The 461373-nt window shown below is 44.6% G+C and carries 416 protein-coding genes, 3 pseudogenes and 1 riboswitch (2 of these 420 only partly in view); of the genes and pseudogenes, 129 read left to right on the top strand and 290 right to left on the bottom strand.

Annotation, left to right across the window (positions count from 1 at the left end):
• Positions 1-204: the 5' portion of a response regulator gene (locus ACIFSR_RS04530; protein ID WP_430055280.1), read on the bottom strand. Its footprint begins 1449 nt before the window's first position; only the first 204 of its 1653 coding nucleotides appear in the window; its start codon is at positions 202-204; its stop codon lies off the left edge, out of view.
• Between the two features lie 268 nt (positions 205-472).
• Positions 473-1063: a hypothetical protein gene (locus ACIFSR_RS04535; protein ID WP_430055283.1), complete on the bottom strand. Its 591-nt coding sequence runs from the start codon at positions 1061-1063 to the stop codon at positions 473-475.
• Between the two features lie 185 nt (positions 1064-1248).
• On the opposite strand from ACIFSR_RS04535, the gene ACIFSR_RS04540 reads away from it, so the two are divergent.
• Positions 1249-1638 carry an SET domain-containing protein gene (locus tag ACIFSR_RS04540; RefSeq protein WP_054026376.1) on the top strand — a complete coding sequence of 130 codons (390 nt, stop codon included), beginning with the start codon at positions 1249-1251 and terminating at the stop codon, positions 1636-1638.
• Between the two features lie 103 nt (positions 1639-1741).
• Here ACIFSR_RS04540 and ACIFSR_RS04545 read toward each other — a convergent pair whose 3' ends face one another.
• The 4 genes from ACIFSR_RS04545 to ACIFSR_RS04560 form a co-directional block, all read right to left on the bottom strand.
• Positions 1742-2485, bottom strand: a complete 744-nt coding sequence (locus ACIFSR_RS04545; protein WP_430055287.1) for an SDR family oxidoreductase — start codon at positions 2483-2485, stop codon at positions 1742-1744.
• A gap of 159 nt (positions 2486-2644) precedes the next feature.
• Positions 2645-3253, bottom strand: a complete 609-nt coding sequence (locus tag ACIFSR_RS04550; protein WP_430055289.1) for a TetR family transcriptional regulator — start codon at positions 3251-3253, stop codon at positions 2645-2647.
• A gap of 241 nt (positions 3254-3494) precedes the next feature.
• Positions 3495-3938, bottom strand: coding sequence for an OsmC family protein (locus tag ACIFSR_RS04555; RefSeq protein WP_076268773.1), 444 nt, complete (start codon positions 3936-3938; stop codon positions 3495-3497).
• A 136-nt stretch (positions 3939-4074) separates the two neighbouring features.
• The gene (locus ACIFSR_RS04560) at positions 4075-4959 is read right to left on the bottom strand and encodes a helix-turn-helix transcriptional regulator (RefSeq protein WP_430055292.1); all 885 of its coding nucleotides are present in this window, start codon (positions 4957-4959) and stop codon (positions 4075-4077) included.
• A gap of 357 nt (positions 4960-5316) precedes the next feature.
• On the opposite strand from ACIFSR_RS04560, the gene ACIFSR_RS04565 reads away from it, so the two are divergent.
• From ACIFSR_RS04565 to ACIFSR_RS04580, 4 genes are all read left to right on the top strand, one after another.
• Positions 5317-6471 (top strand): GNAT family N-acetyltransferase, encoded by a 1155-nt coding sequence (locus ACIFSR_RS04565; protein ID WP_430055294.1) that lies wholly within the window; start codon positions 5317-5319, stop codon positions 6469-6471.
• A 76-nt stretch (positions 6472-6547) separates the two neighbouring features.
• Positions 6548-6772 (top strand): hypothetical protein, encoded by a 225-nt coding sequence (locus ACIFSR_RS04570; RefSeq protein ID WP_430056175.1) that lies wholly within the window; start codon positions 6548-6550, stop codon positions 6770-6772.
• A gap of 159 nt (positions 6773-6931) precedes the next feature.
• Entirely contained in the window at positions 6932-8545 is a 1614-nt protein-coding gene (locus ACIFSR_RS04575; RefSeq protein ID WP_430055296.1) for an ABC transporter substrate-binding protein, read from the top strand.
• 92 nt (positions 8546-8637) lie between these two features.
• A complete protein-coding gene (locus tag ACIFSR_RS04580) occupies positions 8638-9639 on the top strand; it encodes an ABC transporter substrate-binding protein (RefSeq protein WP_430055299.1) in 1002 nt (333 codons plus the stop codon).
• A gap of 89 nt (positions 9640-9728) precedes the next feature.
• Here ACIFSR_RS04580 and ACIFSR_RS04585 read toward each other — a convergent pair whose 3' ends face one another.
• The 5 genes from ACIFSR_RS04585 to ACIFSR_RS04605 are packed head-to-tail and all read right to left on the bottom strand — an operon-like array spanning position 9729 to position 15436.
• Complete coding sequence (locus ACIFSR_RS04585; protein WP_430055301.1) at positions 9729-11585, bottom strand: oligopeptide ABC transporter substrate-binding protein; 1857 nt, start codon at positions 11583-11585, stop codon at positions 9729-9731.
• 15 nt (positions 11586-11600) lie between these two features.
• A complete protein-coding gene (locus ACIFSR_RS04590; RefSeq protein WP_076268768.1) occupies positions 11601-12506 on the bottom strand; it encodes an ABC transporter permease in 906 nt (301 codons plus the stop codon).
• Between the two features lie 26 nt (positions 12507-12532).
• Positions 12533-13495 (bottom strand): oligopeptide ABC transporter permease, encoded by a 963-nt coding sequence (gene opp4B, locus ACIFSR_RS04595; protein ID WP_339206716.1) that lies wholly within the window; start codon positions 13493-13495, stop codon positions 12533-12535.
• 5 nt (positions 13496-13500) lie between these two features.
• A complete protein-coding gene (locus ACIFSR_RS04600) occupies positions 13501-14436 on the bottom strand; it encodes an ABC transporter ATP-binding protein (protein ID WP_339206714.1) in 936 nt (311 codons plus the stop codon).
• Positions 14423-15436 (bottom strand): ABC transporter ATP-binding protein, encoded by a 1014-nt coding sequence (locus ACIFSR_RS04605; protein ID WP_430055306.1) that lies wholly within the window; start codon positions 15434-15436, stop codon positions 14423-14425. The genes ACIFSR_RS04600 and ACIFSR_RS04605 overlap by 14 nt, the downstream gene beginning before the upstream one ends.
• Before the next feature lie 562 nt (positions 15437-15998).
• Here ACIFSR_RS04605 and ACIFSR_RS04610 point away from each other — a divergent pair.
• A complete protein-coding gene (locus tag ACIFSR_RS04610; protein WP_339209496.1) occupies positions 15999-17078 on the top strand; it encodes an AI-2E family transporter in 1080 nt (359 codons plus the stop codon).
• A 171-nt stretch (positions 17079-17249) separates the two neighbouring features.
• Here the strand turns inward: ACIFSR_RS04610 and ACIFSR_RS04615 are convergent, their stop codons facing one another.
• The 11 genes from ACIFSR_RS04615 to ACIFSR_RS04665 all read right to left on the bottom strand — a co-directional run bounded on the left by ACIFSR_RS04615 (position 17250) and on the right by ACIFSR_RS04665 (position 27085).
• On the bottom strand, positions 17250-17942 hold the full coding sequence (locus tag ACIFSR_RS04615) for an ABC transporter permease (RefSeq protein WP_430055308.1): 693 nt from the start codon (positions 17940-17942) through the stop codon (positions 17250-17252).
• A complete protein-coding gene (locus ACIFSR_RS04620; protein ID WP_339206709.1) occupies positions 17939-18865 on the bottom strand; it encodes an ATP-binding cassette domain-containing protein in 927 nt (308 codons plus the stop codon). Before ACIFSR_RS04620 ends, ACIFSR_RS04615 begins: the two co-directional genes overlap by 4 nt.
• Before the next feature lie 95 nt (positions 18866-18960).
• Entirely contained in the window at positions 18961-19896 is a 936-nt protein-coding gene (locus tag ACIFSR_RS04625) for a sensor histidine kinase (RefSeq protein WP_430055309.1), read from the bottom strand.
• Position 19897: 1 nt separating this feature from the next.
• Entirely contained in the window at positions 19898-20596 is a 699-nt protein-coding gene (locus ACIFSR_RS04630; RefSeq protein ID WP_339206706.1) for a response regulator transcription factor, read from the bottom strand.
• Positions 20597-20740: 144 nt separating this feature from the next.
• On the bottom strand, positions 20741-21619 hold the full coding sequence (locus ACIFSR_RS04635) for a hypothetical protein (RefSeq protein WP_430055311.1): 879 nt from the start codon (positions 21617-21619) through the stop codon (positions 20741-20743).
• A gap of 25 nt (positions 21620-21644) precedes the next feature.
• Complete coding sequence (locus ACIFSR_RS04640) at positions 21645-24074, bottom strand: heavy metal translocating P-type ATPase (protein ID WP_339206703.1); 2430 nt, start codon at positions 24072-24074, stop codon at positions 21645-21647.
• Between the two features lie 50 nt (positions 24075-24124).
• Positions 24125-24328: a cation transporter gene (locus ACIFSR_RS04645; RefSeq protein ID WP_054026361.1), complete on the bottom strand. Its 204-nt coding sequence runs from the start codon at positions 24326-24328 to the stop codon at positions 24125-24127.
• A 105-nt stretch (positions 24329-24433) separates the two neighbouring features.
• Positions 24434-24571, bottom strand: a complete 138-nt coding sequence (locus ACIFSR_RS04650; RefSeq protein WP_339206702.1) for a hypothetical protein — start codon at positions 24569-24571, stop codon at positions 24434-24436.
• A 189-nt stretch (positions 24572-24760) separates the two neighbouring features.
• Positions 24761-25090: a metal-sensitive transcriptional regulator gene (locus ACIFSR_RS04655; RefSeq protein WP_076268759.1), complete on the bottom strand. Its 330-nt coding sequence runs from the start codon at positions 25088-25090 to the stop codon at positions 24761-24763.
• 116 nt (positions 25091-25206) lie between these two features.
• Positions 25207-26637 (bottom strand): MFS transporter, encoded by a 1431-nt coding sequence (locus ACIFSR_RS04660; protein ID WP_430055315.1) that lies wholly within the window; start codon positions 26635-26637, stop codon positions 25207-25209.
• A gap of 127 nt (positions 26638-26764) precedes the next feature.
• Entirely contained in the window at positions 26765-27085 is a 321-nt protein-coding gene (locus tag ACIFSR_RS04665) for a thioredoxin family protein (protein ID WP_430055317.1), read from the bottom strand.
• A 349-nt stretch (positions 27086-27434) separates the two neighbouring features.
• On the opposite strand from ACIFSR_RS04665, the gene ACIFSR_RS04670 reads away from it, so the two are divergent.
• Positions 27435-28106 (top strand): DUF2306 domain-containing protein, encoded by a 672-nt coding sequence (locus tag ACIFSR_RS04670; RefSeq protein ID WP_430055318.1) that lies wholly within the window; start codon positions 27435-27437, stop codon positions 28104-28106.
• Between the two features lie 62 nt (positions 28107-28168).
• On the opposite strand, the gene ACIFSR_RS04675 is transcribed toward ACIFSR_RS04670, so the two are convergent.
• From ACIFSR_RS04675 to ACIFSR_RS04685, 3 genes are all read right to left on the bottom strand, one after another.
• Positions 28169-28600: a DUF6526 family protein gene (locus ACIFSR_RS04675; RefSeq protein ID WP_430055321.1), complete on the bottom strand. Its 432-nt coding sequence runs from the start codon at positions 28598-28600 to the stop codon at positions 28169-28171.
• Between the two features lie 28 nt (positions 28601-28628).
• A complete protein-coding gene (locus tag ACIFSR_RS04680; protein ID WP_339206696.1) occupies positions 28629-28991 on the bottom strand; it encodes a VOC family protein in 363 nt (120 codons plus the stop codon).
• Positions 28992-29084: 93 nt separating this feature from the next.
• Complete coding sequence (locus ACIFSR_RS04685) at positions 29085-29918, bottom strand: helix-turn-helix domain-containing protein (protein ID WP_339206694.1); 834 nt, start codon at positions 29916-29918, stop codon at positions 29085-29087.
• A gap of 211 nt (positions 29919-30129) precedes the next feature.
• On the opposite strand from ACIFSR_RS04685, the gene ACIFSR_RS04690 reads away from it, so the two are divergent.
• Positions 30130-31215, top strand: coding sequence for a DUF3626 domain-containing protein (locus tag ACIFSR_RS04690; RefSeq protein WP_430055325.1), 1086 nt, complete (start codon positions 30130-30132; stop codon positions 31213-31215).
• 64 nt (positions 31216-31279) lie between these two features.
• Here ACIFSR_RS04690 and ACIFSR_RS04695 read toward each other — a convergent pair whose 3' ends face one another.
• From ACIFSR_RS04695 to ACIFSR_RS04720, 6 genes are all read right to left on the bottom strand, one after another.
• Positions 31280-32878, bottom strand: coding sequence for a response regulator transcription factor (locus ACIFSR_RS04695; RefSeq protein ID WP_430055328.1), 1599 nt, complete (start codon positions 32876-32878; stop codon positions 31280-31282).
• A complete protein-coding gene (locus tag ACIFSR_RS04700) occupies positions 32853-34799 on the bottom strand; it encodes a histidine kinase (RefSeq protein ID WP_430055331.1) in 1947 nt (648 codons plus the stop codon). The genes ACIFSR_RS04695 and ACIFSR_RS04700 overlap by 26 nt, the downstream gene beginning before the upstream one ends.
• Positions 34800-34915: 116 nt before the next feature.
• Complete coding sequence (locus ACIFSR_RS04705) at positions 34916-36580, bottom strand: extracellular solute-binding protein (RefSeq protein WP_339206686.1); 1665 nt, start codon at positions 36578-36580, stop codon at positions 34916-34918.
• Between the two features lie 79 nt (positions 36581-36659).
• Positions 36660-37484, bottom strand: a complete 825-nt coding sequence (locus tag ACIFSR_RS04710) for a carbohydrate ABC transporter permease (protein WP_083682147.1) — start codon at positions 37482-37484, stop codon at positions 36660-36662.
• Positions 37485-37565: 81 nt separating this feature from the next.
• Entirely contained in the window at positions 37566-38501 is a 936-nt protein-coding gene (locus ACIFSR_RS04715; protein ID WP_339209495.1) for an ABC transporter permease, read from the bottom strand.
• Positions 38502-38742: 241 nt separating this feature from the next.
• On the bottom strand, positions 38743-40371 hold the full coding sequence (locus ACIFSR_RS04720; RefSeq protein ID WP_430055334.1) for a cellulase family glycosylhydrolase: 1629 nt from the start codon (positions 40369-40371) through the stop codon (positions 38743-38745).
• Between the two features lie 727 nt (positions 40372-41098).
• On the opposite strand from ACIFSR_RS04720, the gene ACIFSR_RS04725 reads away from it, so the two are divergent.
• Entirely contained in the window at positions 41099-41551 is a 453-nt protein-coding gene (locus ACIFSR_RS04725) for a hypothetical protein (RefSeq protein WP_339206683.1), read from the top strand.
• On the opposite strand, the gene ACIFSR_RS04730 is transcribed toward ACIFSR_RS04725, so the two are convergent.
• Positions 41538-41891: a DUF3221 domain-containing protein gene (locus tag ACIFSR_RS04730; RefSeq protein ID WP_339206682.1), complete on the bottom strand. Its 354-nt coding sequence runs from the start codon at positions 41889-41891 to the stop codon at positions 41538-41540. The two genes, ACIFSR_RS04725 and ACIFSR_RS04730, sit on opposite strands and share 14 nt — an antisense overlap.
• A 249-nt stretch (positions 41892-42140) precedes the next feature.
• Between ACIFSR_RS04730 and ACIFSR_RS04735 the strand changes: the two genes are divergently transcribed.
• On the top strand, positions 42141-43343 hold the full coding sequence (locus ACIFSR_RS04735; RefSeq protein ID WP_430056179.1) for a carboxylate--amine ligase: 1203 nt from the start codon (positions 42141-42143) through the stop codon (positions 43341-43343).
• A gap of 113 nt (positions 43344-43456) precedes the next feature.
• Here ACIFSR_RS04735 and ACIFSR_RS04740 read toward each other — a convergent pair whose 3' ends face one another.
• Positions 43457-44077, bottom strand: a complete 621-nt coding sequence (locus tag ACIFSR_RS04740) for a DUF1361 domain-containing protein (protein WP_339206679.1) — start codon at positions 44075-44077, stop codon at positions 43457-43459.
• 90 nt (positions 44078-44167) lie between these two features.
• Positions 44168-44674, bottom strand: coding sequence for a HEAT repeat domain-containing protein (locus ACIFSR_RS04745; RefSeq protein WP_430055337.1), 507 nt, complete (start codon positions 44672-44674; stop codon positions 44168-44170).
• A gap of 308 nt (positions 44675-44982) precedes the next feature.
• Between ACIFSR_RS04745 and deoC (ACIFSR_RS04750) the strand changes: the two genes are divergently transcribed.
• The 6 genes from deoC (ACIFSR_RS04750) to ACIFSR_RS04775 all read left to right on the top strand — a co-directional run bounded on the left by deoC (ACIFSR_RS04750) (position 44983) and on the right by ACIFSR_RS04775 (position 50628).
• A complete protein-coding gene (deoC, locus tag ACIFSR_RS04750) occupies positions 44983-45651 on the top strand; it encodes a deoxyribose-phosphate aldolase (protein ID WP_339206677.1) in 669 nt (222 codons plus the stop codon).
• 55 nt (positions 45652-45706) lie between these two features.
• Positions 45707-46099 (top strand): cytidine deaminase, encoded by a 393-nt coding sequence (locus tag ACIFSR_RS04755; RefSeq protein WP_076268745.1) that lies wholly within the window; start codon positions 45707-45709, stop codon positions 46097-46099.
• Positions 46100-46175: 76 nt separating this feature from the next.
• Positions 46176-47357, top strand: coding sequence for a NupC/NupG family nucleoside CNT transporter (locus tag ACIFSR_RS04760; RefSeq protein WP_339206676.1), 1182 nt, complete (start codon positions 46176-46178; stop codon positions 47355-47357).
• A gap of 17 nt (positions 47358-47374) precedes the next feature.
• Positions 47375-48556 carry a phosphopentomutase gene (deoB, locus tag ACIFSR_RS04765; RefSeq protein WP_430055341.1) on the top strand — a complete coding sequence of 394 codons (1182 nt, stop codon included), beginning with the start codon at positions 47375-47377 and terminating at the stop codon, positions 48554-48556.
• A 21-nt stretch (positions 48557-48577) separates the two neighbouring features.
• The gene (deoD, locus tag ACIFSR_RS04770) at positions 48578-49285 is read left to right on the top strand and encodes a purine-nucleoside phosphorylase (RefSeq protein WP_339206673.1); all 708 of its coding nucleotides are present in this window, start codon (positions 48578-48580) and stop codon (positions 49283-49285) included.
• A 41-nt stretch (positions 49286-49326) separates the two neighbouring features.
• Entirely contained in the window at positions 49327-50628 is a 1302-nt protein-coding gene (locus ACIFSR_RS04775) for a pyrimidine-nucleoside phosphorylase (RefSeq protein WP_339206672.1), read from the top strand.
• 88 nt (positions 50629-50716) lie between these two features.
• Here ACIFSR_RS04775 and ACIFSR_RS04780 read toward each other — a convergent pair whose 3' ends face one another.
• The 7 genes from ACIFSR_RS04780 to ACIFSR_RS04810 form a co-directional block, all read right to left on the bottom strand.
• Complete coding sequence (locus tag ACIFSR_RS04780; protein ID WP_339206670.1) at positions 50717-51775, bottom strand: serine hydrolase domain-containing protein; 1059 nt, start codon at positions 51773-51775, stop codon at positions 50717-50719.
• 125 nt (positions 51776-51900) lie between these two features.
• A complete protein-coding gene (locus tag ACIFSR_RS04785) occupies positions 51901-52338 on the bottom strand; it encodes a rhodanese-like domain-containing protein (RefSeq protein WP_430055345.1) in 438 nt (145 codons plus the stop codon).
• A 110-nt stretch (positions 52339-52448) separates the two neighbouring features.
• Positions 52449-53333: a LysR family transcriptional regulator gene (locus ACIFSR_RS04790; RefSeq protein WP_430055347.1), complete on the bottom strand. Its 885-nt coding sequence runs from the start codon at positions 53331-53333 to the stop codon at positions 52449-52451.
• A gap of 82 nt (positions 53334-53415) precedes the next feature.
• A complete protein-coding gene (locus tag ACIFSR_RS04795; RefSeq protein ID WP_430055350.1) occupies positions 53416-54003 on the bottom strand; it encodes a hypothetical protein in 588 nt (195 codons plus the stop codon).
• Between the two features lie 86 nt (positions 54004-54089).
• Positions 54090-54905: a prephenate dehydratase gene (gene pheA, locus ACIFSR_RS04800; RefSeq protein ID WP_430055353.1), complete on the bottom strand. Its 816-nt coding sequence runs from the start codon at positions 54903-54905 to the stop codon at positions 54090-54092.
• 39 nt (positions 54906-54944) lie between these two features.
• Positions 54945-55388, bottom strand: a complete 444-nt coding sequence (locus ACIFSR_RS04805; RefSeq protein ID WP_339206665.1) for a GNAT family N-acetyltransferase — start codon at positions 55386-55388, stop codon at positions 54945-54947.
• An 81-nt stretch (positions 55389-55469) separates the two neighbouring features.
• A complete protein-coding gene (locus tag ACIFSR_RS04810) occupies positions 55470-56357 on the bottom strand; it encodes an AraC family transcriptional regulator (protein ID WP_339206664.1) in 888 nt (295 codons plus the stop codon).
• Positions 56358-56509: 152 nt separating this feature from the next.
• Between ACIFSR_RS04810 and ACIFSR_RS04815 the strand changes: the two genes are divergently transcribed.
• Positions 56510-58117, top strand: a complete 1608-nt coding sequence (locus tag ACIFSR_RS04815) for a glycoside hydrolase family 43 protein (RefSeq protein WP_430055355.1) — start codon at positions 56510-56512, stop codon at positions 58115-58117.
• Positions 58118-58273: 156 nt separating this feature from the next.
• Here the strand turns inward: ACIFSR_RS04815 and ACIFSR_RS04820 are convergent, their stop codons facing one another.
• The 5 genes from ACIFSR_RS04820 to ACIFSR_RS04840 form a co-directional block, all read right to left on the bottom strand.
• Complete coding sequence (locus ACIFSR_RS04820) at positions 58274-59158, bottom strand: carbohydrate ABC transporter permease (protein WP_430055357.1); 885 nt, start codon at positions 59156-59158, stop codon at positions 58274-58276.
• A gap of 13 nt (positions 59159-59171) precedes the next feature.
• Positions 59172-60053 carry a carbohydrate ABC transporter permease gene (locus ACIFSR_RS04825; protein WP_054026328.1) on the bottom strand — a complete coding sequence of 294 codons (882 nt, stop codon included), beginning with the start codon at positions 60051-60053 and terminating at the stop codon, positions 59172-59174.
• Between the two features lie 94 nt (positions 60054-60147).
• A complete protein-coding gene (locus ACIFSR_RS04830; protein WP_430055360.1) occupies positions 60148-61479 on the bottom strand; it encodes an extracellular solute-binding protein in 1332 nt (443 codons plus the stop codon).
• A 106-nt stretch (positions 61480-61585) separates the two neighbouring features.
• Positions 61586-62377: a response regulator transcription factor gene (locus ACIFSR_RS04835; protein WP_430055362.1), complete on the bottom strand. Its 792-nt coding sequence runs from the start codon at positions 62375-62377 to the stop codon at positions 61586-61588.
• Entirely contained in the window at positions 62352-64136 is a 1785-nt protein-coding gene (locus tag ACIFSR_RS04840; RefSeq protein ID WP_339209494.1) for a sensor histidine kinase, read from the bottom strand. The genes ACIFSR_RS04835 and ACIFSR_RS04840 overlap by 26 nt, the downstream gene beginning before the upstream one ends.
• Before the next feature lie 200 nt (positions 64137-64336).
• On the opposite strand from ACIFSR_RS04840, the gene ACIFSR_RS04845 reads away from it, so the two are divergent.
• Positions 64337-65143, top strand: coding sequence for an alpha/beta fold hydrolase (locus ACIFSR_RS04845; protein WP_430055366.1), 807 nt, complete (start codon positions 64337-64339; stop codon positions 65141-65143).
• A gap of 24 nt (positions 65144-65167) precedes the next feature.
• Positions 65168-66151: a sensor domain-containing diguanylate cyclase gene (locus ACIFSR_RS04850; RefSeq protein WP_430055369.1), complete on the top strand. Its 984-nt coding sequence runs from the start codon at positions 65168-65170 to the stop codon at positions 66149-66151.
• A gap of 83 nt (positions 66152-66234) precedes the next feature.
• Here ACIFSR_RS04850 and ACIFSR_RS04855 read toward each other — a convergent pair whose 3' ends face one another.
• On the bottom strand, positions 66235-66747 hold the full coding sequence (locus ACIFSR_RS04855; protein WP_430055372.1) for a GNAT family N-acetyltransferase: 513 nt from the start codon (positions 66745-66747) through the stop codon (positions 66235-66237).
• A gap of 29 nt (positions 66748-66776) precedes the next feature.
• Positions 66777-67697: a phosphotransferase enzyme family protein gene (locus ACIFSR_RS04860; RefSeq protein ID WP_430055374.1), complete on the bottom strand. Its 921-nt coding sequence runs from the start codon at positions 67695-67697 to the stop codon at positions 66777-66779.
• Positions 67698-67907: 210 nt separating this feature from the next.
• Between ACIFSR_RS04860 and ACIFSR_RS04865 the strand changes: the two genes are divergently transcribed.
• Positions 67908-68747: an ROK family protein gene (locus ACIFSR_RS04865; RefSeq protein ID WP_430055376.1), complete on the top strand. Its 840-nt coding sequence runs from the start codon at positions 67908-67910 to the stop codon at positions 68745-68747.
• A 151-nt stretch (positions 68748-68898) separates the two neighbouring features.
• On the opposite strand, the gene ACIFSR_RS04870 is transcribed toward ACIFSR_RS04865, so the two are convergent.
• The 11 genes from ACIFSR_RS04870 to ACIFSR_RS04920 form a co-directional block, all read right to left on the bottom strand.
• Positions 68899-69240: a DUF1801 domain-containing protein gene (locus tag ACIFSR_RS04870; protein ID WP_339206649.1), complete on the bottom strand. Its 342-nt coding sequence runs from the start codon at positions 69238-69240 to the stop codon at positions 68899-68901.
• Positions 69241-69331: 91 nt separating this feature from the next.
• On the bottom strand, positions 69332-69766 hold the full coding sequence (locus tag ACIFSR_RS04875) for a YciI family protein (RefSeq protein ID WP_430055379.1): 435 nt from the start codon (positions 69764-69766) through the stop codon (positions 69332-69334).
• Positions 69767-69858: 92 nt separating this feature from the next.
• Entirely contained in the window at positions 69859-71148 is a 1290-nt protein-coding gene (locus tag ACIFSR_RS04880; protein ID WP_430055382.1) for an RNA polymerase sigma factor, read from the bottom strand.
• Positions 71145-71579 (bottom strand): YciI family protein, encoded by a 435-nt coding sequence (locus tag ACIFSR_RS04885; RefSeq protein ID WP_430055385.1) that lies wholly within the window; start codon positions 71577-71579, stop codon positions 71145-71147. The genes ACIFSR_RS04880 and ACIFSR_RS04885 overlap by 4 nt, the downstream gene beginning before the upstream one ends.
• A 373-nt stretch (positions 71580-71952) precedes the next feature.
• Complete coding sequence (locus ACIFSR_RS04890) at positions 71953-72705, bottom strand: aminoglycoside adenylyltransferase domain-containing protein (RefSeq protein ID WP_430055388.1); 753 nt, start codon at positions 72703-72705, stop codon at positions 71953-71955.
• 17 nt (positions 72706-72722) lie between these two features.
• Positions 72723-72971 carry a hypothetical protein gene (locus tag ACIFSR_RS04895; protein ID WP_430055390.1) on the bottom strand — a complete coding sequence of 83 codons (249 nt, stop codon included), beginning with the start codon at positions 72969-72971 and terminating at the stop codon, positions 72723-72725.
• A 229-nt stretch (positions 72972-73200) separates the two neighbouring features.
• Positions 73201-74250, bottom strand: a complete 1050-nt coding sequence (locus tag ACIFSR_RS04900) for a Gfo/Idh/MocA family protein (protein WP_339206640.1) — start codon at positions 74248-74250, stop codon at positions 73201-73203.
• Positions 74247-74999, bottom strand: a complete 753-nt coding sequence (locus ACIFSR_RS04905) for a ThuA domain-containing protein (RefSeq protein WP_339206639.1) — start codon at positions 74997-74999, stop codon at positions 74247-74249. The genes ACIFSR_RS04900 and ACIFSR_RS04905 overlap by 4 nt, the downstream gene beginning before the upstream one ends.
• Before the next feature lie 24 nt (positions 75000-75023).
• Entirely contained in the window at positions 75024-76616 is a 1593-nt protein-coding gene (locus ACIFSR_RS04910) for an extracellular solute-binding protein (protein WP_430055393.1), read from the bottom strand.
• A gap of 45 nt (positions 76617-76661) precedes the next feature.
• A complete protein-coding gene (locus tag ACIFSR_RS04915) occupies positions 76662-77567 on the bottom strand; it encodes a carbohydrate ABC transporter permease (RefSeq protein ID WP_430056181.1) in 906 nt (301 codons plus the stop codon).
• 27 nt (positions 77568-77594) lie between these two features.
• A complete protein-coding gene (locus ACIFSR_RS04920) occupies positions 77595-78503 on the bottom strand; it encodes an ABC transporter permease (protein WP_339209492.1) in 909 nt (302 codons plus the stop codon).
• Positions 78504-78845: 342 nt separating this feature from the next.
• Here ACIFSR_RS04920 and ACIFSR_RS04925 point away from each other — a divergent pair, with 342 nt between their 5' ends.
• A complete protein-coding gene (locus ACIFSR_RS04925) occupies positions 78846-80573 on the top strand; it encodes a sensor histidine kinase (protein ID WP_430055396.1) in 1728 nt (575 codons plus the stop codon).
• A gap of 15 nt (positions 80574-80588) precedes the next feature.
• Positions 80589-82196, top strand: a complete 1608-nt coding sequence (locus tag ACIFSR_RS04930; RefSeq protein ID WP_430055399.1) for a response regulator transcription factor — start codon at positions 80589-80591, stop codon at positions 82194-82196.
• Between the two features lie 130 nt (positions 82197-82326).
• On the opposite strand, the gene ACIFSR_RS04935 is transcribed toward ACIFSR_RS04930, so the two are convergent.
• Genes ACIFSR_RS04935 through ACIFSR_RS04950 form a run of 4 tightly spaced genes read right to left on the bottom strand, consistent with a single transcriptional unit; the run spans position 82327 to position 86003 of the window.
• On the bottom strand, positions 82327-82689 hold the full coding sequence (locus ACIFSR_RS04935; RefSeq protein WP_430055402.1) for a response regulator: 363 nt from the start codon (positions 82687-82689) through the stop codon (positions 82327-82329).
• Positions 82682-84391 (bottom strand): ATP-binding response regulator, encoded by a 1710-nt coding sequence (locus ACIFSR_RS04940; RefSeq protein WP_430055405.1) that lies wholly within the window; start codon positions 84389-84391, stop codon positions 82682-82684. Before ACIFSR_RS04940 ends, ACIFSR_RS04935 begins: the two co-directional genes overlap by 8 nt.
• A gap of 8 nt (positions 84392-84399) precedes the next feature.
• Positions 84400-84930 carry a heme NO-binding domain-containing protein gene (locus ACIFSR_RS04945; RefSeq protein ID WP_339209491.1) on the bottom strand — a complete coding sequence of 177 codons (531 nt, stop codon included), beginning with the start codon at positions 84928-84930 and terminating at the stop codon, positions 84400-84402.
• Positions 84931-84935: 5 nt separating this feature from the next.
• Positions 84936-86003, bottom strand: coding sequence for an HD-GYP domain-containing protein (locus tag ACIFSR_RS04950; RefSeq protein WP_430055408.1), 1068 nt, complete (start codon positions 86001-86003; stop codon positions 84936-84938).
• Between the two features lie 195 nt (positions 86004-86198).
• Between ACIFSR_RS04950 and ACIFSR_RS04955 the strand changes: the two genes are divergently transcribed.
• Positions 86199-87782, top strand: a complete 1584-nt coding sequence (locus ACIFSR_RS04955) for an MHYT domain-containing protein (protein WP_430055411.1) — start codon at positions 86199-86201, stop codon at positions 87780-87782.
• 144 nt (positions 87783-87926) lie between these two features.
• Here ACIFSR_RS04955 and ACIFSR_RS04960 read toward each other — a convergent pair whose 3' ends face one another.
• The 3 genes from ACIFSR_RS04960 to ACIFSR_RS04970 form a co-directional block, all read right to left on the bottom strand.
• The gene (locus ACIFSR_RS04960; protein WP_430055413.1) at positions 87927-88907 is read right to left on the bottom strand and encodes an ABC transporter substrate-binding protein; all 981 of its coding nucleotides are present in this window, start codon (positions 88905-88907) and stop codon (positions 87927-87929) included.
• Positions 88908-89031: 124 nt separating this feature from the next.
• Entirely contained in the window at positions 89032-90666 is a 1635-nt protein-coding gene (locus tag ACIFSR_RS04965; RefSeq protein ID WP_430055416.1) for a helix-turn-helix domain-containing protein, read from the bottom strand.
• Between the two features lie 160 nt (positions 90667-90826).
• Positions 90827-91819 (bottom strand): ABC transporter substrate-binding protein, encoded by a 993-nt coding sequence (locus tag ACIFSR_RS04970; RefSeq protein ID WP_430055418.1) that lies wholly within the window; start codon positions 91817-91819, stop codon positions 90827-90829.
• Positions 91820-92152: 333 nt separating this feature from the next.
• On the opposite strand from ACIFSR_RS04970, the gene ACIFSR_RS04975 reads away from it, so the two are divergent.
• The 3 genes from ACIFSR_RS04975 to ACIFSR_RS04985 all read left to right on the top strand — a co-directional run bounded on the left by ACIFSR_RS04975 (position 92153) and on the right by ACIFSR_RS04985 (position 95129).
• Positions 92153-92728 (top strand): RNA polymerase sigma factor, encoded by a 576-nt coding sequence (locus ACIFSR_RS04975; protein WP_430056184.1) that lies wholly within the window; start codon positions 92153-92155, stop codon positions 92726-92728.
• Complete coding sequence (locus ACIFSR_RS04980) at positions 92689-93663, top strand: hypothetical protein (RefSeq protein WP_430055421.1); 975 nt, start codon at positions 92689-92691, stop codon at positions 93661-93663. The genes ACIFSR_RS04975 and ACIFSR_RS04980 overlap by 40 nt, the downstream gene beginning before the upstream one ends.
• A gap of 353 nt (positions 93664-94016) precedes the next feature.
• Positions 94017-95129, top strand: a complete 1113-nt coding sequence (locus ACIFSR_RS04985; protein ID WP_430055423.1) for a LysM peptidoglycan-binding domain-containing protein — start codon at positions 94017-94019, stop codon at positions 95127-95129.
• 53 nt (positions 95130-95182) lie between these two features.
• On the opposite strand, the gene ACIFSR_RS04990 is transcribed toward ACIFSR_RS04985, so the two are convergent.
• On the bottom strand, positions 95183-95938 hold the full coding sequence (locus tag ACIFSR_RS04990; protein ID WP_430055426.1) for a YheC/YheD family protein: 756 nt from the start codon (positions 95936-95938) through the stop codon (positions 95183-95185).
• A gap of 353 nt (positions 95939-96291) precedes the next feature.
• Here ACIFSR_RS04990 and ACIFSR_RS04995 point away from each other — a divergent pair, with 353 nt between their 5' ends.
• Positions 96292-96495, top strand: a complete 204-nt coding sequence (locus ACIFSR_RS04995) for a DUF378 domain-containing protein (RefSeq protein ID WP_339206614.1) — start codon at positions 96292-96294, stop codon at positions 96493-96495.
• 142 nt (positions 96496-96637) lie between these two features.
• Here ACIFSR_RS04995 and ACIFSR_RS05000 read toward each other — a convergent pair whose 3' ends face one another.
• From ACIFSR_RS05000 to ACIFSR_RS05010, 3 genes are all read right to left on the bottom strand, one after another.
• Positions 96638-98245 (bottom strand): hypothetical protein, encoded by a 1608-nt coding sequence (locus ACIFSR_RS05000; RefSeq protein ID WP_430055429.1) that lies wholly within the window; start codon positions 98243-98245, stop codon positions 96638-96640.
• A complete protein-coding gene (locus ACIFSR_RS05005) occupies positions 98229-98945 on the bottom strand; it encodes an ATP-binding cassette domain-containing protein (RefSeq protein ID WP_430055432.1) in 717 nt (238 codons plus the stop codon). Before ACIFSR_RS05005 ends, ACIFSR_RS05000 begins: the two co-directional genes overlap by 17 nt.
• Positions 98946-99224: 279 nt before the next feature.
• Positions 99225-99413, bottom strand: a complete 189-nt coding sequence (locus tag ACIFSR_RS05010; protein ID WP_339209488.1) for a CsbD family protein — start codon at positions 99411-99413, stop codon at positions 99225-99227.
• Between the two features lie 752 nt (positions 99414-100165).
• Between ACIFSR_RS05010 and ACIFSR_RS05015 the strand changes: the two genes are divergently transcribed.
• Positions 100166-103639 carry a discoidin domain-containing protein gene (locus ACIFSR_RS05015; protein ID WP_430055435.1) on the top strand — a complete coding sequence of 1158 codons (3474 nt, stop codon included), beginning with the start codon at positions 100166-100168 and terminating at the stop codon, positions 103637-103639.
• A 178-nt stretch (positions 103640-103817) separates the two neighbouring features.
• Here the strand turns inward: ACIFSR_RS05015 and ACIFSR_RS05020 are convergent, their stop codons facing one another.
• Both ACIFSR_RS05020 and ACIFSR_RS05025 read right to left on the bottom strand, forming a co-directional pair.
• A complete protein-coding gene (locus ACIFSR_RS05020; RefSeq protein ID WP_339206609.1) occupies positions 103818-104351 on the bottom strand; it encodes an SRPBCC domain-containing protein in 534 nt (177 codons plus the stop codon).
• Between the two features lie 60 nt (positions 104352-104411).
• Complete coding sequence (locus tag ACIFSR_RS05025; protein WP_430055438.1) at positions 104412-104738, bottom strand: ArsR/SmtB family transcription factor; 327 nt, start codon at positions 104736-104738, stop codon at positions 104412-104414.
• Positions 104739-105166: 428 nt separating this feature from the next.
• Here ACIFSR_RS05025 and ACIFSR_RS05030 point away from each other — a divergent pair, with 428 nt between their 5' ends.
• Complete coding sequence (locus tag ACIFSR_RS05030) at positions 105167-106381, top strand: S-layer homology domain-containing protein (protein ID WP_430055442.1); 1215 nt, start codon at positions 105167-105169, stop codon at positions 106379-106381.
• A 176-nt stretch (positions 106382-106557) separates the two neighbouring features.
• Here the strand turns inward: ACIFSR_RS05030 and ACIFSR_RS05035 are convergent, their stop codons facing one another.
• The 4 genes from ACIFSR_RS05035 to ACIFSR_RS05050 form a co-directional block, all read right to left on the bottom strand.
• Positions 106558-107013: a hypothetical protein gene (locus tag ACIFSR_RS05035; RefSeq protein ID WP_430055444.1), complete on the bottom strand. Its 456-nt coding sequence runs from the start codon at positions 107011-107013 to the stop codon at positions 106558-106560.
• Positions 107014-107115: 102 nt separating this feature from the next.
• A complete protein-coding gene (locus tag ACIFSR_RS05040; protein ID WP_430055446.1) occupies positions 107116-108948 on the bottom strand; it encodes an ABC transporter substrate-binding protein in 1833 nt (610 codons plus the stop codon).
• 125 nt (positions 108949-109073) lie between these two features.
• On the bottom strand, positions 109074-110582 hold the full coding sequence (locus tag ACIFSR_RS05045; protein WP_430055449.1) for an ABC transporter permease: 1509 nt from the start codon (positions 110580-110582) through the stop codon (positions 109074-109076).
• Between the two features lie 14 nt (positions 110583-110596).
• Positions 110597-112039 carry an ABC transporter permease gene (locus ACIFSR_RS05050; RefSeq protein WP_430055452.1) on the bottom strand — a complete coding sequence of 481 codons (1443 nt, stop codon included), beginning with the start codon at positions 112037-112039 and terminating at the stop codon, positions 110597-110599.
• Positions 112040-112256: 217 nt separating this feature from the next.
• Between ACIFSR_RS05050 and ACIFSR_RS05055 the strand changes: the two genes are divergently transcribed.
• Together ACIFSR_RS05055 and ACIFSR_RS05060 are read left to right on the top strand one after the other, a co-directional pair.
• Positions 112257-113993: an ABC transporter ATP-binding protein gene (locus tag ACIFSR_RS05055; protein WP_339206600.1), complete on the top strand. Its 1737-nt coding sequence runs from the start codon at positions 112257-112259 to the stop codon at positions 113991-113993.
• A gap of 226 nt (positions 113994-114219) precedes the next feature.
• On the top strand, positions 114220-114543 hold the full coding sequence (locus ACIFSR_RS05060; RefSeq protein ID WP_430055454.1) for a 2Fe-2S iron-sulfur cluster-binding protein: 324 nt from the start codon (positions 114220-114222) through the stop codon (positions 114541-114543).
• A 221-nt stretch (positions 114544-114764) separates the two neighbouring features.
• On the opposite strand, the gene ACIFSR_RS05065 is transcribed toward ACIFSR_RS05060, so the two are convergent.
• A complete protein-coding gene (locus tag ACIFSR_RS05065) occupies positions 114765-115205 on the bottom strand; it encodes a hypothetical protein (protein ID WP_430055457.1) in 441 nt (146 codons plus the stop codon).
• A gap of 164 nt (positions 115206-115369) precedes the next feature.
• Between ACIFSR_RS05065 and ACIFSR_RS05070 the strand changes: the two are divergent.
• Positions 115370-115579 (top strand): annotated as a pseudogene (locus ACIFSR_RS05070) (carbonate dehydratase); the annotation flags it as partial.
• Between the two features lie 94 nt (positions 115580-115673).
• Here the strand turns inward: ACIFSR_RS05070 and ACIFSR_RS05075 are convergent.
• The 7 genes from ACIFSR_RS05075 to ACIFSR_RS05105 all read right to left on the bottom strand — a co-directional run bounded on the left by ACIFSR_RS05075 (position 115674) and on the right by ACIFSR_RS05105 (position 122157).
• Positions 115674-116384: a lysoplasmalogenase gene (locus tag ACIFSR_RS05075; protein WP_430055460.1), complete on the bottom strand. Its 711-nt coding sequence runs from the start codon at positions 116382-116384 to the stop codon at positions 115674-115676.
• Between the two features lie 578 nt (positions 116385-116962).
• A complete protein-coding gene (locus ACIFSR_RS05080; RefSeq protein ID WP_430055463.1) occupies positions 116963-118915 on the bottom strand; it encodes a M56 family metallopeptidase in 1953 nt (650 codons plus the stop codon).
• Positions 118916-118917: 2 nt separating this feature from the next.
• Positions 118918-119280: a BlaI/MecI/CopY family transcriptional regulator gene (locus tag ACIFSR_RS05085; RefSeq protein WP_430055466.1), complete on the bottom strand. Its 363-nt coding sequence runs from the start codon at positions 119278-119280 to the stop codon at positions 118918-118920.
• Between the two features lie 92 nt (positions 119281-119372).
• Complete coding sequence (locus tag ACIFSR_RS05090) at positions 119373-120299, bottom strand: hypothetical protein (RefSeq protein WP_430055469.1); 927 nt, start codon at positions 120297-120299, stop codon at positions 119373-119375.
• 270 nt (positions 120300-120569) lie between these two features.
• Positions 120570-121241, bottom strand: a complete 672-nt coding sequence (locus ACIFSR_RS05095) for a hypothetical protein (RefSeq protein ID WP_339206593.1) — start codon at positions 121239-121241, stop codon at positions 120570-120572.
• On the bottom strand, positions 121241-121609 hold the full coding sequence (locus ACIFSR_RS05100; RefSeq protein ID WP_339206592.1) for a VOC family protein: 369 nt from the start codon (positions 121607-121609) through the stop codon (positions 121241-121243). Before ACIFSR_RS05100 ends, ACIFSR_RS05095 begins: the two co-directional genes overlap by 1 nt.
• Positions 121610-121683: 74 nt before the next feature.
• The gene (locus ACIFSR_RS05105; RefSeq protein WP_339206591.1) at positions 121684-122157 is read right to left on the bottom strand and encodes a MarR family winged helix-turn-helix transcriptional regulator; all 474 of its coding nucleotides are present in this window, start codon (positions 122155-122157) and stop codon (positions 121684-121686) included.
• A 246-nt stretch (positions 122158-122403) separates the two neighbouring features.
• On the opposite strand from ACIFSR_RS05105, the gene ACIFSR_RS05110 reads away from it, so the two are divergent.
• The 4 genes from ACIFSR_RS05110 (at position 122404) to ACIFSR_RS05125 (ending at position 124826) form a co-directional block, all read left to right on the top strand.
• Entirely contained in the window at positions 122404-122850 is a 447-nt protein-coding gene (locus ACIFSR_RS05110; RefSeq protein ID WP_339206590.1) for a hypothetical protein, read from the top strand.
• A gap of 1 nt (position 122851) precedes the next feature.
• On the top strand, positions 122852-123070 hold the full coding sequence (locus tag ACIFSR_RS05115) for a helix-turn-helix transcriptional regulator (RefSeq protein ID WP_339206589.1): 219 nt from the start codon (positions 122852-122854) through the stop codon (positions 123068-123070).
• Between the two features lie 21 nt (positions 123071-123091).
• Entirely contained in the window at positions 123092-123802 is a 711-nt protein-coding gene (locus ACIFSR_RS05120) for a DUF4386 domain-containing protein (protein ID WP_339206587.1), read from the top strand.
• Positions 123803-124046: 244 nt separating this feature from the next.
• On the top strand, positions 124047-124826 hold the full coding sequence (locus tag ACIFSR_RS05125) for an aminoglycoside N(3)-acetyltransferase (protein ID WP_339206586.1): 780 nt from the start codon (positions 124047-124049) through the stop codon (positions 124824-124826).
• A 156-nt stretch (positions 124827-124982) separates the two neighbouring features.
• On the opposite strand, the gene ACIFSR_RS05130 is transcribed toward ACIFSR_RS05125, so the two are convergent.
• The gene (locus tag ACIFSR_RS05130; protein ID WP_430055475.1) at positions 124983-126413 is read right to left on the bottom strand and encodes a VanZ family protein; all 1431 of its coding nucleotides are present in this window, start codon (positions 126411-126413) and stop codon (positions 124983-124985) included.
• A gap of 269 nt (positions 126414-126682) precedes the next feature.
• Entirely contained in the window at positions 126683-127045 is a 363-nt protein-coding gene (locus tag ACIFSR_RS05135) for a MerR family transcriptional regulator (protein ID WP_430055478.1), read from the bottom strand.
• 117 nt (positions 127046-127162) lie between these two features.
• Between ACIFSR_RS05135 and ACIFSR_RS05140 the strand changes: the two genes are divergently transcribed.
• On the top strand, positions 127163-127801 hold the full coding sequence (locus tag ACIFSR_RS05140) for a nitroreductase family protein (RefSeq protein WP_430055481.1): 639 nt from the start codon (positions 127163-127165) through the stop codon (positions 127799-127801).
• 300 nt (positions 127802-128101) lie between these two features.
• On the opposite strand, the gene ACIFSR_RS05145 is transcribed toward ACIFSR_RS05140, so the two are convergent.
• The 7 genes from ACIFSR_RS05145 to ACIFSR_RS05175 all read right to left on the bottom strand — a co-directional run bounded on the left by ACIFSR_RS05145 (position 128102) and on the right by ACIFSR_RS05175 (position 134978).
• Positions 128102-128464 (bottom strand): cupin domain-containing protein, encoded by a 363-nt coding sequence (locus ACIFSR_RS05145; protein WP_430056186.1) that lies wholly within the window; start codon positions 128462-128464, stop codon positions 128102-128104.
• 133 nt (positions 128465-128597) lie between these two features.
• Positions 128598-129425 carry a helix-turn-helix transcriptional regulator gene (locus ACIFSR_RS05150; protein ID WP_430055484.1) on the bottom strand — a complete coding sequence of 276 codons (828 nt, stop codon included), beginning with the start codon at positions 129423-129425 and terminating at the stop codon, positions 128598-128600.
• A 497-nt stretch (positions 129426-129922) separates the two neighbouring features.
• Positions 129923-130516 carry a DJ-1/PfpI family protein gene (locus ACIFSR_RS05155; protein WP_430055487.1) on the bottom strand — a complete coding sequence of 198 codons (594 nt, stop codon included), beginning with the start codon at positions 130514-130516 and terminating at the stop codon, positions 129923-129925.
• Between the two features lie 181 nt (positions 130517-130697).
• Positions 130698-131243 (bottom strand): 50S ribosomal protein L25, encoded by a 546-nt coding sequence (locus ACIFSR_RS05160; RefSeq protein WP_430055489.1) that lies wholly within the window; start codon positions 131241-131243, stop codon positions 130698-130700.
• Between the two features lie 434 nt (positions 131244-131677).
• Positions 131678-132532 (bottom strand): sulfurtransferase, encoded by an 855-nt coding sequence (locus ACIFSR_RS05165; protein ID WP_339206575.1) that lies wholly within the window; start codon positions 132530-132532, stop codon positions 131678-131680.
• Between the two features lie 265 nt (positions 132533-132797).
• A complete protein-coding gene (gene trpB, locus ACIFSR_RS05170) occupies positions 132798-133958 on the bottom strand; it encodes a tryptophan synthase subunit beta (protein ID WP_430055492.1) in 1161 nt (386 codons plus the stop codon).
• 180 nt (positions 133959-134138) lie between these two features.
• Entirely contained in the window at positions 134139-134978 is an 840-nt protein-coding gene (locus ACIFSR_RS05175; protein ID WP_430055495.1) for an aminoglycoside phosphotransferase family protein, read from the bottom strand.
• 467 nt (positions 134979-135445) lie between these two features.
• Here ACIFSR_RS05175 and ACIFSR_RS05180 point away from each other — a divergent pair, with 467 nt between their 5' ends.
• A complete protein-coding gene (locus ACIFSR_RS05180) occupies positions 135446-137722 on the top strand; it encodes a DEAD/DEAH box helicase (RefSeq protein ID WP_430055497.1) in 2277 nt (758 codons plus the stop codon).
• Positions 137723-138155: 433 nt separating this feature from the next.
• On the opposite strand, the gene ACIFSR_RS05185 is transcribed toward ACIFSR_RS05180, so the two are convergent.
• On the bottom strand, positions 138156-139973 hold the full coding sequence (locus tag ACIFSR_RS05185) for a family 43 glycosylhydrolase (RefSeq protein ID WP_430055499.1): 1818 nt from the start codon (positions 139971-139973) through the stop codon (positions 138156-138158).
• A 354-nt stretch (positions 139974-140327) separates the two neighbouring features.
• Here ACIFSR_RS05185 and ACIFSR_RS05190 point away from each other — a divergent pair, with 354 nt between their 5' ends.
• The gene (locus tag ACIFSR_RS05190) at positions 140328-141407 is read left to right on the top strand and encodes an NAD(P)/FAD-dependent oxidoreductase (RefSeq protein WP_430055501.1); all 1080 of its coding nucleotides are present in this window, start codon (positions 140328-140330) and stop codon (positions 141405-141407) included.
• 428 nt (positions 141408-141835) lie between these two features.
• Here ACIFSR_RS05190 and ACIFSR_RS05195 read toward each other — a convergent pair whose 3' ends face one another.
• The gene (locus ACIFSR_RS05195; protein WP_339209485.1) at positions 141836-142573 is read right to left on the bottom strand and encodes an SDR family NAD(P)-dependent oxidoreductase; all 738 of its coding nucleotides are present in this window, start codon (positions 142571-142573) and stop codon (positions 141836-141838) included.
• 200 nt (positions 142574-142773) lie between these two features.
• Between ACIFSR_RS05195 and ACIFSR_RS05200 the strand changes: the two genes are divergently transcribed.
• Positions 142774-143376, top strand: coding sequence for a TetR/AcrR family transcriptional regulator (locus tag ACIFSR_RS05200; protein ID WP_430055504.1), 603 nt, complete (start codon positions 142774-142776; stop codon positions 143374-143376).
• Between the two features lie 136 nt (positions 143377-143512).
• On the opposite strand, the gene ACIFSR_RS05205 is transcribed toward ACIFSR_RS05200, so the two are convergent.
• Positions 143513-144319 carry an aminoglycoside phosphotransferase family protein gene (locus ACIFSR_RS05205; RefSeq protein ID WP_430055507.1) on the bottom strand — a complete coding sequence of 269 codons (807 nt, stop codon included), beginning with the start codon at positions 144317-144319 and terminating at the stop codon, positions 143513-143515.
• 193 nt (positions 144320-144512) lie between these two features.
• Between ACIFSR_RS05205 and ACIFSR_RS05210 the strand changes: the two genes are divergently transcribed.
• From ACIFSR_RS05210 to ACIFSR_RS05220, 3 genes and pseudogenes are all read left to right on the top strand, one after another.
• A complete protein-coding gene (locus tag ACIFSR_RS05210) occupies positions 144513-144809 on the top strand; it encodes a hypothetical protein (RefSeq protein WP_430055510.1) in 297 nt (98 codons plus the stop codon).
• Positions 144755-145105 (top strand): annotated as a pseudogene (locus tag ACIFSR_RS05215) (FGGY-family carbohydrate kinase); the annotation flags it as partial. The gene ACIFSR_RS05210 and the pseudogene ACIFSR_RS05215, both read left to right, overlap by 55 nt.
• A 323-nt stretch (positions 145106-145428) precedes the next feature.
• The gene (locus ACIFSR_RS05220; protein WP_430055513.1) at positions 145429-145803 is read left to right on the top strand and encodes a hypothetical protein; all 375 of its coding nucleotides are present in this window, start codon (positions 145429-145431) and stop codon (positions 145801-145803) included.
• Between the two features lie 127 nt (positions 145804-145930).
• Here ACIFSR_RS05220 and ACIFSR_RS05225 read toward each other — a convergent pair whose 3' ends face one another.
• From ACIFSR_RS05225 to deoB (ACIFSR_RS05270), 10 genes are all read right to left on the bottom strand, one after another.
• Positions 145931-147670 carry an ABC-F family ATP-binding cassette domain-containing protein gene (locus tag ACIFSR_RS05225; protein WP_430055515.1) on the bottom strand — a complete coding sequence of 580 codons (1740 nt, stop codon included), beginning with the start codon at positions 147668-147670 and terminating at the stop codon, positions 145931-145933.
• Positions 147671-148215: 545 nt separating this feature from the next.
• A complete protein-coding gene (locus tag ACIFSR_RS05230; RefSeq protein WP_430055518.1) occupies positions 148216-149064 on the bottom strand; it encodes a sulfurtransferase in 849 nt (282 codons plus the stop codon).
• 103 nt (positions 149065-149167) lie between these two features.
• Positions 149168-150025: an alpha/beta hydrolase family protein gene (locus ACIFSR_RS05235; RefSeq protein WP_430055521.1), complete on the bottom strand. Its 858-nt coding sequence runs from the start codon at positions 150023-150025 to the stop codon at positions 149168-149170.
• A gap of 131 nt (positions 150026-150156) precedes the next feature.
• Positions 150157-151398, bottom strand: a complete 1242-nt coding sequence (locus ACIFSR_RS05240) for a molybdopterin-dependent oxidoreductase (RefSeq protein WP_430055523.1) — start codon at positions 151396-151398, stop codon at positions 150157-150159.
• Between the two features lie 204 nt (positions 151399-151602).
• Positions 151603-152889, bottom strand: coding sequence for an NCS2 family permease (locus ACIFSR_RS05245; RefSeq protein WP_339206554.1), 1287 nt, complete (start codon positions 152887-152889; stop codon positions 151603-151605).
• 15 nt (positions 152890-152904) lie between these two features.
• A complete protein-coding gene (locus ACIFSR_RS05250) occupies positions 152905-153858 on the bottom strand; it encodes an ABC transporter permease (RefSeq protein WP_430055526.1) in 954 nt (317 codons plus the stop codon).
• 3 nt (positions 153859-153861) lie between these two features.
• Positions 153862-154932, bottom strand: coding sequence for an ABC transporter permease (locus ACIFSR_RS05255; RefSeq protein ID WP_430055529.1), 1071 nt, complete (start codon positions 154930-154932; stop codon positions 153862-153864).
• Entirely contained in the window at positions 154925-156460 is a 1536-nt protein-coding gene (locus tag ACIFSR_RS05260) for an ABC transporter ATP-binding protein (protein WP_430055532.1), read from the bottom strand. The genes ACIFSR_RS05255 and ACIFSR_RS05260 overlap by 8 nt, the downstream gene beginning before the upstream one ends.
• Positions 156461-156532: 72 nt before the next feature.
• Positions 156533-157570: a BMP family lipoprotein gene (locus tag ACIFSR_RS05265; RefSeq protein ID WP_339206548.1), complete on the bottom strand. Its 1038-nt coding sequence runs from the start codon at positions 157568-157570 to the stop codon at positions 156533-156535.
• A gap of 20 nt (positions 157571-157590) precedes the next feature.
• The gene (deoB, locus tag ACIFSR_RS05270; protein ID WP_339206547.1) at positions 157591-158790 is read right to left on the bottom strand and encodes a phosphopentomutase; all 1200 of its coding nucleotides are present in this window, start codon (positions 158788-158790) and stop codon (positions 157591-157593) included.
• Between the two features lie 142 nt (positions 158791-158932).
• Here deoB (ACIFSR_RS05270) and ACIFSR_RS05275 point away from each other — a divergent pair, with 142 nt between their 5' ends.
• The 3 genes from ACIFSR_RS05275 (at position 158933) to ACIFSR_RS05285 (ending at position 161802) form a co-directional block, all read left to right on the top strand.
• Positions 158933-159649 carry a Crp/Fnr family transcriptional regulator gene (locus ACIFSR_RS05275; RefSeq protein WP_339206546.1) on the top strand — a complete coding sequence of 239 codons (717 nt, stop codon included), beginning with the start codon at positions 158933-158935 and terminating at the stop codon, positions 159647-159649.
• A 186-nt stretch (positions 159650-159835) separates the two neighbouring features.
• Positions 159836-160540, top strand: a complete 705-nt coding sequence (deoD, locus tag ACIFSR_RS05280) for a purine-nucleoside phosphorylase (RefSeq protein ID WP_076271628.1) — start codon at positions 159836-159838, stop codon at positions 160538-160540.
• 281 nt (positions 160541-160821) lie between these two features.
• Positions 160822-161802: an alpha/beta hydrolase gene (locus ACIFSR_RS05285; RefSeq protein ID WP_430055537.1), complete on the top strand. Its 981-nt coding sequence runs from the start codon at positions 160822-160824 to the stop codon at positions 161800-161802.
• A gap of 60 nt (positions 161803-161862) precedes the next feature.
• On the opposite strand, the gene ACIFSR_RS05290 is transcribed toward ACIFSR_RS05285, so the two are convergent.
• The 4 genes from ACIFSR_RS05290 to ACIFSR_RS05305 form a co-directional block, all read right to left on the bottom strand.
• Positions 161863-163470 carry an extracellular solute-binding protein gene (locus ACIFSR_RS05290; RefSeq protein ID WP_179089946.1) on the bottom strand — a complete coding sequence of 536 codons (1608 nt, stop codon included), beginning with the start codon at positions 163468-163470 and terminating at the stop codon, positions 161863-161865.
• A 64-nt stretch (positions 163471-163534) separates the two neighbouring features.
• Positions 163535-164428, bottom strand: coding sequence for a carbohydrate ABC transporter permease (locus ACIFSR_RS05295; protein ID WP_339206543.1), 894 nt, complete (start codon positions 164426-164428; stop codon positions 163535-163537).
• Positions 164429-164471: 43 nt separating this feature from the next.
• Positions 164472-165395 carry an ABC transporter permease gene (locus ACIFSR_RS05300; RefSeq protein WP_083682713.1) on the bottom strand — a complete coding sequence of 308 codons (924 nt, stop codon included), beginning with the start codon at positions 165393-165395 and terminating at the stop codon, positions 164472-164474.
• Between the two features lie 256 nt (positions 165396-165651).
• Positions 165652-167667: a beta-galactosidase gene (locus tag ACIFSR_RS05305; protein ID WP_430055541.1), complete on the bottom strand. Its 2016-nt coding sequence runs from the start codon at positions 167665-167667 to the stop codon at positions 165652-165654.
• 345 nt (positions 167668-168012) lie between these two features.
• Between ACIFSR_RS05305 and ACIFSR_RS05310 the strand changes: the two genes are divergently transcribed.
• The gene (locus ACIFSR_RS05310; RefSeq protein WP_430055543.1) at positions 168013-170256 is read left to right on the top strand and encodes an AraC family transcriptional regulator; all 2244 of its coding nucleotides are present in this window, start codon (positions 168013-168015) and stop codon (positions 170254-170256) included.
• 222 nt (positions 170257-170478) lie between these two features.
• Positions 170479-171216 carry a class I SAM-dependent methyltransferase gene (locus tag ACIFSR_RS05315; RefSeq protein ID WP_339206539.1) on the top strand — a complete coding sequence of 246 codons (738 nt, stop codon included), beginning with the start codon at positions 170479-170481 and terminating at the stop codon, positions 171214-171216.
• Between the two features lie 1061 nt (positions 171217-172277).
• Here the strand turns inward: ACIFSR_RS05315 and ACIFSR_RS05320 are convergent.
• The 13 genes from ACIFSR_RS05320 to ACIFSR_RS05380 form a co-directional block, all read right to left on the bottom strand.
• Positions 172278-173144 carry a pentapeptide repeat-containing protein gene (locus ACIFSR_RS05320; protein WP_430056188.1) on the bottom strand — a complete coding sequence of 289 codons (867 nt, stop codon included), beginning with the start codon at positions 173142-173144 and terminating at the stop codon, positions 172278-172280.
• A 275-nt stretch (positions 173145-173419) separates the two neighbouring features.
• Positions 173420-174475 (bottom strand): ABC transporter substrate-binding protein, encoded by a 1056-nt coding sequence (locus ACIFSR_RS05325; protein WP_339206537.1) that lies wholly within the window; start codon positions 174473-174475, stop codon positions 173420-173422.
• 25 nt (positions 174476-174500) lie between these two features.
• Positions 174501-175364 carry an ABC transporter permease gene (locus ACIFSR_RS05330; protein ID WP_339206535.1) on the bottom strand — a complete coding sequence of 288 codons (864 nt, stop codon included), beginning with the start codon at positions 175362-175364 and terminating at the stop codon, positions 174501-174503.
• On the bottom strand, positions 175364-176158 hold the full coding sequence (locus ACIFSR_RS05335; protein WP_339206534.1) for an ABC transporter ATP-binding protein: 795 nt from the start codon (positions 176156-176158) through the stop codon (positions 175364-175366). The genes ACIFSR_RS05330 and ACIFSR_RS05335 overlap by 1 nt, the downstream gene beginning before the upstream one ends.
• A gap of 531 nt (positions 176159-176689) precedes the next feature.
• A complete protein-coding gene (gene map / locus ACIFSR_RS05340; protein ID WP_339206532.1) occupies positions 176690-177442 on the bottom strand; it encodes a type I methionyl aminopeptidase in 753 nt (250 codons plus the stop codon).
• A gap of 447 nt (positions 177443-177889) precedes the next feature.
• Complete coding sequence (locus ACIFSR_RS05345; RefSeq protein ID WP_076268380.1) at positions 177890-178078, bottom strand: hypothetical protein; 189 nt, start codon at positions 178076-178078, stop codon at positions 177890-177892.
• A gap of 181 nt (positions 178079-178259) precedes the next feature.
• The gene (locus ACIFSR_RS05350; protein WP_076268381.1) at positions 178260-178481 is read right to left on the bottom strand and encodes a hypothetical protein; all 222 of its coding nucleotides are present in this window, start codon (positions 178479-178481) and stop codon (positions 178260-178262) included.
• Positions 178482-178619: 138 nt separating this feature from the next.
• A complete protein-coding gene (locus ACIFSR_RS05355) occupies positions 178620-179048 on the bottom strand; it encodes a PaaI family thioesterase (protein ID WP_430055549.1) in 429 nt (142 codons plus the stop codon).
• A 5-nt stretch (positions 179049-179053) separates the two neighbouring features.
• A complete protein-coding gene (locus tag ACIFSR_RS05360) occupies positions 179054-180838 on the bottom strand; it encodes a long-chain-fatty-acid--CoA ligase (RefSeq protein WP_430055551.1) in 1785 nt (594 codons plus the stop codon).
• Positions 180839-180853: 15 nt separating this feature from the next.
• Positions 180854-182641, bottom strand: coding sequence for an acyl-CoA dehydrogenase family protein (locus tag ACIFSR_RS05365; RefSeq protein WP_339206530.1), 1788 nt, complete (start codon positions 182639-182641; stop codon positions 180854-180856).
• Between the two features lie 74 nt (positions 182642-182715).
• Entirely contained in the window at positions 182716-183936 is a 1221-nt protein-coding gene (locus tag ACIFSR_RS05370; RefSeq protein WP_430055553.1) for an acetyl-CoA C-acyltransferase, read from the bottom strand.
• Positions 183937-183960: 24 nt separating this feature from the next.
• Positions 183961-186402 carry a 3-hydroxyacyl-CoA dehydrogenase NAD-binding domain-containing protein gene (locus ACIFSR_RS05375; RefSeq protein ID WP_430055556.1) on the bottom strand — a complete coding sequence of 814 codons (2442 nt, stop codon included), beginning with the start codon at positions 186400-186402 and terminating at the stop codon, positions 183961-183963.
• A gap of 31 nt (positions 186403-186433) precedes the next feature.
• Positions 186434-188701 (bottom strand): heterodisulfide reductase-related iron-sulfur binding cluster, encoded by a 2268-nt coding sequence (locus ACIFSR_RS05380; RefSeq protein ID WP_430055559.1) that lies wholly within the window; start codon positions 188699-188701, stop codon positions 186434-186436.
• A 237-nt stretch (positions 188702-188938) separates the two neighbouring features.
• Between ACIFSR_RS05380 and ACIFSR_RS05385 the strand changes: the two genes are divergently transcribed.
• Positions 188939-189784 (top strand): electron transfer flavoprotein subunit beta/FixA family protein, encoded by an 846-nt coding sequence (locus tag ACIFSR_RS05385; protein ID WP_430056191.1) that lies wholly within the window; start codon positions 188939-188941, stop codon positions 189782-189784.
• Between the two features lie 1113 nt (positions 189785-190897).
• Entirely contained in the window at positions 190898-191890 is a 993-nt protein-coding gene (locus ACIFSR_RS05390) for an electron transfer flavoprotein subunit alpha/FixB family protein (RefSeq protein WP_430055562.1), read from the top strand.
• Positions 191891-192164: 274 nt separating this feature from the next.
• Here the strand turns inward: ACIFSR_RS05390 and ACIFSR_RS05395 are convergent, their stop codons facing one another.
• From ACIFSR_RS05395 to ACIFSR_RS05420, 6 genes are all read right to left on the bottom strand, one after another.
• Positions 192165-192836, bottom strand: a complete 672-nt coding sequence (locus tag ACIFSR_RS05395) for an SOS response-associated peptidase (RefSeq protein ID WP_339206525.1) — start codon at positions 192834-192836, stop codon at positions 192165-192167.
• 140 nt (positions 192837-192976) lie between these two features.
• A complete protein-coding gene (locus tag ACIFSR_RS05400; RefSeq protein ID WP_076268619.1) occupies positions 192977-193828 on the bottom strand; it encodes an AraC family transcriptional regulator in 852 nt (283 codons plus the stop codon).
• A gap of 57 nt (positions 193829-193885) precedes the next feature.
• A complete protein-coding gene (locus ACIFSR_RS05405; protein ID WP_339206524.1) occupies positions 193886-194095 on the bottom strand; it encodes a hypothetical protein in 210 nt (69 codons plus the stop codon).
• A gap of 207 nt (positions 194096-194302) precedes the next feature.
• A complete protein-coding gene (locus tag ACIFSR_RS05410; protein ID WP_430055565.1) occupies positions 194303-195016 on the bottom strand; it encodes a hypothetical protein in 714 nt (237 codons plus the stop codon).
• A 25-nt stretch (positions 195017-195041) separates the two neighbouring features.
• On the bottom strand, positions 195042-195494 hold the full coding sequence (locus ACIFSR_RS05415) for a flavodoxin (RefSeq protein WP_430055567.1): 453 nt from the start codon (positions 195492-195494) through the stop codon (positions 195042-195044).
• Positions 195495-195524: 30 nt separating this feature from the next.
• Entirely contained in the window at positions 195525-196325 is an 801-nt protein-coding gene (locus ACIFSR_RS05420) for a hypothetical protein (RefSeq protein WP_430055570.1), read from the bottom strand.
• A 373-nt stretch (positions 196326-196698) separates the two neighbouring features.
• On the opposite strand from ACIFSR_RS05420, the gene ACIFSR_RS05425 reads away from it, so the two are divergent.
• Complete coding sequence (locus ACIFSR_RS05425; RefSeq protein ID WP_430055572.1) at positions 196699-197364, top strand: exosporium glycoprotein BclB-related protein; 666 nt, start codon at positions 196699-196701, stop codon at positions 197362-197364.
• Positions 197365-197441: 77 nt separating this feature from the next.
• On the opposite strand, the gene ACIFSR_RS05430 is transcribed toward ACIFSR_RS05425, so the two are convergent.
• Entirely contained in the window at positions 197442-198032 is a 591-nt protein-coding gene (locus tag ACIFSR_RS05430) for a hypothetical protein (RefSeq protein WP_430055573.1), read from the bottom strand.
• Positions 198033-198154: 122 nt separating this feature from the next.
• Between ACIFSR_RS05430 and ilvA the strand changes: the two genes are divergently transcribed.
• Positions 198155-199423: a threonine ammonia-lyase IlvA gene (gene ilvA, locus ACIFSR_RS05435; RefSeq protein ID WP_076268397.1), complete on the top strand. Its 1269-nt coding sequence runs from the start codon at positions 198155-198157 to the stop codon at positions 199421-199423.
• 59 nt (positions 199424-199482) lie between these two features.
• Here ilvA and ACIFSR_RS05440 read toward each other — a convergent pair whose 3' ends face one another.
• Positions 199483-200460: an aldo/keto reductase gene (locus tag ACIFSR_RS05440; RefSeq protein WP_430055576.1), complete on the bottom strand. Its 978-nt coding sequence runs from the start codon at positions 200458-200460 to the stop codon at positions 199483-199485.
• A 133-nt stretch (positions 200461-200593) separates the two neighbouring features.
• On the opposite strand from ACIFSR_RS05440, the gene ACIFSR_RS05445 reads away from it, so the two are divergent.
• From ACIFSR_RS05445 to ACIFSR_RS05470, 6 genes are all read left to right on the top strand, one after another.
• Complete coding sequence (locus ACIFSR_RS05445; RefSeq protein ID WP_430055578.1) at positions 200594-201757, top strand: MGDG synthase family glycosyltransferase; 1164 nt, start codon at positions 200594-200596, stop codon at positions 201755-201757.
• Positions 201758-201775: 18 nt separating this feature from the next.
• Positions 201776-202969 carry an MFS transporter gene (locus tag ACIFSR_RS05450; RefSeq protein ID WP_430055581.1) on the top strand — a complete coding sequence of 398 codons (1194 nt, stop codon included), beginning with the start codon at positions 201776-201778 and terminating at the stop codon, positions 202967-202969.
• A 15-nt stretch (positions 202970-202984) separates the two neighbouring features.
• The gene (locus ACIFSR_RS05455) at positions 202985-203593 is read left to right on the top strand and encodes a TVP38/TMEM64 family protein (RefSeq protein ID WP_076268400.1); all 609 of its coding nucleotides are present in this window, start codon (positions 202985-202987) and stop codon (positions 203591-203593) included.
• A gap of 11 nt (positions 203594-203604) precedes the next feature.
• Positions 203605-203982 carry a zinc ribbon domain-containing protein gene (locus tag ACIFSR_RS05460; RefSeq protein ID WP_339206511.1) on the top strand — a complete coding sequence of 126 codons (378 nt, stop codon included), beginning with the start codon at positions 203605-203607 and terminating at the stop codon, positions 203980-203982.
• Between the two features lie 121 nt (positions 203983-204103).
• Positions 204104-204247: a hypothetical protein gene (locus ACIFSR_RS05465; protein WP_179089810.1), complete on the top strand. Its 144-nt coding sequence runs from the start codon at positions 204104-204106 to the stop codon at positions 204245-204247.
• A 25-nt stretch (positions 204248-204272) separates the two neighbouring features.
• Positions 204273-204572: a transposase gene (locus ACIFSR_RS05470; RefSeq protein WP_339206509.1), complete on the top strand. Its 300-nt coding sequence runs from the start codon at positions 204273-204275 to the stop codon at positions 204570-204572.
• A 111-nt stretch (positions 204573-204683) separates the two neighbouring features.
• Here ACIFSR_RS05470 and ACIFSR_RS05475 read toward each other — a convergent pair whose 3' ends face one another.
• From ACIFSR_RS05475 to ACIFSR_RS05490, 4 genes are all read right to left on the bottom strand, one after another.
• The gene (locus ACIFSR_RS05475) at positions 204684-205751 is read right to left on the bottom strand and encodes an FUSC family protein (RefSeq protein ID WP_430055585.1); all 1068 of its coding nucleotides are present in this window, start codon (positions 205749-205751) and stop codon (positions 204684-204686) included.
• On the bottom strand, positions 205748-206875 hold the full coding sequence (locus ACIFSR_RS05480) for a DNA alkylation repair protein (protein WP_430055587.1): 1128 nt from the start codon (positions 206873-206875) through the stop codon (positions 205748-205750). The genes ACIFSR_RS05475 and ACIFSR_RS05480 overlap by 4 nt, the downstream gene beginning before the upstream one ends.
• Before the next feature lie 148 nt (positions 206876-207023).
• Entirely contained in the window at positions 207024-207791 is a 768-nt protein-coding gene (locus ACIFSR_RS05485; protein ID WP_339206505.1) for a sporulation protein, read from the bottom strand.
• Positions 207792-207948: 157 nt separating this feature from the next.
• Positions 207949-209733, bottom strand: coding sequence for an ATP-binding protein (locus ACIFSR_RS05490; protein WP_430055589.1), 1785 nt, complete (start codon positions 209731-209733; stop codon positions 207949-207951).
• Between the two features lie 279 nt (positions 209734-210012).
• Here ACIFSR_RS05490 and mscL point away from each other — a divergent pair, with 279 nt between their 5' ends.
• Both mscL and ACIFSR_RS05500 read left to right on the top strand, forming a co-directional pair.
• Positions 210013-210495, top strand: a complete 483-nt coding sequence (mscL, locus tag ACIFSR_RS05495) for a large-conductance mechanosensitive channel protein MscL (RefSeq protein WP_430055592.1) — start codon at positions 210013-210015, stop codon at positions 210493-210495.
• Positions 210488-211123, top strand: a complete 636-nt coding sequence (locus ACIFSR_RS05500; protein WP_339206501.1) for an NUDIX hydrolase — start codon at positions 210488-210490, stop codon at positions 211121-211123. Before mscL ends, ACIFSR_RS05500 begins: the two co-directional genes overlap by 8 nt.
• Positions 211124-211249: 126 nt before the next feature.
• On the opposite strand, the gene ACIFSR_RS05505 is transcribed toward ACIFSR_RS05500, so the two are convergent.
• A complete protein-coding gene (locus ACIFSR_RS05505) occupies positions 211250-211588 on the bottom strand; it encodes a hypothetical protein (protein WP_339206500.1) in 339 nt (112 codons plus the stop codon).
• Positions 211589-211773: 185 nt separating this feature from the next.
• Positions 211774-212196: a hypothetical protein gene (locus ACIFSR_RS05510; protein WP_430055595.1), complete on the bottom strand. Its 423-nt coding sequence runs from the start codon at positions 212194-212196 to the stop codon at positions 211774-211776.
• A 164-nt stretch (positions 212197-212360) separates the two neighbouring features.
• On the opposite strand from ACIFSR_RS05510, the gene ACIFSR_RS05515 reads away from it, so the two are divergent.
• From ACIFSR_RS05515 to ACIFSR_RS05530, 4 genes are all read left to right on the top strand, one after another.
• On the top strand, positions 212361-212888 hold the full coding sequence (locus ACIFSR_RS05515) for a hypothetical protein (RefSeq protein WP_430055598.1): 528 nt from the start codon (positions 212361-212363) through the stop codon (positions 212886-212888).
• Between the two features lie 126 nt (positions 212889-213014).
• Entirely contained in the window at positions 213015-213911 is an 897-nt protein-coding gene (locus ACIFSR_RS05520) for a manganese catalase family protein (RefSeq protein WP_339206495.1), read from the top strand.
• Between the two features lie 114 nt (positions 213912-214025).
• Complete coding sequence (locus tag ACIFSR_RS05525) at positions 214026-214706, top strand: TraX family protein (RefSeq protein WP_339206494.1); 681 nt, start codon at positions 214026-214028, stop codon at positions 214704-214706.
• Positions 214707-214895: 189 nt separating this feature from the next.
• A complete protein-coding gene (locus tag ACIFSR_RS05530) occupies positions 214896-215114 on the top strand; it encodes a hypothetical protein (protein WP_076268411.1) in 219 nt (72 codons plus the stop codon).
• A gap of 250 nt (positions 215115-215364) precedes the next feature.
• Here the strand turns inward: ACIFSR_RS05530 and ACIFSR_RS05535 are convergent, their stop codons facing one another.
• The 10 genes from ACIFSR_RS05535 to ACIFSR_RS05580 form a co-directional block, all read right to left on the bottom strand.
• Entirely contained in the window at positions 215365-215745 is a 381-nt protein-coding gene (locus tag ACIFSR_RS05535; protein WP_108994996.1) for a hypothetical protein, read from the bottom strand.
• A gap of 143 nt (positions 215746-215888) precedes the next feature.
• Positions 215889-216794: an IS3 family transposase gene (locus ACIFSR_RS05540; RefSeq protein WP_339206492.1), complete on the bottom strand. Its 906-nt coding sequence runs from the start codon at positions 216792-216794 to the stop codon at positions 215889-215891.
• Positions 216795-216818: 24 nt separating this feature from the next.
• Positions 216819-217055, bottom strand: coding sequence for a helix-turn-helix domain-containing protein (locus tag ACIFSR_RS05545; protein WP_430055601.1), 237 nt, complete (start codon positions 217053-217055; stop codon positions 216819-216821).
• A 109-nt stretch (positions 217056-217164) separates the two neighbouring features.
• Positions 217165-218964, bottom strand: a complete 1800-nt coding sequence (locus ACIFSR_RS05550; RefSeq protein ID WP_339206490.1) for a methyl-accepting chemotaxis protein — start codon at positions 218962-218964, stop codon at positions 217165-217167.
• Position 218965: 1 nt separating this feature from the next.
• Positions 218966-220279, bottom strand: a complete 1314-nt coding sequence (locus ACIFSR_RS05555; RefSeq protein ID WP_339206488.1) for a putative bifunctional diguanylate cyclase/phosphodiesterase — start codon at positions 220277-220279, stop codon at positions 218966-218968.
• A 231-nt stretch (positions 220280-220510) separates the two neighbouring features.
• Positions 220511-221239, bottom strand: a complete 729-nt coding sequence (locus ACIFSR_RS05560; protein WP_076268413.1) for a response regulator transcription factor — start codon at positions 221237-221239, stop codon at positions 220511-220513.
• A 102-nt stretch (positions 221240-221341) separates the two neighbouring features.
• A complete protein-coding gene (locus ACIFSR_RS05565) occupies positions 221342-223870 on the bottom strand; it encodes a response regulator (RefSeq protein WP_430056192.1) in 2529 nt (842 codons plus the stop codon).
• On the bottom strand, positions 223786-225195 hold the full coding sequence (locus tag ACIFSR_RS05570) for a PAS domain S-box protein (protein ID WP_430056195.1): 1410 nt from the start codon (positions 225193-225195) through the stop codon (positions 223786-223788). The genes ACIFSR_RS05565 and ACIFSR_RS05570 overlap by 85 nt, the downstream gene beginning before the upstream one ends.
• Positions 225196-225362: 167 nt before the next feature.
• Complete coding sequence (gene mgrA, locus ACIFSR_RS05575; protein ID WP_339206486.1) at positions 225363-226358, bottom strand: L-glyceraldehyde 3-phosphate reductase; 996 nt, start codon at positions 226356-226358, stop codon at positions 225363-225365.
• A 109-nt stretch (positions 226359-226467) separates the two neighbouring features.
• Positions 226468-227913: an HD-GYP domain-containing protein gene (locus tag ACIFSR_RS05580; protein WP_339206485.1), complete on the bottom strand. Its 1446-nt coding sequence runs from the start codon at positions 227911-227913 to the stop codon at positions 226468-226470.
• A gap of 291 nt (positions 227914-228204) precedes the next feature.
• Here ACIFSR_RS05580 and ACIFSR_RS05585 point away from each other — a divergent pair, with 291 nt between their 5' ends.
• Both ACIFSR_RS05585 and ACIFSR_RS05590 read left to right on the top strand, forming a co-directional pair.
• The gene (locus ACIFSR_RS05585; protein ID WP_430055606.1) at positions 228205-229341 is read left to right on the top strand and encodes a peptidylprolyl isomerase; all 1137 of its coding nucleotides are present in this window, start codon (positions 228205-228207) and stop codon (positions 229339-229341) included.
• 399 nt (positions 229342-229740) lie between these two features.
• Positions 229741-230613: an aldose epimerase gene (locus ACIFSR_RS05590; RefSeq protein WP_430055609.1), complete on the top strand. Its 873-nt coding sequence runs from the start codon at positions 229741-229743 to the stop codon at positions 230611-230613.
• 144 nt (positions 230614-230757) lie between these two features.
• Here ACIFSR_RS05590 and deoC (ACIFSR_RS05595) read toward each other — a convergent pair whose 3' ends face one another.
• Entirely contained in the window at positions 230758-231447 is a 690-nt protein-coding gene (gene deoC, locus ACIFSR_RS05595) for a deoxyribose-phosphate aldolase (protein WP_339206480.1), read from the bottom strand.
• Between the two features lie 282 nt (positions 231448-231729).
• Here deoC (ACIFSR_RS05595) and ACIFSR_RS05600 point away from each other — a divergent pair, with 282 nt between their 5' ends.
• Entirely contained in the window at positions 231730-233391 is a 1662-nt protein-coding gene (locus ACIFSR_RS05600) for a PAS domain S-box protein (RefSeq protein ID WP_430055612.1), read from the top strand.
• Positions 233392-233423: 32 nt separating this feature from the next.
• Here ACIFSR_RS05600 and ACIFSR_RS05605 read toward each other — a convergent pair whose 3' ends face one another.
• From ACIFSR_RS05605 to ACIFSR_RS05640, 8 genes are all read right to left on the bottom strand, one after another.
• Complete coding sequence (locus tag ACIFSR_RS05605; protein WP_430055614.1) at positions 233424-234620, bottom strand: MFS transporter; 1197 nt, start codon at positions 234618-234620, stop codon at positions 233424-233426.
• 403 nt (positions 234621-235023) lie between these two features.
• Positions 235024-235857, bottom strand: coding sequence for a carbohydrate ABC transporter permease (locus ACIFSR_RS05610; protein WP_339206473.1), 834 nt, complete (start codon positions 235855-235857; stop codon positions 235024-235026).
• Positions 235847-236755: a carbohydrate ABC transporter permease gene (locus ACIFSR_RS05615; protein ID WP_339206472.1), complete on the bottom strand. Its 909-nt coding sequence runs from the start codon at positions 236753-236755 to the stop codon at positions 235847-235849. Before ACIFSR_RS05615 ends, ACIFSR_RS05610 begins: the two co-directional genes overlap by 11 nt.
• Before the next feature lie 105 nt (positions 236756-236860).
• Positions 236861-238195: an ABC transporter substrate-binding protein gene (locus tag ACIFSR_RS05620; protein WP_339206470.1), complete on the bottom strand. Its 1335-nt coding sequence runs from the start codon at positions 238193-238195 to the stop codon at positions 236861-236863.
• 180 nt (positions 238196-238375) lie between these two features.
• A complete protein-coding gene (locus ACIFSR_RS05625; RefSeq protein WP_430055617.1) occupies positions 238376-241618 on the bottom strand; it encodes a discoidin domain-containing protein in 3243 nt (1080 codons plus the stop codon).
• A gap of 277 nt (positions 241619-241895) precedes the next feature.
• Positions 241896-242633: a response regulator transcription factor gene (locus ACIFSR_RS05630; RefSeq protein ID WP_339206467.1), complete on the bottom strand. Its 738-nt coding sequence runs from the start codon at positions 242631-242633 to the stop codon at positions 241896-241898.
• Positions 242634-242644: 11 nt separating this feature from the next.
• Positions 242645-244399, bottom strand: coding sequence for a cache domain-containing sensor histidine kinase (locus ACIFSR_RS05635; RefSeq protein WP_339206466.1), 1755 nt, complete (start codon positions 244397-244399; stop codon positions 242645-242647).
• A 188-nt stretch (positions 244400-244587) separates the two neighbouring features.
• Positions 244588-245943 (bottom strand): FAD-dependent oxidoreductase, encoded by a 1356-nt coding sequence (locus ACIFSR_RS05640; RefSeq protein ID WP_339206465.1) that lies wholly within the window; start codon positions 245941-245943, stop codon positions 244588-244590.
• Between the two features lie 162 nt (positions 245944-246105).
• On the opposite strand from ACIFSR_RS05640, the gene ACIFSR_RS05645 reads away from it, so the two are divergent.
• On the top strand, positions 246106-247128 hold the full coding sequence (locus ACIFSR_RS05645) for a LacI family DNA-binding transcriptional regulator (protein ID WP_430055619.1): 1023 nt from the start codon (positions 246106-246108) through the stop codon (positions 247126-247128).
• Positions 247129-247221: 93 nt separating this feature from the next.
• Here the strand turns inward: ACIFSR_RS05645 and ACIFSR_RS05650 are convergent, their stop codons facing one another.
• Positions 247222-248001, bottom strand: a complete 780-nt coding sequence (locus tag ACIFSR_RS05650) for a sugar phosphate isomerase/epimerase family protein (RefSeq protein WP_430055622.1) — start codon at positions 247999-248001, stop codon at positions 247222-247224.
• A 146-nt stretch (positions 248002-248147) separates the two neighbouring features.
• Here ACIFSR_RS05650 and ACIFSR_RS05655 point away from each other — a divergent pair, with 146 nt between their 5' ends.
• Positions 248148-248990 carry a helix-turn-helix domain-containing protein gene (locus tag ACIFSR_RS05655; protein WP_430055624.1) on the top strand — a complete coding sequence of 281 codons (843 nt, stop codon included), beginning with the start codon at positions 248148-248150 and terminating at the stop codon, positions 248988-248990.
• A gap of 39 nt (positions 248991-249029) precedes the next feature.
• On the opposite strand, the gene ACIFSR_RS05660 is transcribed toward ACIFSR_RS05655, so the two are convergent.
• Entirely contained in the window at positions 249030-249893 is an 864-nt protein-coding gene (locus tag ACIFSR_RS05660; RefSeq protein WP_430055627.1) for an AraC family transcriptional regulator, read from the bottom strand.
• 141 nt (positions 249894-250034) lie between these two features.
• Between ACIFSR_RS05660 and ACIFSR_RS05665 the strand changes: the two genes are divergently transcribed.
• Positions 250035-251150: a glycoside hydrolase family 88 protein gene (locus ACIFSR_RS05665; protein WP_430055630.1), complete on the top strand. Its 1116-nt coding sequence runs from the start codon at positions 250035-250037 to the stop codon at positions 251148-251150.
• A 123-nt stretch (positions 251151-251273) separates the two neighbouring features.
• On the opposite strand, the gene ACIFSR_RS05670 is transcribed toward ACIFSR_RS05665, so the two are convergent.
• The gene (locus ACIFSR_RS05670; RefSeq protein WP_076268430.1) at positions 251274-251735 is read right to left on the bottom strand and encodes a cupin domain-containing protein; all 462 of its coding nucleotides are present in this window, start codon (positions 251733-251735) and stop codon (positions 251274-251276) included.
• Positions 251736-251947: 212 nt separating this feature from the next.
• Between ACIFSR_RS05670 and ACIFSR_RS05675 the strand changes: the two genes are divergently transcribed.
• The 8 genes from ACIFSR_RS05675 to ACIFSR_RS05710 all read left to right on the top strand — a co-directional run bounded on the left by ACIFSR_RS05675 (position 251948) and on the right by ACIFSR_RS05710 (position 258790).
• The gene (locus ACIFSR_RS05675) at positions 251948-252310 is read left to right on the top strand and encodes a hypothetical protein (protein WP_430055634.1); all 363 of its coding nucleotides are present in this window, start codon (positions 251948-251950) and stop codon (positions 252308-252310) included.
• Between the two features lie 48 nt (positions 252311-252358).
• Complete coding sequence (locus ACIFSR_RS05680) at positions 252359-252850, top strand: cation:proton antiporter regulatory subunit (protein WP_339206454.1); 492 nt, start codon at positions 252359-252361, stop codon at positions 252848-252850.
• 2 nt (positions 252851-252852) lie between these two features.
• Positions 252853-254076, top strand: coding sequence for a cation:proton antiporter (locus tag ACIFSR_RS05685; protein ID WP_076268433.1), 1224 nt, complete (start codon positions 252853-252855; stop codon positions 254074-254076).
• A 192-nt stretch (positions 254077-254268) separates the two neighbouring features.
• The gene (locus ACIFSR_RS05690) at positions 254269-254943 is read left to right on the top strand and encodes a response regulator transcription factor (RefSeq protein WP_339209475.1); all 675 of its coding nucleotides are present in this window, start codon (positions 254269-254271) and stop codon (positions 254941-254943) included.
• Between the two features lie 26 nt (positions 254944-254969).
• Complete coding sequence (locus ACIFSR_RS05695; RefSeq protein WP_430055637.1) at positions 254970-256328, top strand: HAMP domain-containing sensor histidine kinase; 1359 nt, start codon at positions 254970-254972, stop codon at positions 256326-256328.
• An 83-nt stretch (positions 256329-256411) separates the two neighbouring features.
• Entirely contained in the window at positions 256412-257323 is a 912-nt protein-coding gene (locus tag ACIFSR_RS05700) for an ABC transporter ATP-binding protein (protein WP_430055639.1), read from the top strand.
• Positions 257320-258048, top strand: coding sequence for an ABC transporter permease (locus ACIFSR_RS05705; RefSeq protein ID WP_430055641.1), 729 nt, complete (start codon positions 257320-257322; stop codon positions 258046-258048). Before ACIFSR_RS05700 ends, ACIFSR_RS05705 begins: the two co-directional genes overlap by 4 nt.
• A gap of 1 nt (position 258049) precedes the next feature.
• Positions 258050-258790, top strand: a complete 741-nt coding sequence (locus tag ACIFSR_RS05710; protein ID WP_339206449.1) for an ABC transporter permease — start codon at positions 258050-258052, stop codon at positions 258788-258790.
• A 364-nt stretch (positions 258791-259154) separates the two neighbouring features.
• On the opposite strand, the gene trpS is transcribed toward ACIFSR_RS05710, so the two are convergent.
• Positions 259155-260138, bottom strand: a complete 984-nt coding sequence (gene trpS / locus ACIFSR_RS05715; RefSeq protein ID WP_339206448.1) for a tryptophan--tRNA ligase — start codon at positions 260136-260138, stop codon at positions 259155-259157.
• A gap of 162 nt (positions 260139-260300) precedes the next feature.
• Between trpS and ACIFSR_RS05720 the strand changes: the two genes are divergently transcribed.
• The gene (locus tag ACIFSR_RS05720; protein WP_430055645.1) at positions 260301-261053 is read left to right on the top strand and encodes a DUF6843 domain-containing protein; all 753 of its coding nucleotides are present in this window, start codon (positions 260301-260303) and stop codon (positions 261051-261053) included.
• Here ACIFSR_RS05720 and ACIFSR_RS05725 read toward each other — a convergent pair.
• Positions 261031-261936, bottom strand: a complete 906-nt coding sequence (locus tag ACIFSR_RS05725; protein WP_430055647.1) for a DUF4275 family protein — start codon at positions 261934-261936, stop codon at positions 261031-261033. The two genes, ACIFSR_RS05720 and ACIFSR_RS05725, sit on opposite strands and share 23 nt — an antisense overlap.
• 152 nt (positions 261937-262088) lie before the next feature.
• Here ACIFSR_RS05725 and ACIFSR_RS05730 point away from each other — a divergent pair, with 152 nt between their 5' ends.
• Positions 262089-263198: an ATP-binding protein gene (locus ACIFSR_RS05730; RefSeq protein ID WP_430055650.1), complete on the top strand. Its 1110-nt coding sequence runs from the start codon at positions 262089-262091 to the stop codon at positions 263196-263198.
• 351 nt (positions 263199-263549) lie between these two features.
• Here ACIFSR_RS05730 and ACIFSR_RS05735 read toward each other — a convergent pair whose 3' ends face one another.
• The 5 genes from ACIFSR_RS05735 to ACIFSR_RS05755 all read right to left on the bottom strand — a co-directional run bounded on the left by ACIFSR_RS05735 (position 263550) and on the right by ACIFSR_RS05755 (position 266659).
• On the bottom strand, positions 263550-263960 hold the full coding sequence (locus tag ACIFSR_RS05735; protein WP_430055653.1) for a VOC family protein: 411 nt from the start codon (positions 263958-263960) through the stop codon (positions 263550-263552).
• 35 nt (positions 263961-263995) lie between these two features.
• On the bottom strand, positions 263996-264331 hold the full coding sequence (locus tag ACIFSR_RS05740; RefSeq protein ID WP_430055655.1) for a hypothetical protein: 336 nt from the start codon (positions 264329-264331) through the stop codon (positions 263996-263998).
• Between the two features lie 117 nt (positions 264332-264448).
• Positions 264449-264817 (bottom strand): hypothetical protein, encoded by a 369-nt coding sequence (locus ACIFSR_RS05745; RefSeq protein ID WP_430055657.1) that lies wholly within the window; start codon positions 264815-264817, stop codon positions 264449-264451.
• Between the two features lie 270 nt (positions 264818-265087).
• A complete protein-coding gene (locus tag ACIFSR_RS05750; RefSeq protein ID WP_430055660.1) occupies positions 265088-266191 on the bottom strand; it encodes a threonine aldolase family protein in 1104 nt (367 codons plus the stop codon).
• A 30-nt stretch (positions 266192-266221) separates the two neighbouring features.
• On the bottom strand, positions 266222-266659 hold the full coding sequence (locus tag ACIFSR_RS05755; protein ID WP_339206433.1) for an Lrp/AsnC family transcriptional regulator: 438 nt from the start codon (positions 266657-266659) through the stop codon (positions 266222-266224).
• Between the two features lie 151 nt (positions 266660-266810).
• Here ACIFSR_RS05755 and ACIFSR_RS05760 point away from each other — a divergent pair, with 151 nt between their 5' ends.
• Entirely contained in the window at positions 266811-267458 is a 648-nt protein-coding gene (locus tag ACIFSR_RS05760) for a YitT family protein (protein ID WP_430055663.1), read from the top strand.
• A gap of 226 nt (positions 267459-267684) precedes the next feature.
• Here the strand turns inward: ACIFSR_RS05760 and ACIFSR_RS05765 are convergent, their stop codons facing one another.
• The 5 genes from ACIFSR_RS05765 to ACIFSR_RS05785 form a co-directional block, all read right to left on the bottom strand.
• Positions 267685-269403 carry an ABC transporter ATP-binding protein gene (locus tag ACIFSR_RS05765; RefSeq protein ID WP_430056197.1) on the bottom strand — a complete coding sequence of 573 codons (1719 nt, stop codon included), beginning with the start codon at positions 269401-269403 and terminating at the stop codon, positions 267685-267687.
• Positions 269404-269462: 59 nt separating this feature from the next.
• The gene (gene fdhD / locus ACIFSR_RS05770; protein ID WP_339206430.1) at positions 269463-270272 is read right to left on the bottom strand and encodes a formate dehydrogenase accessory sulfurtransferase FdhD; all 810 of its coding nucleotides are present in this window, start codon (positions 270270-270272) and stop codon (positions 269463-269465) included.
• Between the two features lie 57 nt (positions 270273-270329).
• Entirely contained in the window at positions 270330-272684 is a 2355-nt protein-coding gene (locus tag ACIFSR_RS05775; RefSeq protein ID WP_430055666.1) for an FdhF/YdeP family oxidoreductase, read from the bottom strand.
• A gap of 250 nt (positions 272685-272934) precedes the next feature.
• Positions 272935-273423 carry a translation initiation factor IF-3 gene (infC, locus tag ACIFSR_RS05780; protein WP_430056199.1) on the bottom strand — a complete coding sequence of 163 codons (489 nt, stop codon included), beginning with the start codon at positions 273421-273423 and terminating at the stop codon, positions 272935-272937.
• Between the two features lie 101 nt (positions 273424-273524).
• A complete protein-coding gene (locus ACIFSR_RS05785) occupies positions 273525-274934 on the bottom strand; it encodes an MATE family efflux transporter (RefSeq protein ID WP_076268448.1) in 1410 nt (469 codons plus the stop codon).
• 162 nt (positions 274935-275096) lie between these two features.
• On the opposite strand from ACIFSR_RS05785, the gene ACIFSR_RS05790 reads away from it, so the two are divergent.
• Positions 275097-275981, top strand: a complete 885-nt coding sequence (locus tag ACIFSR_RS05790) for an AraC family transcriptional regulator (RefSeq protein ID WP_430055669.1) — start codon at positions 275097-275099, stop codon at positions 275979-275981.
• Positions 275982-276115: 134 nt separating this feature from the next.
• Here the strand turns inward: ACIFSR_RS05790 and ACIFSR_RS05795 are convergent, their stop codons facing one another.
• Both ACIFSR_RS05795 and ACIFSR_RS05800 read right to left on the bottom strand, forming a co-directional pair.
• Complete coding sequence (locus tag ACIFSR_RS05795; protein WP_430055672.1) at positions 276116-277297, bottom strand: acyltransferase family protein; 1182 nt, start codon at positions 277295-277297, stop codon at positions 276116-276118.
• Positions 277298-277432: 135 nt separating this feature from the next.
• Positions 277433-277966, bottom strand: a complete 534-nt coding sequence (locus ACIFSR_RS05800) for a VanZ family protein (RefSeq protein ID WP_430055674.1) — start codon at positions 277964-277966, stop codon at positions 277433-277435.
• Between the two features lie 293 nt (positions 277967-278259).
• On the opposite strand from ACIFSR_RS05800, the gene ACIFSR_RS05805 reads away from it, so the two are divergent.
• On the top strand, positions 278260-278391 hold the full coding sequence (locus tag ACIFSR_RS05805; RefSeq protein ID WP_256710911.1) for a hypothetical protein: 132 nt from the start codon (positions 278260-278262) through the stop codon (positions 278389-278391).
• Here ACIFSR_RS05805 and ACIFSR_RS05810 read toward each other — a convergent pair.
• A complete protein-coding gene (locus ACIFSR_RS05810; protein ID WP_430056201.1) occupies positions 278384-278623 on the bottom strand; it encodes an aspartyl-phosphate phosphatase Spo0E family protein in 240 nt (79 codons plus the stop codon). The two genes, ACIFSR_RS05805 and ACIFSR_RS05810, sit on opposite strands and share 8 nt — an antisense overlap.
• Complete coding sequence (locus ACIFSR_RS05815; RefSeq protein ID WP_430055676.1) at positions 278619-280124, bottom strand: alpha/beta fold hydrolase; 1506 nt, start codon at positions 280122-280124, stop codon at positions 278619-278621. The genes ACIFSR_RS05810 and ACIFSR_RS05815 overlap by 5 nt, the downstream gene beginning before the upstream one ends.
• 151 nt (positions 280125-280275) lie before the next feature.
• On the opposite strand from ACIFSR_RS05815, the gene ACIFSR_RS05820 reads away from it, so the two are divergent.
• Positions 280276-280455: a hypothetical protein gene (locus ACIFSR_RS05820; protein WP_430055679.1), complete on the top strand. Its 180-nt coding sequence runs from the start codon at positions 280276-280278 to the stop codon at positions 280453-280455.
• A gap of 215 nt (positions 280456-280670) precedes the next feature.
• Here ACIFSR_RS05820 and ACIFSR_RS05825 read toward each other — a convergent pair whose 3' ends face one another.
• The 27 genes from ACIFSR_RS05825 to ACIFSR_RS05955 form a co-directional block, all read right to left on the bottom strand.
• Positions 280671-281630, bottom strand: a complete 960-nt coding sequence (locus tag ACIFSR_RS05825; RefSeq protein WP_430055682.1) for a copper amine oxidase N-terminal domain-containing protein — start codon at positions 281628-281630, stop codon at positions 280671-280673.
• 24 nt (positions 281631-281654) lie between these two features.
• Positions 281655-282389 carry a hypothetical protein gene (locus ACIFSR_RS05830; RefSeq protein ID WP_430055685.1) on the bottom strand — a complete coding sequence of 245 codons (735 nt, stop codon included), beginning with the start codon at positions 282387-282389 and terminating at the stop codon, positions 281655-281657.
• A gap of 155 nt (positions 282390-282544) precedes the next feature.
• Complete coding sequence (locus tag ACIFSR_RS05835) at positions 282545-282697, bottom strand: hypothetical protein (RefSeq protein WP_430055687.1); 153 nt, start codon at positions 282695-282697, stop codon at positions 282545-282547.
• A 46-nt stretch (positions 282698-282743) separates the two neighbouring features.
• Positions 282744-282828: riboswitch (cyclic di-GMP riboswitch) on the bottom strand.
• Between the two features lie 668 nt (positions 282829-283496).
• The gene (gene galU, locus ACIFSR_RS05840) at positions 283497-284393 is read right to left on the bottom strand and encodes a UTP--glucose-1-phosphate uridylyltransferase GalU (protein ID WP_430055690.1); all 897 of its coding nucleotides are present in this window, start codon (positions 284391-284393) and stop codon (positions 283497-283499) included.
• A 403-nt stretch (positions 284394-284796) separates the two neighbouring features.
• Positions 284797-286200: an oligosaccharide flippase family protein gene (locus ACIFSR_RS05845; RefSeq protein ID WP_430055692.1), complete on the bottom strand. Its 1404-nt coding sequence runs from the start codon at positions 286198-286200 to the stop codon at positions 284797-284799.
• A gap of 9 nt (positions 286201-286209) precedes the next feature.
• A complete protein-coding gene (locus ACIFSR_RS05850; RefSeq protein WP_430055694.1) occupies positions 286210-287361 on the bottom strand; it encodes a glycosyltransferase in 1152 nt (383 codons plus the stop codon).
• A gap of 4 nt (positions 287362-287365) precedes the next feature.
• Positions 287366-288514, bottom strand: coding sequence for a glycosyltransferase (locus ACIFSR_RS05855; RefSeq protein WP_430055696.1), 1149 nt, complete (start codon positions 288512-288514; stop codon positions 287366-287368).
• Positions 288515-288519: 5 nt separating this feature from the next.
• A complete protein-coding gene (locus tag ACIFSR_RS05860) occupies positions 288520-289539 on the bottom strand; it encodes a glycosyltransferase family 2 protein (protein WP_430055698.1) in 1020 nt (339 codons plus the stop codon).
• A gap of 11 nt (positions 289540-289550) precedes the next feature.
• Positions 289551-290573: a glycosyltransferase family 4 protein gene (locus tag ACIFSR_RS05865; RefSeq protein WP_430055700.1), complete on the bottom strand. Its 1023-nt coding sequence runs from the start codon at positions 290571-290573 to the stop codon at positions 289551-289553.
• A gap of 591 nt (positions 290574-291164) precedes the next feature.
• Positions 291165-292154: a hypothetical protein gene (locus ACIFSR_RS05870; RefSeq protein ID WP_430055702.1), complete on the bottom strand. Its 990-nt coding sequence runs from the start codon at positions 292152-292154 to the stop codon at positions 291165-291167.
• 279 nt (positions 292155-292433) lie between these two features.
• Complete coding sequence (locus ACIFSR_RS05875) at positions 292434-293219, bottom strand: glycosyltransferase family 2 protein (protein ID WP_430055705.1); 786 nt, start codon at positions 293217-293219, stop codon at positions 292434-292436.
• A 264-nt stretch (positions 293220-293483) separates the two neighbouring features.
• Entirely contained in the window at positions 293484-294836 is a 1353-nt protein-coding gene (locus ACIFSR_RS05880; protein WP_430055707.1) for a nucleotide sugar dehydrogenase, read from the bottom strand.
• A 396-nt stretch (positions 294837-295232) separates the two neighbouring features.
• Positions 295233-296081, bottom strand: a complete 849-nt coding sequence (locus tag ACIFSR_RS05885; protein ID WP_430055709.1) for an NAD-dependent epimerase/dehydratase family protein — start codon at positions 296079-296081, stop codon at positions 295233-295235.
• 10 nt (positions 296082-296091) lie between these two features.
• Complete coding sequence (locus ACIFSR_RS05890; protein WP_430055712.1) at positions 296092-296703, bottom strand: sugar transferase; 612 nt, start codon at positions 296701-296703, stop codon at positions 296092-296094.
• A gap of 253 nt (positions 296704-296956) precedes the next feature.
• Entirely contained in the window at positions 296957-297589 is a 633-nt protein-coding gene (locus ACIFSR_RS05895) for a hypothetical protein (RefSeq protein ID WP_430055714.1), read from the bottom strand.
• 32 nt (positions 297590-297621) lie between these two features.
• The gene (locus ACIFSR_RS05900; protein WP_430055716.1) at positions 297622-299445 is read right to left on the bottom strand and encodes a polysaccharide biosynthesis protein; all 1824 of its coding nucleotides are present in this window, start codon (positions 299443-299445) and stop codon (positions 297622-297624) included.
• A 41-nt stretch (positions 299446-299486) separates the two neighbouring features.
• Positions 299487-300179, bottom strand: coding sequence for a CpsD/CapB family tyrosine-protein kinase (locus ACIFSR_RS05905; protein WP_076268469.1), 693 nt, complete (start codon positions 300177-300179; stop codon positions 299487-299489).
• Positions 300160-300927: a YveK family protein gene (locus ACIFSR_RS05910; RefSeq protein ID WP_430055719.1), complete on the bottom strand. Its 768-nt coding sequence runs from the start codon at positions 300925-300927 to the stop codon at positions 300160-300162. Before ACIFSR_RS05910 ends, ACIFSR_RS05905 begins: the two co-directional genes overlap by 20 nt.
• A gap of 160 nt (positions 300928-301087) precedes the next feature.
• Positions 301088-303190, bottom strand: coding sequence for an S-layer homology domain-containing protein (locus tag ACIFSR_RS05915; protein WP_430055721.1), 2103 nt, complete (start codon positions 303188-303190; stop codon positions 301088-301090).
• Positions 303191-303310: 120 nt separating this feature from the next.
• A complete protein-coding gene (locus tag ACIFSR_RS05920; RefSeq protein WP_430055724.1) occupies positions 303311-304096 on the bottom strand; it encodes a tyrosine-protein phosphatase in 786 nt (261 codons plus the stop codon).
• A 195-nt stretch (positions 304097-304291) separates the two neighbouring features.
• The gene (locus ACIFSR_RS05925; RefSeq protein ID WP_076268473.1) at positions 304292-305269 is read right to left on the bottom strand and encodes a diaminopimelate dehydrogenase; all 978 of its coding nucleotides are present in this window, start codon (positions 305267-305269) and stop codon (positions 304292-304294) included.
• 33 nt (positions 305270-305302) lie between these two features.
• On the bottom strand, positions 305303-306562 hold the full coding sequence (locus ACIFSR_RS05930) for a Glu/Leu/Phe/Val family dehydrogenase (protein ID WP_339206385.1): 1260 nt from the start codon (positions 306560-306562) through the stop codon (positions 305303-305305).
• A gap of 326 nt (positions 306563-306888) precedes the next feature.
• Complete coding sequence (locus ACIFSR_RS05935) at positions 306889-307818, bottom strand: DMT family transporter (RefSeq protein ID WP_430055728.1); 930 nt, start codon at positions 307816-307818, stop codon at positions 306889-306891.
• Positions 307819-307913: 95 nt separating this feature from the next.
• Positions 307914-308987, bottom strand: coding sequence for an ABC transporter substrate-binding protein (locus ACIFSR_RS05940; RefSeq protein ID WP_430055731.1), 1074 nt, complete (start codon positions 308985-308987; stop codon positions 307914-307916).
• A complete protein-coding gene (locus ACIFSR_RS05945; RefSeq protein ID WP_076268477.1) occupies positions 308987-309787 on the bottom strand; it encodes an ABC transporter permease in 801 nt (266 codons plus the stop codon). The genes ACIFSR_RS05940 and ACIFSR_RS05945 overlap by 1 nt, the downstream gene beginning before the upstream one ends.
• Positions 309771-310589, bottom strand: a complete 819-nt coding sequence (locus ACIFSR_RS05950; protein ID WP_430055735.1) for an ABC transporter permease — start codon at positions 310587-310589, stop codon at positions 309771-309773. Before ACIFSR_RS05950 ends, ACIFSR_RS05945 begins: the two co-directional genes overlap by 17 nt.
• Complete coding sequence (locus tag ACIFSR_RS05955) at positions 310579-311688, bottom strand: ABC transporter ATP-binding protein (protein ID WP_076268479.1); 1110 nt, start codon at positions 311686-311688, stop codon at positions 310579-310581. The genes ACIFSR_RS05950 and ACIFSR_RS05955 overlap by 11 nt, the downstream gene beginning before the upstream one ends.
• Positions 311689-311889: 201 nt before the next feature.
• Here ACIFSR_RS05955 and ACIFSR_RS05960 point away from each other — a divergent pair, with 201 nt between their 5' ends.
• The 7 genes and pseudogenes from ACIFSR_RS05960 to ACIFSR_RS05990 all read left to right on the top strand — a co-directional run bounded on the left by ACIFSR_RS05960 (position 311890) and on the right by ACIFSR_RS05990 (position 319052).
• Positions 311890-313326, top strand: a complete 1437-nt coding sequence (locus ACIFSR_RS05960) for a PTS mannitol transporter subunit IICB (RefSeq protein ID WP_430055738.1) — start codon at positions 311890-311892, stop codon at positions 313324-313326.
• Positions 313327-313420: 94 nt separating this feature from the next.
• A pseudogene (locus ACIFSR_RS05965) lies at positions 313421-313567 on the top strand (HTH domain-containing protein); the annotation flags it as partial.
• 150 nt (positions 313568-313717) lie between these two features.
• Complete coding sequence (locus ACIFSR_RS05970) at positions 313718-315451, top strand: BglG family transcription antiterminator (RefSeq protein WP_430055741.1); 1734 nt, start codon at positions 313718-313720, stop codon at positions 315449-315451.
• Positions 315452-315453: 2 nt separating this feature from the next.
• Positions 315454-315891, top strand: a complete 438-nt coding sequence (locus ACIFSR_RS05975) for a PTS sugar transporter subunit IIA (RefSeq protein WP_339206377.1) — start codon at positions 315454-315456, stop codon at positions 315889-315891.
• Positions 315888-317060, top strand: a complete 1173-nt coding sequence (locus ACIFSR_RS05980; RefSeq protein WP_430055744.1) for a mannitol-1-phosphate 5-dehydrogenase — start codon at positions 315888-315890, stop codon at positions 317058-317060. Before ACIFSR_RS05975 ends, ACIFSR_RS05980 begins: the two co-directional genes overlap by 4 nt.
• A 5-nt stretch (positions 317061-317065) precedes the next feature.
• Positions 317066-318799 carry a phosphoenolpyruvate--protein phosphotransferase gene (gene ptsP / locus ACIFSR_RS05985; RefSeq protein WP_430055747.1) on the top strand — a complete coding sequence of 578 codons (1734 nt, stop codon included), beginning with the start codon at positions 317066-317068 and terminating at the stop codon, positions 318797-318799.
• Entirely contained in the window at positions 318792-319052 is a 261-nt protein-coding gene (locus ACIFSR_RS05990; RefSeq protein ID WP_339206371.1) for an HPr family phosphocarrier protein, read from the top strand. Before ptsP ends, ACIFSR_RS05990 begins: the two co-directional genes overlap by 8 nt.
• 229 nt (positions 319053-319281) lie before the next feature.
• Here the strand turns inward: ACIFSR_RS05990 and ACIFSR_RS05995 are convergent, their stop codons facing one another.
• Both ACIFSR_RS05995 and ACIFSR_RS06000 read right to left on the bottom strand, forming a co-directional pair.
• The gene (locus tag ACIFSR_RS05995) at positions 319282-321519 is read right to left on the bottom strand and encodes a YhgE/Pip family protein (protein WP_430055749.1); all 2238 of its coding nucleotides are present in this window, start codon (positions 321517-321519) and stop codon (positions 319282-319284) included.
• A gap of 76 nt (positions 321520-321595) precedes the next feature.
• Positions 321596-322171, bottom strand: coding sequence for a TetR/AcrR family transcriptional regulator (locus ACIFSR_RS06000; protein WP_076268486.1), 576 nt, complete (start codon positions 322169-322171; stop codon positions 321596-321598).
• 243 nt (positions 322172-322414) lie between these two features.
• Between ACIFSR_RS06000 and ytxJ the strand changes: the two genes are divergently transcribed.
• Positions 322415-322753 carry a bacillithiol system redox-active protein YtxJ gene (gene ytxJ, locus ACIFSR_RS06005; protein WP_076268487.1) on the top strand — a complete coding sequence of 113 codons (339 nt, stop codon included), beginning with the start codon at positions 322415-322417 and terminating at the stop codon, positions 322751-322753.
• A 77-nt stretch (positions 322754-322830) separates the two neighbouring features.
• Here ytxJ and ACIFSR_RS06010 read toward each other — a convergent pair whose 3' ends face one another.
• A complete protein-coding gene (locus tag ACIFSR_RS06010; protein WP_430055750.1) occupies positions 322831-324270 on the bottom strand; it encodes an amino acid permease in 1440 nt (479 codons plus the stop codon).
• Between the two features lie 251 nt (positions 324271-324521).
• Here ACIFSR_RS06010 and ACIFSR_RS06015 point away from each other — a divergent pair, with 251 nt between their 5' ends.
• Together ACIFSR_RS06015 and ACIFSR_RS06020 are read left to right on the top strand one after the other, a co-directional pair.
• Positions 324522-325136 (top strand): PH domain-containing protein, encoded by a 615-nt coding sequence (locus tag ACIFSR_RS06015; protein WP_430055751.1) that lies wholly within the window; start codon positions 324522-324524, stop codon positions 325134-325136.
• Positions 325137-325240: 104 nt separating this feature from the next.
• Entirely contained in the window at positions 325241-325909 is a 669-nt protein-coding gene (locus ACIFSR_RS06020; RefSeq protein ID WP_430055753.1) for a hypothetical protein, read from the top strand.
• A gap of 761 nt (positions 325910-326670) precedes the next feature.
• Here ACIFSR_RS06020 and ACIFSR_RS06025 read toward each other — a convergent pair.
• From ACIFSR_RS06025 to ACIFSR_RS06050, 6 genes are all read right to left on the bottom strand, one after another.
• On the bottom strand, positions 326671-327897 hold the full coding sequence (locus ACIFSR_RS06025) for a pyridoxal-phosphate-dependent aminotransferase family protein (protein WP_430055756.1): 1227 nt from the start codon (positions 327895-327897) through the stop codon (positions 326671-326673).
• A complete protein-coding gene (allC, locus tag ACIFSR_RS06030; RefSeq protein ID WP_430055758.1) occupies positions 327894-329180 on the bottom strand; it encodes an allantoate deiminase in 1287 nt (428 codons plus the stop codon). The genes ACIFSR_RS06025 and allC overlap by 4 nt, the downstream gene beginning before the upstream one ends.
• Before the next feature lie 28 nt (positions 329181-329208).
• Positions 329209-330582 carry an allantoinase gene (locus ACIFSR_RS06035; RefSeq protein WP_430055761.1) on the bottom strand — a complete coding sequence of 458 codons (1374 nt, stop codon included), beginning with the start codon at positions 330580-330582 and terminating at the stop codon, positions 329209-329211.
• Between the two features lie 206 nt (positions 330583-330788).
• A complete protein-coding gene (locus ACIFSR_RS06040) occupies positions 330789-331868 on the bottom strand; it encodes an ABC transporter substrate-binding protein (protein ID WP_339206355.1) in 1080 nt (359 codons plus the stop codon).
• 57 nt (positions 331869-331925) lie between these two features.
• Entirely contained in the window at positions 331926-332780 is an 855-nt protein-coding gene (locus ACIFSR_RS06045) for an ABC transporter permease (RefSeq protein WP_430056204.1), read from the bottom strand.
• Positions 332781-332821: 41 nt separating this feature from the next.
• Positions 332822-333583, bottom strand: a complete 762-nt coding sequence (locus ACIFSR_RS06050; RefSeq protein WP_339206353.1) for an ABC transporter ATP-binding protein — start codon at positions 333581-333583, stop codon at positions 332822-332824.
• A gap of 218 nt (positions 333584-333801) precedes the next feature.
• On the opposite strand from ACIFSR_RS06050, the gene ACIFSR_RS06055 reads away from it, so the two are divergent.
• Entirely contained in the window at positions 333802-335472 is a 1671-nt protein-coding gene (locus ACIFSR_RS06055) for a PucR family transcriptional regulator (RefSeq protein ID WP_430055765.1), read from the top strand.
• 201 nt (positions 335473-335673) lie between these two features.
• Here ACIFSR_RS06055 and ACIFSR_RS06060 read toward each other — a convergent pair whose 3' ends face one another.
• Positions 335674-336471, bottom strand: coding sequence for a YheC/YheD family protein (locus ACIFSR_RS06060; RefSeq protein ID WP_430055768.1), 798 nt, complete (start codon positions 336469-336471; stop codon positions 335674-335676).
• Between the two features lie 192 nt (positions 336472-336663).
• On the opposite strand from ACIFSR_RS06060, the gene ACIFSR_RS06065 reads away from it, so the two are divergent.
• From ACIFSR_RS06065 to ACIFSR_RS06075, 3 genes are read left to right on the top strand one after another with little or no spacing between them, the layout of a single operon-like run.
• Positions 336664-337914 carry a hypothetical protein gene (locus ACIFSR_RS06065; RefSeq protein WP_430055771.1) on the top strand — a complete coding sequence of 417 codons (1251 nt, stop codon included), beginning with the start codon at positions 336664-336666 and terminating at the stop codon, positions 337912-337914.
• A gap of 13 nt (positions 337915-337927) precedes the next feature.
• On the top strand, positions 337928-338875 hold the full coding sequence (gene sbnA, locus ACIFSR_RS06070) for a 2,3-diaminopropionate biosynthesis protein SbnA (RefSeq protein WP_430055774.1): 948 nt from the start codon (positions 337928-337930) through the stop codon (positions 338873-338875).
• Positions 338876-338923: 48 nt separating this feature from the next.
• Entirely contained in the window at positions 338924-339913 is a 990-nt protein-coding gene (locus tag ACIFSR_RS06075; RefSeq protein WP_339206348.1) for a 2,3-diaminopropionate biosynthesis protein SbnB, read from the top strand.
• Between the two features lie 130 nt (positions 339914-340043).
• Here ACIFSR_RS06075 and ACIFSR_RS06080 read toward each other — a convergent pair whose 3' ends face one another.
• Both ACIFSR_RS06080 and ACIFSR_RS06085 read right to left on the bottom strand, forming a co-directional pair.
• Positions 340044-340409 (bottom strand): IDEAL domain-containing protein, encoded by a 366-nt coding sequence (locus ACIFSR_RS06080; RefSeq protein WP_076268500.1) that lies wholly within the window; start codon positions 340407-340409, stop codon positions 340044-340046.
• 224 nt (positions 340410-340633) lie between these two features.
• Positions 340634-340870, bottom strand: a complete 237-nt coding sequence (locus ACIFSR_RS06085; protein WP_339206346.1) for a DUF6953 family protein — start codon at positions 340868-340870, stop codon at positions 340634-340636.
• 204 nt (positions 340871-341074) lie between these two features.
• On the opposite strand from ACIFSR_RS06085, the gene ACIFSR_RS06090 reads away from it, so the two are divergent.
• The 5 genes from ACIFSR_RS06090 to ACIFSR_RS06110 all read left to right on the top strand — a co-directional run bounded on the left by ACIFSR_RS06090 (position 341075) and on the right by ACIFSR_RS06110 (position 344535).
• Positions 341075-341524 (top strand): MarR family winged helix-turn-helix transcriptional regulator, encoded by a 450-nt coding sequence (locus ACIFSR_RS06090; protein ID WP_339206344.1) that lies wholly within the window; start codon positions 341075-341077, stop codon positions 341522-341524.
• A 53-nt stretch (positions 341525-341577) separates the two neighbouring features.
• Positions 341578-342555, top strand: a complete 978-nt coding sequence (locus ACIFSR_RS06095; RefSeq protein WP_430055779.1) for an aldo/keto reductase — start codon at positions 341578-341580, stop codon at positions 342553-342555.
• 86 nt (positions 342556-342641) lie between these two features.
• Entirely contained in the window at positions 342642-343133 is a 492-nt protein-coding gene (locus tag ACIFSR_RS06100; RefSeq protein ID WP_430055782.1) for a hypothetical protein, read from the top strand.
• A gap of 179 nt (positions 343134-343312) precedes the next feature.
• Positions 343313-343789: a glutathione peroxidase gene (locus ACIFSR_RS06105; RefSeq protein WP_339206340.1), complete on the top strand. Its 477-nt coding sequence runs from the start codon at positions 343313-343315 to the stop codon at positions 343787-343789.
• A 248-nt stretch (positions 343790-344037) separates the two neighbouring features.
• Positions 344038-344535 (top strand): MerR family transcriptional regulator, encoded by a 498-nt coding sequence (locus ACIFSR_RS06110; RefSeq protein WP_430055785.1) that lies wholly within the window; start codon positions 344038-344040, stop codon positions 344533-344535.
• A 104-nt stretch (positions 344536-344639) separates the two neighbouring features.
• Here ACIFSR_RS06110 and hisS read toward each other — a convergent pair whose 3' ends face one another.
• Positions 344640-345929, bottom strand: coding sequence for a histidine--tRNA ligase (gene hisS, locus ACIFSR_RS06115; RefSeq protein WP_430056207.1), 1290 nt, complete (start codon positions 345927-345929; stop codon positions 344640-344642).
• A gap of 401 nt (positions 345930-346330) precedes the next feature.
• On the opposite strand from hisS, the gene ACIFSR_RS06120 reads away from it, so the two are divergent.
• From ACIFSR_RS06120 to ACIFSR_RS06135, 4 genes are all read left to right on the top strand, one after another.
• Entirely contained in the window at positions 346331-347032 is a 702-nt protein-coding gene (locus ACIFSR_RS06120) for a peptidylprolyl isomerase (protein ID WP_339206338.1), read from the top strand.
• Positions 347033-347137: 105 nt separating this feature from the next.
• Positions 347138-347779, top strand: coding sequence for a family 43 glycosylhydrolase (locus ACIFSR_RS06125; RefSeq protein ID WP_430055788.1), 642 nt, complete (start codon positions 347138-347140; stop codon positions 347777-347779).
• Between the two features lie 105 nt (positions 347780-347884).
• The gene (locus ACIFSR_RS06130; RefSeq protein ID WP_339206334.1) at positions 347885-348466 is read left to right on the top strand and encodes a TetR/AcrR family transcriptional regulator; all 582 of its coding nucleotides are present in this window, start codon (positions 347885-347887) and stop codon (positions 348464-348466) included.
• A gap of 60 nt (positions 348467-348526) precedes the next feature.
• The gene (locus ACIFSR_RS06135; protein ID WP_430055791.1) at positions 348527-350356 is read left to right on the top strand and encodes an alpha/beta fold hydrolase; all 1830 of its coding nucleotides are present in this window, start codon (positions 348527-348529) and stop codon (positions 350354-350356) included.
• An 85-nt stretch (positions 350357-350441) separates the two neighbouring features.
• On the opposite strand, the gene ACIFSR_RS06140 is transcribed toward ACIFSR_RS06135, so the two are convergent.
• Together ACIFSR_RS06140 and ACIFSR_RS06145 are read right to left on the bottom strand one after the other, a co-directional pair.
• Positions 350442-352679, bottom strand: a complete 2238-nt coding sequence (locus ACIFSR_RS06140) for an asparaginase domain-containing protein (RefSeq protein ID WP_430055794.1) — start codon at positions 352677-352679, stop codon at positions 350442-350444.
• A gap of 20 nt (positions 352680-352699) precedes the next feature.
• A complete protein-coding gene (locus tag ACIFSR_RS06145) occupies positions 352700-354076 on the bottom strand; it encodes an asparaginase (protein WP_430055796.1) in 1377 nt (458 codons plus the stop codon).
• Positions 354077-354619: 543 nt separating this feature from the next.
• Here ACIFSR_RS06145 and ACIFSR_RS06150 point away from each other — a divergent pair.
• Positions 354620-354817 (top strand): sporulation protein Cse60, encoded by a 198-nt coding sequence (locus ACIFSR_RS06150; RefSeq protein ID WP_076268509.1) that lies wholly within the window; start codon positions 354620-354622, stop codon positions 354815-354817.
• A gap of 420 nt (positions 354818-355237) precedes the next feature.
• On the opposite strand, the gene ACIFSR_RS06155 is transcribed toward ACIFSR_RS06150, so the two are convergent.
• From ACIFSR_RS06155 to ACIFSR_RS06205, 11 genes are all read right to left on the bottom strand, one after another.
• Positions 355238-356593 carry an LLM class flavin-dependent oxidoreductase gene (locus ACIFSR_RS06155; protein WP_430055799.1) on the bottom strand — a complete coding sequence of 452 codons (1356 nt, stop codon included), beginning with the start codon at positions 356591-356593 and terminating at the stop codon, positions 355238-355240.
• Between the two features lie 35 nt (positions 356594-356628).
• The gene (locus ACIFSR_RS06160; protein ID WP_430055801.1) at positions 356629-357450 is read right to left on the bottom strand and encodes an ABC transporter permease; all 822 of its coding nucleotides are present in this window, start codon (positions 357448-357450) and stop codon (positions 356629-356631) included.
• A complete protein-coding gene (locus ACIFSR_RS06165) occupies positions 357450-358250 on the bottom strand; it encodes an ABC transporter permease (RefSeq protein ID WP_430056209.1) in 801 nt (266 codons plus the stop codon). Before ACIFSR_RS06165 ends, ACIFSR_RS06160 begins: the two co-directional genes overlap by 1 nt.
• Positions 358251-358329: 79 nt before the next feature.
• Positions 358330-359355: an aliphatic sulfonate ABC transporter substrate-binding protein gene (locus ACIFSR_RS06170; protein WP_430055804.1), complete on the bottom strand. Its 1026-nt coding sequence runs from the start codon at positions 359353-359355 to the stop codon at positions 358330-358332.
• 47 nt (positions 359356-359402) lie between these two features.
• Positions 359403-360179: an ABC transporter ATP-binding protein gene (locus ACIFSR_RS06175; RefSeq protein ID WP_430055806.1), complete on the bottom strand. Its 777-nt coding sequence runs from the start codon at positions 360177-360179 to the stop codon at positions 359403-359405.
• Positions 360180-360410: 231 nt separating this feature from the next.
• Positions 360411-361010 carry a TetR/AcrR family transcriptional regulator gene (locus ACIFSR_RS06180; protein WP_430055809.1) on the bottom strand — a complete coding sequence of 200 codons (600 nt, stop codon included), beginning with the start codon at positions 361008-361010 and terminating at the stop codon, positions 360411-360413.
• A gap of 140 nt (positions 361011-361150) precedes the next feature.
• Positions 361151-361972 carry a class I SAM-dependent methyltransferase gene (locus tag ACIFSR_RS06185; RefSeq protein ID WP_430055812.1) on the bottom strand — a complete coding sequence of 274 codons (822 nt, stop codon included), beginning with the start codon at positions 361970-361972 and terminating at the stop codon, positions 361151-361153.
• A 41-nt stretch (positions 361973-362013) separates the two neighbouring features.
• Positions 362014-363477, bottom strand: a complete 1464-nt coding sequence (locus ACIFSR_RS06190; RefSeq protein ID WP_430055814.1) for a stalk domain-containing protein — start codon at positions 363475-363477, stop codon at positions 362014-362016.
• Between the two features lie 20 nt (positions 363478-363497).
• On the bottom strand, positions 363498-365885 hold the full coding sequence (locus tag ACIFSR_RS06195; protein ID WP_430055817.1) for a FecR family protein: 2388 nt from the start codon (positions 365883-365885) through the stop codon (positions 363498-363500).
• Entirely contained in the window at positions 365882-367645 is a 1764-nt protein-coding gene (locus ACIFSR_RS06200) for a CHASE2 domain-containing protein (protein ID WP_430055819.1), read from the bottom strand. Before ACIFSR_RS06200 ends, ACIFSR_RS06195 begins: the two co-directional genes overlap by 4 nt.
• Before the next feature lie 26 nt (positions 367646-367671).
• Positions 367672-370287 carry an SLC13 family permease gene (locus ACIFSR_RS06205; RefSeq protein ID WP_430055822.1) on the bottom strand — a complete coding sequence of 872 codons (2616 nt, stop codon included), beginning with the start codon at positions 370285-370287 and terminating at the stop codon, positions 367672-367674.
• A 202-nt stretch (positions 370288-370489) separates the two neighbouring features.
• On the opposite strand from ACIFSR_RS06205, the gene ACIFSR_RS06210 reads away from it, so the two are divergent.
• On the top strand, positions 370490-370912 hold the full coding sequence (locus ACIFSR_RS06210) for a DUF4395 domain-containing protein (protein ID WP_430055825.1): 423 nt from the start codon (positions 370490-370492) through the stop codon (positions 370910-370912).
• Between the two features lie 53 nt (positions 370913-370965).
• On the opposite strand, the gene ACIFSR_RS06215 is transcribed toward ACIFSR_RS06210, so the two are convergent.
• The 10 genes from ACIFSR_RS06215 to ACIFSR_RS06260 form a co-directional block, all read right to left on the bottom strand.
• Complete coding sequence (locus ACIFSR_RS06215; RefSeq protein WP_430055828.1) at positions 370966-371952, bottom strand: oxidoreductase; 987 nt, start codon at positions 371950-371952, stop codon at positions 370966-370968.
• Positions 371953-372135: 183 nt separating this feature from the next.
• Positions 372136-373440 carry a 6-phospho-beta-glucosidase gene (locus tag ACIFSR_RS06220; protein WP_430055831.1) on the bottom strand — a complete coding sequence of 435 codons (1305 nt, stop codon included), beginning with the start codon at positions 373438-373440 and terminating at the stop codon, positions 372136-372138.
• Positions 373425-374420 carry an N-acetylglucosamine kinase gene (locus ACIFSR_RS06225; protein WP_430055834.1) on the bottom strand — a complete coding sequence of 332 codons (996 nt, stop codon included), beginning with the start codon at positions 374418-374420 and terminating at the stop codon, positions 373425-373427. The genes ACIFSR_RS06220 and ACIFSR_RS06225 overlap by 16 nt, the downstream gene beginning before the upstream one ends.
• A gap of 149 nt (positions 374421-374569) precedes the next feature.
• Positions 374570-376219, bottom strand: a complete 1650-nt coding sequence (locus ACIFSR_RS06230; protein ID WP_339206308.1) for an extracellular solute-binding protein — start codon at positions 376217-376219, stop codon at positions 374570-374572.
• A gap of 59 nt (positions 376220-376278) precedes the next feature.
• Entirely contained in the window at positions 376279-377172 is an 894-nt protein-coding gene (locus ACIFSR_RS06235; protein ID WP_076268524.1) for a carbohydrate ABC transporter permease, read from the bottom strand.
• A 22-nt stretch (positions 377173-377194) separates the two neighbouring features.
• A complete protein-coding gene (locus ACIFSR_RS06240; RefSeq protein ID WP_339206306.1) occupies positions 377195-378148 on the bottom strand; it encodes an ABC transporter permease in 954 nt (317 codons plus the stop codon).
• 143 nt (positions 378149-378291) lie between these two features.
• Positions 378292-379158 (bottom strand): AraC family transcriptional regulator, encoded by an 867-nt coding sequence (locus ACIFSR_RS06245; protein ID WP_076268526.1) that lies wholly within the window; start codon positions 379156-379158, stop codon positions 378292-378294.
• Between the two features lie 225 nt (positions 379159-379383).
• Complete coding sequence (locus ACIFSR_RS06250; RefSeq protein WP_339206304.1) at positions 379384-380760, bottom strand: sensor histidine kinase; 1377 nt, start codon at positions 380758-380760, stop codon at positions 379384-379386.
• Positions 380757-381437, bottom strand: a complete 681-nt coding sequence (locus ACIFSR_RS06255; protein ID WP_339206303.1) for a response regulator transcription factor — start codon at positions 381435-381437, stop codon at positions 380757-380759. The genes ACIFSR_RS06250 and ACIFSR_RS06255 overlap by 4 nt, the downstream gene beginning before the upstream one ends.
• A gap of 147 nt (positions 381438-381584) precedes the next feature.
• The gene (locus tag ACIFSR_RS06260) at positions 381585-382403 is read right to left on the bottom strand and encodes a protein-glutamine gamma-glutamyltransferase (protein ID WP_339206301.1); all 819 of its coding nucleotides are present in this window, start codon (positions 382401-382403) and stop codon (positions 381585-381587) included.
• 181 nt (positions 382404-382584) lie between these two features.
• On the opposite strand from ACIFSR_RS06260, the gene ACIFSR_RS06265 reads away from it, so the two are divergent.
• The 3 genes from ACIFSR_RS06265 to ACIFSR_RS06275 are packed head-to-tail and all read left to right on the top strand — an operon-like array spanning position 382585 to position 385831.
• Positions 382585-383109: a hypothetical protein gene (locus tag ACIFSR_RS06265; RefSeq protein ID WP_430055839.1), complete on the top strand. Its 525-nt coding sequence runs from the start codon at positions 382585-382587 to the stop codon at positions 383107-383109.
• Positions 383110-383132: 23 nt separating this feature from the next.
• Positions 383133-385292: an ABC transporter transmembrane domain-containing protein gene (locus ACIFSR_RS06270; protein WP_430055841.1), complete on the top strand. Its 2160-nt coding sequence runs from the start codon at positions 383133-383135 to the stop codon at positions 385290-385292.
• 17 nt (positions 385293-385309) lie between these two features.
• Complete coding sequence (locus ACIFSR_RS06275; protein WP_430055844.1) at positions 385310-385831, top strand: GNAT family N-acetyltransferase; 522 nt, start codon at positions 385310-385312, stop codon at positions 385829-385831.
• Between the two features lie 229 nt (positions 385832-386060).
• Here the strand turns inward: ACIFSR_RS06275 and ACIFSR_RS06280 are convergent, their stop codons facing one another.
• The 6 genes from ACIFSR_RS06280 to ACIFSR_RS06305 all read right to left on the bottom strand — a co-directional run bounded on the left by ACIFSR_RS06280 (position 386061) and on the right by ACIFSR_RS06305 (position 392609).
• The gene (locus ACIFSR_RS06280; protein ID WP_430055847.1) at positions 386061-386444 is read right to left on the bottom strand and encodes a GNAT family N-acetyltransferase; all 384 of its coding nucleotides are present in this window, start codon (positions 386442-386444) and stop codon (positions 386061-386063) included.
• A 106-nt stretch (positions 386445-386550) separates the two neighbouring features.
• Positions 386551-387096, bottom strand: coding sequence for a GNAT family N-acetyltransferase (locus tag ACIFSR_RS06285; RefSeq protein ID WP_430055849.1), 546 nt, complete (start codon positions 387094-387096; stop codon positions 386551-386553).
• Between the two features lie 4 nt (positions 387097-387100).
• Entirely contained in the window at positions 387101-388891 is a 1791-nt protein-coding gene (locus tag ACIFSR_RS06290) for an ABC transporter ATP-binding protein (RefSeq protein ID WP_430055852.1), read from the bottom strand.
• Positions 388888-390651, bottom strand: a complete 1764-nt coding sequence (locus ACIFSR_RS06295) for an ABC transporter ATP-binding protein (RefSeq protein WP_430055855.1) — start codon at positions 390649-390651, stop codon at positions 388888-388890. Before ACIFSR_RS06295 ends, ACIFSR_RS06290 begins: the two co-directional genes overlap by 4 nt.
• 282 nt (positions 390652-390933) lie before the next feature.
• Positions 390934-391713, bottom strand: a complete 780-nt coding sequence (locus tag ACIFSR_RS06300) for a Cof-type HAD-IIB family hydrolase (RefSeq protein WP_430055858.1) — start codon at positions 391711-391713, stop codon at positions 390934-390936.
• A gap of 446 nt (positions 391714-392159) precedes the next feature.
• A complete protein-coding gene (locus ACIFSR_RS06305) occupies positions 392160-392609 on the bottom strand; it encodes an SRPBCC family protein (protein ID WP_430055861.1) in 450 nt (149 codons plus the stop codon).
• A 117-nt stretch (positions 392610-392726) separates the two neighbouring features.
• Here ACIFSR_RS06305 and ACIFSR_RS06310 point away from each other — a divergent pair, with 117 nt between their 5' ends.
• The gene (locus tag ACIFSR_RS06310) at positions 392727-393533 is read left to right on the top strand and encodes a helix-turn-helix domain-containing protein (RefSeq protein WP_339206283.1); all 807 of its coding nucleotides are present in this window, start codon (positions 392727-392729) and stop codon (positions 393531-393533) included.
• A gap of 176 nt (positions 393534-393709) precedes the next feature.
• The gene (locus ACIFSR_RS06315) at positions 393710-394531 is read left to right on the top strand and encodes a hypothetical protein (RefSeq protein WP_430055864.1); all 822 of its coding nucleotides are present in this window, start codon (positions 393710-393712) and stop codon (positions 394529-394531) included.
• 65 nt (positions 394532-394596) lie between these two features.
• Here the strand turns inward: ACIFSR_RS06315 and ACIFSR_RS06320 are convergent, their stop codons facing one another.
• The 10 genes from ACIFSR_RS06320 to thrS all read right to left on the bottom strand — a co-directional run bounded on the left by ACIFSR_RS06320 (position 394597) and on the right by thrS (position 406104).
• Positions 394597-396177: an ATP-binding protein gene (locus tag ACIFSR_RS06320; protein WP_430055866.1), complete on the bottom strand. Its 1581-nt coding sequence runs from the start codon at positions 396175-396177 to the stop codon at positions 394597-394599.
• 272 nt (positions 396178-396449) lie between these two features.
• Entirely contained in the window at positions 396450-397577 is a 1128-nt protein-coding gene (locus ACIFSR_RS06325; RefSeq protein ID WP_430055868.1) for a copper amine oxidase N-terminal domain-containing protein, read from the bottom strand.
• A gap of 86 nt (positions 397578-397663) precedes the next feature.
• Complete coding sequence (locus ACIFSR_RS06330) at positions 397664-398800, bottom strand: bifunctional cystathionine gamma-lyase/homocysteine desulfhydrase (protein ID WP_430056212.1); 1137 nt, start codon at positions 398798-398800, stop codon at positions 397664-397666.
• A gap of 1 nt (position 398801) precedes the next feature.
• Positions 398802-399725, bottom strand: coding sequence for a PLP-dependent cysteine synthase family protein (locus tag ACIFSR_RS06335; protein WP_430055870.1), 924 nt, complete (start codon positions 399723-399725; stop codon positions 398802-398804).
• Positions 399726-399913: 188 nt separating this feature from the next.
• Positions 399914-400330, bottom strand: a complete 417-nt coding sequence (locus tag ACIFSR_RS06340) for a hypothetical protein (RefSeq protein ID WP_430055872.1) — start codon at positions 400328-400330, stop codon at positions 399914-399916.
• A gap of 38 nt (positions 400331-400368) precedes the next feature.
• Positions 400369-401079 (bottom strand): glycoside hydrolase domain-containing protein, encoded by a 711-nt coding sequence (locus ACIFSR_RS06345; protein WP_430055874.1) that lies wholly within the window; start codon positions 401077-401079, stop codon positions 400369-400371.
• A 227-nt stretch (positions 401080-401306) separates the two neighbouring features.
• Positions 401307-401981, bottom strand: a complete 675-nt coding sequence (locus ACIFSR_RS06350) for a methionine ABC transporter permease (RefSeq protein WP_339206257.1) — start codon at positions 401979-401981, stop codon at positions 401307-401309.
• The gene (locus ACIFSR_RS06355; protein ID WP_339206255.1) at positions 401971-402999 is read right to left on the bottom strand and encodes a methionine ABC transporter ATP-binding protein; all 1029 of its coding nucleotides are present in this window, start codon (positions 402997-402999) and stop codon (positions 401971-401973) included. The genes ACIFSR_RS06350 and ACIFSR_RS06355 overlap by 11 nt, the downstream gene beginning before the upstream one ends.
• 73 nt (positions 403000-403072) lie before the next feature.
• The gene (locus tag ACIFSR_RS06360) at positions 403073-403897 is read right to left on the bottom strand and encodes a MetQ/NlpA family ABC transporter substrate-binding protein (RefSeq protein ID WP_339206254.1); all 825 of its coding nucleotides are present in this window, start codon (positions 403895-403897) and stop codon (positions 403073-403075) included.
• A 293-nt stretch (positions 403898-404190) separates the two neighbouring features.
• Positions 404191-406104 (bottom strand): threonine--tRNA ligase, encoded by a 1914-nt coding sequence (gene thrS, locus ACIFSR_RS06365; protein ID WP_430055877.1) that lies wholly within the window; start codon positions 406102-406104, stop codon positions 404191-404193.
• Positions 406105-406607: 503 nt separating this feature from the next.
• On the opposite strand from thrS, the gene ACIFSR_RS06370 reads away from it, so the two are divergent.
• A complete protein-coding gene (locus tag ACIFSR_RS06370) occupies positions 406608-407012 on the top strand; it encodes a CBS domain-containing protein (RefSeq protein WP_076268557.1) in 405 nt (134 codons plus the stop codon).
• Positions 407013-407091: 79 nt separating this feature from the next.
• Here the strand turns inward: ACIFSR_RS06370 and ACIFSR_RS06375 are convergent, their stop codons facing one another.
• Positions 407092-407979, bottom strand: coding sequence for a LysR family transcriptional regulator (locus tag ACIFSR_RS06375; RefSeq protein ID WP_430055880.1), 888 nt, complete (start codon positions 407977-407979; stop codon positions 407092-407094).
• A 113-nt stretch (positions 407980-408092) separates the two neighbouring features.
• Here ACIFSR_RS06375 and ACIFSR_RS06380 point away from each other — a divergent pair, with 113 nt between their 5' ends.
• Positions 408093-409478 carry an MFS transporter gene (locus tag ACIFSR_RS06380; protein WP_430055883.1) on the top strand — a complete coding sequence of 462 codons (1386 nt, stop codon included), beginning with the start codon at positions 408093-408095 and terminating at the stop codon, positions 409476-409478.
• On the opposite strand, the gene ACIFSR_RS06385 is transcribed toward ACIFSR_RS06380, so the two are convergent.
• Positions 409458-410087, bottom strand: a complete 630-nt coding sequence (locus tag ACIFSR_RS06385) for a type 1 glutamine amidotransferase family protein (RefSeq protein ID WP_430055886.1) — start codon at positions 410085-410087, stop codon at positions 409458-409460. The two genes, ACIFSR_RS06380 and ACIFSR_RS06385, sit on opposite strands and share 21 nt — an antisense overlap.
• 98 nt (positions 410088-410185) lie before the next feature.
• On the bottom strand, positions 410186-410968 hold the full coding sequence (locus ACIFSR_RS06390; RefSeq protein ID WP_339206248.1) for an AraC family transcriptional regulator: 783 nt from the start codon (positions 410966-410968) through the stop codon (positions 410186-410188).
• 105 nt (positions 410969-411073) lie between these two features.
• Between ACIFSR_RS06390 and pyk the strand changes: the two genes are divergently transcribed.
• From pyk to ACIFSR_RS06405, 3 genes are all read left to right on the top strand, one after another.
• Positions 411074-412489 (top strand): pyruvate kinase, encoded by a 1416-nt coding sequence (gene pyk / locus ACIFSR_RS06395; RefSeq protein ID WP_430055889.1) that lies wholly within the window; start codon positions 411074-411076, stop codon positions 412487-412489.
• A 206-nt stretch (positions 412490-412695) separates the two neighbouring features.
• Entirely contained in the window at positions 412696-412992 is a 297-nt protein-coding gene (locus ACIFSR_RS06400; RefSeq protein WP_339206244.1) for a hypothetical protein, read from the top strand.
• A 242-nt stretch (positions 412993-413234) separates the two neighbouring features.
• Positions 413235-413609 carry a hypothetical protein gene (locus ACIFSR_RS06405; protein WP_076268564.1) on the top strand — a complete coding sequence of 125 codons (375 nt, stop codon included), beginning with the start codon at positions 413235-413237 and terminating at the stop codon, positions 413607-413609.
• A gap of 42 nt (positions 413610-413651) precedes the next feature.
• Here ACIFSR_RS06405 and ACIFSR_RS06410 read toward each other — a convergent pair whose 3' ends face one another.
• From ACIFSR_RS06410 to ACIFSR_RS06420, 3 genes are all read right to left on the bottom strand, one after another.
• Positions 413652-415064, bottom strand: a complete 1413-nt coding sequence (locus tag ACIFSR_RS06410) for an MDR family MFS transporter (RefSeq protein WP_430055893.1) — start codon at positions 415062-415064, stop codon at positions 413652-413654.
• A 10-nt stretch (positions 415065-415074) separates the two neighbouring features.
• Positions 415075-415500, bottom strand: a complete 426-nt coding sequence (locus tag ACIFSR_RS06415) for a MerR family transcriptional regulator (RefSeq protein WP_339206240.1) — start codon at positions 415498-415500, stop codon at positions 415075-415077.
• A gap of 176 nt (positions 415501-415676) precedes the next feature.
• Positions 415677-416621, bottom strand: coding sequence for an acetamidase/formamidase family protein (locus ACIFSR_RS06420; RefSeq protein WP_430055895.1), 945 nt, complete (start codon positions 416619-416621; stop codon positions 415677-415679).
• A gap of 537 nt (positions 416622-417158) precedes the next feature.
• Here ACIFSR_RS06420 and ACIFSR_RS06425 point away from each other — a divergent pair.
• The 6 genes from ACIFSR_RS06425 to ACIFSR_RS06450 all read left to right on the top strand — a co-directional run bounded on the left by ACIFSR_RS06425 (position 417159) and on the right by ACIFSR_RS06450 (position 423493).
• On the top strand, positions 417159-418052 hold the full coding sequence (locus tag ACIFSR_RS06425) for a hypothetical protein (protein ID WP_430055897.1): 894 nt from the start codon (positions 417159-417161) through the stop codon (positions 418050-418052).
• Between the two features lie 85 nt (positions 418053-418137).
• On the top strand, positions 418138-419364 hold the full coding sequence (locus ACIFSR_RS06430) for an ROK family protein (protein WP_430055899.1): 1227 nt from the start codon (positions 418138-418140) through the stop codon (positions 419362-419364).
• Between the two features lie 129 nt (positions 419365-419493).
• Positions 419494-420768, top strand: coding sequence for an ABC transporter substrate-binding protein (locus ACIFSR_RS06435; protein WP_339206233.1), 1275 nt, complete (start codon positions 419494-419496; stop codon positions 420766-420768).
• Positions 420769-420865: 97 nt separating this feature from the next.
• Complete coding sequence (locus ACIFSR_RS06440; RefSeq protein WP_430055902.1) at positions 420866-421735, top strand: carbohydrate ABC transporter permease; 870 nt, start codon at positions 420866-420868, stop codon at positions 421733-421735.
• Between the two features lie 42 nt (positions 421736-421777).
• Positions 421778-422623 carry a carbohydrate ABC transporter permease gene (locus ACIFSR_RS06445; protein WP_339206230.1) on the top strand — a complete coding sequence of 282 codons (846 nt, stop codon included), beginning with the start codon at positions 421778-421780 and terminating at the stop codon, positions 422621-422623.
• 36 nt (positions 422624-422659) lie between these two features.
• Complete coding sequence (locus ACIFSR_RS06450; protein ID WP_076268572.1) at positions 422660-423493, top strand: PIG-L deacetylase family protein; 834 nt, start codon at positions 422660-422662, stop codon at positions 423491-423493.
• A gap of 136 nt (positions 423494-423629) precedes the next feature.
• Here ACIFSR_RS06450 and ACIFSR_RS06455 read toward each other — a convergent pair whose 3' ends face one another.
• The 10 genes from ACIFSR_RS06455 to ACIFSR_RS06500 all read right to left on the bottom strand — a co-directional run bounded on the left by ACIFSR_RS06455 (position 423630) and on the right by ACIFSR_RS06500 (position 430695).
• Positions 423630-424616, bottom strand: a complete 987-nt coding sequence (locus ACIFSR_RS06455; protein WP_430055904.1) for a cation diffusion facilitator family transporter — start codon at positions 424614-424616, stop codon at positions 423630-423632.
• A gap of 169 nt (positions 424617-424785) precedes the next feature.
• The gene (locus ACIFSR_RS06460; protein ID WP_430055906.1) at positions 424786-425550 is read right to left on the bottom strand and encodes a hypothetical protein; all 765 of its coding nucleotides are present in this window, start codon (positions 425548-425550) and stop codon (positions 424786-424788) included.
• Between the two features lie 79 nt (positions 425551-425629).
• Positions 425630-426190, bottom strand: a complete 561-nt coding sequence (locus ACIFSR_RS06465) for a nucleotidyltransferase family protein (RefSeq protein ID WP_430055908.1) — start codon at positions 426188-426190, stop codon at positions 425630-425632.
• Positions 426174-426902 (bottom strand): metal-dependent hydrolase, encoded by a 729-nt coding sequence (locus ACIFSR_RS06470; RefSeq protein WP_430055911.1) that lies wholly within the window; start codon positions 426900-426902, stop codon positions 426174-426176. Before ACIFSR_RS06470 ends, ACIFSR_RS06465 begins: the two co-directional genes overlap by 17 nt.
• A gap of 54 nt (positions 426903-426956) precedes the next feature.
• Positions 426957-427997, bottom strand: a complete 1041-nt coding sequence (locus tag ACIFSR_RS06475; protein ID WP_430055914.1) for a serine hydrolase domain-containing protein — start codon at positions 427995-427997, stop codon at positions 426957-426959.
• Between the two features lie 136 nt (positions 427998-428133).
• On the bottom strand, positions 428134-428523 hold the full coding sequence (locus ACIFSR_RS06480) for a hypothetical protein (RefSeq protein ID WP_430055917.1): 390 nt from the start codon (positions 428521-428523) through the stop codon (positions 428134-428136).
• A 194-nt stretch (positions 428524-428717) separates the two neighbouring features.
• Positions 428718-429371 carry a polysaccharide deacetylase family protein gene (locus ACIFSR_RS06485; RefSeq protein WP_430055919.1) on the bottom strand — a complete coding sequence of 218 codons (654 nt, stop codon included), beginning with the start codon at positions 429369-429371 and terminating at the stop codon, positions 428718-428720.
• A gap of 200 nt (positions 429372-429571) precedes the next feature.
• Complete coding sequence (locus ACIFSR_RS06490; protein WP_076268579.1) at positions 429572-429751, bottom strand: hypothetical protein; 180 nt, start codon at positions 429749-429751, stop codon at positions 429572-429574.
• A gap of 250 nt (positions 429752-430001) precedes the next feature.
• A complete protein-coding gene (locus tag ACIFSR_RS06495; RefSeq protein WP_053373130.1) occupies positions 430002-430232 on the bottom strand; it encodes a hypothetical protein in 231 nt (76 codons plus the stop codon).
• 145 nt (positions 430233-430377) lie between these two features.
• Positions 430378-430695: a thioredoxin family protein gene (locus ACIFSR_RS06500; RefSeq protein WP_083682069.1), complete on the bottom strand. Its 318-nt coding sequence runs from the start codon at positions 430693-430695 to the stop codon at positions 430378-430380.
• A 193-nt stretch (positions 430696-430888) separates the two neighbouring features.
• Here ACIFSR_RS06500 and ACIFSR_RS06505 point away from each other — a divergent pair, with 193 nt between their 5' ends.
• The 3 genes from ACIFSR_RS06505 (at position 430889) to hflX (ending at position 436751) form a co-directional block, all read left to right on the top strand.
• Entirely contained in the window at positions 430889-432100 is a 1212-nt protein-coding gene (locus ACIFSR_RS06505) for an SWIM zinc finger family protein (RefSeq protein ID WP_430055923.1), read from the top strand.
• Positions 432097-435054 carry a DEAD/DEAH box helicase gene (locus ACIFSR_RS06510; RefSeq protein WP_430055926.1) on the top strand — a complete coding sequence of 986 codons (2958 nt, stop codon included), beginning with the start codon at positions 432097-432099 and terminating at the stop codon, positions 435052-435054. The genes ACIFSR_RS06505 and ACIFSR_RS06510 overlap by 4 nt, the downstream gene beginning before the upstream one ends.
• A 431-nt stretch (positions 435055-435485) precedes the next feature.
• A complete protein-coding gene (hflX, locus tag ACIFSR_RS06515) occupies positions 435486-436751 on the top strand; it encodes a GTPase HflX (protein WP_430055929.1) in 1266 nt (421 codons plus the stop codon).
• A 139-nt stretch (positions 436752-436890) separates the two neighbouring features.
• On the opposite strand, the gene ACIFSR_RS06520 is transcribed toward hflX, so the two are convergent.
• The 3 genes from ACIFSR_RS06520 to ACIFSR_RS06530 form a co-directional block, all read right to left on the bottom strand.
• Positions 436891-437805: a TIGR03943 family putative permease subunit gene (locus ACIFSR_RS06520; protein WP_430055932.1), complete on the bottom strand. Its 915-nt coding sequence runs from the start codon at positions 437803-437805 to the stop codon at positions 436891-436893.
• Positions 437802-438752 (bottom strand): permease, encoded by a 951-nt coding sequence (locus tag ACIFSR_RS06525; RefSeq protein WP_430055935.1) that lies wholly within the window; start codon positions 438750-438752, stop codon positions 437802-437804. Before ACIFSR_RS06525 ends, ACIFSR_RS06520 begins: the two co-directional genes overlap by 4 nt.
• A gap of 190 nt (positions 438753-438942) precedes the next feature.
• Positions 438943-439863 (bottom strand): aldo/keto reductase, encoded by a 921-nt coding sequence (locus tag ACIFSR_RS06530; protein ID WP_430055938.1) that lies wholly within the window; start codon positions 439861-439863, stop codon positions 438943-438945.
• A gap of 145 nt (positions 439864-440008) precedes the next feature.
• Here ACIFSR_RS06530 and udk point away from each other — a divergent pair, with 145 nt between their 5' ends.
• Entirely contained in the window at positions 440009-440644 is a 636-nt protein-coding gene (gene udk, locus ACIFSR_RS06535) for a uridine kinase (RefSeq protein ID WP_430055941.1), read from the top strand.
• Between the two features lie 450 nt (positions 440645-441094).
• Here udk and ACIFSR_RS06540 read toward each other — a convergent pair whose 3' ends face one another.
• From ACIFSR_RS06540 to ACIFSR_RS06620, 17 genes are all read right to left on the bottom strand, one after another.
• Positions 441095-442246, bottom strand: a complete 1152-nt coding sequence (locus ACIFSR_RS06540) for an MFS transporter (RefSeq protein WP_430055944.1) — start codon at positions 442244-442246, stop codon at positions 441095-441097.
• Positions 442247-442264: 18 nt separating this feature from the next.
• A complete protein-coding gene (locus ACIFSR_RS06545) occupies positions 442265-443362 on the bottom strand; it encodes a polysaccharide deacetylase family protein (RefSeq protein ID WP_430055947.1) in 1098 nt (365 codons plus the stop codon).
• A gap of 155 nt (positions 443363-443517) precedes the next feature.
• A complete protein-coding gene (locus tag ACIFSR_RS06550) occupies positions 443518-444594 on the bottom strand; it encodes a copper resistance D family protein (RefSeq protein ID WP_430055950.1) in 1077 nt (358 codons plus the stop codon).
• A gap of 195 nt (positions 444595-444789) precedes the next feature.
• Positions 444790-445635: a carbohydrate ABC transporter permease gene (locus ACIFSR_RS06555; protein ID WP_076268588.1), complete on the bottom strand. Its 846-nt coding sequence runs from the start codon at positions 445633-445635 to the stop codon at positions 444790-444792.
• A gap of 13 nt (positions 445636-445648) precedes the next feature.
• Complete coding sequence (locus tag ACIFSR_RS06560) at positions 445649-446551, bottom strand: carbohydrate ABC transporter permease (RefSeq protein WP_054026051.1); 903 nt, start codon at positions 446549-446551, stop codon at positions 445649-445651.
• A gap of 87 nt (positions 446552-446638) precedes the next feature.
• Positions 446639-448006 (bottom strand): ABC transporter substrate-binding protein, encoded by a 1368-nt coding sequence (locus ACIFSR_RS06565; RefSeq protein WP_083682071.1) that lies wholly within the window; start codon positions 448004-448006, stop codon positions 446639-446641.
• A 189-nt stretch (positions 448007-448195) separates the two neighbouring features.
• Positions 448196-449479 (bottom strand): extracellular solute-binding protein, encoded by a 1284-nt coding sequence (locus ACIFSR_RS06570; protein ID WP_430055955.1) that lies wholly within the window; start codon positions 449477-449479, stop codon positions 448196-448198.
• 29 nt (positions 449480-449508) lie between these two features.
• Positions 449509-450495, bottom strand: a complete 987-nt coding sequence (locus tag ACIFSR_RS06575) for a substrate-binding domain-containing protein (protein WP_430055957.1) — start codon at positions 450493-450495, stop codon at positions 449509-449511.
• 15 nt (positions 450496-450510) lie between these two features.
• Positions 450511-452295, bottom strand: coding sequence for a cache domain-containing sensor histidine kinase (locus ACIFSR_RS06580; RefSeq protein WP_430055960.1), 1785 nt, complete (start codon positions 452293-452295; stop codon positions 450511-450513).
• Between the two features lies 1 nt (position 452296).
• Positions 452297-453922, bottom strand: a complete 1626-nt coding sequence (locus ACIFSR_RS06585; protein ID WP_339206196.1) for a response regulator transcription factor — start codon at positions 453920-453922, stop codon at positions 452297-452299.
• Between the two features lie 197 nt (positions 453923-454119).
• On the bottom strand, positions 454120-454830 hold the full coding sequence (locus tag ACIFSR_RS06590; protein ID WP_430055963.1) for an ABC transporter permease: 711 nt from the start codon (positions 454828-454830) through the stop codon (positions 454120-454122).
• A complete protein-coding gene (locus ACIFSR_RS06595; RefSeq protein ID WP_339206194.1) occupies positions 454827-455675 on the bottom strand; it encodes an ABC transporter ATP-binding protein in 849 nt (282 codons plus the stop codon). Before ACIFSR_RS06595 ends, ACIFSR_RS06590 begins: the two co-directional genes overlap by 4 nt.
• A gap of 173 nt (positions 455676-455848) precedes the next feature.
• Entirely contained in the window at positions 455849-456946 is a 1098-nt protein-coding gene (locus ACIFSR_RS06600; protein ID WP_430055966.1) for a LytTR family transcriptional regulator DNA-binding domain-containing protein, read from the bottom strand.
• 238 nt (positions 456947-457184) lie between these two features.
• Positions 457185-458297 carry a Ger(x)C family spore germination protein gene (locus ACIFSR_RS06605; protein ID WP_430055968.1) on the bottom strand — a complete coding sequence of 371 codons (1113 nt, stop codon included), beginning with the start codon at positions 458295-458297 and terminating at the stop codon, positions 457185-457187.
• Positions 458297-459394 carry a GerAB/ArcD/ProY family transporter gene (locus ACIFSR_RS06610; RefSeq protein WP_430055970.1) on the bottom strand — a complete coding sequence of 366 codons (1098 nt, stop codon included), beginning with the start codon at positions 459392-459394 and terminating at the stop codon, positions 458297-458299. Before ACIFSR_RS06610 ends, ACIFSR_RS06605 begins: the two co-directional genes overlap by 1 nt.
• Entirely contained in the window at positions 459391-460935 is a 1545-nt protein-coding gene (locus tag ACIFSR_RS06615) for a spore germination protein (protein ID WP_430055973.1), read from the bottom strand. Before ACIFSR_RS06615 ends, ACIFSR_RS06610 begins: the two co-directional genes overlap by 4 nt.
• 168 nt (positions 460936-461103) lie before the next feature.
• Positions 461104-461373, bottom strand: partial view of a sensor histidine kinase gene (locus ACIFSR_RS06620; RefSeq protein WP_430055976.1) — the final stretch only. The gene runs 1083 nt beyond the window's last position; 270 of the gene's 1353 nt are visible here — the last part of the coding sequence; the start codon falls outside the window, past its right edge; it ends in the stop codon at positions 461104-461106.

Genomic DNA, 461373 nt, shown 5'->3' on the forward strand with positions numbered 1-461373 from the left:
TTCCGACAGCTCCAGACCGTTCATATATGGCATGCTAATATCTGTAATGAGCACATCAGGCTCCATTTTCTCAAAAATCTCTATCGCTTCCTTGCCGTTCCCTGCTGTTCTAACTTCTGAGAAACCGCAGCTTTTCCAATCAATCTCACTCATTAATCCTTCCGTAACTTCCGGCTCGTCATCAACGAGCAGCAGCTTGTACACATGTACCCCTCCAAAATTAATGCTTTTTGACGAAGCACCTGTTCAATCACCTCGTTTCGCCACTCCCCATTTAACCATAGATTTTATGAATGTAAATAAGAAATCAATGGATTAGGTTAGGGTATGTCTTACTCCTATCTTCTTATTCATGCAGGAAAATAACTTTTGAAGCCTATAAGAGCATGCAAAAAAACCGTAATCCTCTTCAAGAGCTTACGGCTTCTTTTTTGCACATATACAACCTATAAACATAACATTCCTCATTGCTTTATTGACGACGTCGTGCCCGCACAACAACAATCCCAATGATCATAAAAAGGGCTAGCGCACCTATGATGATCTGCAGCTTTGTTGCTCCGCTTTCGTTAGCATGCAAAACCTCGCCAGCGCTTAAGGGCAGCGGATTATAACCATTGCCTAGTACCTTCAACTCTTCTCCTGCAGCAGAAACCAGCTTCGTTAAATCACATATCCCTGTTTCTAGCTTTCCTGATCTGTCATTAGCAGACACGATATAGGTATCTCCTGCATTAAATTTTTCATATCCGCAGCTTGCAGAACTCATCGCTGTATATACAGCTGTCTGCTGCTTGAGTTTTCCTTTCCATACCGTTGCTACTTCAAAGTCTACTTGAACGAGATCAGCAGATGACATCGTTTTTTTCTTAGGAGGCTGTGTTACCTTGATTACTTTTCCAGTGAAAATGGCAGTCTTGCGTCCAAGCTCATCTTTTACCTGCGTCTCTGCAGACGGCGACATTGCACACGAGCATGCGAAAGCTGCTTTAGGGTTAACAATAAGTGCTGTACTTAACAGAATGACTCCGCATAAAAGGTATATCAGAATTTTTTGGTTCATCATCATCACCTCATAACCTAGACGGGCTGAAAATGATAAATGTTCCCACAATAATGGATCGTTATGAAATAACGTTTACCGAAGCCGCTGGCTATTTACTCATTAAATTGATATATTACCTAAGGTGAGCGAGCTTAATGCAATGGCAACGAGCTCCTTAGACTAAAGAACCGTAGGTGACTAACATGATTGAGGTAAAGACTTCTAAGCTTAGCGATGGAGAATTTAATAGAGGAGTATTTGCGAAGGTTGATATTGCAAAAGGCGTACTGTTTCATGAAGCCCCGGTCATTCCTTTCCCGAATGAGGAGCATGAGCACATAGAGAAAACGATGCTTGCTGATTATGTGTTTGAGTATGGCGCTAATCACACTGCGATCCTGCTTGGATACGGCATGTTGTTCAACCATTCCTATACCCCAAATGCTTATCACGATCTTGATTTTGACAATCATGTCGTTAACTTCTTTACTTACTCAGACGTAAAAGCTGGCGAAGAGCTTCTTATCAACTACAACGTGGATAACGATGACCCGATGTGGTTTGATGAGAAAGTGAATGAGGACGAAAAATAGTAAGTGAGCTTTCCGCCCTTATTCTAAGCTTCACGGCGTAAATAAAGACGAGCCCGTTCCGCAGAAGCTGCGATCGGACTCGTCTTTTTTGTTCACAACAAAATTATACAAAACCGCCATTCACTCGAATCGTCTGACCTGTCATCCACTGTGACTCGTCACTGGACAAAAATAGCACCACACTCGAAATATCCTCAAGTTCACCCAATCTTCCGAATGCATTCATATTGGCAATACCCGCTATTTGCTCCTCTGATTTCCCTACTTTAAAGAGCTCCGTGTTAACAGGACCAGGCGCAATGGCATTAATGGTGATCCCCTTTGGACCAAGCTCCTTCGCTAGTTGGCGAGTGATCTGTTCAACTGCTCCTTTCGTCGCTGCATACACGCTATACGTCGGGAACATCGCGCCAACAACCGAAGTCGAGAAATTGATAATTCTTCCGTTAGCGTTCATATGCAATGCCGCTTGCTGGCAAGCAAAAAATGTGCCCTTCACATTAATAGCGAACTGCTTATCGAAGTCTTCCTCCGTCATATTAGCAATCGGCTTCGTAATCATAATACCCGCGTTATTCACAAGTATATCTATTTGTCCAAAAGCTTCTAACGTTTTGCTGAACATAGCCTCTACTTCCGCAACGATACTAATATCAGCTTGAATCGCTATAGCTTCACCACCTAAACGCTTAATGCCATTTACTACTTCTTCTGCTTTGCCTGGGCTACTCGTGAAGTTCACAACAACCTTTGCACCGTTACCCGCTAATTGCTCAGCAATCTCCCGACCAATTCCCCTTGACGCTCCCGTTACCAATGCTACTTTCCCAGCTAAACGCTTCTCCAAAACTATTCCCTCCTTGGCATCTACATCATTATGCTCTGATTATATTCTCGCCACAGACAAATATCAAGTGACATTTTTTATTATTTGTCATTTTGATTAAAGAAGATTTATCTATAAATAAAAAAGCCCCTCTGATAAAAATCATCATGGGGCTTCACATTATACGATTCCACTAAGCAGTAAATTCCATACGAATTTGAACTGTTCATCGATGTCTTCTGCCAACCATTCATTGGCATGTGCAGGATGATGAAATTTCGACGTTGCAAAAAATACGGCCTTCGCTAAGTTCTCGGCTTGTCCAGACTTGAATTCGTTTGAACGTATTCCTTCATCTATGATTTGCGTGATCTGCCCTATCAAGCGGTTCACATGATCGGTGATCATTTCAACCGCATTTACAGTGACAGCCGCGTACATCGCAAACATCTCTGAATCATTGGCTGCATAATTCCGCTTGCTGCGGATGAGTGTCTCCATCCATAAACGCAAGCGCTCTGAAGAGCTGCCGCCGGTTTGATTGGCTATCGCTTCTAAAGGCAATGCAATGCATCTCTCCAACCAGCGCCCCGTTACCGCTTCTCGCAATGCAGCTTTACTTGCAAAGTGGCGATACAACGTACCATGGCTTACTTGCAGCACCTTAGCTACATCCACAACCGAGCTTTTATCGGGCCCATAACGTCTAAGCACCTGTTCAGCTGCATCTAAAATCGTTTCCTTATTCAACGGAAGATCATTTGTCATATTGGGCAGCGAGCGATTCATCCGCTTCTGGCAGTTGGATGATCCATTAGCTCAGCACTGTCCCCCTCTCGGTGATTTTAGCCTACTATATCAAATCAAGAGTGTAATGACAATATCGTTATTTTGTTATTCGTTTTATTCTGAAATAAAAAGCAGTGAATAACGAGATGCTATAAAAAAAGACCAAGCCCCCTCATAAAGGGGAAACCTAGCCTGCTTTGTCATTATGTACGAACATTTAATGATAGCGAACAGCTTAAAATTAATGATCAATAACGATGCTTTCTAGTTTCACGTTAACCGGATGTGCGATTGTGTCGCCAACTGGACATTTGCTTTCTAGAAACTTCACGAATTCCTCAACCTTTTCTTTTGGTGAATCGGTTTTGATATGGAAGGTATAGCGAATATCCGAGTAACCAGGACGCACATCCGATTTATTGAAAAATCCATCAAGATCGATGTCGCCTTCTACCTCTACTCTGAAATCATCCAGTTTAACATCAAACTTTGGAGCGTAAACTCTAGCAACAATCGATTGGCAAGCTCCTAATGAAGCGAGCAGCGCTTCAACAGGATTCATCCCCGTATCTGTCCCGCCCAAGCTTTTGGGCTCATCGATCGTGAGCTCGAAATGTCTAGACTTCGTTAAAACCTTTACGCCCTCTTGCAATTGAGCAGTTGCTTTAAATGTTTGAACAGCCATTTTGTAGTCTCCTCTAGTTCATTGGTTTTTTTGTAGATCATTTGCAAAAAACCAAGTTATTTACTAGGTATTATATGTTCATTCTAAATTTATGTCAATCCTTGGAATCGAAGCCATACAGCTTATCTACTCTTTATTATTCCTCGAATGAAAGATTAGACGGCCCATCCAGCAGCTCGCTTTCCATCTCAAGATTAGTTGTTGGCACGCTGAGATCAACCTCTTCGAACTTGAAGCTATCCACCCATACATGTCCTTTACCCATAAGCAGTACACCAATGGATATGGTCGCGCTGTTAGCAGGAACATCCAGTACGATAGCGTAATGATTCCAGCCCGTATCGCCAATAATTTTTCTATCATTCATATTATCAAACTGCAAAATATCCTGTGCGTTGTTGTCCACCCTCATCCACAAGCCGCAATATTCCTGTACCCCGCTTGTCCTTACAAAACCTGTGAATCTCATTCTGCGACCGACAAACTTCTCAGCTTTAAATTGCTGCATCATCGTCCCAAATTGACCCGGGTCCTCTGCAATAAGCGCCTTCAAATACCCCGATGCATTTCCTTGATGAACAATGCTGCGGTCAACCCCCATTTCATAGTTTTGAGGCTGGCTTCCCGTCAGGAACCAGTCTTTCACAGGTGAAGCTTGATCCATATAATCTCCTCCTAAAGTAGAATACGTATGTGGTGCAAACATTTTACGGTAACGGCCCGGCGGCATGCTGTACATCTTCTTGAATGCTCTTGTAAATGCTTCCTGGCTTTCAAAATAGCAGTTCAACGAAATCGCAATGATCGTTTCATCCGTGTTTAGTAGCAGTCTAGATGCATAACAAAGTCGGCGGCTTCTCAAATAATCCGCTATGTTTATGCCTACTTCCTTTCGGAATAAACGGTGAAAATGGTATGGAGAAAAACCAGCGTGTGCAGCTATTTGTTCAAGTGTCAGCTCATCCTGAAGGTTATCCTCCATGTACTGGATACTTTTTTGAATGATGTTGTGAGTAATCAAAGGTGCGCCTCCTTTGACATTAGAATAGCAGATAGAAGAGAGCTGTTTTTGATATTTTTTGCTAAGTTGTGGTTGCTGGAAGCTTAATCCTCTATTTTAGTAAAAATCACTTTTGGTGATATTGCACTTGTGTGAAATCAGTAAAGTTTAAGTATAAATAAACAGCACCTTGCCGTGCCTATTTCCACTAAGCATAATGAATTTAGACATGGTATAACCAGCACCTAGAGTATGACCTCTACTACGTTCAAAGGAGTGATGATGTTTGAATAAGAACAATCAAATCAAAAAGCATGTGAGAGGTTTACATCTATAATTAAATAAACCTCTCACATACTTCTGGGAGGAAATAAGTTTATGTATATTTCGAAAGCGATAGGAACGGAACTTGCCAGCGAAAACTTCACTAAAGCAGCAGCACTTTTTGGAGCTTTGAAGCACCATTTATCGATTCAAGGTGTCATTGAAGGTGTTTTGCACGGAAGAGTTTTCTTGTCCATTGACAGCGCGACAGCTGTATTAACAAGCCCTCAAGGTATATTTTTAGGCGGCAGCCCTGAAAATCATTTATTTTTTGAAGAAGTTAACAAACTGTTTAAAGAAGAACTTTTGCCGAAGCTTGCAGCGATCGGACGACTGGATTATGTGCTCTTCTACCCCTCAGATGAGAAATGGGAAAATATGCTCAGCCTCGTGATGAAGGATCTGCTGCCTCTGCGAAGCGGCCGTATGACGTTTACTCACGATCTGGACGGAATAGAGAATACGCTTGCTGATCATATTTTCCCGGTAGATAGCAGCTTTCTTAAAAGAGAAGATTTAATAGGGCTCGATGGCGTCATCAGTGAAATTCAAGGTGGCTGGGCCTCCATTGAAGCTTATGAGGATAGCGGTTTTGGATGCGCTGCAATTCAAGACACGGATGAAGGGCCCGCCATCATCAGCTGGTGCCTGACCGATTGGGTAGTCGGGGATGAATGTGAGCTTGGCATTCAAACAGATGAACAATATCGAGGCAACGGTTGGGCGCGAAAAACAGCGTTAGGTGCACTGTCACTTGCAAAGCAACGAGGCATGACAAGAGTAGGCTGGCAATGCTGGTCAAGCAATATAGGCTCACAAAAAACCGCTATAGCTGCTGGGTTTAAGCTGCTTATTGATTTCCCCGTTTTGTTCGGATGGAATCTGCCTTTAAACAATCTCCTCGTTAACGGGAACCACTATCTGCGCGGAGACACGAAATATGGCGCGGAACGAGACTATGCACGTGCAGCATGGAGCTACGCACAAGCGCTTGATCAAGGCTGGGATTGGAACGGAGATGCCGCGCTTTATTGGAATGCCGCTTGCTTGTTTTATTTGACCGGAGAGCAGGATCGTGCCATACATTATTACAAAAGCGCGGTGGAAAAAGGTTGGCAGGGCATTCATAAGCCCCATTATCATGATTATGTCTATAGAGAAGCGGACAGTGAGCAGATGGCTCATATTTTCGCTGAAGCATGTAAGTAATAGAGGTTGATCTCTGTTACCCTCCGCCAATGTCTAACATACAATGCATGGTGGAGGTGATTCTTTTATGCTTCAAATGTCATGGTATTCGAAGGCTTTAGGATTAGTCGGCCAGCCAGTCGGCGTCTCTTTAACGAACGGACAAGGTGTAACGGGCGTTTTATGCAGCATAACCGGCGGTAATTTAGTGCTGCAAGAATACTTGTATCAGAGTCAATTTGCGACGAAGCAATATCCCCTTAATACGATTCAAGATGTTAATTCTTTTCCAGGTTGCAGCACGCCTGGTCCTTTATTCTAATACCAATTCACCGATCACCAAGAGCACGAGCTGCGAAGGATTAATCCTTTGCAGCTCTTTTCTGTATGATGAGCGCTATCCATTGTAATTGAGAATGGTTATCATTTATAATGATAGAAGTCGATGGATTTATCATCATCCAGAAAGAGTGAACTGCCTATGTCCCCTGCTTGTGAAGAAATGCCCCTTTCCTCCCATTTATTTTATATGCCTGTCCAAGTAACTAGAATAGATATTGAAACGGTGGCAGACCGCTTCTTTGAAGAATCAGCGCCATTTTCCCGTATTTTCATCGTATCGAGTGGTACAGCTGAGCTTTCTATTAACGATCAGCTGTATGAGATAGCGCGTGGAAGCGTCTTGTTATGTGATGCCCATCAGCGATTAAAATGGAAGGCATCTCCCTCGCTGCGCGGTATCCACATTGCTTACCGCTGCTTGACTGCAGAGGGCTCCGAGCATCGTGGGCTCAATCACGCTGAACCGCTGCATCGCTGTTCGGTCGGAATCCTTAGACTAGCCGGCGAGCTGGAAACGGTGTGGAGAGAGCCCCAATTAAGTGAACCGCTTCAGTCTCAACAGTTGTTTATTGAGCTGCTTGTAGAGCTGTTCAAAGAACGTAATGCTTTGCAGCAGCCGTCCAACTACTGGCTTGAGCATGCGATTCAATATATGGAGACGCATTATAATAAGGATCTGACGCGAGAGCAAATGGCTGAACAAGCTAATGTCAGCCAAGAGCATTTCTCACGTACATTCCGCAAAAATACAGGACGTACCTTCAATGCCTATCTGACCTTACTGAGAATTCGCAGCGCGCAGCGGCGTATCCTTGTCGGAGCTCCTGATCTGAATACTCTCGCACTAGAAGTCGGCTATAAGGAAGGCTTTTATTTAAGCCGTAAATTCAAAGAAGCTGTCGGGCTTTCCCCCACCGCTTATCAACGCAAGCACAAACGGATTGCCGCATTGAATCTAAATCATACTGCTAGCCTAATGGCGCTCGGCGTTATCCCAGAGCTTGGCGTCTATACAACCTGGTTGGAGCATTCCAATAACAAGTTGATTGTAAACACCAGTCAGAAGTTAAATACATACGGCCAAACTCCCTCCACCTACTATGAAGCGATCGCTGCTGCAAGGCCTGATGTCATTATCAGCTACAACATGGCTGAAGAGAATAAGGACCTGCTTCCGCTCGCGCCAGTGGTGGAACTTCCTTTTATGACGATGAACTGGCGCGAACAGTTCCTTATAATTGCTGACATTGTAGATAAACGTCAGACAGCTGAAGCGTGGCTCGCCTATTATGATCAGTTGATCATTAGAAGCAATCATAGGCTGGATCGCCAGCTTGGCTATCGCGGTACCGCCGTTGTATGGGAGATTGATTCGAACAAAGCTTATTGCTGCAGCAGCAGTCATGGCAGAGGCAGTCAAATTCTTTATGATGATCTCGGCTTTCAGCCTCCCTCCGAATTGCTGGAACAAGGCTTTTTCGCTCGCGGATATGTGGAAGCAGATATCGAAACCATTGCTTCTTATCCGGCCGACCATATTTTCATTACTTCATTGCCTTCTTGCCCATGTGGTCTGAGCCAAATAGATCGTTTATTTCACTCCCCTCGCTGGCTTGCGCTGAAAGCTGTCCAGAATAAGCAGGTATACCTGCTCAATGAGCCAGATATGTTTTGCGGATACGACCCGATCTCTACGCAAGCGCAGCTTCGAGAGCTGCTTCGTGCGATGACCTCACGTCACAAATCTGCATGACTACACATCATTTTAGTCCATAGTCATTTTCAAGATTACACGGTAAAGTGTTAATGAGAATGATTATCGTTTTAAATAAGGAGGATATGACATTGTTTTCTTTTCAACAGAAGTTTTACAGCAGCCGTCGTTTCATTTTTGCCGTTTCATTACTATTGTTAGCGGTTCTAGTATCCGCTTGCGGAACAGAAAAAGCTCCAACCAACGCTAGAGCACCATCAAGCGGCACCGAAGAGACCACACCGGAAACGGCCGTGCCGGAAGCTGCGAAATTCAAGACGGTCTCCACGGTTAAAGGCGACATCGAAATTCCGGTTCATCCTAAGCGGATTGTAGCCGAAGAATACTTGGGCAGCCTGATTGCTCTTGATGTTATTCCGGTAGGATCTCCGGGTGTTACGATAGAAAACTACTATTTCAAAGAAGCGCTGGCTGGCGTTGCAGATACAGGAGTTTATGGAGAGCCATCCGCTGAAAACATAATCAGCCTCTCCCCCGATCTCATCATTACAGCCAACGGAGACAGCTACGAGCAGCTACGTAAAATTGCGCCAACGATTGTTATCCCATACGGAGAATTAAAAAATGTCCACGCAGAGTTGACCTATTTCGGAGATTTATTCGGCAAAGAAGATGTAGCTAAGTCATGGCTGGCCGAATATGACCACCGCATTGCGGAAGCCAAAGCCAAGGTAGATAAAGCTATCCCTGCGGGTGCAACCTTCTCCATCATGGAGTACAGCGATAAGACGACTTGGGTTTACGGAGACAACTTCGGTCGCGGCGGCCAGCCCATCTATCAATCATTAGGCCGTAAACCTCCTGTCGATGTTGCCGATGAAATCATGAAGAAGCAGTGGGCTGAAATTTCATCAGAAATGCTGTCCAAGTATGCAGGCGATTATATTATTTTGACATCCAATGATCGTACGTTAGAATATTTTCAAAACGACCCGATCTGGGGCAATCTTCCAGCTGTAAAAAATGGTCACATCTACATATGGCCTGAAGAGAGATCCTGGTATTTTGACCCCATCGCTGTTCTAGCTCAATCTGAAGAGCTGACAGAGTGGCTAGTCAATCAAGGGAAATAATAAAAAGCCTTCAAAACCACTAGCAGCGTGGCTTTGAAGGCTTTTTCACTACAATAAGTTCTACTTAGTCGAACGCACTAACCACCGCTTTACTTCGCTACTACCGGTTTATCTTGAGATACTGCAAGTTGATGCAGATAAATGCCCGTTCCATCTCCAATGGCGAAATTGAGTATCCGTTTATTAACTGGAACGATAACGGCGCGATACAGCGTCGGGAATACAGGAATGTCTTTCACCATCAGCTCCTGCCATTCCTTGTAGATGCCTTGACGCACCTTCACATCAAAGGCCGCTTCTGAAACCCCTTCTTTCAGCAAGCGATCCTGTTCGTCACTAGCATAACGCGGGAAGTTGTAAATCGCATCTCGCCCGTATAAGCCAGCTGGATCGACGTCAATTCCTACGCCCCAAGCGCCTTGATACACATCTACTGTTGGATCATCTTTTCCTGTGCTGCCTACACGATCATAGAAAGTGTTGAACTCCACCATTTCCAGCTTTACGTTCAAGCCAATCGCTTGCCATGACTGTACATAATATTGAGCAAGCGGCTGTGCAATATCTCCGCCTGTCATGGAAATAAAGTTAATAACTAATTCGCTGCCATCTGGATTTGTACGGAATTTGCCATTCATTTTGTAGCCGGCATCATCCAAAATCTTGTTAGCCAAATCTTTGTCAAAGGCAAGGCCTTTATTAGTAGCATCATGATATTCAGGGTGAGAAGGCGGAATAAGTGTCGTCGCATTCCAGCGCAGGCCGTGATAGAATTGCTTGCCGACCTGATCGTTATCGACCGCATGCCACATCGCTTTCCGCAAGTTCACATCGCCCATTTTCGATTTAGGATCAGGAACAACTTTGCCAGCCTCGGCATCCCACTTGCCTAGTTTAAAGCCAATATACGTATATGCACGGTCAATTGCACCTAAGTATTCAAGATTTGATAGACTCGCATTATCTGGATATTGATCCGCTGGGAAGGCATCAACGAGATCAACACCGCCGGTTTTCAATTGTTGTACGACGGTTGTTTGATTAATTACTTTCAATACAACCTCATCTAGTGCAGGCTCACCGCGCCAGTAATCTGTATTTTTCTCAAAAACAACAGATTCCCCAGGAACGATGCTTTTTACTTTAAATGGCCCAAAGCCGATTGGTTTCTCACGAACCTCTGGAGAAGCCGAAATTTTAGCCACATCCATATTGCCGAATATGTGCTTCGCTAATGGATAATTCCATACACCACCGGTCAAAAGGGAAGGAGAAGATTGAATATACGTAATTTTAAGCTTTTTCTCGCCTAAAACTTCAATTCCTGAGATCGTTTTTGCTTTTCCTTCATGGAATTCCGTCATCCCTACGATATTAGTGAAATTTGAATCATACCGCGGTCCATCATATTTGGGATTCCCGATGACTTCATGAGCGAATAACCAATCCTCAGCAGTTACTGGCTTGCCGTCATGCCAGTTTACATTATCGCGAATCGTAAGCGTAAATGTTTTGCCATCCTCAGACACTTCATACGTTGCTGCCCCATCATTCGTATATACATAGCTTTTATCCCAAGTAAGCAGCCCTTCATCAAACCAGTTTAGTACTTGTGAATCCGGATCACCGGAATAAAAGTTCCAGTTCAGCGTCCCTTCAAATGGTGTATCTGATACAAGGCCAAATGTAATGGAACCACCCTTTATGGCTTCGCCCTCATTTTTCTTCACATTGCTGAAATCCTCAATGGAATAAAGACCATCGTCTGGAGCAGGCTTCTCGGTTTCCGCAGGAGCGGCACTCTCCGTTGGCTTCGCCGCACCATCAGTCGGGCTCGGCGTGTCTACACTCCCATTATTAGATGAACAAGCTGCAAGAAAGACTAGCAATGCCACCATAAGCGGTAAAAATAAAGACCTTGAAAACATCGTGTTCTTCTTCACCATCATTCTCCTCCTTTATTATCCTTTTCTTTGTCTTGCATCCGTCGCACGCTTTAGCGCTTGACCGACATTGTTTATACTCAACATCAGTACCAAAATCAGTATCGATGCAGGTAACCATATCCACCATCTAAGCTCGAGCGTTTGCGGGTCTCTAGCATAGCTGACTAACGTGCCTAAGCTGGGCATGCTCTCAGGAAACCCGAAGCCAAGAAACGATAGTCCAGACTCTAAACCGATATTTGCCGCCAAGTTCAAAGTCATCGTTACAATTATGATGGAGCTTAAATTCGGCAATACCTGGACCATCATGATTTTAAAATTGGAGGAGCCTAATGTTTTGGATGCCTGAACATAATCAAGCTCCTTCTCCTGCAGCGCCTTCGAACGAATTAGTCTTGCAATCCCCATCCACAAAAAAGCGGTCATAATAAGCGAGAACGACCAAATATTATATTTGGGCACGGCTGTAACAAACGCAATTACGATCATCAAGGTCGGCAAGATCATAAAAAAGTCAACAAATCTCATAAAGATATTGTCAACCGTGCCACCGAAATAACCGGAAATGAGTCCAACACATACGCCAATGACTCCTGTAAACGCAGTAACTATAATAGCAATCGTTAATGAATTTCGAGTCCCAATAATTAATTGCCCAAAAACATCGCGGCCTCCATAGTCCGTACCTAACAAATGCTCGGATGACGGCGGCTTTTTCAGTGCAAATAAATCAACCGATACAATTTGCTCCTGATTCAGAACAAGCGAGATCCCATACACAGAAAGAATAACTACGCTCAAAAAAATTAAGGATACGAATGCGACTTTGTCTCGTACGATTTCCCGCCAAATAATATTCAAGCTTGACGGGCTTTTATCCGGCACCTGGAGCGCGGTTATGGGAATGTTCGTCTTTCTCATTTCTTTCACCTCAACATCTCGAGTTCTTATTTAATTCGAATACGAGGATCAACGATACTCAAAACAATGTCAGAGATTAATGCCCCAACAATAGAAGCCACTCCATACAATAAAACAAGCGCAGTAACGACGCTGAAATCCCGCAGAGCGATAGAGCTTAAGAATAGTTGACCCATTCCTGGATAACTGAAGATCCCCTCTATGAACACCGTGCCTCCGATGAGTCCAGTAATTTCATAACCAAAAAAAGCTGCGATCGGCAATAACGAATTTCTTAAAATATGGCGATTATATACGCGGGATTCTGAGGCGCCTTTTGCTCTTGCTGTGATAATGAAATCCTTTTGCTTCGTATCAATGATTTCGCTTCGAAGATATTGAACCGTCGACACGGTTGCGATAAGAGCCATCGAGATGGCTGGGAGCAGCAAATGATAAAATTTGCTCATAGCATATTGAAGAGTACTTGGTTCCAGTCCCGGAGCAACGCTTCCCCCTGTTGGAAACCAACCAAAATGAAAGCCGAACACCCATAACATCAATAAAGCGAAAATAAATAGCGGGGCCGCAAATCCAATATAGGTATATCCTGTAATCAATCGATCTCCCCATGTGTCGTTATAGCGACCGCTTGTAATCCCAAGCGGTATTGCAATCAAGTAAGTAAGGATTAGAGTGACGATGGATAACCAAACGGTATTCATCATCCGCTGGCCAATCAGATCAGACACTGGCATTTTGAAACGAAACGACTGTCCGAAGTCACCTTGCACAGCTTTCGTAATCCAGTCCCAATACTGCACATACCACGGATTGTTAAGGCCTAGCCTCTCACGCTGTGCATCCATCGCAGCGGGGTCTATACTTGGATCGATCAGTCCAGTCAATGCGTCCCCCGGCATGGCCTTGGCTATTAGAAAGACGAGGATGCTTAACAATATAATTTGAGGGATCATTATGACTATTCTTCGTAAAACTGTGCGCCACATCGTCCTCACCCTCTCCCAGGCAAAGCCACGAAATGTGTTTCTGAAACGGGTTTTAACGGATAAGCCAAACCATCCTCGTCAAAATAATTCTCATAGGCTTGTTCATATTCCGCCTTTACCGCTTTGCGAAACGAGTGTTTTTCCTCTCGCTTCGTTGGATCAATGTCAGGAATAGCCGAGATAAGACGCTTCGTATAAATATGCTGAGGCTGATTGAATATATCAGCTGTCGTTCCTCGTTCAACGTAACGGCCTTTGTACATAATGCCAATATGATCGCACATATGCCTTATAATGCCGAGATCATGACTAATGAGCAAATAAGTAAGGTTTAGCTCTTTCTGAATATCCTGCATGAAGTTTAGTACCTGCGCTTGAACGGAGACGTCCAGCGCTGACACAGGTTCATCGGCTATAATCAGCTTTGGTTTTAAAGCGATGGCTCTCGCAATCCCAATTCGCTGCCGCTGGCCTCCCGAAAATTCATGAGGATATTTATAAATCGATTCTGGGCTCAAGCCCACTTGCTCCAATAATTGTTGTACACTACGCTTCTCTTCGCCAGCAGACTGCTTCTCAAAATTTCGCAGCGGCTCAGCGATAATATCAAGCACGCGTTTCTTAGGATTCAAGGAGGAATAGGGATCTTGGAAGATCATTTGAATATCTCTGCGGAAGCCTGCATGGCTTCGAAGTCCGCCTGCAGCAAGCTGCTGGCCTTGGAAGAGAACACTTCCTGATGTAATTGCATTTAAGCCGATGATGGCTCTGCCTGTCGTGGTCTTGCCAGAGCCAGACTCGCCTACTAGTCCATAGGTCTGTCCCTGCTCCAAGGAGAATTGTATACCGTCTACCGCTTTGATCGGTGGACCCTTTTTACTGAAAAGACTCCCGCGATTCGGAAAATGTACCTTTAGATCGCTGATCTCAAGAAATGACATGTTGATGATCCTCCTTCTCGTCAGGGAAGTGAAAATGCTTGTAGCAGCTGCATCTGACGAAATGGCCCGGAGAAATCTCATGCATTTCCGGGTTCGCTTCATGTGCAGCCTCAGCAATCCAAGGCGTCCTCGATCGAAAACGGCAGCCCTGCCTCGGGAGGTTCTGAAGAGATGGCACAATTCCCTGAATAACATGGAGCTTAGACTTTGCTTCATTTACAGTTGGTATCGATTGCAATAATGATCTGGTATAGGGATGCTGTGCTTTAGCAATGATTGTGTAGATATCGGCAATTTCAACAATTTGTCCGGCATACATAACAGCGACTCGGTCAGCCATCTCGGCCACAACGCCCAAGTCATGCGTGATTAAGACGATGCCAGCCTTGCTTTCATCCTTCAGACGCCGCAGCAATTCAAGAATTTGCAATTGTATCGTTACATCCAGTGCTGTAGTCGGTTCATCTGCAATTAATAGCTTAGGATCATTGGCAATCGCGATGGCAATAATGACACGCTGCCTCATCCCGCCGGACAATTCATGGGGGTAACGCCCGTATGTATGCTCTGGGCGAGGAATACCCACTTTAGTTAAAAGCTCGATCGCCCTGTCCGCTCTTTCCTTACTAGAGAGTTTGGGCTGGTGCAGGAGAATAACTTCTTCAATCTGAGAACCGATAATCATAAGGGGATTTAATGCGGATAATGGGTCTTGGAAGATCATGCCTATTTCTTTCCCTCTCAGCTTATTTAGCGTGGAGGGTGACATCTGGACAATGTCCTGTCCTTGGTAATAAATATTTCCTTCTATCTTTGCTCTCGTATGGAGGCCCATGATGGAATAGGCCAGCGCACTCTTGCCGGAGCCCGATTCCCCCACTATGGCAAGAACCTCATTTTCTTTTACCGTTAGCGTCACATCATCCACTGCTGCGTAATAACGATCCGCAATTCGAAAAGAAGTCGTCAAACTCTCAATTTTCAGCAGCTCTTTTTTCAATAGAATCCTCCTAACGTAGTGATTCTAAACTTGCAATATTCATAATTTTCCGAATTTTCAAACCATAGATTTATCATATCTAATATAAGCATAAAACAATTTAACTGCAACTATAATTTATAGCATATTCAATATATATATTCTTGTTTTTGGATTTCATTACTCTAATGGATCATATACTAATGTCTATAGTAAACGCCGTCAAGCTTTAATGTGATGTATTACATTCTGGTGATAGTTATTTGTTAGGTTTTTATTGTTATATAATTACATTTAATAAAATATGTATTTTCTTTTTGTAAATATAATCTCCGTTTTACTCATAACTTCAATCATTACTTTAAAAATATTTAAGAAATTTTCAGCAAACGAAACTCTTATAAACTATTTTTCAATATTAGTTTACGAGTTAGATTCCTCTCTGTTTTTATGCAATAATATGTACATAATCTTTTAAAATGAAACAAAAACAGAAAAGATTTCCCTTAGTCTAAACGAATTTATTAATGGCGATAATAATATTCGATACTAAAAACAATTCATAGCAGATGGAGTGAGCGCCCTGATTTCTTTAAACCGATTTATTAAAATTTGTTTCGCTGTTATTTTAGTTCTTGCCATTATTTATTTAGCATCACTTGTCGATTTTATTTTCAAGCCCTTCGTTTCTTTGTTCAGTATTGTTATGATTCCGTTGATGCTCGCCTCTTTTTTCTATTATCTACTACGCCCGCTTGTAAACTGGATGGAGCGACCTAAATTAAAGAGACCTTGGGTCATTCTCATTATTTATTTAGCAGCTGCTGTGCTCTTTAGTTTATTTATCGTTGGCGTATTTCCTTCGCTTCGCACTCAGTTTTTCAATTTAGTAAATAATGCGCCTAATCTTTTCAATACGTTAGGCAAACAGCTGCAAGATCTGGAACAGAACGGGTTTTTAGCAGACATTTTACCTGAAGATGTAAGTCCTTTTTCAAAAATAACCGAATACCTGAATAAAGGATTTTCATTGTTGACTAACTATTTAACGGGGATGTTTTCTTTTATCTCTAATTTCGCACTCATTTTGTTCACCTTCCCTATTCTTCTTTTTTACATGTTGAAGGAAGGGGATAAATTCGGCCAGAAAATCGTCAGCTTCATGCCTAAGAGATACCATGCTGAAGGTGAAAAAACGATGCAGGAAATTGATACGGCTCTAAGCGGATTCATTGTGGGGAGAGTTGTTGTAAATCTGGCGCTCGGTGTTCTGATGTATATCGGCTTCCTTATCATCGGTTTGCCCTATGCTCTTTTATTGACTGTCGTTGCTGTTATTATGAACTTTATTCCTTTTATAGGCGCCATACTGTCTGCTGTACCGATCGTCATTATTGGTTTAATTGAATCGCCAACTGTTGCGATTTGGTCATTAGTGGTCATTCTACTCTCACAACAAATACAGGATAATATTATTTCACCTTATATTTTCGGAAAACAGCTCGATATTCACCCTATTACAACTATTCTATTGGTGCTGGTTGGCAGTGACGCTTTTGGAATCATAGGCGTAATCATTATTATACCGGTATACATGATGCTGAAAATCGTTGTTACCAAGGTATATCAGCTGTTCTTCAAACAGAAATGGGAAGACGCGTAAGTATTAAGCTTTACAAGCAAAAGGGGATCACATCGATGTGGTCCCCTTTTGCTTACCCGTAGCCATTGTTGATTTCTGTTTTGCCAAAATCGTATTGCCGTCATCCACCACCAATCTCGATTCTAGTTTATTCACCCTCAAATATTCTATGATAATTAATAGATTTTGGTGTTACAAAACATCCCTATTCTCGATATGCCGAACCGTTGACCAGGCGATCGCTACGCCAAATACTGCTAAAGCAAGCGGAATGTAAATGATGGTTGCCAGTGAGAAGACAGGATTGCTCGAACTTGTCAGTATGACGATTAGGAGTGAAGAGAGAATAGTTGCAGGCACCGAATGCTTGCGCATGCCGAAATAAAGCGGCACTAAACTTGCTCCTGCTGCTGCAAAGGCAAAGCTTACGATGCTTGCTAGCTGCGCAGCATAATCCAGCGGCACAGGCGATTCCTCTATAATATGAAAAAAATGATTTATGCCAATAAGCATAGACAATGTGAAAATATGCGAGATGATTATTGCAACAAAAGTAAGGATAGCTACAATCGCCAGCTTGGAAGCAAACAGCTTCTTGCGACTAACCGGGTACATAAACATAACTAGAATTGTTTTTTTCTTATACTCATCAATGATTAACTTGCTAATTAGAACGGCAGCCATGACGATAAACGTCGATCTAACCATAGCGCCAGCTATAATATACAGCTCTCCAATATTTGCGATCTCGTTTTTAACTTCTACACCCTCAAAGTAACCGATCATAAACATTAGCGTAACAATCGCGGCATTCGCTATAATCGCTGCCTTCACATACCAGCCTAATCCCATTTTCGCTATTTCCAGCTTCATAAGTTTAATCACGGATGCTTCACCTCGTCTCCTTGAATCAAATCGAGGAAATACTGCTCCAAAGAAGTGTACTTCTTGTTCAGCGACTCGATATTTACATCATTTAGTGCAAGCGACTTTGAAATCGTCGTCTGCATCGCTCCCGATTCAAAGATACGAATCATATTGTCATCTATAATTTTAAAATTAGTGAGCTGGAGCTCGTTGGCTAGCACAGCGCATGCCTTAGTCCGATCCGGCGTTATGAGCTCGATATATTCTGAGTTCTGGCCCCGTACATCTGCCATCGACACCTGTTTAATGAGCCTGCCGCCGCTGATCACGCCAATCGTATTGGCCATTTGCTCTATTTCACTGAGCAAATGGCTCGATATGAGAATAGTAACTCCATAATCTGTACTTAGCATTTGAAGCAGATTACGAATTTCTTTAATGCCGGCAGGATCAAGCCCATTAATCGGCTCATCCAATATGAGCAATTCAGGTCTGTTCATAATCGCTCTAGCGATCGCCAGTCTTTGCTTCATCCCGAGCGAGAAGTTTTTGACCGCTTTATCATCCACGTTACGCAGGGCAACCATGCCGAGCACCTCTCCGATAACCTTGTCATCATGGCAGCCCATGTACTCGTTATGCAGCTGCAGGTTTTGTTTGGCAGTCAGCTTGTCATAAAAAACCGGCATTTCAATGATGCTTCCCATTCTTTTAAATACATCATACGTGTTAGGCCTAAGCGGCTCATTAAACAATTCGATCTGCCCCGCAGTCGGCTTAATCAAATTCGTGAGCATTTTCATAACGGTCGTTTTCCCTGCGCCATTTGGGCCAAGGAAGCCATATATTTCGCCCTTCCGCACGCTCATGCTTACATTGCTTACGACTTCTTTGCCCTCAAATGCTTTCGTCAGGCCGCTCGTTCTCAAAATATAATCCACTCGTTCTCTCCTTCTTTCCATGTTGTAACTAGTTCTCAGTTTATCGAACACCTTTATCTTATTTGTTGCTTATTTCTAACAAAAATCTTAAGTTGCTAATAGGTCATGCGCCTCAGCTTAACCGTGAACGTCGTTTTCTCAAACGGGATGCTATGCAAGGTGATCTCGCCATTCATTTCCTCCACGAGTCTTTTCGTAATCGTTAAGCCCAATCCACTTCCCTGGAAAGCCTTGTTTCTAGACTCCTCCAGCGTAAACATCCTTTCAAAAACAAGCTCCTGATTTCGAGCGCTAATCCCTTTGCCGCAATCTGATACTTCAATCCTAACATGCGAATCGTCAACACTCATAGCAAGCCCAATTCTCTTCCCATCGCTGCCGTAACGAATGGCATTGGACAATAAATTGCTGAGCACCCGCTCCAGCGCTTCCTCGTTCCCTAAAGCATAGATCGCTTCTTCTGGAATTTGAATATCTGCTTCATAGCCGCTTGCCTGCACCAAATCGTAAAAGGTCAAAATGTTTTTTTTGCATAGCTCGTTCATATGTATTCGCGATAGCGTAATGTCGTTGTCACCCGCTTCTAATCTAGCTAAATCGAAAAAACCGTTCATCAGCTTAATGATCTCCAGCGTTTTTTCATGAATAAGCCGCAGAAGACGTTCTCTTTCTTCAAATGCCATTTCGCGGCTGCCTTGTATCATCTCGGCATAGCCGAGCACGACGGTTAGCGGTGTTTTTAGATCATGCGAGAAGTTAGCAAGCATTTTCCTCATGGAATGATTCGTTTTGGTAAACTGCGCCAGCTTATTTTGATTATCTGTCAAGAGGCGGTTTAACTCTACCAGCAGCAGCTTCAATTCGCGATCATCTGTCATGAGGAGCAGCATTTCCGAAGAGTGCTGCTCTAGCTGTCTGCTGATCTGGTTTGTAATATACCGTAAGCCAGAGCTTCTAGCCCGCTTCATTTGATACTGAATGACATTTAAAATGGCGAGTATGACAATTATACCCACTAAACTATAAACCATATTAAAATTCTCCCAGCTTATATCCGATGCCCCATAACGTCTTTATATATTGCGGCGATGATGGATCGTCTTCGATCTTCTCTCTCAAACGGCTGATATGAACGTTTATAACATTCTCGTCTCCAAAGTAATCATCGTTCCATACCGATCTGTAAATTTGCTCCTTCGTAAACACTTTGGTTGGGTTCAACGTTAGAAGCTTTATGATCTGCCATTCCTTTGAAGTAAGCTTAATCGACTTGCCCCGTTTGCTTACATCAATATTGTCCGTATCGATCGTAAGCTCATGAACACGAAGTACACTAGGCGCTGCCTGATTCCGAACACCTGAGTATTGCGTTGCTCTGCGTATCGCAGCCTTTACTCTTGCGAGCAGTTCGATCATAGAGAACGGTTTGGCCAGATAGTCATCCGCTCCGAATCCTAATCCTAAAGCTTTGTCCACATCGCCATCCTTAGCAGATAAAATGAGGACTGGAAGCAGACTATGCTCCCTAATCTTCTTCAGAAAATCAATGCCATTCAGCTTAGGCAGCATGACATCCAGCAATATTAAATCATACGTTTCCTGCGAAAATAACCGTAATGCTTCTTCACCATCTGCCGCATGTACGATATGGAAGCCTTCCAACGTCAAATAAGCCTCTACCATTTCGCTAATCGATCGGTCGTCCTCTACGAGCAATATGCGTTGTTTCAAGCCGTCCCACCCATCCTATCTATGTAAAGTTATATATTTTCAATCCATTCCCTTACTATACCATAGCCTATTTGTGTCAGATGACAGGAACATTGTCCAATAACTAAAAAAAAGCCCGCGTTTTTACGCGGACTTAAGATTAGTTTATTTCACTTCAACTACAAAAGGACTGATAAACGTTTTACCGTTTCGTTGAAATTGCCCCCAAATCTTATATACACCGGCACTCGGGAAAGTCGTCATGAATTTCGCATCCGGGCCTTTCGCTTTTTCCTCCATCGGGTGTACATGCAAATACTGCTCTGTATCTTCGCTTAGAATTACAACGTGCCCAACTGCGCCTAGGTAAGGCTCTAGATCCGTTATCGGTTCTTTGGACTTCGCATCCGTAAGTTTGAAGTTTAACTCTATTTCTTTGCCGGCTTCCGAATGATTGTTTTCGAGTGTAATTTCTACCCTGTCCAGGATCACGGAATGGTCATCCGATGGTTTAATCGGTACTTGTTCAGCGGCTAGCCCTTCTACCTTAATCCATTCGGACTTCGTTGTGGCGGAGCCGCCGGTAGGAATATAGTCGGCGAATAACTTATAATCTCCACCGGAAGGGAACGATGCCGTGATTTCGAATTGCCCATTCCCTTTGTACTCCGGATGGATGTGTTCAAAAAAAGATAAATCTTTGCTGACTGCGATGAGATGAAGCTTCTTCTCGTGATTTATATCAAATGCCTCGATGGCCTTTCCGTCCGTATCTTGAATTTGTACGGTTATTACGGTGTTCTCTCCAGATTTCGGCGTTTCTTCAGACCATTTCCAAACAGCATTGGTCTCAAGCTTCTTCGTCTCGCCAGCATGTTCTTCTCCGTGAGCTCCGTGCTCTCCGGCGCTTGATGCAGCGGGTGATGCCGCTTGAGAATTGCCGCCATGAGCACCATGATTATCTGTTTCTTGTTTATTTTGTTTTCCGCAAGCAGCAACAAGAACGAGCACAGCTAGCAATCCGATCAAATAAATTCGTTTCATTTTAGCCTCCATGATCTGAATAACTTTATACTTTTGCCCTTTGTAGACGAAGCGCATTCAGCACGACAGAGACGGAGCTTAAAGCCATAGCTGCTCCGGCGAGCCAGGGTGCAAGGAATCCAAGCGCTGCAATCGGGATCCCGATGACATTATAAGCAAGCGCCCAGAACAAGTTTTGCTTAATGTTTACCATCGTTTTCTTACTCATCGAGATCGCGTCCGGAATACTGTTCAAGTCCCCGCGCATTAAAGTAACATCCGCGGCCTCCATGGCCACGTCGGTTCCCGTTCCGATCGCCATCCCGATATCCGCAATTGCCAATGCCGGCGCATCGTTAATTCCATCTCCAACCATCGCGACCTTCTTACCGCTTTCTTGCAATCTCTTGACCTCGTTGGCTTTACCATCCGGCAGCACTTCCGCCAGCACATGGTCAATTCCAACTTGACTCGCTATGGCTTTCGCCGTACGTTCATTGTCGCCTGTCATCATCACGACTTCCAAACCGAGCTGCTTTAATCTGGCAACTGCCTGCTTTGACGTATCTTTAATCGTGTCCGCTACGGCTACCATACCAGCGTACTTCCCGTTAACCGCAACCAGCATCGCTGTTTTTCCAACCGACTCCAGTCGGCTCATTTCCTCAAAAGCGGACTCCGCGTTCACGTTAGCTTTCGCCAATAACTTTCGGGTTCCTATTAGCAATTCGTTCCCTTGAACTGTAGCTTCAATGCCAAACCCAGGTATCGCTTGAAAGGAATCTGTCGATGGGAGAGAAATACCTTGCTCTTGAATGCCAGCCACAATCGCTTCCGCTAGCGGATGCTCCGAATTTTTCTCCGCTGCAGCAATCCAGGACAAGAGCTGCTCCCGATTATAGCCTTGCTCAATCCGTACATCCGTCAATTCCGGCTTGCCTTTCGTTACCGTTCCCGTTTTATCCAATATAATAGTGTTAATGCGATGCGTGGATTCTAAATGCTCGCCGCCTTTGAACAAAATACCGAGTTCAGCGGATCGACCCGAACCGGCCATAATCGATGTTGGCGTAGCAAGACCTAGCGCACACGGGCATGCTATAACCAGAACGGCAATTGCCTTCTCCAACGCCTCTGCGAAATTGCCTGCATCAACAGCGAAGTACCAGATCAAGAAAGTGACGATTGCGATCCCTACAACGATCGGGACGAAGATTCCCGAGATCACGTCGGCTACCCTTTGAATCGGCGCTTTCGAGCCTTGCGCTTCCTCTACGACTTTGATGATTTGGGAAAGCGCCGTTTCTTTGCCGACTTTAGTCGCTCTAACTTTAAGCACGCCGTTTTTGTTCAGCGTTGCTCCAATGACTTGATCTCCTGTCTGCTTATCTACCGGGATACTTTCACCGGTTAACATCGATTCATCAACTGCCGATAACCCTTCAAGCACTACACCATCGACTGGCACTTTCTCGCCGGGTTTAACTAGGAATACATCTCCAGTTACTACGTCTTCTATTGGAATACTAACTTCCTGACCATCCCGTATGACGATAGCCGACTTGGCTTGTAAGCCCATCAATGCTTTAATCGCTTCGGAAGATCGGCCTTTCGCCAGCGTTTCGAATAATTTACCCAGCAATATTAACGTAATCAGCACGGCACTCGTCTCATAATACATCTCAACCTGATGATGTGCGGATGCATTTATTGATTCGATGGTTAAGTAAACACTATAGAAGTAGGCGGCAGATGTGCCGAGCGCTACCAATACATCCATATTCGCACTGCCATTGCGCAGCGCCTTGTAGGCTCCGACATAGAATCGGCTGCCAATAATGAACTGTACTGGGGTAGCCAATATCAATTGGAACCATGGATTCATGAAAATCTCAGGCACCCATATCCATGACGTAAAGGAGAAATGCCCAACCATAGCCCAGAGAAGCGGCAAAGAGAGAATAGCTGATACAATCAACCGGATCTGCAGGCTGCGGACTTCTTTTTTCTTATGATCGCTTTCACTCGTCTGCTCGTTCTTTGGTTTAGCTTTATAGCCGATCTGTTCGACTTTCTTGATCATATCCGCAGCACTTGTCATGGATGGAATAAATTCCACATGCGCCGTCTCCAAAGCTAAGTTTACCGTCGCTTTTACGCCGCTCATTTTGTTAAGGCCCTTCTCGATGCGCGTGGCGCACGCTGCGCAGGTCATGCCTACAATATCGAAGTCAATGGACTCCTTTACCGTACCGTATCCCAAGGCTTGAATTTTCTGTTCCAATTGGGACATGTTCACTTGAGAAGGGTCAAAGTTGACGGATGCTTGCTCCATGGCGAAGTTCACGTTTGCTTGTGCAACGCCTTCCAGCTTATTCAGACCTTTCTCTATACGGCTCGCACATGCTGCGCAAGTCATGCCAGTGATTTGTAGTGTGGCTTGTTGGTTTGATACTGCTTGATTAGAACTGCTCATGATCATCACCTATTCTTCTGTTGTATTACCATCTTATCTATGTGACTTTTTTATTTCACGACATCGTAGCCCTGTTTCTCAATCGTTTCGACAATGGCATCCAATGAGATTTCACTGTCGTCATACACTAATTCAACCAGACCTGCGGCTCGATCAACAGTCGCTTTTGCACCGAGAGTTTCGACTGCACCTTCAATCCTACGAACACAACTGCCACAAGTCATTCCTTCTACATTTAACATTACGTTTTTCATTTTTAATTCCTCCGTCTCATTTGTTTCGTTAGCATACTATACTACCCTATAGTATATTAACGACAAAATAATAAATAATTTATTGATAACTTCCTTGAAGTTGATTCAACCGACAAGCTTAGTCACACTTCCCTTTCGCAAACGGTTCACTTGCTCCAAGGGTGCAGCCTGCATATCCGATTTTATTAGAATCGACACTTCCAAGCCGGTGAACGCTTCATCCAGCCAATGAACGAATGGCATGCCCACTTCTTCCGCACCTTTATGAGAGTGGGGTTGCTAAGGCTAATTTACGAAGAGTCAAGCTCCAACACAACCTTTGTAATTAATGGTAACGATAAGTATAGAATACCCCCGTACCCTATATTTGTCAAGCGTAGTTGATGAATAAAATTTAAAAGCAAATGTACACAAGCACATTTGCTCCGATTATCATTTCATTAGTTTATTTATTGTCGTCAGCAACTCATCAATGACTCCATGTTCACCCGATTGAATTTTTTCAACGACACAGCTTTTCATATGATTCTCGAGAAGTAATTTTCCGACGCCGTTTAGAGCCGATTGAACCGACGCGATCTGATTGAGCACGTCATCGCAGTACGTATCTTTTTCGATTAACCCTTTGATACCTCGAATTTGCCCTTCAATTCGGTTCAGGCGACTGGTCAGGTTTATCTTGGTCTTCTCGGAGTGATGGCTATGTTGATGGTGGTGATGATTTTCATGTCCAGCGGATGCAACCGTTAATTCATTTTCCATGGCTTATCCCCTCCCCTTATGCCCTATTATACCCCCTAACCCTATCCGATGCAAAGCTCTGATAAAGCAGCAAATCAGCCGTGAATAACACGACTGATTATTATGCTATCTCATTTTCAATTCTCTGACGTTTTCCCTTTACGGATAAAAATCAACGCAATAAGTGCACCCACGATAGCGATGATAGCTGCTCCAACGAATGCGGAGTGAAAACCCGTATTTAATGCTGCGATTTGATCGATCCCTTTATCCAGCTCCCCTTTGGTCCAGGAAGAAGATACGGCAACCATGACAGCTAATCCAATGGCTGAACCAATCTGATAGCTCATATTGGATAAGCCCGACGCCAAACCGGATTCTTCCGGTCTTGCCCCCGACAAGGAGGAAATCGTTGCCGGGATATAAGCCATTGACATGCCAAGTGCCCCGAGTAGAGAAGCCCATAGTACGTTGGTAACGAAGTTTCCATCTTCTGGCGTACTCCCAGCGAACAGCAACAATGATCCTGCTAATATAAGCATACCAATGACGAGATTTCCTTTGATGCCGAACTTGCCGACAAGCCTTCCCATGACTGCGACCATCAAGATCATGATGAGGATCGTCATCGGCACCAGAGCAACCCCGCCCATGAATGCCGAATAGTTCAAAACCTGTTGAAGATACAGATTTAAGAAAAACCAAAGCGGAATCCAAGCACCTGAAAGAGTTGCCAAAATGATATTGCTCGCAAGTAGATTTGGAGCTCTAAATATTCGTAGAGGTACGAGCGGGTCTTTTTTCTTCGCTTGCACGATCAGAAACAGAATGAACAGTACAGCAGCAATGGCCAATAGAGCAAATGTTTGCGCTCCCCATCCGTTATGCTCCGAAGTGACGATTGCATATACCGCCAGCACCAACGCAGCTGTGACCGTCAGTGATCCTAAGATATCGATGCTGCCTTTGCTTTTTGTTCCTTTTGGAAGGACATACAGACTGTACAAAATAGCGAACAAGCCAACGGGGATGTTGATCAGGAATGTCCAATTCCAACTGAGCCATTCCGTGATGACTCCTCCAAGGAAAACCCCGGCCGTTCCGCCTGCTGCTGCGGATGCTCCCCAGAAGCCGAAAGCTTTGTTTAACTCCTTAGGGTTAGCGACAAAGAGTTGCATGATGATGGTCAATGCAGCTGGAGCGATTAGCGCAGATCCAAATCCTTGAATGGCGCGGCCAATATTCATCGACTCCTGGGACCAAGCTAATCCGGCTAACAGCGAAGCAAGTGACAAGATTATAAACCCAAGCATAAACATCCTGCGTTGACCGAATAGATCGGAAAGTCGGCCTCCTAGCAGCAATAATCCCCCAAAGAAAATGACATACGCATTAAATACCCATTGCAGGTTGTTTTGCGAGTAACCAAGTGCTTCTTTAACAGCTGGAAGAGCAACCCCGATGATAGATGTATCCATGATAACGATGAACTGAGCCAAACATAGCAAGAACAATGCTTTCCATCTTAGCGGATTCACATTAGTCATAGCATTTGAATTTCCTGACATATCGTATTCCTCCTTGATTTGATTTACATTCGTATAGTATACCCCCCTACCCTATATTGTCAACAACTATTTCCATAAAAAAACTGCTGACTTTAGATCAGCAGTAACTTGATTTGATTTAAATCCACTATGGGATGAGTTGATTGATGGCGCCCGTTAACGTTTCTTTCGGTACAAAACCTGTCACTTTCCCGACTAGCTCACCCTTTTTGTAAATAAACAAAGCTGGTAAACTCATGACTCCCATTTGCTCTGTCACTTTCGTTTCCGTCGCTACATCTACCATGGCCACCGTTACTTTTCCTGCATAAGCTAAGTCGATTTCCTCTAGAATCGGCTTCATTTGTTTACATAGCGTACACCATTCCGCCCAAAATTCCACCAAGACGGCATCCTGTTCAGAAACCAACTTATCGTAAGTGTTGTCCGTTAAATTTAAGATAGTCATTGCTATATCCCTCCTCTTGTGTAATTCACCCTGATAGGTACATAACCACCACACGCAACACACAACTTTTATTGATGAAGAATCTTAATATACTTTAACTTCATAAAATCTGACAAACACTATAATAACTCAAATACCGCCAAATTAAAATTTAAGATAAAATTTAAAATTCTATTAATAAGTTAACATGATCTCCGTCGGAATTGAGGCGATTTGGTCTTTATCTGCGGATCGAACTTTTAGACTTAAGACGTAGTCGCAGCTCCGTCGCCAGCCGCTTGAGGCGGAATAAGCTTAAATGATACATTTTCATTAACAGTAAATAACGATGAAATTCGGAGGTAAACTGATGCGTGTACGAGGAAGTGCTGGTCGTTCGTGGTCACTTGGAATATTGGCTTTCTTGGCGTTAGCAGTTGGGGCATACGCCTTGCTTTTGTACGGATCACCTGACGGCATTAAGGAGCAGGGCTTTGTCACAGAAAAAGGAAGCATGCCTGACTTATGGTACAGCGTTCTATGGGGCCATGCCGTTTCTGCTGGAATAGCGATTGCAATCGGCTGGTTTCAATTCATCAAGCGGTTTCGGCATCGCTCGCCAAAAGTACACCGCACGATCGGCTATATTTATGCTGCAATGATTGGAATTGGCGGCATCACTGGCCTCTATCTCGCTTTTTACGCGAACGGCGGGCTGATCGCAAGGGTTGGCTTCGGCACCTTATCTATTTTATGGCTGTATTCCCTTTATCGCGCGTTAAAAAGCATTATCGTCCACCGGAATAAGGCTGAGCATGGACGCTGGATGGCGAGAAACTATGCTCTTACCTGCGCTGCAATTACACTCCGCTTGTATACTGCACTCGCAGCTGGCATTTGGAAAATAACGGATACGAATGAATCGTTCTTCGTTATTGCTTGGATTTGCTGGGTACCAAATCTACTGTTTATTGAAATGCTAATGAGTAGAAAAAAGCGTATTGGCATGACGCATGAGAACGGTATATATCCAAAGATATAAACAGAAAATGAGCAAGGACGGCTAGAGCCCATCCTTGCTCTTTCCTTGTTATCGTCCTGCTTTTAAACGCGGTTATGATCCGCTCTCCAATTCGTAATCGATTTCTTGATCGTCCCGGAATTCATTCCCTCTTCAACAGCCTTCACGCATAATGCAGGAAAAGCATCATCCTCCGCAAAACGCAGAGCAATGATTTGCTGCACGCTAAGTCTTGTATCCAATGGTTTGCCTGTAAGCCTGAAATGCCGAAAATTCTCCTCCTGAACAATGCTGCGATCCTGCAGCTTCGTTGCGAACTGACGGACAACCGCCCCTAATAGAACTACACATACAGAAAGACCAAAAATTAATAGCGAAGAAAAGCTGAATTGCTCTTTAAATATATGAACAATCGACGCAATAAATAGGACAAGCGCAATGGGCGCCAGTATAAAATGATACAAAGGTGCATATTGCCCATGGTTCTCATAGCTTTGCGTTTTCACATTGCTCATAACGATTTCCCCCAATGTACTGTCTAATTCATTCTTTTTTGAAAAACTGAATCACGCCAAAAGCAAGACCTTCAGAGTCCTCACAATAAGCAAAATCGCCAATCTCGGGAATTTCCATCTTGGCGGAGGTAACTTTTCCGCCTGCCCGCTCGACCTTGCCCAAATATTCATCCAGATCCGCCACGGTAATTGAATTAACGGTTCGCAGTGCCTCTTCTGTAGAGCTGCGCATTAGTCCACCGTCAATTCCTTCCTCACCATCTTCGCCCGTAATGATTATCCAGTACCCCTCCATCATCTCTTGGAACTTCCAACCAAAAACCTCTTCGTAAAATGACATTTTTTTCTCTGGATTTCTAGTCTCTATTTCAAAATGAATAACACGTGACATAACGTTCACTCCTCTTTTTGCAGTAGTCTGATAAGACTCTACAAAAAGAATAGCTATCAACCGTGAATTTTGCTTCTTCTAGTTTGCTCTCTTTTATCCCTCCAGCCTATTAAGATAAGCTTGAACGAGAACGGGAAAGGAAATCAATATAGGCGGATCATAAAACTTTGGAGGTCGAAGGATAACATTGGATTCGCCTTTAGCTACGCCATCTGTTACAGTGATTTTCCCACTCGCCTTGCCACGCCAAGAATGCTGCGGATGCAGGTACTCATCGAGAGAAGCATCCCATGAAAATGCGATTGACATGATATAGTACGTTCCATCGGGAACATCCGGTATCACGTATGCTCCTGACTCAAAAACTATTGTGCATCCCACAGGCTTGCCCATAGGAATTGGCCTAGGAAACAAGCCAATACAAATCACGCCATGAAGCGATTCTGACGCCTTAACATGCCCCTCTATGGATGAAAGCGCCTTAATGCCCTCTGGCAAACGAATGGATCGAAGTTCATTGAGCCCAAGCGACCTGCTCTCTATAAAATGTCTAAACTGCTGCGGCGAAAGCCCGATAAAACTTGAGAATTTGGAAGAAAAGGTGCTAAAACTGCTGTATCCCACCGTTTGACCTACTTCTGTAGCTGATAAAGTAGATTTCAATAGCAGCTTTTTACTCCATTGAAAGCGAAGAGCAGATAAATACAGCCGAGGCGGAATGCCTGTGGTGGAGCGAAAGATACGATCAAAATGAAAAGGACTGTACGAAATAAGCTTTGCCAGCATTCCCGTCGAAAGAGTCGAATCTTCCATACGTTCTACCATCTGAACAATTGCTGCTTTTACAGCGACTTCATGATCAGATTCCGTCGTTTGCTTCAAGCCTGCCGTCTTTTTTTCGTAAACTTCTTGAACGGAGTGACTCACACCATTACTACCCCACCTCTGCCATGTAGTCTTCCTATTAGAATCATTAAACATGGTGACGTTGAATACTTACAACATATGTAAATCATTATACATTATAACTTTCTATTGTCAGAAAAAAATAAAGTATTTTTAATAACGCTATCTGCATTTCCCTTACTGTCCATCCTGTATTATGATTCTATAAAAAAGGGAAAGGACTCTTCTGCCTATGGAATTATCGAGGTCTCAGCAATTAGCTCAAGAGTACATAACAGATTACGCAAGAAGCCGCAAACATGAGGCGGAGCAAACAATGAGAGAAATCCTTCAAATGTCCAACATCGAGCTGAAGACATTTGAAGATGCTATCACTAAACTAAAATCTCATGCAAGCATTGCGCTGCACTTTCATCCCGATCGATTAGATCCGAACATGAAAAGCGTTGCTGAAGCACTACTTGAGCAGGGGATCTATAAAAGCCAGTTCGAAACTTTCCTATCGAATGGAAGTGTATCAGCATTTCCAGGTGGTGAACGAGACGTTTGGGAAAATAAAATGTTTGGCGGAGCGTACCAAATAAATGGCTCAACCAATAGCGAACGGCCGAAGTATGGGGCACTCAATGTCATGTTACATCCCGATGGACCTGCTCCACGGTTTGGATCATGTTATTTTCTTTTATCCGCTGAGGTCTCTCATCGTTGCACTTATACTTATTTGGATTCTCACCAAGACCCCAAGGAAAAGGGGACATATGAGGAATTTGACCTTATTTTGGCTGCTCTCATGAGGGATGCGTTCTATAACAATTTTGCCATTGGTGAAAGCAATCTGACGGTTCGAAAGTTAATAGACCATATGCTCGTCAATCTTGAGAAACCATTCCAAAATCCATCAAATAAAGAGCCAAATCGAAATCTTGACCACTATATCGAAGCTCAGGTTCATGGCGACATTTCTCTTAAAGAAGACGTAAAGGCGCTTGTAGCCGATCCATCATTTAAGGGCACCCCTACAGGACAAATCTTAGAACAGCTATGTTTAAAGTATTCCATTGATCTTTACTGGCATAGGGGCTTTACCCTTTTAGTTGATGAGGTTCCTATCAATTTCAGAGGTCCTTCGATGCCTTCACTAGCCAAAAGAATTGCGCAAAGTAATTTTATTGATGTTTTTATGATTGGCGCAGCAGCCATGGACTTGAAACAAAATCCAAGTAATTGGAGCGATAGAGGAACCTACAAAGAAGTTTTGCAAGAATTAAAATTACTCTGGCATGTTTTAGTGAAATATGGAAAGCCCATGGAAAAGTGAAAGTTAGCGTACGCGGAGGTTAACAAAGGAAAATAAAAAAAGAGGAGCCCGCAGCTCCTCCCCTCTAAACCCTATGTTCTACCGATTCTTTGCTCTGATCAGCATCTGATCTCACCTTGATTCGATATTCCTGCGGCGATATTCCCTCAAGCTCCTTAAACACACGAGAAAACTGCTTGCTGTTCTCAAAGCCAACGGCGCTGCCGATTTCCTGCATCTTTTGATTGCCTTCGAGCAGCAGCTCTTTGCTTTTGCGAATACGAATTTTTTTTAGAAACAATACAAAATTTTCACCCGTATGAACCTTGAACGCCTCACTGAAATAGGAGTAATTAAGGCCAACATAATTGCTCACGACAGCCATATTAAGCGGACGATAATAGTTATCCTCCATATAATTAACCGCTGCTTTAATCTCTGAATGCTCGCTATATGCTGAGCGAATGCCTCTGACATAGTCGTTCACGCTTGAGAGCAGCAGCTCCAAGCTCCGATAATAGTCGTGAAAGCTGCGGAAATTATCCATGCTCCCCACTTTACGATACAGCTTCAATACCTCGATCGACTCTTCGCCGTAAATGCGGAATACTTCGTCCAAAACCTGCTCATTGATCATTTTGCCTACCAGCTTTAAGTAGCCAATATCTACATTTGGTATATCCTCGGTATGGAAAATCTGCTTCAGCAGCTCCTGAACCTCCCGTTCCCGATCGGTTCCGAGCATATTGCCAAGCTTGCGAATTTCTTCTTCTGGCACCGGATAATACTGCCGCTTCGCTCGAATGTCCTCATGATGCAGCAGACGGCAATTCGAATAAATGAATGAATATTGCAGCGCCTCAGAAGCTTGCTTATAACAATGAAACAGATCTTCGATTTCATTCCCCTCGGCGCTTATCCCCATGCGCAGTCCATCCAGTTCCTTCCCGCCAGCCTGCCTAAACAATTCTTCGAACTGCAATGCTGGGCTGCCGATCAGAACGAGCTTGCCTTCACTATCTAGAAATGAGACATCCAGTACGCCTTTAATCGGCTGCATCATTTTCTCCACTAGCAGCTTGAACTCTTCTTTGTTCATGGAGTCGCCGCTCTCTGATTTATAATTCAGGACGGCAACAGTAAACGGTCTAGTAAACTGCTCAAATCCGATTTTAGCTTCCAGATCATTTGCAAAATCGTAAGCTGGGTCATCCTGCCTGAACCATTCCTTCAGCCTGTTTATCCGCAGCTGTTCACGGTACGTATCGCTTACCGCTACCCGCTCAGCTAATTCAGCTTGTGCTTGCAGCGTGTGCTCGCTCTTTGTGAGTGATTCAAACAGCTCGTCCCGCCGAATAGGCTTAAGCAAATAATCTTTAACCTGGTATTCTATCGCAGCCTTTGCATAGGAGAAATCGTCATAGCCGCTTAATATAATGAAGATCGGTTTCTGCTCCGGCTCCGACTCCTGAGTTAGCTGCTTAATGAGTTCAATTCCATCCATCACGGGCATGCGAATATCTGTAATTACGATGTCTGCTCGTTCATTGCGATATTGTATTAAAGCATCTTCTCCATGAATCGCCATTCGAATGTGATACAATTCGGGAAATTCTCTCTCAATCATCGTCTTGAGCCCTAAACGGATATTTTTCTCGTCATCTACGATCAGCATTGTTCTCATATCCGGAACTTCCTCCCATCAACAGTACCTTAGGAAGGGTAATGACTACTTCTGTGAATTGCCCTTCTCTGCTATATACCTGTAATCCATATGGCTTGCCATAATAAAGCCGAATACGCTGATGAACATTGCGCAGGCCGATTCCAAACGCTTGTTTTCCTTTTCCCGCTTCTTTCTCTGAAGAAATCCCGTTACTATTATCGGTGTGAATCATGTCATTTAACCGCTCCAAGCGGGCCGCTTCAATACCCATGCCGTTATCTCTCAGCCTGATGATAATGCCTGCATCCTCATCCTCAATAACATCAATTAATATTTTGCTCTTACTCTCTTCCACACCCGTCCACGCATGTTTTACTGCATTTTCTACGATTGGCTGCAGGGACATCTTAAGCACTTCAATCTCCAGCAGCTTCGGTGGTATATTTAGTTCCAGCTGAATCGGTTCATCGAACCGAATATTCATGACGGCAATATAATTCTGAATATGGCGAAGCTCATCCTGTAAGCTTACATACTCGCCAGACCACTTGAAATTATAACGCATCATCCCGCCAAGCGAGGTAAGCGAATCGGATATCGTCCGCTGGTTTTCCATCTCTGCGAGCATCTTAATATTCTCGAGCGTATTGTACAAAAAATGCGAGTCGATCTGACTGTGCAGGGTGCGCAGCTCGGCCTCTTTCGTTAGCGCCTGTTTCTTAACTCCCTGGGCAATTAGCTCATTAATGGTATGAATTAATTTGTTAAAATGATGCGCTAGCTCGCCTATTTCTCCGCCTCCGCCCAAAGGAAGCCCCGTTGGCATTTCTCCTCTTCTTACTTTCTTCATTGCCTCTGTGAGGCGACTCAGATTTTTGAGAATAAAGGAGTTCATTAAATACGTTATGAAGGACAATAGACCGATCAAAATAATATTAGCAGCGATGATTTGTCTCTCGGCTCTGGATACGCGTTCATCAACATTTTTTAACGACACCACATTAAGAATATGCGCACTGACTTGTTCCACAGGCGTGGAGACCAGCAAATAAGGATGCTTATTTACAGAAAATCGCTTCTCTTTAACCCCGTGCTCATTCATTTCCCGGAACTCTTGCAAAATGGCTCGATGAAGCTCTGGATCACTGCCGACAAACGGTTGATTGTCATCCATAAAAATAGTTCCGTTGCCATCAGCAAGCATCATCTGTGACCCGTCATCCTTAATATTGGCAAACGCTTTAGGCGAGAACTGCTTCAGCAGCATTTCGACTTGGATAATCCCAATACGCTTGCTTCCGGAATTCACGACGCGCAGGAGTGAAACCTTCGGCATTTGCTCGTTAACATCCGTCACGTAACGATGCAAAATGTCGAGATCCTGCTCTTTGAATATCCACATCTCCTTGCCATCCAATTGATCCAGCTTGGCATACCACGGCTCTTTTTGAATCCGGCGTTCATGGAAAATAATCGGCCAAACTTCGGACATATGATCATTGTTTGCAAACAAACGAAGATGGGCAATATTCGGATTATTGATTTGAATGTTGATCATGTCGGTAAGGGTGCCACGATATAAGTCGAGGAGCTCTTCAACAGGAAGATCTTCATCCTTTGAGATATAGTCCAAAATTTCAGATTTCGATAACGTGAGCTGGGCAGCCCGTTCCATAGCTTCAATCTGATTTAGAACATTCACTTTCTCCATTTCAAGCAAGTATTGGCTTTGCTTAAAGGTATCGTTAATATAACTATCCCTAATCTGATTAAAGAGATAGTTCGATACGCCGATGCTAGGGATTAATAATATGACGATATAAGCCGCCACAAGGCGGCTTTGCATCGATCGATGTCCTAGCCAATTCGTAGCAGACTGAAGATGTAACCGAAATTTTCTGCCCATAATGCTCTCACTTCCGCTCTGTATTTCATTCACTCGATTAACTTCCCCATCAAGCTATTCTTATATTGCACAAAAAGCACCCCAGACCGTTTCCGGTTCTGGAGTACCTTTCGCTGGGGTCTTCCCCCTAAGTGGTAGAAATGATTATATTATTTTGCTGCGTCCAACTTCGCAACATTTTCTTCGTATTTCTTTTGTTTGTAGGCTTGTACTTTGCTGAATCCAAGAGTCTCACGTTTCTTTAGGAAATCGCCCCAAATTTTATCGAACTCTGCATCCGATTTAGCCAGCACTAGTTTTGGCAATACTTTGCCAAACTCTTGATCTATTTTTGTGTTCATAATACCTTCGGCTGAAGTGCCAGTTGGGTTCAGCTGGTCGAATTCCGACAAGCTCTTCGCCTTGCCGCGAGTCCAATCTTCCAATTGCTTGAATGGCTCAACAGCTGGCGGAGACCAGATTGGCGTTAGGTTCGTATCCATCATCATCCAGAACGTGTGGGATGCGCCAAGCTGCTTGTCGAAAGCGCCACGATCTGTATTCAATAGATTCAATGCGTCTGGCAAGAACTGATCTTTGCCATCAATGTTATCCCAAGTTACGCCTTGTTTACCGAAGAACGTATCATGCTGTCCTTCTTCCGAGATCAAATAGTCTAGGAAACGAATCGCGCGCGCTTTGTCTTTCACATCTTTGGAGATCAGAGTTACTGTCCAACCTGAGATCGATGGGCCAGCAAGCGTCGGCTGATCAAGGTTAGTATTAGCAGGACCGTCTACAGCAATGTAGATGGAGTTCGGATCATTTGCAAATAGTGCATTTTGTTGGTTTGCAAGGTCAGATCTAGCGTAAAGCATTGCGAAATAACGGCCTTGTGCAATTTTTTCTTCCATTTGCGGGCGCTTGTCAATGAAGATATCTTTCGACAGCAAGCCGTCTTCGTTCGCCTGACGCATTGTTTTCAGCCATTTTACGTATTCAGGATCTGTATTGCGATCATACAGCTGACCATCTTTATCGTAAGGAATAGCAAGGAAGTTCTGAATATAATGTTGAAGCGACGCGTTGCCTGTGTCGCTGAAATCATACATGCCTAGTGGAATAAGCGGTTGGCCATTCACATCAGGATACATTTTTTTCGCAGCCTCAAGTGCATTCAAAAAGCCTTCCGGCGTACGCATATCCGGTTTGCCTAGTGCTTCGTACATATCTTTTCGCACAAGGAAGGTTTGCGTGGATGTAATGTTGTCTCCGAATTTCTCATAGTCCTTAGGTGATGAGGAAGAGTTCGGATAACCGTATACATTGCCGTTTTCTTGTTTGTACCAAGAAAGCTTAGCAGGGTCTGTTACTTTGTAGAAGTAAGGGTCATATTGATCAGCAAGCTCGTTCAGCGGTAGGACTAGATCGCCTTCGATCATTTTCTTAACCGCATCTTCGTACCAGCCTAGTGTAATAAAGTCAGGCAAAGAGCCCGAAGCGATCATTGTATTCATCTTCTCAGCTTCGTTGCCGGCTGGAACGATGAAGTTAATGTTAACGCCAGTTTTTTCAGTAATATATTTCGAAGTCGCATCTACGCCCCATTTGTTAGGGAACCAAGAGAAGTTGATGTACCAGTCGAACGTAATCGGGCTTTTATCCACTTCCCAGCCCTTATCGTCCTGAGTAAGCTTCACTTGCTCAGCAGGAGCGCCATTGCCCTCTTCCTTGCCATTGTTTTTGTTGCCGCCTGAAGAGCAAGCGGTCGTAAAGACTAGAACCGTTGCGACCATCAGCATCAATACATTTTTGAGCTTAAGCTTCTTGTTCATGTTTGTCTTCCCCTTCTCTGTATGAATGATTATATATGCAATCCTCTGCTCAATAAAGGGCGGAAGGTACTGCCATAAGTTAACCTTTAATCGAACCGATCATCATTCCTTTTACGAAATACTTCTGCAGGAACGGATAAGCGATAACGATTGGAAGGGTCGTGACAACCATCGTAGCCAGCTTAATGGATTGTGTAGTAACGGATTTCCCTATACCTCCAGGGATAGCGGCCAACATTTGGCTAGAGCTGGACTGAGCAACAATACGGTACAAATAAGTTTGTATCGGCTGCATGTCCATGTTGTTCATGTAGATTACGCCGGCAAAATAATCATTCCATTGGTATACCCCGTGGAACAAAGCAATTGTAGCGATAACCGGCATCGATACTGGCAAAATCACTCGCACAAAGATCGACCAGTCATTTGCTCCGTCAATTTTAGCAGCTTCCTCAAGGCCATCCGGAATATCCCGGAAGAAGGTCATGAAGATAATAAGATCGAAGAAGCTGAACATGGCAGGAATGATATAGACCATGAAGTTATCCAGCAAATGCAGGTCTCTCATAAGCAGGTAGGTCGGGATTAGACCGCCGCCGAAGAACAAGGTAACCGTTCCGAAGAGAATATATATTTTGCCGCCGATGAGGCCTTTGCGTGAGAATGCATAAGCAACCATCGCCGTAAAAAACACGTGAAGCACCGTGCCAAGCAGTGTTTTGGCTACGGTAATTCCCATCGCAGTCATGATGCCGCTGCTTTGGAAAACCGCGTCGAAGCTCTCGATGCTGAAAACCCGCGGCCACCAGTAGATCCCGCCGCGCATGCCGTCCTGCCCTTCATTGAAGGCATTGACCAGCACATACCAAATCGGATATAGGGTCGCGAAGCAAATGAGCAGCATACCGAAATTGTTGAAGATATCGAAAAATGCTTCTCCTTTTGTTTTACGTTTAATATTAAACACGGTTAGTCGCCTCCGTTTCTAGAACAGTGAAGTATCGTTCATTTTTTTCGTTACTCGGTTTGCAATAAGCAATAGAATTAATGCGATTAAAGACTTAAACAATCCGACAGCAGTCGAGTAAGAATAACGTCCTTGCTGCATACCCGTCTGATAAACATAAATATCGATAACGTTGCTCGCGCTCTCATTCAATGAGTTGCGCAGCACTAGAATCTGGTCAAAGTTCGAGTTAAGCACGCCGCTCACTGCTAGAATGAACAGGATGGAGATCGTCGCCTTAATGCTAGGCAAAGTAACGTACCACATTTTTTGAAAACGCCCTGCTCCATCAATCGTTGCTGCTTCATACAACTCCGGCGATACACTGGCAATAGCCGCAAGATAGATAATGGCGGACCAGCCAAGCTCTTTCCAAATATCTGATGTAATGATGATGCTCCAGAAGTAGCTAGGCTCTGCCAAATAGGAAATCGGCTCATCGATGAAATTAAGAGCAAGAAGAACATTGTTAATAATCCCAACATCCGAAAGCCAAGTGGCAAGAATACCGCCGAGAATAACCCATGACAAAAAGTGAGGCAAATACGAAATGGTCTGAATCGCTTTCTTGAAGCCGACCGAACGAACCTCGTTTAGAAATAATGCAAAAATAATAGGTAGTGGAAATCCGATCGCAAGTTTGATAAGACTGATGCCGAGTGTATTTTTCATGACATCAACGAAGCTCTCATCCTGGAAAAACTCCTTAAAGTGCATAAAGCCCACCCAAGGCGCCTCGCTTATGGATTTAACAATGTTGAATTCTTTAAAGGCGATAATAACGCCATACATAGGAACGTAGTTGAATATAATCATCCATAGCACGCCTAGTAACGCCATAATTTGAATGTGCCGTTGGCTGTACAACTTTTTGAACCATTTGCTTCTTGCTGCCTTTGCGTCCGCAGCAGGCAAGGAAGCAGGCGCTGAACCTAGCTGTGTTTTCAAAATAATTACCCCCATGCTGTTGAAAATCTGATGTAAGCCCTTGCATATCTTATACTTTAATTGTAGATTGTTGGCTCCTGTCTCGTAAGGTTTTAGATTTCGTATTCAGGTGACCATTTTTCGGTTTTGGGTGCATCTACCGTTTTTTGCGCACAAAAAAATGTGATGCTGGCAGAACCTGCCTCGCATCACATTTTAGTTTTTCATTCTATTTAGCAAACGAAAATTCAATCCAATCCAAATCCACACTGCCGCTTAAAATACGGATGATGACACGAACTGCTCCAGCTGGCAGATGGATGTCCTTTAGAAGCAGGCTCTCCGTCCAATCCTCACCGTTCACCTCACAGCTCACCGGCTCTTGGCCTTCCAGTTCAATAGATAATGTCGCTTGCCCCGCAGCTGCTAGCAGTCGAGCATGCAGATCAAATGACTTGCCTTCGACGCACAAAGCATCGTACGCGAGCCAATCCCCTTTATGCAGCTCAACACAAAGCGTATTATCCTCTGCCCAAACCTTGCCGCCCTCTGAATGATAGCTTGGTATCTCGGTCTTGCCCGAAATCATCCTCATTGGCACGCCGTCACTTGCACGCAGCCCTGTCTTGTTCGTTTTCTTGTTTACGATGCCGAAGCCGGCACCCTCACCTTGTCCATAAAATTCAGCAGGAATCTGGAGCGGAAGGTGACGCAGCAGCGCACGGGATATGCCTGGGAACGCATCACAATTGTCCACTTTCAGATTATCGAGATATTCATTTAAGATCGCTTCCGCAGCTGCTTCATCCGGTTTAGCGCCGCCCTCCAAATAAGCCGTCAGCAGTTTCCAGCCTTCAGGCATACGAATAGAGTACGGAGAATTTGATGTGTTCATCTTTTTCCACGTCCAGAAATTCCACGAAATCTGATGGTCCTCGAACATTTGGAATGCTCCGCTGTACCACTGTGCGTTATTTTCACCGCCTTCGCCCATGAAGATCGGCACATTCCACTCCTCACGCTTATCTATATACTTCTGAATACTTTCCGTATCGGGGTTGTTCCAATACTTATGGAATTGCAGCATTAAATTATCATCAAATTTCTCTGTGAATACACTCCAGTCCGTTGACCAATGCACCCCTTCAATAATGATCATATGACGCTTGTCCACTTCACGGATCGCTGCTGTAATTTCCTTGTGCAGCGGCTCTACAAGATCATTATATTGGTTAAACCAATCCGGAAGAGGTTCATTAAAGAGGTCATATCCGGCAATAATCCAATCGTCTTTATAGCGCTCTGCGAACATTCGCCAAATCGCGATCGTCAGCTCTTGGTTGCGGCGATCCGTAAACAGCTCCGGCAAATCATTTTCCGAATCGTCAATGTTGGCTCCCGTCTGCCCGCCTGGCGCCCCGTGCAAATCCAAAATGACATACAGCTTATACTTTCTGCACCATTCAATCACTTCATGGATTCGTGCAAGCCTCTTTTCATTAAAAATGATCTCTTCCCCTTGTTCTAGAATTCCGCGGGCATTGATTGGAAACCTCACGGAATTAAAGCCCTGCTTCGCTACTTCGCGGACATCAATTTCATCCACATAACGCTCCACATAACTATCCCAGAACTGTGCTGCTTTCTCTTCGCCGATTAATTCCTTGACCATCGCCTCGATTTTGCGCGGACGGTCTCCGCCTTGCGGGAACTTCCACATATAGCCTTCCGGCAGCAGCCAGCTTCCGAACCCAACGCCTCTCAGCACAATTTCTTTGCCGTCTCCATTAACCAACTTTTTACCTTCCGCCCTAACGAAACCGCTTACATCTTTGTTGTTGCTATGCATGCTCATCATCGGATTGCCTCCTGATATGTATGGTTTGGAGCTATCATTGTTACTCTCTCAAAATATAGCACATGACCGCAGCTTACGGTGAGCATTCCGAAATACGGAGAGCATATCCGAAAGGCGCAGCCTTCTAGCAGCCGATTTGCGTTTTAGTTTGTGTATAGCAAGCAAACATCTAACTGCATTTGTATGCGAAAAGGTAAAGTAACACGTCGAACTATCCACCAGAAGTATCATGAGTACCACGGAGGTGACAGTAAGTACCAGCGGTTACAGAGATACCTGAGATACCTGAGATACCTGAGATACCTGAGATGCCAGGGATACCAGCAGTTCCAGAGGTACCTGAGGTGCCAGAGATACCAGCGGTACCAGCAGTACCAACACTTCCAACAGTTCCAGAGGTATCATCATTATCTGTAACGAATCTGATACACGTTATCCGCCTACATTTTCACCTTTAAAAAATGTAACGAACACAAGCAACCTTATTTCCTTCAAATCGTCTCTTTACGTGATCAAAACTACCTAATAGCGTTGCTGTGATTCGTTAGCATCTTTAAACATCACTTTTCCGCAAAATAAGCTCTTTACGATTCGTTAGACTTTAACTTTTATTAAATGGATAATCCATCCAAATAATGCAACCTTATCAATCATTAAGGTGTCTATATGATTACAAGTAAATGTCGCAAGGCAGCATTATTATTATGTTGGGGGTGTACTATCGGATATGTCGAAAATAAAACCAGTATTTTTCATTTTATTATGCATCATCATCTTAGGCGGATGCTCCAAAGATACAAATAGCAAGGAAAATAAGTTTATTTTAGAAGATGTAACTAAAGCGATTGAAGCTCAGAAGTTAGAGCTAATATCCTATGGGATAACAGGTTACCCACCGAAATTAAACGATGTTATTCCCGAGGTCTATTCCGTAGGAATGCCACTAGATAAGAAAGAAAATGAACCTGAGTTTATGCATTTTTATATCTTTCAATCTGAAAAAGATCGTATTAATGGGGCTGAAGAACTCCATAAACAAACAGAGAATGTCGATTCCAAATCGTTTCCGAGATTATATCAGGAAGGAAACGTTCTGATCGTTTACTGGAGTGACATCAAGGAGAACACACGACTAGACAAACCTATTGAAGCCGCGTTAGAGCAGCTCAAGAATGCCTAATAATCTCATCCGCTACTGCTTGAGGTGGGGATGACAACATCGTGTAACCCTTTGTTTTGATCGTTACTCTTTCGCCGATCCTTAGGTCATTGTAAAGCTCTCTATCATCAACGCGAATAATCATCACATCGTTATGATTTTCGTTATTCAAAAAATCAGAAAGCGTCTTTGTTTTGGCCTCTTTTTTGGAAATGTTATAGACAACAAATAGGGTTGGAGCGTCATTGCTGTTAAGTTGTTTCTCTAGAATGTAATCGCCTTTTTCGAATGGTTTATTAATGCCAATGATTAACCCGCAAACTGCAACAGCAACTAGCAAATACGCTATCCATTTTCTCATCTTTTTCCTCCCTATTTGAATTACTACATTAACACGTGTCATGGCCATTCTCCTCTTACAAGATACTTAAGCTTGCAATAATTACCTTAATAACTATTCTAATACAGTAGAGCAGACAATGGCTATATCCATCAAAATGTGTTTGATAATGAAATACCCTCATGATATATTTAGCAATATTTAGGAGAGATTGAAAACAACGCGAATGACATAACTATTTCATATGACTAAGGAAGCGAGTGTTGTTTGGTGGAAAATAAAGCTGTCGTACTTGGCTCAAACTTTTACACAGGTTTAAGCATCATAAGAGGCCTCGGTTCCAAAGGGATCTATACAGTAGCAATGGATTATTCCAAGCAAAATACATATGGCGCCAAATCCAAATACTTAAGCGAGCAAATTATTGTTCCTCATTATAAACAGCAGAAAGAGGAGCTTCTGCACTATTTAATCGACTACGCCAAAAAGCAGGACAAGAAGCCTGTCCTTTTTCCGAGTGTCGACCCTTATGTGGAGTTCGTTGATTCTTATTTGGACGAGCTCAAAAAGTACTACCATATCAATATGAACGTACAAGGCTTTTGGAGCAATATTATGGACAAGGAGTATCTCCATACCCTTACAACAAAACACGGTGTATTAGTGCCAGAATCGATCAGCCCAGCTGAGGAACGATTTGAAGAACGAGTCGTTGCTGAGATCGGCTTTCCATGTATCGTGAAACCCACGGACTCTCCAGCTTTCGTGGACTTCTTCCGAGCCAAAATATTCACATGCCATAACTTGGAGGAAATGAGAGTAGCAATCGAGAAATCGAGGCAAGCTAAACTTCAGGTTATCGTGCAAAGAATTATTCCCGGCTTCGATGATCATGTCTACACCTTTGATGCCTACTTGGATCAGAGTTCAAAGGTAACTCACTGGATGACCTGTCAAAAACTACGGCAATTCCCGATTAACTTTGGCGCATCTTCCTTCACAAAGCAAAAGTACATAGAGGAGCTTTACCACATCGGTGCCCCTTTTCTAGAAGCGATTGGCTATAAGGGCTTCGCCGAAATTGAATTCAAGAAGGATGCGGTAACCGGCAAGTATTATTTGCTGGAGATTAATGCGAGAACGACTACACTGGACCCTCTCCTTCAAAAATGTGGCGTTAACTTCCCACTGCTCGCTTACAACGAGCTAGTAGGCAAGCCGATTGGAAGCTATGCGATTACAAGCGATACAGGGATCGCCTTCTGCTTTTTGTTTGAAGATCTTATTTCATCGCGCGATTATGTCCGAACCAAACAGTTAAGCGTCCTGCCAATCGTTAAATCCCATTTTGTCAAAAGAGCGCCTGCCATCTGGAGCCTAAGCGACCCAGCGCCTGCCGTATCATTCTGCTATATGGTATTCAAAAAAATAGTGAGGAAAGTTTCACAACGAAGGGTAATACGGCAGCCGTAACTATTAGACGTAAAGATAGCACAATAGGAAAACCTCCTGTTAAAGCAGCTGAATCAGCTCAATCAACAGGAGGTTTTTATGAAATTTTGCTATAAGTTAGACTGTTTCCTCCATCAAGCTTCGTTCCCTTTTGAATCTACAAAAAACCAATAAACGATAAATTGTAAAACGCTCATCCATAGGATGAATAGCAATGAATTTCCGTTTAATGAATCTAGCACTTGTTTCAATAAAGACAAAGGCTCCGTAAACAAATGAATAGAATGAAAGCGTAAAAATCTTCCTATATAAATCCCTAGACCGCCGAGCAGCATAAATACAAATAAAATCAGTTTATTCCACTTTGTATTTATAAGAAGCAGTTGAATCTCTTTGATCATTAAAATGTAAAAAAATAGAGCTATGAAAACCCCGCTGATTAACACAAAGAAGTTCCACCACTCATTAACGTGAAGTCCCTCCATATAATCAAACGAAAAGAAATTGAGATGAATCAGATCGGTTACAACGTAGAACACATTTGGCGAGAGCAGGATGAAAACGATAAAGAAAACAAAACTAACCAGCATATTTCTTTTCTTATGCGACTTAAATAAAGGCAGCAAAAAAGACAGCTCCAGTGCTGCAAAAGCAAGAAATAAATTAAAGATCATAAATGAATAATAGTTATCTAAAGTAAACAGAAGCGCTATATACGTAAAAAAAGATATTCTCGCCTTAAAACGATTATTCATCCAAACACTCCTATTGTTATCCATTTTATGCATTTTCGGGTGAAAAGGTATCAAAAGCCTTGCGAGATTGCCTCGCAAGGCTTTTTCGTTCTACTTTTGAAGCCGATTGGCTAATATTTTCCCTAACGCCTCTTCCGCTGCAAAAACTTCAATCGGGCTATCAGGATTTTCTCGGGTATGCTTTAACCGTTCAATTGATTCATCATTAATGTGAGCGGGATCAATGAAAGACAATGCCCATGCTGCCCAAAAACAAGCTTTATCATTTGTGGAAGCGAGTATTTGCAGTAAATAAGGGACGCTATGGCTGCCTATTCTCGTTAAAGTTAATGCAGAGGCCATTCTGAGCTGTTCATTGTCCTCCTTCAACAAGGCAGCAACCTGAGCAGCAGATTCTGATGCTGCTTCACCAAACTCACCTAGTACAACAACGATCATAGTACGTACTGATACATCCGTTACATGCAGTTGTTCGATTAAAACTGGAATTACATTTGTCCCTTGTTTTTTCAAATTATGTATCGCATGAAACGCTTCTTGTGTATTTGTGCTGCCTAGTTTCATGATATTAGCATCAAATGGTTTTAAGTCAGACATTGTTTTATCTCCTTTTTATAAGATGAAAAAAACAAATCCTTTCATGTATACAAATCTCAAAAAGATGACACACTACATTTTTCCATTCCAAATGTAAAACGTTTTTTTCTGAAAGAATGTTGCGGAACATACACCTCTAAGCTCAGGTATCACCTCATTGTAAGTACAACTCATGAATTTTTCCTTATAATCTACATTATCCAACATTAAGATTGAACATTTGTTCATTTATGATTTTACATATGTTCAAAGTCGTGTTATTATAAGCGTGAAATTAAGCATTCGTATAAGGGGAAGGTGAACTGGCTATGTTAAATTTGTCTGGAATGATTGATCATACGCTTTTGCGTGCAGATGCAACAAAGTCTGAGATTACAAAATTAACGGCAGAAGCGAGAAAATATAGTTTTGCTTCCGTTTGCGTCAATCCAACTTGGGTAGCTTACGCTGCTGAGCAATTGGCAGGCAGCACCGTTAAGGTTTGTACAGTAATCGGATTTCCATTAGGGGCTTCTACTACGGAGACAAAGGCCTTTGAAGCTAAGAACGCTATTGCAAATGGAGCGACTGAGGTTGATATGGTCATTAACATTGGTGCACTCAAAGATGGCGACGACGACTTTGTACAAAAAGATATTCAAGCTGTTGTTGAAGCCGCTGCTGGTAAAGCCATTGTGAAAGTAATTATCGAAGCATCACTGCTTACAGACGATGAAAAAGTACGCGCTAGTCAGTTGTCTGATCGTGCGGGTGCGGATTTCGTGAAAACATCGACAGGTTTTTCAACTGGCGGAGCAACTGCTGAAGACGTAGCGCTTATGCGCAAAACCGTTGGGGACAAGCTCGGCGTTAAAGCTTCCGGCGGCATTCGCAGTCTTGAAGATATGGAAAAAATGATTGCAGCAGGCGCATCAAGAATCGGTGCCAGCTCAGGCGTGAAGATTATGGAAGGCGAGCAATCGACCTCTTCTTACTAAATAGATATGATGGTGCTGCTCCAATTTGGAGCAGCCTTTACAGGAGGATTGTAGGATGAAGGAACAGTTAATTAAAGAAGCGATTGAAGCCCGTCAGCATGCTCATATCCCCTACTCGCATTTTGCAGTTGGTGCCGCTCTACTAACAGGCAGCAAACGCATTTACCGAGGCTGTAATATTGAGAATGCATCGTTTGGATTAACGAATTGCGCGGAGCGAACGGCTATTTTCAAAGCGGTATCCGAAGGTGAACGCATCATTGAAGCTATTGCAGTAGTGGCAGATACCGAAGGTCCTGTATCTCCATGCGGCGCTTGTCGACAGGTATTGGCCGAATTTTGTGATGAGAATACAAAAATCTATTTAACAAATCTCCATGGACATACAGAAGAATGGACCATGGCACAGCTGCTGCCAGGTGCTTTTCAAGCCTCCGATATGAAATAGTAATCTGTGAATCTATTGTAAGCGCTTCATAGTAATTCTAAACTCGCACAATATTAACTAACTAGGAGAATGAACCATGAAATTTTTAATCGCTATATTAGGTTTGCTTGTTGTTCTTGGGCTTTCTTACATTGCGAGCAATAACAAAAAGAACATTCGCTATAAACCGCTCATTATCATGGTCATCCTGCAGGTAATCTTAGCCTTCGTTCTATTAAACACCTTAGCTGGTGCTGTTTTAATTAAAGGGTTCTCCAGTATGTTTGAGAAATTGCTTGGCTATGCCCATACCGGGATTGAATTCGTATTTGGCGGCTTGCTGAATGAAGGTCAGTTTTCTTTCTTCTTAAGTGTATTGCTGCCAATCGTGTTTATTTCCGCGCTCATTGGGATATTGCAATACATCAAGGTTCTGCCGTTTATCGTCAAATATATCGGTCTTGTCTTGAGCAAAATAAATGGCATGGGAAAATTGGAGTCCTATAATGCGGTAGCTTCTGCAATTTTGGGACAATCAGAGGTTTTCATTTCCGTTAAAAAACAAATCGGGTTGCTGCCTAAACATCGGTTGTATACATTGTGTGCCTCGGCGATGTCTACGGTGTCGATGTCGATTGTTGGCTCGTACATGCAAATACTCGATCCAAAATATGTAGTAACGGCGCTTGTGCTGAATCTATTTGGCGGATTCATCATCGCTTCCATTCTTAACCCTTATAAGGTTGAGCCGGAAGACGATATTTTACAGGTGCAAGAAGAAGAAAAACAATCCTTCTTTGAAGTGTTGGGCGAATATATATTAGATGGCTTCAAGGTTGCTATCATCGTCGCAGCTATGCTTATCGGTTTTATTGCCATGATCGCGCTCGTAAATGGACTTTTCAGCGGTATCATTGGCATCTCGTTCCAAGAACTGTTAGGCTATATTTTTGCTCCCTTCGCTTTTATCATGGGTGTTCCATGGAAAGATGCAGTCGACGCAGGAAGCATAATGGCTACAAAAATGGTATCCAATGAGTTTGTCGCTATGCTTGAGCTAGAGAAATATCCTAATTTGTCTGCGCGCGCTGTCGGCATTGTCTCTGTATTTTTAGTTTCCTTCGCCAACTTCTCATCGATCGGCATCATTGCCGGCGCTGTGAAAGGCCTGCATGAAAAACAAGGTAACGTCGTGGCTCGATTTGGGTTAAAATTGTTGTACGGGGCTACTTTAGTTAGCGTCTTGTCTGCCATTATTGCCGGACTGTTTATTAAATAACAAGGAGCCTAAAACCAATGAACAAGTTTCAAAGAATTCACCTTGTTGTCATGGACTCTGTAGGTATCGGCGAGTCGCCGGATGCAGCCAGCTTCGGGGACGTTGATGTCGATACACTCGGTCATATCGCACGGGAATGCGGAGGTCTTGAGATGCCTAATATGGCTAAGCTCGGACTATCCAACATTAGGGAAATTGCTGGAGTGAAGGTCGCAGACCAGCCGCTTGCTTATTATACAAAAATGCAAGAAGCATCCAATGGCAAAGACACAATGACGGGCCACTGGGAGATCATGGGACTCCATATTGCAGTACCATTTCGTGTCTTCGCAGATGGATTCCCTCAGGAATTGATCGCTCGCATTGAAGCTCATACTGGTCGCAAGGTCATTGGAAACAAACCTGCAAGCGGCACTGAGATTATCGACGAGCTTGGTGAAGAGCATATGCAGACGGGCGCACTGATTGTCTACACTTCTGCTGATTCCGTGCTGCAAATTGCTGCTCATGAAGAGGTTGTTCCACTGTCCGAGCTTTATGAAATTTGTGAATTTTGCCGGGAAATCACACTAGAAGATCCCTATATGCTGGGAAGAATTATTGCACGTCCTTTTGTTGGTGAGCCCGGCCATTTCAAAAGAACATCCAATCGCCATGACTATGCATTGAAACCATTTAATAGAACAGTAATGAATGAGCTAAAAGACGGTGGATTTGATGTCATCGCCCTTGGTAAAATATCCGATATATACGATGGTGAGGGTGTAACGAAAACTGTGCGTACAGTGTCCAATGCAGACGGCATGGATCAACTTATCGCAACCCTTGATGAATCGTTTACGGGAATCAGCTTCTTGAACCTCGTTGATTTTGATGCGCTATTCGGGCATCGCCGCGATCCAAAGGGCTATGGACAAGCATTGGAAGAATATGATGCTCGTTTGCCAGAGGTTTTCGCCAAATTAACAGATCAGGACTTGCTGATCATTACAGCCGATCACGGCAATGACCCGACTTATCATGGTACGGACCACACTCGCGAATATGTGCCTCTACTCGCATACTCGCCGCGTTTTCAACAAGCTGGTCAAGCTCTGCCGATAAGCGAAACCTTTGCAGATATTGGGGCAACCATTGCTGAAAACTTCGGAGTTAAGATGCCAGAGCATGGCAAAAGCTTTTTGGGACAATTAAAATAACGATTTTAGAGGAGAATGTTGATGAGCGTTCATATTGCAGCCGAACAAGGCCAAATTGCAGAAACTATTTTATTGCCGGGAGATCCGCTGAGAGCCAAATATATTGCGGATACGTATTTGGAGGATGTCATCTGCTATAACGAAGTTAGGGGCATGCTAGGTTTTACAGGTACTTATAAAGGAAATCGCATATCCGTGCAGGGAACTGGAATGGGCGTCCCTTCAATCAGTATTTATGTGAATGAATTGATTAAGGACTATGGCGTTAAAAATCTAGTTCGTGTAGGCACTTGCGGCGCTATGCAGGAAAGCGTACATGTTCGTGAAGTTATTTTGGCGCAAGCCGCTTGTACAGATTCCAGCGTTAATCGCCATGTTTTTGGCGGATATGATTTCTCGCCAATCGGCAGCTTCTCCTTGTTAAAGGCAGCCTATGAGCGCGGTATTGAAAAAGGGCTAAAATTGCATGTCGGCAATATTTTCTGCTCGGATACTTTCTACCGCGATGATAAAACAATTGTTCAAAGACTAATGGATCACGGCGTTCTAGGTGTAGAAATGGAAACAACAGCACTTTATACTCTTGCAGCTAAATACGGCGTCAACGCACTAACGATTCTAACGGTAAGCGACCATCTTCTAACTGGCGAAGAAACGACTTCGGCAGAGCGTCAAAGCACCTTTAACGATATGATGGAAGTTGCTCTTGAAACCGTAATTTCACTATAATTTGATATTAAATAATCAATGAACAGCGAGGAGACAACAACATGAGAATGGTTGACCTAATTGAGAAAAAACGTGACGGCGGAGAGCTTACAACAGAGGAAATCAACTTTATTATTGAAGGCTATACGAAGGATGAAATTCCTGACTATCAGGTTAGCGCCTTGGCTATGGCTATCTTCTTCAAGGATATGACAGAGCGCGAACGCGCTGACTTAACGATGGCGATCGTGAATTCCGGCGATACGATTGATCTGTCGGCAATTGAAGGCGTGAAGGTAGATAAGCACTCCACTGGCGGTGTTGGCGATACAACTACGCTTGTACTTGCTCCACTTGTTGCTGCACTGGATATCCCTGTTGCCAAAATGTCAGGCCGCGGTCTTGGACATACTGGCGGTACAATTGACAAGCTGGAAGCCATTGCAGGATTCCATGTGGAAATCGGCAAGGATGAATTCGTGAACCTCGTGAACAAGGATAAAATTGCGGTTATCGGACAATCCGGCAATTTGACGCCAGCTGATAAGAAGCTATATGCTTTGCGCGATGTTACAGCAACGGTAGATTCTATTCCGCTCATTGCCAGCTCGATTATGAGCAAGAAGATTGCTGCCGGTTCAGATGCTATCGTGCTGGATGTGAAAACAGGCGCTGGTGCATTTATGAAAACCGTTGAAGATGCCAAGGAGCTTGCACATGCTATGGTAAGCATCGGCAATAACGTTGGCCGTAAGACGATGGCCGTCATCTCGGATATGAGCCAGCCGCTTGGCCTCGCAATCGGCAACGCGCTTGAAGTGAAAGAAGCAATCGATACACTTCAAGGAAAAGGACCTAAAGATTTGGAAGAGCTTTGTCTTGCACTAGGCAGCCAAATGGTGTTTCTTGCGAATAAAGCTAGCTCTCTAGAAGAAGCCGAGGAAATGCTGAAAGAAGTTATTCGCAACGGCAAAGCACTCGAAAAATTCAAATCATTTATCGCTAATCAAGGCGGCGATCCTTCGGTTGTGGATCATCCTGAGAAATTGCCGCAAGCGCCTTATCTGATTGAGGTGCCTGCCAAAGCAGACGGCGTGGTCACTGAAATTATTGCCGATGAGATCGGAACTGCAGCGATGCTGCTTGGAGCTGGACGTGCGACGAAGGAATCGGAAATTGATTTGGCTGTAGGCCTCATGCTGAACAAAAAAATCGGCGATGCGGTTAAAACAGGTGAATCCCTCGTTACGATTCATTCCAACCGTGAGAATGTTGATGATGTGCTTAACATCATTTACGAAAACATCCGCATCGGCAGCAGCGTAACACCACCCGTACTCATCTACGGAATTGTGACAGAATAATATAATTACAAAGAGGACCGTTGGAGCTTGCCGTTTAGGCAGCTACAACAGTCCTCTTCTTTAATTACAGCAGACCATATGCACCGATTTAATTACCTTCAGCCAGCAACAGCTGCTCTGCTTTGAAATGTAGCTCCCATACGTTGCAGGTTTGATTTGCCAGTATAATACTGGTAGAATCCATCTCCGGGTAATAGGCAAACATAGCAGCTACACCTGCATTTGAACCCTCTTTATACATTCGAATTAGTTTGCCATCATTATTGTAGAGAAAATGAAAGCCATATCCGTTTACGATTTTGCCCCATTCATACTTTTGTTCGATGGCAGAATGAGGCTTCATGATCTCGGTCGTCATCTCCTCGGATAACAACCTTCCATTAATGAGTGCACGCATGAACAAGTCAAGGTCGCCGACAGTAGTAAATGCACCTCCATCAGAAGTACCCATTGGCGGATAGGAATATATGTTTTTACGCCACGCGACTATATTTTGTTCGTCGTAAATGGCAGCGTAGCCTTCAGCAATAGGAGCATCTCCCTCATCTTTTGAGCTAAATGCTGTATTCTGCATCCCGCAAGCACGAAATATATGTTCATCTACATAGCTTCGATAGTTTCCATTGGTTGCTTTCTCAATCGCGAGGCCTAGCAGCACAAATGCACAGTTATTATAGCTGACGTTTGTTCCCGCCTTGAATTTGGGTTCCTTATACGCAAACTGAGGAATAAAATCAGCACAATCTCTTATCGAGTAATTGGGCTTGTTTATGAACAAATCCTCGTAGCTCTCTCCCATTTCTTCATCTGCATCATCAGCAATACCTGACGTATGCGTAAGTAAATGAGCGATCGTAACGTCGCTTGGTATTTTGGTGCCAGTGAGGTCGATGATCGCTGTAATTCGGTCTTCCAGCTTTATTTTGCCTTGCTCAACAAGCTGAAGTATCGCAACTGCAGTAAACAATTTGGTAATCGAAGCTGTATCGAACATCGTATTCATCTGGTTTGCCACTTTAAATCCTCTATGTGCAAAGCCGTATGCTCGGGCGAATATGACCTTGCCGCCTTTGTTCACTAATCCTGTACCTGAAAAATGATGCTGCTCATGATACTCATCAAATAAGGAAGTTAGTTCTTTTTCCATCTCTAAAACCCTCTCATTATTAACATAGCCTCATTTTACCATTTGCATATTTCTATTTCCGATAAAGTTTAGCTATAATGATTTGTTATCAGGTTTTAGTACTCCTGAGAGCCGCGGCTTGTTCATTACCCGATTAAAGGGGCAGACCCACCTAACAAGCCCTCTACCTCATTGCCTTCCTTACGCCAATATTCCATGCCGCCAAGCATCTCCTTTACCTTAAAGCCAAGCCCAGATAAACGAGCGGCACCTTTGGCAGCTCCATTGCATGCCGGCCCCCAGCAGTATACAACAATGACTTGTTCCTTTGAGAAGGATGAAGTCCTCTCCTCATTAATCATATTGGACGGCAGGTTAATCGCACCAGGAACATGGCACTCTTCATAAGCTTTTGCACTGCGAACATCGATGAGCAGAAAGTCATTAACGCCCCGCTTCATATCATGACATACGTCAGAAACATCTGTTTCTACAGCCAGTTTGTTCATATAATGACGATGGGTATCCTCCGGTGAAGCTGCTGGTGTTTCAAGAACAAGCGATACATAAGATTCGTTTTCCATTTCCGCTGCCTCCATTTGAGCTGTTATATTTAAGCTGTTCGCTTTCTTAAATATAATGTAGCACAGCCTTAAACAATGGAGTTATCGATAGAAATCTATAGTATACTTCATTAATTTTGATGATTAACTCCGCCAACAAGCTCTAAGAACCCCGTAAACGCTTTGGATTTCCATTTCTTCTTGGCATAGATGAGCTGTGTATAGAACTTACAATCGGGGTGCGCAAAAGGAACAGCAATCAACTCGCCTTTCTGAACCGCATCAGCAACGACAATACGCGGCAATAAAGCAATTCCAAGACCGTACATCACACACTGCTTAATCGCTTCTAAATTGCCAAACTCATACGATAATGTATAATTCACATGGTTATGCTTGAGTACCTTGAGCAGCATAGCCCGGTAGGTGCAGCCATTCTCTGTTAAAATCATCGATTCGTTCGCCAAATCTTCAACCTGCACCTCATCAAAGCTTCCGAAGCGATGATCGGGACTTGCAATGATGACAAGCTCCTCTTCCCTCAAAATACAGCTGTGAAGCTCAGGATCAGCAAACGGCGGATCTAAGATGATCCCGACATCTAAAGCTCCCTCTTTTACACTCTCGATAATTACCGGTTCATTCCCCGGCTGAATGACAATGTTAACCTGCGGGTAGCTTATACGATAAGCCTGAAGATGCGGGGGGAGGAAAAAAGCAGCCAATGTCTCAATCGTACCAATGGTCAGCGTGCCCTTCGACTGTGTGGAGAGAACTTCTTTTGACTCCTCATGCAGCCTAACGATATCGTCGGCATATTGCAATAGCGTTTCCCCGGCCATCGTTAGCCTCATTTTCCTCCCAAATCGCTCCAAAAGAACTGCCCCATACGATTCTTCAAGCTTCTGAATTTGAGTCGTAATACTCGACTGCGCATAACCCAGAGTTTCAGCAGCTCGTGTGAAGCTCCCCCACTTTGCTACTTCGCGAAATGTTTTTAAGTACGTTAATTCCAAGGCGCTATTCCCCTTTCTATAGGGAGAATCGTTCCCCTATTGTAACTAGGATTTAGCTGTTGTTCATTCGTATTTCACAACATTAAATACGTCCTAACATGATGCGCAAGCCGACTACGATCATGGACGGCACTAATAACTTATCGCTTTTTCCCCAAATAGGAGATGTGCTATGTGGCGATTGTATCTCGTAATTCTTTGAATCTGCAAACCCCTTCAACCGATCTTCCAATTCGTCCTTTTCACCATTTGGATATCCAACGACGACCTGCCCATTTTCTACTTTAGACGCCGTTATCCAGCTTGGAGAAAGCAATTTAAGATTAGGAGGGATGTCAGATAGGAAAAAGACGTATTCTTCACCGGATTTGAACTTCATAGAAAAATCAGGACATGCATTTCCAGCTGGATATTTGCTTCTATTGTCTATCGTTTCTGGCAAATAAATCGTCTGCGGCGCTTTGCCCGGTCCAGCATATGAAGTAACAGCCAGTGTAACTTTTCTTCCGTCCTCACTTATATCAGCCACCTTGCCATAAACCATAGCTTTCGACTCATACGCCTCTTCAAAGCTCCATGGGATAGGTGAGCAAGCATGAACAAAATTAGCGTTCACTACGATAAACAAACAGATGCAGCTAAGGGTTAGTAATAGTACTTTATTTCTCATGTTCATCACTCCCATTCATTCTTATCTCCTATAACGATGGAATGGAAATAATTGTTGCTAATCTGCTGATTAGAAGAACTATCCCGTTAAAGAATAGTTGTCGAATAACTTCCTACAATATGCACTTGATGCCCAAACGTTTCAAAAATTTTCATCGCTTTATTCATACGCGGTTCATCCTGCGCCATTTCCGTTTCTATTAAAAAGCGATATGTCCCTAATTGCTTACCAGTGGGACGCGATTCAATCCAAGTAAGGTTAATGCCTAGTGCGGAGAAAACATTTAGAATGGATGACAATACACCCGGGAATTCATTGTTTGGTGTTAGCAATAGCATGGACTTCATTTGTGCTTTGCCCAAAAGTATTTTTTTGCTGACAACAATAAATCGGGTGTGATTAGCTGAATGGTCTTGAATTTCACTATCGAGTATTTTCAAGCTATATTGCTCTGCTACCGATTTCGAAGCAATCGCCGCGACCGTATCCGATTCTTTAATGGATTGAGCAGCCTTCGCTGTACTATCTGTATATTCCGTTTTTAGATGATTGCGTTTAATGAACTCCTTGCACTGGTTAATGACTGGATTTATAGATCTAACCGTTGTGATCTCATTGATATCAGCCTCAGGACTTCCAATCAAATGAAGGGATACCGTAAAAACCAGATCCGCTTCAATGTGGAGATTGTACATTAATAAACCGTCAATGGTCATATGTATGTTGCCTGCAATTGAATTTTCAATCGGAACAATACATTTATCCACTTCCTCCGAATAAACAGCTTCCAATACATCCAATATCGATTCGTGCATAACCCATTCGGTTGAATCAGCAAAATATTGATGGGCAGCCTCTTCCGAAAAGGTTCCCTTGGGCCCTAAATAAGCAACTTTGATCATATTCAAATCCCTTCTTCTTTAAAACTTGGCAGCCTTTTGTTATATTCTGATTGAAATGAGTGGACTAATATCTTTTCGAAAATAATAATGTTTGCTGCCTAAGGGCGCGTCTTCAAAGACCGCCACTTCTCTATAACCGTTTTTCTTATAAAATTCCGGCGCCTGAAAACTAAACGTGTTTAGCTTAATGAAGGTGCATTTCTTCTCTTTAGCTATTTTCTCTATTTGGGATAGCAGCTGGCTGCCGAGACCTGTGCCTCTAAGAGCTTGATCTACCCATAAAATATCGACCTCTATCCAATTCCAGCAAAAGACGCTTAATAGTCCGCCAAGGATTTTGCCCTCGTCATCCTTTATCGTCAGGTTTATTTCCTCATAATTGTTTTTCAACTCGTCGGGGACATGCCCATGATTATACTCGATCAGTTTTCTTTTCACGTATTCGCTTTCTTCTTTGCTTCCATAAGTAATTTCAGCTGACACTAGTCTCCACCGCCAAATAAGATAATATAATGATCACTTTCCAATTATAGTATATTGCACATTCAAGATGAAGCGTTTTGCTTATTCATGGAAACGGCTGCGGAAGCTGCTTGGCGACTCCCCCGTCCAGCGCTTGAACTGCCTGCTGAAGTGCGCAATATTATGGTAGCCAAGCCTCGCCGATATCGACTCTACCGTTGCTTCGGGATTCATCAGCAGCAGCTTCGCTTTTTTTAGCATCAAAGTGGACAAATATTGACGGGGAGACACGCCATACACCTGGGTAAACATGCGATTGACCGACGACATGCTGTAACCCACCGAATCCGCAATTAATTTTATCGTCTCCATCTCGTCCTCCTGCCCTCTTCTGCTTGCCGCACCCTCAACCGTACGCTCCAGCATAGTCGCAATCTGTGCTGCTGCAGCCGATTTCCGTGCACCAGCCTCATCACCGCGGTTAAGCTCAGACAGCGTACCGCTTAATCCGGCAAACAGTTCAAATAAAGCAGACAAAATATTCATGCGAGATTCTACTCGTACCACTGCTTCTTCAGAGGTTAATGCCATTAATTTATCCAAAGCTGGCTTGATTGCTACTGCCAGCTCACTGCCAGCTTCGTGAAAACAACGGCTATTGCGAATAAGAAGCTCACGGAAAGATCTCTCATCGACGTCAAAATGCAAGCAGTAATAGGTCATTTCATCATTACTAGCGACAGAGCTTTCATGATTGTCCCCCGGATTGAGCAATATAAGATCACCTGGACCTTGCTTATAGGCATGTCCGTTAACCTTCATCTCCTGCGTTCCCGATAATACGAGATTCACTTCAAATAGAGGATGCTTATGCAGCGGATATTTCCAATCCGGATCAACCGTACGCCAGTGTGCTGCAAAAACACGGAAGGTGGAATCCATATCAGGCAGCATAAATTCCTTTCTAGCGGACTCTATTTTTATTTGCATAAGCGCGTATTTCTCCTTCCTTATTTGCAGGCTCAAAAATATGATTGATTTGGGTAAATATCAACATGGTATGGATATGGGAACGGGTTAAAATCATTGCTATGATATAGATAGTATAGATTACAATTCATTTCCTAAAAAGGAGAAAAGATATGACTGCCATCCAAAATCCGATTTTACCTGGCTTTAATCCAGACCCCTGTATTTGCCGTGTAGGAGAAGACTACTATATTGCGGTTTCAACCTTCGAATGGTTTCCCGGCGTCGGCATTTACCACTCTAAGGATTTAAAAAACTGGAGGCTTGCCTCAAGACCTTTAAGCAGGCTCAGCCAGCTGAACATGATGGGCAATCCTGATTCTGGCGGTATTTGGGCTCCCGCACTATCCTATAGTGACAATAAATTTTGGCTCATCTATACCGATGTGAAAGTGACCGAAGGACAATGGAAAGACTGCCACAATTATTTGGTTACCTGCGACACGATTGATGGCGAATGGTCCGAGCCCATTCATGTGAATAGCTCCGGCTTCGATCCATCGTTGTTCCATGACGAGGACGGAAAAAAGTATTTTGTAAACATGATGTGGGATCAACGGGTCGGCCATCACAACTTCTATGGTATTTTGCTACAGGAATACAGCGCGAGTGAGCAGAAGCTAATCGGCAAACCTGAAATTATTTTCAAAGGAACCGATATTAAGCTGACCGAAGCTCCTCATCTCTATAAAATGAATGGCTACTATTACTTGCTTACGGCTGAGGGCGGCACCAAATATGAGCATCAGGCGACTATCGCTCGCTCCAAACAGCTTACCGGACCATATGAGGTGCATCCAGAAAATCCGTTAATCTCATCGTTCCATGCACCGCGTATTCCATTGCAAAAGGCTGGCCATGCTTCTATCGTTCAAACGCATACGGGCGAGTGGTTCTTAGTGCATCTAGTTGGACGACCTCTCTCCAGAGAAGGCCAGCCGCTGCTTGATCCGCGTGGATACTGCCCGCTTGGCAGAGAAACAGCTATTCAGCGGCTCGAATGGCGCAATGATTGGCCTTATGTCGTTGGCGGCAACCAGCCTTCCCTTGTCATTGAAGGACCGAACATTCCAGAAGTGAAATGGGAGCGCGATTATCCAGTTAAGGACGATTTCGATAGCAGCACGCTAAACCTGCATTTCCAAAGCCTGCGCATCCCTTTAGGAGATCAAATTGTTTCTTTGACCGATAACCCTGGACATCTTCGTCTATACGGCAAAGAATCATTGACTTCCAAATTTACGCAGTCATTTATCGCAAGGAGATGGCAGCATTTCAACTTTACAGCTGAAACAAAAATCGCATTTCAACCGACGTCCTTCCAACAATCAGCTGGGCTTGTGAACTACTACAACACGCAAAACTGGACATCCTGCCAAATCTCATGGAATGAGGAAAAGGGAAGAATTTTGCAGCTTGTTGCATGCGATAATTTTTCGTTCTCTGAGCCGCTTCAAGGAAACGAAATAGCGATTACAGAAGACGTTGCCTATGTGCATATTCGTGCTGACGTAGAGAATACACTGTACTACTACTCTTATTCGTTTGATGGCAAGAGCTGGACTCGACTGCCTGTAAACTTCGAATGCTACAAGCTATCGGATGACTACATTCAAGGCGGCGGCTTCTTCACAGGCGCATTCGTCGGCATGCAGTGTCAGGATACATCTGGACGCAGCCTTCATGCAGACTTTGATTATTTTATATACGACAATCATTAATGAAGTAAGAAAGCTTTTGGGAGCTGAGCATCGTTCCTAAGAGCTTTCTTTTTTTTTATACTTTACATAAACGAAAGAACCTCCATAATCACTGCTGTGATTGGAGGTTCTTGAACGATTCAAATACTGCCAAGCGAACGACGTCCATCATCAGCTTTAGCCTTTGACTGAACCTGCCGCTATGCCTTCAACGATACGATCGCTTAAGAATAGGAATGCAATCAATATTGGCAATATACTAATCATTAATGTAGCGCCGATTGCGCCCCAGTCCGTCGTATACTGCCCGATGAAGTTTTGCACGCCGACCGTCAGCGTTTTATAGGCATCTGAGCTTATAAATGTATTAACGAAAATAAATTCATTCCAATTATAAATCATGTTAATAATGCCTGTCGTTGCGATAACAGAGCCTGTCATCGGCAGTACGATTCGGAAAAATATTTTGTTCACGGAGCAGCCGTCAATAACCGCCGCTTCTTCTACCTCTCGCGGCAAAGCATAATAGAAGCCAAGCAGGATCATAATCGTGATCGGCATATTGAACGCTACATAAGACAAAATAAGCGACAACGGATGATCAATGAGATGTATTTTGTTGAATATGCTGAACAACGGAATGAGCGTCGAATGCACCGGAATCATCATCGCAACCATGAATAAACCGAGTACAAAAGAACTTCCCTTCCACTTCAACCTTGTTATCGCGTAGGTAACCAGGCTGCTTAACACAATCGTAAGCACCGTCGCTACAACCGTAATCCATACGCTGTTGAAAAAGTAAACATCAATATTTCCAGCACTCCATACCTTCTCGTAATTTTCCCACCTAGGATTCATAGGCAGTGACAACGGAGGAAGATTGAATACTTCCTGATTGTTTTTAAGCGAGAAAAACAGAAGCCATACGAGCGGGAAAATTTGCAATATGGCAACGACCGATAACACGATATATAGTACGGAATAACCCAGTTTGCTTGCTATCCAAGCGCCGGAGCTTTTGTTTCCGTTCCTCAGCTGTCCTGCAGTTCCGGGCATCATGAAGCTTCCCTCCTTACGAATATTGAATCGTATCTTTTGTAGCAGTCAATTTTCGGATTATCCAAGTTACGATGAGACAGATGATAAGCAGGAAGAAGCCAATTGCACTGCCATAACCAAAGTCATATGCCCGGAAAGCTTGGTGATACATGTACGATGCCATCACTTCACTGGAGCCATTCGGCCCTCCATCTGTCATGACGTAGATCAGATCAAAGTATTTTAGCGAGCCAACAACTGCCAGCACGATCGTTACTTTAATGACCTCCATCGCCAGCGGAAGCTTGATTTTGTAAGCGATTTGAAAGGCATTCGCACCGTCGATCTTCGCCGCTTCCTCAAGTGAAGCCGGGATGTTCTTAAGCGCAGCGTAATAAATTAAAATATAAAAGCCCGCATACTGCCAGAGGATTGGAATGAATAAAGCAAACAATACCAGTGAAGACTCAGCCAGCCATGCGGGAGGATTTGCAAACCCAATGGATTCGAGAAAGCTGTTCAGAATCCCATTTGTTGGATGATAAATTTTCAGCCAAAGCTGTGCAATCGCTACGGACGACAGCAGCATCGGAATCAAATATATTTTGCGAAAAAAATTGACGCCCTTTAGTTTGGCGGACAACACCATAGCAATAACTAAATAGAGAATGAGACTAAGTGTTGAAAAAACAGCTAACATAAGCGAATGACCGGCGCTGTTCCAAAACATTTTATCCTTAATTAGAGCTTGATAATTATCCAAACCAATAAACTTCATTGCTCCAATGCCATTCCACTGGTTTAATCCATAATAGCCAGTCAGAACGATTGGAATGTATACAATAGCTAATATCAAAAGCAGGGAAGGCAGCACATACAGCGCAATTATTCTTTTGTTCGACATGACCTTATCCAAATTAGCCGACTCCTTTCTCATTCTCAAGCAGTAAGCATTTACCCGGCATCATATGCCGGGTAAACGGCTTCCCTGCTCCCTATTCTAGAAGCTGTCAGTTTCCTTTGGAAATGGCCGCATCATGCTCTTCAGAGAATTTCTCTGGTGTCACTGCTTTGCCGAATAACGCTTGAATTTGGTTGAGATGCGTTTCTGCGGCATTTGCTTGCATTTGTACATCTGCAAACAAGGTAATGCTGCTAGCTTTGTTCATTTCATTGAACAGATCTACATATAGCTGAGGCAGCTCAAGCTTGGAAGTATCCACCTTCGTTGCTGGAATAACACCTGCTCCAGTAACGGATTGCTCGCCCCATTTTTCCACAAAATATTCTACGAAAGCTTTCGCTTCTGCTTTGACATTTGAGCTTTCTGAAACGAACAATCCAACGCCTGGTCCACCTACCCAGCTGTTGATATCGCCTTTGCCGCCTTCAATCGTTGGGAACTTGAAGAAACCAACGCTGTCGCGGAACTCTTTAGGTATATCTTCATTCGTTGTGAAGTTAGGAAGCTCCCACGTACCCATCATGTACATAGCCGCTTTGCTGTTTAGAAACTCTGATTTTGCTTCTTCGTTGGACAGGCCGTTAAAGCCTTTTACGAATGCATTGCTGTCTACTAGCGATTGTACCTCACTAGCCGCTTTTACTAGGTTTTCATCCTTGAAAGATCCTGAGCCGCTAATTGCCTTGGACAATGCTTCTTGTCCTGCAAAACGATCTGCAAGGTACATGTACCACAAAGATCCAGTCCAGCGATCCTTGTTGCCAAGAGCGATTGGCGCGACACCGTTGTCAGAGAGCGTTTTCACAACTTGCTTAAATTGCTCGTAGGTTTGCGGCACTTCCAGCTTGTATTTCTCAAAAAGCGCTTTATTGTAATATACCGGTGAAATATTGAATTCAAGCGGCAAACCATACGTTTTACCGTCTACAGCATAAGCCTCTGTTGTGCCGCTGACGAATTTGCCATTAAGATTTCCGCTAAGCAGATCATCCAGCGGTGTGAACAGCTTGCCCTCTACATACGGCTGAAGGAAGCCCGCTGCCCAAGTAACGCCTACATCCGGCAGTTGGTTTGATGCTGAAAGCACTTTCAATTTATTTTTATATTGTTCGTTATCCAGCACTTCTTGTTTGATCGTAACGTTAGGGTTCTCTTTTTGATATTCAGAAATGATTTGATTCACAATTTTGTTTTGTCCAGCCGATACACCCTCAGGCCATAAGTGCATAAAGTTAACCGTTACTTTCTCGGAACCGCTTCCATTTGCACCATTCTTTGAATCCTCTTTACCGCCATTGTTCGAATTTTGACCGCAGCCTGCTGCAACAACTGCAAGACATAGAGTCAATAGGAGAATCGTCCATTTCTTTTTGAACACGTTTACAACCCCTTTTCTGCTGGTGATAGATTTGAATCTTACAAATCCATTTTATCAACACGATGTCAGCATCGTAAGGGTACATGAATTGGGGAAAATACTACTTTTATTGGATTGTCTCCTCGGAATGAGCGATCGTTCTTCGGTATTGACCCGGGCTGGTTCCTTCAAGCGAACGAAATACTTTCACAAAATATTTCGCCGTTTGATAACCGACTTGTTCAGCAATATCAGCAATCGCAAGTCTTGTTGTAGACAGTAATTCCTTAGCTCTTTGTACCCTTTTTCTCGTCAAATAATCGCTAAACGTTAGCCCCGTCTGCTCCTTAAAGAGCACGCTGAGATAGCTCGCATTCATATGCAAATGCTCTGCTGTATCGCGCATAGTGAGCGGCTTCTGCAAATTGTCTTTTAAATACTGAATCGCTTCTTGCACCTGCGGGCTATAGCTGTCTTCTTCCTGCGCAATATCCAGCAGCTTCGGGTCCATTAGCTTCTCCATGCGCTCAATCCGGTGTTTGCTTTCTTCTCTTTTCATAGCAAGCTCTACCGCTTTAATAAGTTTAGTTTTATCCAAAGGCTTGAGCAGATATTCGACTACGCCAAACTGCAGCGCCTTCTGCGCGTAATCAAATTCTGGGTGACCCGAAATAATGATGACGACAGGAGGATGCGGCAGCTGCTCGTTTATTCGCTCCACTAAATCGAGCCCGCCGATTTCAGGCATGCGTATATCGGTGATTAGCAAATTCGCCTCGTTATGCTTCAGCCACTCCATCGCTTCTATCCCATTGGATGCGGTCTCTATCCGATATTGTCCAGCCGACCATGCTTCAAGCACTTTGCGTACGCCTTCCCTCGTTCTCGGTTCATCATCCACGATCAGTATGGTTTTCAATTGGAATTTCCCTCCCATGTTCATTCGGTATCTCAAAGGCGACGGTTGTGCCACTGCCGATCTCGCTCTTAATTTCCAAGCCTTTGGTTTCCAAATGATAATAAAGCAGCAATCTTCGTTCCACATTGCTTATGCCAACCCCAGTTCCTTTGGAGGAAGTTTGATGCTGGCCTTTGTCCATTGCTGCGTACAAAGCCCGAATTTTCCCCTCATCCATGCCTGGTCCATTATCCGTCACAGCAATGCGAGTATAACCCGTCCGCTCAGACGGCTCGACCCGAACAACAACGGTGCCTGCCCCAATTCGCTGTTCAACGCCGTGCAGAATAGCATTTTCCACGAGCGGTTGAATAAGAAGCTTAGGAATCGGCACACTGCGGCAATTTTCTTCCGATTCAACCTTCCATGCCAGTCTATCAATCATACGCATATCCATTATTTTTAAATACCGCTGCGCATGCTCAAGCTCATCACCGATCGTTACCCATTCATCCTCATCCGCGTGTGAAATGACATATCGGAACAAACCAGACATTGCAATAACAACATCCGCCAGCTCCTCTTCGTCTTTCTCATCCAGTGCCCAATAAAAGGCTTCCAGTGTATTAAACAAGAAGTGCGGATTAATTTGCGCTTGCAGCGCCTTCAGCTCCGTCCGGCTTTGAACAATTTCCTTCTGATAAACAACATCAATGAGCTCATTCAAAGAGCCAACCATCTGATTGTACGTATTATTAAGCTCATTAATTTCCATCGTTTTGGACGTAACCGGTATCGGCTTCAAGGTTCCGAACTTCGCATTGCGCATCACTTTAATCAAATTCAATATCGGGCGAGTAATCATCGTTGATAAAATAAAAGTTAAAATAAGAAATAACATGCCGCCTACTAAAATTGAAACAATAATAACGGTACGCAAAATCGAAATGCCTTCGGCAGCATACTTTATCGGCGTTAAAATAATAATTTTCCAGCCGGTCATTTCCGATTTTTTCTCAATGGCCATGAAACGTTCTCCGTCCAGCGCTACCGTCTCATCCCCTTGATTAAGCATCTTCTCAACGTCTACTTCCTTCGAAAAATCGGAGGTAATCGTCTGATTCTCGGCATCGAATAAACCCATCATTTCACTGGAATTATTGTCAGCGTTTCCATTCGATTCCGTGAGCTCAAAATATTTTTTATCAATTTGCACCATCAAATACCCTGCATGCGAGAAGGAATGGTCAATAAGCCGAACATGGCGAATCGCAATGATGGAATCGGGGTACCTCGGGTCCATCCCGAACCAGACCAACCTGCCTCTTCCCTTGTCCACAAGGCTGAGCCAGCCCGTAGATACCCGGTTGTCCAAGCTTATATCCGTAAGCGGGAACAGCATCCTATAGTCGGTTGTATACAGCTCCAATGAGCGAATCCCCGTTGCATAAGCTTCTTGCTTTCGTATCTCCTGCTGAAGGGATTGACGTTCTTCAAAGCTGATCTTGCGTCCTTGCACCTCTTGTGCCATCAACCGCTGGATCGTTGCGCTTGTTGCTACCTGCATCGTAAACGTATCGATCTGCCGCAGCAGCACATCCAGCTTGCCTGTCGCTTGAACAGCCGTTTGTTGAATATGTTTTTCCGCATTGTTGCGCAGCAGAACCGAAACTTGATCATACGTAAAAAAGCCGACCGCCCCCAGCACGATAACCATAACGAGCATGAAGCCAAGGAAAATTTGATTACGCAATGTATTCATTTGTCCGAAACGATTCATGCTTACACTCCTTGTCCCATTCATTTCGTTTTTACTATACACAATTAAGATAATAAAAAGAAAGCCCTATCATTTCCACTGCTAATATATTAATTAATTAGATTAATAATCCATTGTTCACTGTAATCAGATATAATGATCATAAGCTTATGGCATATCAGAGGATCTATTTACTAATCATCTTAGAGAGGGGAATTCCGATGACCGTCGATTTCCTAGTACGCAATAACGTAAATGTTTTAGGCAAAGGTGAACAAACGATAGTGTTTGCACATGGATTCGGCTGCGATCAAGATATGTGGCGCTACATCGTCCCGAGCTTTGAAGATGATTACCGCATCATCTTGTTTGATTATGTAGGTTCTGGAGAATCACAACTCGATTATTATGAACCCGAAAAATATAGTAGTTTACATGGTTATGCGCAAGATGTCATTGAAATTATGGATACGCTGCATGTAAAGGATGCTATATTTGTTGGCCACTCCGTTAGCAGTATGATTGGGATGCTTGCATCCATTCACAATACCGAATATTTTAAACACATTATTATGCTTGGTCCTTCTCCGCGTTATGTAAACGACCTTCCAGATTATTATGGAGGTTTCCATAGGCATGAAATCGATGAATTGCTTCATATGATGCAAATGAATTTTATTGGCTGGGCGAGCTACCTCGCGCCAATCGTCATGCAAAATTCAGAACGCAAGGAATTAACTAACGAATTGGAAAAAAGCTTTTGCTCTAGAGATCCCCATATTGCAAGGCAATTTGCTGAGGTAACTTTTTTATCCGATTGTCGCGCTGATCTCATTCATGCAACCGTCCCTACCCTCATTCTTCAATGTTCTGACGACAGCATTGCTCCTATTGAGGTTGGCGACTATTTGCATGCTCATCTTAAAAACAGTACTCTTCAGCATATGCTTGCAAAAGGCCATTACCCGCACTTAAGTCATCCAGAAGAGACGACGCAACTGATCAAACAATATCTATCCAACAACTAGAATTTGAAGAGAGGCAGTCTTTACATGGATACCCAGTTAAATTATGCTCCCTGTGGATTTTTCACTATTTCAAGTACAGGGGTAATTCAAGAGGTCAATCAAACGCTGTTAAACATGCTTGGTTTTGAGCGGCAGGAACTGCTGAACCGACATCTTGAAACCACTATGTCTCTTACGAACAAACTGTTTTTTCATACCTATTTTTATCCGTATATCCAGCTGTATGGGCATGTGAATGAAATGTACTTCTCGTTTAAAACGAGAGACCAGCTTGATGTGCCTGTACTGTTAAACGGGATTCGTCACGAACGAGATGGAGAAATTGTCATTGATTGTGTCGTTGTGGAAATGCGCAAACGCATTGAACATGAGAACGATATCCTGCAAACCAAAACAAAGCTGGAGGAACTTTATCGGGCAACCCATGAAGCGAACAAAAAGCTTGAACTCCTGCATGAAGAATATGAAAGCAAGCAATCGCAATTGCTAAATTTGAACCACCAGCTGGAAAAGCTAGCATCAACCGATCCTTTAACCGGGCTCAAAAACCGAAGGTTTTTTCAAGAGTGCTTACTCGCGAATATCGCATTATTTCAACAAACGGAACTGCCATTTTCCCTTTTAATTATCGATATTGATCGTTTTAAAAGCATTAACGATACCTATGGGCATCAGGTCGGTGATTTGGTTCTTACAGAGCTGGCACAACTACTCGTATCCACTTCGAGAGAAGACGACATTGTGGCTCGATTTGGAGGAGAGGAATTCGTCATTATTATTCCTAATACCAATCTGGAGAATGCCATATTAGCAGCCGAAAGGTATCGCAGCAAGACTGAAACAGCTCATTGGGGAGAATATCATGTGACCGTTAGTATTGGCGCAGCAACGATTACGCAGGAGGATACCGATCAATCCTTGCTTCAAAAAGCTGATCAAGCGCTTTACAACTCCAAAAAAAGTGGGAGAAACCGGGTCACACACTACTCCAATTTGGAGGAGGGCTAATCACTTGTTCCCCATTTTGAAAATAGGAAATAGACCGAGAACCATATTATCGAATGGTTTCGGTCTATTTTGATTTCTAATTTTCATATCGTTCGATTCAAGTAATAATAAAAAAGCCCATCTCTTAATTCTGCTTCCTTCTCAAAATGCAGCCTATTCAGCAGTTGAATGGATTTTTCATTTTGCTGTTCCACGGTGGCTTCGATTATCGATAAACCCATCTGCTCAAATCCAAACGCTATTACAGGGAGCAGCGCTTCTTGCATTAGCCCCATTCCCCAGTATTCCTTAGCTAAATCAAATCCTATCTCTGCTTTAGGCTGCTCTCCTTGAATCCAGCAATGGAAACCGCAAGTTCCAACGAGTCTATGATCCTTTTTACTGAAAATCCCCCATCGGCAGCCCTTATCATCGATGTGATATTGAATAATCTCTTTGGCCTCGTTTAAATCTTTACATGGGTTTATATCCATAAATCTGGTCACATTTTCATCCGAAAAATGCTTATAAATTGCTTCAGAATCATCTAAAGTCAAAATAGAAAGCCTCAAACGTTCTGTCTCTAGTTCAGGAAATACAAAGTCATAAGCAGTCAATTCACAACACCTCCGCTCAGCTAACCCTTTTACAAAAAGTGATCATACTCTATTCGCATTCTATATAAATTGATGATTCGAACTTGTTCCTCACTTAATTGTTCATGATTCCAATACATATGCATCAGGTTGTATTCAAACAGTTGTTTCAATTTCAAAAAAAGCGGCAATGTGTCAACCATCTCCGGAGATAGATCGTGCTCTTCTCTATACCCTTCAAGGAGAGCTGCCGTAATGGACTGTCGATAGTCCTTGATGTTCCCTCCGCCTGAGAATGAGTATTCCATAGCAGAATAGATGGGCACAGCTAAATCAAAAATATTAAAATGTTTTTCACAATCTTGGAAATCAATCATCGTAATTTCAGAGCCGTCCACTAAGATGTTTTCTAGCCATAAATCACCGTGGATCAGTCCGTAGTTTGAATTGTTTTTAGGTAAACCCTTGATCTTTGTTAAAAGATGATCCGCCATTTCTCGTATGTCTGTTTCTTCCTTCGGGATATGTGTGAGAAAATCATATTCCTTGTTTTCATACCAATCCTTAAGATGTGCCGTAGACTCACGATAGGATTGGGTTACGCGATGCATCTTACCTATTTGTTTTCCAACCTTTTTAAGTACGGATTTGTTCCACTCCGACCGTGGCAAATGAATGCCCGCCGCAGCTTTATATACAACGGCTAGCTTTTCTTCATCCAGCATGATCTTTTCAATATATTGATGATTAGAAGAGTGGACTGCTTCAGAAGCGCCAACGCCTTGATGGCATAAAAAATTCGTCCAGCTCACTTCTTCTGACTGCTCTTGATAGGTTTTATAGTTCGTTATTCGAACAAAAAGGGTGCCCTCCTTTGCAAGACAACGATAGATTTCATTGGTTACCGTTTCCACCTTATAACAACCAATAGAATAAGCTTCCTTAAGTAATTTCAATATTTGTTCTTCCATATTTGTATCCGCCTCGTTATAAATAATTATCTAAACCACTTCTTTAGATTACCACTTATAAACATCAGGCTCCGATAAAATACAATTATACTTGTTCTTGGCATGGCCGAAATACTCTTATTGCAGCTATTTTCTATAATTTATATAATATGGATATGTTTTAGAGATAGTAGACTTCTTACTCTACCCTATACTAGGAGTGACTATGATATGAATTCATATGTTGGCATCGAAATAGACGGCGGTCAGATGTATATGATGGCGAATACGCCGAATGGCTATCTAGAGCATATATTTCCTATCGCCAGAGATTGCTCGTTGCTCGAGCTGCAGCAGGAGGTCGAAGCTTTTGTAGCCAAGCTGACTTATACACCAAGCGGCATCGGCATGGGTATGCCGGGACTCGTTGTAGGTACGGATAAAGTAGAGCTAAGTCATGTTTTACCTGTGTTAAACGGAGCTACAGCAGATATGTTTACGACAGCAGCAGGCATTCCTGTAGCATTCATTAACGACGTTAAGGCTGCGACGATGGCCGAGGCTGCTCATTATCAGGACAACCATACCGTTGCGGTCATTATGTCTGATGCCTTCATCGCAGCAGGTGTAGTCGCCTCAGGCGAATTGCTGCTTGGTGCGAAGGGCTGGAGCGGTGAGCTCGGCTATATGATCCTTACCGTGAATGGCAAGCCAGCACTGCTCGATACTCTCGCCAGTGGTTACGCGATTACGAACCAAGCCGGCATAGATGATGCGGCAGTGCGTGAGCGGCTAGAAGCAGGCGATTCGCAGGTGACTGCGCTTGTACGCCAAGCAGGGCAATATTTTGGCTACGCTTTAACTAACCTGCTTCATCTGTATAATCCCGATGTCATCGTGATTGGCGGCAGCACTCCGACATATAAGGGCTATATGGAAGCTGCCAAGGCTGCTCTTGAAGAACATGCGCTGCCTGAATTGTTAAAGTGCTGTAATCTAACAGAACCTAAGATTCATAACCGGGTCATCGCATTTGGCGCTAGAGAGTGGATAAGGAAGCTTACACAATAACCATATTTACGTAGCTTTATTTACTCATAAAGAACAGAAAAGCCGGACACCATTCGAGTGAATGGTGTCCGGTCTTCTTATAGCTGCTCCTTATGTTGCTTCCCGCAAAAAAGAGCACCAGCAAGGTGCTCTTCTCATTCAAAATACATTCTTATAGTGTCGAGGCGGCCTGGCCAACTAACGACGTCAATTGATCATAATCAACTGCATTCCCCTGTTTAAGCTTAATGGTTTTCCGTTCAGGAGGACCGTCAAACAATGGCTCCGGAAACGATAGCTCACTTGCGTTAAAGATCGTAAAGCTCACCGCATCCTTCGAAGTGGAAATAACGGCAGCGTATTTTCCATTTTTCAAAAAATGAGGTTTCTTATACTGAATGCGCTCCTGAACGTCTGGGATAGCTCCATGAACAAGCTTGCGCAGCTCAGAACTCAGCTCCACTTGCCAAGGCTCTTTTATCGCTGCGATAAAATCTGTTACTTCTTGATTCATTTGATATTTCTCCTTTGTAATTGAAATTCTACCTGACTCTATCATTACGTCGAACGAGTATTAACAAAATCGACAGCTTCATAAAAAAAACTCAGCTTTTATTTAGAATGTCGATTTGGTCTCTCAAATCCGCTTCCAGTGCCATCATTCTTGAGCCTTGCAGCAATTTCGTATCTTCAAGAAGCAGGCGCAGCTCAATTTCACCCTCGCCGCCGTAGGCTGGATTTGGCATAAGCATCGCAAATGCAATGGCTTCTTCCTCCGATTTCACATCAATCAGCGTATATCCCGCTATTATTCCTTTTACCTCCGCAAAAGGACCGACTACAACATTCGGCTTCTCTCCGTATTCGGAATACGTGATCCGCAGTCCGCTCGAGCTGGGCTGCAGACCTTCAGCAGCTAAGAGCACACCTGCCTCAGCAAGAGAATCATTGAACGAAGCCATCTCATCCATAAGCTGTCGATCGGGCTTCACACCAGCTTCAGATTGCTTGGTTGCTTTAACAATCAACATATATCGCATGTATATTTCCTCCTTATCGCTTGAGAACGGGGCGATTTCAAACCATCCTCTACTTCAGCAACGAATGGGGAGCTTCATAATCGACATAATCGTTATTTTTCATGACCTTCATTTTCTTTATCCGCTTCTAAAGACAAGCACTCGGCAGCACGATTCAGCAGAAGCTCGCGCTCGCGAGCGTTACGTGTCAACGAAGCAGCACGCTCAAATTCTGTGCGCGCCTCATCCATACGGCCCAATTTAACCAGAAGATCACCGCGGACGCTCGGCAGCAAATGATAGTCTTTTAATGATGCTGCGGATGTGAGCTCATCAACAATTTGAAGGCCGAACGCTGGACCGAAAGCCATTGCAATCGCTACCGCCCGATTTAATTCTACGATAGGGGACGGCATGACGCGCGACAAAGCTTCATATAAAGCGGCAATACGCGCCCAATCGGTCTCCGATGCCATCCGAGCTTTAGCATGGCACGCAGTAATCGCAGCTTGAAGCGCGTAAGGACCAAGCGGACGGCCGAGCTTTTGCGCTCGCTCAAGAGCAGTTAAGCCTCGGCGGATGAGCAGCTGATCCCATAAACTGCGGTTTTGATCCATCAGAAGAATCGGTTCGCCCGCAGCATTTACCCGTGTTTTGAAGCGTGACGATTGGATTTCCATTAAAGCAACCAAACCATGCACTTCAGGCTCGGCGGGTGCAATTTCCGCCAGGATACGTCCTAGCCTTAGCGCTTCCTGGCAGAGCAGCGGTCGAAACCAGCTGCCGCCGGATGTCGCCGTATACCCCTCATTAAACATTAAATAGATCACTTCGAGTACAGTAGAGAGTCGTTCCTTGAGCTCATCGCCTACAGGAACCTCGAAACCAACCCGCAAGCTGCTTAACGTACGTTTCGCTCGAACAATCCGCTGTGCAATAGTCGACTCTGCAACAAGATAAGCATGTGCGATTTCATCCGTGGTAAGTCCTCCAAGCAAGCGCAGCGTCAAAGCTACTCTCGCCTCCTGAGATAGAGCAGGATGACATGTTGTGAAAATCAAGCGCAGGAGATCATCTCCGACCTCTCCATCCATCGCTATATGAATATCTTCCTCGGTATATAAGACCGTTCCTCGTCCAAACTCTTCATATTTCTGGTCGCGCAGCTTGCTCCTCCTAATCATATCAATCGCACGGCGTTTCGCTGCAGTCATAAGCCATGCTCCTGGATTATCCGGAATTCCGCTTTCCGACCACTTCTCTAGTGCAATAATAAGCGCATCCTGTGCAAGGTCTTCCGCAAGGCCGACGTCGCGAACCATCCGCGCCAGCCCGGCTATAAGCTTGGCTGATTCAATACGCCAGATGGCATCAATTGTACGATGGACTGCAGACTGGCTCACGATTTTTTAGGCCTCTCCATCTGTTCTCGAAGCGCGGCTTCCAAAGCCAGCGTTTCCGGATTTTGAGTCAAATCCATCGCATCAAGCACCTGCCTTAGCTCGATTTCACCCTCGCCATTACCATGGGGATCTGGCATCCTCATCGCCCATTCAATGGCTTCTTCCCTAGAATTAACTTCAATAAGCGTATACCCCGCTATAATTTCTTTGGCCTCAGTGAATGGACCGTCTATTACTTTCGGTTTTTCACCGGGATTTGGATAAGAAATGCGTATGCCGTTCGAGCTTGCTTGGAGCCCGTCCGCTGCGAGCAGTACGCCAGCCTTAGCCAATTCTTCATTGTAACGAAGCATCGCTTCGAGAAGCTCCTGACTTGGCATAACGCCTGCCTCGGAATCTTTAGTGCCTTTGACGATCATCATAAATCGCATATGTATTCCCTCCTGATTTTATAATCGAGTCTCTATTATTGTTTTTACTCAGCCGATAATTTCGTCCTTATTTAAACGACGAATAGCATTTTTCAAATTCGACTTAGCGAGTTAAAATGCTGTCTATTAATTGCTCATGTTGTCCCGCTCCAGCTCATATCCGTTATTTATTCTTCATCAATAAATAAAACTCCTTTATGAAGCAAGCGTAGTGTGTACGTCATGAAGCAAAATAAAAACCTCTATGTCCGCCGCCCTCTGCAAAAGAGAAGAAGCGAGGCAAATAGAGGCTTTCGTATTCGTTAAGTAATTTTATGCTTTTAACAATTAATCACATCAACAGTTTAAGTGGATGCTCTGCTTTCCATCTCACTTAAATTAATGCCTTTATTTCACGCAGCATACCACCTGCAAATGCCGTTAAGAGCTCACGATCAAACGTTTGTTTCCCTGTAACTCCGGCGTACTCGTCTAGGCACTTTCCAATCAAGTCCTGATACTCTGTTGGAAGAGCTTTGACGCCCCATTCTCCCCCTTCTTTTTTGGACGATATATTCCCTTCTCTCAGGTAGAACAGCACTCTACACAGGTTCAAGGTAATATACATCGGTTGATCCATAATGTCTTCCGAAGCCCCTTTAATATCATGATAAATGGACGCTAGAAAATACGTTTTATCGATAGGCTCATACAACTCATTAAGCGGCTTGCCATATAAGGTAATTCCGCGATAATAAGCGACAACCAGCTGCGATGCAAAATCATGATCCTCGTACCCGCCGCAAACATAGTTTTCGTCTGAGCGATATCTCTCCTTGTGGAAGTCAGAATAATGCATTTCACAGGGCGTAGGATAGACGAAGGAACTCAGGTGCGATTCCAGAACCACACTAAACTCCATACCTCTAGCATTTGGCATTTCATCATCCAGCGCCAACACTAACCTAGCCATCCTTTTTTTGTTTTCCTCGGTCAGACTCTCTTTGATCACAACGATAAAATCGATATCGCTTCTTTGGGGATGAAAGCATCCCATAGCCAATGATCCGTGTAAATAAATGCCCGACAACTTGTCGCCGAGCTCCCCTTTAAACAAAGAAACGATTTTATCCAAGTACAGCTGCATGCTTTTGCCTCCCCAACTCATCTGTCCGCATTATTAAATCTAAACACCATTTTATGACCGTCAAATGTCATGCCAACCGCTTCTTCAAAATGGTTCTTTGTGTAGCTTGATACTGTTTTTCTCCAAAATTTTTGCCCTGTTATATTTTGCTCCATCGGGTTTGTAAAGAGCTCCCACTGGCCTTTGAACCTCTCAAATACTTGCGTCGCTGCCTTTTGTGCAACACCTTTCCCTCTGAATGGCTGCAATAGAAAGAAATCATTCACAAAATAATCGACCCCTTTTGCACACTTCTATTCTCATCATCTATCCCACTCTCAATCTTTAATTTTAAAAGAAGCTATATTTCAAACTTATACCAGTATGTAGCTGCAAGCAAGGTACAGTTTGATTTTAACTAATCTACACGTTTTTTCGGTGCAGCCTCTTCTAGAAACAAAAAAAACGGTTCAGCAAAGACTAAAATCGTCTTCACTGAACCGGAACAAATTAAACTTAGAGCTGTACGGTTGCTTTCGTTTCACTTGCCTTAATAATAGCATCTAAAATCTCTTGATTGCGGTACCCATCCATAAAGCCGGCAATGCCATCCGGAACGCTTCCCTCAAGCAATGCCGTAAAATCAGCATACTGCGTCACTTTACAACTTGCAGGAACCTCGACAACCACTCGCGCAAGCTGACCAGGAGCCTCCTCACGAATCCAAACCAACTCATTCGGATTTAGCGTTGAAGCATGAAGCGTGCCTAAATCTCCATATATGGATACTTCGTGCTGATTGCCCGATCCAATCGCATTGCGAGTCGTTTGGAAGACGCCCATAATACCACCCTCCATACGAGCCTGGAAGCTTGCAAAGTCATCCACCTCGATGGTAACCATGTTGCCGCTCGCTGGATCTTGCCGCTGCGGAATAATGGTATGCAGCTGTGCCGACAGCTCTTCGAATTCCCCAAATAGAAACCGTGCCATATCGATCATATGCGAGCCCAAATCGCCAAGCGTCCCCGTGCCGGTAATATCTTTGTTAAAACGCCAAATATAAGGGACATTATTTGGCGCTGCGCCCCATCCCTGCAAATATTGGACACTAAAGCTGCGAACCGTTCCGATTTCACCCTCGCGCACAAGCTGCCGTACGTATCGGAATGCAGGTGTATAGCGGTAGGTGAACGCCATCATTGCTGGAATCGGCTGCTGTTCATACAACTCAAGTAGTGACTCAGCTTCCTCAAACATGCGGGTAAAAGGTTTCTCCGCCATGAATGGCTTTCGTGCTTGCAGGCAAGCCCGGATAATGTCCGCATGGACATTGTTCGGCGTAACGGACACTACGGCATCCACATCATTATCCTCAATCAGATGGTTATAGTCCAAGTAACGCTTGCCCTCAGCAACATCAAGCTGGTCACCCACCTTGGCTAACGCTTCTTCATACACATCGCTTACCGCAATAATGTCAAAGCGGCCTTCCGCTTTCATCCACCGAATATGCTCTTGAGCCATTCCGCCTAAACCAATCAAGCCGATACGGAATTTTCTCATATTTCGGTTACCTCTCTCGAGTAAGGCTTGGATTTAATAGGCTCCAGCGGAGCTGCATTGCCATAAACAGGCTCAGCCGTTTGACTTGGCACTGCCCATCGCACGCCGTTCTCGATTACCTTCTGGATTTCTTTATTGTAATAGGTCGGATAGGTCTCATGCCCCGGACGGAAGTAAAAGACTTTCCCTTGTCCGCGGTGGTAAGTAACGCCGCTGCGGAACACTTCGCCGCCTTCAAACCAAGAAACAAACACCAGCTGGTCTGGAGTCGGAATATTAAAATGCTCACCGTACATCTCTTCCTGCTGCAGCTCGATGTATTCGCCAAGGCCTGAAGCAATTGGATGAGCCGGGTCAATGACCCAAATCCGTTCCTTTTCATCCGCCTCGCGCCATTTCAGCTGTCCTGTCGGTGTGCCAAGCAGCTTGCTGAAAATTTTCGAAGCGTGCCCTGAATGCAGAACGATAAGCCCCATTCCTTTCAGCACCCGCTGGTACACCTTGTCGACGATCCTGTCCTCGACCTCATGATGCGCCAAATGCCCCCACCAAATTAATACATCCGTCTGATTCAATACCTGCTCCGTTAGTCCATGCTCCGGCTCATCGAGCGTAGCTGTTCCGACTTCAAAGCCTGCTTTCGTCAGGAAGTCTGCAATTGCGCCATGAATGCCGTTCGGATAAATGCCACCTACAACCGGATTGTTTTTCTCATGACGATTTTCATTCCATACCGTTACTCTCACCATTACGTACTAGCTCCTTTACAACAGTTACTTAACACTTGTATAACGTTTATAGGCATCACTGCGAATCTCAACCAAACGTTCTAGTCCCATGCCGTTCAGCTGTTTAATATACGCGTCCCATTCTTGATCGATGTTTCCTTTTATAATCCATTTTGCACGGTTCGTTTTGACGTAGCTGTCAATATCCGTAGTAAGCGTTGGAAGCTCCTTGAATTCTTCTACGTTGTACATAACATTCGGGAATGGCGTCGTTACATATTCACTTACGAGCTTGTCGATTGCCAGTTTCAGCCCGTCTCCTGTCGTTTCATCCAAAACGATATTTTTCTCAAAGCTTGGGCTTACATATTTTGGACCAAAATCACGGACCGATTGATCCCAGTACCAAGCATCCGCGCTTGTGCCTTCTGGAGGATTCATCAGCGCATAGCTGCCATCGCCTTTTTTATCAATAACGGTTCCGATTGCGCCCCAGAAATTTTGAATACTTGCTTCATTTGTGTAGAACTGATCCGCCCAGCGCGCAGCGACTTCCGGATTTTCACTGAATGTCGTAATCAGCATTTCATTGCGTCTTAAGCTTAATCCAACAGGATCTCCGGTTTGATAACGCTTGCCATCTGGTCCAGCAATGGACGGAATAGCTGCATATTCATCCTTCCACTTTCCGAAGACAGCATCCGGTATCCATTGATTCGAGAAGCCGATCATAGCTGCATCTGGATTTTGCTGTTTAGCAGAAGACATGGTATTGTCCTGGGTGAACAGCTCCTGATCGATCAACCCTTCTGAATACAATTTATGCGTCCATTTCAGCGCTTCTTTATATTCGTTCGAAGTCGGATAGAAAACGGGCTCGCCGTCCTTGAGCATCATGCTGTTACCGTTCAAATCTGTTATGCCAAATGGGTTTAGAAAATCCATGCTAATATCTACCGAGCCGCTAAAAGGAATTTCATCCGCTTTCCCGTTTTGGTTCGGATCCTTTTCTTTGAATGCTTTGAACACATTGTACAAATCTTCAATATTATTAGGAACTTCAAGGCCGAGACGATCGAGCCACGCTTTATTGATTACAGGCTGCATCGTCGATAGAGGACGTGATGGCAGCCTAGCAGGCAAAGAGTAAATTTTGCCGTCTGGGAATGTGCTGATTTGCTTCAGCTCTGGCGTTTCGTCCATTGCCGCTTTCAAGTTCGGCATATATTTGTCGATATAGTCATCGAGCGGGCGGAAATAGCTTAAGTTGTTGACGATATCGGAATCCGAGAAGGCATTGTCTCCAAAAATAATATCAGGAAGCTTGCCGCTCGCCAGCATGATCGATTTTTGCTCGCCCCAGTCATTGGAGGACATGACCTGCCAGTTTATTTTAACGTTCGTTGCTTTTTCAAGGTCCTGCAGCCATTTATTATTTTTGAATGTATCTCCCATATTGCCCCAGCGCACAGTCAACACATCCAGTGTGATTGGCGCCGTTACGATCGGCAGCCCTTCTGAGCTAAATTCGGAGCCTGCTTGGGCAGGTTCCTTCTCCGTTTTGCCAGAAGCGCAGCCTATAAGACTGATTAACATGCTTAAGCTTAGAACTAGTGCAATGAACAATTTTTTCTTCATTTGAAAGATCCCCCTAGTACTTATTGTGAATGGCAAATGGCTAAATTACTTCACAGCGCCAATCATCACCCCCTGATTGAAATACTTTTGAACGAATGGATACATACACATGATTGGAAGCGTCGAGACGATAATAACGGAATAGCGCATTAGGTTCGCTAGTCGCAGGGCAATAAGCGCCGCTTCGCCTGTTCCCATGCTTGACTGCATTTGATTCGTAATTAATATGTTCCTAAGCACAAGCTGCAAGGGATACAAATCCTGATCCTTTAAGTAAATGAGTGCATTAAAATAGGAATTCCAGTAGCCGACCGCCGTCCATAAGGCCAAAACAGACAAAATGGCTTTTGACAGCGGCAGCACGATTTGCACATAATACTTCAGGTTGCCGCAGCCATCAAGCTGCGCGGCTTCCCACAAATCGCCGGGAATGCTGGACTGGAAAAACGTACGTGCCACAATGATATTAAACACGGCAACAGAGAAAGGCAGTACCATAACTAGAAAAGTGTCATACAAATGAAAGTCGCGGATCGTCAAAAATGTAGGAATGAGACCACCATTAAAAAACATCGTGAATATAAAAAATATATTGATGCTCTTGCGGCCTACAAGATCTTTTCTGGAAAGCGCATAGGCTGCCGAAACATTGATCGCCAAGCTAATGATCGTCCCTATTACGGTATACAGGAGCGTATTTCGGTAGCCAATCCATATGTTAGAATGATTCAATAATTCCTTATAGCCATCGAGCGTAAAGCCTTTTGGCAAAACCCACATTTGACCGTTAGCGACGGCGGCAGGATCACTGAATGATGCGATGACGATAAAATAAATCGGATAAACGATTAGGATCAGCATCACAATCGCAAACAAATATAGCAACCATTCCATGGCGTCGAAGGAACGCCTTTTTTGTTTATGCAAAGCCGGTTGTGCTGCGGTTTCCATTGTGCTCATCCGTATCCTTCCTTTCTGTTACCACAGGCTGTTTTCGCTGTATTTTTTGGCTGCCTGATTAACTAGAATCAGTAATATAAAGCTAATGATCGTATTAAACAGATTGATCGCCGAGGAGAAGCTGTACTGGCTGCTTAGCATCCCGATTTTATATACATAGGTAGCAATAACCTCGCTGGAGGAAATGTTCAAATTATTTTGCATCAAATAAACCTTTTCAAATCCGACACCGAGCAGTCCGCCAATTCGAAGGATCAGCAATGTGATGGCCGTTGGGAGCAGCATCGGAATATCAATGAAACGTATTCTTTGCCAGCGGCTTGCCCCATCCACCTTCGCTGCTTCATAAAGGCTTGGATCAACAGCGGATAACGCCGCAATGAAGATAATGCTGTCCCAGCCAGCATGCTGCCAAACATCCGTCCATACGTAAACGCTGGTAAACCATTCCGCTGAGCCCATCAAGTTAGGAGCCTCAGCCCCAAACAAACGAAAGATATTGCCTATTAGCCCGGTGCTCGGTGAGGATAAAATGAGGATGAGACCCACCATTACAACGGTAGAAATAAAATGCGGCATATAGGTTACCGTCTGAAATACTTGCTTAAACCGGTTCACTCGCATTTGATTAATCATCAGCGCGAGCATAATCGGTATTGGAAAAGTAGCTATGCTATAGAAGCTAATAATCAACGTGTTTTTAATTGTGCTGGAAAATTGATAGGAGTTGAAAAACTTCTCAAAGTACTTGAACCCTGCCCAAGGACTGTCCATAATTCCGAGAGCGGGACTGTAATCTTTAAAAGCAATCAGCACCCCATACATCGGCTTATAAGAAAAAAGCAGAAGCAGCACGACTGCTGGCAGCAGCAAAACATACAAGCCCCAATTCTTTCTTATCCGGCCAATCGTTTGCTGCATATTCATGTTTAATTGGCTGGTCTTCAATGAAATTCCCCCATCCTTCATTCGTCTGCGTCCATGTTGTTTCGTCACACTCTCTCTTGCCTCTTTATTATAAAGGCTGCTTTGAGAACAATTCGGACTATTCTAAATCGCTATTCGGACTTTTCATCCCATTCATCTAACGGTTTGGCAGCAGGATGCTAGAAATTAAAAAAAGACTGACACTATCCAGACTTTCTTGCGTTTTTTTCGGACTTTCATGTGAAAACGGGCTAGACCCGCCTCTCATTCTACTGCGTTTGCATTATAATTGGTTTTACTAGCAGACAGAAAGCCCGAAAAGAGAGGAAGCTAATGAGACCTATGACAAAACGCAAACCCGGCAAATCCTATCCGATTAGGCACTACGTAAAAGTGATGCTATTGATTTTAGTCTCTGTATTAGTACTGGATTGCATTATTAGTATCGTCGCTATTTCCATGGTCAAGCAGCAAACGACACGGTATTTGCAAAACACCGCGAATATGTACATTAATCAAATCAATCTTGATTTCTCCAATATTAATCAATACATGGGCTGGACGCTCGCAAACGATGAAAACGTAAAAAAGATGAAGCAATTTCGCTCCACCGATAACGAATTTATTAAAGCAAATACAGAGCTGTACAGGCGTTTCTCCGAGCTCCAAAAAAATTACGAGAAAAAATATAATTTCTTCATCTATTTAGAAGATCAAAAATACTTTTTAAATTCCTCACCAACCAATGTGTTGTACCCTGATTATTTATCATTAAAAAAACAAATCGCATCCTATGTACAAGATAAAAATTCGCTTGAAACCTATTATTCCAACTGGTCGCTTATCCAGTTGAATGCGAAATATTTTATCATTAATATCGTGCCGTTTCATGAAAGCTACCTGATTTGTCTTATTTCTGCTGATGAACTGATTGGTCCGCTTCAGCAAATGGATCTTGGGGGCAACGGGTTTGTATCCTTAATCGATCATACCGGCAATGTCATCAATAATCTGTCGACGGATAAGGGCACTGAGGTCCGTAACAACGAGCAAAAGAAAACGCTGCTAGGCATGATCCAGACCACAACAACTGTCAGCAAACCATTTGCAAATGCAACCTTTGGCGTGAAAATGTTCATCAAATTTGGCGCGTTTGAGAAAATTATGATTGCCCAGCTGCTCATTATGCTCCTTGCTGCAATTGTTGCCTGCGCCCTATGCGGCATCATGGTTTATTTCAATATCCTGATTTTAAGACCGCTCAAAAACTTTTCATTCAGCCTGACGCAGTTTAATGAAGACAGCAAACCGCTCGATCTCAAGATGAACAAAATCGTTGAACTCGAATATGCCAATAAGCTGTTCAAAAACCTGCTGGAGCAAATTCGAATTTTCAAAATCGATATTTATGAGCATGAAATTGAAAAACAAAAAATTCAGCTCGATTATATGAAGTTACAGATCAAGCCTCACTTTTTTTTGAATTGCTTAACCAACATTCACAGCATGGCTCAAATGCAAATGTTCGAGGAAATTCAAAGCATGGCCATTTCAACGTCCAACTATTTTCGTTATATTTTTCAAAATGGGGAAGATTTCGTGAAGCTGGACGATGAGATTGATCATGTTCGCATTTATTTGGAAATTCAAAAACATCGTTACAGAGATGCCTTCTCCTATCATATTCATCAAGGCCAAGATACGGGCAAGATGAGAATTCCGCCGCTTGTGCTTCAGACCTTCATCGAAAATTCAGTGAAATATGCGGTCTCGCGTGTACATGAGGTTCAAATTAGGCTGGATGTTGATGTGGAGAGGGAATCCGAGGAAGAGGTTGCTGTTATTCGTATATCCGATACCGGCCCTGGGTTTGACCCGGATATATTGGAAAGGCTTGAAAGTGGACAGCCGCTTGATCAAGCAAACGGGAATCACATCGGCATAATGAACACGATACAACGTTTGGAATACTTATATCACCGCAAGGCTAAAATTCATTTTTCCAATATTGACGCTGGAGGGGCTTGCGTGACGATATACCTTCCTCATCCTACGCAGGATACACCGTGAAAGGAGTAACAACGAATGAATGTACTGCTTGTAGATGACGACTATTTTGTTGTGACCGCACTAGAGAAAAAGGTGAATTGGCAGGCATTATCGATTGATCATGTCTATACTGCTTTTAATATCGCCCACGCGCAGGAGTTGCTCAAGCAGCATCCGATTCACATTTTACTTTGCGACATCGAAATGCCGCAGGGCAGCGGGCTTGAGCTGCTCGCTTGGATCCGTGAAGAGAAATACAATATTCAGACCATATTTCTGACCAATTATGCTGATTTCAACTACGCGCAAAAAGCGATCGAGCTGCAAAGCTTTGATTATTTTCTAAAACCAATTGAATTCGACAAGCTGACGCTAATTATTCAGAAAGCCATCTTCAAAGCCAACGAACAGCAGGGCGTCGCCAAGGCGGTTCAAGAAGGCTACTACTGGCAAAAAAATCAGAAAAACGTGCAGGAGCATTTCTGGCGCAAGCTCGTGACGGGGAAAACAACCTATTCTACCCCCTCCAACATTTCCTATTTGATTGCTGAGCAGAATCTCCCTTACGCCTTAACAGACTTGGTACTGCCTGTCCTTATTCATGTATTTCCTCACGAGGAAAGCCTAGAAAAAAAAGACAAGGATTTATTTGATTTTGCGCTTATGAATGTGCTGCATGAGTTGTTCCAGAATAAACGTTTTACAGTCGAATCGATATTGGAGTTCAAGGAGTCCAATTGGATGGCGATACTGAAATGGAAGGACATTCCCGACAGTGGAATCATTGAAAGCATTTGCGCTACCTTCATTCAAAGAGCAAGTACATTTCTCAAATGTGATGCAAGCTGCAATATAGCAAGCACCGGAAAACTGGAGGCCATCCATCACGTCATGAAGGAACTGCTTAGCATGAATGAGAAGATCATTAAATATCGCAATCAAACCTTTTTGCTGGAGCATTTCAATCAGCAAGAAACTTCTTATATACCGCCTGACTTAATGCTTTTGGAGCAGCTGCTGGAGCAAAATAAACCAAGCTCCTTTCTTGCGGAAACGAGCTCATATTTGCACAATATAACCCAAAAGCAAATGCTGAATGCTTCTGTGCTGAGTTTGTTTCGGCTGGATATCGTTCAGCTTGTTTATGCGTATCTCAAGAGCAAAGAAATTCAAGCACATAAAATGTATACGGGAAGAACTAATGACCAAATGTTTATGCAATCATTGAACTCCATAGAGGATATGGAGAACTATCTTCAATATTTGGTGAATACGGCGACAGAGTACCGGAATTTCACGGAGCAGCCCAAGTCCGTCGTAGAAGAAATCAAGCAGCATATTCACAGCCATTGCGGAGATGAGCTGTCCAGAACGAGTCTGGCGGAAACCGTCTATCTTAATCCTGATTATTTGGCTCGATTGTTTAAGAAAGAAACGGGCATTTCATTAGGGAATTATATCATTCAAGTGCGCATCAAAGCCGCCAAGCATTTGCTCGAAACCACACAGTTGTCGGTCAATACTATTGCCAGCAAAACCGGATACACGAACTACTCTTATTTTACCAAGCTGTTCAAGCAGGAGATCGGCTGTACGCCTAATGAGTTTAGGAAAATGCAAAATGAAAAAAGATCTACTAAATAAAAAAAATAAATCTAAAATATAGATCTATTTTCGCTAAATAAGTCTTACTCGCAAAAATAGATCTAGATAATAGATTTATCACCTCAAACCATTCAATGGGAGCTTTATATCATTAAAGTGGCCGATACACTCATGTTAAGAAACTTTGAATCTTCTCAAGCAGCCTATTCCATTCGATAGGCTTTGTATCAAAATCATCGCATCCCGCTTCAAAGGCTTTATCCCGATCACTTGCCATCGCATGGGCAGTCAAGGCGATAATCGGAATATGATTGGTCCCCTCAGCTGCCTTCAGTTCCCTTGTAGCGTCCCAGCCGTCAATGACGGGCAAGCTCATATCCATCAAGATGAGATTAGGCGACTCTGACTTTGCCATCTCTATCCCTTGCAGGCCATCTGATGCCATGACCACTTGATAGCCTTTGCGGATCAAGCGGCGCGACAACATATCCCGGTTCATCTCGTTGTCTTCAACCAACAAAATTTTATACATGTTCTCCCCCCTCTGCGAGCGAGAGCGCAATCAAATGGCGTACCTCATGCAAGAGAGCCTTGCGATCCAGATGCCCCTTTTGCACGATGTTCTCTACACAGCCATTAAGCCTCCGTCGATCTTCTTCCGTTATACTCTTTGCTGTTATAACGACAACCGGTATCGACCGCCATTCCTCGTGCTCACGCATCGCCGCAACAAACTCAAAGCCATCCATTTCCGGCATCATGAGATCTAATAAAATTAAATGAGGCGCTTCTTCTTGCATGCGCTGCAGTGCATGATGTCCATTGCCAGCCCTTGATACGCGGTAGCCTTCCCGCTTCAGCAGCTTTGTCATCATATCACTTGTCACCACATCGTCTTCGATGACCAGTACAGAATGCGACTGGCGCTCAGGTATATACTTATCTAATGTGGAGATCAATCGCTCCCGATAAATTGGCTTGGTTAGAAATTCTGACGCGCCAAGCGCATAAGCCAAATGCTGCTCGTCCATCATGGAAATCATCACAACAGGAATGTGCGCAAGCTCAGAATCATTTTTGAATGCTGCCAGTACGTTCCAACCGTCCATTCCGGGCATGAGCACATCAAGCGCAATGACAGCTGGCTTCAACGTCTTCGCTAAGCGGACACCCTCTTGCCCGGATGGGGCCAGCTGTACGTTCCACTCCTCATTCCCTAAATAATACTGCATTAGCCGAAGCATAGCTGGATCATCGTCGATGACGAGAATCGTTCTAGCCCCTTCCATGGGAAAGCTTTCATCACTATGTATTAAGGCACTTAGTTGTTCAGAATCTGCATTCTCCAGCAAGGGAAGCCAGATAGTGAAAGTAGTACCTTCCCCTACTATGCTGCTCGCGCTGATGTTGCCTCCCATCATATAGCATAGGCTTTGGCTAATGGCGAGCCCCAAGCCGGTACCGCCATATTTTTTGGTTGTCGACGAATCCGCTTGTTTAAACGCTTGGAAAATTTGATCCATCTGCTCCGCAGTCATCCCGATGCCAGTATCTTGTACCCGGAATACAATGCCAGGCAGTCCCGCCTCACTCTCAAATTCCACTTGCAGCGTTACTGTTCCATCCTTCGTGAACTTGCTTGCGTTGCTGAGCAAATTAAATAGGATTTGACGGAGCTTTGTTATGTCGGTTTTGATCGAGCCTTCCGTGCATTCTACCTTGATCTGGTTCTTATTCACTTCCATTAGCGGATGTACGGTCGTTACAATGTCATGAATAATGCTCGGAATATCACATTGTTCCAAGTATAATTCCATTTTGCCTGCTTCGATTTTGGACAAGTCGAGTATATCGTTTATGAGTGTGAGCAAATGCCTGCCGGCATTATTAATCTTGTTAAGATCATCGGCCAGAGCAGGTTCGCCCATCTCTTCCATGTCTTCCTTCAGCATTTCGCTATAACCGATAATTGCGTTCAGAGGAGTCCGCAATTCATGGCTCATGCTCGCAAGAAATTGGCTTTTGATTTGACTGGCTTCCACTGCTTCATCGCGGGCTTTGGACAGCTCAAGCGTCCGTTCTTTCACAAGCACCTCCAGCTGATCATTTAATTGCCTCAGCTCTTGGTTAACATAATAGATCTCACGAGTTTTTTCCTCGGCAATCTTCTCGGCAGCTTGGCGAGCCTTCTTCTCCCGCTCAAGCTGCCTGCGGACGACATCAATATCATTCATGGCATGGTTCACCCCACTTGGGTTAATTCAAAACGGGCAGACGTTCCATCTGCCAAATCGATTCTTTTCACATCTATTGCTTCTCCATAGTGCGCCACGCAGCCTAGAATAAGTCCTTCAGCCAAATCAGCGAACGGCCGTGAAGAGTTGTACGTCATAATCAAAGTACCCGGTATAGAAGTGTCATATTGAAACGCTGGAAGCTCCGCTCCAGGATAAAGCTTGCGCACTTCTACATGGATATAGCTGTCGACCTTCTGCAAAAACTCAAATACGGTGCTATTCTCCACCATAAAGTCAGGATGCATATCTAGCAGCTGGCCAAATAAATATTCGCCAAATGTTCGAATGAGGTCAGGCACAGGGATCTGGGTTCGAGCGTTAAGCTCCACGATCAATTTAATCATCTCATGGTGGTCATATGTGCCAACCGTTGTATAGCTTCCTCCTGAAGGCAGCTCTGCAGCTTCAATAATTTCATCTACCAGCTTCAGGGAAAACTTGTTTTCTACCATTTCCAAAAAAGATGTGAACACCATTCCTTTCACAACTGAACATCCTCTCGTTCTCTCTTATCTTCACTGCTGCTCTCTATTACACGCAAAAAGGCCTCTACGACCTTAGGATCAAAATGAACTCCGCTCTGAAGCTTAATTTCAGCAATAGCTTCCTCTTGTGTCCATGCCCGTTTGTACGGTCGCTCATGCGTCAGGGCATCATAGAAGTCAGCGATCGCTACGATTCTACCGGCAAGTGGAATATCTTCTCCGCTAAGTCCATTCGGATAACCTGTCCCATTCCATTTCTCATGATGAGATAGCGCGATGCTTTTGGCTAATTGCAGAACCGGGAACTGGCTTCCCTCCAAAATGCTGGCGCCAATTTCCGTATGCAGCTTCATCTTTTCGAATTCCTCTGGCAAGAACCTTCCCGGCTTCAACAGGATGCTGTCTGAGATTCCGATTTTTCCGATATCATGCAAAGGTGCTGCCCGTCTAATAAGAGCTGCTTCCTCTGCCGACAACCCTAAATCAGTTGCAAGCCTTCCAGCCATATCACCCACTCGCTGCGTATGCTGCCCCGTCTCATCATCACGATATTCCGCTGTACGCCCCAGTACGTTCAAAATTTCATTTTTGGCCTGTTCAATCTCTTTGGTGCGTTCACGAACCCGCTGCTCCAAATTGTAGTTTTGCTCTTGAAGCTTCAGATGGTAATATCTTGTCTTCAAAAAGTTTTGAATGCGCAGGACAACTTCCATCCGATCAAAAGGTTTTGTAATAAAATCGTTGGCACCTTCATGCAGCACCCGCGTTCTGGCCTCGGGTGTCACATCCGCTGTTAGGACAAGAACCGGCAAATATTCCCCTTCTTGCTTCCATTTTCTTAAATGCTGCAGCGCCGATAATCCATCCATAACAGGCATATGTAAATCTAACAAAATAATATCGGGCTGATTGGCCCGGTATAGCGTCTCTAGCTGCGTTGCATCTGTGGTCGTGAACAAATTCGTATAACCCGCTCGTGTCAATATACGCTCTAGGAGACTGATATTATATTCCTGATCATCTACAATCAGAAACTTTGCGGATTTCATCCATAGCTCATCCATAATTTATCCTCATTTGTTCTTTGATTATTAGATAATCTTTCCATACTTGCTATCATTATAGATCATCATTCGACATTAATCGAGAGAGTTCTTCCTAAGCTTTTGATTTCGAAAATAGAATAAGGAAGGGAATTTCTCATATTTTGTCGAAATGTAATCATTGCCATAATGAACCGAGTAGGAGTTGGTTAGAAAATGAATCATGCTCATGGAACATACGATATCGTATTGGTCATCTTTTCATATCTTGTAGCGGTCGTTGCCTCTTATACGGTGCTTGATTTGGTCGGACGAATAAGTACTACGCATAATAGAAAACGTTGGTTATGGCTCCTATTTGGCGCTTGCGCTATGGGTATGGGCATTTGGTCGATGCATTTTGTTGGAATGCTCGCCTTTTCGCTGCCCGTTCCCATTGCATATCATATGCCAACCGTTGTTCTCTCGGTTATTGTAGCTATAGTAGCGTCTTTTTTGGCCCTTCATATCGTCGGTAGAAACCAGCTTTCACTGCCTCAATTGCTGAGCGGGGGAATATTGCTGGCAAGCGGTATAGTAACGATGCATTACATCGGCATGGAAGCAATGATGATTGAGATCACCTACGATCCTATTTATTTCTCGTTATCTATTATTATTGCTGTTGTGGCCTCAGTTGCGGCCTTGTGGCTTTCATTTTATTTTCGTAAAGGCAGTGAGAACAAGCGCGGACATATGTGGAAGAAGCTGGGTAGTGGATTGTTAATGGGAGCTGCAGTCGTTGGCATGCATTATATCGGCATGATGGCTGCGCATTTTGATATAGAGAATATTCATTTACACAGTTCGGAATCTGGGATGATTCTGAATCAACAATGGCTCGCTTATATCATTTCCGGAGGAACGCTATTTACATTAGGCATGTCGCTTATGGGTATCTATATTTCCAATAAGTTCTCTGTTAAAGACTCTGAAATACAGGATAAGTCGGATGAGATCCTAAAAATAAACCATGAATTGCGGCAGCTTAACGAACACTTGGAGCAGATGGTTAAGGAGCGGACAGCGCAGCTGGAGAAGGCCCATGACGAAGCGATTAAAGCCAATCGGATCAAGAGCCAATTTCTTGCCAATATGAGCCATGAGCTTCGGACACCGCTGAACGCCATCATTGGCTATAGTGAGATGCTGATCGAGGAGGCTGAGGAGCTTGGTGAGCAGACGTTTGTAGAGGATTTAGGCAAAATCGGAAAAAGCGGAAGGCATCTGCTCTCCCTCATTAATGATATTTTGGACATTTCAAAAATTGAAGAAGGAAAAATGGAAATCCATGAAGAGATATTTCAGGTTCATGATTTGATTCAAGATGTGATTACAACCATAAAACCGCTTATTGAAAGTAATGGCAACCAGCTGCAGACTCACTATGTACGAGGTGAAATGATGGCTGATGTTACAAAGCTGCGCCAAATCCTATTAAACTTGCTTAGCAATGCTAGTAAATTCACCCATAATGGAGCGATCCAATTTAACGTCTATGAAGAAGATAAGGAAGGAAAACCAGGCTTTAGCTTTCTTATCAAAGATTCTGGCATTGGCATGAGCCCTGAGCAGCTGGACAAATTATTTCAGCCGTTCACCCAAGCCGATGCTTCCACCACTCGCAAATACGGCGGTACTGGGCTTGGGCTTGCCATAAGCAGCCGATTCTGTTCCGTAATGGGCGGACATATTTCCGTTGAGAGCGAGCCCGGGGTGGGAAGCATCTTCATTTGCTGGATTCCGATCTCGCGAGCCTAGCATTCATGAAAGCTCAAATAATAGCTTGATGTAAAGTTCAAACAAAAAAAGCGCCGGTTCTCTTTACGAGACTTTTCCGGCGCTTAATTTTGAAAGCTTTCCTAGCCTTATCACATGTAACTATTAAGACAGATCGTCTATTCTTTATTTCTCATTACTTTCGAATGCTTTAAGAACAGCGTCTATTGCATAGCTGTTAGCAAGCGGTGACATGCCTAGGCTAAACCATTCTTTGCCGCCCATCACGTATACCTGATTGTTTTTAACTGCCTTCATGTTTTTCCATAATGCGCTGTTCAACATATCTTTGTACGATTGTTGGATGACTTCATTATTCTCGTCGTCCAGCTGTACGATAAGATGGTCAGGATTATATTCCGGCAATTTCTCAAGCGATATAGAGAGAGATTGCTCCGTCTGAGGAAAGTTCGCAATCGGCTTAAGCCCAAGCGTCTTGTGAATAAAGCTTCCGCGATCAATATTTTCGCCGTACAAGACAACTGCCTTTGGCATAATCATCATGTACATAACGGTTTCATCGCCAACGAGAGTATCAAGCTTTGCTTTGGCTGCCGCTTCCTGATCAACCAAGTCTTGAATGACTTTATCCGCGACATCCTCCTTGTTCAGTACTTTTCCAATATCCTTCAGTTCATCACGCCAGTCATCACGCTGCGGCAGCAACACCGTCGGCGCAATCTTGGTTAGCTGATCATAGTCTTTATCCGACCACCATGCAGGTGCAATAATAAGATCAGGCTCGGCTGCTAATATCATCTCAAAATCTGGGGTTTCAGCAATACCCATTTTTTGCACATCTTTGAAGGCTTCTTGCAGGTATGAAGGGAAATCGGCATGATAATTTTGCACCGCGATCGGAGTAACCCCTAATGCTTGTAGAAATTCCGGATAAACAACAGAAAGCCCAATGACCTTGCTCGGATTGGACGGAATCGTAATTTCACCCTTCTCACTTGCTACGACACGAACATTATCCGATGGTGCTTCTGTTACTGAATTTTTCACCGTTCCTTTTGTTGACTCATTATTCCCTGAACAAGCGACCATAAGTACCATCAATATCACAGCCAAAACGATGAACGAACCTATTTTTGAATATTTCATTTTTTCTATACTCCCCCTGAGCGCTCAATGTTCATTGATTATCATTTGAAAATGAGAATCACTATCACTCCTAGCAGTATAAAGGAAATACGTCTATACTCCTATCGACGATCTCGCCAACATTTTATGCACGATTACGCCAAAGCTTTAACACTTCGTCCAGGATTAGCTCTTGCGTGAACGCCGTGTACTCTGTCCAAGGGTAGGGTGGAAGATAATCGATGCGATTGTTTCTAATCGGCCGCATCTTCACCCAAAACGCTGATTGCTTGAGGTCCTGCCAGGCTGCCTGCGACTGAGCATCTTCATCCACGATAAGCAGCAATCTGTCCGCATCTGTCTGCGCAAGCTCCTCTTGTGTCAATTGTTGATTATTAAGATCCCTATTTACCTCCGTTGCAGGCATAATATGAAGATCATCATAAAACACCTCGCCAAGACTCCGATTTGCCAGTACGCTAATATTTTTTTTGGATATTCTCACAATAAGCAGACGCTCATTATACAATATGTTTTTGGTTTGCTCCCGAACTGCTGCCGCCTTTCTTTCATACCGATCCAGCCATACCTCTGCTTCTGCAGTTTTACCTAGCTTTTCTGCGATCAATCGTATATGCATGCGCCAATCGTGTTCCCACGGCAAGAAATAAGTTGATGTTATTCCATTAAGCGTCTTCTGCATATCCAAGCTCGTGAAACCTTCTAGCCCAACGATAAAGTCAGGGTTCATGCTTCTGATCTGTTCTATTTTCACATCATCGTCTTTAGCAAGGGACAACACCGAACTCGTATCATATTTCCTTCGGTAATATTCGACCCATGGATGATCCTCGGGAGCCGCATGAGGAGTAATATTAAGCGCGAGAAGATTACCGATCATATTGGCGTGGAACGCCACGATCTTTTGCCTCGCATTTCTCATAAACGCCGCCGGAGGAGTACCTGTTATTTGCTTGAATTTGCGGCGGAAATAAACCTCATCCTGATAGCCTACATAACTGGATATATCCTTGAGCTGATAATCATGGTGAGGTCTCATCAACTCTTGAGCTTGTCCAATTCGATATCTAGACAAATATTCGATAGCGCTGCAGCCATATCTTTGCTTAAACAGTCTAATAAAATGCCGAGAGCTGACTCCAGCTTCCTTCGCTAACTGCTCGATGGTAAGGTCCTCCCGATAATGCTGCTCGATGTACGTTTTAGCACGTTCCAAATCCGCTTCAGAATCGTTGTCCAGTAAGCGCTGACCATCTCGCAACAGACTATATACCAGTTCATAAAACTCGATTTGCCCGCGCAGCCGCTGCATATCATTTCCGCTTCGTATAGACTTAGACATCGCTTCACATAGTGCACTTATTACGATCATCGAGGATACAACGACTTCTCCAGTGATCGGAAACCTCATATTTCGGCCAAGTGGATCGTTATGTTCTTGTTTTGCGGGCAATTGAGGCTGCTCAAATACATCGAAGCGCACAATGTATAGCCCTCTCTCTCCTAAATCCTTCATAGATGCCTCAACCAGCTGGCCAGGCGTGCATACATAGGCACTCCCTGCCCGAAGCTCGTAATACCGGCCATCTACAGTAATCCATCCCTTGCCTGATGCTGTGATGACCAGCATATGCGACTCAATGAATTGCATTCGGAGAGACCAATTGCCAGTGAGACTATTGTTTTTTTCGACTGCTCTAAGCTTGAACCACATGCCCTCTAGCTGCTTATAATCACTCTTTTGCTGGTCATCGTACACCGCTCATCACCTGCATCTCGTATTTATCTGCTCTCTATAGTATTGCGAAATAAATAAAGAACGCAACCCTTCTGGAAACACCAGATGCTGCGTTCATTTAATCTTACAGATATTAAAAGCTGAACAATAGCTCAACCCTTCTAACTTTCCTTCGCTGCTTCTACTTATCCTGTGTCAAAAATTGAACAGCTTCCTTTATTTGAACTTCAATATCATGAGGCGTGTAGCCTAACCAAGTGTCCATGCTAATATCGTAAATATGATGATCTTTAACGGCCGTGAGGTTTTTCCACAACGAGCTTTGCTTTATCTCGTCCAAACGCTTAGTTGTATCCTCTCCCTCAAGCAAGGTCAGAAACACATAGTCAGCGTCGTAATCCGGAAGCACCTCCAAGGAGATCGGAACTGCCCACAAATTCGGATCCTTCGCTATTTCCTTCTGAACGAGAGCAGGCGGAGTGAGTCCAAGCGCTTTATAAAGCGTAAAGCCCATATTGCGAACGCCATAGACATAAAATTGTTTCGGGTCCACTCTATAAATAGCAAAAGTTTTGCCCTCGCCAATTTTACCGATAATTTGATCTTTTGCTGTTTTCATTTTCTCATCGAAATCCGTTTTCCATGCTGCTGCTTCCTGCTTGCGATTCAGAATATCTCCTATAACCTCAACGTGGCCGAACACATCATGATCCATCCAAGGAACGACAACCGTTGGAGCTATTTTTGTAAGCTTGTCATAAACTTCCTTCTCAATGTCACCAGCAATAATCAAGTCAGGCTGCAATGACACGATTTTCTCATAGTTTATTTGATCTGCACTTCCAACGTCTTCAATACCTTTAAAGTCCGCATCCGTTGTTTCAAGCAAATGGCTTGAAGCTCCGATTGGTTTAAGTCCTACCTTAAGCATATGGCTGGCATATTGGAGTGTAACGACTTTTTCCGGATTGACCGGGATCTTCGTTTCTCCAAAGAAATGTTTATAAACCCGCGTTTCGGTCGTACTTTCATTAGATGCTTTCTCATTCTGTGAAGCCGCGCCATTCTGCTCAAGGTTTGACGTTGCTTGTGGATTCGTTTCTGCCTTCCCGCATGCCGCTAATGCTAATACAAATAAAAGTATACTCATACATATGAATACGTTTTTCTTCAAGATGATATCCCCCAGTAATGTGTAGCTATATTTTTGGGCGCAGCTAAGCTTACTTTTCCCCAGTAATACTGGGCTAAAAGTTCTCACCCACCTCTTTTATTGATAAAGATTATCATTATTAATTAGAGGCGTCAATGAAATATATTGGGTATATTTTCTCGTTGTTTTATAACCCTATTAACATTTGGGACTCCCTTCCTTTTATGTATACACATAGTCGTCTGTACGATATATTGTGGAGAATATTAAATGTCCCGATTGACTACTATCAAGTGTTATATAGATTAGAAAGCACCATTCGCGAAGGGAGGAGATTTCATCGAAGACCAGACCATTGAGCAATTCATCGTACGGGTGCAAAAAGGCGATTCGAGTTACTATGTCGAGGTCGTTCAAAAGTATCAGCAGGCCATCTACCGCTACTGCTTGCGGTTACTTGGAAATCAGCAGGATGCCGAAGATGCCGCCCAAGATATTTTTATAAAAGCGTTCGAGTCTATTATGCAATACAAGAACACGGTCAGCTTCTCTTCATGGTTGTACAAAATTGCCTACCGTCATTGTTTAAACCTATTGCGTAAGCGTAAATACCAGCTTCGTCTGCTGCTTCGATTGTTTACTCCGGAAGTGAAAGCAGAGAGTCCAGAACAAACGATAGACAACCGATTATTCAGCTCGCAATTAATGTATGCACTGACTGCGTTATCTCCAGAGGATCGATCTATGCTCATTCTTCGCATTTTTGAAGAACGAACTTTCGAGGAGCTGGGTGAGATTATGGGATGCAAACCGGAGGCTGCCAAAAAAAGAGTAAGCAGAATGAAAGAAAAGGTTAGAAAAAAAATGGCGGAATGGCAGGAGGAGCTAAAATGGGACGAGAACAATCAAACGATCCATATAAAGACTTAAGGCAGCACGCCATACCTAATCATCAGATCAATACTATTAATTTATCAGATGCTGTAATGAACCATATTTCTGCTTCGCAATCAGGCATAAAGGTCCGAAGCTACAATCCAGCAAAGCGATTTCCGATCTACGCCACGATTCTATTCATTGTGCTTCTAACATCAGCATCCGTATATGCTGCAAGTGAGTTGATTCAAATTCGTGATCGTGCAGGAGATGTCAAAATTAAATCCATTGTGCTGGAGTCAGAATCGAAAATCGTACCATATACGCATCAAAATGATTCTCCGCTTCCAACTTATAGAGATCGCGTACTAGAATTAGTTAAGCCAGGACAAATGCTGGCCTACTTCGTTAGAAATGATCGTTCGTCTCTAGCTATACAATACCTCCACAACACAAATACGGATACTTCTTACAACGATTTTAAGGAGCTTCTCGATCGCGCTTCCGCACCAGTCATTAAGGAGCCAGTAAACTTGCCAGATGGGTTCACATTCAAATACGGCAGCGTTATGCCGCTCACTCCGAATGAACATGACGCTTCCCTGGCTGAAGAATACGCTAGATTGCTTGCGTTGTTCAAACAAAGGGCTGCGGCTGAGCCGGATCGGAATTTATTCATCGAAGAGGTAAACTGGAGAAAAGCAAATATATCGGAGCTCGAATACACAAAAAACGACATGAGCATTCGAATCCAAGCCATGAAAAACATGATTGGCATGGAGGTTGCTCTCTCCGCGGAATATACACAAGAAACAGTCGCTATAAACGGCATAGAAACTATTTTTGCAAGCGCCAATATACACGGCTTTCAAAGCTATCAAGCGATATGGTATGACGAAGCGAAAAAAACACATTATCAGGTGACAGCGTCAGGCAATGTAGATCTGACAGAAGAGCAATTTAAGCTCGTCGTAAAAGGCTTGATCTAGGGCTAGAGACAGGGTCAAATAAAACAAGTTTAATAGCCGTTCCCTTTCCAGTATTCACTGGATGGGGAGCGGCTTTTTTTTCTATTCATTCCACTGAATAATATGTTTAGATCTTGTATAGAAGCATAGTGTAAAATAACCATTGTTGTATGTATTTTGCCATTTAAACTGTTCTTTTTGAGCTAAGTTCTATTAAATACTTCATTTTTTGGCGCTATGCACAAATTGGTAGTATATGCGAGTTGCATCCGGAGCATTTTGCATACTGTTGAAATGGCTGTTTAGTCCCATTCCACATGTTGGAACATGTCGGATAAAATAGAATCAAGTTGAGAATAAAGGAGAAAACGTGCTTGAATCAGAAAATTACACGCAGCAATAACCGTCAAAAAGGCAGCTTTGTATCTTTGAAAAAAACGACTCTCATCATCTACTTGGCAATCGTCATTATTCTCATTGGAGTCTGCGGCGTTCTGTACGGCAAATATTTGAGTGTGCTTGATTTCAACCTGCAATCCGCTGTTGCTAATAAGCTAGAGCAATCAAATGAGCAAGCGCTCAATAATGAAACTGCTAACTCGAATTCAAGCAAAAATGAAAATGGCGGGCTTGAAACGATTACAGACGAGCTTATCCCCGCAGGATCTGTAGACGATGAAGAAAAACAAGAACCAACTGAAGAAAAACAGGATACCAATACGGGTTCCAAACCTGTTGAAACTAATAATCCAAATCCACCGGTCAAAGAGACCGTAAAAACACCTGACACTGCTAAGCCCGCTGTGACAGAAAAACCAGACAAGGTAGAAAAACCTGTACAAGAGCCGAAGGAGAGCGACAAGCCCACAGGCTCTTCCAATGAGACGATAAAGCTTCCAACTACCTATATCGTTCAAAAAGGCGACACCTTAAGCTCAATATCCGAGAAATTTTATCAATCGAAAGACCACTACGCACTGCTTGCAGAGCATAACCATATTTTGTTTATTAATGATATGAAAGCTGGAGATAAGCTAACTATTCCGGCATTATCCTCTGGCACTGGATCAACAGGCGGCAGCTCGCAAGGGTCAAAGGATTATTCCAAAATCACCCTGCCAGCAACCTATTTGGTACAGGCTGGCGATACCCTCTCCAGCATATCCAAAATGTTTTATAAATCCGCGGAATATGTAAGTTACATTGCGCAGGAAAACAAAATTGACAAAAACGCCGGATTGAAAGCTGGCAGCAATCTCATCATTCCTTCTCTTAAAAATTATAAGAAAGAGGAAGATGATAACTCATGGGGCGTAACTCCAGGTTTTGAGACAGTAGATCATACCGTTAAAAACGGTGAGACACTTTACAGCATTTCCAAAACCTATTATGGCTCTAACAAATACGCGATGTTCATTGCCGACTTCAATCAAATCGTAGATATTGATAATGTAAAAGCCGGCACGGTATTGAAAATCCCTAAATGATTAGCTAAAAGAAAAACGACGCCCTCTTTCGCGAGAGGCGTCGTTTTTTTTGTCTATTTCTTCCTTCCATATTGCTTGGCATAAGATGTAATGCGTCGATACATGCTTTTGTCCTTTAAATGCTTCAGCGGATAAAACTGCGGTCTCGTATTTACCTCAAGAATCCAAGCATTTCCGGTTTTGTCCAAGGCGACGTCGAGGCCCAGCTCGCGAAATCTACTTCCATGTCTATCAAATATACGTCCAACTGATCTGCCAAGCCTCTTCAGTTCTGCTTCCTTTCTTTCTACTCTAGCATAACTGAACCCTGCTTTAGAAAGTGTATTCTTGAAATATCCGATCTGACCGCCTTGGTGATAGTTTGTTGTAACTTTCCCCCGCTTGCCTATTTTCGTGAAGAGCGCACTGCTCTTCCATATGCCGTTGTTTGTCTTTTGTACCATGACCCGTATGTCGAAAGAGTTGCCATTCACAGTGGCAAGATGAATGCCTTTTTGCAGTAAATAAGAACGTTTCCTCGCATGCTTTTTCAATTTTCCATAAAGGTTGTCGAGCGTGGAGCAGTGATTTTTTTCGGAGTTGTGTTGCATCTGATAACCATTTCCCTGCTTCTTTATCCGTATAATATTAAAGCCGCCTGAACCAGCGGTCGGCTTGAAATAGACAGTTGGATATTGAGAAAGGATCATACTAAGATTCCTTCGGTTAAAGCGCAGCGTCTTAGGAACGTACGCTCTTACATCTGCATTCTTAAGCAGCCATTTCGTTTTTGTCCACTTACTCTTAATAGTGGTACTCTTGTAGTTCATAATGTACATTCCCTCCTTATCCTTAACATATGAGGAGGTATGATTGTCTGATCGTGCTCTTGTCTAGTCGGTGATAGATATCTCTGCAGCTCACTTTAATGGAAGCATGATTCCATAATTTAATATGATCGTTCTCCTTCATCGCAGTACGAAGAAAAGCGAAGAAAATCTATCCGTTCTAACTTGGTCAAACACTGTAAAAAATGCCATACAGGTGTTTAAAGGATGAGGCTTGTATGGCATATCATGCGGCAGATACTCATAATCCTATAGTAAACAACTAAGAATCAGCGCACATCCATCAGGCTTTTCAGCAAAAAAGTTAGGAAACCCCATTAAGGAGGTTAATTCTGATGAAGGCACTTAACGTAATTAGTCTTATTCTGATCATCCTAGGCGGCTTAAATTGGTTATCCGTGGGCTTATTCAATTATGACGTCGTCAGTGAGGTTTTTGGGGGAACAGAAGAGGTTGGATCACGAATTGTATATATCGTCGTCGGTGTCGCTGCGCTTTACGCTCTATCCCTTTTTGGAAAGGTAACAAGCGAGGACTAACGAATAACGGCAGTAACGACAGGTCACGCCTGGCTAAGCCAGACGTGGCCTGTCGTTGTTTACTATAATCTTGTGACGATGTATGAGAAACTTGCAATCCTTTTTTTAAAAATTCATTCTGCAAGCAAGAGCATCATCATTCTTATCTCACTCGAAACGTTCTCGGCCCGTACCTGCGGACAAGCACTGGCGCAGCAGCTAAGTAAATCAGCGTCAAAGCAGCTATACTCACCGTAAATGGCACTATCGGAATTCGCAAAAAGATACATGCCCCGCTAGCTGCTGATATCCCCATATTCACTATATAATATAGCGGGTTTTTCACATTCAGCTCTGTAGAATACGGTTGAAAAATATAATACATAAACAAATGATGTATGGTGAAAAACACGGCCAACGAAATAACACAGATCCAAAGCATAAGCAGTTCGCTATTTAGCCACTCCCCGCCCGCTGCTGCGATAATCGCTGTTAGTGACACCCCAAAAGCAGCGGCAATACTCAGGTTCAAACCCATCATTTTTTTTAGCCGAATGAGGAAATGACCAAATGCCGAGCCGCGATAGAAGCTATAACGCATTAGGCTAAGATCACAGTTGTAGAACATGGCCTTGCAAATGTTTTCTCCAACGGACATGTAATACATAATTAGAACTAAGAATGGAAATACCGTTCCCGCATTCCATTTTAGACTCTGCAGCTGCTCTTGGAATAGGAAGGTAAGCAGAACACCCACCACACCAAAAGTACCAACGATAACTAATCGTTTGTTAACCGGGCTGCTGATCAGGCTGCGATGCCGGAGAAAAAATATAGCGTTCAAATACGCATAACCTTTTTTGCCGTCTAACTGGCCTTGCTCGTTTACATCTATAATATAATCGCTATCCTTTGATTTGACGCTCTTCTTCTGTGACTCTGTAACCATACGACCTAGATCGAGCAGAGGGTCATCCCTTTTAGTTGCCGCATCAACTACTCCACTGTAACCGGTATAACGGGCCAGTTGAAAGACAGCAAACAAGCCTACAGCTATAATGACAATACAAACCGGCAGACTCAGAAGAAACGTACCCGTAAACGGAACCTTGCCGAGCAGCAATGGCAAATACGCGCCGGCATAACCAATTAATATGATCATCCATACGAGAGCTGTTTGTTTAATCAGTACAATGCCCGTTTTCTCAAAAAGCTTGAGATGTGCATACTCCGCAAGAACTCGCCACATTGTGACCATAATGGTTAGCAAAATCGCTTGCAAAATGGAGACTCCCGCGAGTGATCCGAACAAAAGCATGGCTGGCAGTAGATATAGCAAAAAGGTTGTATAACGATAGGCAAGTGACGCCTGCATGTATCTTTTTCCAGACAACCTCATCAGCTTCACCGCTACGTACTTCTCTCGCTTTGGTTCGAGCACAGTCGCGCTGCTGATCGCTGCCACAACAAAACTGATGATTGCAAAAATATGTACAAACTGCTGGTGCTTTTCTTCCTCTGACAATCCCACAACGAATTCCGCTATAGGCAAGTAAATAAGTATCCCCAAATACGCGAATCGAAGCATGAATCCCCACAGCTGGGTAATGATGAGCGCTATAATAGAAACGGCCTTCTTGAGCCCCAAATTGGCATAGAAGCTATTGTGGACCAGCTTGCCGAGCAGCGGCAGCTTCTGAATATAATAAATGAGCATGTTTGCCGTAATGGAGGTTCGAATGGCGAGCAGCGTGTTAAGCGTTCTCAGCATGGGCTTCATCCTTCAGCAGGTTAATGACGGATTGCTCAAATTCCGCGCTATGCAGCAGCTCTGACGGCACGGCAGACAACTTCCCTTTGTTCAATACAACCAGCTCATCGCATAGATCTGAAGCTAATTGCAAAATATGCGTAGAGAATATCAGAATGTGATCACTCTTCATCTCCCTCAGCATGTTCTTCATCTCCAGAGCAACAATAACATCGAAGGAGGTAAGCGGCTCATCGAGCAGTATAATTGGCGGTTTCGTTATGAGAAATAGCAGCATTTGCAGCTTGTTCTTCATGCCGTGTGAGTAGCCTTTGATCAGCAGATGGCGATCCTCCATTGTCATGCTCATCATGTCAAAATAATAATCAATGCTCTTATCCATTTGCAGCTTGCCTTTGTTAATATCCATAAAAAACTTCACGAACTCATAGCCCGTAAGAAACTCGGGAAGAATCGGCAGCGAGTACACATATCCGACATCCTGCTCGCTTAGCTTCCTCGTGTGGCCATCCACTTCCAACAGCACTTGCCCGCCATCCATGTCCTTCTCTCCGCTCAGACAGTCGAATAGCGTCGTCTTGCCTGCACCGTTTCGGCCAAGCAGGCCATATATTTTTCCTTTCTCAAAAGTAAATCCGGCTCCTTGGAGCACTTGTTTATCCTCAAATCGCTTGACGATATCTTCAATAATCAGATGCAATTACAGCTCCTCCATTCATCCCACATTTTTCATCTCCTATTTTGTACGGTAATGGGAACGAAAGGTCTCGAATTGTAAGGCTGCTGAAGGAAAATGATATGTAAATACATAGAATTACTTGCAGGGAGTAAGCACAAAAAGAGCAGCCAGCCTCCCTTCGACGGGAGAGCCGACTGCTCCTCATTATAAAATTCTGCTGATAATGATTGGTACCTGAACACCGCTAGGCAGCCCTTCCGCAAACCTATTGGCTCAGATGCATACATTATCGTCCATTCGCTACTTGCTGATTTTTTCCTTCAGTTCGCCAAGCTTCTCCTGTGCAGTACCTTTCAGCTTATCCAACTTGCCTTCAGCCTGCAGCTTCTTGTTATCTGTCGCTTTGCCGTAGCTATCCTTCATTTCGCCTTTGCTTTGGTTCGCAATACCCTTCACTTTATCTTTCAGTCCGTTTGTATTCATCTTCATCATCTCCTCGATAATTGTATGCTTCTTCTTACCTCCAAGGTGTGATTTTGAAACAGGGCTATATTGGAAGTCTGTAGTTTTACGGATGAATTACCCTTTATTTAGTCTATTAAATATTCAAAATAAAACTCGTTTACAATGTCATTTTTGATATCGATATAGAGATTAGTGGTGTGCGTGAACCGATAGTCGAGTGTAAATAAGCGCAGAAGTGCACCTGTTTTTAACAAACGAGATGAAAATGATTCGAATAGGTGTATAAATGCATCTAGTTGAACAAAATTGAAAAGTATTTAGTTAAATAAGTGCATTTATGCTCTTAGATTCAGCTACTGCTGACTGATGTGCACATTTTGCCAACCTGCTTTGCAGGGTTAAATTCATTAGACATTGACTTGGCAAGTTTTTTCATAAAGCGTAGTTGCTTATTCTCAATTGAAAACCTCTAAATATATAGCCCCCGTTTATCTAAACAATAATATTACACACGATAATCGTAGGAATGCATATTCAGCAAGCTGTATAACTGATTTATGCTAGTACTATAAGTTTGTTTGCAATATCGTTTGATCGTGCAACATTATCCGCCTATTTTGTAAACCAATATTAAATAAATATTGGTTTTATTGCATTGCCGTCTAGAATCACGATGACTTCACACATTTAAGGAGGTGATTAAGAGAGAATGTAATGATGTGCAAAATTGAAAGCGCATTAATTCGAAGTTAAAACATCTGACTAGGAGGTTTTTTATGTTATCAATGAACGAATTGGTAAAAAGAAATCCATTCGTCATCATGTCTTTGGCATTTGTTTTATTGCTGTCGCAGCTCACGCTGTACCCCTCCGTATCTTCAGCCGCTGGAGGCCCAAATCTTGCTCTGGGCAAAGTTGTATCAGCCAGCGGCTATGCCGATGTGTATGTAGCGAGCAACGTTAATGACAACAACCAGGGTACCTATTGGGAGAGTGTAAACAATGCATTCCCACAATGGCTCCAAATCGATCTTGGTGCGAATACGAGCATCGATCAAGTTAAACTAAAGCTGCCTGCGGGCTGGGAAACACGTTCACAAACCTTAGCTGTACAAGGCAGCACAAACGGCACAACGTTCTCTAATATTGTTGGTTCTGCATCCTACACATTCAATCCAGCAGTGAGCAGCAACACCGTGACAATCAACTTTACAGCAACCAGCACCCGTTATGTTCGCTTAAACTTTACGGCTAACACGGGTTGGCAAGCCGGACAAATTTCTGAATTCGAAATTTACGGTTCCACAGTAACGCCAACACCTACTCCTACTCCTACTCCTATACCAACAGCTACTCCAACCCCTACACCTGTGCCTACACAAACGCCAACGCCAACGCCAACTCCTACACCTACGATTACGCCTACAATTACACCGACGCCTACAATTACACCAACGCCACCTGCTGGCGGCAACTTAGCTCTAGGTAAATTAATCACTTCCAGTTCTACCGTCCACACATTCGTAGCAACGAACGGCAACGACGGCAATACGGCTACATACTGGGAAGGCGGCAGCAATCCTAGCCAATTAACCGTCGATCTCGGTTCCAATCACAACATCACATCGGTTGTTGTGAAGCTAAACCCGTCTAGCGAATGGGGTACGCGAACCCAAACGATTCAAGTGTTAGGCAACACTCAGAACTCTTCCACATTCAGCAGCTTGGTTTCCGCGGCATCTTACACGTTTAACCCTGCTAACGGCAACTCGGTAACGATTCCGGTAACCGCTACGGCGAAACAGGTCCAATTGAACATAACGAACAACTCCGGCGCTCCTGCTGGCCAAGTAGCCGAATTTGAAATCTATGGCGCTCCAGCTCCAAATCCGGATCTTACGATTACAGGAATAACTTGGACGCCTACAGCTCCGGTAGAGACGAATGCGATTACCCTTAACGCATCCGTTAAAAATATCGGCACTGCAAACGCCCCTGCGACTACAGTCAATTTTTATCTCGGCAACGAGCTAGCAGGATCTGCTCCAGTAGCCGCATTGACGGCTGGCGCTTCAGCTACCGTATCGCTGAATGCCGGAGCAAAAAATGCTGGAACCTACGCCGTTAGCGCCAAGGTCGACGAGAGCAATGCGATTATTGAGCAGAACGAGACTAACAACAGCTATAGCAACCCGACTGCATTAACCGTAGCTGCCGTGTCTAGCTCCGATCTAATCGCAACCGCCTCTTGGAATCCAAGCAATCCAAGTGCAGGCAATACAGTAACCTTTACCGTAAATCTTAAAAACCAAGGGAACATTGCTTCCGCCGGTGGTGCTCATGCCATAACATTAGTTCTTAAAAATGCTGCTGGCGCAACCATTCAAACCTTAAATGGTTCCAATAATGGCTCATTAGCTGTAGACCAATCCGTCAATGTCAGCCTGGGGACTTGGACTGCTGTCAATGGCAGCTACACAGTAACTTCCTCTGTTGCAGCTGACACAAACGAAGTACTCATTAAGCAAGCTAACAACTCAAATACAACAAGCCTTTATTCCGGCCGCGGCGCTAATATGCCGTTTACCATTATTGAAGCAGAGTCCTCTTCCAATACAACGAACGGAACAAAATTAGCTCCGAACTTCAAGCCTGGCGATTATGCGGGTGAAGCTTCTGGACGGTCCGCCGTGCATCTTGATGCAACAGGCGAATATGTAGAGTTTACGCTGACTTCTTCGGCTAACGCTTTTGTCCTTCGCAACGCAGTTGCAGAAAATACGACTGGAACGATTAGTATTTATGCTAACGGTGTGAGTAAAGGCAAATTCACGGTAACCTCCAAGTTCTCTTACGTCTATGCAACACCAAGTACGCTTGGCCGCCTGGGTTACGACAATGCGCCTGGGGTAGGATTAACTGCTTACTGGCTGTATGAAGATTCCCAGTTGCTGCTTGACCAAGTGTATCCAGCAGGAACAAAGATCAAAATTCAAAAGGATGCTGGTGACGTATCAGCAATCTATGTTGACATGATTGAAACCGAAAATGTCGCTCCTCCAGCCGCTAACCCTGACACGACTAAATATATTTCGGTTTCCTCTTCCAAATCCATAGAGCAGGCGCTTAATGAATTTAGACAGGATTCCACGAAAAAGGGTATTTACATCCCTGCAGGCGAATGGGTGATCAACAGTAAAATATTCCTTTATGGACGTGCAACCGAAATCATTGGTGCTGGACCATGGCATACCAAATTGGTTGCGCCACAGAACCAATCCAATACAGATGTAGGTTTTAATATTGGCTCTACCGCTAACGGTTCAACGATTAAAGACCTGTCTGCATGGGGCAACTATATATACAGAACTGATGGTCCTGGTAAATTCATCGATGGCAACGGCATGCAGAATGTAACGGTTCAGAACGTCTGGGTTGAGCACTTCATCTGCTTGTATTGGGGCGTGAATTCCTCCAACAACACGTTCAAAGACAATCGTATCAAAAACACATTCGCAGATGGAATTAATATGACCAACGGCTCATCCTATAACGTGATTGACAACAACTATTCAAGAGGCGCCGGTGACGATGCCTTCGCCTTATTCAGCGCAGTTGATGCAGGCGGTTCCTACAATGTAGGCAACAAATACACAAATCTTACGGCAACCTGTGTAAGACGTGCAGCAGCTTTTGCCGTATACGGCGGCTCGGATAACCTATATCAAAACCTCTATGGTGCAGATACGTTGACTTATCCAGGCATCACCATCAGCAGCTTAAGCTTTGGGTACAACACATTAGGATTTGGCGATAAGGATACTGTAATTGATGGCGTAACATTAGACCGGACGGGTGGAGATTTCTGGACCAGCGTCGGCGCTGATGACAAAATCAATGAATATCAAAACTTTGGCGCTATCTGGTTCTTCGGTGGAGACAGAACCTTCAAAAACATTCTCGTAAAAAATGTGGACATTAATAATCCCGTGTACTTTGGTCTAATGTTCCAGACAAAATCGCCAGAGAACCTTGCTATGCAAAACGTTCGCGTAGAGAACGTTAACATCAACAACCCTTCCCGCTACGGCATCAAGCTCGTGGTTAGAGGAGAACAAGGCCAAGGGCCAGCTGTCGGGGGAGCAAGCTTTACGAATGTGAAAGTGAATAACCCAGGTGTCGCAGCCATTTATGGTGAAAGCGGCAGCCCGAACTTTACAGTGACAAGAGTATCCGGAAACAACTGGTAATCTAGCGTAATGAAGAAGAAAACAGCGTACTCGGGTAACTGAGTACGCTGTTTTTTTCTAGCTCCAAACAATTTATAGGTAATAGTATCAGTTTAAAATCCCAAGTTAAGGCGACGTAACATACGGTCTCTTTTCTATTTTTATTAATTCTTCTTGTGAAAATACACGCCTTTATTCCTTAATTGCTTTGTTGCAGCTTTTCCAGATGAACATCCAAGTTTTCAAAGGTTTGCGTTATACCTGGAATCATTCCCATATCAATCACCGTTTGCAAAGCTTCTGGCGATGCATATTTCGCGGTGTTAACTAGCTTCGTCTTGCCATCTTGCTCGATAAAATCGAGCGTAACCATCATTTGCGGCATATTTTCCGCAACATTGCCTTCTGCATCCGAGAAACAATCTCTATAGACGATCTGCTCCGGTGCTGTAATCTCCTGATAGAATGCTTTACCCCACGATTCCATACCGTAGAAATCGCCTTGGTTCTTATCTTCACACTTCATGCAATAATGCCAAGTTCCACCTGGACGAAAGTCGACGTTGCATACAGGTATAGTCCAGCCTTTTGGTCCCCACCAATGTTTTAAATGCTCTGCCTCCGAGAAAGCTTTAAATACAAGCTCGCGCGGTGCTTGAAACACACGCTCCAATATAAGTGTGCTGCCTTCTACTTTAGATACCAATTGATTAGTTAGGTTAGGGTTAGTCATAATAAACATCCTCCTCAAATTTGTTTATATCATTAATCCGTTTATGTCTTATTGCTAATCTTACTTATCTGTTTCCTTGTTTTGCAGCTCCAGTAAATAATCATCCAGCCGATCGTAGCGTTCCTCCCACATACGTCGGTATGATTCAAGCCAAGCGTCTAATTCCTTAAACGGATCAGGACGCAGCTTGTAAATACGACGGTTAGCAATCGCCTGCACCTCAACAATACCGACCTCGCTAAGGACGCGCAAATGCTTGGAAGCTTGGGGCTGCCGTAAGCCAAGCCTTTCAGCAATCTCCCCAACCGTTAGAGGACTCGCTCGCAATAGGTCAACAATCTGCAGGCGGTTAGGCTCAGCCAAGGCACTCATAACGTTAGCATTCATAAGAAAAACATCCATTCACTTGATTTAATTAATTCATCCTTCTTCTAAAGCAAACATTGCTTTATCGAATCCTTTAAGCCCTCCCTCCTTGTATTTCCTTTTGTTGAATTAAATATACCACAACAGGAATATTCCCGTAAAGGAATATTCAAAATATTTTTAAAGCTTGCTTATGTTCCATGAAATCAACCGAGTAAGCTGTTTACATTATGCCACGCTTACGCAACCAATGAAAGACCCCCACCGCTTGCCTTGCCACAGCTATTTTAATCTACTCCATTACATCGCCTCATCTAATTCTGATTAAAGAAGAATAAATCAAATCGTTGTTTTCACTCGCAGCTATCAGTTAAAATACTATACTTTCCGATATAACATTAGGAAGTTTTTAACAATATAAAAAACGGTATTTAATTGGATTCGGAAGGATGAATTTTATGTTTAAGTTTAAGCGTATAGTTACATGTCTGATCATCGTATCTTCATTATTTTGGGTAACAGCAACAGCAAATTTGAATGCTCAGGATCAAAAAGATGACGAAAAATACGATTTTCTCATTATCAAGCCCTATGGAATGAAAGGACACTGGGCTGAGCGTCTGTTTCAATGGGCTATGGCACAAAATATTATAAATGGATACCCTGACAGCAGCTTAAAGCCTGACGAGCCAATAAGTGAAGCAGAGTTTTTAAAAGCTCTTTATAGAGCCTTGGGTATGGCTTTGCCATCCGCAAGTTCCCCTGAGGGTAATGATGATTGGACAGACGGTCCCTATCGCCTGGCAGAGAGCTTTAATCATCCTACATCCGGCGCTTCGAACCATAAGCTGCGAATGGAGCCACTCACGAAGTCGCGAGCTTCAGAAATCATTTGTGCCGTGCAAGGGGTTCATTATGAAGGTGAAGACGCCGTTGTTTACCTCATTGGAAACGGTATGGCTAACAGTGATGCTATAACGCCAGAGCAATTCAATGGACAGGACTCTTTTTCACGAGCAGAAGCCATTCAGTGGATTAGACAACTCTCCTTTAAAGGAGTACTGGATATATTAAAAAGGCCAACCGCTCCATCGGATCGCACACTTCTACCGTCTTTACCATCTGCAGCCGTCCAGCGTATTCCAGATTTCAGCGCCGAACCCGTCACGAAAAATGACTTCAATTTATTTGGAAGTAGTCCTTTTACTGAGGTGAAGATAGGAGATTCAAAAAAAACAATAGAGGAGCTATACGAGGTTTCGGATGATAAGGATGTCTTTAATAATAACATTTATCCTTTATTCTCAGCTCACTATAACAAAGATGGTTTGATTGATTCTTGGAAAATAGATGAAGACTCTATTGAACCTACCAATGCAAATCCGTCATTACGTACATATAAGGGGATTGTCCTCGGAGAAAGCACAATGTTCGATGTCCTTCGCCTATATGGAACTTTTGGTTTTTATGGAGACCAATCAGCTACCTATTTCTACGAGAAGACCAACGACGGAAATTACCGCGACATTTCCATTCATGATAAGCTTAACAACCCTGATAATATGTATTCAATATCGTTCATATTCGATAGGGAGAGCCATGCTGTTGTCTATGTCTCGACTTCTTGGTTCCCCTATTCTTATTTCGGATGGGAAGATGTTTAATGTTATACAAGAAACCCAGTACCGATGCGGTACTGGGTTTCTTGTATAGGTATAACATTCGTTCCAAAACCCTATAAGAAAAGCACTTTTTTAAAAAAGCATCCTTCTTATAGGTCACAATTCTGTTCACTGAAACCATAATTATTAATTATTCCATTTACAATACCAGCTAATCCTTAAGCTCTAACAGGTGCCACCTTATACGAGGCTCTACCGTCTGAATCTTGCTCCCCCTCATGAGGGGATACGCCCCAGCCGAATGAAAGAACGGAAGCGAGACGCTGTGCTTCCACTTCTGACAAGTAGGCGATGACCGCTTCGTTCTCCGGCTCCAGAATAAGCTCTGCTTCTTGCTTCAGTGCGACAAGTATCCAGCTGTGAATGCCGCGTATCGTGTTGTACTTGATTTGATAGCTGTTTGTTACAGCTTGTACGAAAGTATCTTGCTCCTCATTCGCCAAAGCGGTTAATGCGGTGTATTCGAAATGGAACTTACTTTCATCTGTCGGCAAATTGCCAGCCTGCACTTTGCTAATCAGTTCATCATTTGGCCAGCCGTAAGCCTTCAGTGATTCCAGCATCAAGGCATCCCATTGTGAAAGCTTCGTTTCGGGCTTGAGTGTGTCAGCCATTCGTAATCTCTCCTCTATGCTCGCGTGTGAGCAGTCCTATGTGAAAGAGACTGCCCCGGTCATCATGGATAACCGGAGGCAGTCTCTTGCCAATATTAAAAGTTACTTGCTTGCTTTGTAGGCGTTTAGGAATTCTTTCGCTTTCGCCGGATCAGCTTTCAGCTCCATGCCTGTATTCACAAGCGGGCTAAGCGTGGAAACGGCTTTGAACTTGTTGCCATTGTAGAATGCCAAGATTTCATCCTGGTTGATGGAGTATAGAACTGCTTTCCGCAGGTCTGCGCTTTCTGCAACTGGACGATTTTTTGTATTGAACAGCAAGTAAGAAACAGCATTGCTTTGTACGGTTTGAAGCGCCAGCTTGCTGTCGCCCTTCACAACGTCAAATTTCGTCTCGGATACGCCGTAGTAGATGTGAATCTCACCACTGCGGAGCGCGGACAAGCTGCTGTCTGCGTCTTTGATAAAGCGGATTTTAATATTAGCGATATTCGGCTCATTTTCTGTACCCTTCATATACGCAGGGTTTTTGTAGAAAATTGCCTCGTAATCATTTTTGGAGGACAGGATGTAAGGACCGCTTGTAAACAAAGTGTTGTTATACGCGCTGCCTTCTGTTACCGTATTTTGGTCGCCGTAAGGAATATCTTTGTTCACATCGAATTTAGCTACATCGTACGTGTTGATGCTCTCTACTTGTTTCTTGGACACGATACCTGCCGATTGGTGAGCCAAGTAGTTCAGTACTTGCGGGAAAGGCTCAGTCGTCGTAAGCTTAACGACTTGGTATTTACCCTCTTTGTTGTTCGCTTGCTTCTTATCCGATACGAGAGCGGAAATTTTTGAACCAAGACCTTTTTCAAGAGCTGCTTTTACTGTGTCGCTGCCACCGGAAACCTTAACAGCATCTAGTGCTGCAACATCCGTTACAAGCTCTACGTTATTGATATGCTCGTGAAGAGTAAACGTACGGTGGTCAGGTACAGAGTTTTTGTCCTTCGCGCGGTTCAGCGAGAAGATTACATCGTCAGCACCAACGCGTTCGCCAGTATCTACTGCGAGCTTGTTTTTGATTTGAGCAAAATTAATATCGTCTCTTAGGATAAAGTAATAATCGGAATTGCCATCAGCAATCGCATGATTCAACGATAGGGAACCTTCGGAAGTGATTTTATCATCATCTGTTAGATTCACTAGACGCACATACATATTCGTATTAATAATGTTGATGGAGCCGTCGTTGCCTTTGATTGGATCAAGCGACGTCAGTGTCGGCATAGTTGATTGAAGCACTAGCGCATCTTTTGCACGCTTTGAAGTGTCTTTAAAATCAACATCTTCCCAAGGAAGGGAACGTGACTTCGAGATGCGTACGGAATCCTTGTTCAGTACGTCTTGATTCAAGGCCTGTGCTTTCAAGGAGTTGTATAGCGGCGCGATATAAGCCTTGTCAAAGACAAGCTGCTGCTCGAATTGCTTGTACGTTTCTGTGTACTCTTCTGGCGTTTGAGCACCAGCCGCATCAATCAATTTATCGATTTCCGGATCAGCAAGGATGCTGTAGTCTCCGCCTGTTTTGAAGAGCGAGCGTACTGCATAGTCGGGGTTACCTGTAACGGTAGTCCAGCTGGACAATGCGATGTCATAGTTGCCAGCGTCCTGCTGTGATTTGAAGCTGCCGTAATCGGCTTGTAGATTCAATTTCACTTTAAAGCCGTTTTTTGTAAGCTGATCGCGAACAATGTTAAGGTCAGCCTCGTTTGAGCTCATGCCAAGCAATTCTATATCTACTGGGTTACTGTCAACGACTGCCTCTGTTCCTTGCGTTGGTGCTGGTGATTCCTTCACGTCGTTCTTTGTTGTTAATTTGCATCCGCTGAGCATAATCGAAAGACTGATTAGCAACAATGCGGCGAATTTGCCTTTGTTCTTCATGATAGTAGTCTCCTCCTGTTTTATCTTTATCTTGTATGTTAACTCACATTCAGTTATCGCCCATTCCTGTCTCGTAACGTAGAAGTCGATGGAATATGAATGAGGTTAAAAAAGGGATGAAATCTTTAATCCAGCTTCGGATCCAGCGCATCGCGCAAGCCGTCGCCAAGAAAGTTGAATGAGAGTACAAGCGCGATAATCGCAAGTCCCGGATAAACAGCCGTATAGGCATGCGTTTCCAGATATGCGCTTCCGAGCTTTAATATATTTCCCCACTCCGGAATATGCGGTTCGACGCCAAGCCCCAAATAACTCAAGCTGCTGGTCGAGATGACCGCAGTACCAATCGTCAGCGTAGATTTTACAATCATCGGCGCGATGGAGTTAGGTACGATATGCTTGAACAAAATAGTTCGGTCACTGGAGCCGAAAGCTCTAGCAGCCTGTACATATTCCAGCGTAGATACGAGCATGACATTAGCTCTCATTGTCCGGGCATAAGTTGGAATCGCACCTACACTTAATGCCAAAATTAGATTGACCGTGCTTGCGCCAAATGCCGCAATAATCGCAATGGCAAGCAGAATGCCAGGAATCGCATAGAGGATATCTAATATCCTCATAATAATATTGTCCGTATGCCGCCCATAATAGCCAGAGACTGCACCTAGAACGCCCCCAATCAAGACGGGGATGAGCGTTGACAACAAGCCAACTGCCAAAGAGATTCGTGCGCCGAAGACGATACGAGAGAACAGGTCTCTTCCGAAGTTATCCGTTCCTAGCGGGTAAGCCAGCTCAGGAGACTGAAGAATTAAGCTGTAGTTGTTCTCAACCGCAAGGCCGTAATCAAAGGTCAGGTAACTGGTTATGGACAGCGTGAGCAGGAACAGGATAAAGAGCAGTCCAAGCATGGAAGTCGAGCTTCTCGACAAACGCTCCACAACTTCTCCAAGCTTAGAGCCGGATGAATACCCCTTGTCCCGCAGCTTCGCAATCAATAATAACCCTAGAAATAATGCGAACAAGTTGCCGGATACCGAAGTTAAAATAAGAATGCCAGCAACGATTCCCATCCAGCGCGGCATCGCTGCTTGATCTGCATACTTAGCGACCAGCAGCAATGCTGCGAGCTGCAGGAGCGCAGCAACGATCAATAGAAACATACCGATCATAAACCCGTTAGCCACATAAGGCTTAAACAAGTTAAGGGCTGATACTGCGAATACGAGCAGAGTCGTAAGGAGCGAATAAACAGCTAACGTATACGCCGCGCTTTTTTTCTGCTTGATGAGCTGGAACGCCGTGGTTGCCACGAATACATTCGCGGTTAGAAGGCTTAACAGCAGTACATAACCAAGCATCCTTGTGGAACGTCTGATCGCGCCCAAACGGATAAGATCGCTTCGAATGAGCGCCCATACCGCCAGCTCGAGCAGAGCGAAGGCAAAATATGCAATGCTTGCAATGAGTACTGCAGGCTTAAATGACCCGTCACCGGGAACATAACTGTTTAGCAGAAGAACAAGACCAAGCGCCAGGGATACGATGCCAGCGAAGCTTGCCTGACTGTATTCTTGGCTCGATTTCAGCCTGAACTTGACTTCTTGCTTGCTGATAGTAGGATTCGTCAAGAGTAGCACCTGCTTTAGTATTGTTTCATTTTCGAGCGGATTCTAGGATCAAAAAACGCATACATCAAATCGACGATAACATTCACGATCGAGATGGTAATGGCTGTATAGACGACCCCGCCCATCACGCTAGGAATGTCGGGAATGAACTGCTTATCAACGATATAACTGCCGATACCGCTAATATTGAATACTTTCTCTGTAACCGCCGCTCCCCCGAGCATACCGCCGAACTGCAAGCCAATGACAGTAATAATTGGGATAAGCGCGTTGCCAACGGCATGCTTCCAAATGACACTTTTGCGGGCAAGCCCTTTGGCCCTTGCGGTCGTAATGTAATCCTCATGAATAACTTCCAGCGTCGATGAGCGGGTCATTCGAGCTACGGCAGCCGTTAGCCCTGTGCCTAGAACGACAATCGGCATAATCGCAGACAGCCAGTTCTCAGGGTTATACGTTGCAGGCAGCCATGGAAGCTTAATTGAGAAATTCAAAATAAAAATAAGCGCCTGCCAGAAGTTCGGAATCGACAATCCGAGCAAAGCAATGAACATAAAGGTATAATCAAAAAAGGAATTCGGTCTCGTAGCCGAAATAATGCCGATTGGCAAAGCGATCAATACTGCGATCAGCGTCGAGATAACCGTTAACGTGAGCGTCACCGGAAATTTATTCGCGATAGCTGCAGTAACATTCTCGTTGCCTGCAAATGACTTGCCGAGATCGAATGTAAATATACCTCTAATTGTGTCCCATAACTGGACAAGATAAGGTTGATCCAATCCGTACAGATGGTTGAAGGCTGCGATCTGCTCGGCAGTCGCTGTCTCTCCTAATAAGTTAGCCGCTGGATTCATCGGCGATATATACAGGATTGTAAAAACGAGAAAAGCGACGCCCAAAATAACGAATACTGACATCACGATTCGTTCCGCAACGTATTTCAAGTAAGGCATCGAGTAAATGGCCATCAACACATACATTGGAAAACCGATAATGAGTGATAAGATGAAGAAAGCCGGATTCAGGGCTAACGCATGATACGTATCGCCATATGAAAACTTCAGCCCGTTCTCGCTGGCAAGCCGTTTGTCCAGCTCATGGTTGAACGATTCATTAAATTTGATCTCAGCCAACCGGTTCGCTTCCAGCTCGGTTTGCTCTGCGCTGACGGTCTGCCCGAAGAAACGATGCTTGCGGACAAGCTGTTCCTTAGCCTCGATTAGCAGCTTATCCCGCTGCCCCGTTGCAAGCAGCTTGCTCCTTGTCTCCTCGGCGATTGCTTTGTAGCCGTACTTAGTTTTACGATATTGATGAACGCCATACACGATGGCAGATACAGGAGCTCCTAACAGCAATATAAGCAGACTGTAGGCTGGATGTAATAACATTTTGCGGTAGATGGCGGCGATATGATCAACAAGGCCATTACCCATAGCAGTTGCGTGCCCTTTCAAGCTAGTCCGCTTCCTTTCCATCTAGTAATTTTAAATTGCATTATTCCGATCAATATAGTAGATTTTATTTTATGGACTGGAATATGTCAATAACTTATAACTTTGTTACTTACTTTTTTTCATTATACATGATATAAGGAATATCAGGTATAAATAAGAATCTCTATTTAAATTACCCTAATCTCAATTGGAAAACCACAGAATTGCAGGTGCATATATGGATACATTATTACAAGTTAACGATTTATCGGTTTCTTTTTTCGCCCGTAACAAAGAAATAGAAGCGGTACGTCACGTCAGCTTTGAGGTCCGAAAAGGTGAAACGCTCGGCATTGTAGGCGAATCCGGCAGCGGAAAGAGCGTTACTGCGCGTACAATTATGAGGTTGCTGCCCTCTCCCCCTTCCATGGTGAAGAACGGTGAAGTGCTTTTTCAAGGACAAAATCTAGCCTTTAAAACCGATAAAGAAATGGAAGCCATACGAGGAAGAGATATCGGGATGATCTTTCAAGATCCCATGTCATCGCTCAATCCGACCATGCGGATCGGCAACCAAATTGAAGAAAGCTTGATCAAGCATCAAAAGCTGGACAAGAAGCAAGCCCGTACTGAAGCGATCGAGATGTTGAAGCTCGTAGGCATTCCGAACAGCGAAGCCCGCTATCATCAGTACCCTCATGAATTCTCTGGCGGGATGCGTCAGCGGGTCATGATTGCCATTGCGCTGGCATGCCGTCCTTCGCTGCTAATCGCAGATGAGCCGACAACGTCGCTTGACGTTACCATACAGGCACAGATCCTTAACCAGATGAAGGATATACAGAAGCAGCTGGGAACCTCCATTATTTTAATTACGCATGACCTAGGTGTCGTAGCCGGCATGTGTGATCGCGTCGTCGTCATGAAGGACGGAGAAATCGTCGAGACAGGAACAACGGAGCAAATCTTTGCTAGTCCCCAGCATCCTTACACTGTTAAGCTTCTCCATGCATTGCCTCGTTTAGACGAGAAGAAAAAACCGAAGCCCATCCCTGCAATTATTCAGCGGGAAGAAGGAGTGCCTTTGCTGCAGGTCCGTTCATTGAAGCAATATTTTGATATGGGAAAAGGGCAAATTGTTAAGGCCGTTAATGATATCAGCTTCGATATACAGGCAGGCGAAACGCTCGGAGTTGTCGGTGAATCGGGCAGCGGAAAGTCAACGACCGGCCGCACAATTCTTCGCTTAAATGAGGCGACGGGCGGCGAAGTGCTTTTCAAAGGAATACCGCTTCAGCAATTAAATCGCTCGGAGATGAAGACGATGAGACGTCATATGGGCATGATCTTCCAGGACCCGTACGCGTCACTAAATCCAAGGCTTCGCATCATTGATATTATTGGCGAAGCACTTGACGTACACGAAATAACGACCTCCAAACGGGATCGTCAGAAACGTGTCGAGGAGCTGCTTGAGATGGTTGGGCTAGATCCTTCTCATGCCATGCGCTACCCGCATGAATTTTCCGGCGGCCAACGGCAGCGGATCGGCATTGCGCGGACGCTCGCTGTAGAGCCTGAATTTATCGTCTGCGACGAGCCATTGTCCGCACTCGACGTTTCCATTCAAGCACAAATTGTGAAGCTGCTCGAGGAGCTTCAGCAAAGGCTTGGTCTGACATACCTGTTCATCGCCCATGATTTATCGATGGTGAAGCATATTAGCGACCGCGTCGCGGTCATGTATAAAGGGAAGATCGTTGAGCTTGCCGAAAGCGAGGAGCTTTACGCGAATCCGATCCATGCTTATACGAAGTCGCTTTTGGCGGCAATCCCAGTACCCGATCCCAAGGTTGAATCGCAGAAGAAGCTGGTAGTGCATGAGGAAGCTGCCAAAGCTGATCCCTACGAGCTCGAGCACTCCGAATTCGTGGAAGTGAAAAAAGGCCACTGGGTGGCCGTTGCAACCAGCTAAGCTGGCGACATTAAAGAATCGTGCCCCGTTAGATGAGTGATCTTTCGGGCACGATTCTTTTTATTTTAGCCATTTTCCCCATAAGAAGGATACTTTGAAAAAAGTACCCCTCTTGTGGCTCTTCGTTCTGTTAAGGGCTATAATATTGGACTTATTCAATAAGATAATGGTTTAATATAAGCTGGTTAGGTAATATGAGGATGAACAATTCGAGGAGGAATGGCAAATGCCAACGGTTCAAGTAGAAGGAAGAAACGCCATTCAGGCAGTTGAGGGCACAAAGCTTGTGCTAATGTTAGAGGATAATGGAGTCGACGTCCTGCACCGATGCGGCGGGAACGTTAAGTGTACGACATGCGCTGTAGAAGTGCTCTCTGGAGATGCAGGTGAGATGAGCGAGGCAGAAGCGACAGTTCTTCGCAACAAAGGAATCGAGGATACTGCTATTCGGCTATCCTGCCAAATTCGGCTGCATAGCGACCTATCGGTCCGGCTTATTAAGACAGCGACTTCTACTGGCCTGGAGCCCGGCACTCGTCCCCAAGATTAATCATTTCCCGCGTTATATGGTGATGGAAAAGCAAGCTTCGATCATAACAATAAGTGAACTAACTCCATCTGGGTCATATCTACAGCAATAAGGGCTTCTAGCCCTTTTTTTGTTTATATCGGTAGGAATAATGAATAGATCGTGCCACCCAAACAAGGAAATCAACACGGCCCTATTGCTAACAGTACGGTTGTTATATCCAGTGCGTACACACATATAGCTTATGTTTTTTTGCATTTCCACGACTGTTTTCTCTTACACTTTCTATTGACTTTAACACCTAACTCTACAGCCGTTATAGAAGTTATTTTAATATATGCTACGACACCTCTTACATTAAGAATGACGCTGCCGTCTGAAATGCCCAAATAAACGCCTACATGCGATGTTCCATCAAAATGAATCCGAACATTGGGTGTTCCTACACCAATTCGCAAAAGAATTTTTAAAATATTGCTGTTGCTTCCACTGCTTTTACCGCAGCAGCATTTATGGCCTTCGCTCTTGTGACCTTCATTTTTGTGGCCTTCGCTTTTATGTCCTTCGTTTTTGTGGCCTCCACTCTTGTGGCCTTCGCTTTTATCGCCATGGCTCCGGTTCTTTGAGCATGTGCAACCTGAGCTTCGGTCTCCTCCGCTCTTGCTTCCCCCTGTTCTCATCATTCCTATCATCTCCTTAATATTAGTAGAATTACTACTATCATATGGAGATTAATAGATTTTGGTGTGTATAAGGCAGCTCAATGGGTTGGGAAGGCATATAAACTGCTCATGAGGAGAATAAGACATGGGGAATAATGTTAAGCTTTGGAAACCATCAGCGTCTAATTGCCCCCAATCGGTTCGTTCCTCCCGGAGCACATATCGATACCCAAGCAAAGGCCAACAAGCTGCGTAGAGTTCCAAGGGATAGCAGAGAGTTCTCTCGCGAGGTTCGCCGTGTAAATCGCGAGTTCCCTCCATCCTATAACTCGCTTTTCGGTACTCATCGCTGTTCTTGTGGGATCTCCTACGATCGCAAGCGCTTGTTGAAATGATCTAGTTTGAACAATGCTCCAAGTTCGATCAGGTGTCAGGTGACACCTGTTCTCGATCCAATTTGATTCACAATCATCAAGTTCGTATTCTTAATCACAGAGGGATGTTCTTAGGCTTAGCGGCCGCCGCTCCAACATTCTTGACCTTCTGTACACTTGAAGCAATCAACAATTGAGCTGCGAAGTAAGTAGACATAATAAGGAGACCTGAATAAGGCACATCTGCGACAAACTTATTCCAAGCCAGTATCGAGTCCGATGCAACGAATAGGATCGCACCAACAATCGCAAACGCATTGCGGCTCATAATTGCCGTAAAGCACATCGCTCCAATAACGGTAATGTAGACAACGACGGGAATCCATAACCCGCTTAAGCTTTCATCCCCCGAAATACGCTCATAAAAGCGACTGCCCAGCAGCACCGAGTAAATGACGATAATCAAGCCTGCAAGCACACCATACCAGCTCATTCGCGATTGCTGCTTAAACCAACCAGCAACCATTGCAGCCACATAAAACAAATGCCCCGTTAGAAATGTACCCAATCCGAACACAAACCAAGGATCATCGGGAAGCAGTAGAAACGCATCTCCCAATAGGCTAAACAGCAGCCCTGTCAGAATCAGCTTCCTATAAACCGCTTGGCCGCGTCCATCTGGTACACTGCGAGCAACGAGCGTAATAATGAGTGCCATTGGCAGAAGCTTGAATATCCAATGCAGCACCGTACTGTCCACTGATAACGTCGCAAGATGAATTAAACCTGTACACATAATAAGTCCCAGCAGCCAACTTCTACGCATATGCGATCCCCCTTATTCCATCACTTTACCCGAACCTAGATACGATGTAAACGCTGACATAAACATGAATATTTTTGCTTATTCAAAGTAGAACAAAGGTATGAAATAAACGAAAATAGAGAACGATTAGTCTTTTTTCGTACCTTATCGCCATTCTTTAATTTAAAAAAGGGCTATCCCAAAAGTAGAATTACCTACACTTGGAACAGACCCAGCTTTGTTTTCGATGGAGCTTAGGCAGAAGGATGTCCTTCTCTTAGCATACCTATGTCTTACGAACCTTATAGCTCCTATTTAAGCCATTGGTAGTCGATTAAAATTGTAACGAACTCCATAATCGTTAATTCGAGAAAAGCAGCTCATAATATCTAATAAAACATGATATAACGTTATCCAGATTCGTTAAAATAAAATAGTTGTACTTTAATGCACAATAAGGGCAATACGGTTCGTTAGAAAAATGATTTTGGGATGGAAATTGGATCATAGCAGTGAAAGTTGCATCCTCAATTACGGTGATCTGAGCTTCTAGCTTCTACGCTTTTGAAGCTTTCATATCGTTGCGTTCGCCTCCGTCTTTACACATTAGCTGCTGCACCTAATAAGATCTGTCCTTTCTCATAAACAATATCCGATATAAAATCCGATTTCTTCTTATCGAAATGAGCAAAATCTATTAGATTTGATATGTCTGCCCCATATAGAGATAGACTGCCGTCACCATGATCCACGAGGGTCATGTCCTTATTCATGTTTGTGTAGGGTAAGATCACAATTTCTTTGGCAGACGGGTTAAAATAAGCCGCATGAGAGCGATGAAGGCCAGAACCCCATGAGTATGTAAAATACAATTCGGAATCCCCGTCGTTATCCAGATCGGCTAGAGCCATGCTGGTTACGCCTAGCCCGCCAAACCACTCGCCAAGCGGATACACAACTCCCTTATATAACAAAAATGATGCGGCAGATTTGTCATATTTGAAAATGCTATACTCAGAGTTTTCACTAATAGATTGTGGTGTGATGTTATAACACTTGTCTGTGTCGTAGCCTGAATTAAAATCCTTTTGCAAAGCTAAAAAAGCATCCACACCGTCCTGAGTTCCCACTATAGATTCCGATTCTACTATCTCCTCGTCTACCTTCGAAATTTTGTAGATGCTCCAAATATATTCGCTCTTTAGAGTATTGACGTTATCCTTATTTGTTTTTGCCAGCCACACCTCATCATCCAGTAGAAAAAGACGATATTCAGGATCAACGGCCGAATCTGTTAGTACGTATTCATATCTTTCTTTATAGCCTAAAATATTAGGAACATTAATGCTAGGCATAAAGCTTTCATTAAACTTTTGCACATCTAAAGCCTTCCGTTCATAAACAGCCTTCATTTTCTGTTGATTGCCGGCTCCGTCGGTTATAATAAGCGAGTTTTCGGTAAATGTATAGTACTCCTTAAACCCATCGACAGCTACAAACGAGCTCAGTAAATTCATATACACCTGTTCTTCAAAGCGATAGCTGCCATGCGGTTCTCCAGTCTCTTGCAACGCCCCATTCACGATTGGATTCGTTGCACAGACGGCAACAGCAATTATACAAGCAGCGGCTGAGAATACGATCACCCGTTTTTTTGGCGTCTTAAAGCGTAGTATATTTTTGACGCGCTCACGGATGCCTGTCTCTCCAAAGGCTAGCGGACTAGCAGACGGTAAGCGACGGTTTGCCGCAAAGGCTAGCAATGACGTGCAATAATCCTTCGCGATTCCCGAACCCGTCTCCGATAGCACCTTTTCATCGCAGCTCATCTCCATGTCTTTGGCCATTAATATAAAGGCAAGCCAAGCAAGCGGATTAAACCAGTGAAAAGCAAGAACCACAAAGGCAAGCGGCTTGATTAAGTGATCTTTCCTCTTTAAATGGTAGGCTTCATGCTTCAGAATATAGACTCGTTCTTGCTCCTGAAGCCCAAAGGGAATATAAATTCGCGGTTTGATAAAGCCGAGAATAAATGGCGACCGGATGTTGTCGGACTCGAATATATGTTTATCCAGTAGGACCGCTGTAGCCATGCGGCGTTTCAATCGGAAATAGGTCACCAAGCTGTAAACAAGCAGCGCAAGAACACCTAAACACCAAAGAACTGTACCGATCTGTATCCATATTTGCAATGGATTTACGCTAGCATTCGGTTCAGCCGGAGGCAGCGTGTCGCTTATCATGACATTTACGGTCGGTATGCCTACCGTCATCCCCGGCTTCTCCATATAGCCGATGTCCGCTGGGACATAGCTCAGTGCCGCTTCGCCGCTCTTTTGCGCTGTGGTCATATCAAAGGGGGGAGCATTAAAGAGGCTGAGCTCAGAGGAAATAGACACCGGACAAACTAAGCGGAACAGTACAATCGCCCATAGCAAATAGGAATATTTCTTTGGTGCCCGTTTCAACAGCAGACGGATGAGAAGCACTGCGATAATGACATAAGACGCCGTGAGAGACATATTGAGTATTTTTAGAAACAACGTTTCCATACTCACCCCTCCTTATGCTCATCAATTAGACGCTTTAGCTCATCAGCTTCCTTATTGGAGAGAGCTTTATTGCCGAAAAAAGAGACGAGAAACTGAGGCAGCGAGCCCTCAAAAGTCCGCTCAATAAAATGCTCGCTTTCATACGCCTGGATCTGCTCTTTTGGAATAATGGAGCTTACAATTGTATCCTCATTTTTAAGAAGTCCTTTTTCACACATTTTCCGAAGCACGGTATAGGTGGTTGGCTTCTTCCAGCCGAGTTTTTCTGAACAAAGAGTTACCAGCCTTCCGGATGCCACCGGCTCGCTCTCCCACACAACAAGCATAAAGCGATAATCACTTTCACACAGCTTCAAGTTACTCATAATAACCTCCCCTATCTGGTTTATAATCATAAACCTTTGTAACGAGTTTATAACTATAAACCAGATTAGTCAATGAAAATAGGAGAGCAAGGCTAAACCACTTCTTCCACCGACACCAGGTACAACAAGCTTCCTTCACTGAAAAGCACTCGATTCTCTCGAAAATCCTGTGTTAACGGGACAAGCGGTTCGGCTTTTTCATTCAGAAAATGGATCCGGCACCCTGCGGATAAGCTCCCCGGTTTTTCATTTTTCTTAAGAATATAAGTTCCGTGTTTTCCGTAGCCGCCATCGAACAGAAAGTGATAACCATCCGTACAAAACCCCGAAGAGCCAGAAATCTCAGGATTTATAAAAGTGACCTTGGGCTGCTCGATTCCGCCGGAAATACAGCCCAGCAAAAAGTCCGTATAATAATAAAACCAAACTTCCTCATCGTTAACTGCATTCAAAGCATAACAATCGGCGATATCCGACACTTGGTCCTCATACAATTTGTTGCCGTTCTCATCCCAAGCCACAAGGCCTTGCGCTCCTACAGGTTTATCCCAACCGTTGTTTCCAAACACGCCTTCGTCGAAATAACTGGTCCAAATGATCCCTTTCTCCGTCACTTGAACACTTTGAATGCCGTCTCCAAGCAAAAACTCTCGGATCGTATTCCCTTTAAAATCACACACTTTAGCGTTCAGGTCATATTTGCCTACCCCATAGTAAGAGCAGCGCGCTCCGACTAACAGTAGACGATTATGAAGCGGCTGGACATAATGATAATTGAAATGTTGATCCGCAATCACCACTTCATCAACATAATCTTTTTCTACGAGCAGTACCTTGTAGGTATATGTTTTCCTTAGAACCGTTTGGACGAACATGCCTCGTTCCCGAACGGGGATCTCGTTAATGAGCAAAACATACATGCAGCCATCGGAGCCAATTTGTGCCGAGACAATCTTGAAACCATCCGTATACGCAGAAATATCAGCAAAAGGTTGAAGCGCCACCGTTTTATTAAACATGCCCATTCCTCCTTAAAGACAGCTATAAAACAAACTAACTTCTGTACTTATAACTGAATTATGTCTGAGCAGAATGCTCCTGAACATGGCGAAAGTATGGCAATGGAAAAAGTGTTACATGAAGCCCTGCTGCATGATCCTTCATGATCATAACGATGAAAGTTAGACCTGACCTTAGCAAAATTTGTTTTTAGGCATCAAAAAATACAGCGCATATGAATCAAAGATCCATTATGCACTGTATTTTCAGTGTCTGACCTATGAGGTTTCTCAGCTCATACTCTCATCATGAAATTGAACAATCATTTTTCGGCATAGAAACGATGCTTCAAACCCAGACACGGCATCCAATTCGACGCGAATCTGATCGCCTTCATAGGCGAGACTCAGCTGCAAACAGATATTGCACTCCTCGGCGGGACTTATTTTCTCATGCTGGATGTCTTCGAAATACAAAGCAATAGGCTGCTCCAGCCCACCTGCGGATGTATGTCTGATCGTTACATACAAGTTTTTCTGATTGCCATGCAGTCCTGCAGCTTCAATGCGGACCTTTGTTATTTCATCGTAATGAAACGGAGGGAAAAAACCGAACTTATCAATAACACTATGGGCTCCCTCTATAGAAGTGAGCGGTGAGAATAGGCGTTCAAGCTGCCTTGTGTTCATTAGACTTGACTCATATTGGGGACTCGTATAAAGCAGGATGGAATCAGGACTGCAATCCACTACCGTTCCGATAAAAGCAGCCCAGTCGGGTTTACCTAATTCGCCAACAGTCATTCGAACCTGATCCTGCGCACGTAGCTCTGCTGACAGATCCGTATTAACATGTAGCCGATAGCCCTGTGCCTGCACCTGCCCATCAGTATTTGGGGCAAAGAAGATTTCTTCCCGTTCCACAGAGTGAACAATAACGTTCCATTCCCAATTATCTAACATTAGCTTCGATAAAAGGACAACACCCAGCATATGCCGTTCCGGTCGGTAACGATAGCCAGCAGGCCGTTAAATGGAGCTTCATATATTTCCGTATTAACTGTCCCGCTGGAGGCAAATTCATTGTAAATTCCTCGATAAGCCTCCTCCGTCTCGATTTTCAGAAAGACTCTTACATAATCACCCATCAGCTCAGGTTTCGCTGCTTGAGTATCTGCAAACTTAAGGATTGCATCCCCCACTTGCAGGTCCGCATTGAGTACCTCTTCCCCTTGCTTGCGTAGAATCGCAATCTCGCCGCCAAAAACGCTTTGATAATACTTCATTTCCTCCTTGCAGTTGTCCACTACGATAAACGGATATGCTATCATCCTTTGCACCCTCCCAAGGTTCGTTTGGTCATACGCTGCATTTGTAATTTCAATTGCTTATGTGACATTTTTCATTACATCATTTCATCCTGCCTGCTCAGATTGCTAAGCACAACCTTCAACAGGCTTATAAATAGATCATATTCCTCATCGGAAATTCCCTGCTTGGTTCTACTCTTTACCCTGTCTAACGCTTCCTGTACTTTCGGTACCACGTCCTGTGCCGATTCTGTCAAATAAAGCTGCTGATAGCGGTTATCCTCGGGATCAACTTCCCTGCGCACGTATCCTTCTGCTTCTAGCTTTGCAATCGCCTTAGCGGTAGTCGTCTTATCAATAAGCAGCTTCTCGCTTAAAGCTTTTTGAGTAATGGGCTGCTGAGATGCTATGGCCATTAGGAAAATATACTGCCCGCTGCCGATTCGATAAGGTGCCAGCTCCGCTGATATCAAGACTTGCATATGGCGGTAGATGGCAGAAATATATTGTCCGTGAGATTCCGATTCATGCTTCTCAGCCAGCTTCCTATATTCGCTCAGTTTTCTCACCCCTTAAATAGTATGTCATTGCAACTAATGTCAGTATATGAAATATAGAATGCTATTGCAACTATTTTTCTGTGAATATTTATAACTTTTCTCGCACCTCATCATCATTTGACCGAATGACCCCGCATAGCTAATCCCGTCAATTCCACTTTTAATGTAAAATAAACTTGACATTATGAATGGTTTTTAATACATTATGTATATAAAACTTAACTTGTAAAATTTATTCTATAGGAGGTGAACGGCTTGACCTATCAAGAGAAGAAAAGTATCGTATCTATCTTCAGCGCCATCCTCATATTCATTTCTTTTAGCGCGTACAAGTACGTGCAATATCCGGCAGATGGAATGGATATGTCAGAAACCTTTCGGTATTGGGGTTCTTTCGTCCTCGTCCTGACTTTAGTTTCCATCCTCGCACATATCGTGATCAGCATTGTTTTCAACATCATTTTTAGAATCACAACTGGGGAAAAGGAGCCAACGTTCGCGGACGAACTGGATAAACACATCGAATTGAAGGCGAATCGAAACGGTTTTTTCGTATTTATCCTCGGCTTTCTTCTAGCCATGGGATCGCTCGTCATTGAGCAGCCAGTACAGGTGATGTTCGTCATCTTGATTGTCTCGGGATTCATTTCCGATATCACCGGTTCTGTGACGAAACTGTATCATTATCGGAGAGGAGTTTAAGATGAGTAAAAATCTTGTCGGCAATCACATTCGCAAATTACGATTCAACCATGACGAAATGACGCAGCAGCAGTTGGCTGACAAGGTGGGCGTAACCAGACAAACCATCGTAGCACTGGAAAAGGGCAACTACTCTCCCTCTCTGGAGCTAGCTTTTCGTATCGCTCATGCCTTCAACCTGCATTTGGAAGAGGTTTTTTTCTACGGAGAACATCAGTAATGAAATAGATGGAGGTTAAATATGAGATCAGCCAAGTTAGCTGCGAAAGTCGTGGGCGTACTGTTTATCCTTGCGGCGGTTTCGTCAATCATTGGACTTATATTGTACGACCCGATCCTCAATGATCCCGATTACTTGGTAACCGGTGCTGAGCACGCCAACCAAGTAATTCTAGGCGCGTTGATGGAATTAATTCTTGTCGTTTCAGCGGTTGGCACATCCATCATTATGTTTCCATTCTTGCGTAGGTATAATGAAAGTATCGCGCTCGGCCATGTTTGCTTTCGGTTTATGGAAGCCGTTATTATTACTATCGGCATCGTCAGCGTGCTGTCCCTGTTAACCTTGAGCCAGGAGTATGTAGCATCAGGCGCCTCGAACGTGGCTTCCTTCCAAGCCTCGGGCACTTTATTGCATTCCGTTCACAACTGGACATTCCTACTCGGTCCTAACTTCATGCTGGGGATCAATACAATGATGTACAGCTATATCTTCTATCAATCCAGGCTTGTACCGCGTTTTATCTCCCTATTGGGGATGACAGGGGCAGCTCTTGTTTTCATTGCAGCATTGTTGGAAATGTTCGGCGTATTTTCTCAGCTTTCCGTTTGGGGCGCACTAATGTCCCTTCCTGTAGCGGCGAATGAAATGATTTTAGCAGTATGGCTTATTGCTAAAGGGTTTAATGGGGCTGCAATTGCACATTTATCCGCAGCAAAAAGACGGCCATAAACGAATACTGCAGCCTATTTGTCGATGTATTCTATGATAATTAAATTGAAGAGCATTTTTTTCTGCTGACCATTGTAGACTGTCATTTTTGTTGATATACTATTGAAAAATAATTCCATTTTGAGTAATTCAAGGGCTATGCTTTTCTGGCAATGCTAGAGACAACCCCGCTACCTGTAGCGGGGTTATTTTGTTTTCCAAATGAAATGGAGGATGCACAATGACTGGAAACGAAGAAACGAGAATGATTTTAACGAAAGAGGATTTAATTACACAGTTCAAAAACTGCGGATTAACGGAAGGGCAAACCATATTTGTACATACTTCATTAAAAAGCTTGGGATTTGTTGTAGGCGGGGCTGAAACATTGATTAGGTCACTTCTTGAAATCGTAGGAAAAGAAGGAACATTGATGATGCCTTCTCAGACATGGAAAAACCTTGATCCCTCTACTGGAGTTCATTGGAATGAACCGAAGGAATGGTGGCCTATTATTCGAGAAAACTGGCCCGCATATGATAAAGAAATAACACCTGCCATTGGTATGGGTGCCGTGGCTGAAATGTTTAGACAGTGGCCAGGGGCCAAAAGGTCTGATCACCCGGCAAGGTCGATAGCAGCAGTAGGGAAACACGCGGAATATGTAACTGAAAAACATGATTTAAGCAATATTTTTGGCAGCGGCTCCCCTGTAGATAAATTGTATAAATTAGATGGACATGTACTATTACTTGGTGTTGGCTATGAAAAAAATACATCCCTGCATTTAGCGGAAACGAGAGCAAATTTTTCTTCCAAAAGATTTGCAGATGAGAGCAGTGCAATCATGATTGATGGCAAGAGAACGTGGGTTACTTATTCTACTCAAGCAGTCGACGACGAAGATTTTAGTAGATTAGGAAAGGAATATGATCAACAAAAAAATATAAAAATTCATAAAGTAGGAAATGCTGATGTGCGATTTATGGAAGTAAGACCCCTGATCGACTGGACCGTGCCTTGGATGGAGAAAAATAGAGCGTGACGGCTCGCCCCCACTAATCACTCTAGCTACAAAAAGGTACCCCTACGCTAAACATTCTTTTAAAAATGTCCATTGTATGGGTACCCTTTTATAAAGCTTCCTGAGATATGCTTTCAGGGATATAGATTAAAATAAAATAAGCCCAAACCAGCTTTTTTAATTCTTTGCATCAATCAAGGTAAACCAATTGGGATCTCCATTATATGTTCCATTAACCTGGTATACAGGCCGATAAAAGTCTTTTGAATCATACATATAGATTAGTTCTATTCCTTTTATTTCTAGATGGTCACCCTTTTTTATTTCAAGCTGATCCTTTGTTAATAAGGCATTTCTTTGCAGCTGCTGAAATTCCCCATCCTCTATGCGTTTATATACTTCGGCTGGAGATAATAGATCCATCGTAAGCACAAACAGATTGTGCTTAATTCCGCTATTGATCGCGTAGATGCTGCCATCCTCTTTTAGGCCAATGGAGAAATCGCCTGTCCAATAATCCTCGTTCATTCCAGGAATCTGCGAGAGTGACCATGCATACTCACCGTCATCTACTCCTCGCAATTCAGCCTTCTCGGTAGGTAAGCCCAAATCATCCGCAATCGTTTTCGCCTTCTCTAACATAGAATTCGGATTAATTAGCGAGTCTTGCGCTGGGACGTAATCATTTTCAGTTAACGACCAGTTTCCCTCTTTGGATTGAAATAACGTGTAGTGTATTCCGCTATTGCTCGTTAACACACTTTCACGATCACTTCCCCACTTCTTGACGCTTAGCTCGGTCAATTCTAGTTTTTGCCGCAGCGGAGCTGCGATTTCATCATTATTTACGACTCTTTTGTATACCGCTGCAGCATTTGGTTCTGGGCTTAACGTGAGTGAAGCGCTAAGCTCAACGCCTTTCATATTCCATTTGTGATATGAATTAATGGCTAGTTGACCAAACTCCTGCTGATTGTAGACGATACTCATTGCACAAAACATCAAACCGATTGCTATGGGGATGGACAGATTGCCCAGCAGGCTCTTGATCTTAACTTTTTTGTGCTCAATGATAGAAGCAGCAAGTCTATACAACTGGTAGCCCATAATGCCGCCAAGTGTATTGTTAATAAGATCATCAACCTCAAATAGACCTGCGCCAGTAAGCGTCTGATACGTTTCGATAGCTAATGTTGCACATACAACAACAAGAAGAAGCGGTTTGAACGCTCTAAACTTGTAACTCAAACATGGCAGCAAAATCCCCAATGGCACAAACATTAAAATATTAAAAATGCCGTTCTGAAACTCTCTTAGCGAATATTTTTGCCATGCTTCAATGTAGCCACCGAAAGGATATAAGTTCATTTCCAAGAAATGTGACGTACCTCGGCCGATAACGGTCAACTGGAGAACAAAAACAATATAACCGATGAAAAGCGCACCGAGTATAAGCTTGCTCATAGGCAGCCAGGGCTCTTCCTCTCGCCTTCTTTTGCGATAATAAAATGTATAATAACCTGCAATAAGCAGCAGCTCGACTCCAACTACAATGACCACTGGCAATCCCAGAAAGCGTAAGTAATTGAACATATCTGTAATGCTCACAATATTCCTCCTCATATCGAACACAAAATCGTACTGTCTTATTCTCATGTGATTTTTCATTATAACACGGCACTTTAAATCGTCTTTTTCTAATTCCTTAAGAAACCTTTAATAATATTTAAGGTTTACACTAATATATCTAACCTCGATAGCGCTTTATCGAACGATGCAGCGAGGAGCTTTCGAACGCAAAAATACATCACCCAAGGCACGCGGCCTACATGGTGATGTATTCAAATCATTCATACTATTTTAGACTCTCAACAGCATTAACACTTCGTTTGAAAATTCGCTTTTCCTTCCAAGGTTGCTTGCAGAAAATTTTTCGACTTTTTTAATCGCTTCTGAATATCCTCAATTTCTTCAATTTTTTGTTCAACTATTTTTTTCTTTACCTCGTATGATAAATTAAGTTCTTGATTTACTAGTAAACTCAACTCTTCTACCGAAAAGCCTACAGATAAAAGTGCCTTCACATCTTCTAGAAATTCAACAATTTCCTCAGTATAAATACGATAATTATTTGCATCTCTTTTGACAAATGTGTCCGGAATTAGGTTTTTACGTTCATAGAATCTCAAGGTTGATATAGGCAGACCCGTTAATTTTGAAACATCGTTTATTTTCATCATATGGCCTCGCTTTATTTATTTGCTATAAACCTTGGTTTATAGTTCATAATGCAATTATGATAACGAACGACATACACAATGTCAAAAAAACCTTATGTTATCAAAAGGAGAGATTCTATGTTTAACCACATTCAAAATAACAATTTCACCAGTATAGTTACGGGAAGACGTTCAGTGCGTAATTATGATGAGAGCATTAAAATATCAAAAGAAGAGATAAGCGAAATGATTGCGGAAGCCAGTCTTGCTCCTTCCTCTGCGAATATGCAGCCTTGGCGTGTACTTGTAGTTGATACTCCGGAAGGAAAAGAGAAATTAAGACCCCTTGTACGTTTCAATACTGTACAAAACGATACTTCATCTGCCATGTTATTAATTTTTGGTGATACCCAAAGCTATTTATATGTTGAAGAAATTTACAATACTGCCGTGGAACAAGGAAAAATGCCAGCTGAAGTACGCGATAGTCAAGTCGCAACCATTCTATCGATGTATCCAACTCTACCAAAGGAAATGAAAGTTGAAGTTGCAAAGGTCGATAGCAGCCTCTTTGCCATGCAGTTAATGCTAGTAGCTCGTGCACATGGGTATGATACGAATCCAATGGCAGGATTTGAAGTTGACCAGGTAGCTAAAGCATTTGATTTAGATGAAGAGCGCTATGTTCCAGTCATGATTATTTCAATAGGAAAAGCAAAGGAAGAAGGACATGAATCCGTTCGATTAAGCTCTGACAAAATTACATTTTGGAAATAATCATTGTTCAAAATAAAACTTAAATAAGCAAAGTCGCTTATAAACAGGAAGAACTAGTTAAAAGTTCATCTTAACATCTATAAAGCGAAATGAAGGACACCCTAATTGGGTGTCCTTCATTGTAGCGACAAAAATTAAACACGACATTTCTATTAAGCAAATCTCCCAATCAGGCTGTCTTAGTACAGCAAAACCCACTGGAAATTAAGCCATCACGAATACGGTTTACCACTTCATCACTCCTATGAATTGGAACAAAAAACCATATTCCCATAGATTAGTTCGTACTAGTAACAAGCACTAGATCCATGTATCGGCTGCTGTTAATTCGGACTCCGTATCGCTAGTGTTTATAACGCTTTTAGGCTCCACCAGCATGATATGGCATTCCTCTTCGGCGGAAGGCTTCATCTCTATTCCCCTTGGGACAATAAACATTTCACCCTTGGAAATTATCACTTGGCCATCACGAAAGTCAAGGATCATCTCCCCTTCAAGTGCGATAAATACCTTATCGGTATCCTCATGAACGTGCCATTCATAATCCCCAGCAATCTTAATAAGCTTAAATTGATAGTCATTCATTTCACCAATGACTTTCAGAGACCAATAGTCATTGAATTTAGATAGCTTCTCATTCAGGTTAATAGCTTGATAATGGATATTAATCCCTCCTTTTTTCAAATTTCCAATATACCCTTATAGTTAACAGACACTCAGATGTAATAAAGCGCTTATTTCCGTTTCCATTATTATAGTAAAGTCATATTTTGATTTGAATGGATGCTTATTGAAACTAGCTTGGATTATTGATGAATTTCTCTCGATATTCAGTGGGAGCAATACCTATTTGCTTTTTGAACACTCTACTAAAATAAAAAGGGTCAGCAAATCCAACAGTTTCCGCAATTTGTTGTACAGGTGCATCACTTGTAAATAACATTTCTTGCGCCATGTTTATACGATATTTTAATAAATATTGTGCAGGCCCCATACCTGCATGCCTTCTAAACACATAAGAAAGTCGATTGCGATTAACGTTATTCTGTTCTGCAAGCGATGCTATTGTAAGGCTTTGATAATAGTATTCTTGAATATAATGAGATACCCGTTCGAATAAAGTATGTGATTCACAGCTATTTTGCCTATTATCAACACATAATAAGGCTTCATTCAGTACATCGCGGAACAGCATCTCGGTCTGAAACTTTGAAATGCCTCCACGCTGATTATAAACACGCCAAAGACGCATAATTAATTCATTTAGACGAGGGGACTGCCCTGTTAATAATTCGAAATGCTGATGAGAAAAGCTTGACTCTTCTAGTTCCGAGTTACATATCCGGTATAAAACTAAGATATATTCCCAGTCCGTTTCACCAAACACTTTTTGGCCTAGTTTCATTTTTGCAGCCCCATGTACAACTTTTCCTGGCGAAAAGATATAAGGCGTGTCATTAAATTGAAATTGTATTTTTCCTGTAAGAGGAAACACAAATCCAGGAAAAGAATCTGTATAGTCGGCGTGAGGCACGCCTGGATTTCTAGCGTATCGATATACTCCTTGTACTTGAAAAGGAGTGTGTGCCAGATGCTCTGCTAACTGATCAATGTCGATTTTCACTTTGCTTACCTCATTTCAATAGTAATTGACCGTTAATCTCGAATGATCGTTGTATATTCTGTGTCCGCTGGAATACAGAAAGGTGAGCATGAGGACTTTCATCTATTTTCACGTTATTGATAACAATTATCATTTACAATCTGCCGTTAGTCAAATTACTGCTGACAGCCTCCTTTTGTAAGTAACCAGACATCATATTCTCTACTAAGAGTTTATAGTTTATGAGCATGTACTCTGTTAAGAGCATTTCATGAGCATATTCCAATTTTTTCGTCGGCTTTGTATTGATTCCAAGCACAAAAAAATACATCGCCTAGAGCATTAAGCCCACATGGCGATGTATTCAAATCATTCATACTGTTATGCCTCTCAGCACTTACTCGTCGCTGGCTAGGCGCGCATATGTCAAAAAAGACACCCCCAAGGTGTCTTTTCATCCTTCTATTCGTATGCAAAGCCAACACTTGAAAGGCAATGCATATTCGCTGTATTAAGAATTAGTTCGTGGTTGAGGTTAGTTCCTTGTTCGACGTCCGGCCAAGCAGATTTAGAAATTCCCGCATAAATCCAGGGAGATCAGGCCATGCGTGACCCGATACTAAATTTCCGTCTACATGCAGTGTCTCGCTTGCATATTCTGCGCCGAGTGATTCGACTTCTAGCTTGCACGCATTGTATGCCGTTAACGTTCTGCCTTTAAAGTAGGAACGATCGGGCAGCGCCAGGAATACCTGAGCACCGTGACAAATCGCGCCTACAGGCTTGTCCGCATCCAGAAAGTGCTGGACAATTCGCGGAAGATCTTGATCGTTGCGGATGAACTCAGGAGCGCGTCCGCCTGGGATGATCACGGCATCGTAGTCAGCAGGCTCCACGTCCGCAAAGGCTATATCAGACGGCAGCAGATGAGCTGGCTTCTCCGAATAAGTATCCCATCCCTCGATGAAGTCGTGGCATACCGTATTCAATGTCTTCTTTCTCGGCGAAGCGATCACCGCCTCGTAGCCCTCTTCCTTCAACCGATAGAATGGATAATAAACCTCCAGAACCTCTGCACCGTCGCCGGTTAGAATAAGCACGCGTTTGGACATTTTACCCTCTCCCAACTGTAAATTTATGTAACACCTTTTTCTATTATGGGGATAATCTGCAAGCGCCGTCAATGGTCCTTAAGAACGGTAGGAAGATGTCAAATTACGCAAAAACACGTCGTACCAGCAGGTAAGCTGTAGATACGACGTGTTTTTAATCGTTGAAACCTAATAGGATGAGTTAAGGCTTTACTACAGATACGAGAAACTCGTTTTTACCGGAAATAAGTGTAACTTCTGATGACAAATCCAAATCCTTCACATAGACGGATTCACCGATATTCATGCCGCTGATATCATATTCTATCACCGATGGCAAATGCCTTGGCAAAGCTTCTACCTCAATAAACTCGGACTGAAGTTGTACAATCCCGCCCTGCTTCAATCCGATTGGCTTGCCTATGAATTTTACCGGAACCTTTGTGCATACGATTTCGTTATTCTGCACTTGCTGGAAATCAACATGAATCAAGTCACGCGTTACCGGATCTCGCTGGAGATCCTCAAGCAATACGGACACCGAATCTTTCCCGTCAAGCTGTATATCGATAAAACCAGATGTACCTTGCTTCAACCACTTATGAAATTCTATCGTTGAAATATGAACCATCTTATTTTCTACATTCCTACCAAACACAATACCAGGCAGACGACCTGATTTACGTAGATTACGAAGCCCTGATGTATTCAAATGTGTACGTTTCTCTGCTTGCATAAATGTTGTCATGCTTAACTCTCTCCTCTTTATTAAAAGATCTTTGCGCTCGTTCCTTAGTCGCTGAATCTTCCCCGATTGGGGATAAAGAGCGAAACATAGCATCACCACCTCCATGTTCTGCCGATTACGGCACAATACATTTAATGTAAAACCTCCGTAAATATACAGGAAGGCACCCCACTTCGGAAAGTGGAATGCCTATCTGTAAACCACACCATATCATACAAACGTCACGTTGTCTAATCAGGACGCTAGGCAATTACGGGCGAAGAGTCCGGCATCTTTGCGTAATTAGGATGAACATGAGTGTACGCTAGGTCTCAGAAAATAATTCATTTCATCGTTCGAAATCCATTTGTTGACCTCGTGTTGAGTTCACGATATAAAAATACATCGCCGCAGCTTACAAGCTGCATGGCGATGTATTCATCGAATAATTACTGCTATTCTTCTAACCGTTCTTCTTCGTCCCCGATGGCGATGGGGTTGTTAGAGAAACTAATCCAATCACTCCAGCTTCCCGCATACAAGCGCACTTTCGTGAAGCCTGCTTCCTGCAGCGCAATGACGTTTGGCGTGGCTGTGACGCCTGATCCGCAATACACGATCAGCTCGCCGTTCTTGTCCAGATCATGGAACCGATCAGTTTGAGCGGTGACGTCCTTCCAAGCGCCGGATTCCGTTAGACCCTCTTTCCAGAAACGATTAATCGCGCCTGGAATGTGGCCTGCGACGCGGTCGATCGGCTCGACCTCTCCGCGGTAGCGTGGAGCTTCGCGCGAGTCAATAAGCGTTACTCCCTCGCTGCCAAGCAGCTCCCTAACCTCATCCATTTCAACTAGCATATTGTGCTGAACCGTTGCAAGGTATGTCGCAGGCTGTACCACTTTGTTCTCGGTTGATACAGGCAACCCTTCTTTGACCCAAGCAGAGAAGCCTTTGTCCAGCACATAGACCTGCTCATGCCCCATATACTTCAGCAGCCACCACAGCCGGGAAGCCATCGCTCCGCCTTGATCGTCATAAGCGACCACAATCGAATCATTGCTTATGCCCGTCCTGCCGAACGTCACTGTCATTGCAAAAATATCGGGAAGCGGATGGCGTCCGCCATATTCCTCGACCTCACCGGATAGATCCTTCTCCAGATCCATATAAACAGCCCCCGGAATATGGGACTCCTCATACGCTCTGAGCCCCGCATCGGGATCGTCCAAACGAAAACGGCAATCCGCGATGACGAGTTTCGGCTCACCGAGTTTCTCCTTTAGCCATTCCAACGACACGATGTTATTCATTTTGACTCGCCTCTTTCGTTCATTTATGTAATCCATTATGGAACCTTTAGCCTTAGATTGCTCTATTAGCCTTCATATCTATAGTATATGGTGTGATTCCAATCTTCAATGGAGCGCTTCTGCCAATTATATAACAAAGACCGGGAGTCTCTCCACTTAGGAGGCTCCCGGTCTGCTATTCCAAATTCTAGATTACATCGATATAATCGTGATTGTTTTCATCGTACCGCAGCCGATCTTGCATAGATGCAGCCGACGTTTGTTATTATTTAATCATCTGAAATACTTGCTCGACATCTTTGTCTCCACGTCCGGAAAGGTTAATGATCAAGATCTGTTCTTGATCCATCATTGGCGCCAGCTTCTTGGCATAGGCAACCGCGTGCGCGCTCTCCAAGGCAGGGATAATTCCTTCCGTACGAGAAAGTTCTTGGAATGCTTCCAGCACTTCCTCATTGGTAACCGTCGCATATTCGGCGCGTCCAGTCACCTTCAAATGGCTATGCTCCGGCCCGATACCCGGATAATCGAGCCCCGCGGCGATTGAATACGTCTTCCGCGGCTCTCCTTCCTCGTCCAGCAGTACCAAGCATTTGAAGCCGTGAATCATGCCCGGAACGCCTTCCGTTAAGGTCGGTGCTTGATCGGGTTCAACGCCGATTAAGCGAACGCTCGGCTCGTCGATGTAATGAGCGAATGCGCCAATCGCATTGCTGCCGCCGCCCGCACAGGCTACTACCGCATCAGGCAAACGACCTTCCTTCTCCAAAATCTGCTGCTTTGACTCTTCACTGATGACCGCTTGAAAATGCTTGACCATCGTCGGAAACGGATGTGGACCAACCGCAGAACCGAGCAAGTAAAACGTATTTTTATAATTGCGAACCAGATCGCCCAATGCTTCGTCCACAGCGTCCTTCAGTCGACCCTGACCCTTATCAACCGGTACAACAGTAGCACCGAGCAGTTCCATCCGGAACACGTTAAGCGCCTGACGGCGCATATCTTCTGCTCCCATGTAGATGACACATTCCATATTAAACATTGCACAAGCCGTTGCTGTCGCAACTCCGTGCTGACCAGCACCAGTCTCGGCGATAATCCGCTTGGCGCCCATTCGCTTGGCTAGCAGGATCTGGCCAATGGCGTTGTTGATCTTATGCGCACCAGTATGGTTCAGATCTTCGCGCTTTAAGTAGATCTTGGGTCCTCCCCACGATTTGGACAGTCTCTCCGCATACGTGAGCGGGCTCTTGCGGCCAACATATTCACGCAGGTAATAGCTGAGCTCTTCCTGAAAGTCTGGATCTTCCCTGAACTTGTAAAATTGCTCGCTCAAATAGTTTAGCACTTCCTGCAATTCCGGTGGAACGAAGCTTCCTCCGAATTCCCCGAAGTACCCCTCTTGCTGCAACTGTTGGTCCATAAGTAAGCGCCTCCATAAACTAAAATGGTAATCTATCAAAACTATATTACCATAATTTTCTGTAATATTTTATACGCGTGTATTGTCACCCGATAGAATAATAACACTCTAGCTTGCAGTCATGCTCTGAAAAAGACTTCCAATCGTAAACTTGTCCTTAACCTGTTACAGCCCTCTTCGCTAAAGCACGATACTGAGCTTATCCCTAATCAAAGCAACGAGCTTTTCCGCTTGTACGTCTGATAAGGCACCCGATGCGAGCTGACGAGCGGCGACTGGAACGTACCAAGGGAATATTTCATCTTCTGTCACGCCAGACAGCTTGCAATATTCATCGACGAATATACGGTAAGCTGTCTGCCGCGAGAATTCAAAGAATGCGTTAACGTCAGGCGGCGTTTCTGGGGGCAACACAGCATACAGGATCGTCACGCAAACTTCCGCGATATCCGCCGCCGGGTTGCCGATTACGGTATGCATCCAATCAATCATAACTGGTATACCTTCTCGTAAAATGAGATTATTGACGTTCGTGTCGCCGTGGCATAGCATTCGTTTATTAGGCAACTGATCCACATAAGCATGGAGGGCAGTTATTTCGTCTTCCGTCAGCAAGGAGGGTCTACCGATGATTACCTTCAAATGCTCCTTTTGCTCAGTAACGATCCCGCTGATGTCTCCTTTATGAATGTTATACAGGACGCGAGCAAATTTCCTTAAATCGCTGTCTACATCGTCAAAATCAATTTCATGAAAAGCATGCAGTTGTTCAAAAAAACGATTCACGAATGTCGATCCGACTACTTTCTCGAAGACGATACCAAGGCGGTTATCCCACACGACTTGCTCGAACGGGCGCGCTGCCGGTAGTCCGCTGGCCCAAGCAGCAGAACTGTTCCGATATTCGAGCTGAACAGCTTCCAATGGCGTGCCAGCATGAAACAACTTTACTACTTTTCCCTCTTCGCCCCACTCATGCACCTCACAACTGGAGCCAATGCCTATGCATTTGCCTAGCATAATAAAGCGTTACCCCCTTTATCCAATCTGATTTTGTAAAATAATTGAAATTAAACCTATTATTCGTTATAATACCACGCTTCCATTAACCTGAAAATATAAAAATAGAGACGATAGTATTCCATTCATTGCTGAGCATATTGACTACTTAAAAAGGGAATCTGCCTACCAAAATGCCATCGAGTTTTGCAGCTAGTTGAAAGCGAACAAATTTAGGAGGATAAAATATGTACTATATTCGTACTCAACACGAAGCTTAATCAAAGTATTTTCAGACACTCTCGCCACTGGAATGCAATATATTATTTACATTTTGCAATGGACAAATTACAATATTTTCTAACCAATAACTAAGTGCAGTATATGGTTTTGCTTATATGAAGTAGATTTAAACCTATTAGGTGACAGATCAGCACAAATATTATCCAAAACTAAACGAATTTCTACCGAGGGGAGATTAAATTCCTATGAATATAGCCGCCAAGCTGATGCAAAAATTCAAAGACCGCGATACTCAGCATAAACTGCAAGTCTATCAGGACAAAGTGGAGCTCATTAGGAAACGGAATTTGGAAGCATGGGACGATGGGCAGCTTCAAGCGGAATCCCTCCGGCTAAGAGAGAAAGCAAAATCGGGTACGCCTTTGGATGAGCTGCTTATCGATGCTTATGCGTTAGTCTGTGAGACAGCGAAAAGAACACTCGGATTACAGCCTTACGATGTTCAGATCATCGCTGCCATCGCTCTTCACGAGAGATTTTTGATCGAGCAGCATACCGGTGAAGGAAAAACACTCTCTGCTGTTATGCCTGCTTATCTAAATGCGCTGACAGGCGAAGGCGTTCATGTGCTGACTTTTAACGACTATTTGGCAAATCGAGATGCAGAGTGGATGGGCCCAATCTATCGTTTCCTAGGGTTAACGATAAACTCGGTTCAAGCGGGCATGAACCTGTCGGAGAAACGCGAAGCGTACGCCGCGGATATAACCTATGTTACAGCCAAGGAGGCGGGATTCGATTATTTGCGAGACACGATCGCACTGGGCGAAGCCGATACCGTACATCGTCCTTTCCACTACGTCATCGTCGACGAAGCGGATTCACTGCTTCTCGACGAAGCGAGGGTGCCGCTAGTCATCGCTGGCGAGTCGGGCTCTTCCAGCAACGACGGCATTCGTTTCGCAGAAGTGGCTCGGCACCTCGAGCAAGTAGAGCATTACGACTTCGACGAGTTCGAGCGGAACGTATATTTAAATGAAGCAGGTTCTGCGAAAGCGGAGTCGCTGCTCGGATGCGGTAATTTGTACGATAGCCATAATAGTCATTTGTTAACGTCATTAAATTGCGCGCTGCATGTGGAATTGTTATTGAAAAAAGACGTCGATTATATCGTCCGGAACGGTAAAATCGAGCTGATCGACGAATATACAGGCCGCGTGGCGGAGAACAGGCATTTGCCGGATGGGCTGCAAGCTGCACTTGCGGCCAAAGAAGGGCTGCAGTCGATATCCGGCGGGGAAATTCTCGGGACAATCACTCTTCAACACTTCCTTAGCCTATATCCGAAGATTTGCGGAATGACGGCTACCGCTTACGCCTCCGCAATGGAATTCGAAGATATTTATGCGCTGCAGGTCGTACAAATCATGCCGAACCGGCCAAACATACGGATCGACCATCCTTACCGAATTTATACTCATAAAGAAGCCAAACTCAAGGCACTTGTAAAAGAAATCTTGTCCGTCCATGCGACGGGTCGTCCGATTCTCATTGGTACATCAAGCGTCGAGGAGTCTGACATGCTGGCGGAGGCGCTAGCGGTTGCCGATGTACCTTGCCATGTTCTGAATGCAAAAAACGACGCTAGAGAAGCCGAGATCATAGCCAAAGCAGGAGAAATCGGCGCCGTGACGGTGTCTACCAATATGGCAGGCCGTGGCGTCGACATTCGGCTCGGCGGAGGCAACCCCATGCAAGCAGAAGCTGTCGCCAAGCTGGGTGGGCTGTACGTGATTGGCACACATGTGAACGAAAGCGTGCGGATCGACGACCAACTGCGCGGGCGTTCTGGCCGCCAAGGCGACCCGGGAGCTTCCATACTTTTCGTAAGCTTGGAGGACGAGTTGTTGCTTCAGTTCGGCATCGATAAAGCGTTTCGCAATCTGAGGCAGGATGAGGCTCTCGAAAAGCCGGGACTCCGCAACAAAATCGCGCATATTCAGCGCGTTGCTATGGGGCAAAACTTTCATATCCGCCAGGAACTGAACTGTTATTCGGATATGGTGGAGGATCAAAGGCGAATTCTATACGAGGAGAGGCTCGGAATTTTAAAGGGCGAGAAGCCGATGAGCCCTTCGGAGCAGCGGGTACGACTTTTTTATATCGACGAGTTCTGGGCTGACCATCTGGCATACGTTTCTTACATTCGCGAAGGCATCCACTTGGAGAGCCTTGCTAGCCGCAATCCGATCGACGAATTTCATGTGCAAATCTCCCAAGCCTACGAGCAAATTCCGGCTAAAATAAATAGTGAGTCGGAGAATATGCTTGTAAGGCTCGAAGGTTCGAATGATCCGGCGAAGTGGGAAACGTTTGGTCTGAAGAGCCCTACTTCCACTCGGACTTATATTATCAACGATCAATACATCCAGAACAAGCGCAGCTCATGGACCCCAATGACGATAATGGCTTATTATATTCGCAAGATTTTGCAGCCGGTATTCGGGTGGTCAAAAATTTGATATAGCGTAGCTTTTTCAAGGATAATAGCGTTGCCGCCCACTCGTGATTACAACACTTGCTTAATTTTAATGAAGCTATTTATTTGCCACCTTGCCTGCTTGGATTTCTTAATAATAAATCAGAATAGTAGACCGATCATCGACGCCATCGCTTTGGCGTCAATGGCGGTCGAACTATTGCTCCGCATGAAAGCTTGCGCCTGTTCGTTAATGGACGGAAGCAAAAGCGACAAGCGTTCAACAACCTCCTGACCGACCGCTAAACTTTGACTGACTCCGAACCTTCTGCGACTACTCACTTCTCGCTTTGTTTGCAACCTGTTGAAAGGAAAGCCCAAAGAGGGCCGCAACCGGTCACCAACCAGTAACCTGTCACAGCCCCCATCCTGCTTATTGATTAAGCAATTATTTTGTTATTTTAACGGACTCATGTTTACGGAATCGACGAGACGATGACTCGGCTCACGTTAGCTCCGCCCATGCCGCCGCTCACCCGAATAACGTTGCTGTTGCCTGTATTCAAATCGATGATGCGGCTGGCCCGACCGGTGTAGGCACTCCAGCCTCCCGTGCCAGGCAAAGTAAGCGAATAGCCGTTCCCCGACGGGGCGCCGCTGGCGTTCACTTTAAAGGTTGTTTGGGCGTCCGCTGAAGCATAAACCACGGTTAAAAGCTTTTGGCCACCCAACCCACCGCCAACCCCAGTCAGCTCGAAGTAGGAGCCCGGGATATGCATATTTTCAATGTTTCCGCCCGACTTCGTCGCCCCTCCCCCTACGGACACGTTAGTTCCGCTCATCGGATATTCCGCTTCCTGCGTCGTTTGCGGGATCAAGGATACGATGACGCGCGATACGTTGACTCCTCCCATACCGCCGCTTAGCCGGATTTGATTGTTCGTGCCCGAATTCAAATCGATTAGACGATTGGTTCGACCGGTATAATTGCCCCACTCTCCCGTTCCAGGCAGGGAAAGAAAATAACCGTCTCCGGCCGTGTCGCCGCTCGCATCTACCTTAAAGGCTGACCCGCTGTCCCCGGAAGAATAGAGTACGGTTAGAAGCGCCTTCCCGCCTGCGCCGCCGTTGATTCCATTCAACTGAATGTAGGAGCCTTGAGTATGCATATTTTCAACATTTGCACCGGATCGGGTCGCCCCTCCTCCTATGGATACGTTGCTCATATTCATGGCATACTCCGTTTTCTGTGTATATGCGTCAAAGCTTTCGTTAATTAAATCGTAGTACTTGATCTCGGTAGCGGTGGAGCGCGGTCCAACAGCCGGTACACCTTCGGACGTCTGTATGACCTTTTGAATTGTCCCGTCAGAATTGAAATACAACCGATCTACGGCGACGGAACGCAGCGTACCGTTCGAGGAAATTTTCGCATTATGATAAAACATATACCAGTTCCCTTTGTATTCCACAACAGACCCATGCGAAGTTTCACTGCCGAATACCGGATCCAGTATGACGCCGCGGTTGGTCCATGGTCCAAGAGGATTGCTGCTGGTTGCATACCGCATCCGGTTCGCGCCAGGATTATTATCGGAGTACATTAAATAATAAACGCTTCCCCGCTTAAACACCCAAGTAGCCTCGTGGAAATCCTCCAGCTCGGTGAACTGCTTGACGGGACCATCTATCGACACCATGTCGGCACCAAGCTTCATCCCGTAGCTGGTACCTCCTCCCCCGGCATACAGGTAATAGGTTCCGTTGTCGTCGCGGAATACGTTAGGATCAATCAAATTGCTGCCAGGAAGCCCCTGTATATACCCTTGAACCTCGAAATCCTCGGCAGGCTTGTCGCTTGTTGCCACGCCGATCTTCCAAGAGCTATTCCAATTCGTGTCGCTAGGATGCGGAAAATAGAAGTAGTAGGTTCCGTTCTTGTATGCGGCATCCGGAGCCCACATAAAGCCCCCTTCCGGCCGTCCCCACGGCACCTCGTCCGCGCTCAGGATCTCTCCTTCGTCCACCCAGTCGACCATATTGTCCGACGAGAAGACGTGATATTTATCCATCAAATCGCTTCCTCTGGAAGGAAAGATATCGTGTGACGCGTACACGTAAATACGTCCGTCATTCCACACTCGAGCAGAAGGGTCGGCGGTGAAAATACTAGTGAAAATGGGATTTCCAGAACTGATGATTGGATCCGCGGCTGATGTAGAGGAATTGAATCCGATAAGGACGGACAGCAGCATCGTTACTGACAAGAACAAACTTATAAACCTTTTACGCATAATTGTTACCTCCCATTTCTTAGGTTCGGCTTATACCATTAGCTTGCTTGGCAACCAGACAGCGAAGAGGACTCCAACATCACCCCTAAGTATTCATAATGGAAGAACTGTAAATATAAGGACTACTACTAGCTTACCGTATGAGCAACCTAGTATGTAGTGAGACATTTTTAAACTTTTCCAGTCATTCTTAGCCTATTGGAACCGTTTTCATGAAAATCGATGAGTGCTGTATCCCCCAAACAAACAGATTCCCTCTACAGAACTCCAATCACTCCAGCTTCCTGAATATGTAATAACGTCTGATTATCATGACGCCTATGTTACACTAGGGTGATAGAGGGGGAGTCATAATTGAATAAACAAAAAATCGTGATTATTGGCGCAGGGATTGTCGGGGCGTCAATGGCCTATCATCTGGCTAAAAGAAATCAAGATGTAACCGTAATAGAACGACACCCCGCCGCGGCGCGTGAAGTCACTGAAAAATCTTTTGCCTGGATACATACGACTCATAGGGTGGCTCCAGAATACTGGCATTTGTACGATGCAGCTTTGGAAGAATATCATGCGCTTCAGCAAGAGCTGCCTGAACTGAACATTCATTGGCATGGGGCGCTGACTTGGGGCACTCCGCCCCTAAGGGAGCAACTCCACTTTCAAAAATTAAACCGAGAGCAGCTTGAGGCATTGGAGCCGAATCTGAAAGAATATCCGGATGATGCGATGTTTGTCAGCGAAGAAGGTGCGTTGGACCCTATAGGGGTAACGGAGCTGTTGCTCAGCAAAGCGCGGGAGTACGGAGCAAAGATTCAGTTCGGCACCAACGTTACACAGCTGCATCAAGAAGATTCCCGCTTAGTCGGCGTCCATACGTCCAAGGGTTTTCTGGAGTCGGATGTCGTGGTAATGGCCGCAGGTACAGGCATACCCGAACTTTGCGCCCCCTTAGGTTGTCACGTGCCGGTAACGTCGTCGCCTTCCATTCTAATTCAGATGAAAACTACGAATAAACTGATACGCACATTAATCTCAAATGCGCAATTTGAAGCGCGTCAACTGACAGATCATGTACTGCTGGCTGCGGAAGATTATATCGACGAGTCGGAGGAAAACGGACCCGAGGCGGTCGGTAAGCGAGCGTTCGACACGCTGCGTCGCAGTCTGAAGGACGGAAATCAACTGGAACTGGAAAGTATAAAGGTCGGGATGAGACCCATGCCTGAAGACGGCTATCCGATCGTGGGCTTCCACGATCACATAAAGGGACTTTATCTGACGGTGATGCATTCTGCGATTACGCTGGCGCCGCTGATTGCTCATCTGGCTGCAAGTGAAATACTCGATCGGGAATCTAGAAGTGAATTAGACCCCTGTCGACTCTCCCGATTTTCGGACCACTCGAAGGATGTTCCCGATGCTTCTCGCGCGTGAGCTGGGTGCTAGAATGTAGAATACAAAGCTTCCCAAAATCAACGTTGCCTTTTTTAAGTACATTCACCCCATTCGTTGACTTCACGTTGGCCTCGATACTCCTGAGCACAACGCAAAAGAGTACATCGCCACATGAGCGATGTACTCCAAATTACATACTATATATCTGCTTAAGCCTTCTACTCTTCTCCAGTCGCAATAGAATTCTCACTGTAAGAAATCTATCTGCCTAGCTCATCTGCCAGCTGTTGGCCGGCCTGATTTTGATGTCTATGACGACAACCTTTGCATCCTCTTCGACAAATTCACGTGCATGCATAGCGCCCATGCCTTGAGCCGCTCATGTAATAACGGCTACTCTTTATCCTAATTTTCCCATTTTTGAGCTTGAAACTTTGGTCATGCTAATCACTGCATGTTTAGAACTGTTATTGAGCTGTATATCCGCCATCAACGGTTAAGCTATTTCCAGTCATAAATGATGAGTCATCGCATGCCATGAAAAGTACGGCTTTTGCCATTTCTTCCGCTTTACCGAGGCGCTTCATCGGAGTGAGTCCGGCTAATACTTGTTTACTTTCTTCGGGAATAATGGGTGTGTCAATGAAACCTGGGCATAATGAGTTAATGCGGATATTTTGTTCTGCATATTCAAGAGCAAGAGAGCGAGTCAAATTAATCACGCCGCCTTTTGCCGCATTATAGGCTGCCGAGCCGGGCGAACCAACCCAGCCGTACATAGACGCCGTATTTACTATCGTACCTCCGCCCATTTTTAACATTTCGCGGATGGCTTCACGTGCTACCAGGAAGACGCCATCCAAGTCGACATTTACTGTGTTGCGCCACTCGGAGTACTCCAAATCATGCGAAGGATGAACGCGCCCAATCCCTGCATTGTTGAATACAACATCCACTTTGCCGAAGGCTTCAACGGTTTGTTTGAAGATATTGGCGACTTCTTCTTCACTTGTAATATTTGCTTTAATAAATAATGCTTCAGCATTAAGCGCCTTTAACTCGTTCTCGAACGCCTTTCCTTTTTCTTCATTTAAATCAACAAGAACCACTTTGGCTCCTTCTAAAACGAATAAACGTGCTGTAGCTGCACCGATTCCGGATGCTCCCCCAGTAATCACAGCTACCTTGTTTTGTAGTTTGCCCATCGATGAATCCTCCAGTACAATATTTTTAATAGTACTATTTGTGTTTTTATTAATTAACATTCATTAATAAATATTTGTACTATTTTGTTCTCATCTTAATTGTAGTTTTTTGTTCACATTTAACAATCATTAAAGTATTAATATATGTCTAACTAGTAGACACTTACATCAAAATCGTCTTTTTGCGAGGAGATATTTTTATGAGTGATGAACAAAACGTGACATCTGAGCGAAGAAATCGAACAGAAGAACATCTAAAATCAGCCTTTATAAAACTAATAAAAGAGAAGGGTTACCATCTGGTTTCTGTAAAGGACATTGTAGATACAGCCTCCTATAACCGTAGTACTTTCTATGTACATTACCAAGATAAAATTAAATTAGCTGAAGATTTACTTACTTCTATGTTTCAGGGGTTGGAAGATTCCGTAGGAAAACCATATGTTCATGGACACAAAGTATACACGGAAAGACTCAACGCACCGTCCTTTAATATCGTTTCCTACATTTATCAACACCGGGATTTTTTTGAGCTGATAAAATACGATGATACTTTACCAGGATTGCACACGGGATTCCCTAAAACCATTCTAAAGATCTATAAGGAACAATTTATTTTTGAAACGATCAATAACATCCCCGTCAACATGGATTATTTTAAGCGTTATACAGCCTATGGCTTTTACGGACTCATTCTGAATTGGATCAAGACTGATTTCAAGGAATCTCGGGAGGGATTTATTCAGGAAGTGATTGATTTAACGAAAACGCATATTTATTCGGTTAAGTATGTAGGAAAATAATCAAAAGGCACCCGACTAGGTGCCTTTGATACGGTTCACTTCAATATCTATAACGGCAAGTTTTAAGGCCATCCTTTTGCGGGATGGCCCTTTCTTTGATCTCGATATGTTTTATCGTGAACTGTTAACGTAATATTTAGTTCTTTATCCAATCATTGAAATGATCTGCTACAAATCGAATCTCGCTCTCATAGTGAGCCAAGTGTCCCTCATCAACCATTTTTTTAAAGGCAACATTCCCTTCGGCAGCACCATTTCTCAACGTATCGCACATTGTAGTCAATCGTTGAATAATCCACTGACACAGTTCATTGGGGACGGGAGTTCCATACGATTCAAAAAACAAATGAATTCGTTTACGGCGCTCCGTAGCGTGTATATCCGATTGGTACTTCACCGTTTTTCCCGAAGAATGGTCAGGCTCGAAGCTCGCAAGCGGAACCGATGTATAGAGAGAATAAGCAATGTCCCACATACGTGGACCTGGACCAGCCATATCAAAATCAATGAGTCCCACAGGAATCCCCTTTTGAAAGACCACATTGTACAATGCAGCGTCATTATGGCATATCACTTCGTGCTCACGTTCGTTGACATAACTAAGCTGCCATTTACTCTTCTTCATGAGAGTTGATCCTTCAGTCGCATCATGAAACTGGCGTAAAAGACGTGCTAAACCTACAAGCGTTTCATCCGACCACATGTAAGGCTCAAGCTCAGGGTACTCATTCCCTGGAACTTCCCCTGAAATGAATGTTAGTATTTCACGATCAGAATCGTCGATTCCGAGAAAACTTGGTGCTCCCTCAAAGCCTTGCTTCTCTAGATGTTTAAGAAGCTCATGAACACACGGGCTCCAATAACCTGTGGGACGGAGAACAGTATTTTCCCTACGGACAATGTGATTAACATTTCCGCCTTTTAACACTTCTTCCTGAGTCACTATGCCTCACCTACTTATTTCTATGATATTTCTCTTTAATCCTAGTTCACCAAACCAGCTATAGGAATTTTTGGCAGATATATTATATTCGTGACTTAAAACCCTGAACCCTTTTCGTGAACGTAAGTTGTGATTAGGATGGTTGCTCCATGGTAGTCACTACGAAATAAGATAGTTAGAGTTTAAAAGGAGTGTGAACGATCAAAAGTGGAACAAACCAGTCAGGGGAGAAACCTCGCTTGGCATCGAATTTGGATCCACACGAATTAAGGCTGTACGGATTGATTACAATTTTGAAACAATCGCTTCCAGCAGCTATGAGTGGGAAAATCAATTGATTGACGGTTATTGGACCTACCATCTCAATGAAATGATTAATGGTTTGCAAGAAACCTATCACCAATTACAGCAAGAGGTTGAGAATACTTATGACGTAACACTGCAAAAAATCGTATTTTGGCGCATGGCGGATTGTTCAAAACGCCGCTAGTCGGTCAAAAAATATGTGCCGCAGCACTGAATGTTCCTGTTTCGGTCATGTCTACGGCTGGTGAGGGCGGCCCATGGGGGATGGCAATTTTGACATCCTATATGGTTATTAAGGAACAGCACGAGGGCTTGGCTGATTTCCTTGCCAATAAAGTGTTCCATAATGCAGAAGGACAAGAGGTTTATCCTGACAGCGCAGATGTGAATGGCTTTGCCTTGTTTATGGAGCGTTACACGGAAGGGCTGGCAATTGAGCAGGCAGCGGTAGATCATTTGGTGGAAAATTGGAAAAAATGAGAAATGAGAAGCGTGTACCGATTTCACACGTTGTGCGTATTATGCACCGATCTGCAGGTTTAGCATGGAATCCTCAGCATATGTATTCATTGGGTACTTGAATAGCGAATCGCTGTAAAACCAAGCATATACAAGAGGTTGCCCACGATGGGCAACCTCCTTTTAATAGAAAAAAATCCGATAGAAATAGACATACAATTCAAAATTCTAAATATAGTTACTTCTGTTAATTGATGATATATTCATTGCGAGAGCTCTCTGCAAAGGTACATACCCATTTCGGCCGGAACGGGTAAGACGAACCTTACTAGGAGGAATGAATAATGAAGAAGATATTTTCGCTTGTCATGGTCATCGGTTTGCTGCTCGGGATCGCTTCCCAAGCGAGCGCGGCCAATGGGGTCTTTGTGTTTAACCCGTATCCGAATAGCTTCGGCGCGGTTCCGGATTATATCGGTATTACAAAGCCTACTGGAGGTTACAAGTACGAGTTCCGTATACAGGAGATAAACAACGGATCAAGGACCTACTATTCGGGTTTGCTCAACGTGCCGACCAGCGGATACGACATTCATCATACGTTAACAAATAGTACAAAGCTCGTGCTGGCAGGCGGAACTTACAATATTGATGCATCGGTTTATGACCGTTGGGGAACTCTCATCGGCAGGGATATAGTCAAGGTTAATTTTCTATAATTACGTAAGTACTTTCAAGGCAAATGTCAGAACGGCGTTGTTGACTTGAGGTTGAATTCGAATATACACAATAAGCCGCCATGACCCTAGGGCTGCATGGCGGCTTATTCAATCAAAGGGTTTTCATTTAAAGCAACTTAATCAGCTCTTCAAGTTCATCAACCAATACTTTTGCAAGTTCAAAATTAGTATCTTTTAAAGCCAATTCTATTTTCATTTCAACTGATTTTTTATTTTGTTCAGCTTCTAGATAGCCTTTATCAAAATGACTAGCATAAATCATCTGTCTAAATTCTGGCATACTCATTTTTCTAATCGACTTATCGTCAATGATTAAAACATAATCCATACCATTTACAACAGTATAGAAATCGTGAGAAATCATGAGAATCGCGCCTTTATAGTCTTCAATGGCTTTCTCCAGTGCGATTTGTGTATAGGTGTCTAAATGGCTTGTCGGTTCATCAAGAAGCAATACGTTTGCTTTACTGGCTGAAACTTTAGCTAATTGAAGCAAGTTTTTTTCTCCACCAGATAAAGCTTCTATCTTTTGATAAACGATTTCTCCTTCAAAACCATAGTTTGAAAGATACGATCTAACCTCATCATAAGTTTTAAACCCAGCATCGATGAATTCTTCTAGTATGGTATTAGAATCCTTTAGCATTTCGCCTTGAATCTGACTTAAATAAGCCACTTTAACATCAGCATTTATTTCAATTGATTCATGATTATTTTTAAAGATATCTCGGAGTAAAGTCGTTTTCCCGGTACCGTTCGCACCAATAATGGCTACTTTATCTGTCGATTTTATCTCAAAGTTAACATTGTCTAAAAGCAACTCATCAAAGGCAACACTATAATTATTAACATTTACAACAATGGTGTCTTCAATTTCATTATTAATACCAAAACTAATATTCGGTTGCTTAATATCAACAAATGGCATTTTAATTCTACGCGCTTCTAATCTTTCTTGAAACCTAACTCTAGCTTTTAACGCTTTCCCTCTAGATGCATGTGAATTATAAGTTGCGATAACTCTAAGATTAACGATTGTTTTATCGTTTCTCTTAATTTCTTCATTATCAGCGATTGCGAGTTCTTGCAACTCCACTTTAGTCTGAAGTAATGAGAAGTTATAATCAATATATCGCCCATCAAACTCTTGGATTTCCGTGTTTTCAAGGTGTATAATTTTGTTGAAACAATGATTCAATAGATATCGGTTGTGCGTAACAACTAGCAGTATTCCTTTGTGAGAATTAATAAGATTTTTAAGCGCATTTAGGTTTTCAAAGTCTAAAAATACATCTGGTTCGTCCATAATCATTAAGTCTGGACTATTAAGCATTTCCTTCATCACTTGAATAAGTTTGAATTCCCCGCCACTCAGGTCAGATACCCTAACATCTTTTAGCTTCATGAGGTTTGCTTGATTTAGTTTCTTGTTAATGTTGCTTTCAAAATCATCCCCACCGATTGCATCAAATGCGTCTAAAGCTAATTGATACTGTTCTAATAACGAATCAATATCCGCTGATGTTTCCATTTCAGTACAAATAGATGTTATTTCATTTTGTATCTTAATAAATTTTTCCCCTATATATTCAAAAACTGTTGTTTCTTTCGTTCTGTCTAGTTGTGAGAATTGACTTACATACCCTATTTTGCAAGTCGGATCTATTTCCAATATGCCCTCGAACATATATCTTTCTGGATCCATCAATATATCAATTAATGTACTTTTCCCACTGCCACTTGTTCCTATAAAAGCGCAATGCTGTGCCTCTTCTAACGTAAACGAAATGCTGTTATATAGTTCTTTTTGCGGAAATGAGAAGGATAAGTTTTCAACTTTTATCATAGTATTACCTTTCTTATAACTAAAATGGTGACTATTATTGGATGTATTGAAGAGCATAGGTTTTGAGTTTACCTTTGTTAGAGTAACACTGTTTACAATCAACTACAATTGATTTGTATTCCCATCCCTGGGCGGGGGGCAAAGTTCCAGGCTACCTCCTCAACTGTCCTCATAAAAGCGCCGGAATGAACTCGACTTTGATCTCTGCCGGTTGTAAATGTACCTTATTCATTATGTCTCGCTCCTTGATCAAGTAATGATAAGGCGAGAATACCTCCTGACGAATAGCCAACGGAATAGGCCGAGGAGCTTTTTGGTAGGCTGCAGGGGTGAGCTGAAAAGCCTCCCTCCATTCCTTTTGATCATATCACCGGCAATTTTTTCATACTTGATTCGAGATGTACAATAAAAACTTTGCAAAGTACTTTCAGCAGTTAATGGTTGACTCCGTGTTGACTTCGATACCCCCAAGCACAACGCAAAGAAGTACATCGCCACATAGGCGATGTACACTAAGTTGCATACTACTATGCTGATTAAGCGTTCTATTCGTCGCCAGTGGCAACTGGATTTTCAGGACTGGAACTCCAATCACTCCAACTCCCCGCATACAGCTTCACATTGCGGAAGCCTGCGTCTTGCAAAGCGAAAACGTTCGGCGTAGCCGTCACGCCTGAGCCGCAGTACACGATAATCTCATCGTCCTGTGACAATCCATTGAAGCGAAGCTTCTGCTCCTCCGGTGATTTCCAGCTGCCGTCGGCGCGTTTGCCTTCGTTCCAGAAGCGATTTATCGCTCCTGGAATATGTCCAGCCTTAGGATCAAGCGGCTCTACTTCACCGCGATAGCGAGGGGCTTCACGGGAATCGATGACCACCGTTCCAGCTTTGCCGACTCGTGCCTTTACATCCGCTTGGCTAACCAGCATCTCATCACGAACGTTTACATTAAAATTAATTCCTTCTATTAAAAAAGGGACATCCGTGCTAACCGGATACCCCGCCGCTTGCCAGCCTGCGAATCCGCCTTCTATTAGATAGACCTGTCCATCATGCCCAAGCCATTGCAGCAGCCAGCGCAGACGGGATGCCATCGCGCCACCTTGATCGTCATATGCGATAACTGTCGTATGATTGCCAATGCCAATCCGTTCAAGAATATCTGCTAGCACCCGCGGCTCGGGCAATGGATGACGACCGCCTTCTCCATTCGGACGCTTTGGACTGGAGAGATCCTCGCTTAGATTTAAGTAATAAGCACCTGGAATATGAGCTTCTGCATACGATCGCTTACCCGCTTCGGAATCGTTAAGCGCGTAGCGCGCATCCACAACTACCGTCCCATTCATACCAAGCTGCTCCAGCACCCAATCCGCTTTTTTAAAATAGGTCATCTCATCCATCTCCTCTACTTTTTCTAAAATAGCCCTGCCGCTCGCATATCAATCATTTCTAGATGATCATCTAACGCTCTCTTCATCAAAACACTCCGCTCTATCACTCCGACGGGCGCTGAAGCAGCAGCGCAAAAAACGCTCCCGTTATTTCAATCGCCTTCTCCAGATCATCCGTCGTCCCTGCAAAAGGATGCACCGCTCCAAAAGTATGGTTCGCTCCTTCCAGCGGTGAAAAACGATGCTGCGGAGCAGCAGCTTGGAGCAGATAGTATCCTGTAAGCAATCGCCCAGCATCCCCCGTTCCTTGAATGAATAACACAGGTGTTCGAAGTGACGCCGCTTTAGCTGTGATAGCGAAGCGCATTCGATTCCGATCCAAATCCTCAAAAAACGCAGCGTTAATCGGCATTTCCTGCTTTGTCCTTGCATTCGTCACATAGCCTACCCCATCCCGCAATACCTGCTCGCGGAAATCTTCTCCAAACAGATTTGCCTTCGCTATTCCGTTCCATGTTACTACGCCGCGAATTTCAGGATGCTCGGCTGCGAATATTACGCTATTCCCTCCGCCGCGGCTATGCCCTACTATGAAAATTTGCTGCTTATCCATCTGTTCATCAAGCGGAAGTTTGCCCTCGAGCAATGCTGCAAGCACAGCTGACAAATCCTTTTGCTCCTGCGTGTAGGTGTTCATCCCGAACTTATCCAGCTCGTCAAAATCATGTTCATTAACGCCGTTAAACGAAAAGTTGAACGTAATTACCGCAAAGTCCTGACCCGCGAATTGCTCGGCTGCATAAGGGAAGAACGCCCAATCCTTGAACCCTTTAAAACCATGCACAAAGAGGAGGACCGGTTTGCGTCCCCCATCTTCCTTCACTCTTATATCGCCTCTTACATACACTCCCGGGTCCAGCTCCAACGTAAATGTCTGATGCAAAATACTCCCATTACTCAATAACAGCACCTTCCCCGTCACCATATTTCATTCTATAGCAGCTATTCACTCAGTTTATACCATATCTACCCTGATCATATCACCAACGTGCATTATAGAGGTTGGATTACCTGTAAAATAGTACAAAAAAACTACACCCACGCATCGTTCGCATATCCACGAGCTTCCCAGTACCCCACATGCTCGCCTTTAATCAGCTCAATTCGGTTTAACCATTTTACGGACTTATAGGCATACATTTTCGGTACAATGAGACGAACCGGTCCGCCGAGATCACTCGGGATCGGCTTCCCATCATGCATGACCGCCACCATTACATCATCCATGTCGGCCTGCTCAAGTGTAAGGGTATCTGTATATACACCATCACCCGAGTACAGCTTCACCGTCTCCGCACCGGACTGTACACCCGCCATTTTCAACAATTCTTTAAGTGGAATACCCTCCCACGTGTTTTTGTAAACGGACCAACCGGTCACACAGTGAAAATCACTGACCTGCACCGTTCGCTTCAGCGCCACAAACTGTTTCCAATCCCACTTAAACGTCTTATCGACTAACCCGTCTATCGTAAAATTCCAATCCGCATTTGTAAAAGAGGGAATCGGCGTTACCGTGTATACACGGAACTGTCCAACAGCTCCGCCACCCGTTGGCGGGGCTGAAGCAGGCAGCGGCTCCGGCGCTGGCAGAAGCATATTGGCATCATTTTCGATCAGCTTATCGATGCTCTGGCTTCCGCCTACACTTCCAAGCGAGTTCCCGAGCCATTTTAGAAAAGAAGGCCCGATCGTAACAGCCAAGCCTATGCCAATTGCACCACGAATGAACGCTTTGCGCGTATACACCGGCTGAGGCGCTCCCGCTGGATGGATGACGCCCTCTTCCTTCTGCTCGTTTTTGACGGTACGTCGATTCGGCTCTTTCAGCCATTTGACCCGCGTGATGGAATGATAAATGATATAAGGAAGCCCAACCCATGTAAGGAGATCATGGATGACCAATGCCACATTAGACACGCTTGGCCCGACGGCTCTAAACTGCCACAGCAGCACGCCTGATCCGAACCAGCCCAGCAATAAGCCTAACACGACGAGTACGTTAAATCTTTGCCAAGGCTTTTGCTTCAGCTGCTTCCAATGCTTGCCCGCCAGCGCCAGATAATAGACAACAGGCAGGATGGATGCTATACCGACAACGACATGTGCCCACTTTATCCAAACGCGAACCTCCCCAAGAACGCCGCGCCAGAAGCCGCCCACCAGTATAAGCCCTGTTAGTGCCAAAATAACGACAATCCAGCCGTTCCAAGCATGCAGCGAAACGAGCTTTTTACCATAACCCTTGCGAAGACGCTCCAACAGTCCACTCATCGGCTAAGCCTCCTCGTAACGTTTTTTGTATTACATCTTATATCCATATTATAACGCTGTTGAGACGCCGATACGACTCTAGCTTAAGCAATAACTCCCTGTTGATTCAGAACATAAAAAAATACACCGCTCAAGGCCTATTGCCTACTTAGCGATGTATTTAAATCCTACATATCGTATCTCCACTTTTTCCACAATTCCATCTTAAATCGATCCCAAAATAAAATAAAGCAAGAAGAAAAATGCGATGACGTACATCGTTATCGATACTTCTTTTCTTCGGCCTGTGACCAGCTTCAGAATTGGGTAGGCAATGAAACCAAACGCAATCCCGTTCGCGATACTAAAGGATAGCGGCATAATTGCCATCATCAGATAAGCAGGAAAAGCTTCTGTAAAATCGTTGAACGGAATCTCCTTAATGCTCTGGAACATAAGACAGCCAACAATGATGAGTACAGGCGCAATTGCACTGTTTGGGATTATTTTGAAAAGCGGAATCATAAACAAAGCAGGAATAAACAAAATTCCCGTTGTAAATGAGGTTAGCCCCGTTCTCCCGCCTGATGCAATGCCTGTTGCAGACTCAGCTGCTGTCGTCATCGGACTACAACCCAGAAGACCTGCACTTATAACCGATACAGAGTTAGCCTGAAAAGACCTGCGGAACTTAGCCTTGTCTGGAAGCATCCCAAGCTGGGCGCCCATATTTTGAAAAATAATGACCATCGATAGCGAAAAAACGGCTGTCCAAAAATTAAGCGTGCCGATCCCGCTAAAGTCCAAGGCAAAAAACAACTCTCCGTACCCATTAAAGGAAATACTAAAATCACGTAATGTTGAAAAATCGACGATACCAAGCAGCGCACCAATGCCTGTACCTGCGATAATAGCAATTAAAAAGCTGCCTTTTACATTTCGCATGAAAAGCGGAATCGCAATCAATAAAGTCAATATCGTCGTTAGGGCATAAGGATCACTCAGCTTAGCCAAAGTAACGAAAGTTCCTTCGCTCGCAACGATGATCCCCCCATTTTTCAAGCCTAGAAAAGCAATAAAAAGACCAATACCGGCGGTCATGGCGTTAATCATCGACGTCGGGATCGAGCGCGATAAATAGTCGGCCCCTTTCGTTACCGCAGTTAACATAAATACAATACCCGCCAAAAATACTGCTGCAAGTGCTTGCTGCCACGTAAGTCCTAACGAGAATACCAATGTGAAAACAAAAAATGCATTGTCTCCCATCCCAGGCACGAGAATTAACGGTGACTTCGCCCAAAGCGCCATCAGCATACAACCGATAAAAGAGCAGATTACTGTAACAATCGTAGCTGCTTCATAAGGCATGCCGGCTAGCTGCAAGATGGCTCCATTGACCGCAATGATATAGGCAACCGTCATAAATGAAGTTGTTCCTGCAACTAACTCCGTACGTACCGTCGTGTTTTCTTTTTCAATATGGAACATTTTCTGCAATCGACTTCCCAAGTGTATAACCACCTTTTATCGTTTCCCAACATCATAGGGTTCCCCTAATGCTTTGGGTGAACGAGCTTTCCCTACTGCTCCAATTAATACGAGTAATGTTAAGACGTATGGAAACATATAGAAGAACTCATTTGGAATGCTAGCAGCAAAATCAAAGATTTGCAATTGGTCCTTTGCTGCTTGGGCTAAACCAAAAAATAGTGAAGCAAGCATCACGCCTATCGGATTCCATTTTCCAAAAATAACAGCCGCAAGCGCAATATAGCCTTGTCCAGAAATGGTATTAAAAGCAAAGTTGCCATTTGAGGTAAGAACAATCGTTGCTCCGCCAAGAGCTGCAAGTGATCCGCTCAAAATAACAGCGATGTAGCGCGTGCGATTTACTTTTATTCCAACCGTATCTGCCGCGCTTGGATGTTCACCAACAGAACGAAGCCTTAGTCCACCTGCGGTCTTAAACAAATAAGAAAATAGGGTGATGACTAATGCAATGGCAATATACGTAGTCGGGTAGGCATTGAAGAATACATTGCCAATGAACGGAATGTCGCTTAAATAAGGAATCGTCACCTTATGAAATACAGTCGTTAGAAGCGGTGTTTCTGCTGAGCCGTCAAAAAGTAATTTTACGAAAAAGAACGTTGAGCTTGCTGCGAGAATATTGATAACAACTCCGCTTACAACCTGATTCGCCTTAAATGTAATCGAGGCGACTGCATGAATGCTAGAAAAAATAATGGTAAATAGGAAGGCTCCAAGCAAGCCTAACCATGGGGAGAAACCGCCAAAACCCGCTATTTCCGCATAATGAGTCGTTATTGCAGAGAAGAAGGCTCCCGATACCATAAACCCTTCCAGTCCAATATTAATGACTCCCGAGCGTTCGGAAATGAGTCCACCGAGTGCAGCAAAGATAAGGGCAGTTGAGAATACGAGCGTCCCATTTAGTAAATTGCCAATTACCTCCATCTGTCACACCTTCTTCTTTGATTTTAGTTTAATCGTCCGGAAAAGCAACTTAACGATGCCTGGTGCAGCAACAAAAAAGATAATAAATGCAATAATCATCCGAATAATTTCGCCTGGCACCTCTGCACCAAAGCTCATGCCTTGTGAACCATAGGTAAGGCCCCCAATGAGAGACGCGGAGAGGAATACGCCAAGTGCGCTATTGCCGCCAAGCAAAGCTACAGCTATACCATCAAAACCTAGACCAGATGAAACCGAGTTGATAGCCACATAGTTGAACACGCCTAACACTTCAAAGGTACCAATCAAACCGCCAAATACGCCTGAAATAAACATGGTACGAACCATAACATTCGAAACCTTCATTCCTGCATATTTTGCAGCATCAGAATTAAGCCCAACTGCCCGCAGCTCATAACCCCATGTGGTCTTGGTTAAATAGATGTGGTAAAAAATAACCGCAATAATCGCAATCAAAAATCCCCAGTGGATACGTGCGCCATCCATCAGCTCAGAGAGCCAGCTAATTTGAATACTGGCAGAGTCATGGATCAAGGCGGATCGTTGGGTACCTGCTTGCGGGATGAACGTCCGAATAATATAATTCGCCAAATAAAGCGCAATAAAATTAAGCATGATGCTGGTAATCACTTCATTAATACCACGTTTTGCCTTAATATAACCCACAAGCGCTCCCCACATTCCGCCAAGCAAGGCGCCAACTAGGACAGCCAGCAGCGCATGCAGCACAGGTGGCAGACTAAACTGTGTGCCTACTATTAAGGCGCCGAGCGATCCCATAATAATCTGACCGTCTACGCCAATATTAAACATGCCAGAACGAAAAGCGATCGCTACGGCCAAGCCGCTCATCATAAGCGGTACAATCGTACGCATAGCTTCTCCAAAATCGTAACGGCTGCCGAATATTTTATCGATTAGGGATTTATAGGCCAGCACGGGGTCGTAGCCGCCGATCCACATAATAATGGCGCCTAATAGCAAACCCATAACAATGGCAACAAGAGGGATAAGTGCAGATTCCCGTTTGAAAATACTCATTATTTTATTCATGGATGCCTTCTCCTTCATGCTTGCCTGCCATCATCATTCCTAATTGCTGATCATTTGTTGTTTCTGGCGTGGTTTCTCCAACCATTTGTCCGCCGAATAGGACCAGAATACGGTCTGCTACATTGAGTATTTCATCCAATTCAAACGAAATCAGCAAAACAGCCTTGCCTTGATCACGTTCTGCGATTAACTGCTGATGCACAAATTCAATCGCGCCTACGTCCAGCCCTCGTGTCGGCTGAGCCGCAATCAAGACCTGCGGATTTTTATCGATTTCGCGTGCGATAATGATTTTTTGTTGGTTTCCTCCTGACATCGAACGAACGAATGTATCAATGCCTGGTGTGCGTATATCAAACTCGTTCACTAACCGCGTTGCCATGTCATCCATCTTTTTCTTATTAATAAAACCATGCTTGCTTATTTCTGGTTGATAATACGTTTGCAAAATTGTATTTTCACTGACAGAAAAGTCCAGAACGAGTCCATGTTTATGCCGATCCTGCGGAATATGTGACATTCCCGCTTCTGAAATCGTACGCGGAGCAAGATTGGCGATGCTTTTGCCTTGCAGCCAAACTTCACCTGAACGTATGCTTTGCATACCTGTTAAAGCTTCGATTAGCTCTGACTGGCCATTGCCGTCTACACCAGCAATACCGACAATCTCGCCCGCCCGTACGGAGAAGCTGAGATTATTAACAGCGGCCTTGCCGTTACTGCCTGTAACCACCAAATTTTTCACTTCTAATAACGCTTTTTTCGGGTTAGCTGCTCTTTTTGCAGTTTTAAAATTAACTTCTTTGCCTACCATTTTTTCCGCTAATTGCTGTGCATCGCTCGATGCGACTTCCACACTTTCAATCCGCTTACCGCGCCGAATAATGGTGCAAGTATCTGCTATTTCCATAATTTCCTTAAGCTTATGAGTAATGAGGATAATAGATTTGCCCTCAGCGACAAGACGCTTCATAATAGCCAATAATTCTGTGATCTCTTGTGGAGTTAACACAGCCGTAGGCTCATCAAAGATTAGAATATCTGCTCCACGGTATAGTGTTTTTAAAATTTCTACGCGCTGCTGCATCCCTACACTGATCGATTCGATGGTTGCCATTGGATCAACATCAAGCTTATAACGTTCAGATAGTTCTTTAACCTTTTTACTTGCTCCTTTAATATCAATCTTCATCCCCTTTTTGGGTTCCATTCCGAGAATGATATTTTCCGTTACCGTAAAAGGCTCTACCAATTTAAAATGCTGATGCACCATCCCAATCCCGAGCTCAATTGCCTTGTTTGGACTATCCATCAGCTCATGCTTTCCATTTACATGAATCTCGCCTTCGTCTGGCTGATATAATCCGAATACGATACTCATTAGGGTGGATTTCCCTGATCCATTTTCCCCGAGCAAAGCATGAATTTCTCCACGCTTTAGCTGCAAGCTAATCGAATCGTTAGCGACTACGCCGGGGAATCTTTTGGTTATCCCTTTCAGCTCTAACACGACATCTGTCTTAGTCATATAAGACCCTCCCCAAAATATTCGTCCCCTCACCCTATCTAGGACAATGATAGAAGAGGGGACGAAATCGCATTATTTTTCCGGTACGACGATCTCACCATTAATGATTTTCGTGCGATATTCCTCGACCTTGGCAAGAACTTCCGGCGCTACATTAGTTTTCGAATTTGGAGCGATATCGACTCCATTTTCCTTGAGGCCCATTAATGTCACTTTACCCGCCGGGAAATCGCCTTCAGCTAATTTTTTTGAAGCTTGGTAAACAGCCTCATCTACTTTTTTGATCATCGAAGTTAATGTAACATCATCTCCGAAGGTTAAAGATTGATCTTTATCCACGCCAATGACCCATACTTTTCCGCCCTTGCTATTGCGTTCCTTCGCTTCATTAAATACACCATTGCCTGTTAGTCCTGCTGCATGGAATATGATATCTGCACCATCGTTATAGATGGTAGAAGCTGCAGATTTCCCCATATCTACCCGGTTGAATAGCCCTGTATAGTTAACGATTAATTTCGCATCTGGATTTACAGCTTTTATCCCTTCGCGGAAGCCCGCTTCAAACCGTTTAATAACGGGAATATCCATGCCGCCGATAAAGCCGATTTTATTTGTTTTTGTCGTTAAACCTGCGATAACCCCAACAAGGAACGAACCTTCTTGCTCTTTAAAAGAAATAGCGGCTACATTCGGCAGCACAAGGTCAGAATCGACAATTCCAAACATCTTATCTGGATTTTCTTTGGATAGCTGTGTTACTGCATCTGCTAAAGTAAAGGCAGTTGCCCATGTTAAATCATAGTTTGCTTTAACAAATTGATTTAAGTTAGGAACAACATCGCCATCTGTTTTTGGTTCCAGGTACTTCACTTCAAAACCAAAGTCCTTCTTTAATTTCTGCAACGCTTCCCAAGCACTTTGGTTAAAGGATTTGTCATTTACACTGCCAAGGTCAGTAACCATTCCGACTTTCAGCTTTTTAAGCTCTTGTTTATTATCTGTACCTGCAGCCCCTGCGTTACCCGTATCGCTTTTTTGACCGCATGCTGTTATCACTAACGTAAAAATCAGTATTAAAGGCAATAATGCTTTCATTGTTTTTTTCATTGTAAATTCCCCCTAATGTTTTATTCCTCGTTATTGGTTTGATTTACTAACAATTCCAAGAAGCTTTCCCCGATAGCTGGTTTAGTGACCATGAAATTTTCTGCAATCGTTGCAGCTAAATCAGCAAATGTGTTTCTTATGCCTATAGAAATGCTATCCTTTGCTAACGATGGGCTGTAGATCAAGATAGGTACGTATTCACGGGTATGATCCGTTCCTGGCGCAGTTGGGTCGTTGCCGTGATCAGCCGTAATGATAAGTAAATCGTTGCCCCCCATTTGCTGCATAAGCTCTGGTACATACTGATCGAACTCTTCAAGGCAGGCAGCGTATCCTTTAGGATCGCGACGATGGCCATATAAAGAATCAAAATCAACTAAGTTTGTGAATAACAATCCGTGGAAAGGCCGATTAAGCAGCTTGATCGTTGCCTTGATGCCATCCAAATTGCTCTTTGTTGGATAGGATTCATTGATTCCTTGCCCTGTGAAAATATCGTTGATCTTCCCCACCGAAATAACATCGAGGCCTTCATTTTTCAGATGATCAAGCACGGTTTCTCCAAAAGGCTTGAGTGCATAATCATGCCGATTAGGTGTACGTTTATAAGCTCCCGGCTCACCGATGTAAGGCCTTGCTATGACTCGGCCAACTACATAAGGATCATTCAAAGTTAGCTCACGCGCAATTTCACATGCATGATATAGCTCATTTAATGGAATAACATCCTCATGAGCTGCGATTTGGAATACGCTGTCTCCGGAAGTATAAACAATCCATGCGCCCGTTCGGAGCTGCTCTTCTCCATACTCGTCCAAAATTTCAGTTCCAGAAGCCGGCTTGTTTCCAATCACCTTGCGACCGGTCAAGGCTTCGAACTTCTCAATCAATTCCGCTGGAAATCCATCGGAATAAACTTGAAAGGGCACCTTTACTTCGAGTCCCATGAGTTCCCAATGACCCGTCATCGTATCTTTGCCTACCGATACCTCCGCCATCTTGCCATAACATGCTTGAGGTTTATCCGCTTTCAAGATGGTAGCCAGTGGTGCAATATTACCTAGACCCATAGCTGTAAGATTTGGTAACTTCATGTCCGGTACTTGCTCGCAAATATGTCCTAAGGTGTGGCTGCCTTCGTCTCCGAAAGCTGCAGCGTCCGGTAATTCACCGATACCAACACTATCCAGCACAATCACGCTTATCCGCTCGAATTTCATAAATACACCTCATTTCTCAAAAAAAAGCTAAGGCAATGCATTGCTATTTTCCACTCAATCCATGCTACAATACGTTTCTAGCCGTTTCGCAATCTCTTACCTAAGAGTTGCTTAAATATTGAAATGCGAAAGGAAAATTCTTATGATCGACAACATCTCAGACATCTCGATTTTCTCGGACATTCCTAAGGATGAATTGCAAAAAATAACCCCATTGCTCAAAGAACGACGGTTCAAGAAGAATCATGTTCTAATGTTTGAAAATGACCAAAGTGACGAGGTTTATCTTATTCGCTCAGGTATGATCAAGATTTATCGCATGTACGAAGGAAAAGAAGTCGTTCTGAGTATTACTAGTGCCGGTGATATCATTGGAGAAGTAGAAGCCCTCTCCAGCGACAATCATCGGATCTCATCCATAGAAGCCTTAGAAGACGTCAACGTTTGGCTGCTGTCAAAACGGGATTTCCTGCAGCTCGTGGATCAATATCCTTCCATCCTGCGAAACGCTTACAAAATTCTTGTAGAGCGAACTCGGATGCTCAATCGCATGATTCGTTATTTGACCTTCCATGACGTACGTGGAAAAGTAGTTAATCTCATTATGGATCTCTATTACAACTATGGAGTCGCCAGTGATAACGCATACAAAATCGATTTAAAAATTAATCAATCCTTGTTCGCCAACATGCTCGGAGTCACGCGAGAATCCATCTCCAAAACGCTGGGTGAGTTTCAAGCCGAAGGACTGATCGACATTCGTGATAAGTACTTATACCTCCTTGATAAGGAAATGATAGAATCGATCTGTAATGAAACAGAAGAGCTTCCTGCAATGCGTAAGTGGAATAACATTTAACGATGCCGTGCACCTAATAATACAAATGACAGCGCTTTATTTCCGTTACTGCGCTAACAGTTATTTTGTGAACCAGTTCACAAAAGTATAGTAATCCCTTTAACATAATGTGGATATCGAATCATGCTATGATTCTCGTGCATTCTTTTTTGTGATGCACGATAAGAAACATTGGAGGGAATTCACATGAGTTTTCATATTGAAGCAAAGATTGGCGAAATTGCAGAATCCGTCTTATTACCTGGAGATCCGCTGCGTGCAAAGTATATTGCGGAGACCTTCCTCGAAAATGTCGTCTGTTACAACAATGTACGTGGCATGTTAGGCTTTACAGGCACATATAAGGGCAACCGAGTATCGATTCAAGGTACAGGAATGGGTATGCCTTCTGCGTCCATATATATTCAAGAATTGATCAACGATTATGGTGCCAAAAATCTCGTTCGTATCGGAACATGTGGCGCTATTCAAAATGATGTGAATCTCCGCGATGTTCTTATTGCGCAAGCAGCGGCTACCGATTCGGCTATCATTCGCAACCAATTCCCTGGGTTTGACTTCCCTCAGATTGGAAACTTTGATCTAATTAAAACCGCTTATGAAATTGGAGAGGCTAAAGGCCTTAACCTGCGCGTAGGTAACGTGCTATCTTCTGATGTTTTCTACACAGAAGACAAAGATGCCGTGACCAAGCTAGGCCGCCATGGCGTATTGGCAGTAGAAATGGAAACAGCCGCACTTTATTATTTAACAGTTAAATTCGGCGTAAAAGGTCTCAGCCTCCTAACGGTAAGTGATCATATTCTCACTGGAGAACAAACGACTGCACAAGAGAGACAAACGACCTTCAACGATATGATTGAAGTCGCACTAGAAACCGTAGCTAAATAAATCTTTTACTAACAATCAGAAACCTGTCACAGCTCATCAACCTATACATTGGATTTAAAAAAAGAGCTCGATTCCACTTCGGAATCGAGCTCTTTCTCTGCATAATGCCTACATAGCGATGAATTCAATTCTTCCATACTACATTACGTTCCTTAGCTCTTACAGTCAGCTGACCAGACCAAAGACGGGGCATCTCCTTTACTAAAGTCCGTTTTAAATTGTTTTAGATCTCTATATATTAGATAAATATGGTAATTTTTATATAGAGGGAGAAGCTCAACATGTGGAGGTTTGTTCGCAAAATTATGTTTTCCCTGCTCGTCATTCTTGTGGTGCTGGCAGGTCTCGGAGCCGCTTATCAATGGTACGGTTCCAAGCAGGACCGAAAAACATATAGACCTACCGGGAAACTGTATAATGTAGCAGGCAGCAAAATGCATCTCTATTCGGAAGGTATAGGTGATACAACAATCGTCTTTGCTTCAGGGTGGGGAACGCCGAATCCCTACGCTGATTTTTATCCTTTGTATGAAGGACTGAAGCAGCATGTGAAGATTGCGGTCTATGACCGTTTCGGTTACGGATACAGTAACACGACAGACAGAAAGCGGGACATCAACATGATTACCGACGAGATTCATGAGCTTCTACAGGTCTCTGGGCAGAAACCACCTTATATTTTTGCCGCCCATTCAATGGGTTCTCTGGATACCATCCGGTATGCGCAACGTTTTCCAGAAGAAGTAAAGGGTATTCTGCTTATAGAGGGCGGAAGTCCTGAATATTACAAGTCCAGCCCTGAGCTTACTCTTATTCCTTGGATGCAAAAAGGACTCCGGACGTTTGGCATACTGAGGGCTTTGTATCATGTGGATGGCTTCGTAAAATGGCTATCCGATGAAAGCAACGGGGAGAAGCTATTGCCGGAGGAGCTGAAGGAATTAAACCGCAAAGCCTTGCTGCTAAGGACTGGAAACCGAAATATGACGGATGAAATGAGCCAAAGCCGAGAGAATGCCAAAATGGTGCTTGAGGGAGGAAAACCGTTGAAAATTCCCATTACAGTATTGACTGCGGACTATTTTGGCAAGCTGGACGATGATCAGTCATGGGCAGACAGTGAAGCAGCGCTTCCTTCATGGTCTGTTTCCGGCAAGCAAACCATCGTGAAAGGCAGCTCCCACTCCCTCCATAGCTATCAGCCAAGCATTGTTGTTGATGAGCTGCTTCAATTGGCAGGTCATGCTGAATCATTAGAATAAATTAGCTATAAGAAAACAGATCATCCTCCTAAGAGGAATGATCTGTTTTCTTAAACGGTCTTATTTAATGCCTTGCTCCGTAACATACGCTTGCCATTGCTTCGTGTATTCCGCTTGAATTTTCTCAAGGCCTGCTTGTTTTGCTTTTTCCATGAACGTTTTTACGCCATCTTCTACGTTTTTCACGAGACCTGCATTCAGCGGGAACAAGTATTGTTTCTCTACTTGCTCAAGTGCTGCTCTCTCAGCTTGGTAAGGTGTGTAATCTTCTGCGAAACCTGTGAATTTATCAGGTACTTGAATTTTATCAAGCTCATCGAAGATCGCTTTTACGCCATCATAGTTTTTGTCGAACAGCATGAACTCAGGGTTTCTCCATGCCCAACCATTCATGCCCTCACGAGGGAAGCCGTTGGAATTGGAATCGCCGATCATCGAGTAATAGCCGTCTTTTACTTCATAGTTTTTGCCTTCTACACCGTATTGCGTAAGCATGTTGTAGCGTTTGTCCGTAACCAGCTTCTCGTAGAACGCAAGCGCGCGCTCAGCGTTTTTACTGCTAGCTGGAATAGCGAAACCGTTGTGGATTGGGTGAACTGGCGTTGCAATTCCATTTGTTTTTGGGAATGGGTGGTAGCCCAGCTTCCAATCCGGGTGAGTTGCTTGAATTTTGATTACCATATCATTATAGCGAGTCGGGTTGTCCCCAATAATTGCTGCAGCTTTGCCGCTTGTGATTTGATCCTGCAGCGTATCTTTAACAGCCAGCACGTTTTTCACCATGTAGCCGTTATCCTGCCAACGCTTCATTACCGTCAAATCTTGAACTTGCTCATCTGAACCCCAGTAGGAATGTACTTCATTAGGTGTTGCATAGTCGATGCCGATACCGTATGGCAGCGCACCAACTGGAGAGTGGGAAATACCAATGAAACGATCCATTAGGTTTGTTTTCACATCCGAGTTCATCGAAAGCGGTGTAACCGTTGGTTCATTTTTCTTGATTCCATCTAGGTATTGCTCGAACGTTGCAATATCTACTGGTGTAGGCAGATTGTATTTCTCGCGAAGATCTTCACGCCATACAAAACCATCCGTTACATACTCCTTGTACGTAGCTGGAACCGTGTAGATTTGACCGTCGATTTTTACAGCTTCCCACATATCTGCTGGCACGTAAGAGTTAAGCGTAGGCGCTGCTACGGGAAGAATCTTGTCGAGCGCTTGGAAAGCGCCTTTCTTCGCGTACGATTGGTATTGCGTCCAATCCGCTGTGAAGATCAAGTCAACCTGTTGGCCTGATCCAAGCAATAGCTTGTACTTTTGATCCCAATCTGTCCAAGACGTATAGTTGAATTTAACGGTAGCATTCAAATCTTCCAATGCCATTTTGTTGACTTGCTCTTGAATAGAAGCGATATCTTTAGGAGCATCGCCTAACATATAAAATTGCAATTCCACTTTTTTCGACGTATCGATACCTGATTTTTCGCCGCCCTCATTCGTTGCGCCTTCGTTAGTTGTACCCTCTGTGTCTTTTGGAGCATCGGTGGCGCTACTGCCGCTGTTTCCATTGTTATTCGATCCGCAAGCTGCTAGTACTGTAATAAGCACGATGATGGATAGAAACATGGAGACCGCTTTTGCTGCTTTCTTAGTCATGTGAATCCTCCCTTTAATAAGTTCTTATCTATGTTAGCTAAACGTGGAATGATTGATCCCTTGTCTAGTTCTAACCTTTAACCGCACCAATCGTCAATCCTTTTACAAAATAACGCTGCACGAACGGATACAGGAACAGGATTGGTCCTGTAACGATAATGGACATCGCCATCTTCGTTGATTCTGTCGGCATGTCGGAGCCTAGCGAGACGCCAGTTCCCGAGCCCATTTGCGCAACGAAGCTCATCGCATTAATAACGTTGTACAAGTAATATTGCAGCTGGTACTTCGTCGTGTCGTTAATAAACAACGAGGAAGTGAACCAGTCATTCCAATAATGAAGCGCCAGGAACAAACCTACGGTTGCGATGCCGGGCATCGACAGCTGAAGCACAATCCGGCTATATATGGTGAAGTCGTTTGCGCCGTCAATTTTTGCCGATTCAATAACCTCATCCGGTACTGCGGAGCGGATAAAGTTTTTCATCAGAATAATAAGGAAAGGCGTCATAAGACCCGGCAATATCAACACTTCAAGCTTGTCAGTCAGCTTCAAATACTTGGTCATTAGGATGTACCAAGGCACCAGTCCGCCGCCAAACAGCGTTGTGAAATAAATCATAAAAGCAAAGAAATTTCGATATTTGAAATCCTTGCGCTGCAGGACGTATCCAGCCATCGTCATCAGGAACAATCCAAGCGTCGTCCCGATAACCGTGGTTAGCGTGGTCACGCCATAGGCTTGCAATACCTGCTTCGGAAAACGGAACACCGTCGCATAACCCTCAAATGAAAACACGGTTGGAATGAGATGGTAGCCATCTCTTATAATGGCTTCATTTTGCGTAAAAGAAGCAGATATAATGAGCAGGAACGGAAACAAGCAGGCTACAGTTGAAATGAGGATGACTATAAAAGCGATGAGTCTAAACCATTTCATATAATTGTCGTCTTTGATTTTCATGGGTACCTCCTACAGTTAGCTGATAGCGATTGCTTCAGATCGTTTAGAACAATGCGTACTCGTCGTTGATTTTCTTGATGATATAGTTGACGGTCATGATAAGAACGAAGCCGAATAGCGATTGGTATAGACCAGCGGCTGTCGACATGCCGATATCGAACGTCACTTTCAGTGAACGGTACACATACGTATCGAGAATATCTGTCGTATTGTAAAGCACGCCGTTGTTGCCGATCAGCTGGTAGAACAAGTCGAACTGGCCTTTCATGATACTTCCGAGTGCGAACAGCAGGAGCATAACGAATGTTGTCTTCAGCATCGGAACGGTAATGTACCAGATACGCTGGAAAATGTTCGCGCCGTCGATTTTGGCAGCCTCATAATACTCTTCGCTAATTCCAGTAATCGATGCCAGGTAGATAACCATGCTGTACCCTATATTTTTCCACAGGTAGAAGATGATAATAAGGAACACCCACACCCATGGCGTATTGTATACGTCCAATGATTCGTATCCGAATGACTTCAGCGTCGAATTCAGAAATCCGCTCTCATAGTTGAACACGTTGTAAACGATGACACTAAGAATAACGAAGGACACGAAATACGGTAGAAACATGATCGATTGCGTCAGCTTCTTAAACCATTGCAAGCGCAGCTCGCTTAATAGAATGGCAAGCGCGATGGCGAGCACGTTTCCGAGTAGAATAAATACGATGTTATAGCCGACCGTATTTAAGGTTAGTCTTGCGAGAACCCCCGATTTCCATAAAAACTTGAAGTTGTCGAGTCCAACGAATTGGCTATTGAACAAGCTTGTGTTGAAGTCGAACCTTGTGAAAGCGTAGTAGATACCCACCATTGGAACATACGAGTTAATTAGGAAGAAGATAAGCGCCGGCAATAACATAAGGAAGAGTATACGATTCGTTACAAGCTCCCTAAGCACTCCATTTTTTTTCAACATGCAGATGATGTCTCCTCTCAAAGCGTTCTTTTCTATTTCGTGTTGTCTGCTGTTCTCACTGTACGCCGCCCCTGTTTTGGGAGAAAGAGTAAGATTGCAAAGTCAGTGAACGAATTAGCGAAATGAACAGTGAACGATTTAAACTTTTATGTATTAACAAGCCATTTCACACGGAATAGGCGTCAAAAAAACCACAAGATCGTCTGCTCGAAGTGTCATTCGAGACGAACGAAATCGTGGTTTTTAGAATCATGGCTTATGCTTTTTGCAAAATCATAACGCCATGCGGCTGTATTTCTACCGTTCCACTCACCTGACGATTAGTTAATAGGTCGAAATAGCTCACATTTTCGAGAGAAATCGTCGATTGATGACTGTTATGGTTCAAAACAAATGTATATACCTGATCCCCTTTGACTCTCTGCGCGAGTTCTACACCTGCTGCCGCTGTGAACGGAGCAACAATTTGATGTTTTGCACACAACGTTTGGATCAGATCCGCTAACAGCTTTTGTTCCGGCGCTGTAGCTACGTAATAGGCTTCACCTGAACCAAATGCGTTTACCGTCAGCGCTGGCATGCCCGCGTAAAAATCTTTGCCATACGTCCCGATCGCTCTCGCTCCCTCAAGATGAAGAAGATCACATAGCAAACCACACTCATACGTTCCTGCTACATGGCCGAATACCTCGCCAATTTCAACACTGTTGCGCATCTCAGGCAGCAGGCTGTCAATCTCCTCCACCCATAGTCCCAGCAAATTGCGGAGCTTGCCCGGGTATCCGCCAAGCGTAACCAAGTCGTTCTCGTTGACGATGCCGCTGAAGAAGGTAGTGATGAAGGTGCCTCCATTTTGTACAAACGCTTCAATTCGCTCAGCAACACCTGGCTTTAACATATATAGCACGGGAGCTACAACAATTTTGTATTTGGAGAAATCGCTCAGCGGACTGAGCACATCGATCGCCACATTCTGATCGTAAAATGCTTTGTAATACTTTTGCGCTTGATCCAAATAATTCAGATCAACACTCGGTCCGCTCGTAATTTCTACTGCGTTCCACGTATCAATATCGAACAATAACGCGACCTCGGCATGAACCTCCGAATCAAGCAAACGATCGCCAAGCTCATCAAGCTCACGCCCGAGCGCAGCACATTCACGAAATACTCGCGTATCCTCGTGACCGACATGCTCGATAACCGCACCATGATATTTCTCGCATGCCCCGAATGAGCGGCGAAGCTGAAAGAACATAACCGTGTCAGCGCCATGCGCAACGGCTTGATAGCTCCAAAGCCGCATCACGCCGGGACGCTTCAAGCTATTATAAGGCTGCCAGTTTTGCTGGCTCGGTGTTTGCTCCATCAGTATAAAGGGCTTGCCGTCCTTTAAGCCGCGCATATAGTCATGGCGCATTGCCACATTGCCCATAGGCTCATTCATTTGCGGATAGCTGTCCCAAGAGACAACATCCATCGCTTCGCCCCATTTTTTCAGATCAAGACCGTTAAATAAGCCCCAAATATTCGTCGTAATCGGAATATCCGGCGTAACCGCCTTCAGCTCCGCATATTCAATTTGGTAGCAGCCGAGAATAGAATCGGACATAAATCGCTTGTAATCAATCGCCATGGGCTGGAAATTACGGTTATCTCCGTTTAAATTGGATGGCGGTACGATTTCCTCCCATTCGTAGACGGTGTGTCCCCAAAAGCTCATATTCCACTCCGCGTTCAGCCGCTCAATCGTCTCGTATTTCACCTTCAACCATTCACGGAATTCTGCCGCGCAGCTGCTGCAATAACAATGCGTGCCGTATTCGTTGTTAATATGCCAAATGAGTAGTGCCGGTTGATCTTTGTATCGCTCGGCTAATTTACGTGCCAGCTGACCCGATAATCTGCGGTAGGTCTTGCTGTTTGGACAAAAGTTCGTACGTGCACCATGCGTGCGCTTCCTTCCGTCCACATCAACAGGCAGCACATCCTCATATTTGCGCGACATCCATGCCGGCTGTGCAGCGGTTGATGTGGCGAGACAAGCATAAATCCCATTTTCCGCGATGAGGTTCAGCAGCTTGTCCAGCCATCCAAAATCATACGTATCCTCCGATGGCTGCAGCTTCGCCCAGCTGAATACAGGAAGCGTTACTACATTAATTCCCGCTTCTTTAAACAGACGCATATCCTCATGCCATATCTCCTCCGGCCACTGATCCGGATTATAATCTCCTCCATACCAAATCTGCTTCAGCTTCGTATTAATCATATCTTCACGGTCCCTTCTGCCATCAGCGCCATATTCCGTGACATTCTAACGGATAAAGCACTCCGTTGTCATCCAACTTCCAGCATTTCGCCGATAAGTTCACTGTGGTTTATATTGTTCACTCCATAAAATCAAGTTCAGTCACCTTCATTTATTTGGTTCATTGCACCAAGCTGCTAGTGAAGATTATAATGTTCCTTGTATCAGAGAGCTGACTAGTGAAATATTCAAACTAATTCCTAAAAGGCACACGATCAACGTTTGGCTATATAGGGAAGCGCTTACGCTAATATAGTTAACTATGTTAATTCCAAAATGTTCTACATATATAAAGGGGGAGCCAACATGCCAGCTGTTCAATTGAAAAACAACGGAAAACTATACAGTAAGCTGCTGTTCACGATCACTTTGTGCATCGTGCTTACTCTAATGGTATCCTCCTTGTTTAATTTCTTCACTTACATGCAGATCGATTTGAAGAAAGCCTACCAGTCAGACGTCAGCAATCTAACCCAAACGAGTAAAGAAGTTATCAGTATGACCGAGAGCGCACAGTCCCTCTCCTTCCAAATCTATCGAACCTTCAGTGTCTCTAAGCTAATGTTCTACAATGACCCTAACATCTATGATGTTACGGCAGCGATGAACGAATTGAACAACTATTTGAACTCTATGCCGTTCATTGAATCCATTTATGTGTACAATTCGGCCAATGGCTTGTTTTACACTGCCAGCCGTCAAGCCGAAGGGGGCACGTTCAATAAAGAGGAGCTTGCGGATAAAGGGATACTTGATATTCTCGATAACTACCAGGAGTATCGTCCGTTCACGCCTATTCCGAGAACGTATAAAACGGTTAATCTCACCGGTGAGCAGTTAACGAAGGCTTATACCTATTTAGGTTATGATGCTATCGGTCGTACGCAGACGATTAATTCTGCTGTTATTATTAATATTTCTTCCGCTTGGATCAACAAAGACATTGGCGTCAATAAGAGCGACAGCGAGGGTAAATCCTATATTCTCGACAATCAGAACCTTCTGTTGTCCGGTGATACCCTTTTACCTAAAAAACTAAGCAACGAGGATAACCGCATCATTAATGAAAAGATTAAAAACAAAGAATCTGGTTATGTTGTTGCCGACTTTGACGGAAAGAAGTCTCTTATCTCGTATACTTCGCCCGATTCCTTGGACTGGCAATACGTACGTGTGACACCATACAAGCATGTAACTAAAGCTATTTATTCCATCCGAAATACAACGATCATGATTGCTGTCATCATTTTGGTCATCGGCTTGCTTATCTCGTGGCTGCTCTCTCTAATGCTGTATCGTCCTATTCATCAAATTATGAATAAGATGAATATTCTCGAAACAGAAAAACGCAACAGTTCCTATACCATTAGGCAAAATATGCTGCGCAGCCTTATCCAAGGCTCGCAATCGCTGCAAACAAACGCACAGCTGCAGAAGCTGATGGTCAGCGGAATCACTTTCGACTTTCATGCGCGTTACCGCGTCGTCCTCTTAAAAATTGACGAGCTCGCGGCTCTGAAGCAAAATCGCGGCGACGATATGCATGTCTATAAGTTTGCCATTATGAATATCGCTTCCGAGATTGCTCATAACGATTATCGTGTAGAAACCGTCGATATGGATGCCGATTATGTCATTATGCTTCTAGGTCGGCCCGACGAATCCGATGAGCTTGATGACGAGATGCTTCGAAACATGCTTGCCAAAATTCAGCGTTCCTCGTTGGACTTTTTGAAAATTGGTCTCTCAATTACGTATAGCCCTGAGGCCTATCAGGCACAGCAGCTCTCTACCCATTACAAGCTGGTGAAGGAGGCATCGCAGCATCGCTTGTTTTATGGTCTTGGCTCTTTAATTAACGGACAGGATATCATAGCTCTGAAATCGAAGGAATATATCTTCCCCGCTGACAAAGAGCGGAAATTAACCGATGCCTTAATGACCTCAAAGACCGAGGAAGCCAAAAAACTGTTTGCAGAAATCGTACAGGAGACGGCGCAATATCCGATCCATGTCGTTCAGCTCGCCATCTCGCATCTAACGATGACCGTCAACAATATTTTGTTCACGATTCAGAAAAACAACAGTCTGGACGTAGAGGCGAGCTTGAGCATCCATATTCCAACGCCGGATCATTTTGAAACGATTAATGAGCTTAATGAAGTTTTCTTCTCCTTATTCGATGACATTCAAATGAAGCTTTCCATGAAGCGCTCCACCAAACAAGGTGATCTAATTCGCAAGATTAACGATCTTATCCAAAAGGAATACGCGAACCCGAATCTGAGCCTGAACTGGATTGCCGATGAATTAGACATGTCCTCCATCTACTTGAGCCGGGTATATAAACAGCAGACGCTTGCTACTATTGTTGATGTCATTAATAATGTACGTATGGAACGTGCGAAGGAGCATTTGGAGAATACCGATTTGTCGATCGTAGATATCGCGGTAAAGAGCGGCTATACGAGCAGCTCCTACTTCCACCGAATGTTTAAGAAGAGCTTTGGCGTTACACCATCCGATTATCGTAAAACGAAGCTGGGCTAACACTATCTTCTCTCTGCAAATAATCGCAACGCAGTTCGATTCTTTATAATATACCCCTTTCATTTGCTTTATGTAGAGCAGAAAGGGGTATTTTATTATATTAGGCTAGTAATGCGTGTTTTTAACATAGAGCAGTAGTGCAAAGCCAGGTTTATTGATAAATGAGTAAAGTTCAGTTAGCATGTTGGTGAAGGCTATTTTAGTATATGGGGGTACAATGGAATGAAACAAAATAAATATGATGATTCAACTTTCTTCTCACAATATAAGGAAATGGCTCGTTCCACCCATGGACTTGAAGCTGCGGGAGAGTGGCATGTATTCAAATCCTTACTGCCAGACTTAAGTGGTAAAAGCGTGCTTGATTTAGGCTGCGGCTTCGGCTGGCATTGCCTCTATGCTCGTGAACAGCAAGCAAGCTCAGTCGTAGGTGTTGATATTTCTGAGAACATGCTGCAAAAAGCTCGGGAACAAACGAATGACGCCGCCATTACTTACATACAAATGCCAATTGAAGATATCGCATTCTCAGATTCTCAATTTGATATCGTTATCAGCTCATTAGCTTTTCACTATATCGAATCCTTTGAGGCCCTGTGCAAAAAGATACATGCTTGTCTAAAGCCGGGAGGCTCCTTCATTTTTTCAGTGGAGCACCCTATATTCACTTCTCGTGATGAACAAGATTGGCATTATGATGACCATGGAAACCGTCTGCACTGGCCAGTTGATCAATATCAGTCAGAAGGCTTACGCAAAACCTCCTTCCTAACCGATAATGTGATTAAATATCATCGCACCGTTTCAACATATATGAATGACGTTATTAGCGCCGGCTTTGAGTTAAAAGCCATTAAGGAACCAATGCCTTCGGAGGAAATGATGAATAACCCGCTGATGTTTGATGAGAATCGCAGACCAATGTTCCTGATTATCTCAGCGCAAAAAGCTTCCAACTAACATAGAAACATCACATTTATGATACGACTCAATCACCGATTGTTTTGATTCTTCGGTGTAATCGGCGCTTGAGTCGCGTTGGCTTCACCCTATCGAGCTCAGATGGTGTTATATACACAAAATAGCATTCAAACGTGTGGAAAATCACCGCTATATAAGCGGCACATTGTTGCTAACGAACTCAGATGGCGTTATTTGTGGCTTTTAAGACCAATTTGTTTTCTAACGAACTCAAGTCACGTTATTTACACAAAAATGCTTCCAAACATGTGGGAAGTCGCGAAATAAGCGGCATGTCGTTGCTAACGAACTCAGATGGTGTTATATGCCACTTTTAAGACCCATTTCTTTTCTAACGAACTCAAGTCACGTTATTCACACAGAATAGCGTTCAAACATGTGTAAAATCGCAAAATAAGCGGCGCTGAGTTCGTTAGATTGAAAAACAGTCAGATTTATCGCCAATAAGGTGTCTGGTGTTCGTTACGCGATTGTAGCATTCAGAGTTCATCTTTGAATGATGATGGTTGGTTCTGAGGCATTCGTTTTGCAGATTGTGTCATAACATTCAAACATGTGTGGGAAATCGCGAAACAAGCGGCACGGCGTTGCTAACGAACTCAGACCACGTTATTTTCCACTTTTGAGACCAATTTGTTTTCTAACGAACTTAAACCACGTTATTTACACAAAAATGCGTTCAAACGTGTGGAAAATCGCAAAATAAGCGGTGCTGAGTTCGTTAGATTGAAAAACAGTCAGATTTATCGCCAATAAGGTGTCTGGTGTTCGTTACGCTTGTAGCATTCAGAGTTCATCTTTGAATGATGATGGTTGGTTCTGTGGCATTCATTTTGCAGATTGTGTCGTGTGGTTTGCGGTTTGCGGTTTGTGGTTTGTGGTTTGTGGTTTGCGGAGGCAATTGTTCCATCGGCAACAAACCAATTAAAAGTAAAATGGCTGCCTAACGGCAGCCATTCGTATAATCAGGTCAACCAGAATCTTCTGGTTGGCCTTTTTAATATAATGTGCAATAGCACACTTAGGCAATCGTTCATCTTCTATGCTAACCAGTGTGTTGGACGAGTAAGCGTCGGCGGAATTTTTGTATCTTCATTCCCTTTGGCTGCGTTAAGCTGAAACTGCGTGAGAAAGAGACTTTTTGAGAGGTTTGCACCACTGAGGTCAGCGTCTCGAAAATCAGCTCCGATAAGGTCAGCCGCTCTAAGATCAGCATCTCTGAGGTCCGCAGCAATCAGATAAGATCCCCTTAAATTTGCTCCGATAAGATCAGCACCTCTAAGCTTAGCTCCAATGAGATCGGCGCCTCTTTCGTAGTTCTTCTTACGGCCTCGAGTGTTACTCTGCTTATTCGTGCGAAGGGCTTCCTCGCGTACAAGCTCACTTGCTTTAAGAAGCAGCTTGTTGATTTCCAAACGATGTGCTGTCACATTCAATTCCACCAGTGAATTTGGGTTCAGGCGAGTGAACCGTTCTGTCTCTTCGAGCATAAATCTAAGCTCATCGTGAATCGATTGCGTCGTTTCCAGTGCAAGCGCCTCGTTTAAATACCAAAGCAGCTCATGGATTTGCCGCATGACCCGGAATACCTCGAACATTTGCTCCGCGGTATCTGGTACCTGCCGCCAATCTTGTCCGTTATAGGTTACCTGTGAAACCTGTTGACCAGCTCCAAAACAATCGTAAACTGTACAACCTTTAAATCCCCGCTCCCTAAGACTTTGATGAATGCCACAGCGAAAGTTCGATTGCAAATTGCTGCATGGCTGACCGGCGTCTTTATCGATCGCAAAATCTATAGAAGCTGTGAACGGCAATGAAACACAGCATAAACCAAAACAATTCTCACAGTCAGCGTGCAGACTGCCTCTATTCCATTCAGGAATGTGTTGTGAAAATTCATGTATCACAGACAAAGCAAGACCTCCTAACCAAGACTTGGTGCAGTTAATTGAACACTTTTCTATATAATCAGATTGCATTTATTCCAGTTCTTATATCCTATTACTGTAAAATCCTTCAGTCAATACCGACAGCGCCACATGTGCACGGAAAAAATTATTTAAACTAAACTTTACCAGAATATCAGAAGTTTCGTATCGAAAAGCTATATTCTCACATGAAAAAAGGATACAGATCACGGCAACGTGTCTGCATCCCTTTTTATAATTCTATCCACTTATCATTTACCAGTCAAAAATTCCGTCGTGAATATCTCCTTGGCGTCGAACTTATTTTTGAGCAGCCCTAGATCAGCAAGCTGATTGATCAGCGTCGACCAACGCTCCTCTGTCATATAGCCAAATCCATGCTCAGCAGCATCCCCGCCATAAACAAATTCCTTCTGAGCTTGATCCTCAAAATCGATCGCATCAAGATCGATATTCGGGTTAGCTGCATGAATAGCAGCATTCACTTCCTTAGAAGTATCCTTATAGGACATCCAGCCCTCGGAGAAGGCAGCGACAAAATTTCCAACAGTCTCTTTATTTTTCTCCAAATACTCTTTTGTGACGAACAAGACTACATTGTATGGATTATAACCAGATTCGGAAATAAGCAATGTTTTTGTTTTTACGCCTTCCTTCTCCATGAAGAACGGCTCTGAAGTTAGGAATGCTTGAGTGACCGATTCTGGATCAGCAAGAAAATTGACATGCTGGCCGGTGTAGGTCATTTCTTTTGCTCCGCTCAAATCATATTTGCTCTTCAAAAAGTCCCAATACGTAATGCCCGGCTGAATAAATACGGTTCTGCCATTGAGGTCCTCGAAGCTATTTACCTCCGCACTTTCTTGAAACATGAACGCTTGCGGACTGCCTTGAAGCGCCGCTGCTACGACAACCAAATCAATCCCCTGATTTTTGGCGATAACGATTTGGTCCGCATGAGCAAGACCGAATTCCGCTTTTCCAGAAGCGACGATTTGCACAGCCGAAACCTGCGGGCCTCCCGGCTCAAGCGTAACATCAAAACCATGCTTTTCAAAAATCCCCTGCTCCTTGGCCGCATATACACCGCCATGCTGTGCCTTCGGGAACCAGTTCAGAACAAGCTTTGCTTTCTTCGTTTCTACAGGAGCTTTGGGCGCTTCTGTAGCAGCCGTTTCTGCAGTTTGTGAATTCTCTGTTGTACTTGCCGGTGTGTTATTTCCAGACTTCCCTCCACATGCTGCGAACAAGACCATCATTATCGTTAGCGATAAAGCAACTCCCCCGAATTTCATCCATTTCTTCATTTTGTCTCTCCTCCACTTTTTCTATTTATTTTCTTGTCTTCATCGCGGACTCATGCCATGAGCCCAGTACTCGCTTAGCGATCATGCTGACGATGAGATAGAAGCTGATGCCTAAAATAGCTGAAGCAATACCGCAAGCAAATAAAAAAGGTGTTTTCATCTGTACAGCAGCTATCGTTATGGCGTAACCGAGCCCGCCTTTGCCGCCCCCGATTCCCGCCACATACTCCCCTACAATGACTCCGACAATCGATAGGGTACACGATATTTTCAAACCAGCCATGATGTAAGGCATTGCAGCAGGTAAGCGAAGCTTCCACATTTTTTGCCACTTTGACGAATTGTATAGCGTGAACAACTCATCCATATTGGAATCCACTGAATTTAATCCCATTAATGTATTGGAGACAACAGGGAAAAATCCGATTAAAAAGGAGATAACAACGATAGAATTGTAGCCGGCGCCAAACCAGATTACGACAAGCGGCGCTACAGCAACAACGGGAATGGTCTGAAGAATAATGGCGTATGGATAAATGCTTCGCTCCATAATGAGAGAGCTGGCCAGCAATATGGAGATGAAGATACCGATCACCGCGCTAAGCAAAAAGCCTACTACCGACTCCAAAACAGTAATGCGCACGGCTTCCCACAAAATAGACCAGTCCTCGATTGCTGCTTTAAACACATCTGTCGGTTTAGGGAAAATAAAAGGTTTCATGCCAAGCCAAGCAGGTATGAGCTGCCAGAGCGCCATGACAAGAACAAAGGCCACAATCGGTCCTAGATAATAATGTTTGAATGTATATCCGAAATTTCGGCTTGTTTTCTTCACAACAACGGGCGTCTCAAGCTTAGGCTGCAAGGTTTCGAATGATGAGATCGACATTAACCCAGCTCCTTCCGAAGAGTGCCATGCTCCAAATAAGTTGAGGCAAGCTCAACATATTTACCGAAATCCCGCTCGGTTCGCATGCCAAGCGTTCTTGGATAAGGCAGCCGCACATTAATTAAAGCAGATAATTTTCCAGGACGTGCCGACATGACGGCAATCTTGGAGGATAGCAGAACCGCTTCAAACACATTGTGCGTCACGAACAAAACAGTCATTTTCTCACGTTCCCATATATCAAACAGCTCCATTTGGAGGGTTTGCCTTGTAATTTCATCTAGCGCTGCAAAGGGCTCATCCATGAGCAGGAGTTTTGGCTTCGCTGCTAAAGCGCGGGCAATGGAAACTCGCATTCTCATGCCCCCAGAAAGCTGCCTTGGATATGCTTTAAAATGGTCCTTTAAACCAACCATCTCCAGCACTTGTTTGGCCGCTTCTTTATTTTCTTTCATATTTCCACCTCTGAGCTCCAGAGGTAAAATGACATTGTCCAGCACAGTGCGCCACGGCAATAAATTAGCTTCTTGGAATACATAGGCAATATCGTTCGACTCACGGATCAGCTGCTTCGGCTCCTTGCCATTTACCAGCACACCACCAGAGGTAGCCTCCTCCAGCCCCGCTACCATTCGAAGCGCAGTAGACTTTCCACAACCAGACGGCCCTAGAAAGCTGATAAACTCTCCCTCTTTTATGGAGAAATGAACATCACTTAACGCGATGGTTCCAGTATTATATATTTTACTTACATGGTTAAAGGCTACGATTTCTTTCCCTGCCGCATCATTCACATCGTCTCCCCCTTTTCCGCTTAACAATCGTCAGATGATATTGGTTTTTATGTTAAGTTATATGACATATTATCATTCGAAATACCTAGGAACAATAGCTAAGTTAGCTAAAATTGGGCGCACATTATTGTGCAATCCAAATAAAACTAACTTAAATGCGTTATATTCATGGTGATCACAAAGTCATTCATGTTAGAAAACCTAACTTAAACTGACCATTTTTATAAAATGTAAACAAAAAAAGTGATCATCCAAAAAAAATCAGATGATCACTTCAAAATAATTAGCAGCATTAACATGTTCAATATGTGCGTTGATTGTGGAGATGGACATGATTTCTATCCCCACTCTTCTTTCCGCTCGCGTTCCACAGAAAAGAACTCTTTATTCATGACTGCTTTGGCATTATCATTGAATTTTAGTGGCAAACATTCAGCCAACGCACGAAAATAGGCAAACTAAAAAAGCCGAGCAGCAGTTAGATCCTGCACAGGCTCGACTTTTGGTTATGTTTAGTTAAAATTAATATCATTATTCCCAGCGGGTCAACACGATTGGACCTTCCTTCGTAATCGCCACGGTATGCTCAAATTGCGCCGCCCATGCCCCATCTCTAGTCCGAGCCGTCCACCCATCCTGTGCTATATATACGTCGGCTCTTCCTGCTGTAAGAATCGGCTCTATCGTTATCACCATGCCTTCTTCAAGCAAAATCCCCTGACCAGGCAAGCCATGATGCATCACCTGAGGAAATTCATGCATACTTCTGCCGATGCCATGACCAACAAAAGCTGTTACTACCTCAAAACCAGCTCTTTCCGCTCTTCTTTGAATCGCGTATCCGATGTCTCCCAGTCGATTGCCTAGCACAGCTTGCTTTATTCCATCTTTTAACGATTGCTCTGCTGCAAGGAGCAGCTTTTCTGTGGCTATATTCGTCTTGCCAATCGCATAGGTCCATGCTGAATCAGCCTTCCATCCGTCCAATTCAGCCACCATATCAATCGTAACAATATCACCGGCTTCCAGCGGCTCAGAGTCTGGAAAGCCATGGCAAACAACCTCGTTAACGGAGGCACACGTAGCAAATGGATATCCTTTGTAGCCTTTCTGCGCCGGAGTTGCCCCTCGATCCAGCATGAACCGCTCAACAAACCGGTCAATCTCCTGCGTGGTGACACCCGGCGCTATCCGTTTCGAGAGCGCTTTGTGACAGGCAGCGACAATACGGCCAGCTTTACGAATGCCCCGAATATGTTCCTTTGTCTTCAAATCCACTGCCATGTGTGTACGTACCTCCTCCAGGTTTTACGATAGTAAAATCCACTTCGAAAGCATAAGCCTAGGTTTTACGTAGTAAAATCCACTGAAAGCATAAGCCCAGGTTTTACGATAGTAAAATCCACTTCGAAAGCATAAGCCTAGGTTTTACGTAAGTAAAATCCACTTCGCAAACATATCCCGCCTATGACAACGAGTAGATTTGTCTATGTATAACTTATTCGAGAAAAGGGAGACACATGCCCATCAGATATGGCGAAATTATGATTTGAGGGGGGAAATATTCGTTGCACTATCGAGTGACCAAAAATAATCTGGGGTTAGTAGGATTGGTGGGAAATCCGCTTTTAGAAAAACCTAGCATCCTAAGTTTGCACGTCCTGTAAAAAACAAAAAGACTTTGCATCCTGCCTATAGACAGTTTACAAAGCCGTATCCTTCATGATGAGTCTAGCTGACCGAGGAGTTGATTCTGCACAATTCATTTTCCACCAATGTCGTTAATTCATCTTCGTAGCCCCCGGTAATCCGGTACTTTCGAATATACTCTTTAACAAATTTACGCGGGTCCTTGGGTTGAAAAATTCTCGTGAGTTCTTTCAGGCTTTCCTTGACTTCATTCTGGCTATGCTTCGCCATGAAATCTCCTCCCCTTTACGTTGGATGGTCGTCCTAAACAGCATTATACGAGACCGCATGCGGCGGTTACACCGCAAGAACCCCCACTCGGTGCAGGCAACTCCATGGCCAATGAGTCACAATGTTCGCATTTTTCTTACTATTATAACATTTAGGTTCAGAATATGAAAGTTAACAATTATTAATCTCTTGGCGCGGCTTTTTTGGATTTGGGCGGCTTCTTATGCTCAGAATCCCTTGCGGTTGTTATGCTAATTACGTTTGGAGGCGAGACATCAGCTGACTGGTGAGACGTAGATGAAAGCCGATCTTTACGAAACATTCTTAAATATGCGATCACGCCAATAATGGCGACCAAAATTCCGAATGCTAAAACCAATGTCGTTACCCAGCCCTGAACCATGTCCTCGCCTCCTTCCCATATTACTTTTATCGGTATATTACGCTTAATTATTAGCTCTGTTCCACTCGAACTATTTTTCCATAATTAGGTATTATTATATCGTACCAGAAGCAAGCAATCAACTTACGAAAATGTGAACTAAATGATCCGATACGCACCAATTCCGCAAACGAGCAGCTTGCCTACGTCATCCTTGACCTGCGCTTGCAGCGTCAGTGTACGTTCCGTTCGGTGAACCAGCTCTGCTTCGCAAAGCAGCACGCCGCCCTTGGCGCTGGCGAGAAATTGTGTGTTCAAATTTGCTGTTACCGCGCTTTTCTCAGGTGCTGCTAGCATAACCACAAGCCCCATCGCATTATCCATCAAAGACATCAGCACTCCGCCGTGAACGATGTTTAGCAGATTAAGATGCCGCTCAGTTGCATCCAGGCATATGGCCGCTTTGCTTGCGTTTGCCTGCACGATTTCACAGCCAAGCAACCCCCAAAAGGTGGCTTGCGCACGTTCTGCGAGCCTTGTCAGATGACCGGCTTGATCTGCCTGTTGAACAAACCAATCCTCATCCATACCGCTCACTCTCCCTTCTTCTCCGCCTTTCTCGCCTTTTCAGCCTCCGCCTCCTCCTCCTGCAGTTTTCGACGAAGCACTTTTCCGACCATCGTTTTTGGAAGCGTTTCCCTAAAGGAATAGTGGTGTGGCACCTTATAGGAAGCGAGCCGCTCTCTGCACCAACGGTCAAGCTGACTGCTTGATACTTGCCAGCCCTCCTTAAACACAATAAAAGCTTTTACCGTTTCGCCTCTGTACTCATCCTTCACACCAATCACTGCCGCTTCCCTTACGGCCGGATGCTCGAACAGTACCTCCTCCACTTCACGAGGATAAATATTAAAGCCGCCAGCGATAATAACATCCTTAATTCGATCCATAATCGTAAAATAACCATCTTCATCCATCGTAGCAAGGTCGCCAGTATGGAGCCAACCATCCCGCAATACCTGATCCGTTTCAGCAGGCTTATTCCAATATCCTCGCATGACCTGCGGACCGCGAACAATTAACTCCCCAAGCTCACCGATAGGCAATCTCTCACCGCTCTCAGGATCAATCACTGCCGCATCCGTATCCGGAAAAGGAATGCCGATCGTGCCGATTTTGCGTTTCTCCCATACCGGGTTGGCATGGGTGACGGGAGAAGATTCCGACAAGCCATAACCTTCAACAAGCCTTCCGCCAGTTAAAGCTTCGAACTTCTCCTGCACCTCTAGCGGCAAAGCCGCTGATCCGCTTACACACACATTAATAGAAGAAAAATCGATTTTTGCCGCGGACTTATGATGGATGAGTGCGACATACATTGTTGGCGCGCCTGGAAAAATGGTAGGTTTCTGCTGATTAATCGTTTGCAGTACCGTCTCTACTTCGAAGCGCGGAAGTAATATAAGCGTTCCCGCACGAAGTACCGACATATTCATTAATACCGTTAATCCAAACACATGAAACAGTGGCAGCGCCGCTAAAAATCTCTCTTTAGCATCCTCCGCTTTATAGCACCAAGTAGATATTTGTATCGTATTGGCAACGAGATTGCGATGAGTCAGCATCACTCCTTTTGGCGTTCCTGTTGTGCCGCCTGTATATTGCAGTGCCGCGAGATCAGACCCTTTTGCCGAATCAGGCAGTCTCATATCCGTATGCTTTGCTGCAAGCAGCTTCTTATAAGAAACGACGCCAAAGCTGCCATATGGAATATCTGCGCGAAAGCCCTCTTTTCGCTGTTTAAGAGGATAAAGCAAGTTTTTCGGAAACGGCAGCCCATCCTTAATCGATGTGATGATCGCATGCTTCAGCTGCGGCAGCGGACCCGACTCCGGCTGCTTGCCTCGAACCCGAGACAAGCGTGCATAAAGCAGATCAACCGTAATGAGAGCAACAGCTCCGCTATCTGCTAGCTGATGCTCAAGCTCCCGCTCCACATAAAGCGGATTTGTCTGAACAACGACGCCGCCTGCAAGCAGCACCCCATAAAAAGCAGCCACTGCCTGCGGGCAATTCGGCAGCATGATTGCCACCCGGTCTCCTTTGGCTATGCCAAGGGAAAGGAGACCATAAGCGAGATTAACCGCATTCTCGTGAAGCTCGCGGTATGTTAATATTTTGCCAAGGAAATGTACGGCAGGATGATTTGGATGATGATTAGCCGCATTTATTAAAAACTGGACGATGTTCTGATCGGGATAGTGCAGTGAAGGTGATACCTCTTTCGGGTAATGTTGAAGCCATGGGCGCGCTTGCTCTTCAGATTGAGTGGACGGTTGCTCGGGCAAAGACGGATCTTCCGGTCTGAGCGAATCCATTCATGCTCTCCCCCTTCACACGACATAATGCTCACTGTTAATGACACGAGCGGCAATTGTTCGCTTCAAAGCAACCGTATCTGAGATAGGCGCGCGCATCAGCTTTTTGAGGACGGACAGCTGCATCTGCAGCCCGTCTCCCGTCTCTAGCGCAGCAAGTGCCAGCTTAGCGAGTGACTCAACCCGCTCCATGGCCTCCTGCACAAAAACTGTCGTCATCGCTAAAACATTTTCCGTCTTTTCCGAAGCGACTCCGCGGCTAGCCTTCCATATTTTTTGTGAGCGCAGCAGTGCGCTTTCCATGGCGAAGATGTTGATCATAAGATCTGCAAGAGAACACAGCACCTCTTGTTCCTGCTCCAGCCGCAGTCCCAGCTTCTGAACAGCAAGCCCGCCGATGGCGAGGAAGATTTTTTTCGCTTGACCTACGCGGAACGCTTCTTTGCTAAGCGGCTTTTCAAGAGGCGGAATCGGCATCGGCTGCAGCAGCTCTGCTTGCAATGAACGAGCTTTGCGCAGCAGCGGGAGCTCGCCCTTTAACGCTTTTTTCATCAGCGTGCCAGGAATGAGCATCCGATTAATTTCATTCGTGCCTTCAAAAATCCGGTTAATTCGCGAATCCCGATAAATTCTTTCTACCTTATACTCGCGAATATAGCCGTAGCCGCCATGAATCTGCACCCCTTCATCCGCTACAAAATCAAGCGCCTCAGATGCAAAAACCTTTATAATCGAGCATTCAATGGCATACTCTCCGATTGCCTTAGCGACCGTCATGCCTTCAACTGCCGCCCCGCCTTCTTCCGTCGTCCGCAGCATCGAATCGATCCAGCCCGCAGTTCGATAAACCATGCTCTCAAGCACATAAGTACGAATGTTCATATCAGCCAGCTTGGCGCCTATTAACGGATAGGAGGAAATCGCCTTCCCAAATTGCTTCCGCGTATTGGCATAGGCCGATGCAAGCTCAATGGTCTCCTTCGACGAACCGAGGCAAGCTGCTCCAAGCTTAAAGCGTCCTATGTTCAAAATGTTAAATGCGATTTGATGCCCTTTTCCAACCTCCCCAAGCACGTTTTCAACCGGTACCGCTACATCTTCAAAAAATAAAGGGCGAGTTGAAGAACCCTTGATGCCCATCTTATGCTCCTCCGGTCCAATACTGAACCCCGGCATGCCTTTCTCTACAATAAATGCTGTAAAATACTCACCGTCTACCTTCGCATAAACGATAAATAAGTCAGCAAAACCTGCGTTTGTAATATAGAGCTTTGATCCGTTGAGCACGTAGTGCTTCCCATTTGGCGATAATCTTGCCGTCGTTTTCGCCCCTAGCGCATCCGAGCCCGATGCCGGTTCAGTTAAGCAATAAGCAGCGATGCGCTCCCCCGTTGCAAGTGCCGGGAGATACGTTTCTTTTTGCTTTGGTGTTCCGAAAAAAACGATGGGCAGCGTGCCGATTCCCGTATGAGCGCCTACCGAAAGCGCAAACGAGGAGGATCTTGCCAACGTTTCTGCGAGCAGCGTCGTGCTTACCTTGTCGAGCCCCAGCCCGCCGTAAGCCTCCGGCACATCTGCGCCCAGCAGGCCAAGCTCACCTGCTTTGCGCATCAGCTCTACGGTCAGATCATAATTTAAAGCTTCCAGCTCCGCATCGCGCGGCGTTATTTCCGCATCCATGAACTGCTGCGCCGCATCCGCCATCATTCGTTGCTCTTCCGTAAAATCCTCGGGCGTCACGACCGATTCCGGCACACTGTCTTCCACGACAAACCGACCGCCAAAACGTATCGTCTCCGTCATGCGCAGTTCTCCTTTCAGCCAACCGAATATTTTATTTCAGGATGCTGCCAAACTCCCTTATCCACCTGCCGACCTTATTGGTCTGAGTTATACACTTCAATTACGCCTGCTGCTCCCATGCCTCCGCCTATACACATTGTGACAACGCCAATACCGCCGCCTCTGCGGCCAAGCTCATGAATAAGTGACACCGACAGCTTTGTTCCTGTACAACCAAGCGGATGTCCGAGTGCAATAGCCCCGCCGTTCACATTGACGATTTCAGGATTAATGCCAAGCTCCTTAATGATAGGGACGCACTGCGCCGCAAACGCTTCGTTAAGCTCAAACAGATCAACCTGTTCAAGCGTAATTCCCGCTTTCATAAGCGCTTTAGGCACGGCTTCGATAGGACCGATGCCCATAACCTCAGGAGCAACGCCAGCTACACTAAAACCGCGGAATACGGCGAGCGGACGATAGCCAAGCTCCTCCGCACGCGCCCTGCTCATCACGATTACCGCAGCTGCTCCATCGCTCATTTGGGACGTATTGCCCGCTGTAACCGTACCTTCTCTTGCAAAAGAGGGCTTGAGCGGCGCCAACGTCTGAACCGTCGTCTCCGGCCGGACGCCTTCATCTGTATCGAAAGTGATCACTTTCGACCATGGACGGCCAGCATCGTTCACGCCGGAGCGGCTTGTCGTTATCGGAACGATCTCGGCTTGGAAGCGTCCTGCTTCAATAGCTGCTGCCGCCTTGCGATGGCTGGATGCTGCAAACGCATCCTGCTCTTCACGCGTCACCCCATAACGGCGGGCAACCTCTTCAGCCGTATGTCCCATTCCCATATAAACCTCTGGCATCGTATCGACAATCGCAGGATGCGGCGACAGCCTGAAGCCAGTCATCGGCACATGGCTCATGCTCTCTACTCCGCCAGCAGCAATAACGTCCGCATCGCCAAGCCTAATTCGCTCCGCTGCATAGGCGATTGCTTGCAGGCCTGATGCGCAAAAGCGGTTAATCGTTACTGCTGGCGTCGTCACCGGCAATCCCGAATAAAGCGAGATCGTGCGCGCCATATTCAAGCCTTGTTCACCTTCGGGCATTGCGCAGCCAATGATGACATCCTCTATAAGCTCGGGCGACAAGCCGGGCAGACTCTCAAACGCACCTTGCAGCACAGCTCGCCCAAGATCCTCTGCCCTCGTCTCCGCAAGGCTCCCCTTTGATGCTTTGCCGACCGCCGTCCTCACCGCAGCAACGATAACGGCATCACGAGCGTGATCTTCAAACGGTGATGAAGCTGACATTTCACTCTCCCCCTTCGTTTTAGGCTAGTTGCGCAGCGGCTTGCCTGTCGCGAGCATATGGCTCATACGCTCCTGTGTCTTGCGCTCGCCGCATAGGCTGAGGAATGCTTCGCATTCCAAATCGAGCAAATATTGCTCGCTCACTTCAGCGCCCGGCTGAATGTCCCCGCCCGCGAGTACAGAACCAAGCTTGCCGGCGATAAGCGCGTCATGCTCACTAATATGGCCGCTAAGCTGCATCGCTTGCACCGCTACCTTAAGCACCGCTCTGCCTTCTCGTCCGGCAACGCGAATACGTTCCTCCGCTGGCGGCGAGTAGCCCGCCCGGTCCAGCTCCAGCACCGCCCGCTTCGCCTCGGCTATCCGTGCCTCCTGCCGCATAATGACCTTATCCTGCGGCCGCATCAGTCCCAAACGGCGCACCTCGTAGCCGCTGGTTGATGATTTGGCCAGCGCAATCGTCTCAAACAGCGCATTCAAATGCGGCTGCAGGTCTCCGCCTGGCTTGCCGCCATTCGCAATAAAGGCCCGTTCAGCTGCCATCGCAGCCGCTTCCTTGCAGCCCCCGCCCGCAGGAATAAGGCCAACTCCCGTTTCCACCAATCCAAAGTATGTCTCTGGCGAATAAATAATACGATCAGCAGGCAAGCATGCTTCTACTCCGCCGCCCAGCGTCATTCGGTGCGGAGCAGCTACGACAGGACGGTCAAGCCGCTTAAGCCCTAGCATACTGCTCTGGAAGAAACGAATAATATCCTCCACTTCATCCCATTCGCCGCTTTGCGCCTCCATTAATAGCAGCATCAGGTTTGCTCCTACACAGAAGTTTCGCCCTTCATTCGCTATCACAAGCCCCCGCCAATTTAGAGACACCTCCTCTGTGCTTTGACGAATCGCCGATAAAATATCACCCCCGATGGCATTGTTAGGCGAATGGAATTCCAGCAGTACAACGTCATCGCCAATATCGATTAGACTAGCGCCTGAGGTGGACAATACCGTTTTTCCGGCAGCCTTTAATGCCGTTAAGGAAACCGAATCTGCTTCCTCCACTTCCCTCTTGTATGCTCCGCTTGCAGCATAAACCCGCTCCGTTCCCTCCACCTTATAGAAGCTTTCATGTCCGGCTGCTAGCCAAGCCGCCACCCACTCTGGGATCGCATCGCCCTCCTTCTGCATTTGCTGCACCGATTTGCGAAGCCCTATCGCATCCCACAGCTCGAACGGTCCAAGCTCCCAGTTAAAGCCCCAGCGCATTGCGCGGTCGATATCCGAGATCGAATCCGCAATGACACCGACTTGTGCCGCTGCATACAGCAGTGTTTTTTTGATAGTGGACCATGCAAATTTAGCGTAGCGGTCCTGCGGGTCTGTGCGAAGCAGCGCCTTCACTTTTGCCGCCGCACCCTTCGCAGCCTTAGACGCATCAATAACAGGGGAGTTGACTGACCGCTTAGGCCCATACTCGAGCGTATCCAGCTTAAGCGATTCAATCTCACTGCCTCCTTTCCCCTTCACCTTTCGGTAAAAACCCGCACCCGTTTTCTCACCTAGCCGTCCCGATGCTGCAAGCTTCTCAAGCAGGGGCGGCCTTGCAAAAACCTTTTGCTCCGATGGATCGCTGCTCCGCTCCCGCACATTATCCACGACATGCAGCAGCGTATCCAACCCAACCAAATCGAGCATGCGCAGTGTCGCCGTCTTCGGCCTTCCCATCGCCGGACCGGTCAAGGCATCTGCTTCCTCTACCGTCAGCCCAAATGCCAGCGTATCCTCAAGCGTAACCAGCATGCCGTAAGTGCCAATTCGGTTCGCAATGAAGTTAGGCGTATCCTTCGCCAGTACGACTCCCTTGCCAAGCCGCTTCTCGCAAACCTCCGTCAACAGCTGAATAACCTCGGATGTGGTGTCTTCGGTAGGCACGATCTCAACAAGCTTCATATACCGCGGCGGGTTGAAAAAATGGGTTACCGCAAAATGCAGCCGAAACTCCTTGCTCCTCCCCTCTGCCATGGACGCCGCTGATAATCCCGACGTATTCGTAGAAACGATGCTGCCTAGGCGGCGTGCGGCTTCAACCTTTGCAAGCACATCACATTTAATGTCGAGCCGCTCCACAACCGCTTCTACAATCCAGTCTGCCTCGCCCAGCAGCTCTAGATGATCGGTCAAATTACCCGGCGTAATGCGTGATGACCAAGCTGGATCGTAGAGCTGGGCGGGTTGTGACTTGCCCATTTTTGCTATCGCCGCATTTGCGAGCCGATTGCGCACCTTGGCATCAGAGAGCGTAAGCCCCTGTCGTTCTTCCTCTGCCGTCAGCGAATGCGGAACAATGTCCAGCAGCGTCACTCGCATCCCCGCATTGGCTAAATGTGCAGCGATGCCGGCCCCCATTACGCCGGAGCCGATCACTGCGGCTCTGCGAATCGTACTTGAGTTATTTTGCGATGCTTGTGTCGTCATAGCCTCCTCCTCCTTTTTGACAAACAGCGGCTTATTCGCCAAAAACACTTTCGGCAAGCAGCTCAGCCACATCACGTGCGATTACCTTCTCATCCGCGCCCAGCGCCTTTAAACCATCCTCCATCATCGTTAGGCAGTAGGGGCAAGCAGAGCTGATAACCGATGGTTTCACTTCAAGTGCCTGAGCGGTTCGAGCATGGTTGATGCGAGTTCCAGAATGCTCCTCCATCCACATGAGACCGCCCCCCGCCCCGCAGCACATGCCGTTTGAGCCCGAGCGCTCCATCTCTTCAATCGATACGCCTGGAATGGAGCGAAGCAGGCTGCGCGGCGCTTCATACGTATCGTTGTAACGGCCGAGGTAACAAGAATCATGTACGGTTACTCGCTCCTCAATCTTATGCTCCGGCTTCAATAAACCTTCCTCAAGCAGGCGAGAGAGCATTTCGGTATGATGCTCCACGAGGATGCTAGGACTAAGACCGAAGTCAGGATATTCATTTTTGAACGTGTTATACGTATGGGGGCAAGCGGTCACGATTTGTGTAACGCCATATTTGTTAAGCGTTTCTATATTCTCGCGGCATAGCTCTTGGAAAAGCAGTTCATTGCCGATTCGTCTAGCTGTATCGCCTGAGCTTTTTTCCTCCAATCCCAGCGTAGCGAAGTTGATTCCCGCATGATCCAGCAGCCTAACCACATCGTACAAAACACGGCGGCTTCGCATGTCATACGCGCCCATCGATCCCGCCCAGAGCAGCACATCTGCTTTTTTGCCCTGCTTCTTCAGCTCCTGCATCGTAGGCACTTGAATGCCGGTTCTGCTCTCGCAATCGTTAATCCAAGCCGCCCGCTCGGCACGCGGCAAGCCCCAAGGATTGCTTTGCCGCTCGATGTTTTGCAGCGCGCGCTGCCCGTCAGACGGCAGCCTCCCTTCCATCAGCACCAAGTAACGGCGCATATCGATAATTTTGTCGACATGCTCATTGCCAACCGGGCATTGCTCCTCGCAATTCCGGCAGGTCGTACATGCCCACAGCTCCTCCTCGGTCAACACCTCGCCGATCAGCTCGACCTCCTCTGGTTTAGCACTCTCTTTTATATTCCATGCCCCAGCCTGCGCAGCCATGGTTGGCGCTATGTTTGTGCCCCATTCGGATTCAGCTTCCCAAGCAGGAAGCACCGCTCCCATCACATGGGCATGAGGCTCACGCGATTTCGAATGCAGCAGGCTGGCTGGAAGCCATGGTGACTTGGACGTTATGGCAGCGCCTTTTTCGGTCAAATGATCCCTCAGCTTCACAATAAGATGCATCGGCGAGAGCAGCTTGCCGGTGCTCGATGCCGGACAAACATTCGTACAGCGGCCGCATTCCACGCATGCATACAAATCTAGCATCTGTTTTTGCGAGAAATGCTCAACCTTCCCTGCGCCAAAGGACTCCGCTTCCTCATCCTCTAGGTTAAGCGGCACAAGTCGGCCGGGAGGCGTGCTGCGTCTGAACCAAAGATTCACAGGCGCTGTCAATAAATGAAAATGCTTTGATTGCGGCACGTACACAAGGAAGCTAAGCAGAACCAGAAGATGCAGCCACCAAAACAATTCAAACCCTGCATGGGCTGCTGTGCTTTGCGGCTGTACACCTGCACTCTCAAGCATAGTGGCCAATGGAGCGCTCACTGGTGCGAACTTCGCCTCAACGATGGCTGCAGTGGACCCATGCACCAAAGCATTCTGGCCCATGCGCACTTCCGCAGCCAATCGCTCGAATGCTAATGAGAATAAAACAGTCAGCATCAACGAGCCAATAAACCACATAACGAGTGAAGGTTTCCACCCCCGCTTAAGCCGCGGGAGCCGTTCCCCATAACGCCGGAAAGCACCGTACAGCACAGCTGCAAAAACGAGTGTAACGCTCATCTCCTGCGTCAGCGAGAACCAATTATAATAGGGCAGCGGCAGCGGTACACCTTGGTTCAGCCCTTTCCAAACCAAGTCCGCCGCACCAAACTGAAGCACAATAAAGCCATAAAAATAAACCAAATGCATCACGCCGCTTCTCACATCGTTCAGCAGCTTACGATGGCCTAGCACTTGTGAGGTAAATCCGGATTTACTGCCTGACTTGCGTCGATACCGCGAAAAAACCACCGGCACCCCAAGCCTCATATACAAGATGCGCCGCTGTACAACCATTGCGAACATGGTAATAGCAAACAACACAACCGCCGCGAATAATGCCCATCTTCCCCCTATCAACCATTGATCTACATTCCTAAGTGCCAAAAAAGATGGCATACGCCCCGCCTCCCTTATATGCCGGCTATAAAACCGAGCACCTACGCGCGCAGTAGTCGGACAAGTATTGAAGCGCTTACAAAAATAGCCGCGGTGCTCCATGTATATGAGCTTTCGGCCTTGAACATGCCGCACAGCGGGCAATTGCAGGGCGGTCTATTCAATTCCAAGACAGCATATCCTAGCACTGATGGACAGTGTCAACAAATTAGCGGTACAAGTGAGGGAGCTTCTATGCTGAAAATAGTTGTGCTTCTCAAGCAAACGTTCGATACCGAGGAAAAAATCATTGTAACACCCGCTGGCGTTGACGAAAGAGACGCCAAATTTGTAATCAATCCCTACGATGAATACGCACTCGAGGAAGCCATTCGCCAGCGTGAGCAGCTCGGCGGCGAGGTCATCGTGATCACCTGCGGTGCCGAGCGCTCGCAAGAGGTGCTCCGAACCGCTCTGGCTATCGGAGCAGATGAAGCTATTCGGCTTGATAGCGCAGATTTGTCCGATGACAGCTCAGCCGTCGCTGCTGCTCTTGCTGCCGTAATTAGGCCGCTCGCCCCTGATTTGCTGCTAGCCGGCTTGTTTGCAGTAGACAGCGGCGCTGGCAGCGTTGCTTTGCAAATTGCCGAGCTGCTTCACCTGCCTCATGCAGCTTCAGCTGTGAAGGTCACCATCTTAACTGCTGGGGAACTTGGCTCCCTGCCTGCCGATGGACTTCTCAGCTCACCTACTGCTGGGGGCGCTGAGCGTTACGCATTAGTTGAGCGCGATGTTGAAGGAGATACCGAAACGGTATCGATTCCACTCCCTGCGCTCATTACCGCTCAGCAAGGACTAAACGAGCCGCGTTATCCGTCGCTGCCAGGCATTATGAAAGCGAAGCGCAAGCCGCTTCGCACAATAACGGCTGCTGAGCTGATCGCCAGTGGCGAGCTTTCACTTGAAAGCGTATCGCCTCGCACGGCACGTACACAGCTGCTCCCGCCGCCTCCCCGCGCAGCGGGCAAACGACTCCCCGGCGACCCGGCCGAGCAAGCCGCAGCTCTTGTGTCTCTGCTGCGAGAGGAAGCGAAGCTTCTTTGAGTTCGTGACTATTTTATAGTTGGGGCTGATCAGGGGTAGTGGAGTTGGGCTGGGGATGTTGGATCTAAAGCTGAGCGCGCCAGTGGCGAGCTTTCACTAGAAAGCGAGTTTCGCCACACACTGCGCGCACGCAGCTCCCCCTCCACCTCCGTGCACTGCGGGGAAATTGGCTTCCCGGCGAGTCGGCCCAGCAAGCAGCAGCACTTGTCTCGCCCCTGCAGGAGCAAGGACAGCTTCTATAGGAACATGACTTATTTAATGTAGTTGGAATGTTCAGGGGGAGTGGAGTTGGGCTGGGGGATTTAGGTAGTGGAGTAGGTAGTAAATTTGTGTTGAGGCATGTTGGTATTGGGCAGGTAGTGGATTTGCGCTGAGGGATGTAGATAGTGGAGCTGCTAGTGGACGTGTGCTGAGGAATCTAGATAGTGGAGCAGAAATGATGCAGAGACTTTAACAAGAACTGAATAGTTACTGGTTACTAGACAATTTAGTTAGTTTTCTTGTTGATAGAGTGGCTCAAAATCAAAAGCAGTGCTTGACTAACATTGGACTTTGGTAATTAATCAAACCTTACAATTAACGGACATCAGATACCTTATTTGCTGAAAAACCTTCTATTTCTCGATCTAACGGACATAGGTTCCCTTATTTCATAAAATATCGAGCGTTTGGGTGCCATTTAGGGTAAATAATGGCTCTCATGTCCGTTAAATTGTAATTTAGCCCTTAAATACAGAAATAACGGATCTCATGTCCGTTAGAATGTAATTTATGCCCCTAAATGCAGAAACAACGGCTCTCATGTCCGTTAAAAAGTAATTTTTGCCCCTAATTACAGAAGTAGCGGCTTTCATATCCGTTAAAAGTAATTTATGCCCCTAAATTTAGAAATAACGGCTCTCATGTCCGTTAGAATGTATTTTCGGGTTAACCCCCGAAATTCAGAAATAGTGGCTTTTATGTCCGTTAGAGAGTAATTAACCACTAAATTCACAAATAGCGGCTCTAATGTCCGTTAAGACGATGCCTAAACAGATCAAGCACTGATTATAGAGCTGAACGCATAAAGAGCTACGCTTATTCGTAAAAGCTGTGGAAGAGGAGCTGTATCCTATGTCCAAAACCATTCTCGTATTTGCAGAAAGCCGGAATGGCGCGCTGCGCCGAGTGGCGCTCGAGGCACTCGGCGCAGCGCGCCGGCTCGCAGGCAAGGACGGCCATGTCCACGCCGTCCTTGCCTGCTTCGGCGGTGCGGCGGATGAAGCCGCCGCACTGATCGCGCGGGGCGCGGACGTCGTGCATATCGCCGACGATCCGGCCCTTCACGCCTTTGCGCCCGAGGCGTACATCGCCGCCCTCGGCGCAGCCATAACTGCGGTGCGGCCGGACGCGCTATTGCTCGGCCACACAGCTTTGGGGCGCGAGCTCGCGCCCCGAGTGGCCGCTGCCCATGGCGCCGGCCACATTGCTGACGTCATTGCCATCGAAACATCTGACGATCGCAATGACGTCTTATTTACCCGCCCGCTCTACGCCGGCAAGGCGTTCGAGCGGCGCAGCTTTGTTTCGGGCGCGACGTGGGTCATCACGGTGCGCCCGAACAACCTGCCGGCGGCGGAACCACTGGACGCCGCAGAAATAAAGGGCACCGCAGCAGAGCTGCCGTTTACGGTGCCGCCGCTTTATACCGCCGTGCGCAGCCTTGTGCGACGCGCAGGCGGGCAGCTTGATCTTGCCGAAGCCGACGTCGTCGTGTCCGGCGGCCGAGGCGTTCGCAGCGCAGCAGGTTTTGAGCCGCTGCAAGCGATGGCAACAGCGCTCGGGGGCGCAGTCGGCGCCTCTCGCGGCGCATGCGATGCCGGCTACTGTGATTATGCCCTCCAAATCGGGCAAACTGGTAAAGTTGTTACACCTCAGCTCTATATTGCCTGCGGAATCAGCGGCGCTATTCAACATCTGGCGGGTATGAGCCAATCTCGCGTCATTGTCGCTATCAATAAAGACCCCGATGCACCTATTTTCAGCGTTGCTGATTATGGCATCGTAGGCGATTTATTCGAGGTCGTTCCGCTATTAACAACAGAGCTCCAACGCGCTCGCGCTTAATTGTTCTAGTGTTCATCTAATTGCCTCTCACCCGCATCGCGCTTAATTGTCCTAGTTCATCTAATTGCCTCTCACCCGAATCGTGCTTAGAGCTTTTTCACCAAAGTTGATTCCATCTACAACCAACTAAATCATAATGTATCTGATTCAAGCACCTAACCCCGTCCACTAAAAAATCAAAAAAAGGCGTCTACCCTGTTTCGGCCGTATACAGAGCCGAGTCAGAGATAGAACGCCTTTTGATTTAACCTATATCACTTATTAAATCCCTTACCTAAGCAAAATCAGGACGGATTTCACGGATGCAATCCGGCGATTCGTACAGATCATCATGCACCGCATTCGTTACCGGGTAGGCGCGCATGAGATAAGTGTCCATAGCCTCTAAATGTTTCCGCAATCCACTGAATTCGGTAATACGCGGATTGAGCCAATCTTCCATGCCCTCTTCGTCCAAAATAACCGGAACTCGAGGCTGCCACACCGACATCGCTCCTGACGAAGCTGCGGTAATCATAGTGAAGGCGCGCACTTCTTTGCCGCTCACGTTTTTCCAGCAGTCGTAAATGCCCGCTATGCCAAAAAGCTGCTGGCTTGGAACAACGATGTGCATCGCCCTCGGATCACGCTCTTTGCCGAATTGTTTCTGACCAAAAAAGCCGCTGCATGGCAGCACACATCTTTGTCTGCGAAGCATTCTTTCTAAGAAAGGCTTCTCGGACAACGTCATATGATCTGCATTAACCGCATCCTTTGCCCAAAAAGGAAACAGCCCCCATCTCGATTCCTCCATCGTCCGCTGATCAAATCGATCATTCATGACAATCGAAACCATCTGAGTCGGAGCTGCATTAAATCGGTTTGTGTGCCCCCGAATTACTTTTCCTACCTGAAACATATCCACTATATCGCCAATATCAGCTGTTAACGAAAACCGTTCAATCATCGCGACCACCCTTTACACGTTGTTGAATCCAGTTTTTGTTAAAGTCGCGATATTTATGCAACGTTTATAGTCAGAAAATTAGAAAGACCTAAACAACAGCTTTCCGAAAATAGTTCCTCTACTCTTCAAAATCCGCCCGTCTACATCGTAAATCTTTTTCGGAATTTAAGAGGGGGCATTCCCGTATGGGATGCAAACAGCCTTGAGAAATGCGGCGTCTGCCGGAATCCCGTTTCCTCTGCTACTTTTGCAATCGTCCAATCTGTCTTAATAAGCAGCAGCTTTGCTTGATCGAGTCTATAATAAAGCAAATATTGCTGCGGCGTACAATCAAAAACCTCACTCATGCAGCGAGTAATATAATTCGTATGTAATTGAAGCACATCACTCAGCATCGTGTTGCTGATTGGTGAACGATAATTCAGCTTTAAGTACGCAGCCGCACGCTCTGCTACCGATACGGCAGCTTTAGCTGCATCCGAGCGCCAGCCTTCGTCCAGCATTTGAAGCAAATGCAGAAACCGCTGCTGCCGATCCCAGAACGCGCCATGTGACGAGCCTTTGGAAGCCTCATGCAATTGCGAGAAAATAAGACTCGCTTCATCCGTGTAGGTAAGCTTCATTTGTTTAGGCAGACGAATGGCATAAGTGTAGTAATCCCCTCTAAGCGATCCACTTTGATTGCCTACCGTCTCCTCCCAAGCGCCTACTGTTTGAAAATGAATCCAATCAAACACAGTCTCTTCCTCGCATGGACGTGTAGAATAATGCCAGCGGTCCGGCCTTAAAATAAGCACATCTCCAGGACCGAGCGTCCATCTGCGATTATCCTCTGCTACATGCAGTGCACCCTTGTTCACATACAACAAATCAAATACGCCGAGGTTCGTCCGATTCGGATGCTCCTCGCCCGCACGATAAACCAAACGGTTGGATTCTATGAAAAATGGCAATGGTGGTGAACGAAACGTTAGTAATAGCTCCTCTGACAACCTAATCTCTCTCCTTCTAAAGTTTTGCATAGCAAAACTTACTTCGTAAGCACTAGCTTAGTTTTGCGCAGCATAACTTTCTTCGTAAGCATGAGCTTTGTTTTGCATAGCAAAACTTTCTTCGTACTCATAAGCTTTGCTTTGCTCAGCAAAACCCTCTTCATAAACATTAATCCAGTTTTTGCTCAGCAAAACTCTCTTCATAAGCATTAATCCAGTTTTGCATAGCAAAGCCTGCCATCCGCCTATGCTCAATTTACCTAGCAAAACTTGCCTCAAAAAGCATACGCTTACTTTTTCATAGTAAAATAAACTTCACAATTAATAATCATGTGTAAATGTGCAAAAAATGACTACTGCTCATGTTACTTGAAAACCATTTCATTTGTCTACAACAAAAGAAATCCCCCACCATTCCGCTTCCGGAAATGACTTGGGGGATTTGCAAATTTTGTATTATTTTCAGCAGCAATTTCACATCACCAGCTGTACATCCGAGCCCGGATTAACCTTAAAGAAATCTATGTCCGGCAGCAAGCTTTTGACCAAAAACATATAATCATAAGAAAGCTCAAGCGATTGCTCGTCAGGCACGAACACGACCTGCTTACCGCTTAAAAGGGAGAACACTTCGATTCGGTCAGGGAGCTTCGCGAATGCGCTCATACAAAATACCGATGTCATATGAAAATATAGATTAAGAGCATCTTCATCTGTGTCTACCGCTAGCTTTTGAACAATATAATGATCAATCGAAGCCTCTTGCTCGGCAGAAACCAAATGAAAGATTTGTGAAATCTCCAAATCGAGCTCCTCTATATAAGCCGTCATTTGCTCATAAAATATAATCGGCATACTCGGTGCTCCACCTCCAAGCAAGAAGGCTGCCAAATGCTCCTTAATCGTTTGCTTCATTTGCAAGAAATGCTCGTCGGAATGAAATTTATAATTGCGATTCGTCCACCAAGTCTCAACGGAAGTATGTATCGTTTCTACTCCGCGTGTCTCTTTGGACTGACGATAAAAGTCGTTTACCGTGTGGCTGGCTGCATATTGAACAAGCTGCCGCCAATTCACATCACTTTCCTGCTTGCGACCGGACTTTCTTCGAGCGAACCGTTCGGGGCAACGCAGCAGCTCTTCTAGCTTATAGTCTTCAACTCTCAAAATCGCTGGCAACTGCTCCATTACAAAGTCCGCCTTTCTTGTTCCACTATCCGGCTACCGCTACAAGACCCGCAATTTGGCGTCCTAATCTTCTTCCATGCTCTTTCTCTTCTTCCGACGCGTTATATTCAAATTTAATGCACTCTCCCGCAATTTCTGCGCCGAGCTCCTTCAGCTTCGCTTCAATTGTATCTACAGCGCCGCAATAGATTGGGTATGATGTATCACCTGAGCCAAATACGGCTGCTTTCTTGCCGCTAAGATCAAGTCCATCCATTTCTTCGAAGAAGTCGAGAAATTCATCCGGAAGCTCACCGTCTCCCCATGTGTACGCGCCTATAATAATCGCGTCATAATGATTCAGCTCATCTGCGGTGGCATCGAAGGCCTCTTTAGAAACAACCTCGGCACCCGCTTCCTTAGCGCCTTCTACTATCGCCTCGGCCATTTCTTCTGTATTTCCGGTCATGCTAGCATACACCACAAGTATTTTGGGCATCTTTTTTCCTCCGCTTTCTATTTTTTGTCGTTAGACATCTATCGTTTGAATGCCTTGGAAAAGCGTAGCGAGATAAAGATTTCCATCTTGCATATCAATATCTGTTACAGGATAACCAAGTTTAACGGATAGTAGAGTTACTTGATTACATAAATAAGTAAGCTGGAATAATCCGCGATCCGTACATACATAAACCTCATTGCCCTTCGCCTGCACAGAAAAAATATAACGTTTACCGAATCTTATCCGGTCAAATCTTCCCTTTTTATCGCCAATAAACAGCTCGCCTTGATCGCTCGTTCCAATTAAGTGGCCTCTGAACACTGCTAAGCTTGTTACACTTGCACCCAGCTCAAAATGAGCCCAATCATCCATAAAACGATCATATAAAGAGATGCCGCTCTCATGCGAAATAATCAAATATTGAGGCAAATTCATAAAATCATATACACGTTTATCTTGGCATGCTATTTGCTCCCATTTGGAGCTGGCTTTGGACCAAAGCCCATATTCCGTTGCAACGTAGCTGCTTCCACCAATCTTGCGATACTGATAACTAGGAATCAATATGCCATCATTGACCCATGCTTCTCCGTTCCATTCATATAAGCCGCTGCTTGAGCAGGCATGCAGCAAATCATGCTGCAATTGCAGCCGGTTTACATTAGTCTGGTCTTCCATGCCTTGATCAAGCTTCCTCCATTCTCCTTCAGTATCGATTTGGTAAATCCCGTGACCGACTGAAGCGGCATACAAGCTATCAGCTCCTGCTTTAACGGACGAGAAGGGAAAGAGCAGCCAATTCCAAGGCTTGCTCGTTTCAGTCTGCATGTCTCTCACTCCTAAAAAATAATCGTTATATCGTTATCTATTCACTAATAATGCAATATGTTTCGTTTCTTATAAGGTGTTATTGGGGATGTCTATCCAAACTCTTTCATGGCAGTAGTAAAAGAACAACACCACATAGTGATAATGATTATCACTTTCGTATACATGATAACCATTCTCAATAATAATGTCAATCCTGTTCTTCATTTATTCTTCATTCATTCTTTTCTACTTCTCTATCATTTAGTAGTTGATCATCCATCCCATACAAACACACATTTCCGCAAATATAGTTGAAGGACTATGACCATAGCAGATAGATACCCAATCAATAGATAGAGTACAGCCGTATAATAAGGCATCTAACAAGTAGGTGTTTTCGCTGAGTCATTATTATTATAAGAAGCGTTGTGTCAGAAAACCGACTGCAGGCTGCAGTCCAAGAAGGAAGAAACACGATGACAAAATAATTGTTGTTAAGAAAAAAATTATATCTCAAAGAGTTAAAGTCGTAGCTGAGCGAGGAGAAGAAGGCCACAAAGGCAGAAGAGGACCACAAGGTCCACAAGGACCTCAAGGAATAGCTGGTCCTACAGGTGCAACAGGGCCTGCAGGTTCCTCCGCTATAGGCGTTAGTATTCTTGGTGGAATAATCGACCTCACAGGCGCTGCAGGAACACTTCTCAACTTTGCTTTCTCTGTGCCGCGCAATGGTACGATCTCTTCTCTTGCAGCTTACTTCAGTACAACAGTAGCGCTTTCACTTGTCGACTCTACAGTAACTATTACTGCCCAGCTTTACCAGTCAACGACACCAAACAATTCGTTTACTGCAGTTCCAGGCGCTGTTGTAACATTAGCTCCTCCACTTACCGGTGTTCTGGCTCTAGGTACTATTAGCAGCGGCATTACTCCAGGTTTATCTATTCCTGTTACTGCTGGAACACGCCTTCTTCTTGTCTTCTCTGCTACAGCTACTGGTGTATCACTTGTCAATGTTGTAGCTGGCTATGCTAGCGCTGGATTAGGCATCTCTTAAAAAACGAAATTATGAAAAACGACAGTTTAAGGATTCGTCCTTAATCTGTCGTTTTCTTTTCCAAGATTCATCGTTCATTACAGCTTTAATTGAATTTGGAGCTTGAAACGAATTTTTATCTGATTATTCTCGAACTGTACATCTCTCACCGTTACAACATCCTGCGCCGGCAAATCTAGCGGAATGACGATCGTTTCTAGCATACTTAGCGGCAGCTGAATAGCTTTGACAGAGAGCGATTGGGGTTTAAGAATAATGTTTGGAGACTCCCAGTCCAGTGAATATACCGCATCCAGTCTTGCAGGGATTTTGTTCTTATAGGTAATATTCATTTGTGCGATCAGCCTGTTCTCTTCGAGGTCAAAGTTTGCCCCGTCCAGATGAATAGCCTTCGCAATTTCTTGATGAGTGGATTCTGGTCTGCTGATGGCAAGCTCGTCTTTCATATTCATTTTGATCAAATGGTTAATATCGGATTCCGTGAGGACGAGCTCCAGCTTCATCTTTTTGACCATATCCAGTGCCTTCTCTTTCACATCAATCGGCGCATAGCTCATGTCCAGCGGCTCATCCGGTGCAATGTACAACAGAAACCACCATAGTGCGCCGCCAAGCAGCAAAAGAATAACAATGAAGCTCATTAGAAGTCTTTTTAAGGTTTTTCCCATGTGAATCCTCTCCTTGCTATACAGATAAACGATTTCTATTACGCCAACTCATAATGATAGTGCTATAATGAATCCAATCATTTTTACTGTTGATCAAAAAAATGCCGAGAGGATGGTCACCTATGAACACAAATCCTATACCGCTGCATCGTATTGGGCTTGAAGAAATCGTTCAAGCTCAAATGCACTTAAAGGATATCATTACACGAACACCACTTCAACATAACCGTGTGCTGTCCGAGCGGTTTGGATGTCATGTTCTTCTAAAACGAGAGGACCTGCAAATCGTTCGTTCCTTCAAAATACGCGGAGCGTACCATATGATGCGTTCTCTGTCACCAGAAACGCTCGCTAAAGGGGTGGTTTGCGCCAGCGCCGGCAACCATGCGCAAGGCGTAGCCTACTCGTGCCAAACACTCGGCATCCCCGGCAAAATATACATGCCCAGCACAACTCCTCGCCAGAAGGTGACGCAGGTTAACTTTTTTGGCGGATCGCAAGTAGAAGTCATCCTCACAGGAGACACCTTTGACGATGCTTATGCCGAAGCAGTCGCAGAGAGCAATCGCAATGGCCTGGCCTTCGTACACCCCTTTGACGATCCCAAAATCATCGCAGGAAACGGAACGGTAGGACAAGAATTAATGGAAGCCGCGGATACCGTTCCTGACTTCGTATTCGTGACCGTCGGCGGTGGCGGGCTTGCAGCCGGCGTCTCATCTTATGTAAAAATCGTCTCACCGACAACAAAGGTAATTGGCGTGGAGCCGGAAGGCGCGCAATCACTAAGAGCATCGCTTGATGCAGGTGAAGTCGTTACCCTTGATCAAATTGAGAAATTCGTCGATGGCGCAGCTGTTAAACGTATCGGTGATTTATCATTTGAGCTATGCAGAGACCTGCTTGACGATGTTATTTCCGTGCCTGAAGGCAAAGTGTGTACGACGATGCTCGATTTGTATAATGAGAATGCCATCGTAGCCGAGCCGGCTGGCGCACTGCCCATCGCTGCGCTAGAAGCATATCGTGATCAAATTCAAGGCAAGACGGTCGTCTGTGTCGTTAGCGGCGGCAATAATGATGTCGATCGGATGCAGGAAATCAAAGAACGTTCTCTCATCTATGAGGGCTACAAGCATTACTTTATGGTCAGCTTCCCGCAGCGCGCAGGAGCGCTACGTGAATTTCTCGACAGCGTGCTTGGTCCTAATGATGATATTACACGATTCGAGTACACCAAAAAATCAAACAAAGACAACGGTCCGGCACTCGTCGGCATCGAGCTTACACACCGTGAGGATTACGATCCGCTCGTTGCTCGCATGAGCAAGAAGGGCTTTCAATTTCTTGAGCTGAACAAGGACCCTGTTTTGTTTAACTTGTTGATTTGATCGACATGATGTGAATAAGATACGCCCCGTATCCATGAATGGATACGGGGCGTTTGTCATTACCAGGCGTAAGCGCGCGGTGCATCTCCGCCAGGACCAGGGAATATTTCATCAATACGTTTCAGTGCAGATTCATCTAATGAGATTTCAACTGCGCGAAGCGAGCGCTCGAATTGATCCAGCGTGCGGACACCGATAATCGGAGCCGTTACTGCCGGATTCGCAAGCAGCCATGCGAGTGAAACCAGATCCTCAGGCTCGCCAAGCTCGTCACAAAATGCAGCATAGGCATCTAATTGATCACGATGCTGCTCCAATCGTTTCGAATCTCCGCTGCGGCGGCCTCCGTCTTTACGACGATGATTGCCTGCAAGCAAGCCGCCGTCAAGCGGACTCCACGGAATAACGCCAAGTCCTAATTCCTTCGAAGCTGGCAAGACTTCCAGTTCCGGCAAACGGCATAACAAATTATATTTGTGCTGCTCAGATACAAGACCGATCGATCCTCTTGCCTTCGCTTCGCCTTGCGCAACTGCAATATCCCAGCCGGCAAAATTACTTGAGCCTATGTAGCCAACCTTGCCTTGGTTTACTGCTGTTTCGAATGCTCCCCAAAGCTCATTCCAATTTGCACTGCGATCCACATGATGCATTTGGTACAGCTCGATATGATCCGTTTGAAGACGCTTAAGCGAACCTTCCAAATGTCTGCGAATTTTATATGCGGATAGTCCCGCTTCACGGTTCGGACCGTCATGATTATCATGCATGTCGCCGTATACTTTTGTAGCCAGCACCGTACGTTCACGGCGTCCGTCGCCCTGCTTGAACCATTTTCCAATTATTTCTTCTGTACGGCCTGCGTTCTCGCCCCAACCGTAAATGTTAGCGGTATCGATAAAATTAATGCCTGCATCTAGAGCTGCGTCTAATATACGAAATGATTCCTTCTCGTCTGTGTCCACGCCAAAATTCATTGTGCCCAGACATAAACGGCTGACTCGAAGTCCAGATCTTCCTAGTTTCGTGTATTGCACTCTAATCATCGCTCCTTCAATTTTGAAATAGGATGGATTGCGTATTCATTATACTAAAAATACACAAAGTAACCAAACACCGTTCACAATCGCATAACAAATGTTCGTTACACTAACGGCAGGAGGTGTGTCTATGATACGTTTCGAGGAAAAACCGCAGCCGAAATTGTTAATTTTGTACGCTTCATATGGAGAAGGCCATCTTCAGGTTGCTCGCGCGATTAAGAGCGCTTGGGAGGAGCACGGCAATTATCGCACGGTAATGGTCGATCTCATGGCGGAATCTCACCCTTGGATAAATGAGTTTGCCAAGCGCTTTTACTTAAAGAGCTATACGCATATGCCCTCGCTATATGGCTGGGTGTATGATTTCACAAGGCTAATGAAGCATGATTCATTATTTGGCGGGCTTCTTCATTCCTTTGGTACAGAAAAAATTAGGCGTATTCTTGCAGTCGAGCAGCCGGATATCGTCGTGCATACTTTCCCCAGCTTTGCTCTGCCGAAGCTTAAGAAACGTAAAAGCGTTCATCCTCCCTCCTATGCTGTCATTACCGATTTTGATCTTCACAGGCGCTGGGTTCATCCAAGCGTCGACCGCTATTATGTCGCTACTGAGGATCTCCGATTAGAGCTTTCATCGCTGGGAATACCGGAGAGGGCAATTCAAGTGAGCGGCATTCCGCTCAAACGCGGATTCTGTGCAACAGTCGCCTCAAGCGAGCTCTACGATAGATATAAACTAAATCCTAATCAACCTATCGTCCTAATCATGGCGGGAGCGCAGGGCGTTTTGCCTGATGTATCGCAAATTTGCAGCAGCTTGCTGCAAAACGCTGAGGTTCAGGTCGCGCTCGTATGTGGACGTAATCTGTTTATGAAAAATATTATTGAGCAACAATTTCAAGCACATGAAGGAGCTTCTCGCCTGCAGGTGTACGGGTTTATTGAGTCTATTCACGAGCTTATGGCTATATCTAATTGCCTCATCACTAAGCCAGGCGGCGTTACATTATCAGAAGCGATCGCTGCCGAGCTGCCCATATTCATCTACAAGCCAGTTCCTGGACAAGAAAAACAAAATGCATTGTATCTTAAGTCCAAAGGCGCAGCTGTCGTTGCCTATGAGGTGAATGAGCTGACGGAACAAATTTTGAAACTCGTTCATGATCCATTACGTCTTACTAATAGCAGACAATCCACTAAACAGCTTCAAGCCTCACAAACCGCAGCCGACAGCATCGTTTTGGATATTTTATCCAACTTGCGTATAATGGAGAAAGCAATCACTTTATAATGGATAAGGGGCTTGCCCGTGATTACAAATCAGAAAAGTTGGTTTGGAGCGGAGATGCGGCTTATCTCCGTTATTTTGTTTGTTGTGGAGTTTGTAAGAGGTGCTGTTCTTGTTAGTTTGCTGCCTATTTTTGGGGCAAAAACATTAGGCCTATCACCTGATGTTATCGGCGCTGCGATTTCAGCTCACTATTTAACCGATACGCTGCTCAAAATGGCTATTGGTTATTTGCTCGATCGTTTCTCAACTCGTATCGTCGTTCAAGCAGGTTTAATTATTTCGCTGATCGGCATATATTTGCTGCAATTCTCCGAGCTGCCATGGATGTTCATTGGTGCAGCCGCACTATATGGCATCGGAATGTCACCGATCTGGATCGTATGCTTAACGAAAGTAACCGATCAGCAGCGTGCAACCCAAATGGGAACACTATACACCATTTGGATGGTGGGACTAGGAAGCGGCCCGATCGTATGTAATATTCTGCTCGATTACAGCGTATCTTTTACGTACAAGCTGCTTGTCAGCATGTCTGTGGCTGCATGCGTATTAACGCTTTTCATGAGCAAAGAAAGGGCTGCTGCATCAAACCGCATGCCATTTCAAAAGCAGCTCGTCATTCTGAAGGAACGACTCGGCCATATGAAGATGCTTCTGCCGGGGATGATATTGCAGACGACAGGCGCAAGCATGCTCGTTCCCATTTTACCAAGTTTTGCGAATCAGGAGCTGGGTATCTCAGGTACGCAGTACTCCATTCTTTTAACGGCCGGAGGACTTTTTGCTGCAGGTGGACTCATCCCCATGGGGAAACTTGCCGATAAGCTGGTTAATAAAAAATGGTTTCTCGTGACTGGATTTGGAGCGTTTGCATTTGGTTTATATATGCTGGCATCAGGACTTTCGTTCTGGTATTGTTTACTAATAGCGGCTGCTCTTGGATTATCCTATTCTGCTATTTTGCCTGTTTGGAATGCGCTGCTCGCTGCCTATGTTCCACCTAATCAAGAAGGGCTTGGCTGGGGCGTATTATCCACTTTTGAAGGCATTGGCGTTATGATCGGTCCAGCTGCTGGCGGCTTAATCGCTGCTTGGAACGGAGAAGCATCCGTTTTTTGGACAAGCGCAATCCTCTTTGGATTGATTGGTTTATTTTATTTATGGTTCCCATTTCCGGCAATCGCTACAAATGAAAAAGCTACAAACAAGTAGAACGGGGTTAGATCTATGGATGATTGGCGCAACTGGCTTGAATACTTAAAACACTTGGATCTCGATTCAATCCAATGGACATTGGAAAGCTATTCGCAATGGGGGCCTTTTCCCGGCATTTTGCTTCCCATGCTTGAATCGTTTCTCCCTTTCCTCCCATTAATTCTTATCATTGCGGCTAATGCCAACATTTACGGCCTCGGCTTTGGATTTCTTTTTTCATGGATCGGTGTAAGCGCTGGTGCCTTCTGCGTATTTTGGATCAGTCGAAAGCTCGGACGCAATGTGAAAGGGAAACTAGAGCGAAGATTTCCAAAGTCGCAGCGGTTCTTCAATTGGGTTGAACGCCGCGGCTTCACGCCGCTATTCTTGCTGGCTTGCTTCCCTTTTACTCCTTCAGTTGTCATAACTGTCGTATCCGGGCTTAGCAAGGTGCCATTTCCTACTTTTATGCTCGCTACACTGCTTGGGAAGGCAGTTATGATATTTTGCATTTCCTTGATTAGCTTCGATATTGGCAATTTAGTCAATGAGCCTTGGCGTATATTCGTCTCGATTACTGCTGTTCTGGTCATGTGGTTCGGGGGCAAACGTCTCGAATCCCGCTATCAGCTGAATGGGTGAGGTGATGGAGTATGTTTTCATGGACCATCTTGGCTAGTTTGCCTGTACATACGCCTCTCCCTCTCCTCACATGGTTTGATGCTTTGGCAACGACGATCGTGCTGGTCATTGCATTTGCTTTGCTCGCTGGCATGTTTATGTTCATTCGAATTGTTACAGATGACTCAGATAAATTTAAGGACATTAAAGAGATGGTGGAGACGATCTTCGGAACGCCTGCCCATCTCCGTCCGAATCCCGAACAATCCTCCGCCATAAAAGAAGGCAAAGGCGAGCTCATACATGCTGCTGCTGCTAAAGCACCCTTTTCCGAACCCTGTCCCGCTTGCGATGAGATCGTCACTGAACGTGATTCGGTTTGCCCCTCATGCGGACTCCAGTTATTATAGATTGCTCCTGTTCTTCCACCTAGTACTCATACATTTCATCCTTTTGTGGCACACTGTTGAGGATCTTCTTCTGAAGATAAGAAAATGAAAAAACAATAAGATTCTCGAGGAGGGTGACCACATGTCAGGCAAACAGCCATCCGATCAACAGAAGGCAGCAAGCAAGGCGCAATCCCGAGCAGACCGCAATCTAGCCAGCAAATCGTCAGCGAGCGAACTGCAGTCAGATGCCGATCGTTCAGCTGTGCCGAAGCACGGATTATAAGGACAGGAAGGTTGGTTGACACCATATGAGCAATGATAATAACCATAATGAGATGAATCCCCTATCTGGTGAGCCTGTTGAAGTAAAAGGCACCTACCGCAATGAATGGGGACGTGAAGAGCAGCTGGAACGAGGAGACGTATTCCCAGCAGATCCGATGCTCGGAACAACCGAGTGGCAGCTCGTTGAGCTCTTCTTCAATAATCATCATGAGGGGCATACTGATCCGAGGCTGGTGCCGCATGATGATGATAATAACCCAGAGGCTCATATGCAGCATCCAAGGCGTCATGAAGGCAGCAACAAAACTGACGATGATCAGTAAACATTGAGCATGCTGTAATATAAGCAGAAAAACAGCAGGCAAGAACGCTCTTAAGCGGCGTTCTAACCTGCTGTTTTTGTTTTATTTGCTACATTAACCAGCTTAATCTGTTTATGATGACTTCGATCCATTCTCGGCCTCTTCAGCACAGCGCTTCGCGTTTTCCTCGCGCTGCGTCACCTGATCGAGCAGCTTCTCCAGTCGCCGCAAATGGTAGGCGTATTCGAACAATGCCGAAGCGACAAAGACGAGTCGCTTATGCTCATCCGGATCTTCCAAAATATACGCTGTCAATTCCTTCACAAACCTCGCTTCTCGTTCTTCCTCAGGCTCAATCAGCGCATTAGGCTTCATTTTCCCTTCGGCTTTCAACAAAATGTGCTCGTGATACTTCGATAAATCCTCAATTTGCCGATCGAAGCGCAGCGCCCACTCACTGGCACTTTGGGAGGAAAAATAATGCTCCTCCACCACATCGAGCAGATCAGCCCCTTTTTGCAGAGACTTAATCATTTGTTTCGATACAAGCAGCTGACGGGCATGGCTTGTCTTCGTCTTCGCAAGCACTTTGCGCTCCTCTTCGAATACGGTGTGGCGTTCCTCCAGCTTATGCAGCGTATCGTGAAGCTTGTCCTTCTCTTGGCGGAAAACTTGCTCCTTCATCTCATTCGAAATGGCTGTGCGAAGCAGCAGAGAAAGCTGTGAATAGGCATGATGAACCTGTTCGGTAAATTGCTTCCTTGGCCGTGGAGGAAATACGAGCACGTTAACAGCAAATGAAGCCCCGATACCCGTTAGCACCATTAAAAATCTTCCAATAGCCACGTCCCAGCCTTGTCCATTCGCTTCCATAATGGCAACGACCGTAACCAGCGTCAGACTAATCGTGCTCTCCATCTTCAAGCGAATGCTAATGAGAATGACAAGAATACATACAAGACCTGCCGCAATCGGCGTATGACCGAATAACCGAACGGCTACAATCGCCATTACAGCACCAAGCAGATTCGTTTGCACTTGATCCGCTACACGCTGCCATGAGCGGTAAATAGAAGGCTGAATCGTAAATATAGCTGCCACGGCAGCAATAAGCGGGGAAGTGAAGCCGAACAAGCTGCTCAAATAAATCGCTAATGCAACAGCCATCCCCGTTTTTAAAACCCTTGCACCAATCGTCATGTTGATTCTGCCTCCGTCACCAGAAGTTCGGCTGAAGCCACCTCTCTTCCATTTACCCAAAGCGTCACAAGATGAAGCCCGCTATAATGCTTGCGTGTCGTTAAATCAGCAAAACGATGAGTGCGAACACTTGAAGCTGACGCTCCTCCAGCATACTCGCGATCCGATAGCAGGAAACGTTTCAATGAAGTTTTGCCTCCAGACTTCACGAATGCAATTCCATATTCGATACGCAGCTTGGCCGGCTCACCCTCACGCAGCTGTACACGATAGCGTATAGATACCTCACCGCCAATAGCAACCGTCTCTGGATCTACCTCGATTGCAGCAAAAGCAACAAGCGGTTGTTCCTCTTCTTCTGCAGACGCATGCTTCGCGTACCCAAACAATTCCATGATCTGCGGGCTTGATTGCTTTATCAGCGTACGGCAGCCATGACGAATGATCCAATCCGTCTTCGCATCATTGCCGATCCAGGCCTGCGCAAGCGATATGACGAGTTCGGGATGATCTTTCGCAATATCATTCAAGTTGTTAGCTACGCTCTTGCGCACATAAAGTGAATCATCACATTTCAGCTTCTCCAAAATCGGAACAATCGGCGATGGGTCTCGCTTAAAGAGCGGCAGCGCCTGCGCCCATGGCAGGCGCGGTCTTATGCCTTCGCTCGCGAGCCGCCTTACGTGCTCATTCGGATGATCTGCCCATATAAGCATTTGCTGAGCCATACGCTGTGGGTCAGCAAGAATGAATGCTCTTATTGCAAATTCTGAGGTCGAATATTTCGTAAAGCGCTCCAGCGCGTCCAGTGACAGCTCCCAGTTTTGCGGCTCCAGTCCAAACACCTCGACGAAGTCTGGAAATATGATAAAAGGCAGCCCTGTGCATTTTTCATCTATTTGATATAAAACAGCCAGCGCTTCATCATATGCCTGCGGTAATGCAGCACCCAGCGCTTCTGTTATTTTTCGAGTTCGAGCCTTTAACTCTAATTGCTCCCAGTCACCATCCCTTACTCGCTCTGCGAAAAGAACGGCGTCAAAAGGACTCCATGCTGACTTCAGCAAACCCGCAAATTTCTCCAAAAATAATCCATCGTACATAGCCTTAAGCGGTTCTGCCAAATTAATCCCCTCCTCCAGTTATTATACCGAAAAAACCGATTCGATCACTACTTGCATCCGTTATTCATTTATAACGGCGCTGCAAGCAGCAAAAAAGCTCCGAAACGCCCCTGCAGGAGCGCTCCCGAGCTTGTTTTATTTATAAAAATTAAATATAGCGCGCTATGATTCCAGACAATTGCTGCGCAATCGCGTTTGGCCCTGCTGAGAGCTGCTCATTCGTGAAGCGAGCCCGAACAAATGTCTCATCCATATCCATAGCCTCTGCAAAAAAGGATGATAATCCGCGTGCGCGCCGGTCGATTTGGAGCACCAGCTCAAGCTCGCGATCCGATGGATAGAACATCACTTCCAGCTCGTCGAGCTGGCCTCGGAACTGCGAGGTCGGCACAAATTCCAGCTCTTGAATAAATGGCATTTTGCCGCCAAGACGGGAAGAGTACTCGCATTCTGCCTTACGCAAACGGAAGCCGAGCACATTCAGCGCCTCCAGCACCGTGTTCATGGCGTGTGTCGGAACCACTTCGATTCGGTCATTATCACCTGGATCGACGCCTCCGCGAACGTCTAACTCCGTCTTCACCCATACTGGCGCGCGGCCAATTGTAAGCGGTGTTTGATGGGGCAGCTGGAAGGAGAAAGGCACCTCGCGACTTTCATTTGCCTGCAATGTGAAGGGAGCGCTCACGTGATAGCGTCCCACCACTCCCTGCTGCGTTATTTTACTGTCATTGCTCTCACGTATATATTCTGTCATGACCGATAGCTGTATCGTTTCAATTCGCTGCTCTACGTTGCCGCCTTGCATTTTGACGATACCTCGAACCTCTTCACCTGGCGCATAACGTGCTTTTTCTAATAGTGTATCAATCTTTGCTGAGCCAATACCGATGCTTGCCAAAAAACGATTAAACATCAAACCGACCTCCACTCAAATTATCTTCATTCCGAACTGCATAACCGTATTACGATGTCTTGAAAATTAAGTTTCAAATTCAAAAAGTCATCCGTTGGCGTGTGGAAAATTGTTGATTATAAATGGTGGGATTCCGTCTCTAATGGTCTGAATCATCTTATTGGCCCCGCTCGCTCTGCTTCTGATCCATCGGCAAATTCGGCTGCTCCATATACGGCAATTGGATGATGAAGGTCGTCCCGACTCCTAGCTTGCTTTCGGCCGTAATTTGTCCCTGATGATTATTAATAATTTTGAAAGTGACCATTAATCCAAGTCCGGTCCCTTTATCCTTTGTTGTATAAAAGGGTTGACCAATCTTCGACAGCTGCTCCGCAGGCATGCCTGGTCCTTCATCTTTAATGCGTATCATTACTCCGCGATCAGGATCAAGGGACATATTAATCATGACGATGCCACCATTATGCATCGCTTCTATCGCATTTTTAAGCACGTTAATAAACGCTTGCTTTAATTGATTCTCAACGCCGTATACCCATAATGGGCGATAGTCAGAATGGAATTCAATGATCACATTGTGCAAAATAGCTTGTGTCTCCAGTAAATTAACCGTGTCCGCCATTAATTGACGGCAATCTTTGTGCACAAAATCATAAACCTGTGGCTTGGAGAGCATCAGTAGTTCGCTGACGATTGACTCGATACGGATGAGCTCTGTTTTCATAATGTCGTAAAAATGGTTGATATTGCCCCGGCCCGATGAAAGCAGCTGCATAAACCCTTTTAACGAGGTAAGCGGATTTCGGATTTCATGTGCAATGCCCGCCGCTAATTGACCTGCGACATAAAGCTTCTCAGAATTAATGAGCAGCTCCTCATTCTTCTTTCTCTCAGAAATATCCCGAATAATGACTTGTTCAATTTGTTTACCCGAAAAGGTAGAACTCACCCGTACCATTTCTGTATGAAGCAGCGTCCCTTGCATGGACATCCATTGCAGCTCGATTGGCTTATTGGACGCATCATCTCCTGCTTGACCTGCTGTGAGCCATGCTTCCAGTTCATTATGATAGGGTTGGGCCAATAAATTATAAACATTTGAACCGATTATTTTATCCTCTGAATGCACTTCGAATAAACGCAAACCAGCACGGTTCATAAATTCCCATTTGCCGTCGCTTATTAAAGCTATCGTATCTATGGAGTTCTCCACTAGAAGTTTATAACGCTCATTCATTTGAGTATATTGGTTGGATGCAAACCAGGTGGTAAGACTGAAGCTGAGGATAAATAAAGTAGATAAACCAAGTAAAGATGCAAGAATCAACAAATATTGGTTTAGAAGATCTGTAGATAAAACATCGCTATAATCAATCTGCAGCGCGTGCATACCAACTTGATGAACGACTATATTAGACAATCCGAGTGAAAAGCAGCTTTTTAACTTATACCCTGACCCCTTTGTTTCCAACCAATAAAAAGCCAAATATGCACCAATAAAGTTGACTCCAAAGGAGATCCAATAAAGCGGCCAATCCATTTTTAGTATAACGACCGATTCAGAAAGCATCGACAAGTAATGAAGCATAGTAGCTCCCAGAGCCATTAATAGGGCTCCAACTAAGAAGCGTACCGATGAGAGATTTTTCTTTTGCATAACAACTAATGAGACATAAATGATAATGACACATGCGAATACTATAGGGAGCATGCTCCAATTCATGACCAATCTATAATGGGATGCAAGCATCAAAACAACATGCATCGTCCATAGACCAAGTCCAAATACGGCAGCGCCGCCAATGATCCAATTGAAGCCGTGTGTAAATTCATTTTGCAGAGGCTTTTCAATCATTTTCAGCATCGTATAGGAGGCAAAACACATGATGAAGAGCGATAAGACCAAATAGAATCCATTTCCATGTATAACGAGGTCGCTCATAGAACTCCTTAAATAACCATTAATTTGCTTTCAAATAGTAAAATTCGACAATATCCTTTAAAAACCTCTCTTTGTCCCGGCAATATTTCAATTTTTTGTAAGAAATCGAGAGTGAGTTTCTCTTCTGCTCATCTTCGGCTATTATGTTAGAATGACCTTAGTAGAAACAGGCGATAATAGTCTAATAGGATTGCTAGATTTGATCATTTCGCTTCGTAATAGCACGAGGCATACGTCAGACATTATTACCGCTTCTTAAAATGTGTAGGAGGAAAAGCAATGAAAATCATTAAAGAGTTTAAAGAGTTTGCAATGAGAGGCAATGTCATCGATTTAGCGGTCGGGGTCATTATCGGGGGAGCTTTTGGTAAAATTGTAACTTCTCTGGTTAACGATGTGATTATGCCGCCGATCGGTGTAGTTTTGGGAGGAGTCGATTTTAAGGATTTAAAAATCCCGCTTTATAGCAAAGAACATGCCGCCAATGTCGCTGCAAACAATGGAGGCAAAATTGATGAAACCTTGCTGCCTACCATCAATTATGGCCAATTCATAAACGTAATGCTGGACTTTATTATCGTTGCATTCTGTATCTTTCTGCTTGTAAAAGTAATCAATGTGCTTCGTCGCAATGAGAAGAAGGAAGCTCCACCTGTTGAAGTGACCGAGAAGGATTGCCCATACTGCTTGTCCAAAATTCCTGTGAAGGCTACGCGCTGCAAGCACTGCACATCCCAGCTAGAGGCTGCTGCACATGGCTGATGAGCTCTTTGATATTTATGACGAGCAGCTTCGGCCGCTGGGCACAGCAACGCGGGCAGAGACGCATGCGAAAGGTTATTGGCACCGCAGCTTCCATTGCTGGCTGACGCGCCGCGAAGGAAACCGCAGGTTCGTGCGGTTTCAGCTGCGTCAGGCAGGCAAGGATACAAATCCGGGCTGCTACGATATCACGGCGGCCGGTCATTTGAGTGCGGGCGAAACGATACGCGAGGCCATTCGTGAGCTTGAGGAAGAACTAGGGGTTTCCGCCTCATTTGAACAGCTCATACCACTCGGGCAAATCAGGGAAAATGTTAGCGGTGAAGTAAATGGAAAACCCTTTATCGACCGTGAAGTCAGTGACGTTTTTGGCCTTGTGTGCGAGCTGCCTTTGACAGAACTTCTGCTGCAGCCTGAAGAAGTGGCCGGCGTTTATGAGGCTGATCTAGATGAGCTGATTGCATTGTTTGAAGGCTCTTTATCTGCGGTTTCTGCTTCAGGTGTTGAGCTCGGAGATCAGAACGAGCAGCTGACGATTGTCCAGCGCTCCGTTTCGGCGAAGCAATTCGTGCCTCGCGAGTTTTCTTATTATACGAGCGTACTTCAGTCTCTGCGCGGTTGTACTTAAGGGATGCCTTGCTTTTGCTAGTTGGATCGCGAACACCCATTGTTCGCTCCCAATTGCTATACCACTGGTCAATTAAACCATGGATATTATAAAATTCAGTATGGCGCGGCGCTAGGTCAAAATCATTCAGCTCAGGCTGATTGTACAGCCTCGCCGCCATTTCATGAAAACACCCGTGAAGATTGTACTCAATAAAGCTGCCCAGCTGATCGGCTGTAGCGAATGAACGCGGATTGTTTTGTACTCGCTGCTCTGCACCTGGATTAAAGCAGGAGGAACGCCTGATTTCCTCAGGCACTTGGTTCCAGCCAGCAATCCAGCTGCGGTCATAGCCCATCGAATCATGCCAATTGTATACCCTATTAATAAAATCTCGATGAAATCGCAGAAATCGATCGCCATAACCCGGCGGCGGTATCGTTCCCGGAACCAAATGATTCGTATGATGCCATACGCGGTGCTCATCCAACAACGCTTGCGGAAAATTAGGTATTCGCGGCATCCTCTTTCCCTCCAAACTTATACATGATTCTCGTCTCTCACTCCTATAGCGTATGCGGCCCATACACCTCCTGTGATATACCTCCTTTTTAAATAACAAAAAGGACTGCCAACATAAATTCTTGACAGCCCTTCCTATTAAATTGAAACTACCAGAATTGACGACGGCATTCATCTACTTCTCTTTTGACGCAAATATCAAATGAGACAGTTACATCTTGATTTCTTCCGAACGCACAGAAAATTCTTACACAGTCCTTGTCACGCGTGCTGAAGAAGTTAACTACACGGCAATGGCAATCGATCAAGCTTTGAACGGCTCTTGCATCACGACATCGTATCGCTCTCACAAGTTTTGCAGCAGTGCGCTCATCCTTCAGCTGTTTAAAAATATCGCTTAACTCAGCTCCTGCTTCTTGCATCGCTTCAACCGCCGGGTCTTCTCTGCGTCCGCAGCTTTTGTGCTCCACTGGGCTTATGCACTCAGAAGAGATCCGAGCTCGGCTATTTGTTTTACTTGTTTTACGAGCCGCTTTCACATTGCTAACTTTCAGTATTGATTTAGCAGACATATTACTCCACCTCCCTCTCGAACATACTCTATTCTATGTAAATTTAAGAGAGTTGCATGGACGAGTATCGCTCTTCATGTGTTGAATTTAACCTTCCATTTTTGTATGACCCGCTCGCTTCCTGCATACCTATATGACATACCATACGAATGGAGGTCTTTGGCTTGGCAGAAAATATGATGAGCATGGGCAATATCGGCAATATGGGCAATGTGCCAAACCCCGGCAACATGGGGAGCATGAGCAATATGCCGAACGCAGGGAGCTCGGGCAGCATGCCTAACATGAACACCATGAGCGGTATGCCGAATGCAGGCAATATGGGCAGCATGCCCAATATGAGCAACATGGGCAATATGCCAAACGTCGGCAGTATGGGCGGCATGCCCAATATGAGCAATATGGCAGGCATGGAGAAGCCCGCTCCAGTGATCTATGAAGCCGAAGCGCAGCACACGGCAATGGTGATGGAGGTACGCGATAGGATTATGAATATGTGCGGCGGTCATATGCATAAATACGTTTGCGTCCAGACCATCGATGGACATGTATTTGAAGGCAAGCTTATGCATATCGATCACTGCATTCTTTATTTGCAATGTACGATGCGTGACCCTCGCGCTTTCATGAACCCGTACAATGCGGTGCTGCCACTCGTTCTGTATGAGCTTCTTGTCATCACACTGCTCTAAGTATCAAGTTAGGCTTTGATACATTCGACAAAAGCATGTCCCTTTTGACATCGACGGTCTATGACTGCGAAAGCTGTCATACATATGCATAGAATGAAACGTCGATGAAATGAGGGGAGTAGACTCATGATTGAACGGATAAATCGGCTTCAGATAGAACTCCCGCCATCACCTTACGCGGATGCGAACGCCGCTGCAGCGGTGCAGGAGCTGCTTGGAGGAAAATTTGGTGAAATGTCCACCTTAAACAACTACATGTATCAGTCCTTTAATTTCCGTGAGAAAAAGAAGCTTAAACCGTTCTACGACCTAGTATCCAGCATAACAGCAGAGGAATTTGGCCATGTGGAGCTTGTTTCGACAGCTATTAATATGGTGTTAACAGGGACAACAAGTCCCGGTGATCCTAACTCTGCTCCACTAAGAGAAGGCGTAAATAAGCGCAACAGCTATTTTTTTATACAAACAGGTCAAACCTCGCTGCCAGGTGATTCGATGGGACGCGCATGGACTGGTGATAATGTATTTAGCAGCGGCAATCTAGTGCTTGATCTTCTGCATAATTTCTTCTTGGAGTGCGGAGCACGAACGCATAAAATGCGAGTATTTGAGATGACGGATCACCCTACAGCAAGGGCAATGATTGGATATTTGCTCGTTCGCGGCGGTGTCCATGTACTTGCCTATGCCAAAGCGCTCGAAATCGCAACGGGTGTTGATGTGAAGAAGCTTATCCCTATTCCCGACCTTAGCAACAACAGCTTCGAAACGGCTCGAAAATACGAAGCAATGGGGCTTGGCAACAAGCTGTACACATTCAGTCAGAACGACTACAAGGATATTGTCCTCATTTGGAATGGACAAAATCCGCTTACCGGCGCTGAGCTTGAGGTCATTCAAGGCGCACCGCAAGGCGCACCTATGCCTGATTTAAGCGAGCTTCCAGAAGAGTTTGCGCCAGGCATCTCGCAAGAGGATTTTATTGAAATTGCCCGTCGGCTGCAGAAAAACGCCGGACTATAATCAAGTCATGATTCAAGGGAGACCTCCTCATGCGCGCAAAGCGGCTTGGAGGTCTTCCTGCTCCTATTCCCTCGTTTTCCTATGCTATACTAAACAAAAGGCGAGGGAACGAAGGTGATTGCGATTCAAGTTTTGGCTATGCTTACTATGCTTATTGATCATATTGGTTTGTTGTGGTTCCCTGAGAACGTCATTTGGAGAATCATTGGACGGCTGGCACTCCCTTTCTATGCGCTCGCGATTGTCCTCGGTTATTACCGAACGAGCAATCTCGATCGTTATCTGAAACGGGTAGCATGGATCGCGCTTTTATCGCAGCTGCCCTATCAATTTGCTTTTTACCGGCTTGAAGTCAATACGGTAGGCACTTTATTCGTCTGCCTGCTGCTTTTGCGCCTTCTAGACAAATGGAACGGAAAGCCGCTTCTGCAAGTTCTGCTTTGCCTTTCACTCGCTGGACTTCTCGAGTTTATGCCCTTCAGCTATGGCGTATATGCTGCACTGCTCGTACTCATTTATCGTTATGCTCAAAATCAATCCTTTGTTGTGTTTCACTTCTCCTTGGAAGTGGTAAGCATCTTTATAAAGGAATGGTTCATACAGCCCTTTAGCATATTTGCTACTATTCTCATGGTCTATGTGCCTGATTTCATGCGCAGCCTCGAAACCATCAAAGTACCGCGCTTCGTCTGGCGCAGCTTTTATCCGCTTCATTTAACGCTCATCGCAATCGTTTATTATGCAACCAGCAGCGAAAGCTTTAAGGAAATATTTTGCAAGCTATCATTCAGTTGATCATTCCGCCAGTTTTTCTATGGCTTTCATACATGAGATTACAGCTGCTACACCACTTATGCATGTGCAATCATTGTCGAACATGTTAGAAAAGTGTAAATAAAGTAAACAAAATTCTGACCACATATTCATAAGGGGCTAAAATATTTACGTTAGAATGGAGGAAATTGATCGGAGGTGTTATAGGAAATGATGAAAATCGTTACCTTTAAAAGTCGTTCTGTCCCAGTCTATTACCCTAATGAACAATCGGCATCCATAGATCTGCTTCATCATAAATTGTACGAATTAGAACTTGATTTTGACTTCCGCAAAAAGTGGAGAAGAATCAAATCGGTTGAAATGGTGCGTGATGTCGCTATTTTCCAGTATAACGACGGCACAAAGCTCTACCTTGAAGTATGTTAGATAACTCGTAAAGAAAGACCTGCAGGCAAAGTGCCCGTCAGGTCTTTTTGTGCTTTCATCATCCCCATTCACCTACAAAAAATGCCCCAACAGCATATTGGTCAAGCCCCAATATTGTAGACAATGAAAAAGCCCTTTAAAATGAACTGTTAAATGACAAAGCGGCAGACCAAATTCTGGTCTGCCTTTCATTGATTGAACTATCGTTACCCGTTAGCGTAACAAAATACTGTTGATTGCGGTGCAATAATTAGTCATATTGTGAGTACAGTTCAAGCATATCATCAGCACAGCCAGCTATGATCGTATTTGCTTGTTCAGCATGTTTTACTGCCCCAGCGTAAAGTTGTAGATTAAAACTAACAGAAGCCATTATTAAATGCCATTCAGCGTCCGTAATTCCCTTATCAGAAACAGTTTGCAGCAGCCTGTATGCTTGTTCAAATGGATTGGTCTGGTCAGAATAATCTTGCAGATAATTCAATGCCCTAGCATATGCTAAAATCATTTCATATGACCACTGTTCCTGAGGGTACTGCTGCAAGATTGATTTTATTTCATAATAATTATCTACAAGCTTCATTACATCCATCTCTGCCTCAAGATCGTTTATATATTGCATGTCAATCATTCGGCTTGCTCCCTTCTCTATATCCATGTACCAATTTTACTAATTATTGATACATGATGCACAAGAGGATTTCTTCCTATTTTTTGCTATCCTGCCTGTTAGCTTAATGAATTGCAGTCTAACATTTGAATTTTGTCTAACGATCATGCTGTAAATTTTAGTCGATACTCAATTGGTGTCTGTTTGTTTAATTTAATTTGAATCCGATCATTATTGTAAAATCGAATGAACTCCTCAATTCGTTGTTGAGCCTCACTAATTGAACTAATATCATATGGATAGAGTGCTTCCGTTTTCAGATGAGAGAAAAAACTCTCCATTGCTGCGTTGTCTATACAATTGCCCCGACGTGACATGCTGATTTGGACTCCTACCGTAGGCAGTAGATCGTGGTAAACATGAGACGTATATTGGGAGCCCTGATCGCTATGGACGATTAGATCGACTATCTTACCTGCAGCGTCTTTGTGTTCTTCAAAAGCCTTGCTAAAGGTGTCTAATACCAGCTCATTGTCGTTTCTAGTGCTCATATGAAAGGCTACGATGTCTTTCCCATACAAATCCATTATAGCAGAAAGATATAGGCGCTGATCGCCTACACGGTACTGTGTGATGTCCGTAACCCACTTCTGATTTGGTTTTGTTGCCATGAATTCACGATTCAGCAGATTTGGAGCAATTCTGCCGTCTGACTGCGCGGCTTGATACGTGTTGAAGTAAGGACGTTTGGCACGAATGATAGATCGAATACCCATTTCCTGCATGAGACGTAACACTTTCTTGTGGTTCACTGTATCTCCGTATTGACGCTCCAGTTCACCTTGAATCCTCCTGTAGCCATACTTTCGATCTCGCTGGAGGTAAATATCTTTAATCCACTTCTTGATTTCGCCGTCTGGATCATCCATTTTACGCTTAAGGTAGCGATAGTAAGCACTCCGCCATACATCAAGTAATTCACAAAGAAGAGTCACCGAATACATTCCGGACATCTCCTCGATAATGGCATACTTGCCCTTTACACCTCCCGTTTCCAGATTTCTAAGCACTTTTTTAACACCGCATTCTCCCGTTTAAGCTGCTGGGTGTATAGGTCCTGATCGATCTACCCTTCGGCCTCTATTATCCAATAATCCATATTCACCTTGTTTTCTAAACTTATAGACCCATTTACGAACCCTATCTTTATCTTGTATCCCATACTTCTCAGTAATTTGCCTATATGTCCACTTCTCATCCTCATGTAACCGTACGGCTTCCTGCTTTATTTCCTTTGTATACGATTTATTTGGTTGTTCTTTCTTCCTCATAAAAAATACCCCCTAAAGTATCATCGGTTCCCCATATGGGTTTTTCCAATGTCTACTATAAAGGGGGCACTTCATATCGCTGCTAGGGCATTATTCATTCTCCTTTAAGCTAAACCTTAAATTTCATAATTTCCTTCTGTAAATGCTCTGCCATATTGGCAAGCATAGCTGATGCCGCTGCAATTTCTTCCATCGAGGCCGTCTGCTGCTGCGCCGCTGCAGCTACAGATTGCGTACCAGAAGCCCCTTCAACCGCGATATCAACGACCTCTTTAATGGTCAGCATCACCTGCTCCGTACCTGCTGCAATGCCATTTGCTGCTTGCGAAACCTCATCAATTTGCTCAGCAACCTGCATAACCTCGTCCCGTATAGAGCCGAACATGCGGCCTGCTCCTTCAACTGCTTGGATGCCGCCGGATACGACAGTGCCCGCATCATTCATCGCCAGCACCACACGTTCCGTCTCCGTGCCAACAGCCATAACAATTTTCGTAATATGATCGCTTGATTCCTTCGTTTGCTCTGCCAGCTTGCGAACCTCGCCAGCTACAACTGCGAAGCCTTTGCCATGCTCGCCCGCCCTCGCCGCTTCTATTGAAGCGTTCAGTGCAAGCAGATTCGTCTGAGCAGAAATGTCTGATATAACCTGCACCATTCTAACGATTTCTGTGGATCGATTCCCAAGTCCTTGTACGGCTGCAGCCAAACTATTAAAAGATAGCTGTATCGATTCCATTTGAACAACTGCCTGCTGCAGCGTCTCGTTTCCTTCTGTTGCCTGGCGGGAAGTTTTTTTGGCTGCATGTGACGCTTGCTCCGTGCTGACCGCAATTTGCTGAACGCTTGCCGACATTTCATGTATAACCTGAAAACTCTGCTCAGCACTAGCCGATTGCTTCTCTGCCCCATCTGCTACCTTCTGAATCGTATATGCGATATGTTCGCTTGCATGACTGGTTTGTTCTCCGCTAGCCATAAGCTCCTCCGAGGAAGCGGCTACCTGATCGACGCTGCTACCCACCTCGTGCACAAGCGTTTTAAGCTGCTTTACCATTTCATTAAAGCTTACAGCAAGTACACCTGTCTCATCTCGGTAATGGCAAATAATTGGTTCTATTTGAAGATTGCCTTTTGCAACCTCCATCGAAAGCGCAGAAACCTGCTTGATTGGCCGTGTCATGCGGATCGTAAAGAGTATTGTCGCTGCCATACCGACAGCTATCGTAATTAATAAGGTAACGATTGTCACCGTCACAATCTGTTCAGCGCCTTTATTAAAATCCTGCATATATGTACCAGAGGCAATGATCCAGCCCCAGTGAGGGTCCTTCTCTAAGTAAGTAATTTTCGATGCCAGTTCATTCTCTGTACCCGGAAGCGCCCAAGTATAATAAACAAAACCGCCCCCCGACTCCGCTTTCTTCATGAAGGCATCCGAAACAGGGAGACCCCATTCAGAATCGAGCACTGGTTCTCCATCGCTGTACTTAAGTCCAGCAAGACTGCTGCCCTCCATCGTGGGATGGGCAATCGTGAGTGAGTCTTTGTCTAATGCAAAAACATAACCGTTTTCGCCGAGATCAATGCTTTTATTGATAGGCCGTTTGCCTGCCTCATTCTTTGGCCCAAGCATAGTGACTTTGACGAACTCCTCTGCTTTGGCGCGGTCAATCGCTCCTGCTTTCACCTGTGTGTCGAGCAATGCAATTAAACCAATGGTGCTTCTAACGCTATTTTGAAGCAGCTTCTCGCCGCCGTTGTCCAGTTCGCTAACAGCAGTATTGTAACTTAAAGTACTAACTAGAATGCTAGGAATTAAAAGAAGCGACAAGCATAACGCCATTAGCTTTATACGAATCGTAGGTTTGATCGATCGAAGATTTTTTAGCTTGCTTAATAGACTCACTTTACAGTTCTCCTTTAGTCATCTTCTTTGCTGTGTATTCCGAACGTCGTATCATGGATATATCAAGCACGTCAGGTTCCTGTGGTTTGCCCAGAAGGAATCCCTGTACATAATTGCAGCCCCATTCGCCTAATAATTCGTATTGTTCCTTGTACTCTACACCCTTGGCAATCACTTCAAGACCAAGCTTATGAACGAGATTAATGATGCCTTCAACGATAATGCGATCCGCGCTTTGCAGATCAATGTTTCTAATGAATGACTTATCGATCTTAAGGCAATGAATCGGCAATTGATTCAAGTTGGTGAGGGATGAGAAGCCTGTTCCAAAATCGTCTAGTATGATTCGAACGCCAGCTGCTCGAAGCCAGCTAAGTGTAGATATGGCTGTAGTTGAAGTATGAAGCATACAGCTTTCCGTTATTTCAAGCTCAAATGAGGAGGGCGCAAGCTCATACTCCTTTAACACATGCAGCACCGTTTGTGAAAAGGTCGGATCTTGCAGCTGAAGAGAAGATATATTAATTGACATATTAAGACTATTCAAACCATATTTGCTCATGTTCGCGAGCGTTTTGCACGATTCTCTAAGCACCCATTCTCCAATAGGTACAATGAGACCGCTATGCTCAGCTATAGGTATAAATTCTGTAGGTGAAATATCGCCAAGCTCAGGATGCTGCCAGCGCAGCAGCGCTTCAAATCCTTTAAGCTTACCGTCCTCCATGCGATAGATTGGTTGATAGCTGAGGTGAAATTGCTGTAAATATAAGGCCGGTCTTAACGCCGCTTCAATAGCGATGCGTCGGTTAAGCTTATTTGTATCTTCCAAATTATAAAATCTTGCTCGATTGCCGCCCTGCTCTTTTGATTGGTATAGGGCAGACTCCGCTCGGCATATGAGCTGTTCGCTTGTTCGTCCATCCTTCGGGTATATCGTTGCCCCAATACTCGAGGTCAAATATAGCTCCGCTCCGTTAATATCGATGGGACGCTCAATCGCATTTTTGATAGCCTCCACAGCTTGCATGCTTTGACATTCATCATGTTCTACAGGCATAGCTACCATAAATCTGTTTCCACCAACTCTACTCACCGTTGTAGCAGCCTTTCTAGCCTCAGCCAGACGCTGCCCCATCATGAGGAGTACATGGTTGCCAAACTCTGTTCCTTTGGTTTCGTTTAAGCGATAAAATTTATCCAAATCCACCAACGCTACCACCATCCGCTTGCCTGCTGCACGTACGACATTTACGGCCAATTCCAGCTGTGCAAAAGCCTCCTTGCGACAAGGCAAACCGGTCAACGCATCCATGTTGTTCGACCACCATCCTTTTCCATTTCAGTTATATACACTCATTTTGTCATACAACTATTAGAAAAATTAATGAGCAATATTTAGAACATTGTTAGATAATTTAATACCCGTTCTAACAACCTTACAATTAAGAGAATGGCAGCGAATATTCAAAGTATTGCTGGGCAAATGGGTAAAAAAAAGAATCACTCCATGTTATAGAGTGATTCTTCTTACATAATAGCTTATTCAGCTTTGATTCTTGCTCGTATGCTGAGCGGTATACTTATAGCCGAATCCCCATACCGTTCGAATGAGCCGCGGTTCCTTCGGGTTCTGTTCAATCTTCTTGCGAAGGTTGACGATATGTACGTCTATGGCACGGTCTGTTACGAAGGAATCAAAGCCGCGAATCGTATTTATAAGTTCTTCCCTGCTAAACACCTTGCCCGGATGTGCAAGAAATAATTTCATCAGCTCATATTCCGAGAAGGTTGTTTCAACTAACTTCCCGCGAACCAGCAATAGGCGTCTCTCAAAATCAAGCTGAATGAGCTCCCCCTCTTCGGTCGCTTCCACTGCTGCTGAAACCTGCTGCGCTGTCTCTGTCTGCATCGTATTCGATCGACGAATTAACGCCTCTACCCTAGCTGTCATTTCGTGCATGCTGAATGGTTTGCACATGTAATCATCCGCTCCAGCCTTTAAAGCCTGAACTCTTTCTGACACTTCACTCTTCATGGATAGAATCATAATCGGTACGTTAGAGCGCTTTCTAATTAGCGCACACACTTCCATTCCGTCCAGATCGGGCAAGATTAAATCAAGCAGCACCAAGTCCGGATTAAACTCTGATGCGAGTCTTAATCCATCATCCGCTCTATAAGCTTGCATGACAGAATAGCCTTCCTCGGATAAATACATAGACAGCATATCACTCATCATGACGTCATCTTCAATAACTAAAACCTTATACATTGTCGTCACCCTTTTTGAGGATTGAAGATTTCTGTCGAATATTTTTTGTATCTCTACTATACCTTAACGTTATTAAAGGAACAACAAGTTGTTAGAAATTTGTTAGGTTTTATTGTCGAATATATCTTTCGCTTTCCGAAGACCATCCAAAAGCCGCTTTAACGTCACCTCTAACTGAATAATAGCTTTTTGCAAATTGTCCGATTCAAGCTCCGGCAGCTTCACAATTCGCTCAACCTCACAAGCCGCCTCTAACAATTCGTAAGCAGATAAATAACCGGCAGCCCCCTTAAGTGTGTGAGCCATTCGTTTGACAATTGTTAGCTCCGATTGCTTAATCATCATTCGCAGCTGGTCTGCAAATGAATCGTAATCAAGCATAAATTGCTCCATCATATGCAGCAAGATCGGCAGTTTTCCATTCACTCTTGCCAGTGCGCTTTCAACGTCCATGCCGTCAATAGACGGCAAACTATCTATATTTGCTGGTTCTAATGCACGTGAACGATCATTTAGGCCAGATTTGACGACCGGCTGAATAGCCGAACCGCTGATTTCCTTCAACCAATAGGAAATGACATTATGAATTCGTTCGGAGGAAATAGGCTTCGTTACCACATCGTTCATCCCCAGCTTCAAATAACGCTCGTGATCATTGCGAAGCACGTTTGCCGTCACGGCAATAATCGGAATATGATCATATTTAGCTTGTGTGCGAATGATGCGAACCGCTTCCGATCCATCCATTATCGGCATATGAATATCCATTAATATAAGATCCCAGCGCTCTTCGCCCAGCTTCATCAGCACTTCTTCGCCATTCTCAGCTAAGCCGACCTCGTAGCCCCGCTCCTTCAAAATTTCGATTGCTACCAGCTGATTAATTTTATTGTCTTCTGCTAACAAAATCCGCGTATTTGTCATATTTTGTTGAATCGTTGCTACGAGCGACTCGATTTCTTGTTCCTTCCCATTCGTGCCCTTATGATCCAGAACACTTTCAATTGCACGAAGCATAGCCGTTCTCATGATAGGCTTAATTAACAATGTTACCGGTCTTTGCTCAGCAGGAAGCTGCATCATTTCGTCGCGTCCATAAGAGGTCGTCATAGCAATGGTTTTGACACCAGCAAGTTCCGCATCACGATGGAATTCAAGCCAGGTTTCTGCACCGTACATATCCGGCATCTCCATATCCAGTACGATAAGCTTCGGCAGAGCGCCAGCTCCAATGCGGCGCAGGCGATCTCTAGCCATTTTCCAAGAGTGAAATGGAATAGGTGTCAAGCCAAACGATTCGACAATATCGCTCCAGTGCTCCCGCATCTCGTCATCATCCTCTACGATCCACACGGGCTGCTCCAATAAATCCTGATGAACCTGCAAACGCGGTTCGGTATACTTATGAATAATAGTGAATGGCAGCGTAAAGTAAAACTCGCTTCCAACAAGCGCTTTGCTGGAAACCATCAGCTTGCCTCCCATTAATTCAACAAATGATTTGGATATGACAAGGCCAAGTCCCGTTCCACCAAACTTCCGTGTTGTTGACCCATCAGCTTGCGTAAACGGTTTAAAGAGCTTTAGGACCTGAGCCTCGCTCATTCCAATCCCCGTATCCGAGATGATAAACTTCACGTTTACCCCTTTATCGGTCGGCTCCACTATCTCCAGCTTCAGCCTTACTTTTCCTCTATTCGTGAATTTGATCGCATTCATGCACAAATTGAGCAGCACCTGCTCAAGACGCAGCGCATCGCCAATAATCGTTTGCGGCAGTTCCTCTGGCGTATCAATAATGAATTCAAACTGCTCTTTACCGCCCATAAATACGCTTAATTGATCAGTGATCCGGTGCATCAGCTCCTCAGGCTGGAATGGCTGACGTTCGATGTCGACCTTGCCTGCTTCAATTTTGGAGAAATCCAAAATATCATTAATAATTCGCAGCAGCGTCTCCGAGGATGTATTCATCTTGTCCATATAATCCTTCTGTGACGAAGACAGCCCTGTCTTGCGCATTAATTGCGTCAAGCCAATTATGCCATTAAGCGGTGTGCGTATCTCATGGCTCATGAGCGCCAGGAATCGGCTCTTCGCCTGATTCGCTTCCTCCGCTTCGAGCGTGGCACGAACAAGCTTCTCCTGCACCATCTTCTGCTCCGAAATATCTCTTGCTATACAAGAGAAAAACAGCTCACCCGTATCTTCATCTTTATGCGGCACGATGACCATGGAAACGTACAGCGGCTCGCCATTTTGCTTCATTAGCTGCGCGTCGCTTTCCCAGTAACCAAACTCTTTGGCGAGCGCCGCTCCTCTCACAAGCTCCGAATACATTTCTGGATGAGAATATTCCTCTACCATATGCACCTGATCCGCATTGCTTTGCAAGCCCAGCATTTCTCTGCCTGCCCCATTCATATAGACGAGCTTGCCTCTTGAGCTGACTGAAGCTATTAAATCCTTGGCTGATTCAACGATGTCGAGCAAACGATTGCGTGCTTTCTCTACATGCTTGCGGTCGGAAATATCGAGCACCATACCTACAACACCAGAGAACCGCCCATTGCGGTCACGCAAACCATTCGAGCTGTGCAGCGTTGGAATTCTTGTTCCGTTTTTATGAATAAAGGTCCATTCCCTCTCATAGGAGAAGCTGGTGCTGCGGAGCTCCTTGAATACTTCAAGACCACAGGCTGAACCGTTCTGCCAAGCTGTTCGCTAAGCTTCTCAGCTTCCAAGCGAACCTCATCTAGATCCATGAACAACAGCGGTGTAGCGCTTCCAGCCAGCTCCGAAGTCTTATAGCCCAGCATCTCTTCAGCTGTTTTATTCAAATAGGTGACCTTATACTGATCGTCGAGCACGATAAATGCATATTGATTTTGATTAATGATTGCCTCAAGGCGATCGAACATTTCTTGCAAATGCTCCATCATGCCGTTCACAGAATGACCAAGCTGACCGATCTCGTCATATGGCTCAACTTCAAGATGCTCTGCCTCGAAGCTCCCCGCTGCAGCCTGCTCCGTCACGCCCAAAATACGTTCTAACCGTTTCACAATACGTTCGAAGTAGAGAAAGAAAAAGATTACAATGATCACTTCCGAGACAGCAATCGTCGTGAAAATACGCCAAAATATCGGCTTTACCTCTTCTTCCAGCTTGGACATTGGCTCTTGCAATGCAAAACGCCAAGGTGTTTCACTCACCTTCGTATGAAAAACCGCGTACGCTCTTCCCGCTATGTTAATTTTCGAAACACCCTCATAGGAGCCAAGCATTTTCTCCGCAATCGGAGACAAGGAAGACTTCTCATGAAATAAGCCCTTGCTAATGATTTCTTGGTTATCAGAGCTATAGATGATGCCGCCTTCATCATTGAACAAGCGTATAATCGTTTGATCGCCTGTAAATTCAATGAATGGCCGGAGTGTAGCCATAACAATAGAGGCATACACAACTCCTTTGAGTTCGTTCGTAGCCCCATACACAGGTACAACAATAAACGATTGCGTAGCATCAGAAAAAGAAGGCTTAAAAGGATCCGTAATGACCACTTTGCCTGTAATCGACTCCTGAAAAAATGACTCCATACTCATATCTCTTCTAATACCATCGGTACGCAGGCTTATGCCTGATTCATCTATATACCCAATCGAGTGATAGATAAAGCCGCCACGAACCAGCTCACGTCCAAAGTAATGAAGACGCTCCTCATCTGTACCAAAACGGACAACCTCTGTTCGGCTCATCACAATAACCTCCGCTTTGCGGATAGCCATCCATGACGCTAATTCGTTTGCACGCTTGTTTTGCATGCTGCTTGTTTTCTCGATTTCGGATTTAAGCATCGCATCCTTGACCGCAGAATAGTTGCCCACTCCAGCAATCAACAATGGGAAGAAAGAAATGAGAACAATCAGGATTAATCCTTTTGTACGCAACGACATTTTTTTCAAAATCACTTCCACCTTCCGCTACGCATGAGCCAAATCTGCCTGACTTTGACACTATTATATCTCTTTCAACTATTATTTGGATAATAAAAAAACGCTAGAGCCTGCATGCCGCAACACTGCGGTTAGCTGCTCTAGCGTATCATTCTATTTATACTAATCTATTCAGCTGCAAGCACCGCTTCAATACGGCTAAGCTCCTCGTCGCTGAAATCTAGACGGCGTAGTGCTGCAACATTATCATCAATTTGTTCGACACGACTTGCTCCGATCAAAGCCGAAGTCACTCTTCCGCCTCGGAGTACCCAAGCAAGAGACATTTGGGCAAGCGATTGTCCACGATGCTGTGCAATCTCATTCAACTGCTTAATCTTATTCAATGTGCTGTCTGTAATATGATCTGCCTTCAGAAATACACTTGGTCCTCCAGCGCGTGAATCGGCAGGAACACCATTCAAATAACGATTCGTCAGCAAGCCTCCAGCAAGCGGAGAAAATACGATCGAGCCTATGCCTTCTTCGTCCAAAACATCCTGCAAGCCGTTCTCGATCCAGCGATTGAACATCGAATAGGATGGCTGATGAATAAGGAAAGGCGTACCTAGATCCTTCAGAATAGCGGCCGCTTTAGCTGTTTGCTCTGGATTGTAATTCGAAACGCCGACATACAGCGCTTTTCCTTGGCGCACAATATGATCAAGAGCCCCCATTGTTTCTTCAAGCGGTGTATCCGGATCTGGACGATGGTGATAAAAAATATCGACATAATCAAGGTTCATCCGCTTTAGGCTCTGATCCAAGCTGGAAACCAAATATTTGCGTGAGCCCCATTCGCCATAAGGACCTTCCCACATATAGTAGCCAGCTTTGGTTGATATAATAAGCTCATCACGATATGCTGCAAAATCTTGTTTAAGTATTTGGCCAAACATTTCTTCTGCTGAGCCAGCAGGCGGTCCATAGTTATTCGCAAGATCGAAGTGCGTAATGCCTAAATCAAATGCACGGCGTACCATGGCACGCCCATTCTCATGACGGTCAATGCCGCCGAAATTATGCCACAATCCTAAGGAAATTGCCGGCAGCTTTAAGCCGCTTCGTCCGACACGGTTATACTTCATGCTCTCATACCGATTATTAGCCGCTAAATAAGTCATGTTCAATATTCCCCCAAACCGTTATTGGAATCACTTATTGTGCTTATTAATCAACAACAAGCTGCTTCCCGTTTATTGTACAACTGCTGCTAACCAAATGGAAATGCGTTTATTTGATCAGCCTTTTCTCCAGCTTCAAATGCGGACTGTTGCGGACGGTTTCCTCGAAAAAGCTCGTTTGCTCCCGTACAAGGCGCTCCCATGCCTGAACGCACACGGGGTCGAAATGTCTCCCGCTCTCCTTTAGGATAATTTCCATAGCCGCCTCATGCGACATCGCCTTTCGGTAAGAACGTGACGAGGTCAAAGCATCATAAACATCCGCTACGGCAGTGACCCGTGCAAGCAGCGGTATCTGTTCACCTGCAAGCTGATCAGGATAGCCGCTGCCGTCCCACTTCTCATGATGAGACCTTATAACAGAAAGCTCCTCCGGCATAAAACCTAATCTTTTGCACAAATCGTAGCCCGATATAGGATGCACCTCAATAATTTCACGTTCCTCAGGTGTAAGCTTGCCTGGCTTGTTCAAAATCGTATCCGGTATTCGCAATTTGCCGACATCATGAACTAATCCGCCTTGCGCAATCGCCCTTAATTCAGCTGAGCTGAGTGAAAGCTCCTCTCCCAGCTTCAAAGCATAAAGGGCTACCCGATAGTTATGGCCTGCTGTGTAAGAATCACGTGCTTCCGTTGTCATCACCAGCTCTCGAACGCTTGAAGACATATAGGTGTTAATCCAATCGCGCGGATTGGCGCGGAACATCAGCTTAATAGAGGCTGTAATGGATTTGGAGCTGACATATTGATTCACAATACCCCAAACCATAACAATAACCGAAGCAAGCAATAGGAAATGGTAAAGCCACCAGCTTATATTCCAAGCTTCGCCACTCACGATAATCAGCTGTGCAATAATCATCCAGCCTGAGCTGTACACGATGGCGAGCTGCAATGGAAAACGAGAGGATATGTACGCTTGCAAATACCGATATATTGTCCAGCCATTCAAAGCGATCGTAAATAGGCTTGCGGCCCATTTCATTGGCAAATCCTTAAAATGTAGAAATAGAATAAGATTCGGGTAAAACCAAAGGATGGTGCAAAGGGCAAGAAGCAAGGATATCCATAAGGGCAAAAGCATTCGCTGCAACTGCGCAAACCATTTGATGAGAGGACGATCTACAGATATAGAGGACAACCACAACCATACAACGGCCAGTATAACGCTAAGCTGAGCAGTGCTGCCTGCAGTACTTGAGTGATGCGTTAAAAAACCAGGGGTAGATAAGCCATGCAGAACAAACAATGCAGATAATGATACATAAGATAACGATAGAAAACTAATCTTAATATTGCGAAGGGTAATCGCGACGAATCCTACAGCAATAGCAAGGATCAGCGAGATCATGGCTACGAGACTGACGATATAAAAATGCTCTTGAGGTGCGTTAATGCTCTTATCAAGCTCCGAACCTCGCAACGCGAAATAGCCTGCCAATGGCAAAAGCATTAATAAAACTAAACGTGTGTATACCCACATATTTTTGCGCAAGCTTATTCCTCCTAGATGTCGTTCTTTATATGTATTTGCTGGTAAACATACCGCCTGTGGGAGGCGCAAAATGTAAAGTTTCATCAAAAACCAACATGAAACTTGTAGGATAATGTTGGATATTCGTCTTTTACTATCATATCATCACGCAGTCAACCTATAAATAGTGAAATTTCGCGGAAATACGGATAATTCAAACCGACAACATATATTTTTATTTTAGATTAAGGTTTTTTCAATCTTGTTTTGTTATAGTAGTTGAAGACAGGTAAATTGAAGGGAGTTTATGGAATGAATAACAAGGAATCGCAGCCAAACAAAGACGCAGAAAACGAATTGACTGCGAAGGAAGAACGTTACGAGCTCGAACAGACAGAAGAGCAGGACAAGCTTTCGGATCAAGATACAGCTATCGAAGAGGAGCTTCAACAAGAATTAAACGAAGAGCTTCCTGAAGCATCAAACGACGAGGTTCGTGCTGCTGCCCTAAATTCGGAGAGCGTTCATCAGGCTCCCAAAGGCGGAAGCGGTAAAGCATGGTTGATCGTCTCAGCAGTACTAGCTATTTTGCTGATCGTCGTATTAATTAAACCGCCATTTGGATCAAGCAATGAAACCGTGGCAACTGTCAACGGTGTCAACATAGGGAAAGACAGACTTTACGATGAGCTAGTTAAAGCAGGCGGTCCGGCTACACTTGAGAACATCATTACACAAGAGCTGATCGTCCAAGAAGCAGAAGCAAATAACGTCAAGGTTACAGACGCTGACGTAGATGCTGAAATTGCGCTTATCAAGAAGAGCTTCGGTACGGACGAGCAGTTCAATGCTGCACTTGCTCAGTACAACATGACGCTTGAAAACTTGAAAAGCGATACAAAAATCAATCTAACGATTCGTAAAGTTTTGGAGCCAAAAACAGACGTAACTGCGGAAGAAATTCAACAGTTCTATGATACGAACAAAGCTGCGCTTGGCACGCCTGAGCAAATTCAAGCTTCACACATTTTGGTAGCAACAAAAGAAGAAGCTGATGCTATTCTAGCTGAGCTTAAGCAAGGCGGCGACTTCGCTGCAATTGCCAAAGCGAAATCGATCGACCCAGGTTCGAAAGATAATGGCGGAGATCTTGGCCTATTCGGAAAAGGAAAAATGGTTCCTGAGTTCGAAGCTGCTGCTTTTGCATTGAAAATTAATGAGATCAGCGGTGTTGTTCAAACCGAAAACGGCTTCCACATCATTAAGAAAACAGCTGAGAAAGCTGCTGTTGTTCCAACGTTCGAAGAGAAAAAAGAAGAAATTAAGAACCAGCTTGTTGCTACAGAAGCAAATGAGCTATCCGAAGCTTGGATGACCGAAATTCGTGCAAAAGCAAAAATCACGAACACACTGACTCCAGCAGCTACTGACGCTCCAAAAGCTGAATAATAGCTAATGCTTTCTTAAAAGGGACTGTGCTTCATAGGTTATTTATAACCTGTGGGCACAGTCCCTTTTTTCACAATAAAAAGCCCCCCTTTCGCCCGGAGGGATGGGCTTCAGGGAGGCTCTGGCTTCAGAAGGATAGATGAGCCTCTTCAATTTTATGTCATTCTTCTGAAGTTAATATATATTATTCTATGACTATCAATTGGCGTAGATGATTGTTTTACTAGATTCGACCATTTTAAAACAGGCAATCGATCGCTTAGGGATAATCGTACGGATGACGGGGAGGGCGAAATGACTCTGTAGGCGTGATTTAGGACATAAATAGTGAGGTAGCGTGTATTGTGAATATGATATGATGGTGAAATATGCCATGTATCTATTATTGGAGGGAAACAAGTGAGCAACTACGAAGTACGCAGCTATAAGGATACGTATACCTTGTATGAATTAACGGAAGAAAGCACGCAATCCCGCATCATCGTATGTCCAGAGCGCGGCGGTATCGTTATCGGCTGCCAGCTGCATGGACTAGAGCTCTTTTATTTGGACAAATCGACGTTTGAGAACCCAACCGCCAATATCCGCGGAGGCAATCCGATCCTGTTCCCAATTAGCGGGCAGCTTGCTAACCAAACTTATGAGTGGAACGGTCAATCGTACACGATGGCTAACCACGGCGTTGCCCGTACTTCTGTATGGGATGTTGTCAGTACAAAAACGGATGGTGAGGCTTCGATTACAATCCGCCTGCAAAGCAATGAAGAGACGCTGCGCTCCTACCCTTTTGCATTCGAATTGCTGTTTACCTATGTACTGCAGGATGGTCAATTACATACGCGTCAGCTGTACCGCAATCTAAGCGAAGCTGCTGCGATGCCTTTTTATGCTGGCTTCCATCCTTATTTCGCCATTGATTCGGGTAAGAAGATCGCATATGAAAGCGATGCTACCCGCTATGTCGATTATAACGATAATGTAGAAAAACCATTTGATGGTGTTATCGACTTGGAAGGACTTGTGGAATCCGTATGCCTGCTCGATGCGAAGAAGAGCGAAATCTCCTTCGTCGCTTTGCAAGGCGCTCGCGTTCGCCTAACTTACGATGACATTTTCAAATATATGGTGCTTTGGTCCGTTAAGGATCGGCCTTTCGTATGTGTAGAGCCATGGATGGCTGAAAATGGTGAGCTTAACCGTCAAGAGGAGCTTGTCATGCTGAACGCTGGCGAAGAGCTGCATGCCAACATGACGATTAGCTGCGAACGTTAAGTCCGTCTCTTTAGACGAACGATTCAGCCATTAAGCTTGTGTAGCATTGGAATCATGAAGCAAAAAAAAGAGAGGGAAGCCTTGCAAGCCATGGGTTCGGTTCCATGGTGCAAGGCTTCCTCTTTGCTTTTTAGGAGCAACGAACTAATAGCCTTCGCCTTGACCGCCTGTAACGATAGCGATGCCAGAGCTTGCTCCAATACGTGTTGCGCCCGCTGCGAACATTTGCAGAGCAGTTTCCCGGTCGCGTACGCCGCCGGATGCTTTCACACCGAGGTCAGGACCTACCGTACGGCGCATCAGCGCGATATCCTCTACCGTAGCGCCTCCCTTGCCAAAGCCCGTCGATGTCTTCACGAAATCTGCGCCAGCCTGTTTGCAGATTTCACATGCGACAACCTTTTCTTCATCCGTTAGAAGTCCCGTTTCAAGAATAACTTTAAGCAGGGCTTGTCCTTTAACCGCCGCAGCTACACCCTCAACATCACGCTTCACGCCTTCAAGATCGCCTGATTTCATCAAGCCGATGTTTAAAACCATATCTACTTCCGTTGCTCCAGCTTCAATAGCAAACCTCGCTTCTGCTGCCTTAGATGCCGTCATCGTCGCTCCTAATGGGAAACCAACGACTGTCGTTATGCCTACTCCCGATCCCTTTAGTTCTTCAGCAGCTGTTGCTACCCAGCCTGCATTTACGCAAACCGTTGCAAATTGATACTGCTTAGCCTCGCGGCAAATTTGAAGTACCTCATCCTTTGTTGCATCAGCTTTAAGTATTGTATGATCGATCATCGCCGCTATGTCCGCCGGCGATAAATTCATATCGTTGCTCATTTTGCTGCTCCTCCTCTATCATTTTGATTGCTCCAAACATTGCTCTGCCGGTACGCCTCATCCCTATCCTATCCAAACGAATGGGCGAGATACGCATGATACGTTTCATTATACGAAGCTTTGTTCAAAACAACAATAATATAGCGCCGAAAATACCACATGCTTACTTTTTTGCAGACGATCTTTCCTACAGAAGTCATGTGGACAAACGGATGGTTGTGTTCTATTCTTTACTATGTACTAACAAACTTATCCAGTCTGAACCGCAGAGAGGTGCGCAGCTTGACCTTGTTTTCGAAATCAAAGCGCGAAGCTGATTTATTCGGCAGCGCTTTTCATTATGCCTCAATAGGCATGGCATTAGTAGATTTAGATGGTCGTTTTATCGTAGCCAACCCTTACGCTCAAACGATGCTGGGTTATGAGGAGAAAGAGCTTGTCAATCTTACGTTTGCCCAAATTACCCATCCGGATGACTTGGAACAGGATTACCGCTACGTGAACCAGCTGCTCGAGGGCGAAATCGACACCTTTCAAATGGAGAAAAGATACTTCAAAAAGACCGGCGACATTGTAACCGTGCTTCTTTCCGTATCCCTTGTATATGACAGGCATGGCGCCCCCCGTCATTTTATATCGCAAATGATGGACATTACAGAGAAGACGCAAGCGGTGTCGGAAGTCAGGCAGCTTACGATGCGTATCTCCACTATTTTGGAAAGTATCTCAGATGCATTTTTCTCACTGGATCATGAATTTAAGTTTATCTATACGAACAATGCGACTCAGGAACTATTTAAGCGAAACAAGGAACAATTGATTGGTTATAGCATATGGGAGCTATTCCCTTGGCTCGCAGAGTCCATAAGCCATCTAGAATATAGATTGTCTATGGAAACCAATCAGTACCGCATGTACGAGCAATTTATTCCACGGCTTAATAATTGGTTTGAGTCGAATTTATACCCGTCCGAATTTGGGCTCTCCGTTCATTTTCGCCAAATTACAGAGCGAAAGCGAATCGCTGACAAGCTGCTGGAGAGCGAGAAGAGCTTCCGGCTGCTAGCTGAGAATTCAAGCGACATGATCTCCAAGCATGATCGAGATGGGTTATTTACTTATGTATCCCCTGCTTGCTATACGCTGCTAGGCTTTCGTGATGACGAGCTGATTGGATCGTCACCGTTTGTTTTGTATCATCCTGATGACAGAGGGAGAATGCTCGAAAATCAAGAGCTCATTTACAGCAACATTGAAGCCAATACCATTACTTATCGCATGCGCCGCAAGGAAGGCATTTATCGCTGGCTCGAAACGACCTCCCGAGTCATTTATCATGATGGTGATCGCACGCAGACGATCGTTTCTGTCTCCAGAGACGTTACCCCTCGCAAAGAAAATGAGTTGAAAATGATTAAGAAGTATCAATTATTGCATAAGCTCTCGCATGTGGATGAGTTGACCAATATTGCAAATCGGCGAGTGTTTGATGAGTCTTGGAACAAGGAATGGCTGGAAGCGCAGCATCACCATATGCCGATCACGCTCATGCTGGGCGATATCGACAACTTCAAATTATTCAATGATACGTTCGGGCATCAAAAAGGCGACGAATGTCTCAGACAAATCGCCGCCGCATTGCGGAGCACCATGAAGCGTCCGCTTGATATTGTCGCCCGCTATGGGGGCGAGGAATTTGGATTTATTTTACCTCAAACGAGTGAAGAACGCGCCGCCAATATTGCATCTAGACTTCTGGAAGCGGTCAGGCAATTAAAAATACCGCATGCAGAACTATCGGGCTGTCCCCATGTCACGATAAGCTTGGGTTCAGCGACGTGGAAGCCGGGCTGCTCCGCTAAGCAAGAAGAGCTGTTTACCTATGCGGACAAAGCGCTTTATCAGGCGAAGCGCGAAGGAAAAGATCGATACGTATCACACTAATTCCACGCGATCGTCGCTGCTGTTTTTCTCGGCTACGATCGTTTTGCTATTTCCGCCAAACCCGCTTGCTTAAGCTGCTTCTCATACACGAAATATACAACTAAGTAAATGACGAAGAACAAACTGGACACGAGATACATCGTCGCATAATTCGACCATGTCGCGACTAGGCCAAGCAGCATGGCTCCGCTTCCGATTCCGATATCGAATGCATTATAAAAAGTTGCAGTCGCTACCCCTCTTCGCTGCGGCTCCACCCTGTCAATTACCCAAGCTTGCAAGCCTGGGAAAATAGCCCCGAAGCCCGCTCCATAAAACACCGCTGCAAGCAGCAATGTTCCAGTTGATTTGGTCATATAAAGGATTATGCAGCCCACGATACAAGATATTGCCGCAGGAAACAGTACCCAAAATCTCCCCTTCGAATCGAAAATCCGTCCGCTGATAAAACGTATTAAAAATTCGCTTATAGCAAGGACAAGGAAGAAAAACCCTATATTTTGCACGCCTGTTTCTTTGCCGAACAATGTGATAAAGCTAATAACACCGCCTAGTGACAAACCTACAAGCAGTCCTAATAAAGAAGGCATCAGTGCTTTCGGCTCAATAAACCGCAGCATGAATGAGGTTTCCGTGGCGGACGCTATTTGCGCCTTTGCCCTCTCCTCTTTGGTGTCACCTTTGACGAAGGCCGTACAAACCATCGCAATCAGCAGTATACATGCCCCAACAATGAACAATACGGAGAAACCAAACTCCTCCATCAACCATATGCCAAGGAAGGGCCCGAGCGAAATGGCTACAGCATTTCCTGTACCGAAAAACCCCATGCCCTCTCCTCTGCGAGAAGCAGGTATAATGTCCGAAGCAACCGTTCCGTACAAGGTCGTTGAAATACCGAAGCCTACACCATGCACGATACGAAGCATAAGCATCATCGTAATCGTCACTGCGGCGTAATAGCTGGCCGTACCGATTAAACAAATGGCTACGCCGACGAGAAGCAGCAGCTTTTTGCCAAATTTATCAGAAGCCATACCAACAAAAGGTCTTAAAATAACAGCTGAAAAAGTAAATAAACCAATAATAAGTCCGATCTCAGCATCCGAGCCGCCTTTATTTGCCGCAAACATCGGAAGTGTAGGCAGCAGCATCTCCAGTGATAAGAACAAAAATAAATTAGATAAAATCAACAAAACAAACGGTTTGGTCCAGAGTGATTCCTTCACCTTATTAATTCCTCTCTTGTTGCTAATAGTCGTGCCTATATTTCCTATAATGGCAAATTGATCTTCTGCACAAAATGGCACTCCTACATGATATCAGCAAAATTGTTGTTCGTGACGATGTTTTATTCAAAGAAGGCAAGCTGACCGACGAAGAGTTTGATCAAATCAAGCTCCATCTATTATATTAGGGAAAGAGTTCTGTTTGGAATAATATTTGACAGAACCTATTAAAAAAAGCTCCAAAAGGAGCCTTATCATTACTCTTCTAGTTCACCAGTTTATTTATAATACCATGTTATCGACGTAAAGAATTACTCTTTTAACATATGACTTTTTTTCATTTCGAAGTAGCTGCAAAAAACAAACGTCAGTCCATTGTTGGGCTGACGTTTGTATGTGAATATTATTTCAAGCCCGTATTGGCAATGCCTTCAATAAACTTATTTTGAGCCAGGAAGAAAACAACCAGAATCGGGACAGTTGCTATGGTCGAAGCGGCAAGCAGCAGCGGCCAGTCCACGCCGGTATCCGTAGTAAGCAGCGATAAGCCGATCGGCAGCGTGAACAATTCCTTCGTATTTAAATAAATAAGAGGTTCAAAAAACTCGTTCCAGCTATTCATGAATGTAAAGATGCTTACGGTTGCCAATGCGGGCGTAGCAATCGGGAGCATAATCGACCTGAATGTGCGCCACGGCGAACACCCGTCTACTTTGGCTGCTTCATCCAGTTCAATAGGAACTGTAATTAGAAACTGACGTACGAGAAATACGCCGAACATCCCTCCCGCTCCAAGCATTGGCGGAAGAATTAGAGGAATATGCGTATCGATGAATCCGAGCTTTGACATCCAGTTGAATAAAGGAATGGCCGTAACTTCCGTAGGAATCATCATCCCGCTAAGCAGGAACAGAAAGATCACATTTTTGAATGGAAAGTGCAATCTGGCAAACGCATAGCCTGCCAATGCGGACAAGAAACATGTGCCTGCCGTGACGAGCACCGCGATATATATACTATTAAAAAAGTAGAGATGAAACGGCATTTCCGTAAACACGCGAATATAATTGAACCATTCCCAAGCCTCTGGTATCCATTGGGGCGGAAATAGAAACACCTCGGAATCCGTCTTCAAGGATGTGCTGACCATCCAAAAAAAAGGGAACAACACGATGAAGGAAACGATTGTTAGAACCAGATAGGATGCAAGGTTGGATGTTATCTTTTTATTGTTCATAATGTACCCATCTCTTTCTCAGTTTCCACTGTATCAAGGTCAGAACCAGGATAATGCTGAACAAAATAAATGCCAGTGCCGATGCATAACCGAATTCGTAGGAGCGGAACGCTTGTTTGAAAATGTAGAAGACCATCACGTACGTGCTAGTTCCCGGCCCTCCGCCTGTCATCACATAGATTTGTCCGAACACTTTAAGAGAACCGATAACGGTTATGATCGTTATCATGAATACGGCTGGCGTAATCATTGGCAATGTAATGGATTTAAAGGTTTCCCAGCGCGAAGCACCGTCAATTTTGGAAGCCTCGTAATAATCCTTCGGCACATCGTGCAGAGCGGCCAGGAAGATGACCATGTTCATGCCCACGCCTTTCAGTGCACTGACCACTATAACGGTAGGCATCGTCCACGTTTCCGAGAAAAGCCAGGCAATCTCCGTTCCACCAAACGTTCGGATCAGCAGATTGACTAATCCGCCGTCCGTAGAGAAAATAAACTTCCATACGATCCCCCAAACCACGAGGGAAACGACTACAGGCGTAAAGATCGCTGTCCGAAACAAGCCGATGCCCCATATTTTCCGTTTCAATAGCATGGCCAATAAAAGCGATAAAACAATGTTCAGCGGGACCAAGCCCGCAGAGAAATATACGGTATTCACGACCGTATCCCAGAAGACAGGATCATCGCGCATGGCGTAAATATAGTTTTCTAAACCTATATATGCTGTATTTCCAAATAACGACCAATTCGTAAAGCTCATCACGAAAGCGTAAACGATCGGGCCAAACAGAAAGATTATATATCCCGCCACAATAGGCAGTATAAATAAATACCCCATCCACATTTCTTTTGATTTCAAAGATGCTAAACCTGCAGACTTACCTCCGGCCATTCGCGCCTACCCCCTGTTGTCAATATGACGCAACCCTCCCTATAATTTACGAGATCGCCCTATTGTTCATATGGCGATCTCGCAATGCTCCATCGTTCTGGAAGGTTATTTCAATAGAGGATTAATGCTGTCTTCCATAATTTTCAACGCTTGCTCGGTTGTCGTGGAACCGAGCAATATCGCATCCATGTTTAATGTCACCTGCTCGTCAATCTTGACCCAGTTCGGATGGGAAGGCCTGATTTTACCTTCGGCCAACCGGTCGTACGCAGCCACTTTCATCGTTTCAACGGTCGGGAACGGGAACTTGTTGAGATACTCATCGGAGTACAGGACAGACTTTCTCTGCGGCACAAAAAACTGGGCTACTTTAGCTGCATTTTCCTTATTACTAATAAATTTTAAATATTCCAATGCTTCTTCCGGATACTCTGCGTCTTTGAAGATCGAATAGCCTCCAAAGCCGATAGGCACCGTGACGCCATGGTCGCCTTTCGGAAGCGGAGCAATATCCCATTCGAAATCGACTTTGTCACGATAAGCGCTTGTACGGGTAACGTTCTCAAACGCCATACCAAGCTTACCTGTATCGAAAGTTAACTGCTCACCGATGCTTGGATGCGCTTTCTTATCGAGCAGCCCTTTAAAGAGATTGATCGCTTTGGCCGTCTCCGGCGTGTTCATAGCGAATTGCGTTGTGTCTTCGTTGAAGATTTCGCCACCCATCGCCCAAATCAATGGAATTAGATTGTCGGACCAGTTGGAGGAACTTTGTATGAACTTCACGCCGTATACCCCTTCTTGCGGTTTGGAGATCGCTTCGGACGCTTTGACCATCTCATCGTAAGTCCAGTTGCCCTCTTCATAAAGCTCCATTGGCGACTTCAATCCATTCGCTTCAAACAGTTTTTTATTGTAGAAAACGACCTGAGGCGGCGTAGAGAATGGAATGCCGTAGAGTTTGCCGCCCTTTTCAAATGCAGTGAGCGTGGATGGTATTATATCATCGAACGCATAAGCCGTGTCCTCTTTCACGGACGAAATATCCAGCAGCTGGCCCCCATTCATAAATTGTGGAATCATGCGCTCTGAGATCCATACGATATCTGGCGAGGTTTTGGTCGCTGCCATGATCGCCAGTTTCTGCTGGTAGTCCGCCCACGGAATCACGGAAGTTTTGACTGTCACATTCGGATGGAGCTTCTTGTATTCCTCAGCAAGCTCGTCATACAACGCCACCTGGGCATCACTGCCCCAAACGGACATTTCAAGCTCTATAGGATCTTTTGACTCAGCAGCCACTTCCGTACTCGGCGTATTGTTCGCTTTTTCCTTGTTTGCCATTGCGGCGCCATTATTGTTATTTCCTTTTCCTCCACATGCGCTCAGCAATCCGAGCAGCAATACAACAGACAGCAAGACAAACCCATATTTCTTCATTTTTATGCCCCTCTCTACGTTTGTAATCGCTTTCTATCACTAGTATAAATCTGATGGCTTCCAGAAAAAATAACACGAAATCGAGAAAAACTATGTAAATTCGAGTACTTTAATAGAACCAGTTGAATAACAGAACATCGGCCTAAGCCCGCGTAACAAGGACTTAGGCCGAGAAGGTTCCTAATCGTTGACGAAGCCGACAAACACCTCATTGATTCTGGCCATCATATCGTTCAAATTGCCGTTGCCCCATGACGGACGGACAAAATGGAAGCGCAAGTCAGTCGTCACGACGGGGTTTTCCAAATTCAACGTCGTATACTGACCCAAAAAAGCGTCCTGATCATTATTTCGGACTTCGGCTATCGTCTTCCATTCTCCGTCTTCCAAGATCTGCAGATCAAAATCTCTGACATGCCAGTTGGCCGAGCCTATAACCGGTACATGTCCGCTCCACAGCTTCACTTGGTTGATCGTTTGCTCCGTTGTCCAGCCCAGCATCAGATAAGGTATTTGGGAGCCGTTTGATATCCACCGGGTTTCCAAGTTTCCGTCAAGTACTCTATCTTTTGTATTTGTACCCAGCGTTGAATCGACCGACAACTGCGCAGTAATCGCCAGATTATTGGTTACATTAAGAATGAACTCTCCAGTGCGAGCAACGCCATCCAAGAGAACAGTTGCTTGCAATGCTGCTTCTCCAGCTTGAAGCGCGGTAACCACGCCCGTATGATTAACAGTCACTATATCCGGCGTCAGACTTATAAAAGATATGTCCGCATTTTCCAACGAAACGTCCGATCCTGTATTGTATGTGCCGGTCACATGCAGTTGGGTAGTCATGCCCGGCACCAGCTGCGAACGATCCGCCGTTACCGCTACGGCCGCAAGTTCAACGGGAGGGTAAGTTTCAACCCGCAGGTAAGGCCTAAAGCTGGAGTCGGATCCATTGTATAAATGCGTCAAGTAACCGGTTTGATTGGCATTCTGGGCATAAGCAAGCGATATCGTCCGATCGCCATCCAGACGTTCTTGCACGAGCACAGTCGCATCGAATACATACCAGGCGTACTCGCCTTTATTATTCAGCTGCACAGTCGAGAGCTTCTGACCAAGCTCTGGCGGAGACTGGTACGTATTCCATTGCATGGTATCGCTGTCCCAGTCATTGCTATCCACTGCATAGAGAGAAGTTGCAGCCCCCGTCTCTCCAGCAGGGCTCTCTAGCGCTTGTCCATACACATAGAGCCATGCGGCAGCCAGCTTGCCTTCAATGGAATTCAGATCGAATTGCTGATAGCTTCTCACCGATTCGCTATCATCTCCGCCTTTAATCTGTAAGAGATTCGCAACCGTGGCGTTCTGAGCATTTTTCTGTACGCTTGCCGCCCTGGTCGCCGGTATCCGTTCGGAAACCGCCACTTTATTCTCATAATCCGTCCCGGTATTTCCACTGATCTCATTGCCGAAGAGACGAATATTCGTGCCGTGTGAGATCATAACGCCATTCGTATTTCCTGTAACATGATTGTCCTGAATGACAATATTCTCGGGTATGCCTGCGCCGTTCCCGGCGTTGGTCGGATCGCCGTCGTCTTTCATTGCAATTATACCCCAGAAGTCGGGAGCCGTATTGTTCACGATCTGATTGCCCTTCACAATCGTTCCGGGCGCATTTTTCAGACGTATTCCCTGGCTCCCCGCGTTCGTGAATCCGGTAATGATATTATTCTCGATAATCGTATCAGGAGATCCTAAGTACACCTGTACCCCATACCGTTTCACATTCTCGATTAAATTGTTATGAATGTAATTGCCTGGTCCAGCGGCATCATGCGTAGCGCCCGGATTGCCGACGCCGACAGCCGCTTCGCCGCCGCCAACGATATGATTGTCTCTTACTTCATTCATATACTCGTCTTCTCCGTGGAAATCGATAGCGTCTAATGCCGAGTTCAAGTAGTAGTTTTTTTCAATGAGATTGTTATGGGTGTAAGAATGCGCCATCGTTCCGTGACGAAGATAGGGACCGATAAACTCGTTGTTGCGAACAACATTGAAACGAGAGTCGTCATTTCTGCCGAGCCGGCTTTCCTTGGACTTGCCTTCGATGGAAACGCCATAACCGTTTCCGCCCTCGGCTAAGTTCGTCGCGTTGCGAAAAAGCGAATTTTCCACAATAACATCATGACTGTTCGTAATGACAACGCCGATCCGTTGAAACTTCTCGATCGTCAGTCCATCCAGTGTAATGTTATAGGACGGTTTGCCGGAAGCGGCGGTAATCATGATCACCTGCTTAGGTCCACCCCGATCCGGATTCGCAACCGACGTATTCGTTGAATAATTCAAGTCCCAGCTGGACGTAATTGTCATGTTGCTGATCTTAATATTGTTTTGTCCGGCCATGCGGAATACGATGCCTTCAACCGTAGCATATTCTCCCTGTTCATTAGCATGGTCGGAAACCAGCAGAACGCCATCCTGGCTCTCGCCGCGCATCTGCACGCCGGATTTCATAATGAAATGGGTAACTCCGTCCCTATCTGTGCTCGTTAATTGATAGTGTCCGTTCGGAATATACACTTCGTCCCCAAGCGTCGCTGCAGCCAGTGCAGCCCGGATAGCTTGAGCGTCATCTATTCCGTTGTCGGCAGGATCGGCGCCGAAGTCCAGGACATTATACGTAGTGCCGGTCACTGTCTGAGCCTCATGCGGCACATGCGGTGCGCCATCCGCATAATAGAGACCTGCTTTTGTCGGAATTGGGGAATCCGGATCCGGTCCCGTTGGCGGAATCTCCACATCCCTTAATATAAACCCGTCCACATGGGGAGGGTAAATCTGAATTTCTGAAATGCTTGTCCATTCGCTTGCTCCGCGCCCGACAACCCGTACATAACGGGCGGTGACGGCTTCAAAACCAAAGGCCTCAACCTGGATCGTAGTGCCGCTGCTATCGCCGCTGTATATGCGGGTCCAGTTGGTCTGGTCGTTAGAAACCTCGATATCAATAGTCTTGCTGCGATTGTCTCCCCGGTAGAAAGCGACTCCCAGATAAGAAACCAGCTGTTCCGAGCCCAGATCCAGTTCAATCCATTGCCCGTCATCATACGCCGACCACCTTGTCTGAATATCCCCGTCAATGGCATATTCCGGAATATTGGAATCGCTGCCGCTGGCCCTATAACCCGCGATCGTCAGCGGGGTTGCGCTCGTCGTCTCCATGACGTGAACATCGAATGGCGGTTCCGGCGCAACACTGTAATCGTCCGGGGCGCCGTTCTCGAAATCCTCGAATACGATTTGGTTGGCAGACTCCGCATCGGCTTCGGCCTGCACGCGGCTCGAGCCCATCAAACCCGTGAACAGCATACTCAGGATTAATAATAACGCTGTAGATCTTTTTGCAAGACTAGTCATTATCCACCACATCCTTTCTTTCATGTCATTTCATTAGTTCTTCTCTTACAGTTTTTCTGTAAGCGCTTCCAACTAAACCCAGCCCAAGCTTCCGCTTACACCTCCCGAATATCCGAATGTAATCCTTCTGTCGCAATACATGAAGTCTCTGCACCAATTGAAAGCGCTTAACAATAAGTATACAAGTCAGCCTGTCAGTGAAAAACAACGTATTTTCGAGAAAAACTACGATATTCATAGCATCTGTTTTGTTTGGTGCTCAAAGATCTGACCGGCCTCAACTCAGCGGCCTTTTTCTATATTCAGTAGGCTTCGCTCCACAATGCTGCCGAAACACGGCCATAAAGTGATTGGCGCTGGCATAGCCGCAAAGGTTGGCGACCTCGTATATTTTCAGATGTGTATGGGTCAGCAGCTCCTTGGCTTTACTCATCCGGCAGGCCGTCACATAATCAGAATAGTTTTGTCCGGTTTTCACCTTAAACAATGTGGATAAATATTGATGATTCAAATGCACCTGCTCCGCAATGAATGGAAGTGAAACATCCTGATCCAGACAAGAGACGACCAGTTCCTTCACTCTTCGAATCGTCAGATCTTCATGGGCTGCTTCGGCGTTAGGCGTCTCTACCGCCCGCTCGCGGTCCAGCCGCGCTTTCAAATTCAATAGAAAATGGGAAAGCTCAATCCGGTCCACCGGCTTCAGGATGTAATCCGACGCATTGTGACGCATCGCCGCCTTGGCATAAGTGAAATCTTCATGCCCGCTGATGATTAATACAGGAAGGCTCGGATACAACCCCCGGACATGCCGCAATAACTCGATTCCGTTCATCTGGGGCATACGGATATCCGTAATCAGCAAATCTACCGATTGCATTCTGAGAAGCTCCAGCGCAGCGATACCGTGCTCCGCTTCCGCGGTTACCCTGTAACTGCCGATCACTTCCTCGATCATTATCTTTAACCCTTCCTGAATTTTCTTCTCGTCTTCTACCAGCATCACATTGTACATTCCAATTCCCCCTATCGTAATGGCAGCCGGATTCTCCATTGTGTTCCGGAGGCCTCATCGCTCTCCACGCTTAAGCCGTATTCCACACCATAAAGCAGTTGAATGCGATGGTGAATATTTTTGATGGCATAACCTTTCAGCGTATCTCCAAACTTTGGACGGCTGCCGTCCCGCTCCGGCTTGCACAACATCTGATGGCGAACCTCCAATAAACGTTGCGGCGGCATCCCCACCCCATTATCCTGTACAGTCAGGAGCAAATCCTGTTCCAGCACGGATGCCCTGATCGTTATCGTTAATCCGCTATTGCCCATTCCGTGCTCCAATGCATTCTCAACCAGCGGCTGAAGCAGCAGCTTTGGTACAAGACAAGATTCGAAGGACGGATCCACATACATTTCCGAATTCAGCTTCTCGCCATGCCTGGATAACTGAATTTGCAAATAAGCGTTAACGAACCGTATCTCCTCCTTCAATTGCACCGGTCGTTCCTGCTTGTCAACCGTGTATCTCAGCATTTTCCCCAAACTGGCAACAATATCGCTGATTTCGAGATTTCTCTCCTTCAGCGCCTGCATGCTTACCAATTCCAACGTGTTGTACAGAAAATGCGGATTAATCTGGCTTTGCAGAGCCGACAGCTCGGCTTCGCGTTCGCGCAGTTTCGTTTCATATACCTCCTTGACCAGCCGCTCCACTTCCGTCACCATCAGATTGAAACCCTCAGCCAATTGCCCGATTTCATCGCGATTCATCAAGCTCAAATCTGCCCGTTCGCTGAAAGCCCCGTCCTTTACCCGCCGCATGCGCGACTGAAGATAACGGATCGGCCTAACCAGCCGCTCTGACGTGAAAATCGCAAGCAAATAGGCAATGATAAGCGATATGACTGAAATGAGGATCGTAAATCCGACGATTTCCTTGCCGCCCCGTTGCAAATCGGCTATCGGGATAAGTCCGTGAATATTCACTTTCGTTGATTTCGAGTGCATGGTTGTGTACAGATAAGTCTGGCCGTTCCAATCTATCGTTCCGTCCCCCGGACCAATATCCGGGAAATTAACCGGTTCATCCGGAAATAACAGCTCGCCGTTATCCTTTGTCAAGTAAAACTGGCTGTTTTCGCTGAGCCATACTTCTGACAATAACGCTTCGAGCTCTTTCATGTTAAAATCAATTTTGACGACCCCAATGCTTTGGCCCGTTGCAGGGTGATTCAATGCTCTGGCAGCGGAAATAACCCGTTCCGATCGTTTGTAATAAGTCGTCTCGTGAGGTTCAATAATGACAAGCCTACCTTCCGCATCCAGCACCTCCTGCATCCAGCTATTCCCTTTCTCGTTCCAATAACGCTGCGTCAGTTTTTCTTGGACGCTGAACATAATGCCGTCGCGGGTGAAAAAGATCATTCGTTCAATTCCGGGCTGATCCAATGTGAGCGAAGCCGCTACTCTTGCCATTTTGGTAATTTCCGCCGACGGAATAAGCTTCTCCTCGCCTGGTTCTTCATAACTGTGCTTCTCCAAAATCCGCAGCACGTCTTCGTTATACAAGGGAGCCACAGTTATTCTGTCCGCATCTTTTATCGTATTTTCCAAATTAATTTTCACTTGATTCATAATTTGCATGGAGTACGCCCTGGAGTTTTTTTCGGTTTCCTCCGCAAATTTATTGTAAGTGCTGATTCCGCTTATCAGGAATGGAATGGTGATAAGCAGAACGAACATGGTAATAAATTTGGCTCGTATCGAAATATACCGCTTCATTTCACCGATTCCTCCTGACAGATTCTAAACTTAAGCAGGTACTATCACATGGTAAAAAAGGCCGCTCATCCGGTAGAATGTTTGTTTTCCAACAAACTTCCGATACGAGGCGACCTTATGAAAAAGTCTACCATGTCCCAATTATTACTTCAATTGAATTTGGCCGTAATCTTACTGGCGGATGCGCGCTATACAGTCTGACCACTGCGCAGCAGCGCGCCGTTATGAATGAGCCGCTCCTGCAGCTGTCCAATGTCGATTTTTCCCGGTGATATACCCTGCTCCCATGCCATTGCTGCCGCCGTACCCGCAGCCTGTCCCGTCGCCATGCAGCTAGGTGTCAGACGTGTCGTTGCCAGCGCCTCATGCGTCGTCGAGATGCAGCGGCCTGCCACAAGCAGATTGTCAATGCGCTTCGGCAGCAAACAGCGGTAAGGAATATCGTATGCCCCGTCTCCCTGGACCCATGCGGCCTGTACGCCCTTGCCGGATGGATCGTGAATGTCGATGGGATAGCCGCTTCGTGCAATGCAATCGTCGAACGCGCGTCCATCTACAACATCCTGTACCTGGAGTGAATAGCAGCCGTCTATTCTGCGGCTCTCGCGTATGCCGATTTGCGCTCCGACCGAAGAGATGGAAGCGTTCTCGAAGCCTGGCAAGCAGCGGGTCATGAAATCAGCGACCATGCGCACCTGCTTCCTGCCCTGCACCTCTCCTTCCGTCAAATCCTCCAGTTCAGTTCCGTCCAGCCCTTGAACACGAGTCGTATTGACAAGCACTTCGTCCGGTCCCGGACCTGTGAAGAAAAGGACCTGGTCTCTGTTAATGGGCAGGTCAGCCTCCTTCCAATGCTTGAAGTAACCCAATACGCCGGACAATGGCAGTTCCTCCAGCTCATCGAAAGGCGTCTTCTTGTAAAACTCGTCTGGATGGTCGATCATATACCGTTTAACTCTCGCCAGGTCAACGCCTCTCATTCGGAACTTCATCGTCATCGGCTGCGTCAAATTGTCGCTGTCGCGTCCTTGCAAGCACGGTGCGCCTGAGAGATAGGCTAGATCGGCGTCCCCTGTCGCATCGATGAACTGCTTCGCTGAAATTTCGTACTTCCCGGACTTGGTAGCGAGTCGTACCGTTTCAATGAGGCCTTCCCTGGTCTGCACTTCGTCCATGAAGCTGTGCAGCAGCACCTTCACGCCCGCCTCGCGCAGCATATCGATAATTAACACCTTATACACTTCAGGATCATAAGGGGTGATCGTCTTTACAAAACCTACCGTATCGCGAACGTGACCGGGCGAAGCTCCCTCGGCCATCAAGCGGTCTACAATCTCCTGCGCCGTTCCGGCAATGACCTGCTTGCCATCCATCGTGTGAAAGGTCATCCATGGATAGACCAGAGCAGCAGTCGACATGCCGCCAAGAAAACCGTATCGTTCAATCAGCAGCGTTCGCGCCCCGCTTCTTCCAGCTGCCAGCGCCGCATTGATGCCCGCCGGCCCTCCGCCGCATACCACAATATCCGTCTCTATTTTTCTCATGCTTAACCCCTCCTCTGAAAGTACTTTCATTATAGGAGCTGGGGGGACTTCTAAAGTAGTTTAAGTTTAGTTTAAAATAGAGCAATCAAGCGTTAGCGAGGACGATAGCTTTACGTTCGCATCCCCTAACCAAACGGAGAAAAGTGGAAGGCGGTTTTGAAATTGGGAACTCGTAAATCGATTACTCTGCACGATCTTTCCAAAGAACTTGGTCTTTCGATTCAGACCATATCCAAGGCGCTGAGCGGACGAGCCGGCATGTCCGAGGAAACGCGGAGCCGCATTATTCGAACAGCCTTCGTACGCGGCTATTTGACTGTATCTCAGGCACGTGAGATGGTCAGCCGCGGCATCGCGCCTTATCCTGCCTTCCAGTTTCGATTTGTATTGATACAATCCCGGCAATCTATGAATTACAACGTATTGTTGACAGAGGGGTTAAGAGAGAGGCTCGATCAATTGGAGCATCGACTGGAAAGCTATGTGCTGGATGAGGATGTGCCAGATCACGCATTCTCGGACTGGATGGAGCAGCGTAATTTGCCGACGGCGGACGGTCTGTTCATCGCGCCCCGGCTGCTCTCGGACTCCACGGAGCGCAAGCTGTTCGAGCTGCCTTTACCCAAGGTGCTGATTAATTATCCAAGACCGCTTTCCCGAATCGACAGCGTGATCTGGGATGTGTTCGAAGCCGTCTGCATGGCCGTGGACCGACTCGCGCAGCTTGGCCATACCCGTATTATGTACGTAGGAGATATTCACAGCCAGCGGGGGTATACAAGAAGATGGCAGGCGTTTGAGGAAATGATGGGTGAGCTTCAGTTGGATCATGACGCAGAACTGCAAATAACAGACGTTTGGGACGAGTGCATGCTGATCGACAAGCTGCGCAGTAGCCAACCAACAGCAATCATTGCCGGCATCGATGAAGATATCGTAAGGTTGTACGACAGCCTTACCTCCCTCGGTTATCGCATCCCGGAGGACATCTCCCTAGTCGGCTTGGCCAACGGACCGGTGGCGGCGATACCGCATTTAAGCCGCCCTCAGCTTCTGATCAGGGAGACCGGATATAAAGCGGCTGACAAAATGCTGTGGCGCCTCGCCAACAATGGCGAGCCTTGCGAGCATATTCGTATTGCCGGCCCTTTCCATAACGGGCAAACCATCCGGCGCTTCAGCTGAGAAGCGCCGTTATCGTTTGATGTTCGGACGAGCTGCTATACCGGTTGTTCGATTCGCGGCTCACTGAGGTCCGCCTTTTCCGCAGTCGCGTTCTCAGGCTTCACCGAACAGAGTCGGTTGCAAATTTGACATTAAATGATATAGATTGGTAAAGCTAGTTTGTACGCAGCCCATCGGTGCTGTTCTGCAAACATCCTGTTCTACTACGTACCACTCGACTCCGTTCTCCTCTCCCCAGCGAATAATCGGTTCGAAATCAATCGATCCTGTACCGATTTCTGCGAATGCCTGCTCACCGTCTGCGGTCATATCCTTCATATGGATAATCGGCATCCTGTCCGCATAGGGCTTGAAGAATGATGCAGGCTCAAAACCGCCCTTCTGAAGCCAATATACATCCAGCTCTGCAAGGATTTCATTGTCTGCACCAGCCTCAAGCAAGTACGAAAGCGCGTCCTGCCCCTCAATCACCGTTTCAAATTCAAAAGCATGATTGTGATAGCTGATTCGGAAGCCTTCACCCTTCAGATGCTTCGCAATACCGTTCAAATCTTTCTTCAGTTGTTTATATCCACCTTCATTTCGCAGCTCAGCGGGAATACTCGGGCAAATAATATCCCGTGTGCCAAACAGCCTAGCGTCCGAGACCACTTTGCCTATGTTCGCTACAATGTCATGGAAACCAACATGCATGCCTGCGGTCTTCAATCCAACTTCGTCCAAAACCGCTTTGAGTTCCTGCGGGTCATAGCCTTGAAAGCCCGCAAACTGTACGCCGCCATAGCCAATTTGACTTATTTTACGAAGAACTCCCGGGAAATCTGCAAGGCACTCCTCGCGAAGCGTATACAATTGAACCGCAATCTTATCCATTAACAAACTACCATCTCCCTTCAATTCATTAATCCCCAGTATAGTGACAACTGATTTAGAAGTGAATATCCGATTCTCTGCTTGTTGACTTATTTTGCAACATTTATGATAGTAGAAATAGTTTACTCACTTGGAGGTGGCAGCAAATGATGGACGCATCGTGGATCGATTGCCTGTTGATCGGTTATTCTCATCATACTTCTCCATTCACCGGCTCCTTACAAAAGGGTACAGCCGACAATCGCTTGCTCCTGCGCTTCCAGGTAAAAGGGACATGCCGTGTCGAGATTAATGACGAGACATTTGTTGTGCAACCCGGTGATCTGATCATCCGCAAGCCAGGGGAATACTACCGGTTAGTGGTTGAGGCCGATAAAGACGCTGAAGCCTCTCAGCCCATTGAGAGTGCCGATTACTACTTATCCTGCAGCGGAGTATGGACTCAGCAGTGGTGCAGCAGAAATAATTTTCCAAGCAAGGTTCATCTGGATACGGCGGAAGACTTCTTGGCATTGTGGAGAAAACTGATGTATGAGAAGCGGAATATTCATGGGGATAATGCGGAAATGATGGACGCTTTGATCAAAGTTTTATGTCTAACTATCGAGAGGTATGTTAGGAAGCAGACGGTGGCGGCCTCCAGGCCTGAGCTCAACATTCCTTACAAAATGAAGCAGTATTTGGAGAAGCATGCTACCGATCCTCTGACGCTGACCCATATCGCCGAACGTTATGGCATCAGCGTATCGACAGCCTCCCACTTGTTCAAGCAAGCGTTCGGGCAATCTCCAATGCGTTATGTCATTGAGATCAGACTGTCTATTGCCTCGGAGAGAATTCTATACAGCGACATGAAACTGGAAGATATCGCCGAAGCCTCCGGGTTTCGCAGCTATCCTTATTTCAGCCGCGCCTTCCGGAATCATTTTCACACCAGTCCCAGCAAATACCGCGTTCGGAACCAGCTTCGCATGGTAGAGAATCCTTAACTTGGAACGAAGCATCTATTATATTACCGCTGCTCCCCGCTACAGCCTTAGGCGGTATTGATGCGGAGACACGCCCATAATCCGTTTGAACAGGCTAATAAAATAAGAGGTGCTCGTAAACCCTACCTGCTCGCCGATCATTTCTATGGATTTGTTTGTCGTTTGAAGCAGACTGCAAGCCTGCTGCATTCTGCGGGCTGTCAAATAACCGGTAATGCTGCTACCCGTCTCTTGCCGAAACAGCCGGGACAAATAAGATTTTGACATATGGAGTTCGTCCGCAAGCAGCTCCAGCTGAAAGGGCTCCCCGTAATGATTTTCAATCCATGCCATAACACGTTCCGATTGGCGAATCGGCTTCATATGTTCCTCCTGCTTGGGCCCCGGAATAACCTTTCGTTTAATTAACGACAACACCTTTAACAAATAAAGCGCGCTCTGCTCTTCGTTGCTGCTGGCGGAGGAAGCTAGCAGGCTATTCTGAAATGCGGAGCAAGCGGCATTCAACTCTTCATTGCAATCGATCATATCTATGCCCTGCAAAGCGATAAGGCCTTGAAGCATTCGTTTATAGACGTCATAAAGAGCCGGAAACGTTCTTAAATAGCCCTTCATAAATACAGGGTCGAAATGAAAGACGCTGCGTTCATATGGCCGGCTTTCATCCACCTCCACATAAACATTATGCAGCTGATAGGGCTCGAAATAAAACAACATCCCTGGCTTAAGCTCGTATGTCTTCTGATTGACAGTAACCGAGCCGTGTCCCTGATGCACAGCCAACACCTCGAAACCCCTATGAAAGTGGTAATACCCCTCAAAATCTTGCTGCGACCAGTTGCGGTATGACCAAAGAAAAGATAGTCCCCCGTAGTCCATTTCCTGAAACAGCGTCCCCTTCACTGACTGCACCCCTTCATTTCAACAAGTCAACAGAACAACATATTTAACCATTGTAGCGTAACTTTGTCCATTTGTCAGAGACTATAATGATAGCAAGCAGCTTAATCACAATCATGGGTCAGCGAGGAGGCTTACTACAAAATGAATCAGGCATACAAAGAAAAAATATTGGTGCAATTAACCGAAAAGATAGAGCGCATGATAAACCAAATTGGCGATAAAACGCCCCATGTGGCAAAGGCCAACGGCATCTATGACAGCACAGACGATAACTGGTGGACGTCCGGCTTCTGGCCCGGCATGCTCTGGGTTATGCATGATGCAACAGGGAAAGAGTCATTCAAGGCAGCTGCTTGGGAATGGGACGCCAAGCTAGAGCGTTGCTTCTGCGAGCATCCCGTACACTTGCATCACGATGTCGGCTTTCAGTTTCTACCGACTGCTGTCATCAAATACGAATTAACGGGCGATCAGGAAGGTCTGCGAATCGGTTTGGAGGCAGCTAACTTCCTCGCGGGCCGCTTCAACGTGAATGGCGAGTTTATTCGTGCGTGGAACGGGCAAGAGGCCCTCGGCTGGGCCATTGTTGATTGCATGATGAATATCCCCCTATTGTTCTGGGCAAGCCGCACGACTGGCGACCCGCGTTACAAGCATATCGCGATACGTCACGCGGACACCTTCCTCCGTTACGCCATTCGCGAGGACGGCTCGGTATGTCATATTTTATCTTTTGATCCGGAGACGGGCGCGTTTATAGAACCGCTGGGCGGTCAAGGCTTTTCCGGCTCTTCAGCGTGGAGCCGAGGCAATGCCTGGGCGCTTTATGGCCTCGCGATTGCTTACCGATGCACCGGACTTGAGCGTTATTTGCACGCGGCGAAGCGGGTTGCGCATTACTTTGTCGCCGCCCTGCCGGAAGACCGTGTGCCGTATTGGGATTTCCGCGTAGAAAACATAGAAAACGAGCCGCGCGATACTTCCGCTGCCGCCATCGCAGCATCCGGTCTGCTCGAACTTACCGAGCTGGTTCCATCCGCGGAACGCCGGATCTATAACGCGGCTGCTGAGAGAATCCTGTATTCACTGAGCGTGAATTATGCAACCTGGGACAATCCGGACCATGAAGCAATTCTTCTCCAAGGCACCGGACATAAGCCTGAAAACGCCAACATCAACGTATCGCTTATATACGGAGACTACTACTTCGTAGAGGCATTCGCCAAGCTTAACGGCTGGAGCCACAGAATCTTTTAACCAGCCTCGTTCCTTTGGTCATAGCAGGCCACGTACGAAGTTTCTTAATTGCAAAATAAGAGCCATCCGGGAAAGAAACTTCACTCCTCGGATGGCTCTTCAACATTTATTTAATGATCCTAATTATCGCTTAATGAGCTGGAAATCATCATAATGAAAACCCGGAGCAACGACACATGAAACAAGTACAGGCTCGTCCCCTAGCAGGTGGGACATTTGCCATTCGTTAGCCGGCACTAATGCTTGCGGCTGATGACCTGCCAGCACATCAGGTCCAACAATAATTTCTTTTCTGGTTTCCGGCGCATCTTCGGTACCGCCAAGCGTAAGCATTAATGGACTGCCCGAATGCCACATCCACAGCTCGTCTGAATAAACCTTATGCCAATCTGAAAACTCACCTGGATGAAGCATAAAATAAATTGATGATGCTGCGAAGCGTGGTCCTGAATAAGGAGCTCCAAGCACCTCCTGCGGTATTGTGAAACCAGCCTTCCAAATTTCCTTGTACCAGCCGCCCTCGATATGCTCCTTCAAACCAAGCGTTTGTACGAGCGGTGACAATTGTTTCACTTCTGCTCCCATCCATTTCAACCTTCTTTCTCTCTTTTTCGTTCTATTCGCCTTAAAAAAATCGTTTACTTATTTTATAACGCTTATGGTTTATCGTCAATTCATTAAACAGCTGGGAATAGAGGGCAATAATCAATTTTTCTTTGTTAATATGTAACATCGCCTTTTTAATTTTCTATTTATAAGTTATACTTATATTAACGAAATCTTTTGGAGGTGGACAGATGAACAATGGCATACATGATTTCAGCCCTATTAGCCGCAAGCATTTAATGAACTTGTTCCTTATTGTTCCGCTGCTGCTCGCAGCGCTGTTCGCCTACCAAGCAGGCAATATGTTTGAGTTAACAGCTGGTGCAAGCCGCATTACTGCGGCAGCCAAATATGCGACGTCAACCGTACGCAAACAGAGCACCACTGCCACAACATTTTTACCTGAAAACGCACTCGTTGCCGCCTATATGCATGCTCTCATGCTTATTTATTGGCGTTCCACAACCCTATCCGCACTCGTCACTACTTATCGACAGAGATTGCGCGATCTGCTCATGACTCCGATTAAATTCACTTCCCATTTCGTTGGTTAATCCTCTCATTTTGTTCGTATACTAACAACAAATGAGGAGGCATACACAATGAATATTAGAGAATCCGATCTGCCCGGCATTGGCCGAAAGTACCAAGTTATGACGAGGAGCGGCGATAAGTTTGTCATTATTATTCATGATGACGGACGCCGTGAGATGTATCACTTTGACTATGAGGATCCAGATGATAGCATTTCCATGGTTACCCTAGAGGATGAAGAAGCAAGACAAGTCGCTGCCATCATTGGCGGTATGACTTACAAGCCGAAAGCGCTTGAAACGATTGAAGTCGCACTCGATGATCTAACGATTGAGTGGTACAAGATTGAACCAAACGCCGCATGCATTGGCAGAACAATCGGCCAGGCCGATATTCGCCAAACGACTGGAGCGACCATTATCGCTGCAGTTGAGAAGGAAGCAAAACATATTAATCCCGGCCCCGACTATATATTCAAAGCAGATACTACCCTCATCGTTGCAGGTGAACGCCAGCATCTGAAGCTACTTAAGCTGATGCTGCAAAATGGGAGCCGTTAATTATGGATCACATGGTGCTGGAGATCGGTCTTGCTGTTATACTCATCGCCTTAGTCGGGCTGTTAGCTGCAAAAATTCGATTTTCCGTCATCCCGTTTTATATATTAATCGGCATGGCCGTAGGTCCACATGCTCCGCACGTAGGCATACTGGACTTTAGGTTTATTCATAGTGCAGAACTAATTGAATTCATGGGGCGGCTCGGCGTGCTGTTCCTCCTGTTCTATTTAGGTCTGGAGTTTTCTGTGGGTCGATTAATGAAATCGGGGCGCTCAATAGCGGTAGGCGGAACGATCTATATTCTGATCAACTTTTCACTTGGCTTATTATTTGGCTGGATCAACGACTTCCCTGTAGCGGAAACCATGGTCATCGCCGGCATTACAACGATCTCATCGAGCGCTATCGTCGCGAAGGTGCTCGTCGATTTAAAGAGGACTGCCAACCCGGAGACAGAAATGATTCTCGGCATCATTATGTTCGAGGATATCTTCCTTGCTGTATATATTTCCGTGCTCTCCGGACTCGTGCTCAGTGATTCGTCATCTTTAGGCGGAGTACTCCTGTCTGCTTCCTATGCATTAGGATTCATGCTGCTCTTCTTGATTATCGGCAGGAAGGCTGCACCGCTTCTGAACAAAATTCTCAATATTCGCTCGAACGAGCTTTTTCTGCTGCTCGTATTCGGCTTCTTGTTCCTCGTAGCAGGCTTCTCTGAAACGATTCACGTAGCTGAAGCGATCGGCGCTTTGCTTGTAGGCTTAGTACTAGCTGAGACTGTTCACATGAAGCGAATTGAGCATATGATTTTGCCTTTCCGTGACTTCTTCGGCGCTTTATTTTTCTTCAGCTTCGGACTGACCATCGACCCATTCGCACTTGGCGGAGCCGTATGGCTGTCACTTGGTGCGGTTGCCGTTACACTATTCGGCAACTTCTTGGCAGGCATGTTAGCCGGTAAAAGTGCTGGCTTAACGCCGAAGGCATCGGCTAATATAGGTTTGACCATCGTATCTCGCGGCGAGTTCTCCATCATTATGGCGAACCTCGGCAAAGCAGGCGGCTTGCTTGAGCTCCTGCAGCCATTCGCTGCCTTGTATGTACTCATTCTGGCGATATTGGGACCACTTCTGACTAAGGAGTCAAAGTGGGTATTCAAAGTGTTAAACAAAGTATTTAGGTGGGAAAAAGGAAAGAAAGCACGGGAGCCTGGAAGCAAGGGCTGATCAAGCAATTAATAGAAAGGGATCTAGCCGTTGTCGGCTAGGTCCCTTTCTTTATTTTCAAATAAATTCCTATTGCTGATTCACATCAAACGTTGCTTTATGGTATGCATTCCGCCAAGCTCTGCCGTATAATCGAAGCAGAACAGCTAAAATAAGGGATCAAAATGAATGAACGAAAGGAAATTTATAAAAATGACTGCATCACTGCTATATATTGAAGATGATATCGAAATCGGAAGCTTTGTCTCACAACATTTGCAAGAGCAAGGCTATAAGGTTGAATGGTTAAAAAACGGCGAGCATGCGCTCGAGGCCGCTACAGGCTGCAGACTCGTCATCCTAGACGTCATGCTGCCAGGACTCGATGGCTTTACTATTGGACAACGTCTGAAAAAAGCAGCGCCGGACGTCCCGATTCTTATGCTTTCAGCGCGCACCTCCATCGATGATAAGCTGCAAGGGCTGCAGTTCGCTGACGACTACCTCACTAAGCCTTTCCATCCCGACGAGCTGACCGCTCGCATCGAAGTGCTCCTTCGCAGGTCAGGCGCACGCCTTGCTGAGCCTTTGGCTATTAAGCATCTATTAGTCTACGAGCAGCAAAACCGGGTGGAGAACCGCGAGACCGGGGAAGAAATTATGCTGACAGGCAAGCAGTTTCACATTTTCAGCTATCTGCTGCGCCATTTGGGACAACTGCTTACGAAAGAACAAATCTATGAGGCCGTATGGGGAGAATCTTTTATTGATGGAGATAAAACGTTAATGGTTCATATCCGTTATTTGAGGGAAAAAATCGAACGAAACCCCGCTGCTCCTGAAATTATTGAGACGGTACGCGGCATCGGCTATCGGGTGCGCGCATGAATAAGCCCAAACCACACGCTGGAGGCATGAAGTTTCGACAAACCTTATTGTCTCGCTACCTGCTTATCATTTTGTTTGCTTTTCTGTTTATTCCGATCATATTTCCGGTAGCTTCTATTCTTTATATGCTTATTCAAGAAAATACGCAAACCGCTAATATGGACTATTTAAAGTATGGCAGCGGGAAAGAATTAACTACAATTTGGCATAAGCAGGCCGCCGAGTTAACGGAGAAAGATCCCACTCAAATCGACAAAAGATTGCATGAGCTAAAACAAACTTACCCCGAGGCTTCCCTCTTCTGGGTTGACTCTGCTGGATCTACAAGGCTGCAGCTTCCTGTACAAGAGCAGCTTCCAAGCAAGTGGACACCTGCCAGCTCCATTCAATTTATGAAAGCAAGCATCGACAGCGATCCCTTTACGGTCGTATCCTTCCTTGGCGCAGACCATAAGGAACCTGGGTTCATGGTGATGCAGCTGCAGCGCTCCATCATTCAGATCGATAAGCCGGTCGGTTCAGGAACACCCTTTTATTTGGCGTTTCTGTTTATTATGTTCGCCTTTTTCTTCTTGATATCCCTGCTCTTCTTCCGGCATATTCGCAAACGTCTGCTCAGTCTGCAATCAGCGATGACGCTGCATGGCGACAACGGTCTTCCAATGCCAATCCTTATTAAGAAAAATGATGAGATTGGGCAGCTGGAGACAGCTTTTAATCAGATGGTTGAACAGCTTAAGGAAAGCAAGGAGCGCGAGCGTGCAGAGGAGGAGCTTCGCAAGCAGCTCATCGCCAGCCTGTCGCATGATCTGAGGACGCCATTAACTGTCATGAACAGCCATCTGTATTCGTTGCATAAAGAACCGTTAAGCTTGAATGCGCAAGCAGCTGTGAAGCAAATGGAGCAAAAAATAACCAGCTTAGACAGCCTCATTGAAAATTTGCTTTCCTACACGCTCATGACGAGCGGCCGCTATCCGCTTAAGCTGGAGCCACTGGATCTGCTGCGATTAGTTCGCGAGAGTGCCGCGTCTTGGTATCCCCTTTGGGAACAGGAAGGCATTGTCGCTGATGTGGAGCTGCCTGATGGCGCTATGCTTAGTGTTGTCGATAAGGCAGGTTTCCGCCGCGTGCTGGATAATTTATTTCAAAATGTGACGAGGCATGCGAGCGGCGGCAAATACATCGGCATTACCGTTGAGTATTCCCAAGGCCAATCAGCGCTCGTTATTCGCGATCATGGCAACGGGCTAGAGGCTGCTCCGACGGGCAAAGGTGCAGGCATTGGGCTAGCCATTGTCGATTATCTTCTGAAAGAAATGAAGCTCGAATGGCATAGGGATACCCAAGCTAGTGGAACGACCATATACATTTATTCAAATTGATTTTAATTTTTTAAACAAAATTTAAACTTGGGGAGCTCTTCGTTTAACCTTCACCCGTTAATGTAAGTAATGAGGTGATTAACGTGAATGAATGGGTAATCGAAACGAAAGGGCTAAGCAAACGTTATAAAGGGCGTTTTGCGGTGTCCAATCTAAATTTGAAAATTGCTAAAGGAGATATATATGGCTTTCTTGGGCCGAACGGCGCTGGTAAAACGACGACAATCCGCATGCTGCTCGGATTAATCCAGCCGTCGGGCGGATCTGTCCATATTTTTGGGAAACCTTTGAACAAGGAAAGGTTATCTATATTGCGCCGGGTCGGCTCGCTCGTCGAATACCCTTCGTACTATGGTCATTTAAGCGCCGTCGACAACCTAGAAGCTATTCGCCGTATACTCGGTGCTCCTGTATCCAAAATTGCTGAAGTTCTCGACATCGTTGGACTCACCAAGGAAGCGCGGCGTCCAGTGAAAGGCTTCTCGCTTGGAATGAAGCAGCGACTAGGTATCGCAAGCGCATTGCTTGGCAGCCCTGAGCTGCTGCTGCTCGACGAGCCGACAAATGGACTAGATCCATCCGGCATATTGGAAATTCGTGAATTAATTAAAGAAATGCCTAAGCAGCACGGCATTACCGTCCTTATATCCAGTCATTTGTTAAGCGAGGTTGAGCTTACAGCAGGAACCGTCGGTATTATTCGTCAGGGGGAGCTCGTCTTCCAAGATACGATTAGCCATTTGCATGAACAGGCACAAGGAACAATATCGCTGGTCGTGTCTGAGCCAGAACTAGCACTTGCTGCCTTGCAGCGGCAAGGTGTGGGCGCTGTACAAAATGGCTCCGCCATTATGCTGGAGCATACCGATAACCCTGCCCTTGCACGCATTGTCAAAAATCTCGTAGAGCGAGACCACTCTATCTACCGTGTCGAGGAGAAACGCAAATCACTGGAGGATCTCTTCCTGCAAATTGTCGGGGAGGGTAAGCTATGATGCTCAAAGCACTTTCAGCTGATTTTTTGAAAATACGCGGCAAGGGGCTATGGTTTCTTATCTTTATTGGCCCTATCGGATTGATCGCTATGCAAGCTCTTAATTACGGACTTCGTTATGATTATTTAACGAACAGATATGCAGGGAGACTCTGGGAGGTCTTGCTTCAGGACATCCAAATGTTTGTTCCAATCTCGCTATTTCTTGGAGTGACACTTGTCTCTTCCCTGCTAGCAAATATCGAACATAACACAAATGCGTGGAAGCAGCTGCTCGCCCTTCCTATTTCCAAGGGTGCCGTGTTCCGCTCCAAATTCGCATTAAGCTTCCTGTTGCTGCTCTCATCATGTGTTTTGCTGGCTATAGGAACCGCTGCGCTTGGTTTATCGTTGCGATTCGGGCTTAAAGAGATGCCAGTAATCGATATTTTGCGGCTATGCTTCCTGCCGTTTATCGCATCGCTCCCGGCGCTTGCGCTGTTTGTATGGCTTTGCATGACCATGAAAAATCAAGCCATTCCTATTACGTTTGGCGTGTTGATCGCGATCAGCTCCATATTCACAGGTCTGATTTCAAAGAATTGGTCAAAGCTGCTGCCGTTAAACTGGCCGATGCTAGGTTATATGGATCCGCAGCGAGAGCTATTCGTTGGTGGAGGCTTTCTGCTCGGGTGCATCCTTCTACTTGTTGGCGCCTTTCATTTCATCAAAAAGGATGTGAATTGAAATGATTGGTTTCCTGCGTTTAGTCGCTGCGGAACGGATTAAGTTATTCAAAACGTTTATTTGGATACTCATCCCGCTCAGCTCGCTGCTGTCACTTGCTCTTGGCATGTTAATATCGTTTGATTCGCCGGATGCGTCCGCACAATATGCCTTACTCATTGCTTCGATGGCTTCGTTCCATGCTATGCTGTTCTTACCAATATTAACGGGCATTCTGTCCGCTTTCGTATGCAGATACGAGCATGTAGGAGGAGGCTGGAAGCAGCTGCTTACGCTGCCTGTGTCTAGAATCGGACTCTACTTCGCCAAATTCAGTGTAGTTGCTGTTCTCCTTGCCATAACGCAGCTTTTGTTTCTAGGAGCAGTTATTATTGCAGCGACCTATCAAGGCATCGACGGCCCGCTTCCGTGGGCAATGCTCCTGAAAGGAGTTGGCAGCGGCTGGCTTGCCTGTCTCCCGCTTGCCGCGCTGCAACTGCTCGTATCTGTAAGCTGGAGCAGCTTTGCCGCTCCACTCGTCATTAATGTGATGCTTACGCTGCCTAATATGCTTATCGTTAATTCTGAACGCTTCGCGCCCTTCTACCCATGGGCACAACCAATGCTCGCGATGCTAAGCTTCGAAGGCGACAATTTCGGCGCCTTTGCGCTCCCTTTAGAAAACTTGCTCATTACGATAACGAGCAGCTTTGTTTTGTTCTTTGCAATTGGCCTACTTTATTTCACTCGCAAAGAAGTGTAAGCCGCTCAGATACAAATGAAAAAACGGTCAATCCCACTGCAGAGGCGGGATTGACCGTTTTTTATTACTGTATTGGTGACTCACTCATCCCAATCCACTCATTCTTGACGGCATCCTGCCTTATAGGCTCCTAGAGAAACAATCTAACCGGAATTTCTCCTGCTATAATTCCCTCTTCTCAGATAAAAACCAAGTTAACAGGAAATTCTCCCGCTAATCTAGGCAATATTTTAGGAAACTGCCCATTTCCATTGATTTAACGGTACAAATTCCTTCTAATTCAGAATATACGGGCATAATCGCAAAATTAGCTGGAGATTTTCCTGTTCATTATGATTTCTATCAGTAATCCCAGCCTGCTCTGTTAAAAAGTTACGAATCCCATGGCACGTTTCGCTTGAACAAGCGTTATTTGAGCCGTTTCCGAGGCTCTCATCGCTCCTTCTTTAAGGATACGGATCAGCTCATCTGAATCGATAATATCTCTATATCTCTCTTGTATAGGTACTAGCTTCTCGACGACAACCTCGGCTAAATCCTTCTTAAACCCGCCATATCCTTGGCCCTCGTAACGCCTTTCAATCGTCTCGGTGGACTCTCCTGAGAACACCGCATAGATCTCGATCAAATTACTGACCGCAGGTTTATTGTCCCAATCATATCGCACAGACATTTCTGAATCGGTAACAGCTCTTGCGAGTTTTTTACGAATATCAGCTGGCGAGTCAAGTAGCAGCACGTAGCTATTTTTATTGGGGTTACTCTTACTCATTTTTTTAGTTGGATCATCAAGCCCCATAATACGGGAGCCAATAGTGGGGATGATTGGTTCAGGAATTACAAATGTTTTTTCAAAACGACTATTAAATCGCGCAGCTAAATCTCTAGTCATCTCTAAATGCTGCTTCTGATCCTCCCCGACAGGAACATGAGTCGCTTGATAGAGGAGAATGTCCGCTGCCATCAAGGCAGGGTACGTAAACAAAGCAGAGCTGACAGAATCTTTCCCATCTGATTTCTCTTTGAACTGCGTCATTCTGCTCAGCTCTCCAAAGTGAACCTGAGTCTCCATTATCCATCCCAGCTCGACATGAGCAGGCACATGCGATTGTATAAAAATCGTCGCCTTTTTAGGATCAATTCCTGCAGCAATATAAAATGCCGCAATGTCCTTTGAACGCTGAAACAATTCTTTCGGGTCCTGAGGAACAGTCACCGCATGAAGATCCGGTACAAAGAAAAAGCACTCAAAGTCATGCTGCATTTTCACAAATTGATGCAAGGCACCTCCATAACCGCCTATATTAAGCTCCCCACTTGGTTTTATTCCTGAAAGGATACGTTTCATGTTACTTCCTCCTTATTTGCGGCTAATAATTATTGGAGATGTACTTGCTACAAGCGCTTCGTGAGGTCGGTACTACAAAAGATAGAACTATTGCGATATTCGGTATAACGTTATGCTTTAGGGGTACAGAGCTTCCATACTCACAGAAGAGGTGTTGTCCCCATGAAACAAAAGCTATTTTACGTTTTAGTTGCTATAGCCAGCTATTTTGCAGGCATACTCGCTTATTTAGGTTATTTGGCGCTCGTGTACGATCAGACCCTCGGAAGTGATTCGAGCAAGCTTATCGGCTGGACGCTTCCTTCGTATCTATTCCTTATTCTCCCGTTTTACACCCTGATGTTCCGATGGAGAAAGTCGGCTATTTTGCTGCGCACTGCCCTGCTAATTGTTCTAAGTATCATTGCCGCAGCTTCCGTTACCGTTATGATGGGCTTAGGAATATGGGGAATACAGAATCTCTTTTCTCCTGAGTTCGGACTGTTTATTTTACTATTTGCCAGCTCTGCAATCGTATTCTCTGTAGGTTCTCTTATTGCTATAAAAGAGAAGGGATATCTCATTTTCTTGCTTGCTTCACTTGTAATCATATACCTGCCGATCAACATGCTGGTCTCAGAGGTTGAGAAAAGCAGACCAGTTATCCATCACATTCCGCAAAGCTTTCACGGCACTGTTGTCATTCATTTTGGCGATTCAAGCTCTCCGCCTATCTCTAAGAAAAAAGGATATGAAGTCATTAATATTTCGGAGGATGGTATCTATAAAACGTCTAGTCCTCGGCCTGTACGAGGCATTAGGCATGTATTAATAGATGAACTGGGCAATGAAGTAAAGGAAATTCCGATCTCTGGCGAAACCATGAAATACGGCTCCGATCCTGGAGTAACGATTAGCGAGTATACTGTGCCTTAACAAAATAAGGCCCTAATTCAGACTCATGGGTTACCACATAGGTCCACTTAAAATGCTCATCTACAATATAGATGTCCTGCTCGCCTTCCACATCCTCAGGCATTAAACGCGCTGCATCTTCTATAAGCAACACTAAATCATGCTGCTGATAGAAGACATAACATGCCTTTTTAGGCTCATTACGGAATGCTTCGACCGCTTGTTCATCGCTTAAGCATGGTTTTTTTGCATAGCTGAAAACATGCCATAAATATTGTTCCATATAAATGTTCGTCTTATCTTGAGCATCCAAACCCTCTGCAAAAACGTCCTCCCACTCGCGCTTCATGTCACGACCCTCAAGCTCTGCCTGAGCCACAATCATAGACTTAACTTCAAGTTTGGGTATCAACTCAAGATGCTCAATCCGCACCTTACGATCATCAAACAAAAAACGCTTTATATTGTCCTTCAATTCGTCGCTGGCATGCTCCAGCATTTCGTATAGTCTTCCTGCTTGACGCATTACGATATCAGAGTTAATCATTGGCTCGTTTTCGAAGAAACCGTCAGGATATTGTCTAACATTCGGTGCCTGAACCCAGCCAAAATATTTAAATAAATACTCGAATGTATTTTGTTCCATACTCTCATCAATAATTTTCTCAATATGTGCTCGACTTACTTTATCGACAATAATCAAATTTTCTTCTGACCAGACGAACGTATTTTCCCCTCTGCTCAGCCGATCGTTACGGATGGATTCGATACATTTTATCGTATAAAAATTAGCTACCCACCGGGAGTAATCTGGAAATGTGACATAAACACAGACGCTAGCATCTGTTTCGTCCTCAATGGAGCATTCCCAATCTATCCTCACATGCCTCTTTTTCGAAAACAATCCCTTACCCCCTTAAGTGTTAGGCCTGCTATTAAAATATTTCTTCATCGTACCACAAAGTTTTTGGGCTATGTTTACAATTGACTGAACTTATGTTAAATTTATCGTATAACGTAATTACGTAAAACAATAACATTAAGAGGTGATGCTATTTGTCAGCTTCTAGAGACTACGGTACTGAGCTTGATTTACTTACCAAAGAGATGAACGAGCTCAAACAAATGTTAACTCAGGTCATTAATACTCGTCCTTCTCCAAAACAAGCATTAACCATGAATGTAAATGAGAACTCATTAAACGATGAAGCCCCGCATGATTTGGGCAGCCTCTTTTATTCCGGGCAATATCGCGGGCACAATGGCTTCAGGTGGGACCCTAGGCAGCAAGAAGTCCATCACTTACTTGGTCTTGACACCGATAAAGCAGCAAAAGTTTTGGCAGCACTCGGGAATAAGCAGAGGCTCGACATCCTGCTTGCTGTATTGCTGGAGCCTCTCTCCGGCTCAGATATCGTAGAACGACTAAACCTCGGAACGACGGGGCAGCTTTACCACCATACCAAAGCCTTACTCGGGGCTGACCTTTTGGTTCAAGAGGAACGTGGTGGCAAGTATTCTCTGCCTGCTCATCGAACGCTTCCGCTGCTGCTTTTGTTGACCGCTATTACTGATCTGCTCGATACGAGCCATTATATGGAGCTTACTGAGGCTAGAAATAACGTTGAAGAGTATTTAGGCGAAAATAAAGAGGGGTACGATCCGAATCATCTTTTATGGTCCGTCATTGATAACTCGGTGTTAGAACACCAAGCAGGCTATAGTACGGAGCTATGTATCGTACTTCACAGCGATACAAGTATTACCGTCTCTGATAATGGTCGAGGCATTCCGATTCAAGCCTTCCCTCAGTCGAAGACAACTCCAGTACAAACCGTGCTTACGGAGCTTGGGCATTACAATAAAAGCGCATCCGTTGTAGCATCCGAAGGGTTAAAAGGCATAAACATGCCTGTAGTTAACGCTTTGTCTGAACAGCTTTCTGTAGAGGTTCGCCGTGAAGGAAAAGTATTTCGTCAAGACTTTAAACACGGCATACCGCAAAGTGAACTGCTTGTCTTAGGCATGACGAAGGAAACAGGCACAAGCATTACCTTTAAGCCGAATCCGGACATTTTTAAATATCCATTTGATAAAGCTGCACTAATAGATCGTTTAGCAGATCTGCAAGGTCGTTTCCCTGACCTAAAGGTTGAGATGCTATAGCAGCTTCAAACTTGAAGCTGCGCTATCGAGATGCAGAAGACGGTGGAATATGTCCACTATCTTCTGCATCAGCACTATTCATGAGTTGGAATGTAAACATCAACTTCTTCGGGGAATTTGGGTTTTGCGAAGTGGTAAATCTCTAAAGCGAGCGCTTTAGGGTTGTTAATCATGCCATGGTTATTTAAATAGTTGTGAATCAAAAGTAAACATGGCTTTAGAATTAAAATGTGCACATATGTATCGTTCAGGGTACAGAATAGGTTGAATTTCAACTCTACGCTCTTCTAATCTCTCTTGCCTGCTTCAGCCTTTCCGAATTTCCATTAAACGAATGGTAATAGGGAGCAATCAGCTTTTCTCAAGACTTAATTGCCATGAAACGCCGAACTTATCTGAAACCCAACCAAACTTCTCACTAAACGGATAAGCGGCCAGCGGCATGAGAATGCTGCCCTCATGTGATAGGCTTTCAAAAACCTGGTCTATTTCCTCTTCCGTATCGCAGGTAACGAACAAAGATATTGAAGGTGTAAACGTAAAGCCATGGTTGACGCCGCTATCGATACACATAAACTGTTGTCCTTTTAGAGAAAATGCAGCTTTCATCACGGTTCCTTCAGGGCCTGTCTCATTCGCTCCGTATCGCTGGATGCTTATGATTTCGGATTGATCGAATAATGAAGTGTAGAAGTTCATAGCCTCCTCCGCTCTGCCTTCAAACATAAAAAATGTTTTAATTTTTTGATTTGCTTTCTCCATTGTTTCGTCTCGTCCTTTCATGTCTTTTTTTTACTTTATAATGCCCCTTTATATGCGGTTTCTTTCCTTATTAGGGAAATGACATATAAAATGAGAACCGCTGCATAGAGATTCCAAATACTTGGTATAGATGCTACAGATAAATAAATGCCATACGGCAGCGACCAGATGAGTACCACTAGCATTAACATTCGGTTTCTCAAAATTGCAGCTAAAATTCCTATACAAGCTGGAAGGATCAACATCATAAACACGATAAGAATCGTTTTATCACTCACCGGTATTTCCGTGTAAGGGTTCCAAAACAATAAAAGGCAGCTCAACATGATACATCCCACAGATGCCGCCCCTGCACAAAAGGAATATTTCATATGAATACATACCTCCTCTGTACTATTTTATAAATTGGAACCCCTATTGCTATCCAACGTTTAGCCTCATCAAAAACTAACCTCGTTAATCATTCTTTATGTTGTACGTAGTATAGCTCATTGAACCTTTATCGTCGAAATCGTTATTTTATGCGAAATCCCGAGGTGGTTATACTTGATCGTGATCGATTCAATCGTTTGCTTATCCCCTATTGTTAGGGCATAGGTATGATCCGCATCTGTGACCTTGCCTTTATTCTCTTTGGCCGTCAGTGCCTGCGGGGATGTTCCTGTTGGAATGGTCACTTCATTCAGATCCTTAAATGAGTAATCCTTTTCTTCCGTCTCATCGAAGCGGTCGGTTACAATAAAACCTTTAGCAGGGCTGCTAACTTGTATTTTGACTCGCTCAGGCACGGCGCCATCATTTATTAATACCTCATTAATATCAATAGATCCAACTACACTTTTATTGCCGACTATCACTAAAACAATTTGTCTATCGTTTGTTGAAGAGAACGCCTGTGCTGTTAAAGGCGGCTTCGCTTTCGAGTAGACATATGAACCACCAAATACGAGGAAACAGCAAACAATTAGTAAAATGATTTTTTTCAGAATGGATCACTCCTTCTTTAGCGTCATTTCACATTATGTGCTAACATCATGGATTGCCACGTTTTATCAAATATTATCTCATTTTCCACCATTTATAACTTAGCATGTTGTGCAGACATAATCGAGTTAAAAGTGTTAATGCTATTCCCTCTCCCCTTTCTGTTGCAGCTTATTGTCCAGCAATCGAAATGCTTCAAAAAGCGTTTCTTTAGGAGCCGCATCATACCGATCGCCAATATTAACCTCAAAATAGGAGCCATCCTCGCCTTTATCACGCACAGACTGCGACAAGCCTATGCCTGTTTTCGCTGCGATATCGATTAGGATTGTTTCAAGCTGCTCCTTCTGTGCTGTCGAGTGAACATGAAACATATTGGAAATAGGCACCTCCGGGATAGTCTTCATGCCCTCGCTCCCGTTATATAATGCCGCAAGCTCCTGTGCTTCCTTGTAGTACTTCTTCATATGCGGAAGTCGCCGCTCCATGTAAAAGTCTGCAGCAATAATATAGGGATATAAGCTAATCAGATCACCGCCGTGGCGTCTTTTCCAAATCTTCGATTCCTCTATAAAGCTGCGGTCGCCGGCTAATATCGCTCCTGCAATACCGCCAATTCCTTTATAGAACGAAATATATACACTGTCGAAGAGCGCGCAAACCTCTTGAGCAGACTTTTCATAATACGGAAGAATCTCGAACAGCCTCGCACCATCCAGATGAAGCTTAATTCCTCTCTCCCGGCAAAAAGCCGACATGGCCTCTAGCTCGGCAAATTCCGGCAGCTGTCCGCCAATTTCGCGCTGCGGCAGCTCCAGCAGCAAACAAGCGATTTTTTCCTCTAGACCAAGCAAATCATGAAGAAGGACAGGCCTTTCTACATCCGCCAACAGTACAGCTTCAAGATGATGCAGCTCTTTCATGCCGTCTTTCTCGTGAATCTCCAGATGGCTTAAAGGATGATAACCGACCTTCTTATTTCCTTTCTCGTCACACCATATACGAAGGGCAATTTGCTGAGCCATTGTACCGCTGGGGAAAAATACAGCCGATTCTTTGCCTAGCAGTTTAGCCATCTTTTCCTCAAAATTCTCAATAATCGCACCATTGCCATACATATCGCTATCCTGCTCTGCGTCCCACTGCTCTAGTGCTTCTTTCAGAACTTGTACATTCCGCTTTCCATGACCAATTAACGGATAGCTGGCTTGATTGTACGCTTTAATTAATGTCTTCGTCTGTTCCATCCTATAAGTCCCCTTTACTCCGTTAATCGTTTATTCCTTAGGCAGTATGGTTTTGTTCATAACAGGCGAGGAAAGAATGACCGAAGTATTGACATTGCCGAAAGGCATAAGCCTCTCTACAAGCTCGCTTAGATCATCCATCCCCGTTATCGCTGCTTTCAGAACATAGCTGACCGTTCCTGTTACCCGGTGGCATTCTATAATCTCATCATCATTCATGATGCGCTTCTCAAACTCCATCGGAAATACTTTCAATTCGCTCATTTGAATAATGACCTGTATGTTTCTGCCGATAGCAGCAGGCGATACTCGAGCACCGAATCCAGTAATGATGCCTTTCTCCTGCAAACGCAGCAGACGCTCAGATATGCTGGGGCGGCTGAGAGACAATCGTTTGGACAGCTCACTCACCGTTATTCGGCCATCCTCCTGCAGTAATTGGAGAAGCATTCGATCCAATTGATCCATGATCACAACCTCCTTCATTTTGCAGGAAAAACAATAAAAATTCGTTCAATGTTATATAAATTCACATCAATTTCATTCTGTTTATCATATATACGATTGATGCTGTTTTGTATTCTTATAGTAACAAACTTAAGCAGGCGGTGCATGTGAGATGTTGCGCATATTGGATTACAAAATGAAGGAAAGTATCAGCAAATGGCTCCATATTGCAGTAGGCTGCTTCGTTACTGCCGGCGGATTAGTTATTTTAAAGCATTCTCATATCGTCACTGGAGGAACAGCGGGACTCTCTTTAAGCTTATCACCCCAGCTGCAAGTCTCATTCCACTATTTGTTTTTATTGCTCAATCTTCCATTTCTAATTTTCTCCTACTTTTACATGGGCAAATCCTTTACCTTCAAAACTATTGGTGCGATCGCGCTGCTCTCCTCATTAAGTGCAATAAACGATATCTTGCCTGCCTTTACGATTCCGCCGCTAATCGGAGCAATCGTCGGAGGATTATTCATCGGAGCGGGCATCACTGCCTTGTTCCGCAACGGTGCTTCACTCGGCGGCGCGACAATACTAGCCATCTATTTGCACAAAAAGCATGGCGTCAACCCTGGCATTACCAACTTCGCCTTCGATTTTCTAGTTGTCCTTACTAGCCTATCCGTATTTTCGATTAAAAGCGGATTGTACTCTGCTTTATCGATTGCCGTTACATCGGCCTTCTTGTCGTTTTATAAGAGAAGGAAAACAGGAGCAGAGAAAGAGAAACAAGAAGTATTGTCGGGCGCTGCGAATACCATTTAAACAAGACCGAACCATTAGTTCCTTTAGCATGGAGCGGAGTAAGTTGTAATGGATGCTTCGGTTTAATGGGTGGGGTTGATGGGTGGGGTTGTGATGGGTGAATTTAATGCCTAGTAGTGCCTGTCAATTTCACTCTAGTTGCTAGCGATAAACAGCCTCGGCTGCATTGTTAGTAAAAAAAAGGCTGCCGATTCATCGATATCGGCAGCCTTCATTCAAATTCAGATTATCTATTGCCAAACTGTGCATTATGCAAGCGGCTGTAAATGCCACCCGCCGATACAAGCTCTTCATGACGGCCTTGCTCGGTTATTCCTTGCTCCGTTACGACAACAATGCGATCTGCATTTTTGATCGTAGCGAGGCGATGTGCAATAACAAGCGTTGTGCGGCCCACGGACAGTTCAGCCAGCGACTGCTGGATTGCTGCTTCCGTTTCAGTGTCGAGTGCCGAAGTCGCCTCGTCGAGAATAAGGATAGGCGGGTTTTTGAGGAACATCCGCGCAATCGCAAGCCGCTGCTTCTGTCCGCCAGACAGCTTAACGCCGCGTTCGCCTACTACCGTTTCCAGTCCGTCCGGCTGCGCGTGGATGAACTCCTCCAGCTTCGCTCTGCGCGCGGCTTCCCAAATATCTGTATCCGATGCGCCAAGCTTGCCGTAACTGATGTTTTCTCTAATCGTACCTGCGAACAGGAACACATCCTGCTGTACGATACCGATCTGCTTCCGGAGCGAATCCAGCTTCAAATCGCGAGTATCATAGCCATCGACGGAGATGCTTCCGCCTTCAATTTCATAGAATCGCGGCAGCAAGCTGCAAAGCGTCGTTTTGCCGGCGCCGGAAGGTCCAACGAAGGCAATTGTCTCACCTGCACGTATAGTAAGATCGATATTTTGAAGCACCTTCGCTTCGCCTTCATAACCAAACGTAACATTTCGATATACAATATTCCCGTTTAAACGCTTAACCTCTCTCGCATTGGGTTTATCCGCAACATCAGGTGCTGTCTCCAGCAGCTGCACATAACGTTTAAAGCCGGCAATGCCTTTTGGGTAACTTTCGATAACTGCATTGATTTTTTCAATCGGTTTAAAGAAGATGTTCGTAAGCAAAACAAAACTAATAAATTCGCCGTACTTCAGATCACCTTTAATAACGAACCAAGTGCCTGCAATCAATACGAATACAGATACAAGCCTCATCAGCATGTAGGTAATCGAAGAGTTCAAACCAATGATTTTGTAAGAAATGAGCTTCGCTTCACGGAAACGCAGGTTGTTCACCTTGAATAGCTTTTTCTCATGGCTTTCGTTCGAGAAAGCTTGAACAACACGAATCCCGCCAACCGTATCCTCTACTCGAGCATTAAAATCGGCCATGTCCGAGAACAACCGATTCGCAGCTTTCGTCATTTTACCGTTGAACATCAGAACGAGCCAGATAATGATTGGCACAATAACAAAAGTAAGAATGGCTAACTCCAAATTAATATACGCCATAATGCCGAACGCTCCGACGAGCGTCATCGCAGCAATGAACATATCCTCTGGACCATGATGCGCAACCTCGCCAATCTCGAATAAATCATTCGTCAGACGCGAGATCAGATGACCGGTCTTCGTATTATCGAAGAAACGGAAGGACAGCTTCTGTACGTGGTCGAACAGCTTCTTCCGCATGTCCGTCTCAATATTAATACCAAGCATATGTCCCCAATAGGTGACTACATAGGACAAAATCGTATTAATAATATAAATCAGAAGCAAGATCGCACAGGCAGTAACGATAAGCCCCCAGTTCTCGTCAGGCAACAGCGTATCTATTACATAGCTGACTGCCAAGGGAAAGCACAGCTCAAGAATCGCCAGCACTACTGCACAACAGAAATCAAGCAGAAAAAGCTTCTTGTAAGGCTTGTAGTAGGAAAAAAAGCGTAAAAGCATCATAAACTCCTTCTTGTCACATGGTGATAATCATTTTCATTTAAAATGATATACAATCACTACCATGCTGTCAATCCATCGCCGAAATCGATTCGGTCATGATGGGTATATACATTCATCTCTCCGCCTCTAATAAAACCGACGCAGGTAATGCCTAAATCCTCTGCCAAACGAAGAGCAAGATCAGTAGGCGCCGACTTGCTGAGCATAATGCCGCAGCCGATCTTGGCCGCTTTCAGCACCGCCTCCGAGGAGAGCCTGCCGCTGAATGCAATCACTTTATCCGAAGTCCGAACACGGTGCAGCAAACAATAGCCGAACAGCTTATCAAGCGCATTGTGGCGCCCAATATCCGTTCTTACAGCAAGCAGCTCCGATGGCGTTCCAATGGCTGCATTATGAACACCGCCCGTGCTGCGAAATTCCGAGGATGCCTCTTGAAGCTCGCGCATAAAGCGAATACATTGCTCAGCAGATATTTTGGTGCGGGTCATGATCGTTTTGGCCGTCAGCATATCATTGTGAAAATAAAACTGACGACTCTTGCCGCAGCATGATCCGATAAAACGTTTCGCGTAATGATCCTGACTTAACGTATGCTTATGCTCTAGCTCAACATAAGCAAAACCCGTATCCTCTTCGATCCGCAGCGATTTCACCTGACCGGCAGCACGTATAACCCCTTCGGAAGCGAGGAAACCAATGACCAGCTCCTGCAAATGTGATGGCGAGCATACCATCGTTGCAAATTCCTCACCGCCTAGCTTCAGAGTAAGCGGATATTCCGCAGCGATGTCGTCATCCTTCTCCCAGTGGCCGCTGCTATCGTATTTGAGTATGCGCCATTTTGTCGTGTTCGAAAGATCCATTCGAATACTCCCCTTCCACACTCAGCTTGCTTATGCATCATTACGACCACAGCAGTTCTACGCCGGCGGCTCGATTTCCAGCTCCACAATCCGCTTCTCCATATACTTGGTATCCTTAAAGGCATGATAGGTTTCAGCCTTCTCCACGATAACGGAAGCATTATACTCTGGTATGCCTGCAAACGGCTCATATACTCCTTTTGGAAATAGACTATTTCCTTCGGGCCAATACAACTCGATATTGCCTGGCGCAATATCCGCTGGTTTCGCCCTGCCATGGAAGCTCCCGCTTCGGTTATATACAACAATCGCATCACCTTCGGCGATCGCAAGCTCCGATAAATTCGCTTCATTCATCAGCACGTCGTAGCGTCCTGCATCGTTAAAAGCATCCTTCTCGCCATAAATCATAGAGTTAAACTGCTTTCCGCGCCTTGTCGTTGCATAGAAATGCCCTTCCGGTATACGCAGCTCTGGCAATTCAATGGGCAGCAGGCTGCCCTTCCCGTCAGAAGTTGGACAAAAACCACCCTCGCACAGCCACGCCCCGCCCCATTGGAATACGTCTCCTTGATTCCGCAGCAGCTCTACGCCCTCATAGTTCGGTGAAGCCATCGCAATCTCTTCCCTCACGGCAGCAGCATCTTTGAACGTGATAGCCGCTTTGAGCTCCGGCCTAATGCGTGCAGCTAAATCCGCATAGATTTGCCACTCCGCACGCGCTTCTTCGATCCTCGGCCCTTCAATAGTTGGCGAAAAATAAACCATTCGCTCCGTCGAGGTTGACGTACCTCCGCCTGGCTGTTCATACCTTGTCATGGCAGGCAGTACGATAACCTCCTCCTGCGCATCTACAAGTGTCGAGCTGTTCAGCACGATATCCTGATGCACCCGCAATTCGACGCTCTCTAAGCAGCGCTTCACAAAATCAGGATCAGGCATCGTCTCGATAAAATTGCCGCCTGATGTATAGAACAGCTTCAGCTTACGATCGGCATGCTCCTTCAACATTGCATTTTCAAGCGACACGCCTACAATGTCCCCTTGCCAATCCGGCAGCTTGAAGCCCCAAAGCTCCTCTAAACGGCGGATATCCGCACCTTTGAACTCACCGCCAGGCAGACTAAAGGGGTCAGCCCCCATTTCGCCTGAGCCTTGAACGCCGCTATGGCCGCGAATCGGCATCAAGCCGCAATGCTCCCGCCCGAGAAAACCGCGGAGCAGCGCAAGATTGGCAACCTGCGAAATATTGTCCGTTCCGAATCGATGCTGCGTCAGCCCCATGCTCCATACGAATACGCCTGACTTCGCCTCGGCAAGCAAAGCAGCGAAAGCCTGCATCCGCGCTCTCGTCAGCCCCGATGATTTCTCCAACAGCTCCCAGTCCTGCTGCTGAATATGAGCCCTCAGCTCCTCGTACCCCTTCGTATGCGCGCTTACAAAAGCATGATCAATCGCTGAGCCTAGCTGCTCCTCCTCCATCTCAAACCAGCATTTCATGACGCCGTGCATGAAAGCAATGTCTCCGCCGATATTCACCTGATAGAAATCGTCTGCCAGCTTCGTGCCAAAGAGAGCTGATTCCGGTATAGAAGGTATCCAGTAGCCCTCCATTGCCGGCTCGCGATAGGGGTTGATCACGATGATTTTGGTACCCTTGCGCTTAGCTGCGTACATATACTTGGTCGATACAGGCTGATTGTTCGCTGCCACACTGCCCCAAAAAACGAGCACATCCGTACCAATCCAGTCCTTATAATTGCAGGTAGAGGCACCTACCCCAATAGAGCGCTTCATCGCTGTTTTGGATGGGGAATGGCAAATGCGGGAGGCGTTGTCAATATTATTTGTCCCAATGAGCCGAGCCGCCTTTGCAGCCACATAATAAGATTCATTCGTTATCCCGCGCGCAGTTAAATAAAACGCCATTTGCTTCGGGTCTATAACCCTCGCTTTGGCAGCGATGCGGTCCAGCGCCTCATCCCACGAAATTCTGCGAAAGCTTCTTTCTCCCTTGCTTCTTATAAGGGGGTAAGGCAGCCTTCCCAGCTTGCGCAATTGCGTGCTATCGAGCTTTCGCAGCTCCTCAATATCGCCATGCAGCACATCTGCTTTGATAGCAGGCATCGTATTTAGCCGCAGGACGTTCAATCTCGTCGTACAAATATGAGGGCCATCCAGCGTCTGATCATATAAACCAGACACGCCAAGCGCACAGCCGTCACATACACCCTGCGTCAAAATCCGATATGCATACGGCAAGCTGTCTCGGTTATCCCACGCTACCTTGAGCGTATCACGAATATGATGCGGCTTAATGCGTCCTAGCCCAAAAGGTGCTTTGCTCACCCACAGCTTAGGGTCTGGCAGCCTCGGCAGCTTGATCGGTCCTGTATGCAATGTTTTCTTCATTAATGATTCACCCCGTTAATGATCATTATGGAACGATTGCCATTCTACTTACTAAGCTACCACAAATGAGTAAGCGCATACATTTTATATTTGAAAATAGATGCAAACCGAGAAGCCTTCACATCAATCACCCTATCAGCTAACCTATATGCAGCTTTAGGAGAAAGCTGTTGCCTCCTCCTGTTAACCCCTGTTGTCACCGCCATCAGAAAGGCTTTATAGCTGCTTACCTGTCACCTTCAACATACTTCTATAAAGGCAGCACCTGCACCGCTGCTTGCTTCCCGCTTACTTGTATGCCGGATTGTTTCTTGCCGCTCTCCTCCAGATCCTTCAGCATGCGCTCCAGCAGCTCCTTCGCCTTGGGGCCTTCCTTGCCTTGAATTTTTACAACGAGCTGCACGCCGTTGCCTAAACCAAGAAGCTTCGCTGCCTGCCGCAGCTTCGTATCATAATCATGATCCTCTATATGCGCGGTCAAGCGGAGCTCTTTTATTTTGCTAGGCTGCTCCTTTACCTTTGCCCCGCGCTTCTCTTGGTCAGCCTGTTTCTTCGCTTGCCCTTTGGCTACCAGCTTGCATGGCGGAGGGCTGCTCATAAGCGAGGTGCAGACCAAATCCACTTTCAATTCCTTTGCTTTTGCCAGCGCTTCATCACGCGAGACAATGCCTAAATCCTCGCCTCGCAAACCAGTCAAGTGCACCTCGGAGGCGCGTATTTTTTCATTCATAATAACCATCGATGCCATATCCGTTAATCGCTCCCTTGCCGTGAATACGGAAAACAGCAGCCTTCACTTGCGAAGCCGCTGTCTATTCCTTCCTCTATTATACGCTTTTATTAGATATCCAGCGCGGTTTGTTTATGTGTTTTTCCACTAATGCCGCTCTCTGCACTTCGCTTCGCTTCGGCTTCATCCCGCTCTGCTCTGCGCAGAAACTTTTGGCCTCTCCAGCGAATTAAAGACAATATTCCGCGGATGTACTCATCTAAGATCATGCAGGCATATATCCCGATCAAGCCCCAGCCAAGTTGAATTCCCACAAAATAAGCTAATCCCGTCGCAATCAGCCACATCGAGAATACCGAAGTCCACATCGTAAACCGGGTATCGCCTACCGCATTTAATGAATTGCCGAGCGCCATATTGATCATTTTGCCCGGCTGCAGCAGTAGATTCATCCCCAGCAGAGACACGCCTAGCGCTACGATTTCTTTGTTTTCAGTAAACATGCCTAGCAGCTGCTTGCCAAACAAATAAATAAGAAACGCGTTAACCGTTACCACCGCAAGTCCAATCCACATCGCTCGAAAAGCGATATGGTACGCCTCTTTCACCTTGCCTGCTCCAAATAGATGGGCAATCTGAATTTGTACTGCCAGTGCAATCGAATAACCAAGCATGAAGCAAAAGGACTCCAACGTATTCATATACGTCCGTGCCGCCAGCTCATTCGAGCCGAGAATAGCCAAAAAGGTGAAAATAAGCAGCTGCGTAAACACCCAGCAAGACATATTCACGCCAAGCGGCCATCCAATACGAAGAATTTCGCCAAACAGCTTACGATTAAATACATTAAAGTCACGAAGAGCAATCGTACGTTCAAAAGAGCTAAGGAACATGATGAACAGCACAATCGTAGCGAGCAAGCGGCATAACACGGTTGATATGGCTACGCCCATCAAGCCCCATTTTGGAAAACCGAATGCCCCGAAGATGAACGCATAGTTGAAAAAAACATGCACAACGTTCATACCAATTGCTGTATACATAGGTCCCTTTGTATTTCCCGTATTCCGAATCGATGTGCTAAGCGCCGACATCAATGCAATCAATACCATTCCGCCGCCGACTATCGAAATATACGTCTTTGCCAGTGGAATCAAATTTTCTGGAAGCTGCAGCACCGCAGCGATCTCGCCTGGAATGAGGATGAGCAGCCCGCTAAGCAAAAGCCCAATGATGGCACTTACTTTCACCGCCATTATCGCGATTGTGCGAGCATCCTCGCCATTTTTAGAGCCTATTTTTTGTGCAATGAGTATGCCCGCTCCACTCGCGACTGTTATAAATAAAGTCGTCAACGCTTGAAACAGCTGGTTAGAGAAGCCTACTACCGCTACTGCATCATCCGATATCCGGCTCACCATCAGCGTGTCCGCCGCACCGAGCAAAAATTGTAAAAACAGCTCTATGAATATTGGCCACGCCAGCATCCAGAGCGAAATCTTTTTGTTAGATAAAGCCATCCTGTTGTCCTCCTGCATCGGCTGCCTAATAGCGGCCGTATCCGTTGTCTTATCATCAATCGTCATATCAAATTATAGATGCTATACTGAGCTTGATGTATCACTTTTACAACTGAAACTATAACGATTCAAACTTCAATATTTGAAGGAGAAAATCCTAACATGACCATCATTCATATGACGATTCCACCGCTGCCGCATTATATCATTGGGGGGTATACAGTTGCCCCTTCTGGCCGCAAGCATCCAAGCAGATGCAACATTAATGTGTTTGATTTGCTTGTCGTAACGCGGGGCTGCTTATACATGGGAGAAGAAGATCAGCATTATGAAGTAAGCGCAGGGCACGCGCTTATTCTCAGGCCGGATGCCCATCATTACGCAACGCGTGCATGCGAGGAGCAGACCGCTTATTACTGGATTCATTTTCAGACGACTGGGATGTGGAGTATAACAGATCAATCCATGCCTGAGGTACCGCCTGACAGTTCCAAATCTAGAATACTCAACACCAACATTTATACGGCACAAACCTTTGCCAAACAGCTTCCCCAGTTTGCTAAACTGCTGCAGCCCTCCAAGATGGACAGTCTGCTGCGCCAGTTGGTTCAGCTTAATATGAATGATCATATCCCCAGTGTAAAATGGAAGCAGCAGCTTGTATTCCAAGAGGTTATCGAGCATTTATCTGCATCGATGGAAGCGGAGGGGCCTTCTCCCTCTATTTTGTGCGCAGAGCAGGCTGCTTCCTATTTGCGTGAGCATTATCGTGATAGCATAACCGCGCAGGAGCTGGGAGACAGCATTAACTTTCATCCCGTTTATATCGCAAGATGCATGCAGAAAGAGTTTGGCTGCGCGCCATTCGATTACCTCATGCGTTTCCGGATTGAACAAGCAAAGCTGCTGCTGCTTCAAACGGATCTGCCTATCGCCCGCATTGGAGAACAGGTCGGCTTTAATCACGCTGCCTATTTCACCTCTTGCTTTGCCAAATACGAGAGCATATCGCCGCGCAAATATAGACAACGATTTTCTCATGGGTAAGGATGGGGGCATTCCCGCCAAAACATTACACCGAATATCAGACTTTCCCTTCGACATCAGTCCACTTGCCTGCTTGCTCATAAAAAAGGAACGGCTCCCACTAAGGGAACCGTTCCTTCCTAAAGCCCTATTGATCAAGCACCGGATGATACATCACTACCGCTTACAGCAGCTGTACTTCGCTTCTTGCCCCAGCCTGTAAGCCACTTGCCTAACCGAATGGATGGCAGCTCTATGAAATAGTAGCTTAGCGCCCCGGCTCCGAATGAAGCAACAAAGGCGAGTATCACAATAAACGTTGTTTCCAGCTCGCCATTCAGCAGATGGATGAGCGACAGCAGGATAATCATATGATACAAATAGAGACTGTATGAGATTTTCCCCAAAAACAATAACGGCTTTCGCTGCAGCTGCCTCGATAAACGAACGGATGATAGCGCTGTAATAATAAAGATCGAAGCGCCGATAGCCGTCATCCAATCACCGCTGTGCGGCATGAGCATGTCATGGAAATCCTCGCCATAACCGATCCATTTGAACGAATAGAAGCACAATCCGATAATCAGCATCAGCATGATCCGCCAACCATGCAACCGTGAAAATGCTGACTTCAGCTCTTTCTGATATTTGGCAAGCAGCGCCCCTATAATGAAGAAAGAGGCATAATGCAGCGAGATCACAAAGTTCGTCATATATTTCGTTTCAAAATTTTCAAGCATAATTTCAGCACCAATGGATAAGACAAGTGCCAGCGGCAGCCCTACCTTCCAGCTGCTTTTTACAATGATGAACATAATAAACGGGAACAACAACGAGATGCGCATTTCATGAACGAGCGTCCACAAAATCGGATCATACCTCGTCGTATTGTAGTTTCCTACAAACAGCAAATGATGAATGATTGAGGTCACATTAGGGGGGTTCACCCACAGATTGTTATAATAGCTCGTCAAATTCGTCAGCTTCGATACATAGACGATTTCCCTCATTAATATGGCGATCAGTAATGCGACGAGAAAAGGAATGTAAATACGGCAAATCCGCTTAATTACATATTTTGAATAGGATTGCTGGCGGTTGCTGAAAAACGGCAAGGAAAGTACAAACCCACTGAGCAGAAAAAACATAATGACCGCTTCATGACCGCCCCATATCGCATGCAGCGGCGTGTATTTAAACAGGTTAAGCGGGTAATCAAAAAAGCTGAGATCCGACGTATTTTGCGCAATAGGCGCAAATACCAATAAGAAATGACCAATCATTACGGCTAATGCCGCCAATCCCCTAAGTGAATCTAATTCCTCATAGCGCTGCAAGCTGCAATTCCCCCACATTTACCGAATCTATATAATGTCAAAGACGATTATAATGGATAGCAGCCTGCTTTGTCCGCAACTATTTTCGCACACCGCCCGTATGCTGAAAATGATTAATTAGAATAACTTCTATCATCAATATTGAGATCGATTCCGTGACCTTGAACGCCACAGTTTCACCACTCCTAAGATACACAAACAGATGAGCAATCCCGTACATCCACCTACAAAATCAAGCAAAACATCCGTAGCGCTGCCCGTACGCTCGTCAGAGCCTAATTGATTCCATTCATCCATAGCCGGGACAGCAATGGCAACCATCAGTGTAAGTATAATGGATAGGAACCAGCGTCCGCGGGTCAATGCTCGCAGGAACATAAACATCAACGCAGCAAAAGTCGCATACACAAACAAATGTGCGCCCTTTCGAAACAAAAATTCGATAAAGCTATAAGGCCGATCATGTGAATTAACGATGCTCGTTCGATAGGTAAGCGTAACATCCGGCAGCCATCTCACGAGCTGATCGTATGTAAAGTGACTGCGCAAAAACGGCTGAATACTTTGTTGTTCATAGGTTTGGGATGAAAATAGGAATAAAAGCCCGAGCCACCCTACTAATAATAGCCCCCACAGAATAGTCGGCTTCCATCTAGCAGGTCTATACATATTCAATTGCACCTCCTGTAAAGCAACCAGCTTCCAATTTATTATCCCTCTATCATACTTGAAAAAAACACTCAAACAAAATGCGAGCATAGGAGTCCTAAATTAGGCATGCCAAAAAACGGCTTGCTCGCAAAAGTGAAGCAGCCGGCGGCGCTGAAATTTTTAACTGAGAAATAAAGAAATATAATCCATCAATTATCAATATAAATGATATAAAAGTCCTATTTCAATATAGTCAATAAGCCTAAAGTTTGGTATTATAACTAAAAAGAAGTGAAATGAGGGCGATAGACATGTCTAGTTATTTAATGTTTACTGAGCTATCAACGCCATTGAAATGGTTTGGAATTCGGATTTTCAAGGATGAGAACGGCAGCTACTGGTATAAATACAAACAAAATAAACGTAAACGTATTTTTAAATAGAGCTATCGTCATCTAATAATGTACGTGATGCACAATTTTCCTCATTCATGCAGCCTCTCTCAAATCTTACGCAATCATAGCAATTAAGAACAAGATCAAGCGCCCTGCTTGCTCCCAACACTTCATCAGCTTGATAAGACTGGCACACTAATAGCTTATCGATCATTTCCTGCCGCAGCAGCTCAATCGTCTGCTCTAGCTTTATTTTGTGTAGAACAGTATTTCTATTAATGGTCCCTCACCTCTCCCTGAGCATGCGTATTACGAACGGTATCACCATTTAGTTCCTCGCTATACATATTGCTTATCCTTCTCATCACTTGACTAGCCGCTGCAAAATCGCCATCTTTTTTATAGCTATCCGCGAGTGATTCAACAAGTCCCAGCAGCATGTATTCCAGCCTGCTTCGTTCCTGAACCGCCCAGTTATCGTACAAGCCTGCGAGCATTTCTTCTACAGGATAGACAAGCAATTCTTTAATAAGAATAAATTTCCTTAATGCTCTTTTCTCCATATGAGCTTCTTCAAGCGACCGAATCCATTTCAGCAAGTCACAGACTACAACCGCGTTCAGCTTAACATGGCTGCGATTGGCAACAATCGGATTCGTCCCCGCCGTATCGAACAATCCTTTTAAATGAGAAAGACTAACTCGCAGCAAATTACTTGCTTTGCTAATCTCTGCATGTGGCCATAACGCATCGCATAACTGTTCTCTGGTCGGGTTCGAGTAAAACATTAAATAAACAAGCAATCTCTTCGCATTACGCTGCTGCCAGCCACTCGATATTTCCTGTCCATTAATAAATACACGAAACGCCCCAATTAGCTTGACCTCGAGCAGCACATCCTTGCTTGGAGTACTCTTATAGGCATCGCCAAACATTTTAATCGCATCGATCCTCATTAACCCAAGCAGCGGATCACCGACATGAGTACTCTCCGTGCCACTTAAAGGGTTGGAGAGGAAATCTAATATCTTCTGAGCAGCATAGGTCTGATTATCTATAAACACCAAGCTAGCTGCATCAGGCACCGTTACCGAAAACGCATTCGGAATAAACTGCGCCGTAATCTTCGACATATAGGATGGATATATCGTATCTTTGTCCCCCCCCATAACGAGGCAAGGCTTATTAATTGCGGATAAGTCATCCAAAGGATTCTCGGCTGCAAAGAGCTCAATTAATTTAAAGTACACATCCATGTCGCACTGCAAGTACGCCTCTTTTACCCATCTTGTCTCTTCCCTATCCTGAGGCAGACAGGTCACTAAACTAGCCATCTGCTCCGCCAGTGCAGCTGCCACACCGTTCTCAGCATAGCTCCGGCGCAGCTCAACCGAACGCTCCATTGCCTCAGGAGGATAAAATCCAATCGTCGAAATAAGAACAAACGACTTCACTCGCTCCGGGCGGTTCATTCCATACCTTGCAGCAAGATTACCGCCAAGTCCATGACCGACCAAATGTGCTTCCGTTATGCTATATAAGTGGAAAATGTCATCAAGATCATTGCAAAGCAGCTCCCATGTTAACTGAGAACCGTCATGTGATCGCTCCCCATGCCCGCGCAAATCATACCGTACAACATGATACCGTTCAGTTAGCACAGCAGCCAGCGGCTCCCAGACACGAGCATTTAGACCTAGACCGTGTAAGAGTACTACAACTTCAGCATCAGGATCAGAAGTGCACTGATTGAATTGGTAGAACAAATTAAATATGTCCATAGTCCCCCTACATTACCACTACTGTATGATTTTAGGTTAGTCTGTAATGCTAGTGTAATGCAAATTTTAGTACTATGGTAGTGGCTTTGCTAGTGAAATGAGTCATTTTTTTACATTTTACAACAAATTCTTGTAAGGGGAGACAAAAAACATGCAAAACAAGATGTTCAAAAGCGGCTTTCTGCTGTTAATGATCACTCTGCTTGATTTGGGTAATCCTTTTCGTGTTAAAATATATCAGGAATTGGATTGGAAAATTCATTATACATTTTTAATCTGCATGACCACCTACAATAAGCTGAACGTACCGCTAACGACTTACAAGCCTTAAGATTTGTATTTAAGGAAGTGTGGGCTAAATGGGAGCCCTTATCCCCTATAGCTGCAACTGATTTCTTATAACTAAGATAAATTATAAATAAATGCAAGCAGATGCATGTATCACTTCATATAATTGTAAGGATAACGCAAAGCAGGGGCAGAAGAAGTCGTCGCGACCTCTTCTGCCCCTGCTCTAATTTTACAAAAAAGAAGTAAAAACTCCTATTACATCAAACCCTCTGCAATAGCTCTTCCTGCTTCAAGCTCCTTGTTAAAGGCTTCTCTGTAGGAAGCAAGAACGTCTGTGCTATACCCATTCGTCGTCAACTTAGCTTTCGTATCAGTCATGATAACTTCAAATTTTGCAGAGCAATTGTCTACTTCTTGAAGTCCTTTAGCTTTAAGCTGAGCTTGAAGCGTCTTATCCGTTGCCGCTACATACTGCAATCCAATATCCATAAGAGTTACCTTGCAGCTTTCTTTCAGCGCAGCAAGCTTGTTCTCTGCTTCTGCCGTAATTTGCTCATACGTCGGTTTAACTGGTACGCCACCACCGCCGGCATTACCCGTACCGCCTGTACCACCAGAGCCTCCAGTTCCGCCACCCGTGCCTGGAAGAACGACTCCGCCGCCACCTTGCTCAGCTCGATATGCTGCTGACTCACCGCTAACTGTTTTCGTCACCGGATCGTAGCTAATCTGCGTGCCTACTGATTCTGACAAGAAACGAATGGGCACATAGATCGAGCCTTTATAGGCATAGAGGGATTGACCAGCCGGCAATGCCTTCGTCTTACCATTAAACACAAGAGTTGCATTAACTGGCTGTATCGCAATTGTAACGCTCGTTTGCGGCTTCTGGCTGCCCGTAGCGGCACTCTGCAATTGTTTCTTCAGCGCAGCAAGCTCTTTCTCTGTTGGCTCGGAGATCGTCGCTTTCGCACCATCCCAATTTACTGTTTTTAGCAGCGCGTAAGAAATATAACGAATCGGTACATATGTACTTCCTTGATAAATAAATGAATATTGTCCATCGGGCAGTTTAAGTGCTTGTCCATCAAATTGCAGCTTAATGGGCTGTGTCTTTGTCTTAATCGTTTCGGTTGCTGCGGATGCAGCGGTTGCAAGTACGGATGACAACATCATTACAACCAGAAAAATAGATAGAATACGTGACTTTTTCATAGAGCCTCCTCAGAATAGTAAAGCTTACTTGTTTAGCGAGTTTGCAATTACTGCAAGCGCATTGGCTCTAGCACCAGCCTTCGCACTCTCGTATTGCGCACTCCAATCCGGAAAGCTTTGCTCACCTAGATCAGCTGCTTTATACTCGCTCTTGGCATTGCTTATTAATTGATTGAACCTGGCATCACAATCGGCTTCCGCAGAAAATACCTTATTCAGGTATTTACTTTGAATAGTAGCAAGCGTAGCTTCTTCATCACCGCTAAGCTCTTTCGCAATCTGCTTAACCAAGCTATTGCTGGTTGCTTGACACGAGGACTTCAGCTTTTCCAGCTTTGCTGTAACCGATGCATCAATCTCTTTTTTCTTCTGGGACTTATTTTCGGAGTTTGTAGATCCCTTATCCGGCTTTTGTCCCTTGTCTACATTATTAGACGCTTCATCTGGCGGCAAAGTTGCGCTCGGACTAGGTTTAAGGACTTCATCTGGCTGCGTCGTTGGAACTAGACCAGACTCTTGTGAAGGTGTAGCATCAGGTTCTGAAGTCTGATCTGTCTGATTAGTAGATTGTTCATTGGGCTGCTCCGTAATATTCGGCGACTCTTGTCCAGAATTACTATCTGCAGCTTCTTCAAGACGCCCATTCAATTCATCTACCTGATTTAACTTCGAATAGAGACTCATGCTTCCATAAATAACAATACCGATAACAACGAGAGCACCTGCGATAATCATTAGTGTTTTGTTCGTTTTTTTCATTGTTTTGGTTTCATATGAGCCATTAAAGAAGCAATGATTGCATATGAATCTCCTTCTTAGATTTTAAAATAAAAAAGCTGACGCTTCATAGTGACGGGGCGTCAGCTTGCGGATATAGCGTTTTCAGACCTGTTAACGACGCCCTACGTGCTAGTTCATGAGACAGCTGCTAGTTTATTTTTGTGATAAACAATTCTCAAATAAATCTCCATGCGCTTTTTCTCATCTAAGCAATCTTCCCACAGCAATTCATTGAATCCCATACAGAGCTGATGCCATTCACGTACAACGTTTGCGCGCATGAACATATAATAACCTCCATGTTTCCACATAAACCACGCGGGAGGCACGATATTCGGTAGCTGGCTGGCAGTCTTTTAAAAGATAAGCCCCTGTAGCTTTGCGTCACCACTTTTCAATGGTTTTGCCTTTATCGTGTGGGTTATGCGGTTGTTTTGTTTAATGGTATGGTAACAAAATTGCGGGAGTGTGTATAGGGTTTAGATCCAATTCCAGCCATAATATGACAGAAATGAAACCTCTATTATTTTTCGAGGTTTTAAAAACCCTTCAGACTTACTTATCCCATCTTCAAAACACCAGACTCCTTATATAGGCCTCAGCTTACTCCCTCAACGACCTTAATGAAACCTTCAGTTTCAGGAATATTACTATCATATAAACTATGGTGGATTTGGTACAAATATTCTCCTGCTTTTTCTATATCAGAATGATTAACGGAATCTGTTGAAACAAAGCAAATTATAAATAGATTTGCCACTTTTCAAGTAAGTGAGGGCCACCTCTTTGGGATTTTCGATCCATTCCCCGGATAAATCAAAACTATAATCAAATCGGTTTCCAACTTTTGTCAAGCCAATGAACTACATTTAATCATATTGTTCCCGAGAAGTATATAATATTACTTTCAGAAAAGTTGTCTATAGTAATTATTTTTAAAAAACTCATACTACCATTTACTTTCTAAGGTGAGTTAGGGTTTTTCTTATCACAGTTACACCCAACCATTGTCCATTTGATACTTACAATAATGAGCTGTTGCAAAGTAGTATGTGTACCCTACTCTACATTTATATAGTGTTTATTTCATAAAGTTAAAGTTACTTCTTTCTTTATTTCTTTCTCAGTCGTCTTTATTAAGTACTGTAAGAATTCTTCTCTTAAATCATTTCTTTTAAGTGCAAAATCCACAGTTGCTTGTAAAAAACCTTGCTTATCGCCTACATCATATCTTCTTCCTTCAAAGATATACGCATACATAGCTTCTCTCTGAGCTAGCTCCTTAAGAGCATCTGTTAATTGAATTTCTCCACCCTTACCTGGTTCAGTATATTCTAGAATTTCAAATATGCTCGGAGTAATGACATATCGACCTAGTATGGCTATATTAGAAGGAGCATCTTCCATTCTTGGTTTTTCAATCAACCCTTTGACTTTGTAGACTTGATCCTCAATAAGCTTTCCTTCTACAATCCCATACTTACTAACATCTTCTTTTGCAATTTCCTGTACCCCTAATATTGTAGTTTTATACTCACCATATATTTCCATCATTTGTTTTAGACATGGCTTACTATTTACAACAATATCATCACCTAGCATAACAGCAAATGGTTCGTTTCCTATAAAACTTTTAGCGCAGTAAATGGCGTGCCCTAATCCCTTAGGTTCTTTCTGACGAATATAATGAATGTTTACCATATCCGATATGCTTCTTACTTCTTCCAATAAATCAAGTTTCCCCTTAGCCTCTAGTTCAAATTCTAGTTCAACGGATTTGTCAAAATGGTCTTCTATACTCTTTTTATTTCTACCTGTAATTATAAGGATTTCTTCAATACCAGACTCTACTGCTTCTTCGATAATATATTGAAGTGTCGGTTTATCCACTATAGGTAACATTTCCTTAGGTTGTGCCTTCGTTGCTGGTAAGAAACGTGTTCCTAATCCTGCTGCTGGTATTATTGCTTTCCGCACTTTCATAGTATATTCCCTCCCCCAATAAAATAATTTCTCCCTCTATCTGTCTTGTTCTTCTATTCATAATATTTTATCTTCTTATTAAAAAAATTTTGTTTAATAGTTTTTTACGTGGAGCTACCGATGTTTTATCAATTACTAAATATACTACTCAGTTTCTTTACTTAGCGACGTTTCCCAGAGTAAGCTGTTTATAATCAAAAGAAACTTTGTGCGTTGTAAATGATAAATCCTGATATAGTTAAGGCTAAAAGCACACTTACGTCATTTTCTTCCTCTGCTTAATTGAAATAATCGTAATGATAAAAGAAAATACTTAATGAGTTAGATCTAGCTCACGTGGTTCAAAAACAATGTTAAAAAATTTAATTATAGTAACTTTTATGTTATTAACAGATTTTGAAATTTAAAAACTACTACCCTTTACCTTTCGAAATTGATTTATAATGTTCTTCGTATCTTTGAAATATATCCATATAGTTAAAATCAAGTTAATTATTATAAATAATATATATTTTGTATAATCAAAATTAATATATGTAACTAACATAAGTGAAATTATAATAAACTGATATAACAGTTTGAAATCTTTTGTAATATTTTCATGTTTTCTAATTATTGATTCTAGAATAACATTCATTAAATACAATGAAATAATTGTGGTAATTGCATAATACGAAAAGTCTAGATTCAAATAGAACACAATTAAATTCAATAAAAATGAAACCAAAAGTATCACTGTATTAACAATCAGTACTGTCTTGCTTTTACCCAAACTATTCATATGCGGCCATAACCTAAGTGAATAATGTATCCTAAGAAAAACAACAGGAAAAAGCAAATAGAAATATTGAAGAGAATCACTATATTTAGGAATTACAAGATTAATAATAGGAGAAAAAAGTATAATGCATATACTTGAAATGCCTAACATAACATCCAGTATTCCTCGTGAATAGTTGTAATAACCCAGTCTGGATTCAATACTCATTTTCATAATAGTGGGAAATACAACCACATTAACCGAATTCAAAACTGTTAAAAATATTGTGATAAGACTATATGCAAACGAAAACATAGCATATTCATATGTATTATTTGATCTTTCAATAAACATTCGGTCTGTTCCAAGAATTAAAGTACTTATAAAATAAGCTAACACAATTGGAAATCCTATTTTAATTAATTGTTTAACATCAATTTTCTCTCTATTGTTTCCAGTCTTAAATATATCATCCTTTGTAGAAAAATAACCAATTATTATTTGAATCGAATATGCTAACATCATTGCTAGGATTAATATTCGATAGTCTTTATAATCCAGGATAATCATTATGCCTAATGCTAATACAGTTATTAATTTAATTATTAAATTTGAAAAAGAAATTATTTTATATTTACCGCATAAAATCAGTATTTGGGCCATATAACCAGAAATATTTACAAGTGGTATTGATAATATAATAGCTAAATAGTATATATTAATATTTCCAATAGATAAGCTGATTAATATAAAAAACACAGTGATTATTATTTGAAAACAAAAAAACTTGAATAGTAACCCTTTAAAATTTATCCCCCTTAATTCTTCTACCTTATATTTGCTGAATTTCAGTAACAGACCATCTGCAATTCCTAAATGTAAAATAGGTAAAAAACCAATATAAAACATATATATTCTATATGAGGAATAATCTTCAACAGTTACTGTTTGAGGGATAATAAAGCCTATTATGATATTTAATAATATTCCTACTATTGATGAAAAAAACAAAGTAGCTATTTGCATCACTTTCACATTTTTCAACATATAATCATCTCATTTTAATATAATTTTCACATCCAAGAATATATTTAAAAATTTCAATATATTCTCAATATCATCTCTCTCGTTCTGTTTAACTCTAATAGCATTAAAACCTTCATTCATCCGATCAAATATCTCATAGTAAAGTGGAGATAAATTCCCACTTATTAATGTTTCATTGAATTTTCTCATATCTTTTCCATAATAAATATCGTCTGTGTTGATTTCGTTTTCTAGTTCAATTGCTTTTTCTTTATTCTTTAATTTTCTCAGTTTCTTATAAAAGTTAATTACACTAGTTAAATAAATATTTTCCCTATAAACACTACCTACCCTATGTTTAATAGCTCTTTTTATAATTTTATGTTTGTTTTTAGTAGGAATCAATTTATATTTAGGTGTATATTTATCTTTTCTCAATCTTGATAAAAACCTATTAATTAAAAAAAATGGCACGGTGTATACATCCATTAAGTACATTAGGGTTCTTAAATTACCATTAACAACATTATACTTACCTAATTTGTTGTTAATATAATTTTGTTCATGCACTCTATATCTTGCAATAGGATAAATAGATATATGAAAATTTAAACAGTCATAACTTTTATCATTGAAGTTAACCCAAAATGGTGTATTCCACAATAAATAATTATTATAAGAGTATTTTTCAAACGCATCTCTTTTAATAAATGCAATATCATTAAGTATATTTATCCCATACAATAAAAGCATTCTTGTTAATGTTACTTGTTTATTTGAAAAATCTCTAACCTTAACTATTCCTGTTACATTATCATCTTCGTCAATAGTAATAATATCACCTTTTAATGCGTCACACTCAGATAACAACATTTCATTAACAGCATTACTAATTGATTTATCATCATAAAATAAATCATCACTATGCAATATATAGATAATATCGCCAGTAGAGTTATTAAATCCATTTATTACAGCATTTAACTGATCGGAATTTTCTTGAAATATGTATATAATACGTTCATCATTTAATGACTTAATAATCTGTTCAGTTTCATCTGAACTTCCGTCGTTTACTATAATAAGTTCAATATTTTTATAATCTTGATTTAATACTGATTTAACACTCACTTCTATTGAATCCGCATCATTATAAGTTGGCATTATCACTGAAACTTTCATTAAATTACTCCTTTATAGGAATACTAAAACCGATTACTTTTAATTCATCATTTATAAGATGATTTCCACACTTATTTAACATAAATTCAGACCCAATTTTTGTTTTTTCAACAAATTCGGCGTAGTTATTATATATACTATCAAAAGCACTAATAAAATCATTTATATCATTACATAAGAATCCAAAATCTTTTGTTACAAACTCTGGCATTGCAGTATTATTGGAAACAATCGGTATTAAACCACTAGCTACAGCTTCACACATTGATACTCCTTGAGCATCCTGCCTAGTTGGTGATAAAAACACTCCATGTTCTCTATGAATTTTTGAAATTTCAGATTGATTAAGAAATCTTTTAAATATATGCACGTTTTTGAATTGTTTTAGAGGCCTTAGTGTCTTATTAAATAAATACCCATCTCCATAAAAGTTGAATGTCAAATTTTCGAAATAAGATTTTTCAGACAATTTCAATATCAATTTTACAGAGATATCATTAGCATATTTTCTACTTGTATATGGTCTAATACTTAAAATTTTCAAATGATGTTTTTCAGTTTTTCTATGGTAATTAAATAAATTATCGTCAATAACATTTGGTATTATTTCATATCTATTTTGATTCAATATTGTTTTAGTATCTATTTCTAAAATTTCCTTCATCCAGTTAGACACAAAAATATATTTAATATTTAATTCATCATTCAGTATTAGTTTTCTCAAAAAACTCAATTGCTTAGTATTAAAATAAATATATTTTAAAAAGCTAAGAAAAGATTTAATATTAGGTCTTAAATTAAAAATTCGCCTTTTCCAAGATAAGGCCTCAGCACCGTGAACCCATACATATATTTCGAAGTTTTCTTTTACCGATCTAATTGCTTTTATCATATGAATGTCGACAAAATGAATAAAGATTTTAGCTTTTGAATTATCTAATAGTATTTGTTGAATATTTGCACCATTTCCTTCATAAACAATTACATTTTCATATTCATACTTTTTTAATATTTTATGTTCTGGTCTTAGAATGATTACAATACCCAAGTGACCTTTTTCTAAATAACTAACTACTCTTCTATGCACAAATCCATTATTATAAAGATTATTTTTACTTGGATAACCATTTGTTATTACAATAAAATCATTCATGATTGCTATCCTTTCAATTGCATGTTTAAATATGTTTTATATAGAAATTTAACAAAAACACTGGGGAAAAAATATATTACAAAACATGATACTTTTTCTTTGATATTCAATTTAGAAAACAATACTATATCTAATAAAATCGATAATCTACTCTTGTTTATATATTTTACTGAATCATCCAGAAGTTTTCTGAACTTACTTTTAAAGTTCTCTTTAGAATCATACCGATACAATAATAAACCTTGGGAGAATAAATTCATATATAATCTGATTTTAAAATATCCTTCGAACTTATCATACAACTTATGTTTTTTTAGTAAATCTTTCAAATATTCTAGCTTGATAATAGTTCTTTCAAATATATAATATTCATATCTCTTAGATTTGCTTCCTATTCGTTGGTAATAGTAGTAATAATTATTATCAACAGTTGAAACTGAATTACAATATAGCAAATATTCTAATATAAACACTTGATCTTGACCGCTAGTAACTTCGATTGGACAATGTATATTATTTTCTTTAATAATATTCGACTTAAAAATTTTATCACACATTAAAACTGTTAATGTACTCTCCCCAATAAAATATTCTTCAAAAATAACATCATCAGTAAACAAACTTCTAGATGTTTTACTTTTCACTTCAGTTAAATCATCATATACTTTCGTATGACCACATATAGCTAAATCCGATTTATTTTGTATTAAACTTTCATATAAGCTTTTTACAAAATCCTCGTGAACATAATCATCGGGATCAACAAAAATAATATATTCACCAGTTGATAGATTAATTGCGTTATTTCTGGCTATACTAACACCCTGATTATCTTGATTAGTTACAATCAGCCTTTTGTCTATATTTAAAAATTCCTTAGCTATTTCTAAAGTACCATCTGTGGAACCATCATTCACTATGATAATTTCTAAATTGTTATAGGATTGCTTTAATAATGACTCCAGGCACTTTCCTATATACTTTTCAACGTTGTAGCTCGGTAAAATAACGCTGATTTTCTCCACAACATCCATCCTTATTTCTGCAGTTTAATTATTTCTTTTGCTACTCTTTGATAATTATAATACTCAAAAAAACTCTTCAGGTCGGAATTCACATAAGCGTCTAAACCCATTAAATTTTCAAACTCTTCTCTTAGATATTTATAGTTATTAATATCAATACATAATACTTCATTAAAACCATTTAAAAATTCCACTTGTCCACCCGTATTAGGACAAATGATCTTGCATTTCTTCAAAAGAGCTTCCAAAAAAACTAAACCAAAAGGTTCATGTTGATTTAGAGATATAAAAATATCTGTTTTCTCCAAAAACTCCAACGTTTCTTCTCTTGATTTTTGCCCAACAAATCTAATTTTTTCATTACTATATTTCATTTCCAGCATTTCTTTTTCAGGACCATTACCTATAATCGTCAAATTAGTGGATCCGTTAAATTGAGAAATAAAATTAAAAATTTCACATACCTTATCAATATTCTTTTCTTTTACTAATCTACCTACAAATAAAAAATTTAGATTTTCATTTTTCGGTTTCTCGAAATCTACAAATTCTTCTTTAAGTCCGATATGAATTGTTTTATCGCACTTTATTCCATATATTTCAGTATTAATACACGAAGTAAACGCACTATTACTCACAAAGAAGTCAGAGTACTTCCGAAATTGTTTAAATGCTGTATTTAGCAACCACTTTTTATAAATCTTATATCGATAAGTTGGAAATCCATGAATGAAGTGTATTACCTTTGTGTTAGGTATACGTTTTTTAATTGTTTTGTTTAAAATTCCATACCACATTGATGAAATTACAATATCCGGATTAAAATCTATCAAGCACTTTAATATATTTTTCCTATTAAGAAAAAAATCATTTTTATCAAAATACTTTATGGTTTTATCCGTTGTTTTAATATTTGTTATTATAAGTACTTCATCCCCATTTTCTAAAAATCCATTTCTAAGACCTTCATTAAAAGTAGCAACACCTCCAAAATGAGTTTGATTTATTACAGGGCCCAATATACATATTTTCATTTTATTCGCCTCTATTGCTTTGTATTTATTCACAATAAATTATTCAAGATTCTTCACGTCCATATAATGATATGAAATCCTTATATATATTAATTGGATCAGACATACGCTGGACCCCTTGAAATCAAAAAAATTTTAGTGAGTATGTCCCAGCGTGCGATAATTAAGATTATTAATAATAAGAATTCAATCTTTTTCTAGGGTATGAGTTGGATGGGAATAGTTAAGCGTAAGCTAATACATCATCTTAGCTTCTGATCCAATGGCCCCACAGCAAATAATTAGTGTAAGTAGTGAATCTGACTTCATGAGACTTGAAATCAATATCTGTTTTTTTCTATTAACTGTCTGTTTCTTTTTCAATATTTCACTGGACCTCGATTAAGAAGTACATAATTAAATCAATAGGTACATACTCAAAATTGATGAAAATATATCTCTTGATCGTATGATTCAAGATTCCTAACGAGATTACAATTTACTAATATTTCAACAAACGCTTAGTAATTCATCCTTAATCAACATTAATAAATTTATAATTTTCTCTCAAATTTACACGGGTTTTACTTTCAAATAATATAACGAAAAATATTAATGTCTCAGTTTTGTTTTCACCATTTTTTCACTAATTAAATAGTTAGCAATAAATACCAATAAAACTGATCCTTGAGCTATAGTAAACTGTTCAAAAATATCATAAAAAAGAATAGATAAAATTATTTTAACACCTAAATAATCTTTCCCAATAAATAATTTTCCGATTATTTTTTTCATTAAAATACTATGAATTAAAAAATAAATAATACCTAATTGAATTAATATTCTCAAGTATGAATTATCAGCTGAAATTATTAATCCATCTCGTGTTAGTCCTTTTGAATATCCAAATAAGTTAACACTGTGATTTACTAGGAACTCATAATACATATGTGGTCTATTATTCAAAAATGAATTTAATATTGTCTCATGTAAAAATGCAATTAATAAGCTGAAAACAAAGAACACTAAAAACATTCTAGTAACAATTGGTTTTAAGAAACTTAATACTTTATCATTTAGAAACAATAAGAACAGAAAAAACAAATAAGCAAATAATACTGTTCTTGAATCAGTAAAGTAATTTACACATATAATTAATAATAAAGAAATAGTTATTACTTTTTTATTTTTATTATACAGATATGCTAGAGCTATCAATATATCAAAAACCATCATGCTAGCGGTATTAGGATTAGTGAATCCTAAAGTGAATCTTGTTCCTCTTACATAATCATAAATTATATTATTACTATTTAATTCAAACAGAAAACTAGAAATTATTATTATTAAAACAATAATCAGTTTGCTATATGCGTATGTTTTTATATTTTTATTACCATCACCATATGCGGATAATGCAAGAACAAAAATCACAAAATTTATTACAGATACATCCCCAATAATTAGAACTAAAAATAATATAAAATATAATACTAATAATATATTCATTTTTGTTTTAAATAAAAACAAAAACACAAGTAAATTAAAACAAGCTGTAAAGGTCTTGAGTAGATTAATATAAACAGCATATTCACCCGTCATATCAAAGACCCTTGGAAAAATGACTGTGGAAGTTAAAAATAGTATTATCGTTATATATCTGCTTATATCTAACAAGTCCAAGCTATATAATTTTTGCTTTGGATATGTAAAGGTATTCATATATAATCCCTTTCTCGACACCTTAAAATCTAGAAAAAATTCTAATTATAATTGCATTGTTTTTTAATAAAACTAAAATTCGCATAAAGCATGTATTTTCGCCGAATCCTCAAAGCTGTTTTTTCATTCATAAGTTCCATGAAAGCTAAAAGTTATAATCTACTTAACTAATTTAATTTTTATATATTTTTTCAACACTGAGCTCAATACATGTCGGAAAGTAAAATAAATAGAGTTTACCTTGTTCTCACCAACAAACCGAAATACTTTATAAGTCATTCTCAATGTTTTAATCTTATTACCTGATTTAGAACTACGAGAAATCCTATAAATAAGTAATGGTTCATTAATTCCATATGCGAATTTTTCAATTTTTAATACTTTTAACCAGACTGCATAATCCTCATGCATGCTATCATCTTCCATTTTAATATTACTAAAAAATAATTTACTTATAAGAACAGATGAACATGATATTACATTATGGTTTCTTAAACTCTTATATGACACCTTTGAAGGTACTTCAAATACACCTTTATAAGAATTACCTTCTTCATTTATAAAAGAGGATCCTGTAAACAAGAATTTTGCATCACATCGTTCTGCAACAATCATTTGTTTTTCCAGCTTAGAACTGTCCCATAAATCATCGCTATCTAAAAAGGCAATCCATTCACCCTTTGCTATCGAAATCCCTCTATTTCTTGTAGCTGATACACCTTTATTCTCCTCATTTTTATAAAAGTGTATGCGATTATCTAAATCAGAGAATTCCTCAACTATACTTACCGTGTTATCCTTTGATGCATCATCTATTACTATAAGTTCCCAATTATTATATGTTTGTGAAAGAACCGAATTTATAGCTTTATCCACAAATTTCTCACAGTTATACGCCGGCATAATGATACTAACTAATTTTTTTCCTTTAGGAAATTCGCTCACACCAATGCCTCATTTCAATTTTTACAATCGCAAATAATTATTTATTAAAAATTCTTTTTAACTCTTCTTAATTTCATCTACTTTTCCGCTTTATTTCATCCATAAATTTCAGTGAAGCTTATTCATCTTTTTCCCCTTTGAATATTTATGCTCTTCCAAATTGATAATGCCTAAGGTTTACTAATTAGATATATTCATCATTTCTAACCTAACCTTACTAAATAACAGATTCATTATAAAAAGCTAATACCAAGAACTTATACTCTACACCGTTTCATGTACTTTTTTTATAAGGGGGGAACCTAATTTCACTATTTTTGAGTCATCAAAGTTTTTAAATGCATTTCTGGTATCTATGATAAGTTTAGAATATCTTACAATATCGATATAATTATAAGAGCTATGATTAGTTAACAATAAAATACAATCATAGATACCTAACTCTTCATATTTAAAATTAATTGAATCAACACTATTATTATGAGCATCCTTGAAAGTTTTTGCATGAGGGTCATTGAAATCGATAAACGCTCCATTACTTTGTAATAATTCAAAAACTTCCAAACTGGGCGATTCCCTCAAATCATCTACATCAGGCTTATAGGCCATCCCTAATATTAAAATCTTAGATCCTCTTATTGATTTACTTGTACTATTTAAAGCCTCACTTACTTTAGCTAACACGTAATACGGCATATTTTTGTTCGTTTCTTGTGCTAACTCAATAAATCTACTATAAAAATTTGATTCCTTTGCTTTCCATGATAAATAAACTGGATCCAAAGGAATACAATGTCCACCTATTCCTGGCCCAGGCGTAAATTTCATAAAGCCAAAAGGTTTTGTATTCGCAGCTTCTATTGTTTCCCAAATATTAACCCCTATTCTGTCACACAACATTGCCATTTCATTTATAAATGCAATATTTATACTTCTAAAAGTGTTTTCCAAAAGTTTACTCATTTCCGCTACTTTTGTTGAAGAAACAGGTACCATTTGATTAATTACTTTTCCATACAAATTAATCCCTAGCTCCGTACATCGAGATGTTGTACCACCTAATACTTTAGGAGTGTTTTGAGTAGTGTAAGTTTTATTACCAGGATCAACTCTCTCTGGTGAGAAACATAAAAAATAATCTTCACCCACCTTGTAACCATAATTCTCTAGTTTTTTTTCGATTAATTCCTCTGTACTGCCTGGATAAGTAGTGCTTTCTAACGTAATCAATATACCTTTATGCATCTCATTTATAATTTCGTTTACCGCAGATTCAATATATGACATATCTGGTTCGTTAGATTTTGTTAATGGTGTAGGTACACAAATACTTATACAATCTACATCGTTTATCAAGGAAAAATCTGCGGTTGGAATAAAATTTCCATTCTCAATTACTTCTTTTAATTCATCTTCCTTTACATCCATAATATATGAATTACTATTTATTAATTGTTCAATCTTATTAGTGTTTAAATCAAAACCAATAACATTATATCCAGCTTTCGCAAATTCAATTGCTAATGGCAAACCAACATACCCTAATCCAATTACACCTACTCGAGCTGTTTTATTTAAAATTTTATAGTTAAGTGAATCAAATAGTAGTGTCGTCATTTATAATCTCCTTAATATCTTTTTTTTGACACCGTTAATTTCAAATTTTCTTTGTAATTAACTAATTATGTTATTTAACACGTGGGAATTCCGAATCAAATTAACTTTTATTCTGGAATTACCTAAAATACAAATGTATTCGTTAAAGTTTTCTTCGTTAGTAACATTAATTAAAAATAGTATAGTTAGAGACAGGAGTTATAAGTTGCTTAGCATAAAGAAAACCTAATTTTCATATTTTCAAAAAATCAACTATACAGAGGCTAGATGTCAGATGTCAGATCTACTCTAAAACATTCCTTCAATAAAATAGAAATTTATCTGTAAAATCCAATTGTGAAATACAGTTTGTATGTATCTTCAGGTTATTCCTCACTATACAATTTTAGTTATCTTTTATGCCTCCGTTAACTTTATAGATTCCTCAAAGCCAATATAATTACATTTTTGTATCGTTGAATATTCCGACATTTTTTTCTCATACACTAGATCCCCAAAAACCTTATTGATCGTACTTACAGTTAGAAACCTTAACAAGGGGTTAAATAATTTAGTCACCCTGATTCTTTTTCCATGTGATTCCGCTATAATCCTAACTAATTCTGTAGTATTAACGTATTCATTATTTTGCGGGAAAAATATCCCCTTACTTCGATCATCTATTAATAATCTTAAAAATTCACATAAATTATCTATATAAATCATACTTCGTTTATTATCTATAGCAGGAAACATAGGTGCTCTCAATGCAGCTTTTACTAGTTTAGGATAATTACCTCCACAATTTTTCCCATAAACCATTGGTGGACGAACAATAGAAATATAAAACTTATTACTACTTAATTGTGATATTAACCTTTCAGCTTCTAACTTGGATTTTCCATATCCACTTTTTGGGTTAAGGTTAGTATTTTCATTAATTACACCATTTTGCACTCCGTAAACACTCATTGAACTTAACAATATAAATTGATTTACACCATCATTTTTTGCTTTATTTGCAACTTCATATGCTAAGTCTCTATTTACTTTGTAGTAAAGTTCTTCTATTATTGGTGTCTCCTTAACATGAGCAATTCCAGCCGCATGTAAAACAACGTCATAAACCGATAAATCCATTGTCTTCCAACAATCATTTCTCAAACTAATGCAATCTACTAAATATCTTTCAGAATAATTAGTTAGCCACCTCTCTAGGCTCTTTCCAATGTAGCCATTAACCCCTGTTATCATGATTTTCTTCATATTGACATTGTCACCTATTCTTCAGTTTTCTCTTTGATCCAATCCCACCTTCAACAACCCCATCACTCTTCAGAACGCTTACAATAGTTGTAAAGAAACATATAATATCCATTTTTAAGCCTATCATTTCAACATATTCACCATCGAGCTTTGCTTTCACTTCAATACTCAGCTCATCTCTTCCATTAATCTGTGCCCAACCTGTTAACCCTGGTGGAATAGCATTCGCTCCATACTTATCGCGTTCGGCAATAAGATCAAATTGATTCCACAATGCAGGACGAGGTCCTATAATTGACATCTCACCAACAAGAATATTCCATATCTGAGGCAACTCATCCAAACTAGTTTTTCTCAAGAATTTACCTACCTTTGTGATATACTGATCCGGGCTTTCTAGTAAATGTGTTGGTGTATCCCTTGGCGTATCTATCCTCATAGTACGGAATTTTAAGATATTAAAATAAGTCTTATTAATACTGACTCTTTTTTGTTTGAAAAGTACTGGACCATTTGAATCTAACTTAATCGCAATTATAAGAATTATAAATATCGGTGATAATATAGTAAAACCTATTAAAGAAATTATGATATCTAAAAGCCTTTTAATTATTACATACATATTAACTACCCCTGAAAGTTAATTGTTTTCAATATATTGATAGACCTTTGAACGGTTACTTTAGTCACTTTATACTTCCCGTATTCTAAATAAATAGATACAGGCATTAAATTTGACCACCTAATGCTCTCCTTTGTTCAATATATTAGTTCTTTTATTTATGAATCAATTAGAAGTCAGTATCTTATAGAGTTACTAATTCCTCAGTTTTGTGTTAATTAATAAGCACTGGAATTACAATTTTTAACGTGTTTCACTTTTTACTAATAACCTCTTCATAAGATTTACCTTGACTTACCCCATACTTCTTAGCAATCTTAATCAACTCGTCATATTGATCTGGTGATAACTTATCGAGTATGATACTCCGAGCCTTTTTCTTCTCCTCGCCGCTCATTCCACCGCTAGCAAGGGCCTGCAGCTCTTTTATATCCGACATGCTAAGCTCTTTGAGCAATACAGTTGAAACTTGTGCCTTCTCAGATACCGTTATTTTTTCTTGAAGATCCTTTGCTTTTTCTAGCGATACCTCAGGGTTATAATCATCCTTTGATTTTTCACCCTCTATGGATTCATTCGAACTGCTATTGTTTTTGTTAGAATCTCCCGGCTCTGTCTTACCATCATTATTTGTAGATTTAGGATCCGTTTTACCCGTATCAACCGTTGAAGAAGGATCATCCTTCCCTGTCGTATCCGTACCCTGCTCATCTGTCTTCGTCTCGGGAGTTGTCACCTCGTTTAACAAATCACCCTCAATGTCAGCAGCCAACGTAGAAATAAGCTTATCCACAGCATAATTAGCTGCAAATAAGCCCCCTACTCCTAGTATGACAATGATTGATGCGACCCAAATTAATATCTTCTTCCACTTTTTCTTACGCATGTGTAATCTCCTCCGTTATGGTAATCTGTCTGCTAAGATACATGTGAATAAAAAGGAACAAGATGCTCGATAACATCTTTAATTGTCGTTTGATTATCTCCAATGGCTTTCTCAATTCTTTTGAATTGAAGCTCGAGTTCTACTCTATTGATTTGTGTTGGCTTGCCTATGTAAATCCGCTCATGTTGTGTGGATGACACTGCTTCTTCATCCGTTAGCAGTTCCTCGAACAGCTTCTCGCCTTCGCGCATACCGCTAAAGTTAATTTCGATATCTATATTCGGTTCATAACCTGATAACCGAATGAGATCCTGTGCTAGATCAAGAATACGAACCGGTTCTCCCATATCTAGAACAAATATTTCTCCACCTTTGGCAAATGATCCCGCTTGAATAACGAGCTGAACCGCTTCAGGTATTGTCATAAAATATCTGACCATGTCTGGATGTGTAACAGTAACCGGACCGCCTGCAGCAATTTGCTGCTTGAACCTTGGAATAACGCTTCCACGGCTTCCTAGTACATTACCGAAACGTACTGCCACGAACTGGGTCTCACTTATTGTATTAATACTTTGTATGTACATCTCTGCAATTCTCTTGGTCGCTCCCATAATGCTCGAAGGATTAACGGCTTTGTCGGAGGAGATCATGACGAACCGTTCCGCTTTATATTTATCCGCGCAATCAGCTACGTTCCTCGTACCGAATACATTGTTCTTAACTGCCTCCGATGGATTTCGTTCCATAAGCGGCACATGCTTATGGGCTGCTGCATGGAATACAACTTGCGGCCTAAACCTACGGAATACATCATCTAAACGGCTTCGATCTTGAATGTCCGCTATTACCGTTTCCAAATGCACATTTGGGAATTTCGTCTTAAGCTCCATCTCAATCGTATAGATACTATTCTCACCGTGTCCAAGCAGAAGCAAAGTTTTAGGCTTAAATGAAGATATCTGCCTGCATAACTCTGATCCAATTGAACCTCCAGCACCAGTTACCAGAACAACTTTATCGGATACATAATTGGCTATACCCTCTAAATCTGTCATAACAGGTTCTCTACCTAGCAAATCTTCTACTTCCACATTGCGTAAAGCCTTAACTGCGAGGCGCCCTTTGATAAAATCATTAATAGACGGGATAATCTTGACCTTTGCTCCGGTCAGCTTGCAAATATTAATAATTTCCGTTATATGCACTCGCTTTGCAGAAGGCATCGCGATAATAATGTCATGGATGTGATGTTTATGTACTATCTCTTCAATGTTCACCCTAGTTCCCAGAACTGATAAACCGACTACCTGCATATTGCGTTTATGTGGATCATCATCAATAAACCCTACTATACGATTGCCTAAAAAGCTGTTGCTTGTCATGATTTCCTTTGCAATTAACGCCCCACAATCTCCAGCGCCAACAACAAGTACATTGTTTGTCAAAGCGGTCTTTTTGGTTCTGTTTACTCGGATTAAGCGCCAGAGGAACCGCGAGCCTCCCATTAATAGCAGCATGAGTTCAAGTGTTCGAGAGCTAATGGAGATAGGGACTCGTTCCCCATTTAATGCATAGGTTGCTCCGTACGATAAAACAAGTCCAATCACTATGGCTTTGGCTAGCTCAATAATTTCACCAATACTGGCATATTGCCACATTCGTCTATACATTCGAAAAAAGGCTAAGCTGCTGCCGCATATAATGGTGGTTAAACATGCGAATTCGAGCATTTGTCTCACGTAGATGGGAGGGATGTTTCCGTTAAAACGAAAGAGATAGGATACCCCAATCGCTATCCATATAATACAAATATCTACCACCAGTATGACCAGCATTCTATTTCTATTACTCAACTAACTCATCCCTCCGCCAAAAGACATCTACTTGTATTTTTTCATTTTTCTTGAACACCATAATAATAGTAGTAAGCCTCTTCATTTGCCTTACGCTTCACGTTATTCAGCACTACTCCCAAAATACGCGCATTTACACTCTCAAGGTTTTTTACAGCTTTGCTGGCAATATCCCGCTTTACTTTTCCTTGATCAACGACAAGAATTACGCCATCACTTTTCGTAGCTACAATCTGTGCATCGGTTACTGCAAGCAGCGGCGGCGTATCAATGAGCACAATGTCATACATTTGTCTAAGCTGCTCAATTGTTGCCGTCATCCGCTTTGAACCCATCATCTCTGCCGGGTTTGGCGGTATGGCGCCTGATGTAATCACATCTAGATTAGGAATGTCTGTAACTTGTATTCCTTCCTCGAGCGAGCACTGCTGTGAAATAATGGACGACAACCCATAACGATTAGAGATAGAGAATGTATGATGGGCAGTAGGCTTACGAAGATCGGCATCAATAAGAACAACTTTCTTCTCGGATTGCGCGAAAGTGACAGCCAGATTCGTTATCGTTGTCGACTTCCCCTCACCAGGGCCTGCTGAAGAGACCATTAGCACCTGTAATTTCTCATCTATTGATGAGAACTCTATGTTCGTCCTCAGAGCGCGATAGGATTCTGATATGGGAGAACGAGGATTCGTTAGCGTAATGATCTGACGCTTATTTTTCAATCGAGACACCCTCTAATTCACCTGCCTTGTAAGTTTGAGTTGTTTTGCTGGTTTGGCTAGAATTAGCATCCTCCGTATTCATTCTTGAGATCATAGCAAGCGTGGGCTGACCCAAAAACTGCAGCACATCTGCTTCGGTTTTAATCGTGTCATCCATATACTCAAGTAAGAATGTAATACCTACAGCAATCATTAAAGATACGATAAACGCGATCGCGACATTAAGAGGAACGTTTGGTGAAACCGGACTTGGCTGCGCATCAACAACAGCTTCATTCAGAATCGATACATTCTCTACTTTAAAAATATGCTGGATTTCTTCGCGGAAAACATTCGACACCGCATTGACAACCTGTGCTGCTTGCTTATAATCCACATCTTGCACAACTAATGTCATGACCTGTGTATTATTTACAGAGCTAACCTGGATTTTACGTGATAGCTCAGTCGCAGTTAACCCAAGCTGTGGATATTGCTCAGCCACTTTATCCAATATAGCTGGTGTTTTAATAATCTCTTTGTACGTATCGATCATTTTAATATTGGAGTTGATTTGATTAAGATCAAGCTGGCCGGTTGCCATTTGTGTCGTCGTTTGATTTACGATTATTTTAGTAGATGCCTCATAGACCGGGTCTTTAAAAAACATACTTATAACGGCCGCAGCTGCTGTACAGAGGAAAACAAATACTACTATTAGCGCCAATCTCTTCTTTATGATTGCCATATACTGTCGTAAGTCTAGTTCGTTAGACATGCATATTCCTCCATGGGATATAGTTATTTAGAACGAGAATATAATCCTCAAGAACTATACCTTACTACGTAATAATCTATAATCTTACATTATCCTACATATTCCCGAAAAAAATCTTCCTCTCATCCACATGAGAGGAAGATTTTATATATATTTTTACTTAGTTATCGAAATTTAGTGCACGGTAAATAATTACTGCTGCCTCTGCACGAGTCGCATTGTTATTTGGCAAGAACTTGCCTGCATTTCCAACTACGATTTTGTGAGTTGCCGCAAATGCAACGCCATCTTTTAATGACGCATTAATTTTTCCAGCGTCCGCAAAGTCTTTTAGTGCAGCATTTACATCAGCTACGTTAGAAGCGCCTTGCGAAACTTTCAATGCGCGAGCGATCATCGTTGCCATCTCAGCACGAGTAATCGTTGCATTTGGATCAAATTTAGTATCTGAACGGCCGTTAATGATTTTGAGTTGTGCTGCAGCAGCCACGTATGGTGCATACCAAGCAGCTGAATCGACATCAGCAAAGCCTTCTGTAGCCGAACCATTCTCAAGATCAAGAGCACGGATAAGCATTTTTGCGAATTCAGCGCGAGTTACTTTGTCCTTCGGTGCAAATTGACCTTCTGATTTACCTTCGATTGCACCTTTTGCAGCTACAACGCTAATTTCGCGACCAGCCCATGCTTCTACAGAAGCAATGTCTTTGAACGAAACTTTGTTTTCTACAACCACATAAGAGGAGAACGAATCACGAGATTCGATAATAGAGTTGCCCGATACACGTCCACCGTGGAATACTAGCTTGCCATCAACGATTTTCGCTACGGAAAGAAGCTCTTTATCAAGACCCGTTGTATCGCCCAGTGGAATGCTGATTACGATCGGTTGATCGAATGAAGTTTTTGCAGTACCGCCAACCGTTAGGTTGAAGTCATAAACTTCAGACACTGATTTCAGTGTGCCTACAACGTCAGCAGATACATCGCTCTTCTTAATAGTAAGACCAATTGCAGAAGAGAATGAACCGCCTACAGGAACAGTTACTTCAAATTTGCCAATCGTGAAAGTTGCACCGGATACATTTCCAGCTGCCGCAGCTTTAACCACTGCATCGGAAAGGTTCAAAACAACATCCTTTTGTGATACTTCACCAAGATTGATTTGCAAAGCAGTCTTCGCAAGTGCAGAAGCTGGTGCTAGTTCTTTTACCTTAGAAGCAACCGTGTTAATACCAGCAATTGCTGACAATACACTCTTCTCATCCAATTGAAGAACAGCTTGTCCATTTACTGTAGTAACACTTGAAGCTGCGCTGATTGCTGCAAGCTTAGCAATTTCTGCTTTTGCATCAGCAACAAATTTAGTAATAATAGCAGCTTTCTCAGCATCAGTTGCTTTATCTAGCGCTGCTTTCAAATCGTTTAGCAATTTGTCAGTTGATTCAGGAAGCGGTGTAGTTGGTGTTACTGTGCCTGGATTACCAGGAGTGATAGGAGTAGTCGGATTCAAATATTGATAAGCTTTGAACAAAGATCCTGCCGCAGCAACGAATGTAGCATCTTTATCTACAGCTTCTCTTGCACGTGACAACACGCCAATGACATCATCTTTAGTAATACCGAAATTTGTAAGCAATACTTGTGCTTTATATTGTTTAGTCGACAATTCGTTCAGAACGCTTTGCATTAATTGCTTAACACTGTCTTTATCAGTCAAAAGAGCGAGCAAGCCATCCAGATCCTTTGACCCTACTTGCTTAACCAATTCTTTCTGAACATCGAAGAAATACAGCGCAATGTCATCGATTTTAAGATCGGACACCTTTCCACGATCAGCAAAGGTTTGAAGCAGCGTACCATACTTTGCATGCAATTCCTCAAGCCCTTTTACCGTTGGACCGTAAGACCAATCTATTGCATCCAAGAAAAGGCCTTCCAATTCTGTTTCTTCTTCATCCGAAGGATTTAGTTTCTCTACGATCGGATTAACGATATCGCCTTGCTTATGAATATCTAAAGAACTAAGTGCATCTTGCAGCGCTCTTACATTAGCCCAACCGCCTGTCGCTTTGAGTGCTTCATCTAGTTTCTTCGCTTCAATAACAAGAGCGGAATCCGCCAATGACGAAGATGCATAAACAACCCCATTTACTCCAAGCTTCTCTGCCAAACCTTTGCTACTTAGCGGAATGCCAGCGAAAGCCGTAAGGGCTACGCTTGCCGCAATTGTAGAAACTGCTAATTTTTTTCTTAGTGTCACTTTCTTCACTCCTAATTATATGATAATAGTTGCACTCATCTAATAGATGAATGACTAATAACGCCATTAAAAACATTTTCAGTATGCGCTTTCTTCAACTTCCAATCATTCTAGCGCGCACTATTTTTTGTAGAAATAGGAAATAAAACGACGCAAAACCCCGTCTGAAGAAACTATAGTAATAGGCTGGTTATGTATAGGTTTGTCGTCTAACACAGACTGAGCGTTGGATTGCAAATAGGTAACCCACTGTTCTCCCATCCGCCTCTCAATGGACGCGTAGGCTTCGCCCAGACGAAAACCACGGCGCTCAATATGATGAGCATCGGAAGATACAAAATGAATATGGCCCGCCTTCAATAATGACCATGCGGACTGTTCAATGCGCTTACCAAATCCCCCAAGCAGTGAGTGGGTCGTAACCTGTGCGAATGCGCCTGCTTCAATAAGCTCAGCTAATCGATCGGGGTGCTTCACAACTTCTGCATTTCTTTCTGGGTGAGCGATAATCGGTTTCAACTTCAATACATTAAGCTCATGCACGAGCTCAATCATCGCCTTCGGAATACGGGAGGATGGCATCTCAATCAATACATAACTAGAGCCGGCTAAGGGAAGCAATTCTTTTCTATGCCAAGCATCGAGCAGATCATCATGAACGCGAATTTCTTGACCTGTATGTATAGCAATAGGCACACCCGCAGCTATTAACTGTTCGTTAATAGAGAGAGTGTGCTTAGCTACGTCGATTGCTGTATTGGTATAGGTTCCATTGGCATGGTGCGGAGTGGCGATGATCGTTGTAATTCCCTCTGATACAGCTGCCCGGGCCATATTCAGAGTATCATCGAAACTTGCCGCACCATCATCCAATCCAGGTAAAATATGCGTATGGATGTCTATCATGCTGAGTTCACTTCCTAGTAGAAATTACCTGTTAGGTAGGTTTGAACCTATTCTACCATAGGAAAATGGATCTTTCAGCACTTCTCCCTATAATTCGACAGTAATTACTCTCACTTTTTCATTATATCCTACTATTTCCAAAAGTGTAAGTAAAAAAATGTAAAATGGAGGGGAATGTTCAGAAAAGTTTCAGAGCTATAGAAGCTCTTTACGCAGTTCTGCTGCGGATTTTGGTGAAAGGTAGCCGTATGGAATGTCGAATACGGTTTTGGCTCCAGACTGTCCTTCACGAGCAAATTTATAAGCTGCTCTAGCATAAGCAACAAGCACGCTAGCCGTGAATTCAGGGTTGCTGTCAAGCTTCAAACCGAACTCGATAATTTGAGTGCTGTTCTCGCCTGTTTTGCCACTGCGAAGCACCATACCACCGTGAGGCATTGTGGAATGTTCGGCTTTCAATGTTGCTTCATCAATGAAATGAACCGTCGTATTATAATCAGAGAAATAGTTCGGCATCGTACGGATTTCCTCAGCAATTGCGTCTTGATCAGCACCCTCTTCTGCTACGATGTAGCAGTCGCGGACGTGCTTCTCACGCGTTGTAAGCTCTGGATTTTCACCGTTACGAACTCGCGCTACCGCCTCTTCACTAGGAATGGTGTATTGAACGCCGTTCTTCACACCTTTCACGCGGCGAATGGCATCTGAATGGCCTTGGCTTACACCTTTGCCCCAGAATGTATATTCCTTGCCTTCTGGCAATATTGCCTCAGCAAGCAAACGATTCAATGAGAACAAGCCTGGGTCCCAGCCTGTGGATATTACACTTACTTTATTGCTCGTTTTGGCAACTGCATCTACCTGATCAAAAAATTCAGGAATACGCGCATGCGTATCGAAGCTGTCAACCGTATGGAACAAGCGGGCAAAAGCAGGAACCTGCTCCGGCAAATCTGTTGCTGAGCCGCCGCAAAGAATCATAACGTCGATATCATCGACAAAGCGCTCAGCGTCTTCAATTTTATATGCTTTTGTTTCAGACGGAATAGATGCTGGGTCTCTGCGAGTAAATATCGCATCCAATCTCATATCCGCACTTTGTCTAATTGCAAGCTCTACGCCGCGTCCAAGATTGCCGTAACCAACAATACCGATGCGAATCTGTTCTGTCATGACGCCGCCACCTCTTCTTGTTTTATAAAAGTATTAGATCCAGCCTCTAGCTTCCATTGCTGCTGCGATCCGTTTGATCGAAATCATATAAGCAGCTGTACGAAGGTCAGTGTCATGTTCCTTAGCAAGATCACGAACAGCTACGTAAGAAAGAATCATATTCGTCTCAAGCTTCTCAAGAACCTCTGCTTCGCTCCAGTAGTAGTTAGCCAAGTTTTGTACCCACTCGAAGTACGAAACCGTAACGCCGCCTGCATTTGCAAGTACGTCTGGAATAACTGTGATGCCGTGGCTCCAAAGTACGCGATCCGCTTCTGGTGTTGTTGGTCCGTTTGCAGCTTCTGCAACGATTTTTGCTTTAATGCGATCTGCATTTTTAGCTGTAATTACGTTTTCTAGAGCAGCTGGCACCAAAACATCAACATCAAGCTCAAGCAAATCTTCATTAGAAATATAGTACTTCTCGCCATACTCACGGATGGAAGTCGTATCCTTTAGTATGGAGATCTGTTCGATATCCAATCCATTCGGATCGTAAATTCCGCCTCTGGAGTCGCTGACTGCTACAACTTTAATGCCTGCTTCGCTAAGCAAACGAGCAGCAATGCGACCAGCGTTGCCGTAACCTTGAATCGCTGCAGTAGCATTTTCAATAGGAATATTCTTATCTTGAAGTGCTGCCAAGATTGTGTACACACAGCCTTGTGCTGTTGCTTCATTACGGCCTTGGGATCCGCCTAGAATAAGCGGTTTACCTGTAATAACGCCAGGTGAGTTAACGCCTTTTAGTCTGCTGTACGTATCCATCATCCAACCCATGATTTGTGGAGTCGTGTATACGTCCGGTGCAGGGATATCTTTGTCAGGACCTACAAAATCAGCGATAGCTTCCATGAAAGCACGGCTAACACGCTCTAGCTCGCCTTTGCTAAGAAGATGTGGATCACAAATAACTCCGCCCTTGCCGCCGCCGTATGGAAGGCCAACAACGCCGCATTTAAAGCTCATCCACATGGAAAGTGCTTTTACTTCATCTAGCGTTACATCGGGGTGAAAGCGAATGCCGCCCTTAGTCGGTCCAATCGCGTCATTATGTTGGGAACGGTAACCTTCGAACACTCGAATTGAGCCATCATCCATACGAACTGGGAAGTTAACCGACAGCACGCGCTTCGGCTGCTTCAAGATGTCTGTAACATGCTTAGGCAATTGTAGATGGGCCGCTGCAGTATCGATTTGCTGTTGTGCGATTTGGTACGGATTTAACGTTTCTTCTACTATACTCACTGTCATTTTAAGTTCAGTCCTTCTTCGTAGAGTCCGACTCCCATTCCATGGATTAGCCGCTTTTTTGATTTTACCTTTTTCATCACTATTTTAAAAGAAAAATTTCGTTATTTAGTGCAAAAATTCTACATTTTTATCCATTGTCATGTTAGGTTTCACGTGATGGGAGTTAGCATAACACACACTGTTCTTTAATAATCCTTTTTATGTAAAAAATAAAAGGGTTTCGCACTAAGTTAGTCTAACTTAGTACGAAACCCTCACATGATACATTTTTATACAATTAGAATTCGATCTCATAAACTAGCAACCACAATTATGAATCACAAAAATTAACCATTCGTCTCTACCGTCTTCACTGACGATTTGCTCCGCGGTTTGCTCTCAATGCTGATCCATATCAGTCCTGCGGCCATACAGCCCGCGCCGCACATTTGCAGCAGCGCGATCTTCTCATCGAACATCACATACCCAGCTACAACAGCCGCCGCCGGAACCGCATAACGGAAAAAGTTAGAGCGCGTTGCGCCAACCTTGAACATACATGCATTCCAAACAACAAAAGCGACAACGGTGCAAATCAATACATTATAGCCAATGGATAAATAATGCCCCGCCTGAAGAGCCGACCAGTCCGTTTGCCCCCAAGCCCCAAAGGTGAGCGGCAGCATAAACAACGACCCAAATGCTATCGTCCATGTGCTTACACGCAGAGCAGAGTATTGCTTCATAAGCGACATGGAGCTTAGATTAAATAACGGACCGACAATGCTGACTCCAAGCGCCATCAAGTTGCCGATCATATTGTCAGAGGAGAGACTGAAGCTTTCACCGCCGCCCAGTATGACGAAGCATACTCCAACGATGGATATCGCTCCGCCAACAATGAGTCTCTTCGTGATGGTTTCGCGCATGAATAAAGGGGCAAACAATGCAGCGAAGATCGGCCACGGCGCTACGTTCAGCAGCGACGCATTGGCTAAGGTCGTATATTTAATCGAGTACATCACCGTAATTTCGAGCAGAGTAATGCCAACCAACCCAATGAGAGCAAGCTTCGGCACGATTCGCCATGGAATGCCCACACTGCCCTCTCTTAGCTTAAGAATGAGAAAGAAAAACGGAATAGCCAATCCAAATCTCAAAAACGAGAAAACGATGGGATTAAACGACTCCATAGCTAACCGCGATATGCCGAAGTTCGCTCCCCACACAACAGCGATTAGTATAAGACCGCCGTAATTCATCCATCTGCTATTCATGCTCTCCGCCCCATCTATTCACATTTGCCGCCTCATCTGGAAATATCTCATCCAGCATAGCATGGGAATCATTAGAAAACCGCTATCTCTTTGGTTTATTTCTTATGCATTTTAAACTCGAGGAACAACTCGTTATAGTGAGCCAGCATTCTTTTGCCAAGGTTATCGTAAACCTCAAGCCTTTCGGTCAGCTCTTCATCTGGGTAAAAACGCTCATCGGTCGCAATCTCCTCAGGCAGCAGCGCCAGCGCCGCTTCATTCGGAGTCGAGTAACCAACATATTCCGCGTTCTGAGCAGCCACTTCAGGGTCCAGCATGAAGTTGATAAATTGATGCGCGCCTTCGATATTTTTGGCCGTCTTCGGAATAACCATATTATCAAACCAAAGATTTGAGCCTTCCTCTGGCACGATATAATCAAGCTTATCGTTCTCATCCATAATTTCCGATGCATCACCCGACCAAACAAGACCGACTGCCGCTTCTTCATTTGCAAGCAGCATCTTGATTTCGTCTCCGACAATCGCCTTCACGTTAGGCGTCATCTGGAGCAGCTTCGCTTTCGCCTCCTGCAAATGAGCCTCTTCCGTATCATTCAGCGAATAACCTAAAGAGTTAAGCCCCATGCCCATAACCTCGCGAGCACCGTCCAGCAGCAGGATCTGGTTGCGCAGACTTTTATCCCACAGATCATTCCAACTGGAGAAAGTCAGGTCCCCGACTAACTCTGGATTGAACACTATTCCGACAGTCCCCCAAAAATAAGGAATGGAATAAGCATTGTCCGGATCAAATGATAAATTCATGAAACGCGGATCGATATATTTTAAATTTGGAAGTTTCGAATGATCGAGCTTTAAGAGCAAACCATCCTCTTTCATCTTGCTAATCGCATACTCAGAGGGAATGCTCACATCAAACGTCGTACCGCCTTGTCCAATCTTCGTCATCATCGCTTCATTCGAATCGAAGGTTTGGTAAATGACCTTAATGCCTGTCTCATCTTCAAAGCGGTCAAGCAGCTCGGGATCAACATAATCGCCCCAGTTGTAAATCGTCAGTGTATTGCTTCCGCTGTAGCCTTCACTATCATTCAAATACGAAGTCAGGTAAATGAGGCCAAATGAAACAACAAACACGATTACGAACATACGCACAAGCTGTGTCATTAGTGCCCCTCCTTGCTTGACGGCTTCATATTTCGTTGATTAATGAAGTAATAACCAACGACCAGAATGATCGTAAATAAGAAAATAAGTGTCGACAACGCATTGATCGATAGCGACACGCCTTGGCGCGCCCGTGAGTAGATCTCAACAGACAGCGTCGAGAAGCCGTTGCCGGTTACAAAAAACGTTACCGCAAAGTCATCTAGCGAATAAGTCAGCGCCATGAAGAACCCTGCGAATATGCCTGGTCTGATGAATGGAAGCACAACGCGCGTCAGCACCTGCCACGAGCTGGCACCAAGATCATGCGCCGCATCAATCAACGTTGAGCTCATTTCCTGCAGCTTCGGCAGCACCATAATAACGACAATCGGAACACTGAACGCAATATGCGACAGCAAGACGGACACAAAGCCCAGCTTGATTCCAATCATCGTAAATAGGATCAGAAAGGACGCACCGATAATAACATCGGGACTTACGATCAATACATTATTGAGCGTCAAAAGCGATTGTTTCGGTCGATTGCTGCGAATGTGATGAATAGCTATCGCACCAATAACACCAAGAATCGTCGAAATTGCAGCGGACAGCAGCGCAATAACGAACGTGTTCAGGACAATGATGAGCAAACGCGTATCCGCGAAAACCTCTTTGTAATAATCAAGCGTGAAGCTCTCGAAATTACGCATCGAGCCGCCGCTATTGAACGAATAAAACATTAAATAGAAAATAGGCGCATAGAGTACTGCAAACACGAGTACGAGATAGATGTTCGACCATTTATTTTTTCCGCGCATCTGCCGCACCTCGCTTTCGATTGCCAGTTAACAGCATCATCGCCGCCATTGCTAGAATCAAGAACACAGCAATCGTCGAACCCATACCCCAGTCCTGCGTCACGAGAAAATGCTGCTCGATTGCTGTACCTAGCGTAATAACCCGATTGCCGGCAATAAGCCTCGTAATCATGAACAAAGATAATGCAGGTATAAATACAGCCATACAGCCGGACTTCACACCACTGATCGTTAGCGGAAAAATAACACGCAGGAACGTCGTCCACGCGGATGCGCCAAGATCACGCGCCGCATACACAAGCGTCGGGTTCATTTCCTCCAATGCATTGAAGATCGGCAAAATCATAAAAGGAATAAAGATATAAACTGATACGAAAATAAAACTAAAGTCCGTAAACAAAATTTGCTGTTTCGGAATGCCGATCGCTTCCAGTACGGAATTTGCAAAGCCGTATGTACCGAACAAGCCAATAAACGCATAAGCCTTTAGCAGCAAATTGATCCAGCTAGGCAGTATAATAAGCAGCAGCCAGAGCTGTTTATGCTTAGTTTTTGTCAATAAATAAGCAGCCGGATACGCGACAAGCAATGATATTGCGGTTATCAGAAACGCGTACCAGAAGGAGCTAAGCGTCATTTTCATATAAACCGGCGTAAAGAACTTCACATAATTGTCCAGCGTGAAGTTGCCCTCTACATCAAAGAAGGAGTAATAGGCAATTAACACGATCGGCGCTATAACAAATAACACAATCCAAGCCATATACGGTATGAGATAAAAACTACGTGATTTATTCGACATCTGCGGCCTCGCTGTATGCTTCAAGACGCTTATCGAATTCTTCTTCCGTTTCACCTAGTCTCATAACATGGATGGCTTCTGGGTCAAAGGTTAATCCAATCTGCTCCCCTACTGTAGCTTTGCGAGTGGAATGGACAAGCCACTCATTTCCTGATTCATCGTAACAGCAAATCTCGTAATGTACGCCGCGGAACAATTGCGAATCTACACGCACTTGCAGCTTACCATTCTCTGATGAAGTAATTTCCAAATCCTCTGGCCTGATTACAATATCAACAGCCTCATTTGGCGTGAGCCCTTGATCGACGCATTCAAATGAACGACCAGCGAACTCCACCTCGAAGTCGCGTGCCATTCGGCCTGGTACAATATTGGATTCACCAATAAAATCCGCAACAAAGCGATTGATCGGCTCATCGTAAATATCTGTTGGCGTTCCACTTTGTTGAATTTTTCCTTCATTAATAACAAATATTTCGTCAGACATCGCCAGCGCTTCCTCTTGGTCATGCGTAACAAATATAAATGTGATGCCAAGTCGGCGCTGCAACTCGCGCAGCTCGTACTGCATTTCCGTGCGAAGCTTAAGGTCAAGCGCAGATAACGGCTCGTCCAGCAAAATAATTTCCGGTTCGTTCACGATCGCCCGCGCGATGGCAACACGCTGCCTCTGACCGCCGGACATTTCCGAAATCTCCCGTGATTCGTAACCATCCAAGTTGACGAAACGAAGCGCATCCTTCACTTTATTCGTCACGTCCGCATTTTTCATCTTCTTGATTCGCAGGCCAAAGGCAACATTCTCGAACACATTAAGATGAGGAAAAAGAGCGTAATCCTGGAAAACCGTATTCACTTGACGTTCATTCGCAGGAACCCGGTTTATCACTTTATTATGGAAATAGATTTGACCCTCTGAGGGCTCAGTGAAGCCAGCTATTAGCCGGAGCACCGTCGTCTTGCCGCAGCCGGACGGACCAAGCAGCGTATAAAATTTGCCTCGCTCTATTGTAAAGCTGACATCTTTGAGGACAGCAGCAGCATTATGAGCATATTGTTTTGTCACATGTTCAAAACGAATAATCGTTTGGTCTTGCATATCGCATTCCCCTTTGCAGTTTTAGAAGAAACAATAGTGATTATACAGCATCCCCGAAAATCAGCAATACTAAAAGGAAAAATGATGTCAACAATGCTCATGACGCAACCTGTTTTTCAATTCATTGAATATGAAAGCGCTATACATTACGATTAATTCAGGTTCAGTTAGTGAACATTATTATAAATTGGAGGTTTAAGCATGAGTAAACTGACATCCGAGCAACCGGTATCCGGCGGAGTTAAAGTTTCCGTACAACGATTTGGTCGTTTCCTAAGCGGCATGGTCATGCCGAATATTGGCGCTTTTATTGCATGGGGACTCATTACGGCACTATTTATACCAACAGGCTGGTTTCCGAACGAAAGTCTAGCAACACTTGTTGGACCGATGATTACCTACTTGCTCCCTATACTCATCGGCTATACCGGTGGTCAAATGATTCACGGCGTACGCGGAGGCGTAGTCGGCGCAATAGTCACACTCGGCGTTATTGCTGGGGCGGACATTCCAATGTTCCTCGGAGCCATGATCGTTGGCCCGCTAGCCGCATGGGTGCTGAAGAAATTCGATCATTCTATTGAAGGAAAGATTCCTTCAGGCTTTGAAATGCTCATCAACAATTTCTCGTCCGGCATTATTGGCGGCGGTCTTGCACTGATTGCCTTCAAAGGAATCGGGCCGGTCGTAGCCGCATTAAGCAAAGTACTTGCTTCAGGTGTGGAATGGCTGATCAACACAGGTTTCCTGCCGCTTGCGAACATTTTGATCGAGCCAGCTAAAGTACTGTTTCTCAACAACGCGATTAACCACGGCATACTAGGTCCGCTCGCGCTGGATCAAGCATCACAAGCCGGCAAATCCATCATTTACATGCTGGAATCCAACCCAGGACCTGGTCTTGGCATTCTGCTTGCTTATTGGGTATTCGGAAAAGGAATGGTTAAGCAATCGGCGCCAGGCGCTGTTGTCATTCATTTCTTCGGCGGTATTCACGAGATTTACTTCCCGTATATTCTAATGAATCCGCGTTTGATTATCGCAGCTATCGCTGGGGGTGTCGCTGGTACATTCACCTTCTCCATCTTCGGAGCTGGCCTTGTTGCCGCGCCATCACCGGGCAGCATTATCGCCTATATCACCATGACGCCAAAAGGCGGACTACTAGCAATGCTAAGCGGTGTAGTCGTCGCAACAATCGTTTCCTTCCTTGTCTCTGCTGTTCTTCTTAAAACAAGCAAGCAGGCAGGAGATAACGACAACGAGCTTGAGCTCGCTGCACAAAAAGTTCAGCAAATGAAAGCTGAGTCCAAAGGCAATGCTGCTTCACCTTCCGTAGAACAAGTACAGCTAACGAAAGAGCAAGTGAACAAAATTGTATTTTCCTGCGATGCAGGTATGGGCTCAAGCGCGATGGGAGCTTCCATATTGCGCAAAAAAATAAATGCAGCTGAGCTGCCGATTACCGTTATTAACACGGCGATCAACGATATTCCAGGCGATGCCGACATCGTTATCACCCATAAAACATTGACTGACCGCGCACGCCTAAAGGCGCCTAACGCAGAGCATATTTCCATTGATAATTTCCTTAAAAGTCCAGAGTATGACTTGCTCGTACAAAGACTAAGTTCATGACTTCATACTTAACGCTGACAGTTTACTGTCGGCGTTAAGTCCATTCTTCTGCTAAGGAGGATAGCCTATCAAAGCCTCAACTAGGCAACGTCGAATTATCGAACTGCTGCTGAGTCAAAAGCAAGAAATTACCGCAGCCGATATCGCGTCCATTGTCGGTACGAGCACAAGGACGATCCATCGCGAGCTTGTCGATATCGAATCGTTACTTGCCGCAAACGGCATTGCACTTCACAAAATAGCAGGGCTTGGTATTCAAGTAGAAGCAGACTCGGATACTCTTGAGCGATTCAAACAATCGTTTGAGCCATCTGATTACTTTGAATATTCGGCTGAAGAACGAAAAATCGTTATTCTCTGCAGGCTGCTTGAGCATGACGAGCCGATAAAGATGTTTGCTCTCGCCCATGAGCTGCGCGTAACGATGCCGACCATCAGCCATGATCTCAATGAGCTGGAGGAACTGATTAATAAACACGGGATGACCCTTGTTCGCAGAAGAGGGTATGGCGTTGAAATTATTGGATCTGAAGAAGATAAGCGTCATTCAATTAGTTTGCTTGCCATAAATCATCTCGACGATTCCGATTTATTCGGTCAATTCAAGAACCTTACAGTCTCAAACCCGATCACAGCACAGCTGCTCGACATGATCGGCAAAGAAAACTTTAAGCGGCTCGAGCATGCGCTATGGGAACTAAATGACGAATGGCCACACACGTTGTCCGAATCTAACTATACAAGATTGCTTATTAAGCTGTCGGTTGCGTTAACCCGAATAGAGAACAACTGCTTTGTCACAGCAAGCGAATATCGTCATTCTGATGAAATCATTCCATTGCTGCGAAGCTTGCTGGGTGTGCTCAATCTACAGCTCCCAATAGAAGAAAAAACGTATCTTTCACAACTGCTAAATAGCGAAGCTTTTCTAGATAACGGCCTGTTGATTCATCATGAAGATATGCCGACCATTGAAGGCGTCAGGCTGCTCATCCGTTATGTAGAGGATCAGCTAAACATGTCGCTCATGGAGGATCGGTCGCTGGAAGAAGGACTTATTCAGCATATAAAACCAGCCTTTCAGCGCATTAAGGATGGCATCGCTATCCGCAATCCGATGTTAGTGTCGATCAAAAAAGATTACGCTATATTGTTTTCCATTGTTCAAAGCGCTGTACAACAGGTTTATCCGCTTCTACAAGTGCCTGACGAGGAGATCGGTTATATCGTTATGCATTTTGGTGCTTCCCTTGAGCGGTTAAAGCCTTTTCCAAGAAAAATAAGAGCTGTTCTCGTTTGTACGAGCGGCATCGGTTCATCCAAGCTTTTAGCTGTCAAAATCGTTAACGTACTGCCGCAAATCGACCTGATCGGTCATTATTCATGGTATGAAGCGACAAGGCTTCCGCCTAGCCGCTATGATTTGATCATTTCAACTGTTGATTTGCCGCTAGAGCCGGATCGCTATATTAAGTTGAGTCCTCTGCTCACGCCGGAAGAAACAAATAAGCTTCGCAGCTATATAGAGGGCACAACCTTGAAGAAGGTCACCCCCTCGCTATCAGCAAACGAAGACACGGCAGGCCAGTCTCCTCTGGATCGTTTGCTGCAGCTTCAGCTATATTCCGGCATCGTTCTTCAGCTGCTTGACGGGTTCCATGTGCATGATTTAACACTGTTGCCAGATCAAAATCGATTGGACCACCAGCTGCCGAGTATGCTTTCCTTAATCGGAAAGCCATATATCGATGCAAATCGCGAAAAAATAGCCGATCAGCTGCTCGCAAGAGAGCTGCAAGGAAGCCTGGTCATACCAGATACCGAGCTTGCCCTGCTTCATACACGCAGTGAATGGATTAAAGAGCCGCTGCTTGCTTTATATCGATATGATCGAACTTTGCAGCTAGGCGAGGATGAAGATGCGCAGGCCAAGCACCTGTTGATGATGCTCGGCCCTCTCAAGCTTGATTCCTATAACCTTGAGCTGCTAAGTGAAATTAGCGCAATGCTGCTGCTGCCGGATCTGCTTACTTTATTAGCGCATGGTGATGCGGCAAGCATTAAGCTGTTTATCTCAAAGAAGCTGGAACAATATATAAAAACCAAATTGGATTGGAGAGAATAATCATGACCATTCTATCTACAGAGAAAGTAAAATTAAACGTTAACCTTAAGGACAAATACGAAGCGATCCGCATGGTTGGACAAATGCTTGTTGACGCAGGGCATGCTCCGCAGTCGTATATCGACAAAATGATTGAGCGCGAGGAGTCTCTATCCACTTATATTGGCGGAGGGCTTGCCATGCCTCATGGCACGAACGAATCGAAAGCACTTATTAAATCTACAGGCATGGCCATTATTACCGTACCGGCTGGCGTAGACTTCGGCGGCGAAGAGCCTGCTCAATTAATCATCGGCCTAGCGGCTGTCGGCGACGATCACCTTGATATTTTGACCAATGTTGCTGTACTCGTGTCTGAGGAAGAAGATATGCAGCGCATCTTGAACGCTTCTTCGGAGCAAGAATTGATTTCTATCTTTGAATCGGGGATGGAATCATGAAGGCCGTTCACTTCGGCGCAGGCAACATAGGCAGAGGTTTTATCGGTTTGCTGCTGCATAACGCGGGCTACGAGGTATGTTTTGTTGATGTAAATGATACGCTTGTCTCGCAGCTGCAGGAAAAAGGACAATATGCGGTTAAGATTGCAAACGAGCAAGGCGACACGTATCTAGTTGACCATATAACTGCTATTGACGGTAAAAATATAGATTTAGTCGCTAAGACTATCGCAGAAGCGGATATCGTCACAACCGCTGTTGGCGTATCGGTACTGAAGCACATTGCCGCTGCGGTTGCTAAAGGAATTGAGCTTAGAATCGAGAGCGGCAAAGCCGCTCTTCCGGTTATTGCGTGCGAGAATGCCCTTGGCGGCAGCACGATTTTGAAGCAATTCGTATATGGCCATCTATCTGCGGATGTACAGGCGAAAGCCGATCAGCATATCGTTTTCCCTGACGCCGCCGTTGACCGTATCGTTCCGCTGCAGCAAAATGAAGACCCACTTGAAGTTATGGTCGAGCCTTTCTATGAGTGGACTGTAGAGCGTTCCCCATTGCTTAATTCGCTTAAGGAAATTGACGGAGTACACTACGTTGATCAACTGGAGCCGTATATCGAGCGCAAGCTGTTCACTGTTAATACAGGGCATTGCGTTGCAGCGTATCACGGTTTCCTTAAAGGCTGCGAGACGATTCAAGAAGCGATGAACAACAAAGAGGTATTGGCAGAGGTACGAGGCGCATTGCAGGAATCAGGAGCTGCGCTTATCAAAACGTATCAATTCGATGAAAAAGAGCATGCGCTTTATGTTGAGCAAATTTTGGAGCGCTTTGTTAATCCTTACTTGGTAGACGAGGTTGTTCGAATCGGCCGCTCGCCTATTCGCAAAATTTCTCCTAATGACCGTCTAGTTAGACCGGCCTCATTAGCTTATAAATTTGGCATGCCTGCCATTCATTTGACCACGGCTATGGCAGCGGCTTTACATTTTAATGCTGCAGATGATCCCGAGGCTGCCGAGCTGCAAGCTTCCATTAAGGAAATAGGCCTTCATTCTACGATAACAAAATATACAGGTTTAGATGAGCAGCATCCGCTTCATATACAAGCGGCAGAGCATTACCGCAAGCTGGAGCAATCACTTCAATCTGCGGCGAAAGGAGTCTGAAGTTAATGACATTAACACTTAAAGGGATAGCAGCATCACCGGGTATCGCCATTGCCCCGGTCTTCCATCTCGCATCCGAGCGTTTCATACCGACTGAGCAATCTGTGCAAGACAGTGTGCAGGAAATAGAAACGTTCCGCCGTGCTGTTGCAAGCACCCGTGAAGAGGTTGAAGCGATTCGTGCAAAAACAGAGGAGCGCCTCGGAGCAGACAAGGCCGAAATATTCGAAGGTCATCTGATGATTTTGGAAGATCCTGATTTCATTGAAGCGATTGAGCAAAAAATAGCCGAAGAATCCATAGATGCTCAATTTGCGCTCCATGAGATATCTAAACATTTTATCGACCTTCTGCAATCGATGGCTGATGAACTGCTAAGAGGACGCGCCGTTGATATTGAGGACGTATCCGGACGCATCATGAGTCATTTGCGCGGCGTTCCGCATACTGACCTAGCCAATCTGTCGGAGGAGTGTATTATCGTTGCGCGCGATCTGACGCCTTCAGATACTGCTCAGCTTAATTTGAACTTCGTACGCGGTTTTGTCACAGAAATAGGCAGCCGCACCTCGCATTCTGCCATTATGGCGCGGTCATTGGAAATACCAGCAATCTTAGGGATCGGCCAAGCGGTTCACGATATGAAAGAGCAAGCCGTTATTATCGTTGATGCGGCTGAAGGCATTGTCCTAATTGAGCCTACGGAAGAAGAGCTGGCAGCCTATCAAGAAAAGAAACAAAAGGATGATCTGCGCAGAGCGGAATTAAGCAAGCTGAAGGATAAGCTCACTTTATCCAAGGATGGCAAGCAAGTAGAGCTGGCAGCCAACATCGGCAGCTTGGAAGATATTCAGCGGGCAATCGACAACGGCGCCGAAGGAATTGGACTTTTTCGTACCGAATTCCTATATATGGGGCGCAGCTCCCTCCCAACGGAGGAGGAGCAGTTCACCAGCTACAAATATGCACTTGAGAAAATGAACCCTAAGCCAGTCGTCATCAGGACGCTTGATATAGGTGGAGACAAGGAGCTCCCCTACATGGAGCTGCCAAAGGAAAGCAACCCATTCTTAGGACAGCGCGCGCTGCGCCTATGTCTCGATAGACAAGACTTGTTCCGTACGCAATTGCGAGCGCTTCTCCGCGCCAGCCGCTACGGCAATTTGAAAATCATGTTCCCGATGATTGCCGTATTAGAGGAGCTCCTCGAGGCAAAGAAGCTGCTTGAGGAAGAAAAGCAGAAGCTAATCGCCGAAGGCGTACAGCTTGCCGAGCATATCGAAATTGGCATGATGGTCGAAATTCCAGCCGCGGCAGTCGCTGCCGATCTTTTTGCTCCTGAAGTTGATTTCTTCAGCATCGGCACTAATGATTTGATTCAATATACAATGGCGGCAGACCGTATGAACGAAACAGTATCGTACCTGTACCAGCCATGGCATCCATCCTTGCTTCGCCTCATCAGCTTCGTCATTCAAGCGGCAGAGAAGGAAGGCAAATGGGTGGGCATGTGCGGCGAGATGGCAGGCGATCATACGGCAATCCCTTTACTACTTGGTCTTGGCCTGCATGAATTCAGCATGAGCGCAGGTTCGATTCTGCAAGCAAGAGAGCTGATTGGACAGCTCGACCAGTCCGAATGGTCAGTTCATGCCAATCAAGCACTGACTATGCGGAGCACTCAGGAAATTACACAATTCGTAGAACGCACAAGAAACGGAGTGATTCATCATGATTAGCAAAACTTACACTATCATCAATCCGACGGGCTTTCATGTACGCCCAACTAAAACCTTCGTCCAAACAGCAAACACCTTTCCTTGTAAAATCAGCGTCATTGCCAAAGGCAAAAAAGTAAACGGCAAAAGCTCGCTTAGCATGCTGACACTTGGTATCGCGATGAATGAAGAAGTGACTTTGGAAATTGACGGTGAACAGGAAGAGCAAGCGCTCGAGACGCTTGGTCAATTGCTCACTGAAATTCACGAATAGCAGATAATTAACGGCTGGCCGAATGAGAAGAGATCATCTTAAATGATCCCTTCCAAAATGGTCAGCCGTTTTTGTATATGACTGTGCGGAGTTAGTCCGGCTCACCTCACTTCCTTGCGCTACATTTGCATACAAAAAAAGACGCTCTCATCCACTTTTCATCGTGTTTGAGAGCGTCTTTGCATATTAGGCTGTACCACGGATTATCCGAGACTAGCCCTTTTTTAAATTAAACAGATGCCGGAACTGCTGGTTCCATCTTATCATCCTTCGTTTTCCGATGGGACAAAGTAAAGTACAGATAAGAAAGTACTGCGAACAGAATAGCAATGCCCGCCATAATTGCAACATATCCAGCCATCGAGCTGAAATCTCCGCTTGAGATAATATCTCTAAAGCCTTTAACCGAGTAAGTCATTGGCAGGAACGGCGATACTTTTTGCAACCATCCAGGTACAAGTTCGATAGGGAATGTGCCCGCAGAGCTTGTTAATTGGAAGATAAGCAAAATAACTGCGATAAATCGTCCCGGATTGCCCATTGAAGCAACTAGGAATTGAATAATCATCATAAACGTAATGCTGGTTAGTATGGAGTACATGACGAACAAGCCCATGCTTTGCACTTCCAGCTTCAGCACATAAATAAGAGCAGCATCCGCAATCAATGCCTGAATGGTACCGATTAGCGCTAAAGTGAGTGCTTTACTCAAAAACCAGCTCCAGCCGTTAACTGGACGAACAGCCGGTTCACGAACCGAATATACAATCGTTAATAGCATAGCTCCGACATATAATCCAAGCGATAGGAAATACGGCGCAAGACCCGTACCGTAGTTATCTACCTTCGTTACTTTCTCTACATCAAGCTTCACTGGATCGGAGAACATATCCACCATCGTATCGGTCAGCTTTAGATCAGACGTCTTATCCGACGCTTCATTCAGCTTGCCAGACAACTCCTGAGTGCCATCCTCCAATTTCAACAAACCTGAAGCTACTTGCTGCGCACCATCCTCCAGCTCTACTGAACCATTAACGAATGGCGTAATGCTTGAGGACAACTGTGAAAGTCCAGACGTAAGCGTTGCTGCCCCGCTGTTCAGCTTTTTGGCACCTGCTGCAAGCTTTGTTCCGCCGGCACTTGCTTCAGCAAGCTTGGAGCCGAACTGATTCATGCCGGTTGAAAATTTCTTCGCACCAGCGACTACCTGCTCTGCCCCTGCACCAAGCTGTTTACCGCCGGCCGCTGCTTCCTCGACCTTCTTATCGAAGGTTCCAAGTCCATCAGATACTTTGACTAGGCCGTCGCTCAGCTTAGACGCCCCGTCTCTTAGCTGTTTCTGTCCTTCTGAAGACTTCTCCAGACCCGCCGCAAGCTCTCGGCTCGCTTTGAGCAAAGACGCAAAGCTTTCGCTCTCCGCCAGCTCAGGATTCGCCTGACCCAGCTGCGCCAGCCCATTCGCCAGCTGCGACGCTCCTGCCTTCAGTTGCTCCTCGCCCGCAGCTGATTCCTTAAGACCGCCCGCCAGCTGCCCCGCAGCCTGCTGCGCGTCCGACGCGCCTCCCGCCAGCTGTCCGCTCGCTCCGGCTAATTGCGACAAGCCGTCGCTAAGCTTCACCGCTCCGGCTCCGAGCGAGCCAGCGCCTTCACCAAGCGATGCCGCTCCCGCGCCAAGCTCCTTCTGCGCTGCCAGCAGCTGCGCCAGGCCGCTAGCCAAGTCATTCGTGCCCGTGCTAAGCTCGGCACTGCCTTTGCCAAGCGCCTTGCCGCCATCGTTCAGCTTAGCAACTCCCTCTTTGAGCGTAAGCGATCCGCTGACCAGCTTCGCTAAGTTTTTCTCGATGAGTACAGCTCCGTCCTTCGCCTTCGTCGTCCCATCAGCAATTTCACCTGCACCGTCGCTCGCTTTGCTTATGCCGTCCACGAGCTCCTCCATTTGCTCAAACACAGTGCGCGTATAAGCCGACGTCACTTCTTTGTTAAGCTCCATTTTCATGGTGTCGACTGCTTTACTGCCAATCTGAGAAGCTAAAAAGTTATAGCTCTCATTAGCTAAATACGTAAGCTTAGCCGGCGTTGGCTTATCTGAAGTTAAAGTGGTTGTTTTCTCCGAGAAATCAGAAGGAATCTCAATGGCCAAATAGTAGCTATGATCTTCCATTCCCGCCTCGGCTTCCCCTTTACTTACGAAATGCCATTCAAATTTTTCATTTTCCTTTAGCTCTGCCTCAAAATCATCGCCAATATGCATCATCTCGCCGTTAAATTCATACCCTTTATCCGCATTAACGACAGCTACCGGCATCTTATCCAAATTTCCGTACGGGTCCCAAAACGCCCCTAGAAACATCGATGAGTACATAACGGGAATCATCAGCACGCCAATTACCGATATCAACAACATTTTGTTGCGGCCGATTCCGGACAATTCTTTACCAAACTGCTTTAAACCTTTGAACTTCAAATCGTCCACTCTCCCAGTTACTGATTGACCATTTCTCTCATTCGGTCATTTCTTTGTGTAAAAAAAGGCATCCAGGTTATTCCGGAGCCAATCCTACTTGCATATAGAATCGCAATTTTTCCGCTACTTGCTGTTTGTTCAGCGGTTCATGCGTTTTTTTCCATTCTACCGTAAGCGCCATATACAAGCGGAGCATAACAAACGCAGTCATTTCTGGATCACAAGGCTTAATCTCGCCCTTATCGATCGCCAGTTGGATTTGATGTTGAATATAACCAACGACTGCCTTCTCTATTTGCTGTATACCCTCCAGCGCCATGGGCGTACCAATCTCGCGTACCTCATGCGATAGCTTAAGTGCAAGCTCATGTTCTTCCCGAAAATCGAGCAGCTGCTCGAGCGCAGCGTTCAAATTATCGAAGAATAACCGATTAGGATCAACAACCTTTTCTGCAACCTGCTTCATTTCAATAATAAGCTTCTTCATAATTTCGTGGAACAACTCTTCTTTATTCGTAAAGAACGTGTAGATCGTCCCTTTGCCCACATTCGCAATTTTCGCTACCTGATCCATGGTCGTCGCCTTATACCCAAACAATGCGAACGACTTCCCCGCAGCATTCACAATCTGCTGTCGTCGATCAATGGCCATTCCTTCACCTCCGAGCATTTCATTCCTTTATCCCTTTAAAAACTGACCAAAAAACTAAAACGGTCATTTCGACTTCCGTTATCATAGCACGCTCCAATTCCGATTGCAATACCCGATTCATACAATAGCCATATGGCTCAGGGCATAACGACAAAAAAATGACTTTACTCGTCAAAAAGCGCTATACTATATGTACGGTTTTAATTAATTTCTGCACAGCAGATTAAAAGGAGTGTTCCCCTTATGTCATACAAAGAAATCACGTCCATTGAAGAATGGAACAACGTCTACGAAGCATCAGCTACTCGTCCACTCGTTATATTCAAACACAGCACAACTTGCCCGGTCAGCGCTAACGCTTACCAAGAATTCAATCAATATCTTGATGGAAAACCAAGAGAAGATGTGGAATACGTGCTTGTAAAAGTTATCGAATCGCGTCCGGTTTCCAACCAAATCGCTGAAGATACTTCCGTTAAGCATGAGTCCCCGCAAATTATTTTTATCGAGAAAAAAGAAAAAGTGTGGACGACGTCCCACTGGTCGATTACTAAAGCTCATATTACGGCTGTGCTCGACTAATTTTTTTATAAATTTTATTAAAAAAAGCTTCCAGCCTAATGCCTCAGCGCATAACGGTTGGGAGCTTTTTTTTCATACTAATCCTCCGGATCTAACTTACATTCTGCCAGCGTCAGCATTCGAGTACGATACTTCCATTTGTGTCCGATAAAGATGGCAAGGAAAAGGGGAATGCCGATGTAGGAGGCGAAAATATAAGCCCAATCAATACGGCCATCCTTGAGCGCGCCGATAAACTGACCGCCAATCACAACAATACAGAGCAGCATAGCTAGGATCGGACCAAACGGAAACCATTTCGCCAAATAGGCCAGATCCTCAAGCTTGTGGCCTTGTGATACATAAGCTCTGCGAAAGCGGTAATGGCTAATCGCAATGCCAAGCCAAACGATAAAGCCAGACATCCCCGAAGCATTCAGCAGCCATACGTAGACGACGCCGTCACCGAAGAAGGAAGCTAAGAAAGCGAGCATGCCAAGAGCCCCCGTCGCAAGGAGCGCCGCTACAGGAACCCCGCGCACGTTCAGCTTAGCCAGAAAACGAGGGGCTTTCCCCTCCTTCGCCAGCACCCAAAGCATCCGCGTAGAGGCATACATACCGGAATTGCCTGCTGACAATACCGAGGTCAAAATGACCGCATTCATAATTGAAGCCGCTACGGCAAGACCTGCTCTCTCGAAAATGATCGTAAATGGACTCGTTGAAATGTCCCCGCTCGCGAGCTGCGCGTTTGAATAAGGGATCAACATGCCAATTAGCAATATCGCCAATATGTAGAACAAGAGGATTCTCCAAAAAATAGAACGGATGGCACGCGGGATATTCTCGCGAGGATTCTCACTTTCTCCAGCCGTTACTCCAATTAGCTCCGTTCCTTGAAAAGAGAAGCCCGCAGCCATAAACACGCCTAACGTAGCTAAAAAACCAGCAGGAAACGGATTGTCCGTCAGATTGCTTATGCCAACTGCTTTCCCATTCCAAATGCCAATCACCATCATCAAGCCGATAGCGATAAACACGATTACCGTTACAATTTTGATCATGGCAAACCAGTATTCCGATTCGCCGTAACCCTTAACAGACAGAAGGTTAAGGCTAAGCATTAACAATAGAAATAGACCGCTCCACAAAATAGACGGACTGTTCGGAAACCAAAACTTCATAATAAGCGTGGCTGCAGACAACTCCGCCGCAATCGTTATCGCCCAGTTGTACCAATAGTTCCAGCCAAGTGCAAAACCAAGCGAAGGATCAACAAAACGTGCTGCATAGGTGCTGAACGTTCCAGACACAGGCATATAGGTAGCCATTTCCCCTAAGCTTGTCATCAGAAAATATACCATTATGCCAATCAGCGTATAAGCAAGCACCGCTCCTCCCGGCCCAGCAGAGTGAATGGCACCGCCACTCGCAAGAAACAAACCCGTACCAATAGAACCTCCAAGCGATATCATGGTCATATGCCGAGCCTTCAAACCTCTGCGCAGCGTGTTCGAATCCTCTCGTTGCTCACTCATTGTCACGTTCCTCCTTTCCATCTCCTCAGTTTGTTGAATTTTCCGTATTTTATCCATCCGATAAAAAATTTAAGAAAGATAAGCCTCTCTATATACACGCAGCAAAAGTTTGTGAATAAGCCGCTAATAAAATAGATGATTATCCATTATCACACTGCGCTAAAATACGACAAATGGACTATCATAATTTCCATTTTTTAATATATAATGAATAGGTGTGAATTCCACGCAACGATGAGAGGAATGGTAAAATGTTTGGTAAATTAGCAGCAGATGCCCTTGGAATAAGTGATATTGGCGCGATCATCAAGCCCGCAGATTTCAGCAAAGCCGATTCTGACGATTACGTTATGCATGAGGATAACGAGAAAATTTATTTTCTCATTAAGTCAAAAACCGACGAATATTGCTTCACAAACCTTGCACTCATTCATTTGGACGGCAAAAGCGCACTAAGCAAAAAACGGACATTGAAGCGTTACTCTTACAGTGCTAATCAAATTTCGCAAGTTGCATTAGAAACAGCTGGAACAGTCGATCTCGATGTTGAAATCAAGTTCACGATTGGCTCAGTGCCATTCTCCATTGATGTCAACAAGAAGCATATCGAAGAGCTGAAAGACCTTTATAAAGCACTTATCAAAATCTCAGAAATTACACGCGAGAACGAAATCTCGCTTGAATATGCAAGACGCAGTCTGGATCTCGCATCCACAACGTTGCAGCAAATCCATAAAGGCGACTTCAACGTCGTCGAACAATTCGACGGACTGAACAAATCCGCGTTCAACTGGCTTGTAAATACACACAAGCAATATCGCATCAAGGATTTTGGCGCTATTTTTGAGCGTTATATCAATAACTAGTTAAGAGGCCAATTTCATACGATACGAAAAAAGACGAAGAACGTCCTTCTGCTCATGGCAAAGGGACGTTCTTTTTTTGTCCAAATATAAGGAGGGAACACAACATGCACACTTTTGAACATATGCACACACTTTTTATTGAGAAACATTTAGAAAAGAGATGCGGTGAACGCAAAGCGAGATTATTAAGAGGACACAGCTATGGCGAGAAGCTCCTTCTTCAAAATGTATGGTGGCCGGTATTCGGCAATTTTGATTACCTGCACCCAGAATATGAAGTCTATGATCGGAACCGCAAATCGTATTTTCTTGATTTTGCATTTCTCCCGCCTTTTGGGCGTTTTGATTTAGAATGCGACGGGTTTCAGTCTCATGTCAAAGACATGGATCGAGAGAAATTCAGCTACTCACTTAATCGTGACACTTTCTTAACTGCATTAGGCTGGAAAATGATCCATTTTTCTTTTGACGATATTAAAGATCGACCAGAAATATGCCGCTCCTTACTTCAGCTCGTTATCGGACCTTATTTATTGCATAAAGTAAATATAAATCCTGTTTCAAAAATTGAAAAAGATTTGCTCCTACTCGCATGGCAGCTCGGTCGCCCTATTCGTCCAATTGATGTTTGCAACGCGTGGAAGCTCAACTTCCGCACAGCCCGCAAGCTCCTTGCTGGACTAGCTGACAAAGGTTGGCTCCAATCCGTATCCAAAGGTAGAACCATCAGATATTATGAGCTAAAAAAAGACACGCTTGAGCTCTTATTCTAATATAGCGTAGTGAGGGAATCATGATCAGCATTGCATTTCACTAGTAAACAGCTAATCGGAATTGTGAATTATGGTAGTGATTGCGCTAGTTAATTATGCTAGTTAACTGCAACAGTACATCGCGCTAGTGATCGTGCTATTTAATCACCCTTGTGAATTAAGCTATCCTGTAGAAATGCAGGATAGCGGCTGGATTAGCTCAATTCGGAGCATCTATGTTGTATTTATACCATATAGCATCTCATTTACAAGCTTGCAATACCGAATTACGAGCTAGTTCCTGCAGAAATACAGGATAGAGAGGTTTTACTTCTAAATTAGTGTAAGTTACTGCAAATGTGCAGGATAGCCGCATCAATACAACTAGTTAGCCAAATAGACTATAGTCATCAACCGTCAGCAACTTTGAGCAACAATCACGGTACGGGATAGTGAGAAAATTCATTTAAAACTAAGGTCCAAAGTCTAAAAGAATAAACTCATCCAATAAAAAATCTATAAATCATTTCGTTTCGGTTCAAAACTAGCAGCCCCCACTCACCTTTAATAAAGAAGCACGCTGTTTAATCTACATCTTATATAAATCCACAGCTGCCTGCAGTGCCAGCCGGCTCCCTAACGAGCAAAGACATCAAAACCTAAAGACCAAAGTGCCAAAAACTAAAGCCCACCCAACTAAAATTAAAGCTACAAATCATATTGCTTTTGATCCAAAACAAACAGCCCGCTCTCACCTTATACAAGGGAGCAAGCCGTTTGATCTACATCCCATAAACATCCATAGCCGCCTGCAGTGCCAGGCCTGCTTCCAACTGATGACCATGTCGCAGCAGAACGGCTTCCAGCGCGCCGAGCGTAAGCAACACGTTGCGCTTGCTGCAGCTGTAGCCCATCGTGCCGATGCGCCATATTTTCCCCTTCAAGGGACCGAAGGAGCTGGCGATCTCGATGCCGTAATGATCAAGCAGCATCGAACGTACAGATTCTCCGTCTATGCCAGCCGGAATTTCAATACAAGTAACGACGGTCATTTTGCAGGCGGGGTCGCCGTAGAGACGCAAGCCCATTGCCTCCAAACCAGCAACCAATGCCCCTTCATGCTCACGATGCCGTGCAAAACGCGCCTCCAGCCCCTCTTCCAGCACGAGCCGCAGCCCTTCACGAAGCGCATAAAGCATGGACGTCGCTTCCGTATGATGATTGAGCCGAGCCGGACTCCAATAATCTTGCAGCTGACTTAAATCCAAATAGTTGCTTTGAATCGGGCGCAGCAGCGGGTCATCCTCGTCGTCAGCGAGAAGCAGCCCTCTTTCAACCTTTTTGCGGCTGAGCAGCTTCACCTCTGCACGTTTATTGTACGTAATCGGCGCCATGCCTGCCGGTACGGATAAACACTTCTGCGTGCCGCCAATTACCGCATCGATGAGCAGCCGGTCAGTCGCTACCTCAATACCGCCAATTGTCGCAACAGCGTCCACGACGAAGAGCGCATTCGCTTCCCTGCACGCTTGCCCGATGCCTTCGAGCGGCTGCATTCTTCCCGTTGATGTCTCGCCATGCACAAGAGCTACGACATCAGGCTGATGCTCCTTTATGGCATTAACTATTTCCTCCGTTAAAAATACACTGCCCCAATCTTTCTCCAGCGTTACAACCTCAGCACCGCAGCGCTTCGCAATCTCGGTCAGCAAATGACCGAAGCGTCCATAAATCGGCACAAGCACCTTATCGCCAGGCTCGATCAAGCCTACGAGAACAGCCTCTATCCCCGATCTCGACGTCCCATCCACAGGGAATGCCCATTCATTATCAGTCTTAAATAATTGGCGCAGCATCTCCATTGTTTCATTCATTAATGCCGTAAATTCTGGGTCAAATTGTCCCAATATCGGATACGACATCGCCCGCAGCACCCGCGGGTCCACCTCGACTGGACCTGGTGTCATAATCGTACGCGGTGATGGCGCCAAATCTTTGTATAGCTTCATAACTCTTCCCCCTCATAGCCTAGTCGATACAGCAGCTCTGTCAGCACAAGTACACCAACCGCAAGCTCCCGCGGCTCTGTATACTCCTCCGGTGAATGCGATATGCCTCGTCTACTTGGAACAAATAACATCGCAGTCGGACAAATATGCTCAAACATTTGTGCATCATGCCCCGCTCCGCTAACCATTCGTTTCGAAGAAATGCCCATTTCACCACAAATATGATCCATATGCCGTTTAAGCACCTCATTCATCGGAACCGGTTCTTCCCTAAACCACTCCGTCCCTTGAATCTGCAGTTGCCTCTCACCGGCCAATGCTGTAAATCGCTGTACGACCCAGCGGCAAAAGCTATCGAGAGCCTGTTCATTGGCATGACGCGCATCTACAGTAAATACAACCTTTCCCGGAACGACATTCGGTACATTCGGAAACACCTGCAGCCTGCCAGCGGTCGCCACTAATGGCGATCCAAGCCGCATGGCCTCTTGACGCAGCGCCCCAATCATCGCACTAACCCCTTCAAGCGCATCCCTGCGCATATGCATCGGAGTTGTTCCCGCATGATTCGATTCGCCAATGACTTCAAACTTCAGTCTTCGCTGGCCAGCAATTGTTTCCACTACACCGATAGCGACGCCTTCCTGCTCCAGCACCGCCCCTTGCTCGATATGGATCTCAATAAACGCGCCAATATCATGACGGCGGCTATCCCTGCCCGTTCCTTCGCCAAAGCCGCATTGCTGCATCGCATCCGCAAAAAATACATCTTGAGCATCCTGCAAATGGACAATTTGCTCAAAGTTTCGTTTGCCGGCGATGCTGCCCGATCCCCAGTAAGCCATCGGAAATCGGCTGCCTTCCTCTTCGCAGAGGGATACAAGCTCCAGCGTTCGCTTCGGCTTGCCGAATTGCTTTTGCAAATAATCAAGTGCCAGCAAACCCGCCGCAATGCCATAGGCTCCGTCATAATGCCCGCCTTGAATAACCGTATCAATATGTGAGCCCGTTATTATAGAAGGCGCATCCCGATCATCGCCTTGTAATTTTCCAAATAAGTTGCCAACGTTATCAAACTCCGTCGTTAGACCGCAGCTCTCCATTTTGAGCGCAAGCGCTTGCTGCGTCTCCAGCCATCCCTCGGTATAAAGCAGCCGCGTTATGCCGCCTTCTTCATCCGGGCTATATGTTGCCAGCCAATTTAATACTTGCATAACCTGCGTCTCGAAATACGATAATAGCCGTTCCTTCTCTCTCGGATGGGAAAGTACACTTCGCATCATAGCTGCTCCTCCTTCCATTAACTTAAACCTATTGCCTAACCCACTCGCCTTGCATACTCTCGCTTAACCCTTCCGATTCTTCATAGACAAGGCGACCCCTTACATAGGTAGCCTTTATTTTGCAATGAAGCTCTTCACCGACATATGGGCTATGCTTATGACGTTGATACAGCTGCTCCGCTTCCAGCGTATAAGACTTGTTCAAGTCAATTAGCACAAGGTCAGCGTCTGCACCGATGCGTATTTCACCCTTCGAATCTTGCAGTCCAAATCGTCTTGCCGGCCCGCTTGCCAACAGCTCGCTGATCAGCGTGAGCGGCAGCCCCCGCTTCACATGGCCTTCTCCCACAATGAGCTCTACTGAGCTTTGCGCTCCGGCGATACCGCCCCAAGCATCAAAGAAGTTGTCCGCCTCCTTCATCGAGGCTGGACAAGGCGAATGATCCGACGAAATCATATCCACTTGCCCTTCGGCAACGGCATTCCACAGCTTCGCCCGCTCCTTGGCATCTCGCAGCGGCGGAGAGCATTTCGCCACCGCTCCCTTACGGTCCAAATCAGCCGCTGTTAAAGCTAAATAATGCGGACAGGTTTCAACCGTAACGTTCATTCCGCGCTCACGCGCAGCCGTAATCAAATTAATGCCCGCCTCGCTGCTAATATGAACAAAGTGAAGCGCACAGCCCGTTTGCTCCGCATAAAATAGTGCCCGATTGATAGCCTCCAGCTCAGCAATAATAGGCCGCGATGCCACATAGTCAGCAGGCGTCAATCGTCCTTCCGCCCGCATCGCTTGACCAAGCTTAGCAACAATCGGCTCGCTTTCGGCATGAAGAGCTAGTACCTTGCCTAGACCCGCGATGATCTTCATGCCTTCGAGCAGCGTATAATCATCTACCTCTCGAAACGCATCCTCACTCGGATCACCCGGCGATGACATGAATGCTTTAAAACCAACCACTCCGGCTTCATCCAAAGGCGCAAGCTCATGCAGCTTGCCTGGCACCAAACCGCCCCAGATGGCATAATCCACATAAGACCGCCCATCTGCAGCCGCCAGCTTTTGGTGCATAGCATCCACAGTGACTGTAGGTGGAATGCCATTTAGCGGCATATCAATATAGGTGGTACAGCCGCCAGCCGCGAGAGCAGCGGACCCCGTCTCAAACCCTTCCCACCCTCCCAATCCCGGCTCATTCAAATGGACGTGTACATCAATCATGCCAGCCATAATCGTTAAGCCCGCCGCATCCACTACCGAATTCGCCTCTATATCATCGAGATTCTCGCCAAGCACAACAATACGTCCCGCTTTGATTCCTATGCCCAGCATTCGCACTTCATCCTTCAATACGACGCTGCCGTTTTTGATCAATACATCCAGTTTCTCTCGACCGACCATCTCACCCTCCGCCTTTCATTGCTCAGTCACTTTTATGCCGTTTATGAGCCGAATCTGCCAAATCGCGTAGCAGCTGCGCTGCTAATGAAATAGGGCCGCGGACAACGAGGTCCGCGGCCCTATTAACTACCTATTTGTGTAAAACTAATCATCTTCAGGAGATGAGCATGTTTTAGCCGCACTCTATTACTATTTCAGCTCTATTTCTATTTCAGTTCCGTAACTATCAAGCTTGCATCTACCTCTTTCAGCAGGCTCAGATCATGATAGGAAGCTGGAGCAGGAATCGATTTGATGTTGCCAACTGATTTCAGATACTCGCCGACAGCAGGTCCGTTGCTTCCATTCACGTAGGTATCGCCAACTTCCATCGAATACACATTCCGTGACATAATTTGAGTCAGCTCTTCCTCACTAAGGTGCAGCTCAGGCGCTAATGTTTTAATCGCTTCCTCACGGTTGTCATTGATATAATCCGTCGCTTTCTTCAAAGCACGCAGGACAGCTTTTAAAGTGTTCGGGTTTTTCTTAAGGAAATCATCTGAAACTTGGATCGTCGTGTGCACGCTCATCCAATTCACATCACCTTGCTTGTCAGGAAGCTCGCTCTTCGTGCCGCTGAAGAGGAACTTGCCGCCGCCTTGAATCGCCTTCGTAATGAACGGCTCCCAAGCAGCCAGCGCATCGATGTCACCCTTCTCCAAAGCGACAACCGCGTCGCTCGGTGCAAGATTTACATATTTGATTTTGCTTGCGTCTACACCAAGCTCTTTAGCCATGTTATTGATTGCAATCGTAACGTCAGCGCCGCTTGGAATACCAATCGTCTTGCCTTCAAGATCCTTCGCGCTCTTCAGCTCAAGCTTGCTTGAACCTACAACCGCTTGCGTGCCAGCAATTTGTGCGAGCGGCGCAATGATTTTGACCGGAATGTCTGTTGATTTCAAAATAATATCCATAAAGTTCGTTTGAATACTTACAGGTGCGCTGCCGCCGGCAACCATCGGTCCGATATCCGGTCCGCTCTCGATCAGTTGACTCGTTACATTAAGTCCTTCTTCCTTGAAGTAACCAAGCTTGTCGGCAATAATTTGCTGCGATGAGATTTGTGCATCACGAACACCAACTAGCGTTAGATCTTTCATCTCAAGCTCAGTGGATGCCGGCGCATTTGCATTTGCATTTGCATTTGCTGGCGCCTTCTCGTTGCCGCCGCACGCAGCAAGCACAAAAGTTAACGACGTAAGGACAATTGCAGATTTAAACCATTTTCCCGATTTTTTCATTGGTATTCCCTCCACTTATCTCTTTTTAGTTGTACTGCTTCAGCTTCGTATGTAGTGTTACTTCTCGATGGCATCTCGAAGTCCGCCTTTACGCCAAGCCATTACCCTCTTCTCAACCAGCTTGAGCAGGTAAGAGAACAAGCTATATTCCAAGCCAATCAGAATGATGGCAATGAACATATTCGATATTTTAAAATAATTTCTCGCATCTACGATGATGTAGCCAAGCCCTGATTTGGCCCCCATCATCTCGGAGACGATGAGCGCCGAGAAGGATAAGCCTAGACTCACCTGCGCGCCAACAAGAAAATTCGGAATAGCCGACGGCAGCATCACTCTCGTGAAAATTTGCCGCTCCGTTGCACCCAAGCTGAGCGCAGATCGGATCAGCGTGGAAGGCACCGACTTAAAGCCGTCCAGCGTATACACCAGCACCGGGATAAACGTTGTCCACGCAATAAGCAGAACCTTCGGAAACTCACCGATCCCGAACCAGATAATAAACAAGGGCAGCAGCGCCAAGGTCGGAATCGGGCCAACTAAGTTGAGAATGGGCGAAAACCATCGTTCAACCGTTTTGAACTTGCTCATGATGACGCCAACCCCTACCGCCACCGCACTTCCGATAACAAACCCAAGCGCAATTCGAATCGTACTAGAGATCAAGCTGTCTGTAATAATCCCAGTCTTCGCGAGCTCCCAGCCCTCCGATAGCAGCACGGTCGGTGCAGGAAGAAAGTTAGGATTAAAAAACTTTGCCGTTTCATTCACTCTAGAGAACAGCTCCCAAAAAACGAAAAACATTATGGATGGGAGAATGTTATATTTCTGAAAAAACTGATTTATTGCCGATGGCCGTTTGCCACGCGCCTGCTTGCTTATTACTGTCGTCCCCGTCCGTGAAGCCTGCATGTTTCCTGTGTCCTTCACGGTAGATAATTTGGCTCCGTTCATTATGACCCCACCTTTGCTTGCGCTAGCTCCAGATGCTCCTCATCCATAAGAACCCGTTCAATGCGGCTCATCATTTCGCCAAAACCAGCAGAATGGGAAGATCGCGGATGTTTAATTCCGACCTCAAAAATTTCTGCAATTTCACCATGCTTCATCACGACAACACGATCCGCGAGATAAACCGCTTCGCTTATGCTGTGTGTCACGAACAGGATTGTTGGTTTGAGCTGACTGCAAATCTTTTGCAGCTCTACTCGCATCGTCTCTCGCGTCAGTACGTCCAGTGCGCCAAACGGCTCATCCATTAGCAAAATGTCCGGCTTGCTCGCAAGCGCCCTTGCAATGCCTACCCGCTGCTTCATGCCCCCCGACAATTCACCAGGATAATGTCCGGCGTATTGTTCCAGCCCTACCAGCTTCAGAAACTCCATTGCGGTTTCCTTCGCCTGTGCTTTTGGCATCTTCTGCACTTCTGGGCCGAAGGCAATGTTGTCCTTTATGGTCATCCAAGGGAATAAGGCATGATCCTGAAATACCATTCCTCTCGACTTGGAAGGCCCCTTAATTTCTTCTCCATCTACGGTAATCGCACCATCATCAGGCAGAAGGTAACCCGCAATCATATTTAACAGCGTCGATTTGCCGCATCCGCTATGGCCAAGTATGCAAATAAACTCATGCGAGTTAACTGTAAGATCTACATTTTTCAAAATCGTTCTGCTTCCAAAGCTTTTCCCAACCTGATTCACCACTAATTTCATTTGTACCAACCCCAATCCCTTGTTGTTGTCAGGTTATATAACACAAAATTGTTTTGTAGCTACATCATAATCCGAATCCATGTCATTGTCATTGTGCATAGTAGCTAAAAATATCCCATATTCCTTGCATAATCCGCACAATCATATATTTACACCCCGCTGCATAGATGATATATTGTGTCATATAATCTAACATAAAAAGCATTGGCGGTGTGGTTATGCTCCTAAAAGAACTCTTATCTCTCCCGGTATATGCGAATGCAAAAATACTTGCCGGACATGATGGCATGACAAATAGCGTCCAATCGGTCAACATCATGGACGCTCCAGATATTATTAACTATTTGAAACCGCAGGAATTGCTTCTTACGACGGGTTATGCGATGAAGGATCAACCAGAGGCTCTGCTCTCACTCGTCAAAAGCATGGCTGAATTCGGATGTGCCGGTCTAGCGATTAAGACCAAACGTTTTTTGCAGGAGGTGCCAAGCGATGTGCTTCAGTGTGCGGAAAAGCTGCACTTCCCAATTATCGAGCTGTCTCTGGCGCATTCGCTGGGTGATATATGCAACGACTCGCTTAGCCATATTTTGGAGAAGCGCACGGATGAGCTGCATTATGCATTGACGACACATAAACAGTTTTCACAAATGATCATGCAGGGCAAAAGCACCGTCGACGTCATCGAAGCATTGTCGCTTCTTATCGACTCCCCGGTTATGCTGATCAATCCACAAGGCGGACTTCTACATCGTTCAAACGCTATGACAACGGATTTGTATCTTGCATTATCGTCCGATCTTCAAGCAGAGCTGATCTCGCCCTCGCTGCACAGCTCTTACAGCATCCCATTTACTTCTCAAGCTTTCATTGGCGCACCTTTTACAGCTGTTGAGCTGTACCCCATTGTTACCTTTCAACTAGAAGGATTGTTGGTCGCTTTGACGAGCGACAGCAGCAAACACTTCAGCAACTTAACGAAACATGCAATGGAACAAGCCGCCAACGTCATCGGACTCGAGCTTATCAAGAAGCAAGCGGTCAAAGAGCGGTCGCGGCGTTATAAAAATGAGTTTTTCTCCGACTTTGTTGACGGCCTCATCACCTCTGAGCAAGAGCTTATTCATCGCAGCAAAAACTATGATTTGTTGAATCATCCCGTTTACGTCAGCATTGTCGCTAAGCGCGATACCTCTTTTGATTCTTTTCGTCCGCCAAGCGCACTCGAATCTGATGGCCGCTTTATATCCGAGCGTGACCGCCATTACAATGTGCTGAAAAGCGAATTTTCGAAGCTTGATTTGCGTTTTGTACTTTTTACAAAAAACGAATACTTCTGCTTCCTTATCGCACTTAAGGCAAATCAAGATGCTGCCAAAGGCACCGAAGATAAGTTTTTAGGGCAGCTGAAGCAAATGGTGTTTTGCCTAAGCGAGCAGCACGGCATCCCCATCTCGATTGGCATCGGGAATCCGGTATCACAACTTACACATGTGCCTTTATCCTATAAGGAAGCAATCGAAGCGCTGCAAACAGGCTACGACGCGCGAAAGAAGCAGTTTGTCCAACCTTACCGCGCCAAAGATTTCAGCAACTTGCTGCGGATGATCCCAAAGGAGGAGCTCAAGGAATATTACGAGGAGACGTTCAAGGATTTATTAAGCATTGAAGGCAAGGAGCGCAGCGATTTAATGAAGACGCTCAGCACCTTCTACGATACGCATTGTCAGCTTGCCGAAACGGCAAAGCAGCTGTTCGTGCATCGCAACACCGTCACCTATCGCCTCGAAAAATGCGAAAGGCTCACCGGCCGCGATTTGCGTGATCCCGTGGAGAGCCTTCGCTTCCGCACCGCATTTTCGATGCAGTTGATGTTCATGACAGATTAAGTGCAAACTTGAGCAATCGACTCGTATTACTTCCCACGCTGTAAGGGCATATTTGTGCTTACCAGCAAGATTTTGAGCTGGCTCATATGCCAATTGCACCTAATAAGCATATATATGTGCTTATTAGGTGCTAACTCTTTGGCGCTGGTTGAGCATCTGCACTCTTAAAGCGGTTAGTCGAGCTTGCCCACCCGTACCGCTCTACCTAACCCCGCGCTTCGCCTTTTTACAGTTCAGCTTGTAGGTTTTTCCGTATGCCTTGCCGTAGCGCACGATTTTACGAAGCATCGATTGGTCTTCAAGCAGTAAGAACGGGCAATGATCAGGCAGCGTATTAACTTCAAGTATCCATGGCTTAAGCTCGCGATCAAGCGCAAGATCAACACCTAATTCTTTAATGCCGGGATACGTCTGGTGGAGCTTCATTGCGGTGAGAACGCCAAGCTTATCCATCCCATTCAACATACGCCGCCTCACCGGTGCACTCATATAACGCCTTAGCAAATACCCCGTTGGATAAATCGTTCCTCCCTGACTGCCATTCGTTACAATTTTTCGAGGATGTGCTACCCTGCCCAAAGTTCCCGTCGCCTCCCACCCCCCGTGCGGCGACTGCTGCACCACGAGCCTTATATCAAACGGACGCCCCTTATGCCTCAGCAAGCGAATCCCTTTTTGCACTAGGTAAGCCTTCCTTTTCGAATCTCTCAAAATAGACCGATAAGCCGCTTTATAGGTGAAAAAAGCCAACTTTTTTTCTCCTAGCTGGTACGAATAGGGCCGAAAGCCCTCCTCGTCAAGCTCTACCCTCATCACACCTCTCCCCTGTCCACCTCTGATCGGCTTTACATACACCATCCCCCACTGTTTCAACATTTTACGCAGGCTCTTCCTTGTCATCATCTCCGCTTCCGGCAAATGATTCTTTAACACCGAGTCACGTCTCATCACTTCCGATTTGGCCCACTTATCCGCAACCGTACGACGATGTTTCTTCATAAACGATATAGCAGCCACCCTCTCTCTCACAATATACTACTGCCTCATGATTCACTCTTATTAGCATACGAAGCTTGAACGAAATGGATGTAGGCGTTTGTCCCCATAATCAGAACCTAGAGGCGCAAACGACATATGCTTAATTAACGCTTTCATTCGAGATATTTGTCCTACAGGAGGCTCAACACCAAAATGTCACCATCAGCTCTGCTTCATCCGCATATCAAGCGAATCGTCCAGCATCACCCCTGGTACAACACCCTTCTTCAACAGGATGGAATAGATCCGCAAGCTTGCCAGTTATCTGATCTTCCGCTCATCACGTCGGACATTTTGGAGCAGCATTATTTTACGGGGAGAGCTCGAGAAGAGGAAGGTTTGTCCGTTTACAAAACCTCAGGCACTTCATCAGGCGTTCGCAAGGCGATTTATTATTCAAAGGAAGATGACGAGAATTATATCGATGCAAAAACAGCCTGCTTTCAGGATTGGATGACCGCCAGCGCCAGTGCAGCCAGCACTGCCGCTGAGCCTCCCGTCCCTATTCGCAGAGCATTAGCCGACATGGGTACAGGGCATGCAGCAAATACTGCGGTGACCATCTTTGACCGGCTTGGCTTGGAAGCAGACTCCCTGTCGTTCTCGCTCCCGATTGAAGAGCATATTGCGAGGCTGGAATCCTATCGTCCAGAGCTTCTTTATACAATGCCGTCGATTTTGGATGCCATCGTCTCTCACGCGGAGGAACCGAAGCAGTTTGGCATCAAAAAAATAATACTGGTCGGCGAAATCGCCCCGCTCCAGTGGCAGCACAACATGGCCGAACGGTTCGGAATCGAGCCGCAGCATATTTTAGACACGTATGGCTCGATTGAAGTTGGAGCGATCGCTTCCTATTCACATGAGCTTGGGCTATATGTCATCGCTGATGGCATTTATGCCGAGGCAATACCGGCAGAGCAAATCGACGACAGCTTTGAACCGCTGAAAGAGAACGAAGCCGTTCTCGTATTGACCTCTTTTGTACGTTCATTGTTCCCAGCTATGAGGTACGTCACCTACGACGTCGTGCGTGATTTTCAAACCATCTGCATAGACGGCAAGCAGCGGCAATGCTTCAGCTGTATCTCCAAACGAATCGGCACGGATTTGAAGCATGGGGAAAAAATCAGCCTATACGATATCGAAAGTGTCGTACACCAATACATCCATGACGCACAGCTTCGAGTAAGACTCCATGAGAATAAGCTGCTTGTTCATATTCAAAGCAAATCGCTGAAAGATGAAATGCTTGTCCATATCAAGCATGCTATCGAGCATAAAATTGGGGACATTGGACAAATGATTCAAAATCGCATGCTTGAGGGCATTTCGGTAACACGCGCAGCGGAAAATGAACAACTTGAACGCGGGACGGTGAAATCCAAAAAAATTTATTTTTAAGGGGTGTTAGCCTTTGGAGAGAAATTTGTTGTCAATCATCGGGAATACGCCGCTCGTCCAGCTCTCGAAGCTGTTTGCGAACGATCGCGGCATTAAAGTATTCGCAAAGCTTGAATTGCTAAACCCAGGAGGCAGCGCGAAAGACCGCTCCGCCACCCGTATTATTAATAAAGCATGGGATGAAGGCTTGATCGGGCCCGGCTCCGTCATCATTGAGTCCAGCTCAGGGAATATGGCAATTAGTCTCGCTGCCATCAGCTCCTATCTCGGCATGAAATTCGTAAGCGTCATTGATCCGAAGGCGACGCAGCAAAATATCCGCATCATGCGTGCTTATGGCGCAGAGATCGAACTGGTTGAAGAGCCTGACATTGAGACAGGTGAGTTTCTGCCCGCAAGATTAAATCGAGTACAGCAATTATTAGAGCGCATTCCCAATAGCTTCTGGCCGAATCAATATGCGAATAAAAACAACTATTTGTCTCACTATGAGGGTACGATGCACGAAATTGTTGAAGAGCTGGGCCACGTCGATTTTATTGTCGGCGGAGTCAGCACCTGCGGCACCATGTTAGGCTGCTCGCAATATGTGCGCGAGCATAAGCTATCCACGAAAGTGGTAGCTGTCGATGCGGCAGGCAGCGTTATTTTCGGAGGAGTGAACGGCAACCGCCGCTTCCCGGGACTTGGAACAGGTATCATACCGCCCTTTGCCCAGACGAGGTTTATGGATCAAGCTATAATGGTAGCCGATAAAGATATGGTCGATGGCTGCAGACTGCTCGTTGCGCAGGAATCGATTTTGGCAGGACCTTCCTCTGGCGCGATTATCCATGCCTTAAAATCGATCGAGCACGAACTCCCCGATGATGCCATATGCGTCGTTATTATACATGATCGCGGAGAGAGATACATGGATACCGTATTCAACGATGAGTGGGTAAAGCAGCAGTTCGGCTGAATTCGCTCCGAAATTTAGCACACTCCCTAATCCAAAAACGAGAGGAACATGACCGTGCTATATCTCGGCGATGAACATATTCGCACTATCGGATTGCACTGGGAAGAGCTTGTTGACAGCATAGAGGTTGCGGTGCAAATTATCGATTCCGGCGATTATGCACAGCCGATAAAGCCCTACCTGCGTTATCGCAATCCAGCTAATCGCATCATAGCTATGCCTGCATACATCGGCGGATCGGTAAAGACTGCCGGTATGAAGTGGATCGCTAGCTTCCCAGGCAATATCGACGCCGGTTTGCCAAGGGCACACAGCGTCACACTGCTCAACAACGCAGAAACAGGCATTCCTTACGCCATGCTGGGCACCCCGCTGCCGAGTGCTGCCCGGACAGCTGCAGTCAGCGGTTTATTCATCCGCCATTATCTAAAAACACGCACCGCATCAAAAAGCTTAAAGGTTGGAATCATCGGCTTCGGGCCTGTAGGCCGGCTTCATTACGATATGTGCTGCCGCTTATTCGGAGAGCATTTAGAGGATATACAAGTGTATGATATACGCGGATGCGAGCTGGATAACCCTGACCTTGCTGCTGTGGACGCTGCACTGCGCCACCGTACGCGTCTCGCCAGCAGCTGGCAGCAGTTATATAACGAATGCAATCTCATTATTAATTGCACAGTAAGCTCTCAGCGTTATATCGATACTCCTCCCGCTGAAGGCACTCTTCTGCTCGATGTTTCTTTACGGGATTATACAGCAGCAGCTATAAGCGGCATTAACGCGATTATCGTCGACGATTGGAATGAGGTTTGCCGCGAAAATACTGACATTGAGCTGCTGCATCTTGAGAGCGGCTTAACAGAAGCACAAACCACCTCCCTAACCGATGTGATATGCCGCGAAGCGCTTGCCAGCACCTCCGATTCGGAGCCCATATTATTTTGTCCGATGGGCATGGCTGTGTTTGATATGGCGATAGCCGATTATTTCGTCCAGCGAGCGCAAGCGTTTGGAATCGGACTACAGCTTAAGTAATGCTCCCAGTGGAAAAATGGCTATATGCCGCTTCTCGGGTATACAAAAAAAGGATGACACCAGCGGCACGCATGGCATCATCCTTTTTTTCGTTGGTGCTATGATGTGATAGGAGGCAAACCTGCTCCGATTAAGCAGATTGACCAAGTCGATTGACTGGAAATGAATATACCTTCGAACGTTCTCCAGCCTCAGCCGCTTCTTCGCTAGCTTTCTTCGCATTGGTCAGCTCCATAAACCAAGCCTCATCCCATGTATCTAAAGCTAAGTCAATTGCATTTTGAAAAACCTGCGCATCATTTATAGTAATTTCGGATACGTTTTTGAGCCATGATGAACGAACGGCTACGGTTTTCCCTATAACCTCTACGTTATCCGACTTTACAACGCTCACGGTTACAAATCCTTGCAAAATATCGATGGTTTCGACAAAACCATGAATGAGCTCGCCATCTTTTGTTTTACCTTGTACCCAATCGCTTATGTTGAATTTCATCTCCAAACACCACCTATCCCTAATAGTAAGAATACCTCGTTAACTGTAACTTTTTTTGGTACACTTGCTTTAAAAAAGTAGACGCTTCTTTTATGATTAAGCTACGTCCTATTGGTGACTTCCATACTGTAAGTTTAATAATTACAGTTACCTTTGTCAAGTTGTTCATGAGAAATGGACGTTTTGGCTTTAACGCCCAGCTTCCCACTACAATAATATGCGGTTTAGCTCCAGCCCCAGAAGAAACCGTCTCTCTCCCAAGCGGCCTTTCCCTTATGGAGCTTACGGAACACTTTTTTCACTTCTTTGTCGATTGAAGCGTTGCCGTGCTCATTCACATATATAAACGATTCGCCAAAATGGCTTTTTATATGCTCAACTGCGGCGCTTTGATGCAAAATCCCTTTTTCCTTCAATTCGTTCAGCATCCATTCTGCAACCTCATTAGCAGTATAAGACATCGCTATCACTCCTTCATTAAATAAACGCTGTAACTATAGCACACTTCGTCCTCCCACTACAATATAAGGAGCAGCTGTGCGCATTGACAGTGTATTGTCCATTCCTCTATATTATATTTATCACAATTTAATTTTGTTAAACTTAGAACTTTAGCTCATTGCCTTTTAAACAAACAAATTCACCTTCCCACGGAGGACAACAACATGGACAGCAACGAAATTTTAAAACTGGACAATCAAATATGCTTCGCTTTTTATGCCTGCTCTCGCGAGATTACTAAGCTTTATCGCCCAATGCTCGAGAAGATCGACCTTACCTACACGCAATACGTTACAATGCTAGCCCTATGGGAGCAGGACCATGTCACGGTAACCGCGCTTGGCAATAAGCTTTATCTGGACTCAGGCACGTTGACCCCGCTTCTTAAGAAGCTGGAAGCTGCAGGACATATTACGCGTACGCGTGACCGCAACGATGAACGCAGCGTACTCGTGGAACTCACAGCGCAAGGCCGAGCATTAAAGGAACAAGCCGTCGATATTCCTCATCAGCTCGCATGCAAGCTTGACGGCACACCTGAAGAAGGTGCTGCATTGCTGGAACAAATGCATCAGTTCCTAGACCGAATACAGCAAGGATCAGCTAGAGCATAACGGAAAAAGACAGCTGCCCATTACTTATTCTGAAGTTCTGAAAGGAGCAAGCCATGACATCATCTACGGTTAAGCCATTTGGCCAAACGAGTTTGCAGTTATCTCCGCTTGGCCTTGGCTGCTGGCAATTCAGCAATGGCAAAGGGATCGTCGGAAAGTTTTGGCCCGCTCTGAGTGGCGAAATCATTAATGATATCGTAAAAACAAGCTACGAAGGCGGCATTAACTGGTTTGACACCGCTGAAATTTACGGAAACGGCCAATCCGAGCAACTGCTCGCCAGCGCTTTGCGTGAAGCCCTGCCAGCAGAAGATAAGGTCTATATTGCGACCAAGTGGTGGCCGGCAATGCGTACCGCCAGCAACATTGGCCGTACAATTGATGTAAGAATTAAACTGCTTGAGGGGCGTACAATCGACCTCTATCAGGTGCATCAGCCCTTCTCCTTCTCTTCAGTGAGTAGTGAGATGAAGGAAATGGCGAAGCTGGCCGCTGCCGGAAAAATCAAAAATATAGGTGTAAGCAATTTCTCCGCTAAACAAATGCGCGAGGCCGATCGCGTTCTGCGAGAGCATGGCTTGCAGCTCGCCTCCAACCAAGTAAAATACAGCCTGCTTGACCGCCGCATCGAGAAAAATGGCATTCTCGAGACGGCGCAAGAACTCGGTTGTGCAATCATTGCTTATTCTCCGCTTGAACAGGGTATATTAAGCGGGAAGTTTCATCATGATCCTTCTCTGATCAAAGCCATTAGCGGCCCGCGCAAATGGAGCTCCGCTTTTCAAACAAACGGCCTAAAACGCTCTAAGCCGCTTATTGATTCGCTTGAGCAGGTAGCTGCTCGTTATGAGGCTACCGCAACTCAAATCGCGTTAAATTGGCTCATTCATGCTCATGGAGATACCGTATTCGCGATTCCCGGAGCATCAAAAATTCACCACGCCGAGCAAAACGTGAAAGCTATGCGTTTTAAGCTGACAATAGATGAAATTAACGAAATTAGCGAAGCTTCAGCACTTGCAGCTCGCTAATCCAGCCTCTCGATTCAAAGCAAGGAATGCAGGGTATAAGTAGATGTAACCTCATTCTAGCTTAGATACGAGAGGAGAACTCCCCTATGACGACAGCCATTGGAGTATTTGACAAAGAAGAAGGTGTCTTGGAAGCGATCAAACGGTTTCAAGCAGCGAGAACAAATAGACATAATCTTAGAATTGTTCTGAAGAACAAGGAATCGGCTCCGCTTCTTGTTTCCGATTCAAGCATCCCTATTGAAGAAGTTTATGAAATTCGAGAAGCGCAAGAGGTGAACCAATCCGGAACAATTACTCCGCTTAGCGCCGCACCATTTGCAGCAGGTTCAGGTTATACCGCCGGAAGCACTGGCCTAAACGGCGGCCCTACCGGCATAGCCGCAGGCGCTGTGAAGCTTGATAATGAGCCTGATACTAAAGACGTGCTCCATGATATTGGCATAGAAGACAAATTCATCGAACCGTGCAAAGAAGCTATCGATCAAGGCTACTACTTGCTAGTGGCTGACACCGATAATGAAGCTGCAGCAGGAGCCCTGCTCCTTCAGTCGGGTGCATATAAAGTTCTTTATTAAAAGCAAGCCAGAGGCTGTCCCTAGCAAATAGGGGCGGCCTCTTATTCATTTACAGACCAATAAAAACAGCCTCTGGCCACAAGCTAACTCACCTCTATTTATTTCATTTGACACCTCTATATAGATTGAGTACAATTAAATTATAAAAAATATAAAATCGGTTGATGGAGGTTGTTCCTATGTCCTTATACAATATTGAAGTAAAGACCATTAGAGGCGAAAATCAGACTCTAGCCCCTTATAAAGGCAAGGTCATGCTCATCGTGAATACAGCTACCAAATGCGGCTTCGCCCCGCAATTCAAAGGTCTTCAAAAACTTCATGACACCTACAATAAACAAGGCTTTTCTGTACTAGGCTTCCCCTCATCGCAATTCGCCAATCAAGAGCTTAGCGACGACAGCAAGGTTGCAGAAGCGTGCGAAATTAATTTCGGAGTATCGTTCCCTTTATTCTCCAAAGTGGATGTAAACGGCAGCACTGCGCACCCTTTATTCCAGCACCTGACGAATGAAGCACGCGGCTTCCTCGGCACAAGGTCGATCAAATGGAATTTCACCAAATTTCTTGTCGACCAGAACGGCAAGGTATTAAAGCGCTTCGGATCAAAGGATACGCCTGAGAAAATCGAACGATATGTACAGAAGCTGCTGTAAAGTTCTGTTTAGGTCTTAACCGCTTCAGTTAATATATCCTGCAAATAAAGAAGCCTTCTTCCCCACGCAGAGTGTGGATAAGAAAGCTTCTTTTTTAATTGCCGCAATATTCGCGTTACTGCTGCGAGCATGAAAAAACAATCGGATGATCACTTCTTTTAGCGATTAACCACTACCTTTGTCAGCCGTGCAGGAGAGCATGTTTTCGGCACGAATAACTCTAGTAATTAATAAGCGAGGTGATGACAATGGCGTTGTTAAAAACCAAAGAAGCCGCTCAGCTTCTTGCTGTCAGTGAAACAACAGTCAGACGTTGGATATCCCAGTTCCCCTCTTCTTTCGGCAAGGATACGCTCGGTCACTATACCTTTGATGAGACGGCTCTTCACAACCTGCAGCTGATTAAGCAAGAATTGGAGGAAGGGAGCAGCCTGCAAGACATTAATCTTTCTCCCGTTCCGCAAGATCTGCAGGCATCTGCACCTGTATACGAGGATCGCGAGGAACTGCTCCATCGACTGAGCCGTTTGGAAGCTTCCCTATCCCAGAAAGCAGATGAAGTCGTCACTTACCAGCTGCTGAGCCACCGGCAGGAGCTCGATGAGCTTAGGCTCGTTCTGACTCAGCTAACCGCAAGCATGGACGCACTGCAATACCCCGAGCAGCATATCGCCGCCGCATCGCTCCCAGCAAAGGATCGCACCAAACGACGCAAGCTGATCAGCATCCTATTCCCTTTCCTATAACGACTAATCCTCTAGCTCTCGTAATGTCTCATGACGGGCAGCCAAGTTAAAGAAGACGAGTACAACTTGGCTGCTCCAATATAAAATTTTTATCTTATTGATCCTTATCCACTTGCCTTTTCTAAAATATAAATAGCTTCGTCGACACTCATTTCCCTTTCGACCCGCTCCTCCATATCCTTCAAGCGCACTAAGCCCGCCTTCCATTCCGCCTCTCCCACCAGAAGAGCGTAACGTATGCCGCTGTTCGCTACCGATGCAAGTATATTTTTCAGCTTTCGTCCGCTAGAATCGAGCTTCACTCGAATGCCGCTCGCACGCAAATCCGCTGCGGTTTGCAGCAGTTCTGCCGCCGTTACACTTACGGGAATGAGCACTACGTTAACCGACGCCTTCGCTGCAGCTGCGTAACGCTCTTCAAGCAAAGCCATAATTGACTCCATCCCAAACGACAAGCCGACCGCTGCGTACTCAGTATCATCCCTGCCTATAAGCTGTCCAATAATGGCATCATACCGACCGCCGCCGCCAAGGCTCGATGCGAAGCCGTTCGAAGCATCAAATATTTCATAAACCGTACCTGTGTAGAAAGATAACCCGCGTGAGAGAAAAGGGTCAAACACACAAACAGACTCTAATCCAAGCTTGCGCAAAATATCACGAACCTCGACTACTTCCTGCGCCCCAGCACTATATTGCAGGTCATATTTATCTATCAATGCCTCTAGTGTAGGCTCCTCCAGCTCAATCAACTCTAATATCGAAGCGATGACCCCGCCAGCCAAACCCTTCTCAGCAAGCTCCGCCTTCACACTGTCTATTCCGATTTTTGCGAGCTTATCCAAAGTCAGCATAATCGACAACGAATCCGCCCCCTGGACGCCAATTGCTGCAAGCATTTCGCCAAGAAACCGCCTATTATTCCATTTTAATTGGATATCTAGCTCCAGGGTGCGAAACACATCGACAGCCAGCTGCATCAATTCCACCTCAGCTTCCGGCCCCTTCACCCCAACAACATCCACATCACATTGCAAAAACTCTCGCAGCCGCCCGCGTTTAACGGGACCATCACGGAATACCTTCCCCATTTCATATCGCTTGAAAGGCAATTCAATACTTGGATTCAATGCCATCACCTTGGCAAAAGGGATCGTCAAATCATAGCGCAAGCCTAATCGTCGTTTTCGCTGATCTGTAAGCTGGTACATTTCCTTAACAATTTCATCGCCGCCTGCATATTTAGATGTCAAGAAAGCAAGATCAGTCAGCTCGGTAGACACCATCTCATCAAAGTCATATAGCTCAAACTTTTCCCGCAGAGTCTCCTGAATCTTTCTTCTAAGCGCTTGCTCCCTGCCGTAATAATCATAGGTTCCCTTTACATTTTGCATCACGATCATTCCTCTCACTGCATTATTGGAATAAAAAAAACGCGCAGGACCTCTTGGTCCTGCGCGCATCGTATGCTGCAGGGAGGCCAACGCGAGAAGCGCTAGCCCACCCTGAATGTTGATCAGGGGTGCTAACGCTTGGTGAAATGATGAAGCTGATTCAATTGGAATGTGTACATAAGACCCAATCCCTTCGACTGAATTAATGTGATTATAGCGAATCAGCGCTTGTCGCGCAAGACCTTAACTTATTAGAGACATTCAATACAATGATAAAGCGATGAATTCGCATTTAAATCACGCAATATGATATTATACAAGTTGGATATAAAAGGTGAATGCTGCGCAAACCTGATCGTCTCAAGGTCATTTGCATTCGCAAATTTAAGGAGGATATTGAAATGCTGTTTAAGAACAAACGTCTTGGGATCATGCTTCTTCTTGCACTAACCCTGCTTATTGTAGCATCAGGCTGCGGCGCAAACGGGAGTAATGAGAAAACAGGATCAGGCAGTGGCAACACAAGCACAACTCCCCCTACTGAAGCACCTGCTGAGGAAGGTCCTGAGCTTCTCGGCTCGGACAAGCATCCCGTTGTAACGATTGAACTTAGCAATGACAAAATCATTAAGCTTGAGCTTTACCCAGAGGTTGCACCTAATACCGTAAACAACTTTATTTCTCTTATTAATAAAGGCTTCTATGATGGCGTTATTTTCCACCGCGTAATTCCAGGGTTTATGATTCAAGGCGGAGATCCAGAAGGTACTGGCACCGGTGGCCCTGGATACAGCATTCCAGGCGAATTTAACAGCAATGGTTTCGAGAACAAGCTGAAGCATAGTCGCGGTGTTATCTCCATGGCTCGTACGAATGATCCAGATTCTGGGGGCTCGCAATTTTTCATCATGCATGCTGATTACCCATCTCTCGATAATGAATACGCAGCTTTCGGAAAAGTAACCGAAGGCATCGAGGCGGTCGATGAGGTTGCCAATCAGAAGGTCGGCCCAGGCGATAAGCCGGAAACGCCAATTTCGATGAAAAAAGTAACTGTAGATACGCTTGGCATGACGTTCGAAGAACCAGTTAAGACGAAATAAGAGAAGGGCTTAGCCCTTCTTTTTTTATTGCCTAGGATATAATACATTCATTAATCAATTAATATTTATAGTAATGACCAAATGTTAACCTAGGAGGATTTCTGCTTGAGAAAACAAACCATCATTTTGTTAACGGTATGCATAATGACATTTATGAGCGCTTGCAGCAGAAATAACGCCGGAAATACAGTTCCACCAGCGGAGAGCAATCAGCCATCCTCAGCTAATGGCGCATCAAACCAGCTAAAAACGGAAGCGGTTACAGCGGAGGAGCCTCTATTCACTAACACCTCCGTTCATGATCCGTCGATTATCAAAGTTCGTGATACCTTCTATATTTTCGGCTCGCATCTCGCTGCAGCCAAGTCGAAGGATCTCATGGCCTGGGAGCAGCTGAACTCCAGTGTCTATGAAGAGAATCCCATCATACCGGATGTACTGACAGAAATGAGCGAGGAGCTAGCTCGGGCCGAGACTGATACGTTCTGGGCAGGCGATGTCATCCAATTGCCGGACGGCAAATTTTATATGTATTACAGCATGTGCAAAGGAGACTCTCCTCGGTCGGTGCTTGGTTATGCGGTTGCCGATCAAGTTGAAGGGCCTTATAAAAATAAGGGCATGATTCTCAAATCGGGCATGTGGAATGATTTGAGCGAGGATGGAACGTTGTACGACGCGGCAGTGCATCCAAACGTAGTCGATCCAAATTTGTTTAATGATAAAGATGGCATTCTGTGGAGTTAATCTTTATTTGGATCTTTATGTGCTAAGCAACTTGTCAGATGATAAGCTCGTCTCGCAAATTTGCTTAATTGACAATTCCATAATTAGTACTGTATAGTACTAATTATGAAAACGACCTCCAAAACATCTAATCGCGAAATTGCGCTACAGACAGCGTCCAACTTGTTTTTGAGCAAAGGTTATCTCGTCACAAGCATGGATGATATTGTTGCAGCGAGCAAAGTATCCAAAACTAATATTTATTACTATTTCAAGAGTAAAGAGGAGATATTGTCCACGATCATTGAGCGGATGACTGATCAATATGAAGCACTTATAGCTCATATTGCCAATCAAACCGAGCTGCCTGTTATGGAAAGGCTGACGAAACTTATGCAGACGCTCACTCTGCAGGATATCGACTGCCTCGGAGGGTGTCCTTTTTTAACGCTATACACGCAAACACCAATGGAGGCAACTGCCATTCGGGAACAGATAAGCGCATTTTTCAAAAAACAATTAACGATCCTCGAGCAGCTTATTACAGAGGGCATTGCTAGAAATGAAATGAACAGCAAACTGCCCCCTCAACCAATGGCCTCCTTAATTTTGTCCACGATCGAGGGCGGATTGTTCCTGCAGCATGCTCAGCAAGACCCAACCATACTACAGCAATCGCTTCATGCTTTAGCTTCTATGCTAAAGTAATTTTTTTAAAAACTTTAGTACTGATTAGTACTATAAATGATTTCAGAGGAGTGTTTACTAATGGCACATGTATTCATGACGGGCGGAACAGGTTTTGTCGGCTCCCAAATTATTAAACGGCTAGCTGCCGACGGTCATCGCATTACTGCTTTAGCGCGTTCACATAGCCGAATAGCGGAACTTATTGAGCAAACAAACCACGAGGAGTCCGGTCTCCTATCAGCCGTAATCGGAGATTTGACAAAGCAAGGACTGGGCTTATCTTCAAGCGATCGCCTTGCGATACAAAACGTGGATGTCATTATACACGCTGGCGGACCAATGGATATTCTTTTAACTGAACAACAAGCAAAGAGGGTTTTCCTTGATGCAGCTAACCATTTAACTTCGCTTGCTGCTGAGCTTTACGAGAATGGAAATCCCCTGCATTTCATTCATGTCGTTGGTTTCAAAAGTCCTGTGACCGATTCGAACTTAAACGATGCAACAGCCATTATGCAGCTTTTGGAGCACGAAGCTCCTTATGAGCGAATGAAAATAAACGCAGACGTTCATATCCGCCAGCACGCTAAACAAACTGGCTATCCTCTTTCCGTCGTTAACCCAAGCGTAGTCATCGGTGATTCTACTACCGGCAACACGGAGCAAACCGGAGGGTTAGGCATTTTGATAGCAGCGGCGAGAAAAAAACTTATGGGCACTGTTCCAGGAGGCAAAAAACACTGGCTCCCGCTCGTCCATCTCGATCATACGGCAGCTTTCATTGCTGCCCTTGCGAACGAGCAACAACCTCTCAGCAACACCTATTATTTACTTGATGAACAAGCAGCAAGCCTTAACATGAGCCAGCTAATAACACTCATAAATAAGGAACTTAGAGTCCCGTCTCCAATCGGTTTTATCCCTGTATCCCTTTTGAGCAAGATTTTAAGCTCCCGTATGGGAAGCAAACTAGGCATTCCCCAAGAATCGCTCAGCTTTATTGTCAATCAAGCATTCCCTCTACAATCTACACAGCATATTCAGCAAAAATATTCGCTTCCTGCCACTGTAGATTTATCGGTTCTCCCGCATGTGATTGCCGATTTGGATTATCGTTTATCCCATAGGCCGACAAGTCATCCTAATTTCGTACGCAGCAAACGCGGTCCACTTGCCACGCTAGAAAAAACTGGAAGCGGCAACCCGATTATTTTGCTGCCCGGTACCTTCAGCGGTGCAGACTGTCTTATACCGCTAGCTTCAGAGCTGCGGCATCGTCAGATATGGATTGCTGATTTACCAGGCTTCGGGCGATCACCCTATCACCATCATCCGGTAAACGTAGTAAATGGGCATGTCGAGGCTATTATGTCCGCTATTACATCACAACCGGAAACCGTTACTTTAATCGGTCATTCCTATGGAGCATTGCTCGCAGCCAAGGTCATGGAGCGTATGCCAGAGCGTATCCAAGCCGTGCATTTATTGCAGCCAGCGCTCCACCATGCGAACAGCAGATATAGGAGTAGAATCGTCAATCGTATGCTTTTGCCCCATATATCCTTAGCAACCTTGCGCAAGGAGCTTGTATTGCAGGGATGCTTCGAGAGGATCGGTCAAATCCCTAAGGACTATTTGGAATATGTTTTGAACGAGCTCAGTTCCCCGCGCGTAAGAGCCACTCTGGCTGACACACTCGCCCAGTTAACGAAGGATGAGCATTTCCGACAACAACCCGAACAATGGGGTGAGAAACGGGTCAGTATCATTTGGGGCTCACAGGACCGTGTGTATACGATACCGAAAACTTACAGCGCAGTTCCCACTCAGCTTCTAGCACGCGGTCACCACTTCCCCCTTTCTCATCCATCTGAAACAGCGCGCCTATTATTTCAAGCGGGGCTCTAGTTTAAAGTTGCATGGTATGAAAAAAAGGCGGCTCTTAAAGGTCCTATTCGACCTTTAAAAACCGCCCTTTTTTCCGTCCAAACCACTACTTGCTCTTAAGCATATTCATAATAACCGTAATCGCGTCTGCCCGCGTTGCCGTAGCTTTTGGCGCAAAGATATTGCCCGTACGCCCCTGAATGATGCCTTTATCACTAACTGCTCTAACCGCACCCTTCGCCCATGCCGGGATATCCTTGTTATCAGCAAAGCTGGTTGTCGCATTCGGATCTAACGTTAATCCAGCACCGCTTGCAATCATTGATACCATTTCCATACGCAAAATGTTTGCGCCCGGACGGAAGGTTCCATCTGGATAGCCGCTAATAATGTCCGCTTTGACCGCTTGTGCAACAGCTTCCTTTGCCCAAGCTGCAATTTTGTCATTATCAGCAAAGGCAAGCACCGAGCCTGCACCATCCGCTTTCAACGCACCCATCAGCATAACGGAAAATTCCGCACGTGTTACGGTTTTATTCGGTTTAAAAGTACCGTCTTCATATCCCTTCACAATACCGGATGCGACCGCCTCTTTAATAGCAGCCTCTGCCCAGTGCCTTGATATATCTGTAAAAGAAGGCACTTCTTCAACTTTCTTGTCTACAGCGAATACAGCAAACTTAGTAAAATGATCAGATTGTACAGTAATAAAGTTATCCTTTACCGTACCACCCATCTCTACCCATTGCTTCTTCACCTCATCGTAATAGAATACGGACGCCGTCTGACCACTCTTGATCAAAGAGGCATCAAGCTTAAAGGTCAGCGTGACTGGAACAAAGAAATCAGCTGATATCGACTTGAGTATTTCAAAAATAGAAGACACTCGCTTGCTCGATGGCTCAACAATGCCGCCCGTTTCAGTCAGTTTCTCAATAGAAAGCAGCATTTGCTCCTTCGTCGCACCTGCTGGAATAGATACAGTAACGCTATCATCCAAGCCAAGCGTACCTGCGCTGCCTGCACCAATCGAAACCTGTCCTTTATTTGATACATTCCCACCCGATCCACCCGTACCGCCTTCTACTGGAGGAGTTGGAGTTGGAGTTGGAGTCGGTGTAGGTGTGGGAGTTACAGGCGTTTCAGGCACATCAATCTTAATATCTTGTGTCCCTACTGTTTCAAACAAGTTCTTCACTGTAGCAAAATCATTCGAGAATGCCAGCGAAAGCATAAGCATGATGCGTGCATGCTGCGGGTTTAAATTATCTCCAGCAATAATGCCGTTTCCGCCGCCAGTGATCGTTCCAGAACCCGTTCTAGTCGTCGATACGAATGTAACGCCATGATCCTTAATTGCTGCGGACCGCGCCGCACTCATCTTCGACGAAATACCAGCCGCCCCAGTGCCGGCTGTTACAATCCCTTTGGCTCCATCAGCTACTAAAGCACGAATGGCACCGCCGCCGGCTTCTTGGTAGCTATAAACGATTTCAACGATAGGCAAATTGTCCTTCGAAATATTTTTCAATGCAAACGGCGTTTTCCAATCCGCTTGTCCAGCTTTGAGCGCCCTAGCATTCAGACGATACATACGTACCGCTGCATCATCAACGTAACCAAGCACGCCGAACATCGGTGTCTCAAACGTATCCGTCCGGTGCGAATTGCTCTTTGTTACTTCGCGTGCCGCATGAATGACATCATTTAGCATAACGACCGTGCCGAACCACTTTGTTTTGCCGCTCCCCGCCACCTTAATTGCTTGATACAGGTTGGCTGGAGCATCCGTTCCAATGACATCCCAAGGCCGCATTGAACCCGTAACAACTACCGGCTTCTCGCTTTGAACAGTTAGATCGAGAAAATAAGCAATTTCCTCCATCGTGTCCGTACCTGTCGTAACAACTGCACTATCATAAATTTCAAGCGCAGCATCCACCGCCAGGGAGAGATCATACAGGTCCTTCATACTGTAGCCGCTCGAGCCCTTGTTGCCGAATTGATAAATAGAGACATCCGCTATTTTATTTTTCCCAGGCAGCTGAGCTACCATATCCGCCATTTTATACGTTCCTGCAGCATAGCTTTGGAAATTAGTAGGATCATTATTACTCGCTTTACCAGCAATCGTCCCGCCAGTCGCCACTACAATGACATTTGGCAATGGAGAAGCTTTATGCTCCTCGGACAATGCCGGAATATCAAAGGCAGGCAGCTGAGGTGCTGCAGTCTCGGCACGAACTGAGCTGGCATAGCCAGTCAGTATCGTACTGAGGAGAGCCATAATGAGGAGGGGAATGAAAACTTTCTTTGCTGTAGATGATTCACTTCTTATGGTCATAACCGTACTCCTCCCCCTAATTATGGCGTCACTGGTGCTGTTTCAGGCGTTGTTTCTGTTGCAGTGGGCTGAACTGGCACTTCTGAAGCAGCAGGAACTTCTGCTTCCGGTGTAGGAACAACAACGACCGGTTCCGTCACAACAGGCTCTTCGATTGGTTCTTCAACTGTCGTGCTTAGTACCGTATTTTCATCAACTGAAATTTCTACATCCTGTGTGCCAAAAGTCGTGAACCAGTTTCTAATCTTGTTTACATCGTTTGTAAATGCTAGGGACAGCAACAACATCATACGAGCATGCGCCGCGTTCAAGTTGTCTCCGCCAATAACACTTCCGCTGCCGCTATCATAGATAGAGCCTGAGCCTGTTCTTGTTGTCGATACAAATACGACACCTTTATCCTTAATGGCCGCGGAACGCGCAGCACTTAGCTTCGACGAAATACCGCCAGCGCCTGTCCCTGCGGTTACAATTCCCTTCGCGCCATCTTCCACCAAGCCGCGAATAGCGCCGCCGCCTGCTTCTTGATAGCTGTATACGATTTCTACTATCGGAAGACTATCTTTGGAGATGGTTTTCAAATCGAATGGTGAAGCCCATGCTGGTGTACCTGCTTTTGCCGCTCTAGCAGGAGCACGATAAATACGAACAGCCGGATCATCCACATAACCTAGTGCACCAAACATCGGAGCATCAAAAGTATCGGTACGGTGTGAATTTGACTTCGTAACTTCACGTGCCGCATAAATGACATCATTCAACATGACCACTGTGCCAAACCATTTTGTTTTACCGCTCCCAGCTAGTTTAATAGCTTGATAGAGATTGGCAGGCGCATCCGTTCCAATAACATCCCATGGACGCATAGAGCCTGTAACAACAACCGGCTTTTCACTGCGAACGGTTAGATCGAGGAAATACGCGATTTCTTCCATCGTATCCGTACCCGTCGTTACAACTGCACTATCATAAATCTTAAGAGCTTCGTCTACCGCAAGCGATAGATCATAAAGATCTCTAATACTATAGCCGCTCGAACCCTTGTTGCCGAATTGATAGGTAGAGACATCAGCTATTTTATTTTTCCCAGGCAGCTGAGCAACCATATCTGCCATTTTATAAGTACCAGCCGCATAGCTTTGGAAGTTAGTAGGATCATTATTGCTTGCCTTACCCGCAATCGTTCCTCCTGTTGCAACAACAATAACATTAGGAAGACTTGAAGCTTGATGTTCAGCGGATAGGGCCGGAATATCAAATGTCGGCAGCTGCGGCGCTTCCTCCGCGCGTACAAAATCCGTTTTTGTCAGTACCCCTACCATCGCTGCAAGCAATGAAAGTACAAGCAGTGGAATTAAAATCTTTTTCGCTATCTCGTTCTTTACAACTTGTGTCATGTTTAACTCCTCCTATGCGATATAATTCTCTCTTTCTTCTACATCAGTCTATTTCATGTTATATAAGTTAACAAATCATTAAAGTAGACAAAAAAGCGTAACCATCGAGGTTTAACTCTATTTTTCATTTATTTTTGCTCATATCCTTACTAAATTGAAGAAAACATATGTTAGTTTTATTTACACGAATTAACGAGATTACTAGATTAATGCTCAGTATAAAAAAGGATTCTATAAATCAGTTTCTTACAAAGAGCTATTCGAACAATCCAGCACACACTGAAGCAAGGTCACGCTAAAAAGCGGCAAGCAGATATTTAAATGGAGGCGTCTGGAAAAAAGCTAAACAACCCATGCAGCCGAATAGGGGCAGCTTCGTTATTTTAGCGAAGCTTCCCCTATTTTCTTTGTCTAAAATGGATCATTAAATCTCCCTGTTGACACTTATAGTACGCAATGCTATGGTGGACGTCAGAAGGCATTCTGCTATCGACGCGGGGTGCCTATCTGTATATTTATTTGGTAAGGGAGGACACAACGAATATGATTCAAGTAAAAGAATTTATTGATACGGATTCTGTTTTTGCTGAAAAAAGAGCAAATGAGTTTTTGGCAGAACTGAGCGACGATCAAGTCATTAATATTTGCTACGGCTCCATGATCAAAACAGCCACTTCAGGCAACACTTATCAGCGCAGCACTATACTTGTCGTTTATAAGCAAAGCAAAGAGAAGGAATAAAGAAAGCGGGTGATCCCATCATTAAGCCTCGTCAAGATAATCTAGAACATCATGAGACGCAGGGGAATGAGGACAAGGACATTCGAAACACAAAAAGAGATAAGTGGGAAATATTTTTCCGTATCCTTTCCTCCACGGCAGCATTTGGTTTGGTAGCTATCGCTATCGGCTATGTCACCTATTCATTTTTCATAAAATAGAGGCTGCTGTCTTGGAACCGTTATCACTTATTTTTAAGGTGGAGGTTTGCCATGAAATATTTTACTTATAATCGATGGTGTTTATTAAAGAGCGGAATATTCACAAAACCTTAGTCCCCCCTTCTCTGCAACAACGGCAAAGAAGCAAGCAGCCGTCGCCTAATCATGGCGCCAGTTGCTTGCTTCTTTGCGTTTTTTCACTATTGCCGCTCAGCTCTTGTTACGCTTGCTCTTGTACCACATGACGTTTTTTGCGGAAATGCCCTTCGCTTGGACGTTCAAGTCCAAGATGGTCACGAAGGGTATCTCCCGTGTAATCTTCACGAAACAGTCCGCGCTGCTGCAAAATCGGCACGACATAATGAACGAAATCGTCGAGCCCTCCAGGAAGAACCGGAGCCATGATATTGAAGCCATCGCAGCCATAGTCCTCAAACCACAGCTCGATAAGGTCAGCCAGCTGTTCGGGCGTACCAACAAACTGCAAATGTCCCCTCGCTCCTAGCATTCTGCTTCCAAGCTCTCGCATCGACAGCTTATCTTTGCGCGCCATATCCATAATAAGCTGAACACGGCTCTTCATGCCGTTGGATGCTTCAACAGGATCAGGAATATCCGGCAGCTGATCATCAAGCGAATAGCTGCTTAGATCTACGCCGAGAAATCCTGATAAGAAGCCGACAATATGGGCGGCAGGAATGAGCTCCTGCAGCTCTTGATAACGCTGCTTCGCTTCCTCTTCCGTCGCACCAAGAATCGGGGAGAGGCCTGGCATGATTTTTAGACTGCCGCGTTCCCTTCCATAATCTCCAAGCTTGCTGTTCACACTCTCATAAAAGATTTTTGCCGCTTCCAGCGATTGCTGCGCCGTAAATATAACTTCGCCAATGCTGGCCGCAAAGTCTTGACCTGGACCTGATGAGCCTGCCTGAATTAGCACTGGATAACCTTGAGGAGATCTCGGCACATTCAGCGGTCCTTTCGTGGAGTACCATTCTCCGCTGTAATCAACTGGCCTTACTTTAGACTCATCGGCAAACTGACCCGACACCCGGTCAAGCACAAGCGCGCCATCCTCCCAGCTATCCCATAAGCGGGTTGTGGCATCCACAAATTCACGAGCCATCTTGTAACGCAGGCCGTGCTCGGGATGTTTGGACTGCCCGTAATTATGAGCTTCCAGATCAAGCTGCGAGGTTACAATATTCCAGCCTGCCCGCCCGCCGCTAATATGATCAAGCGAAGAAAACTTTCGCGCAACATTAAAAGGGGTGTTGTATGTGGTTGAGACGGTTGCAGTCAGCCCAATCTTCTCCGTAACAGCCGATAATGCGGACAATAGCGTAATAGGCTCCAGCATGCCCGCTACCGCTTGCCCCACATTAGTGGCATACAGCAAATCTGCGAAGAAGAGCATATCGAACTTGCCGCGCTCCGCGGTTTGCGCAAGCTTCTGATAAAATTTCACATCAAACATTCCTTCAACACCCGACTCCGGATGACGCCAGCCTGCATGATGATGGCCTGTATAATAAATAAATGCTCCGAGATGGAGCAGCTCCTGCCGTTTCCCCATAATCCGTTAACCGCCTCTCCAAACGATTCATTTTGTCATCCTTTATACGTATCTCGCCAGCGAAGCCATTTGGTTTCTAGCAGCCGAATGGCTGAATCCGACAACTTGCCAAATACAGCGAACAAAATAATGCCCACAAAAACAATTTCCGTTTGCGAGTATGCTCTTGCATCCTGAATCATATAACCGATACCTGCACTCGTCCCCATCATTTCTGCAACAACAAGCAGCAGCCATGAAGCGCCAAGCGATAGCCGTACGCCCAATAAAATATTCGGCAAGGCCGCTGGTATAATAAGCTTTGTTACCTGCTGAAGCTTCGTATATTGGAAAATACGCGAAACCTCATACAACTTCACATCCGTATTTCGAATACCAAGAAATGTGTTCACATAAACCGGGAAAAAAGCGCCAAGTCCAATAAGCAGCACCTTTGAAAACTCTCCGATTCCGAACCACAGAATAAACAATGGGATAACGGAAAGCAGCGGCACCGTTCTCAGCATTTGCAGCGAAGGATCAAGCGTCCTCTCCATCACTTTGCCAAGACCCGCCGATAAACCGAGCAGCAGCCCGAGCGCTCCGCCAAGTAGAAACCCAAAACCAGCGCGATAAATGCTAATACCGAGATGCTTCCCCATCTCTCCCGATTCACACAATGACACAAAGCTCTTCACAATATTTGACGGGGCCGGCAGCAGTGTTTCAGACAACAAACCAAGCCCGCTGACCGCCTGCCAGACAATCACAATGAAAGCCGGAACAATCCAGCCATGAAGCGGCTTTGGAATAACGCTTAACCAGTCCCGACCAGCTGCCTTTGCGCCCATTTCACGCGAAGCGGTTCGTTCGCTCATTACTTGCTGCCTCCTTTGTAGCTGTCCTGCCAATTTAACAGCCTCTTCTCAAGCAGCTTAACAAGCGAATCCGTCAGCTTACCGACTGCAGCAAAAATAATAATGCCTACAAATACAACCGAAGTAATCATGAGATAACGCGCATCATTAATCAGAAAACCAATTCCTGAGCTCGAACCCATCATTTCCGCTACAACAAGCCCAAGCCATGCCACGCCGATAGAAAGTCGCACGCCGAGAAAGATATTAGGAAGCGATGCCGGAAGAACAAGCTTCGCAATCATTTGCCAGCGGCTAAACTGCAGCACACGAGCAACGTCAAACAGTTTGCCATCTACGGAACGAATACCAAGAAAGGTATTGACGTACAGGGGGAAAAAAGCACCTTTTGCAATCAATAACACTTTAGATGTCTCATCAAAGCCAAACCACAAAATAAACAACGGAGCTACTGCCAAATGGGGCAAAGTACGAAGCATTTGCAAGGAAGGATCAATGAGCCTTTCCGTCTTATAGGAGAACCCTACCCATAATCCCGCAGCTAAACCTAATCCTCCGCCCAGCAAAAATCCAAGCAGCGCACGTCGAGCTGAAATACCGAGATGATAAACCAGCTCACCAGATAAAGTTAAATGAACGAATTCCTCCACAATTAAGCCTGGTGTTGGCAGCAGCGTTGGATTAAGCTTCCCCATCATTCCGGCAATTTGCCAGATAGCTAATAACCCGACTGGAAGCAGCAAACTGAGCAGCAGATTAACCGTTTGAATAGAGAGACGGCTCCTCGGCCGCCTCTTCATTACTTTGATGGGCTTATGCAATGCGCTTTCTGAGCCAGCTCCAACCATTAGAAACGCCCCATTCCTCTTGTTCAGTGTATTATTTCAACGCTTCTTCAATAAATTTGTTATCAAATACGGTGGACACGTCGATTTTTTTGCGAATGACTTTAATGTCGAACTGGAAGTCCGCCGTCTTTTGCTGCTCTGCAATAATTTCGTCCGATACAGGGATATTAATTGTCCTAGAGCGATTGAAGATTGCTTCAATTAATGCCGCAGGCACTTTACGCTCTGCCGCATAACGCTCGGTGGATTCGGCACGATTATCATTTTCCCAAGCAAGCGCTTTGTTCCATACTTTCAGATACAGGGTAACGAGCTCAGGATAATCATCAGCAAATTGTTTTCTAACAATGTTGAAGGAAGGAGAAAGCACACCCAGCTGTTCGCCGTCCGCAAGCACCTTCGCTTTATCCTGCAGCGTGTTCAGCGTAATGTTCGGCTCCCATGTCGCCCATGCATCAACCTTCCCCGTCTCAAAAGCAGGTTGCGCTTCATCCGGCTGCAGTTGAATAATTTCCAAATCCGATGCTTTAAGCCCCGCACCTTCAAGGCCGCGGTAAAGGAAGTTAAATGCGTTGCTCCCCTTGGCAACAGCTACCTTCTTGCCTTTTAAGTCAGCAACCGTTTGAAACGGGCTATCTTTAGGCACGATGATCGCGACATTGTTTTTGCCTTCGAGCGCCTGAGAAATGACAGTAAATTTAATGTCCGCAGCTTGTGCTGCAATGATCGGCATATTGCCAAGCCCAGCGAAATCAAGACGGTTAGAAGCAATTGCCTCTGTCATTGGAGGGCCGCTCTGAAATTCCGCGTACTCCACTTTCACGCCAAGCTTGCCAAATTCATCTTCAAACCATTTCTCCTCAATCGCCTTGCCCATTAAGCCGCCGCTGCCCTGATATCCGATCTTTACAGTAACTCCGTCATAGCTCTTTGCTGCTTTGTTGCCCGCGTTGCCCGTTTCTTTCTTGTCTGAATTTCCATTGCCAGAAGCCGCGCAGCCGCTAATAAATACCGCTAATACAATAATTGCTGCCGCAAGAAGGCGTAATCTGTTCATCTTCATTCTCTCCCCGACGATCTTTATTTTTGGTGAAAAATAGTTTATTAAATATCCGCGCCTTGATCGATTTCCGGCCCCTCAACCTTCTCAAACTCACCCAGCACCTTGTGCCGCATCTCTTGAAAAGCATGGCCTGCTCGTTTCCGAGGATACAGCAAATCAATCGGCAATATTTTTCGAATATGACCCGGACGCGGATTCATAATGACGACTCGCTCGCCCAGAAATACCGCCTCATCCAAATCATGTGTCACAAACAACATCGTCGTTTTGTTTTTCTGCCAAATATCAAGCAGCACCTCTTGCATATGCGACCGAGTAAAAGCATCCAATGCGCCAAACGGCTCATCCAGCAGCAATATATCAGGACTGCGAAGCAGCGCTCTTGCAATAGCTACACGCTGCGCCATGCCTCCAGATAACTCACGAGGATAAGACTGTTCGAAGCCCTTCAGCCTTACAAGCTCGATGAGCTCATCTACTCGCTTACGAACCTCCGGCTTGCGAAGCGATAAATTTGCGGCTATATTTTTCTCCACCGTTAACCAAGGGAACAGCCTCGGTTCTTGAAAAATAAATCCTTTTTCTATGCTCGGTCCTTCAATCGGTTTTCCATTCAGCAATACCGTTCCTTCATAACCGGTATCGAGCCCTGCTACAATTTTGAGCAATGTGCTTTTGCCGCAGCCGCTCGGTCCAATAATCGCAATAAATTCCCCTTGTTTCACCTGAAGCCCAATGCGATCAAGCGCAATGACATCTCCCGAGGGTGTTGCAAATGTCTTATTAAGTTCATGTACTACGAGCATCTCCGCCGCCATAAGCTGCCCCTCCTATTCAATATTGCATTATTAATACCCGATTACTTGGTATTATGGTAAAATAAAAAGACTTAACGCGTATAATAACTAACGTTAAATCTCCAGTGGTCTGGTCGATTCGCCCATATGTCAAACCAATCTACAATTTGAATGTTCATTCGGTTTGTTATGTTGCTTATTTTGCGGTATCATTTCAACTTTGTCAACATTTTTTTCGCATGCCTAAAAAAGCTATTTTTTGATCTCAAATAATCGAATAATCGCCTCAACATTCATCTCCACCTTCACCTCATAATCCGGCGGACGCTGGAGTGTCAGGCCTTGAATAAGGCTTACAAAATAAAAAGCAAGCTGCAAGGGGTCTTCATTAATAATGATCCCCCTACGTATGCCCTCACTCATAATATCAGCGACAGGGCCTAGGTTTACTGTAAAACGGTCCGTGATCGCCTTCTTAATGTCTGGCGGAGTAGACTCGGATAACCTTGCCGTATGCATGAGAATCGTAAACGCCCAGTTCGTCTCCAATGATAGCCAAGAGGTAAGCATTGCCCTAAGCTTAGCGATCGGTTCCATATCCATGGCCGCTAAATCGGTTACATACTTCCCATAATTCGTCTGCCCCGAGCGCAGCACCTCGCTGAATATCTCTTCTTTCGAAGCATAGTAGTGATAGACATTACCCACACTAACCTTTGCTTCTTTCGCTATATCTTGAATGCTCGTTAATTGAAAACCATTAATCGCCATAACCTTCAGCGAGCAGTCGAGAATATGCTGCATCTTTTTTTCACGCATCATTTTATCTTTTTCTACATTTCTAGGTGACAAGCTAAGTCCTCCTTACAATAAATCACACTTAACCTGCATTATACATGCAAATACGTTTTGCGGTCATTTTAGCAATAAAAAAAGAAGGCAACCTTGTCCTCACGACAAGACTGCCTTCTGCATTAAGCGCTAATAATGCTCTATTTTACACCTATCCGCATGCGGTAGCTGAACATGATATCAAGTGTTCTTCCCGCAAAATAACGCTCGACACTGCTGCGATAGCTCTGCAATTGCTCTTCCAGCGCCATCGAGCCAAGCTTGAAGACCGCTTGAATGCCGCCTTGGCTAATAGCTAGACCAATATAACGCTCTGCGTCGCAGCGCTCCATGTTATGGAACACGATTTCTTTGGAGAAACGGAAGAGACCACTGTTATGAATTTGAATTAAATGCTGTTCCTTATCTCGTTTGCTCGCTTGATCCTTCTCTGGGATATGAGCAGCAATAATCTCCTCAGAACGATCCATAAGCTGCTTATATTCTAATTCGACAGCCCAGTGCAGCGTTGGAGGCCAATCGCAATCATAGGCGGCAAACACACCTTCCGACTTCAGAACGCGGGCAAATTCAGAGAGCGTGCTGACGGGCTCCATCCAATGAAATGACTGCGAGCAGGTTACAATATCAACACTGTCCGCATCTAAATTAAGCTGGTCAGAATACCCTTTGATGAAGGAAATTGATTGGTCCTCGGGGAGCTTAGACAAATGAGCCAGCGCTTTGCTTCTCATATCGTCATTTGGCTCAAAACCTACAATTCGCTCCGCATTCCCGAGCCATATAAAGGAGGACAGCCCCGTTCCGCATCCAACATCCGCCACAACGCTTGGCACTCTTCCCAAATAACTTGTCAAAATATTTACAACTGCGGCAGGAGCTTTCGGACGATGCTGGTCGTAATCGTTTTGAAAGCCTGAGAAACGGTCTACATTATTTTGCGAGCGATTTTCCAAAGTCATTGTACAGCCTCCATTCCAGCGATAGGGAATTTTGCTACTTATTACTCACTACTCATAATAATAGCATTGTATTCACTATCAAAAGCAAACAAAAATGAAGCGGCATCAGCTAAATATTGTGCATCTACGTATAAAGTGCCTTTTTCAACAATAACCGTATGCTTCGCATTTACTTTTAGTGAAAGCTTCCAGTTGTTTTTGGTCAGCTGCACTTCCTTGGCCGCAGCATTCCACTTTATGTTCGCTCCCCATGCACCAAAGACAGCTCTCACAGGAAGATATGTTTTTTCTCCGCTCTTAAAAGGCTTTTGCGAAGCAGTGAATTTCACTTGCTTATTATCCAGCCATACTTGAATATCTTTGCTCGCCGGCAGCAGCTCCGTACCTGCAATCAGTTCTTCTTTCGTACGAATAGGATTGAGAGCCTTAGGATTCACCGCCAGCACCTTTACGCTATTGTTTAACGTGTCGGCTACGTACAGTTTTCCGCTCAAATACAGCAAGGAAGACGGTTGATTAAACTGCGCTTGTTCAACCTCTCCAACTTTATCGCCAGGCGCGCCTTGGCCTGCAATTGAAATGACTTTTCCATCCGCTTGCAGAGCACGAATTCGGTTATTCAAGCTGTCTGCAACAAACAAAACCCCATCGGCAAATGCCAGCCCGCGCGGCCGATTAAACCGCGCTTCAGCGCTTATGCCATTCCCATAGCCGCCTGCCATATAACCGGTAAGCGCATCGACAGCTGTCGGTTTTCCAGCTACCGTCTTGACCTTTCCATCATAAATATAACGAATAAGATGATTGCCGCTGTCAGCTACATATAAACCGCCCTTATCATCGAATACAAGCCCCATCGGTTCATTAAATAAAGCTTGCGCTGCGCTTCCGTCCTTGTATCCGCCTGTTTCGCCAGCAACTCCAGCAAAGGTAGATGTTACGCCTTCGGGAGTGATGACACGAATGACATGGTTTAGGGAGTCTGCTACATAAACATTGTCTTTGCTGTCTATCGCTAATCCCGTTGGGGAGTTAAACTGCGCATCGCCAAATTTGCCGTCTTTATTTCCTGGCTTGCCATTTCCCGCAGCCGTGTATACTCGATCGTTTACAATTCTGCGCACAACGTGATTGTCGGTGTCACTTACATAAATGACACCCTTGCTGTTCACTACAGTAGAAGACGGTTGATTGAACGTTGAATTGGCAATCGTCCCATCGAAATAGCCCGCTTCCGTCTTTGTCGTAACAGGAGTAAGCTTCTCATTTTGCCATTTGCTAATCTGATTGCTGCCCGAGCCTACAACAATGATGCTCCCACCAGGGGCAGAAGCCAGCCCCCAAGGTTGGCTTGCTTTCTCGATGACATTGGCAACTTTAGCGACGTTCTCCGTCTCTCTTATTTCTACTGGCTGTTCATTCGCCGCGAATGCTGTTGCATGAAACGAAACTAGCATCGTCGCAAGCGCCGTGCTTGCTGCTAGCCATTTAATATTGCTTTTCATAGAATTGCTCCTTTCGATATTTAATCTATAGTTATTGGCATTATAATATGGAAGGGTATAATTATCTCATCAATTTGTTCCTCTTTTTTCATAATGGGTATTGTAATATTTCCCTCGCCTCTTGCTAGTTCCATACTGAAATAGAATCCTTTAAGTATGAGTTTTGTATACTCACCATCATTCTCGAGCTCATATGCATCGCTATCTAGCGGCATATTTTCAAACCCAAAGCAAGATGGCTCTTCCGCACAAAAATATCCATTAATTATTATCTCTCCCAGTTCATAACCGTGTGTGTAGATGAAAAGCTCCTTATCCTTCACTATAGCGGGTCTGTTCTCAAAATCTACGAATCTAGGAGAGGCAGTTACTTTGCTATCTAAAGAGAAATGCTGTTCGTTTTCTTGAAAATCACCATTAACTGGGTTCTTCCAAGCATTCGGTTTTACATACACATCAATATTTGAGTTGTATGCAATGGGATCTTTAAGCTTTACAATGAGCTGCGTTTGATTATCTTGGTCAACAGCAACACTCTCAATATCCGTTATGTCGAGGAGGGGCAGCTCCGCATTTCTACATGTTCTACCCTCTGGAAGCTCTACCGCGTCGCATTTATAAATTATCAAACCATCTTTTGGAAAATAATTCCCAAAAGCAAGGCCCGTAGTAAATGGAAGCACTAACGTATACTCATCCTCCATAAATGCCGCATAGGTTAAAGCCTCCGGAGGATTAGCTACCCGTACTGTAATATCAAGCTCTAGAAAGTTTTCAACCTGACCATTACTGCCATTCATTAAAGAAATACTTAAGCGATATGCTCCAGGCCGTAAATTGCCTTCGGCAAAATAATTTCCTTTTAACATAACCATTGCCGTATCAGGACCAGTCATGCTAAATAGTAAGGCACCGCTAAGGTTATATTCAAAAAACGGGTAACACTCCTCCGTTTCTTCAACTGGGCAAACTCTAGTTATTCTGATGTACGGGGAGTTCCCCTCAGAAGGCCATTCAGGCATTCCATAACCAAAAGTTCTAAAGGATATAGTTGTGTTGTAATCGGTTTTCCCTAAAATAAATTCAATTGGCGGGTACTCACTGTTATTTATAAATTGAAACCCTTGTTCCATTTCTCCTCTTGCTGTAACTTGTTCATTCGTCTGCACATCATTGGTTTCCGAATTTTTTAATTTATTTTCATAGACCGTTATACGAATTATAGAGCCGTATTGCACAGCTTCTTTTAATTTAACCACCAGCTGATTAGGTTCAGATGGATGTATATCAACCGTCTCAACGATATCTAGACTTTCAAATTCACCAGCGTCATCCTGACGCACCTCAAATTTGACGATATTTGCACTAGAATCATTAAGAGCAAGTGCTGTCGTAAATGGCAAAATAAACGTTTTATCATTTTTCATATACAATTCTAAATGATTATAAAACATCGTTAAATCTAGCGTTGGCGGCACAGGTTCTGGCGTTGGTGTTGGCGTCGGTGACGCTGTTGGCGTTGGCGTCGGTGATGCCGTTGGTGTTGGCGTCGGTGACGCCGTTGGCGTTGGCGTTGGCGTCACGACTGGGTTTCCGCCTCCACCGCTGCTGCCGCCTGTTCCCGCATTGTCCTCATATACAATAGTAGAGTTGGATTGTGATCCTCCACTACCGCCTGCAGCTGCCGCCGCTTCCTCTTGTTTTTTCTTTTCAATGAGTGCTTTAACTTGCTCAATTAATGCCTTATCCGCTTTGGCGTCCTTTTGAAGCAGCAGAAGATAATGCTCCAGGCCGACCAACGGAAGATCGAGATAATTCAGCTTTTCCTTTACTCCTGCCCCATCTTTATTCAGTGGCAGCTGTTCATTCGGATTAACCGTCGTCTCGTCCGTTAGCCCTGGACCATGCTTCGTTTTTACTGCGCCTTCAAATACACCCAAGTAGCTCTCGTTATTCTCATACGTAACGGTAAACTGCGTCCCCATAACGCCCATAATGGCAGTTGGCGTCTCGATCTCAAACCTAGAATCGCCGTCAAGCTTCTTCTTAATCGTGACAAGAACCTTTCCCTTCAGCAGGCTTAGACTCGTTTTGCCGCCCAGTGCCTTTGCACTTTTGACCAGTTCACTTACAACAAGCGTGGTATCCGTGCCAATCGTGACTTCTTTATCGCTGTCCAGGTCCATCGTTATTTTCCCATCACTGCCGGTTAGTATCGTATCGCCTTTTGTTATAGCCATTCCTTTAAAAGCATTAAATTTTTTGGACCCGCCGCTCTTTTTCACTTCCGCTTTGCCTGAAATGGTCGTTATTTTCCCCGCCTTTTCCGTATCCTTCGCAAAAACAGATGTCGGCATAATAATGGCCATGACTAGCAAAGTCACAAAAACTAGCTTTAACGTCTTCATTTTAGTCCCTCCAATTCATAGATTGAGATGCCCTGTTCTTTTCCTTTTACCTTGATCTCACCAAGAGCCTTCGCAATAACACGATCTTTAACCACCTGATAGACCGCATCGCTCATAATTATTTGGCCAGGCTTCGCATTGCTCTCCAGCCTAGCTGTCGTATTAACCGTGTCTCCAATAGCGGTGTAGTCCATCCTGCTCTTCGAACCTATGTTTCCGAAGACGGCTGGCCCCGTATGAATGCCAAGACCAAACTTCACACCAAAGCCAAATCGTTCAATTAACTTGCGCTCCAATGCGGCTGAGCCCTCTTTCATTGCCCACGCCGCTTCCACCGCTCGCATTGGATGGTCTTCAAGAAGCAGCGGCGCATTGAAAATTGCCATGGCTGCATCACCGATAAACTTATCCAGCGTACCTTCGAATTTAAAGATGCAGTTAGCGGCAAGATCCAAGTATTCATTTAATATTTCAACGATTTCCTCCGGCATCGCCTTCTCTGAGAGAGGCGTAAAGCCGCGAATATCGACAAAAAGCACAGTTAACTCACGGCGCGTTCCGCCCAGCTTTAGGCCCTCTTCACCATTTTTTAAAATCTGGTTAACGACCTCAGGCGCCACGTATCTGCCGAATATATCCGTCACTCTGCGCCGCTCCAGCAATTCCTCTACGTAATGGAACCCAACGACAATGATGCAACTAATAATCAGCAGCGGCACCACATAGCCGATTGATATGATGATTCCCTGACCGTACAAGTAGCTGCTTCCTACTACAAACGCAACAAGAATAACCGCAACCGCCAAAAACGAGATAAGCATATTCCACTTTCGGAATAAGAAGTAGGCAAGCGAAGCCGCAAGGAGCAAAATCAACGCATTCCATTTCCAATTAAGCTCATGCTTAAGATCATTTTCGAGCAGAGCCTGAATAATGTTCGCGTGTATTTCCACCCCGTACATCATTTTTTTCACCTGCAATGGCGTCAGGTACTCATCCTTAAAGCCCGTGGCATACGGTCCAATAAGCACAATGCGATCCTGAAAATACTCCGCAGGTACATCCCCATTCAGTACAGCAGCGTAAGGAATCGCTTCATATTGCCCCGGCCGCTCCGTATAGGGAATATGAAACTGTCCAAATGCATCAAGCGGAAGCATATCCGCACTTACACTTTTGCCTTGGCGCTCCATGTACATTTTATAAATTGTCCAAGAAAAGCTTTCAACCTGCTCGCCTTCATACATAAAACGATATAAAGAGTTGCGTACAACGTGGTCGCGGTCCGGTATCGTGTTGATATGCCCAACCGCCGCTGCCGCTTCCTTAAGTGCCGGAAACGGCTCAGATATTTCAAGTGCGTCGATTGCGCCCTGCTTGGCTGAAGCTTCAAATGTCCCATATACGGGAAATACGACATTGCCCGCATTTTCCACTGCGCTGATTAGCGCTTCATCCGATGATGGATCATCTGCCGACGGTGCAGGAAAAGTGACGTCAAACGCAATAACTGCCGGTTTTCCCTCGGAGAGCATATCGACCAATTGAGCATGAACATTTCGATTCCAAGGCCAACTCCCAAATTCACTCACACTTTCATCGTCAATAGCGATAATGGCAATTTGAGTTTCGACAGGGCTTTCCTTTTGCATAAAACGATCTTGGAAAAAATAGTCCATTCGATCAAATGTTCCTCTATACAGGAAGAAAATAGCCAGTACAGCAAGCAGGCCCATAATATGTATAAGCTTTATTTTCATAATATCCTCCTTTCCCTTCTTTTCCGTCAAATGAGATGAAGCCACTTCCAATATGGAACACAGAGCACAGCTATAAGCAGCACTGCAAACGCATAACCGAGTGCAAGCTTCCCGGCTTGACGATGGGTAAACGCTTTCCCCTCCGAGCTGTAATAGGCAGTTAAATAGGTAGGGGACTGATAGGCAAAGAAAAACGGATCTGTTGCAAGCAATATGACAAACACGAGCACCCAAGGATGAATGCCTACTGTTTCTCCTAAAGGAACAATAGCGGTTATAAGTAAAATAACAGCTGGATCATCTCGAATGACTAGCGTAACGATAAAGGAAACGAGAATGACTGCAACAAGGAATAAGGCAGGCGTGCTGACAAAAACAGACATATGCTCTCCAAGAAAGGAGGATAACAGCTCAGCAATTCCTAGCTGCTCGGCGACGCCCGCAAAGCTAAATGCAGCCCCTAGAAACAATAAAAAAGTCCAATCTATTCCGGTAGAAATCGTCTGTTTATCAAGCACGCCGCTAATAACCAAAACCGCAAAACCCATCAACATAATCCATGTACTCTCAATCCCGTGAAGCGGTTGAAGCACCATAAGCCCAATGCAGCATATAATCGTCCAGACCGATACTCGCTCATCCTTTGTTAGCGGGCCAAGAAGCTTTAGCTGTTCACTCAGAACTTCGCTTGTGACAACTTTGGCAGGCTCGAGATTACGGAACATAAAGAGCAATACGATAATCAACACAGTGCCAAAAATAACAAACCCCGGCAGCGCATACAATAACCATTGCAGCCACGATACCGATTGCTCTGTAGAAGCAAGGCCATAAGCCATAATATTGGTATATGAGCCTGTCATAACAAAAGGCGCGGTAAAGCCAAAGAAAATCATAGCAATCAGCCCAAGGCCAGCGGCTCCCTTGCTCCTCTCTTCAAAGCCGAGCGATTCCGCGAGCGTCTGTGCCATCGGAACGCCAAGCGATACCTTGGCAGAGGATGAAGGAAGCAGCGGATTAAGCAGGACCCCGCCTGCAATAATGCCCCAAAGCTGTCCGCGGTAATGGGCAGGAAATCTTTTTAAAGCATGGAGCGCAAAGCGATAAGAAATTCCTGATTTTGTTATTACCGCACTTATCGCCATAATAGAAATCATGAAGAGCCACGAGCTTGACGCAAATCCCGAGAGTGCCGTTTCCGGAGAGGCAACGCCCCCCAGCACCCACAGCATAATCATGCCAAGCGCCACAATGTAATCCGGCATAATCGGAACAATCCACATAATGACTGCGGCTAGCGCAATTCCGATAAACCGCATGCCCGCCTCAGATAAACCGCCAATAGGATCTAATAGGAAAGAAAGTATAATGCAGAGCAGCGCCGCCATGACAGCCCCTGCTTCTGCAGCACGATTCCCCTTCAACAAACGTCCGGCGCCTTTCACGAGCACCTCGCTGCGTTTTCTAGCCAGCTTTTGTTTGGCTAATCCATACGCCCGATCAGCATCCGGCAATTCAACTTTATTGAAGGATAAAGTGCTTGCTAATGCATCCGCCAGCTTCAAGTAATCCAACGCTTGATTGTTTCTGCCAACACGTCTGCTAAGCTCCGTTCCGCACTCGTACAAAAACAAAAGCTCATGCGATTGAAATTTGTTAGGCTGATTTAAAGAGGCTTCTATAACAGCAAGCCCAATTTCCGGCGCATTTTTCTCACAGTAAGGAAGATAGGTTTGCAGCACCGTGTAATTTCCTGCGAGTATATCTCTAGGACAGCGGCTAATGGTACGAAAAAGTTCTGCGCGCTGATGATCCGTAACCTCTCCTTCTATGCGAGCATACGTGTCTAGCGCTGCTGGCCAGTTCCCTTTATCCGCTTGGATCATGATGAATGCCACCCAGTTGCCTTGAGAAACATACCACGAGGTCGCTTTTTCCAGCCAACCAGCCATCTCCTCGTACCCATAACGTTCCTTGCTTATATCATTAAGAACCGGCTTAATACCGCTTGCAAGAGTTAACCATTCCGATGTTAATGGATCATCTTGAAAGCACTCCCGAAGGAAGAGATTGTCTGAAAGCTCCCTTTGCATTGTCATGCCATAGGTATGCTCCACAAGCCCTCTGCTAATAAGAGGAACATGTGCGCACCACTGCAGAAACCGAGCCGATAGCTCGCGCAATTGTCCAAGCTCATACGCAATTCGCTCGGATTCCGTTTTCTTAGATGCTTGAAGCTTCGCATTCGTTGCGATCAATCGTTGCGAAAGCAGCTTGATGAAATAGGATGAGAAAATTGCATTCTCAGCAACAAGGCGATCAAACATCCTGCTGTCAATGATATGCAGTACAGCATCCTCCGCAGCTACGGCCTCAGCAGACCGCGCTTCCCCAGTAAGCAGAGCCATTTCACCAAAAACCTCGCCTGGCCCAAGCACGGCAAGCGAACGCCGAACGCTGTCATCCGTTTTTGAGAATAGCTCAATCGTGCCGCTTTCTATGATGAACATTTGATCGCCATGCTCGCCTTGATGGAACAACCTCGTTCCCGCAGGAATCTGTTGTTTATCAAGCATCCCCAGCAGCTTCGCAAGCTCTACATTAGAGAGCCCTTTAAACATATCGATACCTGTGAGCTTCACTAATCTATCTACCTCTTATCAAAGAAATTAGTTCTTTAGTATTATTAATCTATTATATATGAATATTGAAAAAAATTGGTAGTTATCGAAAGTTGTCATTTAATAATATTTTTGATCGATTAATCATTTGGTTATTGCCAAAAGAGCTTAAATTATCTACTATTAAATTATATAAATCCAATAAGGAAAGTTGGTTTTTATAATGAAGGAGATTCCCATTCCATTTGTTCGAAGTAACCAAGTCGGTATCGTTGCCGTGCTTCTTCTTGCGATAGGCCTGCAGTTGCCTTGGCTTATTGCAGCACTATGGATTATTCAAATAATTGGACTTATTTTCGGTCCCAAAGCTAATTTATTCATTATTGCGGCTCGCCCTTTCCTAAACGGTCGAATTTCTTCCGCACAAACAGAAGCAGCTGAGCTGCAGCGCTTCAACAACTCCCTAGGTGTAGGTTTCCTCACCTTCTCGCTGCTTAGCTTTATGCTCGGCTGGTCTGCAGCTGGTTATATATATGCTGGAATGATGGGAGCTGCTGCGCTAGCCGCCATTCTCGGCTTTTGCATCGGCTGCACAATCTATTTTCAATACAAGCAATTCCGCGCACGGCGATTAAAGCGAGGTTAGTTTTGACACTAAAGAGCAATTGCCCGCATGAGGGCAATTGCTCTTTTGTATCGTTATAGCTTTACAATGGTTCTGCCTTTGGCTTGCCCATTCAAGAGAGTAGCTACCTGGTCGCTCACCTGTTCCAGACTAATTTCCGAGAATAGTTCGCCCAGCATACTTGGCTTATAGGCATCAGCCAATAGCGCCCATATTTTGCTGCGAATCTCCATCCCTGCCATGACAGAATCAATACCGATCAGCCGTACTCCTCTTATGATGAATGGGTATACGGTCATCGAAAGGCCCGCTCCGCCTGTCAAACCGCTCGCCGCTACGGTGCCGCCATATTTTAATTGAGACAGCACCGCGGTTAATGTCTCCCCGCCCACACAATCAATAGCTCCTGCCCATATCTGCTTGTCCAGAGGCTGCTTGGAACCAGATAGAAGCTCTTCTCTAGGCAGAATTCGCTTCACGCCTAAATCAAGCAAATACTGCTGCTTATCCAGTTTCCCCGTGCTCGCTGCCACCTCATACCCAAGCTTAGCCGCAATTGCAGCAGCAATACTGCCTACTCCTCCAGTTGCACCAGTAACGAGAATAGGACCATCCTCAGGCCGAATGCCATTTTGCACAAGCTCATATACGGACAATGCCGCAGTAAAACCTGCCGTCCCCAGTATCATGGCTTCCTTCATCGACAAACCTTGCGGCAGCTTGATTGCCCATTCCGCAGGCACACGGGCATATTCACTAAAACCGCCGAAATGATTGACACCGAGCCCATATCCCGTGACCACAATTTCGTCGCCCTCTTGGAATCTCTCATCCTCACTTGATACAACCGTGCCTGCCAAATCAATGCCAGGTACAAAAGGATAGCTTTTTACAATACCGCCATTAGGCAAACAAGCTAACGCATCTTTGTAATTCACACTGGAATACGCAACCTTAATAAACAATTCACCCTGCGGCAAATTGTTTAAGTTCAACTGCTGCGTGTTTGCGATAATCTCATTTTCTACTTTGTTAATCACAAGCGCTTTAAAAGATGACATATACGCAACCCTCCATTATATAGGCTTATAAACAAGCTGAAATTATACGGAACCTATGCCTAACTCATATTTAATTCTAATGTAACAGTTATTGCGGGCGATTGCGACTGAGCTTACTAAGCGCAAAAAAAAGACGTCTCTCACCCTATTCGGCGAAGACGTCTTCGTTCATTCATATTCTGCTTACTCTGCAAAAAACTGCGGCAAATACGCTTTGTTCTGCTCCAGCATTTCATCCAGCATACGCTGCGCGTCATTCGTTGAATCAACGAGCGGGTGATGCGCGAGTGCCAGCAATGCCGTATCCCTATTGCCGGATACAGCAGCCTCAATAGCCAGCTGCTCATACACTTTCACAGCATGAATGAGTCCTTTCGCTGCCGCTGGCACAATAGCTACAGGCTGCGGAATTGGACCTTCCTTCGTAACGACACAGTTTACTTCAATACAAGCGTCATCCGGCAGAAAGTCCAGCACCCCTTGATTTGGTACGTTTAAAGTTTGAATATCACCGCTGTCGTTATATAGCGAGTTCATCAGCTTTACAGCCGCCTCCGAATAATAAGCACCGCCGCGCTGTTCAAGCTGCTTTGGTTTCTCCGACAGATTCGGGTCCTTGTAAATTTCGAACAGCTCGTCCTCAAGCCGCTGAACCGTCTCCGCCCGCGTTTCACCTTTGGCAGCCGCTGCTTGCTGCTCGGCCAAGATTTCGCGCTGCAAATAAAAATATTTTAAATAATAGGACGGGATTGCTCGCAATGAACGAAGCAGACTGCCATTCCAAGCATATTGAGGTACGTTTTTGGCGGAGTACCCGTCTTGGTTATTCAAGAGCTCATCCAGCTTGGATTCACCATTAACTGTAATGGAGCTAATCCAGTGCAGGTGATTAAGCCCAGCGAATTCGCATTGGATTTGCTCTACCGGTACTTGGTACAACGATGACAGCCATTTATATGCAGCTATTGGAGAGTTGCATAGCCCAATCGATTTGATGCGTGAATGCTTATGGATAGCCTCTGTAACCATGCCGGCCGGGTTGGTGAAATTAAGCAGCCATGCCTCTGGGCAAAGCTCCTCCATATCCTTGCAGATTTCAAGAAGAACAGGAATAGTGCGCAGAGCCTTCATCATCCCGCCTGCACCCGTCGTCTCCTGCCCAATCATATTGTATTTGAGTGGAATAGACTCATCCCAGCCGCGCGCTTCCAATCGGCCGACACGCATTTGCGTCGTTACAAAGTCAGCATCCGCCAGCACCGAGCGTCGATCCAGCGTCAAATCCAGCTTAATAGGCAAGCCTGATTTCTCAATCATGCGTTTGGCAAGCTGACCGACAATAGACAGCTTATTCCGTCCCTCCGGTATGTCTACCAGCACAATTTCCGTCACAGGAAAGGTCGCATAATTTAATATAAAACCTTCAATTAACTCTGGCGTATAAGAAGATCCTCCGCCAATAACGACTACCTTTAATCGATCACCCATTCTGCTTGCGCCTCCTTCACTGATAAACATTGTTGTAAACAAGCATATACAGACTCTTCAATAGAAGAAGTCGTTTTATCCATAGCTAATAAAATCGCGCCTGCCACAGGCTCCATCGTCAACACGGTCAAGCTGCAATTTGGAGCTGCCCGTTTCACATGCTCCTCCAAATAAGGCGCAACGTAGCGGCTGTCGCCACGGGTCAGCACACTGCCAACCATAACGAGATCAAATACATCATGATTCATATTCAGCTTCGAGATGACAGCACTCGCTGTCATGCCAAGCTCTTCACCCTGCCTCTGCAGAATGCTACAAGCTACCTCATCCTTTTGCTCCGCCGCTTCAAACAGCAGCTTCGCAAGCTGGTGAGGAATCATCCTGCCCTGATTCAAGTAGTCGTGGAACATATTTTCAACGGTGTCGTAGCCTAGTTGTTCAAGGGTCAGATCCGTAAGCAAGGTAGTTTGCCCTCTCCCCTCCCATGAGCGTATAACTGAACGAAAAACTTCCACTGCCAGCAAGCTTCCTCCGCCAAAATCACCGAAAGCATAACCGAATCCGCCGCATTGCAAGCTCTCGCCATGGCGATTAACGCCAAAGCTGTTTGTCCCGCTGCCGCATATGACAACAACCCCATCCGGCTGCTTCGTACCGGCTCTCAGACCGATTACCGTATCGCAAACGATCTCGTAGTTTTCAAACCCAAGCTTCGCGATCATCGGCCTTAATATTTGAAAGTCAGCCTCGCGATCTGCTCCCGCCAAACCAAATACCGCGTACGCAATTTGCTCCTGTGTTACCTTTGCATGCATCATGGCATGGATAACAGCTGCCTGAATATTGCTTCTAGCAAGCTCTACTCCTAATTGATGATTGCCGCAGCCGCTCTCACTAGCGCCCACAACCCTCCCCATTTCGTCACATACAACAGCGATCGTTTTACTGCCTCCACCATCCACACCCAAATAATATGTCAATTATATTCTCTCCCATGTGAATACTTGGTTTTAAAGGCTATTCTCTTCTCGCCATGCATGCAAACTAATCGCTTAAGCATGAACAATAGAGAATATAGCCTCCAATCCCACTGCTGCAGTTGTAACCAGCTAGCCTGTAATTAAAACCACTATTTTTTTAATTTGCTTACGTTTTCTTGCCACTTCTCTGTCTTGTATTTCAAAAGCTTCTCATAACCAGCTTGCTGTGCATCGGCTTCAGCCTTATCCAAAATTTGATTAACTTCTGCATCGGAGGATGCATTCATAATCGCTTTCGCTCTCGACTTCTCATAGATTGAGAATACGCTTGAACCAACGATGCCCTCATCTGTATCTCCAGCAGGGTCCAAGTTAACGAACTCTGTCGTATCGAGCTGCGTTTTCCACGTAATTTCCGATTGCCAGTACGTTTCCCAGCTCCGTTTCTCCACAGGCAGCGTGGATTCAAACTTCATCTTCGAGTTGTCTACATATACCGTATTTCCTACCCATTGAAAGTTAACGATTGAAGCCATTAATGCCTCGCGCTCTTCCACGTCATTTACAAACTTATCGGTGAACAATGGCGCTTCATCAGCATCCACTCCATCCCAATAAATCCCCTCTGGTCCCCACATACTAAGGCGCTGTCCTTCTGGACCCGTGAACCAATCCAAAAATGCGAAGATCGCTTCTGGGTTTTTGGCCGCTTTCGTAATGACACTGACGTTCCAGCCTAGCTGCTTGTAATCGCCAGGGAATATTTTGTTTTTATCAAGTCCCGCTTTATGAACCGGCCATGTGATGAAATACCCCGCACTTGGGTCCTTTGCCGCTAATAGCGCATTCCCCTTCGCACCATACTCCGTCGGGCTGGAAGCCGCGTAAACCGCTATTTTCCCCGTTACAATCTTCTGCTCGACCTGCTCTGCCTTTTGCGTAAAGCTATCCTGCGAAATCAGTCTTTCACGGTATAATCTGCTTGCGTATTGAATCGATTCCCGGTAGACAGGATCTGTAAAGATCGATACCAGTTTATCGCCTGACGGTACAGCCATCATTGCATTGTACGTATAAGGACGATTTTCAGCAAAAGCGGATGCCATAATATCGATACCCGAAGCGCTTTGTCCTACTTCCAGAGGGACTACATCCGGATATTTCTCTTTCACCAGCTTCAAGTAAGCATAAAGATCGTCCGTTGTTTCCAAGCTCGGCTTGCCAAGCTCATCATGGATCTTCTTGTTTACCAAATAACCTGCATTGCCATTAGGCTGCGTCGTATACCAGTTTGGAAACTGATACAGCTTGCCGTCGGATGAGCGAAGCATATCAAGCGTAGCCTCACCAGCCCATTTCTTTAAATTCGGATATTTATCTAAGTAATCGTCAAAAGCAACGAGCATTCCTTCCGAGCGCAGCTTCTCTACGTCTGCGTTGCGCTCCATCCAGATCACATCAGGCAGTTCTCCCGCTACAATCATCGTGTTGAACTTTTGTTTCGCATTGCCTCCTGAGCTGATTGGCACCACATTTACTTTCTTATTCTCCTTAATCCATTTCGTCGATAAATCGTCGCCCCAAGGAGGCATCGTATACCAATCATAATGGCCGTAAAAAGAAAACTCGAGCGGTTGATCCCCCAGCACAAACGCAGCTTTGCTTGAATCCGGCTTGTTGTCGGTTCCTTCCTTTACCCCGGAATTCGCCCCATTATTGCTTGAACATCCTGTTAGTGCAAGTACAACGACAAGTGTGATTGACAATGCTGCATGAAAAGCTTTACTGAATTTAGCCATCGCTTAAACTCCCTTCTGCTTGTCTATCTATGGTTAAAGCTGACGCTTTAAACCCTTGGTTATTCCTTCAAAGAACCAACGAGAACGCCCTTCACGAAATACTTTTGTACAAAAGGATACACACATAAAATCGGAACAGTCGCCACCATCATGGTTGCCATGGATAACGACTTTGAAGTTACCGCCTTCATTGCACTCATTCGGCCTTGTGCCGCTGAATCCATTTGGGACATTTGCTCCAGCATAATATTGGAGTTCAATATTTGCTGCAGCTTCGTTTGAATCGGCAATAGGTTAATATCTGAAATATAAAGACTCGGTGAAAACCAATCATTCCAGTGATACACCGCCGTGAACAACGAAAGCGTTGCAATGACAGGCCCCGATAGAGGAAGAACAATGCGAAATAAAATACCCCAGTTGCTGGAGCCGTCAATTTGTGCCGATTCCTCGAGTCCATTCGGTATGCCAAGAAAGAAGGTTCGGAAAATGATCATGTTCCATACGCTGATAATTCCCGGTATGATCATAACCCAGAACGAATTCATCAAATGAAGCTCACGTATGAGCAGGTAGCTCGGAATTAATCCGCCGCTAAAGTACATGGTCAACACGCAAAAGATCATGTAATACTTTCGTCCAACTAAATTTCGCTTACTCATTCCGTAAGCAAAAATCGCTGTTGCTGCAATGGATAGGAGCGTACCTATGACCGTACGAAGAATAGAAATAATAAATCCATCTATAAGTCGTTTGTCCTTGAAAACGACCTCATAATTGTCTAGCGAGAAGACGCGCGGCCAAAATGTAATTCCACCGAGCATCGTATCGGTTCCCGCATTAAAGGAAATCACTGCAGCATTCCAGAATGGATAGAAGGCTGTGAAGCCTAACACAAACAATAGAAAATAGTTGACTGCCATAAATGTTTTGTCGCCAAAGGATAATTTCATCGTTTCGCCGCCCTTTCTCTCTTTACCACAAGCTGTTGCCTGACCGGCGAGCCAAATAGTTTGCTCCTGCTAATAAACCGACGCTAATAATCGCTTTGAATAGACCGGCAGCCGTTGCATAAGAGAAACGGGAATTTTGAATACCCAGCCTATACACATAAGTGTCGATAACATCACTTACATCGCGCAGCACAGGGTTCCCAGCTAGTAGCAAAATATCTTCAAATCCGGCATTCAACAGGTTGCCAATTGCTAATATCGAGAACACAACAACAACGGGCATAATCGATGGAATCGTAATCGTAACTATTTGTCTCACTCTGCTGGCTCCATCAATTGAAGCCGCTTCATACAAGTGCGGGTTAATGCCTGCAATAGCAGCTAAATAAACGATAGAAGCAAAGCCAATTTCCTTCCAAACACCGGTTGTGACAAGGATCGCCCAGAAATACTCCGGCAAGGATAAGAAATTGATTGGCTCTTTAATGAGATTCACGGATTCCAGCAGCATATTTAAGCTTCCGTTATCGGTGGATAACATCGATATAACGAAGCCCGATACGATAACCCATGACAAGAAATGAGGCAAATAGCTAACCGTCTGAATAATTCGTTTAAACGTACGGTTATTAATCTCATTCAGCATCAGTGCCAATACGATTGGCGCTGGAAATCCAATGCCCAGCTTCAGCAAACTGATGACGAGTGTATTTCGCATAACCACCCAAAACTCGGGAGCATTAAAAAACATTTCAAAATGTTTAAACCCTACCCACGGACTGTGCATGAACCCTTTGAAAATGCTGTAATCCTGAAAAGACATCAGCACCCCATACATGGGAATGTAGTTAAAGACAAAAATGAAGAGCAACGCTGGTATAACCATGAGCTGAATATCCCATTGTTTGATAAAGCGTTTCGTCTGCCCGGGCTGCTTGTACACATGCTGTTTGGTTTGTAGATCTGTTTGCAGCATGCTCCCCCCCTTTTTTTCTAATGTTAGTTAAAGTAACATAAATGCGTTATCCATTCGTCATGTGTTTATTTTATCTTTTCCGCTGTGTTGATTCTCCTCTTAAACGATTGATAACTAACACTATCTTACTGTTTCCAAATGATTTAGCCTCTTGCGATTTTCGGGCAGGAGCCAATGTGCTTCTTAAATAAACGGTTGAAATTAGATAAGCTGCGAAAACCGCATTCCAGTGCGATTTCTGTAATTTTCATATCGCTGGTTTCGAGCAGCATGACGGCATGCTCTAAGCGAATATGAATCAAATAAAGCAGCGGAGGCGTCCCTACTGTACGCCGGAAAATATCGCTAAAACGGGAGGGGCTTAAGTAAACAAGTCCTGCGAGTTCCTCAAGCGTCCATGGATATGCAAAGTTTTTTTGCATGTCGTAAATGACCTTGCGCATTTTGTCCAGCTGCCTTGCACCGATGCTATCCTTTCCCCGATTTAACCCCTCTCTGCGGAAGTAACGATTTACGCATGCATGAAAGCGGATTAAATTTGAATAAACCAAAGAACCGTAAGAGGTTTGCTCCTGATCATGTTCATCCTGAATTTCAAGAAGCAGGCTTCTAAGCTCGTTCATATGAGGCTCATTGCGGTCCAGCAAATTAGTGAAATGGACCCCCATTTCCTTATAGGGATGCAAAATTTCTGAATCATAACGGACAATATTTAGCAGCCAAGAAGCATCAAAGCAGATCACTTGCATGACCAAATCCTTGGTTTCGTAAGCGCAGTGCAAATCATTCGAGTTAATAAGCAAGATATCACCCTCTTGAAACTCAAACGTTTGCCCGTTAATGATGTAATAGCCGGTTCCTGATTTAATTAAATTGATTTCAAGCACATCATGCCAATGAAGCTTCTGATAGGTCGCATTGACGCCTATCGTTTCCAATACTTGAATGGGATAATGCTTAGCCAATATGAGCTTTTCTTTCGGAATATCCATATTTAACAACTCTGTCATAAAAACCACTCCTCGGCATGAAAATGAGCTTCACAAAGCATGTAAATGACATAAAACTAACATAAGATTAAACAATTAAAAACCTTTTTTTATTCATGTTACAAGATTTGCAACCGAATAACCTCACATAAAAGATACATATTTACAAAATAAAAATACCTCATTCCCCTTATTTTTAAAGGAATGAGGCATTTTCTATATTGACAACGATAATTACATAAAAACTTATGCTCGTGGAAGGGTAACGGTAACCGTTGTTCCAACTGCACGCTTGCTTTGAATCTCGATACTGCCTTGATGCAAAGCCACCAATTTCTGCACGATAGAGAGTCCAAGCCCGCTGCCTGAAGTAGCATCATTGCGAGCTTTGTCCGCCTTATAGAAACGGTCAAAAATGAATGGGAGATCATCCTCTGATATGCCTGTTCCCTGATCTTCGATGACAACAGTAATGACGTCGCTCTCCACTATTTTAATGCTGATCGGCTTGCCTGCATCCGAAAACTTAATGCTATTGGCAATCAGGTTTAACCACACCTCATAGAGCAATTCTTGATCAGCATGGATCGTCGTATCCGGCAGTTCAAGCTCCAAATGCAAATTTTTCTCCGACCATTGCCACTCGAGTGTAATTAACAGCTGGCGCAGCTGTTCGTCTAAGCGAAAGCTTGTCTTATGGAGCGGCTTATTATCCTTGTCGAGCGCAGCAAGTGTTAGAAGCTGCTTGCTCATACGGGATAGACGCTTGCTTTCTTTTTCTATAATGGCCATATAGCTGTCCGTCTGCTCCGGCGTCGTTTCCTTATCGAGCACTGCCCGAGCCAATCCCTGCATGGACGTAAGCGGCGTCTGAAATTCATGCGAGACATTCGCCACAAATTCTTGCCGCATCTGGTCCAGCTGCTTAATCGCCACCGACATCACCGAGAAGTTGCGTGCCAGCTCGCCGATCTCATCCTTGCGCGAGAGCTGCAGCCCTGCTTCAAAATCACCTGCAACAATCTTTTTCGTTGCTCTCGTAAGCTCGTTGACCGGTTTCACAATAAGGCGCGATAAGAACACAATTAACAGCAAGCTGATGACGAAGGTAGCACCGATCAATATCGCTGCAATAATACGTATCTCGCCAATTTGCTGCTGCAAGTCAGGGCGGATAAACAGCGCTGCATACCCATCCTGCGTCTGAACTCTCATACCTGCTGTGTTCAAAACACTATTTTTGAAATAAGAGAACAGCTCCAGCCGTCCCTTCTGCTCCTCCAGCCCCCGATAAATAGCTCCGTCAAGCACCGAATGCATTTGCTGCTCGCTTAGCGTTCCATGCTTAAACGGCGAGCCGTAGGCTTGTCCTTGCAAATTGTCATGAACCAAATAAATTTGAAAGCCAAGTGCTGCAATATGTGTCAGATAGCTATCCAGATCCATTTGCGGATTTTGCTCATATTGGGTGCTGATGTTTTGTGCGATTGCGATCATTTTATGCTCATTGCTGGATTGCTGATTATTCTGGTAGTAAAGCCCCGTAAATAGCAAGCCTAGAATGAGGCTAATCATAGCGACCATCACAAACGTGAACACAATTCGAACATACAGCGACTTCATCCCTCATGCACCTCCAGCTTATAGCCGAGACCCCTGATCGTTGTTATCGTGAAATCGTCCTGACAATCCGTGAAGCGCTCGCGCAGCCGTTTGATATGAACATCAACCGTGCGGCTGTCTCCTTTAAAATCAGCGCTCCAGATGAGCTGAATAAGCTGTTCCCGTGTATAAATGCGGCCCGGGTGGCTTGCAAGCTGTGACAGCAGCTCGAATTCCCGCAGCGGCAGAGTTATAACTTCATCGCCTATTTTAATTTCATAGCCTCTTCGATCAATGGAGACGTTCCCGAGCTTGATAACCTCAGAGGATACAAGGCGATAGCGGCGCAGCAGCGCTTTTATACGAAACAAAAGCTCCTTTGGCTCAAACGGCTTAACTAAATAATCGTCCGTCCCGGAGTCAAACCCTTGCTCCTTGTCCTCCATCTCCGCTCTTGCAGTCAGCATCATAACAGGAATGTCATAATGCTCTCTGATTTCGCGGCATAGCTCGTACCCATTTTTACCGGGCATCATAATATCGACGACAGCAAGATGTACCTGCTCGTTCTCAAGCAGGATGGACGCTGCTTGTCCATTTTCCGCTTCAAGAACGACATAGCCGTCTTTTCCCAAAACAAAACGTAAAAGCTCCCGAATAGAAGGATCATCATCTACAATTAACACATGCATTCTCATTGGCTTGCTCCCTACAAATGATCATATTTATCATTGCTGTTTTCATTATACTCCTTCATGCACGCCAAGCGAAAACACCTGTATTCGAGAGCAGCAAACGCATCTCCTACAGGTGCCTTTTCATAAATTTCAAGGATACGAATCATTTTAATATCTAGCCGAGCCCGTGCCTATTCTTGCCGCAATGCCGAGCTGTTCGGAACCGCTTCCCCCATCCCACCAAACGTCCCTAACGTTTAAGCCTCGCAAATATTCATAATCGGGATGGACCACAATATCCTGCAAGTACGCAGATATAGAGGCATTCTCATAGCGCATGCGATTCAGCGCATTAATGATGTCTTGGCCGGATTCAATACCGATGCCATGGCCGAAATACAAATCATCATCCAGCATGATGACATTCTCACCTTGCCATTCCGGTGTATCCGGATCATGGTGAGGGTTCTTGAAGTAGAGCGCGTCGCCGGGATAGGCTTCATTTTTATCATAGGTAGTTATTAAGCTTAAATCACGGTCGTATTGCCAGTCTCTTAAAAACAGGTTTTTAAAATAAGCGTTGAACACGGCATCGCCAACCGTATCAAGCACTGCCTTATAAAAGATAATAATAATGGCGCCTGCACATTCAAAACCGTACAAATGTCCATTTTCAAAAATATCGTTAATGCCAACCGAAGGCAGTACGCCTCCCTTTAGCTGAAAGCCGCCGTTTTCTGTACGCGTCCAGTATTGCTCATTGCATTTTGACCCTGCGAAGGTCGCAAAGCTCACTCCACTGGCATAAAGCGCTTTGGCTGCTTCAACCGTATGCATGCGCGTTTTCAGCTCAAATTCGAGCGCATCAACCGATGGATAGCGATAGACAACCTGGCTTTTCTGCTTCTCCTGCAGTATTTTTCGTTCAATCTCCGATAACGTCAAAGGATTAATCGAAAACGTAGGACTACCCGCAACAAGTATCACCTTAGTTTTCCTCCATTTCATTCCAAATCGATTAGGTTATTGTACGTGTAAATTGAAAAAATGTGAGTATGGATGCGGAATAGGGACGCTGCAAATGTTGTCGAATACACAATCAATCTTCTGTTCATTGTCAGATCATGGTATAATTTGGTCATTATCTTGAAAGAAGGTAATTAAGCCTATGAGCTATTATTTCAACATTTGCTCTACTGCCAAGTATCAAGAGGCCTACATCACTTTTTTGCTGGAACATTTCGTGCAGCTAAACCTGCCCTATTCCTTTCCTGTCTCTCTCAGCTACCTTTCAAGCCCTCTGTTTATGGAAAAAGAATCTATTCTATTTCGCAATCCCGATGATGAAATCATAGGCGCAATAGGGTACATACACGGCACTGGAGATCAAAACTATGAAAATGAGCATATCGTCCAGATTCAGACGGTTTATATTAAGGAAAGCTATCGCAACAGCCGATTGTTTCTCCAGGCTTCACAGTTTCTCGCTCAGTACTTAGCGCAGTTGAAACAGCCTGTTACAGAGCTTCGGTTCTGGATACCCGCACAGCCGAATCTTCAGCGCCTTTGCGCGAAGTCAGCTAGGAAAGTGGCGGTTCAGGATACGGATCATGGCGTTATTGAAGAGTATGTAATGGATTTCACCCATTGGCACGATGATTTGATGAAATACCCTCATGAAATTTATTTTTAAGCTCAGAAGGAGCACAATCCGTCATGGTATTTATTGTTCTTAAGCACTTAGCAGGCTATATTCGCGCCTACAAGCCTCTGGCTATATTTTTTTTCGTTACGCTATTTTTGGATCTCATCTTCATTTCATTAGCACCATTGAGCTTTCAATTTCTAATCGACAAAGCCATCCTTCCTAAGGATCTGCATGCCTTTTCTCTTATCATCATCATTCTGGCGGCTAGCGGCATCTTCTGCCTCAGCGCTGGCGTTTTCAGCGATTATGCTCTTGCCAAGCTGAGTGCAAGGGTGCAGCAGGATTTGCGCAAGCAATTATTTGAGCATATGCAGCAAGTGAACCTCGCTTTCTTCCAGAAGACGCGCTCAAGTGAGCTGCTCTCCTATTTCACAGTCGATCTTCCTGCCATTGAGCGAGCAATGAATGCAATTCTGACGGTAGGAATACAATCATTTTCCGTTGTAGTCATTAGCACCGCCGTTTTGTTTTATTTGCAGTGGAGTATGGCACTAGCCATATTGTTTGGGGCAGCCCTTATTTTTGCCGGTCCTTACTTGCTGGGCGCTCGCGCACAGGCCATCAACGTCGCTCATAAGGAGCAACTCGATCATTTAACAGGCGACATACAGGAAAACATTAGAGCGCAAAAAGTAGTCAAAGGTTTTAATCTCCAGCAGGCGATGACACATAAATTTGTGGGCAGACTGCAAACGATGTATCTCATTCACTATCGAAAAAATGTGATTAACGCTCAGCTGGAGCGAATTCCGCTGATCAGCTTACTCCTGATCAATTTATCCATTATTGGGCTTGGCTCTTATCTCGCACTTCACGGGCATATTACGATCGGGGCTTTGGTTGCCTTTTTTACGATGTATACTTCAATGGGGAATTCCGTTTTTAATTTAACCGCAACGATTCCAGTCTTTACGGATGCTTCCGTCAGCATTGAGCGAATGAACAAGCTGTTGCAAGCGCCTAAGGAAACAACAGGTAAAGCACTTATGACGAGCCCCCTAAATCATTTGCCGGATATTCGTTTTTCAGACGTTTCCTTTCGCTATAACGAGGAGCAGGAAGCACTTAAAAAGATAAATTTACATATTAAAGCTGGAACCACAGCTGCATTCGTAGGCTCTAGCGGCTCTGGCAAGAGCACGCTCGTACAGCTGGTGCTGGGCTTCTATGACCCAAGTGCAGGTCAACTCGAAATCAATAGTATTCCCATGCAGGAACTAAGTCGAAGCTCTTACCGAGATCAGCTCGGCGTTGTATTTCAAGATAACTTTCTCTTTCGAGGTTCCATTATGGACAATATTCGCATCAGCAAACCAACGGCAACGAAGGAAGAAATCATAGAAGCTGCCAAACAAGCTGAAATTCATGTGTTCATCATGACGCTGCCAAATGGTTACGATACGCTGGTGCTGGATGATGGGTCTAATTTGTCTGGAGGGCAGCGGCAGCGGCTCGCCATTGCTCGCGCGATATTAAAAGATCCCCAACTATTATTGTTGGATGAAGCTACCTCTGCGCTAGACCCGATAGCTGAGGCATCTATTAACCGTACATTTAGGGATTTGTCACGCAATCGAACCGTTATAACCGTTACGCATCGTTTATCTTCTATAACAGGTGCAGATTGCATTTTTGTGTTTGATAAAGGTGAGCTGGTCGACATTGGGGCTCATGAGGAAATGCTTGCACGCGGAGGCTATTATAAAGAATTATGGGAAAAGCAGAATGGTATGCTGATTTCAAATAGCGGGCAGGAAGCTGATATTGATGAGGAAAGGCTTGCAAAGCTTCCTTTCTTTCAAGGTATTGATAACGAAGTACTGAAAGAAATTCGTAGCCTGTTCAACACAGAGACATTTAGCGCAGGCCAACCTGTCATTCATGCCGGAGATCAGGGTGAGAAATTTTACTTAATTGCACGCGGCCGGGTTGAAGTATCACGCAAGGACGCAAATGCGATTGATGGAAAGCTTCGACTTGCCATATTAGAGGACGGAGACCATTTTGGTGAAATTGCTTTGCTTAACAATGTGCCGCGTACAGCCGATATCACAGCCATTACGCCTTGCGTGTTCCTTACCTTGCAGCGGAAAGGGCTTCATTACGTGTTATCTAAACATCCTGAAATCAATAACCGAGTCAGGCAAACGCTTAAGGAACGAAAATAGAAGGAGGTTGCTTATCGATGCTTGCGCAGTACCGCGTTTGTAAGAATGATGCTGATTTAGCACAGTATGCTCTATATTTCATCAGGCATCGCACCGACTTCAGCAGCAAGTTTTCGCTTCCGGATAGCTTATATCATATTTTACAGTCTCTACAGCAATCCAAAGTAATGCTAATCCTAAGCCTGGAGGGCGACACGATTGGATGGGCGCATTATAGATATTTGTCTACGGAATATGAGCCTGTTCGCGAAGGGGAAATTGCTTTCGTAGATTCCGTCATTATAAACGACGCCTATCGAAGCGGCCGATTGTTCATTAACGGCTTTCGTTTTCTAGCAAACCATATCGCTGCAGAGAATCCGAAGGTCCGGACATTTGAATTTCACGCGCTTGCAAGCCATGCCTATCTGAACAGACTTTATTCCAAATTTGCGACTATAGTAGGACAAAGAGATGGGTACCATGAAATAGAAAATGCCTATTCCACTGATTTCAACCAACTTCTTCACTACTTAAATCGAACAAAAAATGACAATTGACGCCACTTTATTCCATATGTTACTGTGAATATATTCTATTATTAAAGGAGGTCTTTACATGTATCCACCAAGAATAAATGCAAACAATAAAACCGACCGCAAACCACTTCAATTTTCAAACCTGCTTAAGCTGAATGAACAAGCTAGAGTAACTACTGCGAAGTAATCGTTATAGGCAGCAAAAGAGCCATCCACCTTTGTAGGTAGACAGCTCTTTTTTTGTTGCTTATTAGTTGGACAATCCGCCTCTTGCTGCACCCGCTCCGCTGGAGCTGTACGAATCGGAATATTCCGTGTTTGTTTTATCCCATACATCCTCATATGCTGGATTCCGCTTGAACTCGGCTAACGCATAGGAGCAAGAAGGAATAATCCGTCTTCCCTTCTCCCTAGCCTCTTCTACTACAAAATCAAGCAGCTGCCGCCCCAAATGCTGGCCACGATAGTCGCCATCCACATACGTGTGGTCAATGACCCAGGTGTCTACGTCGACCATCGTGTAAGTGATCTTACCGATCGTTCCTTTGGTTGTTGTCAGAACGTAGCTGTTGCCTTGCTTTTTTGCCAATATTTCCTCTTCTACTTCGCCATACAAGTCTCTATCTGTATCCATTGTTGCCTGCACCTCCTAGAAAGCTGTTAGTTATAGCTTCTTATGGTCAAGCTATCGGTCTACTACTTCTTACCCCGATAGAGGAACAATGAATCGTATGGACAATCTATTTGCTATTTTCCGAAGAGGAATTAGGCGCTTCCTTCACCATGTATAACACTAGTTCATCGTCGACACGAACCATGCTGCCGGGCTTCACAATTACATTCTCGTACGAAATTCCTCTACCGTCAGGAATATAGCCTCTGCGAGCGTAAATGCGCTGTGCACTGCCATAGCTAGGATAGAGCCCTACACCGATGCCAACAATTCCGTATTTTTCAAATGCGATCTGCTCAATGCCATCCATCAAAGCATTTCCAATCCCCTTGCGCCGCAAGGCTGGGATCACATCAAAATTGTTTATTTCAGGAATGTTGTTTTGCTGAAAATAGGGATAATACGATTGTGACAGCAGATGCAGCCATCCAGCGAACTGACCCTTGTAGAAAGCGACAAGGGTGACGCGCTGTCCCGTTTTATTTTCTTCCCAGCATCTTGCAATATAATCTAATCGCTTACTAATATCTTGATGTTCAATCGCATGAAAAATGACATTGACATCATTACTTTCCATCGCTCTTATTTGCATGTCTTCACGCAATTCGATCATCCCCTTACTCTTCTGCTGCTTCCATATTTTCTTCTTCCCATAACAATCTCATTTCCGCTGAAACCGCAAGCAAATGCTGTAGACTGCCTTGCGCTTCTATTTTCCCATTTTTCATGACGATAATATGATCGGCACGTTGCAAAGCGGCTTTGCGGTGGGAAACAATCAAGCATGCCGCATGCGGCGTCTGTTCCACTCGTTCCCAAAGCAGCTTCTCTGTCGTCACATCCAGCGCACTCGATAAGTCGTCAAATACGAGCAGCTCCGGCTCACGAACGAACATGCGGGCAGCCGCTGTACGTTGTGCTTGACCGCCAGACAGCTTCACGCCGCGTTGTCCAATCATCGTTTCGAGTCCATGCTCAAGCTGCAAAATATCTTTGTCCAGCACAGCGGTGTGAATGGCTTTCTGCGTGCGGCTTGGTATATCTGGCATACCAAGCAATATATTCGTTTCAAGCGTTTCGCTAAACAAATTAGGAACCTGCGAGGTATAGGCGCTGCGCGGCGGAACAAAAAATGAATCCGGATCTGCTACGCGCTCGTCATTCCACCAAATTTCTCCCGCCTGAGGAGGCAGCAGCCCAAGTACAGAGCGGAGCAGCGTTGTTTTGCCAGAACCTATTCGCCCCGTTACAACGGTGAAGCTGCCTCTTGTCAGCTCCATGCTTATATCTTCAATTCCTCTGCCGGAATCCTTATACCGATAGCTGAGTCCCCGTACTGAAAGCGTACGAAATGGAGCCTCCTCCTGCTCCTTTGAAGCGCGATGGTTTTCAGGAAATGCACCGCCCAGCTGCAATTGGGTATGCTCGGTAAGCTTTTCGGTTGATGCGCCTTGCAGCAACTGCACCATTCGCTTAAACGAAATGCCTGTTTGTTGCAGCGTAGCTAAAAATCTGCCAAAAAACGCAGTGAAATCGGTCACGAACGTTAAATAATAGACGAATAATGCAAAGTCACCAACGCTCAGCTCCGAGCGCTGCATAGCAGAAGCGCCCAGCAGCAAAATAAATCCTGTTCCTATATTCACGATATTAGAAAATACCGAATCAAGTATAGAGGTGAATAATCGATCCTTAAGCGCAGCCTGCCTGCGCTGCCCATTCAATAAGCGAAGTCTGTCGATAAACCGTTTCTCCGCGCCAGCAAGTTGAATGGCCTGCACCGAGCTGAACATTTCACCGACCATACCCGTAACTTTGCCCGTAGCATCGCGGCTGGTGGCACGGTAGGCCTGCAGGCGCTTGGAAGCAAGCTGGGTGACTGATACAACGAGTATAAGCGGCAGAAATACATAACAAGTAATGCTGACGTTAACCCGCAGTAAAATGAAAATTGCCGCTGCCGCAAATAACAATTTGCCAATGAAATCAAGCGTCCAGCTGATGGCATCCTCTGCTTGATTGGCATCGTCGCGAAATTGTGTGACGGCTTCGCCTGGCGATATTGGAATGGCCGCCGCTGCCGGCTGACGCAAAATCCAGCGCAGCATGTTCCACCGAAGCAAAGAGCCCATACTAAAGCGGTGGATCGTATCCGTCAAAGCACCCGCATAAATCGTAACGATTCTCGCGACAGCTACAGCCATTAACAAGATGGCTAGATTTGATGCGCTAAGCGACCAGCTGGCATGACCTGTGAGCGAATCAAAAAATTGCTGAATGATTAAGCCGGGCAGCAATGGGAATAGATGAATGGTCGCCCAAAGGATAGCATTGGCAGAATAGAGAACCGGGCGATAGCAAATAAGCCGCCACATGGCTTGCACCGTTGTCATTTCTTTGCTGTTCATACAAGCACCTCCACAGCGCCGGTTTGCAGTAATTGGTATAGCCTTGAGCTTGGATCAGCCGCTAATTGCGATCTATTGCCGGATTCCACAGGCGTTCCAGCATCTAAAATAAGGATGTCATCCGCTCGTTTTATTGTTGCAAGCCGGTGGGCAATAATAATGGCAGTGCGCCCTTCAAGCAGCTTATCGATCGCTCTCTCAATATGCGCTTCCGTAGCAGGATCGAGCCTTGAAGTCGCCTCATCAAGAATGACGAGACCCGGATTAGAGAGAAAAGCACGGGCAAATGCAAGCAGCTGCGCTTCTCCAGCCGACAAACCGCTTCCTCCTGAGGCCAGCTGAGTATCAAGCCCTTCGCCAAGCGAAGCTAACCAGGCGCCCAGCCCTAAATCTTCTAATACATCATGCAGCCGCTCATCCGAAATTGTTGGATCGTAAAGCGTGAGATTATCTCGCACGGTCGCTTGAAACAGCTGAATATTTTGAGATACCATCGCAATTCGGCCTCTCAGATCAGATAACGAATAATCCCTAATATCTGTTCCGCCCAGCTCAATAGACCCTGCCTTCACATCATAGAAGCGAACAAGCAGTCTGGCCAACGTACTTTTGCCGCTCCCCGTTCGTCCAAGCAAACCGAGCACTCGGCCGGGCTGAAGATTAAAATCGACATCGTGGAGCACTCGCTCCCCGTCTCCGTCCTCACCTGTGTAAGCGAATGCGACATTCGAAAAGCTTACTGAAAGCGCGCCTTCAGGCATATCAGCCGCTATCTCTTTCTCTTTTAGCTTCGATTCCGTAGCGAATAGCCCGCTAACCCTTACAATGCTAGCATCCGCCCGTTGTAAATCTTGAATTTGTGTACGGATTTGCTCAAGCGGATGATTGAGCAGCTCGGTATACGTAAAGACCAAATAAATCGTGCCGAGGCTCATCGAATCCGTTGTCCACAAATATGCGCAATATAATAACGCAAGTGATCGGCCAAGCGTAAATACAAAAATAGTGGATACCCACATCGAATATCCGCCTATGCTTGCTTTCAGCGTAATCGGAAATATTTTGCGGAGCAGTCCATGAAATCGCCTCATCACAAATTCGCTTGCTCCATTTGCGCGTGTATCCTCTGTTCCCGCCAAATGCTCGCCAACAAACCCATAAAACTCCGCTTGCACTTCGCTTGATTTCACCCAAAATGGCGAAAAAGCCGTTCGTATTCGTTGAAGCACGAATATCGTCAATACAACGAACACCGTCATGCCTGCTCCTAAGCGCCAATCCTCGCGAAACATTAACACGAGTACACCTGCTATGAGCAGCAGATTCGCAACCAGCACAAATATGAAATTGGAGAAAAAATGCGACAGCTCATTCACGTCGCCATCGATCCGCTGAATTAACTCACCGCTCGTTCTCTCCTTATGAAAGCTCTGATCGAGGTGCAAGCAATGCTTCGCCAAATCACCTCTTAGCTCATTCGTTGCTGTCCAGCCGACTTGTTCTCCAATATAGCCTGAGGAAACGCTAGCGAGCTGATGCATAAGCGCAACCGTAATGAACAGCAAAGCGCTGCCGATAAGATCATTAATCTGAATGCCAGGCTGCAGCGCGCTATCAATAAAATGCCGTATGATTTGCGGATTCCAAAGCTGCAAACCAATGCTGGCAAGCAGCAGTACAGAGAGCAGAACGAGCTTGTGCCGCTCATGTTTTAAATAAGTGCTTAACAGTCTCCAATATTGTTTAATGGGGATATTCATTTTCTATTGCCTCCAAACACACCATCCATATATTTCATATTTATCTTAAAATGAGGAGAGGACTGGTGGCAAGGTAAAGAACAGTTATAGCTGCTTAGCACAGAAAGCGATTTTTAAAGGTTATAACGGGTAAGGGGCTAAAAAGGAAGCGAAAGGATTCCGCCGTTTCTATCTGAGGATGTAGATTCATGCAGTTACTAATAAGAAAAAGCTAACGCTATAAGTACGCGCCAGCTTTTTTTGTTCACTTCTATTTTTGCATATATTCACACAATCTTAGTCTTATCCCTTTAACAAACCAGCCTTGATTAATCCGTTGCGAATCCCCTGATCATCCACATGCGTTGTTACATAATCTGCGAATGGCAGCAGGTCTGGATGCGAGTTGCCCATTGCGATGCCTAGGCCTACTGTCTCCAGCATTTCAATATCATTCAAGCCATCGCCAAAAGCGACCGCATCGGCAGTCGTATAGCCGAGTTTCTCGAGCAATGCCTCAATTCCTTGAGCTTTGGAGCCGCCTGCGGGAAGAACATCAATCGCTTGAGGGTGCCAGCGAATAAGCTTCAGCTCGTCATGCAATCCATCATACAGATGCTCGTCGTGGCTCTCACAGTGTAGAAACACTTGGAAGATATCGTCCGTTTTCCAAAATTCCGGATTATAGCCTGGCAGATCTACCTTTAATGAATTTACCGAATCTATAATAAAGGGATGATCCTCTTTGTCCGCAAAAAAGTTATGCTCCCCTTCAAATACGAGTCCATGATTATGCTCAGCTGCAACCTTTACAAGTCGCTCCAAACGGCCTTTTTCGATCTCTCGTCTATATAGCGGAGTTCCTTTGTACACAACGTATCCGCCGTTTAGACATACGAATGACTCGATGCCGAGCTGCTCAGCAAGCGGCTTTATAAAGTAAGGCGCTCTGCCTGTTGCAATAACCGGCTCCACTCCACTTTCCTTCAGCTCCGCAATAGCCTTGATCGTATCTGCCGGAATTTCCTTATGCTCATTAATCAGCGTGCCATCGATATCAAAAAAAACGATTTTATACCCCATTCTCTGTTCTCTCCTATCCGTAGTCGCAGACGTATGACGCCTGTCCTTTTTATACAGTATAAAGAATTAAGCCATGAAAAGAAATCTTTCGCCTTATTTTGCAAGCTCTACCCGCCATGAAAAGCCTTGCCTCACAGCGCGCAGCATGCAGCATGGCACTTATCATCTAACGGACATAGAATCCGCTATTTCATGAAATATAGGTAAAAGTGGCGGGGTAACGGACATACGATACGCTAAACGGGCGGATTGGGGTGTTAAATGAGCTTTTTAACCCAAATAAGGGCCTATATGTCCGTAAGCTTAGCAATAAGTGGGGAATTTCGCAAAATAACGCATCTCATGTCCGTTGACCTTATTGTTCTTGAGAGTTTCGACTTGCGTTTACCGAATTCAACAAAAAAATAGCACCAGCGGGTGCTGATGCTACTAAATTTTTAATATCGTTACCAACCATAATCCAGTCCCTTGCCCGTCTCAACAAAGGTTTTCAAATTGCTTAGAATCATCCACCACTGACTATCCGTCGTTGGAATCGAAGGATGGTCTTCAGTAAATTGGTCATTAACCAAAGTTAGCTTCGTCGTAGCCCCAACCTCTTCTAGCGTAAAAGTGATCCTTGACTCCAGCTCTGCATGATTCGACCGATAAGAAGGACCTGGATGCTCCAAAAAGCTAAGTATTTTGCTTGGCTCATATGCTAAAATAGTACCATAGATATGAACGGTTTCATCGCCTTCCGTACCTGGCCCAACATATTTAAGCGATGATCCTACTTCGAAAGTTGATTCAATAATACAGCCAAAAAATGTTTGACGCGTTCCCTCAGGCGATACGAATGCATCCCATACCTTCTCGGGCGCTGCACCAATATAAAACTCATATTTAAACTCCATGTGTTACACTCCTTTTTCTATTTAAAATGGTTGATGTTTTCTACTTGTAGTATAAAACTATCTGCTAGGATCGTATTGTAAAAACGCGACAAAATGATCAATAGGAGTGATATAGAAATGAACACTATCGACCAAAAACGCAGTTTGGGTATTTTACAGCGGAGTGAGAGCGAGAAAAAATTTCAGCTTTCCCGTTACGCTCCTTCCGAACCTCTCCTTCCATTCATTAAGCATTACTGGATAATAAACTGGGATTTAGAAGGCCATGCTCCTTATTTTCAGGATGTCGTCCCGAACCCTTGTGTCAATCTCGTTATCGAAGACCACCAAAGCGGCATTTATGGCGTTGCCAGTCAAATGTATACGAAAAAAATTGAAGGCAAAGGACGAGTATTCGGCATTAAGTTTCAGCCTGGCGGTTTTTATCCTTTTCTAAACTCGCCTTTAGCAGAGCTTACGGACCAAGCGTTGTCGATTCAAGCTGTTTTTGGGACGGAAGCTAGCGTGTACGAGCAGCAGCTAAGGTTGGCAGCAGATCCTGCCGGCATGATCGCACTTACCGAGGCCTTACTTCTAGGTCAACTCCCGCAGCCGGATGAGTCGATTACACTCGTCAATCAAATCATTTCACGAATACACGAGGATCAAGAGATGACCAAGGTAGAGCAGCTATGCGAAACCTTCGATATTAACAAAAGGAAGCTGCAGCGCCTCTTCAGTCAATATGTCGGAATAACGCCAAAGTGGGTGATTAAGCTGTACCGGCTGCAAAATGCGGCAGAAGCGATCGATAAGAGCACTCATTATGATTCACTTAAGCTCTCAGCCGAGCTTGGCTATTATGATCAATCACATTTTATTAAGGACTTTAAATCCATTATTGGGAAAACGCCTGATGAATATGCAAAGCGACAAGCTTTGTAGTTTGCCTGCTGCTTAGCCAATTTGACTGAGGCTTGAATGATCCTGTATATTTATAAAAATCAATAAAATAAGCACGGCTTACGATGGAAGCACCCGTAAGAGCAGGCGTATACCGCCTATCTTGCAGGTGCTTTTTTTGCGTTGTTTGCCCAAAACCAAAGGAGGTTTTATCGATCATGCCATCTGCTTCCAAATTAACCGTAGTTTTGTTTGCGCTCTTGCTTGCGTTTCTCAGTCCAGCTACTATTGCTGCCGCACCGTTTGAATTCAGCGTTACTGCCAAAACAGCTTTTGACAAAATGAAAGGAACCGCGGATAAAGGTACCTCTGCCAAGTTAACGTCTCAATACACGGAATTGCAAGAAATTCAGAAGCTGACCCTTGATTGGGATGTGCGGATAGACAAGCTCCATTACCAAAACGAGGAGACCGTTCTCGCTACTCGCAAGCGGATTAAGGAAGTTGGCGCAGAGAAGCTGTTTCAGCTAGAGGCAGCTGTCGCGCAAACCAAAAAGAAATACGAAGCCCTATTTAACCTTTATGATTCCTTGAATCAACAGCTGAGCCTTGCCAAATCGTTCAAAGATAAATGGCTTACGAATGCGCTGAAGCCGCAGGTCGAAACGACTAAAGCTGCCGTTCAGCTCGCCAAACTTGATATACGCAGCAAAGAAACAGCGCTTAGAACAGCCAAAGCGAGCACCGCCAAAACGATTAAAGATTTGCGAGAGCTGCTGAGCGGCATCGACCCGCTTAAGGTGAAAATTAAAGCATCCAAGAGCACCATCAGCAGTATAAAGAAACAGTTCACGACGGAGACATCCATTTTGAATCAAGTGTTGAAAAAAGGCGATTCAACTGCAACGTCAAGCTCTTTTACACGCATGCTCGCTTACACAAAGCAAATTAACGAGCAGAAACAAAAAACATACAACTATGAGCAGCAGACGATGAGCATTATAGCTAAAGTCGACGCGCAAATAGCAGCTATCAAGTAAGTAAAGCACAGCAAAAAAGCGCGTCTCGGCATCCGAAACGCGCTTCCATCTATGATTCGTCATCTTTATACAGTAGGGAGCCATACCTCAACAATAGTACCTACACCAAGCTCGCTGGACAACGATAATCGTCCCCCATGCGACGATACTATTTTATCTACAATCATCATGCCTAAGCCGTTCCCGTCCCGTCTTGTCGTATGGAACGGTTGTCCAATACGCCGCATCACTTCATCCGTCATACCTACGCCGTTATCGATAAATTGAATGCGTTGATAATTGTCCACCACATCGAGCTTAATGTTAACTTCTCCGCCGAAGGGCAGAGCTTCCATACAATTTTTTAAAATATTTAAAAATACCTGTTTGACTTGGTCACGGTCGCATAGAATTTTTGTCTCGCCTACTTTTGCGCTCCGTATTTGAATGCCGTTCATCTCAAATTGAAGCTCGAACACCGATATGACCTCTTGTAAAATAACATCACAATCTTCTTCCTTATACTGAATCGCTTGCGGCCTTCCCAATATTAAATATTCGCCCACAATCGCATTCATCCGCTCCAGCTCTGACATCATCAAGTTGTAATGATGGGGGTTCGTCGTTTTGCTGGACAATTGAAGCATGCCTTTTACTGTAGTCATAGGATTGCGAATCTCATGTGCGATGCTGACAGCCAGCTGGCCTGCAAACACAAGCTTCTCACTATTGCGAAGCAGTTCTTCCGCGATCTTCATTTCCGTAATATCCCGCAAGCTGCCGACAACCCGCGTAAGCTGGCGCTCGCTGTCGTAGATAGGAACCACATCCAGCATGTAGTAGCGCAGCTTCTCTTCAACTAGAATAGATAGCTCGATTCCTACACAGGACTCACTGCGTTTCATAACACGTTCAAAATAAGTACCAATGATGCCGACTTCAAATACACTTGTGCCTAAGCAGCCATTTTTTTCATGATCCGAATTGTTTAATATCGCAGCGCAGTATTTGTTTATTTCTACAATTGCACCCTGCGCATCGGCAATAATGACACCATAATAATCCGTTTCCAGTAAAACCTGATTTAAGATTTGAAGCTGTGTATTGTGTTTACGGAGCAGCAGCTCTCGCTCGATAGAATCAACGATTGTGCATAAAAGTGCAAGCAAATGAGGATGGGCAAACTGAATTTCCGTCATGATCGAAATCGAACCAAGCAGCTGACCGCTGTCCTCCATAAAAAAAGGAGCTGTATAACAAGCTAGCTGATGCAGTACTTTCTGATAATGATCTTCGCCTACAAGCTGAATAGGCAGCTGTTCACGCAAACATAGATCAACCGAGCTCGTACCGATCTCTTCACAGTATCGCACGCCTTCAACAATACCTAGCTGGCGCACCTGATTAATAATAGAAGCATTTCCTCTGAACTCAAGGATATACCCCTCATTGTCTGATATGGCAAGGAAAAAAGGGTCATCTGCAACGGTCGATAAAAATTTTTCAACAAACACGCTGATAACTTCAATCGTTTCTTTATAATGGCCCTGCTGAGCTTTAAGCTCCGCATCCGTAAACCGCTGGGTAAATATAGGCAGTTCATCACGATTAAGTCCATACCGCTCGCATTTTCGATGTGATTCTATGATTAAATCGTTATTTATCATATGGTATACCAATTAACCTTTCCAGGACAGCTAGCTTCCATTTTGTTGGACATTATCCAATATTCTAGTTTAACCTGGCATATTCCTTCCCAAATTCATTAAAAATCACTTATTATCTACAATAATCTCCAAAATCAGCGTCGAGACCCCAAAAAGCGACATTCCTTCGTTCGAAATTTGCACCAAATCAATCCTAAAATAAAAAAAAGCGATGCTTAATAGTTAAAAACCATTAAGAAATCGCTTTTTTTCAATGTTTTGCAATGTTATGATTAGCCCTTTGGCGAAAGCTCAATTTTCATGTCATCAAGGTACAAAGTTGTCAGACCCTCATAGCCGGAGTCGCTGCCCACAATGACATAAAGCTCACCCTTCTCGTTGGTTTGCAATGTTGCCGTATAATCCATGGCGACTGGCTGAAAGCCTTTTAGCGAATCATCCGGCTGCACCATGTTTCCAACGATCTTCATATCTTTACCTTCGGTCTTCTGATTGCCTTTATCCAAATTCATTCGATAGTAATGATCACCACCGCTATCAACCTTGACAGCTTGAGGCTCATTGCTTACAAATCCTGCTTTAATGCTGACAGCCTCTCCAGGAGCTCCGCCAACCCCCATCATACCGCCCGATTGATCCGTATACAGCTTAAAGGATAATGATGCTTGATATACCGTATTTGGCTTCAGCCCATCGATCTTCTTCGTCGCGAACATGAACAAATCATCGCTGCGATTCATCCCTTTAAGCTTCAGTGCGTAGTTGGTCTTGTTATTCGCAAGGGGAAGCAGTTCTCTAGCATATTGCAGCTCGTAAATATCCGGATTGTAGTCTACTGGCAGATCGGCAAAAGCTCCCTTCCAGCCTTCCTCGCCCTGGTCAAAGTTATAATGGAGCGATAGCGCAGCCTCACTCGTTTGCACGGTAACTTTTTTCTGCTTCGCGTCCCAGCTCGTTTTTGCTCCTAACAGCTGTGCTACCATTTTTGCTGGTATGAAGGTCGTGCCTTTAATAACAACAACTTTGGCAGGCAGCTTCACGTTTTTAATGAAGCTCCCAACTACCGCATCACTATTCTGAGTGAGAGTCACCGCAAGTCCAGCACGAGTTAAAATAATCTGTTTCGCTGCCGCATCCAATTGAATGTTTGCTTGCAATCCCTCAGCCAATGCTCTGACAGGGACCATCGCAATGCCATTCTGTAAATAAGGCGCCACCGCAAGCTTATGCTCTCCGCGGTAATCAATCGATTTGGTACTTCCTATTTGAAATTGAAGAGGAGCAGGCGAAACGGCTGAAGCGCCATAAGCGGTTGCTCCGCTAGCTGCTGCACTAAGAAATAAAGCGGACGAAAGAGATGCTATCATGAGGTTTTTATTTAACAATTGTTTAAAGGCCATTTGTCTACCATCCTTTGTTGTTAGTCTTTTGGTGCGTACCCAAACTAACGAACAAAGATGAATATAAGTTGCATATGGCTAATTTTTTATGACTTAAGACTCTGCTCCAGATCTTCAAGCAAATCCTCGCTATCTTCAATCCCGACTGATATTCGCACTAAACCATCCGTAATGCCAAGCTGCTTCCGCCGCTCGCTTGGTATAGATGCATGCGTCATTCTCGCGGGAACGGAAATAAGACTCTCTACAGCACCTAAGCTCTCGGCAAGCGTAAAATATTTCAACTTTTTGATCATCGCAGACGCTTTCTCCGCGCTGCCTACGTCAAATGATATAATGCCGCCAAAGCCGCGTGCCTGCCTCTTCGCAAGCTCATGCTGCGGATGGCTCGGCAGCCCCGGGTAATAGATGTTTTGAATGGTTTCCAAACGCGATAAATAAGCGACAATTGCCTCAGCATTCTCTTCATGAGCTTCCATGCGCAGGCCAAGTGTCTTCAACCCTCGGATGAGCAGCCACGAATCCTGAGGACCAAGCACGCCTCCCGTCGCATTTTGCACAAAATGTAGCTCTTCCCCCAGCTTATCGTTGCTCACAACAGCAAGACCAGCGACAACGTCGCTATGCCCGCCAATATATTTGGTAGCAGAATGAAGCACGATATCAGCGCCTAGTGTTATCGGGGTTTGCCAGTATGGCGTGCTGAACGTATTGTCCACAATGAATAGCAGCTGCCTAGCTTTGGCCCAAGCGGCTACACCTGCAATGTCCGTTACTTTAAGCAGCGGATTCGTCGGCGTTTCCACAAACAATGCTTTTGTATTTGGCTGAAGCGCCTTCTCCATATCTTCTAGGCTCGTCGTATCCGCAAAGGTCGCTTCAATCCCCAGTCGGCTCAGCACCTTCGTCACAATGCGATACGTTCCCCCATACACATCATCCGTCAAAATAATATGATCGCCAGCGCTCAGTAGCGAAAACACAGCGTTAATCGCTGCCATGCCTGAGCTAAAAGCAAAACCTCTTGCACCTTCCTCTAAATCAGCAATATACTGCTCCAGTGCATGACGCGTTGGATTGCCCGTACGTGAGTATTCATACCCTTTATGAACGCCGATGTCGTCCTGTTTATAGGTGCTCACTTGGTAAATGGGAACGCTGACCGCACCTGTAAAAGGGTCAAAGGGGCTGCCTCCATGAATGAGCTTTGTTTTTCGCCTCAGCTTAAGCACCTCCGTTGTAAATCTGTTTGCTTAAGTACCGCTCACTGCCATCTGGAAAAATAGTAACGATTCGGCTGCCGGGCGCAGCTGCTTCCGCTTCAAGCAGCGCAGCATGCAGAGCGGCGCCCGATGAGCTGCCGACAAGCATTCCTTCGAGCTGCGCCAGCTCCTTCACCCTTGCAAAAGCATCCTCATCCTTTATCGTATGAATGGCATCGAAATAGCTGCTATCCATAAATGGAGCCAGCTTCTCCACACCAATTCCCTCTATCCTGTGCGGCCCTAGTGCTCCGCCGCCAAGTATGGAGCCTTCCGGCTCAACAATAACCGTCTTCACCTTTGGGCTCTGCTCCTTCAAATACTGCGCTGTTCCCATGAAGGTGCCCCCCGTTCCCGCTCCGGCAACAAAAACATCAACCGCACCGTTTAAATCATGCCATAGCTCAGGGCCTAACGTTTTGTAATAGGTTAACGGATTTGCTGCATTAGAAAACTGCCTTGGCGAATAGGAACCGGGTATTTCCTTCATCAGCTCTTCCGCCTTCTGAACTGCGCCTGCTATGCCAAGCTCTGTTGGCGTATTTACAACTTGTGCGCCAAGCGCCCTCATCAATTGCTGCTTCTCTATGCTGAATTTATGGGGGACAACAAAGATCGTCGATACTCCCCGTCCGATTGCCGCCAATGCCAGACCTATTCCCGTATTGCCTGCTGTCGCTTCGATAACGGTTCCTCCGGGCTTCAGCTGTCCGTTTGCGAATGCGGCATTCAACAGCTCGACACCAAGCCGATCCTTGACGCTTCCTCCCGGATTTTTATACTCAAGCTTCGCATAAAGCGTTACACCTTCCGGCAGCGCAAAACCTGTAAGCTCAACTAGCGGCGTATTGCCAATTAGTGCGTGGATATTGTGATACAACGCCATTTGCAATCCCTCCCACGACTCCTATTTCCTCCTACGCGCATCCTTTACTCGGGCTATACTCTTCATCATATGAAGCTGCTTCTCTTTGTGTCTATGTCCCGTAAGCCTACTTTTAGGCGTTATTCAAGCCTATAAAAAAGGGATGCTCCTCAAGTAGAAAAGTCTACTTAAGGAGCATCCCCTTATCATTAAGCCTCGCTCAGTCCCCACCCGATTGCATGTTTTGTCGTCTGTTCAAGCCACTCATTGCTTGCGAAGTTTGGAATGTCCTTTGTTACCGTAAGCGTCGACTGTCCTTCAAAGCCGGGATGTGGGCAATATACAGCCGTGTTCTCCCACTTCTCCGAGCCATTTCTTCTAAAAAGCAAACGGTATTCATACAACCCCGGCTTAATCTGCTCTGACACCATCTGAACGGTCTTCTCAAAGGAAAATGTCGTGCGATAGCCTTCCAACTGGCTCATCGTACCTGCCATGAGAACAACGGGCTCCGCCCGTTCCACCTCGCTCGAAGGATGCAAAATCAATTCGTATTCCATGCCCGGCTCGCCATAGACAATAAGAAGAATAGGCAGTCCCACAACAGCAATTTTGGGCGCTTCCACAAATACAGGCTGATGTGTCGGCAGGATCAAAAATCAAATTATACGGGCTCATAAGCAGCCTCATTTTTCATTAAGTATGACAAAGAATTACTTAGTGTTACCGACCCTGCGGGCGCGTCCACCATATGGAATTGAAGCTTCGCTCCAGCCGCAAGCTGATCATGACTGATCGACACCTTATGCCACGATTCGCCGTTTACACTCAGTTTATCCCAATATGCATTTTTAGCGCCGTTGTTCACCGCTTCAATGACAAGCTCCTTGCCGTTCTCCAATTGAATGGTCACTTTACGGAACAAGGGGCTGCCCATGACATATTCCGGAGTTCCGGGACAGAATGGATACATCCCAAGCGCACTCCATATATACCAAGAGCTCAAGCTCCCATTATCCTCATCGCCAGGCAGCCCATCAGGCCTGCTGCTGAATAGCTTCTTCATCGCTTTTCTCACCCAATATTGCGTTCGAGATGGCTTGCCGATTACGGTATAAATATAGGGAATATGGAAGCTAGGCTGATTGCTAATGGCAAATTGGCCGAAATCTATCGCAGCCATTTCCTCCATCCATTTCATAAACAGCTGGGCGTTTTTGTGCTGCTGGCCTGTATATTGAAGGGAAAGCTGACGCTGCATTTCCGAGCTTCTGTTCTCCATGGTCCGAAATACGAGCATGCTGGACAAGATTACATATAAAACAATGACCGATAGCAAAATAATTTTCATTTTCTTATCAAGCGATCTGAACACCGTATCCCCTCGTTCCCCAGTTGTCCTCATTTCTATTTTAACGCAAGCTATAATGAAGCGCTTTCTTTTATTGCCCATCGATAGTACCATACAAGCAGCTTATAAAAAAGCCGTTAAAGCTGCGAAATGGTTTGCAATCGCAGGATGGATGGATAAACGAAAAAAAAACTCCCGATTATTTCAGGAGTTCATTCGCAGAATGTGGGCAGGCCGCTAAAACGTCTCAACTAATGCTTGCGCAGCTTCTTCGATATGCGATTTCCCGCTGACTGCATCAGCTGCACGAGCAAAATAAGAATAATGACGCAAACGTACATCACGTCGGGCTCCCAGCGCTGGTAGCCGTACCTAATCGCCACATCCCCTAAACCGCCTGCGCCAAGTACACCCGCCATCGCTGTTGCGCCGATTAATCCAATCGTTGCGATGGTTAAACCAAGCACGATTCCAGGTCTTGCTTCCTTCAAAATAACCCGCCAAATGATTTGCCGGCGCGAAGCTCCCATCGCTTGAAATGCTTCAATCACACCGGGATTTACCTCCAGCAAAGCCGATTCGATAAGCCTCGCAATATAAGGCGCAGTATAAAAGACAAGCGGAACGATTGCTCCTCTCACCCCGATTGTCGTATGCACAATCCATTTCGTAATGGGAATGATCGCTATTAAAATAATGATGAACGGGACAGACCGCAGCACATTGATGACTGCGTTTAACAGATGATAGAGCACCTTGTTCTCATAAATATGATTTGGGCGCAGCACGACTAGGCAAATGCCCAGAAACAAGCCAATAATAGTGGAGAAAAACAAGGAATAAACAACCATCGCCGCCGTTTCCCCTAGCGCTTCTGTGTATAGATCATGGTTCTCGGCGAGGCTTCTGAAGAAGCTATCCAGCATGCTTAAGCACCTCCACCTGCATTCCGTTTTGTACCATGTATGCAATTCCTTCTTCTATGGCAGTCGATTCGCCCGGCAGACTAATTAAGAGAAAACCAAATACGGTATCTTTAATTTTCGTTATATTTCCGTACAAAATGCTTGGCCGAAGCTGATAGCGCAGCGTCAAATCTGCGAGTATAGGCTCGCTTACCGTATCGCCAATGAAGGAGATGCGAAGCAGATGCTTTGGCTCTGCAGGGTGGTTGGCTTTGTAAAGCAGCTCCTGCGGCAAATCCGCATCAAACACGCTTTTCGTAAATTTTTTGGTCGTATCCGTTTGCGGTTTCGTAAACAGCTCCAAAATAGAGCCCTGCTCTACAATGATGCCGTTCTCCATAACGGCTGCTCGATCGCATATCTTTTTCAATACATACATCTCATGGGTAATCAACACAATCGTAATTCCATAGGAACGATGAATGTCGAGCAGCAAATGCAGGATTGAATCGGTCGTCTGCGGATCAAGTGCTGATGTCGCTTCATCGCATAACAAGATTTCCGGCTCGTTGGCAAGTGCCCTTGCGATCGCCACACGCTGCTTCTGCCCTCCAGACAATTGAGCGGGGTAGCTGTCACTTTTATCCGCAAGATCCACAAGCTTCAGCAATTCGTTTACCCTTGCTTCAATTTGTTTTTTGGGGGCACCTGCAAGCACGAGCGGAGCGGCTATATTCTCATAGACGGTACTCGACATAAGCAAGTTGAAGTTTTGAAAAATCATCCCGATTTTCCGCCGCATAATGCGCAGTTCCTGCTCGCTAAGCGATGCCAGATCCGTGTTGTTTATACGTATACTGCCAGCAGTCGGCCGCTCCAAATAGTTGATACAGCGCAGAAGCGTACTTTTGCCTGCTCCGCTGTAGCCGATAATGCCGAAAATTTCCCCTTTACGAATATGCAGATTCGCGTCCTTAATTGCATGAATGTTCTGTTTGCCCTGTTGATACGTTTTGCTGACATTTTCGATCCAGATCACTGTACAACCCCGCCTCTGCTAAAATGTTAAAAAGGTCTCTTCATCTAAGAAGAGACCAAGGTCTATTTTCGAGCTACCAAGAAGCGACAATGTACGTGCCGTATTTTTCTTCTACGAATTTCTTGACTTGGTCGGAATGATAAGCCTTAATCAATCTTTGGAATACCGGCTTATCCTTGTCCTCGGTTCTTACTGCAATAATATTTACCCAAGGAGAATCCTTTGGCTCAATAAAAATGGCATCCTTCGTTGGCACAAAACCCGCTTCTACCGCATAGTTGGTGTTGATTACTGCCGCCGTCAGATCGCCAAGCGCTTTCGGAATGAATGCTGCATCCAGCTCCTCAAATTTCAATTTGAGCTTGTTTTCTGCGATGTCGCGAACAGTCGCTTTAATGCCAACGCCTTCTTTTAATTTGATCAGTCCAGCATTTTCAAATAGGATCAACGCGCGTGCGCCATTCGTCGGATCATTAGGCAGGCCGATAACATCGCCTTCCTTTATTTCAGAAACGTCTTTGATTTTTTTGGAGTAGAAGCCGATTGGAAAATTAAGCGTGTTCGCGATCTTCACCAAATCAAGGTTGTTATCCTTCTTGAATTGATCGAGATACGGCTCATGCTGGAATGCATTCGCATCAAGCTCGCCTTCCGCCAGCACTTTATTCGGCTGTACATAGTCATTGAATACAACAAGCTCAATATCAAGGTTATCCTTAGCCGCAACTTCCTGCACCTGCTTCCAAATCTCTTCCTCAACGCCTGCCGAAATGCCTACCTTAAGCTTTGCTTTCTCTCCTTCTCCCTCTGCACCTTTGGATTCTGATTTGTTGCCGCACGCGGCAAGCACAGCGGTTAATACCAGTGTCAGCATAATCAATACGAGCTTTTGTTTCATATGATCTCCCCTGCTTCCTATTTGTTTTTCAAGCTGATTACATGTCTAGAAAAACAGAAAAGCTCTTATTCCACGATGCCGGCTGCTTGCGCCGTTCCGTGAAATAAGAGCTTTTAGTCGTCTAATCAGCTCAATTTCTTATAATTCCGATGAGCTTACTATAGATTATATTTATTGCTTCTGTCAACGATTTTATTTGTCATTCAAGCGCTAGCTCTTCCATGGATGACCAATTCCAACGTGGAACGGCTGCCGCTCCGTTATTGCACCACGCTGCAGCCGCGCTAGCCATCTTACGATTTAGCCTGCACCTCATCCTTAATCCGCTGTACAACCTCAGCAATCGCTAGTGATCCGAGATCACCTTCGCCTCTTTTTCTGATGGCAACGCTGCCCGCGTTTTTCTCACTTTCACCGAGTACCAATGTGTAAGGCACCTTTTCAAGGCCAGCCTCGCGAATTTTATAACCCAGCTTCTCATTCCGAGTATCCACTTTAGTGCGAATGCCCGCTTCAGCGAGTGCTTCCTTCACCTGCAAGGCATAATCGATATATTTCTCCGAGACAGGCAGCAGCTTAACCTGAACAGGTGCGAGCCATAATGGGAATGCTCCTGAAAAATGCTCTGTCAATATACCGATAAAACGATCAATCGATCCATATACCGCACGATGAATAACGACAGGGCGATGCTTCTGGTTGTCTTCGCCAATATAGGATAAATCAAATTTCTCAGGCATTTGGAAATCAAGCTGAATCGTGCCGCATTGCCAGCTCCGCTTCAAAGCATCGAGGATATGAAAGTCGATTTTCGGCCCATAAAATGCACCGTCGCCCTCATTTACGCGATATTGAATATTGCGGATGTCCAGTACGCTGCGCAGCGATTGCTCCGCTTGATCCCATAGCTCCTCGGAACCCATTGAGTCCTCTGGTCTAGTCGACAGCTCAATTTTGAAATCAAAACCGAATACGCCGTAGATATGGTCGATCAATGCGATTGCATGGCTAATCTCTGCTTCAATCTGATCAGGCCGCACGAATATATGTGCATCATCCTGGCAAAACGTACGCACCCGCATCATGCCGTTCAGAGCCCCCGAGTACTCATGGCGATGAACCTGGCCAAATTCCGACATCCGAATCGGAAGCTCTCTATACGAATGCAGACTGTTTTTGAAAATCAACATATGCCCCGGGCAGTTCATCGGTTTTAGCGCATAAGCCGTGTCATCCACATTTGTAAAATACATATTGTCCTTATAATGATCCCAGTGACCCGATTGCTCCCACATCCGCTGGTTCATCATAAATGGCGTGCGTACTTCCTCATAATCCCGCTGCCGCTGCTTCTCGCGAATCAGGCTCTCCAGCTCCGTACGAATTGTCATGCCGTTCGGAAGGTAGAACGGCATGCCCGGCGCCTCTTCTGAGAACATGAACAGCTCCAATTCCTTGCCAAGCTTGCGGTGATCACGCTTCTTCGCTTCCTCCAGCAGGTGCAAATGCTCATCAAGCTGAGCCTTTTTCGGGAAGGACGTGCCATATATCCGCTGCAGCATTTTGTTGTCCGAATTGCCACGCCAGTAAGCGCCTGCTACACTTAGCAGCTTGAACGCCTTGATGCGTCCTGTGGAAGGTAAATGCGGACCGCGGCAAAGGTCAACAAACTCGCCTTGCTCATACAGCGAAATAATGGAATCGTCCGGCAAATCACGAATTAACTCCAGTTTGAGCGGTTCTTCCTCCTGTGCGAATAAAGCTGTCGCTTCCTCGCGACTCACTTCACGACGCGTAATAGGCAGGTTTTCTTGAATAACCTTGCTCATCTCCGCTTCTATCGCAGCAAGATCATCTGTAGACAACGGCTTCTCGATATCAATGTCATAGTAGAAACCATCCTCAATAACAGGACCAATCCCGAGCTTCACTGCCTTTTCCCCGTAAATACGTTTTATAGCTTGTGCCATAACATGTGCTGTACTGTGACGGTAAATCGCTAAACCATCAGCACCATCGAGCGTAATAATTTCAACGCTGCTGCTTGCTTGGATGGGCTCGTTCAGATCGACGAGCCTGCCATCGACTTTTCCCGCGACTGCATTTTTGCCAAGGCCAATACTGATTGATTCCGCCAATTGCGCGGCGGTTGTCCCCTGTGGATACTCCTTAACTGTTCCATTCGGTAATGTAATTGCAATACTCATCATGCAGCCTCCGATCGAATGTAGTTGAACGCAAAAAAACACATCTCTCCCACCAAGGGACGAGTGCGTTCAGCTCGTGGTTCCACCCTCATTCGATCTGCTGCTTTATATGACTGGCTATCCGCCAGACTTAAAGTTACAGCAAGATCCTTATTGAGCACCCGGTAACGAGGATGAATCGGTGTTATTTACAATCGCTTTATGCAAACAGCGGGTTCAATAACACGGCTGCAAAGGGGTAATTACACATTCGGTTGCTGGAGAAGCTCTCAGCCTTAGCCTCTCTCTCTGGACAGCTCGTATAAGGTAATCTTGTCTTTGGTCAATGCCTATTTATGGCTAAATTGTAATTCGAATGTTCTAATAAGTCAACTGCAGCCAAGTATTCATGGAAATAAGCATAATTTTTAGCATTTTTATTCGATCATTTTAGACGTGCCCAGTCACTTCCACATGCACCATCGGACAAAATATGCTTTAATATACCAAAGGAGCGTGATTCAATGGACATCAAATCGTTTTTATTTCCAAAAAACGAGGTCTCATACCTCATGACATCCTCTAATATGAAAGAAGCCATAGATAAATTAGAGGCTAGCCACTATACAGCCATTCCGATCTTGGACGACAATGGCTTATATTTCGGAACACTTTCCGAAGGGGATTTATTATGGAAGTTGAAAGCCACACCCGGCCTCACCTTCGATACGATGCACGAAATTCCTGTCGTCTCTATCAAAAAACGGATGAAAGTCGAATGTGTCGCGATCAACGCCGATTTGGACGATATGCTGGCGCTGGCGGCCGATCAGAACTTCGTTCCCGTGGTAGACACCGATCGCGTCTTTCTTGGTATTATTCGCCGTAAAGATATCATCGAATACTATACCCGAAATATTTCTGATTAGCTTGGAAAAGCCAGATCATGCAAACAAGAAGGCTGCCGTCGCCGGCAGCCTTTTATGATGAATTAGTGGAGAAGCACGATTAAATGCTTTGTTTGGATAACGCTTCAAAATACGCTACAACGACCTCACGAAATTCCAGAGCAGCTCGCGAAATGTACCGATTCCTATGCCATAATAGTGCTATCTCCCGTACTAATTCGTGATTCTCTATTTGGAGATAATGGATTTGTTCCCGCGAATTCCTTGCCGTGCTGGGTAAGAAGGCTATACCTATTTCGGCCTCTACAAGCATGCTAAGCCTTGCAGGTTCATCCCCCTCATACACATATTTTGGTACAAATCCAATCGATTCGCATAAAGAGTCAACTAAATCGCGCGTACCGTAACCTCTTTTCACTCCGACAAACCATTCATCCCTTAGCTCTGCCAAAGATACGCTGCTTCGATCTGCCAGCCGATGCCCCTTTGGAACAGCTACAAGGATCGGGTCGATAAACACGATTTGACATTCGATATCATCCCCTTCTATAGGAGGCGAGGACAAGCAAAAATCCACTTCTCCTCTATCAAGAAGCGTAACCATTTCCTGTGTGGCGAGCATTTGCACATGAAATTGAATATCAGGACGTTTTTTCCGAAACTCACGAAGGATATTGGGCAATTTGCTTGCAGTGGTCACTGCTAATTTGAGCGTGCTATGTTCCAGGCTGGATAAATCGCTAAGCTCCTGCTTCCCCTGCTCCAATTCAAACAAAGCCCTTTCTGCACGGCGGAGGAATAGGCTGCCATACTCATTCAATCGCAAATTTCTCCCTATTCGATCGAATAAGGGAACCCCTAAATCCTCCTCCAAGCGCCCAATCGTTTTGCTTAGTGAAGACTGAGTAACGTGCAGATTGCGTGCAGCTTCGGTCATATGCTCCAAACGAGCTACCGTAAGAAAATATTGCAGTTGAAGAAGTTCCATTTTGCGCCCCCATTCATTCCCTCAAGTCAATGAGATTATAGCATCAAATGCGTTGGAATGAATAAATGAATTCAAGTACGATGACATTAATACGATTTGGGGGCGATTCAAAAATGAGTGTTCGCAGCAGGTGGTTAATGATCTCCGTTGGTCTAGGGATACTATTGAACCCATTAAATTCTTCGATGGTTTCAGTTGCTATTCCACGTCTGCAGCATGTATTCCAACTTGATTTTACAAGTGTTTCTTGGATTATTTTTTCCTTTTACATTGCAAGCAGCATCGCTCAGCCTATTATGGGAAAGGCCAGCGATTTATTCGGGCGCAGGAAGATCTTTCTTGCCGGCCTTGTTGTAGCCTTCGTTGCATCATTACTAGCTCCGCTATCACCAAGCTTCGGATGGCTCATAGTGTTCCGCATTGTGCAAGCCATTGGAACAAGCATGATGGTTGCCGTTGGAATGGCCATTGTACGCATTCATATTACGGAGAAACAAGCGACTGCGCTGTCTGTTTTGTCCATCTTTCTATCGGGAGCGGCAGCCATAGGACCCTTTATTGGCGGGGTCTTGATTCATTCGTGGGATTGGACGGCTATTTTTTTCGTCAATATTCCATTTGCGGTGGCTAGCTTTCTATTAGCATGGAGAACTATTCCTATGGATGAACCGCGAATGCACGTTGCCAAGGACATGTCTTTTCGTATGTGGTTTGATTTGATAGATGCGTCAGGAATCTTGCTCTTTACAGTAGGTCTGATTGCCCTGCTCGCTTCATTGCTCTCAGCCAAATCATCTGGACATCTCTCATTCGGAAATGGTATTTTCTTGCTGATCGGCCTTGCTGCGCTGGGGGCATTCGTACGACATGAGTTAAAAGCGGCGTCACCTTTTATTCCACTGCGCACATTCGCCAAATATCCTGCGATGACTTGGGTTAATGTAGAATTCATGCTCGTTAACGTACTATACTACTCGCTCTTTTTCGGGCTACCATCCTACTTGCAAATGGTGCGCCATGTCAGTGAGTTCCAAACCGGGATTCTCATGCTAAGCTTAGGCTTATGCTCGCTAGTTACTTCTCCAATCGCAGGACGATGGATCGATAAATCAGGACCAAGACCAGCATTGCTGGTATCTGCCATTCTCATGACACTTGGGTCAGTGTGGCTCGTCACATTGAATCAAAATTCACCGGTTATCAGCGTATGTCTCGCTTTGGCTGCATTCGGCATTAGCAACGGGCTGAACAATGTTGGGATGCAAGCATCCTTGTTCCAAAGCTCTCCAAAAGAAATAATCGGTGTAGCATCCGGATTATTTAATACATCCAGATACTTTGGAACCATCCTCTCCTCATTGCTGATAGGTATCGTTATGGGCGATACGTTCAGCTTCGAGGGATTTCACGTGCTTGGAATTATCCTCACGCTCATTGCGTTGTCTTTGGTATTCCTGAACCGGCGGCGCCGGGATTCATTACGATACAGAATCCATTAATTCGAAGAAATATTTTGATTCATGAGTCTGATAAAGCTTGAACCAAGCCTGTAATGTTTTTGGCGCAAAAACATCCAACAGCTGCAGTACATGCATCGTAAATTCCAGCGGGGCTATACCTGATGCAGTAACTAAGTTTCCATCTGTTACTGCAGGCTCCGTTTCATAATATTTTTCTCCCGTATAATTAGGACAAATCATTTTCAAATAATCGAGATCGTTACTTGTATGTCTTCTTGAGTCGAGCGCTCCCATCTTTGCAAGTCCCATTGTAGCGCCACAAATCGCTGCAACTACTGTTCCTCCTTCTAATGCTTTTGATGCTTTTTTCAAAATAGGCTCGTGAATGGCCTCCATCCAAGTATCTCCGCCTGGAAGAACGAGTACATCCGTACTTTCCAAACTACACTCTTCAATAGAAATAGCAGGCAATATTTTCAATCCGCCCATTGTAGTAGCAGGATTTTTATCCACGCCGACTGTAATAACTTCTAAAGGTGCGACCTCTTTTTTAAAATACCTCCCCGAGTTAAGTTCAGCAGTTAAATAACCTACTTCCCAATCTGCCATCGTATCAAAAACATAAAGATATACTTTTTTTGTCTGCATAATAAACACTCCTTTTGTAATATCTGAATACCCCTATTATAAAAAAACTTCACTGACATCCTCCGTCAGTGAAGTTTTTTAAATTTGATAAAAATCAATTAAACGGTTGAAGAGCGCTCATGCAGGAAATCAGATGGCGAGCTGCCAACAATGCGCTTGAATATACGGTAAAAATACGAAACATCGTTATATCCTAAATAGTCGGCGATTTCACTAATCATCAGCTGCGATTCGGTCAGCATGTAGATCGCCGTCTTCATTCGCTGATTGTGTACATATTCGCTGATCGTCTGGTTCGTAACCGCCTTAAACAAAGTAGCCGCATAATTCGGTGTCGTATTAATGACATCCCCCAGCTCCTCCTTCGTCACCCTCTCGCGATAATGCGTCGAAATATATTGCTTCATGCTGTCAACACGCCGATGCTTGTCCGAGGAAATCATTCCGCGATCCTTCTCTTGATTGAGATAGACCAGTGCTTCCGTAAGCAGCGCCTCTGCCATGAGTTCATAGTAAGGCGGTTTCTCTTTGTATTGTGTCCAAACTCCTCGCAGCCTCTCCTGTATCACTTCAAAGCGCCCGAGCCGTTGCTTTAACGGCTCTTCCAGCTGAAGCAGAGGAAGGCTGCACTCGGAAGCGATTTTGCAAAAATTGACCACATACTTCGTGTGGACGACCGTTGGAACGCTTTTACCATAGTATGGAATATGCCCCGGTATAAGGAGCAAATCTCCTTTTTCCAAAATCACCTTCTCCTCGTTCACCCAATATACACATTTCCCATAAGTCACTAACGAGAGATGAAAGGATAACATGCGCCCCTCACCTTCCTCGTACCAATCCGCCCCGTTGTCCTGATGCACATCCATAATTGCCAGCATAATGAACGCCCCTTAGAACCGTACTATTGTACATTCATTGTACTATAGTTCTTATCTCCTTTCGACTTTTCACGTTACAATGAAAAAAATAAGGAGGCCTACAACATGCTAAAAACAAAAATTATTTGTACAATGGGGCCCGCTTGCGACTCCGTTTCGACGATTAAAGAAATGATCCAAGCAGGGATGACCGTTGGTAGACTGAATATGGCTCACGGCGAATTAGAAGATCACGTTATGCGAATGAACAATATACGGCAGGCTGCACGCGAGCTGAACACTTTTGTTCCCATTATGATGGATATTAAAGGTCCTGAGGTGCGGATCGGCAAGCTGAAGGAAGCGTCTTGCGAGCTGGTTATCGGTGAAGAATTGATTCTCACGACGGAGGATGTACTCGGCGATGCGACTCGTCTTCCTGTAAACTATTCCGAGCTTCCGCTTGTCGTAAAAACAGGCGACCGGATTCTCATTGATGATGGACTTGTTGATCTGACGGTACTGTCGGTGGAAGGTAACGATATTCGTTGCAAAATCGTGAGCGGCGGCATATTGAAACCTCGCAAAGGCGTTAACCTGCCAGGCATCAAAACGACGCTGCCAGGCGTAACGGAGCGCGATGTGGTGCATATTCACTTTGGCATCAAACATAATGTTGAGATCATTGCTGCTTCCTTCGTAAGAAAAGCAGAGGACATCTTGGAAATCCGCAACATTCTTGAAGAAGCAAATGCAAGCCATGTACAAATCATTTCCAAAATTGAGAACGCTGAGGGCATGCAAAACCTTGATGCAATTATCGAAGCATCCGATGGCATTATGGTCGCTCGTGGTGATCTAGGCGTTGAGGTACCGATCGAAGACGTGCCGATGATGCAGCGTGAGATGATCAACAAATGTAATCTTGTAGGCAAGCCGGTTATTGTTGCTACACATATGCTCGAATCGATGCAGGTTAACCCGCGTCCAACTCGGGCTGAAGTAAGCGACGTAGCCAATGCGGTTATTCAAGGCGCTGACGTCGTGATGCTCTCCGGCGAGACAGCTGCTGGAAAATACCCCATCCCATCCGTACGGACAATGGCTTCCATCGCAAGAAAAGCGGAATCCATGATCGATTATAAAGAGCAATTCGATAAAAAGAGATCGCAGCAAAGCACGAACATTACGGAGGTAATTAGCCAAGGTGTCGTTAGCTCCTCGCTTGAGCTGAGCGCCAAAGCAATTCTTACTTCAACGGAAAGCGGCTTTACTGCTCGCATGGTATCCAAGTACCGTCCGATGTCACCAATTATCGCGATTACGCAGCATGATCATGTGCTTCCAAAAATTTGCTTGCTCTCCGGCGTTATTCCGGTTAAAGGCGATGCAGTAACAACAACAGACGAAATGTTCGAGTCCGCTATCCGCAATGCCAAGCTGACTGGGCTTATTGATACAGGCGATATTATCGTGCTTTCCGCTGGCGTGCCAATCGGCCAAGCAGGGGCAACCAATCTTATCAAAGTAGCACAAGTATAAGTAATTATTTCGCCAAAAATGGCATGATATCAAAAAGCTGCGCCGTCCGAGGACGATGCAGCTTTTTACTCATATAAATGCAGCCCGAACGACTCAACATAACGATACTTTCATGAAGCTTTCACAAATGACATGCTTTCCTATGCCTTTTGGAGCATATTATAATAATAACAACACATCGTTTCTACACTTAGGAGGGAATGGGTATGAAAAAAGAACATACCGTTCATTTCAAAATTATGCATGGCTCGGCAACCAAGACGCTAACCGGACTCATGTACCTAGAAGAAAACACAAAACCAACTGTTCAAGATTATCAAGAAGTCCTGAAACAATGCGGACATGATGTACATATCGAGAATGAAGAGCAGTTTATTTTCCGCTCCAACAACCCAGAAGACGATTATTTGATCGACGTTCTTGAAAACTATAAGAAAAACGACAAAGATCTACATGCTGACCATCTCGCACAAAGCTTTGTAAAAAAGACGCCATTCCTATAGAAATATTACTAGAATAGGAGCAGAAAGGCTGTTTCGGGTCAAATGACCTCATGAAACAGCCTTTTTTTATCGTACAAAATAAACTGTTTACGACTTTGACAGCTGCTAAAGTACCTATTCCTTAATAAGGCTTTGGAAATATTTTCATGTTGAATTGGTTGTGTTATGCTTCTTCTAGGATTATAAAAGCTTAGAGTCAGCATGAAGCTATACCGTTCATGATCCATGAAAGTTGGTGATTCGTGAGTACAAATGAAAGTATCACCTTAGTTGTCATTACCCTCATTTCCGTGCCGCTTTTCCTGCTTGCCTTCATCGTCATTCGGCAATCGTTTAAGGATACTCGGGAAACTAAATTTATTTTGAAACATGGCGAATCCTTTGACGCGACTGTGAGCTCCATACAAAAAACCAATACGGAGATTAACGGTCATCCTGAGGTTTTTATCGGATTAACGATTCCAAGAGAGCATGCAGATCCCTATCGCGCCATCATTAAAACCGCCATTTATATGGTTAATATTCCTCAGTATCAGCCTGGCCGTAAAGTAAAGGTGAAGGTGCTGGAGACAAACGGCAAAATTAAGGTCGCCTTGGAAGGCGCACATGTATTTTAACTTTCATGAAATAAGAAGGAGCGCCGCAATCGGCGCTCTTTCTTATTGTACTGCAGCTGCCTTTCGTTTCCGCAGCAATAGTGTAAGTGGGATAGAACAAATAATAATAATCGTCCCCAGATGGAAAACATCCTGAACGCTAAGCGACAGCGCAATGGTTTTGGACGATACTCCGTCCTCCAAATGAGCAATCGTCTGTGCTGAGAGGATCGTGCTGAACAAACTAATCGATAGCGCTGATGTCCCCTGCCTGATCCAATTCATCACCGCAGAGGCATGACCTGAATTCACGCTTGGTACAGCAGACATCGCAGCGTTCGTCACGGGCATGTTGCTGAAGCCAATCCCCATATAACGAATAGCCACCCATACCGTAATAAATGCCGCGCTTGTCGCCACATTTGCATGGCTAAGCTCCCATGTGGCTAATCCCATTAGCAGCAAACCGATGAAGATTAGCCTCGATGGTCCTATTTTGCCATAAAGCCTGCCTACTGCAAGCGAGATTAATACCATCGCAAGTGTACCTGGAAGCATAACCATGCCGGTAGTAAAGCTCGACTCCCCTTTAATATTTTGCATGAAGATCGGAACGAGTAACGTGCCTGCATATAAGGAAATCGTTATACAGCAGTTTAGTATGACTCCGTAAGTAAACCTCGGTATTTTCAGTACTCGCAAATTTAATAAAGGATTGCTGACTCGCAGTGTCCGCACCACAAAATAAGCAAGCACGACTAAACCAGCAGCGATCATTCCGAGTGTTTGCCACCCCGCCCAGCCCCAATTATGCGCCTCGCTAAATGCGACCAGCAACGCGCTTGTTCCGATGAGAACTGCGCCAAACCCGATCCAATCCAGCTTAATTCCGGTGCTTAATCGGTAATTAGGAATATACTTGGCGGCAATAAGCACAGCAATAATGCCAATCGGAATGTTCATTAGAAATAATGATTTCCAGCCGTAAATTTCAGCAAGCCATCCGCCTATCGTCGGCCCAAGCGCAGGAGCAAGCATCGCTGATACACTCCAGAAGCTGACGGCAACAGCCTGTTTTGATTTCTCAATGGTCTGGTAAATGATTGTCATCGTTGTGGGCATAATAATTCCGCTGAAGAATCCTTGCAAAATCCGAAACGCAATAAGAGATTCAATACTCCAAGCGAAGGTACAAAGCGCAGACGTTAAAGTAAAACCGGCTAATGCGATCACATATAATTTTTTGTAGCTCCATTTATCACCCATAAAACCGATAATCGGAGCAATAATACCTGTTGCCATCATAAAACCGGATAACATCCATTGCACTGTGTTTAAACTGGCATGAAAATCATCCATAAAGATAGGCAACGCCACATTTATCGTAGTTGTACTCAAAGAGGCCATGAAGTTACCGAAAAAAACGGCAATCATAATGGTCCAAAATGACGAAGCTGCTTTTTGCGAGGTATCCACATTCATGCTCCTATTCCTGTAATTGATCTAAAGCCTTCTGTACACGCTTCTCTGTTTCGGTAAGTTCTTCTTTAAACTGCTCCATACGTTTAATTTTCATGTCGATCATCGTTTTTTCCTTATGGAGCACCTGTGATATTTCGAAAAGCTTCAGTTTTCGCGCTTCGCGATCCTCACTCGTACGATATTCACTTTTCTGCTGCTCAATGAGCGATTGAAACTCCATATACTGCTGAAGCTCTGCAAGCGAAAAGCCGAGCACCTCTTTTACGAGCAGTATTTTGTTGATTTTCTCTATATTTTCCTCTGAATACAACCGAATACCGCCTTGCGTCCGCTCCGGTGCAGAGATTAGACCAAAATCCTCATAATACCGAATGGCGCGTTTCGTTAATCCAGTACGCTTAGCTACTTCTTCAATTTTTAGCAAATCCAATGTCGAGCACCTCCGAATTTTCTACAATAAGCATACTCCTAGTTACAGTTAACGTCAACGTTAGCTTATGGAGTGCAATAGTGATGGAGCAGCAGCTTTGCAAATAACTTGCCGTTCATAAGCAAAAAAACAGTCTGGAACATAGCTGCATGTTCCAGACTGTTTTTTGATCTCAGTTATATCGATGGCTTGAACACGCCATGCGGCAAGCAAGCGTGAACGCCTTTAATGCCATTCACAATTTGAGTAATCTTTAAGTCAACAACCGAGCTTCCAAGTGCGATCGCTTCCACTCGGTTTAAACCATATAACTCACCCATAAGATCTAGCATCCCATCCAGCGCCGCTACGGTGGCTTCATTTAAATCTTCATGAAAGCCAAACGTAATCCAGCCTGAAGGCGTATTCGCTCTAGGATTCGTCAAAACGATGTCTTCCTTCACCGTTATCGTTACGTCAACCAAATCCATTGGAGACTCAATCGCCTGACAACTAATCTCCCCATCGCCTTGTCGAGCGTGGCCATCTCCTATGGATAAATAACCTCCGTCTACAGAAATCGGCAAATATAATGCGCTTCCTTTAACTAGCTCCTTGCAATCTATATTCCCTCCGCAGGAGCGAGGAGGAAAAGTGGAATGAATTCCTAGCCTATCAGGGGGCATCCCAATCACGCCCATAAAGGGTTGTAGCTCTACCGTAAACGATTTGTCATTAATGAGACAGGTTCCCCTCATCCATTCCTTGTCTAGTTTCCAATCGAGGGAAATCTCTTTATATTCGGTTAGCTTTAGCTTTTGATTTTGCCAATTTGGATATTGGCCTGCTGCTGTAAAGCCGTATGATCCTGGAATGATATCATTAAATCTAATCTCAAGGGTCATTCCTTTTTTTGCTTCTTTGATAAATAAGGGGCCAATTAAAGCATGACCACTATCGATATCCTGTCTTCTTGAAAAAGGTTTATATCTATCTTGATTGCTTGTACCTGTACCCCAGCCTGCATCCAGCGTTTGAAAACGAATGGAATCACCTGATTCTATTGTGAGCAGCGGAGTCACTTCTGTTGTAAACGAGCCAATTAGGGAGCCTTGCGCCAATTCAATTTTGTGAACGGTCATGAATGATCCCTCCAAAAAAGCTAAATTTCCTTTCAAATTTATATTACCATAATTGGAAAATTAATAGTTATATTAAGAGAGTCCATCTCGATTTCGCGCATTGTTTGTCCTAACGGTTGGAACCTCCCCTATGGACTACTTACAGTAAGATAGTATTATAAAATCGTTCTTTATCATAAGAAGAACGATTTTTTTTATTTTACAATAGAAGTAAGGCTAAGCGGGATGAAGATCATGCGCTTGCCAATATCTTCTTGACTTGAATAGGAGTGTGAACCCAAAAACAGATATAGATTAGTGATGTGTATGTTTTAGTGTTACAACAATTTAGGAAGTCCAAACCATGATAGAGCAGAAAAAAAGGGTTGAAAATAGCGGTTATTGGAGGCGGTTCCTCATACATTCCTTAGATTATTGAGATTTTTATTAATAAATATATTGAAATGCCCATTCGTGGGCTGTGACTAGTTGATAGTGAAGAAGGCCGCCATAAGCTGGAGATTGTTTATGGTAGATGAATAAAAAGGATGGAATCTATTGAATATATTGTTGGCCTTTTGCGCTGTTCTGATGTTCATTATTCAGACGCTAGCTTTGAAACAAATGAGAAGCACGAATAAAAGTGAGGGATTATCCTCCTTTTTCAAACGAAGTTCGGCTTATACGGCGATAATTGCTATTGGCTTTTTTGTATCATGGCTCATGTCAGATTTGAATGGCATCCATACCGCTACGCTTGTGCTTGGAGTGTTTTATGGGCTTGTTTTTGTACTTACTGTTTTGTTTTATTCCTGCGCTATGAATACGGGACCGTTATCTTACTCTGCTTTTTATTTCTCAGCAAGCCTGCTTCTGCCTGTTGTTGCAAGTGTTGTACTTTGGAATGAACCGATGACCGGCATGAAATTTATGGGTATTGCTCTTTTTATCCTATCCTTCTATTTCATCAATGTGTTTGGAAGCAAAGGGCATGAAGCAGCAGGAATGAAATGGTTAGTTTATTGTCTTCTTGCCTTTATTTTAAATGGTACCTTGCCAATCATCATGAAATGGCAGCAGACGTTACTTGAGGGGCATGAGCTGATTCCCTTTATGTGTGTAGGATTTGGTTCGGCGCTCTTATTTTCACTTAGCGGTACTCTTTTCACTGGGGGATTCCAAAGACAAAGCAAGCCAATTCCTACTGTACGACAGCTTCGTATTTTGACACTGTACATTGTAGCCATAGCAGGATCAACCGGTACTGGAAATGCGATAATAACGTATTTGTCAGGACGAATGTCAGGTCTTCATTTGTTTCCGCTCGTCAATGGAAGTATGATTGTGCTTCTAACGATCCTCTCCGCTGTTTTATTTAAAGAGAAAATGTCTCGTGGCGGTATCATCGGAATAGGCATTGGCTTGCTCGCCATCGTGTTTGTGAATATGTAAATAATAGTTATTGACAATCATAATGGCAAATCATATTATTTAATTAAGTTTATTTATTAATCAATTTTAGAAGAGAGGTTGTCGTTTGTCCAAAGTATCAGCAAAGCAGAAACATGTAAGAATCATGAATCAAAATTTAATCATAGATGCGATTAGAAGAGATGAAAGCGCTACAAGAAGTGAGCTGTCAAAGCTGTTGAAGCTGAGTGTACCTAGCGTTTGCACGAACGCAGATCAATTGGTTAGGTTAGGCATTCTAAGGGAAACAGAGGATGGCTTCACAGGTGTGGGAAGAAAAGCAAGCCGTTTGCGGTTGAATGATAACTTTGGCTATATCATCTCCGTTGATCTAAGCAATCCTTGTATTACGGTTGGCATTTCGAATCTCAATCCAATCATTATTCAAGAAGTGAAATTCGATATTGAACAATATGACATTAACCAGTTAATGCAACTAATAATAAGCAAGATTGATGAACTTCTTGTTAAAAGCAATGTATTAGTAAATCAATTGCTTGCTATATCTATCTCTATACCGGGTCAAGTGGATAATGATTTAGGTATCGTAAAGTGCGGATCGTATCTGGAGCGACTCGGCACTGTGAATTTCAGAGAACCGCTTCTAAATAAATTCGGTGTTCGAGTACTGGTACAAAAGGATATCAATTCTGCTGTTCTAGGTGAAATAAAATTTGGAGCTGCACAGGGACACGCAAATGCTGTGTTTGTAAGCGTTGACGTGGGTGTGGGTCTTGGTATCGTGCTTGGAGGATCGTTGTATCCGGGGAAATTTCATCTGGCAGGTGAAATAGAACATTACATCGTGAACGTAGAATCAGAGAATACGGAACGACAGGATGGTTTATTTGAGAGCTCTCGGTTGCGCGATTTGGTTACAATAGAAGCTTTGGTCAGATCGGTTAGAGCAGAGCTGGAGGCTGGGGGCGAAAGCAGACTGCTTAAAGCTGTGAATGGCGACATTGCTAAGGTCGATTTTAATGACATTATAAAGGCGACATTAGAAGGAGATGCCCTTAGCATTAAGCATGTGAAGCGCTGTGCAAAGATTATGGCTGCCTTCGTAGCAAACATGCTATTTTTACTTGATTTGGACACCGTTATATTGGGTGGTGGGTTCGTCACCCTCGGTTCGGCTTACACCGATACAATACGGGATGAAGTTAGGCGTTTAGGGTTAGGAAATACGGCTATCGTGGATACGGCGCTCAAGACGAAAGCTGTTTTGATTGGCGGGATTGCCATTGGATTGGAGACTATGTTCAGTGAACTGCTGGAGGAGCAGGAGGCTTAAAGCCTCCTATCCCTTCAATTAGTTAATTAAGTTTATTAATCAATGATAAATTAGATTGTTCCTTGGACGTTATAAATGAACGCGTTCAAGTTTCAATATATGAATTCATTTTAAAAGGAGAGTTGAGTAATGAGGAAAAAGGTGGCAAGCAAGACAACTGCACTAGTACTTATCTTCGTAGTATTTGCAGCACTGATGGCAGCATGCGGGGGATCCAAACAAGAAGAGAATGGAGCATCCGAGAGCAAAACAAAAGAGATAACACTTCGGGTAGCGACATCATTCGCTGGTTCTGATCCATGGGTTCCAGCTTGGACGGAAGCTATTAAACAGTTCCAAGAAGAAAACAAGGGCATCAAAATTACAGATGAGTCAACGCCGGTCAATCAAGAAGCATTGCGTACGAAAGTGAAAGCGGATGCAGCAACTGGCAATCTAGCCGATGTAATGTTTTATTTCAATGGCAGCGAGACAGCTATTCTAACCGAATCGAAAGAAATTGTTTCCTGGGAAGATGAATTTGCTAAAGATCCAGATTGGGCGAAGCAATTCAATAGCGGGATCATCGAGAAGGTCAAGTATGAAGGCAAACTCTATTCTCTTCCATATATCGGCTTCTATGAAGGCTTGTTCTGGAATAAAGAGTTATTCGACCAGTATCAACTCGAAGCTCCAACAACCTACGATGCTTTTATAAAAGCGATAGATACGTTTGCAGCTAATAATATTGTACCATTCGCTACATCGCTCACAACTCCATATCTGCAAGAGGCTTTGGTTCTTTCACAGGTTGGGCCAGAGGGACAACAAAAGGCTTATGATCCATCATGGGCACCAGCTCTTGCGATCTTCAAAGAGTTGAACGATAAGAAAGCGTTTCCTAAAGATGCACTCACGCTGGATGATGAGAAAGCGCAATCTTTATTTGCAGGCGGGAAAGCGGGAATGATGTTCAACGGTTCATGGACAGCTGCTGGTCTGAGTACAAATCCTGCTTTTCAAATTACACCATTCCCGCTCGTACCGGGCGGTAAAGGCGAGAATATGATTGTATCTGGATTTGGTTCTGGTTGGTATATGAAGAAAAATACCGATCAAGCTAAATATGATGCAGCTCTAGCTTTTGTGAAATTCATGACATCTCCTGAAACGGCTGGCAAATTTGCAGCAATAGGCGGAACTTATGCAGTCGATACACAACAATCCAGCAGCACCGCACAGCTCCTGATTGACGGCAACAAGATGGTGAGTGAGGCAAAGGATTTCGTTATGCCAATCGATTCTTACGTATCTAGGGAATCGTATACCGAGTTCTTAAAAGGTATTGCTTATGTGTCAGCAGGAAGAAAAACAGCCGAGGAAATTCTAGATGAAGCCACAAAATTAAACAACAGAAACAAGTAGTTTTTTTCAACAAGCCCCGGGATATCGGATTGCCGGCTCCCGGGCAAATGGCAGTATGGAATCCAAGCTATTGCTTATGAAGAGGAGGCGTTCAGTTGTGATATTCAGGGACAAGAGATACATTGTGCTTTTCCTGGCGCCAACGATGCTATTATTATTCACCTTTCTTTTATATCCACTCGTACAATCCGTTTATTATAGCTTCACCGAATGGTATAACTTCTCAAATACGAAGACGTTCATAGGATTCGGCAATTACAACCAGCTCATTCATGACCCTGTTATTTGGATAGCGCTAAAAAACACGTTTATATTGGTGATCGGTGCCGTATTCCTGCAGGCTGGAGGAGGTTTGGTCCTTGCGCTGCTAACCGACAGCATCAAACGAGGATTTAAATTTTTTAGAACGGTCTTTTTCTTTCCGATTGTTATCTCAGGTACGGCGATTGGCCTCATGTTCTCGCTCATTTACAACTACGACTATGGACTCTTAAATGCCATTATGAGAGGGCTCGGTCTGTCTGAGCAAATATGGCTAACGGAGAAAAGCGCGATCTATTTGGTACTCATACCGATTCTATGGCAGTATGTTGGATTTTATTTTGTTATATTCCTGACCGGGATGTCAAAGATTCCAGAGGATATTTATGAATCAGCTATGCTGGACGGTATTACAGGAATAAGAAAATCCATCTATATTACACTTCCATTATTACGAGATGTCATTGCTTCTTGTCTTACGCTCGCCACGGCTGGAGCATTGAAGGTATTTGATGTCGTATATATCGTGACCAAGGGTGGTCCATTGAATTCCAGTGAGCTGCTCAGTACTTACATGTACACGAAGGCATTCAATGGACAAAACGCAGGATATGCCAGCACAATCGTCATTGCGATGATGATTCTCGGTATTGTCATAACAGTCGTGTTAAATAAATTAGTTAAAAAAGAGGCTGTCAGCTACTGATGATAGACAACAAACAGCCCAATTGAGAAGGTGATATTTTAGATGGTTAACAGACTAGTAAAGCCTGGTGCGGTCAAGTTCGGCGTATATGCACTCCTGATTTTATGGGCATGCACAACGATCGTCCCGCTATTATGGGTGCTGCTCAATAGCTTCAAAACGTCCGAAGAAATTTTAACGCAATCATTCGCTCTACCACAAAGCTACTCTTTATTTAACTTTTTGAAGTTGAACGAATATGGCAACATTAACGTCGTTAAAGGCTTTATGAACAGTATGATCATTTCGGGATCCGTTGTATTAGGTGTTTCCCTTTTTGGCGGGTTGGCTTCTTTTGTACTAGCGAGATTTCAATTTTCATTTAAAGGGTATTTCACGTCTATATTTGTTATCTGTATGCTGCTGCCGCAGTTCGCTGTTATTATTCCGAATTTCGTTATCATCGAGAAGCTGGGTTTGAATGGAACCTATTTATCCGTTATTCTCCCACAAGTAGCTGGCAATTTGAGCTTTGCTATTCTAATGATAACAGGCTTCATGGCTTCTTTGCCTGGAGAACTAGAGGAAGCGGCGGTCATGGATGGGGCAACCATTTGGAAAATATATTATAAAATAACGCTGCCACTTTGCTTCCCTATTTTTGCAACGGTGTCTATTATGGTCTTTCTTTGGTCATACAACGAGCTTTTGTTACCACTCGTCTACCTGCCAATAAGAGAGATGCAGCCTATATCTGTCCTCTTGTCGCTCGTATCGAATGCGTATGGTACAGATTATGGCGCTATGATGGCAGCCATCACGATTTCAATCGTACCACTACTTGTTTTGTACATGTTCTCACAAGAAACGGTTATTAAAGGGCTGACAGCAGGTGCAGTAAAGGGATAATGGTTTTGGGTTACCATACAGGAGGAGAGAAAAAAGATGTCTACACAACAACAAAAAAATATAATTGTCATTGCTGCACATCCGGATGAACCGGAAATTTATGCGGGAGGAACCTCTGCTTTATTCGCAGAAATGGGACACCGAGTTAAATTCGTTTCCTTAACCAATGGAGATTGCGGACACTACTCAATTAGCGGACAAGAGCTCGTGGATAGAAGAACGCAGGAGGCATATGAGGCTGCTAGACGATTGGGTGTTCTTGACTATAGCATATTGAATATATCTGATGGCCGTCTGACGAATAGCTTTGAAGTAAGAGAAGAAGTTATTCGCCAAATTCGCAATTGGAAGGCCGATGTCGTCATTACCTTCCATCCTGAAGGTGCAGGACATGTAGATAATCGCAATGCAGGAAGAATTGTGAGAGATGCTGCGGATTTTATAGCGAAGGTACCTAATTCTGTGCCAGATGCCCCATATTTAGAGCAATCCCCTCTTTTCTTGCTTATGCCGGACTACGGAAAGAGGCATGCTTACTCACCCGATCTGGTCGTCGATATTGGTTCTGTTATTGAGAAGAAGCTGCTTGGCTGTGATGCGCACGCTTCCCAATTCTATGAGTTTGCGCCATGGCAGCGTAATCTGCTAGATCAGGTTCCACAGACGTGGGATGCAAGGAAGGATTATATTTTGCAATATTGGAGCAGCTTTATTGAGGTTTCATCGGAGATGCTTCCGACGCTGGATCGACTATACGAAGATGGGAAGTCAGAAAAAACAAAGTATGCAGAGCCATTCGAGATTGCAGATTATGGCAGAAGACCGAGTGATACGGAGCTGAAGCAGTTGTTTCCCATGCTGAGTCAATAAGAGGAAATACCTTGATATACTCCGTGAACGGATCGTTGTTGTAGGGCAGCTGCAATGCACGTAAATAGCAAAAGCCAGCTCCTATGAACTGCACCTCCAATGTTAGACACCATCTAACATTGGAGGTGCAGTTTTTCTATTTGGATTCAATTGGATTCCAGCTTCTTTTGCCGTCATCCTCTAAAATCCCTAATGTCACATCTGCAATATCCTTGTCCTCAAGCAGCTTGGCGCGAACGAGGAACTTAATATCATCAGCTACCGCAAGCGTTAATCCCGGCTGCAGCTCCAAGTACGCCTCAACGTGGTAATAGCGGCCCTCTTGTAGAATGCGCATTTGATAAATATCGGTTACGCTCTGTTCGGAAAAAATAATACGGGACACCTTGTCTGCTACTTCCTTCGGGGCAGAAACACCAATGAGTCCGATCATATTGTCGTAGCCGACACGATAAGCAACACCAACCATTAACAGACCAATCAACAGGGTTGCAACACCATCAACCGTTTTAAACGAGGTAAATGCAGCTATGATGACCGCGATCATCGCCAAGGCAGCTCCCGAAACGGCGACAAGATCCTCATAGAAAACTAATCGTGTAGCAGGAGCAGAACGCCCTACATTTTTGAAGGCAGCTGAGAAAATAGCGAGACCTTTCCCCTCCGCTCCCGCTTCGTGTATAATTTCCTTCATTGCTTTGACTAATATAAGCCCGTCAATAACTAAATTAACAACCAGAACCCCAATGTTTAGCCAAAAACCTTCACTTGCAACTGGATGCAAAATGAGATGCCAGCCTTCACGAATCGTTTCATAAGCCATAATAGTAACGACGATGACGGCAATCATACAGAAAATATTGATGACACGCCCAAAGCCGGTCGGAAACCTCGGCGTCGGTTTTTTCTCGGCAAGAATGCTTCCGGCAAAAACAAACCCTTGGTTTATCGCATCTGCCAATGAATGCATGGCGGAAGCAAACATCGCGCCGCTGCCGCTGAAGGCCGCTGCGAACCCTTTTATGGCGGCGATGAACGCATTGCCGATCATCGCTACAGCGGAAGATTTATTCCCTTTCTTTATAAGCTGCATAAAACTCTGACGTTCTGCTTTAGGCTCCATTTTCTCCCCCGCAACATTTTATTTACCATTACCATTCCACTATTGCCTGCTTTCAATCCCAGCACTGCTATTTTATGCTTACCCAAACAGGCAATAGGATAAACGGACAAAAGCTTTTCATTATGTCAGAGACAACTTTCTTCTTGCGTTATCGAAGTCCTTAGCATCATCATCTACCCTTCAAAGTCGCATGATTCCGGTTTTTCTGAGTCTTATTTACAAACGACTCCCCCGTCTCCGCTTGCACAGCATCTAGCTGAAATTGCACAGCACTCTTTGCTGTTAGGTTCGTAAACCGGACAACAAATCGTTGAGAGTCACTCCAATATATGTCATACTTCGGCTGCTCATTCGCTGCCATCCCGCTGAATGCAAGCGTATTTGCAATCGCATCGCGGACGGTTTCACGTTTCATATTGCGATTCGATAACACAATAACGCTGCTGCTGTCCTCATTCGCACTGATGGACAGGATCGGCTCCTCAAGATCAACAGCATTTATACCGAGCAGCAACCGAATCCATTCACTCGGAAGGGTCCATGCATGGCTTTGACCGTCGTTGTCCTTTGTATAGATTTTCACACCCGTATCAAGCGAGTCAGTTGTGCGCAGATCATTGACGGTATAGGTTTGAGCTTGCTTGTCACTCTTCATTTCCACCTCATACATCAGACCAGATGGTTCCGGATCATCAATATAAGACGGATGGGCATCCATCAAGCCCTGCAGCAAAAGGGCTATATCCGCCTGTTGTTCAAGCAGAGAAAGCCCTTCTGACAAACCATTGATACTTGTAACGGTAACCGATTGAATCTGATCGAGAATAGGGAGAATAGGCTTTGGTTCATTTGCTTGCTGCACACTATTCTCGCAGCCAACCGCAAGCCATAACATGATTACGATGATCAATACCCATCTTTTTGACGGTTTCACAGCGTTCTCCTCCTAACATTTAGGTAGAGCTGCTTTTGATGGAGTACCCTCCTCTTTGCAAATAATACCGTGCGTGCTTTCATTGGCGTACTTTAGGCCAGCGCTCTTGAAACCTCTTTTGCTCAAGCCGCTTCTCATAAATGGCGATTCGATCCTCGTATTCCAAGTAAAAAGGTGATGGTCTAACAATCATTTCTAGAACATCCTCTATTCCACAAGGAGCAGTTAACACGAGTTTGTCATGCTGATCTATTTTCAAGCCTAGAGCGGTTACGGTCTCTGGAAATTTGGAAATGGCGTCTGTGGAGCTGGAATACGGAGGATTGTTATTGATTACATGCATTCGAGCTTGGTTCTTAACGGACCAAGGTACGTGAGGGTTCATCTGATTTAATGTGTTTTCCAGTTGTTTCTCTATCTTCTCGTCTAGGTTGGAAGGATCGAAATAAACGACATCAACATCGGCCAGCGGCGTTCTTTCCGTAAATCCGTGAAGGGTATCCCAAATTTTGCTGCGAACGAAACCTGCACATACCCACCAATCTGGAAGCTGGAGCGTGCTAACCTCTCGTAAGATGTTCATCATCCACTCATCTCTATACACAAGCTGTATAATATCCTCTTCACTGTTTATCAACATTGATCCACTCTCCTGATTTGTTCATTTCTTGTTCAATATGTATGTCCAAGCCTGCTATAGGCGAATAGCCGTCTACACTTGTTTCATCCGTCCTCACCATGAATGACCACTTAAAGCCCTCTCTTGGAAAGGTGAGCATGACATAGATGTTTTCGTTCTTATACTTTTTTTCTAATGCATGCTGCAATTGCAGCTTCGAGAACGACAACCCTCCAAGATACAAAGCAACAAGGATTAGTCCTGATAAAAAAATACGCCTTCTTCTCCGAGTAGATGCCCCGATAATGAGAGCAGTGGTCAGCGTAATTAAAAGAACAGTGTCGTTTCTATTTACAATAAAGAAATCAGACTCCGTTTTAATAAAAGGATAAAAGGGAGCTACGCCATTGCCGATGAAATCTATAAATAAATGGCTAAAAACACATATAGACAATATCAGCCAAGCCTTCTTAAACGAAATTTCCCTCTGGAATGCATAATAACATGCAGCAAAAAACAAACCAATCACAGGTACGAGCCAAATGGAGTGACCAAGCAGGTCTCCGTAAAGCTTCGAAATATCAGGAGAAATAGCAGCTGCACCGCCGAAAATGAAGAGAACCTTGCGATTCACCTTGGATGCAGCCGCTTTCCCGCAAAATAAATAGGCCAAGCTGGCGCCTACAACAAAATGTAAAAAGACGTGTATGATATGACCTGAAATATTCTCCATATTCACCTTTCAATCAAATTATTAAATTTGATATATGATTCTCGAAGAAGCAGCCTACACTATTGGCAGTTCATAATGCTTGCATAACTCCCGAATGACCTCACCGATCAACGACTCGTTTTGAGATTTGCCCGGCTCTGCATTCATCATCACTGCTATACCGCTTTCTTGGCGCGGGTATCCAACCAGCTTGCATTGAGAACCAACTCCCCAGCCTTGAGAAACGAAGCAGAGCTGTTCTCCAGCATCAGGAAGAAATACGCCTAAGCCTGCACCTTTATCGCTCGCATAACCCGTAAGCATTATTCTTGCCATCGCTGGCCGCAAAATACCATTAGGATCGCCATTCCAAGCTTTCACGATCTCGCATGCCAATACTAGCAATTCAGAAGGCGTTGTCCACAAGCCTGCTCCGGATAAATTGGGATAGTGCGCTCTCTTCCCCTCAACCACCTGTCCCCGTTTATCATGACCCATGGATGTGTTCAGTGACTCGTTTGCGATACCATCCCAGAAAATAGTTTGTTTTAAGCCAAGCGGCTTCATAACAAGCCGCTCCATAGCAGCCGAAAAGGCTTCTCCTGATACATCCTCAAGGATTTGCTCCAAAACAGAATAACCTGCATCCGAGTAAGAGAATCGACTCTCTGGCAGGTGAGCAACTTCAACTAGTTTGGAATGATATTTCGTTGCTCCTAAGAGAAGCTCTCTTGGCGTAGGGAAAGGGTCTTGCTTCTGATAAGGTTCATAGCTCCCCCGTGCATCCACAATTCCCGATTGATGTGCCAGTAAACTGCGCAGCGTTACTTTCCTTTGCTGAGTGAACTGGTTTTCGGGTACCTGCCAGGAAACTAAGTAACGATTAACATCCTCCTCCAAGCTAAGTACGCCCTCTTGGACTAAACGAAGCACACCAATAGCTGTTACCATCTTGCTGATGGAGCAAGCAGGAAACAAAGTTTCCTCTGTCACCTTCTGCTGCATGCTCGCTTCAAGTACGCCATAGCTTCCTTGCCACACCATTTGTCCATGCTGAAGAACGGCAATTCCTAATCCCGGAACACCATTCAACTTCATTTTTTCTTCTATTTCCAAACTTATCATTGCCTCTTGGCACATAAGATCAGCTCCGTCACCAAACAAATTAGAATAATTTTTACCTCATTATTCCATTTCACTCTGTATGACGGGAAAAAGCAACAGCCAGTTGCAACATTTTTATGGCAGCCTATTATTTCTTCGATATCCGTCTAAAGAAATAAACACCCTCAACAATCAGCCCTGCCATAAAACCTCCTGCTACTGCTTCTAAAAATACGAGGAAACTAATCAGGTCCTCCCATCCAGTCAAACCTTTGGAATACATAGCCATCAGTATAAGACCAATTAGCATCCCAAGATTGGAGAACAACCATAGCTTTCTCGCTCCAAGCCAGCCGATAAATCCAAATAAAAAAGATAATATGGCTGCGAGCAGCATAAATCGGAAAGCGTGCATGCCTGTGAAAGGCTGGCCCAATATAACAAAACGAATCAACCATAATAACAGGCTAACAAGCAAGGAGGATGCTCCAGCTAGTAGCCACCACCTGCCGCTTCTGTTAGCGGGAATCCAGTGCATCAACCATCGCCCCCTCTTGTATAAATGTTCTTTTTTACTTAAACGCATGAAGCGCTTACTTTGTTTCGTTCATTCTTGTTTGTTCAGCATGTATTCAGCAATAACTGCTTGCAGCAAAAAAAAGGAGTACCGTTCGCCGCTGCTATGAAACCATAGAGACGAGCTGTACTCCTTTTTGATCATGCGATTGCTTGCTAAATGGATGCGGTTTGAAGAGTCGTTTCCTTAGGGAGCTGAAAAACTACATTTTTTGCAAGCAGCTTTTCCATTAATGCTTGAAAAGGAGTAACCGAGATCCAGTCGTGAATCATTATAATTTGTCTGCTTGTTGCTTGTAAATCATGATGTTGGTCCATAACGTCCGCCGGCTCAAAATCGAACGTATCCCAAGTACAATCCACATGCAATCCGGTTTTTGGGCTGCCATTCTCGAAGAATGGCTGCTGATAGCCCAGCTCATCCAGTACACGTTGAATACCTTCGAAATGGTCATCATTCATTTCATCTAACAAATGCTGCATAAATGGAAAACGAAACAGCTTAGAAGGCCTTATCGTTTCTGCTTTATCGTACAGCTCATCTATAATACGGTCGGTTCGCTCGATCTGCCTTTTTACGTCTTGTAATCCGATAACAGAGAAATCTGCATGATCATAACCGCGATTCCCAATGATATGGCCTGCTTTAATCGCAGCTATCGCTTCCTCAGAACAGCTTTCCAATGCTTCGCCCATACAAAACCAAATCGCCCGAATCTCTTTTGCGTTTAGAAAATTGACCTTTTGCATAAAATCTTCAGCAGGACCTTCATCTATCGTGAGGCACACCGCTTTTTCAACCGCCAACATAGCAAGAAACCCCCGTTTAATTATTGCTGCCAACCTTTATCATCTATGTAGTATACCATAAGCATTCCTGTTCATTTACTCATCATTCCTAAAAGAATATCATTTATAGCTATATGAAAAAATTACTCACAGCAAACCGAATGTCAGAATGACACCCGGCTTTTTTTGCAAGTAATGTAATTTCAATAATTACCGATCAACTAAGAATGTTTTCTAGCTGAATTCAATTCATTGGCATTTTGATGCCATTCCTTGAGCATGCTTTGGTAAAAATGACTTTCCTGCGTGCTGAGTCCCTGCTTGTTGTCTTTAATAATTAAATTGCCGATATTCCGCTTCAAAATGATGCTCCGACGTCCTAACATGTCCATATAAGTCAAGTAAAATCACCCTCCAGATAATGTTTTCCAATCGGTCGCTTTAAGTATAACGAATACGACTCCTATTGAAAAACAGCAACCAGTGGCGTTATTTCTAATAATGCTGACTAAGGCGGAGTGAGCGGAAACGAGCAGCCGTCATTCGAAAACATCCTGCCATATCCTCCATATAACGTCCACACCTCCTCAGATGGGGTGTAATCACAACAAAAAACCACAGCCCATATTTGGCTGTGGTTTATCGCAATTATTAGGCTTTACCTAGGATCTCATCTATTTCGCTTTTCAGTAATAGATATCTGTGGACGCTGCGATTAATCGCAACCTTAGTGAGGTTATGCTTAAGCACATAAACCTTCATCTGGTCCTTAGTCAGGCCTAACAGGTCACCGGCCTCGGTAACGGTTAATACAACCTGCTTGCTAGTTGCGTTAAATGTTTTTTTTACTTTTTGATCCCAGTCTTCAAATACTACCTGCATATTTCCGACTCCTTTATCATAGTCAATGGTCTTTATTGACTGCACCTCTCAATTATAACACGAACAGCACTATAATCTTCACCTGATAAAAATTTTATAGTAAATAAAAATAAATTTCGGCCGTTCTACGGAGAAATCATCCCCGTTAATCCATGTTCTTCATAAGCTTATACAAATAATCAACTGAACGCATCGCATATTCAAACTGATAAGGCTCTCCGTTCTTCAATAAAACAAGGCAAGGCACACTCGTAATTTTCCAAGCATTTCGCAGCTGGGGGGCGTAATTTATATTTATTTTATACAAGGTCGTTGGAACCTCAGCCGCTTCCACAATTTCCAGCATTCGCTCGGCGACCTTACAGGTTCCGCAAAACGGTGATGAAAACAGCAGCGCATCCTTACCATTCCCTATCCGATTAAGCTTTAGCCAGTCTTCTTCTTGGATTTCTTGAATTGCCATCTGTCATCTTTCCTTTCTGCCGATAAAGACAGTCGTTCATTTGTTGCCGTATTTATATTGTAAAATGTTTTGGTGCTTTAGGAAAGACAAACTGAAGCGTACATGCATTTTATACTCCAAGCCATAAGCGAAATAAATGGTATAATTAGCTGATTCGTAAAATGATTTTATTCGTTAGGGAGACCACTTCGTCATGAAACCAATTGAACAAATGAACGTCGCAGAGTGGCACGCACTGTTTAAATCTCGTACCGAGTCTCTGTCTGACCTTACTCGAAATGCCGCATATGTACGCAGTGCAATTACAGCTATTAATCAGATAAAGCCTAAGCTTTCTTCTGCACAAAATAATCTATTCGAGCTGCATGCTCATCTTCATATTCTGATGCTGCTGCTTAATCTTATTCCCGATCAAAAGGGACATTCCGGCTCCTTTATCGGCTTCCATACACATGCTGCTATTTCTGATGTACAGCTTGCTATTGCTGAGCTCATGCAAAAAAAATCCGATCCTACCGATGGGCCCGACTATAGGCAGTGCCTAGAAGAAACATTAACCTTCTTGCGCAGGCTCATGCTGGCGGAATCAGGATCAAAGACGTATTTCTCCGATCCTTATTTTTGGTTATGGCAATACTGGATTATCCCTAACCAGAACGATATGAGCCTATGTCTAGAAGAGCTGCAGCAATTGAATGCCGCACCATCAAAGCCCGGCTCAGCGCTCTCCCGCTACCCTTTGCTGCTTGCCGAGGTGTGGATGAACTTCTTCTTACAACGCGACGAAGAGGCGTGGAGCAAACTAAATGAAATAAGCAGCGGTAACGAGCTTCGTCCAGGTGACTTATTTCATGTCTTAACCACGATGTCTGAAAAAGAGCAGTGGCAGCGGTTATCGAATTGGTTAGTGGAAACGAAGCCGTATGTAGAGAAAAGCCGAATTAACGCCTTGGAAATCTTTTATAGCTACTGGGACGGGGTAATTGAACATATTCCAGATGCGGAGCAGCTGATGTGGGCGCCTCTCATTCAATCGCTTCCCTATGCTAGTTCTATTTACGAAGGAAAACTGCTCCGTCATGCCAAATGGCAGCAATGGATCGATTATCAGCTCAGCACGGGAACCGAGCCGCTTGACTATCGCGTTGGGGTGTTCGCCCCTATTGAGAAACATGCGCCGGAGCTGCTGCTGCCCTTTTATCATCAGGCTGTAGAAAGATATGTGCTGCTCAAAAATAGACCTGGCTACAAAACTGCTGTGAAGCTGCTCAAACGGCTGGCTAAGCTGTACAAGAAAAGGAAAGACGAGGAGCGCTGGGAAACGTTTATTGCAGCGTTCGCTTCTAGCCATAGCCGCCTTCGTGCGCTTCAGGAAGAGCTTCGGAGGGGAAAACTTATACCATGAGCAAGTTTACAAAAACAATTACGGTATACGCTAGTTTAACGACACATGGCGATGCTCTCCTATACGGAATGAGCGGCATGAGCGACTTCCTGCCCGGCGTCAGCTTGAAGCACAGCTTGTTCGCCTGGCATACGCCTTCCTTTTACGGCACAGAACTCGAAGTACAGCAGGTTGAAGGACTAGAGCTTGTATTGCTTCCAGCCGAGCAGGTTATTCCTTTTTTTGCGGAAAACACGGTGCTTGAGCACGTGGAATGGATATGGGAAGAGCAAGCTGGAATGCTTGTTGCGCTCGCCCCCTTGTTAGCAGCTGAAATAACTGCACATCGCTTTATACCAAGCTTCTCAGCCTTCCGTACAGGAAAGCTCCAATGGAGCTGGGATAGTGCTGCAATAAACGAACAAATTCAGAGCATGATCAGAAAAACTCAAACAGACGATAGCTTTAAGACGGGATTGCTTGCTGCTTTTTCTGCTGCTGTATTTGACGCTTATTATGGCACAGAAACGACTGCTGCTGATTTGCGCAGGGAATACCCGCTCCTCTTTGCCAAGGATGGCATAACCGCCGGACTGGATGCTCAGGCATGGCTGATCGCCATTGGCTGGAAAGCCGATCAAGCTCCATTTCGGCCAATGCTTCAGCTTATCGAGCCCGTTGATGTGGATGACCCGTGGCAGCTTAAGCTTATTTTGCAGGACAAGCTCGATCAAGCGGTTATTGTACCTGTTAAATTGTCTGCTACAGGCGAAGCTTACGGCTCATGGCCTGCTTCTTGGTCTCCCTCTATTCGTGAGCGTTCCTCAGGCTGGTTGGAGCGTCTGCGTGCTTGCCTGCCGACAAACCTGCTTGCGGGCAAGCGTGACGATATTTTAAACGTCCCCTTGAAAAATGATGCCGCGTGGCGGTTCCTTGCCGTAGATAGCCCCCGTTTATTAGACGCGGGCTGGCAGGTACTGCTTCCCGCTTGGTGGGAGACCGCCAGCCGTAAGAAACCACGCCTTCGCGCTAAGATCAGCACAAGTAAACGAGAAGAGGGCTCCGGTGAATCTTTATTTGGACTGGATACACTAATCGAATTCGATTGGCGCATTGCCATTGGAGACACCGACCTGACTGAATCCGAGTTTAATGAGCTTGTTGCCCGGAATGAGCGGCTCGTTCGCTTCCGAGGACAGTGGGTATCGCTTGATCCCGCCTTGCTCGCGCAAATTCGCAAAGCGATGTCGGGCATTGACCGCGCCGAAGGTTTATCGTTTCAAGATGTTCTTCAGCTGCATCTTTTGGGAAGCGGCAACGAGCAAGGGGATGATCAGCCTGAGCAAGAAAACGAAGCAGAGCAAGAGCATCGTATTCAGCTGGAAGTTGAGCTGAACGAGCATTTGATGACGCTGGTCAGCCAGCTAAATCAACGAACCGAATGGCCTATGCTTGCTGTCCCTGCCGGGCTGCGTGCCGAGCTTCGACCTTATCAGCAGGAAGGTTACGCTTGGTTGTCCTTCTTACGTCGATTCGGACTTGGCGCATGCTTGGCCGACGACATGGGTCTTGGCAAAACGGTTCAGCTTATCGCCTATTTGCTCAATCTCAAGGAGAGCGCAGCAGAGTCGGAGCAACACATGCCATCGCTCATCATCTGCCCAACCTCTGTACTGGGCAATTGGCAGAAGGAGATTAGCCGCTTTGCACCATCGCTGCGCGTCATGCTTCATTACGGAAGCAAACGCCTCGTAGGAGAACATTTCCTTGAGGAGATTCGAAGCGCCGATGTCATACTAACTTCATTCGCAACCGCTACTCTTGATCAGGACATGCTGAAGGACATTACTTTTACAGCGATTTGCTTGGATGAAGCACAAAATATAAAGAACGCTCAAACGAAACAATCCGCAGCCGTTCGCAGCTTTACTGCGAAGCATCGTATCGCTTTGACGGGCACGCCGATCGAGAATCGTTTATCGGAGCTGTGGTCCATCTATGATTTCATGAATCCGGGGTTTCTGGGGAGTGCACATGGTTTCCAGCAGCGCTTCAGCAATCCTATTGAAAAGGAACGCAATGTTCAGCGCACCGCAGATTTGCAGAAGCTCGTTAAGCCATTCATGCTGCGGCGCAAGAAGAAGGACCCCGCGATCCAGCTTGATTTGCCGGACAAAAATGAAATGAAAACGTATATCCATCTCACAGCCGAGCAAGGCGCGCTTTATAATCAAACCGTTAATCAGCTTATGGATCGCATGCAAAAGCTTGAAGGCATCGAACGTAAAGGCGCCATTTTATCGTCCATTATGCAGCTGAAGCAGCTCTGCGATCATCCGATGCTGCTAACGAAAGAACCTTTGGTGGACAGCTCTGCGCCCGCTGGCGAGCAAATGGATACAGAGCGGATTATAAGCCGATCGGCTAAGCTTGAGCGGCTGCTCGCCATGGTGAGAGAACTGCGAGATGAAGGCGAACGCTGCCTTATTTTCACGCAATACCTCGGTATGGGGGAAATGCTTCAAAGCGTGCTGCAGCAGGAGCTGCAGGAGCCGATATTATATTTGAATGGCAGCACCTCCAAGCTGGCGCGTGACCGCATGATTGAGCGGTTCCAGTCGCAACAATTGCCGCCGGAAGAGCAGCCTAATGTGTTCATTCTGTCGATTAAGGCTGGCGGAGTTGGGCTAAACCTGACCGCTGCTAACCATGTATTCCATTTCGACCGTTGGTGGAATCCTGCTGTTGAGAATCAAGCAACCGATCGGGCGTACCGTATGGGGCAAACGCGCGACGTTCAGGTTCATAAATTTATCTCGCTTGGCACGCTAGAGGAACGCATCGATGAGATGCTCGAAAATAAGCAGCAGCTCAGTGAAAATGTCATCTCCAGCTCTGAGGGCTGGATCACGGAGCTATCAACCGATGAGCTGAAGGAGCTCTTCACTTTGCGTCAGGATTGGAGCGATTCATAAGGGACTCTTTTCCTTTTGACTTGCCGTGAAATAGCCCTTTGTGCTACACTGATGCTAATTTAAATGAACGGAGGGTTACGTGTGATAGACTATATCCGAGTTAGGTCTTTGCGCAGCTGCTAATTGAATAGCGCCAAAGCTCTGCCTGTGTGCAGGGGACTCAGGATAGGTCTGCCCATTTTGAAGGTAACCCATATAAACAGAATACGTCGACTATTGTAGGGAGCATCCCGACTCGCGTATTTGCCTTTAGAGCGGAATTTCCATACGTTTATTTCAGCGTATATGGAAGACCATCAATCCATATTGATAAGGGATATTGGATTCCTTATGGATATTTTTACTGATACCCTCTTACCAATAACGGTGAACACAGGCAGAGCTGCCTGTGTTTTTTATTTTTTAAATAACCGTTAAAAGGATGATGAATAATGGAACAACCAAAACAAAAGGCGATTATCGTCGGAGTTCAGCTTCAAAATCAAACCGACTTTGAATACTCCATGGAGGAGCTTCGCAATCTAGCTTCCGCTTGTTATATCGAGGTCGTTGATGAGCTAAGCCAAAAGGCAGCACGCATTAACCCGTCTCACTACATTGGGACTGGAAAGATCCAAGAGCTGCTGGCCCTGCTCGAAGCGCATGACGCGCATGTCGTTATTTTCAATGATGAGCTCTCCCACTCTCAAATTCGTAATTTGGAAGCCGCTTTGGAGCGGACGGTCATTGACCGAACGATTCTCATTCTGGATATTTTTGCGGAGCGCGCCAAAACAAGAGAAGCCCAGCTGCAAGTCGAAGTTGCTCGGCTTCAATATATGCTTCCTAGGCTTGTCGGACTTCGCGCATCCTTGGGGCGGCAAGGCGGCGGAGCTGGTCTCAAGAACAGAGGCGCCGGTGAAACGAAGCTTGAGCTGGATCGCAGACGTATCGAAGAGCGGATCACTGCTTTGCAAGCCGAGCTTGAGAAGCTGGTAGCCCGGCGTCAAATTCAGCGGAAGCAGCGGCAGAAGAACGAGGTGCCTGTCGTCTGTCTCGTCGGTTATACGAATACGGGGAAATCCAGCTTGATGAATGCTTTGCTTGAGAAATACAATCCAGAGACAACCAAGCAGGTATTTGCCAAGGATATGCTTTTTGCAACGCTGGAGACCTCGGTTCGCAGTATTGATTTGCCTGACAACAAATCATTTTTGCTCACAGATACGGTCGGCTTCGTAAGCCAGCTTCCCCATCACCTGGTGAAGGCCTTCCGCTCAACTTTAGAGGAAGTAACTGAAGCTGATTTGCTCGTACATGTCGTCGACTACGCCCATGACGATTATGAGCAGCTTGTTGCGGTTACGAATGAGACGTTAAAGGAGCTGGGAGCTTACAATCTCCCAACGATTTATGCATACAATAAATGTGATATGACGGAGCATCCATATCCGGAAGTACGTGATAACAACGTCTACCTATCCGCCAAAAAGAATATTGGATTAAATGAGCTTATTCAGCTTATTCGCGATCATGTCTTCGACGACTATATGGAATGCGAGCTGTTGATTCCGTTCAACCAAGGGCGCTTGGTTGCTTACTTTAACGAGCATGCGCATGTGCATGCAACGGACTACGAAGCAGAAGGCACACGGATGAAACTGGAATGCCGGGTATCCGATTTTGAAAGGTACCGTAATGAAGTAACAGTGCTTTAAGCTATAATAGTTGTTTAAAAGGTTAATTAAAAACCTTTTGAGCTAATACTGAAAAAGTCGTCGTTTTGTCGCTAAATGCAACAAGACAACGACTTTTTTAATGCTCTTCTGAACGTATCGGCTTCTTACTGCTTCCCCGTTAAGTGGAACGATAGACATATGGATCTTTGGGAGTCTCGATTGGATTCCAGTCGGTCACCTTTAGAACAGGAATCGTTTGCTTAAAGGGCTGATAAAGCTCCCACGTCAGTTTACCGTTTACATGCACCCAATCATCATCTTTAATTTGCGTGTTTTTCGGAAATTCGACAAGCATGCCAAAAACGCCTGAATCCGCCACACAATGAATGAAGCCAAACCGGAAAACAAAATAATGGTTGCCGTCCACCTGTTGTCCTTTGTAGGCGAACCCATCGAACCCGATTGATTTGCCCATAAATGCCTCTGGGGTATTGTAGATGACTTCCATGCCTTTCAAATAATCTGCGTCCGTCAAAATGACTTCATCCTGATTTATAAATTGCTCTAGTTCTTTATTTTTGACATTAACATAATCGTCCTTGGCGTAAAAAACGCTAGAATCCGGCTTCAGGAACTGGTGGGCGCCAGGATTGTTTTGGATGTTTTCGTCAAAGCTCGGGAAGGAAAAGCCTTTTGCCTTTACGAAGCTTGAATCAAGCGCATAAGCAGGCAGGAACAGCCCTGTAAATATTGGCACAAATAAAATGAAGTAGCTGATAAATCGTTTTAGCCTCGTATCGTTGCCATGGGTGTGGCCATGATCATGATGATGAGTGTGATCATCATGTGCTTCATGACGGCATTCCAACTCTTCTGCATGTCCCCCTGCGGCAAGCGCCGCCTCCTTTTTTTCCTCGGCAATCTGCTGGCGTGAGACGCGAACAAATTCAAAGATGCTTAACAGACCCATAATAACGACGGCACTGATGGATAGGTAAGCATATTTCATATTGATATATTTATTAATATCTCCCGTATAATGCAGCATAAAAAACATAAAAGAAAATCCGAACAATATAACGAAACGAATCACCCGAAAAACCTCCCTACAAGCAACGATCCTACCAGCGTAAACAACGTTACAAGTGTAATTAAAACGACGACAAATCTACTGCGGTATGTTCCGAGAAGCATGAGCGTGTTTTTAATATCGATCATCGGTCCAAAAACAAGAAAAGCCGATAGTGAGCCTACCGTAAATGTACTTCTGAAGGAAGCTGCGATGAAGGCATCCGCCTCCGAACAAAGTGAAATAAGGAAAGCTAGAGCAATCATCACTAATGAAGAAGTGACCGGATTGCTGCCTAAATGAAGTAAATAAGAGGTCGGTACAAATGTCTGCATGCATGCAGCGATAAATGCACCAAGCACTAAATATTTGCCGACGGAGAAAAACTCTTCAATCGCGTGCACGACCACCTCATAAAGTTTCTTACCGGATGAAACGCGGGAAGCAGCAGGTATTTCCAAGCCAGGCTCCATGGCCGCGGCAGCTTGTTCGTCTTGAATGCGGAACGGAAGCTGCTTGAACATAAACGACAGGATAATCGATACAGAGAACGCTACCGCGATAGCAAGCCCAGCCCGAACACCAACCATCTCCCAGTCATTACCAAAAGCGATATAGGTGGAGAATAAAACAATGGGATTAATAATTGGTCCAGTAAGCATAAATGCAATTCCGGCATGCAGCGGCATGCCCTTGTTTATTAACCTTCGAGTAATGGGGACAATCCCGCATTCACAGGAAGGAAAAAAGATACCTATTCCGCAACCAAATACGGTAGCCAGATAACGGTTGCGCGGCATGATGCGTGTGAGCCATCCATCCTTCACAAAAGTTTGAATCAATCCGGATATAAGAACACCGACTAAGACAAACGGAATAGCTTCCATCACCATGCTAATAAAAATCGTATTTAATTGATATAAGGTCGTCAAGCTTGCTCCTCCTGCGCTTACTTCATTTTCCAAATGCATCTAGTAATTTCCTCTTGCCTCTGTATATGGTTGTAAACCACTCGCAACCTGTATGTCAAGCCTGCCGAAATCAGTTATTGAATTGACATAAAAAAGACTGATGATCACTCACCAGCCGACTTAACTATTCTATAATCTTTTATCACTGCGATCCCTTATGAGACAGCACCTGCTCGTAAATATTGACAGACTAATTGCTGCGATCCTGCGGGTGAGGCTCGACTGCAAGCATTGCCGCCTTTGCGTTCGCTTCAACCTGAGCCGGGTCCTTGCAGCCCGGAATGACAGCCGTTACGGCAGGGTGCTTCAAGCACCAAGCAAGCGCCCAGCTCGCCATATCGACACCTTGCGGCACCTCTTCACGCTGAATGTTTTCTACTTCCAGCAGCTTAAGCCGCGTGTTCTCTTTATCATGCCTGTGGCGTACATCGGTATCACCGAACACGGCCCCCGGCTTATATTTGCCGCTCAAATAGCCGCTCGCTAGCGGAACACGGGCAAGCACGCCCAAATCCTGCTGCTCGCATGCTGGAAATACTCTCTCCTCCGGCTGACGGTCAAGTCGATTATATACGACCTGAATGACGCGAGAGTTCACCTTTGTTGATGCTTCTGTCTGATGCAGATTGTCATTGCTGCCGATAGACGTCCCAAGAAAACGGATTTTACCGGCTGCAATTTGCTTATCCAGAGTGGTCCACAGCACATCATTATCAAATGCTTGGTCTGGTCCTGAGTGGAACTGGTACAGGTCAATATAGTCCGTCTTTAGCGCCTTCAGTGAAGCATCAAGCTGAGCTACAACACCTTCGGCGTCAAATACGTCGGTACGCGTGAAGCGCTCGTGGAAATGATGGCCAAACTTTGTTGCTATAATCCAATCCTCGCGGTTGCGGCGGCTGATATAATCTCCAATGAGTGACTCTGAGAGGTGATCACCGTAACATTCTGCGGTATCAATCAGATTGATGCCAAGCTCACGCCCTTTATCGAGAATCAAATCGACTTCGTTCTGCGAATACTCCTGGCCCCATTCTCCTCCAAACTGCCAGGTTCCGATGCCGATTACCGACACATTTAGTTCTGTGCTTCCGAGTCTTCTATACTTCAAGATCAACACTCCTTCTAAATGATGTAGCCTGTCCTTTTCATTTTAACATTTTAAACCATGAGTAAGAAATAGCATGCTCCCGTATTCTGTGCTACAATACTGAAATTGCTATGGCAATTTTATTAGGGAGGTTTACTGAATCACCATGCTTATTATTGGTATCGCTGGCGGCACCGGCTCGGGAAAAACTACGGTTGCACGCTCTGTCATTGAACGTCTTGGATCAGAAAAAGTAACTTTCATATCTCAGGATAACTACTATAAAACCTATTCGCATCTCAGCATGGCTGAACGTGAATTGATCAATTATGATCACCCTCTCTCTTTTGATATCGAGCTGCTCGCTCAAGATCTGCTGCTTCTAAAAGAAGGGAAAACCGTTTACGCGCCAGTCTATGACTTTGTCGCTTATGCTCCATCCACAACAGAAACGGTAGAGCTTAAGCCGAACAATATCGTAATATTGGAAGGACTTCATGTGCTCGCGGAAGAGAGCATTCGGAAGCTGCTCGACATCAAAGTATTCGTCGATACGGATCCCGATGTACGTATTCTCCGTCGTGTGCTTCGGGATATTGAGGAGCGCGGCCGGACGATCCAGTCCGTTCATGACCAGTACTTGAAGACGGTCAAGCCGATGCACGAGGCTTTTATCGAGCCATCCAAAAAATATGCCGATCTAATCATTCCCGAAGGCGGACACAATGAGGTCGGTATCCAGTTGCTGTCCATACTGACTGAAAAATATATGACAGATCACGAGCCGCCGATTCTCGGTTAATTGCGCTCTAAACATAGGAAAAGGGCAGTCCCTCCGGTCATTTCAGACCATGAGGGACTGCCCCTTTTTTAGCAAATGTAAGTTTAAAGTGCCATTCGGCAGCTTCTCAGCAACAATAAGACTACTTTCTAGATCTATTTCAGCAAAATGAGCTCATCCGATGATAATAAGACTATTTTCTAGTTCTATTTTCACCTGAACCACGCATACTGCGCCATCCGGTCACTTCTCGGCAAAAATAAGACTACTTTCTAGTTCTATTTCAGCAAAATGAGCTAATTGGAAGATAATAAGACTAGTTTCTAGTTCTATTTTCATCTGAACCACGCATACTGCGCCATCCGGTCGCTTCACAGCAACAATAAGACTACTTTCTAGATCTATTTCAGCAAAATGAGCTCATCCGATGATAATAAGACTACTTTCTATATCTATTTTTTTGAGCAGCCATTAAACAATAGAATTTGTTTGGCTTCTGCGCTCATGATGCTTGTTTGCGAAAAACAGCACCGAAGCCGTCAGACACAAACAGAACAGAATCAAATAAAGGAATGGCGCGCCAAAGTAATCGACCACCGCGCCGCCCATCGCATTGCCGACAATGCCGCCAAGTCCCCAGGTTACAGCCGCATATACCGTTTGCAAAGTCGCTTTCGTGCCCTCAGTCGCATAGCTCTGTACGATTTCAACAGCTGTGCCCGCGACAAAAGCGAACGCGATCCCATTTAACAGTTGAACCGCCAGCGTCAATGAAACGTTGTCGAAGAAAAACATCGCGAAATATTGGATGCCATAGATCAAAGCCGCGACGCACAGCAGCTGGTATCTGCCTATTCGCTTGCTTAGCTTCGTCGCCACCCAGAACATCGGCACCTCAATAATAGCGGCTATCGCAAATGCACTGCCGATCCAGCTCTTATCAAAGCCCATTTCCTTAAAGTATAACGGCAAAAAATTCATATTAATCGATGCAGACATCATCATCAGCATGCTAGTAGCGACAAAGATCATAAACGGCTTATTGCGAATAACCTCGCCCATTTGGCCGAATAACGTCACATTTCTACGAGTAACCTTCGTTGCTGGAAGCAGCATGAGCGCCAAGCAGACGGTTATACTCACAATAAGATAATAAATAAAGATATCGTTGTAGCCGTATTTTTCGTATAAAATGCCTGTAGCAAAGGTACCTATCGCATAACTTAAAGCTCCCCATAATCTGACGCTGCCAAAGGAAAAACCTTTTTTGCTGGCAATTTCTACAGACATCGCGTCGCCTATCGGTCCGCCAGAGGATTGAAACCATGCAAAGAAAATAGACAAGAAGAGAATTCCCGCAAGTCCCTCCATAAGCTGAAATCCAAGCCCGAGGATCGGAGCAATGATGACGCAGATCATGATAATTTTGCGCGGATTGTTGATTCGGTCATTAATCATGCCCATCACGGGCTGGGCAATGACGCTGACCAGAGCCCATAAAGACAGGATGAGACCAACCGTTGTATGGCTAAAGCCGCGATCGCTGAAATATAGACTGGTGTAAGGCATAACGACAGAAATGGCTAGATACCATAAAAAATAATAGGTTGCTAATGACTTCACCGGGTACGTACCTTCTCTCTACAGCTCTTCCTTAATCTCCGATTGCCAGCCGAGCTGCCTGCACATCTCATGCATATTGCGAATATCCCGTCTTGCTTCAATGCGGGTTAACCCTAATTCCATTGCATGCTTAGCAGCCCACCGAAGCAAATATACGAGCGTATCCGCTTGCGCTTCCTTAGCCGCAAAGTCGAGTAGTACAAGCGTATCTTCTACGACACCAGCGCGTACGAAACCCCAATAGGAGCCTTCAAACTGCCATATGTGGAACAGCTCACGATTCTCTATAACGCCGAATTCATGAATTGGATTCTCCAAATGCTCAAGCCATTCCTGCTCGGAATTGAATTGAAGCGTATATTGTGGAACGTTCCATGCTATGGTCTGAGCAGCTAGCGCAGACAGCTCCTCTTTATTTGCCAAGGGAGCCCAGCCCTCCGAAGGATAATCCAGCTCAGACGGAACCTCAACCGTTATTTTCCAAGGCTTGTAGCCTACTTCTAACCCTGCTGACTCCAGCATTTCGGGAATACCAACGCATCGTAAACCTCTTTGCTTAGCGGTTTGGATAAGTGCTCTTAAAGCCTCCGGGGTGCCTGTTGCAATATCATTGCTATGCATGACGACAATCGTCCCTTTATCTAGAACGGGTTCGACCTTTGCAATTATATCTTCCGAAGATACGCCCCTCCAATCTCCTGAATCAACGCCTTCAATGTCCCGGTAGCCGCCCCATTCATCCAGCCAATCCAAGTTTTCCTCGCGGAAAGAACAATAAGGAAAACGCATAAAAGTTGGGCAAGCAAGGCCTGTCGCATCCTGATAAGCCAGCTCGGTCAGCTTAAGCTGCTCCAAAAATACAGCCTTAGGCACCTCTGCCATTCGGCGATGATGGTACGTATGCGGAGCAAGCACATGACCGCGTGAAAGTATTTCTCTAGCTTTATCTGGATATCTATCTATCCACTCGCCCGTAAAAAAGAAGGTGCCAATCGCTTCTTCTTCCTCTAGAACAGAAAGCCAAAGTTCAAGTGATAGATGTGAAGGCCCGTCATCAAACGTAAATGCACATATCGGCTGGTCGTTATTTCCCTTCCAAAACGCTTCAATTGTCATAAGGCAACCCCTATTCTCTCGTTAGTTTCCTGTATTATAGTTGAGAATAAAAAAATGTTCCAATACTCTCCTCTCCTTATCTAATACAATCCTACTGTCTTACAAAAAAAACTCGTCCTGCTTAAAAAGCAAAAACGAGTTTCCTTCTATCTGCACTATTGAACAGATAAGAGTATGCCAAAAAACGGGAATAAGACAGCTATGCAGGCAAACGCAGCAAACATGCTGCGTTTCTCTTTTTTATAGCTGGGAAATAATAAGGCCAGTGCTGCAATTCCAATAACAATCATACTGATATATACCAAACTCCAGTTCCACTGCAGTGACAAGTCTTGCAAATCGCCATGCAAAAAAGTAAATAACGGAGATGGAGAAGGCTGCTCGAACTCCCCTTCATGAGGCGGCTCCTGTACACCCATGTAGGCGGTTGTGATGAGAATGACAAGTGCAATAAACGTTTCCGCTCGAAGCCACCATTGCAATCTACTTTTATGTCGACCATGATCTGTAATCTTTGATAGAAACCCATTCATAAAACCTAGAAGAACAAGCGGCAAGAAAACAAGATGCTTAAGTAGAAGCGCTTGTCCATAATTGATTCCCCATGAGTTGATATAACCATCGACCAGGAGAAACATCATCATTATACCAGCCGCTACAATTAGAACGATGCTGCTGATCGACATTGGCGTAAACCATCGTACAAACGCCTTCCAGTTCCATTCCCCATTTGTAAACCAAGCAACAATAAGAAGCGTGCCGAGCCAAAGAGAAACTGCAGCGACATGAACGGATTGTGAAAGCACGCCCCAGAAAGGCGAGAAGCCTGCCGGATGGCTGGCCCAGCCATGAGCTAGAATACTGGCACACCATAAGGTTGCTAGAACCCATTTGGTCATTTTACCCTGCAAGCCTTTAAACTGTGTGATCATGTACATCACGGTACATATAATGAGATTCCAAACCCAAGCATTGCCGTACGAATAATCTTTTACAACAATTAATAAAACTTGAATGAAGGGCATGTCCTGCGCAAAATCGCGTAAAACGAGCGCTGATCGAAGAATCGACATAAATGAAAAAAGCGGGATTGCCAATAAAGCATATTGAAATAAATCAGTGATATTCTTTAATTGTGGTTTGGACTTCTCTGGAATGAATTGAAGCAATAGATAACCACCGGTCAAAGCAAAGGACAAATAAAGCAGCGTTTCAAACAAATAAATGTACAATATGATCAACTCCAAGCACAGGGTTCAACTCAAAAGTCATCATATCATAAATAAAAACAAATGAATGCATGCTCATATGATATTTGTTTGAAAAATAGGAATGCCCGCACTCGAGTACGTATTCCCTAAACGAACAGCTCCTTCCTCGGAAGAGAAAAGAGCTGCCAGCTGCTATTGGATTATTCAAATATTAGCTTATTTAACCGCACCAGCTGTAATCCCGCTTGCGATTTGCCTTTGAAAAATAATATAAATAATTAGAACGGGAATAATGGTGATCAACAGCGCTGCGAACAACGGACCCCACTCTGTACGATACTGCATCTCGGCTTGCATAACGCCAATTTCCACCGGCAGCGTATACTGGGTCGGATCATTAATAAGTATCGTACCCACGATATATTCGTTCCAGATGTTCAAGATATTGACGATGCCAACCGTGATCAAGCCTGGCTGCGCCAGCGGAAGCATAACTCGGAAAAATGTCCCGTAATAAGAAGCGCCATCCACGATCGCTGCTTCCTCGAGCTCCTTCGGCAGTGATTTAAAAAAACCGACGAGCACAAAGATGCCGAAGGCCAGCAAGCTGGACGTATAAACAAATATCAATCCGAGCTTCGTATTAATTAGGCCGAGTGAATTCATTAAGAAAAACAACGGAATGAGTGCTAGTACAAACGGTACCATCATTGAGGAAATATAAAGCAGAAACAACGCATTGCTTCCTCTAAATTTATATCTCGCCAGCACATACGCTGTCGTTGCGGATAGCAGCAGCGCCAATATCGTCGATCCCGTCGTAATGACAAGGGAATTCACGAAATAAGTATCAAAGTGGTATTTGCTCCACACATACGAGAAGTTGGACCAAATAAGCGGAATCTCCGGCAAAGCCCACGGTGCATTTAAGAAAAATTGTTCATTATTTTTTAGAGAATCAAGCAAGGTCCAAATGAGCGGGTACAACACCGATATGCCCCATAGGATCAAAATGGCATAGATGATTAGTTTGGCGATCGGATTTTTAATCTGTATATTCATCTCTTTATCCCCCTTAGCTCATCTCAACGGGATCATGACGCATAAGCCGTTGAAGTACGATTGTCGTAATTAAGGACAGGACCAGGATGATAAACCCTATCGAAGCACCATACCCAAAGTGGAATTGCCGGAATGCCATTTGATACAAGTAGGAGCCCATAACCTGTGTACTGTTATCCGGTCCGCCTTCTGTCATAATCCATACGATTACGAAGGAACCGTTAAGCGTAGTCATCATGATGTTAAGAATGGACACTTTCATCTGCTCCCAAACGAGCGGAAGCGTGATGCTCCAAAACTGTTTCCATTCCCCTGCGCCCTCAATGCTTGCCGCTTCAAAATAGGAAGCAGGAATGCTTTGAATAGCTGCAATGAGAAGAATCATATAAAAGCCGATACCCGCCCAAATAGCCGGAGGCAGAAGCATCCAAATCGTATGATCTGAAAAACCTAGCCACGTTATCGATACTTTTTCACTCGTGAATAATGACAAAAATGCATTCAAGAAGCCAATTTGCGGATTATATATGAAATTCCACAATACGCCAATAACAACGACGGAAATTACATTCGGAATGAAGAAAATCGACCGAAAAAATCCAGCCAGCTTAAAGCCAAACCTAGTGAGTGCTACTGCAAAAAACGTCGCGAGAAGCATAATTCCGATTACTTTGCCAGCAACAAGAAAATAGTCGTTGCCGATCGCTCTCCACACAATGGGATCATGGAACATCTCTTTGAAATTATCAAAACCAACAAACGTTTTTGTCTCCGACATGCCGGACCAGTCAAAAAATGAATAATACAAGCTTTGCACTACCGGATAGATTGTAAATACGCCGAAAAATAAAAGAGTTGGGATGATGAATGATGCGATAAATATATTTCTCTGCCATTTTACTGTCCCTGAGTTCATACCTTCCATCCCTCCGAGTAAATTCACAGAAAGTGATCGAGGCGTTGTGCCTCGATCAATCTCTGCCGTCAATCTTTTGAAGGCTTATTATTTGCTAACCTTTTTCACCACGTCAGTTACCCGCTTAACCCACTCTTCAGGCGTAATTTTGCTAATCGTCAGTGCATCTGTTGCATCCATCATCGCTTTATCAACGTCTGCGTTGTAAGTGATTGTTGGGATAACAACCGTGTTAGGATCTGTCAAATATTTAGCAGCATCTTTAACATGGCTTGGCGCATTGGAGCTGCTGATGTCGCCTTTAATGTTGGAAGGAGCGCCGCTTAGCTCAGCCCATTGTGAAGCTTGATCTTTCGAGAAAATGAATTGCAAGAACGCTTTAGCTGCTTCTTTGTTTTTCGCTTTTTTCGCAATGGCAACAGTAGCTGTGGATGTATTCGCAACCACTTTACCGCCTGCTTCTTGCGTAATGGAAGGAATGAAACCAAAGTCAAAGCCAGCAGGAACGTCTTTAGCCATTTCATTAGGCAGCCAAAGGCCATTCACAATGAAAGCATCTTTATTTTGCAGGAACAGCATTTGTGAATCAGTGTGATTGATTTGGATGGAAGCTTTGTCGATGTAATCCTTATCGCGCATTTCTACGATTTTGTTCAATGCAGCTAGAACAGCAGGGCTTTCAAAAGCTTCTACTTTGTTAGCAGCCATATCTTGAAGAATAGAGAAATCATTGTTGTTTGCTGATACGATAGCCGGATACAGGAACGAGCCATTGATATAGTACGGGTATTTACCTGTGTGAATGAACGGCGTAATGCCGTCTGCTTTGATTTTTTCGCTTACAGCAAGGAACGATGGGAAGTCAGTTGGCTCAGCCCAGCCTTTTTCCTTGAAGAGCGCTTTGTTCCAGAAAACACCCCATGAGTTCAATACGAGTGGAATGTTGTATACTTTACCGTCAAATTGTTGAGCAGGTTGAGCTAAAATGTCGCTGATTAGATCACCGTCAACGTTTTTGGCATCTTTCAGCCAATCCGTCAAATCTTCCAACTGGCCGTCTTCAACCATTTGGCGATCGTTCAATACCGGACCATCGATGTATACGAAATCTGGCGGGTTGCCGCCGATCCAGCGCGGTCTATTTTGATCGTTAATTTTAGGTCCTGCGGATTCTTTAATGTTAAGCTCCGGATTTGCAGCTTGGAAATCAGCAATAACTTTTTTCCACCATTTATCGCCATACCCGCCCACAAAATATTGAATTTCGAAATCGCCTGTTAGCTTAACCGTCGTGTCGGTAGCAGCAGGTGCGTCCGTCGCTTCAGCAGCCGGCTCCTTTGTAGGTGCATTAGTAGCTGCTCCACCATTATTGCTATTCGAGCCACATCCAACTAACGATACGGCAGCCAAAATAACGGCGATACCAAGCGCTGCAATCTTTTTCTTCATAATCATTAAAGCAAACCCTCCCAAAAATGATGTTTTTTACACTGTACTTAGGGGCTCATCTTGCTGCTCCATCGTGTAATTTCATCATAAATTGGGAGGGCTATAATCTCTATTGAATATCTTCCATATATTCTTTATTATCTTCTCTTCCGTGCATATAAAGCTATTTTTCGAGTAATTTCGCTAAGATAGCGCTTATTTTTGCTGATTGCTCTTGTTTTCTGCAAAAGACTGCAATTCATCTAATGCCGCTTTTGGCGTCATTTGCTCATATAGAACAGCTTCACCGAGCTTACGGGTATAATCAAGCACCGCTTGCCAAGCAGGCTCCTTCGCCGGATAAAACCTCGCTTTGCTTAACGCTTCCAAATCGCTTTTAATCACTTCGCTCTTCTCCGACAGCTTGGCGCCCACCGTCGTTGTAACGGGAAGAAACCCTTCGCGTTTAATCATTTCTTCATAAGCTCGGTCTTCATAGAGGAAGTCAAGAAACTTGGACAACGCTTCTTTGTTGGTATGATCAGTTTTGAAGGAAACGAGCAGATCATGTACACCAAACGTAATTGGCGATGTACCATCCTTTACTGGAATCGGACCCTTTCCCCATTCCAGCTCCGGAAACTCTTTGGGGACGACTGCCGAGAAATAATTGCCGGATATCATCATAGCAAGATTGCCTCCGCCCATAATTCGCTGCTTCTCGTCGCGAGTCGTTATGTTTGGCTCTGGCTCAGTCAAGCCTTTATCAAACAGCTCTTTAAAAAAAGATAATCCTTCCACATTGGTCGGTGAATTAATGGCCCATTTCCCATTCTTAATCCAATCTCCGCCCGAGCCAAAAAATATATAAGACAAAGTCGCCTGAGTCTCATTGTCCGACAGGTCAATTCCGAAGCCGTCTGCTGCGCCAAGCGCTTTAATTTTCATTGCGGCCTGCTCCAGCTCCGACCATGTTGTCGGAGGGGCGGCAATGCCCGCTTTGCGGAACAGCTCCTTGTTGTAGTATAAATTCCGTGTAGTGGCTACGTATGGAATTGCGTATTGCACCCCATCTATCTGATCCATATCTACTAAGTTCGGATACAGCCGATTCGCTAGTTCAGGCGATATAATATCGTCCATATTATTCAACAAGCCATCCTTGGCGTAATGGGCATACACATTCGTATTCAGAAGATCGGGAGGCTGGTTTTTGCTAATCATTGTCGTATAGATTCCATCGAGTATATCCCAGTTGGCTACTTGCAGCTCTACATCAATGAGAGGGTTTTTCCTCTCAAACTCTTTTACCAGCTTCTCAAGCAGCGGCTTCGTTTCCGTACTGTATTCAGAGGCGACAAACCGAATCAACGCCCGCTCCTCCTTCGGAGTTGCAACTGGCTCTGGGTTCTCGTTCATGCACGATGAGGAAACTACTGTAATTAACAAAAGGCTGATAGCAACCATAAGAGGCTTAGTTCCATAGCGTTTTCGCTGCATAGGGTTATATTATCCTTCCAAATAGGAATCTACTTACTCGTTATAAATGGGAATAGCAGCTTCTGATTTTCCGTTGTATACATATTTTCTTTCGTGATGACATTGGATTCGATATAGGTGATAGGCTCGGTTTTTTCTCCATCAATTAGCTTTAGCGCCGCTTTTACACCAAGATAACCCATATTAAATGGCTTTTGTACAATAGAAGCTGTCATAATGCCCGACTCCAGCAATTGAACCTCATCACTGGTGCTATCAAATCCAATAAGATTAATAGCACCTGCCTTGTTATACTCCTTCAGCAGCCTTGCAACCCCCTGTGACGCGGATTGATTGAGTGTAATAAATGTATTAATGCTGGAATCACTTCGAAGCAGCCGCTTGGCAATTTCATAGGCTTGATCCTCGGAATCATCTGCATAATAGGTTTCCATTGCACTCGCTTTGTAGCCCTTCAATGCAAGGCGCATTCCCTCCAGCCTCTCTTGCGAAATAATCGAGCTCGCGTAATCACTAATAACGGCAATATTCGGATCACCGTCCGTTTCCTGAATGGAGGTTTGTCCTGCTAGTTGCCCTGCTTCTTTATGGTTGCTTGAAACAACAATAGGAGAAGGGTTCATACTCGGAGAATGATTAATAATGACCAGCTTGATGCCTGCAGCGCGCGCCTTGGCAAGAATAGCTGGCATTCGATTATCCATTACCATATCAATGACAATCGCCTGCGGCTTCCGCGCGATCACATCCTCCAAGATTTGAACCTGGGCATTGGAATCGCCTTCAACAAGCGGACCTTCTACACTCAGGTTTAGCCCCGTTTCCTTAGCTGCTGCTTCCGCACCCTGATTGACTGCCTGCCAGAAATCAAGTCGAATATTTAAGGATTTCAAAATGACCGTCACATTTTTCTCTTCATGGTTAACACCAAAAAGCAGATTAAAGTTGAATACAAAATAGATGGCAATCATCGCAATTGCCACGACTAGCAGCAGCGTAAATCGATGCTTTCGCATTATTTTGCTTCCCCCTTAATCGAGCTTCGGTATTACGATCGTAATACAGGTGCCCTCTTCAATTTCGCTGCGAATTTGAATGCCATACTCATGCCCAAAATAAAGCTTGATTCGCTCGTTTACATTGCGTATCCCGATGCCCTGGTTGGCGTTATCCTCCAAATTGCTGTAGAGAAGCTTCCCTAGCTGTTCCGCTGACATCCCTTGGCCGTTATCCTCTACCTCAAAAATAATTTGATCGCCTGCCTGCCTTCCGCGTATCGTAATTAATCCATCATCCATGCCATACATGTTCCGGATGCCATGATAGATCGCATTTTCTACAAAAGGCTGTAGCAATATTTTTAACGTTTTATAATCAAGAATCGATTCATCCATATCAATGACATAATTAAGCTCATCGTTGTAGCGCATTTTCTGTATAAGCAAGTAGTTCGTAATATGCTCAATTTCCACTCGAATCGGAACCAGCTCTTTTTCCTTCGTAATGCTGGCGCGGAACAGCTTAGCTAAAGCGGATGTCATCAGAACGACCTCCTCATGCTGCTTCTGCTCGGCCATCCACACAATTGAATCGAGAGTGTTGTATAGAAAATGAGGATTGATTTGCGATTGAAGCAGCAACAGCTCGCTCTTTCGCTTATTTTCCTGATTTAAAATCGTTTCCTCCATTAGAAACTTGGTTCGGCTGACCATTAAGTTAAAAGATCGACCCAGCTGTCCAATTTCATTCATTTGGCCAATTTCCGTCTGAATATTGAAGTTGCCCTTCTCTACTTGCTTCATGTCGGATTGCAATACTTTAATAGGCTTGGATAAGCGATGTGACAATCCTATAGAAATCAACAGCGTAATGGCTAAGCCGCATAAGGAATAAAAAATAATGGAATTACGCAGACCCTCTTTGTTTGCAATTAAATCATCTGAATAAGCAACCCCGGCAATTCTCCAACCAAAGTTTGTGTCCTGCACGGAGTAAATGCGTTTTTCTCCACCCTCGTTCACGACGAAGGATTGACCACTTGGAGCCTGCAAAACTTCTGCAATACGCTCTGTACGCAGTTTGCTATCGATGAGCTGCTGCTGCGGATGATAGACGATATGACCTTCGTTATCCACGATGAAGAGATAACCTTTTTTGCCGAGGTTAATATTTTCGCAAATGTCATTAATAACACTTAAGTTTAGATCAACGAGGAGTACGCCATCCGCCTTAATCCCATCTGTGCTCTTAAGCTCTCGACTGAGAGAGACAACCCAGCGGTATTCGTTTTCAATTAAGCTTTGTACATGAGGAGCTGAAACGACGGACCTGCCGCCTGCCGCTTTTGCCAGCTGATACCACTCTTGATCCTCTGTCTTCGTATTTGGATTTAAGGTAGTAATTCGGCGGTCAGAAACAAATCGTCCATTGTATCCAAACACCATAATGGATGCAATGTCCTTGCGCGTATACAAGATCGCCTGGAACAAGTCGGAAATTTGCTTCTCGTACGTGCGGCGGTTCTCTGCGCTGATGAAGTTATTGTCTGATATGTAATACTTGACATCTTTATTCGTTAAGGCGAGCAGTGAAATGTTTTCCATATTGTCGACATACGACTGAATATTTAGGTTGACCTGCTTAATAATTTCCTCAATGTAGCCTTTCGAATTCCGCTCAACCGCCGCTACGGAAACTTGATAGCTTACTAGACTTGTTAATACAATAGCAGCCAAAATCAGCATAGAAAAAGCTAAAGATATATTGGATTGAATGCTTTTTAGCGGAAACAAAGGAAAGAACCGATCTTTGAGCATGTTAGGCTCCGCTCCCCTTTATTTGTTTCTCTCTGTAATCCTTTGGCGTTATACCTGTGTGCTTCTTAAATAAAATGCTAAAATAATTCGGGTCCTTGTAGCCCACCTGCTCCGCAATTTCATACAGCTTCATCGCCGAATTGTGAAGCAGTTCCTTCGCCTTGGCCACCCTTACACCGGTCAAATACTCAATAAACGTCTCTCCTGTATGCTGTTTGAACACGAGACTGAAGTAGCTTGAGCTCATGAGCACATGACGGCATAAGTCCTGCAACGACATCTTTTCATTCGCGTAATTTGTATCGATATACTCCACCGCGCGATGAATTTGCATGTTGGTCAAATAATTACGGTTATCCGCTATAGTAGAAATAACGGAGCTTACCATGTCCTTTAGCCAAATCTCAACCTCATCAAGCGTCTTGAATTTGAACACATTCATCAGCTTCATTTGCTGCTCGAACGGTGATTCCTGCTCTCGAACGGCTAGCTCCTGTACAGAGTTCATCAGCGAGAGAACAACCTTTTGCATTTGCAGCATACAAGCTTCCACTGGAACAAGAGATGTTTTCAGCTCCGCTACCCCTTGTTCAATCAATTGGTAGGCTTCTTGAATGGCCCCTGTCTTAACAGCAGCAGCCAGCTTGCGGTCGAGGTCATGACTCAGCGGCATGTATCCGGAAGGTTTTCCTTCTATATCAATAATGCTTAGCACTCTATTCTTACCTAGCAGAAAACGATAGTCCAGCACCGACAACGCACTCTTGTAAGATAACGGCAGCTGTTCAGCAAGCGTACATGTTCGTCCGATTCCTATCGTCACTGTAAACTTCAAATATTTCTCAATATGATAGCGGACCTCCTCAGCAAGCGAAAATCCTTGTTCATACAGGAGGCTTTCACTGTCATGTCCAAAAATGATGGCAACCATTCGCTCCTCACGGGTTCGGAAGGTCAGCACATGCTCTCGGTCCAGCGTTTCATTAAAAATATCATAAGCAGCGAATCGCAAAAATTCGACATCATGCTCATAGGAGGACAATTCTCGGTCGCCAAAATCGTCGATATCTACGACCATGACCAAATATAGCGGTGATATCGGCGGCAGATTGAAATAAGCAAAACGTTCTGCGATTTCCCCTTTTCCTAAACCAACCGCAACTAAACGCTCTAGAAATCGCTCTTTAAGCAGCGGAAGACTGTGCTCCAGCTGGTTGTTTAGCCTGCCCAGATCTTCACGACGCTGCTTCTCTTCATCCATCTCTGCTTTAATTCGATCCAGGAGCTGGCGTATCTCTTGCGCTGTAATCGGTTTCAGAATGAAATCAGAAATTTTAAGCCGAATCGCCTGCTGCGCATACTCAAATTCGTCATAGCCTGTTAATATAATCATTTTTATATACGGGAATTGAGCGGAAATTAAGCCAGCAAGCTCTAATCCGTCCATAAACGGCATACTGATGTCTGAAATAACGAGCTCCGGCCTATCCAATTCTACGGCATCCCACGCTTCTCGACCGTTAGCGTAATCACCAATCAATTCGAAGCCATGCTCATTCCAATTGATTGTATTTTTTAATCCGATTCGGACAACCGCTTCATCATCGACAATAATTACTTTATACATCGAAGCCTCTCCAGTCTGTAAGTGCCAATATACGAGCCGTAACAATATACTCCAATTATGCATGAGAATACACCAGCTTACAATTCTTTGATTCAGGAAAATGTCGAAAAACCCGGCCGCAAGCGGCTCGGGTTCTCTTGGCTTAAGCGGCAGCAAAATCATGCTGCTCCGTCCACCATTTCATATACTACTTTTCTTTATTCGTCCACCATACGTTTCTTGTATACGTACAAACAGACAGCATACATCGCAATAATCCAAACAAAAATGATAGCTAAATGGGACAATACGTCTGCCAGCCCCGCACCAGCCTCTACTTGCTTCGCTAGCTCAATCAGCTGCAGGTTTGGCATGTAATTGGCAATGGTCAGGATTGGATACTGATCTATCAACGGTGTAATCAATGACCCAAAAGCAAAAATGACAAAAGCCGGCATGATCGCAACGGAGGCTTCCATCACCGATTTGGTTAGCAAACCGATGAACGTGCCTAAGCCCAAGTAAAAAACGGAAGATAAAAATATTGCGATGATAATGACCAATAGGTTTTTCGGATGATAATCGGTAAGTAAAGCAGAGAGTATAATAATAACCGTGCTCGCAATAAAGCTTAGCAAGCTTTTGCCGCAAAAAATTTCGAAAATACTCGCCGGTGACAGCATGAGTCCGCGCAATGTGTTTTTTTCTTTCTCTTCAGCTACCAAGGCCGACTGCACATAAGTAGCTACTAAAATTAAGGCCATATTGATGATCAAATAATGTACATCAATGGTATTCCCGCCAATGCGCCCAAAAAAAGCAGCAAGGATTAAAGGAAGGATCAATGTCGTGGTTATATACATGTTTCGAGATACGTCTTTATAGTCTTTTTGCAAAATGGCCCTTACTCGCTTCATTGAAAATGTCATGATAGTTTCCTCCCAGTCACTTCTACAAAAATATCGCCTAATGTTGGAAAGTTCGATTGAATGGATGCTACTTGGTTTTTGCTCATATAGTCAAATACCTTCTGCGCCCCTTCAGACCCCTTTGGTACAATAACCGTTGACCCATCAATTAGCTCCACTGTAATGGTTGCATCGCTATGCTGCTCACGCAGCTTCTTTGGTTCATCGAGCAATTGAATCGTTCCATTGTTTAGGAAAGCAACGCGGTCACATAAAGTTTCGGCTTCATTCATATCATGTGTCGTTAAAAAAATGGTTGTACCCTTTGCTTTCAATTGCAACAAGCCTTCATAAATATGCTTCGTATTTACAGGGTCAAGCGCTGATGTGGGCTCATCCAGAAACAAGAGCTCTGGTTCATGCAGGAAAGCCCGAGCGAGAATGACCCGTTGAAGCATGCCCTTGGATAATTTAGATACCATCTTCTTGCTCTCTTGCTCCAAATTCACCATCTGCAGCACGACATGAATCCGGTCTTCGGGCACATCGTATAAATCACAAAAAAACTTCAAATTATCGTAAACAGACAAGCGAGCATACAAAGACGTATTGTCTGTAATGATTCCAATTTTTTTGCGATACTTCTCTTCTCGCAATTTACTCGTGGGAACTCCAAATACATAGGCACTCCCCGAGGTCGGCTTCGACTGTGCTGTTAATATTTTGATGGTTGTTGTTTTGCCCGATCCGCTTGGTCCTAGAAATCCGAAAATCTCACCCTTCCTTACGTTAAAGGAAACATTCTTTAACGCCCTGGAATTCGAAAATGATTTCTCTAATGAAGTCACTTCAATTATATTTTGCATGCCGCTCTCAACCTCCGTTGTATTATCCGATCTACCTTCATCTTAGGCGAGAGCAGGGAGAGACGCATTATAATCGCATTGAATGGAGCATACAAAGGGGTGAATGATGCTTATTACGGGCTGAATAGCGCAATAATCACGTGGTTTGGAGCAGCGGTTTCGGTGAGTGGCGCTTATTTAAGCCCGATCATTTCCTTTAACTCAGCCATTTTTGTTTTTGACAGCGGTACGTTAGTCTTTAAATGATCATCAAGCACCAAGCTATAGCTATTGCGTGTGAAGGTAATGACTTCTCTTACCTTTTGCAAATTAACGATGTAAGAACGATGACAACGAAAGAAACCATACGTCTGCAGTCTTTCTTCCAGCTCATTAATTTTGAAGGATGTTGGATACATCTCCCCTTTAATATAGAGATTCGTTTGTCCTTCACTGCTTTCGATATAATCAATTTCCGGAGGATTAAACAATATAATTTTGTCATTCATTCGTGTCGGAATTTTCTCAAATCTGACGTGCTGAACGATAGGCTCATCATTTTCAAGCTCCTCAACACTATCTGTATTAGATAGCACAGGTTCTTCCTTTTTATCCGCATCTTCTGGAGATACTAATTTCGGTTCCTCTTCTGTATCTTGAACATCAAAAGCTTTGAGTCCCTTCTCATCCAGACGATAGACACGGCTTGTCACACTAAGCGCTGTTTCCATATTCCCCGTGAGCACGAGAATCGCTTTGCCGCTCTCCCCGAGTGTATGCACCATTTTATGAAAAACAAGCTTCGTTTCAAGGTCGACATTCTGATCCGGCTCCTCAAAAATGTAAAGGGCAGGATCTTGAAATAATAAGCGTGCAAACTGAACTCGCCTTTTCTCTGACAGGCTCAGCTTCGTTAGGCGCTTATTGGCTTTCAGATCGAGCTTGACGATGCGGACAGCTTCATCGATGGATAGGCTTGAATCGTATAGCTGTTTAAAGAAACTAAAGTTTTCTTTGACCGTCAGCCGTTCATAAGAGCCATCTTGCAACAGCAGAAGACCTATCTTACTAAGAAAACCCTTCCTGTTGTTTGCAAATGACAGCTCATTCACTTTAATTTCCCCACTGGAAATCGGCAGTTTTCCTGTCAGCATCGCTAATAACGCATTTCGGACATTCATGCTCGAATAAAGCGCGACCACTTCATGACATGCAATTTCGATATGAAAGGCAGGAAATACGAGTACGTTTTCGGTATATCTCTCTAACTCATTAATGGTAAGAACCGACACATGATCACCTATTTTATCTATAATTTAAATGTCATATTTTCATTGAACTTAACTATTATACATGACCCTAACTATATGCTGAATACAGAATTTAGGTATTTTACTCTTTTGCAAATACAGATATCCAACTCTACATTGACTCGTTTTTCTAATCAACAAAAAAAGCCCACAACCTATTTCCGTTGTGAGCATATTAGGCGAAGACTGGTGCTAGCGGCATCCAAATCCCCACCTATCATCATCTGTTCGAGCCCATTGCTTGGATTTTTATTTTCATTTTAACATTTATTTCCGCCCGAGAAAATGCTTCGCCCCAGTTCTCCTTTACCTCCTTCCAATGCTTGTATTCATAAGCTCTTGCATGTAAACCTAATCCAAATGGATCGATTTTGGCCTTTTGCGTCTTCTTAATTATGTTTCGCACTTGTTTATGAAACTCTTCTTCTATTTGTTTTTCTAACTCGGGGGCATTCTTCTCGACATCAAAATCAAAAAGACGTTCTGTCATAACAATGCCCATCTTCACCCCAATATTAAATTTGAAATGATTATCGATAAAACCAGCTTTTGTCTTCAATTGAATAAATGTAGGGTAAAAACTGGCTTTATTCTCTTGAGACAAGCCCTCGTCCGGCTGCTGAGGAAGCTTGAGTGAAAATGAAAATACGCCACCCTTTTCACCTTGCAATATTTTTAATAATTTTGTTTCGTTAATATCCAAGGTTAGTTTATATTTACCCGAATGATCCAAAAGTGCCGTACCCGTTACTGTTATTTGACCATCTTTTTTCATCTCTGTCATAAAAGGAGTTGTCCCTTTTTCTGTGAATTGACGATGAAGCTCTTGAACTGTCGTTTTAACTGTAATATTGCGTTGGTATGCGGTATCTATCAGTTTCAATAAATACAGAGGAAGACGGGGCTTATCTTTAGGCGTAGACATGGCGATTTCTGAAACGGCTCCATCTACCAAGACGACCCGAGACACGGTTGTGTTCTTTCCATCCCTGTACATTGTGTCCATAACTCTGAACCAGTGTTTATGCTGAACAACACGTTTACCAATGAGAATTACTTGAACCTTACCTCTTCTTGACAATGCAGTGATTGTAGCATCCAATTGTTCTATCGATTCTCTAATCGTAATGGCCTTAACGGTCATGTTCTCTTCCTTGTCCTTCGCTTCTTTATTAAACACCGGGCTAGATGAAGAAATAACAAGATTTCCATCCTCATCTAGATCGATTCCAATCATCAGACCGAGTGAAATATCTTCAATGTCGATCCGATCCGCACATCCCGAAAGAACGGACAGTGATAACAGAAGACCAAATAAGTAAATGACTCTCATTAGCTATCACTCCGTTGAAATCGATTATATATACGGATATATAGGTAAAGGAAGATAGGACACACATATACGAACCATATTCCTACTTTACTAATGAATTCCGTCCATTGACCCGTCTCATTCCATGAAGGATGAAGAAAAACAGTGAGCACAACGAACGACAATAGAAGGACAGTTCCGAACGGAGCTGCATTTTTTGTACCAAATAGGAAATTAGCGCCAAAGGCTGCTCCGAACATGTAAGGAAGCCACGCCGTTGAAATAACAAACAAATAGAGTGCCAAAAAAATCATATCAAAACGCTCTAAAAAATGAAATTCAATCATCTTCAATAAATTAAATAGTGGCTGATTATAGTCTGTAATCCCGTCTGGACTAAAGTAGGCGAAGCAAATCAAGGTAACTCCTAGATAAACAAAGAAAGTAATCGAATTAGCTATGACGATTCCGCGAACAGCCAAATGCTTTGTTTTCAAAAAAGGATATAACACCAACACAATCTCAAAACCGAGAAATGAGAAAACTGATGACTCTACCCCATCAAAAATAGGTTTCCAACCTTCCTTGATGATCGGAAGGAGATGAATCCATCGAGCGTCTTTCAGTGAAAACAGTAAGAGAAAAAACATCCAAATCGTCATATAAAAAACAAGCTCAGAGTATCTTCCCAAAACATGCAGACCTTTTCCAACAATAAGAAATCCAGGAGCAATGATTAAACAAACTACAATATAATCCGGGGTTATTTGCAAAAACCAATGCTTGATAAATAACATCGTTAATGACAGTATCGTCCAAGTGAAAAAAGCGAAATAAAAAATAATAGGAAGGGCCATTGCCTTCCCCACAAACTTGCCAAAAAGACGGATCAACAAATCAAAAATGGTGTCATCCGGGTATTTCTCTAAAACCTTTACGATAATAATACTTGCAATCAGATTTAAGAAATATCCCAAGATGAGTGTTATCCATCCGTCGGTCCCTGCTTTCAAAGCAAGCTCTCTGGGGAGAGAAAACACCCCAGTTCCCACCTGACACCCTTGGATGATAAAAATAAACTGCATGAATGTAATTTGGTTTAGTCCATGTTTCTTCAAGAACCCTCATCCTCCCGATGATTTTTCTGTCTGATGGATTGTAAGGGCATCGTGCTTTTGGGTCGCTTGAGCATAGACCATAAAGGAAAACGAACAAAAACATCCTTCATTTCAGCATATCTCCAAGGAGCTAACGGGCTTCCGTAGGGAGTTCCCAGCGATTCCAAAGAAACGAAATGAGCAACTAAAACAATCGCTCCGGTGACAATTCCCACTATGCCAAACATCGAGGCCAGTATCATCATCGGGAACCTTAGCAGCCTTATTGAAGCCCCCATATCATAGTTCGGAATGATAAACGAGGCTATTGCAGTAGAGGATACGACGATGACCATAAAATTGCTTACAATTCCTGCCTGAACAGCCGCCTGCCCAATAATGATGCCTCCAACAATACCAATCGTTTGACCGATCATTGCAGGCAGACGAATTCCTGCTTCTCTCATCATTTCAAGTACGATTTCCATCAAAATAGCTTCTATAATAGGTGGAAATGGCACCCGTGATCTGGTCTCCGCAATTGATAGAATGAGCTGTACCGGAATGACCTCGTAATTAAATGAAATGAACGCTATATAAGCAGAGGGTAAAAACAATGCAATAAATAAAGCAAAGAAACGAAGAAGCCGAATAAAGGAAGCACTCAACCAGCGGCTATTGTAATCATCAACGCTTTGAAAGAAGGTAATAAAATTTACGGGAGCAATCAACACAGTGGGCGATCGATCCACGATAACGGCAAATCTTCCTTGGAGAATATGTGATGCGGTCGTATCTGGTTTCTCCGTCAAAATAACCTGCGGGAACGGCGAAAACGGATTATCCTCAATGAATTCAGCTAACTCTCCTGTATTCATAATGGCATCAATATCAATAAGATTGATTCGCTTTTCAAGCTCTTTGAGTAGCTCTGGATTAGCCACATCAGCCAAGTATATAATGGAGAGCTTTAATTTCCCGCGTTGTCCTACAATCAGCTCCTTGATCTTCAGTTCACGATTAGGAATATATCTGCGAATCAAAGCAATATTTTGACTACCTGTTTCTACGAAGCTTTGGTGTGCTCCACGAAGTGACGCTTCAATACGAGAGTCTTCAACCGCTCTTTGCGGCCAGCCTTTCGTATCATAAATGTAGACCTTGGCCTGTCCTTCGACAAAAAGCACACTATTCCCTTGCAAAATAGCATTTTCTATTTCATCCCAAGACCATCCGATACGAATCTTTCCTACACTTACTTCGGGTAAGCGATTATATTGTTCAGGAGAACCATTAATTAACTCATGCAAAATATTGTTATGTATATATTCCTTATTTACTAATCCCTCCAGATATACAAGTGTCGTAGAGTTACCTTCCTGATCCGTTTGGATTTGTCTGATAATCAAATCTGGTGTTAACGTGAACAGCTGTTTGAGGTAAACAATATTAGTTGACATATTTTTGCTAATGGGAGGATCTTGAAGAGATGAGGCACTATTAGTCGGTATCCGATATTTTGATTTTCGGTTTCCTCTAAAAAACTTCATGTACGAAAACACAAGGAATCATCCTATCTCGTTTCTGTCTATGGATTTAAAATATTCATTCCAAGGATCGACAAAAAGCGACTAAAAGATACTCCGCGTGTATTACTGGATATAAAAAGAAGCCTTCAATCCCACTCCTATTGTGGTTTTGAAGGCTTCTTCCTTATGGCTTACTCCTACTCATGCGGCTATTGGAAATCCAAGAGAAAATATAGCACCGCCGCCCTTGCGGTTATCGGCAGTAATGAGGCCCCCGCATCGTTCCACAATCGCTCGCGATATAGCTAGGCCGAGGCCAGACTCCCCGTCCTTGCCTTTCACAAAACGATGAAATAAATAAGGAAGCAGCTCATCCGGAATGCCGCCGCCATCATCGGACACCGATATTTCTATGCGGCCTTTCTTAGCCGAAGCATGAATATAAATATTTTTGTCCGCATGTCGAATCGC

Origin of the sequence: Paenibacillus sp. NRS-1760 (genome assembly GCF_050467785.1) — a bacterium.
Taxonomy (GTDB): Bacteria; Bacillota; Bacilli; order Paenibacillales; family Paenibacillaceae; genus Pristimantibacillus.

Coding starts and splice junctions, on each gene's coding strand:
- ACIFSR_RS05835 (WP_430055687.1), bottom strand. CDS start 282,697: ATGTTCATGCGCGCAAACGTTGTACGTGAATGGCATCAGCTCTGTATG.
- ACIFSR_RS04915 (WP_430056181.1), bottom strand. CDS start 77,567: ATGGAAACCGCAGCACAACCGGCTTTGCATAAACAAAAAAGGCGTTCC.
- ACIFSR_RS05075 (WP_430055460.1), bottom strand. CDS start 116,384: ATGCGTAGAAGTTGGCTGCTGGGACTTATTATGTGTACAGGTTTAATT.
- ACIFSR_RS04585 (WP_430055301.1), bottom strand. CDS start 11,585: ATGGTGAAGAAGAACACGATGTTTTCAAGGTCTTTATTTTTACCGCTT.
- ACIFSR_RS06215 (WP_430055828.1), bottom strand. CDS start 371,952: ATGTCATCTTTTAAAGCGCTTGTGATTAACAAAGTAGAAAATGAGATT.
- ACIFSR_RS06350 (WP_339206257.1), bottom strand. CDS start 401,981: ATGCTGGATAGCTTCTTCAGAAGCCTCGCCGAGAACCATGATCTATAC.
- ACIFSR_RS05790 (WP_430055669.1), top strand. CDS start 275,097: ATGACCATCATTCATATGACGATTCCACCGCTGCCGCATTATATCATT.
- ACIFSR_RS05975 (WP_339206377.1), top strand. CDS start 315,454: ATGACCATTCTATCTACAGAGAAAGTAAAATTAAACGTTAACCTTAAG.
- ACIFSR_RS05980 (WP_430055744.1), top strand. CDS start 315,888: ATGAAGGCCGTTCACTTCGGCGCAGGCAACATAGGCAGAGGTTTTATC.
- ACIFSR_RS05085 (WP_430055466.1), bottom strand. CDS start 119,280: ATGAGTAACTTGAAGCTGTGTGAAAGTGATTATCGCTTTATGCTTGTT.
- ACIFSR_RS04535 (WP_430055283.1), bottom strand. CDS start 1,063: ATGAACCAAAAAATTCTGATATACCTTTTATGCGGAGTCATTCTGTTA.
- ACIFSR_RS06095 (WP_430055779.1), top strand. CDS start 341,578: ATGACATCATCTACGGTTAAGCCATTTGGCCAAACGAGTTTGCAGTTA.
- ACIFSR_RS04655 (WP_076268759.1), bottom strand. CDS start 25,090: ATGGAAAATGAATTAACGGTTGCATCCGCTGGACATGAAAATCATCAC.
- ACIFSR_RS06545 (WP_430055947.1), bottom strand. CDS start 443,362: ATGACAATTGAAGCGTTTTGGAAGGGAAATAACGACCAGCCGATATGT.
- ACIFSR_RS06185 (WP_430055812.1), bottom strand. CDS start 361,972: ATGACTTTGGAAAATCGCTCGCAAAATAATGTAGACCGTTTCTCAGGC.
- ACIFSR_RS05265 (WP_339206548.1), bottom strand. CDS start 157,570: ATGAAAAAAACAATGAAAGCATTATTGCCTTTAATACTGATTTTTACG.
- ACIFSR_RS06465 (WP_430055908.1), bottom strand. CDS start 426,190: ATGTTGATAAACAGTGAAGAGGATATTATACAGCTTGTGTATAGAGAT.
- ACIFSR_RS04680 (WP_339206696.1), bottom strand. CDS start 28,991: ATGTCACGTGTTATTCATTTTGAAATAGAGACTAGAAATCCAGAGAAA.
- ACIFSR_RS06035 (WP_430055761.1), bottom strand. CDS start 330,582: ATGGTCGGTCGAGAGAAACTGGATGTATTGATCAAAAACGGCAGCGTC.
- ACIFSR_RS05360 (WP_430055551.1), bottom strand. CDS start 180,838: ATGGATTCGCTCAGACCGGAAGATCCGTCTTTGCCCGAGCAACCGTCC.
- ACIFSR_RS04820 (WP_430055357.1), bottom strand. CDS start 59,158: ATGATGCCCGGAACTGCAGGACAGCTGAGGAACGGAAACAAAAGCTCC.
- ACIFSR_RS06275 (WP_430055844.1), top strand. CDS start 385,310: ATGCTTGCGCAGTACCGCGTTTGTAAGAATGATGCTGATTTAGCACAG.
- ACIFSR_RS04635 (WP_430055311.1), bottom strand. CDS start 21,619: ATGAAACGAATTTATTTGATCGGATTGCTAGCTGTGCTCGTTCTTGTT.
- ACIFSR_RS04995 (WP_339206614.1), top strand. CDS start 96,292: ATGAAGGCACTTAACGTAATTAGTCTTATTCTGATCATCCTAGGCGGC.
- ACIFSR_RS06295 (WP_430055855.1), bottom strand. CDS start 390,651: ATGAATATCCCCATTAAACAATATTGGAGACTGTTAAGCACTTATTTA.
- ACIFSR_RS06420 (WP_430055895.1), bottom strand. CDS start 416,621: ATGACCGTTCACAAAATTGAATTGGCGCAAGGCTCCCTAATTGGCTCG.
- ACIFSR_RS06165 (WP_430056209.1), bottom strand. CDS start 358,250: ATGAAGAGGCGGCCGAGGAGCCGTCTCTCTATTCAAACGGTTAATCTG.
- ACIFSR_RS05000 (WP_430055429.1), bottom strand. CDS start 98,245: ATGCTGAGAACGCTTAACACGCTGCTCGCCATTCGAACCTCCATTACG.
- ACIFSR_RS05890 (WP_430055712.1), bottom strand. CDS start 296,703: ATGTATGTAATAATTAAAAGGCTTTTAGATATCATAATTTCTTTAATA.
- ACIFSR_RS04860 (WP_430055374.1), bottom strand. CDS start 67,697: ATGGAAGAACAAATATTGAAATTACTTAAGGAAGCTTATTCTATTGGT.
- ACIFSR_RS05330 (WP_339206535.1), bottom strand. CDS start 175,364: ATGTCGATCTCATCATTCGAAACCTTGCAGCCTAAGCTTGAGACGCCC.
- ACIFSR_RS05080 (WP_430055463.1), bottom strand. CDS start 118,915: ATGGAAACGTTGTTTCTAAAAATACTCAATATGTCTCTCACGGCGTCT.
- ACIFSR_RS04875 (WP_430055379.1), bottom strand. CDS start 69,766: ATGCGATATATGTTGATTGTTAAAGCAACCAAGCAATCTGAAGCTGGT.
- ACIFSR_RS05100 (WP_339206592.1), bottom strand. CDS start 121,609: ATGATAGCATATCCGTTTATCGTAGTGGACAACTGCAAGGAGGAAATG.
- ACIFSR_RS05650 (WP_430055622.1), bottom strand. CDS start 248,001: ATGGATAAGATTGCGGTTCAATTGTATACGCTTCGCGAGGAGTGCCTT.
- ACIFSR_RS06065 (WP_430055771.1), top strand. CDS start 336,664: ATGTCACCATCAGCTCTGCTTCATCCGCATATCAAGCGAATCGTCCAG.
- ACIFSR_RS04810 (WP_339206664.1), bottom strand. CDS start 56,357: ATGCAAATAAAAATAGAGTCCGCTAGAAAGGAATTTATGCTGCCTGAT.
- ACIFSR_RS05090 (WP_430055469.1), bottom strand. CDS start 120,299: ATGTTTAATAAAACGGTGGCGCTTCAACCTTTTGCTGATATTTCTGCG.
- ACIFSR_RS04990 (WP_430055426.1), bottom strand. CDS start 95,938: ATGAACTACAAGAGTACCACTATTAAGAGTAAGTGGACAAAAACGAAA.
- ACIFSR_RS05060 (WP_430055454.1), top strand. CDS start 114,220: ATGCCAACGGTTCAAGTAGAAGGAAGAAACGCCATTCAGGCAGTTGAG.
- ACIFSR_RS06470 (WP_430055911.1), bottom strand. CDS start 426,902: ATGGAGAATATTTCAGGTCATATCATACACGTCTTTTTACATTTTGTT.
- ACIFSR_RS04710 (WP_083682147.1), bottom strand. CDS start 37,484: ATGCTGCTCATTTGCTTCGCGACCCTATATCCGATTTGGTATGTGCTG.
- ACIFSR_RS05885 (WP_430055709.1), bottom strand. CDS start 296,081: ATGAAGAAAATCATGATAACAGGGGTTAATGGCTACATTGGAAAGAGC.
- ACIFSR_RS04775 (WP_339206672.1), top strand. CDS start 49,327: ATGAGAATGGTTGACCTAATTGAGAAAAAACGTGACGGCGGAGAGCTT.
- ACIFSR_RS06135 (WP_430055791.1), top strand. CDS start 348,527: ATGGCACATGTATTCATGACGGGCGGAACAGGTTTTGTCGGCTCCCAA.
- ACIFSR_RS05460 (WP_339206511.1), top strand. CDS start 203,605: ATGTTTTCATGGACCATCTTGGCTAGTTTGCCTGTACATACGCCTCTC.
- ACIFSR_RS05175 (WP_430055495.1), bottom strand. CDS start 134,978: ATGCTAGGCAAATGCATAGGCATTGGCTCCAGTTGTGAGGTGCATGAG.
- ACIFSR_RS06160 (WP_430055801.1), bottom strand. CDS start 357,450: ATGAGCGAACGAACCGCTTCGCGTGAAATGGGCGCAAAGGCAGCTGGT.
- ACIFSR_RS05395 (WP_339206525.1), bottom strand. CDS start 192,836: ATGATTGAACGGTTTTCGTTAACAGCTGATATTGGCGATATAGTGGAT.
- ACIFSR_RS06235 (WP_076268524.1), bottom strand. CDS start 377,172: ATGAAATTATCCTTTGGCGACAAAACATTTATGGCAGTCAACTATTTT.
- ACIFSR_RS05870 (WP_430055702.1), bottom strand. CDS start 292,154: ATGACGGGTGAATATGCTGTTTATATTAATCTACTCAAGACCTTTACA.
- ACIFSR_RS05055 (WP_339206600.1), top strand. CDS start 112,257: ATGGATACATTATTACAAGTTAACGATTTATCGGTTTCTTTTTTCGCC.
- ACIFSR_RS06505 (WP_430055923.1), top strand. CDS start 430,889: ATGAAACCAATTGAACAAATGAACGTCGCAGAGTGGCACGCACTGTTT.
- ACIFSR_RS05160 (WP_430055489.1), bottom strand. CDS start 131,243: ATGACAACATTTATGCAAGCAGAGAAACGTACACATTTGAATACATCA.
- ACIFSR_RS06285 (WP_430055849.1), bottom strand. CDS start 387,096: ATGATCGAATTGCGTGAAGACATGCAAATAAGAGCGATGGAAAGTAAT.
- ACIFSR_RS05025 (WP_430055438.1), bottom strand. CDS start 104,738: ATGAATGCTAACGTTATGAGTGCCTTGGCTGAGCCTAACCGCCTGCAG.
- ACIFSR_RS05825 (WP_430055682.1), bottom strand. CDS start 281,630: ATGAAAAAGTCACGTATTCTATCTATTTTTCTGGTTGTAATGATGTTG.
- ACIFSR_RS05165 (WP_339206575.1), bottom strand. CDS start 132,532: ATGAATAACATCGTGTCGTTGGAATGGCTAAAGGAGAAACTCGGTGAG.
- ACIFSR_RS05950 (WP_430055735.1), bottom strand. CDS start 310,589: ATGTCGAATAAATCACGTAGTTTTTATCTCATACCGTATATGGCTTGG.
- ACIFSR_RS06360 (WP_339206254.1), bottom strand. CDS start 403,897: ATGAAACAAAAGCTCGTATTGATTATGCTGACACTGGTATTAACCGCT.
- ACIFSR_RS05275 (WP_339206546.1), top strand. CDS start 158,933: ATGATCGACAACATCTCAGACATCTCGATTTTCTCGGACATTCCTAAG.
- ACIFSR_RS05490 (WP_430055589.1), bottom strand. CDS start 209,733: ATGAGCGACCTCGTTATACATGGAAATGGATTCTATTTGGTCTTATCG.
- ACIFSR_RS06130 (WP_339206334.1), top strand. CDS start 347,885: ATGAAAACGACCTCCAAAACATCTAATCGCGAAATTGCGCTACAGACA.
- ACIFSR_RS06190 (WP_430055814.1), bottom strand. CDS start 363,477: ATGAAAAGCAATATTAAATGGCTAGCAGCAAGCACGGCGCTTGCGACG.
- ACIFSR_RS04665 (WP_430055317.1), bottom strand. CDS start 27,085: ATGACTATCTTAAATTTAACGGACAACACTTACGATAAGTTGGTTTCT.
- deoD (WP_339206673.1), top strand. CDS start 48,578: ATGAGCGTTCATATTGCAGCCGAACAAGGCCAAATTGCAGAAACTATT.
- ACIFSR_RS05455 (WP_076268400.1), top strand. CDS start 202,985: ATGGATGATTGGCGCAACTGGCTTGAATACTTAAAACACTTGGATCTC.
- ACIFSR_RS06450 (WP_076268572.1), top strand. CDS start 422,660: ATGTCTACACAACAACAAAAAAATATAATTGTCATTGCTGCACATCCG.
- ACIFSR_RS05020 (WP_339206609.1), bottom strand. CDS start 104,351: ATGACTAACCCTAACCTAACTAATCAATTGGTATCTAAAGTAGAAGGC.
- ACIFSR_RS05375 (WP_430055556.1), bottom strand. CDS start 186,402: ATGACGACACAAGCATCGCAAAATAACTCAAGTACGATTCGCAGAGCC.
- ACIFSR_RS04565 (WP_430055294.1), top strand. CDS start 5,317: ATGTATATTTCGAAAGCGATAGGAACGGAACTTGCCAGCGAAAACTTC.
- ACIFSR_RS06595 (WP_339206194.1), bottom strand. CDS start 455,675: ATGCAAAATATAATTGAAGTGACTTCATTAGAGAAATCATTTTCGAAT.
- fdhD (WP_339206430.1), bottom strand. CDS start 270,272: ATGGATCTTTCGAACACGACAAAATGGCGCATACTCAAATACGATAGC.
- ACIFSR_RS05220 (WP_430055513.1), top strand. CDS start 145,429: ATGAAGAAGATATTTTCGCTTGTCATGGTCATCGGTTTGCTGCTCGGG.
- ACIFSR_RS06050 (WP_339206353.1), bottom strand. CDS start 333,583: ATGAAATTAGTGGTGAATCAGGTTGGGAAAAGCTTTGGAAGCAGAACG.
- ACIFSR_RS05410 (WP_430055565.1), bottom strand. CDS start 195,016: ATGGAGCAGTTGCCAGCGATTTTGAGAGTTGAAGACTATAAGCTAGAA.
- ACIFSR_RS06525 (WP_430055935.1), bottom strand. CDS start 438,752: ATGCATTTGGAAAATGAAGTAAGCGCAGGAGGAGCAAGCTTGACGACC.
- ACIFSR_RS05720 (WP_430055645.1), top strand. CDS start 260,301: ATGAAACAAAAGCTATTTTACGTTTTAGTTGCTATAGCCAGCTATTTT.
- ACIFSR_RS05010 (WP_339209488.1), bottom strand. CDS start 99,413: ATGAAGATGAATACAAACGGACTGAAAGATAAAGTGAAGGGTATTGCG.
- thrS (WP_430055877.1), bottom strand. CDS start 406,104: ATGAGTATTGCAATTACATTACCGAATGGAACAGTTAAGGAGTATCCA.
- deoC (WP_339206677.1), top strand. CDS start 44,983: ATGTTAAATTTGTCTGGAATGATTGATCATACGCTTTTGCGTGCAGAT.
- ACIFSR_RS06580 (WP_430055960.1), bottom strand. CDS start 452,295: ATGCTCAAAGATCGGTTCTTTCCTTTGTTTCCGCTAAAAAGCATTCAA.
- ACIFSR_RS06110 (WP_430055785.1), top strand. CDS start 344,038: ATGGCGTTGTTAAAAACCAAAGAAGCCGCTCAGCTTCTTGCTGTCAGT.
- ACIFSR_RS04910 (WP_430055393.1), bottom strand. CDS start 76,616: ATGAAGAAAAAATTGTTCATTGCACTAGTTCTAAGCTTAAGCATGTTA.
- ACIFSR_RS05945 (WP_076268477.1), bottom strand. CDS start 309,787: ATGCGCGGAAAAAATAAATGGTCGAACATCTATCTCGTACTCGTGTTT.
- ACIFSR_RS06010 (WP_430055750.1), bottom strand. CDS start 324,270: ATGAGTGAGCAACGAGAGGATTCGAACACGCTGCGCAGAGGTTTGAAG.
- ACIFSR_RS04550 (WP_430055289.1), bottom strand. CDS start 3,253: ATGAATCGCTCGCTGCCCAATATGACAAATGATCTTCCGTTGAATAAG.
- ACIFSR_RS06570 (WP_430055955.1), bottom strand. CDS start 449,479: ATGCAGCGAAAACGCTATGGAACTAAGCCTCTTATGGTTGCTATCAGC.
- ACIFSR_RS04570 (WP_430056175.1), top strand. CDS start 6,548: ATGTCATGGTATTCGAAGGCTTTAGGATTAGTCGGCCAGCCAGTCGGC.
- ACIFSR_RS06270 (WP_430055841.1), top strand. CDS start 383,133: ATGGTATTTATTGTTCTTAAGCACTTAGCAGGCTATATTCGCGCCTAC.
- ACIFSR_RS05855 (WP_430055696.1), bottom strand. CDS start 288,514: ATGAATGATTTTATTGTAATAACAAATGGTTATCCAAGTAAAAATAAT.
- ACIFSR_RS04815 (WP_430055355.1), top strand. CDS start 56,510: ATGACTGCCATCCAAAATCCGATTTTACCTGGCTTTAATCCAGACCCC.
- ACIFSR_RS06085 (WP_339206346.1), bottom strand. CDS start 340,870: ATGTCTTATACTGCTAATGAGGTTGCAGAATGGATGCTGAACGAATTG.
- ACIFSR_RS04885 (WP_430055385.1), bottom strand. CDS start 71,579: ATGCGATTTATGATGATCGTCAAAGGCACTAAAGATTCCGAGGCAGGC.
- ACIFSR_RS05240 (WP_430055523.1), bottom strand. CDS start 151,398: ATGAGTGGACTGTTGGAGCGTCTTCGCAAGGGTTATGGTAAAAAGCTC.
- ACIFSR_RS04625 (WP_430055309.1), bottom strand. CDS start 19,896: ATGGTTTATAGTTTAGTGGGTATAATTGTCATACTCGCCATTTTAAAT.
- ACIFSR_RS05935 (WP_430055728.1), bottom strand. CDS start 307,818: ATGAATAGCAGATGGATGAATTACGGCGGTCTTATACTAATCGCTGTT.
- ACIFSR_RS06300 (WP_430055858.1), bottom strand. CDS start 391,713: ATGGGGTATAAAATCGTTTTTTTTGATATCGATGGCACGCTGATTAAT.
- ACIFSR_RS05680 (WP_339206454.1), top strand. CDS start 252,359: ATGAATATTAGAGAATCCGATCTGCCCGGCATTGGCCGAAAGTACCAA.
- ACIFSR_RS04760 (WP_339206676.1), top strand. CDS start 46,176: ATGAAATTTTTAATCGCTATATTAGGTTTGCTTGTTGTTCTTGGGCTT.
- ACIFSR_RS05740 (WP_430055655.1), bottom strand. CDS start 264,331: ATGAAATATTCCTTTTGTGCAGGGGCGGCATCTGTGGGATGTATCATG.
- ACIFSR_RS04780 (WP_339206670.1), bottom strand. CDS start 51,775: ATGGAAAAAGAACTAACTTCCTTATTTGATGAGTATCATGAGCAGCAT.
- ACIFSR_RS04645 (WP_054026361.1), bottom strand. CDS start 24,328: ATGAAAAACGTAATGTTAAATGTAGAAGGAATGACTTGTGGCAGTTGT.
- ACIFSR_RS05415 (WP_430055567.1), bottom strand. CDS start 195,494: ATGCCCAAAATACTTGTGGTGTATGCTAGCATGACCGGAAATACAGAA.
- ACIFSR_RS06255 (WP_339206303.1), bottom strand. CDS start 381,437: ATGAGAATGCATGTGTTAATTGTAGATGATGATCCTTCTATTCGGGAG.
- ACIFSR_RS06265 (WP_430055839.1), top strand. CDS start 382,585: ATGAGCTATTATTTCAACATTTGCTCTACTGCCAAGTATCAAGAGGCC.
- ACIFSR_RS05470 (WP_339206509.1), top strand. CDS start 204,273: ATGAGCAATGATAATAACCATAATGAGATGAATCCCCTATCTGGTGAG.
- ACIFSR_RS05585 (WP_430055606.1), top strand. CDS start 228,205: ATGAATAACAAGGAATCGCAGCCAAACAAAGACGCAGAAAACGAATTG.
- ACIFSR_RS06045 (WP_430056204.1), bottom strand. CDS start 332,780: ATGCAGGCTTCACGGACGGGGACGACAGTAATAAGCAAGCAGGCGCGT.
- ACIFSR_RS05295 (WP_339206543.1), bottom strand. CDS start 164,428: ATGAAAATCAAAGACGACAATTATATGAAATGGTTTAGACTCATCGCT.
- ACIFSR_RS04945 (WP_339209491.1), bottom strand. CDS start 84,930: ATGGTGTTCACATCTTTTTTGGAAATGGTAGAAAACAAGTTTTCCCTG.
- ACIFSR_RS04980 (WP_430055421.1), top strand. CDS start 92,689: ATGGGACGAGAACAATCAAACGATCCATATAAAGACTTAAGGCAGCAC.
- ACIFSR_RS05015 (WP_430055435.1), top strand. CDS start 100,166: ATGTTATCAATGAACGAATTGGTAAAAAGAAATCCATTCGTCATCATG.
- ACIFSR_RS05765 (WP_430056197.1), bottom strand. CDS start 269,403: ATGCTTTTACGCTTTTTTTCCTACTACAAGCCTTACAAGAAGCTTTTT.
- ACIFSR_RS05625 (WP_430055617.1), bottom strand. CDS start 241,618: ATGACTAGTCTTGCAAAAAGATCTACAGCGTTATTATTAATCCTGAGT.
- ACIFSR_RS05200 (WP_430055504.1), top strand. CDS start 142,774: ATGAGTGATGAACAAAACGTGACATCTGAGCGAAGAAATCGAACAGAA.
- ACIFSR_RS05485 (WP_339206505.1), bottom strand. CDS start 207,791: ATGTTTAATCGTTTTTTGGCAAGCATCGGTATTGGCTCAGCAAAGATT.
- ACIFSR_RS05960 (WP_430055738.1), top strand. CDS start 311,890: ATGAGTAAACTGACATCCGAGCAACCGGTATCCGGCGGAGTTAAAGTT.
- deoB (WP_339206547.1), bottom strand. CDS start 158,790: ATGAAATTCGAGCGGATAAGCGTGATTGTGCTGGATAGTGTTGGTATC.
- ACIFSR_RS06495 (WP_053373130.1), bottom strand. CDS start 430,232: ATGCAGGTAGTATTTGAAGACTGGGATCAAAAAGTAAAAAAAACATTT.
- deoC (WP_339206480.1), bottom strand. CDS start 231,447: ATGAGCAACGATATGAATTTATCGCCGGCGGACATAGCGGCGATGATC.
- ACIFSR_RS06485 (WP_430055919.1), bottom strand. CDS start 429,371: ATGTTGGCGGTTGAAAAAGCGGTGTGCCTCACGATAGATGAAGGTCCT.
- ACIFSR_RS04705 (WP_339206686.1), bottom strand. CDS start 36,580: ATGAACAAGAAGCTTAAGCTCAAAAATGTATTGATGCTGATGGTCGCA.
- ACIFSR_RS06000 (WP_076268486.1), bottom strand. CDS start 322,171: ATGGCCATTGATCGACGACAGCAGATTGTGAATGCTGCGGGGAAGTCG.
- ACIFSR_RS05910 (WP_430055719.1), bottom strand. CDS start 300,927: ATGTCTAACGAACTAGACTTACGACAGTATATGGCAATCATAAAGAAG.
- ACIFSR_RS04840 (WP_339209494.1), bottom strand. CDS start 64,136: ATGAATCGTTTCGGACAAATGAATACATTGCGTAATCAAATTTTCCTT.
- ACIFSR_RS04900 (WP_339206640.1), bottom strand. CDS start 74,250: ATGAGAAAATTCCGTATCGGCTTGATTGGTTTAGGCGGAATGGCTCAA.
- ACIFSR_RS06230 (WP_339206308.1), bottom strand. CDS start 376,219: ATGGCTAAATTCAGTAAAGCTTTTCATGCAGCATTGTCAATCACACTT.
- hisS (WP_430056207.1), bottom strand. CDS start 345,929: ATGCAAAATGTAAAGGGAACCTATGATTATTACGGCAGGGAGCAAGCG.
- ACIFSR_RS04865 (WP_430055376.1), top strand. CDS start 67,908: ATGAATTCATATGTTGGCATCGAAATAGACGGCGGTCAGATGTATATG.
- ACIFSR_RS04555 (WP_076268773.1), bottom strand. CDS start 3,938: ATGGCTGTTCAAACATTTAAAGCAACTGCTCAATTGCAAGAGGGCGTA.
- ACIFSR_RS04675 (WP_430055321.1), bottom strand. CDS start 28,600: ATGAGCAATGTGAAAACGCAAAGCTATGAGAACCATGGGCAATATGCA.
- ACIFSR_RS05250 (WP_430055526.1), bottom strand. CDS start 153,858: ATGGAGGTAATTGGCAATTTACTAAATGGGACGCTCGTATTCTCAACT.
- ACIFSR_RS05420 (WP_430055570.1), bottom strand. CDS start 196,325: ATGCAGACTGAAACGAGCAAGCCTTGGAATTGGCTGCTCTTTCCCTTC.
- ACIFSR_RS05120 (WP_339206587.1), top strand. CDS start 123,092: ATGAGATCAGCCAAGTTAGCTGCGAAAGTCGTGGGCGTACTGTTTATC.
- ACIFSR_RS06200 (WP_430055819.1), bottom strand. CDS start 367,645: ATGAAAATAAAGCTTATACATATTATGGGCCTGCTTGCTGTACTGGCT.
- ACIFSR_RS05125 (WP_339206586.1), top strand. CDS start 124,047: ATGATTTTAACGAAAGAGGATTTAATTACACAGTTCAAAAACTGCGGA.
- ACIFSR_RS05610 (WP_339206473.1), bottom strand. CDS start 235,857: ATGAACAATAAAAAGATAACATCCAACCTTGCATCCTATCTGGTTCTA.
- ACIFSR_RS05475 (WP_430055585.1), bottom strand. CDS start 205,751: ATGACGATTGGTGCAAGGGTTTTAAAAACGGGGATGGCTGTTGCATTA.
- deoD (WP_076271628.1), top strand. CDS start 159,836: ATGAGTTTTCATATTGAAGCAAAGATTGGCGAAATTGCAGAATCCGTC.
- ACIFSR_RS04540 (WP_054026376.1), top strand. CDS start 1,249: ATGATTGAGGTAAAGACTTCTAAGCTTAGCGATGGAGAATTTAATAGA.
- ilvA (WP_076268397.1), top strand. CDS start 198,155: ATGAACACAAATCCTATACCGCTGCATCGTATTGGGCTTGAAGAAATC.
- ACIFSR_RS05555 (WP_339206488.1), bottom strand. CDS start 220,279: ATGGATGCGTTGACCGGTTTGCCTTGTCGCAAGGAGGCTTTTGCACAG.
- ACIFSR_RS06445 (WP_339206230.1), top strand. CDS start 421,778: ATGGTTAACAGACTAGTAAAGCCTGGTGCGGTCAAGTTCGGCGTATAT.
- ACIFSR_RS05035 (WP_430055444.1), bottom strand. CDS start 107,013: ATGGCTGACACACTCAAGCCCGAAACGAAGCTTTCACAATGGGATGCC.
- ACIFSR_RS04930 (WP_430055399.1), top strand. CDS start 80,589: ATGAATGTACTGCTTGTAGATGACGACTATTTTGTTGTGACCGCACTA.
- ACIFSR_RS05805 (WP_256710911.1), top strand. CDS start 278,260: ATGTCTAGTTATTTAATGTTTACTGAGCTATCAACGCCATTGAAATGG.
- ACIFSR_RS06480 (WP_430055917.1), bottom strand. CDS start 428,523: ATGCACTGGATTCCCGCTAACAGAAGCGGCAGGTGGTGGCTACTAGCT.
- ACIFSR_RS06555 (WP_076268588.1), bottom strand. CDS start 445,635: ATGAATATACAGATTAAAAATCCGATCGCCAAACTAATCATCTATGCC.
- galU (WP_430055690.1), bottom strand. CDS start 284,393: ATGAAAGTGCGGAAAGCAATAATACCAGCAGCAGGATTAGGAACACGT.
- udk (WP_430055941.1), top strand. CDS start 440,009: ATGCTTATTATTGGTATCGCTGGCGGCACCGGCTCGGGAAAAACTACG.
- ACIFSR_RS05390 (WP_430055562.1), top strand. CDS start 190,898: ATGTCCAAAACCATTCTCGTATTTGCAGAAAGCCGGAATGGCGCGCTG.
- ptsP (WP_430055747.1), top strand. CDS start 317,066: ATGACATTAACACTTAAAGGGATAGCAGCATCACCGGGTATCGCCATT.
- ACIFSR_RS05665 (WP_430055630.1), top strand. CDS start 250,035: ATGAATCAGGCATACAAAGAAAAAATATTGGTGCAATTAACCGAAAAG.
- ACIFSR_RS05510 (WP_430055595.1), bottom strand. CDS start 212,196: ATGTCTGCTAAATCAATACTGAAAGTTAGCAATGTGAAAGCGGCTCGT.
- ACIFSR_RS05500 (WP_339206501.1), top strand. CDS start 210,488: ATGGCTGATGAGCTCTTTGATATTTATGACGAGCAGCTTCGGCCGCTG.
- ACIFSR_RS06140 (WP_430055794.1), bottom strand. CDS start 352,679: ATGACCATAAGAAGTGAATCATCTACAGCAAAGAAAGTTTTCATTCCC.
- ACIFSR_RS05845 (WP_430055692.1), bottom strand. CDS start 286,200: ATGTTGAAAAATGTGAAAGTGATGCAAATAGCTACTTTGTTTTTTTCA.
- ACIFSR_RS05535 (WP_108994996.1), bottom strand. CDS start 215,745: ATGATTGACATGCAATATATAAACGATCTTGAGGCAGAGATGGATGTA.
- ACIFSR_RS05705 (WP_430055641.1), top strand. CDS start 257,320: ATGATGCTCAAAGCACTTTCAGCTGATTTTTTGAAAATACGCGGCAAG.
- ACIFSR_RS05655 (WP_430055624.1), top strand. CDS start 248,148: ATGATGGACGCATCGTGGATCGATTGCCTGTTGATCGGTTATTCTCAT.
- ACIFSR_RS05135 (WP_430055478.1), bottom strand. CDS start 127,045: ATGATGAAAATAAACGATGTTTCAAAATTAACGGGTCTGCCTATATCA.
- ACIFSR_RS06220 (WP_430055831.1), bottom strand. CDS start 373,440: ATGGGTGATCGATTAAAGGTAGTCGTTATTGGCGGAGGATCTTCTTAT.
- ACIFSR_RS06100 (WP_430055782.1), top strand. CDS start 342,642: ATGACGACAGCCATTGGAGTATTTGACAAAGAAGAAGGTGTCTTGGAA.
- ACIFSR_RS05185 (WP_430055499.1), bottom strand. CDS start 139,973: ATGCGTAAAAGGTTTATAAGTTTGTTCTTGTCAGTAACGATGCTGCTG.
- ACIFSR_RS05300 (WP_083682713.1), bottom strand. CDS start 165,395: ATGTTGAAAAAAAATGGAGTGCTTAGGGAGCTTGTAACGAATCGTATA.
- ACIFSR_RS04660 (WP_430055315.1), bottom strand. CDS start 26,637: ATGTCAGGAAATTCAAATGCTATGACTAATGTGAATCCGCTAAGATGG.
- opp4B (WP_339206716.1), bottom strand. CDS start 13,495: ATGTGGCGCACAGTTTTACGAAGAATAGTCATAATGATCCCTCAAATT.
- ACIFSR_RS05635 (WP_339206466.1), bottom strand. CDS start 244,399: ATGAAGCGGTATATTTCGATACGAGCCAAATTTATTACCATGTTCGTT.
- ACIFSR_RS04920 (WP_339209492.1), bottom strand. CDS start 78,503: ATGAATATGCAGCAAACGATTGGCCGGATAAGAAAGAATTGGGGCTTG.
- ACIFSR_RS05560 (WP_076268413.1), bottom strand. CDS start 221,239: ATGTATAAGGTTTTAGTTATTGAAGATGACGTCATGATGAGTGATATG.
- ACIFSR_RS04890 (WP_430055388.1), bottom strand. CDS start 72,705: ATGCAGCTGTACTTGGATAAAATCGTTTCTTTGTTTAAAGGGGAGCTC.
- ACIFSR_RS05520 (WP_339206495.1), top strand. CDS start 213,015: ATGATTGAACGGATAAATCGGCTTCAGATAGAACTCCCGCCATCACCT.
- ACIFSR_RS06400 (WP_339206244.1), top strand. CDS start 412,696: ATGAAAAAAGAACATACCGTTCATTTCAAAATTATGCATGGCTCGGCA.
- ACIFSR_RS05445 (WP_430055578.1), top strand. CDS start 200,594: ATGATACGTTTCGAGGAAAAACCGCAGCCGAAATTGTTAATTTTGTAC.
- ACIFSR_RS06575 (WP_430055957.1), bottom strand. CDS start 450,495: ATGCGAAAGCATCGATTTACGCTGCTGCTAGTCGTGGCAATTGCGATG.
- ACIFSR_RS06210 (WP_430055825.1), top strand. CDS start 370,490: ATGAAGGAGATTCCCATTCCATTTGTTCGAAGTAACCAAGTCGGTATC.
- ACIFSR_RS04690 (WP_430055325.1), top strand. CDS start 30,130: ATGGAATTATCGAGGTCTCAGCAATTAGCTCAAGAGTACATAACAGAT.
- ACIFSR_RS06455 (WP_430055904.1), bottom strand. CDS start 424,616: ATGGAGCCTAAAGCAGAACGTCAGAGTTTTATGCAGCTTATAAAGAAA.
- ACIFSR_RS05465 (WP_179089810.1), top strand. CDS start 204,104: ATGTCAGGCAAACAGCCATCCGATCAACAGAAGGCAGCAAGCAAGGCG.
- ACIFSR_RS04740 (WP_339206679.1), bottom strand. CDS start 44,077: ATGAATAATCGTTTTAAGGCGAGAATATCTTTTTTTACGTATATAGCG.
- ACIFSR_RS05620 (WP_339206470.1), bottom strand. CDS start 238,195: ATGAAGAAATATGGGTTTGTCTTGCTGTCTGTTGTATTGCTGCTCGGA.
- ACIFSR_RS05970 (WP_430055741.1), top strand. CDS start 313,718: ATGTTTGCTCTCGCCCATGAGCTGCGCGTAACGATGCCGACCATCAGC.
- ACIFSR_RS06170 (WP_430055804.1), bottom strand. CDS start 359,355: ATGAACAGATTACGCCTTCTTGCGGCAGCAATTATTGTATTAGCGGTA.
- ACIFSR_RS05505 (WP_339206500.1), bottom strand. CDS start 211,588: ATGAGCACCGCGTATGGCATCATACGAATCATTTGGTTCCGGGAACGA.
- ACIFSR_RS04935 (WP_430055402.1), bottom strand. CDS start 82,689: ATGTATAAAATTTTGTTGGTTGAAGACAACGAGATGAACCGGGATATG.
- ACIFSR_RS05675 (WP_430055634.1), top strand. CDS start 251,948: ATGAACAATGGCATACATGATTTCAGCCCTATTAGCCGCAAGCATTTA.
- ACIFSR_RS04575 (WP_430055296.1), top strand. CDS start 6,932: ATGTCCCCTGCTTGTGAAGAAATGCCCCTTTCCTCCCATTTATTTTAT.
- ACIFSR_RS04845 (WP_430055366.1), top strand. CDS start 64,337: ATGACCGTCGATTTCCTAGTACGCAATAACGTAAATGTTTTAGGCAAA.
- deoB (WP_430055341.1), top strand. CDS start 47,375: ATGAACAAGTTTCAAAGAATTCACCTTGTTGTCATGGACTCTGTAGGT.
- ACIFSR_RS05180 (WP_430055497.1), top strand. CDS start 135,446: ATGAATATAGCCGCCAAGCTGATGCAAAAATTCAAAGACCGCGATACT.
- ACIFSR_RS06375 (WP_430055880.1), bottom strand. CDS start 407,979: ATGGAACTTCTTCAACTGCAATATTTTCTTACGGTAGCTCGTTTGGAG.
- ACIFSR_RS05630 (WP_339206467.1), bottom strand. CDS start 242,633: ATGTACAATGTGATGCTGGTAGAAGACGAGAAGAAAATTCAGGAAGGG.
- ACIFSR_RS06090 (WP_339206344.1), top strand. CDS start 341,075: ATGGACAGCAACGAAATTTTAAAACTGGACAATCAAATATGCTTCGCT.
- hflX (WP_430055929.1), top strand. CDS start 435,486: ATGGAACAACCAAAACAAAAGGCGATTATCGTCGGAGTTCAGCTTCAA.
- ACIFSR_RS05710 (WP_339206449.1), top strand. CDS start 258,050: ATGATTGGTTTCCTGCGTTTAGTCGCTGCGGAACGGATTAAGTTATTC.
- ACIFSR_RS06175 (WP_430055806.1), bottom strand. CDS start 360,179: ATGGCGGCGGAGATGCTCGTAGTACATGAACTTAATAAGACATTTGCA.
- ACIFSR_RS06435 (WP_339206233.1), top strand. CDS start 419,494: ATGAGGAAAAAGGTGGCAAGCAAGACAACTGCACTAGTACTTATCTTC.
- ACIFSR_RS06195 (WP_430055817.1), bottom strand. CDS start 365,885: ATGAAGACGTTAAAGCTAGTTTTTGTGACTTTGCTAGTCATGGCCATT.
- ACIFSR_RS05195 (WP_339209485.1), bottom strand. CDS start 142,573: ATGGGCAAACTACAAAACAAGGTAGCTGTGATTACTGGGGGAGCATCC.
- mscL (WP_430055592.1), top strand. CDS start 210,013: ATGAAAATCATTAAAGAGTTTAAAGAGTTTGCAATGAGAGGCAATGTC.
- ACIFSR_RS04650 (WP_339206702.1), bottom strand. CDS start 24,571: ATGCCATTCGTTCATTGGCTGGATGAAGCGTTCACCGGCTTGGAAGTG.
- ACIFSR_RS06155 (WP_430055799.1), bottom strand. CDS start 356,593: ATGGGGAAACGGCAGGAGCTGCTCCATCTCGGAGCATTTATTTATTAT.
- map (WP_339206532.1), bottom strand. CDS start 177,442: ATGGCAGTGGATTTGAAGACAAAGGAACATATTCGGGGCATTCGTAAA.
- ACIFSR_RS05545 (WP_430055601.1), bottom strand. CDS start 217,055: ATGAGGAAGAAAGAACAACCAAATAAATCGTATACAAAGGAAATAAAG.
- ACIFSR_RS04640 (WP_339206703.1), bottom strand. CDS start 24,074: ATGAGCAGTTCTAATCAAGCAGTATCAAACCAACAAGCCACACTACAA.
- ACIFSR_RS06040 (WP_339206355.1), bottom strand. CDS start 331,868: ATGAAAAAATCGGGAAAATGGTTTAAATCTGCAATTGTCCTTACGTCG.
- ACIFSR_RS05925 (WP_076268473.1), bottom strand. CDS start 305,269: ATGACAGAACAGATTCGCATCGGTATTGTTGGTTACGGCAATCTTGGA.
- ACIFSR_RS06055 (WP_430055765.1), top strand. CDS start 333,802: ATGCTCCTAAAAGAACTCTTATCTCTCCCGGTATATGCGAATGCAAAA.
- ACIFSR_RS06605 (WP_430055968.1), bottom strand. CDS start 458,297: ATGAGAGTCATTTACTTATTTGGTCTTCTGTTATCACTGTCCGTTCTT.
- ACIFSR_RS06320 (WP_430055866.1), bottom strand. CDS start 396,177: ATGATAAATAACGATTTAATCATAGAATCACATCGAAAATGCGAGCGG.
- ACIFSR_RS05430 (WP_430055573.1), bottom strand. CDS start 198,032: ATGGGAAAAACCTTAAAAAGACTTCTAATGAGCTTCATTGTTATTCTT.
- ACIFSR_RS06385 (WP_430055886.1), bottom strand. CDS start 410,087: ATGCAGACAAAAAAAGTATATCTTTATGTTTTTGATACGATGGCAGAT.
- ACIFSR_RS06060 (WP_430055768.1), bottom strand. CDS start 336,471: ATGAAGAAACATCGTCGTACGGTTGCGGATAAGTGGGCCAAATCGGAA.
- ACIFSR_RS05155 (WP_430055487.1), bottom strand. CDS start 130,516: ATGTCCAAACGCGTGCTTATTCTAACCGGCGACGGTGCAGAGGTTCTG.
- ACIFSR_RS05530 (WP_076268411.1), top strand. CDS start 214,896: ATGATGAAAATCGTTACCTTTAAAAGTCGTTCTGTCCCAGTCTATTAC.
- ACIFSR_RS06560 (WP_054026051.1), bottom strand. CDS start 446,551: ATGAACTCAGGGACAGTAAAATGGCAGAGAAATATATTTATCGCATCA.
- ACIFSR_RS05140 (WP_430055481.1), top strand. CDS start 127,163: ATGTTTAACCACATTCAAAATAACAATTTCACCAGTATAGTTACGGGA.
- ACIFSR_RS04695 (WP_430055328.1), bottom strand. CDS start 32,878: ATGAGAACAATGCTGATCGTAGATGACGAGAAAAATATCCGTTTAGGG.
- ACIFSR_RS04955 (WP_430055411.1), top strand. CDS start 86,199: ATGAATCATGCTCATGGAACATACGATATCGTATTGGTCATCTTTTCA.
- ACIFSR_RS05115 (WP_339206589.1), top strand. CDS start 122,852: ATGAGTAAAAATCTTGTCGGCAATCACATTCGCAAATTACGATTCAAC.
- ACIFSR_RS05880 (WP_430055707.1), bottom strand. CDS start 294,836: ATGACGACACTACTATTTGATTCACTTAACTATAAAATTTTAAATAAA.
- ACIFSR_RS06500 (WP_083682069.1), bottom strand. CDS start 430,695: ATGGCAATTCAAGAAATCCAAGAAGAAGACTGGCTAAAGCTTAATCGG.
- ACIFSR_RS06145 (WP_430055796.1), bottom strand. CDS start 354,076: ATGACACAAGTTGTAAAGAACGAGATAGCGAAAAAGATTTTAATTCCA.
- ACIFSR_RS06585 (WP_339206196.1), bottom strand. CDS start 453,922: ATGTATAAAGTAATTATTGTCGATGATGAAGCGGTTGTCCGAATCGGA.
- ACIFSR_RS04745 (WP_430055337.1), bottom strand. CDS start 44,674: ATGTCTGACTTAAAACCATTTGATGCTAATATCATGAAACTAGGCAGC.
- ACIFSR_RS05095 (WP_339206593.1), bottom strand. CDS start 121,241: ATGTTAGATAATTGGGAATGGAACGTTATTGTTCACTCTGTGGAACGG.
- ACIFSR_RS06590 (WP_430055963.1), bottom strand. CDS start 454,830: ATGACATTTTCAATGAAGCGAGTAAGGGCCATTTTGCAAAAAGACTAT.
- trpB (WP_430055492.1), bottom strand. CDS start 133,958: ATGGACCAACAGTTGCAGCAAGAGGGGTACTTCGGGGAATTCGGAGGA.
- ACIFSR_RS04870 (WP_339206649.1), bottom strand. CDS start 69,240: ATGAATCAAGAAGTAACAGATTTTATCGCAGCGATAAAAGAGCCTTGG.
- ACIFSR_RS06020 (WP_430055753.1), top strand. CDS start 325,241: ATGCACACTTTTGAACATATGCACACACTTTTTATTGAGAAACATTTA.
- ACIFSR_RS06080 (WP_076268500.1), bottom strand. CDS start 340,409: ATGAAATTCAACATAAGCGATTGGGTACAAGGTAAAACAAAAGATGGC.
- ACIFSR_RS05930 (WP_339206385.1), bottom strand. CDS start 306,562: ATGACAGTGAGTATAGTAGAAGAAACGTTAAATCCGTACCAAATCGCA.
- ACIFSR_RS06015 (WP_430055751.1), top strand. CDS start 324,522: ATGTTTGGTAAATTAGCAGCAGATGCCCTTGGAATAAGTGATATTGGC.
- ACIFSR_RS05735 (WP_430055653.1), bottom strand. CDS start 263,960: ATGGAGAAAGCAAATCAAAAAATTAAAACATTTTTTATGTTTGAAGGC.
- ACIFSR_RS05940 (WP_430055731.1), bottom strand. CDS start 308,987: ATGACACAGCTTGTGCGTATGTTCGTAATCGTGTTTGTTGTTTCATTT.
- ACIFSR_RS04785 (WP_430055345.1), bottom strand. CDS start 52,338: ATGGAAAACGAATCTTATGTATCGCTTGTTCTTGAAACACCAGCAGCT.
- ACIFSR_RS06335 (WP_430055870.1), bottom strand. CDS start 399,725: ATGGCGTTGTATCACAATATCCACGCACTAATTGGCAATACGCCGCTA.
- pheA (WP_430055353.1), bottom strand. CDS start 54,905: ATGATCAAAGTTGCTTATTTAGGGCCCAAGGGAACCTTTTCGGAAGAG.
- ACIFSR_RS06075 (WP_339206348.1), top strand. CDS start 338,924: ATGACCGTGCTATATCTCGGCGATGAACATATTCGCACTATCGGATTG.
- ACIFSR_RS04960 (WP_430055413.1), bottom strand. CDS start 88,907: ATGAAATATTCAAAAATAGGTTCGTTCATCGTTTTGGCTGTGATATTG.
- ACIFSR_RS04795 (WP_430055350.1), bottom strand. CDS start 54,003: ATGAGAAATAAAGTACTATTACTAACCCTTAGCTGCATCTGTTTGTTT.
- ACIFSR_RS04670 (WP_430055318.1), top strand. CDS start 27,435: ATGCGTGTACGAGGAAGTGCTGGTCGTTCGTGGTCACTTGGAATATTG.
- ACIFSR_RS05345 (WP_076268380.1), bottom strand. CDS start 178,078: ATGGCGAAGCATAGCCAGAATGAAGTCAAGGAAAGCCTGAAAGAACTC.
- ACIFSR_RS05775 (WP_430055666.1), bottom strand. CDS start 272,684: ATGAAGAAAACATTGCATACAGGACCGATCAAGCTGCCGAGGCTGCCA.
- ACIFSR_RS06105 (WP_339206340.1), top strand. CDS start 343,313: ATGTCCTTATACAATATTGAAGTAAAGACCATTAGAGGCGAAAATCAG.
- ACIFSR_RS05815 (WP_430055676.1), bottom strand. CDS start 280,124: ATGGACATATTTAATTTGTTCTACCAATTCAATCAGTGCACTTCTGAT.
- ACIFSR_RS06240 (WP_339206306.1), bottom strand. CDS start 378,148: ATGCTGCAAACAGATCTACAAACCAAACAGCATGTGTACAAGCAGCCC.
- ACIFSR_RS05225 (WP_430055515.1), bottom strand. CDS start 147,670: ATGATAAAAGTTGAAAACTTATCCTTCTCATTTCCGCAAAAAGAACTA.
- ACIFSR_RS06310 (WP_339206283.1), top strand. CDS start 392,727: ATGAACACTATCGACCAAAAACGCAGTTTGGGTATTTTACAGCGGAGT.
- ACIFSR_RS05065 (WP_430055457.1), bottom strand. CDS start 115,205: ATGATGAGAACAGGGGGAAGCAAGAGCGGAGGAGACCGAAGCTCAGGT.
- ACIFSR_RS05895 (WP_430055714.1), bottom strand. CDS start 297,589: ATGCGTAAGAAAAAGTGGAAGAAGATATTAATTTGGGTCGCATCAATC.
- ACIFSR_RS05315 (WP_339206539.1), top strand. CDS start 170,479: ATGAAACAAAATAAATATGATGATTCAACTTTCTTCTCACAATATAAG.
- ACIFSR_RS05955 (WP_076268479.1), bottom strand. CDS start 311,688: ATGCAAGACCAAACGATTATTCGTTTTGAACATGTGACAAAACAATAT.
- ACIFSR_RS05755 (WP_339206433.1), bottom strand. CDS start 266,659: ATGGATCAATTGGATCGAATGCTTCTCCAATTACTGCAGGAGGATGGC.
- ACIFSR_RS05750 (WP_430055660.1), bottom strand. CDS start 266,191: ATGGAACAGACGAAGACATTAATTAAAGCGTACAATCAAGCCAGCTAT.
- ACIFSR_RS06250 (WP_339206304.1), bottom strand. CDS start 380,760: ATGAAGTCGCTGTATGTTCGAATTGTGTTCACGTTTGTGATGGTCGCT.
- ACIFSR_RS04950 (WP_430055408.1), bottom strand. CDS start 86,003: ATGGATGAGCTATGGATGAAATCCGCAAAGTTTCTGATTGTAGATGAT.
- ACIFSR_RS05695 (WP_430055637.1), top strand. CDS start 254,970: ATGAAGTTTCGACAAACCTTATTGTCTCGCTACCTGCTTATCATTTTG.
- ACIFSR_RS06510 (WP_430055926.1), top strand. CDS start 432,097: ATGAGCAAGTTTACAAAAACAATTACGGTATACGCTAGTTTAACGACA.
- ACIFSR_RS06325 (WP_430055868.1), bottom strand. CDS start 397,577: ATGGCCTTTAAACAATTGTTAAATAAAAACCTCATGATAGCATCTCTT.
- ACIFSR_RS06390 (WP_339206248.1), bottom strand. CDS start 410,968: ATGCTGGCAATTATGGATGTGCATCAGGACAACGGGGCGGATTGGTAC.
- ACIFSR_RS05355 (WP_430055549.1), bottom strand. CDS start 179,048: ATGGATGAGGATTGGTTTGTTCAACAGGCAGATCAAGCCGGTCATCTG.
- ACIFSR_RS06565 (WP_083682071.1), bottom strand. CDS start 448,006: ATGATTATGAAGAAAAAGATTGCAGCGCTTGGTATCGCCGTTATTTTG.
- ACIFSR_RS04720 (WP_430055334.1), bottom strand. CDS start 40,371: ATGATGAGCATGCATAGCAACAACAAAGATGTAAGCGGTTTCGTTAGG.
- allC (WP_430055758.1), bottom strand. CDS start 329,180: ATGATGCGAAGTGTACTTTCCCATCCGAGAGAGAAGGAACGGCTATTA.
- ACIFSR_RS05615 (WP_339206472.1), bottom strand. CDS start 236,755: ATGGCCGGAGGTAAGTCTGCAGGTTTAGCATCTTTGAAATCAAAAGAA.
- ACIFSR_RS04755 (WP_076268745.1), top strand. CDS start 45,707: ATGAAGGAACAGTTAATTAAAGAAGCGATTGAAGCCCGTCAGCATGCT.
- ACIFSR_RS06120 (WP_339206338.1), top strand. CDS start 346,331: ATGCTGTTTAAGAACAAACGTCTTGGGATCATGCTTCTTCTTGCACTA.
- ytxJ (WP_076268487.1), top strand. CDS start 322,415: ATGTCATACAAAGAAATCACGTCCATTGAAGAATGGAACAACGTCTAC.
- ACIFSR_RS06290 (WP_430055852.1), bottom strand. CDS start 388,891: ATGAACAGCAAAGAAATGACAACGGTGCAAGCCATGTGGCGGCTTATT.
- ACIFSR_RS05380 (WP_430055559.1), bottom strand. CDS start 188,701: ATGCCATCTTTTTTGGCACTTAGGAATGTAGATCAATGGTTGATAGGG.
- ACIFSR_RS05350 (WP_076268381.1), bottom strand. CDS start 178,481: ATGGTTCAGGGCTGGGTAACGACATTGGTTTTAGCATTCGGAATTTTG.
- ACIFSR_RS04730 (WP_339206682.1), bottom strand. CDS start 41,891: ATGAGAAAATGGATAGCGTATTTGCTAGTTGCTGTTGCAGTTTGCGGG.
- ACIFSR_RS06370 (WP_076268557.1), top strand. CDS start 406,608: ATGGACATCAAATCGTTTTTATTTCCAAAAAACGAGGTCTCATACCTC.
- ACIFSR_RS05310 (WP_430055543.1), top strand. CDS start 168,013: ATGCCAGCTGTTCAATTGAAAAACAACGGAAAACTATACAGTAAGCTG.
- ACIFSR_RS04590 (WP_076268768.1), bottom strand. CDS start 12,506: ATGAGAAAGACGAACATTCCCATAACCGCGCTCCAGGTGCCGGATAAA.
- ACIFSR_RS05865 (WP_430055700.1), bottom strand. CDS start 290,573: ATGAAAATATGTATATTGGGCCCTGTAATAAATCAAACTCATTTTGGA.
- ACIFSR_RS05640 (WP_339206465.1), bottom strand. CDS start 245,943: ATGAGAAAAATAGAGACGGATATTGTGGTATGCGGCGGAGGGCCGGCG.
- ACIFSR_RS06150 (WP_076268509.1), top strand. CDS start 354,620: ATGATTCAAGTAAAAGAATTTATTGATACGGATTCTGTTTTTGCTGAA.
- ACIFSR_RS05990 (WP_339206371.1), top strand. CDS start 318,792: ATGATTAGCAAAACTTACACTATCATCAATCCGACGGGCTTTCATGTA.
- ACIFSR_RS06280 (WP_430055847.1), bottom strand. CDS start 386,444: ATGGATACAGATAGAGACTTGTATGGCGAAGTAGAAGAGGAAATATTG.
- ACIFSR_RS05040 (WP_430055446.1), bottom strand. CDS start 108,948: ATGAAGAACAAAGGCAAATTCGCCGCATTGTTGCTAATCAGTCTTTCG.
- ACIFSR_RS04850 (WP_430055369.1), top strand. CDS start 65,168: ATGGATACCCAGTTAAATTATGCTCCCTGTGGATTTTTCACTATTTCA.
- ACIFSR_RS05690 (WP_339209475.1), top strand. CDS start 254,269: ATGACTGCATCACTGCTATATATTGAAGATGATATCGAAATCGGAAGC.
- ACIFSR_RS05030 (WP_430055442.1), top strand. CDS start 105,167: ATGAATTTTATGTTTAAGTTTAAGCGTATAGTTACATGTCTGATCATC.
- ACIFSR_RS05830 (WP_430055685.1), bottom strand. CDS start 282,389: ATGAAAAAAACGAACAAAACACTAATGATTATCGCAGGTGCTCTCGTT.
- ACIFSR_RS05760 (WP_430055663.1), top strand. CDS start 266,811: ATGTTGCGCATATTGGATTACAAAATGAAGGAAAGTATCAGCAAATGG.
- ACIFSR_RS05230 (WP_430055518.1), bottom strand. CDS start 149,064: ATGACCTATTTTAAAAAAGCGGATTGGGTGCTGGAGCAGCTTGGTATG.
- ACIFSR_RS05920 (WP_430055724.1), bottom strand. CDS start 304,096: ATGATAGACATCCATACGCATATTTTACCTGGATTGGATGATGGTGCG.
- infC (WP_430056199.1), bottom strand. CDS start 273,423: ATGGTTATTATGAATGAAAAAATACGCGCCTCCGAGGTGCACTTGACT.
- ACIFSR_RS04725 (WP_339206683.1), top strand. CDS start 41,099: ATGTCGAAAATAAAACCAGTATTTTTCATTTTATTATGCATCATCATC.
- ACIFSR_RS05820 (WP_430055679.1), top strand. CDS start 280,276: ATGCAAAACAAGATGTTCAAAAGCGGCTTTCTGCTGTTAATGATCACT.
- ACIFSR_RS06315 (WP_430055864.1), top strand. CDS start 393,710: ATGCCATCTGCTTCCAAATTAACCGTAGTTTTGTTTGCGCTCTTGCTT.
- ACIFSR_RS06380 (WP_430055883.1), top strand. CDS start 408,093: ATGAGTGTTCGCAGCAGGTGGTTAATGATCTCCGTTGGTCTAGGGATA.
- ACIFSR_RS05570 (WP_430056195.1), bottom strand. CDS start 225,195: ATGTCGTTGCGTACAAAAGGATTAATCCTGATTGTTCTCATTTCTTTC.
- ACIFSR_RS04925 (WP_430055396.1), top strand. CDS start 78,846: ATGACAAAACGCAAACCCGGCAAATCCTATCCGATTAGGCACTACGTA.
- ACIFSR_RS04905 (WP_339206639.1), bottom strand. CDS start 74,999: ATGGTGAGAGTAACGGTATGGAATGAAAATCGTCATGAGAAAAACAAT.
- ACIFSR_RS06025 (WP_430055756.1), bottom strand. CDS start 327,897: ATGAAGCTATACAAAGATTTGGCGCCATCACCGCGTACGATTATGACA.
- ACIFSR_RS05255 (WP_430055529.1), bottom strand. CDS start 154,932: ATGAATAAAATAATGAGTATTTTCAAACGGGAATCTGCACTTATCCCT.
- ACIFSR_RS05285 (WP_430055537.1), top strand. CDS start 160,822: ATGTGGAGGTTTGTTCGCAAAATTATGTTTTCCCTGCTCGTCATTCTT.
- ACIFSR_RS04600 (WP_339206714.1), bottom strand. CDS start 14,436: ATGTCATTTCTTGAGATCAGCGATCTAAAGGTACATTTTCCGAATCGC.
- ACIFSR_RS06245 (WP_076268526.1), bottom strand. CDS start 379,158: ATGACAGAGTTGTTAAATATGGATATTCCGAAAGAAAAGCTCATATTG.
- mgrA (WP_339206486.1), bottom strand. CDS start 226,358: ATGACTTATTTAGCGGCTAATAATCGGTATGAGAGCATGAAGTATAAC.
- pyk (WP_430055889.1), top strand. CDS start 411,074: ATGCTAAAAACAAAAATTATTTGTACAATGGGGCCCGCTTGCGACTCC.
- trpS (WP_339206448.1), bottom strand. CDS start 260,138: ATGAAACGTATCCTTTCAGGAATAAAACCAAGTGGGGAGCTTAATATA.
- ACIFSR_RS05800 (WP_430055674.1), bottom strand. CDS start 277,966: ATGTATAGACCTGCTAGATGGAAGCCGACTATTCTGTGGGGGCTATTA.
- ACIFSR_RS05305 (WP_430055541.1), bottom strand. CDS start 167,667: ATGATTAATACGAAGCTGAAGCAGATTTGGTATGGAGGAGATTATAAT.
- ACIFSR_RS05370 (WP_430055553.1), bottom strand. CDS start 183,936: ATGTCAGCTTCATCACCGTTTGAAGATCACGCTCGTGATGCCGTTATC.
- ACIFSR_RS05670 (WP_076268430.1), bottom strand. CDS start 251,735: ATGGGAGCAGAAGTGAAACAATTGTCACCGCTCGTACAAACGCTTGGT.
- ACIFSR_RS06305 (WP_430055861.1), bottom strand. CDS start 392,609: ATGGAGTTTAAATATGAGTTTTATATTGGTGCAGCGCCCGAGAAGGTA.
- ACIFSR_RS04940 (WP_430055405.1), bottom strand. CDS start 84,391: ATGAATGATATTGATGTCGTCCGCAGGCAGCTTGAGCGGGAGAAGAAG.
- ACIFSR_RS05785 (WP_076268448.1), bottom strand. CDS start 274,934: ATGGCTTTATCTAACAAAAAGATTTCGCTCTGGATGCTGGCGTGGCCA.
- ACIFSR_RS05325 (WP_339206537.1), bottom strand. CDS start 174,475: ATGAAGAAATGGATGAAATTCGGGGGAGTTGCTTTATCGCTAACGATA.
- ACIFSR_RS05850 (WP_430055694.1), bottom strand. CDS start 287,361: ATGAAAGTTTCAGTGATAATGCCAACTTATAATGATGCGGATTCAATA.
- ACIFSR_RS05685 (WP_076268433.1), top strand. CDS start 252,853: ATGGATCACATGGTGCTGGAGATCGGTCTTGCTGTTATACTCATCGCC.
- ACIFSR_RS05365 (WP_339206530.1), bottom strand. CDS start 182,641: ATGACGGAGACGATACGTTTTGGCGGTCGGTTTGTCGTGGAAGACAGT.
- ACIFSR_RS05260 (WP_430055532.1), bottom strand. CDS start 156,460: ATGACTAAGACAGATGTCGTGTTAGAGCTGAAAGGGATAACCAAAAGA.